Source organism: Micromonospora parva, from assembly GCF_040649675.1.
Classification (GTDB): Bacteria; Actinomycetota; Actinomycetes; order Mycobacteriales; family Micromonosporaceae; genus Micromonospora; species Micromonospora parva.
The window spans coordinates 456,810-914,147 of record NZ_JBEZFX010000001.1 but is presented as its reverse complement, the minus strand read 5'-3'; the positions used below and the strand labels follow the sequence as shown (position 1 = coordinate 914,147).

The following is a 457,338-nucleotide window of genomic DNA, read 5'->3' as shown; positions in this document are numbered from 1 at the left end:
CAAGAAGACGACCGCGGCGAAGAAGACCGCCGCGGCGACCCGGTCGACCGCGGCGAAGAAGACCACCGCGTCGGCGAGCAAGAGCACGGCGGCCAAGAAGGCGCCGGCGAAGAAGGCTCCGGCCAAGAAGGCGGCCAGCAAGCGCTGACCGACCCGCTCCGCAAGGGCGTCCACCAGTGGGTGGGCGCCCTTTCGGCGTGCCAGGGGCCAACTTCGCGCGTACGGGACCGGCTTCGCGCGTACGGGGACCGTTGACCCGGTTGCCTCGCTCGCGCAGAATCGCCGTGCCGGCCCCCTCCGCCGGCCCGTCGACGGGAAGTGGGGCGCCGGTGCGCTACCGCCAGCTCACCACCGGAACGCTCGCGCTGGGCGTGCTCCTCCTCATCGACGTGCTGCGGGTCTGGCTGCCCGGCATCATCACCATCTTCGGTCAGGCGGCGTCCACCCCCGCCGAGCTGATGGGGGCGTTCGCCCTCGGCTGGTTCGTGCTCGCGCTGGGCGCACCCGCGATGGTCCGCCGAGTCGGCGCCCGCCCGGTCACTGTCGTCGCCGCCGTCGCACTCGCCGTCGCCCGGCTCACCCTCACCGCCGCCCCCGGTGGGCGTACCCAGCTCTGGGTGGCCACCGCCGGGTTGCTCGCCGGCCTGGTCTGGCTGGTCGCCGTCGCCGCCGACACCGTTCGACCGGTCCCGGGCCTGGCGTTGGGGTTCGCTGTCAACGCGGCGGTGCACGCGGTGCTCGACACCGTCGACCTGGTCTGGCGGGGCGACTGGGTGGCCTGGCTGCTCAGCGTCGTCGCGGTGACGGTGTTCCTGGTCGGCACGGCGCAACCGGGCCAGCGCGGCGGCGCCGATGCCGCCCGTACCGGCACCGTTGACGGCCCTGACGGTCCCGCTGACGCCCGTGGGGGCCCCGGTGGTGGCCGGGCCTGGCTGGTGGCCGGGCCCGCGCTGCTACTGGCCGCGATGGTGGCGCTCTCCCCGGCGCTGGCCCGGACCGGGATGTCGTACCTGGTCGGGGACGGGGTGGCCCGTTCGCCGTTGTTCGGCCTGGCACCGGTGCCGGTGGCGGTCGCCGGGTTCCTGGGCGCCGCGTTGACCCGCCCGCCACGAGGGTGGGGCCGGGCGTACGGTCCGGCGACGCTGCTCACCGGCGCGGTGCTGTTCGCCCTCGACCGGGGTGACCTGCTCCTGCCGGCCATCCTCCTCGCCGCGGTCGGTCTCGGTGCGTGCCTCGCCCTGACCGACGACAGCACCGACGACACCAGCGACGCCGCGGACGCCAGCGCCTCCCGCCGGGGGTACGCGGTAGCCGCCGGCATGCTCGTCTTCGCGCTCGGGGCGGTCGGCTACTACTCGGCCTACGACCTGGGCTACCCCAACGCGGCGGTGCCAGTGGTGGTGGCCGTGCTGATCGCCGCCGTGGCGTTCACCGCCCGTCCCGTCGCCCACCGGCTTCCCGGCCCGTTCCCGCCGTTACGGGCCACCGCCGCTGTCACCTCGCTGGCACTGCTGGCACCCGTGCTCGCCGACGAGGTACCGGTGGCCAGCAACCGGGACGGCCCACCGCAACGGTTGACGGTGGTGGCGTACAACATCCGGATGGGTTTCGGGCTCGACGGCCGGTTCGACCTGACCGGCCTCGCCGAGGTCGTCGACCGGCAACGGCCCGATGTGGTGCTGCTCAGCGAGGTGGACCGGGCGTGGCTGCTCAACGGCGGGCACGACACCCTGGACCTGCTGGCCGACCGGCTCGGGATGCCGTACGTCTTCGGGCCGGCCGCCGACCCGGTCTGGGGTGACGCGGTGCTCAGCCGTTGGCCGGTGCGCGATCCGCGCAGCCTGCCGCTGGCCGCCGTCGGCGCGCCCACCGGAGCGCAGGCCCTCGCGGTCACGTTGGACCTCGGCGACGGTGTCCGTACCGCGGTGGTCAGCACCCACCTGCAACCGCCGCCGGACACCGGACCGGTGGTCCAGGCCCGCGCGGTCGCCGACTTCGCCATCCGGTACGCGGCCGGTCGGCCCTTGGTGGTGGGAGGCGACCTGAACACCGAACCGGGCGACGAGGCGTTCACGGAGTTCACCAGGGCGGGCCTGGTCGACGCGTTGGCCACCGCCCGACCGATGGCGACCAGCCCGGCGGACGACCCGCGCCAGCAGATCGACCACATCTTCGTCTCGCCCCAGCTGACCCCCGCTGATCCGGTCGCGCCGCGCAGCACGGCCAGCGACCACCTGCCGGTCGCGGTGACGGTGACCCTGCCGCCCCGCTGACCGGGGCCGGGCCCGGGCGAACGCAGGCCCTACAGGCGGTCGGTGGCCAGCAGCCGGTCGCCGGCGAAGGCGAGCAGCCAGCCGCCGCCCTTCGGCGTGGCGAAGTCCTCATCGGTACGGCCGGTCAGCCGCTCCAGGGCACCGGGCAGGACCTTGCCCTGACTGCACACCACCGCCTGCCCACCAGTGCCCGCCAACTCCAGCAGCCGGGCGGCGGTGGCCAGGATCTGCTCGTCGCTCTGCTGGCCGGGTTGCGGCTCGTCCAGGTCGCCGCAGACCTCGATCGGCAGGTCGAGCAACGCGGCGGCCGGGTCGAGGGTCTGCACGCACCGTCGCGGCGACGCCGACACCAGCCGGGCCGGTCGGATCAGGGCGATCAGCTCGGCCAGTGCGGCCGCCTGGGCCCACCCCTCGGCGTCCAGGGGGCGTCCGACGTCCGGGCCGGACCAGGTGGCCCGCTTACCGGCGTGCGCGTGCCGGACCACAGCGATCGTCGCCGTCACCGACGGCAGCGCGGCGAACGCCGCCAACACCTCGGCGTCGTGCGGGTAGCTGACCAACCGGATCGCGTCGTCGACAGCGAGCCAGCGGATGTCGTCCACCTCGGTGTCCGGTTGGAAACCGCCGCTGGCCACCGCGAGCATCGACCAGTAGTCGACCAGCTTGGGCTGCCCCTCGCTGCGGTAGCGCACCGAGGGCAGCCGCACCTGCGGCACACCCCGCACGTCGGACTCCTCGGCCACCTCACGGACCGCCGCGGCCAGCGCGTGCTCGCCGGGTTCGAGTTTGCCCTTCGGCAGTGTCCAGTCGCCGTAGCGGGGGCGGTGCACCACGCAGACGCGTACGCCGTCGTCGGTCGGCCGCCAGGCCACCCCGCCGGCGGCCCGAATGCCGGTCACGGCAGCCAACTGGTCCGCCGTCGCCGGGTGGCCCGGTGCCAGGCAGCCGGCAGGCGATCCCGCGCCCGGCGCACCGAGGCGCGTTCCCGTTCGGCCAGCCGCCCGGCGGTGACCGCCAGCTCGTGGTCGTCCGGCCGCGCGGCGGCGATCTCCAGCCAGGTGTCCGCCGCCACCGCCGCGTCCTGGTGCTCGCCGAGCACGTCCTGGACCCGGGCGAGGGCGCGGGACAACCGGCGCGCGCCCTTGCCGACCGTCGGGGCCACCGCGTTGACCGCGTACCGGGCCTGCTTGCCCTCCTTGCGGACGGCGTGCCAGCGGTCGTCCGGCGACTGCGCGTCCAGCCCGTCGACGCCGTCCGGCCCGGTCAACCGCCGCCACTGGCGCGCCACCAGCGCGGGGAGCGCCTCGGTGGCGGGCGCGGCCGCCCGGCCGGTGAGTCGGGGCGCGCGGGCGGCCAGCACCAGGGAGTCCACCAGGGCCAGGTAACGCGCGGAGCGCAGCATCTCGTCGATGGCGGTGAACGCCCGCCGCTGCCGTTCGGCGAGCACCTCGTCGAGCCGGTCCACAGCACCCGGGTCGAGCGGGCTCAGCGGATCGGCGTCGGCGGTACGACGCAGCCGCGCGCGAAGCACCTCGGCGTCGCGGGCCGCCCCGAGCACCCCGGCCAACCATCGCAGCTCGGCGCGCAGCGGGCGCGACCAGGTCTTGCGCAGCAACGGTTTGAAGGTGCGCAGATCACTGCGCAGGCGTCGACAGGCCACCCGCATCTGGTGCACGGCGGTGTCGTCACCGGCGGCCGAGGCGCGCAGCCGGACCAGCGGGTCGTGCGCCAACAGCCGGCGGACCTCCTTGCGGACCGACTCGGTCACCACCTCACCGGCTCTCGGCTCGGCGGTCAGCCCGGCCGGCGCGACCAGGTCCGGCTCGGCCCGCGCTGCCGCGCCCAGCGCCCGTACGTGCTTCGGTGTGAACGACCCGCCCCGGGCGCCAGCCTGGCGCAGCACCTCACCGACCCGGTCGAGCAGCTCCCGGTCGCCGGCCTTGCGCTCCACCTCCACCTCGCGGAACGTGTCGGTGGTGGTGCCGGCGTCGTCGAGCACCGTCACCCGGTCGTCCACCACCTCGGCGAGCACCGTGCCGGCCCGGTCGCACACCTCGTACGCGTGCCGCACCGTGCGGACCACCGCCACCGGTGCCAGTGGCGCCCCCCGGTGCAGGACGGTGACCAACTCCACCAGCTCCGGTGGCGGCTGCCGCTTCGGCCCGGGCCGGGAGATCTCGTGCCGGACGCCCGGCGTCCCGGTCGGTAGTTTCACCGTCCAGGGCAGCTCGTCGCCCCGCCGGTGGCGCAGCGACGCACCGGCCCGGGCCAGCCGCAGGTCGACGGTGTCGAGGTAGCGGGCGACAAGCGTCACCGGTGGCAGTGCCCGGACCCGACCTCCGGCCGGGGCGGCACCGGCCAGGTCCGGCAGCACGTAGGCGTCGTCCACCTCGTACTTCTGCTCCTCCTCGACCATCAGCTCAGCCTATGCGCTGCGCGGTCAGCTGGCCGTGCCACCGACGCGGCGCAGCAACAGTTCCTGCAGATGCTCCCGGGCGGTGTCGTCACCGCCGGTACGCCGGGTCCAGGTGCCGTCCCCGGCCAGCTCGAACGCGTCCACTTCGGGGCTCATCGCGGCGGTGAGCACCTGGTCCAGTTCGGCGCGGGCGATCGGGTCGCTCACCTGCACCAGCGCCTCCACCCGACGGTCCAGGTTGCGGTGCATGAGGTCGGCCGAGCCCATCCAGAACTCGGCCTCACCGTTGTTGCCGAACCGGAAGACCCGGGAGTGTTCCAGGAACCGGCCGAGGATCGAGCGGACCCGGATGTTCTCCGACAACCCCGGCACCCCGGGGCGCAGCGTGCACATGCCCCGGATGAGCAGGTCGACGTGGACGCCGGCCTGGGAGGCGCGGTACAGCGCGTCGGTCACCCCCTCGTCGACCAGCGAGTTGACCTTGAACTGGACCAGGCCGGGCATGCCCAGGCGGACGTGCGAGATCTCCCGTTCGATCCGCTCGATCAGCCCGCTGCGGATGCCCTGCGGCGCGACCAGCAGCCGCCGGTACGCGGTCTGCCGGCTGTACCCGGTCAGCACGTTGAACAGGTCGGTGAGGTCGGCACCGATCTCCGGGTCGGCGGTGAGCATGCCGAAGTCCTCGTACAGTCGGGCCGTCTTCGGGTGGTAGTTGCCGGTGCCGATGTGGCAGTAGCGGCGGATCTGGTTGCCCTCCTGCCGGACCACCAACGCGGTCTTGCAGTGCGTCTTCAGGCCGACCAGGCCGTACACCACGTGGCAGCCGGCGCGTTCCAGCGTGCGGGCCCAGCCGATGTTGGCCACCTCGTCGAAGCGGGCCTTCACCTCCACCAGCACCACCACCTGCTTGCCGGCGGCGGCCGCGTCGACGAGCGCGTCGACGATCGGGGAGTCGCCGCTGGTGCGGTAGAGGGTCTGCTTGATGGCCAGCACGTTCGGGTCGGCGGCGGCCTGCTCGATGAAGCGCTGCACGCTGGTGGCGAACGAGTGGTACGGGTGGTGCACCAGGATGTCGCCGTCGCGCAGGGTGGAGAAGACGCTGCGCGGCACCTCGCCCTCGGCGAGGCGGGGATGGGTGGCCGGCACGAACGGCGGGTCCTTCAGGTCCGGCCGGTCCGCCTCGCCGTAGACCTGCCACAGCGCGGAGAGGTCCAGCAGGCCGGGCACCCGCAGCACGTCCTGGTCGTCCATGTCCAGCTCGCGGACGAGCAGCTCCAACATGTGGTCGGAGATGGACGCGGCGACCTCCAGCCGGACCGGCGGGCCGAACCGCCGCCGGGCCAGCTCCCGCTCCAGGGCCTGGAGCAGATCCTCGTCGCGGTCCTCGTCGACCTCCACCTCGGCGTTGCGGGTGACCCGGAACAGGTGGCACTCGACCACCTGCATGCCGCTGAACAGCTGCCCCAGGTGCACCGAGATCAGGTCCTCCACGGGCAGCATCCGGACGCCCGGCTGGTCCCGGTCCACCCGGACGAAACGGGGCACGTTGTTCGGCACCTTGACCCGGGCGAACAGCTCCGAACCGCCGTCCGGGTCACGAACCGCCACCGCCAGGTTCAGCGACCGCCCCGAGATGTACGGGAACGGGTGCGCCGGGTCCACCGCGAGCGGGGTCAGCACCGGGAAGATGTGCTCCCGGAAGTAGGTGCGCAGCCGTTCCCGTTCGGGGTCGCCCAACTCGCCCCAGCGCAGTATCCGGATGCTCTCGTCGGCGAGTTTGGGCAGCACGTCGTCGACGAAACAGGCGGCGTGCCGGGCGACCAGGGCGGCGGTCCGCTCGGCGATCAGCTCCAACTGGGTACGCAGTGGCAGCCGGTCCCCGCCGCGTACCGGCAGGCCGGCGGAGAGCCGCCGCTTCAGCCCGGCGATGCGCACCATGTAGAACTCGTCGAGGTTGCTGGCGAAGATGGCCAGGAACTTGGCCCGCTCCAGCAGCGGGGTGCGCTGGTCCTCGGCCAGGGTGAGCACCCGGGCGTTGAAGTCGAGCCAGGACAGCTCCCGGTTGAGGAACCGGTCCTCCGGCAGCGGCGGGGCCGGGGGCTCGTCGTCGTCCGCCAGCCGGGCGGCTGTCGATCCGACCGGTTGGACCGCACCGGCGGCCGGACCGTCCGCCTCGGTCTGCGGCACCGGGTCGATGACCTCGTCCAGGCCGGAGGAGGCGGCGCCGGGGTCGTCGGCGAGGGTGTCGGCGCGGGCGGCGCCGGCGCGTTCGGCGCGGGACGGACGGAAACGCCCATCGGCGCCGCGCGCGGTGGAGCCGTTGCGGAGGTTGGTGGCGGGCGGGCGGGCCGGTTGCTCGCGAGGGGTGCTCACCCGCTCATAATCACCCGATTACGGTAAACGCAAAATGAACTTGGGCCCGCCGGGTCAGATCATCGTCGGCAATGTCACCCGGACAACCTCGCCGTCGGGATCGGTGTCGATGCGAACCCGCTGCCCGAGGCGGAGAAGCCGCAGCCCGGAGGCGTCGAAGGCCCGCGCGGGGAAGCGCATCTCGGTGCCGTCGTCGAGCAGCAGCACACCGCTGCGCGTCGCCGCGTCGTAGCTGGCCACAGTGCCCTGCATGCTGGCACCGTACACCGGGGGTCCGGCCGGTGGCGCGGCCCGGGCAGGGTCAGCCCACGGAGCGGGCGGGGCAGGGTCAGCCCACGGAGCGGGCGGGGCAGGGTCAGCCCGCGGAGCGGGGCGGGGCAGGCTCAGCCGGTGGCGCGGGCCGGGCGGCTGGCGGCCACCAGCGCGGCCGTGCGCGGCCCCAGCCCGAGCCGGTCGGCTTCGGCCAGGTCCGCGGCGGTGTCCACGTCCCGGCGCAGGCTGGGCCAGTCGCCGTCGAGCGGCAACGCCCCGCTCGCCGCGTGCGCGAGCGCCGAACCCACCCCGAAACGAGGGTCCAGCGGTTTCCCCGGCGGAGCGGTGAGCAGCACCGTTCCCTCGCCGGGTGTGTCCGGCAGGAACCGGCGGACCGTGGGTCGGCTGTTCCGCGCCGCGAGCAGCGCGCCGGTCAGTTCGGTCGGGCGCAGCGCCGGCACGTCCGCGGTGATCCCGGCCACCCAGCCGCGGGCCCCGGCCGCCCCGTGCCGCAACGCGGCGTTCAGGCCGGCGTTCGGCTCGTCCGGCAGCACCCGCGCGCCGGCCGCCCGTGCCGCCGCCGCCACCCGGGCGTCGTCGGTCACCACCAGGACCTCGGTGACCGCCGGGCAGGCCAGCACCGCGCGGAGCGTGTCGGCCGCGAGGGCCAGCGCCAACTCCTCGTGCGGTACGCCGGGCAGCGCGCCGCGCAGCCGACTCTTGGCCGCGGCCAGCGGCTTCACCGGCACCACCACTGCCCACCTCGGCTGACTCACGTCCGCAATCCTGCCAGCCGGACGACGGGACCCTCGCTGGCCGTACCGGGGGCGAGCAGGCATGATTTCCGCTGCGGGTGTCGCGGGCGGGATTTCGCGGCGGGGTTGCGGCGCGACGAGGAGGCACAGTGGCACGGCGGAGGCTGGGGTTCTGGCAACGGTTCGCCGTGGGGCTGGTGAAGCCGGTGATGATCGTCTGGACCCGGCGTACCTGGCGTGGTCAGGAGCATCTCCGCCGCGACGGCGGCATGATCATCGTGGCGAACCACATCTCCCACGCCGACCCGCTGGTCTCCGCGCACTTCATCTACGACTCCGGGCGCTGGCCGCAGTACCTGGGCAAGGCCAGCGTGTTCCGGGTGCCGGTGGTCGGCTGGATCCTGCACCGGTGCCGGCAGATCCCGGTCGAGCGGGGCACCGTGGACGCCGTCCGCTCGCTGGACGCCCTGGTCGCCGCGCTCAACGAGGGCGGCGCGGTGGTGATCTACCCTGAGGGCACCACCACACGACAGCCGGAGCTCTGGCCGATGAAGGCCAAGACCGGTGCGGCCCGGCTGGCCCTGGCCACCGGCGCCCCGGTCGTACCGGTGGTGATGTGGGGGCCGGAACGGATCTTCGACCCGAGGACGACCCGCGTCAGCCTGCGCCCCCGGATCCCGGTGACCGTTGCCGCCGGGGAACCGATCGACCTGAGCCGGTGGGCGGACGCCCAGCCGACCCGGGCCACCCTCGAGGAGATGACGGACACCATCATGTTGCGGCTGCGGGACATGCTCGCCGAGATCCGTGGCGGTACCCCGCCGCCACTGTGGGAGCGACCGGCCCGGTCCACCGTCGGCCGTGAGCAGCGGGACGACGCGGCATGAGCGGTCACGTCGCGGTGCTCGGTGCGGGTTCCTGGGGCACCGCCTTCGCCAAGATCCTCGCTGACGCGGGGCGGGACGTGACGGTGTGGGCCCGCCGCGCGCCGGTCGCCGAGAGCATCCGGGCCGAGCGCCGCAATCCGGAGTACCTGCCCGGCCTGCTGCTGCCCGCCCGCGTCACCGCCACCACCGACGCCGCCGAGGCGATCACCGGAGCCGAGGTGGTGGTGCTGGCGGTGCCGTCGCAGACGCTGCGCGGCAACCTCGCCGAATGGGCCGGGCACCTGCACCCGGACTCCACCCTGGTGTCGCTGATGAAGGGCATCGAGCTGGGCACCACCAAGCGGATGAGCGAGGTCATCGTGGAGACCGCCGGGGTCGCCGCGGACCGGGTGGTCGTCGTGTCCGGCCCGAACCTGGCCCCGGAGATCGCCGTCGAGCAGCCCGCCGCGACAGTGGTCGCCGGGACGAACAGCGCCCGTGCCACGCTCGTCCAGTCGTCGATCCGGACGCCGTACCTGCGCCCCTACACCAACGACGACGTGATCGGCTGTGAGCTGGGCGGGGCGGTCAAGAACGTGATCGCCCTGTCGTACGGCATCGCCACCGCGATGGGCTTCGGCGACAACACCCGGGCCATGCTGATGACCCGTGGGCTGGCCGAGACGGCCCGGCTGGGCGTGGCGCTCGGCGCGGACCCGATCACCTTCGCCGGTCTCGCCGGCATGGGCGACCTGGTCGCCTCCTGCTCGTCCCCGCTGGCCCGCAACCGCACCTTCGGTGAGCACCTGGGCCGGGGGGAGACGCTGGAACAGGCCCAGGCCGCCACCCGGCAGACCGCCGAGGGTGTGAAGAGCTGCCTGGCGATCCGCGACCTGGCCCGGGCGCACGGCGTGGAGATGCCGATCACCGAGCACGTCGAGCGGATCTGCCACGAGGGGATGGACCCGCGCCTCGCCGTGGAGACCCTGATGAGCCGCACCGCCAAACCCGAGTCGTACGAGTGAGGAACCCGATGAGCGAGTGGGGAGACGGCACGCGGTGCGTCCGCGCGGGACTGCCCGAGCCGGCACCGGGGGATTCGTTCCTGCCCGGACCGGTCTTCGCCGCGCCGTACCACCTCGACCCGTTCCAGGGTCAGGGCACGTCGCCGAACGGCTACGGCCGCCCCGACAACCCGACCCGGCGGCTGCTGGAGGCGGCGGTGGGCGAGTTGGAGGGTGGTGACTGCCGGGTCTTCGCGACCGGTCAGGCGGCCATCACCGGCCTGCTGCTCACCCTGCTGCGGCCGGGGGACACCGTGGTGCTGCCCAGCGACGGATATTTCCCGGTCCGGGCGTTCGCCACCGATGTGCTGGAGGCCATCGGCGTCCGGGTGCTGTTCGTGCCGACCGTCGGGCCGTACCCGTCGTTCGAGGGCGTCCGGCTGGTGCTGGTGGAGACGCCGGCCAACCCGGGCCTGGACGTGGTCGACGTGGCCGCCCTCGCCGAGCGGGCGCACGCCGCCGGCGCGCTGCTCGCGGTGGACAACACCACGGCCACCCCGCTCGGTCAGCGCCCGCTGGACCTCGGCGCCGACCTGGTGGTCGCCTCCGGTACGAAGGCGCTCACCGGCCACTCCGACCTGCTGCTGGGCTATCTGGCCAGCCGATCCGCCGAGCTGATCGACGCGGTGACGACCTGGCGGACCACCACCGGGGCGGTACCGGGCGCGTTCGACGCCTGGCTGGCCCACCGGTCACTGGCCACTCTCGACCTGCGGCTGGCGCGGCAGAGCGCGAACGCCGCAGCGGTCGCCGACCTGCTCGCCGGCCGCTCGGACGTCACCGGCCTGCGGTGGCCGGGGCGGCCGGACGACCCCGCGTACCCGGTGGCCTCGGCGCAGATGCACCGGATACCGGGGGTGCTCTCGTTCGACCTGGGCGACGCCGACCGGGTGGGCCGATTCATCGAGGCCGCCCGGCTGGTGGCGGCGGCGACCTCCTTCGGTGGCCTGCACACCACGGCGGACCGGCGGGCGCAGTGGGGCGACGACACCGCTCCCGGCTTCGTCCGGCTCTCCTGTGGCGCGGAGGACACCGCGGACCTGGTGGCCGACATCGCCGCCGCGTTGGACGTGGCCGGGCCGGTCTGAGCTAGGGTGTCGACGGCCGCACCGGCGGCCCCGACCGGAGGAGGTGAGTCCGATCCGCGCACAGACAGGACCGGCCCTTCCTCCCGTGTTCCTGCCGCGATAGCGGCCACGGGAGCGCCGGCGAGCGTTTCCCGGAGGATTCCCATGGCACCACCGTTCCCCACCGACCGTCCTGCCCTCGTGCACCGGCTGCGCACCGCCGGCTGCGTGTACGCCGAGGACGAGGCAGACCTGCTGCTGGCCGCGGCGGACACCCCGGCGGCGCTGGCCGACCTGACCGCCCGCCGGGTGGCCGGCGAACCGTTGGAGTATCTGCTCGGCTGGGCGGAGTTCTGCGGCCTGCGGATCGCCGTCGACGAGGGCGTCTTCGTCCCGCGTGCCCGCACCGCCCTGCTGGTCGAGGCGGCGGCCGAGGTGACCGGTCCGGCGCCGGCCGTGGTCGACCTCTGCTGCGGCTCCGGGGCCACCACTGTCGCGCTGGCGCACCGGCTCGCGCCGCGCTGGCTGGCCGCCGCCGACATCGACCCGACGGCCGTGGCCTGTGCCCGCCGCAACGTCGTCGGGCTGAACGCCGAGGTGTACGAGGGCGACCTGTTCGATCCGCTGCCCCGGCGGTGGCGGGGCCGGCTCGACCTGGTGGTCGCCAACGCCCCGTACGTGCCGACGGACGCGGTGGCGCTGATGCCGCCGGAGGCACGACTGCACGAGGCCCCGGTGGCGCTCGACGGTGGCCCGGACGGGCTCTCCGTGCTGCGTCGGGTGGGCAGCGACGCGGCCGACTGGCTGGCCCCCGGCGGCCACCTGGTGGTCGAGGTCGGTACGACCCAGGTGGACGCCCTCTGCGAGTCATTCCAGAAAGCCGGCCTGATCCCCACCGTCCACCAGGACGAGACCCGGGACGCCACCGCCCTAACGGCCCGCCGCCCCTGAGTCCCCACCCCCATACCCCGGCGATCTTGCAGTTTCGGTTGACGTTACGAGCCGAATGGACCTTATGTCGGGACAGTAAGTGCAAGATCGCGGGGAGGGCGGGGCGGGGCGTGGCGGGGGAGAGGGGTTGGCACTAGCCTCGGCTCACACTCATGACGGCGGGAGGCGGTTTCGGTGGGCAGCGCAGGGGTGCCGGTGGTCGTCGGGTTGGACAACGGCGGCACCAGCAACAACGCCACCGTGCTGACGGTGGACGGTCGCTTCCTGGTGGACGGGCTGTTGGAGATCCCCAGCGAGGTGGGGGCCGGGCCGGAGGCGGCGATCGAGGCGTTGGCCCGGGCGCTGGACGGCGCCCTGGCGCAGACCGGCGTGCCGCGTGACCTGGTCCGGGCGGTCGGGCTGGACACTCCGGGCCCGGCCAGCGCCGAGGGTGTCATCTCCTCGCGGGGCTCCACCAACTTCTCCCAACCGGCCTGGCGCGGCTTCGACGTGCGGGGTGCGTTGGAGCGACGGCTCGGCCTGCCGGTGATCTACCACAACGACGGCAACGCGGCAGCGCTCTACGCCCACCACGTCTACTTCGGTGCCGAGGCGATGAGCCGTTCGTCGGTGTCCGCGATCGTCGGCACCGGCCTGGGTGGCGGGGTGGTCGAGAGCGGTCGGGTGATCGCCGGTGCGGCAGGCATGGCGGGGGAGCTGGGCCATGTGCACATCCCGCTGACCGGGCTGCTCGGCCCGGGCCAGCCGGACCCCACCTGCGCCTGCGGCTTCACCGGTGACGTGGAGAGCGTCGCCTCGTTGACCGGCATCGAACGCAACCTGCTGCCGTACTGGCTGACCCGGTACCCCGACCATCCGCTCGTCGCCGAGCCGGTGGCCCGGGCGGCCAAGCTGGTGCGCGGTTACGGCGAACGGGGAGACGCCCTCGCGCGGGACCTGTTCACCCAGCAGGCGATGGCGTTGGGACGGCTGTTCACGGTGGCGGCGAACTTCACCGACCCGCACGCGTACTTCGTCGGCGGTGGCGTGGTCGAGGCGGCGCCGGAGTTCCGGGACTGGTTCCTGGCGACGGTCCGCGAGCACACGGTGCTCCGTGAGGAGCAGGCGGCGGTGGCCACTTTCGCGTTGGTGCCGGACCGGGACATGGCCGGCGCCCGGGGCGTCGCGATCGCCGCGCTGGAGGCGCTGCGCGCCGCTCCGGAGCCCCGCCCGCTGGTTGCCTGAAGCCGGCGCGGGCCCTCGACCCACGCCGGCTCAGGCACGTCTGGTCAGCGCTGGGGTGGCGCCTGGGCGAAGGCGGCCCAGGCCGCCGTGGGGAACAGCAGCGCCGGGCCGGCCGGGTCCTTGGAGTCGCGGACGGCCACCAGCCTCGGTATCGCGGCAACCTCCACGCAGGCGCCCTCGTCGCCGCTGCGGCTGCTCTTGCGCCAGGCCGCCGCGGCCAACGCCGCTGTGATCATCGGTGTCATCGGTCCTACCGTCCCTTCAGGACTGACAGGAGCATCTCGCGGCTGTCCGCCGGGCTGAGCGCCACGCTACGGAGATGCTCCATGATCTTGGTGCAGGTACGCGTCTCACCGGCGCGGTCGAGGATCATCTGACCTGCGACGGTTTCCACCGACGCGATGATCGGGTCCTCCGGGTCGGCGAACTCCAGGATGTGCAGGGAACCCCGGGTGCCCCGGTGGTAGCCGGCGGAGAGCGGGATCACCTGGACGGTGATGTTCGGCAACTCGGCCATCTTGACCAGGTGCCGTAGTTGCCCGTTCATCACCGACTGCTCACCGACCGGGCGCAGCAGCGCGCCCTCGTCGATGATCGCGTCGAGGATGGGCGGCTGGTCGGCGGTGAGCCGCTGTTGCCGGTCGAGCCGGATCTTGACCCGTTGCTCGACCAGGTCGTCGCCGAGGGTGTGCGGCCCGCCGCGCATCACGCCACGGATGTAGTCAGCGGTCTGCAACAGGCCGGGCACCACCGAGGGCTCGAAGTTGGCGATGGCTGTCGCCTCGGCCTCCAGCGCGATGAAGTCGATGGTGCGGGGGTCCAGCAGGTACGAGTACGACACCCACCAGCCCGGCTTGCGGGCGTCCTTGGCCAGCTGCACCGCCGCGGCCACCTCCTCGGCGCTCACCCCGTACGACGTGAGCAGGGCGCGCACGGTGGCCGGGCTGATCAGGGTCTGGGCGTTCTCGTACCGGGAGAGGGTGCTGCGGGTGCTGTTGATCTCATCCGCCGCGGTCTCCAGCGTCAGCCCGGCGGCTTCCCGGTGGTGGCGCAGGGCGATGCCGAGCCGGCGGGCGCGGGCGGTCTTCGGGGCCATGCATCGATGGTCGCACACATTTGCGGGAACGTCTGCATGAGACAACGTCGATGAGAGTTGCATTCACGGCTGTACACGTGTCAATCTGTTATGGCGTCCTCACCGCCGGTTGTCGTGGCGACGGTGGTGGTGAGCGACCGGAGGGGATGGGGCGCGCGGCGATCGGGTTTCTCCCCCGTACCCGATCGTCGCGTGCCGCCCCGCCATCCCGGCCTGCCGGAAGGAGACGACGTGCGAACCCGCCCGGAGCCCCCCGCCGTACCCTCGGTCGGCGCGCGATGACCCGTTTCCTCGTGGTGCTCACCGACGTGCGCCCGGTCGAGGGCGTCAACCGCAACGAGCGGGTCGCGCCGGAGCGGCGCCGGCAGGTCGTCGGGGCCAGCAGCCGGGAGGCCGCCGACCGCATCGCCGGCGCGTTCATGGCGCTGGGCATGGTGCGGGCCGGCCGGCAGCGGGTGAAGGTGATAGCGGTCGGTCGCCGGCACTCCCGGGACTGAGCGCAGACCCAGGTCAGCGGCCTGCGACAGCGCTACCTCCCGGTTACGCACCGTATATCCTCTGATGACCAGTTGCCGTGTCGTGCCGTGGCTCGCCGGGTATCGCCTCGCCCTTCCGCCACGCACAGTAAGGTCAACCGGGTGAGCGCCACCGGCGAGCACGACCAGCCGCAGTCGCGTACGAAGAGGTGACCGGAGTGACCACCCCAGGCAAGACCCGCGTGGCGATCGTCTTCGGCGGCCGCAGCCCGGAGCACGGCATCTCCTGTGTCAGCGCCGGCAGCGTGTTCGGCGCACTCGACCCGGACGAGTTCGAGGTGGTGCCGGTGGGCATCACCCGGGCCGGCCAGTGGGTGCTGACCAACGGCGATCCCGCCCAGCTCGCGATCAACGCCCGTCAGCTCCCCGAGATCACCGCCGACTCCGGCGACGACATCGTGCTGCGCGCCGACCCCACCGGCAACGGCCTGATGGTGCTCGACCCGACCGAGGGCCCCCGGGCGCTCGCCGACGTGGACGTGGTCTTCCCGGTGCTGCACGGCACGTACGGCGAGGACGGCACCATCCAGGGAATGCTGGAGATGGCCGGCATCCCCTACGTCGGGGCGAACGTGTTCGCCTCCGCCGCCGCCATGGACAAGGAGTTCACCAAGAAGCTCTGCGCCGTCGAGGGCATCCCGGTCGGCTCGTACGCCGTGCTGCGCAACGGGATGACCCTCAGCGAGCAGGACAAGGAGCGGCTCGGCCTGCCGGTCTTCGTCAAGCCGTCCCGGGCCGGGTCGTCGTTCGGCGTCAACAAGGTCACCGACTGGGCGCAGCTGGACGCGGCGGTCGCCGCCGCCCGGCAGTTCGACCCGAAGGTCATCATCGAGGCCGCGATCGTCGGCCGCGAGATCGAGTGCGGGGTGCTGGAGGGCGAGGCCGGTGGTGCGCCCGAGGCGTCAGTGCTGGCCGAGGTGCGGGTCGTCGCCGACCACGACTTCTACGACTTCGAGGCGAAGTACCTCGACGACTCCTGCGAGTACGACATTCCGGCCAACCTGCCGGACAAGGTGACCCGTCAGGTGCAGGAGTACGCGGTCCGCGCGTTCACCGCACTGGACTGCGCCGGTCTGGCCCGCGCCGACTTCTTCGTCACTCCCGAGCTGGACGTCTACCTCAACGAGATCAACACGATGCCCGGTTTCACCCCGACGTCGATGTTCCCGCGGATGTGGGCTGCCTCCGGCCTGGAGTACCCGAAGCTGGTCAACCGCCTGATCCGTACCGCCCAGCGGCGCGGCGTCGGCCTGCACTGAGCCGTCCGACCCCGCCCGCGCGGCTCAGCCGGTGCGGGCGGGGTCGGTTCGTGCTCAGCGCTGGCAGCCGGACGGGATGGCCCCGCCGGAGGGCACACTCGCCACGATCGTGCTGGAGATCGCCGGCAACCACTGCAACGGCTGCTCGTACGCGCCCGGGACGCGCACCGTGATCAGCGTCTCCCGGTCGACAGTGGAGAGCACCGCGTCGTCGGCCTGTTCGGCAAGGTGCCAGCAGACCCCGTTGACCGTCCAGACCTCGTCGGTGCTGGGGAAGGTCGGCTCGGTGCCGCCGCAGGCCACGGTGAGCGCGGGGTCGCCGTACGCGGCGTTCTGCTCCGGGCCGGCGGTGACCGGCCGCTGGGCCAGGTCGCGGATGCTCGCCGGGAGCTGGGACAGCAGCGCCCGGCAGACCGTGGCCGGGCGGGCGGCCAGCGCCGGGGCGGCCATCTCCACCGGGGCGGTGGACTGCACCCGGGCGGTGGTCGCCGAGGGGCTCGGCGCGGCGGCCGGAGTGTCCGGGCTGAGCTTGTTGAAGGCCAACACGGCCACCAGCAGCGTGATCGGCAGGGCTATCACCGTGGCCAGCAGGGCAGCGCCCCGCATGGTCCGATCGCGGCCGGCCGGCGCGGCGGCGGCGGGATCGGTCGGCTCACCGTTACCGTCAGCCGGCCCGGACGTGCCGTCGGTCGCGTCGCGCGCACCGTCGTCGTCCACCGCGGAGGAGGATGATGTCAACTCGTCCACTTACAGCCGCACCACCGAACACGTGAGGGTGCGGGTGATGCCGGGCACCATCTGCACCTTGCTGACGATGAGTTTGCCGAGCTCGTCGACGGTGTTCGCCTCGGTGAGGACGACCACGTCGTACGGCCCGGTGACGGCGTCGACGCGAACCACGCCGGAGATGTCCGCGATGAGACCCGCCACGTCACGTGCGCGGCCGACCTCGGTCTGGATGAGGATGTACGCCTGTACCACGACTCGACCTCCGTCCGTCGCCGCCCGGGAGCGGCCCGAAGGGTGAAACTACCTTACGGACCAGGTCTGATCCCTATCGGTGGTCAAGGAGCAGCGGTGAGCGAGCACGGCGGAGCCGGGCAGCACGGGCGCGACGCCCGCGGTGGCGTCGGCGTGTCCGGGATCGGGGAGTTCGGGCTGATCGGGAAGGTCACCGCCCGGCTGTCGTACGGGCCGACGACCCTGCTCGGCCCGGGCGACGACGCGGCGGTGGTGGCCGCGCCGGACGGCCGGGTGGCGGCGTCCACGGACGTGCTGGTCGACGGGCGGCACTTCCGGCGGGACTGGTCCTCGGCCCGCGACGTCGGGCACCGGGCGGCGGCGGCCAACCTGGCCGACATCGCGGCGATGGGTGCCACGCCGACCGCCCTGCTGGTCGCGCTCTGCATGCCGGCGGACCTGGACACCGGCTGGGCGGAGGAGCTGGCCGACGGGCTGTCCGCGGAGGCGGCGACGGTCGGCGCGAGCGTGGTCGGCGGCGACATGTCGGCCAGCCCCACCCTGACCGTCGCGGTCACCGCGCTGGGCGACCTGGCGGGCCACCCACCCGTGCTGCGCTCCGGCGCCCGACCCGGGGACGTGCTCGCCCTGGCCGGGCGCACCGGGTACGCGGCAGCCGGGTTGACAGTGCTGACCCGGGGGTTCCGCACCCCGAGGCTGCTGGTCGAGGCGTACCGGCGGCCACAGGTGCCCTACCAGGCCGGCCCGCAGGCCGCTCGGTCCGGCGCCACCTCCATGATCGACATCTCGGACGGGCTCCTCGCCGACCTCGGGCACATCGCGGCGGCCAGCGGGGTGGCCATCGACGTACGCCGGGACGGGTTCGAGGTGCCCCGGCAGATGGCCGACGCGGCGCAGGCACTCGGCGTCGACCCGTACACCTGGATCCTCGCCGGTGGCGACGACCACGCGCTGGCCGCTACCTTCCCCCCGGCGGTGCCGCTGCCGCCGGGCTGGCGGCCGATCGGCCTGGTCACGGACGGTGCCGGCGTGACCGTCGACGGGGTCGGCTACGACGGCCCGGCCGGCTGGGACCACTTCCGCTGAGACCCGGGCGCCGCCGTACGCTGGACACCGTGAGTGAGATCGAGATCCGGGTGGTGCGGTTCGACGCACCGGTGGCACAGCACCTGATCCAGGCCGCCCTGGCCGACCTCGGTGCCCGCTACGGCGGCACCGGCGACGACACCCCGGTGGACGCGGCCGAGTTCGAGCCGCCCGATGGCGCGTTCCTCGTCGCCTACCTGGCCGGTGAGCCGGTCGGCTGCGGTGGCTGGCGTAGCCACGGCGAGGACACCGCGGAGCTGAAGCGGATGTACACGGTGCCGGCGGCGCGGGGGCGGGGGGTGGCCCGCGCGGTGTTGGCGGCCGTCGAGCGCTCCGCCCGCGAGCACTGCCGCAAGCGGGTGGTCCTGGAGTGCGGCGACAAGCAGCCCGAGGCGATCGCCATGTACGGCTCCGCCGGGTACGAGCGGATCCCGAACTTCGGCTTCTACAAGGACGCGGAGGGCTGCATCTCCTTCGGCCGCACCCTCTGACCCGCGGGCCGGGCCTCGGCGTGCCTGGCCGGGCCGGCGCGGTGCGCGGTGGCTGCCGCGCACACGACTCAGCCGGCGGACCCTCGGGGTCCGCCGGCTGAGCCGAACGAGAAGGTGGGTGCTACCGCGTCAGGCGCGGGTGACCTTGCCGGCCTTGATGCACGAGGTGCAGACCTGCAACTTCTTGGTGTTGCCGCCACCGGCCGGGGTACGCACCGACTGGATGTTCGGGTTCCAGCGGCGGTTGGTCCGCCGGTGCGAGTGGGACACGTTGTGGCCGAAGCCCGGTCCCTTGCCACAGACGTCGCACACGCTAGCCACGGGATACTCCTGGGATTGATACGTTCATGAGGTCGCCGGCAGGTGCTGCCCGGGCAACCTGGTCAGGTTACCCGATGACTCGCCGACCCGGCCAACCGGCCCGGTCCGGCGCTCGCCCGTGCCCCGGCTCACGCCTGGTCGTGGGCCCGTCCGCCCGACGGTGGGCCGGCCCGGCGGCAAGGCTACCGGAGCGGTCCGTCCCCGCCGTGGCCAGTGCCGACCCGGGGCACGGCGGACACGCCGGACGAGTCCGACGGGTGTCGGTGTGCGCCAGTAGGCTTCTGCCCGTGCTGGACACCCTCGACGCCGCCGCGGTCCGCCGCTGGTGTGCGGGCGGGTTGGCCGCACTGAAGCGTCACCAGGGCGAGATCGACCAGCTCAACGTCTATCCGGTGCCCGACGGCGACACCGGCACCAACCTGGTGCTCACCCTCACCTCGGCACAGCAGGCCCTCGCCATGGATCTGGACACCCTGCCCGACAGCGGGCCGACCGCGCACGGGCACGCGCTGCGGCTGATGGCCCAGGGCGCGCTGCTGGGCGCGCGGGGCAACTCCGGGGTGATCCTCTCGCAGATCCTGCGGGGTTTCGCCGACCAGGTCGCCGGGATGCCGGCGGTGCGCGGCCGGGAGTTGGCCGCCGCGTTGCGCTCCGGCACCGCCGCCGCGTACACGGCGGTCTCCCGGCCGGTCGAGGGCACACTGCTCACCGTTGTCGCGGCCGCCGCCGCGGCGGCCGAGGGCGCGGACAGCGACGACCTGCCGGCGGTGGCCGGCGTCGCGGCCCGGGCGGCGGCCGAGGCGCTCGCCCGGACCCCGGAGCAGCTGCCGGCGCTGGCCCGCGCGGGCGTTGTCGACGCCGGTGGCCGAGGGCTCTGCGTGCTGCTCGACGCCCTGGTCGAGGTGCTGACCGGGGAGAGCACGGCCCGGCCCGCGCCGCCGCCGCGCGCCGCCCGCCCGGCGGCCACCGTCGCCCGCGAGACCGGTTCCGACGAGTACGCGTACGAGGTGCAGTTCCTGCTCGATGCCCGAGCCGAGGCGGTCGCCGGGTTGCGCCGGGCCCTGGACGCGTTGGGGGATTCGCTCGTCGTCGTCGGCGACGGGCGTGAGCCGGAGGGCACCTGGAACGTCCACGTGCACGTCAACGACGTGGGCGCGGCGGTCGAGGCCGGGGTCGCTGCCGGCCGTCCGTACCGGATCTCGGTGACCCGTTTCGCCGACCAGCCGGAGCCGCCCGCCGGCCCGGCGGTGACCGGCCGGGCCGCGGTGGTGGTGGCCACCGGTGGCGGCATCGCCGAGCTGTTCGCCGCGGAGGGGGCCACAGTGGTGCCGGGCAACCCGTCCACCGGTGAGTTGCTCGACGCCGTGCGCAGCACCGGCGCGGCCCGGGTGGTGGTGCTGCCCAACGACGCCAACACCGAGGCGGTGGCGAGCGCGGCGGCCCGCGAGGCCCACCGCTTCGGCATCAAGGTGAGCGTGGTGCCGACCCGCTCGCCCGTGCAGGCGTTGGCCGCCCTCGCGGTCCGCGACGGCGACCGCCGCTTCGAGGACGACGTGATCGCGATGGCCGAGGCGGCGGGCGCCTGCCGCTACGCCGAGGTCTGCCACGCCAGCCGGGAGGCGCTGACAGTGGCCGGCCCGTGCCGTCCCGGTGACGTGCTGGCGCTGGTGGAGGGGGAGGTGCACCTGATCGGCACCGACCTCACCGACACCTGCGCGGCGGTGGTCGACCGGATGCTCGGCGGTGGTGGCGAGATGGTCACCCTGCTGGCCGGGGCGGACGCGCCGGCCGGGCTCACCGATGCCGTCCGCGCGCACGTCGCGCGACGCTGGCCGTTCGTCGAGGTGCACGCGTACCCGGGCGGCCAGCCGTTTTATCCGCTCCTGGTAGGGATCGAATGAGCGAACCAGCCACTGTGGACACTCCGCTGAAGAAGCTGGTCGGGGAGAAGACAGCCAAGGCGCTGGCCGCACACCTCGACCTGCACACCGCGGGTGACCTGGTCTACCACTTCCCGCGTCGCTACGACGAGCGTGGTGAGCACACCGACATCCGCTCGCTGGACGTCGGTGAGCAGGTCACCGTGCTGGCTCAGGTGCAGCGCACCGCGGTGCGCCCGATGCGTCAGCGGCGGGGCAACCTGCTGGAGGTGACCGTCGGCGACGGCTCCGGCGGGGTGCTGACGTTGACCTTCTTCGGCAACCAGGCGTGGCGCGAGCGGGAGCTGCGCCCCGGCCGGTGGGGGCTGTTCGCCGGCAAGGTCACCGAGTTCCGGGGCAAACGGCAGCTCAACGGCCCGGAGTACGTCCTGCTCGGCGAGGGTGGCGACGGCGAGGCGGCGGCCAACGACGACATCGAGGAGTTCGCCGGGGCGCTCATCCCCGTCTACCCGGCCGCCGCTGCCGTGCCGACCTGGGTGATCGCGCGCTGCGTGCGCGTCGTGCTGGACACGTTCACCCCGCCGGACGACCCACTGCCGAACGCCGTGCGGGCCGGTCGCAAGCTGGTCGGGTTGGGCGCCGCGTTGAGCGAGATCCACCGGCCGTCCAGCAAGGAGGCGCTGCACCAGGCGCGGCGGCGACTCAAGTGGGACGAGGCCTTCGCCGTCCAGGTGACCCTGGTGCAGCGCAAGCACCGGGCGGCCGACTGGCCGGCCCGGCCCCGCCCGGCACGCCCGGGCGGGCTGCTGGAAGCCTTCGACGCCCGACTCCCGTACGAGCTGACGGCGGGCCAGCGCGAGGTGGGCGTGGAGATCGCGGCGGACCTGGCCGCCGGGCACCCCATGCACCGCCTGTTGCAGGGCGAGGTGGGCTCGGGCAAGACGGTGGTGGCGCTGCGGGCGATGCTCCAGGTGGTCGACGCGGGCGGACAGGCCGCGCTTCTGGCGCCCACCGAGGTGCTGGCCGCCCAGCACCACCGCGGCATGCTCGACCTGCTCGGGCCGCTCGGTCGGGCCGGCGAGTTGGGCGCCGCCGAGCACGCCACCCGGGTCGAGCTGGTCACCGGCTCGCTGGGCGCGGCGGCCCGCCGCCGGGCGCTCGGCGAGGTGGCCAGCGGCGCGACCGGCATCGTGCTCGGCACCCACGCCCTGCTCTACGAGGGGGTCGACTTCGCCGACCTGGGCCTGGTGGTCGTCGACGAGCAGCACCGCTTCGGCGTGGAGCAGCGCGACGCGCTGCGGGCCAAGGCCGACCAGCCGCCGCACGTGCTGGTGATGACGGCGACCCCGATCCCGCGCACCGTGGCGATGACGGTCTACGGCGACCTGGAGGTCTCCACGCTTTCCCAGCTGCCCCGGGGGCGGTCGCCGATCGCCTCGCACGTGGTGCCGGCCGCCGAGAAACCGGCCTATCTGGACCGGGCCTGGCGGCGGCTGCGCGAGGAGGTGACCGCCGGGCACCAGGCGTACGTGGTGTGTCCGCGCATCGGGGACGGCCCTGGCGCCGAGGAGGAACCGCCACCCGAGGACGACAACGGCCGGCGGGCGCCGCTGGCGGTGACCGAGGTGGCCCCGCTGCTGGCCGAGGGTCCACTGCACGGCCTGCGGATCGGGGTGCTGCACGGTCGGCTGCCGGCCGACGAGAAGGACGCGGTGATGCGGTCCTTCGCGGCCGGCGACCTGGACGTGCTGGTGGCGACCACAGTGATCGAGGTCGGCGTGGACGTGCCGAACGCGACGGTGATGATCGTGCTGGACGCCGACCGGTTCGGTGTCTCCCAGTTGCACCAGTTGCGGGGCCGGGTCGGCCGGGGTGCCGCTGCCGGGCTCTGCCTGCTGGTCAGCGAGGCGCCGGAGGGCTCGTCGGCGCGGGAGCGGCTGGACGCGGTGGCGTCCACGAGCGACGGTTTCAAGCTCGCCGAGCTTGATCTGGAGCAGCGCCGCGAGGGCGACGTGTTGGGTGCCACCCAGTCCGGGCACCGCTCGCACCTGCGGTTGCTGTCGCTGCGACGCGACGCCGACCTGATCCGCGAGGCCCGCGCCGAGGCGATCACCCTGATCGAGGACGACCCGGAGCTGACCCGCAATCCGGCGCTGGCCGCCTCGGTGGCCGCACTTGTCGACGAGGACCGCGCGGAGTACCTGGAAAAGGGCTGATCACGCGCCGCCGTGATCCACTCCAGTTTCATGAAGCCGGGGTATCCCGTCGACAGGGATACCCCGGTTTCCATGATGTCGCGTCGATCAGGCAGGCCACTACACGGCTGAGGGCGCGCCGACCGGGTGGTCGACGCGCCCTCAGGTGTCAGAGCGGGTTGTCTCAGGCGGTGAAGCGAACCCGACGACGGCGGGCCACCACGAACAGGGCGGCACCGGCGGCGAGCAGCACCACGGCGCCGGCGATGATGCCGCCGGTCGCGGCACCGGTCAGCGGCAGAGCCGGCTCGTCCTTGTCGCCGCCACCCTGACCCGGGGTGCAGTCGGCCGGCTTCTCCCACGCGATCGGCGCGGTGTCGTCCAGGCCCTCGGCGGCCGGCGTCACGACGAGACCCTCGGTCGCGTCGAAGGAGACGGAACCGGTCTCGCCCGGCTTCACGACGAGCGTCTTCACCTCGCCCTTGTTCGGGGTCAGGGTGAGCGTGACGGTCTCACCGTCGGCGGGGTTCTCGATCGTGAAGGTGAGCTTGTCGCAGGTCGACTCGACCGAGCCGACCGGCTCCGCCGGAGCCGGGGTGGCCGGCGGGGTCGGGGTCGGGCTCTGGGCCGGCGGCTGGCTCGGCGACGGAGAGGCGGTGGTGGGGGTCGGCGTGGGGGTCGCCGGTGCGCTGGGGGTCGGGGTGCTCGCCGGCGGCGTGGTCTCTGCCGCGCAGGTGCCCTTCGGCTCGGCGGCGACGGTCCGCGACTCGGTCACGATCCGGTCGGTACGCACCCATCGCGCCTCGACGGTCAGCTCGACCGTCGGCCGCTTCGTGTCGAAGGTGTGCGCCTGGGTGCCGGTGAGGAAACCTTGGCCCTTCGCCGGCAGGGTGGCGTCCTTCGCCAGGTCGCCGGTGAAGTCACCCGGGACGGTCGACTCGAGCTTGGTGATGGTCGCGTCGATGTTCTCGCTGTTGCCGACCGTCCAGGTCACCTTGACCTGGCCGTCGGAGGTCAGGCAGTAGGTGCCGGAGGGCTCGGGGTGGTGGGCGCTCGCGGGGCTCGCGAGGGTGCCGACGCCGGCGAGGCCGATCAGCGCACCTGCGGCGATGGCCGCGACGCGCCGGAACGGAGACTTGGGAGGGTTCACGCCTGCTCCTGGTGAGGGGGGTACGGATCGCGTGGCGGGAGGCCGGGAGACGTGGTGACCGGGGAGTCACCTGCTCACCGGGGCGTCGCGACGCGGTGGTGTTCCCGCGGCGAAAGCGGGGACAGGGGGAGACTGTACTGATGGGTGGTTAATGAGGGGAGTTCAGATCATTGCCATCCGGCAATGTAGTCGATTCGTGATCTTTGATGAACCGAAGGTGTCCGTCCGATCACTGGGGACCGTCCTCGCGCCGCTGCTGCACTGTGGATTCCGGGCTTGCGTGGCTGCTCAGTCGCGCCGCGTCGTCGCCGGCTGGCCGGCTCCCCGGATCCGCGCCGTGCTGACCGGGCCCGCGTCGCATCGCGTAGCGTCGCGGGCATGAGCAGGAGGAAACGGTGACCCGGATCGTGGCCGGGACGCTCGGTGGCCGGCGGATCGCCGCGCCCCCCGGCGCCGGCACCCGACCCACCTCGGACCGGGTCCGGGAGGCGCTGTTCAGCGCCGTCCAGGCCGACGTCGATCTCGACGGCGCCCGCTTCGCCGACCTGTACGCCGGCTCCGGCGCGGTCGGGCTGGAGGCGCTCTCCCGGGGCGCCCGGCACGTGCTGCTCGTCGAGTCCGACCCGCGGGCGGCCCGGGTGATCCGGGAGAACGTCGCGGCCCTGCGCGCCGGCCCGGCGGCCCGTCTGGTCACCGGCAAGGTGGCGACGGTGCTGGCCGCCGGGCCGGACGGGGAGCCGTACGACGTGGTCTTCGCCGACCCGCCGTACGCGGTGCCGGACGAGGAGATCACCGCGATGTTGGCCGCGCTCGTCGACGGCGGCTGGCTGGCGCCCGACGCGTTGGTGGTGGTCGAGCGGTCCCGCCGCACCAGGGAGTTCGACTGGGTGGAGGGGATCACCGCCGAGCGCAGCCGCCGTTACGGCGAGACCACCCTTTGGTACGGTCGCCGATCATGAGACGTGCGGTGTGTCCCGGTTCGTTCGACCCGGTCACCAACGGACACCTCGACATCATCGGGCGGGCCAGTCGGCTCTTCGATGAGGTCATCGTCGGTGTGCTGGTGAATCAGTCGAAGAGTGGCCTGTTCACCGTCGAGGAGCGCATCGAGATGCTCCGCGAGGTGACCTCGTCGTACGGCAACGTGCGGGTCGAGTCGTTCCGCGGGCTGCTGGTGGACTTCTGCCGGGCCCAGCAGGCGAGCGTGCTGATCAAGGGTCTGCGGGCGGTCAGCGACTTCGACTACGAGTTGCAGATGGCCCAGATGAACATCGGTCTGGCTGGCGTGGAGACGCTCTTCATGCCGACCAATCCGCTCTACTCGTTCCTGTCGTCGAGCCTGGTCAAGGACGTGGCCAAGTGGGGTGGCGACATCTCCGCCCACGTCCCCGACCCGGTCCGCGAAGCGCTCCAGGCCCGTCTGGGCCCCCGCCGCTGAGCCGATCCCGCACCACGCGGCCCTGTCCGACCCCCTCACTTCCCGCGATCTTGCACTTATGGTTCCCGGATCGCTCCTTCTGAGGCGATTTGACGCAACAGGAAGTGCAAGATCGACGCCGATGGTGGGGACGCGGGGGGTGACTATGTCGCGACTCGCCGGGATGGGGTGAGTGGGGCGGCGGTGGGGCGGGCACGACATGATTGGTGGCGCGGGGAACGGCCGTAGCCCGCATCATGGAGGTCGGCCGACGAACGACAGGAGTGAGGTAGCCGGTGGACCCGCTCGATCGCATCGACGAACTGATCGCCATCCTGGAGCAGGCCCGCTCCGTCCCGATGTCGCGCAACAACTGCATGGTCGACCGGGGTGAGATGATCGCTGCCCTCGACGAGATGCGCGCCGATCTCCCCGCCGACCTGCGTCGTGCCGCCGCCCTCCTGGAGGAGCGCGACAAGATCATGGAAGCCGGCAAGCGCGAGGCGGACCGGATCATCAGCGAGGGTGAGGCAGAACACGCCCGCCTGGTCTCGGTGAACGAGATCACCGTGTCCGCCGAGCACGAGGGTGCCCGGATCATCGGTGAGGCCCGCGCCGAGGCGCAGCGCCTGCGGGAGGAGGTCGACGACTACGTCGACACCGCGTTGGCCAACTTCGAGCAGTTCCTCACCCGGGCGCTGGCCTCGATAGAGCGCGGCCGGGACAAGATGCACGCGCTGCGGGAGATCGGCACCTTCGCTGGGGATGAGGCGGAACGCCCGCTACCCTTCTGAGCGGCACCTCACCAGCCGACTTCTCAGGCGGGCGTCGCCCCCGGTTCGACGGTCCGGCGGTCGTCCAGGTAACCTTTTTTGTCGGCCTCTCACCGGCCGGAGTCTAACTATGCCCAAGCACTCGCCATCGACACTCAACCCCAGGTCGCCGCTGGTCCTCGACACGAGGGACCTGCCGCGTCGCCCTGGCGCGTTGCGTGAGGTCCAGCGGGTCGTGCCGGCACCGGCGGACCTCGGTGTGGAGTTGATCGGCGTGCCGGAGGGCGCGGACCTCGACCTCGATCTGAGGTTGCAGTCGGTGTCCGAGGGCGTGCTCGTCTCCGGGACCATCACCGGTCCCGTCCGGGGCGAGTGCGGCCGTTGCCTGCGCGAGATCAACGACTCGATGGCCGTGACGATCCAGGAGCTGTACGCGTACGAGGACAGCACCACGGACGCCACGACCGACGAGGACGAGGTGGGCCGGATGCAGGGCGATCTGATCGACCTGGAGCCGGCGCTGCGGGACGCGTTGGTGCTCACGCTGCCGACCAACCCGCTCTGCCGGGAGGACTGCCCAGGACTGTGCCCCGAATGTGGGGCGCACTGGGACGATCTGCCGGCCGACCACAGTCACCAGCAGATCGACCCGCGTTGGGCGGGCCTGTCGCAACTGACCGTTACAGAGGAGTAAGAACCGTGGCCGTCCCGAAGCGCAAGATGTCGCGCAGCAACACCCGGTCCCGCCGGGCGAACTGGAAGGCGACCGTGGTCGCGACCGTTGCGTGCCCGCAGTGCAAGTCCCCGAAGCTGCCGCACGCCGCCTGCTCCGTCTGCGGCACCTACAACGGCCGCCAGGTTCTCGAGGTCTGACCTGGACGCCGAGTGACGCCCCCGACCCCAGGTCGGGCGGCGCGCGCATCCTGGCATTCGCCCGGTGCTCCGGCTCCCTCCGACGCCGGCCGGCCTAACCCGGCCGGCGTTCCGGTGGAGCCGGGCGCCGCGCGGATCGCCGTTGACCTCCTCGGCGGGGACGACGCTCCCGCCGTCGTGGTTGACGGCGCTCTGCGGGCCATGCGCGCCGACCCTGACCTGCATCTGCTTCTCGTCGGTCCGACCGAGGTCGCCGACGAGCTGATTGCCGCCCTCGATCCGGCGCAACGCGCCCGGATCACCGTGCGGCCCGTCCGCGATGTCGTCGGCATGGCCGACCATCCCAGCGCCGCCCGCGCCGAGAGCACCGTCCGGGCCGCGGTCACCGCCGTCCGGGACGGGACCGCCGACGCCCTGGTCTCCGCCGGCGCCACCGGTGCCACAGTCACCGCGGCCGTGCTCGGCCTCGGCCGGTCACCGGAGATCCGCCAACCTGCGCTGGCCGCCACCCTGCCCGCCGTGGCGGGGCCGGTCGTGTTGCTCGATGTCGGCGGCTCCCTGGAACCCCGCCCGGCCACCCTCGCCCGGCACGCCGTGCTCGGCGCCGCCTACGCGGCGGTGGCCCACTCGATCGCCGCGCCCCGGGTCGGGCTGCTCTCGGTCGGCACCGAGGCCGGCAAGGGCGACCGGGTTCGCCGCGCCACCGACCCGCTGCTCGCCGTCGAACCGCTGCCCGGTGGGGCGCACTACGTCGGTCTGGTCGAGGGGTTCGACGTGGCCCTCGGCGCGCGCGCCGATGTCGTCGTCACCGACGGGTTCACCGGTAACGTGCTGCTGAAGGCCATTGAGGGCGCGTACGCGATGGCCGGCGGCCCACCCGCGCAGGGCGGCGCCCCCCGCGCGGCGGCCCTGTTGGGTGTCGTCGGGACGGTGGTCGTCTGCCACGGGTCCGCCCGCGCCGACGACGTCGCCTCCGGCATAGCTCTCGCCGCCCACCTGTGGCGGCGGCGCGCCACCGATCTGGTCTCCGCGTTGCTCGACGGCAACGCCGCGACGAATCGCACCGATCGCTCCACCGACACCGAGGTACGCACATGAGCAACGACAAGCGGCGGCGGGCGTCCGTCGGTCACCTGGAAGCCGCCTTCGGCGTGAGCCTGGAACCCGAGCTGCTCCAGCGCGCGTTGACCCACCGGTCGTACGCGTACGAGAACGGCGGGCTGCCCACCAACGAGCGGCTGGAGTTCCTCGGCGACTCGGTGCTCGGCGTGGTGATCACCACGGCGCTCTTCCACAACCACCCGGATCTGCCCGAGGGGCAACTCGCCAAGCTGCGGGCCAGCGTGGTCAACATGCGGGCGCTCGCCGACGTGGCCCGCGGTCTGGGCCCGGAAGGGCTCGGCGCGTACCTGCTGCTCGGCAAGGGTGAGGAGACGACCGGTGGCCGGGACAAGGCGAGCATCCTCGCCGACACGCTGGAGGCGCTGCTCGGCGCGATCTACCTGCAGTACGGCCTGGACACCACGGGGATCGTCATCCACCGGCTCTTCGACCCGCTGATGGCCGAGTCGGCCGGTCGCGGCGCCGCCCTGGACTGGAAGACCAGTCTCCAGGAGTTGACGGCGGCGCTCGGGCTGGGCGTGCCGGAGTACCGCATCGAGGGCACCGGCCCGGATCACCTCAAGACGTTCACCGCCTGGGTGGTGGTGGCCGGCAACCGGTACGGCGGCGCGGAGGGGCGCAGCAAGAAGGAGGCCGAGCAGCGGGCCGCCGAGGCCGCCTGGCGCACGCTCGCCGAGCAGAACGACCAGAACGGCGACGACGGCCAGGATGGTCGGGCCGGCGACCGCCAGAACCAGCCGACCGACCGGGACGACGCGGCCGACCGGGGTGAGCCGTTCGGGCCGCTGGAGCGTGCCGAGCGGGCCGCTTCGGCCGAGCAGGCCGACCACCTGGCGCAGGCGCTGCCGGCCGGGGGGGCCGACGGCCACGAGACGGGGCCGGCGCGTGCCTGAGCTGCCCGAGGTGGAGACCGTCCGGCAGGGGGTGGCCCAGTGGGTCGTCGGCCGGCGGATCGCCTCGGTCGAGGTCCGTCATCCGCGTGCGGTCCGCCGGCACGCTCCCGGCGACGTGCACTTCGCCGACGTGCTCGCCGGCCGGACGGTGCTGGACGCCCGCCGTCGCGGTAAGTACCTGTGGCTGCCACTGGACAGCGGTGACGCGATCGTCGGGCACCTCGGCATGTCGGGTCAGCTGCTGCTCCAGCCACCCGGCACAGTGGACGAGACCCACCTGCGGGTCCGGTTCCGGTTCAGCGACGACGGCCCGGAGCTGCGCTTCGTCGACCAGCGCACGTTCGGTGGGCTCTCGGTGAGCGAGGGCGGCGCCGAGTTGCCCGACGAGATCGCACACATCGCCCGCGACCCGATGGACCCGGAGTTCTCCGACGCGGCGTTCGTCGCGGCGCTGCGCCGCCGGCACACCGAGGTGAAGCGGGCCCTGCTCGACCAGACCCTGATCTCCGGGGTGGGCAACATCTACGCCGACGAGGCACTCTGGCGCGCCCGGCTGCACGGCACCCGACCCACCGACGCGCTGACCGCTCCGGCCGCGCAGCGCCTGCTCGGTCACGTCCGCGACGTGCTGGCCGAGGCGATCAAGGAGGGCGGCACCAGCTTCGATGCCCTCTACGTCAACGTCAACGGCGAGAGTGGCTACTTCGACAGGGCGCTCAACGCCTACGGCCGCGAGGGCGAGCCGTGCCGGCGGTGCGGCGCGCCGATCCGCCGGGAAGCGTTCATGAACCGGTCGTCGTACAGCTGCCCGCGCTGTCAGCCACGGCCCCGGGGGTCCCTTCGGGGATGACCCGGAGCCCGCTCGGGGCGCCGCCGGCGGGTCGCGGCGGGTCGCTCCGGGCTGGACCCCGGGGTACGCCCGGATCGCGGGCTGACGCCCGCCGAACGCACCCCCGCTCCCGGTCCGATGGTTCCAGGGTGGGCCGGGGTCGATCCCCGATGTGACCGCCTCGTCGCGCACCTAGCGTCAGCACAGTTGACCGGGGGCTGACGTGACAGGGGGATCCGAGATGGGCAGAAGACCGGTGACGGTGCGGCTGGCGCGGTGGAGCGCCGAGCACCCGTGGCGGGCGATCGCACTGTGGGCCGTGTTCGTGGCGGTGTGCTTCGTCGGCGGCAACGCCGCCGGACTCAACGAGGCCACCAACGGCGACCAGGCGATCGGCGAGGCGGGACGGGCCAGCCTGATCGTGGACGCCGGCGACTTCGCCGACCCGGCCGTGGACAACGTCCTGATCACCTCCACCGGTGGTGCGCTGGACCAGGCGGCGGCGAAGGCGGCGGCCGACGACGCGGCGGCCCGGCTGCGTACCGTCGCCGGGGTTGCCGGGGTGGGCCAGCCGGTCACCGCGCGGGACGGCTCGGCGCTGTTGCTGCCGATCACCATGTCGGGCGACCCGGAGACCGCCTCGGAGCGGGTGCAGCCGCTGCGGGACGCCACCGCAGCCGTGCAGGCGGCGCACCCCGAACTGCGCGTCGAGCAGGTCGGCGGGCCGTCGATCGGTCAGGCCCTCGACGACACCCTGGGCAAGGACTTCAAGCGTGCCGAGCTGCTCAGTCTGCCGGTCACCCTGGCGATCCTGATCATCGCGTTCGGCGCGCTGATCGCGGCGAGCGTGCCGGTGCTGCTGGCGCTCTCCTCGGTGGCCGCCGCGATGGGTCTGTCCACCCTCGCCTCGCACCTGGTGCCGGCCACCGACACCACGGCACCGGTGATCCTGCTGATCGGCATGGCGGTCGGTGTCGACTACTCGCTGTTCTACATCCGTCGGGAGCGGGAGGAACGCGCCAAGGGCCGGTCCGGGCTGGACGCGGTGGAGATCGCCGCGGAGACCTCCGGGCACGCCGTGGTGGTCTCCGGCTTCGCGGTGATCATCTCGATGGCCGGGCTGCTGCTCGCCGGCGACGTGGTCTTCTCGTCCCTCGCCATCGGCTCGATCCTCGTGGTGGCCGTCGCGGTGACCGGTTCGCTGACCGTCCTGCCCGCGCTGCTGGCCCGACTCGGCCGCTGGGTGGACCGGCCCCGGGTGCCGCTGCTCTGGCGACTCACCGCGCCGCGCACCGGCCGGCACGGTGAACCCCGCGCGCCCCGGCTGTGGCCCGCGGTGCTCCGGCCCGCGCTGCGCGCGCCGGTCGCGACGCTTGTCATCTCGGTCGGGCTGCTGCTCGCGCTGGCCGCGCCGGCGCTCGGAATGAAACTGAAGTTCCCCGGCATGGAGGACCTGCCCCGCACGACCCCGGCCATGCAGGCGTACGACCGGCTCACCGCGGCCTTCCCGAGCGCCGGGACCAATCACGTGGTGGCTGTCCGGGCGCCCGCCGACCAGGCCGACCGGGTACACGCCGCCCTCACCGACCTGTCCGCCCGGGCGGCCGGCGATCCGCTGTTCGCCCCGGCCGAGGCGGACGGCCCGAAGATCGAGGTGTCGGCCGACCGACGGGTCACGGTGCTGGACGTGCCGACCCCGTACGCCAGTCGCGACGACCGGTCCGTGCAGTCGCTGGAGAAGCTGCGCGGCGACCTGGTCCCGGCCGAGCTGCGGGGCATCCCCGGCATCGAGTACGCGGTGGGCGGGGGCGTGGCCGACAGCGAGGACTACGCACAGCACGTGCGGGACAAGTTGCCGCTGGTCATGGGCTTCGTGCTGGTGCTGACCTTCCTGGTCATGGCGTTCACCTTCCGGTCGGTGGTCATCGCGGCCAGCTCGATCGCGCTGAACCTGCTCTCCGCCGGTGCCGCGTACGGCCTGCTGGTGCTGGTCTTCCAGGGCGAGTGGGCGCAGGGGCTGCTGGGCTTCACGTCGATGGGCGCGATCGTGTCCTGGCTGCCGCTGTTCCTCTTCGTGGTGCTGTTCGGCCTCTCGATGGACTACCACGTCTTCGTGGTCAGTCGGATCCGCGAGGGCGTCCGTTCCGGCCTGGCCAACCGTGACGCCGTGTCGTACGGGATCACCTCGTCGGCCGGGGTGGTGACCAGCGCGGCGATCGTGATGGTCGGAGTGTTCTCGATCTTCGCCACGCTGAGCACCATCGACATGAAGCAGCTCGGCATCGGTCTGGCGGCGGCGATCCTGCTGGACGCCACCATCATCCGGGGCGTGGTACTGCCGGCATTGATGACCATGCTCGGCGACGCCAACTGGTGGGCCCCGCGCTTCCTGCGACCCACCCCGGCACCCGCACCCACAGACCCCCCAGCCCCAACCCCAGAACTCCTCCCCATCCCCTAACCCCCGCCCCGTCCCCGCGCGCCCCCTCAATCCGCCGATCTTGCACTTTCGGTGGCGACAAAGCCGAATGAACCTGGCATGTCGACCACCGAAAGTGCAAGATCGCGGGGTGCGGGGTGCGGGGTGGGTGCGGGGTGCGGGGTGCGGGCCGGGATCAGGGCAGGGGGCAGGCTTCCCGGGAGGCGTCCAGGGTGCGGTCCTTGCGGATCGACGCGAAGCCGTAGCCGACAGTGGTGACACAGAAGTCGTCGGTGGAGCCGGTGTACTCCACGTGGAAGACCGGCTTGCCGGCGTCGCTGAACGGCAGCAGTTTGGCGCACTGGGCCAGCCGGACGCACTCCTCGTTGACCGCGAAGTCGAAGTCCGGGGCGAGCGCGGCGAGCTGCGGCACGTCGTTGGCCAGCCCGGGGGAGAGGCTCAGCGAGCGGGCCAGCTCGGCCAGCCGGCGGTTGAACAGCAGTTGGTCGTCGAAGTCGAGCGGAAAGCCGGTGCGGGCCGCGTACCCGTCGGCGTCGAAGAGCGCCACCGCGCCGAAGCCCTTGCCCCGGCAGAGTCGGAAACGGTCGGCCAGCACCGGCTTGAGCGCGTCCCAACTCCGGACGTCCAGCCACCGGCTGTCGGGTCGACGCCCGGCCGCGCCCCGGACGATCTCCGGGAACCGGTTGGCGTCCGGGTCGTCGGAGCCGACCGACCCCACGTTCACCTGGCAGATCAACCGGCGGTCCCGAGAGCGCAGCTCGGCGGTCTGCGCGGCGGTGGTGGTCACCGGGTCGAGCAGGAAGACGTCGGCGTCCACCGCCGGATCGAGCGGGCCGCTGAGCTGCCACTGCCACTGCCAGTGCCGGGCCTGTTCCGTCGGCCAGGCGGTGGGCGCGCCGGGTGGGGTCAGCGCGGGACGGCACCCGTACGCCGGCAGCACCAGCACGAGCACGACGCTGGCCGACAGGGCGCGGCGCAGTGGGCGTACGGCGACGCGTCGCCGTGGCCGGATCCGCATCGGCAGCTCCCGGGTCCCGGACGGCCGGTCGCCGCCCGCACCGGTACGCGGCCCCCACGCTCCGGCCCGACGTACCTCACCGGGTCAAACGAGCGCGGGGGCGGGAACGACGCGCGATCAGCGCGGCGCCGCGAAGACCTGCGTCCAGTACGGTCCGTTGCTGCTGGCGATGCCGACGCCGATCTCGGTGAACGCGCAGTTCAGGATGTTTGCCCGGTGGCCGGAGCTGTTCATCCAGGCGTCCATGACCGCGGCCGGGGTCTTCTGGTTCCAGGCCACGTTCTCGCCGTACGTGCGCCAGGTGTAGCCGACCCGGTCCAGCCGGGTGCCGGCGTTGCTGCCGTCGCTGCCGGTGTGCGACATGTTCTGGTGGTCGGCCTGATCCTGGCTGTGCCGCTGGGCGGCAGTCATCAGCTTGTCGTCGATGCTGAGCGCCTTGCAGCCGGCCTTGGCTCGTTCGGCGTTGACCAGGTCCACCACCTCGCGGGCCTGGGCGCTGACCGAGCCGCTGGAGCCGCCGGTGTTGGTGGAGCCGCCGGTGCTGCTCGGCGCGCTGGTGCGCGCGACGCTGCGCCGTGACGCCGCGGTGCTCCGCGGCGATGTCGGCGTGGGCTTGACGACCTTGCTCGGCGTCGGGCTCGGCGACGTCGGGCTGGGTGTGGCGGACGGGGAGGGCGCGGCGAGGGTGTCCAGCACCGGCTCCTCGGTCGGTACGGCCGACGCGGCGTAGGAGTCGTCGACGGCCGTCGGTTGCGCGGCCCCGTCGTCACCGCCGGGAAGCGCGAGCGCGCCGACGCCGAAGCTCACCACGAGGGTGGCGGCCGCGGCGGCGCCCCCGATCATCAGCGGCTTGCGCCAGCGGCGTGGGGAGCGGTGCCGTCCCTCTGCGGTCCGCCCGGTCTCGGCGGCGGCGCGCCAGCCGTTGCTGGTCTCCGGGTCGCTGTCGGGCTGCCAGCCGCCGGGCGCCTCATTCTCGGCGTGCCAGCCGCCGGTGTCCTGCGGCCCCGGGCGGTTGTCGCCCCAGCGGCTGTTCGCACCGTCCGGCTGGTGGGCCGGCCATGGCGCCGTGTGCGCCTCCGCGGGCGTCGCCGGCTCCGGCTGTCGGCCGCTGGTGGGCTGCTCCCGGTGCCACTCGTCGCCCGGCTGACCGGGCTCGTCACCGAACAGATAGGCCGAGCGGGGCTCCGGGCGGTCGTGCAGCCAGGCCGGCTCGTCGGTCGGCCCTCCGGTGCGCCGGGGGGCGCCGTTCGGGTCCATCGGATCGGTCCAGCCGTACACGCCTATGCCTCCAGGGGTCGGTTGCGGGCCGGGGTGACGCTACGGCGCGCCTACGACCTGCGGCAACGTGGCTAAGAAAGAGTTAAGGCGAAGTCGGACGCCAGGGTGCGGACTTCGGCGGATCCGGGCGTACAGTAAAGGCGTCCGGACAGAGAGTGTCCGTGCCTTGCGGCAGCCCCCCGACAAGTGGACAGGTCGACGTGGAGATGATCTACGGCCTGCGAGAACTTGACGAAGGAGGGGTTTGCGGCTCAATATATAGGTGTCGCCAGTCGCGCCCGGTCATGCCCAGATACAGCCTGGAATGACAGCCGCGTACAAATGGGCGCGCGTTGGCCGGCCTTTCCGGCAGCGCATATCAAGGAGTCAGCATGGCGAAGGCCCTCTACGGCCACGTAGGTGCAGCGCCCGACCGGCGTCTGCTCGACGAGGTCACCCGACTGCGTGCCAGGGTCCAGGCACTGGAGTTCGAGATCACGCGTCTGCGTGCCGACAATGATCGGCTCGCGGCGGCTGCGGCGGAGGCGGACGATCTGCTCCGTCTGGCCGAGCCGGCGCTGACCTGATCTTCAGGTCCTCAAAACTGAATCGCACCACCGCAAAAATGCGCGCCGACACCTCTGTGCCGGCGCGCAACACTGTCCGGCACCTTTTCGACACCGACCATTCATGATCTTGCGATGGGTCGGGGAAGCGCACCTCGCAGTTACCGAAAAGCGCGTCGATGGATAAGCGATCATGAAAGGTGCTTGCCTTTCTTTGCGGGCGACAGAACGGCAGCGCCCCCCACGGTCGACGCGACGCGGGGCGGGTCGCGTGCCGGCCCGCTCCCACCGCCGGGTTAGTCTGCGAGTTCACCCAGGTCCCCACAGCCGGCGACGGTACGGCGGCCACCGGACGAGGATCGAGTAGGTGTATCTCAAGAGCCTGACGGTGAAGGGGTTCAAGTCCTTCGCCTCCGCCACGACGTTGAAGCTGGAACCCGGGATCACCTGTGTGGTGGGCCCGAACGGCTCGGGCAAGTCCAACGTCGTCGACGCCATCGCCTGGGTGCTCGGCGAGCAGGGCGCCAAGGCGCTGCGTGGCGGCAAGATGGAGGACGTCATCTTCGCCGGCACCGCCGGTCGGGCGCCGCTGGGCCGCGCCGAGGTCACCCTGACCATCGACAACACCGACGGCGCGCTGCCGATCGAGTACACCGAGGTCTCCATCACCCGCCGGATGTTCCGCTCCGGCGAGAGCGAGTACGAGATCAACGGCAACTCCTGCCGGCTGCTCGACATCCAGGAACTGCTCTCCGACTCCGGCATCGGCCGGGAGATGCACATCATCGTCGGGCAGGGCCGCCTCGACGGCATGCTGCACGCCAAGCCGGAGGACCGCCGCGCGTTCATCGAGGAGGCGGCCGGCGTCCTCAAGCACCGCAAGCGCAAGGAAAAGGCGCTGCGCAAGCTCGACGCGATGCAGACCAACCTCAACCGCCTCACCGACCTCACCGCCGAGCTGCGTCGTCAGCTCAAGCCGCTGGGCCGGCAGGCCGAGGTGGCCCGACGCGCCGCCGCCATCCAGGCCAACCTGCGCGACGCCCGGTTGCGCCTGCTCGCCGACGACCTGGCCACCCTGCGGACCACCCTGGATCGGGAGATCGCCGACGAGACCGCGCTGCGCGAGCGGCGTGAGCAGATCGAGGGCGAGCACGCCGAGGTGCAGGGCCGGCTCGGTGAGCTGGAGGCCGCCCTCGCGGAGGACGCTCCGCTGCTCGCTGCCGCCCAGGACACCTGGTACAAGCTGTCCGCCCTGCAGGAACGCTTCCGCTCGATCGAGCAACTGGCCCGGGAACGGCTGCGGCACCTGAGCGCCACCGGCGACGACGAGCGACCCGGCCGCGACCCGGACCAGCTGGAGGCCGAGGCCGAGCGGGTCCGCGAGCAGGAGGAGGAGCTGCGCGGCGCGCTCACCGACGACCAGATCCGACTGGCCGAGGCGGTCGAGCACCGCCAGGAGCTGGAACGGCAGCTCGCCGCCGCCGAACGGGAGCTGGTCGCCGCCGCCAAGGCCATCGCCGACCGGCGGGAGGGAATGGCGAGGCTCACCGGCCAGGTCAACTCCGCCCGGGCTCGGACCACCAGCGCCGGCGAGGAGATCGAACGCCTCGCCATCGCGCACGCCGACGCGCTGGGCCGCGCCGAGCAGGCGCAGGCCGACCTGGACGCGGTCGCCGCCCAGTCCACCGAGGCCGACCGGGACAACGCGGACCTGGATGCCCGGCACGCCGAGGCGGTCGCCGTGCAGGAGCGGGCACAGGCCAGCGTCCGATCACTGACCGACGCCGAGCGGGCGGCGGAGAAGGACGCCGCCACCTGGAAGGCCAGGGAGGAGGCGCTCGCCCTGGGACTGCGGCGCAAGGACGGTGCGGGGGCCCTGCTCGCCCGCGCCGGGGACGTGCCCGGCCTGCTCGGCAGCCTCGCCGGGCTGCTCACCGTCGCCCCGGGCCACGAGGCCGCGCTGGCCGCCGCGCTCGGCGGCCTCGCCGACGCGGTCGCCGTCAGTGGGGTGGACGAGGCCGTCGAGGCGATGCGGCTGCTGAAGATCTCCGACGCCGGCCGGGCCGGCCTGCTGGTCGGCAGCCCGGCGGGGCCCGGCATGACCGGCTCCGCGGACGCGCTGCGCCCGAAGCTGCCGGACGGTGCCCGGTGGGCGCCCGACCTGGTGGAGTGCGGCGACGAGCTGCGGCCGGCGGTGCACCGGGCCCTACGCGACGTGGCGCTCGTCGATGATCTCGCCGCCGCGGCGGAGCTGGTCGCCACCAACCCCGAACTGCGGGCGGTCACCCCGGACGGTGACGTGGTCGGGGCGTACGCGGCCGCGGGTGGGTCGGCCAAGGCCCCCAGCTACATCGAGGTGCAGGCCGCCGTGGAGGAGGCTCGCGCCAATCGGCTCACCGCCGAACGCGCCGCCTTGGAGCTGCGTGACCAGTTGGTCGAGGCGCGCGCCGAGGTGGCCGCCGCCAAGGAGGCAGTGCAGCACGCCGCCGCCGAGAAGCGCGAGGCGGAGAGCCACCGCAACGCCGCCGCCCGCCGCCTGGCCGAGCTGGGCGCGGCAGCCCGGTCCGCGAAGGCCGAGACGGACCGGCTCGGGGACTCCCGCTCCCGCGCCGAGGCCGCCCGGCAACGGGACCTCACCGCCCTCGCCGAACTGGAGGAGCGGCTGCGGCTGGCCGAGGAGACCCCGGTCGACGCCGAGCCCTCCACCGAGGAACGCGACCAACTGGCGGCCATGGTGCCGCAGGCCCGGCAGAACGAGATGGAGGTCCGGCTCGCCGTCCGTACCGCCGAGGAGCGGGTCTCCTCGATCGCCGGCCGGGCCGACTCCCTCGCCCGGCAGGCCACCGCGGAACGGGCCGCCAGGGAACGCGCGGCGGCCCGGCGGGCCGCCCGCGCCCGGGGCGCGAGCATCGCCGGGTCCGTCGCCGGTGGCGCCCGGGAGGCGCTGACCCGGCTGACCACCTCGATCGCGACGGCCGAGGAGCACCGCGACGCGGTCGCCCTGGAACGGGCCGCGCGCGAGGCGGAGCTTCAGGAGGTACGCGGCGCCGCCAAGCGGCTCGGCGCGGAGCTGGAGCGGCTGACCAGCCAGGTGCACCGCGACGAGGTGGCCCGGGCGGAGCAGCGGCTGCGAATCGAGCAGTTGGAGGCGAAGGCCGCCGAGGACTTCGGGCTGGACGTGGAGACGCTCGTCGCCGAGTACGGCCCCACCCAGCCCGTGCCGCCGACCCAGGTCGACGTCGCGGCGGCCGAACGGGACGGTCTGCCGGTGCCCGAGCCGGTGCGCTACGAGCGGCCGGTGCAGGAGAAGCGGGCCGCGAAGGCGGAACGCGAACTCGCCCTGCTGGGCAAGGTCAACCCGCTCGCGCTGGAGGAGTTCGCCGCGCTGGAGGAGCGTTTCAAGTTCCTCTCCGAGCAGTTGGAGGACCTCAAGGCCACCCGCCGGGACCTGCTCACCGTGGTCAAGGACGTGGACGAGCGGATCCTGGAGGTGTTCGCCAGCGCCTTCGAGGACACCGCCCGCGAGTTCGAGCAGGTGTTCACAGTGCTCTTCCCCGGCGGCGAGGGACGGCTGATCCTCACCGAACCGGACGACCTGCTCACCACCGGCGTCGAGGTGGAGGCCCGCCCGCCGGGCAAGAAGATCAAGCGGTTGTCGCTGCTCTCCGGTGGCGAGCGGTCGCTGACCGCGGTGGCCATGCTGGTGGCGATCTTCCGCGCCCGACCCAGCCCGTTCTACATCATGGACGAGGTGGAGGCGGCCCTGGACGACGTCAACCTGGGCCGGCTGATCACACTGCTGGCACAGTTGCGGGAGAAGAGTCAGCTGATCGTCATCACGCACCAGAAGCGGACGATGGAGATCGCCGACGCGCTCTACGGCGTGACCATGCGCAGCGGGGTCACCCAGGTGATCAGCCAACGGCTCAACCGGGCCGACGAGGACGACCAGCGGCACGGCCGCGGCGAGGAGAACGGGTAGTGGCTCGGGAACGCGCGACGGCGCTCCTGCTGGACTTCGACGGCGTACTGCGTCGGTGGGACCCGGCGGTGGCCGCCGTTGTGGAGCGGGAGTACGGCCTCTCCGAGGGGGTGCTCGGCGAAATCGCCATGCAGTGGGGGCGGCTCCAGCCGGTGCTCACCGGCCAGGTCAATCACGCCGAGTGGATGAGCAGTGTGGCGGACGCCCTGACCGAATCGGTGGGCAGCCCGGAACGGGCCCGCGCTGCGGTGGAGCAGTGGCAGAGCTACCGGGGAGAGGTCGACCAGGAGGTGCTGGCGTTCGTCCGGGAGGTCCGCGCGGCGGGCGTCCGGGTCGGGCTGGGCACCAACGCCACCGACCTGCTCGACGCCGACCTGGCCGCGCTCGGCCTGGTCGGCGAGCTGGACGTGGTGGTCAACTCCTCGGTGGTCGGCGTGCACAAGCCCGCCCCGGAATACTTCCAGGCCGCCTGCGTGGCCCTGGCCACCCCGCCGGCCCGGGTCCTGTTCGTCGACGACGAGGACTGGGCCGTGCGAGGTGCCCGGGCCGCCGGGCTGTCGGCGCACCGCTGGGGCGGCCACGCCGACCTCCGTTACCTGCGCGCCGCCCTGGCGTACTGAGCGAGGCGACAGCGGCGCGTTCGTCGGCATCGCGGTGACCCGGCCCGCCAACGCTCGGGGCGTCGGGCCGGGTCAGCGCAGCCCGGGGACCTGGGTGACGGTGAAGGGCGGCGCCGGGGTGGACGCGTTGAGCTGGCTGTTCACCCAGAGCAGCCGGCCGGCGTCGCGGACGATCGTGGTCGGCGACTGCGCCAGGCCGGCCGGACGGGACTGCCGTACCACCCGAGCGGTTCTCCGGTCGGCGTCCACAATCGCCAGGTTCACCGCGAAATCCCAGCCGCCGGCGCCGTCAGGAAAGTTCACCACCCCGTAGAGCCGGTCGCCCTCCACCAGCAGCCCGTCGGCGCCCAGCTGGCCGTCGATCACCTCGACGGCCCTGGCCGTCCGCCCGACCAGGTCGACCCGCCACAGCCGCTCGGTGCCGGGCTGACCGTTGCCCTGGTCGCCGACGAGCGCGATCCGCCCGCCGTCGGTGACGACGATGCCGTTGAGGAATCCCGGCGCGACCGGGAAGTCAGCGGGGGCGAGCCACCGTACGAGGTTCCCGACCGTCGGGCCGTCCAGCGCCGCCCGCCACAGCGTGCCGGTGGCCGAGTCGGTGACGTAGACCGCGTCGGCGGTCAGCGCCAGGTCGTTGAGGGCGGCGCCCGGCCCCGTCCGGCGGGCCAGCAGCTCACCGTCCGGGGCGTACACGAAGAGCGCGCCGGTGTCCCAGCCGGCGACGAAGATCCGACCCCGCCGGTCGACGTGCAACCCGGCCGCCCGGGTACGCCCGTCCGCCCCCGGCGGCAGGAACTGTCGCAGCTCCCGGTCGCGGACGTGACCACGGTAGACGGCACCGGTGCCGAGACTGGTGACGTAGAGGGTGCCGTCCCGGGTCACCGCGATCCCCTCGGGCAGCACCCCGGACGCCCGGGAGACCACGTACGTGTCGGGGCGCGGGCGTTCGGCGAGCGCCGGGGCGGGTACGGCGACGGTCAGCACGGCCAGGCCGGCGGTGGCCGATGCGAGCAGCTTTTTCATGGCCCGAGGGTCACCGCACCGCCGGGTCGTCTCCAGCCCCTTTCGCACCCGCCCGAAAGGTGGCAGCGTCGATGCCGTGGTGACTCTGCACCTGAGCGCGGCGGACCTCAGCCGTACCGTGTTGCGTGCCGAGCCGTCGGTGTTGTTGGAGCTGGGGGCTGCCGGGCAACGGGTGTTCCAGACCACCGTGCCGGAACACCTGGTCGCGTGGCGGGCCCGTACCCGTGCCGCACTGCGCCCGGTCATGTGGCCCTACCTGGACCTGTGCCGTCGCGAGAGGTGGTTCCCGGACTTCCTCACCCCGCCCCGCTTCGGTGGGGAGCTGGGCCCCGCGTTGGCGGAGGTCGCGGCCACCCCGGCGGCGACCCTCGCCGCGGAGCTACGACCGCGGATCGAGGCCGGCGAGCTGCCACCCCGGGTCGGTCCGCTCGCCGACGGGAAACCAGCCGCGGTACGCCGCCTACTCGATGCGATGGAGGCTTTCCACGCCGTCGCGGTGGGCGCGTACTGGGAGACGATCGTCGCGGCGGTGCACGCCGACCGGACGGTACGCGGTCGAGCCATCGTGGACGCAGGGCTCGACCGCGTGCTCCGTGGCCTCAGCCCTTACCTGCACTTCACGCCGACGGGGGACACGTACGAGCTGTCGTACCGGTGCGCCTTCGGCGGGGACGTCGGTCTGTCGCCGGGCGGCAGGGGCGTCACCCTGGTGCCCTCGTACTTCGTGCCGCAGCCCGCTGTGCTCGACGACCCGGCCGGCCCGCTGGTGCTGACCTACCCGATCCGGCCGGCCCGGCGGGAACTGGCCACCGGCCAGCCCCTCGCCCACCTGCTCGGCCGGAGCCGGGCCGCCGTGCTGCAAGTGGTCGCCGACGGCCTCAGCACCTCACAGGTGGCCCGAGCGGTGGGCATCTCGATCGCCTCCGCCAGCGAGCACACCAGCACCCTGCGCCGGGCCGGACTGATCGCCACCCACCGGGCCGGTTCGTCAGTGGTGCACACGCTGACCCCGCTGGGCGAGCACATGCTGCGGGCCGGGCGGCCGGACTGACGGCTACCCGGTCACTCGCCGGTGACGCCGTCGATGCGTTCGCGGATCAGATCGGCGTGCCCGTTGTGCCGGGCGTACTCCTCGATCATGTGCACGTACACCCAGCGCAGGTTGAACGTGCGCTTCTTCGGGCCGACCTCGGTGAACGTCTCGTCGAGCGAGTGGCCGGCGGCGGCCTCGCGGGCCAGCGCCACCTCGCGGTGGAAGATGGCGAAGTCGGCCTCGGCGTTGGCGGCGCTGACGTCGTGGTCGGCGTCCGGTGTCTCCGGGGTGAAGTACGGGTAGTCGACCTGCGCGCCGGCGAAGTTCTCCCGGAACCACCAGGCCTCGACCTCGGCCAGGTGCCGGACCAGGCCGAGCAGTGTCAGCCCGGACGGCTCCACGCTCGGTGTGCGCAACTGCTCCTCGGTGAGGCCGGCGCACTTGAGCAGCAGGGTCTGCCGGTGGTAGTCGAGCCAGCCGTCGAGCATGGTGCGCTCGTCGCCGACGTACGGTTCGGGGGTCCGGGTGATCTCCGGTGCGATCCAGGTCATGCCGCGCATCCTGCCCGGCCCCTCCGACAGCCGCGACCCGTTATCAGGGCACCACGACGACGGGCCAGCGGCCGGCCCGGACCAGCCGGGTGGCGACCGAGCCGACCAGCCGGTGCCCGGCCTGCTCGGAGGCCCCGACCACCACCATGTCGGCCTGGAACTCGTCGGCCGCGGCGCGCAGCTCGCCGTACGCGTCGCCGCGCCGCACCACCAGGGTCACCGGAATGCTCCACTGCTCGGCCCCGCGCCGGCACTCCCGACGCAGCTCGTCGGCCAGCTCGTCGTGGGTGCGCTGGACCGCGCCGGCATCCATCCCGGGCACCAGCGCGGTCAACCCGCTCGGCGAGCTGACGAAGACCACCACCAGCGCGGCGCCCTGCCGACGGGCGAGCCCCGCGGCGTAGAAGCCGGCCCGCTCGGAGGTGCGAGTGCCGTCGACGCCCACCATGATCACCCGTGGCCCGTCCGTGCCGCGCTCGAAAGGCAGCGGCCGGGCCCGGGGACCGTACTCCTCGCGGTCCGGTGCTCCCACGCCCATGGTTCTACCTCACCTCTGCTCGCCGGTACGGATCACGGGTGCGCCAGCGCCGGCGGCGAGTGTCGATTCCCGCTCGACCTCGCCGGAAACCGGGTTGCCGTTGTGCTGGCGCAGCGGCACCTCCTTGATGAAGGCCACCGCGATCAGCGCGATCAGCGCGAACGGGGCGGCGGTCAGGAAGATGTCGCCGGCGCCGTGGCCGTACGCGCTCTCCACCACCGCCCGCAGCGGGCCGGGCAGGGTGTGCACGTCGGGCAGGGTGCCGCCGCCGCCCGAGCTGGATGCCGGGATGCCGAGCTGGGCCAGCCCGTCGGCGGTGTAGTCCTTGACCTTGTGGGCGAGCACCGCGCCGAGGGCGGACACACCGATCGCGCCGCCGAGGCTGCGGAAGAACGCCACCACCGAGCTGGCCGCGCCGAGTTCGTGCGGGCCGACGGTGTTCTGCACGGCGAGGACCAGGTTCTGCATGGTCATGCCGAGGCCGACGCCGATCACCAGCATGTAGACGCTGAGCAGTGTGAAGTTGGTGTCGGCGCGGAGGGTGCCCATCAGCGCGAAGCCGATGGTGAGCAGCGCCGAGCCGATCACCAGGTACCGCTTCCAACGGCCGGTCCTGGTGATGACCCGCCCGATGACAGTGGAGGAGACCAGCAGGCCGAGAATCATCGGCAGGGTCATCAGACCGGACATGGTCGGGCTCTGACCGCGGCTGATCTGGAAGTACTGGCCCAGGAAGATCGACGCGCCGAACATGCCCACACCGACCGCGATGCTGGCGACGACGGCGAGGGTGATGGTGCGGTTGCGGAACAGCCTCGGCGGGATCATGGGCTCGGCGGCCCGGGTCTCGACCCGGATCGCCAGGGCGCCGAGGATCAGCGCGCCGACGACCATGGCGGCGGTCTGCCAGGAAGCCCAGGCGAACTGGTCGCCGGCGAGCGAGACCCAGATCAGCAGCAGCGACACGGCTGCGGTGATCAGGGTGGCGCCCCACCAGTCGATCTCGGCCTTCCGCTTGACGACCGGCAGGTGCAGGGTCTTCTGGAGCACGATCAGCGCGACGATGGCGAACGGCACGCCGACGTAGAAGCACCAGCGCCAGCCGAGCCAGGAGGTGTCCACGATCACGCCGCCGATCAGCGGTCCGCCGATGGTGCCGACGGCCATCACCGCGCCGAGGTAGCCGCTGTAGCGGCCCCGCTCGCGGGGCGCGATCATCGTGGCCATGATCACCTGGGCCAGCGCGGTGAGGCCACCGGCGCCGATGCCCTGGAGCACCCGGCACGCGATCAGCTCTCCGGTGCCCTGGGCGAGGCCGGCCAGCACCGAGCCCAGCACGTAGATCCCCAGGGCCAGTTGGACGAGGGTCTTCTTGCTGGTCAGATCGGCCAGCTTGCCCCAGATGGGGGTCGTCGCGGTGGTCGCGAGCAGGGCCGAGGTCACCACCCAGGTGTACGCGGACTGGCCGCCGTGCAGTTCGGTGATGATCCGTGGCAGCGCGTTCGAGATGACCGTGGATGAGAGGATCGCGACGAACAGGCCCAGAAGGAGGCCGGAGAGTGCTTCCAGGATCTGCCGGTGGGTCATGGTCACGGCGGTTGCCTGGGGAGGCACTGTCGCCTGGCTCATCGTTTGTTGCCTCCGAGCGGAGTCGGGGTGGAACGGCGGAGGGCGGGGCGCGCGGCCGCCTGAGAGTTGCCTGAAGCAACGGTATGCCTTAGTTGCCTGAAGCAACAACTTGTCCGACCGGCACCCTATTCCCGGTCACCGGGCGCTACTGCCAGGAGTCGTTGAACCGGCCGAGCAGCCGGGCGAAATCCTCGATGTCGCGCTCCGACCAGCCGTCCAGGGCACGCACGAACTCGCCCAGCCGGGCCGCGCGGGCCACGTCGAACCGGCGCTGCCCCTGCTCGGTCAGGCTGATCTGCGCGGCCCGCCGGTCACTCGGATCGGGGTCGCGGTGGACCAGACCGAGCACCTCCAACGCGTTGATCTGCCGGCTCAGCGTCCCCTTGCCCACGCCCAGCCGCGCCGCCAACTCGGTCAACCGGATCGACCCGCTCCGCCGCAACCAGAGCAGCAACCCGTAGGTGTTCGGCTCCAGATTCGGGTGCACCTCCCGGGCGATCTCCCAGGAGACCGCCCGGCCACGGCGCAGCAGAGCGGTCAACTCGTGCTCAACCGCCCGGATCGGCTCCGGCAGGTGCTCATCCACGGCGTAGAGACTACGGCGCGCCCGCGCCGCTGCTCCCGGAGAGTCGACGCCGCATCACCGGGCGTAGGTGCCCGTCACTCGTGGTGCCCTCGATCACCACGTCGGCGTCGCGCCCCCGATGGGTCAGGGTGGCGACCGCGTTACCGAAGTACGGGCCGGCCAGCTTGCGCCAGCGCACCCCCGGCCGGCGTACGCCCGCCGAACGCGCCAACGCCCGGGTCGCCCCGGCCGGACCGGGTGACCAGCCCAGCCGCATCAGCGGACGGATGCCCGCCGGCACCTGGTTGTGGATCGGCGAACAGGTGAGCTGGTGCACCGGAGTCACCACCGCCGGATCGGCGAACCGGGCCCGCGCCACGTACGAGTGGTGCACGTCACCGGAGAGCACGCTGATCGACGCCGGTGGGGCGTACGCCGGACCGGCCCCGACCCGCGCCCCGGACTGTCGAGGCGTGCCGGTGCCGATGCGCGCGAACGTCTCCGCCAGCGCCTCGAAGGAACGCCGGAACGCCGCCCAGTGCTCCAGGTCCAGAGCGCGGCGCAGCTTCTCCGCCCCGCGCGCCACCCACGGTCGGCGCGAGTCCGCCAGTTTCTCGTTCCACGCCTCGATGTGGTGAATGCCCTGCGGCAGCAGCCAGGGCAGCGAGGCACCCACCACCAGGTGGTCGTAGACCCCGTGCGCCTGGTCGAGGAACCAGGCCCACTCGCCGGGCGGCAGCATCGCCCGGTTGTTGGACTCGAGCACCCGGCTGCACCTGTTGTCCAGCATCACCAGCCGGGTCCGGCCCAGATCCAGCGCGTAGCTCCACTGGTACTGCACCGCGCGCCACCGCTCGGTGTCGTGCGCCAGGTCGGACTCCTGGTCGACCCGGTGGCCGAACTCGCGCAGCACGCTGGTGGCGTCCTCGGCGGCGACGACCTTCGCGAAGACCGGATCGGCGACGATCTCGTCGGGGGAGAGGTTGCCAAGGTGCTGGTAGACCCAGTACGAGGCGAGCCCGCTGCCGATCCGCTCCTGCCACCACGGCTGCTCGCGCACCTCGGCACGCCACGCCGCCGAGGTGTTCCAGTCGTCGATGATCTCGTGATCGTCAAAGATCATCACGCTCGGCACGGTGGAGAGCAGCCAGCGGATCTCCGGATCACGCCAGGACTCCAGGTAGAGCTTGGTGTACTCGTCGAAGCTCACCACCTGGTCGGCCGGAGCACCCTTCGGCCGCCGCCGCCGTCGACGCAGCAGCCGACGCACGGTCGGCGAGGTGACGTCGGCGTAGACCTGGTCACCGAGCAGCACCAGCAGGTCGGGCAGCGGGTTCGACTCCGGGTCGGCCATCAACCGCCGGGCGTACGCGTCCAGCGCGTCCGGCGGCAGCTTGCGGGTGGTGGCGTGCTGGGTGGTCTCCCGGCACGAGCCGAAGATCATGTTGACCGGCTGGTCCCGGTCGTCGGCGGCCCGGGTGCGGATCACGCTCGGCGGGAACCCGCTGCTCGGCACCGGCCAGACCATTTCGTCGTCGACCAGGACCTCGTAGGTGGTCTCGCTGTCCGGAGTGAGCCCCTCCACCACCACGAGGGCGTAGTGGTGGTCGTACGCCGAGAAGGTGGGCGCGGTGCCGGTGGCGCCGCCTGCGGTGCGGACCGTGACCACGGCGGGCGCCGCCGTCTCGACCCAGATCGTCGCCCGGGTGTCCACCACGCGCCGCAGCAGTGGGCCGATGAGGAGGTGTGCGGCGGGCATGCGGCCGAGCCTACCGCCGGTCAGCGGCCCCGGCCGGGTGCGGTGGCTGAGACGCCGGGCACCGCTCGGGGCGCGGTGGCTGGGACGCCGGGCACCGCTTGCGGGTGCGGTGGCTGGGACGCCGCCGCCGGCATCTGACAGGATTCCGGCATGGCCGAATATCTCGTCCTCGCTCTGGTCCTGCTCGGTGTGCTGATCGCCGGCACAGTCGGGCTGGTCGTGCCGCGATTGCGGCGGCGGCCCGAGCCCCCGCTGCCGCGCACCGAGGTCGACACCAGGGCTGAGGAGGATCTCGCCGGCCCGCCGGTCGAGGCACCGGAGTCCGATCTGTCCACCGGCGTCCTGGTCGAGCCGCCTCCGGTGCTCGAACCGCAGGTGGAGGTCCCCGAGCCGACCGCCGGGCGGCTGGTCCGGCTCCGCTCGCGGTTGTCCCGCTCACAGAACGTGTTCGGCAAGGGCCTGCTCGGCCTGCTCGCCCGGGACCACCTCGACGAGGACGTCTGGGAGGAGATCGAGGACAGCCTGATCACCGCCGACGTCGGCGTCGACGCCACCCGCGACATCGTCGACCGGCTCCGGGAGCGCACCAGGGTGCTCGGCACCCGCTCGGCCTCCGAGCTGCGGGCCCTGCTCGCCGCCGAGCTGGTCAACGCGCTCGACCCGAGCCTGGACCGCTCGCTGCGGACCGCCCCCAAGGACGGCGTGCCGGCGGTGGTCCTGGTCGTCGGCGTCAACGGCGCCGGCAAGACCACCACCTGCGGCAAGATCGCCCGGGTGCTGGTGGCCGACGGTCGCAGCGTGCTGCTCGGCGCGGCCGACACCTTCCGGGCCGCCGCGGCCGACCAGCTGGAGACCTGGGGCTCACGGGTCGGCGCGGAAACCGTCCGGGGGCCCGAGGCCGCCGACCCGGCGAGCGTCGCCTTCGACGCCGTCAAGCGCGGCATCGACACCGGCGTGGACACCGTGCTCATCGACACCGCCGGCCGCCTGCAGAACAAGGTCGGCCTGATGGACGAGCTGGGCAAGGTCAAGCGGGTGGTGGAGAAGCAGGGCCCGATCGACGAGACACTGCTCATCCTCGACGCCACCACCGGGCAGAACGGGCTGGAGCAGGCCCGGGTCTTCACCGAGGTGGTCAACGTGACAGGTGTGGTGCTGACCAAGCTCGACGGCACCGCCAAGGGTGGCATCGTGATCGCCGTGCAGCGCAAGCTCGGCATCCCCGTGAAGCTGGTCGGCCTCGGCGAAGGCAAGGACGACCTGGCCCCGTTCGACCCGGCGCAGTTCGTCGACGCGTTGCTGGGGACCGAGGCCACCGGCCGGGACGCGTAGTCTCGAGTGACCACTGACGATCGCGCGTACGCGGGTTGGCGTGACCCCGGCCATCCTTCGCAGCGCCTCGGGAGACCGTACGTGACTTCGCAGGAGATCCCGCTGCACGGCGGCAACGTGAGCACCGTTGTCCGCGTGGGTGACACGGTGCGGCGTAACGCCGGGCCGTGGACCCCGTCCGTGCACGCGCTGCTGCGCCACCTGGAGTACGTGGGGTTCACCGGCGCCCCCCGGGCGCTCGGGATGGACGAGCGCAACCGTGAGGTGCTGTCGTACCTGGAGGGGGAGTGCGGAGAATATCCGCTCGCCCCGCACTGGGTGACCGACGAGGCCCTGGTCACCGTCGCCACCATGCTGCGGATGTTCCACGACGCGCAGTACGGGTTCACCCCTCCGCAGGCGGCGGTCTGGCGCTCGTTCGGGCCCCCGCCGCCGGACACCGAGGTGATCTGCCACCACGACGCCGCGCCGCACAACGTGATCTGGCGTCCGGACGGCACCCTCGGGCTGATCGACTTCGACCTCGCCTCACCCGGAGCGCGAATCTATGACGTGGCGTACGCGGCCTGGACCTGGGTGCCGATCTTCGCGGACCGTGACTCGATCACGCTCGGTTGGAAGCATCCGGACCGGCCGCGCCGACTCCGGCTCTTCGCCGACGCGTACGGGCTGATCCCGAGGGACCGGCACCGGCTGATCCGGACCATCCGCAAACGGATCGTGGACCACGTCGAGGGGATCCGCCGGATGGCCGCCGCCGGTGAGCCGGCGTTCGTGCGGATCGTGCACAAGGGCCACCTGCGCCGACCGATGCGCGATCTGCGGCTGCTCGACTACGAGCGGCACGCCCTGGAGAACGCCCTGCGCTGAGGCTGCCCCGTCGATGCTCGGCCGGTCCCGTCAAGCGGACCGGTCGATGCGTCTGGCCGGTCAGTCATCGACGGTCGCCGTCCGGTCGATCCACAATCGTCCATGCTGATGAGTGTGCGGAGTTCGTGACACGTCCGAAACAACCCGTCACGAAACGGAAACCCGCACGGGACCCAAAGTGAAACAGCCGGCCGCGAAGCTTCCGCGCAACCGGCCTACGGGCGACGCTGCCCCGGAAAGCCGCGAAGGAGGACTTCACCTTTTAGGAGGCCAGCGTGCCTGAAGCACCGACGATCGACGGCGCCAATACCACGTGGCTGCTGGTTTCGACCGCGCTCGTGCTGCTCATGACCCCCGGACTGGCGCTGTTCTACGGCGGCCTCAACCGGGCCAAGGGCGTACTCAACATGATGATGATGAGCTTCTCCGCTATCGGGCTCATCTCTATTCTGTGGTGGTTCTACGGTTTCAGCGTCGCCTTCGGGACCGACGTGAACGGCTTCTGGGGCGACCCGGGCGCGTACCTCGGCACCAAGACCTTCCTCGCCGAGACCGACCTGTGGGGTGCCACGGCGGAGAACCCCAGCGGCATCGGGGTCCCGCTCTACGTGTTCATGGCCTTCCAGATGGTCTTCGCGGTGATCACCGTCGCGCTGATCAGCGGTGCCATCGCCGACCGGGCCAAGTTCGCCGGCTGGCTGCTGTTCGCGTTCGGTTGGGCCACCCTGGTCTACTTCCCGGTCGCGCACTGGGTGTGGGGCGGCGGCATCATCGGCGCCGACATCCACGCGCTGGACTTCGCCGGTGGCACCGCTGTGCACATCAACGCCGGTGCGGCGGCCCTGGCCGTGGCCCTGGTCCTCGGTAAGCGGCTCGGTTGGCCGCGGGAGGGCATGAAGCCGCACAACATCCCGTTGGTCGCGCTCGGTGCGGGTCTGCTGTGGTTCGGCTGGTTCGGGTTCAACGCCGGATCGGAGCTGACCGTCGACTCGGTCGCCGGCCTCGCCTTCATCAACACCCAGCTCGCCACGGCGGCGGCGGTGCTCGGCTGGATCGCCGTCGAGTGGGTCAAGACCCGTAAGCCGACGATGGTCGGCGCCTCGTCCGGCGCCGTCGCCGGCCTGGTCGCCATCACCCCGGCCTGTGGCTTCATCGCACCGTGGGCCGCCGTCCTGCTCGGCATCGTCGCCGGCGCGGTCTGCGCGCTCGCCGTCAGCCTCAAGTACAAGCTCGGTTACGACGACTCGCTCGACGTGGTCGGTGTGCACTTCGTCGGTGGTTGGATCGGCTCGCTCTGGCTCGGCCTGTTCGCCACCAACTCGGTCAACGCCGCGATCAGCGACGTGGTCGGCGCCTCCGACGGCCTCTTCTACGGCGGCGGCGCGACCCAGCTCGGGCGGCAGGCCCTCGCCGGCCTGATCGTCACCGCCTGGTCGTTCGGCATCGCCTGGGTGCTCGCCTTCGTCATCGAGAAGACGATCGGCTTCCGGGTCAAGGGCGAGGCGGAGGTCGAGGGCATCGACATCGCCGAGCACGCCGAGAGCAGCTACGACCTGTCCCCGGCCGGCGGCGGCACGGGAAGCGCGTTCGCGATGGCCGGCATCGGCACCCCCGGTGGCGGTACGACGAGTGGGGCCAAGCCGGAGGCGGAGCCCGCCGAGCCGGTCAGCGAAAAGGTCGCCGGTTAACGTTCCTGGGATGGAGGGGTTGGACATGAAGCTGGTGACCGCAGTCATCAAGCCGTACCAGCTGGACGCGGTGAAGGAGGCCCTGCACGCCCTCGGGGTGGCCGGGCTGACCGTCAGCGAGGTTCAGGGGTACGGGCGGCAGAAGGGGCACACCGAGGTCTACCGGGGTGCCGAGTACACGGTCGAGTTCCTGCCCAAGATCCGGGTCGAGGTGCTCACCGACGAGATCGACGTGGACAAGGTCGTGGACGCCATCGTCGGGGCGGCCCGCACCGGCAAGATCGGTGACGGCAAGGTCTGGGTCACCGGTGTCGAAGAGGTCGTCCGGGTACGTACCGGCGAACGCGGCCTCGACGCACTCTGACCTCGGCCACGACTGAGATGACCTCGTTGATCAGGAAGAACGCGTCGGGGCACGCCGCCGATGGCGACGCGAACCTCTTGATCAACGAGGTCGTCGGCGTACCCGGAGGGATCGGGGAGTCGGCTCGGCAGCGGCGGGCTGCCGCGTACGACACCTTCCTGCGCGGGCTGCTGCCGGCGCGCGACGGGGTGGCGCTGCTGGCCGTCGGGGGGCTGGGGCGGCGGCAGTGCGCCCCGTACAGCGACCTCGACCTGGTGCTGGTGCACGCCGGGGTGCCCGGCACGGACGAGTTGGCCGCCTCGGTCTGGTACCCGATCTGGGACGCGGGTCTGCGGCTCGATCATTCCGTCCGCACCGTCGCCGAGGCGCTGTCGGTGGCCCAGGACGACGTCAAGGTCGCGCTCGGGCTGCTCGACGCCCGGCTGGTCGTGGGGGACCAGGCGCTGGCCGACGCGCTGATCAGCACCGCCGCCGATCACTGGCGGCGCACCGCCGTCCGGCACCTGCCCGGCCTGCGCGAGGTCACCACCAGCCGCTGGCAGACCCACGGTGAGCTGGCATTCCTGCTGGAGGGCGACCTCAAGGAGGCCGCCGGTGGTCTGCGCGACGTGGGGCTGCTGCGGGCGATCTCCGCCGCCGGGATCACCGACGCGCTGCGTCCCGCCGTGCGCGCCGCCCACCTGCGCCTGCTGGACACCCGCGACGCCCTGCACCAGCAGGTGGGTCGGCGGGTCGACCGGCTGGTCGCCCAGGAGGGCGACGGGGTGGCCGCCCTGCTCGGGCTGGAAGACCGCGACGCGTTGCTGCGACGGGTCGCCGGTGACGCCCGCACGGTCAGCCACGCCCTCGACGACGCCTTCCGGGCCGCCGACCGGTTGCGCTCCGGCCGCTCCCGGGGCGGGAACGGCCGCCCGGCCCGCCGCCCGGTCGCCCGCGACGTGGTGGAACACGACGGCGAGTTGGTGCTCGCCCGCACGGCGATCGGGGCACGCCCGGACCCGAGCCTCTCGCTGCGGGTGGCCGCCGCGTCGGCCACCACCCGAATCCCCATCGCGCGGGCCACCTGCGAATGGCTGGCGGCGTACTGCCCGCCGCTGCCCGCCCCGTGGCCCGCCGAGGCGCGGGCCGCGCTGATCACCCTGCTCGGCGCCGGTGCCGGGCTGGTGCCGGCCTGGGAGACCTGCGACCGGTACGGGCTTGTCGACGGCTGGCTGCCCGAGTGGACCCGGCTGCGCAGCCTGCCCCAGCACAACCCCGTGCACCGCTTCACCCTCGACCGGCACCTCGTGCAGACCGCGCACGAGGCCAGTCGGCACGCCCGCGAGGTGGAACGCCCCGACCTGCTGCTCCTCGGCGCCCTCCTGCACGACATCGGCAAGGGCCTCCCCGGTGATCACAGCACGGTCGGCGTGCCGGTCGCCCAGGCGGTGGCCACCCGGGTCGGCCTGCCCGCCCCGGAGATCGAACTGATCGGCCGGCTGGTCCGGCTGCACCTGCTGCTGCCCGACGTGGCGACCCGCCGGGACCTGGCCGACCCGGTCACCATCGCCTCGGTGGCCGAGGCGGTTGGTGACACCGGCACCCTCGACCTGTTGCACGCGTTGGTCCGCGCCGACGCGGCGGCGACCGGGCCGGCGGCCTGGTCCGACTGGAAGGGCCGGCTCGTCGCCGAGCTGGTCGCCAGGGTTCGCACCGCGCTGGACACCGGCGTACTCCCCGAACCACCCGCACCGGACCCGGAGCTGCTGGCCGGGCCGCTGCCGGTCATCCACCTGACCGGCGACCGGGTGTCGGTGGCGGCGGCCGACCGGCGTGGTCTGCTCGCCACGGTGGCCGGCTGCCTGGCGCTGCACCGGCTGGAGGTGATCTCCGCAGACGCCTCCGCCGTCGATGGCCGGGCTCTGGTCGAGTGCCGGGTGCAGCCCCGCTACGGCCTTCCGCCGGACCCGGTCCCGCTCCGCGCCGACCTGCGCCGGGCGGTCGCCGGCGACGTGTCGGTCACCCAACGGCTGCGCGGCCGGGCGCTCGCCAGCCGGGGCGGCGGCGCGGCTCCACGAGTGGTCTGGCACCGCGAGGCCGCCACCGGGGCCGTACTCCTGGAACTGCGCGCCGCCGACGCCGCCGGCCTGCTCTACCGGGTCGCTGGTGCCCTCGACGAGGCCGGCGCCCTGGTTCGGGCGGCCCGCATCTCCACCCTCGGCGCCGACGTGGTCGACGCGTTCTACCTGGTCGGCGGTTGGCCGGACGACGCCACCCGGGCCCGCCTGGAGGCCGCAGTCCTCGCCGCCGTGTGACCCACGACGGCACCGTCGGTCGTTGTGCCAGCCCGGTCACTCCCACGAGCGTGATGCCTCACAGTCATCGTGATGCCTGTGAGGCATCACGCTCGTGAGGGTGTCTGCCGGCAGCGCGCTGCGATCGGGAGTTCTGTCCCTGTGGCGGGTACGTCCGGGGGCGTAGCGGCGGTGCCGCTCGTGGACGCACGTCGAGGGGCGTCGGCGCGGGCAGAATGACGGCCATGCGACCAGGCGGGCAGTGGCAGTGGCGGTGGCGCGAGCAGGCGGCAGACGCCGTGCTCGCCCTGGTCCTGCTCGGCTTCGGGCTGCTCGCCACCGGTCTGGCCGGGAACAACCAGCCGGGGTCGAGGCCGGTGGACGCCGCCTGTCGGGCGCTGATCGCCGTCGCCGCGCTCGCCCTGCTGGTCCGGCGGCGCGCTCCGGTCGTCACCCTCGCCGTGGTCACCGTGGCCACCTCGACGTACCTGCTGATCGGCTACCCGTACGGGCCGATTCTGCTGACGTTCCTGATCGCGGTGTACAGCGTGGCGGTGCGGCTGCCGGTGCGCCCGGCGGCGCTCGCCACCGGCGGCGCGTTCGTCCTGTTGTTGGCGCACGTCTTCTTCGGGCGGGGGCCCGCGCCGGGTTGGACGGGAGTGCTGCCCGCGGCGGCCTGGGTGGTCGTACCGTTCGCGGTGGGGGTGGTGGTGCGGGTGAGCCGTGAGGCGACCGCGCGTACCCGTGCCGAAGAGGCCCGCGGCCGTGCCGAACAGGCCCGACGGCAGGCCGACGAGGAGCGGCTGCGCATCGCGCAGGAGGTGCACGACGTGGTGGGGCACGGGCTGGCCGCGATCAACATGCAGGCGGAGATCGCCCTGCACCTGCTGCCGAAGCGGCCGGAGCAGGCGGAGGTGGCCCTCACCGCGATCAGCCGGACCAGCCGCGAGGCGCTGGACGAGCTGCGGGTCACCCTGGGCGCGGTGCGGCGGGGTGCCGAGCGCGAGCCGGTACCCGGCCTGGCCCGTCTGCCCGCGCTGCGCGACCGGCTCGCCGGGGCGGGGCTCGCCGTCGAGGTGCGCGTGGTGGGTGACCCCCGGGAGTTGCCGGCAGCTGTGGACCTGGCCGCGTACCGGGTGGTGCAGGAGGCGTTGACCAACGTGCTGCGGCACGCGGGGGTGTCGAGCGCGCAGGTGACGGTGGACTACCGCGCGGATGAGGTGACCGTCGAGGTCACCGACCGGGGGGTGGGGCCGGGCCGGGCCGGGACCGTGCCGGCCGACGACGGTCACGGTCTGGCCGGGATGCGGGAGCGGGTCGCGGCATTGGGTGGGCGGTTGAGCACCGGGCCGCGCCCCGGTGGCGGGTTCCGGGTGTACGCCGGGCTGCCCGTGGGGCCGGCGACGTGATCCGGGTGCTGATCGCCGACGACCAGGACCTGGTCCGGCTCGGACTGCGTGCGCTGGTGGAGAGCGAGGACGACCTGGCGTTGGCCGGCGAGGCGTCCGACGGGCTGCGGGCGGTCGAGTTGGCCCGCCGGGAACGGCCGGACGTGGTGCTGATGGACATCCGGATGCCCGGCATCGACGGCATCGAGGCGACCCGCCGGATCGTCGCCGACAGCGACCTGACCGGTACGCGGGTGGTGGTGCTCACCACGTTCGAGCTGGACGAGTACGTCTTCGACGCGCTGCGCCACGGTGCCAGCGGGTTCCTCACCAAGGACACCAGGCCGGCCGAGCTGCTGCGGGCGATCCGGCTGGTCGCCGAGGGGGAGGCGCTGCTGTCGCCGTCGGTGACCCGTCGGGTGGTACGGGAGTTCGCCACCCGGCCGTCCCGGGTGCTTCGTCCGCACCCTCGGCTGGACACGCTGACCGATCGGGAGCGTCAGGTCGTCGGCCTGGTCGGTGAGGGCCTGAACAACGAGGAGATCGCGGCACGGTTGGTGGTCAGCCCGGCGACCGCGCGGACCCACGTCAGCCGGGCGATGGGCAAGCTGGGAGCCCGGGACCGGGCCCAGCTCGTCGTCTTCGCGTACCAATCGGGCTTGGTCTCGGGGTGAGGCCGGGCCGCCAGCGGCCTTGCGGCCGGGCGGCTACCCTAGCGGTGGTCGGACTCCGCAGTGCCGGCCGTGTTGTGCCCGCCGGAACACTGACAAACGGGATGTTCGCGTGTTTGACACCTTGAGTGACCGCCTGTCCGGGATCTTCACCAAGCTCCGCGGCAAGGGGCGGCTCACCGACGCCGACATCGACGCCACCGCGCGCGAGATCCGCCTCGCGCTGCTGGAGGCGGACGTCGCGCTGCCGGTGGTCAAGGGCTTCATCGCGGCCGTCAAGGAGCGCGCCCGCAGCGCGGAGGTCTCGCAGGCGCTGAACCCGGCCCAGCAGATCATCAAGATCGTCAACGAAGAGCTGATCAACGTGCTCGGCGGTGAGGGGCGACGGCTCCAGTTCGCCAAGCAGCCGCCCACGGTGATCATGCTGGCCGGCCTCCAGGGTTCCGGTAAGACCACCCTCGCCGGCAAGCTCGCCCGCTGGCTCAAGGGCCAGGGGCACCAGCCGCTGCTCGTCGCCGCCGACCTCCAGCGCCCCAACGCCGTCGGGCAGCTCCAGGTGCTCGGTGGCCGCGCCGGCGTCGAGGTGTACGCCCCGGAGCCCGGCAACGGCACCGGTGACCCGGTGCAGGTGGCCCGCGCGTCGATCGAGCACGCCAAGCGCGCCGCCCGCGACATCGTCATCGTCGACACCGCCGGCCGACTCGGCATCGACGCCGAGATGATGCAGCAGGCCGCCGACATCCGCGACGCCGTCTCGCCGGACGAGGTCATCTTCGTCATCGACGCCATGGTCGGTCAGGACGCCGTCCGCACCGCCGAGGCGTTCCGCGACGGCGTCGGCATCACCGGTGTGGTGCTCTCCAAGCTCGACGGCGACGCCCGTGGTGGTGCCGCGCTGTCGGTCCGCGAGGTCACCGGGCAGCCGATCCTGTTCGCCTCCACCGGTGAGAAGCTGGAGGACTTCGACGTCTTCCACCCCGACCGGATGGCCAGCCGGATCCTCGGCATGGGCGACGTCCTCACTCTGATCGAGCAGGCCGAGCAGGCCTTCGACTCCGATCAGAAGGAGAAGATGACCGCCAAGCTGATGGGCGGTGAGCAGTTCACCCTGGACGACTTCCTCGACCAGCTCATCGCGGTGCGGCGGATGGGCCCGATCGCCAACGTGCTGGCCATGATGCCCGGCATGGGGCAGATGAAGGACCAGCTCTCCGAGCTGGACGACAGCCACTTCGACCGGGTCACCGCGATCATCCGGTCGATGACCCCGGGCGAGCGGACCAACCCGAAGATCATCAACGGCTCCCGGCGGGCGCGCATCGCCAACGGTTCCGGGGTCACCGTGATGGACGTCAACCAGCTGCTCAACCGCTTCGCCGACGCGCAGAAGATGATGAAGCAGATGGGCGGCATGATGGGCCTGCCCGGCGGTGGCCGCCGCAAGGCGACCAAGTCGCCGAAGAACAAGCGCAAGGGCACCAAGGGCGGCGGTCGCCCGCGTACCGGCGCCGGCATGCCAGCCGGCTTCCCGGGTGGCATGCCGCAGCTCCCGCCGGGCATGGACCCGAACGATCTCGCCGCCGGCCAGGGCCTGCCGCCCGGTTTCAAGCTCCCGAAGATCGACTTCAACAAGCTCGGCAAGGGTGGCGACAAGGGCCCGCGCTGACGCGTGTCGGTGACGGCGGGCGACTGATCCGGCGCTTAGGGTGACGCCGCCCCCTGGAAGGAGATGTCATGACCGCGGCCCCGATCCTGCCCGAACGGCACGAGTGGACGGTCGACGACCTCGGTGACCTGCCGAAGGACCTTCCGTACGAACTGATCAACGGAATGTTGATCGTGCCGTCGCCCACTGCCGTGCACCAAGAGTTGTGCGTCGAGTTGCTGCTCACGCTTCGCGTCAACTGCCCGCCGGAATACCTGGTCAGCATCGACCTGTCGATGCGGGTCGACCGGCGCAACGAGCCCCGTCCCGACGTGGTGGTCATCCGCCGCACGCACGCCGGCCGGTCGCCCGTGCCGGTCGAGGACGCCCTGCTCGCGGTGGAGGTCGTATCGCCGACCTCCACCTTCCGCGACATGTACGACAAGGCGAAGGTCTACGCGCACGCCGGCATCCGGTCCTACTGGGTGCTCGACCCGACCCAGGAACGTGTCACGCTCACCGAGTACTCCCTCGGGGCCAACCGGGAGTACGGGCAGGTCACGCACACCGAGGATCTGTTCGTCACGGAGCGGCCGTGGAAGGTCTCCGTGGACCTGCCGGCCCTGACCGCCCGGAAGAACGACCTGCTCGCTCCCGAGGAGGGCTGATCGGGTAGGACTGTGCGCATGGCTCTTCATGTGCGCGGCGTGCTGCTCCCCGACGACGAGGTCCGGGATCTCTGGCTGGTCGGCGACCGGGTGACCTTCACCCCGGTGCCCGGTGCGGAGACCGTCGTCGACGGCGGCTACGTGCTGCCGGGGCTTGTCGACGCGCACTGCCACATCGGCATCGCCCGAGGTGGCGCCCCGATCACCTCACTCGACCAGGCCCGCGCGCTGGCCCACGTCGACCGGAACGCCGGGGTGCTGGCGATCCGGGACGCCGGGTCGCCGTACCCGTACCCCGAACTCGACGACGAGCCGGGCCTGCCGCGACTGGCCCGCGCGGGCCAGCATGTCGCCCCGCCGAAGCGCTACCTGCGCGACATCGGCGTGGAGGTCGACGCGACCGAGGTGGCCGCCACGGTGGCCGCGCAGGCGCGGGCCGGCAACGGCTGGGTGAAGCTGGTCGGCGACTGGATCGACCGGGGCGTCGGTGACCTGGCGCCGGCCTGGGACGCGGACACCCTCACCGCCGCCGTGCGGGCCGCGCACGACGCCGGGGTACGCGCCGCGGTGCACACCTTCTCCGAGTCGGCCGTCGAGATCATGGTGCGGGCCGGCGTCGACTCGGTGGAGCACGGCACCGGGCTCAGCCTCGACCTGATCGACGAGATGGCCCGCCAGGGCACCGCACTGGTCCCCACAATGATCAACATTGCCACCTTCGGTGGCATCGCCGAGCAGGCGCGGGGCAAGTTCCCCGGGTACGCCGAGCACATGCTCGCGCTGCGCGACGGCTTCCCCGACGTGGTGCGCGCCGCGCACGAGGCGGGCGTGCCGATCTACGTGGGCACCGACGCCGGTGGCGGCATCGACCACGGGCTGGCCGCCGAGGAGATGATGCTGCTGCACGAACGGGCCGGAATGGCCCCGCTCGAGGTGCTCGCCGCCGCCTCCTGGGGCGCCCGCGAATGGCTCGGCTTCCCCGGCCTGGTCGAGGGCGGGCTCGCCGACCTGACCGTCTACCCCGAAGACCCCCGTGCCGACCTGCGCGTCGTCCGCGCCCCGTCCCGCACGATCCTCCGCGGCCACGTCATCCGCTGACCCGCCCCGCCCCGCCCCGCGCCGCGCTGTGCGCCCCGCGCCGCGCTGTGCGCCCCGCGCCGGGCGGTGCGGCGCGAGGCGCGTGTCGCGGGGCGGGTGTGGGGGTTAGAGGGTGGGGCGGGCGGCGGCGCTGAAGAGGCGTACGGCGAGGTCGGCGAGGGCCGTCGCGGTCTCCTCGATCGGTTCGCGGGGGAGCACGATGTGGCTGACCACCAGACGGACGACCGTGTCGGCGGCGAAGGCCAGCGCGGCCTGGTCCGCCCCGGGCAGATGGTCGCCGGCCCAGTCGATCAGCGCTCCGGACGCCTCGGTGAGCACCACCTCGGCCCGGGTGGTGAGGTACGGCAGCAGCTCGTCCGACCCGCCCCGGGCGCTGGTCAGGATCGCCTTGACCAGCGGGTTGTCCGCCGCCGTGGAGAGGGTGCGCGCGATGGCGGCGTACGCGCCGGCCCGCACGTCGGAGCCGTGGGCGAGCAGCGCGTCGCGCACATCGCCAACGAACCGGTCCACCTCGGCGCGGGCGAGCGCCTCGGCGAGGCCCGCCTTGCTGCCGAACTCGTTGTAGACCGTCTGCCGGCTCACCCCGGCCGTGGTGGCCACTCCGCCCATCCGGACCGCGTCCCACCCGGCGGCGATGGTCCGGGCGCGGGCGGCGTCCACGATCGTGTCCCGCAGCCGCTGGCGGGGGGAGTCCGTCGAGGTAGTCATGGTGGTCGAATTCTACTGGCGCTCCCGCTGCCCGGCCCAGCGCCGTCACGGCCCGTCAGCACAGCGGGACGGCGTGGCGTGGCGACTCCCGGACGCGGTGTCCGCCCGCGCGGCGCATAGGATGTGCGGTCATGGCACGCGTGCTCACTCCCCGTGCGGAGGATTTCCCCCGCTGGTACCAGGACCTGATCGCCAAGGCGAAGCTGGCCGACAACGGCCCGGTTCGCGGCACCATGGTCATCCGACCGGCCGGCTACGCCATCTGGGAGCGTATGCAGGCTGAGATGGACGCTCGGATCAAGGCGGCGGGTGCGGAGAACGCGTACTTCCCGTTGTTCATCCCCGAGAGCTACCTCAAGCGTGAGGCGCAGCACGTCGAGGGCTTCTCGCCGGAGCTGGCGGTCGTCACGCACGGTGGCGGCAAGCCGCTGGCCGAGCCGGTGGTGGTGCGTCCGACCAGTGAGACGGTCATCGGCGAGTTCATGGCCAAGTGGATCGACTCGTACCGGGACCTGCCGCTGCTGCTCAACCAGTGGGCGAACGTGGTCCGGTGGGAGCTGCGTCCGCGGATCTTCCTGCGGACCAGCGAGTTCCTCTGGCAGGAGGGGCACACCGCGCACGCCACCCGCGAGGACGCCCGGGCGTACGCGCGGCGGATCCTGCACGAGGCGTACGAGGACCTGATGGTCAACGTGATCGGCATCCCGGTGGTGGTCGGCCTGAAGACGGCGCGCGAGCGCTTCGCCGGCGCGACGGCCACGTACACCTGCGAAGGCATGATGGGTGACGGCAAGGCGTTGCAGCTGGGCACCAGCCACGAGCTGGGCCAGAACTTCGCCAAGGCGTTCGACATCAGCTATTCCTCCAAGGAGGGCGGCCGGGAGCACGCCTGGACGACCTCCTGGGGCACGTCCACCCGGATGCTCGGTGGCCTGATCATGGCGCACGGCGACGACAACGGCCTGCGTGTGCCGCCGAAGCTGGCGCCGATCCAGGCGTACGTCATGATCGTCAAGGACGGTGACGGCGTCGGCGAGGCGGCGGCCAAGCTGCGCGACGGCCTGCGCGACGCCGGTGTCCGGGTCGCGCTCGACGACCGGACCGACACCCCGTTCGGCCGCCGGGCCGTCGACGCCGAGCTGCGTGGCTATCCGGTACGCGTCGAGGTCGGCCCCCGTGACCTGGCCGTGGGCAACGCGACAGTGGTGCGCCGGACCGACGGCTCGAAGACCCCGACGCCGGTGGCGGACGTGGTCGCCGCGGTGCTGGCGGCGCTGGAGACCGATCAGCAGGTGCTGCACGATCAGGCGTTGGCCAACCGCGAGGCGCGCACGGTGGACGTGGCCACCCTGGCCGAGGCGATCGAGGCCGCCGCGACCGGCTGGGCGCGGGTGCCGTGGTCGGCGGTCGGCGTGGCCGGCGAGGCGGAGGCGAACGGCCAGGGCGTCACGGTGCGCTGCCTGCTGCGCGCCGACGGTTCGGTTCCCGACTCGGAGGACGAGCCGGATCTGGTCGCCATCCTCGCCCGCGCCTACTGAGGTGCTCGTCGACCGGTTCGAGCCGGGTCGGCTGATCATGCACCGGAACGTGCGGCACGGCCGGATCGGATGGGTCCGGCCGGCCCGCGTGGTCAGCGACGACGATCGCGGGCTGCTGGTGTGGATCGCCCAGGATTCGCCGGTGGCCCACGAGGTGAACCAGGCGGGCGTGACCATGCGCGCGGTGCCGTTCGCCGACTGGGTCACCCCGACGTACCGGTTGGCGCAGGGCCGCTGGAATGGCCCGCCGCTGCTGAAGTTCCTGCCCGCCGGCGCGGCGCACTCCGTCTGGTGGTTCCGGGACGCGCACGGCCGGTTCTCGCACTGGTACGTCAACCTCGAGGAGCCCGGTGTCCGCTGGGACGACGGCCCGGTGGCCGGCGTCGACGTGGTGGACCAGGATCTCGACGTGGTGGTACGCCCGGACCTGAGCTGGGAGTGGAAGGACGAGGACGAGTTCGTCGAGCGTCTCGCCTTTCCGGAGCACTACTGGGTGACCGACGAGAAGGCGGTCCGTGCCGAAGGGGAGCGGGTGATCGCGCTCGCCGAGGCGGGCGAGTTCCCGTTCGACGGCACGTGGACCGACTTCGCACCTCCGCCAGAATGGGGCGTACCGGACAAACTTCCGGCAGGCTGGGACCGTCCGCCAGTGCGCTGAGCGGTGTTCCAGGTCACCGGCGACGTGCTGTCCGGGTCCGATGCGGAAGATCGGCCGGGGATCTGGCAGAATAGGTCGCTGGTATCCGGCGCGCGTCCGGCGCCCTCTAACCCGGGCACGTCGCCAGTCCACCGAGTAGTCTCCGGCCCAACCCCACTGTGCCGGTCGGCGCTCACCCATGCACACCGCCCGTCTTGGGCCGGTGAGATCGCAACAGGAGCGAAACAACTGTGGCCGTAAAGATCCGGCTCCTGCGGATGGGCAAGATCCGCAACCCGCAGTACCGCATCGTCGTCGCCGACTCGCGCACCAAGCGCGACGGCCGGGCGATCGAGTTCGTCGGGGTTTACCAGCCCAAGGAAGACCCCTCGATCATCGAGGTCAAGTCGGAGCGGGTCCAGTACTGGCTGTCCGTCGGCGCTCAGCCGAGCGAGGCGGTGCAGCGGCTGCTGGAGCTGACCGGTGACTGGCAGAAGTACAAGGGCCTGCCGGCCCCGCCGCCGCTCCTGGTCGCCCCCGAGAAGGCCGACCGCAAGGCGGCGTACGAGGCTGAGTCGAAGGCCGCCGCCGGGCTCGCCCCGGAGACCCCGGCCAAGCCGGCCAAGAAGGCCGCCAAGGCTGCTGAGGCTCCGAAGACCGAGGCGCCGGCCGCCGAGGCTCCGAAGACCGAGGCTCCGGCCGAGGCCCCGGCCGCTGCCGACGCCGGTGAGCAGGCCTGACATGCCACTGCGTCCGGCGTTGGAGCACCTGGTCAAGGGCATCGTCGACCACCCGGATGACGTCCGGGTGCGGATGGTCGATTCCCGTCGGGGCAAGCGGCTCGAAGTCCGCGTGCACCCCGAGGACCTCGGCACTGTGATCGGGCGGTCCGGCCGGACCGCCAAGGCGCTGCGCCAGGTGATCGGCTCCATCGGCGGGCGCGGGGTTCGCGTCGACATCGTCGACTCGTACTGATGCAGCTCGTCGTCGGCAGGATCGGCAAGCCGCACGGTGTCCGCGGTGAGGTCACCGTGGAAGTGCGGACCGACGAGCCCGAGGCACGGTTCGCCCCCGGCACAGTGCTGCGCACTGAGCCGGGGGCGACACCCCCGCCGTCCTCCGACGGCCCCGGCGTGCCGTTCCGGATTCCGGCGGAGCTGACCATCGAGGAAGCCCGCTTCCACCAGGGTCGGGTGCTGATCGCGTTCGACGGCATCCTGGACCGCAACACCGCCGAGGCGCTGCGCGGCACGCTGCTCGTGGTGGACAGCGCCGACGTGGCCCCACCGGACGACCCGGAGGAGTTCCACGACCATCAGTTGGTCGGGTTGGCCGTGGTGACCCCGGCCGGCGAACGCCTCGGCGAGGTCGCCCGCATCGACCACGCACCCTCGTCCGACCTGCTGGTGCTGCGGCGCCCCGAGGGGCGTACCGCGTTGATCCCGTTCGTCCGGGCGATCGTCCCGGAGGTCGACCTGGCCGGCGGACGTGTGATCGTCGACCCGCCAGCCGGACTGCTCGACCTTTAGGACCAGCCCGCATGCGCGTCGACGTCGTGTCGATCTTTCCGGAGTACTTCGCCCCGCTGGACCTGTCGCTGATCGGACGGGCGCGGGCCAACGGCGTACTCCAGCTCGCCGTGCACGACCTGCGGACCTGGACCCACGACGTGCACCGCACGGTCGACGACACCCCGTACGGCGGCGGTCCGGGGATGGTGATGCGCCCGGAGCCGTGGGGCGAGGCGCTGGACGCCCTCGCGCCGGTGGACGCCCCGCCGCCCCGGCTGCTGGTGCCGTCGCCGGCCGGCGCCCCGTTCACCCAGGCCATGGCGTACGAGTTGGCCGCCGAGCCGCATCTGCTCTTCGCCTGCGGTCGCTACGAGGGGATCGACCAACGGGTTCTCGCGCACGCCGCCACCCGGATGCCGGTCACCGAGGTGTCGCTCGGTGACTACGTGCTCTTCGGTGGCGAGGTCGCGGTCCTGGTGATGATGGAGGCGGTCACCCGGCTGCTGCCGGGGGTGCTGGGCAACGCGGGTTCGCTCGACGAGGAGTCGCACGCGCACGGGCTGCTGGAGGCGCCGATCTACACCAAGCCGCCGAGTTGGCGTGGGCACGACGTGCCGGAGGTGCTCCGCTCCGGCGACCACGGCAAGATCGCCCGCTGGCGGCGCGAGGAGGGCCTGCTGCGGACGGCTGCCCGCCGTCCCGACCTGCTGGCCGCGCTGCCCGCCGACCGGCTCGACAAACGGGACATCGCGGCCCTGGACCAGGCCGGATTTCAACCTCCGCCGGGGGATGTGGCAAAGTAGGGGGGTTGCCGCATCCGTCCGCGCCCGCGGTCGGCTGCGAGGATCCCCGACCGGGGTCGGTCCGCCGATCACCACCCGGGAATCAGAATCACCCACCCGCGCACCGAGTGACGGTGCGCCGTGAGCCTTACGAGGACGCAGCGATGAACATCCTGGACGCCCTTGACGCCCAGTCGAAGCGGACCGACCTCCCCGACTTCCGGGCCGGTGACACCGTCAAGGTGCACGCCCGCGTCGTCGAGGGCAACCGGTCCCGTGTCCAGATCTTCCAGGGCGTCGTGATCCGCCGCCAGGGTGACGGTCTGCGCGAGACCTTCTCGGTCCGCAAGGTCAGCTTCGGCGTCGGCGTCGAGCGGACCTACCCGCTCAACGGCCCGGGCATCGACCGGATCGAGGTCGTGACCCGCGGTGACGTGCGTCGCGCCAAGCTCTACTACCTGCGCGAGCTGCGCGGCAAGAAGGCCAAGATCAAGGAGAAGCGGGAGAAGCAGCCCAGCTGACTTCCCGCTCGCCACGCCGCCCGAGCTGCGCGTATGCCGTACCGACCAGAGCGCACTACCCTGGTCGTACGGGCGCAGCGAGGCGGCGACCCCGCCCTCGCGGCGGGCAGTTGTCCACTACCGCCCGTGGAGCCTCGACGAGGCTCCCGGGCGGTGGTGTTTCTGCGGACCGGGGAGTGGCGTGGTGCAGACGCTTGACGATGACGGCACCGTCGATCCGTGGCGTCGACGGGCCCGCCGCACCCGCCGACAGATGCCCCTCTGGCAGGAGCTGCCGCTGCTGCTGGTGGTCGCGTTCTGCCTCGCGGTGCTGATCCGTACCTTCCTGCTCCAGGCGTTCTTCATCCCGTCCGGCTCGATGGAGGACACCCTCCTCGTCGGTGACCGGGTGCTGGTCAACAAGGTCGTCTACGACGTTCGGGACCCGCTGCGCGGCGAGGTGGTGGTCTTCCGGGGCACCGACCGCTGGGCGCCGCAGGTCGACGATCAGCCGAAGCCGGGCGTCGCCGGCCGGCTCGCCCGCACCGTCGGCGACCTGGTCGGGGTGAGCCGGCCCGGTGAGAAGGACTTCATCAAGCGGGTGATCGGCCTGCCCGGCGACCGGGTGCAGTGCTGCGACAGTCAGGGGCGGGTGACCGTCAACGGCACCCCGCTCAACGAGACGTACGTCCTGCGGGACTCACCGCTGGACCTGCCGCCCAACCCGGCGGAGTGTCGCTCCCGGCGATTCGACGAGGTCGTCGTGCCACCCGGTCAGCTCTTCGTGATGGGCGATCACCGCGAGGTCTCCCAGGACGCGCGTTGCCAGGGGCCGGTGCCGATCGACAACGTGGTCGGCCGGGCCTTCATGGTGGTCTGGCCCTCGTCGCGGTGGAGTGCGCTGTCGGTGCCGTCGACGTTCGAGGACGTCACCGGGCCCGCCACGGCATCCCCCGGCACGCCCCCGGTGCGACCGACCCCGCAGGGCGGTGTGCTGCTGATGCTGCCGTTGGCAGCCGCGCTGCGTGGTTCCCGCGCGTTCCGGGCGGTGTCGTCCAGCCGGGCAACGTAGGCTCCTTGGCGTGATTGACGAGCAGACCGACAAGCCGCGCAGTTCCTTCTGGAAGGAGCTGCCGATCCTGCTGGGTGTGGCGATCCTGGTCGCGGTGCTGGTCCGCGCCTTTGTGCTGCAGACCTTCTTCATCCCCTCCCCGTCCATGGAGAACACCCTCAAGATCGATGACCGGGTGCTGGTCAACAAGCTGGTCTACGACTTCCGATCACCGCACCGCGGCGAGGTGATCGTGTTCAAGGCTCCGACCTCGTGGAGCGGTAACCCCGACGGTGAGGACTTCATCAAGCGGGTGATCGGCGTCCCCGGCGACCACGTGGTCTGCTGTGACCCGCAGGAACGGTTGATGATCAACGGCAAGTCGCTGGACGAGCCGTACATCTTCTCCATGGACGGGGTTCGCGACAAGCCCGCCGACCAGGAGTTCGACATCACCGTGCCGGAGGGTCGGCTGTGGGTGATGGGCGACCACCGGTCGGCCTCCGGCGACTCACTGGAGCACTGGCAGCAGTCCGGGCAGAACATCACCGAGGCCACGATCCCGGAGAACGACGTCGTCGGGCGGGCGTTCACCGTCTTCTGGCCGGTCAGCCGGGCCACCTGGCTGACAGTGCCCGACGGGTTCGACGGCATTCCCAAGCCGTAGGCCGACGGGGCGTGGGCGATCCGTCGTCGGTCTGGCAGGCTGGTGCGGTGACCGTGAGCGCGAGGAGTGAACGTCCGAGCCCCGCAGTCGCGAACAGCGACGACCGTGTCCACACCCCTCGACGCGCGGCCCGCGTGCTGCTCGTCGACGCGGCCGGCCGGGTCCTGCTGTTCGAGGGCTTCGACCCGGCCCGACCCGGGCACCGCTACTGGTTCACGCCCGGCGGCGGGCTCGACCCGCTGGAGTCCCCGGCGGCGGGCGCGGCCCGGGAGTTGGCCGAGGAGACCGGCCTGCTGCTCGACCCGGCCGCGCTGGGCGAGCCGGTCTGGTCCGACGCGACCGAGTTCTCCTTCGACGGCGTCTGGTACCGCCAGGAGCAGGATTTCTTCCTCTTCCGGGTGGACTCCTGGCGGGTGGACACCACCGGCTTCAACGACATCGAGCGGCGCAGCATCGCCGGCCACCGCTGGTGGCTTCCCGACGAGTTGGCGGCCAGCGGCGACCGGTTCTACCCACCGGAACTGCCCGCCCTGCTGACCCGGCTGGGGCAGCCCGCCACCACAGGCCAGGAAGAGGAGACGTCATGCTGACCCCGCCGCGTACCGTGGTGCGCCGTGAGGCCGGCCTGTACGCCCTGGAGCGGGCGTTGCAGCGGCGTGGCTTCCGGCACGTCGCCGGTGCGGACGAGGCTGGTCGGGGGGCGTGCGCCGGTCCACTGGTCGCCGCCGCGGCGGTGCTGCCCGAGGGACGGCGCGGCGAGATCGAGGGGCTGGCCGACTCGAAGCTGCTCACCCCGGCCAGCCGGGAACGGGTGTACGCGGAGGTCGTGGACCGCGCCCTCGCGTACGCCGTGGTGGTCATCCCGGCCGAGGAGGTCGACGCCCGGGGCCTGCACGTGTGCAACCTGGCCGCGATGCGCCGGGCGCTCGCCTCGCTCACCACCCGCCCGGAGTACGTGCTGACCGACGGCTTCGGCGTGGACGGCCTGGGCGTGCCCGGGCTGGCGGTGTGGAAGGGCGACCGGGTGGCCGCGTGCGTGGCGGCGGCCAGTGTGCTCGCCAAGGTCACCCGGGACCGGCTCATGGTGGAGTTGGACGGGGTGTTCCCGGCGTACGGCTTCGCCGAGCACAAGGGCTACATCACCCCGGAGCACTCGGCGGCGCTGCGGGAGCACGGGCCGTGCCGGGAGCACCGTTTCTCGTACGTCAATGTCGCCGCGGTCTCCGGCCGCGACGGCCGGCCACCGCGCGCCCGGCGGCCCGGCGGCCAGGGTCCGGATGAGCCGATGGAGCGCTCACGGGCGTCAGGGGGTACCGTCGGCGTGGCGTTGGGCGAGCAGCCTCGGCCTCCGGCGCCGGTGGGGGAAGATGTGGCCATGGAAGGCGGAGTGCGATGAGCGCGGAAGATCTCGAGAAGTACGAGACCGAGATGGAGCTGCAGCTCTACCGGGAGTACCGCGACATTGTCCGCCAATTCTCCTATGTGGTGGAGACGGAGCGGCGGTTCTACCTGGCCAACCAGGTCGACCTGCACGTGCGCAACTCCGACGGCGAGGTCTACTTCGAGGTCGAGATGCACGACGCCTGGGTGTGGGACATGTACCGTCCCGCCCGCTTCGTGAAAAATGTCCGGGTGATGACCTTCAAGGACGTCAACGTCGAGGAGCTGGAGAAGCCCGACATCTCGCTGCCCGCCGACTCCGGCTTCGGCGGCTGAGCGCACCCCAGCCGCGGTGCCGCGCCACGGGCCCCCCACCCGTGGCCTGACACCAGCCGGTCACTCGGCCGGCACCACGACCTCGACCCGCTGCGCCATGTTGTTGGCGAAGCCGCCACGGTTCCACTGTTGCTCGACCGGCTGGGTCCGCCCGGACGCGTCGGTCGCCCGCGCGCCGAGCACGTACCGGCCGGGCGTGGCGACCCACTCGTACCGCCAGCGCCGCCACGCGAAATCTCCGGCGTCCGTCGGGTCCAGCTCGGCCGGCGCCCAGCTCTCCCCGCCGTCGGTGGTCACCTCCACTGCCACCACCGGCGCGTGCCCCGACCAGGCCCGACCATCCAGGGTGCACGGGCCGGGGCGCAGCACCCGACGGCGGGACATGAAATCGGGGAAGCCGGGCGGGCGGACCAGCGCACGCGGCTCGATCCGGGTGACCGGCACCCCCGGGTCGTCGGCGTCGCGGCGTACCCGGTAGGCCACCGCGTTCTGGTACCCCTCGAACGGCTCGGTCCGCAGCTCGATCGAGTGGACCCACTTCACGTGCGCCATGCCGTACCAGCCCGGCACGATCAGCCGCAGCGGCGCGCCGTGCTGCGGCAGCAGGGGAGCGCCGTTCATCTCGTACGCCAGCAGCACCTCCTCACGCAGCGCGTCGGCGACCGGAAGCGCCCGCTGGTAGTCCTGCTCGACCCCGCGCTCCACGCCGTGATCGGCGCCGGTGAAGACCACGTCCACCGCCTCCGGGTCGATGCCCGCCTCCCGCAGCAGCGGAGCGAGCGGGGTGCCGGTCCACTCGGCGTTGCCGACCGCCTCGACCAGCCACGGCTGGCTGACCGGCCGGGGGTGCAGCAGGGCCCGGCCGTTGCCGGCGCACTCCAATGTCACCTGCTGGGTGACCCGCTGGCGCTCGCGCAGGTCGGCGAGGGTCACCGTCAACGGCCGGTCCACCGCCCCGCCGATGCTCAGCGTGTGCGTCGCCGGGTCGAGCGCCGGGATGTCGTAGTGGATCAGCAGGTAGTGCAGCCCGGCCGGGGTGACGTCGTAGCGCAGCGCCTCCAACGGGATGCCGTGGTTGCGGGCCGCGAGCTGCAACTCCTCGGCGCTGATCGTCTCGTCCAGCTCGGCGAGCCTCGACGGGCCGCTCACGTCGGCCACCGTCGGCCCGGTGAGCGGCGACGTCCGGTCAGCGTGAGTGGTCATGTGGGCCTCCCCGGTGCAGACGGCGGCACCCGCCGTACGCGGCACAGCCTAGGCCCTTCCTGGCGGTCCGAAAACGGGCACCGGAGGTACGGCGGCGCACCCGCGTCGGGCCGGGGGACAGCGCATAACAGATCATCGAAGCCGTCGGGTGCTCGTCCACAGCGCCGCCGGTTGTCCACAGGCCCGCCGGCCGGGCTGGCGGACGACCCCGCCAGGGTCGGAGGCTGCCGTCATGCGACCGCCAGCCCTCCGTTCGATCCGACGCACCGTGCTGCTCAGCGCCGCGCTCCCGCTCGCGCTGACCGTCCAGCTCTGCGGGCTGGCGGTGCTGGGCGCGGCGGTCCCCGGCCAACCACCGACGCCGACAGTGCCGGTCGCGGCCCTGACGGTGCCGGTCGCCGACCCGGCGCCCACCGGGCGGTTCCGCTGGCCGGTCGACGGGCCGCCACGGCTGGTGCGCCGCTTCGACCCGCCGCCCCGCCCGTGGCTGCCCGGCCATCGTGGCGTCGACCTGGCCGCCCCGGCCGCAGCGGTGATCCGCAGCGCCGGGGCGGGCACGGTGCTCTTCGCCGGCCCGGTGGCCGGCCGACCGGTGGTCACCGTGGGCCACCCGGACGGGCTGCGGACCACCTACGAGCCGGTCCAACCCGCCGTACACCCCGGCCAGCCGGTTGGTGCCGGCGCGCCGCTCGGCGAGCTGCTGCCCGGGCATCCGGGTTGCCCGGTCGAGGCGTGCCTGCACTGGGGTCTGCGCCGGGGCGATGACTATCTCGACCCGCTGGCCCTGCTCGGCCTCGGACCGGTGCGGCTGCTCCCGGTCGGTCCGGTCAGCGCTGGGCGAGCAGTGCCGGCAGCCGTGCGGCCAGCCGGTCGTATTCGTCGGCGGCGTTGTAGACCTGCCCGGTGAGCCGCAGCCACCCCCGGCCGTTCCAGCTCATCACCGCCACCTCGGCGGCGAGCCGCTCACCGATCCGGGTCTGCAACGCCCGCGCGGCGTCGATCGTGGTGCCCGTGCCGGGCGGCAGCGGGATGAGACGCAGAGCCACCTCCGGCCCGCCAGGGCTGGGCAGATCGGCCGGAGCCACCCCCAGGGCGTCTCCCACCACCCGCTGGCCGTACCCGGCGAGCGCGGCGTTGTGCGCGCGCACCAGGTCGACACCCAGACTGCGCATCGTGAACAGGCCCGCCGGGGCGGCCAACCAGGACGTGTAGTCGAGAGTCGCCTGCCACTCGAGCGGGGCCGGGAAGTCCGACTCCTGCTCCCAGGACACCACCAGCGGCTCGATCCGGTCCCGCCACTGCGGTGCCACCGTCAGCAGGGCGGTCCCGCGCGGGGCGTACGCCCACTTGTGCAGGTTGCCCACCCAGAAGTCCGCGCCGATGCTCGCCACCGGGGTGGACAGCATGCCCGGGGCGTGCGCGGCGTCCACCAGGACTGGCACGCCGTGTTCCCGGGCCACCCGGGCGATGGCGGTGACCGGGAAGAGTTTGGCGGTGGCCGAGGTGAGCTGGTCGACGACGAGCAGCCGGGTCCGCCCGGGGCGCAGGCCGGCCCGGATGGTCTGCACGATCTGCTCGTCGGTGGCCGACAGCGGGATCGGCAGGACCCGGCTGACCGCGCCGGTGCGCCGGCACTCGCGCTGGATGGCCAGGCTCACCGCCCCGTACCCGTGGTCGGTGCTCAGCACCTCGTCGCCGGGTTGCAGGCCCACCGACTGGAGCACCACGGCGACGCCGGTGGTGGTGTTGCCGACCAGGGCGCTGCCGTCCGGGTCGGCGCCCAGGAAGCTGGCGAGGTGCCGACGGGTGTGCGCGATCCGGTCGACCAGCCCCTGGGTGAAGAAGCGCAGCGGGTTCGCCTCCATCTCGTCACGCAGCCGCTGCTGGGCGCGCTGCACGCCGATCGGCACCGCGCCGAACGAACCGTGGTTGAGGTGGCTGACCGCCGGGTCCAGGGAGAAGAGCAGGCGGGCGCCCGGGATCGGCTCAGGGGGCTGCGGGACGCTCACTCGATGATCGTAACCGCGGGGCTCGGCGCCCTCCGGCGCTTGCTCAGGCCCGCGGGTGCGCCTGCCGGTACGCGGCACGCAGCCGCTCGACCGAGACATGGGTGTAGATCTGGGTGCTCGCCAGCGACGAGTGACCGAGCAGCTCCTGCACGGCGCGCAGGTCGGCGCCGCCCTCCAGGAGGTGGGTGGCGGCGGAGTGGCGGAGGCCGTGCGGGCTGGTCCGGGGCAGCCCGGCGGTCTCGGCGTACGCACCGACGATCTGACGCGCGGTCGTCGGGTTGAGCCGACCGCCCCGGGCACCCAACAGCAGCGCGTCGCCGGAGTGGGCGGCCACCATCGCCGGGCGGCCCCGGCGCAGCCAGTCGTCCAACGCCCGCTGGGCGGGCACCCCGTACGGCACCGCGCGTTCCTTTCCGCCCTTGCCGAACACCCGGAGCACCCGCCGGCCGTGGTCGACGTCGCCGACGTCCAACCCGCACGCCTCGCTGACCCGTACGCCGGTGGCGTAGAGCAGCTCCAGCAGCACCCGGTCGCGCAGCGACACCGCCTCGGCCTCCTCCGCCGCGCCCTGCGCCGATCCGGCCGCTGCGTCCGCGCGGACCAGGCTCGTGTGCTCCTGGTCTGTGCCCGCTTGGTTCGGGCCGGCTTGGTTCGGGCCGGCTTGGTTCGGGCCGGCCGGGTTCGTGCGCGCTCGGTTTGTCGGCAGCGGGTTGGTGGGCGGGGTCTGCCGCGACGGTGCCTCGACCAGGGCGGCGGCCTGGTCGGGGCGCAGCACGCTGGGCAGCTCCCGGTGCGCGCGTGGGCTGGCCAGCGCGGCGCCCACGTCGGCGGGGAGCAGCCCGGCCCGGTGGGCCCAGCCGCTGAACGCCCGCGCCGACGCGGCCCGCCGGGCCAACGAGGTGCGGGCCGCGCCGGTGGTGCGCTGCCGCGCCAGCCAACTGCGCAGCACCGACAGGTCCAGCTCGGCCAGGTCCACGCAGCCCATCCGGACGGCGTGGTCGAGCAGCGACACCAGATCGGTGACGTACGCGCGGACGGTGTGCGCCGACCGGTTACGGACCCGGGACAGGTGCTCGGCGAAGTCGTCGACAGCGTCGCGCAGCGCCGGCGGCAGCGCCTGGTGCATGGCCCGGGTGCCCCGGTCGGGGCGACTCATCGGGGCCGCGCCAGGGCGCTGGCCGGTCCACCGGGACAGGCACCCTCACCGACAGCTGACACCGCCACAGCCTACGGCCGGTCCGCCCACGTCACCGGACCCGACGGTGCCGGGTGTTCGCCTACCGGTGGCGGTTGTTCTTCTTCATCAGGAAGACGACCACGCCGACAACCAGCACGGCGGTCGTGGCGAGGCAGCAGAGCACGCTGATGTGCCACGGCTTGATTGCACCCATGACCGGGCACCGTACCGGCAATGGCAGCTGGCCGGGGTCCCGAGCGTGAGGGTGTGCGGGCATCCGGCGACCACCGCACCGGACGAGCCGCGTCGCACCCGCTCAGCCTCACGGCGGGCCTGACGTCTCCGATGCCGCCGCCCGCTTGGGCTTCGCGGGCGGGGCGAGGGCGTAGCCGTCCTCACGACGGACCACCATGGACAGCTCCTCCAGCAGCGACAGCTTGCGCAGCGCGGTCCGTACGTCGACACCGGCGCGGGCGGAGAGCCGGTCCACGCCCATCGCGCTCCGGCGGGGCAGCGCCTCCAGTAGCGAACGCGCGTCGTCGTCGAGCGTGTCGGCGGCCCGCTGCGGCCCACGTGCCAACGGGGCCAGGTCCGCGCCGATCCGGCCCACCTCCTCCAACACGTGCGCCACCCCGGCGACCAGCCGGGCCTTGCCGGGGAACTCGCGCAGGAACTCGTGTGCGCCGACGGACATCGCCGAGGTCACCGGCCCCGGCACCACCATGGTCACCCGATTCGCGTGGAGGGCTCGCCGCGCGGTCTGCGTCGCGCCGCTGCGCGCCGAGGCCTCCACCACGACGGTGCCCCGGGTGCCGACGGCGATCACCCGGTTGCGGATCAGGAACCGGGGTCGCAGCGGCTCGGCACCCGGGGGCCACTCGCTGACCAGCAGACCCGTCTCGGCAATCCGGTCGAAGAGCGCGGCGTTGCCCATCGGGTACGGGCGGTCGAGGCCGCAGGCGAGCACCGCGACGGTCAGACCGCCAGCGGTGAGGGCGCCCCGGTGGGCGGCGGCGTCGATGCCGAACGCGCCACCGGACACGACAGTCCAGTCCCGCTCCGCCAACCCGTACCCCAGCTCCGTCGCGACGTGCTGCCCGTAGCCGGTGGCGGCCCGGGCCCCCACCACCGCCACCGAGCGGTCCAGGGCTTCGCCGAGCGGCCAGCTTCCGCGTACCCAGAAGCACAGCGGCGGGGCGGTCTCGGCGTCCACCCGGCGGCTGACGTCCGGCAGCCGCAACGTGGTCAGGCCGGCGACCGGGGTCGGCCACTCCTCGTCGTCCGGGGTGACCAGCCGGGCGCCCAGTCGGTCCGCCCGCTCCAGAGCCTCGGCCGCCACCGCCCGCGCGTCGCCGGCCGCCGAACGTGCGGCGACGGTGGTGTGCAGCCAGCCGTCCGGGCTGCCGCCGTCGAGCAGCAGGTCCAGGGTCGCCACCGGGCCGTGCCGTTCGACCAGCCGGTGCACGGCGCGCGTGCCCGGCTCCGCCAACCAGGTCAGGGCGACCCGGGCCAGCCTGCGCTCATCCTCGGCGTTCACGCCGCCTCCCCCGTCCGTAGTTGCAGGGCTTCCCGGACGTCGTCCTGGTCCGGTCGGTCGCGGCCGTCCAGATCGGCGATGGTCCAGGCCATCCGGATCACCCGGTCGAAGCCGCGCGCCGACAGCGAGCCGGAGTCGAGCCGGCCACGCAGCTCGACGGTGACCCGGGCCGGCAGTCGCCACGGCGGTCTGCGCAGGTACGGGCCGTCCACCTCGGCGTTGAGCCGCCGGCCGAGGTCGGCCCAGCGATCGGCCGCCGCCTGGCGGGCCGCCGCCACCCGGGTGGCGACCGTCGCCGACGGCTCGACGCCACCGTCGGTCGCCATCAGCTCGGCCGCCCGTACCGGCATCAGTCGCACCTGGACATCGATCCGGTCGAGCAGCGGACCGGACAGTTTGCCCAGGTAGCGGCGGCGGACCAGCGGCGAGCACTCGCAGTGCGCGTCACCGGCCGGCTTCGCGCACGGACACGGGTTGGCCGCCAGCACCAACTGGGTGCGCGCCGGATACACGGTGCCGCCCCCGCTGCGGCTCAACTGGATCCGGCCGTGCTCCAGCGGCTGGCGCAGCGCCTCCAGTGCGCCCTTGCTGAATTCGGGAGCCTCATCCAGGAACAGCACCCCGCGATGCGCCAGCGACACCGCGCCGGGCCGGGCCAGCCCCGAGCCGCCACCGACCAGCGACGGTACGGTCGCGGTGTGGTGCGGCGCCTGGAACGGCGGACGCCGCAGCAGGCGACCGCCGGGCGGCAGCAGCCCGGCGACCGAGTGCAACGCGGTGACCTCCAGCGCCGCGTCGTCGTCCAGCTCCGGCAGGATGGACGGCAACCGTTCGGCGAGCATCGTCTTGCCGGCGCCCGGCGGGCCGAGCAGCGCCACGTGGTGCCCGCCGGCAGCGGCGACCTCCAGGGCCCGTCGACCCAGCTGCTGCCCGGCGACCTCGGCGAGATCCGGTCCGTCGGCCGCGGGTGCGGGGATGTCCGCCGGTGGCTCGATCAGTGGGGTCCCGTCGCGAACGAAGGCGACGAGCCGGTGCAGGGTGTCCACCGCGCGCACCCGTACGCCGGGGATGACGGCGGCCTCGGCCGCGTTGCCGATCGGGACGATCACCCGCGTGACGCCGGCCCGGGCCGCGGCGGCGACCATCGGGAGGACGCCGCGTACCGGCCGGACCGTCCCGTCGAGCCCCAGCTCGCCGAGGACCACCACCCCCTCCAGCGGAAGCAGCGGCAGCTCGCCCGAGCCGCCCAGCAGCGCGGCGGCGATGGCCAGATCGAAGGCCGAGCCGAACTTGGGCAGCGTGGCGGGGAGTAGGTTGAGGGTGATCCGCCGGTTGGGCCAGCGCTGGCCGGAGTTGACCACGGCGGCGCGGACCCGGTCACGGGCCTCGTGCAGGGCGGTGTCCGGCAGACCGGAGATCACCACCGCCGGCAGGCCGGCGGCCAGGTCGGCCTCCACCTCGACGAGGTGGCCGGTCACCCCGACCAGCCCCACGCAGAGCACCTTCGCGTAGCTCACGGCGCGTCACCGATCCTCCGGGCGCGCATGTCAGAACGCGCCCTTGAGGTGGTCGACCTGCGCCGGCCCGGCGTCGGGCAGCAGCACGGACAGCACGTCGAAACGCACCTCCTCGGCGGTCGTACCGGTTTCGGTCAGCCACCGCGCGGCGAGCCCACGCAGCCGGCGGGCCTTGGCCGGCACGACCGCCTCGGCCGGGCTGCCGAAGCCGTCACTCCGGCGGGTCTTCACCTCGCAGAAGGCGAGCACCGGCCCGTCCCACGCGATGATGTCGATCTCCCCGGCCGGGCAGCGCCAGTTGTGGGCGATCGGGCGCAACCCCGCCTCGGTCAGGTGCCGAGTCGCGCACCGCTCGCCGTACGCGCCAACCGCCTGGTTCCGCTTCGTCATGGCCGGCACGGTGCCCGCCGGAGGACGATCGCCGCGACCCGGCGGCGGCCCCGCTGTGGACAACGGGTGTGCTGTGGACAGTCAAACGATCATGTTCAGGCTGTGCTAGCAGCGGTGGGCCTCCGACCATGGCCGGCAGCGCGGTCGGCCACACTCCATCGCTCGACGGCCGGGAGGGCTTCCCGTAGCGACCCCAGGGCCGGGCCGTTGGCCGGTAGCTGTTGGGCGGGCTTCGGGCGGAGAGCGGGCAGCGCCCGTTCGGTGCGGCGTGCGTCGAGAGTGACATGTTTAGATGTCTCTATGACTCAACTGACCTCCACGGAGGCGCCCGCCCTCCGGGTCGTGATCGATATAGGCGACGCACCAAAGTTGGGTCACATAGCCGGGCTTTTGATCGCGCTGGAGGGCCTGTGCGATTTCGCGGCGGTAGTGATCGCAGGGCCGCCGCTGGCAGATCACGCGATGGAAGGCCTGCGGGTTGTTCGACCGGCAGGACGGTCAACTGAACTGAGAATTCCATCCCAGCGCCCGGAGCATCCAGTCGACTTCCGCGCTTTGCGGGTCCGGTTTGCTAGTCCCTTGGAAACCGTGCTGACAGCAGTAGCGGGTGACCTGAAGCCAGTCGCCTATGCCGTTGCCGCGATGGGGGTTGTCAAGCAAGGGTTGAATCTCGTCATGGACTGGCAACGCCACCGTGCTGACCTGGAAGCGAGGCGCACAGGGGTGCACCCGGAGAGCGACGAAGCCCACAACTTTGCAGATGCCGCCTTGGCGACGCTGCTCAACGCGCGCCGCGATGGAGAGCGCCTACGCGCCTCGGACGAAGAGGCGGCCCATGTCGCTTTGCGGATTCTGGCGACCCGCCGCATCGTCGCGGCTGAGACGGACTTGCCCCGCCAGCGTTAAGCGGTCCGCCCCGAGCCGCCCGCCTCGGGGCGTGCCGTCACGCCCGGGACCGTCGGGCGGGTGTTCAGCCCACCGCGAGTAGATCTGTCTAAATCCTGCCCGACCGCCACGACGCCGGCGGCCCGTACCGAGACGTCCTGATCTACCTCCACGACGGCGCGACCCGGACGCAGTCGCGGGCTACCTGGCAAGACCGTAAATGCCGTCCGCCTCGCGGGCGCCTAACCCCTGCCTTCAGCGGTGCCCGACCCGTCGGTCTTTCACGGTGTCGCCGACCTGTTTTCACCAGCCGGTCACCATTCGTACCCCGGGGCACGGCTGATCGGCGGCGCGGACGGCTGGGCTGAAATGGCGCGGGCGTGGCCGGTCGCATACGGTGCCTGACGTGGACGGACGACGGAGTTTTCCGGAAGATCAGGAGTCGCGCTGGTACCCCGACGAGCGGGGTCGCGGTTACGGCGAGTCGGAGTGGCGCGGCGCGGGCGAACCGCGGTACCGGGACGGCGAGATTCCCGAGCAGCGTGGCGCGGAGGACACCCGATCCGTCGAGGACACCGGTGTCGGCCGCCGCCGAGAGTCGGACTCGGGGCGTTTCGGCGCGGTGGACGTGAGCCGGTTCGGCGGTACGCCGGAGCCGGACCCGGGTCGCCTGGGCGCCGTGGACCAGGGCCGTTTCGGCACCCCGGAGCGGGACTCCGGCCGCTTCCCGGCGGTCGACGCCCAGTCCGGGCGGTTCGGGGCGGTGGAGAACGACTCCGGACGCTTCGGTGCGGTGGACCCCCTCGGTGACGCCCGGCCCGAGGCCGACGGATACCGGGCGACCCGTTCGCGCAGGGCGGACCGGGACCCCTCGGAGGTCTCGGGTGAGCTGCCCGGTCGTCGGGCCGCCCGGGAACCGGCCGCCGTCGAGACCCCGCTGGCGAACGTCACGTCGGAGACCGCCCGCGACAGCACGTCGCCGGCCAGCGTGCTCGCTGACCAGGCTCGTCCCGCCCCGCTCACTGCGTACCCGATCATCGAGCCGACCCGGGGTGGCGGCGAGCCGCCGCACCCGCTGGAGATGCCGACCGGCCCGATGCCGGGGATCGGCCCCCGACCCGACCCGCCCGCTGCCGAGCCGCCGCTGTACCCGCCGGCCGCCGACGGCGTCTACCGGACCCGCCGACCGGTGCTGGCCGTACTCTTCGCCCTGCTGGTGTTGATCTTCGAGGTCCCCGCGCTGCGGGTGCTGCTCGCGGGCGTGACCGGCGACCCGGTGGACGCCGGGAACGTCGTGGTGGGCATCGCCCTGGTCGCCGGCCTGCCGATCTTCGCGACCGGGCTGTACGGGCTCCGAACCGGAGGTCTGGCGCTCTCCGACAACGGTCGCGGCTGGCTCCGCCCGCCGACGGCCTACCTGACCGTCGGTCTGGTGCTCTTCGTGGCCGCCGCGCTCGCCGCCGGCTGACCCGGCCCTGCCTCGCCACCGGCTGACCGGCCGCGCTCGCCGCCGGCTGGCGGCTCGCGTGCGGCCAGAGACGCACAACAACCTGGAAATAGTGGCCTCTGGCGACGCGGAGGCCACTATTTCCAGGAACCAGCGCGATCTTCCCGCAACTCGGGCGATGGGGCGGGAGCCCGGGGCGGCGCCCCGCGCGCACCCCGGGGCGGCTGAACGGGTGAAGGGCGTACACTGGCCAACTGGCGACCGCCTCGTGCGGTCGACCTCGCGCGCCCTCTTCACGAATCGTCGTGGAGCGACGGCCTCCCTGGTCCCGATCTTGATCGGGCCCACCATGGGTCGGCGACCAGGCGCCAGGACGCCCGGCCACCGGTCGGGCGTGACAACCAGGGACCTTGAGGAGTACCCCAACCATGGCCGTCGTGACCATGCGTCAGCTGCTGGAGAGCGGTGTCCACTTCGGGCACCAGACCCGGCGCTGGAACCCGAAGATGAAGCGCTTCATCATGACCGAGCGCAACGGCATCTACATCATCGACCTGCGCCAGACCCTCGAGTACATCGAGAAGGCGTACGAGTTCGTGCGTGGGACCGTCGCCGAGGGTGGCAGCATCCTGTTCGTCGGCACCAAGAAGCAGGCCCAGGAGGCGATCGCCGAGCAGGCGACCCGGGTCGGCCAGCCGTACGTCAACCACCGCTGGCTCGGTGGCATGCTGACCAACTTCCAGACCGTGTACAAGCGGCTGCAGCGGATGAAGGAGCTGGAGGGTCTGGGTGACCTGAGCGGCACCGCCGCCGGTTACACCAAGAAGGAGACCCTGCAGCTCTCCCGCGAGAAGATCAAGCTGACCCGCACCCTCGGTGGCCTGCGGGACATGCAGAAGCTTCCCGCCGCGGTGTGGATCGTCGACACCAAGAAGGAGCACATCGCCGTCGACGAGGCCCGCAAGCTGGGCATCCCGGTCATCGCGGTGCTGGACACCAACTGCGACCCGGACGAGGTCGACTTCCCGATCCCGGGTAACGACGACGCGATCCGCTCGGCCGAGCTGCTGACCAAGGTCGTCGCCGCCGCCGTCGCGGATGGTCTGATCGCGCGTTCCGGCCGTCGCCGGGGCAACGACGAGAAGCCCGAGGGTGTCGCGAGCGACGAGCCGCTGACCGAGTGGGAGCGCGAGCTGCTCGAGCCGAAGAAGGCCGACGAGTCGGCCGCCCCGGCCGAGCAGCCCGCCGCTGCCGCCGCCGAGCAGCCCGCCACCCCGGAGCAGCCGGCGCAGGCCGCCACCGAGCAGCCGGCGACCGCCACCGCGGAGTGATCGCACCGTCGCTGCCCGGCCGTCCGTTTTCGCGGACGGCGGGCAGCGACGGTACGCCGGGCACGATCCGCCCGGATCCGGGTAACCGGCACCTCTGACCATCCACACGCCGTCTCAACACCGAAGAGAGAGCCATGTCCCAAATCACCGCCGCGGACGTCAAGAAGCTCCGCGACCTCACCGGCGCCGGCATGATGGACAGCAAGAAGGCGCTGACCGAGGCCGAGGGCGACTTCGACAAGGCCGTCGAGATCCTGCGCGTCAAGGGCGCCAAGGACGTCGGCAAGCGGGCCGGCCGTACGGCCGCGAACGGCCTGGTCGCCCACTCCGGCAAGTCGCTGCTCGAGCTCAACTGCGAGACCGACTTCGTCGCCAAGACCGACTCGTTCATCGCGCTGGCCCAGCAGCTGGTCGAGCACGGTGACCGCTCCGGCGTGAACTCCGCCGAGGAGCTGCTCGCCACCGAGCTCGACGGCAAGGTCGTCGCGGACCTGATCCAGGAGCAGTCCGCCAAGATCGGCGAGAAGCTGGTGCTCAACCGGTTCGCCCGGGTCGAGGGCACCATCGCCATCTACCTGCACCGCAAGGCCCAGGACCTGCCGCCGGCCGTCGGCGTGCTGGTGTCGTACACCGGCAAGAGCGACGAGGCCGGCGACGCCGACGCCCGTGGTGTGGCCATGCAGATCGCCGCGATGCGGCCGAAGTACCTCACCCGGGACGAGGTTCCGGCGGAGGTCGTCGAGTCCGAGCGGCGCATCGCCGAGCAGACCGCCCGCGAGGAGAACAAGCCCGAGGCGGCCCTGCCGAAGATCGTCGAGGGTCGGGTGAACTCCTTCTTCAAGGACTTCGTCCTGGTCGAGCAGGCGTCGGTGGCCGACAACAAGAAGTCGGTGAAGCAGCTGCTGGCCGAGGCCGGCATCGAGGTCACCCGCTTCGTGCGGTTCGAGGTCGGCCAGGCCTGAGCCGCCACCGGGCGCCGCGCGCGCCCGTGGGCAGAAGACGTCAACGAGGAGGCCGCCGGTGTACGTGACAGGCACCGCGGCCTCCTCGTCACATAGGGTCGGCAGCGGCAGGTTCGCGGTACGCGCCGCACGGGGCGTGCGCGTGGGGAAGGGCGGGGCGGATGACGCAGGTTGTGAGTGACCGGACGCTGGAGCTGGACGATCCGACGGCACCGCCGCCGGGGCGTGCCCGCCGGGTGGTGCTGAAGCTCTCCGGTGAGGTCTTCGGTGGCGGCGCGATCGGCGTCGACCCGGACGTCGTCCAGGCCATCGCCCGGCAGATCGCCACAGTGGTCCGCCGCGGCGTGCAGGTCTCCGTGGTGGTCGGCGGGGGCAACTTCTTCCGCGGCGCGGAGCTGCAGAAGCGTGGGATGGACCGGGCCCGCGCCGACTACATGGGCATGCTCGGCACCGTGATGAACTGCCTGGCCCTCCAGGACTTCCTGGAGAAGGAGGGCATCGAGACCCGGGTGCAGAGCGCCATCACGATGGCCCAGGTCGCCGAGCCGTACATCCCGCTGCGGGCCATCCGGCACCTGGAGAAGGGCCGCGTGGTCATCTTTGGCGCCGGCGCCGGGATGCCGTACTTCTCCACCGACACGGTGGCCGCCCAGCGGGCGCTGGAGATCCGGGCCGACGTGGTGCTGATGAGCAAGAACGGCGTGGACGGCGTCTACACCGCCGACCCACGGATCGATCCCACCGCCAGCAAGCTCGACTCGATCACCTTCTCCGAGGTGCTGCGCCGCAACCTGCGGGTGGCCGACGCGGCGGCGTTCAGCCTCTGCATGGAGAACGGCCTGCCGATGCTGGTCTTCGGCGCGCAGGGTGACGACACCATCATCCGCGCGGTGGGTGGCGACAAGATCGGCACCCTGATCACCGCCTGAGTCCCGCAGACGGCGACGGCAGCGGTCTGACGACTTTCAGCAGAGCCCACGACGAGCACAGAAGGAGGCGAGGAGACCGGTGATCGACGACACCCTCCTCGAGGCCGAGGAAAAGATGGACCGTGCGGTTGAGCACGCCAAGGAGGAGTTCGGCGCCATCCGTACCGGTCGCGCCAACGCCGCCATGTTCTCCAAGGTCATCATCGACTACTACGGCACGCCCACGCCGCTGACGCAGATGGCGTCCATCGCGGTCCCCGAGCCGCGGATGGCCGTCATCAAGCCGTACGACAACTCGCAGATCAACGCGATGGAGAAGGCGATCCGCGACTCGGACCTCGGGGTGAACCCGAACAACGAGGGCACCCAGCTGCGCATCCTGCTCCCGCAGATGACCGAGGAACGCCGCCGCGACATGATCAAGGTGGCTCGGCACAAGGGCGAGGAGGCCAAGGTGGCGATCCGCAACGTCCGCCGCCGTGGCAAGGAGGAGCTGGACCGGATCGTCAAGGACGGCGAGGCCGGCGAGGACGACGGCCGCCGCGCCGAGAAGGAACTCGACGACCTGACCCAGCGCTACGTGGCCACCATCGACGACCTGGTGAAGCACAAGGAAACCGAGCTGCTCGAGGTGTGACGCATGCTTCGAGGCCCGTTCCCGACCTCGGGAACGGGCCTCGTGTTGTCGGTCAGCAGGGAATCCAGACGGTCCTGGTGCGCTCGGCGAACTGCTCGCCGGTGTCGGCGTCCCGCAGCGAGAAGCGGGCGGTTGCCCGGCCGGGGTGCAGCGCCGGAGTGACGCGGGCGAACGCCATCGAGAGTTCGACGGTGCCGCCGTCACAGACGACCTCGCCAGCGCCGCGTCCCCCGGTGGCCCAGAGGGTCGGCAGGCCGTCCTGCACCAGCGACGCCGACATGAGGACGAAGCCGGCCGGGCAGTTGCGGGCGGTGGCGGTGACCGACGTTGCCGGGTACGTCACGCCCGGCTCGGCGGCGGGCGGCTCGAACGGGAACAGCTCGCTGGCGTGGCGGTCGATGGTGATCCGGGTCTGTGTCGTGCTGGCGGCTGCCGGTGACGCCGCTGCCAGGACCATGGCGGCCACGGTCAGCACCGCGAGACCGAACTTGTACATGTGAGTGCCCTTCCCCCGTGCGGACGCGCCGACGGGTGTCGGCGCCCCACCAGCGGACCACGCCCGCGGTGACGGCTCAGTAGTCGATCGAGCACCGGACGAGTCGGATCGACGGCTGCGGATCGCCTGTGGCCTGTCGTTCCGGGCGGGTGTGCGTCGCTGGGCACGGCCCGGCGGCGAGGGATGGGGTCGGTCGGCGTGCCTCGTCCGCCGTGCCGGTCCGGTGTGTGCAGTAGGCTCGGCAGGATTCCCGGCCACCGGGTGGTGAACACCGGGGATCGACCGACCGTCGGGGCGGTCAATCGGAGGAACATCGCACGTGTAGGGGATGCTTGTGGTCTTGCGTCATGTGGTGGTTCTCGTGCCGCGTCGCGGTGCGTGATGTCCCACCCCGACCCCTACGGCAGTGAGCCTCGCGGCTGGGACCGGCCGGAGCGCCCCGTGGCGCTGCCGTGGCCGGACCAGGAGCTGGAGGCCGGCCAGTGGAGCCGCCGTCCGGCCGCCGGCCCCGAGCTGTACGCCGAGCCGCACGCCCGGCCGTACGCCGACCCGCGCCCCGCTGACCCGTACGACGAGCGTGGCCGCCCGGTCCGTCCGGACGACCGCTTCGACGACCGCGACCGGCATGTTCGGTTCGACGACCGGAACCAGCCCGACCGGTACGACGACCGGGGTCGTGGCGACCGGTACCTCGATCGTCCCCCCGCCGCTGGCGACGGGCCGCCCCGGTACGACGGCCCGGACCGTGGGCGCTTCGACGAGCCGGGCCCTGTCGACGGCCCTCCCGCCGGTGTCGACGACCCGGGGTACCCGACCGAGCTGCTCGAGCCCGTCCGGGCCGAGGTGGTGCCGGACGAGGCGCCGACGACCGGTCGACGGCCGAAGGGGCGACGTCGGGCCAGCCTCGACCGACCGGCCACCCAGCAGGTGGGCACCGGGCGCGCCGGGCGCAACCTTCCCGCGGCGATCGGGGTGGGGCTCGGCCTCGGCGCGCTGATCGTGGTGCCGCTGGTCGTCTACCCGTTGGCGTTCCTGCCGGTGATCGCCGCCGCGGTCGCGGTCGGCATCTGGGAGATGGCCCGGGCGGTCCGGCGCAGCGGCGCGCACCCGCCGCTGGTGCCGCTGATCGCCGGTGGCGTGTTGACGGTGGGGCTGGCCTGGTTCGCCGGCCCGGACGCGCTCAGCCTGGGGCTGCTGGTCACGGTGCTGGGCACCATGATCTGGCGGTTGGGTGACGGGCCGGCGGGCTTCCAGCGGGATCTCACCGCGGCCACCCTGATCGCCGTCTACGTGCCGTTCCTGGCCGGTTTCGCGGCGTTGCTGGCGGCGGCCCCCGATGATGGCCCGCTGCGCATCCTGGCCACCCTGATCGGGGTGGTCCTCTCGGACACCGGTGGGTACGCGGCCGGGGTCTCCTTCGGCAAGCACCCGATGGCCCCGTCGATCAGCCCGAAGAAGTCCTGGGAGGGCTTCGCTGGCTCGGTCAGCGCGGCGGCGGTGGGCAGCGCGTTGCTGCTGTGGCTGATGTTCGAGGTGGCCCCCTGGTGGGGTGCGCTGTTCGGGGTGGCCGTGTCCTGCGCGGCGGTCCTCGGCGACCTGGCCGAGTCGATGATCAAGCGGGATCTGGGCGTGAAGGACATGAGCAACCTGCTGCCCGGCCACGGCGGTCTGATGGACCGACTGGACTCGATCCTGTTCGCGGTGCCGACGGCCTACCTGCTGTTGGCGGTCCTCGTGCCGGTGGTGGGCTGAGGTATGAATCACGGCTACCCGGTCCTCCGGCTCCGGTGGTCGCGCCCCGTTCGACACCTCCGGACCGGCGCCCGCCGCCGACGGCGTGACACACTGGACCAGCCATGACGAGCCTGCCCTTGATCCCCGCCACCTCGGTCGCCCCCGCCGCGCGCCGGGCCTCCATGCCCCCTCAGCACCTCGCTGACCTGGACCTGGCCGGCCGCCAGGCGCTGGTTACCGGGTTGGGGGAGCCGGCCTTCCGCGCCAAGCAGGTCTCCAACCACTACTTCGGGCGGCTGGTCCGCGACCCGCAGGCGATGACCGATCTGCCCGCGGCGACCCGGGAACGGCTGGCCGACCAGTTGCTGCCGCCGTTGCTCACCCCGGTGCGCGAGTTGGCCTGCGACGACGGCGCCACCCGCAAGGCGCTCTGGCGGCTGCACGACGGTGCGCTGGTGGAGAGCGTGCTGATGGGCTACCCGGACCGGGTGACGGTCTGCATCTCCAGCCAGGCGGGGTGTGGCATGGCCTGTCCGTTCTGCGCGACCGGCCAGGCGGGGCTGACCCGCAACCTGTCGACGGCGGAGATCGTCGACCAGGCGGTGTACATGGCCGGGGTGGCCGCCTCCGGCGTGGTGGCCGGCTCCCCACCGAGGCTGTCGCGCGTCGTCTTCATGGGCATGGGCGAGCCGCTGGCCAACTACAACCGGGTGATCGCGGCGATCCGTCGGCTGGTCAGCCCGGCTCCGGAGGGGCTCGGTCTGTCCCAGCGGCACATCACCGTTTCCACGGTCGGCCTGGTTCCTGCCATCCGCCGACTGGCCAGCGAAGACCTCTCAGTGACCCTTGCGTTGTCGTTGCACGCGCCCGATGATGATCTGCGCGACGAACTCGTGCCGGTAAACCAGCGCTGGAAGGTAGCCGAGGTGCTGGACGCAGCGTGGGACTACGCCGCCCGGACGGGCCGCCGCGTGTCGATCGAGTACGCGATGATCAAGGACGTGAACGACCAGCCGTGGCGAGCCGACCTGCTCGGTCGGCTGCTGGCCGGCAAGTTGGCCCATGTGAACCTCATTCCGCTCAATCCGACGCCGGGCAGCCGCTGGGACGCGAGCCCGAAGCCGGTCGAGCGGGAGTTCGTCCGGCGGTTGCGCGAGGCCGGGGTGTCCACCACAGTTCGGGACACCCGGGGCCGCGAGATCGACGGCGCGTGTGGCCAGCTCGCCGCCGCCGAGGACAACGACACCTTCACCGACCGCGCCGGAGAGGCACCGGCGTGACCGGGCGTGGCGAACGAGACCAGGAGACATAGTGGCGAGTCAGGGTCAGCGTTTCCGGCGCAAGGCGCTCCGCCGGGGATACAAGGTCGACGAGGTGGATGCCTTCCTCGACCGGGTCGAGGCGACGCTCGACGGCCGACAGGTCGGCGCCCCGGTGGCCTCCCAGGAGGTTCACGACGTCGTCTTCCGGGTCCGCTTCAACGGCTATGACGAGTGGCAGGTCGACCTGCACCTGGATCGGGTCGAGCGGCAGCTGGCCGAGCTGGAGGAGCGCAACAGCGCCGGGCGCGGTGCCGACCCCCGGATGGGCCCACCGGACCGGATGGGGCCGCCGATGCGGGATGACCGGGGCATGGTTCCGCAGCCGATGCCGCCCCGGCCGATGCCCGCGCAGGCCGGCCCGCCCTACGGTCGCTACGACGAGCCGACCGGTGCCTTCGCCGGTGGGTACGATGCCCCTCGCGGCGGTGGTTACGACGCGCCACGTGGCCCGGCCGGCCCTCCGATGGGCCCCGGTGGCCCGATGGGCCCCGGTCCGATGGGCGGCCACGGCATGCCGCAGCGCGGCCTGCCCGCCGGCCCCAGTGGGTACGGCCCGGACGACCAGCGTGGGCCCGGTGGGTACGGCCCGGACGACCAGCGTGGCGGGTACGGCCCCGACGACCAGCGCGCGCCCGGCGGTTATCCGCCGCCGCCGGAGGAGCCGCGCTTCGACGGCTTCGAGGCCGGGCGGCACGGTCGCGCCGACATGACCGCCGAGATCCGGATGCCGGAGCGGGACCTGCGCGACATGCGTCGTGGTCCGGCCGGTCCGCCTCCGCTGCCGCAGCAGGGCATGGGTGGCCCGCCGATGGCCGGCCCGCCAGCGGTCGCCGGCCCGCCGATGGGTGGCCCGCCCATGGGTGGCCCCCCGATGGCTGGTCCGCCCGGCAGCGACCTGTACCGGGTCGACCAGATCCGCCGTAGTTTCCAGGTGCGCCGGTTCGGCAGCGGGTACGACCCCGACCAGGTGGACCGGTTCTTCGAGACGCTGCTCGGTGGCATGCAGCGGCGCAACCCGATGCCGGTCGACCCGAAGGACCTGGACACCCTCCGGTTCGGCCTGGTGCCGGGTGGCTACTTCGAGGCCGAGGTCGACGCCGCGCTCAAGGACGTGCAGGACATCCTCTTCGGGCGCTGACCCCGACGCGTACGGACGAGGGCCCGTCCCCCGGGTGGGGGCGGGCCCTCGGCGTTCTCGGCCGGCGTCCGGCGGTGGGTCGGGTCAGGAGCGCAGACCGCTGCGCCGCAGCACGATGTCGCCGATCACGATGATCAGCAGCAGCGCGGCCAGGCCGATCAGCCAGATGTCCTCGACCCTGCCCTCGTGGTTGCCGCAGATCATCGCCAGCAGCGCCAGTGCGGACAGCACGGCGCCGATCTGCCCGGCCTTGCGGTGCCCAGGCTTGTGCTGGTCTGGCGACGTTACCGGCTCGCTTCCTGCCACTGTCGGTCCTTCCCTCGCGATCGGATCTTTCGTTAGTCTGGCACGCCTTGCGTCAGGCCCGGCGCAGGGTCCGGCCAGTTGAGGGAACGGCATGACTCGCGGGGAGAGCCGGGAGCTGTCGAAGGCCGCCCACGGGGCGTAAGCGGCGAGGGGCGGGCGGCCTGTTGCGGGCGGGCCGAACGGCACTACCGGCGTCGCGGGGCGGTGGTCAGACTCGCTCCGGTAGCGTTTGGCGTACACCTGATTGTCTGTTTGAGGGGGACTGTGCGGTGCGAGTGACCGGAACCGGGCACGCCAGCATGCGGATCGACACGGCTGCGGGCAGCATCCTGTGCGACCCGTGGGTCAACCCGGCCTACTTCGCCTCGTGGTTCCCTTTCCCGGACAACTCACTGCTGGACTGGGAGAGCCTGGGTCAGGTCGACTACCTGTACGTCTCCCACCTGCACCGGGACCACTTCGACGCGAAGCACCTGCGGAACTTCGTCTCCAAGGACGCCACCGTCCTGCTCCCCGAGTTCCCCACCTCGGAGATGGAGGACGAGTTCCGGGCGCTGGGCTTCACCAAGTTCCTGAAGGCGCCCAACGAGCAGGTGGTGGAGCTGCCCGGCGGCCTGAAGATCATGATTCAGGCGTTGACCAGCCCGACCGATGGGCCGATCGGCGACTCGTCGCTCTGGGTGGAGTACGACGGGGTGCGGCTGCTCAACCAGAACGACGCCCGCCCCACCGACCTGAGCGTCTTCGCCGAGTTGGGGCACGTGCACGCGCACCTGCTCCAGTTCTCCGGCGCGATCTGGTACCCGATGGTCTACGAGCTGCCGCAGGCGGCGAAGACCGCGTTCGGCAAGCAGAAGCGGGACCGGCAGTTCGACCGGACCTGGCGCTACATCGACGACCTGAAGGCGTCGCACGTCTTCCCGATCGCCGGCCCGCCGTGCTTCCTCGACGACGCCCTGTGGCAGTTCAACGACATCCACGGCGACGAGGGCAACATCTTCCCCGACCAGTCCGTCTTCCTGTCGGAGTACGCCAAGGTCGGCGGCACCAACGGGATCGTGCTGCTGCCGGGCAGCATCGCCGAGGTCACCACCGAGGGTGCGAGCACCACCCACCCGGTGCCGGTGCAGGAGTTCTTCGCGAACAAGGTCGCCCACCTGGAGGAGATGCGGGAGCGCAAGCGCCCGATCATCGAGGCGGAGAAGGCGTCCTGGCGGCACCCCGAGGTGGACGTGCTCGGGGAGATGAAGCGTCGGATCGAGCCGCTGCTGGACGAGTCGATCTACCTGGCCAAGGGGGTCGGCGGTCCGGTCCGCTTCGACCTGGTCGGCTACGACGGCGAGAGCGTCGAGTCGATCGTGGTGGACTTCCCGGGCAAGGAGGTCCGACCGTACGCCGAGGAGAAGGTCCGCTACCGGTTCCGGACCGACCGGTCGCTGATCGAGCACCTGCTCTTCATCGACGAGGTGGACTGGGTCAACTCGCTCTTCCTGTCCTGCCGGTTCTCGGCGGCCCGGATCGGCCAGTACAACGAGTTCGTCTACGCGTTCTTCAAGTGCCTCTCCGAGGAGCGGCTGCAGTACGCCGAGGGCTGGTACGACGAGCACGAGCGCACCACCGACGCCGAGGACATCACGTTGGGCGACTGGGTGGTGCAGCGCCGCTGCCCGCACCTGAAGGCGGACCTGACCCGCTTCGGCATCGTCGAGGGTGACCAGCTCACCTGTCAGCTGCACGGCTGGCGCTTCGACCTGCCCAGCGGCCGCTGCCTGACGAGCGTCGGCCACAAGGTGCGCGCCCACCGCGTGGACGCCGAAACCCCCGCCCCCGCCGGCGAAGCAGTGATCTGACCCCCGGCCCTCACCCCACGGCCTGGTTGATCGTGAAGTTGTTGCCTGCCACGGCGGCGTGTCGTGGCGGTAACTTCATGATCAACGGCGCGACGGGCTGGGGGAGCTAGGTCGATAGGTCTTTGAGGATGCGGCGGGCGGCGTTGTGGCCGGCTGCGCCGATGACGCTGCCGGCCGGGTGGCAGCCGGCGCTGCCGGCGTACACGCCGTCGATGCCGGTGGCGTAGGGCATCCGGTCGGTGAACGAGACCGTGTTGTCGACGTGGTGGATGTGCCCGCCGGTGATGCCGAAGTGCTCCTCGATGCCGGGCGGCGGCAACGGCACCGCGTCGGCGATCAGGTCGGCGGTGCCGGGGGCGTACCGCTCGACGATCCCGATCAGCCGGTCGACGTAACCGGGCAGCGCCGCGTCCCAGGTGGTGCCGGCCAGCTCGTACGGGACCGACTGGACGAAGAGCGCCGACGAGTGGTGCCCGGCCGCGTCGGAGAGCGACGGGTCGACTGTGGTGTGCAGGTACCACTCGATGGTGGGCTCCGCCGGCAGCCGCCCGGCCTGGACGTCCGCCCACATCGCGCGCAGCGCGGTCATCGGCGACGCCTCCGCCCCGCCGACCAGTGACGCCGAACCGGGCAGCAGGTGGATTGTCGAACCGAACGGGCTCGGCGTACCGTCCGGCAGGCAGGAGAACCGGGGCAGCCCGGTGAGCGCCAGGTTGAGCTTGAGCGTGGTGCCGGGCCGGCGGACCGCCGCCATCCGTTCGCCGAGCCGCGCCGGGAGCGCGCCGTCGGGCAACAGCTCCATCAGCCGGTACGGGTCACACGCGCCGAGCACCACCCGGGCGGCGACCTCCCGACCGTCGGCCAGCACCACTCCGCTCGCCGCGCCGCCGTCCAGGGTGACCGCGCGTACCGGCGTACCGGTCAGGATCGTCGCGCCGGCGGCGCGCGCGGCCTCGGCGAACGTCCGCGAGACGGTGCCCATCCCACCTTCGGCGATCATCCAGGTACCGCCGGATCCGGGCAGCCGGCACATGTTGTGCACGAGGAAGTTGTGGCCGGTGCCGGGGTCGTCCGGGCCGGCGTTGAGCCCGGACAGGCCGTCGGTGACCGCGTACATGCTGACCAGCAGCTCGGAGCGGAACTCGAACCGGGCCAGGTAGTCGGCGACCGAGCCCCGCACAAGATCGACGAAGACCGCGCGCAGCGCCGGGCGGACGTACCTCTCGGCGGTTTCCTCGACGGTCAGCGGCTCGGCCAGCCAGGCCGGCGCGAGGTCCTCCCGCAGCGCGGCCAGCTCGGCCTGCATGGCGTCGTCGGCGGCCACGTCGGCGGGGGAGAAGAACTCGGCGAGCTGTGCCCGGGTGGCGGCGGTGTCAGTGCCGAAGAGCAGGTACGGCGAGCCGAGGCCGCCCGGGGTGGGGAGGAAGTAGTGCGGGTCGCGGCGCAGCACCGGAATCCGCACGTCGAGCGTGGCGAGCAGCTCCGGGGGCATCAGCCCGAGCAGGTACGAGCCGGTGGAGTGGCGCAGCCCCGGCACCTTCGGGAACGGGTTCTCGGTGCGGGTCGCGCCGCCGATCACGTCGGCGGCCTCCAACACGAGGACGTCCAGGCCGGCACGGGCCAGCAGGACCGCGGAGACCAGACCGTTGTGCCCGGCACCGACGATCACGACGTCGGCCCGAGCCGGAATCTCACTGCTCATGCCACCGCACCCTAGTCCGCACCCCCCACCCCCGTCCTCGCAGCCGGGGCAGCGCGGGGAGCAGCGCGGGTGATCAAGAGGGGTCAGCGGGTGGGTTTGGTGCGCCAGTGGGAGAGGGCCAGGGTGGCGGAGTAGCCGGCCAGGACGATCACGTGGAACAGGTAGAGCCAGAGGAGTACGGCCACCCCCGCGCCGATCTCGTCGAAGCCGCCGAACGGCACCCCCAGATCCAGCGGGAGCGAGGCGAAGAGGACGAAGCCGTGCATGAAGCCGGAGAGGTTCGCCGCCGTGAACGACCCGATCCCGAGGGTGGAGAGCCAGTCCGGTGAGGCCGGCCCGACGACCCGGAACACCCACACCAGCACCGGCGTGAGCACCAGCCAGACCCCCAGGAACGACAGCACCACGCCCAGCACACCGAGCCAACCGCCCTGGCGTACGAGGCGGGTGGTGAGCGGGAGCGCCAGCAGGATCGACAGCAGCAGTGCGGGGGCCGGCGCGAGCAGTGGCAGCAGCAGGAGCCGGCCCCGCCAACCGACCAGGTGCTCGTCGGAGCGGGGCGCGGCCACCGAAACGAACGCCCGGCGCAGACCCTCGCCGTACAGCGAGGCGGGCAGCAGGGAGGCCAGCGCGAGCAGCGGGGTCAGCTCCACCCCGGCGTTGACGAGCGCGTCCACCGCCCGGGGCGCGCCGATCGCGGTGGGCAGGGCCTCCACGGCGTACGAGGTGAGCCGGCGTACCCGGTCGGCCCCGGCCACCAGCGAGGTGAGCCAGATCGCCAGCAGGGCGACCGGCACCACGGCGATCGCCCCGTAGAAGGTGATCGCGGCGGCGTGCAGCGACAGGTCCCGTCCGCGCACCGGACGGAACGCGGCACTGGTGATCCGTTTCGTGCGCTGCCATCCGTTGCCCATCGGGTCCTCCTTCCCCATCGTTGGGGCCGTCACTCCTTAAGATCGCCGGTCATGACTGTTCTCACCACCGAACGCCTGATCCTGCGTGACTGGACCGACGATCCGGCCGATCTGGCCCGGATCTACGACATCTACTCCCGTCCGGAGATCACCCGCTGGTTGGCGGTGTCGCCGGGCCTGCCGATGACCGACCCGGCCCAGGCCGTCGAGCGGCTGCGCATCTGGCAGCACCGGCACGCGGCGGACGGGGGCCGGTACGGCACCTGGGCGATCGAGGTGCGCGAGACCGGCACGGTGGTGGGCACGGTGCTGCTCAAGCCGATGCCGGGACGGGACGAGGCGGTGCTGACCGAGGACATCGAGACGGGCTGGCACCTGCACCCGGACTCGTGGGGTCACGGGTACGCCACCGAGGCCGCTCGTGCGCTCGTCGCGCGGGAGTTCGCCGCCGGAACCCGGGAGATCTACGCGGTGGTGTCGCCGGGCAACGAGCCGTCGATGGCGGTGGCTCGGCGGCTGGGCATGGCGCACGTCGGTCAGCGCACCGACTGGTACGGCGGAGAGCTGTTGGAGACGTTCGTCCTGACGGCACCAGATGACTGATCGTTCCCGTACGACCTGACGCAAGATCCGCGCAACTTCGGGGAAGGTGTGGCCTCCAGTCGTCGGGAGGTCGCACCTTCCCCGAAATCGTGGGCAGGTCAGCAGGGACGACGGCCATCAGGGCAGACAACTCCGTCAATAATCACGGGTGTCGAAGTGTTGACGCTCCCGTAGCACGTCAGTAACCTTTGGGCCAAAGTAGCGCAAGATTTCGACAAAGACATGCACGGTTCTGCGCACAGCCTCGGAAGATTCAACGGGCCTCCTCGGGGGCCCGTTGATGGTCGTACCCATCTGGTGTTCCCAGGACGAGCGGCGCCCCCGCGCCGCCCGTGCCATCCCGTCTCTCTCGGCACCGGCCCACCCGCGTCGGCCGGCGCTGCACCGCCGCACCCCCACCCCCGTGGTCACGCCACCGCGGCAACCGCCCCCGACGACAGGACAGTCATGAGACGAACGAATCTGTTCAGGATGGTGGCGGCCACGGCCGTCGCCGCGCTGATCGCCACGGCCGGGGCGACCGCCGTCGCGACCCCGGCCGCCGCCCGTCCCGCCGACACCGCAGCAGCAGCGACCAGTAGCTTCGCCCCGGCGGCCACCAACCTCGCGCAGGGCCGTCCCACCCAGGAGAGCGGCCACGCCGACGTCTACGACTCGTCGAAGGTCGTCGACGGCAACGCGGGCAGCTACTGGGAGAGCGTCAACAACGCGTTCCCGCAGTGGGTGCAGGTCGATCTCGGCTCGTCGCAGAGCGTCAACCAGGTGGTGCTGAAACTGCCGACCGCCGGTTGGGGGACCCGGACGCAGACGCTGAGCGTGCGAGGCAGCGCCAACGGCTCGTCCTTCACCGACCTGGTGGGGTCGCAGACGTACACCTTCAACCCGGCGAGCGGCAGCACCGTCACGATCAACTTCAGCTCGACGTCCACCCGCTACGTCCGGATCACCGTCACCGCCAACAGCGGCTGGCCCGCCGGGCAGCTCTCCGAGCTGGAGGTGTACGGCAGCGGCGGCACCAGCCCGGACACCACCGCGCCGAGCGTCCCGGGCACGCTGTCGCAGAGCACGTCGGGCAGCACGATCACGCTGAACTGGGGTGCCTCCACCGACTCCGGTGGTAGCGGGCTGGCCGGCTACAACGTCTACCGGGGCGGCAGCCTGATCGCGACGCTGGGCACCGTCCTGACCTATCAGGACACCCAGCCGGCCACGGCGACGGTGTCCTACTACGTCCGGGCCCGCGACGCCGCCGGCAACCTCTCCGGCAACAGCAACACCGTCACCCGGACCGGCAGCAACCCGCCCCCCTGCACCAACGTGGCGCAGGGCAAGAGCATGACGGCGAGCGGCTCCACCTTCAGCTTCACCCCGGACAAGGCGAACGACGGGCAGCTCGGCACCTACTGGGAGGGTGCGGCGAGTTACCCGCAGAACCTGACAGTGGCGTTGGGCGCGAACCACGCCATCTCCGGTGTCACTGTGAAGCTCAACCCCGACCCGGCCTGGGGCACCCGTACCCAGACCATCCAGGTCCTCGGTCGCGACCAGGCGTCGTCGGCGTACACCAGCCTGGTGTCGGCGGCGGCCTACCAGTTCGTCCAGGGCACCAACGTGGTGACCATCCCGGTCACCGCCACCACCGCTGACGTGCAGTTGCGGTTCACCGGCAACACCGGTGCCCCGTCCGGTCAGGTCGCCGAGCTTGAGGTGTGCGGCACCCCGGCGCCCAACCCGGACCTGGTGGTCAGCTCGGTGACCTGGTCGCCGGCGTCGCCCAGCGAGGTCTCGCCGGTCACCCTCTCGGCCGTGGTGCAGAACACCGGGTCGGCGTCCGCCGGCGCGACAACTGTGAACTTCAGCCTGGCCGGCGCGGTCGTCGGCAGCGCCTCGGTGGGTGCGCTCGCCGCGGGCGCCTCGACCACGGTGTCGTTCAACGCCGGCACCCGGCCGATGGGCAGCTACGCCGTCGCGGCGGTGGTCGACCCGGCGAACACGATCGTCGAGCAGAACAACGGCAACAACAGCTTCACCGCCGCGTCGCCGCTGGTCGTGACGCAGGCCCCGGGCCCCGACCTCCAGGTGCTCAGCATCGCCTCGAACCCGCCGAACCCGGCCGTCGGAGCGTCCGTCAGCTTCACCGTGGCGGTGCGCAACCGGGGCACCGCGGCGACCGGCACCACCACCGTCACCCGGCTGGTGGCGGGCGGCACCACGCTCAACGCCACCACCGCCTCGATCGCGGCCGGCGCGACGGCCACCGTGGCCGTCAGCGGTAGTTGGACCGCCACCAGCGGCGGCGCCACCCTCACCGCCACCGCCGACGCCACGAACGTGGTCACCGAGACCAACGAGACGAACAACTCGTTGAGCCAGTCGATAGTGGTCGGGCGCGGGGCCGCCGTCCCGTACGTCTCGTACGAGGCGGAGGCCGGTCGTTACCAGGGCACGCTGCTGGAGGCCGACCCGCTGCGCACCTTCGGGCACACCAACTTCGCCAGCGAGTCCTCGGGCCGCAAGTCGGTACGACTCACCGGCACCGGCCAGTTCGTCGAGTTCACCTCGACCAACCAGGCCAACTCGATAGTGGTGCGCAACTCCATCCCGGACGCCCCCGGTGGTGGCGGTATCGAGGCGACCATCAGCCTCTACGTCAACGACGTCTTCTCCCGGAAGTTGACCCTGTCGTCGAAGCACAGCTGGCTCTACGGCAACACCGACGGACCGGAGGCGCTCACCAACACCCCGCAGGCCGACGCCCGACGGCTCTTCGATGAGTCGAACGCGCTGCTGGCGCAGTCGTACCCGGCCGGCACCCGGTTCAAGTTGCAGCGCGACTCGGGTGACACCGCCGCCTTCTACGTCATCGACATGATTGACCTGGAGCAGGTGGCGCCGGCGGCGAGCCAACCGGCCGGCTGCACCTCGATCACCCAGTACGGTGCGGTCCCGAACGACGGGCTCGACGACACCGCCGCCATCCAGCGGGCGGTGACCGACGACCAGAACGGCGTCATCAGCTGCGTCTGGATCCCTGCCGGGCAGTGGCGGCAGGAGCAGAAGATCCTGACCGACGACCCACTGAACCGGGGTACGCACAACCAGGTCGGCATCAGCAACGTCACCATCCGGGGCGCCGGCATGTGGCACTCGCAGCTCTACACGCTCACCGAGCCGCAGAACGCCGGTGGCATCAACCACCCGCACGAGGGCAACTTCGGCTTCGACATCGACAAGAACACCCAGATCTCCGACATCGCCATCTTCGGCTCCGGCCGGATCCGCGGCGGCGACGGCAACGCCGAGGGCGGTGTCGGTCTGAACGGTCGCTTCGGCACCGGCACCCGGATCAGCAACGTCTGGATCGAGCACGCCAACGTGGGTGTCTGGGTCGGCCGCGACTACGACAACATCCCCGACCTGTGGGGGCCGGCCGACGGGCTGGAGTTCACCGGCATGCGGATCCGCAACACGTACGCCGACGGCATCAACTTCAGCAACGGCACGCGCAACTCGCGGGTGTTCAACTCGTCGTTCCGCACCACCGGCGACGACGCCCTGGCCGTCTGGGCCAACCCGTACGTCAAGGACCGCAACGTCGACATCGCCCACGACAACCACTTCGTCAACAACACCATCCAGTTGCCCTGGCGGGCCAACGGCATCGCCATCTACGGCGGCTACGACAACTCGATCGAGAACAACCTGATCTACGACACCGCCAACTACCCGGGCATCATGCTGGCGACCGACCACGACCCGCTGCCGTTCTCCGGGACGACGTTGATCGCCAACAACGGGCTCTACCGCACCGGCGGCGCCTTCTGGAACGAGGACCAGGAGTTCGGTGCGATCACCCTGTTCCCCGCCACCCGGGACATCGTCGGGGTCACCATCCGCGACACCGACATCATCGATTCGACGTACGACGGCATCCAGTTCAAGAATGGCGGCGGCAACATGCCGAACGTCGCCATCACCAACGTGCGGATCGACAAGTCGAACAACGGTGCCGGCATCCTCGCGATGGGCGGCGCGCGCGGCAACGCCAACCTCACCAACGTGACAATCACCAACTCGGCCGACGGCAACATCGTCATCCAGCCGGGCTCCCAGTTCGTCATCACCCCCTGATCGGCACGCGCTAGGTGACGTCGGGGTGTCCGCAGCGCGCGGGCACCCCGACTTCCGTGCTGTGGGGGTGACGATGCGGACGCCTCACGGCGGCGAGCCAGCCCGTGCAATGATCAAGACCAGCTCGCTGGGGGGAAGGCGGACAGACGGGATGGGTGTCGTCACGACCGGGCTCTGCCTCGCCGTACCCGCTCTGTTCCTGCTCTGGTTCTGGGGCCGACCCCTGCTCACCGGCCGGTGGAAGACTCCAGGCTGGTTCGTCGCGACGGCCGGCCTCTCGATCGTCGCCACCGCTGTCACGTGGTTCGTCGGGGCGTTCGCGGGTTCCTCCATGAGTTCGGCGGAGTCCTGCCGACAGGCCGGCGTCAACTACGACAGTGCCTACCGCGCCGCCCACTGGCGTGAGTCGTCGCGATGGTTCCCGCTGCACGATCGGTGCAACGCCACCCACGACCTGGTGCCCGCCTGGATCAATCCGGCCCTGGTGCTGCTGTCCCTGCTGGCCGTCCTCTGCGTCGGCGCAGCGGTGTGGCTGGCCGTCGCACGACGCCGGACCGAGGCCGATCGGGTGCCGGCCCGCAGATCTTGGACACTTTCCGTTCGGCGATGACGGAAAGTGTCCAAGATCTGCACGCGCCACGTGAGGCCGCGTGCCTCGATGTCGTCATCTCGGATCAACGGACCGGGTGTGCGATGCCGCGCTTCTGGGGCTGCGGTGACTAGGCTGACCTGAGCAGGATGGTCCGCTGAGGGGGTGAGCCCGGATGGCCCAGGCAGCGTTCGCGCCGGAGCCGGCGCCGCAGCACACCGAGCCGTCGTTCGACGTGCTGCGGTGGCACGACGAGCCGTGGACCGCGCAGCTCGCCCTCGACCTGTTGCCGGAGACCAACGGCCCCAAGGTTGAGGTCCTGAGCGGAAGCGTGATCGTGACACCACATGCCGGGTATGACCATCAGGACGCGGAGCTGGGTCTCGCCTATCTCCTCAAGCAGGCGGCCCGTCGGGCGAAGCTGTGGCTCTATCTCGAGACGAACATCGTCTCTGGCGAAGATCTCTTCATCCCGGACATCGTCATTCTCGACGCTCCTGGCGGCGGCCGAACGACGATGGACATCAGGCACGCCGTGCTTCTCGGGGAGATCGTCTCGCCCGGAAACCGGCGCAAGGACATCATCGACCGTCCGCGCGAGTACGCCGCCGCCGGTGTGCCGTTCTTCCTCCGGGTCGACCTGCGCAATCGGGTGCCCACCATCGCGCTGTACGAGCTGACCGAGGGGGAGTACCGGCCGGTGGCCGCCGCCGCGGCCGGGACACCCTTCGTGATGCGCGAGCCGTTCGAGTTCACCATCGACCCGGACGACCTGCTCGGCGAGGAAGCGCCCCCGGAAGAGTCGGCGGACGGCGAGGCCTGAGGCTCCCAGCGGGCGTGCAGCCCGGGTGGGGAAGAATGGCTTCGTGACTTCCCCCCGCGACCTCGTTCTGCTCGGGTCCACCGGCTCGATCGGCACCCAGGCCATCGACATCGTCCGGCGCAACCCGGACCGGTTCCGGGTCGTCGCCGTCGGTGCCGGCGGCGGCAATGTCGAACTGCTCGCCACGCAGGCCCTCGAACTGGGCGTCGAGGCGGTCGGGGTGGCCAAGGCGTCCGCCGCGCAGGACCTGCAACTCGCGTTCTACGCCGAGGCGAGCCGGCGCGGCTGGGCCACCGGCGACTTCAAGCTTCCCAAGATCGTGGCCGGCCCGGACGCGATGACCGAGCTGGCCCAGTGGCCGTGCGACATCGTGCTCAACGGGGTGGTCGGCTCGCTGGGCCTCGCTCCTACGCTGGCCGCGCTGCGCGGTGGTCGTACCCTCGCGCTTGCCAACAAGGAGTCGCTGGTGGCTGGCGGCCCGCTGGTCAAGGCCGCGGTGACGCGGCCGGGGCAGATCGTGCCGGTCGACTCGGAGCACTCGGCGCTGGCCCAGTGCCTGCGCTCCGGGGCGCGCGGTGAGGTGCGGCGGCTGATCGTCACGGCCAGCGGCGGCCCGTTCCGGGGTCGGCGGCGCGACGAGTTGACGCAGGTCACGCCGGAGCAGGCGCTCGCGCACCCGACCTGGAACATGGGGCCGGTCGTCACGATCAACTCCGCGACCATGGTCAACAAGGCGCTGGAGGTGATCGAGGCGCACGAGCTGTTCGACGTGCCCTACGCCGACATCACCGTGATGGTGCACCCGCAGTCGGTGATCCACTCGATGGTCGAGTTCGTCGACGGCTCGACGATCGCCCAGGCCAGCCCACCGGACATGCGGCTGCCGATCGCGCTCGGCATGGGCTGGCCGGACCGGGTTCCCGAGGCCGCCACCGCCGTCGACTGGACGGCCGCGCACACCTGGGAGTTCGCGCCGCTCGACGACGAGGCGTTCCCGGCCGTCGCCCTGGCCAAGGCCGCCGGGGAGGCCGGGCGCTGCCGCCCGGCGATCTACAACGCGGCGAACGAGGAGTGCGTGGCCGCGTTCGTGGCGGGCCGGCTGCCGTTCCTCGGCATCGTCGACACACTCGAACGCGTGTTGGAGGAGGCTCCGGACTTCGACGAACCAGGTACCGTCGAGGACGTGCTCGCGGCCGAGTCGTGGGCGCGCGCGCACGCGCAGGAGATCATCGCGGGTTCGGTGGAAGGAGCTTGATGTCGTACCTGCTCGGGGTGGTCCTCTTCGCCCTGGCCATTCTCATCTCGGTGAGCCTGCACGAGGCCGGTCACCTGCTGACCGCCAAGGCGTTCGGGATGAAGGTCACCAAGTACTTCGTGGGTTTCGGCCCCACCATCTGGTCGTTCCGCCGGGGTGAGACGGAGTACGGACTCAAGGGCATCCCTCTCGGCGGCTTCTGCAAGATCGTCGGGATGACGCCGCAGGACGACGACGTCGAGCCGGGCGACGAGTCGCGGGTGATGTGGCGCTACCCGGTCTGGAAACGGACGATCGTGATGGCCGCCGGGTCGATCACGCACTTCGCGCTCGCCCTGGTCACCATCTGGATCCTCGCCGTCTCCGCCGGCCTGCCCAACCCCGACTTCCCGACCACCGACGCGCAGGCCCGCCAGGAGCCCGCCGTCATCCAGCTCAGCGATTGCGTGGTCCCGGAGAACGCGGTGCGGGCGTGCACCTCCGCCGACGCGGCCAGCCCGGCCGCCCAGGCGCAGTTGAAGAACGGTGACCGGATCACCTCGATCAACGGCACCCCGATCGGCAACTACGGCGACCTGCTCACCACGCTGCGCAGCCTCAAGCCGGGCGAAACCGCGCAGATCGCGTACGTCCGCGACGGGCAGCCCGCCACCACCAGCACGGTGCTCGCGCAGACCCAGCGCCCGCCGCTGGACGATCCCAACGGCACCGCCGCGCCGGTGGCCGCGCTTGGCGTCGGGCTCGTTCCGAGCACGCCCACCCGCGTGACGTACGGCCCGGTCGGCGCCTTCGGCGCCACCGCCGACTTCACCGGTGACCTGGCCGTCGGCACCGCCCAGGCGCTCCAGCGCCTCCCGCAGAAGGTCCCCGCCCTGTGGACCGCCCTCACCGGCGGCGAACGGGACGTCGACACCCCGATCAGCGTGGTCGGCGCCAGCCGGCTCGGCGGCGAGGCGGTGGAGAACAACGCCTGGCTGGTCTTCTTCATGCTCTTCGTGTCGCTGAACTTCTTCATCGGCGTGTTCAACCTGCTGCCGCTGCTCCCGGTGGACGGCGGCCACATCGCCATCGCCTGGTTCGAACGGGCCCGCTCCTGGGTCTACGCGCGGATCGGTCGGGCCGACCCCGGCCGGGTGGACTACCTCAAACTGATGCCCTTCACGTACGTGGTGATCCTGATCGGTGGCGCGTTCACGCTGCTGACCATCGCCGCGGACGTCGTCAACCCGATCACGCTCTTCTCAAGGTGAGTGCCTGAAGTGACAGCTATCAGTCTCGGTATGCCCGCCGTGCCGCCCCCGTCGCTCGCACCCCGTCGGGCCAGCCGCCAGATCATGGTCGGTTCGGTTCCGGTCGGTGGTGGTGCGCCGGTGTCGGTGCAGTCGATGACCACGACCCTCACCTCCGACGTCAACGCGACCCTTCAGCAGATCGCCGAGCTGACCGCGTCCGGCTGCCAGATCGTCCGGGTGGCGGTGCCGTCCCAGGACGACGTGGAGGCGCTGCCCGCGATCGCCAAGAAGTCGCAGATCCCGGTGATCGCCGACATCCACTTCCAGCCCAAGTACGTCTTCGCCGCGATCGACGCCGGCTGCGCGGCGGTCCGGGTCAACCCGGGCAACATCCGCCAGTTCGACGACAAGGTCAAGGAGATCGCCCGGGCCGCCGGGGACGCGGGGGTGCCGATCCGGATCGGCGTCAACGCCGGGTCGCTGGACAAGCGCCTGCTGAGCAAGTACGGCAAGGCCACCGCCGAGGCGCTTGTCGAGTCGGCGCTGTGGGAGTGCTCGCTCTTCGAGGAGCACGGCTTCCGCGACATCAAGATCTCGGTGAAGCACAACGACCCGGTCGTGATGATCCGGGCGTACCGGCAGCTCGCCGAGCAGTGCGACTACCCGCTGCACCTCGGCGTCACCGAGGCCGGGCCGGCGTTCCAGGGCACCATCAAGTCGGCGGTCGCCTTCGGCGCGCTGCTGGCCGAGGGGATCGGCGACACGATCCGGGTGTCGCTCTCCGCCCCGCCGGTGGAAGAGATCAAGGTCGGCAACCAGATCCTGGAGTCCCTCGGTCTGCGCGAGCGCGGCCTGGAGATCGTCTCGTGCCCGTCCTGTGGGCGGGCCCAGGTGGATGTCTACAAGCTCGCCGAGGAGGTCACCGCCGGTCTGGAAGGGCTGCCGGTGCCGCTGCGGGTCGCCGTCATGGGCTGCGTCGTCAACGGTCCGGGTGAGGCTCGGGAAGCCGACCTCGGCGTCGCCTCCGGCAACGGCAAGGGCCAGATCTTCGTGAAGGGGCAGGTCGTCAAGACGGTGCCTGAGGCGCAGATCGTCGAGACGCTGATCGAGGAGGCGCTGCGGATCGCCGACGAGATGGGCGCCGAACTCCCCGAGGAGCTGCGCGGGCTGGTCACCGGCCCGACCGTCACCGTGCACTGATTTTCCATCTGGACGAAGCGGCCGTTCCCCATTCGGGGAACGGCCGCTTCGCGTCAGTGCTGCTGTGGTTTTCGTGGGTTGTGGCGCTCGTGCTCGTGGTGATGTTCGCGTCTCGTGGTGATGTTCGTGTCTCGTGGTGCGTTCGTGTCTGTGGCGCTCGGGCGTCGTGGCGCGGTGCTGGCGTCACTCGGATTCGGCGAGGATTGCGTACAGCTTGCGTCGGGTCTCGTCGAGCACCTGAGCGGCCCGCTCGCGCTGGTCGTCGGTGCCGTGCATCATCACCTGGCGCAGGGCGTTCATCGCCTGTGCGCCGGAGTCGCGGATGTCGTGCCAGCTGCTCACCGTGCCCTGGGCGACGTCCGCCCACGGCGGGGTCTGCGCGGCCTCGGTGGCCTCGGCCTGACCGGCCTCGCTGACGGTGAACCGCTTCCGCCCACCACCGGACTCCTCGGTGCTGGCGACGATCACGCCCTCGTCCTCCAGTAGCTGGAGGGTGGGGTAGATCGAGCCCGGGCTCGGCCGCCACGCACCGCCGGTGCGGGAGTCGATCTCCTGGATCATCTCGTAGCCGTGCATCGGCCGCTCGGTGAGCAGGGCCAGGACGGAGGCGCGGACGTTGGGGCGTCGGCCCCGACCCCGTCCACGGCCCCGGCCGCCCCAGGGGCCGCCGCCGGGTCCGTGCTCGTGGCCATGACCGTGCGGGCCGGGCGGGACCGGCGGGAAGCCGAATCCCCGCATCCGGGCTTCGTGCATCGGGTGGTGCTGTCGGTGGAACCTCATCGGGCTCTTCCCTTCGGAGGACTATCGCTGATGCATCAACGATATATCGGCAATGCATCGTCGGCAACCAGCGGTTCCCAAACCGTACGTACGTCTTGCTAAAGTCTCGGTCATGCGCCTGCTACCCCCGCCGGGTCCGTCCCGGGTCCTCACCCTCGGCACCCTGGTCAAGACCGTCGGGCGGGGCCTCTGGCTCGTCGCCAGCGCGCTCTTCCTCACCCGGTCGGTCGGCCTCTCGGCAACCCAGGTGGGCATCGGGCTGACCATCTCGGCTCTGGTCGGGGTGCTGGCCAGCACACCGAGCGGCTACCTGGCCGACCGCGTCGGCCCACGTGGAGTGCAGGTCGGTGCGCTGTTCGCCGCCGGCACCCTCACCATCGGCCTGATCGCCGTCCGGTCGCTGCCCACGCTCGTACTGGTGGGAGCCGCCACCGCGCTCGCCGACGCGATCGAACGCGGCGCCCGCGGCGCGCTGATCGCCGGAGCGATCCCGGCCGGCGAGCGGGTCCGCACCCGCGCCTACCTGCGAGCCACCACCAACGTCGGGATCTCCGTCGGTGCCGTCCTCGGCGGCTTCGCCATCGCCGCCGACACCCGCACCGCTTACGTCGCGCTGATCCTGGCCTCGGCGGCGACGTCACTGGCCGCGGCGGTGATCTTCCTCCGACTGCCGACCGTCGCCCCGGTCGCCGCCCCGGCGCACGGCCCTCGACTGGTCGCCCTACGCGATCGCCCGTTCCTCGCCTTCACACTGGTCGACGGGCTGATGTCGATGCACTTCAGCCTGCTCACCATCGCCCTGCCGCTGTGGATCGCCGGCCACACCCGGGCCCCCGCCTGGATGATCTCCGCGTTGACGCTTGTCAACACCGTGCTGGTGGTGCTCCTTCAGGTCCGCGCCGCGCGTACCGCCGCCACAGTGCCCGGAGCCGCCCGCGCCGCCCGTCGAGCCGGCGTCGCCATCGCCCTGGCCTGCGTACTCTTCGCCGCCAGCGGTGCGCTGCCCACGGCCGGCGCGGTGAGCCTGCTCGGCCTCGGGGCGGTCGCCCACGTCACCGGTGAGCTGTGGCACTCCGCCGCCGGCTGGGGCATCTCCTTCGGGCTGGCACCGGCGGACGCCCAGGGGCAGTACCAGGGCGCGTACGGCATGGGCTACGAACTGGGCAAGATGCTCGCGCCGGTGGTGGTGACCTCCCTTGCGCTCGGCTGGGGCGTACCCGGCTGGCTTGTGCTCGGTGCCCTGTTCCTCCTGCTCGGAGCCCTGGTGCCCCCGGTCGTCCGATGGGCCGGGCGGACGCCGCCCCGTGAAGCCGGTGCCGGCCTTGTCACTCGACCGGCGGAGCGGGGGGTCAATCTGGCAGGCTGATAGTCGTGCTGACGGTGCCGGTACGCCAACTGGGGGAATCGGAGCGGCGCGCGGTCGAGCGACTGCTCGACCATGACCCGTTCGCGGGCGCGCAGGTCGCCGAGCGGATCGCCGCGCGCGGGCTCTCCTGGTGGCGGGCCGAAGGCAGAATCCTGGGGTACGGAGCCCGCCGCAACCTCGAATCACTCTGCTGGCTCGGCGGCAACCTGACCCCGGTGCTGGCCAGCGATGCCGCGGTGGGCGCCTTCGCCGACCTGCTCGCCGGCGAGGAACGGCTCTGCTCCTCCATCGTCGGCCGGGCCGACGCCGTCCTCGGGCTGTGGGACCGCCTCTCCGACACCTGGGGGCCAGCGCGAGACGTCCGCCCCAATCAGCCGCTGCTGGTCACCGACACGCTGCCACCCGTACCGGCCGACCCGGAGGTACGCCAGGTCCGCTCCGGCGAGGTCGACCGGCTCTTCCCGGCGGCGGTAGCCATGTACACCGAAGAGGTCGGCGTCTCCCCACTCGCCGAGGACGGCGGACGCAGCTACCGCCGGCGGGTCAACGACCTGGTCCGGACCGGTCGCGCGTACGCCCGCATCATCGACGGCAAAGTGGTGTTCAAGGCCGAACTCGCCGTTGTCACCAAGCGGACGGCGCAGATCCAGGGCGTCTGGGTGGCACCGGAGTGGCGGGGCCGGGGGATCGCCACCGCCGCCATGGCAGCCGTGGTGCGCGACGCGCTGCTGCGGGTCGCCCCCACCGTCAGCCTGTACGTCAACGACTTCAACCTCCCGGCCCGCCGCGTCTACGAGCGCTGCGGCTTCCAGCCGATCGGCACCCTGGCCACCGTCCTCTTCTGACCGCTGCGGGTGGGCCGCGGTGGGGTATCCCTGCAGATCTTGGACACTTTCCGTCAGGGCGGAACGGAAAGTGTCCAAGATCTGTAAACGAACGCTGCTTGATGAGGCCATCCGAGCCGCCCGGTGACCCCCTGCATGGCCCACCCCCACCATCACGGCCGGCGTCCCGGTGTCCCGGCGTCTGGCATTGCGGGGTCCGGTGTCTGTCGTTCCGGCGTCTGGCGTCTGGCGTCTGGCGTTCCGGGTCCGGCGTCTGTCGTTCCGGCGTCCGGCGTTCCGGTGGCCGGGCGTCTGGCGTCAGGTGGTCAATGGTTCGGGTGCCGGGCGGTCGATGGCAATGCAAAGGCCGCTGGCCGGCACCCCGGGTTGCGGGTGCCGGCCAGCGGTCGGTGTTCTCACGGTCCTACCGTGCGGTGGCGCGGTGGTGCGGGTCAGCTGTTCCAGTGCTGGGCGACGAGGTCGGTGGCCTGCTGCTCCCACTGGGCGTAGGCGTCCGGGTAGGCCGAGACCTGCACGGTCTGCGCGGCGTCGGTCAGCGGCATGTCCTGCCACCCGTCGACCTGCTTGAGGCCCTTGAGGAACGCGGTCGTGGAGTACTCGGGGTCGGTGATCTGCTCCGGGGTACCCCAACCCGAGCTCGGGCGCTGCTGGAACAGGCCCAGCGAGTCGTGGTCGTTCTTGTCGCCGAGGTGGCCCAGGTTTTCCAGCTTGGACTCCTGCAGGCTCGTCGCGATGGAGATGACCGCGGCGCGCTCGGGCAGGCCGGCCTTCTTCGTGGCGGCGATGATCGCCTTGACGTTGGCGGTCTGCTCGTCGTTGAGGGTGATGTGCGACTGGTCGCCCTGCGGCTTCGCCGCCTGCACCGCCACCGCAGTGGCGGCGGGCTTGGCGTCCACTACCGGGTTGGCGTGGGCCGCGATCGGGCCGGCGAACACACCACCGGCGAACGCGAGACCAGCAACGGACAGCATGCTCTTACGGAAGATCGTGTTCATGGGGGTAGCTCCTTCGGGGGTAGGAACACCCGAACCGCCAAAGGGGGGAACGGCGGCGGGGTGTGAGCACCTCGTCCGGCGCTGCACAAACAAACGGGAAAAGTCTGAGGGGTCGGCGACTTCACGGGCGCGGGGGCTCGTGGCGCCGGGGTCCAGGTGTAACGACCGGGGGGCCGGGGTCATTCCGGGGTGGCCCATCCCGTCGGCACCCACGGGGAGGCGGTGCCTGCGGTCGATCGTGGGGGTCACAACGACCGGGCGGCCGGGGTCATTCCCCGGTGGCCCAACCTGTCGGCACCCCCATCACGGCGGTGCCTGCGGTCGGTCGTGGGGACCATAACGACCGGGTGGCGGGGGGCATTCCACCCTGCCGGACCTCGGATCCCGCGCCCGTGAAGACCGGGCGGCGGGAGGTGCTGCTGCGATCGTCAGGGTGTGTAACGACCCCGGCCCGGCCACGATTCCCGCCTACGGGTGCGCCCGGTCACCACCCACAAACACCCCACGACCCGACACACCACCCACACGACAACGGCCCCACGGCGCCGAAGCGGCCCGCACGCCCGTGATCCACTCGGGTTCACGGAAACCGGGGTATCCGGGACGCCGGGACACCCCGACTTCATGAAACCCGAGTCGATCAAGAACCACGAAACGCCCCGTCGGGTGTGCGGCCGGGCGTACGGGTCGTCCGGGCCGTGCCGTGCGGTAGGGGCGGGCCCGGGACGGATGGTCGATGGCGGACGGGGCCGATGGGTGACGGCGGACGGGGCCTGGGCCGGTCCGCCGCTGCTCCTGGCTGAACCGGCGGAGGCCCTGCTCAGGACCGGAAAATCGGTTGAGTTGACGGGTTGGCGCCGGCAGGCTGAGGTCTCCGCCACCCACGTCCCGGAGGACTTTCCATGCGCCTGCTCCGTGATCTGTGGGGCACCTCGACCCGCCGTATGACGATAGTGGCCGTTCTGATCGTGGTGGGCGCCGCTGGGCAGGCGGGCGCGTCGGCGCTGGCCGGCGCGGTGCTGGTGCATCGTTCTGCTGGCTTCTTCGCCGTGTTGGCCGGGGCTCTGGTCGCTGTGGTCCTCAGCGACCTCGCGGTGAGCCTGTTGATGGCCGGCCTGACCGCCGACTGGTCCGCCGACGTGCGTCGCCGGCTCTGTCGCGTCGCTCTCGGGCAGGACCTGCCCACCCTGGAGACCACCCCGGTGGGTGAGCTGCTGGACCGCATCGACGGGGATGTCTATCAGGTGGCGTCGGCGGTTCGGAACCAGGGCACCCGGCTGGCCCAGGGCCTCTGCGTCGGTCTGTTGTCGATGGTGGTCGCGCTTGTCGTCTGGTGGCCGGCGGGGATTGCGATGCTGCTGCTCACGGTGGTGCTCGCAATCGGACTGCGTCGGCCCACGGCACGGATCGGCCCGGCCCGGATGGCCGAGGAGGAGGCGTGGTCCGACCTGGCCGCCGTGATGGAGGAGGCGGTGCACGGCCAGGATGACGTACGCACCAGTTTGGCGCGGCCGTACGTGCTGCGGTTGTACGCCCGGCGGGCCGCTGCCGTGCTGTCGCGGGGCAGTGTGGTCTGGGTGTTGTCCGCCCGGGTGGCGACGGTGGCCACCGCGACGATCCGGGCTGGCATCGGCGCGGTGGTGCTCGGCGGTGCGTGGGCGTTGGCCACCGACCGGATCGACGCCGCCCGGCTCACCGCCATCTGGCTGCTCGCCCTGGCGTTCGGGGCCACCGCGGAACATGTCAGCCGGATGGTGCCGGAGATCCAGGAGGCCCTCGGCGCGTGGGCGCGGGTGCAGTTGCTCTACAAGGCCCGGCAGGAACCGGTCGGCGGGGCCAGCCCGAGCGAGGGCGACCTGCGCATTCGGGACCTGACATTCGGGTACGGGGAGAGTGACCGGGGGGCCGCGCTACGCGGGCTCAGCCTCACCTTCGCCCGTGGTCGGTCGTACGCGCTGATCGGACGGACCGGTTCGGGCAAGTCGACGTTGGCGAAGGTGCTCACCCGGGCGGTCGACGTGCCGCCGGGCACTGTCTTCCTCGGCGGCACCGACCTGTGTGACCTCGACGTCGAGCAGTTGCGCCGCTGGGTGGCGCTGGTGCCGCAGCGTACCGAGATCCTGGGCGGCACGCTCGCCGAGAACGTCGCGCTCTTCGACCCGGAGCTGCTCGACGCGGCGGCCCGGGCGCTCGACGAGTTGGGCCTGGCCGGTTGGATCGCCGAGTTGCCGGACGGGTTGGCGACCCGGCTGGGGGAGGGCGGGCATGTGCTCTCCGCCGGTCAGGAGCAGTTGGTGGCGTTCGCCCGGATCCTGGTGCGGGAGCCGCACGTGGTGATCCTCGACGAGGCCACCGCGCGCCTGGACCCGGTCACCGAGGCGCGGGTGCAGCGCGCCACCGAACGGCTGCTGCGCGACCGGATCGGCATCGTCATCGCGCACCGGCTCTCCTCGGTACGCCGCTGTGACGAGGTGGTCGTCCTGGCCGACGGCGCGGTGGTCGAGGCCGGTCCGCTGGAGACGTCGACCCGCTTCGCCGAACTGTTGGCGACCAGCCACGCCGCCGCGTACGCCACGGTGACGCCGTCGGGTCGCACCGGCACCGACCTGCTGGTCGGCCCCGACCCGGCCAACGCCTGGCCGAGCGAGCCGGTCGCGCCGGTGCCCGCCCTGGTCGCGCCGGCCGGGCCGACCGAGCCGGTCGCGCCGACCCGGGCCGATCCGCCGCCACTGCCGCCCGTGCCGCCGGCCAGGACGCTGCGGGAGATCTTCCGGCTGTGCACCAACGATCCCCGGTACGGTGCGGCGGCGATCGTGCTGTTCCTCGGCCTCAGCCTGCTCGGGCTGGACGGCCCGGTGCTGCCCTGGCTCTGGGCGGACCTGGTCGACGGGACGGGCAGCCCGTACCTGCCGGCGGTGGGGATCGTCGCCGGGCTGTTGATCACCCTGCCGCTGCCGTTCTACACCCATGTCTGGTTCCCGCAGTGGTGGGTGCGGCAGATGCTGCGCATCGGCCTTCGCCTGGTGCACGGCCAGACCGGGCCGCGTCGGGTCAGCTCACACACCCCGGCCGAGGTGGTGGCGCAGGGTGGGGACACCGAGCGGGTGGTCCAGCTCGCCGACAACGTGCTGGACCAGACCGTCGCGCTGGTGCTCGTGGTCGCCATGACGGCGGTCACCGGCAGTGTCGTACCCGGGCTGTTCTTCCTCGGCACGATGGTCGTCTCCGGGCTGGCCGCGACGTTGTTCGGGCCGAAACTGGAGCGCGCGGCCCGGGCGACGGTGGCGGCGCGGGCCGCGTTCGCCACCGCGCTGGTCTCCGCGCTCTCCGCGGCGCGGACGGTGAAGCTCGCCGGCGCGACCACTGCGGTGCTGCGTCACCTGGCGGGCCTGGACGTGCTGCGCAGCGACCGGCAGCGGCGGGAGATCGCGGTGCAGGTGTGGGCGCGTTCCACCCCGTCGATGGCCAGCGGGCTGCTGCCGATCGGCGCCTGGGCGTTGTACCTGAACGGTTCGCTCTCCGCCGGGGCGGTGCTGGTGGCCGTCTCCACGCTGGGCGCGGCCCGCTGGTTCGCCTGGACCACGGCGTCGTTGATCTCGCAGCTGCCCTCGGCGCGGGTCTGGACCCGGCGAACCGCGGCGATGACCGGGGTGAGCGCGTACTCGGCGGGGGTGCCGGAGGTCGACCTGACCGCCGGGACGGCGCCCGCGCCGACCATGCCGCCCCGCCATCCGCTGCGTCGGCTGGAGTTGCGCGGCTTCGGGGTGGTGCACTCCGACGGTACGGTGGCCGTCCGCGAGGTGGACCTGACCGTGCAGCGGGGCCAGTTGGTGCTGGTCGTCGGGCCGGTGGGGTCGGGCAAGTCGTCGTTGCTGCGCGGGCTGGCCGGGATCGTGCACCACACCGGCGAGCTGGCCTGGAACGGTGACCCGGTCACCGAGCCGGAGCTGTTCCTGCGTCCCAACCAGGTCGGCTACGTCGCCCAGTTGCCCCGGGTGCTGTCCGGCACGGTGGCCGACAACATCGCCCTCGGGCACCAGGTGGACGCGGCCGGGGCGGTCAGCACCGCCCAGCTCGACCATGACCTGGCCGCCGCCGGTGGAGGGCTGGGCCTGCTCATCGGGCACAAGGGCACCCGGCTCTCCGGGGGGCAGTTGCAGCGGCTGGCGCTGGCCCGGGCGCTGGCCCCGCGTACCGAACTGCTGGTCGCCGACGATGTGTCGTCGGCGCTGGACGTCACCACCGAGCTGGCGCTGTGGGAGGCGTTGCGCGGCCATGGCGTGACGGTTGTCGGTTCGACGGCGAAGCGGGCCGCGTTGGTCCGGGCCGACCACGTGGTGGTGCTGCTCGGCGGCACGGTGGCGGCCCAGGGCACCTGGCAGGACCTGGAGGGCGACTGGTCGCACCTGGCCGGTTGACCGACGGTCGGGCGGCCGCCGTGTGGGCGGCCGCCCGACCGGTCGGGGTTCAGGCGGCGCGGGCGTACTGGGCGGGCCCGGAGTAGGCGACGCCGAGCTTCGCGGCGGCCCGACGCGGCCAGTAGGGGTCGCGCAGCAACTCCCGGCCCAGCAGCACCAGGTCGGCCTCGCCGCCGGCGACGATCTGCTCGGCGTGCTCAGGCTCCACGATCAGGCCCACCGCGCCGGTCGGCACGCCGGCGTCGCGGCGGATCTGGGCGGCCAGCGGCACCTGGTAGCCGGGGCCGAGCGGGACGCGCTGGTCCACGCTCACCCCGCCGGAGGACGCGTCGACCAGGTCGACGCCGACGCCGGCCAGCTCACCGGCGAGCACCACGCTGTCGTCGATCGTCCAGCCACCCTCGACCCAGTCGGTGGCGGAGATCCGGGTCAGCACCGGCACGTCCTCGCCGACCGCGGCGCGCACCGCGCGGGCCACCTCCAGGGTCAGTCGCATCCGGGCGGCACGGTCGCCGCCGTAGCCGTCGGTGCGGTGGTTGGTCAACGGCGAGAGGAACTCGTTGAGCAGGTAGCCGTGCGCGGCGTGGATCTCCACGGCGGCGAAGCCGGCGTCCACTGCGCGCTCGGCTCCGGCCGCGAACGCCTCGACCACACCGGCGATGCCGGCCTCGTCCAGGCTGGTCGGCGTCCGGTAGCCGGCGGTGAACGGCTCCGAGCCGGGGGCGACGGGCGTCCAGCCGCCCTCGGCGTCCGGCACGCCGCCGCGCTCCGGCGCCCACGGACGGTAGGTGGAGGCCTTGAAGCCGGCGTGGGCGAGCTGTACGGCCGGCACCGCGCCGTGGGCGGCGACGAACGCGGTCACCGGCCGCCAGGCGTCGACGTGCGCACCTGACCAGAGGCCGGTGTCCTGCGGGCTGATCCGGCCCTCGGGAAGCACGGCGGTCGCCTCGGTCAGGACCAGGCCGGCGCCGCCGACAGCACGACTGCCGAGGTGGATCAGGTGCCAGTCGGTGGGCAGACCGTCGGGGCCGGCGGAGTACTGGCACATGGGTGCCATGGCGATCCGGTTGGGCAGTGTGACAGCGCGCAGGGCCAGGGGAGTGAACAGGGAACTCATGGGGTCATCCTCTCCGACACGACGACGGGCCCCCGGGGAGAGGGGCCCGTCGTCGTCTGGGTGAACCGATCAGGCAGGAACGGGGCTGAGCTCGGGTCGGGTGTCGGCTGCCGGCTCCGGCTCGGTCAGGTCACGCCGGCCGGCGGACTCGTACGCGGTGCGGTCGAGGGTGCCCTCGCGGGCGGCGACCACCGTCGGCACCAGTGCCTGCCCCGCGACGTTGGTGGCGGTGCGGATCATGTCCAGGATCGGGTCGATGGCCAGCAGCAGGCCGGCGCCGGCCAGCGGCAGGCCCAGCGTGCTGAGGGTGAGGGTGAGCATCACGATCGCGCCGGTCAGACCGGCGGTGGCCGCCGAGCCGACCACCGAGACGAAGGCGATCAGCAGGTAGTCGCCGATGCCGAGCTGCACGCCGAACACCTGGGCCACGAAGATCGCGGCGAGGGCCGGGTAGATGGCGGCGCAGCCGTCCATCTTCGTGGTGGCGCCGAAGGGCACCGCGAACGAGGCGTACTCGCGGGGCACACCGAGCCGCTCGACGGAGCGCTGGGTGACCGGCATGGTGCCGACCGAGGAGCGGGACACGAAGGCCAGCTCGATCGCCGGCCAGGCACCGGCGAAGAAGCGCAGCGGGTTGAGCCGGCCGGCAAGGATCAGGACCAGCGGGTAGACCACGAACAGCACGATGGCGCAGCCGACGTAGACGGCGGTGGTGAACTTCGCGAGGGGCGCCAGCAGGTCCCAGCCGTACGAGGCGACGGCGTTGCCGATCAGGCCGAGGGTGCCGATCGGGGCGAGCCGGATGACCCACCAGAGCGCCTTCTGGACGATCTCCAGCAGGGAGCGGTTCAGCGCCACGAACGGTTCGGCGGCCTCGCCGACCAGCAGGGCCGCGGCACCGATGACGACGGCCAGGAAGACGATCTGCAGGACGTTGCCCTCGACGAACGCGCCGACCGGGTTGGTGGGCACGATGCCGGTGAGGAAGTCGGTCCACGAACCGGTCTTCTTCGGCGCCGTGGCGCCACCCAGGTCGAGGGTCACCCCCTTGCCGGGGTTGGTGAGCAGGCCGAGGCCGATGCCGATGCTCACCGCGATCAGCGCGGTGATGCCGAACCACATCAGGGTCTTGAGAGCGAGCCGGGCGGCGTTGGCGACGCCACGCAGGCTGACCACGCTGACCACGATGGCGGTGAAGACCAGCGGCGGCACGGCCAGCTTGAGCAGCTGGATGAAGAGGCTGCCGACGGTGTGCAGGGTGCTGGTCAGCCAGCTCAGGTCGTTGGTGCGGGCCAGGAAGCCCAGCGCCACGCCGAGCACGAGGCCGAGCAGGATCTGCACGGAGAAGGGAATTTTGCGCAGGCTGAAGGGCATGAAGATCTATCCAATTGTCCGGTCCGATCGGGGCAGGCGTAGAAACGGCTAGCCCGGACAGATGCCACTGGCCTGCAGTCGGAGATCGACATACAGGCGGACAGTGAGGCCCCAGACATTGGTCATCGCTCGCCGACGTTACGCCGATTCCCGCTTATTGGAAGGACCGATCGGGGTGAGGCTCCTTACAGAGGGCCAGTGCGGTGGCGGTGCACAGGCCCCACAGCACCGCGAGGGCGAGGATCAGTCGTTCCAGCACCCCCACCAGTGTGCCCCGGCCGATGACGAGCATCGCCAACCCCACAGTGGCGCAGAGCGGCAGGGCCAGCACGGCGGCCCCGCCCGCCAGTCGGCGCACCATGCTGCCGACCGACCCGGAGACGGCAAGCGTGATCATGGCGAAGACCACCGCCGCGGTCGCCGCGATGCTCGCGCCGCCGTGCACCAGGTCCGCCGTCGTCGCCCGCTCGAACGGTGGCAACGGGCAACCGTCGGAGCAGGTCACCGCCCCGGACACGGCGGTGAACACGGCCCCGGTGGCGAGCAGCGCCGGAGCCGCCGCCCACACCCCCGGGGGCAGCGCCGCGCCGATCAGCAGCAACGCGGCGGCGAGGGCCAGGATCCCGATCCGGTACGTAGCGGCGTGGGCGCTGCCGGCGATGCCCGCCTCGCTGACGTACCCCGTGAGCCCTGGACCGGGACCGGCGACCACGGCGAGCGTCACCGCCACCGCGCCGGCCAGGGTGCAGCCGGCCGCGGCGGACCCGGCGGCCCGGCGGGCGATGTCCCCGCCCGTCGTGGGCGCGCTCGGGGCGGCGGACCGACCCGGCTCAGCCACGCCCGTGCGGCGTGCGCCAGCCCGACTCGTCCGGCCCGAGTGGCACGATGCCGCTGGGATTGATCTCCCGGTGCGTGCCGTAGTAGTGCCGCTTGATGTGGTCGAAGTCCACCGTCTCGCCGAAGCCCGGCGTCTGGAACAGGTCCCGGGCGTACGCCCAGAGCACCGGCATCTCGGTCAGCTTGTCGCGGTTGCACTTGAAGTGCCCGTGGTACGCCGCGTCGAAGCGGACCAGCGTCGTGAACAGCCGCACGTCCGCCTCGGTGATCGCGTCGCCCATCAGGTAACGCTGCCCGGCCAGCCGCTCGGAGAGCGCATCCAGCCGGGCGAAGAGTGCCCGGAACGCCTCGTCGTACGCCTCCTGCGAGGTGGCGAACCCGCACCGGTAGACGCCGTTGTTGACGTCGGCGTGGATCTCTGCCATCAGCGCGTCCATCTCGGGGCGCAGGTCGACCGGGTACAGATCCGGTGCGTCGGGCCGGTGCAGCCGCCGCCACTCGGTGGAGAAGTCGAGAGTGAGCTGCGGGTAGTCGTTGGTGACCACCCGGCCGGTCAGGGTGTCCACCAGCGCCGGCACCGTCACCCGGCCGGTGTAGTCGGGGTCGGTGGCCAGGTACGCCTCGGAGAGGAAGCTCACCCCGAGGACCGGGTCGAAGCCGTCCGGGTCGAGGGCGAACGCCCAGCCCCGCTCGTCCCGGATCGGGTCGACGGTGCCCAGCGAGATCGCGTCGTCCAGCCCGAGCAGGCCGCGCACGATCCTCGCCCGGTGTGCCCAGGGGCAGGCGCGGCACCAGATCAGCCGGTAACGGCCGGCCTCCAGTGGCCAACGGTCCTCCTCGTCCGGGCCGCCGCCGGGTGGGGCTGTCGAGTCGGCGGTGACCCGACCGGTGAACCGGTTCGGCTGGCGGACGAACGCGCCACCGCCGCTGGTCTCTGCGCTGAACTGGGCCCGGGCCATGCCGTCAACCTATCCGCTGCCGGCGCGGATATCCTGGCGGCCGGCAGCCCCCGCGACCCGGTGGGCGTGCCCCACCCCGCCGTCTGCACCCCCTAAGGACTCGCGATGACCGTGGCATACCTGGTGGCCGGTGTCCGTACCCCGATCGGCCGGTACGCGGGCGCGCTGGCCGGCGTCCGCCCCGACGACCTGGCCGCGCACGTGATCCGTGAACTGGTCGCCCGCCACCCCTCGGTGGACTGGGCGCGGGTCGACGACGTCGTGCTCGGCTGCGCCAACCAGGCCGGCGAGGACAACCGCAACGTGGCCCGGATGGCGGCGCTGCTGGCCGGCCTGCCCGAGGAGGTGCCGGGCGGCACCGTCAACCGGCTCTGCGGCTCGGGGCTGGACGCGCTCGCCACCGCCGCCCGATCCATCGTCGCCGGGGACGCGGAGTTGGTGATCGCCGGCGGGGTGGAGAGCATGAGCCGGGCGCCGTTCGTCATGCCGAAGGCGACGTCGGCGTACTCCCGCTCGGCGGAGGTGTACGACACCACGCTGGGCTGGCGGTTGGTGAACCCGTTGATGCGTGACGGCTGGGGTGTCGACTCGATGCCGGAGACGGCGGAGAACGTGGCCGCCGAGTACGGCGTCAGCCGGGCCGAGCAGGACGCCTTCGCGTACCGCTCGCAGCAGCGCGCGGCCAAGGCACAGGCCGACGGCCGCTTCGCCGAGGAGATCGTGGCGGTGTCCGTGCCGGCCGGTCGTCGGGAGACCCGGCTGGTCGAGGTCGACGAGCACCCCCGGGAGACCTCGCTTGCGAAGTTGGCCTCGCTGCCGACCCCGTTCCGCGACGGCGGCACGGTGACCGCCGGCAACTCCTCGGGCGTCAACGACGGGGCGGTGGCCCTGCTGGTCGCCAGCGAGGCGGCGGTGCACCGGTACGGCCTCACTCCGCTGGCCCGGATCGGCGGGGCGGCTGCGGCCGGCGTACCGCCCCGGATCATGGGGATCGGCCCGGTGCCGGCCACCCGCAAGCTGCTCGACCGGGTCGGCGTCGAGCTGAGCGCGGTGGACGTGGTGGAGCTGAACGAGGCGTTCGCCGCGCAGTCCGTGGCGGTGCTGCGTGAACTGGGGCTGCCGGTGGACGCCGACCACGTCAACCCGAACGGTGGGGCCATCGCGCTGGGGCACCCGCTCGGTGCCAGCGGGGCACGGCTGGCGCTGACCGCCGCCCTGGAGCTGCGCCGTCGCGGCGGCCGACGGGCGCTGGCCACCATGTGCATCGGCGTTGGTCAAGGCATCTCGCTGTTGCTGGAGTCAGCCGCCTAGAGTGGTCCACACCACACGACCCGCGGGTCGGCCGGCGCTCGCGCGTGCCCGTGGCACGCCCGTCCGCCGGTGCCGTCCCGCGCCGCGGCGATGAACTGGGGAGCACACTGATGCCGGACGGACTGCCGACCGAGATCGATCTGACCAGGCCGAGCGCGGCCCGGGTGTATGACTACTTTCTGGGTGGGGCGCACAACTTCGAGATCGACCGGCAGCTGGCCGAACAGATCGCCAGCATGACCCCGAATCTCGCCGCCACCATGCGGTCCGGTCGGGAGTTCCTCCGCCGGGCCGTCCGGGTGCTGCTCGACGCCGGCATCGACCAGTTTCTCGACATCGGCTCCGGGATCCCCACCGTGGGCAACGTGCACGAGGTGGCGCAGGGAGTGAACCCCAAGGCCCGCGTGGTGTACGTCGACATCGACCCGGTGGCCGTCGCGCACAGCCGGGAGCTGCTCGCCGGCAACGAGCTGACCGGGGTGATCCACGCCGACCTGCGGGAGCCGGAGCGGATCCTCGCCGAGACCCGACAGCTCGGGCTGATCGACTTCAGTCGACCGGTGGGCATCCTGCTGGCCGGGGTGGTGCACTTCATCCCGGACGCCGACCGTCCCGAGGCGATCCTGGCCACCCTGCGGGAGGCCGCCGCGCCGGGCAGCTTCCTGGTCATCTCGCACTCCACCTTCGAGGACCAGCCGCAGGAGATGCTGGACGCCCAGCGGCTCTCCGCCCGTACCGCCACCGAGATCACCCTGCGCTCCCGCGCACAGGTCACCGGTTTCTTCGGCGACTGGACCGTCCTGGAACCGGGTGTCGTGCACATGCCGCTCTGGCGTCCCGACTCACCGTCCGACGTGGACGAGCACCCGGAGCGGTTCGGCGCCTTCGGAGGCGTCGCCCGGTACGACCAGCCCGCCGGCTGACCCCGTGGCCGCCGTCCCGGACCCCGCCGGGGTCGACGCCGGCCGGGACCCCGCCGGGGTCGATGCCGGCTGGGCCGATGCCGTGGGGTACGCCGCCGACTGGGCCCGCGCGGTGCGCCGTCTCGGTTTCGTGCCACTGAGCCTGGCCGAGACCGAGCGGCTGCTGCTGGCGCACACGGTCCGGCTGGCCCAGGCGATACGGGCGGAGCCGTTCAGCGTCGGCCCCGCCGAGGAGGTCGGGCGGGCCCTGGTGGAGGCGCACCTCACCGAGCCGCAGGCGCTGGAGTGGACGCTGCACGCGCTCGGCGCGACCTTCGGGCGGCGGGTTCTCAGCGACGGTGAACGGCCGGCCGACCTCGCCGACCGGATCGCCGCGATGCAGGGCGGCCTGGCCGCCGGGTTCGCCCGCGCGCTGCGCGACCGCACCTTCAGCCAGCAGGAGCGCATCGCCCGGTCGGCGTGGCAGGCGCGTGACGAGGTGGAGCAGGCGCTGCGCGCCAGTGAGGCGCGGTTCCGGGCGGTGTTCACCGGAGCCGCGATCGGGATCGGCATCGCCGGCGTGGACGGCCGGATCATCGACGTCAACCAGGCGTTCGCCGACATGCTCGGCTACTCGATCGAGGAGTTGCGCGAGATCAACGTGGCGGGGCTGTTCCACGCCGACGACGCCGCCGGGATGTGGGAGCTCTACCAGGAACTGATCGAGGGCAAGCACGACGCGGTCCGGGTGGAGAAGCGCTACTACCGCAAGGACGGCAGCGTGGTCTGGACGGATCTGGCCGTCTCACTGATCCGACACGAGGGACGGCCACGATTCACCGTCGCGATGATGGAGGACATCACCGAGCGGTACCAACTCCAGCAGCGCCTGCGTTTCCAGGCGCTGCACGACCCGCTGACCGGGCTGCCCAACCGGACGTTGTTCTTCGAGACGTTGGGACGGGTGCTGGACACCGCGGGTGTCGGGCAGCGGGTCGGGGTGTGCTTCCTCGACCTGGACGGCTTCAAGGCGATCAACGACAGCCTCGGCCACGACCTCGGTGACCGGCTGCTGGTGATGATCGGTCGCAGGCTGGCCGCGTGCGTGGCCGACCACGGTCACCTGGTTGCCCGGATGGGGGGCGACGAGTTCGTGATCCTCGTCGCGGGCGGCGACGACGCCGACGACCCGGTCGCCGTCGCCGAGGCCGCGCTGGCCGCCGTCGCGGCCCCGGTCCACGTCGGTGAGCACCAGTTGGCCGTCTCGGCCAGTGTGGGCATCGTGCAGTGCCCCGCCTCGGAAACCACCGCGTCGGAGCTGATGAAGGCCGCGGACACCACGCTCTACTGGGCCAAGGCGGCGGGCCGGGGCCGGTGGGCGGTCTACGACCCCGAGCGCGGCGCCCGGGACATCGCCCGGTCGGCGCTGGTCGCCGGGTTGCCCGCCGCACTCGACCGGGGCGAGTTCGTGTTGCACTACCAGCCGATCGTGTCGCTGCTGGAGGGCAGCATGCTCGCGGTGGAGGCGCTGGTCCGTTGGGAGCACCCGGAGCTGGGCCTGATCGGGCCGGACCGGTTCATCGGGCTGGCCGAGGAGACCGGCCTGATCGTCCGGCTCGGCGAGTGGGTGCTGCGGCGGGCCTGCGCGGACGCCGAGCGGTGGTGGCGGGAGTTCCCGGACGCCCGGCTGGTGGTCAGCGTCAACCTCGCCGCGCGGCAGGCCGACGAACCCGCCATCGTGGACACTGTGGCCGACGCGTTGCGGACCAGTGGGCTGCCCGCCGAGCTGCTCCAGCTGGAGTTGACCGAGAGCGCCGTGATGGGCAGCGCCGGAGAGCCGCTGCGCAGCCTGCACCGGCTCGCCGCGCTCGGTGTCCGGCTGGCAGTGGACGACTTCGGCACCGGTTACTCCAACCTGGCGTACCTGCGCCGGTTGCCGATCCACTGCCTGAAGCTCGCCGGCCCGTTCGTCGAGGGCATCCGCGCGGACGGGACCGACGAGGCCGCCGACCACCGCGACGAACGGATCGTCGACGCGTTGGTCCGGTTGGCGCACGCCCTGGAGCTGTGGGTCACGGCCGAGGCGGTGGAGACCGGCGTGCAGGCGGAACGGCTGCGGGCGCTGCGCTGCGACACCGGGCAGGGCCGCTTCTTCGGTGCCCCGGCCCCGGCTGACGCGATCACCGCCCGGCTGCGTGGCGACGGAGCACTGCCGTGAGCGGGGGACCGTTGCGGTCTGGTCGGCGGCGACGGAGGGTGGCGGCGTGGACCTGACGGACTCGCAGACGGTGGTGACCGTGGTGGCCGGGCTGGCCATCCTGGCCGGGTTGGCCGGCGTGGTGGTGCCCGGTCTGCCGGCGCTGCCGCTGTGCTGGGGTGGCGTGCTGGTCTGGGCCGTGTTCGGCGGTGCCGGGCTGGGTGGCTGGGCGGTGTTCGCCGCCGCCACACTGGTCGCCGCGACCGGCGCCGTGATCAAGTACGCGTGGCCTGGCCGGAACCTGAAGCGCACCGGTGTGCCGACGTCCACGCTGCTCGCCGGCGGGGTGCTCGGCATCATCGGGTTCTTCGTGGTGCCGTTCGTCGGGTTGGTGCTCGGCTTCGTGGCGGGGGTGTGGGCGGCGGAGCGGCTGCGGCTGGGCAGCAACCAGCTCGCCTGGCCGTCCACCGTGCAGGCCCTCAAGGCCGCCGGCCTGTCGATCCTTGTGGAGTTCCTGGCCGGCCTGCTCATAGCCGCCCTCTGGGTGGCCGGCCTCCTCCTGACCTGACCTGCCCCCCAACCCGGAGGTTGGGGGGCGCGGGGCACTTTTGGGTACGGGCGGCGTGCCCGTGCGTGAGAGAGAGGCGTGCCCCGCGCCACCGGTGTCGGGCGGTCCGAGTGCCCGGGGTGGGGCCCTGATCGGGCCTGGTCACTGGTCCAGGATGCGGGCCGGGGTGGCTGGACGGCAACGCAATTAGCCCACCGGGAGTGAGATTCCCACCGACTACGTATTGACCGCCTTGATCGGCCGGGTCGACACTTTGCCCACTCGCACGCGGAACCACCTCAGGGAGGTGTGCAGTGGCCACGACGCCCGTGCCGACCGCCGAGCAACCGATGGACGACGACGCCCGACGGCTCGCTGAACTCGGCTACAAACAGGAACTACGCCGCAAGTGGAGTGGCTTCTCCAACTTCGCCATCTCCTTCTCGATCATCTCGATCCTGGCCGGTTGCTTCACCACCTTCGGTCAGGCGTGGAACAACGGCGGGCCGGTCGCCATCTCCTGGGGCTGGCCGCTGATCTCGCTGTTCATCCTGATCATCGGCTTCTGCATGGCGGAGCTGGTGTCGGCGTACCCGACAGCGGGCGGGATCTACTGGTGGGCGGCCACCATGGGCCGTCCCGTGCACGGCTGGTTCACCGGCTGGCTGAACCTGATCGGTCTGGTGGCGGTCACCGCCTCGGTCGACTACGGCTGCGCGACGTTTCTCAACCTCACCCTGTCGGCGCTCTTCGACGGCTGGGCCGGGACGCTGCGGCAGGCGTTCATGCTCTTCGTGATCATCCTGGTGCTGCACGGGCTGATCAACATCTTCGGGCACCGGATCATCGACGTACTCCAGAACGTCTCGGTCTGGTGGCACGTGGCCGGCGCGGCCGTCGTGGTGGCCATCCTGGTCTTCGTTCCCGACAACCACCAGAGCTTCCAGTTCGTGTTCACCGAGCGGTTCAACAACTCCGGCTTCGGTGACGGCGACATCGGCGGGCTGACGTTCTGGTTCTACGTGCTGCCGCTGGGTTTCCTGCTCACCCAGTACACGATCACCGGCTTCGACGCCTGCGCGCACGTCTCCGAGGAGACCCGGGGCGCCTCGCAGGCCGCGGCCCGTGGCCTCTGGCAGTCGATCTTCTACTCGGCGGTCGGTGGCTGGATCCTGCTGCTGGCGTTCCTCTTCGCGGCCACCGACGTCGAGGCGGTCAACGCCGCGGGCGGCTTCTCCGGCGCCATCTTCGAGTCCGCGTTGACCCCGGTCTTCTTCAAGATCGTCATCATCATCTCCACCATCGGCCAGTTCTTCTGCGGCATGAGCTGCGTGACCTCGATGAGCCGCATGGCGTACGCGTTCAGTCGGGACCGGGCGGTGCCCGGATGGCGGCTCTGGTCGACCGTCGACCGCAACGGCACCCCGGTCAACGCCATCATCGGCGCCACGCTGGCCGGTCTGGTGCTGACCCTGCCGGCGCTCTACGAGAGCTCCGCCGGCATCCCGATCGCCTTCTACGCGGTGGTCTCCGTCGCGGTGCTCGGGCTCTACCTGTCGTTCCTCATCCCGATCGCGCTGCGGCTGCGGATGGGCGACCGGTTCGTCCCCGGGCCGTGGACGCTGGGCCGCAGGTACAAGCTGCTCGGCTGGATCGCGGTGATCGAGATCGCGATCATCGCCGTGTACTTCGTGCTGCCGATCGTGCCCGCCGGGGTGCCCGGCAACGACGGGTTCACCTGGTCGGCGGTGAACTACGCGCCGTTGGCCGTGGGCGGGGTGCTGCTGGTCGTCGCCGTCTGGTGGTACGCCTCGGCCCGCAAGTGGTTCACCGGCCCGGTCCGCACTGTCGAGCAAGCCACGCCGGCGGCCGACCCGACGCCCGCCGACGGCCCCGCCTGATCAGCGCCCGGCGGGACGGGCGGTGCGGCGTCCCGCCGGGTTTGCCGCCCGTGCCGCCGGGGGCATTGACGGTGATCCGGTTTGCCAGTAGACCTTGGTGATGGAGGCCCGCGAATGAGGAAAGCACCGCTCACGCTGGAACAACTGCGGGTCGCCGTCGCCGAGGGTGAGATCGACACCGTGGTGCTGGCCCTCGTCGACATGCAGGGTCGCCTTCAGGGGAAACGGTTTCACGCGCCGTTCTTCCTCGATCAGGTCGCCGAGCACGGCAGCGAGGGGTGCAACTACCTGCTCGCCGTCGACGTGGACATGAACACCGTCGACGGGTACGCGATGTCGAGCTGGGACCGCGGCTACGGCGACTTCGCGATGGTGCCCGACTTCGCGACCCTGCGCCGGATGCCCTGGCAGCCCGGCTCCGCCCTGCTGCTGGCCGACCTGACCTGGCTGGACGGCTCGGGTGACGTGGTCGCCTCGCCCCGGCAGATCCTGCGCCGGCAACTGGACCGGCTGGCCGAGCACGGGCTGACCGCGTACGCCGGCACCGAGCTGGAGTTCGTGCTGTTCCGCGACTCGTACGAGGACGCCTGGCGACGCGGCTACCGCGACCTGACCCCGGCGAACCAGTACAACGTGGACTATTCCCTGCTCGGCACCGCCCGGGTGGAGCCGCTGCTGCGCCGCATCCGCACCGAGATGGCCGGCGCCGGGCTCACCCCCGAGAGCGCCAAGGGCGAGTGCAACCTCGGCCAGCACGAAATCGCCTTCCGGTACGACGAGGCGGTGGCCTGCGCCGACCACCACGTCATCTACAAGAACGGGGCCAAGGAAATCGCCGCCCAGGAGGGCATGGCGATCACCTTCATGGCCAAGCCGAACGAGCGGGAGGGCAACTCCTGCCACATCCACTTCTCGCTGCGGGACTCGTCGGGTTCGTCGGCGATGCTCGGCGACGGGCCGGCGCACCTGAGCGAGACCGGGCAGCGGGTGCTCGCCGGGCTGTTGGCCACCATGCGGGAGTTCAGCCTGCTCTTCGCCCCGAACATCAACTCCTACAAGCGGTACCAGCCGGGCTCGTTCGCCCCGACGGCGCTGCGCTGGGGCGTCGACAACCGCACCTGCGCGTTGCGGGTGGTCGGGCACGGGCAGGGCATGCGGGTGGAGAACCGGGTGCCCGGCGCCGACGTCAACCCGTACCTGGCGATCGCCGGGCTGGTCGCCGGCGCGTTGCACGGCATCGACGGTGAGTTGGAGTTGGGGCAGGAGTGCGCCGGCAACGCGTACGACGACCCGGAGGCGGAGCGTGTCCCCACCACGTTGCGCGACGCCCTGGCCCTGTGGGAGGGCTCGACGGTGGCCCGCGAGGCGTTCGGCGACGAGGTCGTGGCCCACTACGCCAACCAGGCGAGGGTCGAGCTGGCGGCCTTCGACGCCGCGGTGACGGACTGGGAGCTGACCCGTGGCTTCGAACGCCTCTGACCCCCCGAAACCCGCCGCGATCTTGCACTTTGTGTCGCCGGTCTGCGTACAGATAAGGCTTTTGCCCGGGCAGAAACTGCAAGATCGCGTAGGGGAGGGGTGGGTGGGGCGTGACAGTTGTTGTTGACCCGGCCTCGGGGCAGGGGTTTCGGGAGGTTCCTGGGGCCTCGGTGGACGAGGTGGATGCCGCGATCTCGCGGGCGGCGGCCGCGTTCGAGGCGTGGCGGGAGGTCGGGCCGGGGGACCGGGCGCGGTTGCTGCGGCGGTTCGCCGCCGTTGTGGACGCGCACGTGGACGAGCTGGCCGGGCTGGAGGTGCGCAACTCCGGGCACACCATCGGCAACGCCCGCTGGGAGGCCGGCAACGTCCGTGACGTGCTCGACTACTACGCCGGGGCCCCGGAGCGGCTGACCGGCCGGCAGATCCCCGTGCCCGGTGGGCTGGACGTCACCTTCCACGAGCCACTCGGTGTGGTCGGCGTGATCGTGCCCTGGAACTTCCCCATGCCGATCGCCGCCTGGGGGTTCGCCCCGGCGCTCGCCGCCGGCAACACGGTGGTGCTCAAACCCGCCGAGTTGACCCCGCTCACCGCGCTGCGCCTGGCCGAGCTGGCCCGTGAGGCGGGCCTGCCCGACGACGTCTTCACAGTGATCCCGGGAGCCGGTGACGTGGTGGGGGAACGGTTCGTCAGCCACCCGGCGGTCCGCAAGATCTGCTTCACCGGCTCCACCGAGGTCGGCACCCGGATCATGGTCGGCTGCGCCGCCCAGGTGAAGCGACTCACCCTGGAGTTGGGCGGCAAGAGCGCGAACATCGTGTTCGCCGACGCCGACCTGGAACGCGCCGCCGCCACCGCGCCGGGCGCGGTCTTCGACAACGCCGGCCAGGACTGCTGCGCACGGTCGCGGATCCTGGTCCAACGTCCGGTGTACGACCGGTTCCTGGAACTGCTCGAACCAGCGGTACGCGCGGTACGCGTCGAGGACCCGTCCCGCGACACCGCCGAGATGGGCCCGCTGATCTCCGCCGCCCAGCGGGACCGGGTCGCCGGTTACCTCACCGGTGCGACAGTCGCCTTCACCGGCTCCTGCCCCGACGGCGGCGGTTTCTGGCACGCGCCCACGGTGCTGCTGGCCGACTCGCCAGCCGACCGGCACTGGCGGGAGGAGATCTTCGGCCCGGTGGTCTCGGTGCTGCCGTTCGACGACGAGGCGGACGCGATCCGGCTCGCCAACGACACCGAGTACGGCCTCTCCGGCTCGATCTGGACCCGGGACGTCGGTCGGGCCCTGCGCCTGGCCCGTGCCGTCGACTCGGGCAACCTCAGCGTCAATTCGCACTCCTCGGTGCGCTACTGGACCCCGTTCGGCGGGATGAAGCGGTCCGGGCTCGGCCGTGAGCTGGGCCCGGACGCGCTGCACTCCTTCACCGACGTCAAGAACGTCTTCATCGCGACAGAGGAGTGAGGCCAGTGCAGGGTCGGTTGCAGGACCGGGTGGCAGTGGTCACCGGAGCGGGCAGCGGCATCGGGTTGGCCACCGTGCGACGGTTCGCCGCCGAGGGGGCCCGGGTGGTCTGCGTGGACATCGATACGGACGCCGGCGCGAAGGCCGCGCAGGAGTGCGGCGGCGAGTTCGTGGCCACCGACGTGACCGACGAGTCGGCGGTACGCGACCTGTTCGACGGGGTGGCCGACCGGCACGGCCGGGTGGACATCGCGTTCAACAACGCCGGCATCTCACCGCCGGACGACGACTCCATCCTGGACACCGGCCTGGACGCCTGGGAGCGGGTGCTGCGGGTCAACACCACGAGCGTCTACCTGTGCTGCAAGTACGCCATTCCGCACATGCGGCGGCAGGGCAAGGGCTCGATCATCAACACCGCGTCGTTCGTGGCGTTGATGGGCGCGGCGACGTCGCAGATCGCGTACACCGCCAGCAAGGGCGGGGTGCTGGCGATGACCCGGGAGCTGGGGGTCCAGTTCGCCCGGGAGGGCATCCGGGTGAACGCGCTCTGCCCCGGCCCGGTCGCCACCCCGTTGCTGCTGGAGCTCTTCGCCGCCGACCCGGAACGGGCCGCCCGCCGGCTGGTGCACGTGCCGATGGGCCGCTTCGGGCAACCGGAGGAGATCGCCGCCGCGGTGGCGTTCCTGGCCAGTGACGACGCCTCGTTCATGACCGCCGCGCAGTTCGTGGTCGACGGTGGCATCACCGGCGCCTACGTGACCCCCCTGTGAGGAGCGCGGGTGTGCGAGCCCCGCAGTCGCGAACGGTGCCAACTCGGCGGAGGCCGCTGATCGGGGTCAGCGCGTACGTCGAGCCGGCCGACTGGGCTGTCTGGCGGGGTGTGCGGGCGGTGCTGGTGCCGGAGGCGTACACCCGGGCGGTGACGGCCGCTGGTGGCCGGGCGGTGGTGCTGCCGCCCGACGACGTGGACGCGGACGTGGTGGGTGTCCTGGACGGGTTGTTGCTGGCCGGTGGCGCGGACGTCGGCCCGGGGCGGTACGGCCAGCCGACCGACCCGCGTACCGAGGACCGGCCGGACCGGGACGCCGGCGAGCTGACGGTGTTGGCCGCCGCGCTCGCCGCCGGGCTGCCGGTGCTGGGCGTGTGCCGGGGGATGCAGTTGCTCGCGGTCGCGTACGGTGGCGCCCTGCACCAGCACCTGCCCGACGTGGTGGGTCACGAGGCGCACCGTCCGGCGCCCGGCGTGTACGGGGCGCACCCGGTGCGGTTCGCGCCGGGGAGCCTGGCCGCGTCGGTGCTGGCGGGGGTCGACCAGGTCAACTCGTACCACCACCAGGCAGTGGCCGATCCGGGCCGGCTCACGGTGACCGGGTGGGCGGGGGACGGGGTGGTCGAGGCGGTGGAGGATCCGGCCCGGCCGTTCGTGCTCGGGGTGCAGTGGCATCCGGAGAACGAGCGGGATCCCCGTCCGATCACGGCGTTGGTGCGGGCGGCTGACCAGCGGGTGTGACTGAGATCGCCCCCGCCGGCCGATGGCGCGGATGGGAGGATCGACGGATGGGCAAGGTCTACCCGGAGATCGACGGTCGTCTGCGTGAGTTCATCGCGGCCCAGCCGCTCTTCTTCGTGGCCACCGCGCCGTCCGGTGCCGAGGGGCACGTCAACGTGTCGCCGAAGGGCATGCGGGGCACGTTCGTGATCCTCGGCCCGCACCGGGTGGCCTACCTCGACTATCACGGCAGCGGCGCGGAGACCATCGCCCACCTGCGGGACAACGGCCGGATCACGCTGATGTTCTGTGCCTTCGACGGCCCGCCGAAGATCGTCCGGTTGCACGGTCGGGGCAGCAGCGTCGCGGTGACCGAGGACGGGTTCGCCGATCGGCTCGCCGAGTTTCCGGCACCGCCGGACGTGCACGCCGTCCGGGCTGTCATCAGTGTCGAGGTGGAGCGGGTCAGTGACTCCTGCGGGTACGCGGTGCCACTGATGGACTTCCGGGCCGAACGTGATCTGTTGCTCACCTCACACTCCCGCCGCAGCACCGACGACCTGGTCGTCTACCGGGCCACCAAGAACGCGGCGAGCATCGACGGCCTGCCCGTCTTCTGACCCGTCAGCGCACTGGGATCACCGCCGTTCGACGCCGTGGTCGTCCGTACTGTCCGGTGCCCGACGGTTCAGGCGTAGCTAACCAGCGTCGCGCGCCCGTGATGCGTTACGTTGCCGGTTCGCTTGGGTACAAGTCGGAGCACGGCGGGGTGAAGATCAACGGCTGAGGGGTACGGCCGGAGCGGGAGGCTGCATGAGCTCGGCCCAGGGGGGCGCGGACATCGGGCATTCCGGCGTGTCCGGTCACGAGATCTCCCCGATGCTGGCTGCCGCCTTCTCGGCCGGTGGCGAGATGGGCGACCGGTTGGCCCGCTTCGACTGGTCCTCCGGCCCGCTGGGTGAGCCCGGTCAGTGGCCCCCGGCGCTCACCACCGCGGTCGGGATGATGCTCGCCTCCAGTTCCCCGATCGTGATGTTCTGGGGCGACGAGCAGTTGGCCTTCTACAACGACGCGTACCGGCCGACCATCGGCGCCAAGCATCCGGACGTGATCGGCCAGCCGGCCCGCGCGTACTGGTCGGAGACGTGGGCGGTGCTCGGTCCGCTGCTCGACGGGGTACGGCGCACCGGGCGCTCCTACCGGGGCGAGGACCATCCCTTTCTGCTGGACCGGCACGGCTTCGTCGAGCAGACGTACTTCAACGTCTCGTACGACCCGATCCGGGGTGACGACGGTTCGGTCAGCGGCGTCTACTGCATCGTCAGCGAGACCACCGGGCGGGTGCTCGGTGAGCGCCGGCTGCGGGCGCTCTCCGAGCTGGGTGCCGAGCTGAGCGACATCGGCAGCGCCGTGGAGCTGGGCCGGACCGCCGCCGGGGTGCTCGGCCGGTACCGGGCCGACGTGCCGTTCGCCCTGATCTATCTGGTTGACGAGAGCGACCAGGTCATCCTGGCCGGCAGCACCGGCACCACCCCGCCCGCCGCTGATGTCACCCAGGTGCTGACCCGGTTGATCGCCGATGGTTCGCCCGCCACCGTCGAGGTGGCCGGTCTGCTCGACGCGTCGCCGGTCGACGCCGCCGACCAAGCCCTCGTGCTGCCGCTCACGGCGACCAACCAGACGGTCGGCGCGCTGATCGTCGGTGTGGCCCGCCAGCTGCCGCTCAGCGACGACTACCGCAACTTCTTCGGCCTGGTCGCCGCCCAGATCTCCAAGGCGCTCGGCACCCAGCGGGCGTACGAGGAGGAGCGGGCCCGGGCCGCCGAGCTGGCCGCGTTGGACCGGGCGAAGACCAACTTCTTCGCCAACGTCAGCCATGAGTTCCGCACCCCACTGACCCTGGTGCTCGGCCCGCTGGAGGACATGCTGGCCGACCCGGAGCTGCCCGCTGCCGAGACCGACCGGCTCACCATGATGCACCGCAACGCGCTGCGCCTGCTCAAGCTGGTCAACACCGTGCTGGACTTCTCCCGGCTGGAGTCGGGTCGGCTCGCCGCCCGCTACCAGCCCACCGATCTCGCCGGTTACACCGCCAGGCTGGCCAGCACCTTCCGCTCGGCCACCGACCGGGCCGGGTTGCGACTGGTGGTGGACTGTCCGCCGCTGCCCACTGCGGTCTTCGTCGACCGGGACATGTGGGAGAAGATCGTCCTCAACCTGGTGTCGAACGCTGTCAAGTTCACCTTCGACGGCGAGATCCGGGTGCGGATCCGGGCCGTGCAGGGCGCGGCCCGGCTGGAGGTGACGGACACCGGCATCGGCATCGTGCCGGAGGAGCTGCCGCACGTCTTCGAACGGTTCCACCGGGTGCCGGGGGTGCGGGCACGCACCCACGAGGGCACCGGCATCGGCCTCGCGCTGGTCCGGGAGCTGGTCGAGATGCACGGCGGTGAGGTCGGACTGACCAGTCAGGTCGACGTGGGCAGCACCTTCACGGTGACCGTTCCGTTCGGCTCGGCGCACCTGCCGGCGGAGCGGGTGGTGGCGTTCGACCCGCTGCCCGTCGGTGAGCCCGAGCAGGCCCGACTCTTCGTGGCGGAGACCGCGCTGTGGGCCGGTGTCGCGCCGGCACCCGAGGTCGACCGTCAGCCGGCGACGGCCCTGCCGGCCGGCCGGATCCTGGTCGTCGACGACAACGCCGACCTTCAGGAGCACGTCAGCCGGCTGCTCTCCCCGACCTGGGAGGTGGTCACCGCCAACGACGGGCTCGACGCCCTGCCGATGGCCCGCGAGGGCGGGTTCGACCTGGTGCTCACCGACGTGATGATGCCTCGGCTGGACGGGTTCGGGCTGGTGAGCGCGCTGCGCGCGGACCCGCGTACCCGGTATGTGCCGATCGTGCTGCTCTCCGCCCGAGCCGGCTCCGCGGAGGCCGTCGCCGGCCTCGCCGTCGGCGCCGACGACTACCTCACCAAGCCGTTCTCCGCCCAGGAGCTGATCGCCCGGGTGCGGGCCAACGTGGAACTGGGCCAGCTGCGCGGGCAGATCATCCGCCGGCTCCGGGCGTTGGCCGACGCGGCGGTGGCGGTGAACACCGCCCGATCCACCGCCGACGTGCTCCAGGTCGCCGCCCGGCACGCGTTGAGCCTCGCCGAGGCCGCCCGGGTGGTGGTCACCGCGGCCGAGGCCCGTTTCGAGGCGGACGGCGGCGGCATCACCGCCGCCGACCCGTCCTTCGTGGCCGAGCTGACCGGCACCGCCGGAAGGAAGCTCGGTGAGCTGCAGGTCTGGCGGGCGGACGGCGATGAGGCGCAGGCCGACGACGCGGCGCTGACCCAGCTGGCCCGGCTCGTCGGGGTGCGACTGGAGAACGCCCAGCTCTACGAAGCCGAACACCGGATCGCCACCACCCTGCAGCACAGCCTGCTGCCCCGATCGCTGCCCCAACTGCCCGGCGCGGTCGTGGCCAGCCGCTACCTGCCCGGCAGCGCCGACGTCGAGGTCGGCGGCGACTGGTACGACGCTGTCGCGTTGAACGGCGACGAACTGGTGCTGGTCATCGGGGACGTGGTCGGTAAGGGCGTTCCGGCCGCCGCGGCGATGGGCCAGCTGCGCAACGCGCTGCGGGCGTACGTGCTGGAGGGCTTCGATCCGGGTGAGTCGCTGACCCGGCTCAACCGGCTGGTCGGCTCGACCGAGGGCCGATCCTTCGCGACGGTGGTCTGTCTGATGTTCAACCCCCGCTCTGGTCGGCTGCGGTACGCGAGCGCCGGCCACCCGTCCCCACTGTTGATCACTGGAGGCGACGTGGCGTTCCTGCACGACCGGGCGCTCGGTCCACCGGTCGGCGCCCTCCCCGGTGCCACGTACGAGTCGGTCGAGGCCGAGTTGCCGGCCGGCAGTCGGCTGCTGCTCTACACCGACGGGCTGATCGAGGACCGTCAGATCGGCATCGACGCCTCACTGGCCCAGCTCCGCGTCGACGCGGCCGCCCCGAGTGAGCACGTGGTGGACCTGATCGACGCGGTGGTCGAGCGGGTCACCGGGCGGCCGCGCCGCGACGACGTCGCCGTCCTCGCCCTGGAGGCGGCGGAGCTGAACCGTTTCGCACTGCGGCTGCCGGCGGACCCGACCCGGCTCAGCGTGCTGCGCAAGCGGTTGGAGGACTTCCTGGTCGCGCACTCCGTCGGCGAGACCGACCTGTTCGACCTGACCGTCGCCGTGTCCGAGGCCGCCGCCAACGCCATCGAGCACCCGATCCACCCCGCCGAGGCCATGATCAGTGTGGAGGTGGCCATCGAGGGTCGGACGGTGACGGCCACGGTGCGCGACAGCGGGCAGTGGCGGGAGTCGACCGGCTCCGGCTTCCGGGGCCGCGGCCTTGCCCTGATCAGAGCGCTCGGCGACCTGTCGGTGCAGCGTACCGATGAGGGCACCGAGGTGACGCTGCGCCGGCAGCTGCAGGACTGACCGCGCGCCCGGCGGCGGCCGGGCCCAGTGGGCCGGCGGGAGACTGTGACGCCGACCCTAGGCCGGGTCGAGCCAGCTCTGCTCGCCGAGGCCGGAGATCTCCAGCACGCGACGGACCTGCCGGGACGGACGAACGGTGAGCGCGCCCGGAACCTGCTGGGCGAGCCGGACCAGGGCGTGGATGGCGGCCGAGTCGAAGAAGGTGACAGCGCTCAGGTCGAGAGTGATCTTCCCGGCGGGCTCGCGCAGGGCTGTCTGGAGCATCGTGTCCGCGGTCGCCATGTCGACCTCACCGGCTACCACCACGTAGAGGTGGCCATCGTCGAGTTCGGCGCTGGCGGAGAAGACAGGCGGTGCTTCCCCTTGATCCACGCAGACACCTTGACACAGCCGTCCAGACAGGGCAACAACCCCCACCGGGCGGCCGTGGCGCGGCTCACCGGCGGTCCCGGCGATAGGCTTGCGACATGACCGTCCGCCCGCCGCTGACACCAGGCACGCTCTCCCCGATGCGACCGGTGCCGTCCCAGATCGCCCGACCGGAGTACGTGGGCAAGACGCGCCCGCAACAGTGGCGTGGCTCGCACGTGCAGACGCCGGAGACCATCGAGAAGATGCGGGTCGCCAGCCGGCTCGCCGCCCAGGCCACCCAGCTCGCCGGCGAGCACTGCAAGCCCGGTGTGACCACCGACGAGATCGACAAGGTGGTGCACGAGTTCCTCTGCGACCACGGCGCGTACCCGTCGACGTTGGGCTACAAGGGCTTCCCGAAGTCCTGCTGCACCAGCCTGAACGAGGTCATCTGCCACGGCATTCCGGACTCCACGGTCCTGCAGGACGGCGACATCATCAACGTCGACGTGACCGCGTACATCGGTGGGGTGCACGGTGACACCGACGCCACCTTCTGCGTCGGAGAGGTCAGCGAAGAGGCCCGGCTGCTGGTCGAGCGGACCCACGAGGCGATGATGCGCGGCATCCGCGCGGTCGCCCCGGGCCGCCAGATCAACGTCGTGGGCCGGGTCATCGAGTCGTACGCCAAGCGGTTCGGCTACGGCGTGGTCCGCGACTTCACCGGCCACGGCATCGGCGAGGCATTCCACAGCGGCCTCTATGTGCCGCACTACGACAGCCCGCGTCCCACGGACATCATGGAGCCGGGCATGACGTTCACCATCGAGCCGATGATCACCCTGGGCACCTACCAGTACGACATGTGGGACGACGGGTGGACCGTGGTCACCAAGGACCGGAAGTGGACGGCACAGTTCGAGCACACCATCGTGGTGACCGACGACGGCCACGAGATCCTGACGCTTCCGTGAGCGCGAGGAACGCAGCGCAGCGGAGTCCCGCAGTCGCGAACAGGGCCAGCGCCGTGAGCGCGAGGAACGCAGCGCAGCGGAGTCCCGCAGTCGCGAACAGGGCCAGCGCGGTGAGCGCGAGGAACGCAGCGCAGCGGAGTCCCGCAGTCGCGATCGAAGGGCAGGCGCCGTGACCGACACCCCGGCGGCGCTGCGTGAGGCGCACCACGCGGACGTCTCCGGCGGCTGGTTGCGCCCGGCCGTCTTCGGCGCGATGGACGGCCTGGTCACCAACATCGCCCTGATCGCCGGCGTCGGCGGCGGCGGGGTGTCGCCCCGCAGCATCGTGCTCACCGGCACCGCCGGCCTGGTGGCCGGCGCGATCTCGATGGGGCTCGGCGAGTACACCAGCGTGCGCTCCGCCAACGAGCAGGTCGCCGCCGAGGTGGCGAAGGAGCGCCGGGAGTTGGAACGGCACCCCGAGGCGGAGGCCCGGGAGCTGGCCGACGCGTGGGTGGCCCGGGGTCTGCCCCGGGACCTCGCGACCCAGGTCGCCGAGGCGGTGCGGCGCGACCCGGAGGAGGCGCTGCGGGTGCACGTCCGCGAGGAGTTGGGCGTCGACCCCGACGACCAGCCCAGCCCGTGGGCCGCGGCGATCTCGTCGTTCCTGTTCTTCTCGATCGGCGCGCTGGTTCCGCTGTTGCCGTACCTGCTCGGCGCCACCGAACTCTGGCTGACCCTCGCCGTCGGCGGGCTGGGGTTGTTCGTCGCCGGTGCCGTGGTGGCCCGCTTCACCAACCGTCCGTGGTGGACCAGTGGGCTGCGTCAGCTGCTGCTGGGCGCCGCAGCGGCCGGCGCCACCTATCTGATCGGCGCGCTGATCGGTGTGTCGGGCGGGCTGTGACGCGCGTCAGGTGCTGAGCAGCTCGTCGATGGTGCCGTCGACGGCGCGGCCCCGGGCGGCCAGCTCCTCGGCCTGCCGGGCCAGCACCACACCCACCTCGGTCATGTCCGCGCCGGCCAGACCGGTGCGGCGTACCGCGTCACCCGGATCACGGAAGTAGGTGCGACTCAGCAGGCCGGTCACCGTGGCCGCCGCCAACCGGGCCTCACCGAGCATCAGCAGAGCCTGATCGGTCTCGTACCACTCGGCGAGCCGGGCCGCCCGGGAGTGCGCCGCGCTGCCCCGGTACCACGCCTGCCGGGCCGCGGAGCTGAACTCCGCCGGACGGGCCCGGGCCAGCCGGCCCAGATGTTCGTCGCGCAGCGTCCGCAACCAACCCGTCGGATCGTGCAACGCCTGCGTGGTGACGTACCGGTCGGCGGTCAGCGGCCACAGCGGGGTGAGCACCCGGGCCTGGGCCAGGTAGTCGTCGGCGGCGGCCACGGTCAGGTCGACGAGCACCCCGTCCACCCGCCGGGTCGCCGGTGGCGGGCCGGTCCCAGGTCGGTAGGTGACCACCAGCATGCCCGCCTCGCGGTCCCCACCGCCGTCGTCGTCACCGTGCGCCAGTGGCCCGTGCACCGCGATCGCGAGCACGTCGGCCGGGAACCGCCGCTGGACGGCCTCGGCGACCCGCTCCGCGACCGTCCACCGTCGGTCGTCGAGGCCCCGGTCGACACTGGCCTGTTCACTCACGGGTCCGCCTTTCGCTACCGAACGTCAGCCTAGCCAGCCGACGGCGGACCGTCGGGCGCGCCGCGCCCGGTCGGGGCCAGCCGGAAGATGTGGATCTCCCGGTCGCCGGCCCGCTGCACGTACGTCCGGTACGCGGGCCACTCGGTGACCAGCAGCTGCCACAACCGGTCCCGTTCGGCGCCGGTCGCCCGCTCGGCCCGCACCGCGACCCGCCGGCCCTTCACGTCCACCTCGGCGGCGGGATCGGCGAGCAGGTTCATCGCCCAACCGGGGTGGTGCGTCTGCCCCCAGTTGGAACCGATCACGACGTACGCGTCGCCGTCGGGCACGTAGACGAGCGGATTGCTGCGCGGCTTGCCGGAGCGGCGGCCCGTCGTGGTGATCACCAGGGACGGGATCAGGCCGAGCGCTACCACCCGGCCCCGGGTGAGGCGACCGACCACCCGATCGGCGGGGACCAACAGCCGTGCGGCCGCGCCGAACCAACGATGATGACCGAGCCGACGGGTGACTCTTCCCAGCACTGACACGCCGATCAGTCTGCCGGCTGCCCGGCCCCGACGGCACCCCTGAGCGGTCCCCTTTCGATCGCCGGCGGATCAGTCAGTCCAGCCGCCGCTCGATCGGCAGTCGGGCCCTGGTGAACAGGCCCGCCCCGAGCATCGCCACCACCGGCACCAGCACCAGGATCCCGAGCGCGGGCCACGGCACCAGGAAGGGGTACGGGTCGGACACCGGCCAGTCGGTGGCGTACTGCCGGTTCACCGAGACCAGCACGATAGCGGCGGTGCCGAGGCCGGCCACGATGCCGAGCACCGACCCGAGACCGGCGATGACCCCGGCCTGGCAGATCGCCAGCAGCCGGCGTACCGCCGGGGCCGCGCCGACGGCCGCGAGGGTGGTCAGCTCGGCGCGTCCCTCGGCGGCGGCGAGCGCGGTGGCGATCCCCGCCGCCCCCACGGTGATCAACCCGGCCGCGGCCGCGAGCAGGAGAAGCAACGGTGAGACGTCGCGTGGCGCGCCGCCGTACTCCACCATCAGCGAGAACGTCCCGAAGGGCCGTATGGCGGCGGTGAACCGTGCCTGTTGCTCCTCGTCGGGCGGGGTCGTGGTGCCGATCACCCAGCCGGTCGGAGACCAGGTCAGATCGAGTTGCCGGGCGGCGGCGGCGGAGAGCAGCAGACGGGGCTGGCCGGTCGCCCGGGGCAGCGCGTACCCCGGAAGGTCGCGGACCGTGATCGGACGGTTCGGCTCGGCCCCCACGTCGCCGACCCGGACGGTCACCAGTCCGTCGTGCAGGTAGCGCGGGTCGGTCACCACCACGCCACCGGCGCGCAGGACGGCCGTGGCGGCGGCGGTCGTCGCCGGGTCCACGCCGGTGAGCAGGGGGAGCGCGGTCCCGTCGTCGACTCCGGTTTCCACGTAGCCGCCGAAGTAGTCCGCCTCGCGGATCTGGCAGCGGGGGTCGGCGCGGGCCTGCTGGCGCTGCGCCGCGGAGAGTTGGACGCCGGGCTGCCAGGGGCAGGCCCGGGTCAGCGGAAGCACTGGTGTGACATCGCAGTAGCCGGTGGGCCCTGCCCCGCAGGTCGGTGTCTGCACCTGGGCGACCGCGCCGACGCCGAACTGGGTGCGGGCCGCGTCGGTGATCTGGGCCAGCGTGGGCTGCCCGGCCGATCCGATCGGGTTGACCATCACGTGGCCGGTCGGCAGCGCCGGCCGGTAGGCGCGCGCGTCGCGGGCGACGTCGCTGGCGAGGTATCCGCCGAGGGCGACGCTGCTGGCGACGGCGGCCATCACGGCGCAGATGGCAGGTGCCGCGGCGGCCCGGTTGCGGCTGGCGTCGCGCAGCGCGATCCGTGGTGCCAGCGGCAACACCCGGCCCAGGCGAGCGAGCGCCCCGAGCAGCGTGGGCGTGCAGCAGACCAGGCCCAACTCGCCGAGAATCAGCCCGGTGAGAACCACCGCCGGGGACGTCTGGGTGGCCCCGAACGCCGCCAGCCCCGCCCCGCCGACCACCAGCGTCAGTCCGAGAACCAACCACCGGCCCTGGGATTTCGCCGGGGTGCGTCGCCCGGCGAGCCCGGCGCTGACGTCCTGCCGGGCGGCGGTCCAGGCCGGCGCCAGCGCGGCGAGCACCCCGGCCAGCACCGCGACACCACCGAGCAGGACCAGCGCGCTCGGCCAGCAGCGGTAGCCACCGAAACGGGCGCTGAAGACGTACTGCTCCATCAGCGGGCGACCGGCGAACGCCGCGCCGACGCCGACCAGCAGGCCGGCAGCGGCCCCCAGCACGCCCAACACCACACCGTCGGCCAGGACGACCCGGCGGAGTTGGGCGGCGTCCCCACCCGCCACCGCGACCAGCGCCAGATCCCGCCGGCGGCGACGGACGCCGACGGCGAAGGCCGGCCCGACCAGCAGGACGACCTCCAGCAGCCCGAGGCCGGCGATCAGGACGCCGGTGCTCAGGTCGTTGGGGTCGGTTCCCACGATCGACCCGAACCAGGTCCGGTCCGCTCCGGTCGTCGGGGCGATCCAGTGTCGCGCGGTGACCACCACCCCACGGTCGTTGAGCCGGGACACCAGCGCCGCGTCGACGGTGCCCGGCACGTCCGCCAACCAGACACCGTCCGGCTCCGGACCGGTCGACGGCACGGCCCCCGGATGCAGCGCCACCACCGGCCCGAGGTCGTCGGGGAACTCGACCACTCCCACCACTGTGTACGCCCTGCTCCCGTCGGCGGCGGCCACGGCGCGGCCGAGGCGCAGGTCCAGCCGGCGCAGCGCCACCGGACTGACGGCGACCTCACCGGCCTGCTGCGGCGCCCGGCCGGCCCGGAACCGCACCAGCCCACGGGCTAGCGGATCGGCGAGGTCCAGCACCCGACCGTTCACGACCTCGTCGCGGTGCGGGCCGCGCAGTGTCAGCGGAACGCGCTGACGAACCTCGGTGACCCGGCTGCCCGGCCCGAGCAGCTCGGTCAGCTGGGCCGCGGTCACCTTGGCGGGGAGCTCGCCGTCGCGGGTGTACCAGCCCTCACCCCACTCGTCCTGCCCCACCGGGGCGTTGGCGATCCACTGCAGCTGCGCGTCGGCCACGCCGAGGCGGCGGTCGACGCGTTCCTGTGGGGTCAGCTCGGCCATGTCGTAACTGGCGGCCAGGAAGGCCAGCGCCGCGACCGGCATGGCGATCATCGCGAGCACCAGGACGGTCCGCCGTCGGGACCGGCGTGACTCCCGCCGGGCGATCCGCAGCGCCGCCCGCCAGGAGCCGGTCAGCTCGGCGAACCGCCGTCGGCCGACCGGGGCGGGCGGCGCGACCGGCTGCCGTGACGCGCTGTCGGCCCGACCGGGGGCCCGTGGCAGGCGGCGGATGGTCACCGTTCGCTGCCGGACAGCAACTGCTCGACGCTGCCCAGCGGCGCCGTGGTGTCGACGAGGACGCCGTCGCGGAGGAACACCACCCGGTCGGCCCAGCCGGCGTGCCGCGCCTCGTGGGTGACCAGCACTCCGGCGGCACCCGCGTCGATCCGGCGGCGCAGCAGGTGCAGCACCGCCTCACCGGTCTGCGAGTCCAACGCCCCGGTGGGCTCGTCGGCGAGGACCAGCCGGCGTTCGCCCACCAGCGCGCGGGCGATCGCCACCCGCTGCTGCTGCCCGCCGGAGAGTTGGTCCGGGAAGCGGTCGCCCAACGCGGGCAGGCCCACCTCGGTGAGCGCAGTCATGGCCAGTGCGCGGGCCCGACGCCCGCTGGTTCCGTCGAGTTCCAACGGGAGCGCCACGTTCTCCAGCGCGCTGAGGCTGCCCAGCAGGTTGAGCTGCTGGAAGATGTAGCCGATCCGGCGGCGACGCAGCTGGGCCAGCCCGCGGCGGTCCAGTGCCCCCAGCGGTTGCCCCTCGACCCGGACCTCGCCGCCGGTCGGGCGGTCCAACCCACCGGCGAGAGCCAGCAGGGTCGACTTGCCGGAGCCGGAGGGCCCCATCACGGCGACCAGCTCGCCGGGCCGAACGACAAGGCTGACGCCGCGCAGCGCGTGCACCGCCGCCGGCCCGGTGCCGTGGGTGCGGTGGACGGCGCGTAGCTCCAGCACCGCGTCGTCCGCCCCGCTCACCGTCGTGCCCCGGTCACCGTCGTGCCTCCTCGCCAGCCCATCGAGCAGCGTCCCGCGCGTCGGCGTCACCGGGCGGGGGAGCGGGAGGCGCCGGGCCGCTGGGCTGGTGCCGGACCAGACTGGTCTCGCAGTGGTCCAGCCAGCGCACCTCGGCCTCGGCCTGGAACACCATCGAGTCCAGTACGAGGCGCCAGGGGAGGTCCTCCGGCCGGTTGCTGCCGTACTTCAACCGGGTCAACTCCTGCAGGGCCCGCATCGTCGCGCTGCGCTGGGCCTGCACCACCGAGCGGACGTCGACCCCGGGCGTGGTCAGCGCCAACGCCAGCTTGATCGCCAGCTCGTCGCGGGGTCGGTCGGTGCGGCTGATCGGGGTGGCGAACCACAGCGCCAGGTCCGCGCGGCCGGCGTCGGTGATCTCGTACGGGCGCTGCCCGGCCTCGCTCTCCGGCAGCGGGCGTACCAGACCGTCCCGCTCCAGCCGGGACAGCGTGGTGTAGACCTGCCCGATGTTCAGCGGCCAGGTCGAGCCGGTCGACTCCTCGAACGCGGCGCGCAGCTGGTAGCCGTACATCTGGCCGCGTTCGAGCAGGGCGAGCAACCCGTGACGGATGGACATGGCAACGGAGTATGCATACCTGGTATGCGTACTGCAACCGGAGCGGACCGGTTCAGGTCGGTCGTCCGGGAAACGGGACAGTCAGCGGGGTCAGCCCGGCCGTCTTCCGCCACCGGGTGGCCCGCACGGCGTACTCGACCAGGGCGGCCAGTGCCTGGTCCCGATCGGCGCCGGTGGTGGACGCCAGGGCGGCCCGCCAGTGCGCGGCGGTGCGCTCCTCCACCTCGGCGGCGAGCCGCAGGGCGCTGGCCCGGTCGGTGACGGGGAACGGCAGCGCGTAACCGGCGCGGTCCGGCGGGACGACGCCACCGGCCGTGGTGAGCTGCACCACCAGCGCGTCGCGTCGGCGGCGGTGCGCCGCCTCCGCCTGGCGTGCCGCGTCCCGCGCCGCTCCGCTGAGCCGGACGCCGATCCGTCCGTAGGCGTAGATGGCCGCGTACTCGGCGGACAGTGCGGAGGCGAGCGCCTCCCCGGCGGACGGCTGCCTCACTTCAGTGCCTCCTGGTGGGTGGCCCGGGCGGCGACGATCGACCCGAGCAGTGCGGCCCGTTCCGCGGGCGCCGCCGCGCAGGCCGCGGTGGCGGACTGCTGGGCGGTCTTCTCCAGCGCCCGCAGGGCAGCCCGCGCGCCGTTCGGGTCGGCCGCCGGGGCGGTGCTCGGGGCGGCGGAGGCCGCCGACGGCAGCGTCACGCCGATCACCCGGGCCAGCTCGGTGGCGTGCGCGGTGTGCGTCTCGGCGATCGGGTTGAGCCGGTCGGCCAGCTCGGGATGCGCTGTCGCGCTCGCCCGGTACGCGGCGGCCAGCGCGAGTGACTCGTCCACCATCGGCCGCAGCGGGTCGGGCGGTGGCGTCGGCTCATCGTCACGGTCGAAAAGATCACAGCCGGTCAGCGGCGTCACGGTGCCACCGAGCACCAGCAGCACCCCGGCGCTCAGGAGCTTTCGCCGGGAATGTCCGGATGTTTGGTCGCGCTGTGTCGTTCTGCCGATCCCCACCGGCCAAGTCAACACCATGCGTGCCCGTCCAGGGGGCACCGGCGTCGGTGCGCCGCCCGGTCCGCCGCCGGGCAGGCGCGTTACGCTCTGCGCAACCACCGGCGTGTCCACTCCGGTGGCGTGCCGGCATGGCGGGACTTCCGGTCCCCGTCGACCAGGGAGAGGTGCGGAGATGACGCAGCGTGGCCGTGCCACCAGGCCGACGGGTCGACCCCGCGACACCGCGGGTCCCCGCGGCGGTGACCTCGCCGCGCGGCGGACCCGACTGCGGGCCGTGATCGAACCGGTGGTCAACGACGCCGGCTACGACCTTGAGGACCTGTCGGTCTCCCGGGCCGGCCGCCGACATGTGGTGCGGGTGCTGGTGGACACCGACGGCGGGATCGACCTGGACGCCGTCGCGGACGTCTCCCGCGCGGTCTCGGCCGCGCTGGACGCCGCCGAGGAGACCGGTGGCGACATCGTCTCCGGCGAGTACCAGCTGGAAGTCAGCTCGCCCGGTGTGGACCGGCCGCTCACCCTGCCCCGCCACTGGCGGCGCAACGTGGGCCGACTGGTCAAGGTCACCGTCCGGGGCGCGGCCACGCTGCCCGGCCAGCGTGGCGAACAGCCCGCCGGTGACCGTCAGCTGACCGGCCGGGTGGTCGCTGCCGACGACGAGGGCGTGCACCTGGAGACCGACGGCGGCCGTGCCGCCTGGGCGTACGCCCAGCTGGGCCCCGGCCGCGTGCAGGTCGAGTTCACCCGGCTCGCCGAACTCGGCGAGCCGGACGACGAGATCGACGACGCGGACGATTCCGACGAGATCGACGATTCAGACGACATCGACGACGAAGATGATGTGGAGGACGAGGAGAGGTGAACATCGACCTCGCGGCGCTGCGCGCACTCGAGCGCGAGCGGGAGATCCCGTTCGACACGATTCTCGCGGCGATCGAGACCGCGTTGCTGACCGCCTACCGGCACACCGACGGGGCCGAACCGCACGCCCGGGTGGAGATCGACCGCAAGTCGGGCGCCGCCCTGGTGTACGCGCAGGAGATGGACTCCGACGGCAGCCTGGTACGCGAGTGGGACGACACCCCGCACGACTTCGGCCGGATCGCCGCCATGACCGCCAAGCAGGTGATCCTGCAGCGGTTGCGGGAGGCCACCGACGAGGTGCACTTCGGTGAGTACGTGGGCCGCGAGGGTGACCTGGTGACCGGTGTGGTGCAGGCGCACGAGACGCGTACCGAGAAGGGCATCGTCAGCGTCGACCTCGGCAAGCTGGAGGGCGTGCTGCCGCAGTCCGAGCAGGTGCCCGGTGAGCGGTACGCGCACGGCGAGCGGGTCCGCTGCGTCGTGGTGCACGTCGCCAAGGGCATGCGTGGGCCGCAGATCACCCTGTCCCGGTCGCACCCGGCGCTGGTCAAGAAGCTGTTCGCCCTGGAGGTCCCGGAGATCGCCGACGGCACCGTGGAGATCGGCGCGATCGCCCGTGAGGCGGGCCATCGCACGAAGATCGCCGTCCGCTCCACCACCCCTGGCGTGAACGCCAAGGGCGCCTGTATCGGCCCGATGGGTCAGCGGGTGCGGGCCGTGATGAGTGAGCTGCACGGCGAAAAGATCGACATTATCGACTGGTCGGACGACCCGGCCACCTTCGTCGGCAACGCGCTGTCGCCGGCCAAGGCGTTGCGGGTCGAGGTGGTCGACCTGGCCGGTCGGGCCGCCCGGGTGACAGTTCCCGACTTCCAGCTCTCGCTCGCGATCGGTCGGGAGGGGCAGAATGCCCGACTCGCGGCCCGATTGACCGGTTGGCGGATCGACATCCGCTCCGATGCGGAGCAGTCCCCGCCTGCCGCGCGTGGGGTAACTGATCACGTGCGGGAGCCGGGCGGCGCGATCTCGGGTAGCTAGGGGTAGACTTCCTCCAGTGGTACGACGCGCGCAGCCGGAGCGCACCTGTGTGGGTTGCCGGCAACGTGCGCCGGCCAGCGAATTGCTGCGGATCGTCGCGGTCAGGGACGAGGCTGGTCACAGCCTCCGGCCTGATCCGCTCCGCAGGCTGCCGGGTCGGGGAGCGAACATGCACCCGGATCCGGCCTGCTTCGCGCTGGCGGTGCGGCGCCGCGCCTTCGGGCGTGCGCTGCGCAGCACCGAGGTCCTTGACCACGGTGTGCTGGCAGAGCACGTCGATGCGCCAACCACTACGTCCGGTCAGCCCGACCGGGCGAGGGTCGCTAGCAGGGTAGGACGACCGACATGAGCACACGATGAAGTCCCTGAAATGACCAGGCTTCAAGTGCACGAGTGAGGTCGCTGCGGGTGCTGCCCGCACGACCTCGGAGTGAGGAGTGCAGTGGCAGGCAAGGCCCGCGTACACGAGCTTGCAAAAGAGCTCGGGGTCGAGAGTAAGACCGTTCTCGCCAAGTTGAAGGAAATGGGCGAGTTCGTGAAGTCCGCGTCCAGCACCGTCGAGGCGCCCGTCGCCCGGCGGCTGCGTAACGCATTCGTCGCGTCCGCCGGTGCCCCGGCACCGGCCGCCCCGTCGGCGCCCGCGTCGACGCCGGCTTCAGCCCCGACCCCGACGCCAACCCCGACCCCGGGCGCGCCCCGGGTCTCGGCCAAGCCGATGCCGCCTCGGCGGCCGGCCGCGCCGGCACCCGGTCCGAAGCCCAAGGGTCCGGTGCCCGGTGCGCCGCAGTCGGCGACTCCGGTCGCCAAGCCGGCGAGTGCCCACGACATCGAGGTGGCGGCCGCGGAGGCGCGTGCCGCCGCGCTGAAGGCTGAGCAGGAGGCCGCGGTCAAGGCCGCGCAGGCCGCCCGCCAGCAGCAGCGGGAGAACCCGGTTCGCCGGGAGCCCCCGGCGGACGGTGGCAGCGGTAACCGTCCCGGCCCTCGGCCGGGTCCCGCGGCGATGCCGCCCCGTCCCGGTTCGCCGGCAGCTCGTCCGAGCGCGCCGGCTCCCGGTCCGGGTGCCCGGCCGGGCGGTCGCCCGCCGGCGCGCGGTGCCGGTAACAACCCGTTCGGCATCCAGGGTGGCCAGCAGCAGCGGCCCCCGGCCGCCGGTGCGGGTGGCCCTCGGCCCAACAGCCCGGCGGGCATGCCGCCGCGGCCGAGCCCGAACTCCATGCCGCCGCGGCCCAGCCCGGCGTCCATGCCGAGCCAGCGTCCGGCTGCCGGTCGCCCCGGTCCCGGTGGGGCTGGTCGTCCCGGCGGCGGCGCAGGCCGTCCCGGTGGCGGTGGCGGCGGCTTCCGTGGCGGTCCCGGCGGTGGCGCCGGTGGCGGTGGCGGTTACCGCGGCGGCCCTGGTGGCGGCGCGGGTGCCGGCGGTGGCGGTGGCTACCGTGGCGGTCCCGGTGGCGGCGGCGGTGCTCCCGGTGGCGGTTTCCGTCCGGGTGCTCCGGCTGGCGGCGGCGGTCGTCCGGGTGCCGGTGGTCGTGGCCGTGGCGGCGGTGCCGCGGGTGCCTTCGGGCGTCCGGGTGGCCGGCCGACGCGCGGTCGTAAGTCCAAGAAGCAGCGCAGACAGGAGTTCGACAACCTGTCGGCTCCGACCATGAGCTCGGGTGCTCCCCGGGGTCAGGGTCAGGTCGTCCGGCTCTCCCGTGGCGCCTCGCTGTCGGACTTCGCCGACAAGATCAACGCCAACCCGGGTTCGCTGGTCCAGGAGATGTTCAACCTGGGCGAGATGGTCACCGCGACCCAGTCCTGTTCTGACGACACCCTGCAGCTGCTGGGTGAGCACCTGGGCTTCGACATCCAGATCGTCAGCCCGGAGGACGAGGACCGCGAGCTGCTCGCGCAGTTCAACATCGACCTCGACGCGGAGGTGGCCGAGGAGCGTCTGGTCAGCCGTGCGCCGGTGGTGACCGTCATGGGTCACGTCGACCACGGTAAGACCAAGCTGCTCGACGCCATCCGCAAGGCGAACGTCGTGGCCGGTGAGGCGGGTGGCATCACCCAGCACATCGGTGCCTACCAGGTGCACGTTCCGCACGATGGTGTGGACCGCGCGGTGACCTTCATCGACACCCCGGGTCACGAGGCGTTCACCGCCATGCGTGCCCGTGGTGCCCAGGTGACGGACATCGTGATCCTGGTCGTCGCGGCCGACGACGGCGTGATGCCGCAGACCATCGAGGCGTTGAACCACGCCAAGGCGGCCGACGTGCCGATCGTGGTCGCGGTCAACAAGGTCGACAAGCCGGAGGCCAACCCGGACAAGGTCCGCCAGCAGCTGACCGAGTACGGCCTGGTCGCCGAGGAGTACGGCGGCGAGACCATGTTCGTCAACGTGGCCGCCAAGCCCGGCATCGGCATCGAGGAGCTGCTCGAGGCCGTCCTGCTGACCGCCGACGCGTCGCTGGAGCTGACCGCTCCGATCGACGGGCCGGCGCAGGGTGTGGCCATCGAGGCGCACCTGGACAAGGGCCGCGGTGCGGTGGCGACGGTGCTGGTGCAGAAGGGCACCCTGCGGGCGGGCGACTCGATCGTCGCCGGTGGGGCGCACGGCCGGGTCCGGGCCATGCTCGACGAGAACGGCAACCAGCTCTCCGAGGCTGGGCCGGCGCGTCCGGTCATGGTGCTGGGTCTGACCGCGCCGCCCGGTGCGGGTGACACGTTCCTCGCCGCGGCGGACGACCGCACGGTGCGGCAGATCGCCGAGCAGCGACAGGCACGGCGGCGGGCGGCGGCATTCGCCAACTCCCGTGGTCGGGCCACCCTCGAGACGCTCATGGAGCAGCTCAAGGAGGGCGAGAAGACCTCGCTCAACCTCATCCTCAAGGGCGATGTCTCCGGTTCGGTGGAGGCCCTGGAGGACGCGCTGTTCAACCTCGACATCCCCGAGGAGGTCCAGCTCAAGGTCCTCGACCGGGGCGTCGGCGCGATCACCGAGAGCAACGTCATGCTCGCGAGCGCCTCGTCCGAGCCGGTCACGATCATCGGCTTCAACGTGCGGGCCTCGAACAAGGTCCGTGAGATGGCCGACCGCGAGGGCGTGGAGATCCGGTACTACACCGTCATCTACCAGGCCATCGAGGAGATCGAGGCAGCGCTCAAGGGCCTGCTCAAGCCGGAGTACGAGGAGGCCGAGCTGGGCACCGCGGAGATCCGCGATGTCTTCCGCTCGTCCAAGATCGGCAACATCTCCGGTTGCATCGTCCGGTCGGGCGTCATCCGACGCAACGCGAAGGCTCGACTGCTTCGGGACGGGACGGTCGTGGCGGACAACCTCACGATCACCTCGCTCAAGCGGTTCAAGGACGACGCCACCGAGGTCCGCGAGGGCTTCGAGTGCGGTCTGACCCTGGGTGGTTACAACAACGTCCAGGTCGGCGACGTCATCGAGACCTTCGAGATGCGGGAGAAGGTTCGCGCCTGATCCGGCAGTGACACGCTGATCAAGGGGTTTACGCCGACCGGCGTAAACCCCTTGATCATGCGGGGCGGGTTGGCGGTATCGTCCGGGGCGATGTTCACCGGAACCGCGGTCTTCGACCTGCTGCTGCCAGGCGACTCCAGGTCGCTCAAAGCCAAGAGATCATATGTACGGCCGATCGTGGCGGCGCTGCGCCGTTTCGAGGTGTCGGCCGCCGAGGTGGGCGCGCTGGACCTGCATGGTCGAGCGCAGCTCGCGGTGGCCGTGGTGGCCGCCGAGACGACGCACGTCCGTGAGGTGCTGGACTCCTGTGAGCGCCTGGTGGCCGCGCGCCCCGAGGTCGAGTTGCTGTCGGTCCGTCGCCGGCTCTACGGGGCGGACGACGACTGACCATGGTGCCGGCTGTGCCGGGCGACCGGCGCGGCCGCGAAGGTAGTGTTCGAGATGTTGGCCGGTCGGCCGGCGGCCTCCGGGCCGCCGGGTCGACCGGGAGCAGGACGCCGTGGAGGTGGCGAGATGTCTGATCCGGCCAAGGTACGCCGGCACGCGGAACGGGTGCGTGAGCTGGTCGCGTCGGTGGTGCGGAGCCAGATCAAGGACCCGCGGCTCGGGATGATCACCATCACCGACGCCCGGATTACCGCTGACCTGCGCGACGCGACGGTCTTCTACACCGTGCTCGGTGACTCGGTGGCCCAGGCGGACACCGCCGCGGCGCTGGAGAGCGCCAAGGGGATGCTGCGCAGCACTGTCGGCAAGGCCCTCGGGCTGCGCCACTCGCCGACCCTCACCTTCGTCCTCGACGACGTGCAGGACCAGGTCAAGCACATCGACGACCTGCTCGCCGCCGCCCGTAACGCCGATGCCGAGGTGCAGCGGCTCGCCGCCCAGGCGAAGTACGCGGGCGAAGCCCAGCCGTACCGGGTGGACGACGACACGGACGAGGTCGACGAGACGGAAGAGGCCGACGAGGCCACCGACGTCAAGGATTCCCCGCGGGGTGGGGAAACGCGGTGACCAGCACCGCCGACGCCCCGCTCGCCGGGGCTACCGGGCTCGGCCCCGCCGAGGCGGACTGGGCCGCGGCCGAGGCGTTGCTGCGGGCTCTCCCGCCGACCGGCCGTACGCTGCTGATCTGCCACGTCAACCCGGACGGCGACGCGCTGGGCAGCATGCTCGGCTTCGGTCTGGGCCTGCGGCAGTTCGGCGTACGCGACGTCCAGGCGACCTTCCCCGGGCCGCCGGAGGTGCCGGAGCCGTTCCGTGGGCTGCCCGGTCTGGATCTGCTGGTCCCGGCGGACGCCGCCGACCCGGCGCCCGATCTGGTGATCTGCTTCGACGCGGCGAGCGTGTCGCGCCTCGGCGACCTGGCCGGGCGGTTGTCGACGGCGGGTGCGGCGCTGGTGCTCGACCACCATGCCTCGAACCCCGGTTTCGGCACGGTCAACCTGGTCGATCCGAGTGCGGCGGCCACGTCGGTCGTGGCCGAGCAGCTGCTGGCCCGGCTCGGGGTGGTGGTCGATCCGGCCATCGCCGAGTGTCTCTACACGGCGCTGACCACTGACACCGGCTCGTTCCGCTTCGAGGCGACCACGCCGGCGGTGCATCAGATGGCTGCCCGCTTGCTGGCGACCGGCATCTCGCCCGGTGACATCTCCCGACGGGTCTTCGACACCCGGCCCTTCGGCGCGGTTCGCCTCTTCGGCGAGGTGCTCGGTCGGGCCCGGCTGGAGCCGGCCGCCGCTGCCGGCCGGGGGTTGGTCTGGACCTTCGCCACGCTGGACGACCTGGCCCGGCACGACCAGCGGCCGTACGTGCTGGAGGCGTTGATCGACTCGGTGCGGTGCACCGCCGAGGCGGATGTGAGCTGCGTGGTGAAGCAGACCCGGCCCGCCGAGTGGGCGGTGTCGATGCGCAGCAAGGGCGCGGTGGACGTCAGTCGGGTCGCGGTCGCCCTGGGCGGTGGTGGGCACACGTTCGCGGCCGGGTTCACCGGTCGGGGCAGTGTCGAGCAGGTGGTCGAGTCGATCCGTGCTCAGCTGGAGGCGGCACTGATCGGCTGAGGCCGAACTTCGACCGTCGTCGATCGGATCCGGAAGATCAGGGTCAGCTCGGGGAGTGTCGGTCTTCCCGCCCTCCGTGTGACCGGGAAGAATTGCGGGATGGAGCAGCCGCACGACCTCACCGTGGAGGCCCCCCGCGCCTGGGACCGGCCCGCCGTCTCCGTTCCCGTTCTCGTCTGCCTGTCGCTCGTCGGTGGCCGGTTCGCGTCCTTCTCCACCGAGGCGAATCTGTTCACCCTCGGCACGGGTGGGGTGCTGATCTGGCTCGGTCTGAGCAACCGGGTGCCGCGCCGGCCCGCACCGCGCCAGCTGGGCGCGGGGGCCGTCTGGTGGGCGGTGCCGGTGGTGGTCTTCGGGGTCTTCGAGGGCGTGACCTTCGTGATGGCTGCCGGCGATGACTTTCCCACCTTCTCCCGGCTGGCCGACCCTCTCCTGGAAGATCATCTGACCCGGTCGGCAGCCTGGTTCGCCTGGTTGGCCGCCTTCTGGGGGCTGGTGCGGCGATGATGCGGGCGATCGCGATCGGCGGGTTCCTCACCGCGCTGGTCCTCTTCGCGGTGGTGGAGTGGATGGCCCGCCGGGAGGGGTCCCGCATCCCCACGTTGGGCGAGGTCTGCGCGTACGTGATGCGGTACGAGGTCGGCTCGGTGCCGGTGGGCCGGATCGGTCTGTTCGGGTTCTGGTGGTGGCTGGGCTGGCACTTTCTGGCCCGCTGAGCTGGGTTGTCGGGTGTCCAGATGGCGGGAACCGTAAGCAGTATGTGGACCTGAACGATAACTTGGGAGAGGGCCTGCGCCGCCTGGCGGTGCAGGTCACGGGCGGTGGTGCCACACCCTGTGCCGCCTCCCTCCAGGGTCGACCGACCCGGGCTCACGTTGCCCAGCCGGCTGCTCCGGTAACCCCGGACCGCCGTGGGGCGCTCAGCACGATCGCCCGTGAGGGCCGCCGCGTGCCGGCGGCTCCCGCCCTGGAAGAGGAGCGCCACCATGCCGAACAAGCCCAAGCCCGAGACCACCACCGACGACGCCCGCGAGCAGGCCCGCCGCGCGCTGCAGACATCGATGGACACCCGTCAGTGAGCCGACCGCACCAGTGGTGATCCCCTCTGCCGACACGGCCGGGGAGGATCCGACGCCTCTTGGTGCGCCTTTGGAGCTGAATCGTCTACGACATCGCAGGACCTGCCCTGTCTGCGACGTCACGGCCCGCCTCGCCTGGATGTCACAGCCTGCTTCGTCTGCGACGTCACGGCCTGAGTTGTCTGCGACGTGACCACCCGCTTTGTCTGCGACGTCACGACGTGATTCGTCTGCGACATCAGCTCCAAAGCCTCTGACCCCAGTTACTCGCCCCGGCCGGCCCGACCGCACCCGGCCGGCCCGACCGCACCCGGCCGGCCCGACCGCACCCGGCCGCCCGGCGACCGGGTAAGCCCTGGGCGGGATTGCGATCCTTACTGTCGTCGTGCCAGGATCGGCGGCGATGAGTCAGACCGCCCCCACCGCCCACCGACCCGCCTCGCCGCGCCGGATCGCCGCGCTGGCCCTGCCGGCCCTCGTGGTGCTCGCCGCCGAGCCGCTCTACGTGCTGGTCGACACGGCAGTGGTCGGTCACCTCGGCCGGGTGCCGCTCGCCGCGCTCGCCGTCGGTGGCACGGTCATGACGCTGACCGCCTGGGTCGGCACCGTGGTCGCGTACGGCACCACCGGGCGCGCGGCCCGCCGGTTCGGCGCGGGTGACCGGGCGGCCGCCGTCTCCGAAGGCGTCCAGTCGTCCTGGCTGGCGTTCGGTGTCGGTCTGCTGATCGCGGTCGGCATGCAGTTCGGCGGTGGCGCGCTCGCACGTACCCTCGTCGGTGGTGGTGGCGAGGTGGCCGACGCCGCCGCGCAGTGGCTGCGGATCGCGGCCCTCGGCGCCCCCGGCCTGCTGCTCGCCGCCGCCGGCAACGGCTGGCTGCGCGGCGTGCAGGACACTCGCCGCCCGTTGGTCTTCGTGCTCGGCCCCAACCTGCTCTCCGCGCTGCTCTGCCCGCTGCTGGTCTACCCCGGCGGGCTGGGCCTGGTCGGCTCGGCGGTGGCCAACGTCGTCGCGCAGACGCTCTGCGGGGTGCTCTTCGCGGCCGCCCTGGTCGCTGAGCGGGTGTCGCTGCGACCCCGGCCCCGGGTGATCCGCCAGCAGCTGGTGCTCAGCCGCGACCTGCTGATCCGTGGGCTGGCGTTCCAGGCCAGCTTCCTGTCCGCGACCGCCGTCGCCGCCCGGTTCGGCGCCGCCGCCGTCGGTGCCCACCAGATCGCCCTGCAACTCTGGTTCTTCACCGCGCTGGTGCTCGACGCCCTCGCCATCGCCGCGCAGTCCCTGGTCGGCGCCGCGCTCGGCGCCGGCGACGACGCGGGGGCGCGGGCGCTCGCCCGCCGGATCGGGCTGCTCGGCGGCGTCTGCGGCGTGGGCTTCGCGCTGCTCATCGCCGCCGGCGCCGGCATCGTGCCGTCGTGGTTCAGCTCCGATCCGGGGGTACGCGAGCAGGCCGCCGTCGCCTGGCCGTGGTTCGTCGTCATGCTGCCGCTGGCCGGGGTGGTGTTCGCCCTCGACGGCGTGCTGATCGGCGCGGGCGACGTGCGTTACCTGCGCAACCTCACCATCGTGGCGGCGCTCGGCGGCTTCCTGCCGGCCATCTGGCTGGCGTACGCGCTCGATCTCGGGCTGGGCGGCATCTGGGCCGGGCTCACGGTGTTCGTGGTGATCCGGCTGGTCGCCCTGCTGCTGCGACTGCGCAACGGCGGCTGGGCGGTGACCGGCGCGGTCCGCTGAGCACCCCGCCGGTCGTCCGGGTCACCTGGGGGCCCGCCCACGCACTCTCCGACAGCGGTCATCTGGCAGGCTTGGCCGACGTGAGCACCGATGGTCTGATCGTGGTCGACAAGCCCGGCGGCATGACGTCGCACGACGTGGTGGCGCGGATCCGCCGACTGGCCAAGACCCGACGGGTCGGGCACGGCGGCACCCTCGACCCGATGGCCACCGGGGTGCTGGTGATCGGTGTCGGCCGGGCCACCCGGTTGCTGACGTACGTGATCGGCGCGGGCAAGAGCTACACCGGCACCATCCGGCTCGGCCAGACCACCGTCACCGACGACGCCGAGGGCGACGTGACCGCCACCGTGCCGGCCGGCCACGTCACCGACGACGCGATCCGCTCGGCGCTGGCCGGGCTCAGCGGCGAGGTGGACCAGGTGCCGAGCGCGGTCAGCGCCATCAAGATCGACGGGCAGCGGGCGTACAAGCGGGTCCGCGACGGGGAGAGCGTCGAGCTGCCGGCGCGGCGGGTCAGCATCTCCCGGCTGGCGGTGCTGGCGATCCGCCGCACCGAACCGGACGTGGTGGACGTGGACGTGGACGTGACCTGTTCCTCCGGCACGTACATCCGGGCCATCGCCCGGGACGCGGGCCTGGCGCTCGGCGTCGGTGGACACCTCACGGCGTTGCGGCGCACCGCGGTGGGTGGCTTCACCCTCGCCGAGGCGGCCACCCTCGACGAGTTGGAGCAGCGCGCCCCGGACGTGGTGAACCTGCCCCTGGACGCGGCGGCCGACCGGTTCTTCGCGCGCCGGGAGGCCACGCCCGACGAGGCCCGGGTGCTCGCCCACGGTGGGCCACTGGACCCGGCCGGCCTCACCGGGCCGTACGCCGTGTTCGGGCCGGCCGGCGGCTTGATCGCTATCGTCAGCGAGCGGGACGGCCGGGCTCGGGCGGAGATCGTGCTCGCCCCGGCCTGACCGTGGGCGCAGGTCCGTCGGCCGGCAGCCGGCGGTGTCGACCCGCCGGCGGCGGGACAGCAGAGAGGAACGGCATGCAGCGGTGGCGGGGCTACGACGCGGCGCCCGGCGGGTGGGGACGCTCGGTGGTCACCATCGGCGTCTTCGACGGCGTGCACAAGGGGCACCAGGCGACCATCGGGCACACCGTGGCCCGGGCCCGCGAGCTGGGCGTGCAGTCGGTGGTGGTCACCTTCGACCCGCACCCGGCCGAGGTGGTCCGCCCCGGTTCGCACCCGGCGGTGCTCACCGAGCCGGCCCGCAAGGCCGAGCTGATCGAGGCGCTCGGCGTGGACGTGCTCTGCGTGGTGCCGTTCACCCCGGAGTTCTCCCGGGTGCCGGCCGAACAGTTCGTGCACGACGTCCTGGTCGAGCACCTGCACGCGGCGCTGGTGGTGGTCGGCAGCAACTTCCGCTTCGGGCACCGGGCGGCCGGCGACGTCGCGTTGCTGGAGCAGTTGGGTCGGACGTTCGGCTTCGGCGTGGAGGGCGGCCCGCTGGTCGCCGAGGACGGCACCGTCTTCTCCTCCACGTACATCCGGTCCTGCGTCGACGCTGGCGACGTGGGCGCGGCGGCCGCCGCGCTGGGCCGCCCACACCGCCTGGAGGGGGTCGTGGTCCGCGGCGACCAGCGGGGCCGGGAGCTGGGCTTCCCCACCGCCAACCTGCTCTGCCACCGGTACGCGGCGGTGCCCGCCGACGGGGTGTACGCGGCCCGGCTGATCCGGCGCGGTCAGCGTGAACCGCTGCTCGCGGCGGTCTCGGTGGGCACCAACCCGACCTTCTCCGGCCGGGAGCGGCGGGTGGAGGCGTACGCGCTGGACTTCTCCGGCGACCTGTACGGCGAGCGGCTGGCCCTGGACTTCGTGGCGCACCTGCGTGGTCAGGTCCGGTACGACTCGATCGAGCCGTTGATCGCCCAGATGAACCAGGACGTCGAGCGCACCAGGCGCGCGTTGGCCTGATCGTCGTGGCGTGACGGGCCGCCCCGAGGCCCTTCGCCGGGTGTTACCGGCGAGTGCTGGTAGTCTTGCCGGGACGTCGGGTGACCGGCGTGGGGCCTCGCGTGCCTGCTCGACGCCGCGGGTGCGAGGTACCGGTCCGTTCCCGGTCCATCGGGACGACGGACACCCACTTGATCAACCCATCGAAACAGGGAGAACATGGCGCTCGATCAGGAAGCCAAGGCCAGCATCCGCGCGGAGTACGCGACCGCCGAGGGCGACACCGGTTCGCCGGAGGTTCAGGTCGCGGTCCTCACCAAGCGGATCGCGGAGCTGACCGAGCACCTGAAGGTGCACAAGCACGACCACCACAGCCGCCGTGGGCTGCTGCTGCTGGTCGGCCGGCGCCGTCGGTTGCTCAACTACGTCCAGAAGAAGGACATTGCCCGCTACCGGTCGCTCATCGAGCGGCTCGGTCTGCGCCGGTGACGTGACGGGGGAGTGGCCGGACGGCCGCTCCCCCGTGCCGCGTCCCACCTGAAGAACACGGGCCGCGCGACCACCCGAGAGGGAGCCGGTCAGCGTACCGGTCTCCGGTAGTGGCCCCCGGGAACCCGGCATCATGCCGACCACCCGGGCGCTTCGATCGAAGACCGGCCGGCTGAGCAGCTCCCCGATGTCGTGGGCCCACGACGCGAAGGAGCACGACAGCACATGACCGAGACCAAACTCGGCACCGAATCCCGCACCGCCGTGATCGACAACGGGTCCTTCGGCACCCGTGAGATCACCTTCTCCACCGGTCGGCTGGCTCGCCAGGCCGCCGGTTCCGTCATCGCCCAGCTGGGCGAGACGGTGGTTCTCTCCGCCACGACCGCCGGTAAGCACCCGAAGGAGCAGTTCGACTTCTTCCCGCTGACCGTCGACGTCGAGGAGCGGATGTACGCCGCGGGCCGCATCCCCGGCTCGTTCTTCCGCCGTGAGGGTCGGCCCAGCGAGGACGCCATCCTCACCTGCCGGCTGATCGACCGGCCGCTGCGCCCGTCCTTCGTCAAGGGCCTGCGCAACGAGGTCCAGGTCGTCGAGACCGTCCTCGCGCTCGACCCGCAGCACCCGTACGACGTCGTGGCGATCAACGCCGCCTCGATGTCGACCAAGCTCTCCGGCCTGCCGTTCTCCGGCCCGATCGGGGCGACCCGCGTCGCCCACATCGACGGCCAGTGGGTCGCCTTCCCGACCCTGGAGGAGCTGGCCCGCGCCACCTTCGACATGGTCGTGGCCGGCCGCACGCTCGACGACGGCGACGTCGCGATCATGATGGTCGAGGCCGAGGCCACCCCGAACGCCGTCGCCCTCATCTCGGCCGGTGCCACCGCCCCGACCGAGGAGATCGTCGCCAGCGGCCTGGAGGCCGCCAAGCCGGCGATCCGTGAGCTGTGCCGCGCGCAGAGCGAGCTGGCCGAGGTCGCCGCCAAGCCGGTCACCGAGTTCCCGGTCTTCCTGGACTACCAGGACGACGTGTACGACGCCGTGGCCGAGCTGGCCCGCGCCGACGTGGCCGAGGCGATCACCATCGCCGGCAAGGCCGACCGTGAGGAAGCCCTGGACCGGGTCAAGGCCCGCGTCGCCGAGGAGCTGGGCGCTCGGTTCGAGGGTCGGGAGAAGGAGCTCAGCGCCGCCTTCCGCTCGCTGACCAAGTCCGAGGTGCGCAACCGCGTGCTGCGCGAGCAGGTCCGCATGGACGGGCGTGGCCCGCGCGACATCCGGGCGCTGACCGCCGAGGTCGGGGTGCTGCCCCGGGTGCACGGTTCGGCGCTGTTCGAGCGGGGCGAGACCCAGATCCTGGGTGTCACCACGCTGAACATGCTCCGGATGGAGCAGATGGTGGACACGCTCTCCCCGGAGAACCGCAAGCGCTACATGCACAACTACAACTTCCCGCCGTACTCGACCGGTGAGACCGGCCGGGTCGGCTCGCCGAAGCGTCGGGAGATCGGCCACGGCGCCCTCGCCGAGCGGGCGCTGATCCCGGTGCTGCCGTCGCGCGAGGAGTTCCCGTACGCCATCCGGCAGGTCTCCGAGGCGCTCGGCTCCAACGGCTCCACCTCGATGGGTTCGGTCTGCGCCTCGACGCTGGGCCTGCTCTCCGCCGGTGTCCCGTTGAAGGCGCCGGTCGCCGGCATCGCGATGGGCCTCATCTCCGACGAGGTGGACGGCAAGACCCAGTACGTGACGCTGACCGACATCCTCGGTGCCGAGGACGCGTTCGGTGACATGGACTTCAAGGTCGCCGGCACCCCGGAGTTCGTCACCGCGCTGCAGCTCGACACCAAGCTCAACGGCATCCCGTCGGACGTGCTCGCCGCCGCGCTTCAGCAGGCGAACGAGGCCCGGCAGGTCATCCTCGGGGTCATGAAGGCGGCGATCGAGGCTCCGGCCGAGATGTCCGACTACGCGCCGCGGGTCACCACCGTCAAGATCCCGGTCGACAAGATCGGCATGGTGATCGGCCCGAAGGGGCAGACCATCAACGCGATCCAGGACGAGACCGGCGCCGAGATCTCCATCGAGGACGACGGCACGATCTACGTCGGCGCCACCAACGGCCCGTCGGCCCAGGCGGCCGTCGACCGGATCAACGGCATCGCCAACCCGACGCTGCCGAAGCAGGGCGAGCGGTTCCTCGGCACGGTGGTCAAGACCGCCGCGTTCGGCGCGTTCATCTCGCTCCTGCCGGGCCGCGACGGCCTGCTGCACATCTCCAAGGTGGGCGACGGCAAGCGGGTCGAGCGGGTCGAGGACTTCCTCAACGTCGGTGACCGGGTCGAGGTCGAGATCGCGGACATCGACGCCCGCGGCAAGATCTACCTGGACAAGGTCCGCCCGGAGGGCACCGAGGCTCCGGCCGCCGGTGAGGCCGCCGCTGGCGACCGGCCGGCTGGTCGGGACCGCGGCGACCGGGCTCCGCGTGACCGCGGTGACCGTGAGCGCGGCGGCGACCGTGGCGGGCGTGGCCCGGAGCGCGGCGGCGAGGGCGGTAACGGCGGCGAGGGTGGCGAGGGCGGCGAGCGTCCGCGCCGCCGGACCCGGCACAGCTGATCGTCGTACCTCGCATCACCCACCCCTCGTCGAACCGGGAGCACCACGTGAGTCGGGCCTTCAGCGCGCCGTTTCCACCGGATCGACGGGGGGTGGCTGCGTCTCGGGGCACCGGGGCGGGCCGTTCCGGCGGCACCGCCCGCGCGGTGACCCGGACGCTCAGCGACGACCCGCTGGGCGGCACGGTACGACGTACCGTGCTGCCCAGCGGCCTGCGCGTCCTCACCGAGGCGATTCCGGCGATGCGCAGCGTCTCGTTCGGCATCTGGGTGGCGGTCGGCTCGCGCGACGAGACCGGCCCGCAGGCGGGTGCCGCGCACTTCTTGGAGCACCTGCTCTTCAAGGGCACCCACAAGCGCACCGCACTGGAGATCTCCTCGCAGATCGAAGCGGTGGGCGGTGAGACCAACGCCTTCACCACGAAGGAATACACCTGCTACTACGCGCGGGTGCTGGACGAGGACCTGCCGCTGGCGATCGACGTGATGTGCGACCTGGTCGCCGACTCGTTGTTGGAGCCGGCCGACGTCGAGACCGAGCGCGGCGTGATCCTGGAAGAGATCGCCATGCACGACGACGAGCCGGGCGACGAGGTGCACGACCTCTTCGTCCAGGCCGTCTACGGCGACCACCCGCTGGGCCGGCTCATCTCCGGCACCGCGGAGACCGTCACCCCGATGACCCGCCGGCAGATCCAGAACTTCTACCGGGGGCGTTACACCGCGCCGCAGATCGTCATCGCCGCCGCCGGCAATCTCGACCACGCGGCGGTGGTCAAGCTGGTCCGTCAGGCGGTGCGCGGCACCCCGCTGGACAGCGACCCGGCCAGCCCGGCACCGCACCGCGCGGCGACCCCGGCGGTACGCACCAGGCCGGTGACCACGGTGGTGGAGCCGAAGGAGACCGAGCAGGCGCACGTCATCCTCGGCTGCCCCGGCATCGACCGACTCGACGATCGCCGGTTCGCCCTCGGGGTGCTCAACAACGTGCTCGGTGGCGGCATGTCCAGCCGCCTGTTCCAGGAGATCCGCGAGCAGCGCGGCCTGGCCTACTCGGTCTACTCCTACGCCAGCCAGTACGCCGACAGCGGCCTGTTCGCCGTCTACGCCGGCTGCGCGCCGGGCAAGGTGGACGAGGTGCTGGCCCTGACCCGCGCCGAGTTGGCCCGGGTGGCCGCCGACGGGTTGACCGAGGCCGAGGTGGCCCGGGGCAAGGGGATGAGCAAGGGCTCGTTCGTGCTCGGCCTGGAGGACACCGGTTCCCGGATGAGCCGGCTGGCGAAGGGTGAGCTGCTCTACGGCGACCTGATGCCCGTCGACGAGCTGCTCCGCCGGGTCGACGAGGTCAGCGTGGAGGACGTCAACGTCCTCGCCGCCGAGTTGCTCAGCCGCCCGATGTCGTTGGCAGTGGTGGGCCCGTTCGGCGCTGGCGACTTCGCGGTCTGAGGGCTGTCGCGGCCCGGTCCGGGGCGCGTCCCGGTCGGTGGAGCGGCCCGGATCCGACGACTGGGGCACGTCCCGATTGGGATAGGTTGTGCCCCGTGACTGACGAGCAGGAGAAGATTCGGGTCGGCGTGTTCGGCGCGCGCGGCCGGATGGGCATCGAGGTCTGCAAGGCCGTCGACGCCGCCGACGACCTCACCCTGACGGCGTCGATCGACCAGGGCGACAGTCGTTCGGCCGTCTCCGCCGCCGAGGTGGTCGTCGACTTCACCACGCCGGACGTCGTGATGGACAACCTCCGGTGGTGCGTCGAGCAGGGCATCAGCGCGGTGGTCGGCACGACCGGCTTCACCGAGCAGCGGTTGGAGCAGGTGCGCGGCTGGCTGGCCGACCGGCCCGAGGTGGGTGTGGTCATCGCCCCGAACTTCGGCATCGGCGCGGTGCTGATGATGCAGTTCGCCGCCCGCGCCGCCCGACACTTCGAGTCCGTCGAGATCATCGAGCAGCACCACCCGCGCAAGCTGGACGCCCCGAGCGGCACCGCCACCCACACCGCCCGGCAGATCGCCCGGGCCCGCGCCGAGGCCGGCCTCGGCCCGGTGCCGGACGCCACCAAGGACGAGGTGCCGGGTGCGCGCGGCGCCGACATCGACGGGGTACGCGTCCACGCGGTGCGCGCCACCGGCCTGGTCGCCCACCAGGAGGTGCTGTTCGGCGGCACCGGCGAGACGCTGACCATCCGACACGACTCGTACGACCGGGTGTCGTTCATGCCGGGCGTGCTGCTGGCCGTCCGCGCGGTGCGCAACCGCCCCGGCCTCACCGTCGGCCTGGACGCCCTGCTCGACTGACCGCAGATCTTGGACAGTTTCCGTTCTCCCGTGACGGAAACTGTCCAAGATCTCTCTGTCCGGGCCGGGTAGCATCCGCCGATGATCGATAACGCACACCTGGATCGGCTCGGTCGGCGGGTCACACTCCGGCCGGTCGACGACGACAACTGGCGGGCGGTGGCCGACGTCGCCCCGCGCGACGACCAGCGCCGGTTCGTGGCCGCGCTGGGTGCCCGCTACCTGCTGCTCAGCATGCGCTCCGACGTGTGGAACTCCCTGGCCGTGTACGCCGACGAGACCGTCGTCGGCCACGTCATGTGGGGTGTGGACGACGACGGCTCGCACTGGATCGGCGGGATGCTGATCGACGCGGCGGAGCAGGGCCGGGGCGTCGGCCGGGCCACCGTGCAAACCCTGGCCCCCTGGCTGGCGGCCCAGGACGGAAACCCCCCGGTCCGCCTCTCGTACCACCCGGACAACACCCCAGCAGCGGCCCTCTACACCTCCCTGGGCTTCCACCCCACCGGCGCCATGGACGACGACGAGCTGGTCGCCGAACAAGCCCGCTGACCCCCACCCCCGCGATCTTGCACTTTCTGCGGTGGCACAAGGGGCATTCCACGCATCCCGACAACCGAAACCGCAAGATCGCCGGAGCCGCCCGGTCTGACCCTGTGTCGATCATGGAGTTGTGGTGCCTCGCAGAAGGGGCACACATGGAGCTTTCGCCCATCACAACTCCATGATCGACGGGGTCAGGGCGAGGGCGAGGGCCAGGGCGAGGGCCAGGGCGGGGGCGGGGCGGGGGTTATTGGGGGAGGGGTTGGGTGGTGGGGCGGCGTTGGGTGGGGAGAGGTGGGGTCAGGGGGGTGGGCAGGCCGGTGATGGTGGCTTCGCCGGTGCGGTCGACGGTCACCGTCACCGGGGTGTCGGCCACGCGCAGGCTGTCGACGTGCAGCGCGCCGAGTTCGGGCCCGGCCAGCGGTGTCAGCCGGACCGTGCCGGCCGGTACGTCCGGGTAGAGCCCCGTGGCCGCCTGTAGCAGCAGCACCGCACCCGCCGCGGCCCAGGCCTGCGGTCGGCACGCGGCCGGGTACGGCACCGGACGGTTCACCAGTGCCCGGTCGTCGCCGCCGTACAGCTCCGGCATCCGGTAGTCGAACGCCTCGGCCGCGCTGAGCAGTCCGTCGGCCAGGCCGAGGGCGGCGTCGCGGTGCCCGGCGCGGGCCAACCCACCGAGCACGATCGCGGTGTCGTGGGTCCAGATCGAGCCACAGTGGTACGACAGCGGGCTGAAGCCGGCGTCGTCGCTGGACATGGTGCGCAGTCCGAACCCGGCGGCCATCGTGTCGGTGGTGAGCAGGTGCGCGACCTGCGCCTCCTCGTCGCGGTCGAGCAGGCCGGTGCCGAGCAGGTGGCCGATGTTGCTGGTCAGCGAGTCGACGGGGCGCTTGTCGCGGTCGAGGGCCAGCGCTGGTTGTGGGCCGTGGCGGCCGTCGACCCAGAAGCTCTTCCGGAACCGGTCGACAAGCGCGGCGGCGTGCTCGCGCCAGCGGTCGGCGCCCGGTCGGCCGAAGGCGTCCAGCAGGGCGGCCCCGTTCACGGCGGCCTCGTGCGCGTACCCCTGCACCTCGGCAAGCACGATCGGCGCGGTGGCCAGGGTGCCGTCGTGGAATCGGACGGCGTCTCCGGAGTCCTTCCACCCCTGGTTCGACAACCCGCGACCGGTGGTGTCGACGTACTCGACCAGGCCGTCACCGTCCGGGTCGGCGTGCTCGCCGAGCCAGCGCAGCGCCGCCTCCAGGTGCGGCAGCAGGGGCTCGATCTGCTCGGCGGGCATTCCCCACCGCCACGCGTCGTGCAGCAGGTTGACCCAGAGCATGGTGGCGTCGACGGTGCCGTAGTACGCCGGTGGAAGGTGCAGGCCGTTCTCGGGCAGGGCGAACTCGTGGCGCCGCAGCTCGTGCAGGATCTTGCCGGGGGCCTCGCCGGTCGTCGGGTCGATCCGGGTGCCCTGCCGGCGGGCGAGGACGCGCAGGGTGCCGGCGGCCAGGTCGGTGCCGAGCGGCAGCATCATCCGGGCGGCCCAGAGGCTGTCCCGGCCGAACAGGGTGAGGAACCAGGGCACCCCGGCGCCGAGGAACACGTCCCCCGGGGCGCCGGTCTCGGCCAGCCGGAGGCCCCGCAGGTCGTCGAGGCTGCGGTCGAGCAGCCGGACGAGGCGTCGGTCGTCGGCGCTCACCTCGGGTCGGGACCATTCGGGCTCGCCGGCCGGGCCGACGACGACGGCGCGCGGGTCGTCGACGGCCAACTGCCAGCGCAGCACGGTCTCGCCGCCGGGGGGCAGGTCGACCGGCCAGACCAGCCGGGGAGTGGTGGCCCGCTCGCGGTCGGCGAGCACGTCGGCGCCTGGCGCGGTGACGGTGACGGTGATCCCGGTGCCCGTCCAGGTGAGCGTGCCGGGCTGGCCGGTGCTGGCCGCCAGCGCGTCGGTGGCGCGACCGGACTTGACGACCTCGATGGGGGCGAGGTCGCAGCCGAGGTCGACGGAGACGGTGGCCCGTACGCCAACAGTGGCGGTGGAGCGGATGCGCAGCTCCTCGGTGAGACCGTTGCGGGTGGCCCGGCGGGTCCGGTCGACCCGGACGGTGGGGTCGGGTGTGGGGTCACCGAGCCAGCGGGCCAGGCTCACGAAGTGCGCGCGGTGCGGTCCGACGTCGCCCCGGGTCAGCCCTTCGAGCTCCTGGTCGTCGACAAGCAGCTCGGCGCGGGAGAGCACCCGGGCATCGGCGTGGAAGACGCCCTGGACGCCGGTCGGGCGGATCTGCCCGGTCGCGTCCCCCAGCGCGCTGGTGGGGGCGAAGACCACCCCGACCAACTCGTGCAGGAGGGGTTGCAGCTGGCGTTCGATCACGGTGTGGCTCCAGATCCTCGGGGTGCGGGGCGGACGTCTTGACAACGCGGCCCCTGGCGGTGCAAAGTGCGAAACATTCCAGAAACTTGAACGATCCAATCCTGCCTTATCCAAATTGGATCGTTCAAGATGGCGAGAGGGATTAAGTGGCCGAAAAGGTGACCATCGCGACGGTGGCCCGGCACGCCCGAGTCAGCCGGCAGACGGTGTCCAACGTGCTCAACGCCCCGCACATCGTGCGGCAGGAGACCCGTCAGCGGGTCGAGGACGCGATCAACGCGCTCGGCTACCGGGCCAACCAGGCCGCCCGGCAGATGCGCACCGGCCGGTCCCGCCTGATCGCCGCCCGGATCGAGCCGACCCGCGACGGCATCAACGGCTCCGTGCTCGACCGCTTCCTGCACGGCCTCACCGAGACCGCCGACGCGGCCGGCTACCGGGTGCTGCTCTACACCGCCACCGACGACGAACGGGAGATCGCCACCTACGGCGACCTGCTCGGCACCTACGAGTTGGACGCGTTCGTGCTGGTCGGCACCAAGTACGGCGACCCGCGTACCCAATGGCTCGCCGACCGGGACGTGCCGTTCGTGACCTTCGGCCGCCCGTGGGACGCGCTCGACGCACACCCCTGGGTGGACGTGGACGGCGCCGCCGGCACCGCCCAGGCCACCCGGCGGCTGCTGGACGCCGGCCACCGGCGGATCGCGTTCATCGGCTGGCCGGTCGGCTCCGGCGTCGGCGACGACCGGCGGGCCGGCTGGCGCGACACGCTGCACGCGGCGGGCGTCGACCCGACCGGGCTGCACCGGGAGACCGAGGACGGCATCGCCGAGGGCGAACGTCTGATGCGTGACCTGCTCGTCGCCGTGGCGCCGAGCGCGGTGGTCTGCGCCAGCGACTCGCTCGCCCTCGGCGCCCTCCAGGCGATCCGCGGCGTCGACCCGTCCGTGTCGGTGATCGGCTTCGACGACACACCGGTGGCCGCGGCGGTCGGGCTGACCAGCGTCAGCCAGCCGCTCGGCGAGGCCGCCGCCCGCTGCGTGGACCTGCTCACCGGGGTCCTCGACGGCGACCACGAGACCCCCAACCCCGTGCTGCTCCAGCCCTCATTGGCACTGCGGCACACCGCGTAGCCACACCCCCCACCAGGAGAAACCATGGCACCTCGAACAATCACCCGGGCAGCGGTGGCGGGCCTCGCCGCCGTCGCCCTCCTCGGCTCCGCGGCCTGCGGCAGCGGCTTCGACGACTCCTCCGGCGACACCGCCCAGTCCAGCGGCCCGGCCAGCCTGCAGATCCTCATCGGCTCGTCCGGCGAGGCCGAGACCAAGGCCGTGCAGGACGCCGCCGCGACGTGGGCCAGCAGCTCCGGCAACACCGCGACGGTGACCCCGGCCCAGGACCTCACCCAGCAACTCGGTCAGGCGCTCGCCGGCGGCACCCCACCGGACGTCTTCTACGTGGACGCGGCCCAGTTCGCCAACTACGCCAGCGTCGGCGCCCTCGAGCCGTACGGCGACAAGGTCAGCAACTCCGGTGACTTCTACGAGAGCCTGCGTACCGCCTTCACGTACGACGGCAAGCTCTACTGCGCGCCCAAGGACTTCTCCACGCTGGCCCTGCAGATCAACACGGACCTGTGGACCAAGGCCGGGCTGACCGACGCCGACGTGCCGACGACCTGGGAGCAGCTCACCGCCGCCGCCCAGAAGATCAAGGCCAAGGGGCAGGTCCCGCTGGCCCTCGGCGACACCCGGGACCGGATCGGTGCCTTCATGGTGCAGAACGGCGGCTGGCTGGTCAGCAAGGACGGCAAGCAGCCCACCGCTGACACCCCGGAGAACCTCGCCGCCCTCCAGTACGTCAAGACCATGCTCAGCACCGGGCTGGCCAAGTACCCCAAGCAGCTCGACGCCGGCTGGTCCGGTGAGGCGTTCGGCAAGGGCAAGGCCGTGATGACCATCGAGGGCAACTGGATCAAGGGTGCCCTGCAGAACGACTTCCCCAACGTGAAGTACAAGGTGGTGGCGCTGCCGGCCGGCCCCAAGGGGCAGGGCACGCTCTCCTTCACCCAGTGCTGGGGCATCGCCGCGAAGAGCAAGTACAAGGATCAGGCGATCAAGTTCGTCGAGGCGATGACCAGCAGCGAGCAGCAGATGACCTTCGCGAAGGCGTTCGGTGTCATGCCGTCCCGCCAGTCGGCGCGCGACCAGTACACCGCCGCCTTCCCGGCGGACAAGGTGTTCGTCGACGGCGCCGCGTACGCCCAGGGCCCGGTGAACGCCCCGAAGATGGACAGCGTCCTCAAGGACCTCGACACCGGTCTGCAGGGGCTGGCCAACGGTGACCCCAAGACCGTCCTGCAGAACTTCGACAAGAACGCCAAGGCTGCGCTCGGCGGCAGCTGAGGTGACGGCGGGGGCTCCGGCGACCACCGGGGCCCCCGCCGCACGTCGGCCGGAGAGAGGAAGGGAGGGAAGATGGCAACCGAGACACTGACCGCCACGGCCACCGCGACCGGGTCGAGCCCGCGCCGACGCGGGGGCGGCACCCGACGCGACGAGAACCTCGCCGGCTGGCTCTTCGTCGCCCCGGTGATCGTCATTCTGGGACTGTTCCTGCTGCTGCCCATCCTGATGGCGCTCTGGGTCAGCCTGACCGACTGGAACGGCCAGGGCAGTCCCTTCACCGGCGACGTCCCGTTCGTCGGCGCGCGCAACTACACCCAGTTGTTCACCGAGGACGGGCTGGCCCGGCGCGACTTCATGACCAGCATCCGCAACAACATCTACTACGTGGCGATCGTGGTGCCGGCGCAGACGGTGCTCGCGCTCGGCCTGGCCCTGGTCGTCAACAACCGGATGCTCAAGGGCAAGAGCTTCTTCCGCAGCGCCTTCTACTTCCCCTCGGTGACCAGCTCGGTCGCGATCAGCGTGGTGTTCCTGTTCCTCTTCGCCAACTCCGGCGCGGTGAACGCCCTGCTCGGCTTCGTCGGCATCGACGGGCCCGAGTGGTTCGCCGATTCCCGGGGCGTGCTGCACCTGCTGTTCGGCGTGTTCGGCGTCGACTCGCCACCGGCGGCGCTGGCCGACGGCGGGCCGTTCGGACTGAGCTGGTGGGACTGGCTGGCCGGCCCGAGCGTGGCGATGATCTCGATCATCACGTTGGTCGTCTGGACCACCTCCGGCACCTTCATGCTGATGTTCCTGGCCGGGCTGCAGAACGTGCCGGTCACGCTCGACGAGGCGAGCACCCTCGACGGTGCGTCCCGGTGGCAGCGCTTCCGGTACGTCACCCTGCCGATGATCAGGCCCACCACCTTCCTCGTGCTCACCCTCGGGATGATCGGCTCCTGGCAGGTCTTCGACCAGGTGTACGTGATGAGCCAGGGCGACCCGGCCAAGACCACGCTCACCCCCGCCTACCTGTCGTACCGGACCGCCTTCCGGGACTTCGACTACGGCTCCGGGGCGGCGATCTCGTTCGTCCTGTTCCTGATCATCATCGTGCTCACGCTGATCCAGCGCCGCGCACTGGCCGAGCGGGACACCGACCGGCCGCGCCGCGGCTGGCGGCGTCGCCGCGTACCGGAAAGGTCCTGAGATGGCCGTGCTCACCGACCGCCCGGCGGCGGTGCCCGCGCGGCGTCAGCACCGCGCGGCCCGCACCCTGGCCACCCGCTTTCTGGGGTACGCCACGCTGGTCTTCTTCGGGCTGGTGTTCCTCTACCCGTTCGTCATCCAGATCGGCAACGCGCTCAAGACCGAGCCCGACGCGGCGGCGAACCCGCTGTCACCGTTCCCGGACCCGCTCACCCTTGCCGGCTTCGAACGGATCTTCGCCGGCACCAACTTCCCCCTGTGGCTGGGCAACTCGCTGCTGGTGACGGTGCTGGTCACCCTCGGCCGGGTCTTCTTCGACTCGCTCGCCGGGTACGCGCTGGCCCGGCTGCGGTTCCGCGGCCGCAGCGGGCTGTTCGCCGCCGTCATCGCGGTGATGGCGGTGCCCGGGGTGGTGCTGCTGATCCCGAAGTTCCTGGTGCTCAACCAGCTCGGCATCTACAACAGCTACGCCGGTCTGGTGGTGCCGCTGCTGGCCGACGCGGCCGGCGTGTTCATCATGAAACAGTTCTTCGAGTCGATTCCGGTCAGTGTCGAGGAGGCCGCCCGGATCGACGGGGCGAGCATCTTCCGCACCTTCTGGTCGGTGGTGCTGCCGATGGCGAAGCCGGCCCTGATCACCCTCACCATCCTGTCGTTCCAGGGCTCCTGGAACGAGTTCCCGCACAGCCTGGTGTCCGTGCAGGACCCGGACCTGTTCACCCTGCCACGCGGGTTGGCCGACCTGGTCAGCGGCTCGCTCGGCAAGGGCACCCAGTACCCGCTCAAGCTCGGCGCCGCGCTGCTGGCCACCATCCCGGTGGCGATCATCTTCGTGGTGTTCCAGCGCTACTTCGTCCGCGACGCCAACGACGGCTCGGACAAGGGCTGACCTGGTTCGGTGTGGCGGCCCCGATCCGGGTCCGCCACACCTGTCACTCGACCTTCTCGGCCGGAACGGCAACGTGCAGGCGCACCTGAGGCACCAGCATGTCGTCCACGTCGAGCGCGCGGGCCGCCCCGTCGGGCTCCCACCCGGTGCTGGTGAGGAACTTCCGGGTGGCCTCGTCGCCCTCGAACGCCCAGGCCACCGCCCGGCTCAGGCCGTCCTCCCGCCACAGGTCGACGGCGGCGGCGAGCAGCCGACTGCCGTGCCCCCGCCGGCCCCAACGTGGCTCCACCAGCAGGTCGGTCACCGCCGCCACGTCCGGGCCGAGCGCCTCGGCCGGCTCACCCGGGGCCAGGGCCTCGCCGTCGGCCGGGCCGGAGGCCGCGAACCCCACCAGATACGATTGCTCGGCCTGTTCGACGGCGACCAGCACCCGGTGCTTGCCCGAGGGCGGCTCCAGCACCGCGGCGCTCCACCGCCGGGCGAGGAACGCCTCGTCCAGGTTGTCGAGCACATGCCGAGGCAGGATCCGGCGGTACGCGACCCGCCAGGTCGCGAGTTGGATGCGTGCGATCTCGCCGGCGTCCTCGGGACGCGCCGGGCGGACGTACCCGAGAGCCATGGGACGGAAGCCTACGCAGGGCGGGGGAGACGACGGTGGCGCAGGGTGCCAACAGGACGACCGCGCAGGTCGTCGGGGTGGTGGTGCTCGCCGCGGCGGTCACCGGGTTCCTCGCCGTGGCTGCCGTCCGGCACGGCTTCTTCGACCTGAAGGTCTACTACGGTGCGTTGACCTGGTGGGTGCACGACGGCGGGGAGATCTACGACTACCTCAAGCCGGGCACCCAGTACGGCTTCACCTATCCGCCGTTCGCCGCACTGGCCATGCTGCCGATGGCGTACCTGCCGTGGACGGCGGCGATCGTGGTGAGCGTGCTCGCCAGCGTGGCCACCACCACGGTGCTGATCTGGTGGCTGGTCGACCCGATCGCCCGCCGCGCCGGCTGGACCCGGTGGTTCGCCCTCGCCGTGGCGCTCTGCCTGGCCGCCGCGTTCGAGCCGATGCGGGAGACGGTCAACTTCGGCCAGGTCAACACGCTGCTGCTCTTCCTGGTGGCGGTGGACCTGCTGCGGCTGCTGCCGGCGGGCAGCCGGTGGACCGGAGTGGGCATCGGCCTCGCCACAGCGATCAAACTGACCCCGGGCGTGTTCATCGTCTACCTGCTGGTGACCGGGCGGTGGCGGGCCGCGCTCACCGCCAGCGGCACGGCGGCCGGGGTGTCGCTGCTGGCCGCCGCGTTCTTCCCGGACGCGTCCCGGGAGTTCTGGACCGAGGCGCTGTGGAACACCGGTCGGGTGGGTGAGCTGGCCTTCGTCTCCAACCAGTCGTTGCGCGGGGTGGTCGCCCGGCTCGACCCGGAACACCCGAGCACGCTGCTGTGGCTGCTGCTGGTGCTCGGCACCCTGGCGCTCTGGGCCTGGCGGTCCCGGGCCGCCGTCGCGGCCGGCGACGAGGCGACCGGCCTGGCGCTGACCGGTGCGGTGATGTGCCTGGTCAGCCCGGTCACCTGGGTGCACCACCTGGTCTGGCTGCTGCCCGCGTTGATCCTCCTGGTGGACAACGCGATGGCCGCGCCGGCCGGCCGCCGACGGCGGGTCCTGCTGGTCGCCGCGACCATCGGGTACGCGCTGCTGATCAGCCGCACCGTCTGGTTCTGGGAGAAGGACTTCACCGGGGTGGACGGCTTCCTGGGCAGCAACGCCTACGTGTGGATCAGTCTGGCGCTGCTGGCCTTCCTGCCGATCCGCCGGTGGCTGACCCCGCACGGGTCAGCGGTCGAGGCGTCCGGCGTACCGCAGCTCGACCAGCCCGACCGGCGGGCCCCCGCCGGCCAGCGGCACCTGATAGGTCGACCGCTCACCGTCCGGTGACAGGCCGGCGCGCTCGCAGAACCGACGGGCCCGCCGGTTGTCCGCCAGCACCCACGCCCGGTACCCCGCCCAGCCGCGCTCGGTGAGCCCGCTCCGGGCCGCGTCCAGCAGCGCGGCGGCGGTCCCGTCACCCCAGCGGGCCGGCTCCACGTAGAGCGCCACCACCTCGCCGACCGTCTGGTCCAGGTCGTCCCGGTCCTGGTTGCGGCGGTACGGCCCGAAGGTCGTGAAGCCCACCACCAACCCGTCCACCTCGCCGAGCAGTGTGGTGAACGGGTGCTCCGGATCGGCGGTGCCGACGTCGCGGCGACGCTGCGCCCAGGCCACCACGTTGAGCCGCCCGAGCACCTCGTCCGGCATGAAGCCGGCATAGCCCGCCTGCCAGCCGTGCACGTGCACCCGGGCGACCGCCTCGGCGTCGTCCGGCTCCTCCCGACGGATGGTCAGCATTGCACCGTTCTATGCCTCGTTGGTCGTCACGTCCAGCTTCCCGCACCGGCGTCGTACCGATGAATTAAGGTCGCCGACGATGACCACACCGGAATCACTCTCGCTCGCCCAGGCCCGCCGCGTGGCGCTCGCCGCACAGGGCTTCGCCGACCCGGCGCCGACGGGTGTGCCCACTCGCCGGCACCTGCGTCGGGTGCTGAGCCGGGTCGGGCTGATCCAGATGGACTCGGTCAACGTGCTGCAACGCGCGCACTACCTGCCGCTCTACAGCCGACTCGGGCCGTACCCGATCACACTGCTCGACCAGGCCGCCTACCGGCGCCCGCGGGAGCTGTTCGAGTACTGGGGCCACGAGGCGTCGTTGGTCCCAGTCGAGCTGCACCCGTTGCTGCGCTGGCGGATGGCCCGCGCGCACAGCGAATCCTGGGGCGGCATGCGGCGGATCGCGCAGGAGCAGCCGGAGCTGGTCGCCTGGGTCCGCGACGAGGTGGCCGCCCGGGGGCCGCTGACCGCCGCCGAGATCGAGCACGACGCCCCCCGGGAGACCGGCAACTGGGGGTGGAACTGGTCGGCCGTCAAGCGGGCCCTGGAGTTCCTGTTCTGGGCCGGGGAGGTGGCCGCCGCCGAGCGCAGCACCTCGTTCGCCCGCCGCTACGACCTGCCCGAGCGGGTGCTGCCGGCGGCGGCGCTGGCCGCGCCCACTCCGAGCGACGCCGAGGCGTACCGCACGCTGGTGGCCCTCGCCGCGCGGTCGCTCGGGGTGGCCGCCGAGCCGGAGTTGCGCGACTACTTCCGGTTGCCGTTGGCCGGCGCCCGGCAGGCCGTCGCGGAGCTGGCCGAGGCAGGTGAGCTGGTGCCGGTCACCGTGGCGGGCTGGCGACAGCCGGCGTGGCTGCACACGTCCGCCCGGTTGCCGCGCTGGGTGCGCGGCAACACACTGGTCAGCCCCTTCGATCCGTTGATCTGGGAACGTGCCCGCACCGAGCGGCTGTTCGACTTCAGCTACCGGATCGAGATCTACGTCCCGGCACCACAGCGGGTCTACGGCTACTACGTGCTGCCGTTCCTGCAGGGCGACCGGTTCACCGCCCGGGTCGACCTCAAGGCCGACCGCAAGGCCAAGGTGCTGCTGGTCCCGGCCGCCTGGCTCGAGCCCGGCGCCGACCCGGGGGAGACCGCGGTGGCGCTCGCCGCCGAGCTGTACCGGCTGGCCGGCTGGCTCGGCCTGGACGCGGTGGCACCGCCCGCGGCCGGCGACCTGGCCGGTCCGCTCACCGCCGCGTTGGCCGGCGTGTCCGGTGTACCGTGAGCGCGTGACGAGCGTTCCCGGACCGGTCGACAAGCCGCAGCCCGCCCCCGGGGCGGTGCACCAGGCCGCCCTGGCCGACGGTTCGGAGGGTTGGCCGGCGACCCCGCCGGGCGGTTACCCGGCACCCGAGCCGGACCGGCTCACCCGGTTCGTGCTGCGGCTCTACGAACGCTCCCCGCGCTGGGCGGTGCCGCTGGCCGCGGTCGGCTGCGTCGCCGTCGGTATGAGCTACGCGCTGCTCAGCAATCCGACGCACGCCGACCCGGATGCCGCGCCCACCTGTCTGCTCAAGTTGACCACCGGGTTGGACTGCCCGGGCTGTGGTGGCACCCGCGCCCTCTGGTACGTGCTGCACGGGGACCTTCCGGCCGCCGCCCGACACCACTTCGTGTTCATTTTCGCGCTGCCGTTCCTGGCGTACCTCTTCGTGGCCTGGGCAGGAAGTCAGGCGTTCGGGTGGCGAATGCCCGAGCTGCGGATCAGCTCGAGGGTCATCGGCGGCTTCCTGGCCGCATGGCTGGCCTTTTCGGTGCTCCGCAACCTGCCCTGGGCGCCGTTCACCTCGCTCTACGTCTGACCCCGTCGTCGCCCGACGCGCTGGTGCGCCGAGGTGCGCCATCGCCCGACGCGCTGTCCCGGCGTTCCTCGTCACTCATCCGCACACCCTCCGTCGTCTCCGTCCCGTCCGGCCCGCTGGTGCCCCGATGCTCCAGCGCGTAGATGTAGGGCTGGCATGCGTTGTTCGGCGTCCTTTGGAGCTGATCCGTTTACGACATCACGGGCCTCCTCCGCCGGTCGCCACTTGATCGACTCGGCATTCAGAAAACGGGGCCATCCACCCGACCCGGACACCCCGACTTACAGAAACGCGAGTCGATCACCAGTAGGCAGCCGGCAACCGCGCTCGCGGCGCACAGCGGCCGACGCATTCGCCCCGGGATCGTGCTCGATCCTGGATGTAGTGGTGTCAGGCGCGGGGGCTGCCACTACATCCAGGATGTTGCATGATCTGTGGGTGGAGCGGCTGCCGGGCCGCTCGGGCCGCTCGGGTCGTTCGGGCCGCTCGGGCCGCTCGGGCCGTTCGGGCGCGCTCGTCAGGTTGGGAGCCCGTCCTCGGTAGAGAGACGTGCCTGGTCGAGAGAGCCCGATCCACCGCGCTGATGTCGCAAACGATTCAGCTCCAAAGGACGCCGATGGAACTGCCCGCCCCGACCCCGGGCCCAGCAACGATGACGCCGGACGCCGGACGCCGGACCGGACGCCGGACCGGCCCCCTGGATCCCGGCCCGGGCTTCGGCGGCGGCGCCACCACTGCCTGAGTGATCGACATTGCACGGGGCGCGCCTGAGTTGGGCCGACCGGCACCGCACCACTACAGTCCCAGGAATGCCGGACATGGTGCAGCCCCAGGTCAAGTTGATCGCGTGGACCCAATTCGCGGCCCCGGACGACGTACCGTGGTCGACCGACGCGGAGGGTGGCCAGGCACTCGCGGAGTTCGCCGGTCGGGCCTGCTACCAGTCGTGGAAGAAGCCGAACCCGGCGACCGCCACCAACGCCGGCTACCTGGCGCACATCCTCGAGGTGGGTCACCTCAGCGTGCTGGAGCACGGGTCGGTCACCTTCTACTTCACCGGGGTGTCCCGCTCCTTCACCCACGAGCTGATCCGGCACCGGCACTTCTCGTACTCCCAGCTGTCCCAACGGTACGTCCCGGAGCGGGACGCGGCCATGGTCGAGCCGGCGGTCATCGCCGACGACCCCGAGCTGCACAAGAAGTTCGTGGAGGCGGCCGAGGCGAGCGTTCGGGCGTACACCGAGTTGCTGGAGGGCCTCGAGCAGCGCTTCTCCGACGAGCCGAACCCGACGCTGCGCCGTAAGCAGGCACGGCAGGCGGCCCGGGCGGTGCTGCCCAACGCCACCGAGACCCGGATCGTGGTCTCCGGCAACTACCGGGCCTGGCGGCACTTCATCGCGATGCGGGCCACCGAGCACGCCGATGTGGAGATCCGTGAGCTGGCCGTCGAGTGCCTGCGCCAGCTGCAGGGTGTCGCCCCGAACGTGTTCGCCGACTTCGTGATCTCCACGCTGCCGGACGGCACCGAGGTGGCGGCCAGCCCGCACGAGGCGTCCTGAGCCCTTCCCCGGCAGGGCCCGGCTGGTCGTCCGCTAGGTTGGAGGGTATGACGCACGACCACCTCGACGCCGCGGCCCGACCGGCGTCCCGCCCTTTCGGCCGGCTGCTGACAGCCATGGTGACCCCGTTCACCCCCGACGGTTCCCTCGATCTCGACGGCGCCGCCCGGCTGGCGAGCCACCTGGTCGACGAGCAGGGCAACGACGCGCTGGTGGTCAACGGCACCACCGGTGAGTCGCCGACGACCACCGACGCGGAGAAGGAACACCTGATCCGGGCCGTGGTGGAGGCCGTCGGTGACCGCGCCAAGGTGGTCGCGGGCGTCGGCACCAACGACACCCGGCACACCATCGAGCTGGCCGCCGCCGCCGAGAAGGCGGGTGCGCACGGCCTGCTGGTGGTCACCCCGTACTACAACAAGCCGCCGCAGAGCGGGTTGCTGCGCCACTTCACCGCGGTGGCCGACGCCACCGGCCTGCCGGTGATGCTGTACGACATTCCGCACCGCTCCGGCGTGCCGATCGACACCGAGACGCTGGTCCGGCTCGCCGAACACGGCCGGATCGTCGCGGTCAAGGACGCCAAGGGCGACCTGACCGCGACCAGCTGGGTCACCAGCCGCACCACCCTCGCCTTCTACAGCGGCGAGGACGCGCTCACCCTGCCGGCGCTGGCCGTCGGCAGCGTGGGCGTGGTCGGCACCTCGACGCACTTCACCGGGGCGCTGACCGCACAGATGATCGAGGCGTACGACGCGGGGGACATGCCGACCGCGCTGTCCCTGCACCGGCGGCTGCTGCCGCTGTTCACCGGCATCTTCCGTACCCAGGGCACGATCCTGGTGAAGGCGGGCCTGGCGTCGCTGGGCCTGCCGGCCGGCCCGGTGCGACCCCCGCTCGTGGACGCCACCGACGACGAGATCGCCCAGCTGCGCGCGGACTTCGCGGCAGCGGGCCTGGAGCTGCCCGAATGAACGAACGAAACGATGGACGTCGAGTGACGGCGTCGCAGAACGAGGTGGACGCGTGACCGAGGCGCACATCGGGGCGGAACTACCCCCGCCGTTGCCGGAAGGCGGCCTGCGGATCATTCCGCTCGGCGGGCTCGGCGCCATCGGTCGGAACATGACCGTCTTCGAGTACGACGGCAAGTTGCTGATCGTCGACTGCGGGGTGCTGTTCCCCGACGTCGAGCAGCCGGGTGTGGATCTGATCCTGCCCGACTTCGGCCCGATCCTGGACCGGCTCGCCGACGTCCAGGCGATCGTGCTGACGCACGGCCACGAGGACCACATCGGCGCGGTGCCGTACCTGCTCGCCCACAAGCCCGACATCCCGCTGGTCGGCTCCCAGTTCACCCTCGCCCTGGTCGAGGCGAAGTTGGCCGAGCGGCGGATCCAGCCGTACACGCTGACCGTGCGGGAGGGTGGCCGCGAGCGGCTCGGCCCGTTCGAGTGTGAGTTCTTCGCTGTCAACCACTCGATCCCGGACGCTCTCGCGGTGGCCATCCGCACCCCCGCCGGCCTGGTGCTGCACACCGGCGACTTCAAGATGGACCAGCTCCCCCTGGACGGTCGGATCACCGACCTGGCCGGCTTCGCCCGGCTCGGCGCCGAAGGCGTCGACCTGCTGCTGTCCGACTCCACCAACGCGGAGATCCCCGGCTTCGTCACCCCGGAGCGGGAGATCGGGCCGGTGCTCGACTCGATCTTCGCGAAGGCCAAGGGCCGGATCATCGTGGCCTCGTTCGCCTCGCACGTGCACCGCGTGCAGCAGGTCTTCGACTCCGCCGCCGAGCACGGCCGCAAGGTCGCGCTGATCGGCCGGTCCATGGTCCGCAACATGGGCATCGCCCGGGACCTCGGCCTGCTCAACATCCCGGCCGGCCTGGTCATCGGGATCGAGGAGGCGACCACGCTGCCGCCGGAGCAGATCGTGTTGATGTCCACCGGTTCGCAGGGTGAGCCGATGAGCGCGCTGGGCCGGATGGCCAGCGGCGACCACCGGCACATCACCATCGCCCCCGGCGACACGGTCGTGCTGGCCTCGTCACTGGTGCCCGGCAACGAGACCTCGGTCTACCGGGTGATCAACCGGCTGGCCCGGGCCGGCGCGGTGGTCGTGCACAAGGACGTGGCCAAGGTGCACGTCTCCGGGCACGCCCCCGCCGGGGAGCTGCTCTACCTGCTCAACGTGGTCCGCCCCAGCAACCTGATGCCCGTGCACGGCGAGTGGCGTCACCTGCGCGCCCACGCCCGGCTCGGCATCGAGTCCGGGGTCGCGGCCGACCGGGTGGTGCTCTGCGAGGACGGCGACGTGGTCGACCTGGTCGAGGGCCGCGCCAGCCTGGTCGGGCACGTGAAGAGCCGGTACGTCTACGTGGACGGCCTCGCCGTCGGTGACGTCAGCGAGTCGTTGCTCACCGAGCGGCGAATCCTCGGTGACGGCGGTTTCATCGCCACCACCGTCGTGGTCGACTCGGTCACCGGCAAGGTGGTCGCCGGCCCGACGCTCTCCGCGAAGGGCTTCTCCGAGGACCCGGAGGCGTTCAACCCGGTGGTGCCGCTGGTCACCGAGGCGCTCAACCGGGCCGCGGCCGACGGGATCACCGACCCGCACCAGTTGCAGCAGATCGTCCGGCGGACCGTGGGGCGGTGGGTCAACGACAAGTACCGTCGTCGGCCGATGATCGTGCCCACCGTCGTCGAGGTCTGAGCGACGTCCGCTGACGCCGGTCCACCCGAACGGGGTGGGCCGGCGTTCGCCGTGTTCGGGGCGGTCAGGGCAGCGCGGCGGCCGCCTCGGCGTACGCGACGCCGGTGGCGATGGCGGCGTCCATGAGGACCCGCAGCTGCGCCGGGGCGACCCCGTGCGCCAGGTCGGTGGCCACGTCGCCGGCAAGCACCAACTCGTCGCCGAGGTCGTGCGCGTACGCCTTGGGCAGCAGCCGGTCGTGGTTCCACGCGTTGCAGAAGGCGTACGCCTCGGCGCGGCGGGCCGCCGGCAGCCGACGGTTGGCCATGGCCCGGGCGTGCAGCACCTCACCGCGCTCACCGGCCCGCCGGAACTGGATCACCGCACCGTCCCAGTGGCCGACCACCGTCCCGCCCTCGTCCAGCACGTACCGGTCGCCGCGCCCGTCCAGGACGGCGGTGATCATGGTGAGGGAGAGCGCGGACACCTCGCGTTCACCCAGCTCGGCCTCGACGTCGCGGCGGTCGGTGTCGGGATCGTCGAGCCCGGCACCGTCGTCGTCGGTGGGCAGCGGAACCAGCGCCGCGAGGGGGCGCTCGGCCAACCAGGCGGCCATCCGTCCGGAGTGGTGCCCGGTCCCGTTGCGCGCGTCGAAGCTGCCGGCCAACTCGCTGGCCACCCCGAGCAGCAGCGCCCCGAGCGAAGCCACGTCCAGCTCGGTGGCGGTCCGCTCGCCATACGCCGGGCGGGGCATCGTCCGCCCGCCGAGCCCTGCCTCCACGGCCAGCGCACAGACCAGTGCCCCGGCGGCGGCGAACTCCATGGCGGCCAGATCGTCGGTCGGCCGGTCCAACCGGGGCAGCTGCTCGGCCAGAATGGCCAGGCCGCGTTCCAGGTGCCCGCCCAGCGCGCAGAACCGCAGGTGCGCGGCGAGGTGCCCGAATGCCGCCCGCTCGTGCCGGTGCCGGCGGTAGGCCCGCACGTGTGCCGCCGCCGCCCGCGCCGGCTCGCCGGTACGCAGCGCCGGCAGCAGACCGGCGACCAGGTCCCGCTCGGGCTGGTCGGTACAGGACCGTGGATCGCCGTCGGATGCGTCGAGTTCGGTGAGCGCGGCGCGCCACTCGCCCCAACCGGCCAGCAGCTCGGCACGCCGGGCCGAGGCGCAGCCCGGGCAGCCGCCGGCCGGACCGGGCCGTTTCCCGGACCACCGCTCGTACCAGTGCCGGGCGGTGGGCTCGTCGCCCAGGTGATCGGCGATCCGGCAGTGCAGCTCCGCGACGGTCGGTGTGTCCGGGCCGTCCGCCCCGACGCGGTGGGCCAGGTCGTGCAGCAGGGACCGGGTCTGGTCCAGCCCGACCCTGGGGGTCCCGAGCAGCGCCTCCACCGCGTACCGCTGGTAACGCAGCAGCAGCCCGTTCTCCGCGTCGGTGAGGAGGTCGGGCCGGTGGTCGGCGGCGGCCCGGCAGCGCCGGACCGGCTCGACCAGCCGCCACCGCTCCCCGTGCAGCAGATACGCCTCGATCAGCGCGAACCGGGCGTCCATCCCGGACCGGACGTCGCCGGCCCCGTCGGCGCGTTCGGCGAGCCGTTCCAGGGCCACCTGCCGGGCCGGGCCGTCGGGGAGGTCCCGGGCGTCGGCGAGCGCGGCCTCCAACGCCGGTACGCGGCCCCGGGCGAGGCGGTCACCGGGACCGGTGGGTGGCGTGCCGGTGCGGTTGCCGGTGGACTCGTCCCGGCCGGTCACGACGGCACCGCGCCGGGCAGTCGACGGACCGCCACGGCCAGCTGGCAGCCGGTGGAGATGCCACAGTCGAGCAGTTGGTCGAGCTGGTGGGGGGTCACCCCGCGTTCCAGGTCGGTGATCACCTCGCCGTACACCCGGGCTCGACCGTCGTCGTCGACGTGCACGAACGCCTTCGGCCAGAGCCGGTCGTGGTTCCAGGAGTTGCAGAACGCGTACAGGTCGGGAACCCGTTCGATGCCGAAGGTCGGATCGACCATGGTGCGGATCTGGAGCAGCTCCCCGTCACCGCCGACGCGGAGGAACCAGATCATGTTGTCGTCGAAGAGGCCCACCAGGTCGCCGTCGGGTGTCGGGCCGACGGACCGGCCACGGGCAGCGAGCACCGCGGAGACCAGGTCACCGGTCAGCGGACGCAGTGCGCCAGGGTGGCCGGCCAGCGGATCGTCCGGATCGCCCGCGAGTTCCGGCGACGCCATGGGGCATCCCTTCTGAGGCGGATATCACGACCGGCGGTGGGGTTCGTGTTACGACGCGCGGACACGACCCGGAAAAGCGGGGATCTGCCCGGCCCCACCGTTACCGTGACTCTATGGCGGGCCGTACCTCTCAGGCGAGCCGGCGGCGCGGCGCGTCGCCGCGCGGTGGCACCAACAGTCGTGCCCGTCAACCGGCGAAGAAGACCCGGGCACCGGTCCGACGGCGCACCACGCCGCCCCGACCCGGCCCCGCGGTCTACGTCGGCCGCGCGATCGGTGCACTGTGGATGGGGCTGGCGCACGGGATGGGCTGGGCCGTGCGCGCCGCCGGGCGGCAGGCCGCATCGGCCCGTGACCTCGACCCGGAGCACCGCCGGGACGGCGCCGGGTTGCTCATGTTCGGGCTCGCCCTGCTCTCCGCCGTGGCGCTCTGGCTGTCCGGAGCGGGGCCGGTGGGCGCGCGACTGGCCGACACGATCCGGCTGTTCCTGGGCGCGATCTCGGTGGTCGTACCGGTGCTGTTGATGATCGGGGCGTGGCGGCTGATGCGTCAGCCGGCGGACCCGGAGCACCGCGGCCGCGGGTTGATCGGTTGGGGTTCGCTGCTGGTGTCGACGGCGGCGTTGCTCCAGATCGGCCAGGACCCGGTGGACACCGTGGAACGTGACTTCGCCGGCGGCCTGATCGGCGCGGGCGTCGGTGGGCTGTTGGAGCGGGCGGTGACCGCCTGGGTGGCGGTGCCGCTGCTCGTCCTGTTGCTGCTCTTCGGCCTGCTTGTGGTGACCGCGACGCCGATCAACAAGATTCCCGAGCGGCTGGGTCTGCTCGCCGGCGGGCTGGTGGGCGCACCGGAGACCGACGAGGAGGTCGACGAGCCGGTCGCGAAGCCGGCCCGCAAGCGACCGGCCAAGCGGATGCCCCCACCACTGGACCCGGACGACTTCGAGGACCTGGACGGCGCTGACCTCCAGGAGACCATGGTGCTGCCGCGCAAGGCTCCGGCGAAGGTGCCGGCGAGCCGCAAGCCGCCGGTCGAGCCGCCGGAGCACTCGCCGGCGCCGACCCGGGCCGAGCAGCTCGCGTTGACCGGGCTGGCCGGGGACTACACCCTGCCGCCGGCCAACATGCTCAGCGCCGGGGCCGCCGCGAAGACCCGCAGCAAGGCCAACGACGAGGTGATCGCCGCGCTGACCGGCGTGTTCGACCAGTTCGATGTGGACGCCGCGGTCACCGGCTTCACCCGTGGTCCGACCGTCACCCGTTACGAGGTGGAGTTGGGCCACGGCGTCAAGGTCGAGCGGATCACCCAGCTGTCCCGCAACATCGCGTACGCGGTGAAGTCGCCGGACGTCCGGATCCTCAGCCCGATCCCGGGCAAGAGCGCCGTCGGTGTGGAGATCCCGAACACCGACCCGGAGAACGTCGCCCTCGGTGACGTGCTGCGCTCGCGGGCGGCGACCAGCGATCACCACCCGATGGTGGTGGCGCTCGGTAAGGACATCGAGGGCGGCTACGTGGTGGCCAACCTCGCCAAGATGCCGCACATCCTGATCGCCGGCGCGACCGGCGCGGGCAAGTCGAGCTGCCTCAACACCCTGTTGGTCTCCATCCTCACCCGGGCCACGCCGGACGAGGTGCGGCTGCTGCTGATCGACCCGAAGCGGGTCGAGATGACCGGCTACGAGGGCATCCCGCACCTGGTCACCCCGATCGTGACCAACGCCAAGAAGGCGGCCGACTCGCTGGACTGGGTGGTCCGCGAGATGGACATGCGCTACGACGACCTCGCCGCCAACGGGGTCCGGCACATCGACGACTTCAACCGCAAGGTCCGCAACGGCGAGATCAAGGCCCCGCCGGGCAGCGAGCGGGAGATGCGGCCGTACCCGTACCTGTTGGTGATCGTGGACGAGCTGGCCGATTTGATGATGGTCGCGCCGCGCGACGTGGAGGACTCGGTCGTCCGGATCACCCAGCTGGCCCGGGCCGCCGGCATCCACCTGGTGCTGGCCACCCAGCGCCCCTCGGTGGACGTGGTGACCGGTCTGATCAAGGCGAACGTGCCGTCCCGACTGGCGTTCGCCACCTCCTCCCTGGCGGATTCCCGGGTCATCCTCGACCAGCCGGGCGCGGAGAAGCTGCTCGGTCGTGGTGACGGGCTCTTCCTGCCGATGGGCGCCTCCAAGCCGGTCCGCATCCAGGGCGCCTGGGTCACCGAGCGCGAGATCGCCGACGTGGTGAAGTTCTGCAAGGACCAGCGGGAGCCGGAGTTCCGGCCGGACGTGCTGGCCCCGGCGCAGGAGAGCAAGAAGAAGATCGACGAGGACATCGGCGACGACCTCGACCTGTTGGTGCAGGCGGTGGAGTTGGTGGTCACCTCGCAGTTCGGCTCGACCTCGATGCTCCAGCGCAAGTTGCGGGTCGGTTTCGCCAAGGCGGGCCGCCTGATGGACCTGATGGAGACCCGGGGGGTGGTCGGGCCGTCCGAGGGGTCGAAGGCGCGCGACGTGCTGGTCAAGCCGGACGAGTTGGACGAGGTCCTGGGCGGCCTGCGCGGCGACGTGGACTGACCGACAGCCGACCCCGGACGCACGACGGGCCCGCCGGTAGCCGGCGGGCCCGTGACGGGGAAGAGGTCAGTTGTTGATCAACGCGCCGATGATCACCAGGCTGATGATCGCGGCGACGACGCTCGCCACGGCGGCGTACCAGCCCAGCGGCTTGTCGCCCAGCACGGCGCCGACGACGCCCGCGATGACGCCGAGTACGCCGAAGATGATCGGGTTGAGCAGCAGGGCCAGGACCGCGAAGACGAAACCCACGATGGTGACGATGCGGGCGGCGTTGCTGCGGGGACGGGCGGTGCTCGGCATGTCGGCCATGTCTTCCTCCGGTTGAGAGCCTGTCGTGACAGATCGATCACTACCCACTGGTGGGGCCGGTCACGCCTGCCGTCGGGACACCTCAGTGGAAGATTTTCAACCCGATCACGCCCGCGACCACCAGCAGCAGGCAGAGGATCCGGGGCAGGCTCGCCGACTCGCCGAGCGTCAGCATCCCGACCAGTGCGGTGCCGACCGCGCCGATGCCGACCCAGACGGCGTAGCCGGTGCCGACGGGAATGTCCCGCAGCGCGTACGACAGCCCGGCCATGCTCAGCAGCAGGGTCACCACGAACACCACGGACGGGATCAGCCGGCTGAAACCGGCGCTGCGGTCCAGGGCGATCGCCCAGGCCGTCTCCAGCAGTCCTGAGATCACCAGCACGAGCCAGGCCATCGTTCACCTCACCGGGAGCGCCCGGGGCTGCCGCGCCGGGACGAGTCGAGTCTGCACGTCACGCGGGGCGTCTTGGCCTGACCGGGTACGCCCACCACTCGTCCGGAGTGACCACGAGCATCCGGCCACCGGGTCCGACGCTAGCACCGCCCCCGGCGCCGTGGCGGTGACCACCGCCACGCTCCGTTGACCTCTACCTGACTTCAACATGCACTATCGCCAGCATGACCCTGCTCTACGCCGACCCCGAGGTCGCCGCCACGCTGGACGCCGCCACCACGGTCGACGCCATGCGCGCCGCGCTCCTGGCCGCGTACGAGGGACGCCTGATCGCACCGCCCCGGGCCGCCGCACCGCTCAACGGCGGGCGGATGGTGCTCACCGCCGGGCACCTGGTCGGCGAGTGGTACGGCTTCCGCTCGTACGACACCTTCGGTCACCCGCAGGGCGAGCAGTTGGTGGTGCTGCACGACGCCCGGACCGGGGCGGTCCGGGCGGTGGCTGTCGGCGAGGAGCTGGGCTCCCGTCGTACCGGCGGGTTGGGTGGTGTCGCTGTCGACGCGCTGGCCCGGTCCGACGCCGCCACCCTCGGTGTGATCGGCTCCGGCCGGCAGGCGTGGACCCAGGTATGGGCCGCCGCCGCGGTCCGCCCGCTACGCGAGGTGGTGGTGCACAGCCGGTCCGCCGCTCGCCGGGAGACCTTCGCCAGCCGGGTCCGTGCCGAACTGGGCGTGCCGGCCCGCGCGGTGGCCGACCCGGGCTCGGCCGTCGCCGGGCGGGACCTGGTGGTGCTGGCGACCACCAGCCCGACCCCGGTGCTGCGCGCCGCCGACCTCAGCCCCGGCACCCACGTCAACGCGGTCGGCTTCAAGCAACGCGACCGCAGCGAGTTCGGGACCGACCTGCTGGACACCGCCGATCTGCTGGTCACCGACTCACCGGTCCAGGCGGTCGACTACCAGCCGCCGATGCTCGCCGCCACGCCCCCGTACCTCGGGCGGTTGCGCGACCTGGGCGGCGTCCTGGCCGGCGCGGTCCCCGGCCGGACCAGCGCGGACCAGGTCTCGGTCTTCTGCTGCACCGGCCTGGCCGGCACCGAGGTGTTCCTGCTCGACGCGCTGACCCGGGTGGCCGCCCCGGCCCGCTGACCGGGCCCGGACGGCTGCCGGCCGACATTGTGTCGACCGTCTCCGCAGCCCGCGTGCGTGGGCTCACCGGGCCGGCCCGGTACCCTCGGATGGTGTCTGCCACCTCTCCTTCGCCCGCTGACCACGCCGAGGGCCGTCGTGTCGCCCTGCTGACCCTGGGCTGTGCCCGCAACGAGGTCGACTCGGAGGAGCTGGCCGCCCGCCTGCACGCCGACGGCTGGCAGGTGAGCACCGACGGCGAGGGCGCCGACGTGGTGGTCGTCAACACCTGCGGTTTCGTGGAGAAGGCCAAGCAGGACTCCATCCAGACCCTGCTCGCCGCCGCCGGGACGGGCGCCAAGGTGGTCGCCGCGGGCTGCATGGCCGAGCGGTACGGCAAGGAGCTTGCCGACAGCCTCCCCGAGGCGCAGGCGGTGCTGAGCTTCGACGACTACCCGGACATCGCCGCCCGGCTCAACGCCGTCGTCGCCGGCGAGCAGATCAGCGCGCACACCCCGCGCGACCGGCGGGAGCTGCTGCCGCTGACTCCGGTGCGCCGCCGCGACAGCGGGGTGTCGCTGCCCGGCCACGGCACCGTGACCCGCACTCCCACCGACACCGACGAGCACACGCCGGCGCACCTGCGCCAGGTGCTGCGCCGACGGCTCGACACCGGCCCGGTGGCCTCGCTGAAGTTGGCCAGCGGCTGCGACCGCCGCTGCGCGTTCTGCGCCATCCCGGCCTTCCGGGGGGCGTTCGTCTCGCGTACCCCGGACGAGCTGCTCGCCGAGGCGGAGTGGCTGGCCAAGTCCGGGGTGCGGGAGCTGGTGCTGGTCAGCGAGAACTCCACCTCGTACGGCAAGGACCTGGGTGACCCGCGCGCCCTGGAGAAGCTGCTGCCGCAGCTCGCCGCGGTGACCGGCATCGTCCGGGTGCGGGCGAGCTACCTCCAGCCGGCCGAGACCCGGCCGGGGCTGGTCGAGGCGATCGCCACGACCCCGGGTGTGGCACCGTACTTCGACCTGTCGTTCCAGCACTCCAGCGAGCCGGTGCTGCGCCGGATGCGGCGTTTCGGCTCCACCGACCGGTTCCTGGAGCTGTTGGCCGGTGCCCGTGCGCTGGCCCCGGACGCGGGCGCCCGGAGCAACTTCATCGTCGGTTTCCCCGGCGAGACCCGCGCCGACGTCGACGAGCTGGTCCGGTTCCTGACCGAGGCCCGGCTGGACGCGATCGGCATGTTCGACTACAGCGACGAGGACGGCACCGAGGCCGCCGGCCTGCCCGGCAAGGTCTCCGCCGCCACGATCAAGCGACGGTACGACCGGCTCAGCGCGCTCGCCGACGAGCTCTGCTCGCAGCGGGCCGAGGACCGCCTCGGCTCGACGGTCGAGGTGCTGGTCGACACGATCGAGGACGGCGTGGTGGAGGGCCGGGCGGCGCACCAGGCGCCGGAGGTGGACGGCTCCACCACCCTGGTCGCCCCGGCCGAGGGTGGGGTCGACCTTTCCGCGCTGCGCCCGGGTGACCTGGTGCGCGCAACGGTGACCGGCACCGAAGGGGTGGACCTGCTCGCCGTGCCGGATGAGATGATCTCGGCGGCGCCCGGCGCGGCACGGTGACGGCGGGCCCGAGCGGAGCGGGGGAGCCACGTGGTGCGGTACCGGGAACGCCACGGCGACCCGAGCGGGGTGCGGCGGTGACCGGGGCGACGGAGTCGACGCCCGGCCGGGTGGTGGCCGTGGTCCCCGTCGTCAACGCCGCCAACGCGCTGACCGCCCTGCGGCTGGTGCTGGTGCCGGTCTTCGCCGCCTCGGTGATCATGTCCGGGATGACCCACGCCGGGTGGCGGATGGCGGCCTGCCTGATCTTCGCCGTGGCCTCGGCGACCGACCTCGTGGACGGCTGGATCGCCCGCCGCTTCGGGCTGGTCACCTCGGTCGGCAAGGTGGCCGACCCGATCGCCGACAAGGCGCTCACCGGTGCGGCGCTGGTGCTGCTCTCCTGGTACGACCAGCTGCCCTGGTGGGTGACCGCGCTGATCCTCGTCCGCGAGCTGGGCATCACCGGGTTGCGGTTCTGGGTGATCCGGCACGGTGTGATCGCCGCCAGCCGAGGCGGCAAGGTCAAGACGGCGCTCCAGATCCTGGCCATCGCCTGGTACCTGTGGCCGATGCCGGCCGCGCTCGCCGCCGTCGGGCCGTGGATCATGGCCGCCGCCGTCCTGGTCACGGTGGCCACCGGCTTCGACTACATAGCCCAGGCCCTCCGCCTGCGCCGCCCCCGGTAACCCACCCCACCCCCGTTGACCATGAAGTTGTTGCCATCCGAGGCGGTGTGTCGTGGCAATAACTTCATGATCGACGCGATGGGGTTGGGGTTGGGGATCGGTGGGTGGGGAAGGACTGGGGGATGCGGCGAGGGGTGAGGGCGGGGTGGCGGTGAACAGCGCTGGGGTGAGTGGTGCCGAGGTGGGCAGCGCGGCGGCCGCGGTGGTGCACCGGTTGTCCGAGCGGCACGAGACGCTCGCCACCGTCGAATCCCTCACGGGCGGGTCGCTGGCCGCCTCGATCGTGAACATCGCCGGGGTCAGCGGGGTCTACCAGGGTGGCCTCGTGGTCTACGCCACCGAGTTGAAGGCGACACTGGCTGGCGTCCCCGCCGACCTGCTCGCCGAGCGAGGGCCGGTGGACCCGGAGGTGGCGGCGGCGCTCGCCGAGGGCGGCCGACAGCGGTGCGGTGCGGACTGGGGACTGGCCACCACCGGGGTCGCCGGTCCCGAACCGCAGGACGGCAAGCCGGTGGGCCTGGTCTACGTGGCGGTCGCCGGCCCGAACGGCGGTGAGGTCCGCCAGCTCGACCTGGACGGCGGGCGCGACCACGTCCGGGCGGCGGCGGTGGTCGAGGCGCTGCGGCTGCTCACCGAGCGGCTGGTCGCCGCGGCACGGTGAAAGCCGCCCAGGGGCGGGGTCGGCAGCCCGGCAGGCCCGCCCCGGCGAACCGACGGGCGGGGCGGGATGTCGCCCGGGCCCGCAACGGGTACGGTTGCGGGAAGGCTCCGACGTTCGGGGTCGGCGTGGTCCGCCGCGACCGGCTGCCCAGCGCCGGGCGCGAGGAATCCCTCTGGGGGAGGTGCGATGATCCTGCTACGCCGGGTGATCGGTGACGCACTGCGAGCGCGCCGGCAGGGCCAGCAGCGCACGCTGCGTGAGGTCTCCACCGCCGCCAACGTCAGCCTCGGCTACCTCTCCGAGATCGAACGGGGGCACAAGGAGCCGTCCAGCGAGCTGCTCGCCGCGATCTGTGACGCCCTCGGTGCCCGCCTGTCCGAGCTGCTGCGTGAGGTGAGCGACACCGTGGCGCTCGCCGAGCAGATGCCCGAGGTGCTCGTCTCGATGCCGGACGAGCCGGCCGCCGCCGAGCCCAAGAGCACCAACCGGGGGGTCCGTCGGGTCACCTCCGACGGCAAGGTCGCCGTCTCGGTCCGCCAGGACTCGCCGCTCAAGGCCACCCTGCGCAGCACCCGGGTCCGCCCGACCGAGCGCGACCGGGACGTGGTCTGCGCCGCCTGACGCCGATCCGGCTGACCGTGGGCGAGGTGGCCCCGGCCGCGTAGGGTTGCTCGCAGGAGCCGCCGGTGCTGTCGACCGCCCGGTACGGATGCCTCGTTGGCGTTCTGCTGGGACGATGGAGACCGGCCGGTGACGGTCGGTCGGTTCAGCCGGCCCGGCCGTGGTGGAGCGACGCTACTGAGGGGATACCACGGAGATGGCGAACCCGTTCGTCAAGGGTTGGAACTACCTGATGGCGCTCTTCGGTGCGAAGATCGACGAGCACGCCGATCCCAAGGTGCAGATCCAGCAGGCCATCGAGGATGCCCAGCGGCAGCACCAGGCGCTGGTCCAGCAGGCCGCCGCGGTGATCGGCAACCAGCGGCAGCTGGAGATGAAGCTGTCCCGGCAGATGTCCGAGGTCGAGCGGTTGCAGGGCAACGCCCGGCAGGCCCTGGTGCTGTCCGACCAGGCCCGGGCCAAGGGCGACGAGGCCGAGGCGGTGCGCTTCGAGCAGTCCGCGCAGACGCTGGCCAGCCAGCTCGTCTCCGCCGAGCAGGCCACCGAGGACCTGAAGACCCTGCATGACCAGGCGCTGGGCGCCGCCGCGCAGGCCCGCCGGGCGGTCGAGAACAACTCGATGATCCTCCAGCAGAAGATCGCCGAGCGCACCAAGCTGCTCAGCCAGCTGGAGCAGGCCAAGATGCAGGAGACGGTGGCCCGCTCGCTGGAATCGATGTCGTCGCTGACCGCGCCGGGCACCACCCCGTCGCTGGACGAGGTGCGCGACCGCATCGAGCGGCGGTACGCCAACGCGATGGGCCGCGCCGAACTGGCCGGCAACTCCGTCGAGGGCCGTATGTTGGAGATTCAGAAGGCCACCATCGACTCGGCCGGGTCCGCCCGGCTGGAGCAGATCCGGTCCAGCATGGCGGGGGAGCAGCTCGGCGGCGCGACCCAGCGACCGGCCGTACCGCAGGCCGAGAAGACCGGCCCGGCCAACGACCCGACCGCCGCCGCCCGACTGGACGAACTGCGCGCCAGCATGGCCCGCGAACGGGGCACCGGCGACCCCACCGCCGCCGGCTGAACGACCGGACCGAGGAGGCACTGTGGCAGACGAGCGGACCCGGTACTTCCGCAGGCTGGGTCGGCTTCGCCGGTCGGCCCGACGGTGGAGCGTGCTGGCCGGTGGGCTCGGCGGCGCGGCGGTGGTGCTGACCCCGTACGCCGGGCTTGGTCTGCCCGACGCGGCCTGGGCCGGCGCCGCGGGCAGTGCGGTGGCGCTCGCCGCCTGGCGGTGGATCGACGTGCGCGCCCTGGCCGCCCAGCCGGCACCCCCGGCGCTCGACCCGGCCGAGGCGGCGGCCCGCTCGCGGGCCCGGCTGGTCGCCGCCGTCGAGCGGCTGCCGGTCGGCGCGGGCGTGCTGGCCGAGGTGCGCCGGGTCCGTTCCCGGATCGCACTGCGTGGCACCGGAGCCGGGGAACAGTGGGTCCGCCTGGACCGGGCGGCGCTCACCCTGGCCGGGATGGCCCCCCGGCTCACCGGGCTGGCCGAGCCGGCGGTGCTGGAGGCAGCCGCCGCCGACCGTTCGCTGCGCGACCTGGCCACCCGGGTGGCCAGCGTCGAACGCGCGCTGCGGCTGGCCCCGGCCGACGCCCGGCCGCCGCTGGCCGAGGCGCACGCCGCGCTGACCGCACAACTGGAGGCCGGGGTGGCGGCGTACGAACGGCTGGTGGTCGCCGCCGCCGGCTATCTGGCCGAGGACGCCCGACCGGAGAGCGCCCACCCGGCCGCCGACCGGCTCACCGAGGCGACCGACCTGCTGCACGGGGTCGCCGGGGCCCTCGCCGAGCTGCGCGCCGTCGGCACCCCGCTGCGCGCGCCGACGCGCTGACCGCACACGCCCCCCGGAGCGCGGGCCCGTCACGGTGGGGTCGTCACCAGCACCGGTCCGGTGTACGCCGAGGTGCCAACGACGTTGAACGACCGGATCCGGTAGTGGTAGGTCACCCCCCGGGCCAGCCCCGTGTTGGTGAAGCCGCGGCCGGTCACCGTGAAAGTGGCCAGCTCCTGCTCGAAGGTCGGGTCGAGGGCCCGCTGCACGGTGAACCCGGACCCCGGGCCGCCGGGGGTGCTGGCCGCCCACGCCAGGATCACCGTCGCGGTGTCCGGCCCCGGCGCGGTGGCGGTGGCGCTCACCCCGCTCGGGACGCCCGGCGGGGGTGGTGAGGTCACCGTGGCGACCGTCGACCACGCCGAGGCGGCACCCAGATAGGTGGTCCGCACCCGGTAGTAGTACGTGGTGTCCGGTGCCACTGTCGGGTCCAGGTGGTTGTCACCGACCCCGATCGCCGTGGTGCCCGGGCCACTGGTGAACGTCGGGTTGGTGGCCCGTTGCACGTCGATGCCGGTGGCGAACGACCGGTTCGTCCAGCGCAGCGCCACCCGCAGCGGTGCCGCCGGCGGGAGCGTCGCCACCAGGGCGCTCGGCGCGGCCAGGTGCACCGAGGCGGGCACCCCGTTGGACCAGGACGAGTAGCTGACCGCGTTCTCCGCCCGGATCCGGTAGTGGTACGTCACCCCCGGGGTGACCGTCGCGTCGGTGTACCGGGTGGCGGCGGCCGCGACGGTGATCGTGGTGACCTCGCCGCCGAAGGTCGCGTCGGTGGCCCGTTGCAGCAGGTGGCTGGTGGCGGCCGGTCGCCCGCCGTTGCTGGTCCAGGCCAGCGCGATCGCGGGTAGCGCGGTGGCCGACCCGGGCACCGGGGTGGCGGTCAGGCCCGTCGGCGCCTTCGGCGCCACCCGCAGCACCAGCGGTCGGGTCATCCCGCCGTCGCGGTGGCCGGCGAGCTGGCTGTGCCAGCGGTACTCCCAGCCCAGGTTGACCAGTTGGTTGACCACAGTGGCGGGTCGCCCGTCGGCCGGGCTGACCGGCGTCGAACCGGCCCGCGCGCCGGCCGGGCGACAGGGGTCGAGCAGCCGGAGGCTGTCGCCCAGCTTGAACGGCAGCACCGGCGCGACCGGACGCAGCGCCACCACCACGTCCTCCCGGGGGTTGACCCGGACGATCCCCTTCCAACCCAGCTCCGTGTCGTGCGGAAGGCGCAGCGTGCCGTCCCAGCCGACCCGGTTGATCACCTGCAGGTCGCAGCCGTCGACCTGCACCGGCTCGGTCTGCCGGACGTTGCCGCTGATCCGCCAGAGCTGCGTGCCGTCGGTGGGGGCACCCACCGGTACGGCGGTGTCGGTGGCGAACAGCACCTCGGTGACCGGGTCGGTCGCGCCGAGCGGCAGCGTCGTCGGGTGGAGCGGCCCGGCGTGCGGGTGCCCCACGCCGAGCCGACCCGCAAGCCGGCCGTGGTCCGGCTCGAAGATCTGCTGTGCGGCCTTCACCGCGATCGGCACTGTCACCGGGCCGGTGCCCGCCGTCGGTGTGAACGTCACAGTGGTGGCGTGCACCGGCACCGTCGTCCGCGTCGTCGTCCGGGTGCCGAACGGCGGGTCGTACGCCGGTTGCGGGACGATCGGCGGGCGCTGGCTGGCCGCGTACGCCACGGGCAGCCGGTCGCGCAGCCGGTCCAGGTCGTACGGCGGCGCGGGTGTGCCGGTCACCCGGAACTGGAGCAGGGTGCGGGTGTTCGGGCCGTACCCCGGTTCGGTCGGGGGCGGGCCACCCTCGGCGGTGCGGTCCGGGGCGCCGGTGTGCTGGTCGTAGCGGCTGTCGAAGCCGGGCAGCGGGGCCGGAGCGTCGTTGTACAGGATCAGCGTGCTGCCCGGCGGCACGGCGGAGAAGTCGACGAGCACGTCGGCCCGTTCACCCGGTGCGAGCAGCAGAGTGTGCCCGTCGACGTTCAGCACTGTCGGGTCGAGCCGGTCGTACCGGTAACCGATCGGTCGGTTCGGCAGCACCACCGGGGCCGGCAGGAGACCGGCCTCGTTGCCGATCTGGATGAACTCCGGGCCGGCGGCGCGGGGGTCGGGCACACCGCCGTCGCGTCCGTCGGTCGGCCAGCCCGCCGGGTGGTCCGCCGCGCGGGTGGCCGGCACCATCGGCACCTCGCCGGCGTCGGGGTCGGCGAGCGCGCCGTCGGCCGTCCACATCGCCGCGTCGGAGCGGGCGCGGTAGAGCTGGAGGTTGAGGCTGCGGTCCAGGCAGGCGTTGAGGATCCGGAACCGGTACGCGCGCGGCTGCACCTCCAGGTACGGGTAGGCGACACCGTTGACCAGCGGGGTGTCGCCGTACGCCTCGGGGACGGCCGACGGGTGCGGGACGCCGGGGCTCAGCGGCGGCTCGTCCGGGGCGTCGACCGGGTCGTGGTACGGATTCGGCACCCAGCCGTCGGGGTGGGTGCCGTGGGCTGCGGCGTTGCTCGTCCAGGGGCCGTAGTCCCACCGGCCGGTGCGGTTGCGTCCACCGGATCGGTACGGGTTCTGCCGGGGTTGGTAGACGTGCGGGTGCCAGAGGCTGCCCCGGGCACCCCAGCGTTCCCGGTCCCAGGTCGGGTCCTCGGCGGCGAGTTGGGCGTCGTCCGGGACGAACGTCTTGTCCTCGATCACCAGGGGCACCTGGTCGGCCGGCAGCACCGCGTCGGCGACGAGCTGGTCCTCGGCCGGGTCGGTGAGCAGGTAGAGCGCGAGCTGTCCGCCGTAGACGGTGAGCCGGGCCAGGCCGAGGGTGTTGTCGTGGAACCACAGCAGCCGGCCACTCTGCTCGTTCGGGAAGTAGAGAGTGGTGGCGCCGGCGCCGGGCGCCGGCATGTCCGGCACGTGGGCCAGCCCGGGTCCGGTCGGGTACGGGGTGATCTCCCCGGCCGGGGTGATCCACTGCCCCGGGTTGCCCGCGCTGGTCCAGCCGGTCTGCGCCCCGGCCAGGTGCAGCACGGCCCGGTTCTGCGGGTACGGCGCCGGCCCGTCCAGCGGGCCGAGGCCGGCCCCCTCGATCGTGTCGTCGACCGGCAGGAACAGCTCGCCGGCCCGGCCGGTGGGGAGTTGGTTGATGAACTTCACCCGGACCGGTCGACCCCGACGGGCCAGGATCATCGGCCCGAGGTGCCACTGTCGCTCCGGTGGCACCACAGTGTTGTGGCCGGCCGGGTCGGTGCCCAGGTTGAGCTGCCGGTAGCCGCGCAGCCGGGTGGCCGGCAGGTCCCGGTGCAGCCGTTGCGCGTACTCCTGGAGGCCGATCTCGTAGTAGTCGCAGCCCGGATAGCTGATCGTGTCGGGCACTGCGACCGGCAGTTGGCTGCCGAGGTCGCCGCCGCCCGGCTGGCCGGGAAGGGGCAGCGGGTCGACGAACTTGCGCAGCCCGGTCCCGGCCGTCACCTGCCCGTCGGGGTCGCGGGTCGGGCGAGGGCTGTGCGCGAAGTTCGGCACGGGGCCGAAGTAGCGGGGCACCACTGCCGGGTCCAGGCTCGGTGTCGCGACGACCTCCTCGGCCGTCCGCGCGGCCGGCACCGCCGCCCCCCGACCGGTGGCGGGGGCGTCGGCGTCGCGGGTGGTCCGCGTGAGGAAGGTGGAGCGGAGTCTGCGGAACATCGCCATGACTCTCCCCGGTTCGGGGCGCGAGGTTCGCCACCCCGACGTGGGGAACCTCGGCACTCTGCTGACGGTCGGTGAGCGCTCAACCGCAGCATGCGACGTCGACGGCCGGTTAGGAATTACCCAATCGTCCGTTTCTACGCTGGGTCTCGATCGGTGGGAGCCTGGTCAGCCGGCAGATGGCGGGGCCGGGCGTTCGGGCTGGCAGACCGGGCACCAGTAGGTGACCCGTTCACCCAGTTCCTCCTTGCGGATCGCGGTGCCGCAGCGGCGGCAGGGCTGGGCGCGGCGGCCGTAGACGTAGCTGGTCTGCCCCCGGTGCAGCGAGCCGGTGCTGCTCTGCGTCCACCGGCCCCGGTTGGCGGCGAGCAGCCGTTGCGCGAGAGCCACCAGGCCCGGCAGATCGGGCACCCCACCGACCGGGGTCCACGGTGACACCCCGCGCAGGAACAGCACCTCGCACTTGTAGAGGTTTCCCACGCCGGCCAGGTTGCGCTGGTCCAGCAGCGCCTCGCCGATGCTCTGCTCCGGGTGCTCGGCGAGCCGACGGACCGCCTCGGCCGGGTCCCAGTCCGGCCCGAGCAGGTCGGGGCCGAGGTGGCCGACCAGGTGATCCTCGTCGGCGGTCGGCACCAGTGTCAGCTCGTGCAGGTGGTAGCCGACCGCTACCGCGCCGGGGCTGCGCAGCACCACCCGGATCAGGTGCGCGGGCCGGCCGCTCCAGCGTTCCCCGGGGGCGTACGCCCGCCAGGCGCCGTCCATCCGCAGGTGGGAGTGCAGGCTCCAGTGCTCCTCGGTGGGGGTGTCGAGCCGCAGCAGCAGGTGCTTGCCCCGGCTGGCCGACTCGCGGACGGTCCAGCCGGTGAGATCCGTGGTCGCCAGTTGCGGCACCCGGAAGTCACTGCCGGTGATCCGCGCGCCGGCCAGCGCGCGGTGCAGCACGCGCGCGGTGTTCCAGACGGTGTCGCCTTCGGGCACCCTGCCATTCTCCCTCTTCGAGCAAGATTCGCATGTGTCGCTATTTGTACACAGGTTCCTCATGATCTCCTGACATGCGAAGGTCAGGGGGTTCTGAGGAGAATGCCCATGACGCGACCCCGTTGTCGTATCCCATCCGTCGCCCTCATCGCCACCCTCACCCTCCTGCTCACCGCAGCGCTCCTACCCACCACCGGTAACGTCCCGGCCGCCAGCGCACCGATCGCCCTCGTCGCCGCCGCACCCGGCGACGAACGGTGGAGCGCCGACCTCACGATCGTCGACCGCGACGACGTCAACGTCCGACGCACCGCCGCCGGCCTCCGCCTGCGGGAGGCCCGGCCCACCTGGCGCGGCGCCCGCAGCCCGCACAGCGCCGTCGCCGAGGGGATGCTGCTGACCACACCCCGCACCCTCGCCCGGCCGGCCACCCGGGTCCGCGCCGAGATCGACGCCGCGGTCCCCGCCGGGGCGACGGTGGAGGCGCAGGTCCGCGGCTGGCGGACCGCCGGCTGGACGGAGTGGCGGGCCGCCGGCACCGTCTTCGACCGGCCCGTCACCCGGGTACAGGCCCGGGTGGTGCTCACCGCCCCCGACAAGGGAGCGACGGCGACGGTACGGGGCATGCGGCTCACCGCCGACGCGAACGCCGCCGTGTCCGCCGCCACACCCGGTCGCACCTACCGGGTGTACGCCACCCGCATCGGGCTGGTCGGTGAGGTGACCGCCAACGGCCGCACCGTGCAACCCCGGGACCACTTCGCGGCACTGCCGTCGCGGCGCGGACTCTCCCCGCTCAACACCGGCGACTACACCGTGCGGGTCTGCACCACCAACGGCGCCCGCTGCGAGTACGCCCCGGTCTGGGACGTCGGGCCGTGGAACACCCGCGACGACTACTGGAACCCGTCATCCGTGCGGGAGAACTGGAAGGACCTGCCGCAGGGGCGACCCGAGGCGCAGGCCGCGTACCAGTCCGGCTACAACGGTGGCCGGGACCAGTTCGGGCGGACCGTGCTCAACCCGGCCGGCATCGACCTGGCCGACGGCACGTTCTGGGACGGGCTGCGGCTGACCACCAACGCCTGGGTGGACGTCGCCTACCTGTGGACCGGCGGCGGCCCGCGCGGCGTGGTCGGCGACGGGCCGCTCAACATCCGCACCGGGGCCAGCACGTCGTACGCGATCCGTGGCCTCGCCGCCCGGCTGGCCCACGTGCCGATCCAGTGCTACGTCACCGGTCAGTCGGTCGCCGGCCCCTACCGCACCACCACCCGCTGGAACCGGCTGACCAGTGGCCAGTACGTCAGCCACGCGTACATCTCGAGTGTGTACGGCGGCAGCGTGCCGGTCTGCTGAGCCACGCTCACCCCGTCGGGCGCCGCCTCAGCGTCAGGGGCGCTCGTCGGGGCGAGCCGTGCGCACCATGTCCTGGTAGCGCGGGTGGCTGGCACCGTAGACGGCGTAGTTGAGACGGGCGTGGGTGAGGCTCAGGTCGCCGTTGGGGCCACCCCGGACGGCGTCGGCGTCGGCGTCGGTCTGGCCGTCGTCGGTCCAGAAACAGACGGGACAGGTCCCCCCGCCGGTCCGCGACGCACAGCAGGGACAGCCCGCAGGAACCACATGCTCACCCACCGGAGAAGCATTCCACAGTCGAACATCAGCCCGATACCCGCAGCAGGTCCCCCGCGGACACCGCGAGGAGGTCCACGGCCCGTCCGCCGTTGACAGCGACCGCGACCAGCCCGGCCGAGTCGACGTACGTCACCAGGCCACCGGCCGGGGCGTCGCCGAAGGTGCGCCCGTGCACCGCCGCATGGGCCGGCGCGGTTCCCGACGGACCCACCCGCAGCGTGGCCGGCAGCGGATCGAGCAGCTCGGCCGGTGCGGCCAGTTGGACGTTGCCGAAGTGGTCCACGGTCAGCACCTCGGCGGTGAATCCCTCGGCGTCCCGGGTCACCGTGGGCGTCGGCAGCCGCACCAGCCCGGCCGGGTCGACAGGTGGGCCCGCCTCGGCGAGCGGCGCGCCGAGCGCCAGCCGGGCCGCCACCGGCGCGAAGACGTCCCGCCCGTGGAACGTGCGGGACACCCGGGCGGCCAGCCAGCGCGGCTCGGTCAGCTCGACCGCGTCGGTCACCCCACCGAGCGCGGCGGCGGCGTCCAGCAGCAACCCGTTGTCCGGGCCGACCAGCAGCCCGCCCGGGGCGGCCAGCGCGACACCCCGTCGGGCGGTGCCGACACCCGGATCGACCACCGCCACGTGCACTCCCACCGGCAGGTACGGCACTGTCTGCGCCAGCACCGCGGCACCCCGCCGGACATCCCCCGGCGGCACCAGGTGGGTCACGTCGATCACCCGGGCGGTCGGCGCGACGCGGGCGACGACCCCGTGACAGGCGGCCACGAAGCCGTCGGTGAGGCCGTAGTCGGTGGTCAGCGAGATCCAGGGCACTGCGGACATGCCCGCAGGCTAGTGGAACCGGGTGGGCTGACGGATTCGGGACAGCGCAGTGGCCGACCGGCCCCTCCCGCCGCCGGATGACGTTGGGCAGACTGCCCTGGTGACAATTCGGAGCCTGCCCGCCGTCGGAATCCTGCTGGTAGCCGTGGCCGTCACCGCCGGCTGCGGCGGTGGCGACGCCGATCCGTCGAGTGCGGCCCCCACCCCCTCGTCGTCCTCGGCCCCGGCGGCCACCGGTCTGCCGAGCGCCCCGACGCCCTCGGCGGGGCCGCCCAGCGCCAGCGGCGCCGCGTCACCGGCAGCCCCGCCGGTGGCCCCGCCGTCCGTCGCCCCCCAGGGGCCCACGCAGCGCCGGCCGGCCAGCCCACCGCCGGTGGTGCTGCCCAAACGCCCGACGGGTGCGCCCGGTGCCACCCAGGTCGTCAACGCGTTCAAGGCCGCCGGCCTGAAGGTGCCGCACCCGAAGGACCGCTCGGTCGACTGTGGGCCGGACGGTCTCGGCCTGGGCTGTTCCGAGCTGATCGCCACCGACGCCGTCACGGTGTACGTGTTTCCCGACGAGATCAGCGCCAGCGACATCGCCGAGACGTGGGGCGGCCAGTCGTACCGGCGCGGTGCGGTGGTGCTCAACTACCTTGAGGCGAAGACCCCGGCCGCCGACCGGCCCCGCTACGAGAAGGTGCTCAACGGTCTGGGCTGACGCGGGCGCACAGGCCCGGTCAGCCGCGCAGGCGCAGGCCGCGCGGGGTGGCCCGGAAGCCGGCGGCGGTCAACGCGTCACGCAGCGGCGAGGAGTGCACCGCCTCGCCGTCGGCCCGCTCCACCGACATCGCACCCAACGCCCCGGAGTGGACGGCGTCGGCGAGCGCCTTGCCGGCCGCGGCGAGCGTCTCGGTGTCGTCGGTGAAGGAGAGCAGCGTCCGGCCGCCGCGTTCGACGTAGAGGACCAGGTCACCGCCGACCTGCACCACCAGGGCCCCCGCCTTGCGGCCGGCCCGGTGCCCGGTCGCCGGTGTGGCCCCGTCACCGGAGTCGACGACCCGTTCCGGCCAGGGCAGCGCCGCGCCGTACGGGTTGGCCGGGTCGGTGGCGGCGAGCACGGTGGCCACCGCGCCCCGCCCCCGGGCGCCGTCGGTCGGTTCGGCCAGCGCGCGCAGCCGGTCCACCGCGCCGGGTACGGCGAACTGCGCCGCGCCGAGCCCTTCGACGAAGTAACCCCGGCGGGCCGCGCCGCGCTCCTCCAGCGCCGACAGCACCGGGTAGACCGCCGAGAACCCGCCGACCACCTGCTCGGCCATGACCGCGCCCCGGGTGACCACCCCGTGCCGCTCCAGCAGCAGGTCGGCGAGCGCGGCGGCCCGCCGGGTCGGGTCGAGATCCCGGTCCGGAAGGCGGGACCAGCGGCCGGCGACCGTCGGCGGGCCACCACGGGTCGGCAGCGCCACCCGGCCGGGCCGCCGGTAGCGGGTGCGGGGCGCGGACGGCCGGGAGCGGTGGGCGCCGCCGGCGCCGAGCACCGCGCGCAGCGGGGCGAGGGTGTCGTTGCTGAGGTGCCCCGCCCAGACCAGATCCCAGATCACCGCGGTCAGCGCGGCGTCGTCTGTCGAACCGACCCGGTCGGCCAGCGGGCGGAAGAACAACGCCTGCCCGTCGCCGAGCGCGTCGAGCACCGCGTCGTGCAGCGGGGTGCGGGTCAACGCCTCGTCGGGCGGAGGGAGCAGCAGTGGCGCGGTGTCCGCGTACGCCAGGGTGACCCAGCCGTCGCCTCCGGAGATCGCCCCCGACCCGGCCCACAGCACCTCCCCGCTCGCGCACAACTCGTCGAGGTGGGCGGGGGAGTAGTCCGCGACCCGGGCGGGCAGCACCAACCGCTCCAGGGCGGACGCCGGCACCGCCGCGCCCTGCAACTGCTCCACAGTTGCCGCGAGCGCCTCGACACCTCGGGCGGACGAGCCGACCTGCTGCCAACGGGGCAGGAACGTCGCCAGCGCCCGGGGCGGCACCGGCTCGATCTCCCGGCGCAGCGCGGCGAGCGAGCGGCGGCGCAGCATCCGTAGCACCTCGGCGTCGCACCACTGGGCGCCGGCCGAGTCCGGGGTGAACTCCCCGGAGACCACCCGGCCGGTGGCGCCGAGCCGGCGCAGCGCCTGCTCGACGACGAACACGCCCAACCCGAAGCGGGCCGCGCAGCTGGCGGCGGCGAACGGCCCGTGGGTGCGGGCGTAACGGGCCACCAGATCACCGAGCGGATCGGCCACCGGGGCGAGGTACGCCTCGGCCACCCCCATCGGCAGTGCCACGCCGAGTGCGTCGCGCAGGCGGGCGGCGTCCTCGACGCCCACCCAGCGCTGTTCGCCGGCGATCCGGACCCGCAGCACCCGGCGGGTGGCCTCCAGCTCGCTGAGCCACGTCTCGGGCACGCCCCGCTCGGTCAGCTCGGCGTCGCTCAGGTCACCGAGCACCCGCAGCAGCTCGACCACGTCCTCGGCGTCGCGGGGGCGGCGCTGCTCGGTCAGCCACCGCAGTTGCCGTTCGGTCTCGGTGAGCACCGCCGGGTCGAGCAGTTCGCGCAGGTCGACCCGGCCGAGCAGCTCGCCGAGGAGGGTGGAGTCGAGGGCGAGCGCGGCGGCGCGGCGCTCGGCCAGCGGGGCGTCGCCCTCGTAGAGGAACGCACCGACGTAGCCGAAGAGCAGCGACCGCGCGAACGGGGACGGCGCGCTGGTCTCCACCTCGACCAGCCGCACCTTGCGGGTGGCCAGGTCGCGCATCAGCCCGGCCAGCGCCGGCTGGTCGAAGACGTCCTGGAGGCACTCCCGGGCGGCCTCCAGGGTGACCGGGAAGTCCGCGTACTCGCGGGCCACGTCGAGGAGCTGGGCGGAGCGTTGCCGTTGCTGCCAGAGCGGTTGGCGGCGGCGCGGGTCGCGGCGCGGCAGCAGCAGTGACCGGGCGGCGCACTCCCGGAAACGGGCGGCGAAGAGGGCGGAGGTGCCGACCGACTCCTCCACCAGCTGGGTGATCTCGTCGGGTTCGAAGACCACCACGTCGGCGCCGGGCGGTTCGTCGGCGGTGTCCGGAAGTCGCACCACGATGCCGTCGTCGGAGGGCATCACCTGGGCGTCCACGCCGTACCGCTCGGCCAGCCGGCGGCCCACCGCGAGCGCCCAGGGCCCGTTGACCCGGGCGCCGAGCACGCTGTGCACGGCCAGCCGCCAGTCGCCCAGCTCGTCGCGGAACCGTTCCACGACGACAGTGCGGTCGTCGGGCAGCGAACGGGTGGCCTCCCGCTGATCGCGCAGGTAGGCCATCAGGTTGCCGGCGGCCCAGTCGTCCAGCCCGCCGTCGCGCAGCGCGGCCAGTGCGGCTTCGTCGGTCTGTCGCAGCAGGGTGCGCACCCGGGCGCCGATGGCCCGGCCCAGCTCCACCGGCCGACCCAGCTGGTCGCCCTTCCAGAACGGCATGCGCGCGGCCTGCCCCGGGGCGGGCGAGACGAGCACCCGGTCAGGGGTGATCTCCTCGATGCGCCAGGAGGAGGAGCCGAGCAGGAAGACATCGCCCACCCGGGACTCGTAGACCATCTCCTCGTCCAGCTCACCGACCCGGGCGGCCCGCTCGGCACCGGCCAGGAAGACCCCGAACAGGCCCCGGTCGGGGATGGTGCCGCCGCTGGTCACCGCGAGTCGCTGCGCGCCGGGGCGGCCGGTGAGCAGGTCGGTGGCCCGGTCCCAGACCAGTCGGGGGCGCAGCTCGGCGAAGGCGGTGGACGGGTAGCGACCGGAGAGCATGTCCAGCACGGCGTGCAGCGCCGAGTCGGGCAGCTCGGCGAAGGGTGCGGCCCGGCGGACCAGCACGGCCAGGTCGCCGAGCGCCCACGGCTCCAGCGCCACCATCGCGACGATCTGCTGGGCCAGCACGTCCAGCGGGTTGCGCGGGTAGTGCAGCTCCTCGATCGCGCCGTCGGTCATCCGCTCGGCGACCACCGCGCAGGAGAGCAGGTCGCCACGGTGCTTGGGGAAGACCACTCCACGGGAGACGGCGCCCACCTGGTGCCCGGCCCGGCCGACCCGTTGCAGCCCGGCGGCCACGCTCGGCGGCGCCTCGATCTGCACCACCAGGTCGACAGCGCCCATGTCGATGCCCAGCTCCAGGCTGGAGGTGGCCACCACCGCCGGCAGCTGGCCGGACTTGAGCGCCTCCTCGATGTGCTTGCGTTCCTCCCGGGAGACGCTGCCGTGGTGGGCGCGGGCGATCACCGGTGCCGCGCCGGTGGCCGCCCCGGACTGGGCCATCACCTCGGCCGGTGGCCGGTTGCGCACCGGGCCGGCAGGGCCACCCCACCGCTGCGCGCCGGTCGTCGGGTCGTCGTCGGCCGACAACCCTTCCGGTACGCCGGCCGCGCCCTCGGTCGCCGCTTCGGCGGCCAGCTCGTTGAGCCGGGCGCAGAGGCGCTCGGCGCTGCGGCGGGAGTTGGTGAAGACGATGGTCGAGCGGTGCTGCCCGATGAGGGTGAAGACCCGCTCCTCCACGGCCGGCCAGATCGACGCCCGACGTGGCCCGGGGCCGCCGAGGTCGTCCTCCGGTGGCTGCTCCTGCTCGTCCAGGCGGGTCATGTCCTCCACCGGGACCTGCACGCTGACCTCGATGGTCTTCGGAGTGGCCGGCTGCACCACGTCGACCGGGCGGGCACCGCCGAGGAACTGCGCGCAGGCGTCGATCGGGCGGACGGTGGCCGAGAGGCCGATGCGCTGCGCCGGGGCGGGCAGCAGCTCGTCGAGGCGTTCGAGGGAGAGGGCGAGGTGGGCGCCGCGTTTGCTGCCGGCCACCGCGTGCACCTCGTCGACGATCACCGTCTGGATGCCGCGCAGTGAGTCGCGGGCCGCCGACGTCAGTAGCAGGAACAGCGACTCGGGCGTGGTGATGAGGATGTCGGGCGGGGTGCGGGCGAAGGCCCGTCGCTCGTCGGCGGGCGTGTCGCCGGTGCGCATGCCGACGGTGATGTCGGGCGGTGCCACGCCCAGCCGGGTGGCCGCCTGCCGGATGCCGGCCAGCGGGGCGCGCAGGTTGCGCTCCACGTCGACGGCGAGGGCCTTGAGTGGGCTGACGTAGAGCACCCGGCACCGCTGGCGGGGCTCGGTCGGTGCCGGCTCGCGGGCCAGCCGGTCCAGTGACCAGAGGAAGGCAGCGAGCGTCTTGCCGGAGCCGGTGGGCGCCACCACCAGCGCGTTGCGACCGGCGGCGACCGACCGCCACGCACCGATCTGCGCGGCGGTCGGCGCGGCGAAAGCGTTGTCGAACCAGGCGCGGGTCGCCGGGCCGAACCCGGCGAGCACCGCGCCGGCGTCTGCGTCTGCCCCGGTCACCGGTCCATCGTGCCCCTCCGGTCTGACATCCACGAACGGCTCACGACGGAATGGGCGAGCAAAAGGCAAAAAGCGTGGAACGTGCGCTTAATGCGTTAAGTCTCACTTAACTGCTTGCTTCTGAGGAGCAACATAAAGTAACTTCACTCGCAACGCGAACCGGGGTGAGGGGATGTGATGGCCGGCGAGCAGCGCACCGTCGAACCGGGCACCGACGTGCTGATTCGCAAGGTCGACAGTCATCTCGCCGCCCTCCGCGCCGGCCTGCACGGCCCGGAGCTCGAGCTCGCCGAACGTCTCGCCCGCTGCCTGCGCGAGCTGGTCCTCTGCACCGCCCAGGCCAGCGCCGCCGATCGGGGTCAGGTCCGCGTTGCCGTGCACTACTTCGTGCTGCGCCGCGAGAGTCGCGGCCGTCTGCTCGCGGTGCGCTCGCTGACCGCCGCGGAACGTGTCGTCGACCGGGTCGCCCGCCAACTCGGCCGCCCCGACCTGCTGGCCGAGCTACGCCGCGACCGCCCCGCCCCCGACGACGCCCAACCCCTCAACAACGCCCTCCTCCACTAACCCCACCCCCACCCCCTTTTCCCGCGTTGATCAAGAGGTTTGCGTCAAAAAGGCGGGCGCGGCTGACGCAAACCTCTTGATCAACGGAAGAGGGCTGGGCTGGGCGCCTGGGGTGGGGGTCGGTGGGGTGGGGTGGGTGGGTTTGGGGGTTAATTCCGGCAAAACCGGCCCGGCGGGCTGCGAACTGGCGTCTGATCGCTGCTAGGCGCCACCGCTGCCACTGGCGTCGGCCATGTCGATCGGGAGCGCAGGTGCTGGTACTGCTCATCCTCCATTTCGTGGCGGCCCTCGCCGCGCCCCTGCTCGTTCGCTGGTGGGGTCCGCGCGCGTGCTACCCGCTGGCGCTCGCGCCGGCCGCCGCGTTCTGCTGGGCGGTGGCCCGCACCCCGGCCGTGAGCGGCGGCGGGGCGGTGGTCGAGACGTACCCGTGGATCCGGCAGTTGGGCCTCGACATCGCGTTCCGGCTCACCACGCTGTCCTGGCTGATGACGCTGCTGATCGGCGGCGTCGGCGCGCTGGTGCTGGTCTACAGCGCCCGCTACTTCAGCGCCGGCTCGATCGGTCTGGCGCAGTTCGCCGCGGTCCTGGTCGCCTTCGCGGGCGCGATGCTCGTCCTGGTCTTCGCCGACGACCTGCTGCTGCTTTACGTCGGCTGGGAGCTGACCACTGTCTTTTCGTACCTGCTGATCGGGCACAGCACCGAACGGCGGTCCAGCCGTTGGGCGGCGGCGCAGGCGTTGACGGTCACCACGCTGGGCGGGCTCGCCATGCTGGTCGGTTTCATCATGCTGGGCGAGCACGCCGGCAGCTACCGCTGGTCGGAGATCATCGCCCAGCCGCTGCCCGGCGGCGGGTATCTGGTGGGTGCCGTGCTGCTGATCCTGGCCGGGGCGCTGTCCAAGTCGGCGGTGCTGCCGTTCAGCTCGTGGCTGCCGGTCGCGATGGCGGCACCCACGCCGGTCAGCGCGTACCTGCACGCCGCCGCCATGGTCAAGGCCGGCGTCTACCTGGTCGGGCTGCTCGCGCCGGTGCTCGCCACGGTCGGCCCGTGGCGGCCGGTGGTGCAGGTCGCCGGGGTGGCGACCATGCTGCTCGGCGGTTGGGCGGCGCTGCGCCAGACCGACCTCAAGCTGCTGCTGGCGTACGGGACGGTCAGCCAGCTCGGCCTTCTGGTCGCGGTGACCGGCTCGGGCACGCCGGACGCCGCGCTGGCCGGCACCGCGATGCTGCTGGCGCACGCCCTGTTCAAGGCGGCGCTCTTCCTGGTCGTCGGCATCATCGACCACAGTGCCGGCACCCGTGACCTGCGCGAGTTGTCCGGGCTGCGGCACTGGTCCCGGCCGCTGTTCGTGGTGGCCGTGCTGGCCGCGGCGTCGATGGCCGGGGTGCCGCCGCTGGTCGGCTTCGTGGCGAAGGAGGCGGTGTTCGCCGCGTTCACCGACCAACCGGTGCTCCTCACCGGCCTGGTCGCCGGGACGGTGCTCACCGTCGCGTACAGCGCCCGTTTTCTCTGGGGCGCGTTCGCCGACCGGCCGGGCGTGACGCCGGTCCCGCCGGGGTCGATCGCCGCGTCGCTGCTGGTACCGCCAGCGGTGCTGGCCGGGATCGGTCTGCTCGCCGGCCCGGCCGCGAGCGTCCTGGAGGACGTGCTGCGGCCGTACGCCGATCTGCTCGGCGGGGTCGACGCGCACCTGGCGCTCTGGGCCGGACCGACCCCGGCGCTCGGCCTGTCCGTGTTGGCGCTCGTCGGCGGTGGCCTGCTCTTCGCCGTGCGCGGGCCGCTCGCCCCGGTGCTGGCGCGGCTGCGCGCACCGGTGGGGGGCAACCAGGGGTACGAGTGGGTGGTGGGCCGCTTCGACCGGCTGGCCATCGATGTCACAGGCGCGACCCAGCGCGGCTCCCTGCCGCAGTACCTGGGCGTCATCCTGGTCACCCTGGTGCTGGTGCCCGGCGCGGCGATGCTCTCCGCCAGTCCCTGGCGGGCGCGGATTCCGCTCTGGGACAGCCTGCTGCAACCGGTGGTCGTGCTGGTGATCGCGGTGGCGGCGGTGTTGGCGGTCGGCGCCCGTCGCCGGCTGACCGCGATGTTGCTGGTGGGCATGACCGGCTACGGCACGGCGATGCTGTTCGTGCTGCACGGAGCACCCGACCTGGCGCTCACCCAGTTTCTGGTGGAGACCTCGACGATAGCGGTCTTCGTGCTGGTGCTGCGTCGCCTGCCGGAGCGGTTCTCGGCCCGCCCGATACGGCGTACCCGCCTGATCCGCCGGGTGATCGGGGTGGCGGTGGGCGTGGTCGCCGCCGGGCTGGCCCTCGTCGCCGTCGGCGCCCGCCAGGCACCGACCATCTCCGCGGCCTTCCCGGATCTGGCGGTCGCCCAGGGGTACGGCCGCAACGTGGTCAACGTGACCCTGGTCGACATCCGGGCCTGGGACACGATGGGTGAGCTGGCGGTGCTGGTGGTGGCCGCGACCGGGGTGGCCAGCCTGATCTTCGAGCGCTCCCGCACCGGGCCTCGGCCGCGCCGGCCCGAGGCGGACCAGCGGGCGGGTGTGCGGGGCCGGCCGGTGTGGCTGCGCGGTGGTCCCACCCTCTACGAGGAGCGCCGCTCGATCGTGTTGGAGGTGGTCATCCGGCTGATCTTCCACACCGTGGTGCTGTTCTCCCTGTTCCTGCTCTTCTCCGGGCACAACGCTCCGGGCGGCGGGTTCGCCGGAGGGCTGGTGGCGGGTCTCGCCCTGGTGGTCCGCTATCTGGCCGGCGGTCGGTACGAGCTGACCGAGGCGGTGCCGATCGGTGCCGGCCCGATTCTCGGCGCCGGGTTGGCCACGGCGGTGGGCAGCGGCCTGGTGGCGCTGCTGGCCGGCGGGTCGGTGCTGGAGAGCGCGAAGGTCGACCAGCGGCTGCCACTGATCGGCGACACCCACCTGGTGACGTCGCTCTTCTTCGACATCGGTGTGTACCTGGTCGTGATCGGGTTGGTGCTGGACATCCTGCGCAGCCTCGGCGCCGAGGTGGACCGGCACATCGAGGCCACCGGAACGGCCGCCGGCGGTCTGGCCGTCGACAAGGGCGACCGGACATGAGCGCGCGGAGCGAGGTGGCGCCGTGAGCGCGAGGAGTGAGCCGGTGTTGCGAGCCCCGCAGTCGCGAACAGAGGCCACGCCGTGACGGAGAGCGGGGCGGGGCCGACGCTGGTGCTGGTGCTGGCCGTCGCGGTGCTGGTCGGGTGCGGGGTGATCCTGCTGTTGGAGCGCAGCCTGACCCGGGTCCTGCTGGGGATCATCATGCTTGGCAACGGGGTGAACGTGTTGATCCTGTTGGGTGGGCGCCCGGGTGGGGCGCCGATCGTCGGCAGCGGGCCGGTGGAGCGGATGAGTGACCCGTTGCCGCAGGCCATGGTGTTGACCGCCATCGTGATCACCTTCGGGTTCACCGCGTTTCTGCTCGCTGTGGCGTACCGCAGCTGGTATCTCTCCGGCGACGACGAGGTCCCCGACGACCTGGAGGACCGGCAGATCATCAGGCGGGCCGGGCGGAACGAGGCGAGCGCTGCCGACCTCGGTGGGGAGGGTCCGAACGGTGACCCGGAGCAGGTCGATCCCGAACCGGCCCGCCGACGGCTGCGACGTGGGGATGACGGGCAGTGAGCGCGCTGCTGCCGCTGCCGGTGGTGGTGCCGCTGCTCGGTGCGGCGCTGAGCCTGCTGCTGGCCGGGAAGCCCCGACTTCAGCGCACGATCAGCGTGCTGTGTCTGAGCGGCACGCTCCTGGTGGCGGTGCTGTTGCTGGTGCAGGCGTACCGGTACGGGCCGGTGGTGGTGGCGGTGGGGGCGTGGCCGCCGCCGGTCGGCATCGTCCTGGTGGCCGATCAACTCGCCGCGCTGATGCTTGTGGTGTCCTCGGCGGTGACCCTGTGCGTGTTGTTGTACTCGGTCGGCCAGGGTCGCAGCGAGACGAGCGAGAGCTCGCCGGTGTCGATCTTCCACCCGACGTACCTGGTGCTCACCGCGGGCGTCACCAACGCGTTCCTGGCCGGTGACCTGTTCAACCTCTTCGTCGGGTTCGAGATCCTGCTGGCCGCCAGCTTCGTGCTGATCACCCTGGGCGGCACCGAGGCTCGGATCCGGACCGGGTCGACGTACGTGGTGGTCAGCATCCTCTCCTCGATGATCTTCCTGACGTCGGTGGGTCTGGTGTACGCGGCCACCGGCACGCTCAACCTCGCCCAGCTCGCCGAGCGCCTGGACGACCTGCCCGGCGGTGTGCGGCTGGCCCTGGAGCTGATGCTGTTGCTGGCGTTCGCGATCAAGGCGGCGGTCTTCCCGCTGTCGGCCTGGTTGCCGGACAGTTACCCCACCGCGCCGGCCCCGGTCACGGCCGTCTTCGCCGGTCTGCTCACCAAGGTGGGCGTCTACGCGATCATCCGCACCGAGACGTTGCTGTTTCCCGGTGGACGCGCCGACAAGCTGCTCATGGTCGTCGCCGGGTTGACCATGGTGGTCGGCATCCTCGGTGCGGTGGCCCAGTCGGATCTGAAGCGACTCTTCTCGTTCACCCTGGTCAGCCACATCGGCTACATGATCTTCGGGGTGGCGTTGAGCACCGCCGCCGGGCTCTCCGGCGCGATCTTCTACGTGGTGCACCACATCACCATCCAGACCACGCTGTTCCTCGTCGCCGGGCTGGTGGAGGAGCGTGCCGGCAGCACCGACCTGCGCCGCATCGGCGGGCTGGCCCGGGCGGCGCCGCTGCTCGGTGTGCTCTTCTTCGTCCCGGCCATGAACCTCGCCGGAGTGCCACCGTTCTCCGGCTTCCTCGGCAAGCTCGGCCTGCTCCAGGCCGGGGTGGCCGCCGGCGGGCCGCTGCCCGGGGTGCTGGTCGCGGCCGGCACGCTGACCAGCCTGCTCACCCTGTACGTGGCGTCCCGGGTGTGGAACATCGCCTTCTGGCGGGCGCCCCGCACGGCCACCAGTGAGCCAGTGGCCCAGTTGCCGAGGCTGATGGTGGGCGCCACGGTGGCCCTGGTCGCGCTGGGGCTGGCGTTGACCGTGCTGGCCGGTCCGCTCTTCGACGTCACCGCTGACGCCGCCGGGGACCTGCTCCTGCGTACCCCGTACGTCAGTGCCGTGTTGCCGGGCGGCGTGCCGTGACCGGCCCAACCGAGCCGGCTCCCGACGCGCCCAGGCCTCGCGTGGTGGGGCGCGGTCGGGTCGGGCGCTGGCGCGACCAGGCGGTGGCGCTCGGCTGGCTCGTGCTGGTCTGGAGCCTGCTCTGGGGCAACCTCACCTGGGCCAACCTGGTCGGTGGCCTGCTGGTGGGCGGGGCCGTGCTGGTGTTCTTCCCGCTGCCGGCGGTCAGCTTCGGTGGCCGGTTGCGACCATGGGCGCTGCTGGTGTTCGTGGCCCGGTTCGTTGTCGAACTGGTCAGCGCGAGCCTGCACATCGCCCGGATCGCGATGCAGCCCGGCTACCGGCCACGAGGGGCGATCGTCGCGGTCCGGTTGCGGGTGCCCACCGACCTGAACCTGGCCCTCACCGCCGAGGTGGTCTCGCTGGTGCCGGGCACGCTGATCCTCGAGGTGGACCGGAACTCCGGAACGCTCTACCTGCACGTCCTGGACACCCACGGCCCGGCGGACCTGGACGTGGCCCGGGACCGCACGCTCGTCGTGGAGCGGCGAATCGTCCGCGCGGTCGGCTCCAGCGCCGAACTGCACCACCTCGACGTCACCTCATCCGAGAAGGGAACCCGCCCGTGACCACGTTCCTGGCCGCCGTCCTCACCCCACTGCTGTCGGTCACCGCGTTCCTCGCGCTGGTCCGCCTCTACCGCGGCCCGTCGCTGGTGGACCGGGTGATCGCCGCGGACATGCTGCTCGCCACGATGGTCGCCGCGGTCGGCGCCGAGGCGGCGGTGAACCGGCACGCCACCACCCTGCCCGTGCTGGTGGTGCTCTCCCTGCTCGGCTTCGTGGGATCGGTGTCGCTGGTCCGCTTCGCCGTCCGGGAGCAGCAGTGATCGCCACTGTCGCGGACTGGCTCGGCGCCGCCTGTCTGGTGGCCGGCGCGCTGCTCAGCCTGGCCGCCGGGATCGGTGTGCTGCGCTTTCCGGACGCGCTGTCCCGGATGCACGCGGCCACCAAACCACAGGTGCTCGGGGTGCTCCTGTTGCTGCTAGGCATCGCGTTGCGGCTGCGGTCCCCGGCGGATCTGGGCATGATCCTGCTGGTGGCGGTTTTCCAGTTGTCGACCGCGCCGGTCGCGGCGCAGATGATCGCGCGGGCCGCGTACCGGGCGGGGCGGCTCGACCGGGGCCTGCTCGACGCCGATGAGCTGGCCGAACGCGGAGCGGACGGTGGGTCGGCGGGGCCGGCGTGACGGCCGGCGGCGTCCGCTCAACCGGACGATCCGCTCCTTCGGCCCACCCCCAGCGGAGTCACAGCCAGCGCCGATAAAATGCAGGGATGATCGACTCTTCTGCCCAGGAGGGCAGCAGTAGCCAGCCGGGTCGTGCCCGGCATATCCCCGTACCGACGACCCCGGGAGCCCTGAGCGACCCGTGTTGATCGTCGTTGGTCTCCTACTGATCATCATTCTCACTGCCGCCACCGGCTACTTCGTGGCGCAGGAGTTCGGCTACGTCGCCGTGGACCGGGGCAAGCTGCGCCAGCTCGCCGATGACGGCGATCAGTCCGCCGCCCGGGCCCTGACCGTCACCAGCCGGCTCTCCTTCATGCTCTCCGGCGCCCAACTCGGCATCACCGTCACCGCGCTGCTGGTCGGCTACGTCGCCGAACCGTACCTGGGTGGTGGTCTCGCCGACCTGCTCGGCGTGGCGGGCGTCAGCGAGGCGGTCAGCCTGCCGCTCTCGGTGGCGTTGGCCCTGGTCATCGCCACCATCGTGCAGATGGTCCTCGGCGAGCTGGCCCCGAAGAACCTGGCCATCGCGCGGGCCGAGCAACTGGCCCGGGCGCTGAGCCGCTCCACCCTGATCTACCTGGCCGTCGCCGGGCCGCTGATCCACCTCTTCGACCGGGCATCGGTACGCCTGCTGCGCCGGATCGGCATCGAGCCGATCGAGGAGCTGCCCAGCGGCGCCACCCCGGCGGACCTGGAACAGATCATCGCCGAGTCCCGCGAGGAGGGCAGCCTCGACGCCGAGATGTCCACGCTGCTCGACCGAGGTCTGGACTTCCGCGAACTGACCGCCGGCGAGGCCATGGTGCCCCGCGTGGACGTGCACACCGTCCGGGCGCACGAACCGGTGAGCCGGGTGGTCGAGCTGCTGGACACCGGTCACTCCCGGTTCCCGGTACGCGGTGCGGAGGGCGTCGACGACCTGCTCGGCATCGTCGGCATCGCCGATGTGCTCGGTGTACCCCCGGGGGAGCGGGCCACCACCCCGGTGAGCGCGGTGGCCGGGCCGCCGCTGCTCGTACCGGAGACGTTGCCCCTGCCCACGGTGCTCGACCGCCTACGGTCCGGGCACCGGCAGATGGCCTGCGTGGTCGACGAGTACGGCGGTTTCGCCGGTGTCATCACGCTGGAGGACATCGCCGAGGAACTGGTCGGCCCGATCCGCGACGAGGACGACCCACCGGAGCGGGCACCGGCCCGCCAGGACGACGGGTCCTGGGTGGTGCCGGCCCGTTGGCGGATCGACGAGGTCGCCGACAGCACCGGCATCGCCCTGCCCGAGGCCCCGGAGTACGACACCCTGTCCGGGTTGGTGATGCGGGAGCTGGGCCGGGTGCCGGAGGTCGGTGACCGGCTGGAGATCAGCCTGCAACCCGAGGGGGCGGACGGTGAGGAGAACGAGGCGGAGCCCCGGGCACTGGTCGAGGTGCTGGCGGTGGACCGGCACGTGGCCGACTCGGTGCGGTTGCAGCTCACCAAACCCGAGGTGACCGCATGAGCGCGAGGAGTGAGCTTGCGAGCCCCGCAGTCGCGAATGAAGGACAGCGCCGATGAGCCCCGGAATCGCCCTGTTCAGCTCGGTGATCCTGCTGGCGCTGAACGGGTTCTTCGTGGCCGCCGAGTTCGCCCTGGTGGCCAGCAAGCGCTACCGCCTGGAACAGGCGGCGGCGAACGGTGGGCGGGCGGCCCGAGCCGCGCTCGACGGGGTCCGCGAGCTGTCCCTGATGCTGGCCGGGGCGCAGCTGGGCATCACCCTGTGCACCCTGGGGCTGGGCGCGCTGGCTGAGCCGGCGATCGAGCACCTGATCAGCCCGCTGCTGCACGCGGTGGGGCTGCCCGACGCGGCAAGTCACGTGGTCGCCCTGGTCTTCGCCCTCGGGTTGGTGACCTTCCTGCACCTGGTGGTGGGGGAGATGGCCCCGAAGTCGTGGGCGATCACCGACGCCGAGCGGTCGGCGACGCTGCTCGCGTTGCCGTTCCGCGCCTTCGCCCGGGTCTCCCGGCCGGTGCTCTCCGCGCTGAACGCCCTGGCCAACGCGATCCTGCGGCTGTTCGGCGTCAACCAGCAGGACCAACTCGCCCAGGTGCACGGCCCGGACGAGCTGCGGATCCTGCTGGAGCAGTCCCGTGAGCACGGGCTGCTCGGCGCCGAGCAGCACCAACTGCTGACCAGCATGCTGGAGTTGCAGGGCACCTCGGTGGCGCAGGTGATGGAACCGTTCGCCACCATGGTCACCGTCCGCCGGGACGACCCGGCCGGGCGGATCGAACAGGTCAGCCGGGACAGCGGCCGATCCCGGCTCGCGGTGCTCGACGAGGCGGGCGACGTGTGCGGCCTCGTGCACGTCCGGGAGGCGGTACGGGTGGTCACCACCGGCCGGGCCGCCACCGCCGGGGAGCTGATGACGCCGGCGTTCACCCTGCCCGCGACGTCCACGGTCACCGAGGCCGTGGCGGCGATGCGGGCCCGGCAGTCGCAGCTCGCGCTGGTGCGCAACGGCGGCGGACCGGCCCGGCCGATCGGCTTCGTCGCCCTGGAGGACCTCCTGGAGGAGGTCATCGGGGAGTTCGACGACGAGACCGACACGGTGCCGCGCGGGCGCCGGATGCGGTGAAACCGGATGGGTGGTCACGTTCCGTCGAAGTCGGGTGACCGCGTGTCGGATCCGCGAAAGTCGGGGTGACCGCGCACCGGGTCCGCGACAGTTGAGGTGACCTCGCGAGGGGCGAGGTCACCTCAGCCTGGCGTGGAGGGTGCGGTGCGCTTGACGGGAGTGTCACCGGAGTCCGGTGGGACCGGGCTCTCCGTGCAGACCACTCTCCCCAATCCGAGCACCCGGCCGGGCCTGCGCCTGCCCGGCCGGGTGACTCTCGCCGCCGGTCCGGACGACGTGCTCGTCCGCCACATCCGGCTCGGCCTGGTCACCACCGTCGAACCGGACGACCCGGCGGCGCCGCGGCGGCTCATGCAGTTCCACCAGGTGCCCATCGCCGGCCGGTTCGTCGTACCGGCCGGGCGGCGGCGGGCTGTCGACTTCGCGTTCCCGCTGCCCTGGGAGACGCCGGTGACCATCTTCGGCGGGGTGCCGCTGCTGAGCCTGCGGATGGGCCTGCGGACCGAGGTGTCGCTCGACCCCGACCGCGACCAGGGGGCCATGGTGCCGGTCTTCGTGCACCCGATCCCCACCCAGCAGCACGTGCTGGCGGCGTTGGACACGCTCGGCTTCATGATCCGCCAGGCCGGGTTGCAGCAGGGCGGGTTGCCGGGGGTGGAGCACACCCTGCCGTTGCACCAGCGCTGGGGCTACTGGGTGGGGCCGCTCTACGCCGGCCCGATCACCGAACTGGAGCTGATCTTCGTGACCAACTCTGCCGGGCTTGAGGTGATCCTCTGGATGGATCGCCGGCTGGCCCTGGCCGGAATCACCCACCAGAGCATCAGCCGGTTCCGGATCTGGCACGAGGGCGCCGACCGGCGGGACTGGGTCGCCACCGTGGACGGCTGGCTCCGCCAGGCGATCAACAGGCACGCCGCCGCTGCCGCGCACGCGGACTGGTCCGCCCAGATCGCGGGGTCAGCCCACGTCAGCCGCCATCCCGACGAGCCGGTCCGACCCGGCTACGGCCTCGGCGGCACCGCCGGCGGCGCCGGAGTGGGCGGCGGCGGCTCCGGCGGCGACGGCACCTGACCGTCAGCCCTCCCGCGATCTTGCAGTTTCTGCGGCGACAAATATCCCTGAAGCGGCATGTCGACGACCGAAAGCGCAAGATCCCGGGCGGGAGGGTGGGAGGGCGGGTCAGCCGGCGGTGGCGGTGGCCAGCTTGAGGCTGAAGGCCAGGAAGAGAGCGGCCACGGCGGTGGTGCCGCCGGCCGCCAGGCGGCGACGTTGGCGGAACTGGGCGGCCAGGAAGGTGCCCGCGAAGATCAACGCGGTCAGGTAGAGCGCGCTGGTCGCCGTGGCGATCAGGCCGAGGAGCAGGAACGACAGCGCCGGCCAGGCGTAGCCGGGGTCGACGAACTGGATGAAGAACGAGATGAAGAACAGGATCGCCTTCGGGTTCAGCAGGCTGATCACCAGCGCCTTGCGGAACGGGCTGCGCATCGCCGCCGGCTCCGCGGCGTCGATGAGCCGCGGCGTGCTCGGGTCGTTGCGGTCGCGCCAGCGCCGCGCGGCGCCGAGCAGCATGGTCACCCCGACATAACCGAGGTACGCGGCACCGGCGTACTTGATCACCATGAACAGCGGTGGGTACGCCTTGAGCAGCGACGCCACCCCGGCGGCGGAGAGGAACATCAGCACCCCGTCGCCGACGAACACGCCACCGGCGGCCCGGTAGCCGACCGCGACGCCGCGCTTGGCGGCGGTGGAGAGCACGAAGAGTGAGTTCGGACCGGGCAGCAGGATGATGGCCACGGTGCCCAGCACGTACGTCCAGATGTCGGTGATCCCCAGCACGCCCGCCATCATCACGCCACCGGTGCCGTCCGCAGAAGTCTTTCTCGCAGCCTGACCTGTGCGTTCGGCCACTCGTCGACGGTCATCGCGTACTGCACGGTGTCCCGCCAGGAGCCGTCCGGTCGTTGGCGGTGCATCCGCAGCACCCCTTCCCGGGTCGCGCCGAGCCGTTCGATGGCCGCCTGGGAGCGAACGTTGCGGATGTCGGTGTGCCACGCGACCCGTACCGCGCCCAGGTCGTCGAAGGCGCGGCCGAGCAGGAGCAGCTTCGCCTCGGTGTTGATGCCGGTACGCCACCACTGCCGGCCGAGGAAGGTGTGCCCGATCGCCACCGCTCGCCGCTGCGGGTCGATGTCGTAGTAGGAGGTGCTGCCCACCACCGCCCCGGTCGCCGCGCACCGCTGCACCCAGGCCACCCGCTCGCCCCCGTGCTGGGCGGCCAGGGCGGCGCCGATCACCTCCGCGGTCTCGGCGGGGGCGGTGGGTGGCGCGACGGTGAGGTGCCGCCACACCTCGTCGTCGGCGGTGGCGGCGTGCAGGTCGTCGGTGTGCGCCAACTCCAGCGGTTCCAGCAGGACGTGTTCGCCGCGCAGCGGGACCGGCTCGTGCCACGGTGTGCGGGCCGTCCGCAGGTACGCCGGCAGCGGCGCGGTGACCCCGGCGTCCGGCTCCGGTGCCCCGGCGGTCAGTCGCAGCGGCAGCACGCCGGCCCAGTGCGGCAGGTGCAGGTCGTCCTCGTCCTCGCGGACCCCGCCGGTGCGGGCCCGGACGGACACCTCCCGCAGCGGCAGCGCCAGGACGGCGGTCTCGGCCAGCTCGCGACGGCTGGGCGGACGGGTGGCCGCGCTGCGTCCCGCGCCGACCTTCTCCACCAGCGCGGTGAGCATGGCGAGCTTCTCCCGCTCGTCGGTGACGAGTCGGGCGGTGCCGTGCGCGACGACCGAGCGGTAGTTGGCGCTGTGGTGGAACTGGGAGCGGGCGTAGACCAGCCCGTCGAGCAGCGTCACCGCGACGCAGACGGGCAGCCCGTCGTCGCCGCGGGCGGCGAGCAGTGGCCGACTGCCGGTGGAGCCGTGCAGGTAGAGCGTGTCGCCGATGCGGACGTGCAGGGTGGGCAGCACCCGGGGTTGGCCGTCGACGGTGAAGCTGAGCGCGCAGTCGTAGGCCTCGTCGAGCACGGCGTGGGCGGCGGCAGTGTCGTAGCTCATCTTGTCGCGGGAACGGTGGGGTGTGGTCCGGGCGGTGGGTGGATACATGCGCGCGCCCCTTTGTTCTAGTACAATCTCCTGTTTGTGTCAGCACACTATCAGCCCACCGGTACGACAGCCGTCGAGATTTCGGCCAGCATCGAGTCGGGCATCCGTGCCGGTGCCCTGCCACCGGGGGCGGCCCTGCCGCCGGTGCGGGCGCTCGCCGCGCAGTTGGGGGTCAGCCCCGCCACCGTCGCCCGCGCCTACCAGGAGCTACGCCAGCGCGGGCTGCTCGCCACCGCCGGTCGGCACGGCACCCGGGTACGCCCCCGCCCGCCGGTGGCCGCCCGTCGCTCCGCGCTGCGCCCCCCACCGTTGCCCGGCGCCCGGGACCTGTCCCGGGGTGAACCCGACCTGCGACTGCTTCCCCCGCTGGGCCCGCACCTGGCGGCGCTCGCCACCGACGGCGGCCCGCCGGTCGGCTACTCCGATGCCGGGGTGCTGCCCGAACTGGCCGAGGCGGCCCGGGCCAGGCTGCGCGCCGACGGCGTACCGGCCGGGGAGTTGACTCTCACCGGCGGGGCGTTGGACGGCATCGAGCGGCTGCTCGGCGCGCACCTGCGCCCCGGCGACGCGGTGGCGGTCGAGGACCCGGGGTGGGCCAACCTGCTCGACCTGGTCGCCGCGCTCGGGTTGCGCCCGATCGGCGTACCGCTGGATGACGAGGGGCCGCTGGTCGCCGGGGTGGCCGCGGCGCTCGCCGCCGGAGCGCGGGCGCTGATCGTCACCAGCCGGGCGCAGAATCCCACCGGCGCCGCCGTGTCGGCGGCCCGCGCCGAGGCGCTGCGGGCACTGCTCGCCGGCCGGTCGGACCTGCTGCTGATCGAGGACGACCACGCTGCCGAACTGGCCCGCGTACCCCTGCATCCGCTCGCCGGTGCGACAGCGAGTTGGGCCTTCCTCCGTTCGGTGAGCAAGCCCTTCGGCCCGGACCTGCGGATGGCGGTGCTTGTCGGTGACGAGACGACGGTGGCCAGGGTGAGCGGCCGTACCCGGGTCGGCGCCGGCTGGATCTCCACAGTGCTGCAACGTCTGGTGCTCGCCCTGTGGCGGGACCCGGCGGTCACCGAGTTGGTGCGGCGGGCGGCGCAGAGCTACGAGCAGCGGCGCGAAGGGCTGCTCGCGGCGCTGGCCGCGCACGGCCTGACCGCGCACGGCCGCAGCGGCATCAACGTCTGGCTGCCGGTCGCGGACGAGACCAGCGCGGTGACCGCGCTCCGCGACGCCGGGTGGGCGGTGGCTCCGGGCGCTCTCTACCGGATCGCCGCCCCGCCCGCCCTGCGCATCACCGTCAGCCCCCTGGACCCCACCGACCTGGCCCCCCTGGCCGCAGCCCTGGCCCAAGCCGTCAACCCACCCCACCCCCCAGGTTTCCCCACCTGACCCCCACCCCTTCCGCGATCTTGCAGGTTCTGCTGGCGAAATGCCCGATGTCTTGGCTTTGGTCGGGACAGAAAGTGCGAGATCGCGAGGATTCGGGGCGGCGGGGACGGGTATGCGGGCGCCCGGAGGTGTGGGGATATGGCTTCTGGTGGGGCTCGTAAGGGGATCTGGATCGCCATCGCGGTGGCGATCATCATCATCATCATTGTGCTGATCGCGATCGCGTCCGGTGGCGACGGGGGCGGTAACGGGTACTGACCTGACGCGGCCGGGGTGCGCTGCGGCGTGTCCGGCGGCGGGCACCGAACGGGTATATAACAGTCGGCATGGCCGAGCAGACCGGGAACGCTCCGGGCGCCCAGCGGTTCATCCCGCCCGACGCCGACACCATCGACGACCTGCGCACCGCCGCCGGCGGCTGTCGGGGCTGCGAGCTGTACCGGGACGCCTCGCAGACGGTCTTCGGCCGGGGTGGCGAGAGCGCCCGCGTGGTGCTGGTCGGCGAGCAGCCCGGCGACATGGAGGACCTGAAAGGGCTGCCCTTCGTCGGCCCGGCCGGACGCCTGTTGCGCCGCGCGGTCGACGACGCCGGGCTGGACCCGGGCCAGCTCTACCTGACCAACGCCGTGAAGCACTTCCGTTTTGAACTGCGCGGCAAGCGGCGGATCCACCAGACCCCGGACCAGGTGCACATCACCGCCTGCCGACCGTGGTTGGTCGCCGAGTTCGCCCGGCTGCGTCCGGAGTTCGTGGTGGTGCTCGGCGCGACCGCCGCCAAGGCGCTGCTCGGCCCGTCCTTCCGGGTCACCCGGCAGCGGGGCGAGCTGCTGCCCTGGCCGGAGTCGGCGCAGCATCCAGCGGACTTCGCGCAGGTGCCGGTGGACAACGCCGGAAAGCGGGCCGACGCGCCGCCCACCCGACTGCTGGCCACCATCCATCCGTCCGCCGTGCTGCGGGCCGACGACCAGGACAAGGCCTACGAGGGTCTGGTCGCCGACCTCACCGTCGTGTCCCGCGCCAGCGCCGGACGGCGGGTCAACCGCTCGTCGTGACGTTGCTGAAGACGCCCCCGCGACGGCCAGGCGAGTGGCGGCCATCCCCTGTCATCGAGTGAGGCTGATACCTACCGGAAACGGCGTCGCGCGATCCACGTAACAGCGTCTCTGCAGACTCATGCGAGTCGATCTTGTAGGGGAGGCCGTTATGAGCGATCAGACGCAGTCGATGGTCAGCCGGCGTGGGTTCCTGCGCTCGGTCGGGATCAGCGGTGGGGCCGGAGCGATGCTCGCCACGATGGGTGCCATGGGGCTGGCCCCCAGCGCGGCGGCGTCGGTCACCCCGGCGTTCCGGCCTCCGGAGCGGTCCGACTTCACCCTCACCGGGCGGTCCGGCGCCAGCGTGGTCGTGCTGGGCGGCGGCATCGCCGGGCTGACCACCGCGTACGAGTTGGGCAAGGCCGGTTACCACTGCACCATCCTGGAGGCGCGGCACCGCGTCGGTGGTCGGAACCTGACCATCCGGGGCGGCGACGTCGAGACCGACCTGGACGGACGCACGCAGCGGGCCGGCTTCTCCGACGGCGTCTACTTCAACGCCGGCCCGGGGCGGATCGCACAGTGGATGGTCACCATGGACTACTGCCGGGAACTGGGCGTACCCGTCGAGGTCTTCACCAACCAGAACGCCGACGCCTGGATCTACAACGAGTCCGCCGGGATGACCGCGCCGGTCCGGTACCGCACCGCCAAGGCCGACGTGTACGGCTACGTCTCGGAGTTGCTGGCGAAGGCCACCGACCAGGGCGCGTTGGACGCCCGACTCAGCTCGGAGGACCGCGAGCGGCTGTTGTCGTTCCTGCAGAGCTTCGGCGCGATCGGCGGACGGGGCAGCGACTGGGCGTACACGGGGACGAGCCGTCGGGGCTTCTCCGCGTACCCGGGTGCGGGCAACGACGTGGGGACCCCGCTCGGCACGCCGCCGGCGCTCTCCGACGTGTTCGCCAGCAACATCGGCCGGTACTTCTCCTTCGAGTTCGGCTACGACCAGGCGATGCTGATGTTCCAACCGGTCGGCGGGATGGACCAGATCCCCCGAGCCCTGGCCCGGGCGGTGGGCGCGCACCGGATCCGACTCGACGCCGAGGTGACAGCGGTGACCGACCGGGGCAGCCGGGTCGAGGTGACCTACCGACAGCATGGCCGGCAGTCGCAGATCACCGCCGACTACTGCGTGGCCGCGCTGCCGCCGCACCTGATGGCCCGGGTGCCGCACAATCTCGGCACGGCGGTGACCGCGGCCCTGGCCGACTTCCCGGTCACCGCCTCCGGCAAGATCGGCCTGGAGTACCGCAGCCGCTGGTGGGAGACCGATCAGCGGATCTACGGCGGCATCACCGAGACCGACCTGGACCTGTCGCACATCTGGTACCCGTCGTACGGCTTCCACGGCAAGCGCGGCCTGGTCGTCGGCTACTACAACACCGGGGCGAACGCCAGGGCGTACAGCGGGCTGACCCCGGAGCAGCGCGCCGAGCGCGCGGTCAGCCAGGGTGTGAAGATCCACGGCGACAAGTACCGCAGTGAGCTGGTCACCTCGTACTCCCACGCCTGGGACCGGACCCGCTACATCGAGGGCGCCTGGACCTCACCCCGGTACGGCACGGCCGGCTACAACCTGCTGCTCCAGCCGGCCGGACGGGTCTACTTCGCCGGGGACTGGCTCAGCCACGAGGTGGCCTGGCAGCACGGCGCGTTCGTGGCGGCGCGTTCGGCGGTCTCCGCGCTGCACCAGCGGGTGATGGCGGGCTGACCCGACCGTGCGCTGTCCACGGTCGACAGTGTGTCCCGGGTCGTGTGCGCGGGTAACGGATGTCGATGGACGTTGACAACGAGGAGCGTCGCGCCACCACGGCCGCCGGGCGTCGCGGGAGAGGGAGGCGGCTCTTCGCGCGGGCGACCGGCTTGCAGCTCATGGCCGTGTACTGGGTGCCGATGACGGTGCTCATCGGGCTGCCGATGCGCTGGCTCTTCGACCGACAGGAAGCACTTGACGAAGCCGTGCTGGGCGCCGCCCTGAACGCCGTCTGGATCGGCCCCTCGATCTATCTGGCGCAGCGCGTGGTGGGCGAGGCTCGGCAGGATCCCGAGGGGTACCCGCTGCGCCAGGCAGTGCGCACCGGCACCGTGCCCGAGGACGACGCGGTGCGGGCCGACCTGCCCGGCTATCTCGCCGGACAGCGGCGGGCCACCTGGGCGGCGCTGCTGTCCGTCCTGGTCACCGCCCTGGGGCTGATCCTGCTCGCTCTGCTCGCCGCCGACAACGAGGGCTTCGCGGTGATCTTCGGCGTGGTCGCCGCCGTCAGTGCGGCCGTCGCCGCGTTCACCCTGACCCGGATCCGTCGGCTGGCATCCCTGCTGCCCGGTCCACCGGAGACACCACGATCGCAGGGGTGAAGGGGGCGTACCGGGAGGGCCGGGCGGGGCGACCGGTTCGGCTGGTGGCAAAACCCACTGCCGCTGGTCGGTGCGGGTGCGCGAGGATGAGTTCACCCCTTCCGACAGGAGCGCCGATGGCGACCGACCTGACCGCACCGCGTACCGGCGTCCGACCCGACGTCGCGTCGATCCAGCGGCGTACCCTGCGGCTGCTCTTCACCACCCAGATCATCGGCGGGATCGGCGTGACCATCGGCATCGCCGTGGGCGCGCTGCTCGCGGCCCGGATCGCCGGGACCGCGGTGGCCGGTGTCGCGCAGAGCGCCGGGGTGGTCGGTGCCGCGCTGCTCGCCGTCCCGGTCACCCGGATCATGGCGCGGCACGGTCGCCGGCCGGGTCTGGCGCTGGCGTACGCGGTCGGCGCCGTCGGCGGCGTGCTGGTGGTGCTGGCCGCTGCCACCCGTTGGGTGCCGCTGCTCTTCCTCGGCATGCTGCTCTTCGGCGGGGGCACCGCCGCGAACCTGCAGGCCCGGTACACGGCCGTGGACCTCGCCGAGCCGGCCCGCCGGGGGCGGCAGCTCTCCCTGATCGTCTGGGCCACCACCATCGGTGCGGTGGCCGCGCCGAACTTCGCCGCGCTGGCCGACCGGGTCACCACCGGCTGGGGGCTGCCCCCACTGGCCGGCCCGTTCGCGTTCAGCGCGGCCGCCTTCGTGCTGGCTGCCGTCGTACTCCTCGGGTTGCTCCGGCCCGACCCGCTGCTCACCGCGCGGCGGCTCGCGGCCGCCGACGCACCTGCCGCCGACCGTCCGTCGGCCGCCGACGCGACGGCGACCGCGGTGGCGGCCGAGGCGCCGGCGGCGGGTGGTGCCGGGCGGCCGGCCGCCGCGCCGGTCGGGGTGCGCGCGCCACGCGCCGCCGGGATGCGGGCGGCCTGGTCGGTGGTACGCGGACAGCCCGCCGCCCGACTCGGCATCGCCGCCGTCGCGGTGGGTCACCTGGTGATGGTGGCGGTGATGGCGATGACGCCGGTCCGGCTCGGTGAGTCGCACGCCGACGCCGACGTGTTGCGGCTGGTCGGCATCGTGCTGAGCCTGCACATCGCCGGCATGTACGCGTTCTCCCCGGTGGTCGGTTGGCTCACCGACCGGCTCGGTCGACGGGCGGTGATCCTCGGTGGGGTCGGGCTGCTGCTGGCCGCCTGCGCGGTCGCCGGCACCGCCGGGCACCACACGCCTCGGCTCTCGGTCGGTCTGGTCCTGCTCGGGCTGGGCTGGTCGGGGACGATGGTGGCCGGCTCGACCCTGCTGTCCGAGTCGGTGGCGGCCGAGGTGCGGCCGAGCGTCCAGGGGCTCTCCGACCTGATCATGGGACTGGCCGGGGCCGGCGCGGCCGTGGTCAGCGGGTTTGTCATGCAGTTCGCCGGATATCCCGTGCTCACCCTGCTCGCGGCGGTCGCGGTGGCGCCCCTGGTGGCGCTAGCGTTGCGCCCGGTGCCGATCGGGGCACCGGACGAGGAGGGCTGATAACTGTGCGGCTGACCGACTTCTGGACGCGGCTGGACGAGGCGTTCGGGCCCGGCTACGCGGCCAGCATCGCCCGCGATCAGGTGCTGTCCCAGCTCGGCGGACGGACCATCGAGCAGGCCCTGGCGGCGGGGGAGCAGACGCACGTGGTGTGGCGGGCGGTCTGCGCCGCCTACCCCGACCGGGTGCCCGCTCGACTACGCTGAGCAGCCTTTTCGCCGGTTCCGCGTGTCGCTTGTCGAGTCGTACACCTGTTCGGCTATTGTCCACAGCGGGGTGCTCGTCCACAGCTCGCGGCCCGTCGGCTGGTTTTCTGTCGGACCTAGCGCCTAGCGTGTCCGCGTGACGCGAAGCTCAGCAAAGACGCCGGCGAAGGCAGGGGTGGCAACCATGGCAGCAGGGCCTGACCGGGAGAAGGCACTCGACCTTGCTCTCGCTCAGATTGACAAGCAATTCGGCAAGGGCTCGGTGATGCGGCTGGGGGAGCGGCCGGTCATCCAGACCGCCGTGATCCCGACCGGCTCCATCGCGCTCGACGTGGCGCTCGGCGTGGGTGGTCTGCCGCGTGGCCGGGTGGTCGAGGTCTACGGTCCCGAGTCCAGCGGTAAGACCACCGTGGCACTGCACGCGGTGGCCAACGCCCAGCGCAACGGCGGGATCGCCGCCTTCATCGACGCCGAGCACGCGCTCGACCCGGAGTACGCGAAGGCCCTCGGCGTCGACACCGACGCGATGCTGGTCTCCCAGCCGGACACCGGCGAGCAGGCGCTGGAGATCGCGGACATGCTGATCCGCTCCGGCGCTCTGGACATCATCGTGATCGACTCGGTGGCGGCCCTGGTGCCCCGTGCCGAGATCGAGGGCGAGATGGGCGACAGCCACGTGGGCCTCCAGGCCCGGCTGATGAGCCAGGCGCTCCGGAAGATCACCGGTGTGCTCAGCAACACCGGCACCACGGCGATCTTCATCAACCAGCTGCGGGAAAAGATCGGCGTGATGTTCGGCAGCCCGGAGACCACCACCGGTGGTCGGGCGCTGAAGTTCTACGCCTCGGTCCGACTCGACGTGCGACGCATCGAGAGCCTCAAGGACGGCACCGACGTGGTCGGTAACCGCACCCGGGTCAAGGTCGTGAAGAACAAGGTCGCCGCGCCGTTCAAGCAGGCCGAGTTCGACATCATGTACGGCAAGGGCATCTCGCGGGAGGGCTCGCTGATCGACGTCGGCGTGGAGCAGGCGATCATCCGCAAGTCCGGAGCGTGGTACACGTACGACGGCGACCAGCTCGGCCAGGGCAAGGAGAAGGCTCGGGAGTTCCTGAAGGAAAACCCGGACGTGGCCGCCGAGATCGAGAAGAAGATCCTGGAGAAGCTCGGCGTCGGGGTCGGCGCGGGTGACGCCGCCGGTGGCCCGGAGCTGCCGCCGGTCGACTTCTGACCGGTCGCTGACCCGTGGCAGGACGACGCGCTCGTACGGGGCGGGGCTGGGATGCCAGTCCGCCTCGTACGGGCGACGCCACCGACCCGCCCCGCCCTCGGCGAGGCCGCCGGGGTGGTTCCGGGGAGGCCGACGCCGTCGAGTCTCCGGCTCCTCCCCGGGACGAGTCCGAGGTGGCCCGTGAGATCTGCCTGCGCCAGCTGGCCGTCCGGCCCCGTACCCGGGCCGAGCTGGCCGGGGCGCTGGCCAAGCGGGGCATCTCCGAGGAGGTCTCGGCAGAGGTCCTCGACCGGTACGACGAGGTCGGCATCATCGATGACGCCGCGTTCGCGAGGGCGTGGGTGTCCAGCCGGCACGCCGGGCGGGGCCTCGCTCGCCGGGCGCTCGCCAACGAGCTGCGCCGCAAGGGTGTGGACGGCGAGGTGGCCACCGAGGCGCTGGGCGAGCTGGACGAGGAGACCGAGGCGGACACCGCCCGCAGTCTCGTGGAGCGCAAGCTGCGCACCGCCCGGGGCGAGCCGGACGCGGTTTTCCGCCGGCTGGTGGGCATGCTGGCCCGCAAGGGCTACCCGCCTGGTGTGGCCATCCGGGCGGTGAAGGACGCGCTCGCCGCGCAGAGCGCCGAGGCGGCCGAGTTCGCCGAGCAGATCGACGCCGACGCGCTAGCCGACGCCGAGGGCGAGTTGGAGCGCGACAACCGGCTGGCCGAGTGAGCGGCCCGCTCAGCGGTCCGCTGCGACTCCCGATGGGGGTGCGGGCCTGATGTTGAAGGCATGTCTGAACGGCGGGCGTGACCGACGGGCCCATCCGGCGGTGCCGCTGACGGCGGCGGAGCTGGCCACCGATGCGACCCGCTGCGCGGCGCTCGGCGTCGCGGCCGTGCACGTCCATCCCCGGGACGAGGCTGGTGCCGAGTCGCTGCGGCCGGCGGTGATCGCCGACGCGCTGACCGCGATCCGTGCCGCCCGGCCGGGGCTGCCGGTCGGGGTGAGCACCGGGGCCTGGATCTCGCCGGATCCGGCTGCGCGGGTGGCCGCCGTCCGGGCCTGGCAGGTGCTGCCCGACTTCGCCTCGGTGAACGCGCACGAGCCCGGCGCCGAGGCGGTCGCGGCCGCCCTGCACGAGCGCGGTGTGCTCGTCGAGGCAGGGCTGTGGACGCTTGACGCGGTCGCGGCGTACCGCAGGTGGCGGGTGCCGGCCGGGCGGTTGCTGGTCGAGTGCATGGCTGAGGACGTGGCGGTCGCGTTGGCCGACGCCGCCCGGATCCTCGCCGCGCTGCCGGCGGACGCGCCGTCGGTGCTGCTGCACGCCGAGGGGCCGGCGACCTGGCCGGTCCTCGCCGAGGCGGTACGCCGGGGCCTGGCCACCCGGATCGGCCTTGAGGACACGGTGTGCCTACCGGACGGCTCACCGGCCGCGGACAACGCGGCCTTGGTCACGGCAGCGGTGGCGGTGGGAGCCAGCTGACGTGTGATGAGACGGATGGGTCACACCTGGCAGGGTCGTCGGCCTTGTCTGAGAGCCGGCTGGACGGCGCTGAGCAGGCCCGACGTGTCCGGCGGGCGGTGCACCTCGCGGAGTTTGTCCTCTCCTGTCCGGCGCGATGTCAGCGCGTGGTGACGGTACGACTTCTCTCCGTTCGGGGGGTTTGATCATGAGTCCTTGACCAGAGCACCCCCGGCGACCTAGCCTCGCCATACAGGCTCACATTGCCCGACCAGCGCAGGCTAAGCGCACAACATAGATCGCGTAACAGAACAGCATCACTTTGGCCGACTCCGCGGCCTTTGGCAGCAGTTCCGGACAGGCCGGTCCGGATCGCTGCGACAACTGCACCCGGTCGCCGACGCTGCCTGCGGGCACCGCCGGCGGAGAAAGCTATCCACGGCCAGCCGCTCCGGTCGGGCGTCCACAGCCGCAGGAGTGTGCCCTCGGCACGGTCGCTGCGGTCTCGACGTTAGGGGAGGCGGCCATGGCGGGGCGGCGGCACAGGTTCATCGGTAGACCCGACGGGGTCCCGGCATGAACGCCTTCGACGTCGTGCTCCTCGCGGCCGTCCTCGTCCTCGCGGTGGTGGTGATCGGGGCCGTGCTGGTCGGCATCCGGACACTGCGCCGGATGGGCGCCGCGCCGGCTCCGGAGGACCCCGCCTTCATCGCCGAGAAGGACCGGCAGGAGCAGTCCCTCGCTGCCCTGCGGACCGCGGCGGACCAGGCGAACAGCACGATCGACGTGGCGAAGTCAGCGGCCGCTGCGGCCCGCACCGAGGCGGCGGCGGCGAAGGCCGAGGCGAAAGCGGCCCGCGCCGAGGCGCGTCGGGTCCTCGACGACGCCCGGGCCGAGGCGGACACCGTTCTGGAGCGCGCCCACAAGCAGGCCGAGGCGGACGCCGAGCAGTTGCGTACGGCAGCCCGGCGCAGCGGAGAGCGGGAGGTGGCGGTGCTCGCCGCCACGACCCGGGAGCAGGCCGCCGAGGTGGAACGTCGGGCCGCCCGGATGGACGAGCGGGAGCGGATGCACACCGAAGAGGTGGAGCGGTTCGCCGAGCGGGAGCGGCAGCTCACCGCCGCGAAGGCCGCCCTCGCCGCCCGGGAGGCCGCGCTCGCCCAGCGGGAGGCCGAGCTGGCCGAGTCGGAGGAGTTGCGCCGCCGGGAGTTGGAACGCGTCGCCGGGCTCACCGCCGAATCCGCGCGGCTGGAGCTGATCGACGCCATCGAGACCCAGGCCAAGCGGGAGGCGGCGTTGCTCGTGCGGGACATCGAGTCCGACGCGCGCAACACGGCCGAGCAGCGGGCCCGACACATCGTGGTGGACGCGATCCAGCGGGTCGCCAGCGAGCAGACCGCGGAGAGCGTGGTCAGCGTCCTGCACCTGCCCGGTGACGAGATGAAGGGGCGGATCATCGGCCGGGAGGGGCGCAACATCCGCGCCTTCGAGTCGGTGACCGGTGTCAACCTGATCATCGACGACACCCCCGAGGCGGTGCTGCTCTCCTGCTTCGACCCGGTCCGTCGGGAGGTGGGCCGGGTGACCCTGGAGAAGCTGGTGCTGGACGGGCGCATCCACCCGCACCGGATCGAGGAGGTCTACGACCTGGCCCGGCAGGAGGTGGAGCAGCTCTGCCTGCGCGCCGCCGAGGACGCCCTGGTCGAGGTCGGCATCACCGAGATCCACCCGGAGCTGGTCTCCCTGCTCGGTCGGCTGCGCTACCGCACCTCGTACGGGCAGAACGTGCTCAAGCACCTGGTCGAGACCGCCCACATCGCCGGCATCATGGCCGCCGAACTGCGGTTGGATGTGCCCATCATCAAGCGGTCGGCGTTCCTGCACGACATCGGCAAGGCGCTCACCCACGAGGTGGAGGGCAGCCACGCCATCATCGGCGCTGACCTAGCCCGCAAGTACGGCGAGCACGAGGACGTGGTGCACGCCATCGAGGCGCACCACAACGAGGTGCCGCCGCAGACCATCGAGGCAGTGCTCACCCAGGCCTCCGACGCCTGCTCCGGTGGTCGGCCGGGCGCGCGCCGGGAGAGCCTGGAGGCGTACGTCAAGCGGCTGGAGCGGATCGAGGAGATCGCCGCCGGCAAGCTCGGCGTGGACAAGGTCTTCGCCATGCAGGCCGGCCGGGAGATCCGGGTGATGGTCAAGCCGGACGACGTGGACGACATCGGGGCGGCCGTGCTGGCCCGGGACGTGGCCAAGCAGATCGAGGAGGAGCTGACCTACCCGGGTCAGATCCGGGTCACGGTGGTCCGCGAGTCCCGGGTCACCGAGATCGCCCGCTGAGTCAGACCGGCGGCCCCCTCACCGCGCGGACGCTGGAGATGACCGAAGGCCGCCCCGAGCAGTTCGGGGCGGCCTTCGGGTCTTCTGGTCGGTGTGACGTGGCTCAGACGCCCCCGCCGCCTCCGCCCGCGCCCTCGGCCTGGGACATCAGGGCCGCGGGCGGCGGGTTCTGCGCCGGGGTGTTCGCGGTCTTGCGACCCTGGGCGAGCCGCCGCTGGACGTACTGGGCGAGCTTCGACAGCGAGTAGTTCACCACGATGAAGAGCACGGCGATCACGACGTAGACCTGGATGGGGTTGCCCAGTGCGCCGATGATCTGCTTGCCGATGTTCAGGGTCTCCTCGTAGCTGATGATGAAGCCGAGTGAGGTGTCCTTGAGCACCACCACGAGCTGACTGATCAGCGCCGGCAGCATGATCCGGAAGGCCTGCGGCAGCAGGATCATCCGGGTGCTCTGCGCCGGGGACAGCCCGATGGCGGAGGCGGCTTCCGCCTGGCCGCCCGGCAGACCTTCCATGCCCGAGCGGAGGATCTCGCCGATCACCACGGAGTTGTAGATGGTGAGGCCGATGACCAGGTACCAGAGGTTGTCGAAGTAGATGCCGAACTCGGGAAAGCCGCGGGCCACGAAGAAGATGGTGAGCACGACAGGCAGGCCGCGGAACACCTCGACACAGACCCGGGTGACCACCGAGAGCAGCACGCTCAGCCCGCGCAGCAGGTACGCCAGCGGCGCGGCGAGACCGGTGAACTTGCGACCGGTCAGGCTCTTGAGCTGGATCCGCAGCACCGCCAGCAGGGTGCCGACGACCAGCGAGGCCACGATGGCCATCGCCGCCGCGATCAGGGTGTTCTTGAAGCCGAGGCCGATCCGCTCCCAGACCAGGGAGAAGTTCTCGTTGGAGGGGTCGACCAGCGGACCCCACAGCTCCATCGACAACTGGCCCTTTTCGTCCAGGGGCCGGTAGACCAGAAAGTACGCACCGACGAGCAGGGCCAGTCCGGCGACGATGCTGCTGATCAGCGTGATCCGCCGCTGCCGGGGCCCGGGAACGTCGTAGAGGACGCTGGTCTGCTGACTCATCGGGCCACCGCCTGTCGCTTCTCGATCCGGTCCAGCAGGGTGCCGAGCGGCACGGTCATGATCAGATAGCCGATCGAGATGCCGAGGGCGACCGGCACGAAGGCGTAGCCTTCGGCCGAGGTGAGCTGGTCGGCGGTCTGTGACAGGTCACCGACCACCCCGAAGAAGCCGACCAGCGCCGAGTTCTTGATCATCGCGATGATCACCGAGCCGAGCGGCACGATGGATGCTTTCCACGACTGCGGCAGCACCACGTAGCGCAGGTTCTGCCCGAAGGTCAGGCCCAGCGAGCGGGCCGCCTCCGCCTGGCCGGAGGGCACCGCGTTGACCCCGGACCGAAGCGCCTCGCAGACGAACGCGGCGGTGTACAGCACGAGGGCGATCAGGGCGAATCGGAAGTACGGCAGATCGGTGCCGAGCCGGGTGAACAGCGAGTCGATCACCGGGATGCGGAGGAAGTCCGCGTTGGAACCGAGCGCCGGCAGGCCGAACGCGGCGAAGAACATCACCACGGTCAGCGGCATGTTGCGGAAGACGTTCACGTAGCTGGTGCCGAGCGCGCGCAGCGGCGGCACCGGCGAGATGCGGAGCACCGCCACGACGGCGCCCAGGATGAGGGCGCCGATCGCGGCGAGGAAGCAGATCTGGAGGGTGAGCCAGAAACCACCCGCAAAGACGTCGAACTTGTCGATGAGCACGTTCACGGGTCGGTGTTCCTCCCCACCCTCCAGGTCGAAGGATCAGTAGCGGTTGATGGTGGGCGCCGAGCCCAGTTCCGCGCCGAACTTACCGGCGGTGTCGTCCCAGGCCTTCTTCCAGCTGCCGTCGGCGACAGCCTTGTCCAGGGTGTCGTTGATGAAGCTGCGGAAGTCCGCGTCCTCCTTCTTCACGCCGATGCCGTACGGCTCCTTGGTGAAGTTGCTGCCGGCCAGCTTGAAGGAGGCCTCGTCCTTGGCGATGTAGCCGAGCAGGATCACGTTGTCGGTGGTCACGGCGTCGACCTGGCCGCTCTTGAGGGCGTCGCGGCACTTGTCGTAGGTGTCGAAGGGCACCAGCTGGGTGGCGACGTCCTTGACGTACTTCTTGATCTCCTCGAACGGCGTCGAGCCGGTGACCGAGCAGACCTTCTTGGTGCCGTCCTTGAACGAGTCCGGACCGGTGATCGTGGTGTCGTCCTTCTTCACCATGATGTTCTGGCCAGCCTCGTAGTACGGCCCGGCGAAGGCGATGCGCTCCTTGCGCTTGTCGTTGATCGTGTAGGTCGCGGCGACCAGGTCGACGGTGCCGTTGACGATCACGTCCTCGCGGACCTTCGAGGGGGCCTCGACCCACTCGATCTTGTCCTCGGGGATGCCGAGCTCCTTGACGATGATCTTGGCGATCTCGACGTCGAAGCCCTCCGGCTTGCCGGAGAGGCCCTTCAGGCCGAAGCCGGGCTGGTCGAACTTGGTGCCGACCTTGATCTTCTGGGCCTTGTTCAGCTTCTCCATGGTGGTGCCGGCGGTGAACGACTTGCTGCCAGCGCCGGTGCCCTCCCCGCCGTCATCGCCACCACAGGCGGTGAGGCCGAGCGCCAGAGCGGCGACCGCGGCGACTGCCGCAACGCGCGTGATACGCATACTTTTCTCCTTCTTCAACGGAGCCCGCCGGCGTGCGGCACGCTCCACAACGGACGCCTAGTGCGTGAGGATCTTGGAGAGGAAGTCTCGGGCCCGCTCGCTGCGCGGGTTGGCGAAGAATTCCGCTGGTGGGGCGTCCTCGACCAGCTGCCCGTCAGCCATGAAGATGACGCGGTTCGCCGCGTGCCGGGCGAAGCCCATCTCGTGGGTGACCACGACCATCGTCATGCCGTCGCTGGCCAGCGAGGTCATCACGTCGAGCACCTCGCCGACCATCTCCGGGTCCAGCGCCGAGGTCGGCTCGTCGAAGAGCATCGCCTTGGGCTGCATGGCCAGGGCCCGGGCGATCGCCACCCGCTGCTGCTGCCCGCCGGAGAGCTGAGCCGGGAACTTGTCCGCCTGGTTGGCGATGCCGACCCGGTCGAGCAGGGCCAGGCCCCGCTCGCGCGCGGCGGCCGGCTTCTCCTTGCGGACCTTGATCGGGCCGAGGGTGACGTTCTCCAGGATGGTCTTGTGGGCGAAGAGGTTGAAGGACTGGAACACCATGCCCACCTCGCTGCGCAGCTTCGCGAGGGGCTTGCCCTCGGCCGGCAGCGGCTGACCGTCGAAGGTGATGGTGCCCGAGTTGATCGGTTCCAGTCGGTTGATCGTGCGGCACAGCGTCGACTTGCCGGAGCCGGACGGGCCGATCACCACGACCACCTCGCCGCGACCCACCGACAGCGAGACGTCGTCCAGCACGTGCAGCGGCCCGAACCACTTGTTGACCGCGTCCAGCACGATGAGCGGTTCGCCCGTCGTCACGTCGTTCACCGTCCCTGTCGTCTCCCGGAGCGGGGTCGGTTGACCCCCGGTGCGGCCACTGTAGGCGGCGTGATGTGGCAGAACGCAACCCAGCGGGTCACGGAGCGGTAACACCGGTCACGATCGTTCTCGGGCGTCCGATTTTGGTCACCGGCTGGGTGGTGCCGGTGGCGATCGTGGCGCCTTGTCGAGATCATGGGGGGATGACCGAACCCGTACGGTTGACCATGTACGCCCGCGGCGGTGGCTGCGCCTGCAAGATTCCCCCGGGTGAGCTGGAGATCATGGTGGCCGGTCTCGGTCCGGCGACCGGCACCGCCGAGTTGCTGGTCGGGTTGGACCACGGCGACGACGCGGCGGTGGTGCGCCTGGATGAGCGGACCGGCCTCGTCAGCACCGCCGACTTCTTCACCCCGGTGGTCGACGACGCGTACGACTGGGGTCGGATCGCCGCGGCCAACGCGCTCTCCGACGTGTACGCGATGGGCGGCACCCCGCTGGTCGCGCTCAACCTGCTCTGCTGGCCGCGTGACGTGCTCCCGTTGGAGTTGGCCCGTGAGGTGCTGCGCGGCGGCCAGGACGTGGCGCGGGAGGCCGGCTGTCACCTGGCCGGCGGGCACAGCGTGGACGACGACGGCCCGAAGTACGGTCTCGCGGTCACCGGCACGGTCCGGCCGGAGGAGCTGATCACCCTCGACGCCGGGCGGGCCGGGGTGCCGTTGTCGCTGACCAAGCCGCTCGGGGTGGGTGTGCTGAACACCCGGCACAAGGCGACCGGGGAGAGCTTCCCGGAGGCGGTGGCCACGATGGCCGCGCTCAACCGGGACGCGGCCCGCGCGGCGGTCGCCGCCGGTATCCGCTGCGGCACCGACGTGACCGGGTTCGGGCTGCTCGGGCACGCCTCGAAGCTGGCCCGGGCCAGCCGGCTCACGGTGGCCATCGACACCGCCCGGGTGCCCTATCTGGCCGGTGCGCGCGAGGCGCTGCGCGACGGGTTCGTCAGCGGCGGCAGCCGGCGGAACCTGGACTGGGTGACCCCGTGGACCGACTTCGGTGCGGCGGACGAGGCGGAGCGGCTGCTGCTGGCCGACGCGCAGACCTCGGGTGGCCTGCTGGTCGCCGGTGAGGTGCCCGGCGCTCCCGTGGTGGGTGAGCTGCTGCCCCGGGGGGAGCACCTGGTCGTGCTGCGCTGACCGGGGTGCTGTTGCCCGGCGGGGGACACGCGGCGGCGGTGGTACGGATGGCGCACCATACCCGATAAACTGTCACCTTCCCGCTACTCCGAGCAATGCCGCTCAGGGAAATTTTGCCCGGAATGGTCACAGACCGGTAACTTGCCCCCGGCTGGGGTCAAATGCCCCCCACCATCGTGAGTAAGGCCCGATCCGGAGGCCGGTGGGGACGAACGCAGCGAGGAGGCGGAATGACCGAGCTGTGGAACTGGAGAATCGACGGGGCTCAGCCCGTGGAGGTCTACCCGGCGCTGGCCGAGGCGCTTGGCCGGGTGGTGATGCCGTTGGCGGTGGCCGACCCGGCGCGGTTGCCGACGTACGCGGTGGTGTGTGACGTCTGGCAGGCGCCGGGCGAGTTCGCGACGGTGGTGGACTGCTACGGGGTGCCCGAGCAGCTCTCCGAGCACGCGGGCATCGCCGCGCTGGCCCGACTGCTGGGCCGCAACTGCCTGTTGCGCGACGACACGCTCGACGCGGGCCGGCACCTGCTCGTCGCCCCGGACGGCACGGTCCGTCCGGTGCACTTCGACGTGCGGGACACCGACGACGGTGAGGTGCTCAGCAAGATGCGGCTCTGCTCGCTGGGTGACCCGGGATGCCGGGGCTGGTCGCAGTGTCACCGTTCGCGCTGGGCGCCGGACACCGTCGCCCCGGCACTCGCCGCGGCCTGACCCTGCCCAGGGTCAGGCCCGGCCGGGTGCCGTGCCGGTGGGCGGCGATCAGTTGGCGGCGGGGGCCGACCGGTCGGTGACGCCCGCTCCGGCGCCCCGCACCACGAGTTGGTCGAGCAGGGTGCGCGTCGCCCCGGCCACGGCGGCCACCGCGGCGTCGAACGCGGCGGCGTTGTGCGCGGCGGGCGCCCGGAAGCCAGAGATCTTCCGGACGTACTGCAACGCCGCCGCCTCGACGTCCGCGTCGGTCACCTGCGGGGTGAACGGTTCACGCAGCGTCTTGATGCTCCGGCACATGTGAGCTCCTCCTTCGTCCACCGTGGTCTGCCACTCGCCGTGCCGACGGTGGTACCGACGGTGACACTGGGTCGATATTTGTCTATCCTGGTCACGGACCAGAGCCGTTCGAGCCACAGCCGCCGCTCGCGCTCCCAGCGCCCCGGGCCCCCGGAGACTCATTGTGGACCATGCCCCCGCCCGCCCCACCCGTCCCGACCTAGACGATCTCACCCGTAGCCTGCACACCCCGCTGGAACGGATCACTGTCGAGCACGCCGATCTGGTTGAGGCGGTGCGCAGGCGCGTCGTCACGACCGGCTCCGTGCCGTCCGGTGTCGTCGCCGTCGCCGCCTTCAACTCGTCCATCTGAGTGATGGTCTGCCGGTGCGGTCCACCCGGAGTGGGCGGATCATGCCGGCGGATCAGCCAGTTCGTGCTGAAGGTGCACAGCCGGTGTGACCTCAGCTGCGACCACTGCTACATCTACCAGCACGCCGACCAGACCTGGCGTGGCCGCCCGGCGCGAATGCCGCCGGCCACGGTCCGGCGAGCCGCGCGGCGCATCGCCGAGCACGCCCGCGAGCACGGGGTGCCGGTCGTGCACGTGGTGCTCCACGGGGGTGAGCCGCTGCTGTTGGGCGCCGCCGGGTTGCGGGAGGTGCTGGCCGAGCTGCGCGCGGCCATCACCCCCTGGGCCCGGCTGGACCTGCGCCTGCAGACCAACGGGGTGCTGCTCGACGAGGAGCTGTGCCGGCTCTTCGTCGAGTACGACGTGCGGGTCGGGGTGTCCTTCGACGGTGACCGTGCCGCCAACGACCGGCACCGGGTCTTCGCCCACGGTGGCAGCAGCCACGACCAGGTCCGGCGGGCACTGGCCCTGCTCCGGCGGCCGGAACACCGCGCCAGCTACGCCGGCATCCTCTGCACCGTCGACGTCCGCAACGATCCCGACCGGGTGTACGAGGCGCTGCTGGCCGAGCGCCCGCCCCGTGTCGACCTGCTGCTGCCACACGCCACCTGGGACCACCCCCCGCTTCGCCCCGGGCCCGACCCCACCCCGTACGCGCGGTGGCTGGGGCGGATCCACCGACGGTGGGTGGACGACGGGCGGCCGGTGTCGATCCGCATGTTCGAGGCGCTGCGCCCGGGCGGCGGAGGCACCGAGGCGTTCGGTCTCGCGCCGGCCGACGTGCTGGTCATCGAGACGGACGGCGCCTGGGAGCAGGTCGACTCGCTGAAGACCGCGTACCACGGCGCGGCCGGCACCGGGCTCGACGTGTTCGACCACCCGGTGGACGAGGTCGTGCGGCACCCCGGGGTCGCGGTCCGGCAGGACGGCGTGGACGGGCTTAGCGCGACCTGCCGTGCCTGCCCGGTGGTCGACAGGTGCGGCGGCGGCCTGTACGCCCACCGCTGGCGCACCGGCTCCGGCTTCGACAACCCCTCGGTGTACTGCCCCGACCTGCTCGGCCTGATCGACGCGGTGGACGCCTACCCGCCGCCCACCCCGCCCGCGTCGGGCGAATGGTCCGCCACCGCGCCCGTCGACGAGTTGCTCGACGACCTGGCCACCGGGCACGGGTCGACGTCGACGCTCGCGCTGCTCGCCGCCACCCAGCTCTCCATCACCCGGGCGCTGTTGGCGGCCTGCCGGGACCGGTTCGGCAGCACTGCCGCCTGGGACCTGCTCGTCCACCTCGACCAGGCGGCCCCGGACGCCGTCCAGGCGGTCCTGGCACACCCCTTCGTCCGGCCCGCGCTCGTGCACCGCCTCGACCCGGCGGCCCTGCCGGGCCTCGGCGCGGCACTCGACCCACTGCCGGCCCTCGCCGTCGCCGCGGCCCTGCGGGCCGGCGTGCCGGCCACGGTGCGCGTCCCGCTGCGGGCCGGCGCGATCACGGTGCCCACGCTCGGTGACCTGGTGCTACCCGGCCCGGGGAAGAGCGCCGAGGTGACCGTCGGGCCCGGCGAGTTCCGGGCCCGGATCGGGTCGGTCGAGCGGACGGTGTCCCTCGATCCGCTGGCGCCGCCGTCGACCGGTTGGCTGCCGACCCGCGACGTGCCGGTGCCCGGCGGCCGGTTACTCATCGAGGACGGCGACCCGTACCGCGACTGCTACGGCCAGCCGGTGGAACCCCGCCTCGAGGCTCCGGCCGCGCGGGCGTTGGGCCGTACCCTGACCGACGCCTGGCGGGTCGTGCAGCGGGACGTGCCGGCGCACGCGGCGGCGCTCGACGGCGGCCTGCGTGCCGTCGTTCCGTTGGCCCCCGACCCGGCGCGACCACTGCGCAGCGCGACAGCCCGGCACGCGTTCGGCGCGGTCGCCGTCACCCCGCATCCCGACCCGGAGACGATGGCGGTGCTGCTCGTGCACGAGTGGCAGCACGCGAAGCTGGGCGCGGTGCTCGACCTGTACGACCTGGTCGAACCTGGCCAGGGCACCCGGATCCGGGTGCCCTGGCGCCATGACCCGCGACCACCTGAGGGCGTCCTGCAGGGCGTGTACGCCCACCTCGCCGTCACCCAGGTCTGGCGGTCCCGGGCGGACACCGACGATCCGGACGCGTCGGCGCAGGCGGCCCACTTCCGGGCGTGGACCCGGGACGGCGTCGAGGCGCTGCTGGCCAGCCGGTCGCTCACGGCGGCGGGCGAGCGGTTCGTCGGCCAGCTGCGCCACGCGCTGGAGGAGACCCGTGTCGGGTCCGGATGAGCAGCCACCGCCCCGCCTGGGCCGCTCCCGCCTCGCCGACGACCTGCGGGCGCTGGGCGTACGCCCGGGGGTGTGCCTGCTGGTGCACTGTGGCCTGCGGCGGGTGGGCCCGCTGGAGCACGGCCCCGCGACCCTCGCCGGCGCGCTGCGCGACGTCCTCGGCCCGGCCGGGACCCTGCTGGTGCCCACCCAGACCGACGGCAACTCGACCACCTCCCGCGCCCACCTGGCGGCCACCGCCGGCATGGACCGGGCACAGCGCGAGCGGTACGAGGCGGCGCTGCCGGGCTGGGACCGGCGCAGCACCCCCTCGCAACGGATGGGTGTGCTCGCCGAGTACGTCCGGTGCACCCCCGGGGCGGTGCGCAGCGACCATCCGCAGACCTCGTTCGCCGCGCTCGGCCCCCGGGCCCGGCAGCTCACCGACGGTCATGACCTCACCTGCCACCTGGGGGAACGCTCACCGGTTGGCGGCCTCTACGCGGCGGACGGGCAGATCCTGCTGCTCGGCCTCGGCTACGAGGCGTGCAGTGCCCTGCACCTGGCCGAGTACCGGCTGCCGGTGCCGCCGCCCGAGCGCGACTACCACTGTTTCCGGCTCGTCGACGGGCGGCGGGTCCGCCTCGACTTCCGGGCGCTCGACCTGGACGACCGGGACTTCCCGAAGGTGGGTGCCGCGCTCGACGAGACGCCGTTGGTGCGCCACGGTCGGGTGGGGCGGGCCGACGCCCGTCTGCTGCCGGCGCGGGCCGCTGTCGACTTCGCGACTGCCTGGTTCGCCGCGAACCGGTTGGCGGCGCGGCGTTGACGCGGGGACTACGCTGATGTTCCGGCCGCGTGGGGAGGGCGGAGGGGCAGCGGTGAGCACAGTGGACGCACCCTCCGGAGCGCGCGCCCCGCTCTTCTTCATCAGCTATTCGCGGGCGCCGGTCGGCCGGGCCACCGGCAAACCCGCCGAATACGTCTCCCGCTTCTTCGAGGACCTCTCCGTCCATGTCAGCGAGCTGGTCGGCCCGGTGACCGGAGTGGACGCCGGCTTCCTGGACACCTCCATCGCCGGTGGCGAACGCTGGAGCCCGGAGCTGCTCCAGGCCGCCGGCACCTGCCAGGTCTTCGTTCCGCTGGTGTCCAGCGCGCTGCTCGGCAGCGAGTGGTGCGGCCGGGAGTGGGACGCGTTCTCCCGCCGGCGGATCACCCCGCGACACAGCTCCGCGTCGGTGCACGAGACGGCGATCGTGCCGGTCACCTGGTCGCCGACCAACGGCACGGCACTGCCTCGGGTGCTCCGCGACATCCAGCGCTTCTCCCCGACCGCGATGCCGGATCCCGACATCGCGGTGCACTACCAGCGGGACGGGGTCTATGGCTTGCTGACCATGCAGTGGGAGAACGCGTACCGGGCGGTGGTCTGGCGGCTCGCGCAGCGGATCGTCGCCATCCACCGGTCCTACCTGGTCGAACCCTGGGTGCCGGCGAGCGTGGACGAGCTGTGCAACCGGTTCGCCGAGGAGCCGTCGTGAGCCCGCCGACGGACCGGCGTCGGTCGGGGGCGCGCGGGACGTACTTCTTCCTGAGCTACGCCCACTCGGCGCCCCCGCCGGGCGCCCGGGCCGACGCCGACGTCTGGGTCGGCCAGTTCTTCGCCGATCTGACCGACGAGGTGCGGCGTCAGGCGCGACCGGTCGCCGGGATGCGGATCGGCTTCTTCGACCAGCACATCCCGTTGGGCGCCGACTGGAAGGCCGCGCTCGCCGACGCGCTCGGTGACGCCGAGGTCTTCGTCCCGCTCTACTCACCCGGCTACTTCAGCCGTCCCTGGGCACTGGGGGAGCAGGAGTCCTTCCGGGCCCGGCTGGCCGCCGCCGGCCCGGCCCGGCTCACCGCCGGGCACCTCACCCCGGTGCTGTGGATCCCGTTCCCCCCGTGGGAGGCCCACCCGGAGCTGGACGGCGCCCTCGACCTGGGCCGCGACGTCCCGGAGTACGCCGCCGACGGCCTGCGCGCGTTCTGCATGCTGGCCTCCTACCGGACCCAGTACGAGCTGCTGCTGAGCCGGCTGGCGAGCCGGATCGTGCACACCGCCGAGCGGCGACCGATGGGCCCGTCCCGAGCGCCCGGCCTGGACGAGGTGGTCCGCCCGGCGCCGACCGACCCGGACTTCGTCGTCGCCGTCCTGGCCCCGACCCGGGACCGGCTGCCGACCGATCGCGACCCCGCCGGCTACGCCGCCAGCGGCCGGCTCTGGCGGCCGTACGGGCGCAGCCAGCAGCTGCCCGCCGCCGAGTACGCGGCCAGCACCGCCGAGCGGCTCGGGCTGTCGGCCCGGACGGAGGACTTCGCGCAGGCCTCGGCGCTGCTCGACCGGCGGCCCGCGGTGCTGCTCGTCGACCCGTGGATCGCGGCGGCCCCGGACGCGGCCAAGGTCCTCGCCCGGATGGTGCGCGGCCTGCGCGAGTGGGTCGTTCCGCTGGTGGTCACCGACGACGACGACACGCAGGACGCCACCCACTGGGCCACCGAGGTGACCCAGCTCCTGCAGGACGCCGGTCTGCCCCAGGTGAAGCGCGCGTGCAGCATGCCGGAGTTCGTCGACCTGATGCCGGCGTTGGTCACCGAGGCGCGCCGGCAGTTCCTCAAGCACGGCCCGGTCGTCCCCTTCGAACCACCGCCGGAGCCGGTGCCGCGTCTGCGTGACGGCCTGCCCGCGGCCGGTTCGATCGTGTCGACCGACTCCGCGTCCCCGCCTGATGATCCGGCCCCACCGCGTCCCCACGGAGAAGACCGATGAACAACGATCGCGAAGGCCAGGTCGTCACCTTCTACTCGTTCAAGGGTGGAACGGGCCGGACGATGGCGCTGGCCAACGTCGCCTGGATCCTGGCGGCCAGCGGCCGGCGGGTGCTCGTCGCCGACTGGGACCTCGAGTCGCCGGGTCTGCACCGCTTCTTCCACCCGTTCCTCGACGCCGAGGCGATCCAGGGCACCAGCGGCGTGATCGACATGATCCGCGACTACGAGTGGGAGACCACCCGGGTCAACGACCGGCCGGACCGCTGGATGGAGCAGTACGCCCGGGTGGGGCGGCACGCCTTCTCGCTGCGGTGGACCTTCCCCGACGGTGGTGGCCTCGACTTCCTCTCCGCCGGCCGGCAGAACAGCGACTACGCCGTGTCAGTGAGCGGCCTGGACTGGGACAACTTCTACAACCGGCTGGGCGGGGCGCAGTTCTTCGAGGCGCTGCGGGCGGACATGAAACGCCAGTACGACTTCACCCTGATCGACAGTCGGACGGGGTTGAGCGACGTCGCCGACATCTGCACCCTGCACCTGCCGGACACCCTTGTCGACTGCTTCACCCTCAGCGACCAGGGCATCGACGGCGCGGCCCGGGTGGCGCACTCGGTCCGGGACCGGTACCGGCGGCGCGACATCCGGGTGCTGCCGGTGCCGATGCGGGTCGACCAGGCGGAGAAGGAGCGGGCCGAGGCGGGTCGCCTGTTGGCCATGCGCCGCTTCGCCGGCCTGCCGGCGGGCATGACCGAGGCGGAACGGCGGCGCTACTGGGCCGCGGTGGAGGTCCCGTACCGACCGTTCTACGCGTACGAGGAGACCCTCGCCACGTTCGGCGATCCGCCGGGCTCACCGACGTCGCTGCTGGCCGCGTTCGAGACGTTGACGGGGATCCTCACCGACGGGGCGGTGACCGCGCTGCCGGTGATGGACGAGTCGGTGCGGGAGCGGGGCAAGGCCCGGTTCCGCCGCCGCACCGAGGCGATCGACGACCAGATCGTGCTCCGGTACGCGCCGGAGGACGCCATTTGGGCCGAGTGGCTGGAGCGGGTGCTCAGCTCGGCGGGGCTGCGGGTGGTGGAGCCCACCGCCGCCGTCGGGTCCGCCGGTACGCCGGCCCCGCGCACGCTGACGGTGGTCTCGCCGGCCTACGTGGCGACGCCGTCGGGCGGTCTGCCCGACCGCGACACGAGCACCGGCTCCACGGCCCTGGCCGTCTACGTCGCCGACCTGCGCCCGCTGGCGGAGTTCCCGTCGCAGAGCTCCACCAACCTGGTCAACGTGAGCGCCGCGACCGCCGTGGAGCGGGTGTTGCGGCTGGTCGGCCGGCCGGTGCCGTCGTCGGCGGACGGGCCGGCCGGTGGGGCGACCCGTTTCCCCGGCACCGAGCCGTTGATCTTCAACGCGCCCAACCGGAACGCCCGGTTCACCGGCCGGGAGGACGACCTGGCGCGGCTGCGCGCGCAGTTGCAGAGCGGGGGCAGCGCGGTGGTGCTGCCGGTCGCCCTGCAGGGCATGGGCGGCGTCGGAAAGACGCAGGTGGCCCTGGAGTACGTGCACCGGTTCAAGGCCGCGTACGACGTGGTGTGGTGGATCGTGGCGGACCCGCCGCAGTTCGTCGACAGCGCTCTCGCCGACCTCGCCGGTCGCCTCGGCATCCTCGTCGGCCCCACCCTGCCCGACACGGTCCGGTCGGTGCTGCAGGTGCTCGGCCGTGGTGAGCCGTACGAGCGGTGGCTCGTCGTGCTGGACAACGCCGAGGAGCTCGACCAGATCGAGCCCTTCCTGCCGCAGGGCCCCGGGCACGTCCTGCTGACCTCCCGCAACCGCGCCTGGGGTGACCGGGCGAACCCGATCCAGGTGGACGTCTTCGACCGCACCGAGAGCGTGGCGCACCTCGCCCAGCGGGTGCCCACGATCAGCGCCGAGGAGGCCGACCGGGTGGCCGAGGCGCTCGGTGACCTGCCGATCGCGGTGGCCGCGGCGGGCGCCTGGCTGGCCGACACCGGCACGTCGGTCGGTGACTACCTGCGGCAGATCGAGCGGCACGGCCCCAGCGCCCTCTCCGTGGAGGCAACCTGGGACCTGTCACTGAACCGGCTGCTCGAACAGGCGCCCGCCGCGTACCGGCTGTTGCAGCTCTGTTCGGTGCTGGCCCCGGAGATCGCCCTCGAACTCATCTACAGCGACGAGATGGCGGCGGCCCTGGTCCCGTTCGACCCGTCGGTGTCGGAGCGGCTCGTGCGCGGCGCCCTGGTCCAGCAGATCAACCGTCTGGCGCTGCTCAAACTCGACGTCCAGGGCGGTCGCGTCCAGGTGCACCGGCTGTTGCAGGCGGTGGTCCGCGACCGGATGACCGAGGACGAGATCACCGCCGCCCGACACCAGGTGCACCTGGTGCTGGCCGCGTCCCGGCCCCGGGGCGACGTGGACGACCCGACCACCTGGGCCCGGTTGCGCATGCTCTGGCCGCACCTGGAGGTCTCCGAGGCGTTGACCTGCCCCGACGAGTCGGTGTGCCAACTGCTGATCGACCGGGTCCGTTACCTGTGGCAGCGCGGCGGCCTGAACCAGGCCGACGGGTTCAGCCAGGAGGTGGACGACACCTGGAGCGCCCGGCTCGGCGACACGCGTGACGAGGTCGAGGCGTCGGCGCTGCACCGACAGTTGCTGCACCTGCGGTTCAACCGGGCGAACATCCTGCGCAGCCTGGGCCGGTTCAACGAGGCCCGGGACCTGGACGAGGCGGTGCTGGCCGAGCAGCGTCGGCTGTTGGGCCCACTGCACCCGCACAGCCTGATGACGGCCGGCAGCCTCGGTGGTGACCTGCGGGCGCTCGGCCGCTACGCCGAGGCCCTGGAGCGGGACCGGTCCACCTACGCCTCGTGGTTGCAGGTGTTCGGCGAGGACCACCCCCGGACGTTGAGCGCGGCCAACAACCTCGCCGTCTCGTACCGGCTGGTCGGTGACTACCGGTCGGCCCGCCGGTGGGACGACGAGGTGCACCAGCGGCGGCGGCTGGTGCTCGGCCCCACCCATCCGTACACCCTCGTCTCCGCCCTGCGGTTGGGCAGTGACCTGCGGGAAGCCGGCGAGTACGAGAGGTCGGCCACGCTGCTGCGCACGGTGTACGACACGTACTGCGAGGTGCTCGGCCCGGATGACGGCCAGAGTCTAGCCGCCCAGGTCAACCTGGCGGTGTCGATGCGCAGCTCCGGTCGGGGCAGCGAGGCGGCACCGATGTTCGAGACGGCCTACCGCGAACTCGACGAACGCTTCGGTCCGGACAACCCGGACACGGTGGCGTGCCGGTCGAGTCGCGCGGCGAACCTGTTGGCGGTGGGTGACGCGGCTCGGGCGCTGGCCGAGATGAACGCCGTGCGCGTGGCGTTCGAGGAGCAGCTCCGGCTCGGCCCGGAGCACCCGCACGTGCTGGCGACGGTGAGCAACATCTCCGCGGCGGAGCGTGCGCTGGGCCGCAGGTCGGACGCGCTCGCCTCGGCGGCCCGGGCGGTCGGCGAGTTGCGCAAGGTGCTCGGCCCGGACCACCCGCACACCCTCGCGGCGGAGGTCAACCAGGCGGTGTGCCTGGCCGAGGAGGGTGACTGGGAGTCGGCGCGGGACCGGTTGCGGGAGGCCGCCGGCCGGCTGGCCACGGTGATCGGTGCGGACCACCCGGACACGCTGCGCTGCCTCGGCGATCTCGCCCTGGTGGCGCGGCGGGCCGGGGACGGCCCGGCCACCGAGGACGTCGGCGTGGTGGCGGACCGGCTGGCCGAGGTGATCGGTGTGGAGCATCCCACCGTGCGGACCCTGCGCGAACGGCGGTTCGTGGTCCGGGTGATCGACCCGCACACCATCTGATCGGGTCGTTCGGCGGGCGGGTCCGATGTCCGGGCCCGCCCGGCCGGGCGTTCAGAGGTGCGGGCTGGTCGCGAGGTCCGGCGTGGCCAGCCAGGCCAGGGTCTGCGGGAGGATTTCCACGGCCCCGAAGTGCGCGGCGCCGGGCTGCACCTGCACCTCGGCGCGTGGGATCCGTGAGGCGAGCCAGTGGGAGTGCTCCACCGGGGAGAAGCGGTCCTGCTCGCCGTGCCAGAGACGGACCTCCGCACGGATGGCGCCCAGGTCGAACCCCCAGCCGCGCCGGATCGCCAGGACGTCGTCGATCCATCCCTCGGGGCCGTGGCGCAGCGCCTCGGAGTACATGTCGGTCAGCAGTCGGCGGATCGCCACGTCGTCGACGACCCGGATGTCCTCGTCGGGCAGTTGGGGGCGGAGGAAGTCCAGTAGCGTCATCGGGTCCCGGCGGGCCTCTTCCGCGCGAACCTTCAGGTTGAGCGTCAGTTCGGCCAGGTCCTCGTCGGCCTGCCCGTAGTCCTCGATGTTCGATTCCGCCATGCCCGCGTACCAGTCGAGGTCGGGTGCGCCGGCCGGGGCGAGCCCCACCAGCACGGCGGCCCTGGTGACCCGGTCCGGCAGCAGCGCGGCGCAGGCCAGGGCGTGTGGTCCGCCACCGGATCGGCCCACCACGGCGAACCGGTCGATGCCGAGGTCGTCGGCGATCGCCGCCACGTCGGCGGCGGCGTCGGCCACCCGTCGACCCTCGTGCCGGTCGGAGTCGCCGTACCCGGGGCGGTCGTAGCAGACGAGGTGCACGCCGAGGCGGTAGACGACGATGCCGCGGGGTCGGGGGCCGCTGCGGCTGCCGGGGGTGCCGTGCAGCAGGAAGACCGCCGGCCCGTCCGGTGCGCCCGAGGTCTCCACCGCGAGGTGCCGGCCGTCCGGGGTCGTGACGGTGCGCTGTGTCGCCTCTTGTCGCGTCACGGTTGGCCTCCCGCGGGTCGTCATGTGCTCCCCCGTGAACGGAGCCGCGCATCGTCGGCGCCGAGTGCAAAGCCCCCGAAATCGCCCAGAACACATCCTTGTTGTGCAGCGTACTGCCCGTCGTGGATGCCCGCTATGGGCCGGCGGGTCAATGCCGGTGGGTTGGGGCACCCGAAGGGGCCGCTACCCTGGTAGCCCGAGGGGAAGGGGCACCAAGAGGGTGGCTAGGACCTACAACGTCGTGACGTACGGCTGCCAGATGAACGTGCACGATTCCGAACGGATCTCCGGCCTGCTGGAACAGGCCGGCTACGTGCGCGCCGTGCCGACCGACGACACCCCGGACATCGTCGTCTTCAACACCTGCGCCGTCCGGGAGAACGCGGACAACCGGCTCTACGGCAACCTCGGTCGGCTGCGCCCGGTGAAGGACAAGCACCCCGGGATGCAGATCGCTGTCGGCGGCTGCCTGGCCCAGAAGGACCGCGGCGACATCGTCCGCAAGGCGCCCTGGGTGGACGTGGTCTTCGGCACCCACAACATCGGCGCGCTGCCGGTGCTGCTGGAGCGGGCCAGGCACAACGCCGCCGCCGAGGTGGAGATCCTCGAGTCCCTCGACGTCTTCCCGTCCACGCTGCCCACCCGCCGCGAGTCCACCTACGCCGGCTGGGTGTCGATCTCGGTGGGCTGCAACAACACCTGCACGTTCTGCATCGTGCCCGCGCTGCGCGGCAAGGAGAAGGACCGGCGCCCCGGCGACATCCTCTCCGAGGTGCGCGCCCTGGTCGACGAGGGCGTGCTGGAGGTGACCCTGCTCGGGCAGAACGTCAACTCCTACGGTGTCGAGTTCGGCGACCGGTACGCGTTCGGCAAACTGCTGCGGGCCTGCGGCGACATCGACGGCCTGGAGCGGGTCCGGTTCACGAGCCCGCACCCGAAGGACTTCACCGACGACGTGATCGCCGCGATGGCCGAGACGCCGAACGTCTGCCACTCGCTGCACATGCCGTTGCAGTCCGGCTCCGACGACGTGCTCAAGGCGATGCGTCGGTCCTACCGCTCCGAGCGCTACCTGGGGATCATCGAGAAGGTCCGGGCGGCGATGCCGGACGCGGCGATCACCACCGACATCATCGTCGGCTTCCCCGGTGAGACCGAGGCCGACTTCCAGCGCACCCTGGACGTGGTCCGCGAGGCACGGTTCTCCTCGGCCTTCACCTTCCAGTACTCGAAGCGGCCCGGCACCCCCGCCGCGACAATGGACGACCAGCTGCCCAAGCAGGTCGTGCAGGAGCGCTACGAGCGGCTGGTCGCCTGCGTCGAGGAGATCACCTGGGCGGAGAACAAGCGCCTCGTCGGGGAGACCGTCGAGGTGCTGGTGGCCGTCGGCGAGGGCCGCAAGGACGAGCGGACCGGCCGGATGTCCGGTCGGGCCCGCGACGGTCGGCTCGTGCACTTCGCCACCGGGACGCCCGGCGGGGAGTCCCTCGCCGGTCAGATCCGGCCGGGCGACATCGTGCACACCACGATCACGTACGCCGCGCCGCATCACCTGAACGCCGACGGCGCGCCGGTGGCGCACCGGCGTACCCGGGCCGGCGACGCGGCCGAGGCGGGTCGCTCCCCGCGTACCCCCGGGGTGCTGCTCGGTCTGCCGACGATCGGCGCACCGCCGGTCGCGCCTGCCCCCGCCGCCGGCTGCGCCACCCACTGACCGCACGGAAGGGCCCCTCGCCGAGGGGCCCTTCCGCGGTCAGACGGTGATCTTGCCGGCGCCGGCGCCCGCCGTCACGATGGACTTGACGTTGCTCGCGGTGTCCAGCTGGTACGAGTACGGGATGCTGGCCACGCTGCCGCCGGCCTGGCCGGTGGGCGAGTTGACGAAGTGGTTGTTGCGGGCGACCAGGCTGCCGGGCCCCGAGTCGCCCTCACCGAGGTGGTACGGGTCGTCGACGTTCTCGAAGTAGTTGCCCTCGACGAGCACGCCGGCATTCTCGGTGGAGGCCACGCCGTAGCCGCCGTTGGCCCGGTAGTAGTTGTTGTACACGTGCACCGGGTTGCCGAAGCGTACCCGGGGGTTGCGCTGGTTGCTGCCGTCGAACCAGTTGTGGTGGTAGCTGACCCGCAGGTGACCGACGTCCTGGCCGGCGTTGTCGTCGCTGTGGCCGAGCAGCATGGTCTTGTCGTGGCTGAAGACCCGGTTCCACGAGACGGTGACGAAGTCCGAGCCGCGCTTGATGTCGACGGCGCCGTCGTAGCCGTTGCTGAAGCTGTTGTGGTCGATCCAGATGTTGGTGGCCGACTCCTGCACGTTGATCGCGTCGTCGTTCCAGTTGCGGAAGGTCAGGTTGCGGATGATCACGTTGCGGTCACCGCTGATGTTGAACCCGCAGCCGACGATCGTCGCCCCGTAGTTGCCGAGGATGGTCTTGTTGGACCGGACCCGCAGCATGCCGGAGCAGGTGATGGTCCCGGTCACCCGGATCACCGCGGCGCCGGTGGCGTTCAGCGCGCTGGTCAGGCCCGACGCGTTGCTGACGGTGGTGGTGCCGGCGTTGCCGCCGCCGGTGGTGCCGCCGTTCTGGGTGGCCCAGCCGACCAGTGCCGACGGCTGCTGGCCGGGCGGGGGAGTGCTCGATGGTGGCGGGGTGCTCGGCGGTGGGGTGCTGGGCGGCGGCGTGGTCGGTGTGGTGCTGCCGGTGCAGGCGACGTTGTTCACTGTGAAGCTGCTCGGCGCGGGGTTGCTGGAGTTGTTCCAGCTGGCGTTGAAGCCGAACGTGGCGCTGCCGTTGGTCGCCAGGTTGCCGTTGTAGTCGACGTTGGTCGCGGAGACCTGGCTGCCGCTCTGCGTGGCGGTGGCGCCCCACGCCTGGCTGACCTGCTGACCGGCCCCGTACGACCAGCGCAGCGTCCACCCGGAGATCGGGTCGCCGAGGTTGGTGACAGTGACGTTTCCGGTGAATCCGCCCGGCCACTGGCTGGCGACCGAGTACGCCACCTGGCAGCCGGCGGCCGCCTGGGCGGACACGGAGGTCAGCAGCCCGGCGGTGACGAGGGCGGCGGTCGCTGCGGCCGTGGTGGCGATCAGCGTTGTTCGACGGCGTGCTGTGCGCATGCTGCTTCCTTTCGGTGAGGCGGACGGAGGTGTCGCGACGCCCATGCCCGTGGGCGGCGAGTCTCGGCCGGGACCAGTGGTCCTCGGGCCCGCCAGTGCAGGTTCGTGAAGGAAAGCGGCTCCCGCGCTCGCGCCCACCGACGAAGAGGCAAGCGCTTTCCCGATAAAAGCATAGGCGAACCTCGATGTAAATGGCCGGGACGGCCGATGCGGTGTGCACCGGCCGTCCCGGGTGGTTCAGCAGCTGGTGCCGTTGAGTTTCACGGTGCCCGGCGCGCTGGCCGTGCCGTTGGCGGTGAAGCCCACGGTGACCGACCCGCCCGCCGGCAGCGACGGGGCGTGACTCGGAGCGGCGGCGGTGACCGTCGTGCCGGACTGCGTGACTGTGGCGTTCCAGCCACTGCCCAGCGTCACCCCGGACGGCCAACTCCAGGTGACCGACCACGGGTTCACCGCGCCCGAGCCGGTGTTCTTCACCGTCAACTCACCCTGGAAGCCGCCCTGCCAGGCGTTCACCTGCCGGTACGTGGCCGTGCAGGCGCCGGTCGGCGGGTCCGTCGGCCCACCCGTCGGGCCACCGGTAGGCCCACCCGTCGGCCCGCCCGTGCCACCCGACGGCGCGATCAGGTACGGCTGCAGAATCGCCTGCTTGGCGGTGTTGATATTGGTCCAGTCGTCCAACGCGATGCCGCCGGTGTCACCCGAGTTGGGGTTCCACGACCAGTAGGTGAAGGACATCCCGGTCACCCCGGTCCCGGTGTACGCCATCAACTTCTCCAGCCACACCTTGTCCTTCGGGTCGACAAGGGTGCTGCCGAACTCGCCCATCATGATCGGCGCGATGTTCTGCTTGTAGAGGTAACCGAAGTACTTGTCCCAGATGGCCGGCATGTTCGCCGGGTAGTCCGGGGCGTCGAACCAGGTCTGCCGGTACACCGAGGTCGCGTACTCGTGCGGCGAGTAGACCAGCCGGTTCGCCACGTTCAGCCGTACCGGGAACTGCCCCGCCTTCGACAGGTTGCCGCCCCACCAGCCGCAGTCCTCGTCATTGCTCGGGTCGTTGTCCCAGACGTTGGAGAGGCCACCGCTGGGGCAGCTCACCCCCTCGACGAAGATCAACCAGTTGGGCTGGACGCCGAGGATGGCGTTTCCGGCCCGCTCGGCGGCGAGCCGCCAGTCCCGGGTGGTGTCACCGCAGCCCCAGCACGCGCCGGTGGCCGCCGGGTTGGTGCCCTCCGCGTGCGGCTCGTTGTGCAGGTCGGCGCCGATCACCGTCGGGTTGCCCGCGTACCGCTGGGCGAGCATCTTCCAGTCGTTGATCCAGGTCGCCTCGGAGACCGTCGAGGTGTACCAGAGCGGCGACTGCCCGGCCGCCGTCGGCCGGTGCCGGTCCAGGATGATCCGCATGCCCTTGCTGCCGGCGTAGTCGATCACCTTGTCCAGGATCTGCAACGGCGACAGCCCGATCAGGTCCGGGTTGACGAAGTCGTTGATCCCACTGGCCGTCGCGCCCGCCTTCAGCGCGTCGTTCGAGTACGGCACCCGCAGCGTGTTGTAACCCAGCCGGGCCATCGTGTCGAGCTGCCCCTTCCACGGGTTGTTCGACCACAACCCGTGGAAGGTCTTGTTGTCGGTCTCCATGCCGAACCAGTTGATGCCGGTCAACCGGACCGTGGCACCGGTGCTGTCCACGATCTGGTTGCCGCTGGTGTGCAGATAACCGGTACCGGTGCCAGCGGCAACGGCCGGACTGGTGCTGGCGGCGGCGATGAACACGCCGGCCGCGACGGTGACGAGCGCGGTGAGCGCGCCGCCGAGAGCTTTGGGACGGAACATTCGAGCTCCACTTCGGAGGTCCGGCGCCGTCCAGTGACGACGCCGGCGGGCGGCCGTGCGCACGTCACGGTCCCTCAGGGGTACGCGGACAGTGCGCGACGGCCCATGTCACGCGGACGTGTCACTCGCGCAGGCTCACCGGCGACCCTCGACGGCGGTTGCTCCGCCTTCGTCGCCCTCGTGCCGGTGGCCCTACCTGACTCCGTCGCTCATTCTGATCAGCCCAGGTCAATGCGTCAACCTGCGCCCCCCGCCCACCCCGCCCTGCCCCGCCCCGCCCCGCCCCCGCCGTCCCGGCGCCGCCCACCCGTCTCCGCGGTCCCGCCTTTCAACAAGATCCGCGCAACATCAGGGATGTTGCTGTCTGTCGGTCGCCGGAGGCAGCAACATCCCTGAACTTGCGCGGATCTTGGCCCCCGGCGGCGCGGTGGGGTGTGGGTTGGACACGCGAGAGCCCCCGGTCCCGAGAGGGACCGGGGGCTCCGGACTCGTCAGCTCAGCCGGCCTGCTCGGCGAGTTGCAGGAACTGCCGCTTGGAGGCGAGGGCCTGCTCAGCCTCCTTGATCCGGCGTGCGTCCCCGGCGCTCTGCGCCCGGGCCAGCCGGTCCTCGGCCTCCGCCACCTGCGCCCGCATCTGGGCGAGCAGCGGGTTGTCCTCCTTGGTGGTGCGACGCCACGCCGAGTCCATCACGTCACGGACCTTGTCGTCGATGGCGCGTAGACGCCGCTCCAGCCCGGCGGCCGCCTCGCGGGGCACCCGACCGGCCTCGTGCCACTGGGCCTGGATCTCCCGCAGCTTGGCCTGGGCGCCCTTCGGGTCGGCGTCGATGTCCAACGCCTCGGCCTCGGCGAGCAGGGCCTGCTTGCGCTCCAGGTTGCCGCGCTGCTCGTTGTCGCGGGCGGAGAAGACCTCGCTGCGCCGGCTGAAGAAGGCGTCCTGGGCACCCCGGAACCGTTCCCAGAGCTTCTGCTCGGCCTCCTTGGAGGCGCGCGGGGCGGCCTTCCACTGGGTCATCAGGTCCTTGAGCTGGTTTGCCGTGGCGGCCCAGTCGGTGGAGTCCTGAAGCTTCTCCGCTTCGGCGACCAGCTCCTCCTTGACGGTCTGCGCCTGCTTGCGCTGCGAGTCCAGGGAGGCGAAGTGGGCGCCACGGCGGCGGGTGAAGCCGTCCCGGGCGGCGGCGAACCGCTTCCACAGCTCACCGTCGGCCTTCTTGTCGACCCCACGGATGGTCTTCCACTCGTCGAGGATCTCCTTGAGCCGGTCCCCGGCGGTCTTCCACCCGGTGGACTCGGCGGCCAGCTTCTCGGCCTCCTCGACCAGGGCGGTCTTGCGGGCCAGGGCCTCGACGCGCGCGGCGTCCCGGGCGGCGCGCGCCTCGCCGGCCTTCTCCTCGGCGAACGTCGCCAGCTTGTCCAGGCGTGCGGCGAGCGCGTCGATGTCGCCGACCACGTTGGCCTCGGGCAGCGTGGCGCGGATCCGCCGGATCGTGCTCAACGAGTGCCCGGCATCAGCCGCACCCGACTTGAGCCGTGCCTCGGTCAGGTCCACCTCGGTGACCAGATCGGCGAAGCGGCGCGCGAAGTGTGCCAGACCTTCCTCCGGCGCACCCGCCTGCCAGGATCCGACCACCCGCTCGCCCTCGGTGGTCTTGACGTACACGGTGCCGTCCGCGTCCACCCGTCCGAAGGCAGTCCAGTCGCTCATGTGCCCATCCTCGTTCTCCCGGCGTCGAGGGAACGAACCCCCGTCGCCGCCACGGCGCAGCCAAGTTACTTCCGGCATTGTCACAGGTCTCACCCGGTCCGCGTCGAGCGCCTATCGCCGACCGTGACCATACGGTGTCCTAGGGGCCGAATGACCGGATCGGCGCGGAGACGCACCGGGGATTCCCGCTACGGTGACAGGGTGCCACTGGTCGCCGCCGCCGTCTGCCCGCATCCGCCCCTGCTCGTGCCCGAGGTGGCCGGGTCAGCGGCCCCCGAGCTGGACGATCTGCGGGCGGCCTGTGACACCGCCGTACGCCGGCTGTTGGCCACCGACCCGGACATCGTGGTGCTGCTGGGCACCGGCCCGGTGACCGGCCCGATCCGCACCCCGGCGACCGGGTCCCTCCAGCCCTGGGGCGTCGACCTGGACGTGCCGCTGGTGCCCGGCCAGCCCGACCGGGGCGCGGTGCTGCCGTTGAGCCTGACCATCGGCGCGTGGCTGCTGAGTCGCCACAACCCTCGGGTCCCGGTGACCGCCGTGCAGGTGGCCACCGACGCCGGCCCGGCCGAGCTGGCCGCGCTCGCCGAGCAGGTCGACGCCGCGGGTGACCGGGTGGCGGCGCTGGTGCTGGGGGACGGGTCGGCCTGCCGGGGAGAGAAGGCACCCGGGTACGACGACGCGCGTGCCCTCCCGTACGACCAGGGGGTTGCCACGGCGCTGGCCGCCGCGGACCTGGACGCCCTGCTCGACCTCGACCCGGTGGTGTCGGCGGAGCTGAAGGCCGCCGGTCGCGCCCCCTGGCAGGTGCTGGCCGGCGCGGCCCGCGCGGCCGGCTCGCCGTGGCGCGGCGAGTTGCTGCACGACTCCGTCCCCTACGGTGTGGCCTACTTCGTGGCGTCCTGGGAGCGGGCGTGACCAGCGGCACGGTCGTCGCGGTGGTCGGCCCGACGGCGGCCGGCAAGTCGGCGCTGAGCATCGCGTTGGCGCACGCCCTGGACGGGGAGGTGGTCAACGCCGACTCGATGCAGCTCTACCGGGGCATGGACATCGGCACCGCCAAGCTGACAGTCGCCGAGCGGGACGGTGTACCGCATCACCTGCTGGACATCTGGGAGGTCACCGAGCCGGCGAGCGTGGCGGAGTACCAGCGGCTGGCGCGCGCGGCGGTGGACGACATCCTGTCCCGGGGGCGGGTGCCGCTGCTCGTCGGTGGCTCCGGGTTGTACGTGCGGGCGGTGCTGGAGCGCTTCGAGTTCCCGGGCACCGACGCGGCGTTGCGGGAGCGGCTGGAACGGGAGTTGGCAGAGGTCGGCCCGGCCCCGCTGTACGCGCGGCTGCGCGCCGCCGACCCGGCCGCCGCCGAGAGCATCCTGCCGGGTAACGGGCGTCGGATCGTGCGGGCCCTGGAGGTGATCGAGTTGACCGGCGCGCCGTTCGCCGCGTCGCTGCCGCAGCCCACGCCGTACTACCCGTCGGTGCAGCTCGGCGTCGACCTGGACACCGGGCTGCTGGACGAGCGGATCGCGCTGCGGGTGGACCGGATGTGGGCCGACGGCCTGGTGCCCGAGACCCGTGAGCTGGTCGGGCACGGGCTGCCCGAGGGGCGCACGGCGAGTCGGGCGCTCGGCTACCAGCAGGTGCTGCGCATGCTGGCCGGCGAGTTGACCGAGGCGCAGGCGCACGACGAGACGGTCCGGGCCACCCGGCGCTTCGTCCGCCGGCAGCGGTCCTGGTTCCGGCGCGACCCGCGCATCCACTGGCTGGACTCGACGACCCCGGACCTGATCGGGGCCGCCCTGCGCCTGGTGCCGGCCGAGACGCGATAATGGTGCGGTGGAGTTCACCAAGGGCCACGGCACCGGCAACGACTTCGTCCTCCTTCCCGACCCGGACGGTCAGCTCGACCTGACCCCGGAGCTGGTCGCGGCGCTCTGCGACCGGCGTCGGGGCATCGGCGCGGACGGCGTACTACGGGTGGTCCGCGCGGCCAAGCATCCGGACGGCGCGGGGTTGGCCGGCGAAGCCGAGTGGTTCATGGACTACTGGAACGCCGACGGCTCGTTCGCCGAGATGTGCGGCAACGGCGCCCGGGTCTTCGTGCGCTACCTGCTCGACACCGGGCTGGCCACGCCCGCCGGCGCGGCGCTGCCGGTGGCCACCCGGGCCGGCGTCGTGCGCGCGCTCGTCGAGGGCGACGCCGTCTCCGTCGAGATGCGCCGACCCCGGGTGTACGACGAGTCGGCCGCCACCCTCGGCGGGCTGACCCTGACCGGCGCGATGGTGGACGTCGGCAACCCGCACCTGGTCTGCGTCCTGCCGGCCGGCGTGGAGCTGTCGACGCTGGACCTCACCAGGGCCCCCGGGTACGACCCGGCGGTCTTCCCGAGCGGGGTGAACGTGGAGTTCATCGTGGCGGGCGACCCGGTCGACGGCACCGACGGGCACACGGTGATGCGGGTGTACGAGCGCGGCAGCGCCGAGACGCTGTCCTGCGGCACGGGTGCCTGCGCGGTGGGCGCGGTGGCCCTGCGCGACCTCGGCCGGGATACCGGAGTGGTAGCTGTCGACGTGCCCGGCGGCCGCCTCACGGTGACCGTCACCGAGAACTCGTGCTGGCTCTCCGGCCCGGCCGTGCTGGTAGCCACCGGCGACATCAACCCCACCGCCCTGCACCCCTAACGCCAACACGCCTCACCTGACGCCGGTCCTGCCCCACCGTTGTTGATCAAGAGGTTTGCGTCGGATTTCGCGTCGTTCCTGACGCAAATCTCTTGATCACCAGCGTGGGTGGGGGTGGGTGCGGGGTTAGGGGGTGGCGCTGGCGTTGGCGGCGATCTCGGGGAGGTCGGCGGGGCCGGGGTCGGCGGCGGGGAGCGGGCTGGGGTTGTGCGCGGCGGCGCGGACGGCGGCGGCGACCGCCGGGGCGACCCGGGAGTCGAAGACGCTCGGCACGATCACCGTCGGGTTGATCTTGTCCTCGCCGACGACGTCCGCGATGGCCTGGGCCGCCGCGATGGCCATCTCCTCGGTGAACTCCTCGGCGTGCGCGTCCAGCATGCCGCGGAACACCCCGGGGAACGCGAGCACGTTGTTGATCTGGTTCGGCTGGTCCGAGCGGCCGGTGGCGACCACTGCGGCGTGCTTGCGCGCCTCCCGGGGGTCGACCTCCGGGTCCGGGTTCGCGAGGGCGAAGACGATCGAGTCCTTCGCCATCTGGGCGATGTCGTCGCCGGTGAGCAGGTTCGGCGCGCTGACCCCGATGAACACGTCGGCACCCCGGATCGCGCCGGGCAGGTCGCCGGAGTAGTTCTCCTTGTTGGTGTTCTCCGCCAGCCACTGCCAGGCCGAGTTGAGCCCGGTCAGCCCACGGTGCAGGGCGCCCTCCCGGTCGTACGCGATGATGTCGCCGACGCCCTGGCGCAGCAGCAGCTTCATGATCGCGGTGCCGGCCGCGCCGGCCCCGGAGACGACCACCCGGACGTCCTGGAGCTGCTTGCCCACCACCCGCAGCGCGTTGGTGAGCGCGGCCAGCACGCAGATCGCGGTGCCGTGCTGGTCGTCGTGGAAGACCGGGATGTCCAGCGCCTCGCGCAGCCGGGCCTCGATCTCGAAGCAGCGCGGCGCGGCGATGTCCTCCAGGTTGATACCGCCGTACGCCGGCGCGATCGCCTTGACGATCTGCACGATCTCGTCGGTGTCCTGGGTGTCCAGCACCACCGGCCAGGCGTCCACCCCGCCGAAGCGCTTGAACAGCGCCGCCTTGCCCTCCATCACCGGCAGCGACGCGGCCGGGCCGAGGTTGCCCAGGCCGAGCACCGCCGAGCCGTCGCTGACCACCGCGACGGTGTTGCGCTTGATGGTCAGTCGCCGGGCGTCGGCCGGGTTCTCGGCGATCGCCATGCAGACCCGGGCCACCCCCGGCGTGTACGCGCGGGACAACTCGTCGCGGTTGCGCAGCGCGACCTTCGAGGTCACCTCGATCTTGCCGCCCAGGTGCAGCAGGAACGTCCGGTCCGACACCTTGCGCACGTCCACGCCGTCCAGCGCGGTCAGCGCGTCGACCACCTGGTCGGCGTGACCGGCGTCGGCGGTGTCGCAGGTCAGGTCGACGATCACGTTGGTCGGGTCCGAGTCCACCACGTCCAGCGCCGTGACGATCGCCCCGGCCTCGCCGACGGAGGTGGTGAGCCGGCCGATCGAGGACGCGTCCGCGGTCACGGCGATCCGGATGGTGATCGAAAATCCGGCGCTGGGCAGTCGGGTGATGGCCACGGGATCCCTCCGTAACGGCTGTGCGGCCGATCGGCCGCCGCCCGCATTTCTACCGGGTTGTCGGTGCCGACCAGCATTCGCCCCCACTTTTGGCGACCTTCACCATGGGCATATAGCAGGTGCGTTCGGCGTTGTGTCATGTCAGGATTACGTTCTACTTATCAAAACGGACAGGAGAACCGCTTGCGAGACCAGGAGAGCTTTGTCCCCGTCGAGGACGAGCTCGACGACGTCACCACCGGCGAGATGGAGCTGTCGGAGCGGCAGTCACTCCGACGCGTCCCGGGCCTGTCAACCGAGCTCACCGACGTCACCGAGGTGGAATACCGCCAGCTGCGGTTGGAGCGGGTCGTCCTGGTGGGCGTCTGGACCGAAGGCACAGTCACCGACGCGGAGAATTCCCTGACCGAGCTGGCCGCGCTGGCCGAGACCGCCGGTTCGCAGGTGCTCGAAGGGCTCATCCAGCGGCGGACCCGACCCGACCCGGCCACGTACATCGGCCGCGGCAAGGTCGACGACCTGGGCGCTGTGGTGCTCTCCACCGGCGCCGACACCGTCATCTGTGACGGTGAGTTGTCCCCGTCGCAGCTGCGCAACCTGGAGCAGCGCACCAAGGTCAAGGTTGTCGACCGGACGGCGCTGATTCTGGACATCTTCGCCCAGCACGCCAAGAGCAAGGAAGGTAAGGCGCAGGTCGAGCTGGCCCAGCTCGAATACCTGCTGCCCCGACTTCGCGGTTGGGGTGAGACGCTCTCCCGCCAGACCGGTGGTTCCGGCCGGGGCGGCGGCGCCGGCGGCGGTGTGGGTGTTCGTGGTCCCGGTGAGACCAAGCTGGAGACCGACCGGCGGCGCATCCGTCACCGCATCTCCCGGCTGCGTCGCGAGATCAAGAGCATGAAGACGGTACGCGTGACCAAGCGCGCCCGGCGTTCCCGCAACGCCGTTCCCGCGGTCGCCATCGCCGGCTACACCAACGCCGGCAAGTCCAGCCTGCTCAACCGCCTGACCGGCGCGGGCGTCCTGGTGGAGAATGCGCTGTTCGCCACGCTGGACCCGACGACCCGAAAGGCCACCGCCTCGGACGGTCGGCTCTACACCCTCTCCGACACTGTCGGCTTCGTCCGGCACCTGCCGCACCAGATCGTCGAGGCGTTCCGCTCGACGCTGGAGGAGGTCGCCGAGGCGGATCTGGTGGTGCACGTCGTCGACGGCACCCACCCGGATCCGGAGGAGCAGGTCCGGGCGGTGCACGAGGTGCTCGCCGAGGTGGGCGCGGACCGGCTGCCCGAGCTGTTGGTGGTCAACAAGACCGACGCCGCCGACGAGGACACGCTGCTGCGGCTCAAGCGGCTGTGGCCGGACGCGATCTTCGTGTCCGCGTACTCCGGTCGGGGCATGGACGAGCTGCGCGCGGCGATCGAGGAGCGGCTGCCGAGCCCGGCCGTGGAGGTCCGGGCCGTGCTCCCGTACGACCGGGGTGACCTGGTGGCTCGGGCGCACCGCACGGGTGAGGTGCTCAGCACTGCGCACCTGCCGGAGGGCACCCTGCTGCATGTGCGTGTCGGCGCGGAGTTGGCGGCGGAGCTGGCGGCGTTCGACGTGGAACGGCAGGAGCAGGTGGCCGGCAGCCGGTCCTGACCGGCCACGGCGTCATCCACTGGAAACGCGCGGCATGCGACACTGGCCGAATGCGCCGCGTTGTTTCCTCGGTCACGGTTGCCCTCGGCCTGCTCGGGGCAACCGTGGCGCTTGCCGGAGTCGCCGCGGCGGCTCCCGCCCCCGGGGCGTCCGGGCCGCCCGCCGCCAATCCTGGCCAGAAGCGATGCACGATCACCGACGAGCGCCTTCGGGAGCTGTCCGGGCTGGTCGCCACCAAGACCGGCTTCATCGTCATCAACGACGGCACCGAGGTCGCGGCACGCAAGCGGATCTTCTTCCTCGACAGCAAGTGCAAGATCGCGAAGGAGCCGGTCCGCTACTCGGGGCAGGGTCCGTCGGACACCGAGGATCTCGCCCTGTCCAAGGACGGCAAGACCCTCTGGATCGCCGACACCGGTGACAATCCCGACTCGAAGGAGCGCCGCAGCCGCATCGCGCTCTGGTCGATGCCGGTCGCGGGTTCCAGGCTGCCGACGCTGCACCGGCTCTCCTACCCCGAGTCGAAGCCGCACGACGCCGAGGCGCTGCTCATCGGCGACGACGGAAAGCCGCTGATCATCACCAAGGTGACCAGCGGCAAGGCCGAGATCTACACGCCGTCGGCGGCCCTGAAGAGCGGGGACACCGACCCGGTGCCGCTGCAGAAGGCCGGCGAGTTCACGCTGCCGAAGACCCAGACGGAAAACCCCCTCAACACGTTCGGCCGGATCGCCATCACCGGCGCGTCCCGGACCGTTGACGGTTCTCGGGTGGTCCTGCGCACCTACGCGGACGCCTTCGAATTCGACGTGACCGATGGTGACATCGTTGCCGCGCTCACCACCGGCAAGCCGCGGGTGACGCCGCTGGCCGACCCGTTCGGTGAGGCCATCAGCTACACCTCGGACGGGAAGTCGTTCCTCACCGTCTCCGATGCGGCCCGGTTCACCGAGGACGAGCCGCTCGACATCCTCAGCTACACCCCGTCCACCTCCACCGCGGTGCCACTGGCCCCGGAGGAAGGTGGCAAGCCGGCCGCCTCGAAGTCCTGGACGGACGGGCTGAGCCTCGACGACATCACGTACATGGTCGGCGCGGTCGGGCTGATCGGCCTGCTGTTGGTCGCTGCCGGCATCTTCGGCATCGTTCGCGCGCGGCGTCGTCCGCCGACCGCCGACCCGTCCGACACCTCGGATCCCGATGACGACCCGTTCGGCCCGCGTGGCGGCCGTGCTGACGACGACCGCAGGGGCGGTGTCTACGGTGGCGGCGCGCCGGCCGGCGGCGCGGTCTACGGCGGGGGCGCGGGTCGCGGCGGCCCGGCCTCGGCCGGTGGCGCCGTGTACGGCGGTGGCCCTCGGCCGGCCCCGGCCGATGGTGGCTACGGTGCGCCAGCACCGGGTGGCGCCGGCGTGTACGGCGGCGGACGTCCCCCGGCCGGTGGCGGCGGTCGGCCCCCTGTCAGTGGTGGCGCTCGCCCACCGGTTGGTGGCGGTCGGCCTCCGGCTGGCGGTGGTCGCCCGCACGGTGGCGGTGGTCGCCCACAGGGCGCGGGCGGTGGTCGTCCCGGCGGTGGCGTGTACGGCGGCGGCGACGGCGGTCAACCCGGTCGCGCGGAGCCGCCCCGACGCGGTGGGCAGGAGCCCGACTACCGGGGTCAGCGGCCCGCTCGCCGACGCGACGACGACGCGCCCAACGACCCGTACCGGCAGTATCCCGGTGGCGGTCGCGGTCACCGGGGCGACCGCTACTGATCAGCGTTGAGGCGCTCACCCGCCCGTGACGAGCGGTGCGGGTGAGCGCCGTCGGCACCCACCCGCCGATCGGTCAGATCCGGCGGAGCACCGCCACGACCCGGCCCATGATGGTGGCGTCATCGCCGGGGATGGGGTCGAAGGCAGGGTTCTGGGGCATCAGCCAGACGTGCCCGTCGCGCCGCCGGTAGGTCTTGACGGTCGCCTCGCCGTCGAGCATCGCGGCCACGATCTCGCCGGAGTCGGCGGTCGGCTGCTGCCGGACGACCACCCAGTCGCCGTCGCAGATCGCCGCGTCGAGCATCGAGTCGCCCTTGACCTGGAGCATGAAGACCTCGCCCTCACCCACCAGCTCGCGGGGGAGCGGGAAGATGTCCTCGACGGCCTGCTCGGCGAGGATCGGCCCACCGGCGGCGATCCGACCGAGCATCGGCACGTACGCCGGGGTGGGTCGTTGTGCCCTCGACAGCTCGTCGTCGATCGCCTCGCTGGGGGCGCGGACGTCCACCGCGCGTGGCCGGTTGGGGTCGCGCCGCAGGAAGCCCTTCTTTTCCAGCTCCTTGAGCTGGTAGGCGACGCTGGACGGCGAGACCAGGCCGACGGCCTCGCCGATCTCCCGGACGCTCGGGGGGTAGCCGTGGCGCTCCACCCAGGTGCGGATGAACTCCAGGATGCGGCGCTGGCGGGCGGTCAGGTCGACCGTCGCCGGGTCGGGGAAGGCGCTGACCACCGGGGTGACCTGGCGCACGGCGGGCTGACCCGTCCGGCTGCGCGCGGCGCTGCGGCGTCGGGTGGCCGGCGGGCCCGCCTCGGTGATCTGCTGCGGGCTCTTCGGCCGGCTGGCCCGGTCCTCGGTCACGTCCGTCCTCCCTGGTCGGCGCTGGGTGCCTCGTCGGCTCGTGGTGCGTGCGGTGGTGCCACGTTGTTCATGACCGTATAGGTGAGATCAGTCATTTTCAAACATCTGTACGACCTCTCACCGGCGTGTCGGGGTGAAAAAGCGCTCCGCTCGTACGGATGTTCTGATAAATGGTACGTCAGGTAGAACTGGTGTTCGATCGTCGGCTGTTTTCCGGCCCGGTTCTGGCTCCCTGGCCGATAACCCGGGCGGGGTCGTGGCGTTGGGTCTTCGGGCGCGTTGCTGGGCGTGGATGGCCGGATGGTCCGTGACGCGCCGGACACGCCGGCCAACTTGACCCGGCTTCCTTGGCGACATACGGTCGACCCCTAGATGTAGTAGTGACACGGGCGTAAGTTGCCTACAGGTTGGGTTCGACTACCGACCGCACTCCCGTAACGTCGATCACGGCGGGCGTCATCCGAGGATGGCACCGTCGCGGTGAGGCGTGCCCGGAAGTGTCCGGAGTGCTCGCAGTTGATCATTTTTTTAGGAGGTGGGCGATGCGGTGTCCGTACTGCCGACACGCTGACTCCCGGGTGGTCGACTCGCGGGAGGCCGACGACGGCCAGCTCATCCGACGGCGGCGGTCCTGCCCGGAGTGCGGCAAGCGGTTCACCACCGTCGAGGAGGCGGTCCTCGCGGTCGTCAAGCGCAGCGGGGTGACCGAGCCGTTCAGTCGTACGAAGATCATCGGCGGGGTGCGTAAGGCGTGCCAGGGCCGGCCGGTGGACGACGACTCCCTCGCGCTGCTCGCGCAGCGGGTGGAGGAGACGGTCCGGGCCAAGGGAGCCGCCGAGATCCCCAGTCACGAGGTGGGCCTGGCGATCCTGGGTCCGCTGCGCGACCTGGACGAGATCGCCTACCTGCGGTTCGCCAGCGTCTACCGCTCGTTCGACTCGCTCGCCGACTTCGAGCGCGAGATCGAGACGTTGCGGGCCGCGGCGCGAGCCCGGGAGCAGGGCCGGGCCGATGCGGTTGAGGCCGCCGGCCGTACCAACTGAGTCTTCACGGTTTTTCGAGAGATTGGGACGCGCGGTGGGGCACCGCGCAGACGAGGGGGGCGACGGCGTGACAACTAGCCGTTCACGAAGCAAGGCAGGCGCGGGGCTGAAGATCGACCGGGTGTGGACGACGGAGGGGGTCCACCCGTACGACGAGGTCTCCTGGGAGCGCCGTGACGTCGTGATGACGAACTGGCGGGACGGCTCGATCAACTTCGAGCAGCGGGGGGTCGAGTTCCCGGAGTCGTGGAGCGTCAACGCGGCGAACATCGTCACCACCAAGTACTTCCGGGGCGCGGTGGGGACCCCGGAGCGGGAGTGGTCGCTGCGGCAGCTGATCGACCGGGTGGTCAACACCTACCGCACCGCCGGTGAGGAGTACGGCTACTTCGCCAGCCCGGCCGACGCCGAGGTCTTCGCGCACGAGCTGACCTGGATGCTGCTGCACCAGGTGTTCAGCTTCAACTCGCCGGTCTGGTTCAACGTCGGCACGCCGTCGCCGCAGCAGGTCAGCGCCTGCTTCATCCTGGCCGTCGACGACTCGATGGACTCGATCCTCGACTGGTACAAGGAGGAGGGGCTGATCTTCAAGGGCGGCTCCGGCTCCGGGGTCAACCTGTCGCGCATCCGTTCGTCCCGTGAGCTGCTCTCCTCCGGCGGCAACGCTTCCGGCCCGGTCAGCTTCATGCGCGGCGCGGACGCCTCGGCCGGCACCATCAAGTCCGGCGGCGCGACCCGCCGGGCGGCCAAGATGGTCATCCTCGACGTCGACCACCCGGACATCCAGGAGTTCGTGGTCACCAAGGCGCGCGAGGAGGACAAGATCCGCGCGCTGCGCGACGCCGGGTTCGACATGGACCTCGGCGGCTCCGACATCGTCAGCGTGCAGTACCAGAACGCCAACAACTCGGTCCGCGTCTCCGACGAGTTCATGACGGCGGTGGAGAACGACGGCGGGTTCGACCTGCGGGGTCGGCTCGACGGCTCGACCATCGAGACGATCGAGGCGAAGAAGCTCTTCCGTTCCATCGCCCAGGCCGCTTGGGAGTGCGCCGACCCGGGCCTGCAGTACGACGACACGATCAACGACTGGCACACCTGCCCGGAGACCGGCCGGATCACCGCGTCGAACCCGTGCTCGGAGTACCTGCACCTGGACAACTCCTCGTGCAACCTCGCCTCGCTCAACCTGATGAAGTTCCTCCGCGCCGACGGTGGCTTCGAGGTGGAGAAGTTCGTCAAGTCCGTCGAGTTCGTCATCACCGCGATGGACATCTCGATCTGCTTCGCGGACTTCCCGACCGACAAGATCGGTGAGACGTCCCGCGCCTACCGGCAGCTCGGCATCGGCTACGCCAACCTCGGCGCCCTGCTGATGGCCACCGGCCTGCCGTACGACTCGGACCAGGGCCGCTCGGTCGCCGCGGCGATCACCTCGCTGATGACCGGCACCGCCTACCGCCGCTCGGCCGAGCTGGCCGGCGTCGTCGGCCCGTACGACGGCTACGCCCGCAACGCCGAGCCGCACAAGCGGGTCATGCGCAAGCACGCGGCGGCCAACGACGAGATCAAGCCGACCAGCCCGGTGGCCACCGCGATCGTCCGCGAGGCGACCAAGCAGTGGACCCAGGGCAACAAGATCGGTGACAAGTTCGGTTGGCGCAACGCGCAGGCGAGCGTCCTGGCCCCGACCGGCACCATCGGCTTCATGATGGACTGCGACACGACCGGCGTGGAGCCGGACCTGGCGCTGGTCAAGTTCAAGAAGCTCGTCGGCGGCGGCTCGATGCAGATCGTCAACCAGACGGTGCCGCGCGCCCTGCGCAGCCTCGGCTACCCCGAGGAGCAGGTCGAGGCGATCGTCGAGCACATCGCCGACCACGGCCACGTGGTGGACGCCCCCGGCCTCAAGCCGGAGCACTACGCGGTCTTCGACTGCGCCATGGGCGAGCGGACGATCGCCCCGATGGGTCACGTGCGGATGATGGCGGCCATCCAGCCGTTCGTCTCCGGCGCGATCTCCAAGACGGTCAACATGCCGGAGGCGGCCACCGTCGAGGACGTCGAGAAGATCTACTTCGAGGGCTGGAAGCTCGGCCTGAAGGCGCTGGCGATCTACCGCGACAACTGCAAGGTCGGCCAGCCGCTCTCGGTGGCCAAGAACAACAAGGCCACCGAGCCGGCCGCCGTCGACACCGCAGCCGCCGCGCCGGCCGCGGTCGAGAAGGTCATCGAGTACCGGCCGGTGCGTAAGCGCCTGCCGAAGAAGCGCCCGTCCGAGACGGTCAGCTTCTCCGTCGGTGGCGCCGAGGGTTACCTGACCGCGTCGTCCTACCCGGACGACGGCCTCGGTGAGGTCTTCCTCAAGATGTCCAAGCAGGGCTCCACCCTGGCCGGCGTGATGGACGCCTTCTCGGTGGCCATCAGCATCGGCCTGCAGTACGGCGTGCCGCTGGAGACGTTCGTCAGCAAGTTCACCAACATGCGCTTCGAGCCGGCCGGCATGACCGACGACCCGGACGTGCGGATGGCCGCCTCGGTGATGGACTACATCTTCCGTCGCCTGGCGTTGGACTTCCTGCCCTACGAGCGCCGCGCCGAGCTGGGCATCTTCACCGCCAGCGAGCGGGCCGCCCAGCTGCGGGCCGAAGCCGACGCGGAGGCCGCCGGGGTCACCGGCGCCGAGCTCACCGCGATGGCGTCATCCGCGCCGGTCGAGGCTCCGGCCAAGACTGAGGCTGTCGCCCAGCCGGCCCAGGAGATGGCCGACGTGGCCGTCGCCAAGCCGGCTCCGACAGTGGGTTCCAGCACCGAACTGCTGGAGGCCGTGATCGGCAAGGCCGCCGACGCGCCGCTCTGCTTCACCTGCGGTACGAAGATGCGCCCGGCCGGTAGCTGCTACGTCTGCGAGGGCTGCGGCTCCACCAGCGGCTGCAGCTGACGTAGGCAATAAGCGCTGCCCCGGCTCCCCTTCTGGGAGGCCGGGGCAGCGCCGTTTCCAGGCTCTTCCATCCCCGGGCGCGTGCAGAGGTAAGCGCCCAGCCAGCGGCTATGAGCGTGCATTCTCACCGAGTCTCGAGTGTCGGTGCTCGGGCGTAGGTTCAGCGTCCTTGGTGAGGAGCGCGGTTCCGTCCGTGCTGGTCGATGGCACGAGCTCGTATCCCTCGCTGTGGTAAAGGTTGATGTTCCGCTGGCTATTGGAACCTGTGAACAGGACGATGCGGCGGATGCCCGGGTCGGCGGCGGCTTCGGCGGTGCGCAGGAGCCACCGGCCGAGCCCGTGACCGCGTAGGTCCGGTACGACGGCGAGGCGTCCCACGTGCCAGTCGGTGCCCGCGCGGCGGGTACGCACCATGCCCAGGAGTCGACCGTCCAGCCAGACGCCCGTGGTGTGCTGGTCCGCCAGCCACTCGCGGACCTGCTCCAGCGACTCGTGCAGGGCAGGTATGGCCAAGGTGTCGTTGACGACGGCTTCCTCTACCCAGCAGCACCGCTGCAGCACGGTGACCTCGGGCGCGTCGTCGGGGGTCAGCCGCCGCGCATACGAGCCCGGCACGGGGCCAGCGACCGTCCCGGCGCCTGCCCGTTCGCGCATCGGCCGGAGGGCGTGGGAGACCCGGACCAGTTCGTTCAGGAGGCCTAGGCTCGCCGCATCGCGCGCGGCGTCGGGGCGCAGCCGTCCGTCGTCCAACGCGTCACCGATGCGGATCGCGACCGTGGCGCCCAACGGGACCAGTCGCAGCGTAGTCACGACCTGCTTGGCGTGCTGGACCGACCGCGTGCCGGCCGACGTGTTGCCGTAGCTGACGAAGCCGATCGGCTTCCACGCCCACTCGCGGCCGAGGTAGTCCAGCGCGTTCTTCAGGGTCGCCGGCATCCCGTAGTTGTATTCCGGTGTCACCACGATGAAACCGTCCGCCGCGTCCACGATCGAACTCCACCGACGGGTGTGTTCCTGCCGGTAGATGCCCGACGACGGATGTTCCTCCTCGTCGAGGAACGGCAGATTCAGGTCGACGAGGGCCACTGGCACCAACTCGACGCCAAGCTCGGCGGCGCAGGGCGTGATCGCGTCGATCAACCACTGCCCGATCACCGGGCCGAGGGCCCCTGGGCGCGTGCTGCATACCAGGACGAGGAGGCGGAGCGGTTTCGTTGACATGGAAACGAAATATAGGGGTAGGTTGTTTACATGTCAACGAGACCTGAGGTAGCGCAGGTGCACTGGTTGAACCCGGACGAGGAGCGGGCGTGGCGCGCGTTTCTGCGGGTGATGGTGACCGTCCAGGCCGGCACCTCGGGTGACCTGGCGGCGATCGGACTCTCGGAGCCCGACTACGAGGTGCTGAGCACCCTGTCGGAAAGACCCGACCACACCAGCACCCTGCACGCGCAGGCCGACAAGATGGGCTGGTCCCGCAGCCGGCTGTCCCGGCACGCCAGCCGGATGGAGGAGCGCGGCCTACTCCGGCGCACTCCCGACCCGGCCGACGGTCGAGGTTGCCTCCTCGTGCTTACCGAAGAGGGCCTGGGCGCCCTCACCACGGCCGCACCCGCCCACGTCGAGTCGGTACGACGCCATTTCATCGACCGGCTCACGCCAGAGGACCTCACCGCCATCGAACAGATCGCCCGGCGCCTGGAGGCCCCCCAACCGGACAGCGGCCGGTAGGCGCACCCCGCGGGCATCGCCATCCGCTGGGCAGCCGGAACGGGCCTCCACTGCTAGGGGTCGGCCGAGGGCACGGCATGCCTGCTGCTCTGGTATTGCGGCCGGGAGCTACCGGATGCTGCGCACGAACCCCGTCCAGGCGCCTCTCGTGAAGCGAAGGGTCGACCCGTTGGGGTCCTTGCTGTCGCGCACCGCGATGCTCGTATGCAGTTCGGCGACCTCGACACAAGCGCCGCCGTTGTTGTCGCTGTGGCTCGACTTGCGCCAGACCAGGCGATCCGAAGTCTCCATGCCCGATCGGATCAGCTCCTGATTTGCGGGATTAGCGGTCTTCGTCGCCCTCAGTTGGGCGTGGTGGGCGATTGTGCTTGGCCCACTCGTCCACCTCGTCCGCGTCCCAGATGGTCGTCCCGATGAGGCGGGCCACCGGCTCGGGGAAGCCGGGTCGGCGGGTGATCTGGAGTACCCGCTGGCGCGACACGTTGAACAGGGCGGCCAACTCGCCAGGCCCGTACAAGCGCGGTCGCTTCACGACCTGAACGTAGGCGCGACTTTCAGTTGACTATTGTCACTTGCAGATTGACAAGACACGGCTGAGTGGTGTGTGGTGAAGTGGTCACGCCAGGCGACGGCGCGACAACTCGCGCGGAGGTCGGGTGCCCAAACACGTGCCGTACGACGACTACCTGCTGGCGGTGGCGCTGACGTTGGCTCGGCGCCATCGGCCGGTCTGGTCGTGGCAGCGGTGGCGGCGGATCTGCCGATGTGGCGCCGACCTGCCGTGCCGAGCCCGGCACCGCATCCCGATCCGCCGAGGCCACTGGCCAGGGGAGGAGCAGGAGTGACCGAGGATCAGGTCGGACGAATCTTGTCCGTGCACCTGCCCGGCGTTGACGGGCTCTGCGCCGGCTGTCGCTGGTGGTGGGCGCGGCTGTCCCCGTACCCCTGTTATCAGGCGGAATGGGCGGTCCGCTGGCACGCCCGGTCGGCCATCCGGCGCTTCCTGGATGGTCGGCCGTGACCACCCACGGCCCGGTCCTTCCGGTGTGGACCTGCGGCGGCTGCGCTGCACATTGGCCCTGCCGGACCCGGCGCACCGAGCTGGTTGCAGAGTTCGAGGGCACACCTGTGTCGTTGGCCCTCTATATGGGGTTCTACCTGGTCTGGGCGGCCGAGGATCTGACCTGGGTGCCCGCCGGGCTGCTGCACCGGCGTTTCCTGGGCTGGGTCCGGTGAGTCTGATCCGACGGGGCGATGAGCGGTTCCACTACAGCGACAACTCGCACAAATGGATCCCGCCGGATCCGGACTACGACCAGGGCGTCTGGGACGAGATGGTCCGGCAGCACCAGCTTCAGCACCTGGAGGAGATCTCCAACCGCAGAAAGCCCGTTGGATCACCTGATGCCGAGTAGCTGTGGACGACCGGGCTGCTCAGCATCAGGCGATCTCGGCGACCGGGTTACTGGCTCGCGCGTTCGGCGGCGCGTACCGCGTTGCGGAACAGCATCGCGACGGTGGTCGGGCCGACCCCGCCGACCCGGGGCGTGATGGCGCCGGCGACCTCGGCGCACGCTTCGTCCACATCGGGCAGGAGCCGCCGACCGTCGTAGCGGACGCCGGCGCCGATGACGACCGCGCCGGGCTTGACGTGCTCAGGCCGCACGATGCCGGGTACGCCGGCGGCGGCGACGAGGATGTCGGCGCGGCGGGTGTAGCGGTCCCAGTCGGGCACGCCGGTGTGCACGACGGTGACGGCGGCGTTGGCGGTCGGGCGCTTCTGGGCGAGCAGCATGGCCAGGGGGCGGCCCAGGGTGGCGCCCCGGCCGAGGATGACGACCTCGCGACCGGCGACGGGGATCTCGTGGTACGCCAGGAGGGCTTCGATGCCGGCGGGGGTGCACGGCAGCGGGCCGGGCAGCCCGACGGCGAGGCGTCCCATGTTGAGCGGGTGCATGCCGTCGACGTCCTTGTCCGGGTCGATGGTCTGCAGCGCGGCGTCGTAGTCCAGGTGCCCCGGAACGGGGTACTGCACGAGCAGTCCGTGCACGGCCGGGTCGTTGTTGAACCGGGCGATGGCCTGGTGCAGCTCCGCCTGGGTGGCGGTGGCCGGCAGGTGCGCGTGCGGGGAGTCGAACCCGAGCGCGGCGGCCTGACGCTGCTTGATGGCGATGTAACCGGCGCTGGCGTCGTCGTCGCCGACGAGGATGGTGGCGAGGCTCGGTGTGATGCCGCGCTCGCGCAGACGGGTGGCGGCAGCCGCGGTTTCGGCCAGGACGGCTGCGGCGACTGGTGCGCCCGGCAGGAGTCGGGCCGTGCCCGACGGGTTGCGGTTGTCGACGGATGGGCTGGTCGTGGTCACGATGGTCCCTCGACGCAGGCGCCCAGGCGGTCGACGCCCGCGAGAGGCTCCCCGATGGTTTCACCATCCCCGTGCCGCCAGTCGCCGGTGCTTCGATAATGCCGCATCACCAGGGCGGTTGCCCAACTGGACCGGCAGCGCCGCGTTCCGCGCCGGGCGGGAAGCGGCATTACGGCGTAACACCCGCGCTCCGCCGTACGAAGAAGGGGTGTGAAGGCGCGAGAGAGGACGGCCCGTGAGTGAGCCCGACCGAGCCGATGACGACATTTCCGGCATCGGCACCGATCCGGTGGCCTTCGAGGTCTTCTACCGGCGGCACCTGGAGGCGGTGGGCCGGTTCGTGGCGCGGCGGGTCGACGATCCACACCTCGCCGCCGACCTCACCGCCGACGTGTTCCTGGCGGTGATCGAGTCGGCGGCCGGCTACCGGCCGGACCGGGGTAGCCAGATCGGCTGGCTGTACGGGGTGGCCCGCAACGTCATCGGCGACGAGCGGCGTCGGGCGGCCCAACGGCTGCGGGTCGCCGGTCGTCTGGCCGGACGGCGGGACCTGGGCCCCGATGACATCGCCCGGATCGAGGAGCGGATCGACGCCGAGGAGGCCGCCCGCCGCACGTATCGGGCGCTGGGCGACCTCCCCGAGGGCACCCGGACGCTTGTCGAACTCGTCGCCGTGGACGGCCTCACCGTCGCGGAGGCGGCGACAGTGCTCGGGATGTCGCCGGTCGCCGCCCGGGTCCGCCTGCATCGCGCCCGTCGGCTCGTCCGCGCCGTGCTCGCCCGCCCTGCCACCACCCTCGCCTGAGGAGACGGAGATGACGATGAACGAGACCGAACGGTCGCCGCAGGGTTTCGAGGAGCAACTTCTCAGGGATCTGACCGCACACGTGGCCCATCGGGGCGAGGCGGCGTCGGAGGCCCGTCCCACCGGTCGCCGTACCCGGTTTCTCAGCGGTTGGCGCCTCGCCGGAGCGTTCGGGCTGGCGGTGACGTTGACCGCCGGTGCGCTGGTGGTCCAGACGATCAAACTGGGTGATCAGCCGCCGCCGACGGCCAGCGCGTCGGAGATCTTCCACCTGGCGGCCGACGCCGCCCGGCAACAACCGGAGCTCACCGCCCGTCCCGACCAGTACGTCTTCACGGAGATCCTGGCGACGACCCGGGAGTTGCCGGACAGCGGCCCGTACCTGACGATCCGGAACCAACTGTGGCAGTCGGCCGGCGGAGTCGCGTACACCCAGGGGCGGTACCGACCCGAGGCCGATCCGAACGGGTGGAGCGGGCTGAGGGAGCTCCGTATGAACGATGCCGGCGATCCCGAGAAGAAGCTTGACGCGTTCCAGCCGCCCGCGTACCACGGCGGCCTGCCCACCGACCCGGACGCGCTGCTGCGATACCTCCGGAAGCACCCGGTCGACCTGCACCTTCCCGAAGGCGCCGACGAGGAGGCCGTGTACGGGGACGAGAGCATGGCGTACACCACAGCGCGGTCGATGCTTCGCGGCTACGTGCCACCCCGAGCGCTGGCGGCGCTGTACGAGGTGCTGGCACGGGAGCCCGGGGCGGTCGTCATCTCCGGCGACGTGGTGGACGCCGCCGGCCGGCACGGGGTGGCGATTCGGATGCCCGGTGTGATCGGTGGCAACGTGGACCTCATCTTCGATAGGGACTCCCACGTCTACCTCGGCACCCGCAACTCGGTGATACGCAACGGCAAGGAGTCACTGGAGTCGGCCGCCGCCGTCCTGCGGGTCGCCATCGTCGACCGGCCGGGCCAGGTGCCGTGAGCAGCGCCGGTCAGGGCTGGGCGAACAGCGGCCCGTAGTTCGAGCGGAACATCTGCTCGCCGAGGCGGCGCATCACCAGGTCGCGTAGCGCGGGCGGGAGCCCGGTGGCCTTGTCGCGGCGGTGCGTCTGGCTGAGCACCCAGTTCGTCCGTGGGCGGCGCCGCGCCTCGAAAGCGCGCAGCGCGTCGGCGACGGAATCGGCGGCGGCCAACGACGAGGCGAGCACGACAGCGTCCTCCAGCGCCATCGCCGCACCCTGGGCCATGTTCGGCGAGGTGGCGTGGGCGGCGTCGCCGACCAGCAGCACCGGCCCCCGGGCCCAGGAGTCGAGCACCACCTCCTGGTTCGGCCCGGCGTGCAGGGTGCTGTCGTCGTAGTCCAGGGCCTTGAGCATGGTGGCCACCGGCTCGCTGTACGTCGCAGCCAGGTCGTCGCGCCAGCCCTGCCGCTCGGCCACCGGGCCGTCGTTGTAGTAGCAGTACGTCTGCTCGGCGCCGATCGGGATCGTCAGGAACTGCCTCCCGCGCCCCAACTGCACCGACCAGACCGGGTCGTCGTCGATCCGCGGAGCGACCCACCGGTACGCGTACTGCCCGAGGTCGCGGGCGGCCTGGCCGTCGAAGGCGAGCCGGCGGACGGTCGAGTGCACCCCGTCCGCGCCGATCACCAGGTCGTACCGGTCGGTGCTGGTGTCGTCGAACTCGACGGCGACCTGGCCGCCCTCCTGCAACAGCGCGACCGGCTGGCGGCCCCAGCGGATCGGGGCGTCGCCGACGCCGTCGAGCAGCGCCCGGTGCAGCTGCGCGCGGGGCAATGACACGCACGGCCCGACGCCCCGCCAGAGCGCTGCCACGTCGATGTCGAAGAGGCGACGCCCGCGCTGGTTGGCGCTGCGCTGCCGGGTGATCTCCACGGCGACGTCGGCGACCGGCTCGCGCAGACCGAGGACGTCGAGCATCCGCGTCGCGTTGCCGGTGAGGTAGATCCCGGTGCCGGAGCCGGTCGGCCCGGACGCCCGCTCGACCACGTCGATCGTCGCGCCCCACTCGCGCAGCGCGGCCACCGTCGCCAGTCCGGCGACACCTCCGCCGACGATCAGTACCCGGACACCCGCACCCCGCACGACCCGTTCCTCCCGTTGCCCCTGCCCGCTGAGCTGCTGATCAACGGTCCGGCCGCCGCAGAACTCTACGGTGCCGGCGGGCCGGTGCGGGCCAGGGGGCGGGCTCAGGACGTGACGGCCGGGAAGCTTTCCACCAGCGCGGTCACGGTGTGCTGGATGCGTGCGTGCGCCACCTCGTCGGTCGCGTCGATGAGGGCGACGTGGTGCAGCACGCCCACCACGGCCAGCGCCAGCGCCTCGGTGTCGACGCCCGCTGGTAGCCGTCCGCGCTGTCGTTCGGCGTTCAGGTAGTCGACGACGGCGCGTTCGAGGCTCTGCGGCACGGTGCTGCCGGTGCCCAGTACCGCCTCGACCTGTGCGGCCAACGCCGGCCGGCAGGCCATCAGCCGGGTGACGCCGCGCAGGACGATCAGCGGGGTCGCGAGGATCGCCGCGCTGAGGTTCGCGGCGATCGTGCCGGTGCCGGCGCGGGCGGGAAGGCCGGCCGCGGTGCCGGCGATCTGGAAGCTGCGGTCGACGGCGTAACCCACCAGGAAGTCGTCGAAGTTCGCGAAGTGGGCGAAGAGCAGCCCGGTGGCGACGCCGGCCTCGCCGGTGACGGCTCGGCTGGTGAGCTGGCCGGGACCTGCGGCGGCGATCAGGCGCTCGGCGGCGGCGAAGAGGTGCTGCCGGGGCTCAGCGATGGGAACTCCGCGTGGCATTCCCTGAGTCTAGGCGGGTTGTGCGGGGATGAGCATCTGCTCATAATGTTTGAGCAGATGCTCATTCTGGTCTTGGGGAGTGCTGATGAAACGAGCGGTGATCGTCGGGGCCGGCATAGCTGGTCTCGCGACGGCCCTACGTCTGGCGCAGGACGGGTGGCATCCGCTCGTCGTCGAACGATCTCCGACCCGGCGCAGCAGTGGCTACCTGGTCAACCTGCTCGGCGCCGGCTACGACGCGGCCGAGCGGCTCGGGCTGGTTCCGGCGCTGTCCACCCACGCGTTGGGCCCGTTCACCACAGTGCTGGTCCGGGCGGACGGTCGCCCGAAGCTCACGGTGCCCGCCGCGGTCGCCGAGGCGGCGCTGGGTCCCCGAACCATGACGGTGTTCCGCGGCGACCTCGAAACCGCATTGTACGAGGCGGTACGCGACCAGGTGGAGATCCGCTTCGGCACCACCGTGTCCACAATCGACGCCACCGCCGACCGGGTGCGGATCAGCCTCAGCGACGGCACCACGTACGACGCCGACCTGCTCGTCGGTGCCGACGGCGTGCACTCCACGACCCGGGCGACGATCCTCGGCCCGGACCATCGGGTCGACCTGCCGTACGTCGTGGCGGCCTTCCCGCTGGCGCACCCGGTGCCGGAGGTGCCCGAGTCGTCGGCGACGACCTTCATCGGCCCCGGGCGCACCGCGGCGATCGTCAACCTCGGGCCCGCCCGCTCGTCGGCCTTCTTCACCTACCGGTGCGCCGACCCCGCTCGGGAGTTGGCACGCGGACCGGTGGACGCGATCCGCGCGACGTTCGGAGACCTGGCCGGGGGAGTGCCCGAGGCGATCGGTCACCTCCAGACCGACCCGGCCGGGGCGTACTTCGACCGGGTCAGCCAGGTGGACAGCCCACGGTGGAGCACCGGCCGCGCCGTCGTGCTCGGCGACGCGGCCTGGTGCGTCACCCTCTTCGCCGGGCACGGCGCGGGACTGGCGCTCGCCGGCGCCGACCAACTCGGTGCCGCCCTGCGCCGGCACGGCGACGACATCCCGTCCGCCCTGGCCGGCTGGGAGACCGGCCTGCGCCCCGAGGTGACCAGGCGGCAGGCGCTCGCCCGCCGGGGCATGTACCAGTACGCGCCACCGAGCCGGCTGCACGTCTGGATGAACGACCTCACGATCCGAGCGGTCACCCTCCCCGGCATCCGCGGACTCGTCCGACGCGGCGTCGAACGGCAGAACCGCTGACCAGCGCCGCGAACCGGGTACTGGCCGTCATCCCGGGTGCGGTCGCCGTAGCAGCGGACGGTCCGGCCATCGGGCAGGTGCCATCATCGGGCCATGACGATCAGCGAGCAGTACGTCGACTTCGCCGTCCGGGAGGCGCGCGGGGTGTCGCCCACGTACGAGCGCCTGTCGCAGGCAGTCGCCCACGACGAGGACCTGCTGGCCCTGCTCGACGGGCTACCGCCGGCCAAACGGCAGCCGAACCTGCTGTTCGGCGTCGTCCGCTGGCTCGGCGGCCCGGTCGACGACCCGGTCACCTTCCACGACTACGTGCTGACGCACTGGCCGGCCATCGAGGCGCAGATGCTCACCCGGGCCACCCAGACGAACGAGGCGGGCCGGTGCGCGGTCCTGCTGCCGCTGCTCGCCGCGTTGCCACAGCCAGTGGCCCTGCTGGAGGTCGGCGCGTCGGCCGGGCTCTGCCTCTACCCCGACCGGTACGGGTACCGCTACGGCGATCACCAGGTCGGCTCCGGTGAGCCGATCCTCGACTGCGCTGCCGACGGGTTGGTGCCGCCGGCACGCCTACCCCAGGTGGTGTGGCGGGCCGGCCTGGACCTCAACCCGCTCGACGTGACCGACCCTGACGACGTGTCCTGGTTGGACGCCCTGATCTGGCCGGAACACGCCCACCGGCGGGTCCGGCTGCGCGCCGCGGCGGCGATCGCCGCGGCCGACCCGCCGCTGCTGGTCCGCGGCGACCTGGTGGACGACCTGCCGGCGCTGGCCGCGCGGGCACCGGCCGACGCGACGCTCGTGGTCTTCCATACGTCAGTGCTCTACCAGGTGCCGCCCCCGCGCCGGGAGGCGTTCGTCCGGTTGGTCCGCGAACTGCCGGGGCACTGGGTGGCGGCCGAGGGGCCGGAGGTGCTCCGGTACGACGCGTTGCCCGCGCCGCCGAACGACGCGCTGCACAACGTTCTCGCGCTCGACGGGAAGCCGCTGGCCTGGGCCAGAGGCCACGGCCAGGCGATGACCTGGTTCGGCTGACGGGCGGGTCAACGAGCCGGCTCGGGCATCCGGGCGCGCAGGGCCCGGATGAACCAGTCCACCGCCGGCGCTGTCGCGGTGCCGGTCGACCAGCCGTTGAGCACCGCCAACAGGTCGAGGTAGCGGTCCCGGCGGGGGTCGTTGGCCGGAACGAGCCGGTCGAGCAACAGCTGGCGCAGGTCGGCGTCGTCCGGGTGACAGCGCAGGCGCGCATACCGGCCGGTGACGGCGGCGACCACCGGGTCGGCGTCCGGGCTGGTCGGGTCGAGACCGGCCGTCAAGGCGGCGGCCACCGCGTCCCGGACCACCGCGACGGCGTCCGGGCGGGGCAGTCCCGGGACGTCATGATCGGCGGCGTGCTGCCGTACCAGCAGCCGCATCCGCTCCCGGAACCCGGGGTCCCGGCACAGCTCGACCAGCTCCAGCCACGCCTCGATCTGCGCGCTGGTGGGGTCGTCGGGCAGCTCCGGTGTCATCGAGACGATCACCCCCGGGGACGCGGGCCAATCGCCGAGGTCGGCGAAGACGCCGCCCAGGAAGTCCGCCACCAGCTGCCCGCGCTCGTGCCTGGTGAGCTGGGCCAGCCGATGCAGCTCGTCCACCTCGGCCGCGCTGGACCCGCGCCGCGCCGCCACGGTGAGCACCCCCTGGCGCAGCCGCAGCACCCGGATCTGCACCGCCAACGCCTCGGCGTGCGCGGCGGCCACCTCGGGCAGCGGCACCTCCTTGTTCACCACCCGCCGGATGGTGGCCAGGTCCACGCCCAGCTCCCGCAACGTGCGGACCAGCTCCAGTCGGGCCACGGCCGCCGGGCCGAACCGTCGGTAGCCGGCCGGGCTCCGGTCCGTCGGCGGCACGATCCCGCTGTCGGCGTAGTACCTGATGGTCTTGACGCTCAGGCCCGTCCGTCGCGCCAGCTCGCCGATCGTGTGCCGTGTCTCCCCGCTCATGCCCTCACCCTCGCGTCTCCCCCCGCTGGAGACTCAAGCACCGTCCGAGCCGGCGAGGAACGCCGCGACCGTCGCGGTGAACGCCTCGGCGTCGTCGAGCCACGGATAGTGCCCGGCGTCCGGCTGGACGACCAGCGTGGCGCGGGGAATCAGTTCGGCGAACCGGGCCACTAGGCCCGGCGGCGCGGCCAGGTCGACGGCACCGGCGAGCAGCAGCACCGGGCCCGCGTGCGCGGCGAGTGCCCGACGGGTGACCGGTGGGTCGAACGCGCCGTCCGAGCTGAAGATCGCCGCCAGCTCCTCGTTGTGCTGGCCGGCCTCAGCGGCCTGGTGGGCCTGCGCCGCAGCGTCCCACCGGCCGTAGAGGAAGGGTGCGATCTCCTGCTTGGCGTCGGGCCCGGCCCGACCGGAGAGGACGGCCTCCATCGCCGCGGCCGCCACCGGAAACCACTGCTCGCCGGACCGGGCCTCGGTGACCTCCCGGCGCTGCGCGGCGGTCACCTTCAGCCCGACCGCGCGGACGCTCGGGGCGACCAGCGCCAGCCGGCCCACCCGATCGGGGTGCCCGGTCAGGTATCGCAGGGCCAGGTTGGCGCCGGCGGAGTGCCCGAGCAGATCCAGCCGGTCGAGGCCCAGGTGTCCGCGCAGCGCCTCCACATCGTCGACCATCCGGTCGCAGCGGCAGGTCGAGGCGTCCGCCGGGACCGCCGAGCGGCCGGTGCCTCGCGGATCGAGGACGAGCAGCGACCGGTGCGCGCCCAGACCGCCGAGGTCACCGAGGTACGCGGAGTCACGCATCGGCCCGCCCGGCAGGCAGACCAGCGGGTCGCCCACCCCGACCGTCCGGTACGCGAGGGTGGTCCCGTCGGTCGCGGCGAAGGTGGTGATCATCGGTCAGCGGGCCCGCTCGTGACGGAGGAGGACCACGCCGTTGCCGAAGACCCGGCTCTCCACCAGTCGCAGCGCGGCCGGAGTCTCGGCGTCGGGGAAGAGCCGGCGGCCCCGACCCACCAGCACCGGGTTGACGTAGATCCGGTACTCGTCGATCAGGTCGTGCCGGGCGAACGTCGCGGCCAGGTCGGCCCCGCCGAGGGCCAGGTCGCCGCCCGGCTCGGCCTTGAGCTTGCGGACCTGCTCGACGTCGACCTCGCGCACCACCGTCGCGTTCCAGTCGGCGTGGTCGAGCGTGCGCGAGTAGACGATCTTCGGCATGTCCCGCCAGATCCGGGCGAACTCGCGTTCCGGGCCGCTGGCGCTCGCGTCCTGATCGGCGGTCGGCCAGTAGGCGGCCATCAACTCGTGGCTGACCCGGCCACTGAGGAACCCGCCCATCGGGGCGATCACATCGTTGAAGTGCTGGTGCAGCTCCTCATCGACCTGGTGCCAGCCGATGTCACCCCCCGGGCCCTCGAAGAACCCGTCCAACGACAGGCTCATCTGCACAACGATCTTCCGCATCGCGTCCCCTCCGTATGCGTCGACGGGCGTCGAACCGATCGTCCCCGGACCGTACGACGAAACCACAGCGCACCGCGACGACACCGGGCATGTCGCGCATCCAGCTCGGAGGCCGGGCGGTAGCCGTCCCTAGACTGCTGCGGTGACCGGAGAGCGACGACCACTGGCCGACCGGCCGCTCACCGAGCCGCACCCGTCCCGGCTGCCGCCGGAGCACCCCGACCGGGCCCGGGTCCTCGCCGCGCACGCCGCCGCGCTGGCCGCCGGGGAGGCCGGTTACCTCGACCCGGCGAGCGGGTTGTTCGTGCTGAGCGCCGACTTCCTGGCCCGCCGTGGCACGTGCTGCGGGCGCGGCTGCCGGCACTGCCCGTACGTGGACGACACGCCGTCCGGGTAGTCGTCCGCGGGGGCTTCCGCGCGACACCGACACCCCGTACGGTGTCCGACGGACAACCGGCGGGCGCCTTCCGCCGTCGGTCGGCGAGAGGGTGGGATGTGCGCGGGCGGATCGTGGTCGCCGGGTTGGCCGGGCTGCTGGTGAGTGGCTGCGCCGACGAGGCGCAACCGGTGACGGCACCGCCGCCGGTGCCGACCGCTGTGGACGTGGCGGCGGCCTCCTCGGGCGGCGCCTGCCGACTGCTCGACTTCACGGTGATCGAGCAGGTGGTGAAGACGCGCTTCGACGTGGCGGCGTCCAGCGAACAGGGCGACACCCACACCTGTGTGGTCCGGGCCGCCGGTGCGACCCTGCCGGAGCTGACCCTCAGCGTGACCGAGACCACGATCGACAAGACCAGCTTCGGCGCGGACGTGGTGCCGGACAAGGCGGCGAAGATCACCGGGCTGGGTCAGCAGGCGTACAAGCGGACCACCGCCGCGGCCAGCGGGCGGGGACCCGTCGCCGAGGTGGGCTGGCTGGCCGGCGACGGACGGCTCGCCACGGTGAGCTGGACCGCGGCCCGTGGCAGTGAGCGCTCGGCGGTGGAGAAGCTCACCGGCGACCTTGTCGCACTGGCCAAGAAGGTGGACACCCGGGCGCTGTGACGCCCGGGCCCACGCCCGATCAGCTGGCGGCGACGAAGACCCGGGAGGCGACCTCGCGGGGCAGCCGCACCCGGTCACCGGAGCGGTCGATCGACACCCCGTCACGCTCCTGGGCCACCGTGACCGTGGCGCCCGGGTCGACACCGGCGGCGTGCAGTTGGCGCAGCACGTCGGCGTCCTTCTGCACGCTCTCGCAGATCCGGCGCACCACGACCGGACCGGAGAGGCCCGGGAAGGCCAGGTTGCGCTCGCCCTCGGCGGCCTCGGTGGTCTCCGCCGCCGGCGAACCCAGCTCCTGAAGCCCCGGGATCGGGTTGCCGTACGGGGAACGGGTCGGCCGGTTGAGCAGGTCGTACACCCGCTTCTCCACCGCGTCGCTCATCACGTGCTCCCAGCGGCAGGCCTCCTCGTGGGCCTCCTCGTAGGGCATCCCGATGACGTTGACCAGCAGCAGCTCGGCGAGGCGGTGCTTGCGCATCACCGACACCGCGCTGCCGCGCCCCTGGGGGGTGAGCGTCAGGTGCCGATCTCCCTCGACGGTGAGCAGGCCGTCACGCTCCATCCGGGCGACGGTCTGGCTCACGGTGGGGCCACTCTGCTGCAGCCTTTCGGCGATCCTGGCACGCAGCGGTGGCACCCCCTCCTCTTCCAGTTCAAGGATGGTGCGCAGGTACATTTCGGTCGTGTCGACCAGGTCGTGAGACTTCATAAGGTCAGCGGCCCTCCGGTGCACGATGCTACCTCGGTGGCGGGCCGGCGACCGCCGCCGAACCGCGTGCCGTCTCCGCGAATGGTGTTGGATGGTCGCCATGTCCGGTACCCAGCAGCCGTTGGTCGAGGTCGACACCCTCGTCGCCGAGCTCGACCAGGCCGATCCGCCCACCCTGCTCGACGTGCGCTGGCGGCTCGTCGGCCCGCCCGGCCGCGACGACTACCTCGCCGGTCACCTGCCCGGGGCGGTCTTCGTCGACCTGGACACCGCGCTCTGCGGGCCCCCCGGCGCCGGCGGTCGGCACCCGCTGCCCGACCCGGCCGCGTTGCAGGCGGCGCTGCGGGCCGCCGGCGTCCGCGCCGGTCACCCCGTGGTGGTGTACGACGGCGGCGACGGCCTGGCGGCCGCGCGGGCCTGGTGGACGCTGCGCTGGGCGGGGCACCGTTCGGTGCGCCTGCTGCACGGCGGCTACCCGGCCTGGGTCGTCGCCGGCCGGCCCGTCTCCACCGACGCGCCCGCCGCACGCCCCGGTGACGTCGTGGTGCGCCCCGGTGAGCTCCCGGTGCTGGACGCCGGGCAGGCCGCCGCGCTGGCCGCCGCTGACGACGCCGTGCTGCTCGACGTACGGGCGGCGCCGCGTTACCGGGGCGAGGTCGAACCGATCGACCCGGTGGCCGGGCACGTGCCGGGGGCGGCGAACCTGCCCGCCGGGGTGTACGTCGGGCCGGACGGCCGCTTCCCGGCCGCCGAGGTGTTGAGCGAGCGGTTCGCCGAAGCCGGGGTGACCGAGGGGCGGGCCGTCGGGGCGTACTGCGGCTCGGGGGTGACCGCCGCGCAGGCGGTGCTCGCGTTGCACCTGGCCGGTCGCACGGACGCCGCGCTCTACGTTGGATCGTGGAGCAACTGGGTGGCCGACCCGGCCCGGCCGGTCGCCTCCGGGTCGACACCAGGCCACTGACCAGCGCGTGCGGTGGGCCGGCGCCCGTCCTCGTGCGACGATGGGCTCATGTCCGACGACACGGTGGTGGTGTGGGACGAGTCGCTGCTCGCCTACGACATGGGTGACCATCCGCTCGACCCGGTCCGGGTGGAACTGACCTTCGCGCTCGCCCGCGAGCTGGGCATCCTGAATCGGCCAGGGGTGCGGGTGGTCAAGCCGGAGCCCGCCGACGACGCACTGCTCACCCGGGTGCACGAGCCGGCCTACCTCGCCGCGGTACGCAACGCGCCGCGTGACCCGCTCTTCGCCGGTTACGGGCTGGGCACCTCCGACAACCCGGTCTTCGAGGGGATGCACGAGTCCAGCGCGCTCATCGCCGGCGCGACGGTGGCCGCCGCCGAGGCGGTCTGGCGCGGCGACGCCCGCCGGGCGGTGAACGTGGCCGGCGGGCTGCACCACGCGATGCGCGCCCGCGCCGCCGGCTTCTGCGTCTACAACGACCCGGCGGTGGCCATCGCCCGGCTGCTCGACCTGGGCGCCGAGCGGGTCGCGTACGTGGACGTCGACGTGCACCACGGCGACGGCGTGCAGCAGATCTTCTGGAACGACCCGCGGGTGCTCACGGTCAGCGTGCACGAGACCCCGTTGGCCCTTTTCCCGGGCACGGGTTTCCCGGACGAGACGGGTGGGCCGGGCGCGCAGGGCACCGCTGTCAACATGCCGTTGCCGCCGGGTGTCGACGACAGCGGCTGGCAGCGCGCGTTCCACGCGATCGTGCCGTCGGTGCTGCGCGCGTTCCGCCCGCAGGTGCTGGTCAGTCAGTGCGGCGCCGACGGGCACCGACTGGATCCGCTCGCCGACCTGAACCTGACTGTCGACGGGCAGCGGGCCACCTACCTGGCGATGCGGGCGCTGGCCGACGAGTTGTGTGACGGCCGGTGGGTGGCCACCGGCGGCGGCGGGTACGCCCTCGTCGAGGTGGTGCCCCGGGCCTGGACCCACCTGTTGGCGGTGGCCACCGGTGATCCGATCGACCCGGCCACCCTCACCCCACCCGCGTGGCGGGACCTGGTCGCCTCCCGGCAGCTGGGTCGGGAGGTGCCGCTGCGGATGACCGACGACGCCGACCCGTCGTACGAGCCGTGGCAGCCGACCGGCGAGCCGAACGCGGTGGACCGGGCGATCGCGGCCACCCGCAAGACGGTCTTCCCGTTGCTCGGGCTCGACCCGCACGATCCGCGGGACTGAGCCGGGCCGGGGGAGGGCTGTTCCGGTGACGACCGTGGGCCATCCGGTCGACGTGCTGCTCAGCGACGGCAGCACCGTCCAGTTGCGACCGATCGAGCCAGCTGACGCGCCCGGCATCGTGGCGATGCACAGCCGGTTCTCCGAGCGCACCCGCTACCTGCGGTACTTTTCGCCGTACCCGCGCATCCCGGAGCGGGATCTGATCCGTTTCGTCACCGTCGACCACCACGACCGGGAGGCGTTCGTGGTGCTGGCCGCCGACCAGATCGTCGCTGTGGGCCGGTACGAGCGCCTCGGCCCGCAGGCTCCCGAGGCGGAGGTGGCCTTCGTGGTGGAGGACGCCTACCAGGGTCGCGGCATCGGCTCGGTGCTGATGGAGCACCTGGCTGACGCGGCCCGCCGCAACGGCATCATGAGCTTCGTCGCGGAGGTGCTGCCGGCCAACGGGACGATGCTGCGGGTCTTCGCCGACTTCGGCTACCAGGTCCAGCGCGAGTACGCCGACGGCGTGGTCCACCTGAGCTTCCCCATCGCGCCCACCGAGGCCAGCCTGGAGGTGCAGCGCGGCCGGGAACACCGCACCGAGGCCCGCTCGATCGCCCGACTGCTCGCCCCGCGCGGCATCGTCGTCTACGGGGCCAGCGCCACCGGTCAGGGCGTCGGCGCGGCGGTGCTCGGGCACCTGCGCGACGGCGGGTTCACCGGTGCGGTGGTGCCGGTGCATCCGAGCGCGTCGACAGTGGCGGGCCTTCCCGCGTACCCCTCAGCGGTGGACGCGGGCGTCCCGGTGGACCTGGCGGTGGTGGCGGTCCCGCCGGAGGCGGCGACAGCGGTGGTCGCCGACGCCGCCGCCGCAGGGGTGCACGGCCTGGTGGTCATCTCGGCCGGCTTCGCCGAGGCCGGCCCGGAGGGCGCGGCCACGCAGCGCGCGCTGGTCCGCGCGGCGCACGCCGCCGGCATGCGGGTCGTCGGCCCGAACTGTCTCGGCGTGGCCAACACCGACCCGACGGTACGCCTCAACGCCACTCTCGCCCCGGCGTTGCCGCCGGCCGGTCGGGTCGGCATCTTCAGTCAGTCCGGTGCGTTCGGGGTGGCGTTGCTCGCCGAGGCGGACCGGCGCGGCCTCGGGCTGTCCAGCTTCGTCTCGGCCGGCAACCGGGCCGACGTCTCCGGCAACGACCTCCTGCAGTACTGGCAGGACGACACCGGCACCGACGTGATCATGCTCTACCTGGAGACCTTCGGAAACCCCCGCAAGTTCGCCCGGCTGGCCCGACGGATCGGCCGCGCCAAACCGGTCGTCGCGCTCGCCTCGCCGGCCCGCCCGCCCGGGGTCGGCGACGCCGCCGGGCCGGACGAGGTGGCGGTGGCAGCGCTCTTCGCCCAGTCCGGGGTGATCCGGGTGGACACCGTGCCGGAGCTGCTCGACGTGGGTGTGCTGCTCGCCAACCAGCCGTTGCCGGCCGGCGGCCGGGTCGGTGTGGTCGGCAACTCCTCCGCCCTCACCGGGCTGGCCGCGACCGCCTGTGTCGGGCAGGGCCTCACCGTCGCCGACGGCTACCCCCGCGACGTGGGGCCGAGCGCGGGTGCCGCCGAGTTCGCCGCCGCGCTCGCCGAGACGGCCGCCGACGACCGGGTGGACGCCCTGGTGGTGGTCTTCGCCCCGCCGCTTCCCGGCCAGCTCACCGCTGTGGACGCCGACGTGACAGCCGCACTGCCGGACGCCCTCGCGCTGGGCAAGCCGACAGTGGCGACGTTCCTGGTCGGGCGGCTGCCGCCGGGGGTGCCGGCGTACGGCGGCGTGGAGGAGGCGGTCCGCGCGCTCGCCCGCGCGCACCGGTACGCCGAGTGGCTTCGTCGCCCGCCCGGGGTGACGCCGGAGCTGCCCGACCTCGACCGCGCCGCCGCGCAGGCCGCTCTGCGGGCCGACGCCGCCGACGCGGGTGCGCTGCTGGCCGCGTACGGCATCGACGTGGTGGCCTCGGTGTCCGTCGACTCGGTCGACGCGGCGGTCGACGCGGCGGCGCGGCTGGGCTTCCCGGTGGCGCTCAAGGCGGCCGCCCCCGGGCTGCGGCACCGGCTGGACCTCGGCGCGGTCCGGCTCGACCTGCCCGACGAGCCGACCCTCCGTCGCGCGTACGCCGACCTGGCGGCGACCTTCGGCGCGGACGCGCTGGTCCAGCCGATGGTCGCGCCCGGGGTGGCCTGCGTGGTGGAGGTGGTGGAAGATCCGGCGTTCGGGCCGGTGGTCGGGTTCGGCCTCGGTGGGGTCGCCACCGAACTGCTCGGCGATCGGGCCTGGCGGGCGGTGCCGCTGACCGACCGGGACGCGGCCGAGCTGGTCGACGAACCCCGGGCCGCGCCGCTGCTGCGCGGGCACCGGGGGGCCGCGCCGGTCGACCGGGCCGCCCTGGTCGACCTGCTGCTCCGGGTGGGTCAGCTCGCCGACGAGCAGCCCCGGGTGCGGTCGCTGACCCTCAACCCGGTGCTCGCCCGCCCGGACGGCCTCTCGGTCCTGCACGCCCAGCTGGGGGTGGGCGGCGTGGTCGCCCGCCCGGACACCGGCCCCCGCCGCCTGTGAGCGTGCCCGGTCAGGCGCGGCTGGAGATCTGCTGGACGCCCCAGGTGTTGCCGTCCGGGTCGGCGAAGAAGACGAAGCCGACATTGTCCAGTGGGTCCGGGACCGGCCGGGGGTTCTGACCGACCACCTGGATGTCGCTGACCTCCACACCTCGCCCGAGCAGTTCCTCGTGGGCCCGCCGCAGGTCGGGCACCACCAGTTGCAGGCCCTTGAGTGAGCCGGGCGGCATCTCCGGGACGACACCCTTACCGATCACAATCGAGCAGCCGGAGCCGGGCGGGGTCAGCTGGACGATGCGTGCCTCGTCGCTGATCACCGTGTCGTGGTCCACCGTGAAGCCGAGCTGGTCGGCGTAGAACTTCTTCGCCCGGTCCACATCGGAGACCGGCACGATCACCACTTCAAGCGTCCAGTTCATCGTTGCTCTCCTCGCCTCGTCGGTCGCGGATCGGTGGCCCAGTCAAACACCCCGACAGCACGAAAGGCCCCGGCGAACCGCCGGGGCCTTTCGTGGGAACCGGGTGCGTCAGCAGGCGTACGCCTCCAGGCGCTGAGCCCGCTCCGGGGCGCGCAGCTTCAGCAGCGTGACCTTCTCGATCTGGCGGATCCGCTCCCGGGACAGGCCGAACTCGCGGCCCACCTCGTCCAGGGTGCGCTGCCGGCCGTCGTCCAGGCCGAACCGGAGGCGGATGACCGCCTGCTCCCGCTGGGACAGGGTGGAGAGCACGATGCTGACCTCGTTGCGCAGCTCACCCTGGGCGGCGGCGTCGCCCGGCTCGGTGCGCGGGTCCACCGAGGCCACGAAGTCGCCGAGGGCGCTCTCACCGTCGTCGCCGACGGCCTGGTCCAGGCTGACCGGCTCCCGGTCGTAGGAGATCAGCTCGATGACCTGGATCTCGGGGATCTCCAGCGCCCGGGCGACCTCGGCGACCGTTGGTTCGCGGCCCAGCGTCACCGCCAGTTCGCGGCGGGCCCGGACCATCCGGTTGACCTGCTCGACCATGTGCACCGGGATGCGGATGGTGCGGGCCTGGTCGGCCATTGCTCGGGTGATGGCCTGTCGGATCCACCAGGTGGCGTACGTGGAGAACTTGTAGCCCTTGGCGTAGTCGAACTTCTCGACCGCCCGGATCAGGCCGAGGTTGCCCTCCTGGATCAGGTCGAGAAACGCCATGCCCCGGCCGGTGTAGCGCTTGGCGATGCTGACCACCAGCCGCAGGTTCGCCTCCAACAGGTGGTCCTTGGCCGCCCGACCCTCCGCGACGATCAGCTCCAGGTCGGCTCGCAGCTCCGCGGAGACGGGGATGCAGGTGGCGAGCTTCTCGTCGGCGAACAGGCCGGCCTCGATGCGCCGGGCCAGGTCGACCTCCTGCGCGGCGGTCAGCAGCTTGGTCCGGCCGATCCCGTTGAGGTAGGCCCGGACCAGGTCGGTGGAGATGCCGCGCTCGTCGGTGGCGTCCAGGTCGGCAAGGGTCTCGGGGGCCCCGTCAGTGTCGATCGTGGTGGTCGGGCGCGTCCGGTGTTCCGTCATCTGCAGGACCATCTCTGTCTCCCCGTTTCCACATCTGTGCCGTGTGCCCGGCCCAGTGGTGCCGGTGTGACAACAGCTTGGCGGGCGGGGCGTAAAACGGGAGTGAGGCGATCGGGCACCCGACAGGAATTGGGTCGGATCGCTGGTGCGGTGTGTCGTCCCGCTGTGTGGTTGCCCGGCCCGGCTACGTTGCGGACGGCCGGCCACCTTAGGTCGGCCGGGAACGACAGAGGAGGACGGTGTGGTCTTCAAGCGGCTCATGAAGGCGATGGGCGTCGGCGGTCCGTCGGTGGAGACGGTGCTGGCCAACCCGAACTGCCGCCCCGGCGGCCAGCTGGAGGGCCGCATCCAGGTGCTCGGCGGTGACCATCAGGTCGACATCGACCACGTCACCCTCGGCCTGGTCACCCGGGTCGAGGTCGAGAGCGGCGACAACGACTACGACACCAGTCAGGAGTTCCACCGCCAGCAGGTCACCGGCGCGTTCCGGCTGGAGCCGGGGCAGCGCTACGACATCCCGTTCCGGTTCGACGTGCCGTGGGAGACACCGGTCACCGAGCTGTACGGACAGCACCTGCACGGGATGACGATGGGCCTGCGGACGGAGCTGGAGGTCGCCCGCGCGGTCGACAAGGGTGACCTGGACGCCGTGGTGGTGCACCCGCTGCCGGCACAGGAGCGACTGCTGGACGCGCTGCTGCGACTGGGCTTCCGGTTCGCCCGCGCCGATGTGGAGCGTGGTCACATCTACGGCGTACGCCAGACGTTGCCGTTCTACCAGGAGATCGAGTTCAATCCGGCGCCGCAGTACGCCCGCTCGATCAACCAGTTGGAGGTCACCTTCATCGCCGACGCGCAGCAGATGCAGGTGGTGCTGGAGGTCGACAAGCGCGGCGGTGTCTTCACCGAGGGCCGGGACGCGTTCGGCCGGTTCACTGTCGACCACGACACCGCCGACCGCACCGACTGGACCGCCGAGCTCGACAACTGGCTCCGCCAGTCCCTGACCCGCCGAGGCCTCTTCTCCTAACCCCAACCCACCCCCTCCCGGCCGCTTCTCCGCGGTGATCAAGAGGTTTGCGTCAGATTTTGCCCGTGGTTTGACGCAAACCTCTTGATCACCGGGCTCGGCGGGCTGAGGGTGGGGTGCGGGTCAGAGGTCCAGGAGGAGGGTTTGGGGGCCTATGTTGGTGCTCTCGACCAGCATGTGGGTGCGGAAGCGGCCGGTCTCCACCTTGGCGCCGCGTTGCCGTAACGCCTCCACGACCGCCGTGACCAGCGGTTCGGCCACCTCAGCGGGGGCGGCGGCGGTCCAGCTCGGGCGGCGGCCCTTGCGGACGTCGCCGTAGAGGGTGAACTGGCTGACCACCAGGATCGGCGCGCCGGTGTCGGCGGCGGACCGTTCACCGTCCAGGATGCGCACCTCGTGCACCTTGCGGGCCATCGTCTGGGCGGTCTGCTCGGTGTCGGTGTGGGTCACCCCGAGCAGCACCAGCAGACCGTTCTCGATCGCGCCGACCACCTCGCCGTCCACCGTCACGCTGGCCTGCCCGACGGTCTGCACCACCGCGCGCATCAGGCGCTCACCGGCTCAATGAAGCCCCGCTCCACCAGGTGCGCCACGATCGGGCCGGCGGCCTCGGCCATCTCGTCGGGCTCCACGTCGTGTGCGGCGGCGAGCAGGGCGAGCTGGTCACGCAGCGGCAGTCGGCCGTCCGCGCCACCCACCAGCGCCAGCACCAGCGGGTCGATCTCCTCGGTCCAGCGCAGGCCGTGCGGCATCGCCAGGACCTGCCGGTCCACCCCCCAACCCTCGTCGCCCATGGTGGCCTCCTGTCGCAGCTGGAGGCCCTCGGCGGCCCGGTAGCGCTCGGCGAGCAACGCCTCGGTGTCGCGTACCCGGAGAAAGTCCTGGCGGTCGAACCAGGCGGCGACCTGGTCGCCCAGCGGTGGCTGCACCCGCTGGCGCAGGTCCTCCACCCGGACCACCGGGTCGGCGTGTCCGCCCCGGCGCACTGACACGATGCCGAAGCCGATTCCCTCCACCTTGTGCGCGTCGAACCAGTCCAGCCAGGCGGCCATCCGCTGCGGGTCGGCGGTCTCGCCGACGTCGGTGAGCCACAGGTCGACGTACGCCATCGGGTCGGCCACTTCGCGCTGGATCACCCAGGCGTCCAGGCCGGTCCCGGCGAACCAGCCGGCCACCCGCTCGTCCCACGCCTCGCCGGCGACGTGCACCCAGTTCGCCAGGTACTGCATGGTGCCGCCCTCGGTGAGCAGGCCCGGGGCGGCGGCGGCCAGTTCGGCGCCGATCGCGTCACCGACCCGCCCGGAGTCGCGGTAGACGTGCGTGGTGGTGCCCGGGCCGACCACGAACGGTGGGTTGCTCACCACCAGGTCGAACCGTCGGCCGGCCACCGGGGCGACCAGGTCGCCGCGGAGCAGCTCCCAGTCCTGACCGTTGAGGGCGGCGGTGGTCGCGGCGAAGCGCAGCGCCCGCTCCGAGAGGTCGGTGGCGGTCACCGACCTGGCGTGGGTGGCCAGGTGCAGGGCCTGGACGCCGGAGCCGGTGCCCAGGTCCAGTGCGGTGTCGACCGGCCGGCGCACGGTCGCGCCGATCAGGGTGTGGGTGGCCCCGCCGATGCCGAGGACGTGCTCGGCGTGCAGCGGGCGACCCGGGCGGGCGCTGGCCGGGACGTCGGCGAGCACCCACCAGTCCTCCCCGTACGGCTCCAGGTCGACGCCGGCGCGCAGGCCGGCGCCGTACCGCTCGACCAGCCCGCCGGCGAGGGCCTCGGCCACGCTCAGCGGTGCGAGCGCGGTGGCCACCGCCGCCTCCGGCTCGGTCTGGTCGCAGATGAACACCCGGATCAGGGTGTCCAGCGGGTCGCCGTCCTCGGTGGCGCGCAGCGCGGCCCGGTAGTCGTTGCGGGAGACCGCGGCGGTCGCCTGCGCGCCGAGCCGCTCGGCGATGCCGTGGCTGGTGAAACCGGTCCGGGTCAGCGCGGTCCGCAGCGCGTCGACGCCGGCGGGGGAGAGCAGCATGTCGTGTTCGTCCACCCCGACATCCTGCCTCCCGTTGCGTCCCGGGTCAGCGTCACCCGCCGGTAGCTGTCGGAGCGTCGGTGTCCACCCGGATCGGTGCGCCGGGCAGGATGGACCGCATGACGCTCGTACTGCCCATCGACCCGGAGGCCAACCGGCTGCTGGAGCGCAGCCCGCTGGCCCTGCTGGTCGGCATGGTCCTTGATCAACAAGTCTCGATGGAGAAGGCGTTCTCCTCGCCGTACGTGCTGGCGCAGCGGCTCGGTCACGACCTGGACGCGGCGGAGCTGGCCGGGTACGACCCGGAGGCGCTGGTCGCGCTCTTCGCCCAGCCGCCCGCGCTGCACCGGTTCCCGAAGGCCATGGCGGCTCGGGTGCAGGAGGTCTGCCAGGTGCTGGTGGAGCGCTACGACGGTGACGCGGCGCTGCTCTGGGCGGAGGTCACGGACGGGCCGGAGCTGCTGCGCCGGGTCGCCGCGCTGCCCGGCTTCGGCAAGCAGAAGGCGCAGATCTTCGTGGCCCTGCTCGGCAAGCGGTTCGGGGTGACCCCGCAGGACTGGCGGAAGGCGGCCGGGGACTACGGCGACCCGGGCGCGTACCGGTCGGTGGCCGACGTCACCGACGCCGACTCGCTGCGCCGGGTGCGGGAGTTCAAGCAGCAGATGAAGGCGGCGGCCAAGGCTGCGGGGGGATGACCCTCAGGCTGCGGTGGGGTGCGCCAGCGAGGCCAGCGCGCGCCGGACGTCGGCCAGCGAGACGGTCGCCGAGTCGTCCAGGTCGGCCAGGCCGGCCTCGATCCACTGGCGCATCAGCGTGGTGACCCCGATGCCCCGGGCGTCGGCGGCGGCGCGGACCCGCTCGTAGGTGTCCAGCGGCAGCCGCACCGAGCGGCTCACCATCGGCACGTCGGTGTCGGGGGTGGGCAGGTCCACCGCCGGGCTCTCGTCGATCAGGTCGGCGATCCGGTCGTCGCCGCCGTGGAACTGCTTGGTCGCGTCGTTACGGTGCATCGTCACGGCCCCCCTCATCGGCGGTCTCTCCGTACGGCCTCGTCGTAGCGCTTGGACTCGACGTCGCTCAGCTCGCGGGCGGAGAGGATGTCCCAGTCGTTGTCGGTGCCATCGGCTTCGGCGAGCAGCACGGCCAGTCGGCGGCCCCGGCGGGCGGCGGCGTAGACCACCATCACGTCGTCACCCAGATGGCGGATGACCCGTCGGGCGCTGTGCAGCGCCTCCCAGACTTCCCCGGGTGTGACGTCGTAGACCCTCAGGTTGGCCAACGCCTCGTCGGTGAAGCTGAACCTGCTGCCCACGCCGGGAGCGTACCACGCACGTAACACGCGACGGGATGACTCGAAGTTCGCTGATCACGGGCCTGCGGTGACAGGATGAGGCGTAACCCCCTCGAGGAGGTCCATGGTGAAGCGTCAGGCGTACCAGCCGATTCTGATCACCGACGCCTCGCGCAGCCAGGACGATCAGCTCAACAGTCGCCAGCGCCGCTATGTCCTCATGATGGGCATCCGGGTGCTGTGCATCATCGTCGGCGCGATCCTGGTCGGTGCGAACGCCCCACTGCTCTGGCTCTGGCTGCCGCTGTGCGGCCTCGGCATGGTGCTCATCCCCTGGCTGGCCGTGCTGCTGGCCAACGACCGGCCGCCGAAGGAAGAGCACCGGTTGGCCAACCGGTTCCACCCCCGCCAGCAGGACGACACCCCGCCGATGAGCCTCACCGCCGAGGAGCGCCCGCACAAGGTCATCGACGTCGAACCCTGACCCGCGAGCGGGCCAGGGTTCGCCCGGTCCGGGCCGTACCACGCCGGTGGCCGCGCGCCGGCCGTTAGGCCTGTGGCCGGGCGCCGGCTGTGGAGACGGCCAGCGCGCCCAGATCGGTGGCACGGCTCAACGCCGCCGCCGGGGTGGCGCCCGCGAGCCACGCGGTGAGCAGACCGGCCGCGAAGGCGTCGCCCGCGCCCGTGACGTCCACCACCGCCACCCGACGGGCCGGCGCCACACAGACCGGCGTGGTGCGGTCGACCCAGACCGCGCCGGCCGCGCCGCCCTTCACCACCACCCGCCGAGCCGTCGCCGACAGCACCCGCCCCTGCGCCGCCGGTTCCAGCCCGCCGGCCAGCACGGTGGCCTCGTCCGCGTTGACCAGGAGCAGGTCGATGTCGCGTACCCAACTCAGGAACGCCGCCGCACCGACCCGCCGTAACGGCGCCGCGGAGGCCGCGTCGACGCTGATGGTGAGCCCGCGCTCGCGGGCGGCGGCCAACGCCCGCAGTCCGGCACCGCGCGACTCGGCGTCCAGCAGGGTGTACGCGGACAGGTGCAGATGCCCCGCGTCGGGCGCCGCCGCGAGGGCCCGCTCGACGTGCGCGGCGCTCAACCGCAGGTTCGCGCCCCGCTGGCTGACCATGGTGCGCTCGTCGTCGGCGGCCAACACGATGACCGTGCCGGTCGGAACCCCTTCGACCCGCTCGATCGCGCAGTCGACGCCCGCCCGGTCGAGCTCGGCCACCCGGTCCCGCCCGGCGTCGTCGTCGCCGACAGCGCCGACGAGCGTGACGTCCACCCGCTGCGCGGCGACCCAGGCGGCGGTGTTGGCCGCCTGCCCGCCACCGCCGAGACTGATCTCGGCCCCGGTGTCCGAACCGGCCGCGAGCGGCCCGGACAGCACGGCGACCACATCGGTGATCACGTCCCCGACGACGAGCACCCGGGCCGGTCGGGTCATGCCGGGACGGCGGTGCTGCGGGCCGCCGAGGCGACCGCGATCCGCGCGGCCAGGTCGGCGTTGCGCAGGATGATCCGCACGTTCACCGCCAGGCTCGCGCCCTCGGTCGACGAGTGGAAGTGCGCGAGCAGGTACGGCGTGACGGCCTTGCCGGTGATCCCGTCGCGCCCCAGCAGGGCCAGACCCTCGGTGAGCGTCCGGTCGTGCAGCTCCGGGTCGAGTTGCTCATCGACCGGCAGCGGGTTGGCGATGAGCAGCCCGCCGGTGTGCACGGCGTGCCCGTCGCGGGCGGCGAGCACGGCGGCGACCTGCTCCGGCGAGTCCACCGACCAGTCCAGGTCGAAGCCGGCGTCGGTGAGGTAGAAGCCGGGGAACCGGCGGGTGCGGTAACCGACCACCGCTACCCCGAGGGTCTCCAGGCGCTCCAGCGTCGCGCCCACGTCGAGGATCGACTTGACCCCGGCGCAGACCACGGCGATCGGGGTCTGCGCCAGGGTGACCAGGTCCGCCGACTCGTCGAAGGTGTGCGCGGCCTCCCGGTGCACCCCACCCAGCCCGCCGGTGGCGAACACGCCGATGCCGGCGGCGGCGGCCACCGCGCTGGTCGCGGCCACCGTTGTCGCGCCGTCAGCACCGGTCGCGGCGGCCACCGCGAGGTCGCGGACGGAGAGCTTGGTCACGCCGTCGACAGTGGCCAGCCGGGTCAGCTGCGCGTCGTCCAGGCCGACCACCAGCTCGCCGGCGATCATCCCGATCGTGGCCGGAACGGCCCCGGCGTCCCGAACGGTCTGCTCGATCTCCCGGGCCACCCGCAGATTCTCCGGCCGGGGCAGGCCGTGCGAGACGATGGTGCTCTCCAGGGCGACGACGGGCCGGCCGTCGCGCAGGGCTTCGGCGACGGGGGTGCCGTAGCTGATGCGAAAGTCAGTCACACGGGCACCGTACGGGGTGGTGCCTCGGCCGGCCTCAAGTGGACCCGGCCGTGATGACCTGCCAAACTTGACGGTCGGAGGTGCAGACGTGAGCACAGAGGTTCTCGAGCGTCCAGAGCTGAAGGACGCCGACACCGGTCCCGAGATGTTCCACTACGTCCGCAAGGAGAAGATCGCCGAGAGCGCCGTCATGGGCACTTTCGTCGTCGCTCTGTGCGGCGAGACCTTCCCGGTCACCAAGGCGGCCAAGCCCGGTTCCCCGGTCTGCCCGAAGTGCAAGGAGATCTACGACTCGTACCGCGAGTGAACCTCGGCCGGCGCTCCGGCCGGCGACGTAGCCTGCGGCGGTGACCACCTCCACCGCCCTGCTCGTCGCCGACCTGACCGGGGTGGCGGTGTTCGCCGCCTCCGGGGCCTCGGCGGCGGTGGCCAAGCGACTGGACCTGTTCGGCATCGCGTTCGTCGGCTTCGTGGCCGCCCTCGGCGGTGGAATCCTGCGGGACCTGGTCATCGACGAGGTGCCACCGCTGGCCTTCGCCGACTGGCGGTACGCGGCCACCGCCGCGATCACCGCGCTCGCCGTCTTCTGGCTGCACCCCCAGCTGACCCGACTGCGGACGACAGTGCTGGTGCTGGACGCGGCCGGTCTGGCGCTGTTCACCGTCACCGGCACGCTCAAGGCGCTCGACGCCCGGGTGCCGGCGGTCGGAGCCTGCCTGATCGGCATGCTCGCCGCTATCGGCGGCGGGCTCGGCCGGGACCTGCTCACCGCCGAGATCCCGGTCGTGCTGCGCCGCGAGATCTACGCGCTGGCCGCGCTGGCCGGCGCGATCCTGGTGGTGCTGCTGTACGCCACCGGGCAGACCGGACCCGCACCGCTCACCGCCGCCGCCGTCCTGGTCTTCGGGCTGCGCCTGATCGCGCTGCGTCGACGCTGGTCCGCGCCGGTGGCCCGGCTGCGCCCGCCGCGCGCCGACGGGGCGGATCCGCGCACCGACCGGGAGTGGTGAGGCGGTCGAGAGATGTGACCAGCGTGGCGTCGCCTGGGCCGCACCGCCCGCGCTGGTTATGCTGAGTCGGCCTTCGCGGCAGCTTCTGCGCGGAGGCGTTTTCATGGGCGGCGGATACTCGTGGCCCTCGCCCGGGGTCCGCCGTCGTGCGGTCGGAGAGGAGCTTCGCGTGGCAGCCCGGACGCCGGTGCTTGAGACGTTCCCGGCACTTCGCGCCTGGCAGCGCAAGGCCCTGGTGGAGTACCTGCGGCGGCGCAGCGAGGATTTCACGGCGGTCGCCACGCCGGGCGCCGGCAAGACCACCTTCGCCCTGCGGATCGCTGCGGAACTGCTCGGCGACGGCACCGTCGAGGCGGTCACCGTGGTCGCGCCCACCGAGCACCTGAAGAACCAGTGGTCCGAAGCCGCGGCGCGGGTGGGCATCCAGCTCGACGCCGCCTTCCGCAACGCCGACCTGCACTCCGCCGCCGACTTCCACGGCGCGGTGGTCACCTACGCCCAGGTGGGCATGGCGCCGCAGGTGCACCGGCGGCGCACCATGACCCGGCGCACCCTGGTCATCCTCGACGAGATCCACCACGCCGGCGACTCCCGGTCCTGGGGCGACGGGGTGAAGGCCGCCTTCGAACCCGCCGTACGCCGGTTGATGCTCACCGGGACGCCGTTCCGCTCCGACGACAACCCGATCCCGTTCGTCAGCTACGAGCGGGGCGGGGACGGGCTCCTGCGTTCCCGCGCCGACTCGGTGTATGGCTACTCCGACGCCCTGCGCGACGGCGTGGTCCGGCCGGTGCTCTTCCTGGCGTACTCCGGGGAGACCCGCTGGCGTACCAACGCGGGGGAGGAGCTGGCGGCGCGCCTGGGTGAGCCGATGACCCAGGACCTGGTGGCGCAGGCGTGGCGTACCGCCCTGGACCCGGCCGGTGACTGGATGCCGCAGGTGCTGCGGGCCGCCGACGCCCGACTCACCGTGCTGCGCAACGCCGGCATGGCCGACGCCGGTGGTCTGATCATCGCCACCGACCAGCAGACCGCCCGCTCGTACGCCAAGCTGATCGAGCAGGTGACCGGCGAGAAGGCCGCCGTGGTGCTCTCCGACGACCAGGGCGCGTCCGCCCGGATCGCGACGTTCGCGGCGTCCGAGCAGCGCTGGCTGGTCGCGGTGCGGATGGTGTCCGAAGGGGTCGACATCCCGCGACTGGCGGTCGGGGTCTACGCCACGAGCGCCAGTACGCCGCTCTACTTCGCCCAGGCGATCGGCCGGTTCGTGCGGGCCCGCCGGCCGGGGGAGACCGCGTCGGTCTTCCTGCCCAGCGTGCCGCACCTGCTCGGGTTGGCCAGCGAGATGGAGACCGAGCGCGACCACGTCCTCGGCAAACCCAAGGAAGCCGACGGTTTCGACGACGACCTGCTGGAACGTGCGCAGCGCGACGACCAGGCCAGCGGGGAGTTGGAGAAGCGGTTCGCGGCGCTCTCGGCCACCGCCGAGCTGGACCAGGTGATCTTCGACGGCGCGTCGTTCGGTACCGCTGCCCAGGCCGGCACCCCCGAGGAGGAGGAGTACCTCGGCCTGCCCGGCCTGCTCACCGCCGACCAGGTGTCGCTGCTGCTGACCAAGCGGCAGGCCGCACAGCTCGCCGCCCAACGCCGTCGTACGGCCGACAGGGCCGCTGAGCCGGCCGCTGCGCCCACCGCGGCGCCCCCGGCACCCATGAGCGCCGCCCAGCGTCGGGTGGCGCTCCGGCGTCAACTGAACGCCCTCGTGGCCGCCCGACACCACCGCACCGGCCAGCCGCACGGCAAGATCCATGCCGAACTGCGCCGGCTCTGCGGCGGCCCGCCGAGCGCCCAGGCCACCATCGAGCAGCTCGAGGAACGCATCGCCACCGTGCAGACCCTCTAGCACGCCGGCCGCCGGGCAGGCGCCGGGCTGGGCTGGGCTGGCTGGGGCCGGGCTGGCTGGCGCCGGGCCGGGCTGGCTGCTTGATCAACTCGGTTTCCTGAAAAACGCGGTGTCCGCGCGAGGTGGACAGCGCGACTTCCGTGAAACCGAGTGGATCACCGTGCCCTGCCGCCGCTGAGGATCGCCTGCCCGGATGCCCGACGCACGTTTGGACCGAAAAGCCGGCCGGAGGCACCCTCTGGGTGCCTCCGGCCGGCTATGTCGGTTTGCGGATTTAGTTCGCCATCAGATCGGCGCCACGCCAGCTGAAATCGGGCTCCGTAGCGAACCGCTCGGTGATCTTCACGAGATCCTCCGCGTACTTGTTCGCGTGGTGCCCGCAGAACACCAGCTCGCTCCCACCCGCCAGAGTGATCCGGAGCTTCCCGGCAGCATTGCAGCGGTCGCACCGTTCATCGGCGGCTGGGGGCGCCACCGTCTCGGGCGGCGGCGTGAGGGTCGGGGTCATCGCCTTCCTCCTCTGGTCGTCACCGATGAACAATCTCTTCGGTCGTTGCTCACCTATCGTGCAACACCCTTACTAGGCACTGCCTTCCCTGTGTGCCCGCGGGGGACCGAGGTCACACCTGGAAGGGACAGTGTGCCGTGCACCCAGGGTGCCACGTCAACGATCACATTCGTGCATCCGGACGATCACCATCTGGTGTTGCACACCAGGTGGTCAAAACGACACGTTGGGTTGACGAAACCCGCTCAGTCCAGGTAATCCCTGAGGACCTGCGACCGGGACGGGTGACGCAGCTTCGACATCGTCTTGGACTCGATCTGCCGGATCCGCTCCCGGGTCACCCCGTAGACCTGGCCGATCTCGTCGAGCGTCCGAGGCTGGCCGTCGGTCAGGCCGAAGCGCAGGCGTACCACACCCGCCTCACGCTCGGAGAGCGTCTGCAGCACCTGCTGGAGCTGGTCCTGCAGGAGCGAGAAGGAAACCGCGTCGACCGCAACCACGGCCTCGGAATCCTCGATGAAGTCGCCGAGCTGGCTGTCGCCCTCGTCGCCGATGGTCTGGTCCAGTGAAATGGGCTCCCGAGCGTACTGCTGGATCTCCAGCACCTTCTCGGGTGTGATGTCCATCTCCTTGGCCAGCTCCTCCGGAGTGGGCTCGCGGCCCAGATCCTGGAGCAGCTCACGCTGTATGCGGCCGAGCTTGTTGATGACCTCGACCATGTGCACCGGGATGCGGATGGTACGGGCCTGATCGGCCATTGCTCGGGTGATGGCCTGTCGGATCCACCAGGTGGCGTACGTGGAGAACTTGTAGCCCTTGGTGTAGTCGAACTTCTCGACCGCCCGGATCAGGCCGAGGTTGCCCTCCTGGATCAGGTCGAGGAAGGCCATGCCACGGCCGGTGTAGCGCTTGGCCAGCGACACCACCAGTCGGAGGTTCGCCTCCAGGAGGTGGTTCTTGGCCCGCTCGCCGTCCCGGGAGATCCAGCCCAGGTCACGGACCATCTCCCGGACGAGCTTCTCCTCGCCCTCGTCGGCGGCCCGCAGCCGCTCGGCGGCGTAGAGCCCGGCCTCGATCCGCTTGGCCAGTTCCACCTCCTGCTCGGCGTTGAGCAGCGGAACCTTGCCGATCTGCTTCAGGTACGCCCGCACGGAGTCGGCGGAGGCGGTCAGCTCGGCGTCACGTCGCGCCTGCTTGAGGGCCTCGGACTCCTCGTCGTCCCACTCGAAGTCGTTGTCGGTCGCCGAGGCGGCGGCGTCGGTCTCGGCGGCCTGGGCCAGCTCGGCCGGCTCCTCGACCACCACATCCTCGATCGCGGCGGCCAGCTCCTCCGGGTCGATCTCGCCCTCGGCGCCCTCGCCCTTGGCCTTGCCGGCGGCCTTGGTCGGCTTGGCTCCGGCAGCCGCTGCCACCGTCGCCTTGGTGGCTCGGGTCGACCGGGTCGCCTTCGCCGGCGTCGCCGCGGCGGCCTCGGCGGCGGTGCCGGTCGCCTTGCGGGCGGCCACCTTGCGCGGGCCCGGCGTCGACGGGGCGTCGTCGGCGGCGGGCGCCTGCTTCGGGGCCGGCGCGGCTGCCTTCTTGGTGGTCTTGGCGGTGGTGGCCCGGGACGCCGGCGTGGTCGAGCGGGCCGCGGCGACGCGGCGACGGGTGCTCGCCGAGCCGTCCACCACGACGGTCACTCCCGCCTCGGAGAGCGCCCGCAGGATCTTCTTGGCCTGGGCCGGAGTCACCTCGGCGGACTCGACGGTGCGCGCGAGCTGGGCCGACGTGAGCTGGCCACCGGCGCTCTGCGCGTGGGCGATCAGGGTGTCGGTGAGCGAGCGAACGTCGGCGCCGGGCTGGCGGGGTTCTGTCACGAATGACCTTCCGGAGGCGAAGAGCGGGCACGGCGTGTTCGTCCAGCGCAGCGAGGGTTACCGTGCCGGGCGATGTGGTTGAGGGACCCCCGTGTCACGGTCCGGCCGGTGATCGGCGGTCCGTGCCGCGTGGGCAGGGGTGAATTGTAACGCCGTCTGCGGCGATCATCCTGCTCCGCACCGCGTACCGCCGGTGGGGACCGTCAGCGCGGCGGAGATGTTGGCTTCGCGGTAATGATAGCCGCGTGGCCGGCGAAGGGCGCCCGTCGTCGAGCCCGGCGGTGCGCAGATCGTGTCCGAACCGCCGCCTGAGCAGCGGGTACGCGGTTGGTGCGGTGGTGGCGAGGGTGCCGGCGGGGATCACCGGGACCACCGGCGGCCTGGCCGGTGGTGGCCCCACCAGGTCGCGGTTGGGCAACGGTTGCGAGCTGAGCATGGACAGGGCGGTAAGCACTTAAGCGACATTACCAACCTAAAGGGGCATATTTGCTGAGGTTGGCCCGGTCAGTCCGCGCCTGTGGGCCAGGTGGCCCCGCAGGGGGATGCCCTGCGCAAACATCCCGGTCTGGTGCCGTCGCACCGCGTGGGGAACGATGATCTTCGGAAGCCGGGTCGCCAGTTCCACCCACCTGCACCCGGCGTGCGGAAAGAGGCGAATCATGACCAACTCGGCTACGCCGCCGTCGGAGCTGCTGGCCATCGCGCTGGAGGTCGCCCGGGACGCGGCGGACACCGCGTACCGGATGCGCGCCGAGGGGGTCGTCGTGGCCGCCACCAAGAGCACCGTCACCGACGTGGTCACCGCCGCCGACCGGGCGGTGGAGCGGCAGATCCTCGACGCGCTGGCCGCGCTCCGCCCGGACGACTCGGTGCTCGGCGAGGAGTACGGCGAGGGGACCTCCGACGCGGGGCGCAGCGGGGTGCGCTGGATCGTCGACCCGATCGACGGCACCGTGAACTACCTGTACGGGCTGCCGCACTCGGCGGTCTCGCTGGCTGCCGAGGTGGACGGGGTGGTGGTCGCCGGCGTCGTGCGCAACGTGAGCACCGGCGAGGAGTGGACCGCCACGGCCGGCGGCGGTGCCTGGCGCGACGGCGTCCGGCTGCACTGCTCCGTCGAGGTCGACCTGGGGCAGGCGCTGGTCGGCACCGGCTTCGGCTACGACGCCGCCCGCCGGGCGCACCAGGCGCGGGTGGTGGCCGGGCTGATCGCACACGTGCGGGACATCCGTCGGCTCGGCGCCGCCGCGCTGGACCTCTGCCTGGTCGCCGAGGGGCGCCTCGACGCGTACTTCGAGAAGGGTCTTGCGGCCTGGGACCTGGCGGCGGGCGGGCTGGTGGCCGCCGAGGCGGGGGTTCGGGTCGCCGGCCTGGCCGGTCGACCGCCCGGGCCGGACCTGGTGGTCGCGGCCCCGCCCGCGCTCTTCGCGCCGCTGCACGATCGGCTGGCCGCCCTGGACGCGTCCGGCGGTCCCTGACGCCGGGGCGGTTACGCCGTCACTTGGCGGGTGGGGACGGGCAGGAGCCCTTGGGCGCCACCGGCGGGCCCGAGTCGCCGAGGGACTGGTTGACCTCGGTCGTGGTGGCGAGCTGCTGGAAGCGGTTGCCCAGCACCACGTCCACGGTGTCGTCGGTGCGCTTCGGGTCGTAGCCCGGCACGGCGTTGTTGAGGAAGTACGCCTGGAGCAGGTGCGCGGAACCGACGCCCTTCGGGCCGAACCGCAGCACCGCGACGCTGTCGACCTTCTTTTCGTTCCCGGTCTTCTTGACCTGGAACTGTCGGTTGCTGAACTCGTCGGCGACGGTGTGGGCGAGGCCGGGCTGGTCTGTGGCGTTGAATACGTTGATCTTGACGTCCTTGCGCTCGCGCAGGGTCAGATCCGCCAGTGGCCAACCCTCGGGGCAACCCGCCGCGGTGCCCGCGTTGCCCTGGCTGTCGCGGACCACGGCGACGACGACGAAGACCAGGGCGATGACCGCCAACAGGCCGACGACGACGAGTGCTCGCACGCGCGCAAAACTCATCAGGGCACTCCCCGGACCTCAGGTGGGTGGTGACGGCCAGGAACGATCGCTCAGGCCGCCGGCCGTCGAATACGCCGCTGAGGTTAACGGTTGTCCGGCCGTCGCGTGGAAACAGCCCGACATGCCGGCGCGGCGACCGCGAACCGGGTACTACTACCCCTATCTTCGTGTCGCCTGAATCACATTGGGAACAACTTCGCGTGCGGGGGCGTACATCTCAGCCGCAAGGGCGGTATACATGCCTCGCCCAAGGGGGGGTAAGGTTCCGCGCTCGCAGGGGAGTCGCCCCAGCGAGCTCGACCCGTTCGGTCCTCGGGTCGGGTGCCCGACACAAGTGGTGGCCGGCCAGCGGAACCGAAACAGCGTCGTCCGGCGTTACAACCGGAAGCGACAACATCGATATGGGAGAGTGAAACCGATGGCCACCGACTACGACGCCCCGCGTCGCGACGAGGTCGACCTCGGCGAGGACAGCCTGGAAGAGCTCAAGGCACGGCGCGTCGACTCACAGTCGGGCGCGGTGGATGTCGACGAGGCCGAGGTGGCCGAGAGCTTCGAGCTGCCCGGTGCCGATCTGGCCGACGAGGAGCTCACGGTCAAGGTGCTTCCGATGCAGCAGGACGAGTTCAGGTGCGCCCGCTGCTTCCTGGTCCACCACCGTAGCCAGCTGGCGGTCGAGCGCAACGGCGAGCTGATCTGCCGCGAGTGCGTCTGACAACCACGACACGGCGGCGGCCTCCGGAACGGGGCCGCCGCTGCCGGTGTAGGCATGCGTCAGCGGTGGGTACCTGCTTGACTCGTAGCGGGTAGCCACAGCACCGGGAGGTCCGATGAGCGATCGAGGCGGCACCACCGATGGCGGCACGGACGGCCTCGGCGCCACCGGTGGTGCGAGTGACGTCAGGGCCCCTGGTGGCGCGGGTGATCCTGGCGCCGACGGCGATGCGAGCGGCCTCGGTACTGACGGCGGCGCGAGCGACCTTGGTGCCACCGTCGCGGCGTTGACAGCTGACGACATCGAGCCGGCCCGTCGCCGCCAACTGCTGACCCGGATGGTCGGGCAGGCCCGCGCACGAGGCGTCTCCGACCTGTTCAAGCCCCGCGCCGCCGTGCGGTGGATGGTCGACACCGTCGCCGAGATCGCCCCGCACGTGCCGGTACGGGACCTGGACGCCCTGCGCCGGCACTTCCCCGGCCTGGACGACGCCGCCCTGGCCGACAGGCTCATCCGCAACGCGTCGAGGACCACCGCAGCGATCGGCGCGGCCGGCGGGGGTGTCGCCGCCGTCGAGTGGACTGTCGCCCCGACCCTGCTCTCCGCGCCGGTGCTGCTCGCCGCCGAGACCGTGGCTGTGGTGGCGGTGGAGCTGAAACTGGTGGGCGAGCTGCACGAGATCCACGGGGTGGCGCTGCCGACCGGCGGCAGCCAACGGGCGGTCGCCCTGGTGCATTCCTGGGCCACCCAGCGGGGCGTCAACCCGATGGTGCCCGGCGTGGGTGTGGGAGCGATCCTCGGCACCGCCGCCCGCAAGGAACTCCGCGACATGCTGCTGCGGCGGTTCGGTCGCAACCTCACCACGCTCGGGCCGTTCCTGACCGGCGCTGCGGTGGCCAGCTTCCTCAACCGCCGGGCCACTCAGCAGATGGCCGAACAACTCCAGGTCGACCTGCGTCGGCGGGGCATCGCCCGGCCCGCGCCACCGACGGCCCTCCCGGGCCCGCCAACCGGCACCTGAGCCCGCCTTCGCCGTCCGGGGCGGGACCCTGAGCCCGCCTTCGCCGTCCGGTCTGAGCGGGGCCTTCCGGCCGTCGGGTCAGGCCGGTTTCCGGCGTCGGGTCAGGCCGGCTCGCCCGCCGTCGGGTGGGACTGCGTCAGGGCGTCCCGCGCGGCCAGCACCGCCTCGGCCAGCTCGACCGGGTGGCGGGTGCTGACCACCCAGAACGGGGTCGGGTCCGCCGGATCGTTGAGGATCACCTGCACGGCGCCACCGATCCATGGTCGCTGTACCACGAAGGCGAGCGGGTCCGCGCCGACGCCGAGCACCTCACGTCGGCCGGCCACGTCCAGCGGCACCACGTCGGCCACGAAACGTACCGGCAGGCGGGCGTCGTCCACCCGCAGCTCGCCATCGGCCACCCCGACCCGGATCCGGCCCAGCCACCACAGCCCGGCCGCGGTGAGCGGCACCAGCACGACGAACGGCAGCCAGGCGCGGACGCCGGAGGCGCCCATCCAGATCTCGACGGCCAGCAACGCGGCGGCCACCAGCCCGGCCAGCCACAGCCACCAGGGCAGATCCAGCCGCTCGGCGTACGCCGCACGGGCGGCGACGGGCGGCTGATCGGCGGACGGGGAGGACGACATGCTCACTCCTGCGAGGGTACGGCGCACGGCGGCGCGACGAACCGGCAGGATGGCAGGGTCACCCCGCGAACCGGACGGAAGAGGGGACCCGTGACCGACGTCGTACCCGTGCCCGTGCAGCTGCTCGACAGCGAGCTGCCGCTGCCCACGTACGCCCATCCCGGCGACGCCGGGGCCGACCTGGTGGCGGCCGCGGACGTGGAGCTGCCGCCCGGTGGTCGTGCCCTGGTGCCCACCGGGGTGGCCATCGCGTTGCCCGAGGGGTACGTGGGCCTGGTCCATCCGCGCTCCGGTCTGGCGGCCAGGCTCGGCGTGACGGTGCTCAACGCGCCCGGTACGGTCGACGCCGGCTACCGGGGTGAGATCCTGGTCAACCTGATCAATCATGATCGGGATGTGCCGGCGAAGATCTCCCGCGGCGACCGGATCGCGCAGCTCGTGGTCCAGCAGGTCGCACGGGCGCGGTTCGAGCCGGTGGTCGAGCTGCCCGCGTCCCGGCGTGGGACCGGTGGGCACGGGTCCACCGGTGGGCACGCCGGGCTGGTGCCGTCGCCGACGGGTCAGGACCGGGTCGAGCGGCGGCCGAGCGAGCCGGGCCGCGGGCAGACGGAAGAGGTGGCAGGGTGAGTGTGAACAGCGGAGGGCAGGCGCAGTGATCTTCTCCCGAAAGCGGGCCGACGCCGAGCGGCAGACCCGTGACGAGCGGGTTACCCAGGTCCCGGACCAGGGCGATGCGGCGCCGACGCTGGAGCGCGGCCCGTACGACATCTCCGAGAGCTACGACGACGTGCAGCGCCTCGACCTCGGCAGCCTGCACATCCCGGCGATCGCCGACGTCGAGGTGCGGGTGCAGGCCGACCCGCAGGGTGTGATCCAGCAGGTGGTGCTGGTGCACGGCGACAACGCGCTCCAGCTGGGCGTCTTCGCCGCCCCCCGGTCCGAGGGGATCTGGGACGAGGTGCGCGAGGAGATCCGGCAGTCGCTGCTCCGCGACGGCGCGAGCGCGCAGGAGGTCGCCGGCGAGTACGGCCCGGAGCTGCACGCCCAGGTGCGTACCCCGGACGGCACCACGAACCTGCGGTTCGTCGGAATCGACGGGCCGCGCTGGATGGTCCGTGGCGTGTTCCAGGGCCCGGTGGCCACCGACCCGGCCCTGGGCGGGCCGCTCGTCGAGTGCCTGGACGGCCTGGTGGTCGACCGTGGGCAGGAGGCGAAGCCGGTCCGCGAGCCGCTGCCGCTGCGGTTGCCCCGGGAGGTCGCCGACCAGGCCGCGGCCGAGGCGGACGACGCCGCCGCCGCACCGCGTCAGGTCTGACCCGCGCGCACCGGCCCGCCGGAACCAGCCCCGTCGGCGTACGCTGGCGGGACGGTTCCGGCGCCGCCGGGGCCGGCCGGGAACGGCGAGCGTGGAGAGGGTGACGCGGAGGTCATGACGGCCGACGAGAGCCGGGTGTCGCTGCGGCGCATCCTGCAGAGGTTCACCGCCAGCGAGGCCGAGATCGAGGCGCAGGAGCTGCGTCGGGAGAGCGCCGAGTGTGGCGGGATCCCCGCCCAGCAGTGCTCCCGGGGGCAGATGGTCTCGGTCGCCGGTCGGTTGCGCACCGTGGTCTACACCCCGCGCACCAACCTGCCCACCCTTGAGGCCGACCTGTACGACGGCAGTGACGTGGTCACTCTCGTCTGGCTGGGTCGGCGGCACATCGCCGGGATCGAGCCGGGCCGGCACCTGACCGCCCGTGGCCGGGTGGCGGTGCGCGACGACCGCAAGGTCATCTACAACCCCTACTACGAGCTGGACTCGCCCAAGTGACGACACTGCGGACGAAAGGCCGGCGATGACGACGGGACAGGACCGGGCGGCACAGCCCGAGACGGGCCCTCAGGACGAGGAGCGGCTGCCGACGATCGCCGAGCAGATGGCCGACCAGCTCGGCGGCTGGCGCGGGTTGGTCGAGTCGAGCATCCCGGTCGTCGTCTTCGTCCTCGCCAACATCATCGGCGAGCTGCGGCCGGCGGTGATCGCCTCGGTCTCCGTCGCGGTGCTGATCGCCGGGGTGCGGTTGGCTCAACGCCGGCCCGTCCGGCACGCCGTCAACGGGCTCTTCGGTGTCGGTGTCGGCGCGGCCATCGCGTGGCGCACCGGCAACGAACGTGACTTCTACCTCCCCGGCATCCTCTACGGCATCGGGTACGGCGTGGCCCTGCTGATCTCGGCCGCGATCCGGCAGCCGCTGGTGGGCTGGATCTGGTCGGTGCTGGTCGCCAAGGGCCGTTCGGAGTGGCGCAGCGACCCGAAGCTGGTCCGCACCTTCACCCAGCTGACAGTGCTCTGGGGTGTGGTCTGGCTGGCCAAGGTGGGCGTGCAGGCCGGGCTCTACCTGGCCCACCAGGACACCGCGCTGGGTGTGGCCCGGCTGGCGCTGGGCTACCCGCCGTACGCGCTGCTGCTGCTGATCACGGTCTGGACGGTTCGCCGGGTCACCCGGGAGTCGTCGCCGGCCCCGCTGCCCAGCGCCTGAGCGAGGCCGGGCCACCCGGCCGCTCACTGCGGCCCTGCGGTCAGCGGGAGCCGCGGGTCCGTTCGACGCTGTCCGCCCCGAGGATCACCGCGCGAACGTCGTCCTCCACCTCGGCGGTGCAGACGAAGATCAGCTCGTCGCCGGCCTCGATCGGGTCGTCCGGGCTCGGCACCAGGACCCGCTTGCCGCGCAGGATCGCCACCAGCGCGGAGTCACGGGGCAGCGGCACCGCGTGGATCGGTTGACCCACGTACGGGGCGGTCGGCGGCAGGGTGATCTCGACCAGGTTCGCTTCACCCTGCCGGAAGGTCATCAGCCGGACCAGGTCGCCGACGGTGACCGCCTCCTCGACCAGTGCGGCCATCACCCGCGGCTTGCTCACCGCGACGTCCACGCCCCACTGCTCGGTGAACAGCCACTCGTTCTCGGCCCGGTTGACCCGGGCGACCACCCGGGGCACCGCGAACTCGGTCTTGGCCAACAGCGACAGCACCAGGTTGGTCTTGTCGTCGCCGGTCGCCGCGACCACGACGTCGCACCCGGCGACGTCGGCCTCCTCCAGGCTGGTCAGCTCGCACGCGTCGGCCAGCACCCACTCGGCGTCCGGCACCCGGTCCGGGCGCAGCATCTTGGGCTGGCGCTCGATCAGCATCACCTGGTGGCCGTTGTCGATCAACTCCTGGGCGATCGAGCGGCCCACGTTGCCCGCGCCAGCGATGGCGACTCGCATGGTCAGTGCCCTCCTTCCGGCGCCGTCGCCGCCACCGACGTGACCGTCGCCACGATGTCGTCGCTGACCAGCATGAACACCTGGTCACCCTCTTGCAGGACGGTGGAGCCGGTGGGCAGCGTGCCGATGCCGAAGCGGATCAGGTAGGCCACCCGCGCTCCGGCCGCCTCCTCCAGGGTCCGCACCGGTCGACCGATCCAGTCCTTGTGCACCGGCACCTCGACGATCGACACGGTGCTCGTGGGGTCGCGGAAGATCTCCACGTTGCCCTCCGGCACCAGGTGTCGCAGCATCCGGTCCGCCGTCCACCGCACCGTCGCCACGGTGGGGATGCCCAGCCGCTCGTAGACCTGTGCCCGGCGCTGGTCGTAGATGCGGGCGGCGACCCGGGACACGCCGAACGTCTCGCGGGCCAGCCGGGCCGAGATGATGTTGGAGTTGTCGCCGCTCGACACCGCCGCGAAGGCGTCAGCGCGTTCGATACCGGCCTGCCGGAGCACCTCGCCGTCGAAACCGGCACCGGTCACCGTGATCCCGGCGAAGTCGGGGCCGAGCCGGCGGAAGGCGTCGGCGTCCTGGTCGATCACCGACACCGAGTGCCCTCGGGACTCCAGGCTGTGGGCGAGGGTCGACCCGACCCGACCACACCCCATGATCACGACGTGCACGCTGTCCCTCCCAAGGTGCGCACCACTCCCGCTGCCGGTGGCCTTCCGAGTGCGAGCCTGCCACGTCCCGGTCGCGAGCGGGGACCGACCGTACCCCGCCGTGCTGAGCGGCCGTGATCGCCCACCCCCGCGCCCCCGCCGTGGTGGTCGTACCCTTGGCGTTCGTGGCCAGTCCCACCTCGCTGCTGAAGCGGCTTCTGCTCGGTCGACCGTTCCGGTCCGACCGGCTGCAGCACACCCTCCTGCCGAAGCGCATCGCGCTTCCCGTCTTCGCCTCCGACGCGCTGTCCAGCGTCGCGTACGCGCCCGACGAGATCCTGTTGACCCTGTCCATCGCCGGTGCCTCCGCGTACGTCTTCTCGCCGTGGATCGCCCTGGCCGTGGTCGTGGTCATGCTCACCGTGGTGGCCAGCTACCGGCAGAACGTGCACGCCTACCCGTCCGGTGGTGGTGACTACGAGGTGGCCACCGTCAACCTGGGTCCGAAGTTCGGCGTCGGGGTGGCCAGCGCGTTGCTCGTCGACTACGTGCTCACGGTGGCGGTGTCGGTCTCCTCCGGGGTGGCCAACCTGGGCTCGGTCGTGCCGTTCGTGGCCACCCACAAGGTCCTGATCGCGGTGAGCGCGGTGGTCCTGCTGAGCGCGGTCAACCTGCGCGGTCTGCGCGAGTCGGGCACCGCGTTCGCCATCCCCACCTACGGCTTCGTCATCGTGATGGGCGGGATGCTGCTCACCGGGCTGTTCCGGGTCTTCGTGCTGGGTGACGAGCTCCGCGCGCCGAGCGCCGACCTGGTCATCCAGGCCGAGCACAGTGTGACCGGTTTCGCGCTCATCTTCCTGCTGCTGCGGACGTTCAGCTCGGGCGCCGCCGCGCTCACCGGCGTGGAGGCGATCTCCAACGGGGTGCCCGCGTTCAAGGCGCCGAAGAGCCGCAACGCCGCCACCACCCTGCTGCTGCTCGGCAGCATCTCGGTGAGCATGCTGGTCGGCATCATCTGGCTGGCCCGTCTGACCCACCTGCAGTTCGTCGAGGATCCGGGCCTGCAGATCGTCGCCGGCCCCGAGGGGTACGTGCAGAAGACGGTCACCACCCAGCTCGGCGAGACGGTCTTCGGGTCCGGGTCGATCCTGCTCTACGTGGTGGCCGGGATGACCGCCCTCATCCTGTTCCTGGCCGCCAACACCGCGTTCAACGGGTTCCCGGTGCTCGGCTCGATCCTCGCCCAGGACCGCTACCTGCCCCGGCAGTTCCACACCCGGGGTGACCGGCTGGCGTTCTCCAACGGCATCGTCTTCCTGGCCCTCTTCGCGATCGTGCTGATCGTCGGCTTCCAGGCCGAGGTGACCCGACTCATCCAGCTCTACATCGTCGGGGTGTTCGTCTCGTTCACCGTCTCCCAGGCCGGCATGATCCGGCACTGGAACCGGCACCTGCGTACCGAGCGGGACCCGGAGGCGCGCCGCCGGATGCACCGGTCGCGGGCCATCAACACGTTCGGCGCGGGCCTGACCGGCGCGGTGTTGGTGATCGTCCTGATCACCAAGTTCCTGCTCGGCGCGTGGATCGCGATCGCCGCGATGGCGGTGATCTACGTGTTGATGCTGGCCATCCGCCGGCACTACGACCGGATCGCCGTGGAGCTGACGCCGCCGGATGAGGGCCGGGCCGTGCTGCCCGCCCGCAACCACGCGATCGTGCTGGTCAGCAAGCTGCACCAGCCGACGCTGCGGGCCATCGCCTACGCCCGCGCCACCCGACCGGACACGCTGACCGCGGTGACCGTCAACGTCGACGAGTCGGACACCCGGGACCTGCAGGCCGACTGGGAGCGCCGGGAGATGGCGATCCCGCTCACCGTTGTCGACTCGCCGTACCGGGAGATCACCCGGCCGATCCTGGACTTCGTCGCCTCCACCCGCCGCAAGTCGCCCCGCGACGTGGTCACCGTGTTCATTCCGGAGTACGTGGTCGGCCGGTGGTGGGAGAACCTGCTGCACAACCAGAGCGCGCTGCGCCTCAAGGGCCGGCTGCTCTTCGAACCGGGGGTGATGGTGGTCAGCGTGCCGTGGCAGCTCGCGTCGACGGCGAGCAAGAACCTGGACCGGCTGGACGCCACGCTGTCCCGGACCCCGGCGCGCGGGCCGCGCAGCGCCGTCCCGCCGCCGGTCGCCGTGCCGCCGGTGGTCGCCGCGCCGTCCGGCGAGGGTGAGCAGCGCGGAGGTAGTGCGACGAGGGGGAACACCAGTGACTGAGCCGGGCAGTCGGACCGCGACACCTCGGACGCCGTCGGCGTCGGGTTCCTCGGCCCTGGAGCGGGGCCTGGCCGAGGCGGACCGGGTCGAGCTGACCGTCGACGCGGTCGCCCCGGGCGGGCACTGTGTGGCCCGGGTGGACGGGCAGGTGGTCTTCGTCCGGCACGCGCTGCCGGGTGAGCGGGTCATCGCCGAGGTCACCGAGGTGCACAAGGGGTTCGTCCGGGCCGACGCGGTGACAGTGCTGGACCCCTCACCGGACCGGGTCGAGCCACCCTGCCCGTACGCGAAGCCGGGCGCCTGCGGTGGCTGCGACCTTCAACACGTCGCCCCGGCCGCACAGCTGGCCTGGAAGACGGCCGTGGTGCGCGAACAGCTGGTCCGCCTCGGCGGGCTGACCGACGTCGAACTGGACCGGCTCGGCGTCCGGGTCGAGGCGCTGCCCGGCGGGCTGCTGGGTTGGCGCTCCCGGGTCCGTTACGCGGTCGACGGCGCGGACCGGGCCGGACTGCTCAAGCACCGCTCGCACGAGGTGGTGCCGATCGACAGGTGCCGGATCGCCCACCCGGCCATCCAGGAGCTGCCGGTGCTCACCCCCACCGGCGCGCGCTGGCCGGCCGCCGAGGCGGTGGAGACCGTCGCCAGCACCGGAGGGGACGTGACAGTCACCGAGCTGCGCGACGGGGTGCCCACCCCGGTCAGTGGCCCGACCGAGGTCCGCGAGGTCGCCGCCGGACGGGACTGGACGCTGCCCGCGTCCGCGTTCTGGCAGGTGCACCCGGCTGCGGCGGACACCCTCGCCACCGCGGTGCTGGAGATGCTGGACCCGCAGCCGGGCGAGACCGCCTGGGACCTCTACGGCGGTGCGGGGCTGTTCGCCGCCGGGCTGGCCGCACGGGTCGGCGCGACCGGGCGGGTGACGCTTGTCGAAGCGGCGGCGCAGGGTGTCACCGCCGCCCGGGAGAACCTCGCCGACCTGCCCACCGTCGAGGTGGTCGCGGCCCGGGTGGAGACCGCGCTGGCCCGCCGACGGATAACCGGCCCGGTCGACGTGGTGGTGCTCGACCCGCCGCGCTCCGGGGCCGGCGCCCCGGTCGTCCGCGCGTTGGCCGCCGCCGGCCCCCGGGCTGTCGCGTACGTGGCCTGCGACCCGGCGGCGTTCGCCCGGGACGTGCGCACCTTCGCCGACCTCGGGTGGCGGCTGGCGGCGCTGCGGGGCTTCGACCTCTTCCCGATGACCCAGCACGTCGAGCAGGTCGGGCTGCTGCTCCCGCCGGCCTGAGCGGGAGTGTCGCCGGCCACCCGAGGATCGCCGGCCGGCGCCTGACCGGTTGCTCAGCCGCCAACTCCCCGCCCGGCCGGGGTGGCCGGGGCTCGGGCCGAGCTGCGGAGTACCGGGCGGCCGATAGACTCTCCGGTCATGAGTGTTGAAGAGGACACGGCCAACCACGGCCGGCTGCTGGGGACGGTTCGCGGTCCGCAGGACGTCAAGCGGATGTCCGGCGAGGAGCTGGACGTCCTCGCCGCCGAGATCCGGGACTTCCTGATCACCAAGGTGTCCCGTACCGGCGGGCACGTCGGGCCCAACCTCGGTGTGGTCGAGCTGACGCTCGCCATGCATCGCGTCTTCGACTCCCCCCGGGACCGGCTCCTGTTCGACACCGGCCACCAGGCGTACGTACACAAGATCATTACCGGGCGTCAGGCCGGCTTCGACAAGCTCCGCCAGCGCGGTGGCCTCTCCGGCTACCCCAGCCAGGCCGAGAGCGAGCACGACCTCATCGAGAACTCGCACGCCTCCACCGCGCTCTCCTACGCCGACGGCCTGGCCAAGGCGTACGCCCTGCGGGGCGAGGCGCGCAGCGTGGTGGCGGTGGTCGGCGACGGCGCCCTGACCGGCGGCATGTGCTGGGAGGCGCTGAACAACATCGCCACCGCCGGCAACTCGCTGGTCATCGTGGTCAACGACAACGGCCGGTCGTACTCGCCGACCATCGGCGGCCTGGCCGACCACCTCTCCTCACTGCGCCTCAACCCCGGCTACGAGAAGGTCCTCGACACCGTCAAGGACGCCCTCGGCTCCACCCCGCTGGTCGGCAAGCCCATGTACGAGGTGCTGCACGCCGTCAAGAAGGGCATCAAGGACGCGGTCGCCCCGCAGGCCATGTTCGAGGACCTCGGCATCAAGTACGTGGGCCCGGTGGACGGGCACGACGTGGCGGCGGTCGAGGCGGCGCTGCGCGCGGCCAAGAACTTCGGCGGCCCGGTGATCGTGCACGCCGTCACCCGCAAGGGGTACGGCTACCGCCCGGCCGAGGAGGACGAGGCGGACTGCCTGCACGGCCCCGGCGGCGCCTTCGACGTGGAGACCGGCGCGCTGCTGGCCGCCCCGGCCGTGAAGTGGACGCACGTCTTCGCCGACGAGCTGCTCGCCGTCGCCGACGAGCGTCCGGACGTGGTGGGCATCACCGCCGCGATGGCCGAGCCGACCGGCATCGCCAAGCTGGCCCGCAAGTACCCCGAGCGGGTGTACGACGTGGGCATCGCCGAGCAGCACGCCGCCACCTCGGCGGCCGGGTTGGCGCTCGGCGGGCTGCACCCGGTGGTCGCTGTCTACGCCACCTTCCTCAACCGCGCCTTCGACCAGGTCCTGCTGGACGTGGCGATGCACAAGCTGCCGGTGACCTTCGTGCTGGACCGGGCGGGCATCACCGGCCCGGACGGCCCCAGCCACTACGGCATCTGGGACATGTCGGTCTTCGGTGTGGTGCCGGGGCTGCGGATCGCCGCACCCCGCGACGCCGCCACCCTGCGCGAGGAGCTGCGCGAGGCGCTGGCCGTCGACGACGGCCCGACAGTGGTGCGGTTCCCGACCGGCACCGTCGCCGCGGACCTGCCGGCGCTGCGCCGGGTCGGCCCGGTCGACGTGCTGGCCGAGTCCGCCCGTACCGACGTGCTGCTCGTCGCCGTCGGCTCCTTCGGCCAACTGGGCATGGAGGTGGCCGCCCGGGTCGCCGAGCAGGGCTACGGGGTCACCGTCGTCGACCCGCGCTGGGTGCGTCCGGTCCCGGCGGAGCTGGTCGACCTGGCCGCCCGCCACCGGCTCGTGGTCAGCGTCGAGGACGGTGTCCGGGTCGGCGGTGTGGGTGACGCGCTCGCCCAGGCGATGCGGGACGCCGACGTCCGGGTGCCGCTCAAGGACCTGGGTGTGCCGGCCGGGTGGCACCCGCACGGCACCCGCGCGCAGATCCTCGCCGACCTGGGCCTGACCGCCCAGGACGTGGCCCGCGACGTCACCGGCTGGATCTCCAGCCTGGACGCGACCCCGGACCGCCTCACCGCCAGCGACGCGGCCGCACAGAACTGACCCGCACGCGACGACGGGCGCCCCGCACGGGGCGCCCGCCGTCGCGTCTACCCACCCTCGTCCTGCTCGCCGATCTTGCACTTTCGGTTGACGTAATGCCCCTTGAGCCCCGATTTGTCGCCGCAGAAAGTGCAAGATCGCGGGGCGGGAGAGGGGGCGAGGGGGTGGGGGAGGCGGGGTGGGGGGGTGGGGTGGGGTTAGCGGGGGGAGATTGAGCGGTAGTGGGTTTTGTCGTTGTTGGCGAGGCTGTAGGTCTGGGAGCGCGACGGGGTCGGGATGACCGCCAGGCCGGGGCGGTCGACCAGCAGGGGAGTGCCCGGCGGGACGGACAGCGAGCTGTCCCGGGTGGGCCGCCAGCTCAACACCACCAGCGGCTGGCCGGGCACCGGCAGTTGGTAGGCCTGCAACGGGGTGGCCCGGTCGGCGGGTGAGACGACCGCTGCGCTCCCGTCGGCCGGTCGGTAGATCACCGCCGTCATCGCGCCGGCGTCAGTGTCCCAGCTGAGCTGCTGCAACTCGGCCGCCTCGCCGCCGCCGAGTGCGATTTCGCCGAGCGAGCGCACGGTGAGCTTCGCCATCGGCCAGGAGGTCGGCACCGAGCGTGGGGCGTCCCGGTCGCCGACCCGGCGCGGGATGCTGCCAAACGGGCCCCGGTCGCCGGCCAGCGCGCAGGTGTCCAGACCGGTGAGCGCCCGCCGGCCGGTGCCGGACTCGTCGCGGACCAGCGGGTAACGGGGATCGACGGTGCCGGTGCCCAGGTCGAGCAGTCGGTCGGCGGCCCGCCCACGGGGCAGCGACTCCGTGGTGCGCAGGGTCGCGGTCACGCCGACGGCAGTGCAGGACGGCACGTCGACCGGTGCGCTGAGGCCGTCCGCGATGGTCAACGCCCGGTCCTGCGGCCCGAGGAGGGTCTGCACCCGCGCCGACACCAGGTAGCGCCGGCCGCCGGTCGTCTGCACGGGCAGCACGTCGGAGTAGACGAGGTAACCGGGGTCGGTGTACTCGGTGGCCCGGGTGACCTCGTACCGGTCGCCTTCGCCAGTCAGTTGCAGCAGCCAGGAGGCGCTTTCGCCGGGCACATCGGCGGCCACCAGCGCCACCGGGGCGCCGTCGACGCGACCCGAGAAGAGGATGCCGGACGAGGGCAGGTGCGCGCGGTCGTCGGCCGGCGAGCGCCAGTCCCGCACGGCGGCGGTGACCGCCGCGGTCGCCGCGGCGTCGCCGGAGAGGTCGCCGCGGGGCGGCCACACCGTCAGCGCGCCGTCCAGGCTGTCGTACCCGACCCGCAGGTCCTGCGGCTTCCGCTCGGCCACCGGACCACAGGCCGTGCTTGCCAGCAGCGCGCTCAGCAGGACGGGAAGCGTCCTGCCGTACCGACGGCCTGGAGTCACCTGGCCCGCCCCCGATCGCCTCGCCGTCGCTGTCGGAAAGCGCCATAGTACGAGATGTCCGGTGCGGTTCCTCAGGTGGCCGTCACCCGATCCGCCACAATGGACACCACCGGGGCTTTAGGGCGTTTTGGTTGCTCCGGTAGACTCCGCCGACTGTGACGCCTGCCGAGTCCCGCGCCCTGCCCGCGCCGCACACGGAGGCGGCAGCCGACTCCGCCGACCTGGTGAGTTACCGCACACCTGTCGGCCGCTTGACCGGCCCGCCCGCACTGACCGCCCCCACCACGGACCCGGCGCAGACCCCGGCATCGCCCGAAACACCGGCAAAGCCCGACGCGCCGGCAGCGCTCGAAGCGCCGGCACAGTCCGAGGCGCCGGCAGAGCCTGGAACACCGGCAGCGCCCGAAGTTCCGGCCGAGCCCGAAGCGCCGGCCGGTGGCGCGGTGTCGACCCGGGTGCGGTGGACCCGGCGGCGGCAGCACCTGGCGGTGGGCGGGCTGTTTCTGCTGGCCGCGCTCTGGGTGACCAGCCGGATCTGGCTGGACCCGTCCGGCCGGGTGGCCTCGCTCTACACCGGTGACCCGGCTCAGGTGCAGTTCTTCCTCGCCCACTCGGTACGCGTGGTGCTGCACGGCGAGTACCCGTTCTACACCGAGCAGTTCAACTACCCCGACGGCGTCAACCTGATGGCCAACACGGCGGTACTGGCGCTGGGCATCCCGATGGTCCCGGTGACGCTGCTCTTCGGACCGGCGGTCTCTTTCGTGGTGCTGGTCACGCTCGGCCTCGCCGGCACCGCCATGGCCTGGTACCTCATGCTCTCCCGCCACCTGGTGCGCACCCCGCTGGCGGCGGCGGTCGGCGGCTGGTTCTGCGGGTTCTCGCCGGCGATGCTCTCGCACGCCAGCTGGCACCCGAACATCATCAGTCAGTTCCTGCTGCCGTTCATCGTGTGGCGGGTGCTGGTGCTCACCCGCTCCGGTAGGCCGGTTCGGGACGGGGCGCTGCTCGCCGTGCTGGTCACCGTCCAGGCGTTCATCAACGAGGAGATCCTGCTCTTCACGGCTCTGGCCTGCGGTGTCTTCCTGCTGGCGGTGCTCGCCCAGGAGCCGGCCCGGTGGCGGGCGGCGTGGCGGCCGCTGGGCGCCGGCGTGCTGACCTGCGCGCTGCTGGCCGGGGCGCTGCTGGCGTACCCGCTCTACGTGCAGTTCGCCGGGCCGATGGCCTACCACGGGCTCAGCGACGCGGTGCAGGACTACGGCAACGACATCGCCGCCTTCTTCGCCCCCGGTTCTCCTACCCTCGGCGGCAACCAGCGAGCCAACGCCAACCTGGCGCCGAACTACTCCGAGGAGAACGCCTTCTTCGGCTGGAGCCTGTCGATGCTCGCCATCGGCATCGTGGTCTGGCTGCGCCGGGAGCTGATCGTCAGGGCGCTCGCGGTGACCGGCCTGTTCTTCGCCGTGCTCTCCCTCGGCGAGCGGGTCTCCTGGTGGGACCGGGAGCTGATCACCGGGCCGTGGGAGTGGTTGGTCCATCTGCCGCTGCTCGACGCGGTGGTGCCGACCCGGTTCGGTCTGATCACCAGCGTGGTGATCGGTCTGCTGCTCGCTCTCGCCGTCGAGCGGGCCTGGGCGCTGCGCCCGGCCGACCGCCGTACCGTCCGCGTGCTCACCGCCGCGGGCCTGGCCTTCGCGCTGCTGCCGATCGCACCGATGCCGCTGCGGATGGTCTCCCGGCCCCCGGTGCCGGACTTCATCACCGCCGATCGTTGGCGGGCGTACGTCGGGCCGGATCAGACGCTGGTGCCGATCCCGGTGCCCAGCATGGGCAACACGCACGGCATGCGCTGGGCGGCGGCCACCAACCTCGACTTCAAGATCCCCGGCGGTTACTTCCTCGCGCCCCGCAACGGCAACACCGGTGACCCGGGCCGGTTCGGCGGTCGCCCCAGCGGGGTGGGCCAGATGCTGGAGGAGGTGGCGACCACCGGGCGTACGCCCAAACTCGACGACCGGCAGCGTCGGCGCTTCACCGACGAGTTGCGGCACTGGCGGGCGGCGATCCTGGTGCTGCCGGTGCGGCAGCAGAACGCCGAGCCGCTGCGGCGGACGGTCGAGGAGCTGGTCGGCCCGGGCCGCCAGGAGCTGGATGTCTGGGTCTGGGACGTCCGGGCGCTCAGCGACCGTTCGGTCTGATGACCGCCGGGACGACGTCCCCGAACCCCCTGTCGCCGGCGACGGTCGGCACGTCCCGTCCGGCCTGGCTTCGGGACGCGCTGGTGGTGGCCGGCTATCTGGGCCTCGCGGTGGTGGTGACCAGCGGGCAGTGGGGTCACCCGTGGCGGTTGTTCCACCAGGCGGGTGACCAGATCCTCTTCGAGTGGATGTTGACCCACGCGGCCCATGCGGTGGTCGCGGGGGAGAACCCGCTGTTCAGTACGGGGTTGAACGCGCCCGACGGGGTGAACCTGATGGCGAACACCTCGGTGCTCGGCCTGGGCGTCCCGCTCACCCCGGTCACACTGCTCCTCGGCTCGCAGGTGGCGTTCTGCGTGGCGGTCGTCTGCTGCCTCGCGGGGACGGCCGTCGCCTGGTACGTGCTGCTGCGCCGTCGGCTGGTCGGCACCCGGGCCGCGGCTGCGGTGGGTGGGCTGATCTGCGGCTTCGCCCCGGGCATGGTCGCTCAGGCGGGCGCCCACCTGCACATCGCCGCGCAGTTCCTGGTGCCGGCGATCCTCGCCCTGGTGTTCCGGCCCGCCTCGGGAGTCGCACGGGACGACCTGTGGCGGCCCGGCGTCGGCCTCGGGTTGCTGCTCGTCTGGCAGGTCTTCATCGGCGAGGAGGTGCTGGTCTTCCTGGTGCTCGCGGCCGGGGTCTTCGCGCTGGCGTACGCGCTCGCCGACCGGGTTGCCGCGCGGCGGCACGCGCCGGCCCTCTTCGGTCGGCTCGCGGTGGCGGCCGGCGTGGCGGCGGTTCCGCTGGCGTACCCGTTGTGGTTCCAGTTCCACGGTCCGCAGCACTACACCGGGATGGCGTTCGCCACGCAGGGCTTCCAGCTGGACGTCGCCTCGTTCACCGCGTCGGCCCGGCAGACCGTGCTGGGCGACGACTGGCTGCCGGGGCTGCTCTCGCCGAACCCGACCGAGGAGAACTCGTTCTTCGGCCCGGGTCTGCTGGTGCTCGCCGTGGTGATCGTGATCTGGTTGTGGCGACGGGCACTGGTCCGGGCGTTGGCCGGCTGCGCCGTGGTCTTCGCCCTGCTCTCGCTCGGGACGACGGTGCGATTGAACGGCAACGCCACCGGCCTTCCGGGGCCGTACCGACTGGTCGCGGAGCTGCCTTTGCTCGACCTCGCGGTGCCGGCCCGGTTCGCGCTGGTCTGCGTACCGGTGCTGGGTGTGCTGGTGGCGCTCTCGGTGGACCGGGTCCGCGCCGCGCACCCGGCGACCGCGCCGGGGTTGCCGGTACGGCTGCTGTGGGCCGGGGCGGTGGCCGCCGCGCTGCTGCCCCTGGCGCCGACGCCGATCCGGGTGGTGCCGGTCGCGCCGGTGCCGGCGTTCGTCGCCGACGGCGACTGGCGTGCGCTGGTGCCGCCCGGCCGGACGGTGGTCGCGGTGCCACCGGTCACCGGTGCCGGGCGCAGCCCGGTGATGCTCTGGTCGGCCCGTACCGGTCTGGCGTTCCCCGCGCCTGGTGGCTACTTCATCGGCCCCAGTGGCCCGGACGACCCGACGGCCCGCTGGGGCGCGCCGGACCGGCCCACCTCGGTGCTGCTGCGCCGGGTGGCCGAGACCGGCGCGGTGCCACCGCTCAGCGACGCCGACCGTCGACAGGCCATCGAGGACCTGCGGCACTGGCGGGCGGCAGTGGTCGTCCTCGGTCAGCTGGAGCACGGCGACCCGGTCCGCCGGACTGTCGACGACCTGCTCGGCCCGGGTCGGCCGGTCGACGGCGGGTGGGTGTGGGACGTGCGGGAGCGCGTTTAACCCACCAGCGGGCGGACGTCCCAGACCCAGACGTCGTCGACCCGCTGCGGCGGCCCGATCAGACCGGTGACCAGCTCGCGGAGCACTGTCTCGCGCGGGTGTGCCCCGAGCACCACCACCGACGCCCGCCAGAACCGCAGGTCCTCGATGGCCTGGCGGCGGTTCTCGTCGGTCAGCGCCGGAACCGCGCCCTTGTCCATGGTGGAGTAGATGAGCGAGCTGGTCGGTCGGTTCGGCGCGCCGAAGACCCCCTCGCCCAGCTCGTTCGGGCCGATGAAGTAGCCGCCCGGGACAGGGAACTCCTGCCCGGTCAGCGCGCTCCAGCGCAGCGTCGGCAGGCCGTGCACGTTGCTGGGGATCGGCACCGGTACCAGGGTCCGGCCCGCCGGCACGTACGGCCGCCAGCCGCCCGCGCTGATGAAGTGCGGCGGCGGGTCGATCTGCTGGGCGGGCAGCGGCCGGGGGAAGAGCGGCAGCACGGCGAGGGCGACCGCCGCGTACCCCACCGGGCGCAGCCACCGACGGCGCGCGGCGACCGGCGCGGCCGGCTCGTCGGCGGACGCCGCCGGGGCCGCGTCGCCCGCGCGCTGGGCCGGCACCCTCGGCCGGTCGGCCACCGGGCGTCCCTGCCGGTACGCGGCGTCCCAGGTCAACGCGAGCAGGACGCCCACCGCGGCGGCGACCACCAGCGTCAACCGGGTCGGCATCATCATCTCGACCAGCGGCAGGTCGTCCGACACGTACGACCACGGGCCGCGAATGTCGGTCTCCACACCGTTGAAACGCACCCACGGCCCGATCGCGGCCACGCTGAACACCACGATGAGCACCGCGACGATCCGCGCGGCCAGCGACCGGCGCACCAGCAGCACCAGAGCCACCAGCGAGAGCAGCACCAGCGGCCAACCGAACCAGGTGTTCTGCTCGGTCAGGCCGATGGTCTTCTCCACCTCCGGGTTACCGGCCCAGGTGTCCCGGGCGAAGGTGACGAAGGCGACCAGGTCCTCGCCCCAGTTGTGGAACACGCCGCCCTGCAGGCCCCGGTAGGACTGCGGGCCGTTGAACTGGAACCAGATCGGATACGCGGTGAGCACCAGGGCCAGCCCACCGGCGACACCGAGCCCGGCCAGGAACGTGCCGGCGGCGGCCCGGGTGGCCCGCGGCCGCTGCACGGCGTACGCGAGCACGATGACCAGGCAGGCCAGCGCGGTGAGCAGCAACATCTCCTCGTTGATGAAGATCTGGTACGCCACCAGCGCCCCGAGCACCAGCCCGTTGCGCCGCCACCGGCCCGGCTCGGCCAGGGTTAGCACCCGCACCACGATCAGCGGGAGCAGGAAATTGGACACGAAGTTCGGTTGGCCGTTGGCGTGGTGGATGATGCCCGGCGCGAAGCCGAGGAACGCGCCGCCGACGAACGCCGCCGCCCGGGAGCGCACCAGGTGGCGGGAGAGCATCCAGTACCCGGTGCCGGCGGTGGCCGCCAGCGCCGCACCCAGATAGAGCGCGTACATCACCTGGGGGCCGAGCAGCATGGTCAGCGGGGCCAGCGGCAGTGTCACCCCGAGCAGCGAGGTGTTGGCCATCATGTTCACCCCGTCCGGGGCGTTCTGCCGGGCCGTGAAGAGCGGGTTCTCCAGGTGGCGCACCGAGTACGCGCCGTGCGCGAACAACCACTCGAACCAGCTGTGATCGGTGGGCAGGTGCGAGGAGACCCGGCCGTTGACGTCACCCCAGTAGTTGAGGCAGACGAAGACGCCCAGCAGCACATAGGCTCCGAGGGCCAACAGGTCGGTTCGGGCCGGACGGCGCCGAGGCCGCCGTGTCGGCTCCACCTCGGCCGGGTCGGCGTCGGTCAGGGGATTCAGCGAAGGGTCTACCACCGGCACAGCCACGACGCGCCATCGTACAGGCGGGGTTCCGTCGCTTTTGCCGGGCCGGTGCGCTGACGGTCGGTTTGCCGGACGGTGACCCGTCGGCCAGCCTTACCTGGTGACGGAAGGACGGTCGTTGTCGATCATCGAGCTGGGCGAGATTCGGGACGAGCCCCCGTCGGCACCGTCGGTCCGCCGCCCGCGCGCCGCCGCTCGCCCGCTGCACGGCGCGGCGGTGCTGCTGCTCAGCCTGGTGGTGCTGGCCGCCGCCGCCCCGTGGGCGCAGCGCACGGTGAGTGTGGTGCCGGCGTCCCGGACGGCCACGGCGTACCTGGCCGCGGAGAGCGTCTTCGTGGTCGATCCGCCGATACCCGACGGTGACCGGTACCTGAGCGCGTACGCCCAGCCGGCACCGGCCGGCGCCGCCGTGCGACGGCGGTGGCAGGCGCCGCTGGCCCGCACCGGTGACTACCTTGACGTCCGCATCGAGCGGGGGTTGGTGTTGGCCACGGCGGTCAGCGCCCCGAACCGGGTGTTCCAGACCACCGCCTTCGACGCCGTGACCGGCCGGCAACGCTGGCAGCATCCGGGGTCGCTGCAACCGACAGCGGACGGTGGGCTGCTGCTGACCGACGGTCGGGAGGACGGGTCGGGCGCGGTGAGCGGGGTCGCGCCCGACACCGGCCGGGTGCTCTGGTCGGTGCCGATTCCGCCGGCCGCCAACCCCACCTACCACCACGACCCGGCGGGCCAGGTCGACCGCTTCGTGCTCCTGCAACCGACCGGCGAGGTGCAGGTGCACGACGCCGGCAGCGGCCACCTGCTGCTCAGCATCGACACGCTGCCCGGTGACCGGTCGGCGTACCAGCGGGTGCAGGTCGTCAACGAGCTGCTGCTGCTCGTCCCGCCCGGCAGCACCCGGCTGGTGAGCTTCGCGCTGGCCGACCTGGCGCCACTGTGGACGGCCGAGGTGACGCTGGTGTCGCACGTGCTCGACTGCGGCGGTCTGCTCTGCGCGGTCCCGCAGACCGGCGGCCTCCAGGTGCTCGATCCGGCCACCGGCGCGGTGCGCTGGTCGGAACCGGGCCAGGACGTGCTGGCCGACGTCCGGTCCGGCCGGCTGCTGATGGCAGTGCCCGGCCGGGGGTACGCGGTGCGGGACGCGGCGACCGGGCAGGTACGGACCGAGCTGGGCGGGTGGAGCCTGATGCCCGTGCTCGACGCCGACGACCCGCTGGTCGGTGTACGGCGGGGCGACGACGGTCGGATGGTCGTCGCCGAACTCGACCTGGTGGCCGGCCGAGCGCGGATCGTCGACGTGCTGCCCGGCATCGCCGGCAGCTGCCAGGCGTCCCTGCCGGTGCTGCTCTGCCAGCGCCTGGACGGCACAACCGCCCTGTGGAGGTTGACGCGGTGAGCGACTCGGTGATCGACCTCGGCGAGCTGCGGCACGGCCCGGACCCGGACCCGCTGCCCCGCCCGCCCCGCGCCCACGGTCGCACGTTGCGCTGCGCGCTGGTCGTGCTGCTCGCCCTGGTCACGCTCGCCGCCGGCGCGGTGACGCCGTCGCGCCCGGCCCCGGTGACGCTGCCGGCCAGGCCCGGATCCGACGTCATGATCGATGGAGACCTTCTGCTGGTGATGGAGCCGACGAGCCCGAGGCGGCAGGGGCGGCTGGCCGCGTACCGGCTGCCCGACGGCGAGCCGGTCTGGCAGGTGCCGCTGTCGGCGGAGGCCCGGTACTGGGGTATGACGTCGCTGAACGGGATGCTGCTGACCACCGGGTACGAGATCGGCCCGGAGGGTCGGGAGACCCGCACCATCGCCCTGGACCGGGCGACCGGGGCGTACCGCTGGCAGCAGCCGGGTACCGTCACCAAGCTGACCGACGGCAACCTGCTGCTGCGCAGCGGCGGCGAGACCGAACCGTCCAGTGTGCGCGCGATCGATCCGTGCTGCGGCACGGTGCGCTGGCAGCTGTCGGGCGTCACCGCCGACGTGACAGTGCGGGGCGACGAGCGCGGAGTGGACCGGGTGGTGCTCAACCAGTTGGACGGGCCGGTCGAGGTACGCGACGCGATCACCGGGGCGGTGCTGGCCCGTGCCGACCTGCGCCCGCCCGACCGTGGTCCGATCGGACTGGACCTGATAAACGACCTGCTGCTGGCCGTCGACAGGGGCTCGGGCGCGGTCACCGCGTACGGACTGGACCGGCTCGACCGACGCTGGACCCGCACCCGGGTCAACGTCGACTTCACGCTGGACTGTGGCCCCGTCCTGTGCCTGCGCACCGGCAACAACGAGCTGCAGGCGCTCGACCCGGCGACCGGCGAGGTGCGCTGGCGCAGCAGCCGGTGGGGGTGGGCCTGGCCGACCGACGGCCGGCTGATGGCCAACATCAGCGGCATCGGGCCGCTGGAGCAGTACATCGTGCTCGACGCGCTGACCGGCCGGCAGCTGGCCGACCTGGGCCGGTGGGAGCTGTACCAACTCGGTGTCGGCCGGCTGGTCGGCATCCGCCGGCATCCCGACGGTGGGGTGCTCGTCGGCGAGTTGGACGTCGGCGCCGCGAAGACGCGGGTCGTGGACGTGCTGCCCCGTGCCACCGGGGACTGTCAGGCGGTCACCGGTTACCTGGTGTGCAGTGTCGCCGCGCCCGGCTCGTACCAGCTCTGGAAACTGACCGACTGATCACCAGTTGGCCTGGGCCGGCGACGGGGGCAGGGGCACCGACGCGGGTCGCACCACGTACGCCACCCCGCCGCTGCCGCGTTGCCAGACCGCCTCGAACCCCTGCCGAGGCACCGTACGGCGGACCGCGTCGTCGTCCGGGGCGTACGGGTCGTTGAGCACCGGATCACCGTCGGCGGTGAAGCCGACCAGCACCATCAGGTGCCCTCCGGTGTCGTACCCGAGCCCCGGCACCTCGCCGGCCCGGAACGCGGCGGAGACGATCAGGGGGATGCCGGCGGCGATGAACGCCTCCGCCTCGACCAGCGACCGCAGCCGGGTGACGAACGCGTCCACCCCGTGCAGGCCGGCGTACGCGGTATTGAACGGCCAGTTCCCGGCCCCGGCGTACGCGTGGTCGTAGCAGTGTCGGGCGGCGTGCACCACCACCGGTCGGGGACCGGACGGCCGCACCCAGGCGTAGTGGTCCGGTGTCGGCTCCGCGCCCCAGTAGGCGAGCACCATCGAGGTGCAGGTGGGGCTGCACCAGGAGTCGCCGCCGCCACCCCACTGCGGGTACTGGCCGGCGTGCAGCCGCTGCGAGTAGCGGGGCACGTCCAGCACGATCCCACGCGCGGCGGTCGAGGCGGGTTCCCGCTCGTGCCGCTGGTCGGTCGAGGTCGGCCCGGTGGCGACCGCGCCGACGCTGCGCAGCACCGGGCCGGTCGGGCTGCCGGCGGGCCGGCACAAGGTCACCCGCGCCTGCCAACCGGTGACCGTCGCCCCGGTGACGATCAGGGTGTCGGTGTCGACCCGGGCGACGCTGTCACGCTGGCCGGGCACCGACGTGCGCCGTACCGTGTGGTCGCCGGCGGCCCAGCGGGCCAGCCGGTACCAGTCGGTGCTGGGCGCGTCGTCGTGCCAACCGCGCAGGTCGACCTCGATCCAACAGCCGTCCGGGGTGTCCGCCGTCCAGGACGGCACCACCTCGGCGACGGCGAAGCCGACCGGCACCGGCGGCGACGTCCAGGTGCCCCGCTGGTCACCGCCGTCGAGGGTGAGGCCCCGATCACCGGCGCGCAGGCCGTCGCCGCTGCCGGTGGCCGTGTCGGCCGGCAGGTGGAAACCCCGGTAGGCGATGTCCCGCCGGATGGTCGGTGCCGCAGTGGTCATGCCAGGTCCGTCCGTCGCTCGGTGCCGCCGGCCAGCATCGCGTACGCGGCGGAGGCCCGCAACGCCGACCGGTGCCCGCGGCGGGGGACGATTGTTGCCGGGCGGCACTAGGTTGTCGGTGGTCAGCAGCGAGGAGGCCGGGATGCGGGTACTGGTGGTCGAGGACGAGCGCAACCTCGCCGACGCGATCGCGCGCGGGTTGCGCAAGCGGGGGATGGCCGTCGACGTGGCGTACGACGGCGACGCCGGCCATGAGGCCGCTTTCGTCACCCGGTACGACGTGGTGGTGCTCGACCGCGACCTGCCCGGCGTGCACGGCGATCAGATCTGCGCGGACCTGGCGGCCTCCGGTGCGCTGACCCGGGTGTTGATGCTCACCGCGAGCGGCACGGTGGCCGACCGGGTGGAGGGGTTGCAGCTCGGCGCGGACGACTACCTGCCCAAGCCGTTCGCCTTCGACGAGTTGGTCGCCCGGGTGCAGGCGCTGGGCCGGCGGGCGACCCCGGCGGCGCCGCCGGTGCTCGAACTGGCCGACCTGGTGCTCGACCCGGCCCGCCGGGTGGCCACCCGCGCCGGAGTGCCGGTGGACCTCACCAACAAGGAGTTCGGGGTGCTCAGTGAGCTGCTCAAGGCCCGCGGCGCGGTGGTCTCCAGTGAGGAGTTGCTGGAACGGGTCTGGGACGCCAACACCGACCCGTTCACCACCATCGTCCGGGTCACCGTGATGACCCTGCGCAAGAAGCTCGGCGACCCGCCGCTGATCGAGACGGTGGTCGGCGCCGGCTACCGCACCGCCGAGGTGAATCTGTGAGCGCGAGGAGTGAGCCGGGTGTGCGAGCCCCGCAGTCGCGAACCGAGGTGGCACGGTGAGTCGCCGGTTGCGGCCCACCCTGCGGTTGCGGTTGACAGTGCTCAACGGGGTGCTGCTGATCGGCGCCGGAGCGATCCTGGTGCTGTTGGCGTGGCTGCTGGTCCGCGACGCGCTGCGCCCCACCGACGAGTTGGTGCCCGGCACGACAGTGCTGCTCTCCGACGGCCGGGAGTTGGACGCCGGCGAGTGGCAGCGGCAGTTGGTCGACGCCGCCTCGGGGGAGCTGCTGGCCAAGGGCCTGGTGGCGCTGTTGGCGATCAGCGTGGTCGGGGTGGCCGGGGCGTACGCGGTGGCGGGTCGGGCGCTGCGCCCCCTGCACCAGGTCACCGCGACCGCCCAGCGGCTCGGTGAGGCGACCCTGGACCAGCGGATCGGCTACTCGGGCGCCGACGACGAGGTGGCCGAGCTGGCGAAGACGTTCGACGACATGCTGGACCGGATCGCGTCCGCGTTCGAGGCGCAGAAACGTTTCGTGGCGAACGCCTCGCACGAGCTGCGTACCCCGCTCGCCGTGATGCGCACCGAAATCGACGTGACGCTCAGTGACGACGAGGCGGACGCCGCCGAGTACCGGCGGATGGCGACTGTGGTCCGGGACGCCTCCGAGCGGGCCAACAGCCTGGTGGACGCGCTGCTGGTGCTGGCGCGCAGCGAGGCACAGGCCGGTCGGCGGCTGGGTCGGCGGACCGAGTGCGACCTCGCCGCCGGCACCGCCAACGCCCTGTCGGCGATGCGCCGCGAGGTGGAACGGATCGGCCTGCGGGTGCAGACGTCGCTGAAGCCGGCACCGGTCGTCGGCGACCCCGGCCTGCTGGACCGGTTGGCCGGCAACCTCATCGAGAACGCGGTCCGCTACAACCACCTGCACGGCCGGCTGTGGGTGCGCACCGGCACCGACGGCGAACGGTCCTGGCTGGTGGTGGGCAACACCGGCTTCGAGGTGGACCAGGCCGACGTTCCGGGGCTGTTCGAGCCGTTCCGGCGCGGTGGCCGGGAACGCACCGGCGCTCGCGGGTCCGGTCTGGGGCTGTCCATCGTCCGGGCGGTCTGCGACGCGCACGGCGGCACCGTACGGGTGGTCGCGCAGCCCGGCGGTGGTCTGGAGGTGACGGTGACGTTGCCGTCGGCGGACACCCCGGCGGTGCCCGCCGCCGGCTGAACGGGGTTGCGCGCGACGCTCACCCGCTGGCAAGATCACCGAGTCAGCTCAGAGAGTGAAGGGGGGTGCGTCGATGTCCACCAGTCAAGGCTCCGCACCCCTGGTCTTCGCAGGCTGACCCCGGGCGGCGGAGCGTCCTCATCCGACCATGGAGGACCACCCGTGTATCCACGGATCCGCAACATCAGTTTCGATTGTCACGACACGTACGCCCTGGCCGGCTTCTGGTCGGCGGTGCTCGGTTACGCCCGGCACGACGAGGACGCCCCCGGTGATCCGGAGGCGGCAGTGGTGCCGCCGGGCGGCACCACCCCCCACCTGTTCTTCCAGGAGGTGCCGGAGGAGAAGGTGACCAAGAACCGGGTCCACATCTGCCTGGAACCGGTCGACCGGACCCGGGACGAGGAAGTCGAGCGGGTGCTCGGCCTCGGGGCCACGATGGTCGCCGACCGACGGCTTGCCGACGGAACGGGCTGGGCGGTGCTCGCCGACCCGGAGGGGAACGAGTTCTGCGTGCTCCGCAGCTCCGGCGAACGTGTCGCCACCACCACCGTGGAGGACCACCAGTGAGCTCGACGATCCACAACATCAGCATCGACTGTTCCGACACGTACGCGCTGGCCGGCTTCTGGGCGCAGGTGTTCGACTGCCCCCGGCAGCCCGACGACTTCCCCGGTGACCCGGAGGCGATGCTCCTGCCGCCGGGCGGCCCGGAGGTGCTGTTCATCGCCGTGCCCGAGGGCAAGACGGTGAAGAACCGGCTGCACCTTGACCTGCAACCCGCCGACCGGACCCGCGCCGAGGAGGTCGAGCGACTGCTCGGCATCGGCGCGACGCTCGTCGCCGACCGGGTCAGCCCGACCGGCGGTGGCTGGGTGGTGCTCGCCGACCCGGAGGGCAACGAGTTCTGTGTGCTCGGCAACGCGGCCGAGCGGGCGGCGGCGGCAGCGGCGCGGGCCGCGGCGGCAGCGCTGGCCGCGTCGGAGGTCGCCGAACCGGCCTGACAGTCGACGTACGGCGTGGGCCCCGGTCACCACAGGGGTGGCCGGGGCCCACTGTCTCGTACGGCTCAGGACTGTTGCTCGACCTGGCCCCGGATCGCGGTGAACTCGGCCTTGGCCTGGTCGGCGGACTTGACGTACATCACCACCATGCCCAGGCTGCCCCGGTCGGCCCAGACGCAGATGCCCAACGGCACGCTCTCGGTGTTCCCGTCGCCGCAGCGCGCCTCACCGCCGAGCGGGCCAGGCTCGGCTCTCTAGTGTCCTGAGTCGTTAATTCGGCCGCGGTATGTGGCTACCGACAGCCTGCTATCTTCCGCTGAATTAACGACTCACGACACTAGCCAACTTTGGGGAGCGGCGGCGCCGGTAGTTACGGCCTGAGCGCTTGCCCGCTTAGGGGAGAAGCGAATGGTCGACACCCGATTGATCAGGCCGGGTTATGCCCCTGGGGTAACGAGTTCAGAGTTGCCTGCAATGGAAGACCGGCGTTGGCAGAATCGACCACAGCTCGACCAGGGGGCCGGGATTGCTGTGTAGGCCGTCGGGCATGCACTATGAGGGATCCCACCACCTCGTGCGCGACACTAAACTGCTATGCCGGCGAAGAATAACGTTAGCGCTAGCGTAAGATCCAAACACTTGCAACCCTCGCGGTCAGGGAAAATGCATCACGAACCGAGCGGACAGTATTGTTGCGGCGAGCCCTGTCAGGTCGAATGCTACCGCAGCCGTGGGTCATCCCGCTGCCCCGTCCCTGATGGCGCTGTGACGTGCTCCGATGTGTCAGGTAACCACCATCGCCTATCGCACGCTTGACCGCCCCGAGGGACCGTGATAAAAATTCATCACCGTTAACACGTTGCAGGCAATTGACGTCCTTCGAATACTTTTGGTTGGCGTTGATTGCTCTTGAGGAATCGGGGACTGGTATGAAGAGGACTGTTGTCCGGACCGCAATCACTTCCGTGGCCTTGACTGCCGCACTGGTGGCCGTCGCCTCGCCTGCTCAGGCGGCCTGGGTCTTTGTGTCGAGCTACCCTCACACGCCTGTCGGGCTGGTCACCTGTTCCACTCAGGCCGCAATGTCAGGGGTCAACAACGACACCAACTACCGGTGCACCGATGTTGGATATGCCTACCACGTGCAGCGGGAGATCTAAACCTCAGCAGGTCGCACGCGACCCGCGCGACGAATCGCGGTGGTCGGACTGTCCTTCGTGGACGTCCGACCACCGCGACGGTGTTTCTGCGATCGGTCAGGCCGGCAGGCTCGCCGCGCCGCGCGGCAGGAACCGCTGCCCGGTGACCCGCTCGGAGGTGCCGGTCCGGTCCAGGTACGGCGTGACGCCGCCCAGGTGGAACGGCCAACCGGCGCCCAGGATCATGCACAGGTCGATGTCCTGCGCCTCGGCGACCACACCCTCGTCCAGCATCAGCCGGATCTCCTGCGCGAGCGCGTCGAGCGCGTTCTGCCGTACCTGCTCTGCGGTCAGCGGCTGGTCACCGACCACGAGCAGCTTGGCGACGTCCTCGTTGACCTGGTCGTCGACGACGATCGGCTGACCCGAGTCGGCGATCCGCTTGAGGTTCTCGCTGACCCCGAACCGGTCAGGGTACGCGGCGTGCAGGGTGCCGCCCACGTGGTACGCGACGGCCGGCCCGACCAGCTGGAGCAGGGCGAGCGGGCGCATCGGCAGGCCCAGCGGGTCGAGTGCGCTGTTCGCCACGTCCAGCGGGGTGCCGGCGTCCACGGCGGCGAAGACGGTGCCCAGGAAGCGGGTGAGCAGCCGGTTGACCACGAACGCCGGGGCGTCCTTGACCAGCACGCTGGACTTCTTCAGCTGCTTGCCGACCGCGAACGCGGTGGCGAGGGTGGCGTCGTCGGTGCGCTCACCCCGGACGATCTCCAGCAGCGGCAGCACCGCCACCGGGTTGAAGAAGTGGAAGCCGACCACCCGTTCCGGGTGCTCCAGCTCGGCGGCCATCTCGGTGATCGACAGCGAGCTGGTGTTGGTGGCGAGCACCGCCTCCGGAGAGACGATCTTCTCCAGCTCGGCCCAGACCTGCTTCTTGACGCCCAGGTCCTCGAAGACCGCCTCGATGACGAAGTCGGCGTCCGCGAAGGCGCTCTTGTCGACAGTGCCGCTGACCAGGCCGTACAGCTTGGCGGCGGTGTTCTTGTCCATCCGGCCCTTGGTGACGGCCTTCTCGATCTGGGTGTGCACGTAGCCGACGCCCTTGTCCACCCGGGACTGGTCGAGGTCGGTCATCACCACCGGCACCTGGAGGCGGCGGGCGAACAGCAGCGCCAGCTGGCTGGCCATCAGGCCGGCGCCGACGATGCCGACCTTGGTGATCGTGCGGGCCAGGCCCTTGTCCGGTGCGCCGGCCGGCCGCTTGGCCCGCCGCTGCACCAGGTCGAAGGCGTACAGGCCGCTGCGCAGCTCCTCGGAGAAGACCAGGTCCGCGAGGGCCTCGTCCTCGGCGGCGGTGCCGGCGGCGAAGTCGCCGTCCTTCGCCGTCTCCAGCAGGTCCAGCGCCTTGTACGCGGCCGGAACCGCGCCGTGCAGCCGCTGGTTCAGCGTCTCCCGGGCGAAGTAGAGCACGCCCGCCCACATGTCCTTGTCGACCTCGGGCCGGGTCACCGTGACCTGGCCGCGCACCACACCGGCGGCCCATTCGAGGGACCGCTCCAGGAAGTCGGCCGGCTCCAACAGGATGTCCGCGATGCCCAGCTCGGCGGCCTGCTTCGGCTTGAGCATCTTGTTCTGCATCAGCGGGTTCTGGATGATCACCTGGGTGGCGGCGGGGATGCCGATCAGGTTCGGCAGCAGCTGGGTGCCGCCCCAGCCGGGCACCAGACCGAGGGAGACCTCGGGCAGGGCCAGGGCCGCCGCACCACCGGAGAGCGTCCGGTAATGGCAGTGCAGGGCCAGCTCCAGGCCGCCGCCCATCGCCGCGCCGTTGACGAACGCGAACGTGGGAACGGTGCTGTCCTTGAGCCGGGCGAAGACCCGGTGGCCGAGCCGGCCGATCTCCAGCGCCTGCGCGCGGTCGGCGAGCTGCGGCAGGCCGACGATGTCCGCGCCCACGCAGAAGATGTACGGCTTGCCGGTGACCGCGATGAACGCCGGGTCGGCGGCGAGCGCGGCGGTGATCGCCTCGTCCAGGCTGGCCAGCCCACCCGGCCCGAAGGTGTTCGGCTTGGTGTGGTCGAAGCCGTTGTCGAGCGTGATCAGGGCGGCCGGCCGGTCCAGCCCCGGTACGTTCACCTGGCGCAGCAGCGCCCGGGTGACGACCTCGTTCGGTGCGGCGAGCGTGCTCACTTGTTGCCCTCCGTCCAGTGCGGGTTCTCCCAGATGACAGTGCCGCCCATGCCGATGCCGATGCACATCGCGGTGAGGCCGTAGCGGACCTCGGGGTGCTCGGCGAACTGGCGGGCCAGCTGCGTCATCAGCCGCACGCCGGAGGAGGCGAGGGGGTGGCCGATGGCGATCGCGCCGCCCCACTGGTTGACCCGCGCGTCGTCGTCGGCGATGCCGAAGTGGTCGAGGAAGGCGAGCACCTGCACGGCGAACGCCTCGTTCAGCTCGAACAGGCCGATGTCGTCGATGCTGAGCCCGGCCAGGCGCAGCGCCTTCTCCGTCGACGGGATCGGGCCGACACCCATCACCTCGGGCTCGACGCCGACGAACCCGAACGACACCAGCCGCATGGCGACCGGCAGCCCCAGCTCGCGGGCGGTGGCCTCGTCGGCCAGCAGACTCGCGGTGGCGCCGTCGTTGAGGCCGGCCGCGTTGCCCGCGGTGACCTTGCCGTGCGGGCGGAACGGGGTCTTCAGGGTGCCCAGCTTCTCCAGCGAGGTGTCCCGGGGCGCCTCGTCAACGGTGGCCAGACCCCAGCCGCCCTCGGCGTCGCGGATCGACATCGGCACCAGGTCGTCCTGGAGCTTGCCGTTGGCGTACGCCTTGGCGGTCTTCTGCTGCGAGGCGAGCGCGAACGCGTCGGTGCGTGCCTTGGTGATGTGCGGGACCAGGTCGTGCAGGTTCTCCGCGGTGGCACCCATGACGAGCGCGGACGGGTCGACGAGCTTCTCCGCGACGATGCGCGGGTTGGGGTCGACGCCCTCACCCATCGGGTGGCGGCCCATGTGCTCCACGCCACCGGCGATGGCGATGTCGTACGCGCCCATGGCGATGCCGCTGGCCACGGTGGTGACGGCGGTCATCGCGCCGGCGCACATCCGGTCGATGGCGAAGCCGGGGACGGTCTTGGGCAGCCCGGCCAGCAGGGCGGCGGTGCGGCCGATGGTGAGGCCCTGGTCGCCGATCTGGGTGGTGGCCGCGATGGCGACCTCCTCGACCCGCTCCGGGGGCAGCTGCGGGTTGCGACGCAGCAGTTCCCGGATGCAGCGGATCACCAGGTCGTCGGCGCGGGTGTTGGCGTACATGCCACCCGCCTTGCCGAACGGGGTACGGACGCCGTCGACGAAGACGACGTCGCGAACTTCACGGGGCACTTGAGCCTCCTAATCGACCATGATCCGGCCGTCGCGCCGGGAGGGCGCGCCGGACCGAACAAGGGTCGCCGACACGGGCACGTTTCCCTCGAATGCTACTCGCCAGTAACCAACCCGTCGCCACCCCCACCTGTGGCCCACCCCACATCCCTAACCCCTGACCCCCCACCCCACCCCACCCCCGCCCGTCCAGCCTCCGGCGATCATGAGGTTGACGGGGCTGTGGATCTCCCAAAGGCCCGTCAACCTCATGATCACCCGGGCTCGGGGGGGTGGGGGTGGGGGTGGGGGTGGGGTTAGGGGGTGGGGGTCAGGGCTTCGGTCAGGTCGGGGGTGAGGAGGTTGATCTGCCATTCTCGGGCGTTGAGGCCGCGCAGGGTCTCCGCCACCGACTCCGGGGTGATCTCCTCCGGTGGGGTCCAGGCCAACCGGCGGATCGAGTCCGGAGTGATCAGGTTCTCCGGCGGCAGGTTGTGCTCACCGGCGATGCGGATCACGACCTCCCGGCAACGGGCCAGCCGACCCGCCGCCACCGGGTCCCGTTCGGCCCACCGGTGCGGCGGAGGCGGGCCCTCCACCGCCGGCGAGACCGGCAGGGAATCCTCCGGCAGCTGCCGGGCGTCGTCGAGCGCGGCCAGCCAGGTGCGGGCCAGCCGACGGACCGACCGACCACCGAAGCCGGGCAGGGTCAGCAGGGCCTTCTCGTCCTTCGGGTCCAGCTCCGCCGCGGCGATGATCGCCGAGTCGGGCAACACCCGCCCGGGAGCGGCGTCCCGCCGGGCCGCGATCTGGTCCCGGGCGTACCACATCGAGCGGACCCGGGCCTGGGCCCGCGCCCCCCGCAGCCGGTGGATGCCCGAGGTGCGCCGCCACGGCTCCGCGCGCACCCGGGGCGGGCGGGCCCCGGTGCGGACCAGCGCGGCGAACTCCTCCGCGGCCCAGGCCGACTTGCCCTGCCGGGTCAACTCCGCGTCGAGCGCGTCCCGCAGGTCGGTGAGCAGCTCCACGTCGAGGGCGGCGTACGTCAGCCACGACTCGGGCAGCGGTCGGCTCGACCAGTCGGCCGCCGAGTGGTGCTTCTCCAGGGTGAACCCGAGCAGCTGCTCGGTGAGCGCGGCCAGCCCGACGCGTTCGAAACCGGCCAGCCGGGCCGCCAGTTCGGTGTCGAACAGTCGGCGCGGGCGCAGCCCCACCTCGGCCAGGCAGGGAAGATCCTGGCTGGCCGCGTGCAGAACCCACTCGGCCTCACCGATCACCGCGTCCAGCGCGCTGAGGTCGGGCAGCGGCAGCGGGTCGATCAGCGCCGTGCCCGAACCGGCCCGGCGCAGCTGCACCAGGTACGCGCGTTGGCTGTAGCGGTAGCCGGAAGCGCGTTCGGCGTCCAGGGCGACCGGGCCGGTGCCCGCCGCGAAGCGGGCCACGACCTCGGCGAGCTGGGCCGGGGCGGCCACCGGATCGGGGGTGCCGTCACGCGGGGCGGTCAGCGGAACTGGCCCACCGTCGGCCGGGTCAGCCCCCTCGCCCGCCGGCTGCGGCTGGGCCGACGGCGGGTGCTGGGGCGCGTTTCCCGGAAGTTCCTCGGTGGGCCGACGGCGCAGGGGTGGTTCGTCGGTCACCTGACAACCCTAGTGCGCGCGGAGATCCGGTGGGTGCAGCCGGTCCGGCGTGTGTCGGCCAGGTGTCCGCAAAGTTGCCAGCCGCATGCCGACCATCAGGCCGCGCCGGCCGGACGCCGGTCGGAGAGGGCGGTGACACCGGGCGGGGGGAGGCCGGCGGTGGAGGCGAGCAGCGCGCACCAGCCGAGCAGATGCGGGGTCAGGTCGTCGTCGACCGGCGTCCAGGACGCGCGGATCTCGATGTCACCGATGGTCGGTGGCCCGGCAAGATCGCCGAACCGGGTCGACATGGTCTGCGTCACCGTCCCGCCGATCGCGCGGTGGCCGGCGTCCTGGGCGTCCAACGCGTCGGTCAGCCACGTCCAGCCGACCCCGGGCAGCAGCGGGTCGGCGGCCAGGTCGACCTCCAACTCGGCGGTCACGTAGGTGACCAGCCGCAGGGTGCCCTGCCACGCCTCGTGCCCGGCCGGGTTGTGCAGCAGGATCAGCCGACCGGTCGCCACCTCGTCGTCGTCGCGCAGCACCGTCGCGGAGAGCGCGAACGCGTACGGGGCCAGCCGCTGGGGAGCGCCGACCTCCTCCAGGGTGATCTCCGGCCGGGGGGCGGCCGACCGCAGCCCGGCGACCGCGCGGGCGAACGTCTCCGGGAGCGCGATCGGGGGGGCCATGGTGGCAGCCTATGCCGACGTCCGCCCGCCGCTTCGACGGCGCGCCGACGCTCACCGAGGGGCCCCCACGCCGGTTCGGGGGTAAGGAACGGTGCCCTTCCTCTCACCCCCACCCGGTTGGGGCTGGTGGGCGTGGCACGATTGCGGCGATGAGCACGGACACCACGGGCACTGTCGCCCGAGACGGAGACCCACGCCCCGGCGGACCAGCCGACTCGCCCTTCATCCGGGCCTGTCGTCGCCGCCCCGGCCCGCACACGCCCGTCTGGTTCATGCGCCAGGCCGGCCGCTCCCTGCCGGAGTACCGGGAGATCCGGGCGAGCGTGCCGATGCTGGAGTCCTGCCGTCGTCCGGAGCTGGTCACCGAGATCACCCTCCAGCCGGTGCGCCGGCACGGGGTGGACGCGGCCATCCTGTTCAGCGACATCGTGGTGCCCGTCGCCGCGGCCGGGATCGACCTGGACATCGTGCCGGGCACCGGCCCGGTCGTCGCCGAGCCGATCCGCACCGCCGCCGACGTGGAGCGGATCCGCCCGATCACCCGCGACGACGTCCCGTACGTGGACGAGGCCGTCCGGCAGTTGGTGGTCGAGCTGGGCGACACCCCGCTGATCGGGTTCGCCGGCGCGCCGTTCACGCTGGCCAGCTACCTGGTCGAGGGCGGGCCGTCGCGCACCCACGCGAAGACCAAGGCCCTGATGTACGGCGACCCCGAGCTGTGGCACGCGCTCTGCGCCCGGCTGGCCGAGGTGACGCTGGCGTTCCTGCGGGTGCAGATCGAGGCCGGGGTGTCCGCCGTGCAGCTGTTCGACTCGTGGGCCGGCGCGCTCTCCGAGGCCGACTACCGCCGTTTCGTGTTGCCGCACTCGACAGCCGTGCTGAGCGGGTTGGCGTCCGCCGGGGTGCCGCGGATCCACTTCGGGGTGGGCACCGCCGAGCTGCTCGGCGCGATGGGCGAGGCCGGCGCGGACGTGGTCGGCGTCGACTGGCGGACGCCGCTGGACGTGGCCACCGGCCGGATCGGCCCGGACAAGGCGGTGCAGGGCAACCTGGACCCGTGCGTGCTGCTCGCGCCGTGGCCGGTCGTGGAGGCCGAGGTGCGCCGCATCCTGGAGCAGGGCCGGGCGGCCCCCGGGCACGTGTTCAACCTCGGCCACGGGGTGCTGCCGGAGACCGATCCGGAGGTGCTGACCCGGGTGGTCGCGCTGGTGCACGAACTGTCCAGCCGCCGAGCCGACCAGGGCTGAGAAACGTGACGCGGCAGCCCTGGCGGGTGGCGGTGGTCGGCGGCGGGATCGCCGGGCTGGCCGCCGCGGTCCGCTTGCGCGACCGCGCACCGGCCGGCACCGAGATCACCGTGTACGAGCAGTCCGGCGCGCTGGGCGGCAAGCTGCGTACCGGGGAACTGGCCGGTCAGCCGGTGGAGTTCGGCGCGGAGTCGTTCCTGATGCGCGACCCGACGGGCGCCGAGAGCGCGGCGGTGGCGTTGGCCCGCCGGCTCGGGCTGGCCGAGAGGATCGTGCACCCCACGGTGGGGCAGGCCGCGCTGGTCGTCGACGGAGGGCTGCGCCCCATCCCGGGCGGCACCCTGGTGGGCGTACCCGGGGATCTGGATCGGGTGGCCACCGTCGCCCGCCCGGCCGCGGACGCCGACACCGACGGTGGCCGGCCGCTGGTCGGGCCGGACGAGGACGTCTCGGTCGGTGCGCTGGTCCGGTCCCGCTTCGGGGACGAGGTGGTCGATCGGCTGGTCGACCCGATGCTGGGCGGCGTGTACGCGGGCCGCGCCGACGATCTGTCCCTGGTCACCACGATGCCGGCGCTGGCCCGGACGGCCCGGGTGGAGCACACCCTGGTCGGCGCGGTCCGGGCCGCACAGGCCGCCGCGCCGCGGGTGCCCGGCGCCCCGGTCTTCGGCACCCTGGTCGGCGGGCTGAGCACCCTGGTCGAGGCCGCGGTGACGGCCAGCGGCGCGACGGTACGGCGCGACGCCGCCGTGCGTGAGCTGACAGCGACCGGCACCGGTTGGCGGCTCACCGTCGGCCCGACCCGGGACCCGGAGCTGGTGGACGTGGACGCCGTGGTGCTGGCGGTGCCGGCGCGACCGGCCGCCCGGCTGCTCGCCGGGGCGGCGCCGGCGGTGGCGGCGGGCGTCGGCGCGTTGGACTACGCGAGCGTCGCGCTGGTCACCATGGCGTTGCCGCAGCCGCGCCTGCCCGAGCTGTCCGGCTTCCTGGTGCCGAGCACCGAGGGGTTGCTGATCAAGGCGGCGACGTTCTTCACCACCAAGTGGGGGCACCTGCGCCGGCCGGACGGGTTGGCGGTGGTGCGCGCCTCGGTGGGCCGGTACGGCGAGGAGTCGCAGCTTCAGCGCCCCGACGAGGACCTGGCGGCCACCGTGCACCGAGAGCTGTCGGCGGTGCTCGGCACCGCACTGCCCGCCCTGGTCGACGGGCATGTGCAACGGTGGGGCGGGGCCCTGCCGCAGTACGCGCCGGGGCACGCCGACCGGCTCGCGGCCGCGCGGACGGCGTTGCGGGCCGCGCACCCCACAGTCGTCCTCGCCGGCGCCGGCTACGACGGCGTCGGTATCCCGGTCTGCGTCCGCTCCGGCGAGACGGCGGCCGAGGAGATCATCACAGCACTGGGAGGATCGGCGAGATGACCGAGCAGACCAACGCGGCCCGGTTGCGGGAGCTGAACGACAGCATCCGCTACACCATGTGGTCCGTGTTCCGGGCCAGCGCACCGCTGCCGTCGCTGCGGGACAACGTCACCGGCGAGGTCGAGTCCCTCTTCGAGGAGCTGGCCGGCAAGGACGTGGTGGTCCGGGGCGTGTACGACGTCTCCGGGCTGCGCGCCGACGCGGACGTGATGATCTGGTGGCACTCCGCGTCCAGTGACGCGTTGCAGGACGCGTACCTGCGGTTGCGTCGCACCACGCTGGGGCGGGCGCTGACGCCGGTGTGGTCGCAGATGGCCCTGCACCGGCCGGCGGAGTTCAACAAGAGCCACATCCCGGCGTTCCTGGCCGGCGAGGAGGCCCGCCACTACATCTGCGTGTACCCGTTCGTCCGCTCGTACGAGTGGTACCTGCTGCCCGACGCCGAGCGGCGCGAGATGCTGGCCGAGCACGGGAAGATGGCCCGCGGCTACCCGGACGTGCGGGCCAACACTGTCGCCTCGTTCGCGCTCGGTGACTACGAGTGGATGCTCGCCTTCGAGGCCGACGAACTGCACCGGATCGTCGACCTGATGCGGGACCTGCGCGCCTCCGGCGCCCGCCGGCACGTCCGCGAAGAGGTCCCGTTCTACACCGGCCGCCGCCGCTCGGTGGCCGAGATCGTCAACTGCCTGGTCTGACGCCCGCCGGCCGGCGCCGCACCCCCGCCCGGGTGCGGCGCCGGACGGGGGTCAACTGGTCGTCGTACAGGAGACCAGCGGAACCGGGTTGCTGCCGTTCCACGAGCCGAGGAATCCGAACGTGGTGCTCGCTCCGGCGGCGAGGGTGCCGTTGTGCGCGGCGTTGCGCGCGGTGACCTGCGTGCCGCTGCTGCTGACCGTCGCGTTCCACGACGACGTGACCTGCTGGCCGTTGGCGTAGTTCCAGGTGACCGACCAGCCCCGGGTGGGTGAACCACCGGCGGTCACCTTCACGTCGGCCTGGAAGCCACCGGACCACTGACCGGTGACCTGGTATGTCGCCGTGCAGGCACCGGCCGGCGGCGGGGTGCTCGGCGGCGGGGTCGTCGGCGGCGGGGTGGTGGGCGGCGGGGTCGTCGGCGGGGGAGTGGTCGGCGGCGGGGTGGTCGAGCCGCCGCCGAAGTCGACGTCGCTGCACAGGTAGTACGACTGGTCGAAGTGGCTGGCCTGCCAGACGGTGTAGACGATGTGCCGCCCGGTGCGTCCGGGCGCGCTGACCGGGATCTGGATCGAGACGCCACCGGTGTCCGGGTCCCACTGCGAGGCCGGGGTGTTGCCGATCTGGCCCGCCAACTCCAGGTTGCCCCAGCCCAGCGGTTGGGTGGCGGAGTTGAAGCCCTGCTTGGTCACGTACACCCGGATGTAGTCGGCTCCGTGACTGGCCTGGTCGAAGAAGCGCAGCCGGAAGTTGTTCGACACCGCCGTGGTCTTCCAGGCGCCGACGGTGTCCAGCGCGTTGTAGCGGGGGCTCTGGGTGCGTCCGCCGCTGCACAGCTGGCCGTCGGGGACGGCGGCCTGGTGGTTGCCCCCCACGCCCTCGCGGAACAGGCCGTTCCAGTTCCACATGGCGGCCGGGTCGGCCTGCCAGGCCTGCCAGCACATCGGGTCCTCGGTGGCCATCCGAGGGTTCTGGAAGTCGCCGCCCCACCGCTGCCAGCAGCTGTAGTTGCGCGAGGCCGGGTCGACGACCGAACCGTGCGCCGAGGCGGGCCTGGTCAGCACGGTGGTCAGTGCGGTCGTCAACAGGAGCGTGGTGGTCGCCACGATGGCGAACAGCCAGAGCACGCGTCGTGATCGGGTGAGAGTGGACATGGAGCCCCCGGGGGGATGAGGTCGGACGTCGACACCCGGATCGCCGGGAGTTGCCCACTCCCAGGCCTCATCGCTGGCTCCCGCGACGGCGCTACCCGGCACGATGCCAGTTTGATCGTCACACGTCAATGGGTTCGCGTCGCATCGGCGTGTGCGGGATGCCGTCCTCGACGTACTCGGGGCCGCTGACCGCGAAGCCGTGCCGGGCGTAGAACCCGACCAGGTGCGACTGGGCCTCCAGCACGCACCGCCGGTTGCCCACCACCTCCAGCGCCGCGCTCATCAGCCGGCCGGCGTGTCCGCCGCCGCGCGCCGCCGGGGCCACCACCACCCGACCGATCCGGGCGGTGCCGTCCGGGTCGGCCAGAATCCGCAGGTACGCCAGCGGCGCGCCGCCGTCGGTGAGCCAGAGGTGGCGGGTGCCCGGCTCGACGTCGCGCCCGTCGAGCTCCGGGTACGGGCAGTTCTGCTCCACCACGAACACGTCGATGCGCAGCTTGAGCAGGTCGTGGAAGGTGCGGGTGTTCAGGTCGGCGAAGGAGGCCGTCCGGACCTCGGTGGTCTGCTGGGGCATCCACCGATCGTAGGTCGGGCGGTTTCACCTGCTGTCCGCCCGGTCGGGCGCGAGGTAGGTGGCGGCCACGGCGGTGAGCAGCAGGACGCCGCCGACGATCACCGGCAGGGGAAGCGGTTCGCGCAGCAGCGCCACCGCGAGCGCCGCGGCGGTGAGCGGTTCGAGCAGGGTCAGCACGGCCGCGACGCTGCCCGGGATGGTGCGCAGCCCGGCGTAGAACAACGCGTACGCGACCGCCGTGGTGACCACGCCGAGGTGCAGCAGCAGCGCCACGGTGTCCAGGCGTACCGGCAGGCCCACCCCGGCGACCAAGGCGAACGGCGCCAGGGTCAGCGCGCCGACCACCGTGGAGATGGTGGTCAGGGTCATCGGCGCGGTGCGCTGCGACACCTGGCGGCTGATCAGGGTGGTCACCGCGTACCCGAGGCCGGAGCCGGCCGCCGCGAGCAGGCCGAGCAGCGGGGCGGGCGCCGCCGCGCCGGGCTGCCCGGTGGCGCCGGTGATCAGGACGAGGCCGGCCACCGCCGCGACCAGCGTGCCGAGGCGCAGCGGGCCGGGGAGCCGGCGGGCCTGCACCGACTCCCAGGCGGCGGCGAGCACCGGGGCCAGGCCCAGGCTGACGATGGTGGCCACGCTGACGCCGGCCCAGGCCACGGCGGCGAAGTAGAGCGCCTGGTAGAGGCCGAGGCCGACGCCGGTGAGCAGCAGCGGTACGGGTGCGGCGCGCAGCGTGGACACGATCGTGCGGAGCCGGCCGGCGGTGCAGGCCAGCAGCACGAGCGCGGCGATGGCGAGGCGGTGGAAGCCGATGCTCACCGGGCTGAGCCCGGTGCCCTCGCGCAGGAGTTGCACCGCCACGCCGGTGGTGCCCCACAGCACGCCGGTGACGGTGATCTGGATCAGGCCGCTGCGGGCGGCGTGGCGGGCGGCCGAGGCGGCCGGCAACGGGGTACGGGTGATGGACACGGGAGCGCTCCGAAGGGTGAGCCGTTGACGGGGACGACGTCGACGGAGCGCGTACGACAGGATGGCCGAGCGGGGTCAGGTCACCCGGTCGGCGAGAGGCGCGGCGCTCCGCTCAGGAGCGCGGCGGGGGCAGGACGCCCAGAAACGGTCGCATGGCGACGACCGTACCCCAGTCTGGTGACCCGGCTGACCCGCGGCCGGTTTGGCGCGGTCAGGCCGGGCGGGCGCCGACGGCGTCGCGGACCTCCGCGCCCACCGCGCCCTCGACGGCGCGGGCGCAGTGCGCGCAGCAGAAGAAGCGGCCGTTGACCTCGACACCGTGCCCGACGATCTTGACCTGGCAGTGCTCGCAGATGGGTGCCATCCGGTGGATCGCGCATTCGAACGAGTCGAAGGTGTGCACGTCGCCGCTGACGGTGTGCACCTCGAACGCCATCCAGTAGTCGTTGCCGCAGACCTCGCAGGTTGCCACCGAAAAACCTCCGTTACGTGGACAAGTGCCTACAGAATCCCCCAGGGCTGTCGGGGCGCGCGGCGGAACGTCGACGCCTGACCCGGGTGGCGGCGTGTCGGCGTCGGCGTGTTGCCCGTTGTGCCTGGTGAACCGCCGCGACCCCCGGAGGATCACCGTGATCAAGCGCAACAGGCTCTTCGGCAACCAGACCCGGGTCACCTTCTGCCTGCCCCGTGACGTCCCGCCCGGCCCGGTGAGCGTCGTCGGCTCCTTCAACGGCTGGGAGCCGGGTCGACACGAGTTGGTGGCCCGCCGCGACGGCACCAGGACGGTGACGGTGAAACTGCCGCCGGGGGAGCACCGGTTCCGGTACCTCGGCACCGGCGGCGTCTGGTTGGACGACGAGTCCGCCGATCAGGTCGACGACCGGGGCAGCCTGCTGCGGCTCTGAGAAGAAAACCGTCACCATCGATGTATTTATCGATGAGAGTCTTTACTGTTAACAATGTTTAAATTACGTTGAGGGGCACCTCACCGCACCTGGAGAAGGAGCTGCCCCGATGCGTCGAAGAATCACTGTTCCGCTGGTGGCGGCGGGCGCCGTCGCCGCCACCCTGACCGTCGCCGCCCCCGCGCAGGCGCACGGTTACGTCTCCGCCCCACCGAGCCGGCAGGCGCTCTGCGCGCAGGGCCGGGTGCCCGACTGCGGGCAGATCAAGTACGAGCCGCAGAGCGTCGAAGGGCCCAAGGGTCTGCGCAGCTGCAACGCCGGAATCGCCCAGTTCGCCGTCCTCAACGACGACAGTCGGGGCTGGCCGGCCACCTCGGTGGGCAGCTCGCTGACCTTCACCTGGGTGAACACCGCCCGGCACGCCACCAGCAACTGGGAGTACTGGATCGGCAACACCCGCGTCGGCGTGGTCAACGGCAACGGTCAGCAGCCCGGCGCCACCGTCTCGCACAACGTCAACCTCGGCGGCTTCACCGGCCGGCAGAAGATCCTCGCGGTGTGGAACATCTCCGACACGGCGAACGCCTTCTACTCCTGCATCGACGTGCAGATCGGCGGCGGCGGGACGAACCCCACCCCCACTCCCACACCCACCCCCACGGCGACCCCACGGCCCACCCCGACCCCCACGCCGACCACTCCACCCGCGCAGGGCGGCACCTGGGCGGCCGGTCGGGCGTACCAGGTCGGCGACCAGGTCACCTACGGCGGAGCGACGTACCGCTGCCGGCAGGCGCACACCGCGATCGCGGGCTGGGAGCCGCCGAACGTACCGGCGCTCTGGCTCCAGGTCTGACCGCACGGGTGCGGCCGGTCGGTCGCACCCGTGTCGCCACCCTCGCGTGAACGGAGCATCGGCATGCCCCGCCGTACCCCACTGGCGTCCCTCGTCGCCGCTCTGCTGCTCAGCGGAGCGTGCGCCGGATCACCCACGTCGAGTCCGTCGGCAGTGCCGCAGCCGGCCCCCGCGTCCCCGGCCAGCTCAGCGCCGGCCGGGTCCGCGGGCGTCGGATCGTCGACCGACGGGGCCGCGATGAGCGGGATCGACGTGGTGTTCCTCAGCACCATGGTCGGGCACAGCGAACGCACCCTGCAGATCGTCCGGCTGGCCCGGGAGCGGCTGCGCGACGATGCGCTGCGCACCCTGGCCGCCGCCATCGAGGCGACCGAGGCCGACGAGCTGACCACGATGCGCGGCTGGCTGGCCACGGCCGGGCCGGGCGCCAGCGCGGCGGCACACCACCACGACGGGCACGGCGATGACGCCGCGCTCGACCGGCTGCGGACCGCGCCGGACGCGGACGTCGACCGGGTGTTGCGCGAGGTGCTCGCCGACCACCAGCGATCGGCCGCCGACCTGGCCCGATCCCACGTCGACGTCGGCCGCGACGACCGGGTCCGCGACCTGGCCCGGCGCGTCGAACAGTCCCGGACCGCCGAGATCGAGCTGCTCAGGGGTAGGCAGTGAGTGGCTCCGTGGTCAGCGGGGTTCCAGCTTGATGGAGACCGAGTTGACGCAGTGCCGGGTGTCCTTCGGGGTGAAACCCTCGCCGTGGAAGACGTGCCCGAGGTGGCTGTCGCAGCGGGCGCAGCGGATCTCCGTGCGGGCCATGCCGAGGCTGCGGTCCTCGATCTCCTTGACCCGGCCCGGGATGGCGTCGTCGAAGCTCGGCCAGCCACAGTGCGAGTCGAACTTGGTGTCGCTGGAGAACAGCTCCAGCCCACAGGCGCGGCAGTGGTAGACCCCCTGGGTCTTCGTGTCCACGTACTCGCCCGTCCACGGGCGTTCGGTGCCGGCCTCCCGCAGGACGTGGAACTCCTCGGGGGTCAGCCGGACCCGCCACTCTTCGTCGGTACGGGGCAGCTCGTTGTCGTCAAGACTCACCCGTCAACGGTACGTCGAACGTCGGGGGCGTGGCATAAGGTCGCGGGATGGGTGGCACCAAGGCCACGGCCGCCGAGATCGAGGTGGCCGGGCACACCGTCCGACTGAGCAGTCCGGATCGGGTGATCTTCCCGCAGCGGGGGTTCACCAAGGCGGACGTCTTCCACTACTACCTCGCGGTCGGCGACGGGATCATGCGCGCCCTGCGGGACCGGCCGACCACCCTGCAACGCTTCCCCGAGGGCGTCGAGGGCGAGGCGTTCTTCCAGAAGCGGGTGCCCACCCGAGGGGTTCCGCCGTGGGTGACGACCGCCCAGATCACCTTCCCGAGCGGCCGGAGCGCGGCGGAGCTGTGCCCGGTCGACCTCGCGCACGTGGCCTGGGCGGCGCAGATGGGCACCATCGTCTTCCACCCGTGGCCGGTGCGGGCCGCCGACGTCGACCGTCCCGACGAGCTGCGCATCGACCTGGATCCGCAGCCCGGCACCGACTTCGCCGACGCGGCCCGGGCCGCCGGGGAGGTCCGTGCGCTCCTCGACGAGCTGGGCGCGACCGGTTGGCCGAAGACCTCCGGTGGCCGGGGCGTGCACGTCTACCTGCGCATCCAACCCCGCTGGACGTTCACCGAGGTGCGCCGGGCCACCATCGCGCTGGCCCGGGAGGTGGAGCGCCGCAACCCCGACCTGGTCACCACCGCCTGGTGGAAGGAGGAGCGCGGCACCCGGGTGTTCGTCGACTTCAACCAGATGGCGCGGGACCGGACGATCGCCTGCGCGTACTCGCTGCGGGCCAACGCGCGGGCCACCGTCTCGACCCCGGTCACCTGGGACGAGCTGCCCGACGTCGACCCGGACGACTTCGACCTGCGCACCGTCCCGGCGCGGCTCGCCGAGCGCGGTGACCCGCACGCCGGCATCGACGACACACCGTGGGACATCACCCCGCTGCTGGAGTGGGCCGAGCGCGACGCCGCCGCCGGCCAGGGCGACCTGCCGTACCCGCCGGACCACCCGAAGATGCCCGGCGAACCCAAGCGGGTGCAGCCCAGCCGCGCCAAGCGCACCCCCGACGGTCCCTGACGGGTTTCCCGGGTGGGGCCAGCGGGCCTTCCGCGCGCCGCCCCGCCTTGCGCCGCGCCCCCCGCCCCGCCTTGCGCCGCGCCCTCCGCGCCGCCTTGCGCCGCGTCGCGCCAAGGTTCGAGCAGCTTTCCCGATGTTGCTGCCTCCGGTGGGTGGGAGACAGCAACATCGCTGATGTTGTGCGGATCTTGGCGACAGGCATTCCGTGCGGCGCCTGCGCCGGTGGTTCCGCACGTCTGTGACGGCTGAAATTTTTGTCGTACACCTGTTCTAGAGTTTGTATGTGATCGATGAGTTGGTGCGGGCCGAGGCGGCGGTGGTGAGCTGTGCCGACGCTGCCGCCTGGGCCCTCTCCGAGCGCGATCTCATCGCGGCGCTCGACGCCACGCACCGGTTGCAGCAGCGGCTGGCGGCGGTGCAGTTGGCGGTCGTCCGGGAGTTGGACGGGCGCGGCGTCGCGCTGGCGCAGGGCGCGTCCTCCACAGCGGTGTGGTTGCGCGAGCGGCTACGTCTCGATGTCTCGGCCGCGCGTCGGCTGGTCGGCCTCGCGGCTTCGATCGACGTTGCGCCACCCGCGGTGCGTGACGCCCTGGCGAGCGGGGCGGTCAGCGTGGAGCAGGCCCGGGTCGTCGCCGAGACGGCCGCCACGGTGACGGCGTCGGCGGGCTCCGAGGTGGCCGACAAGGCCGTCGGTGTGCTGGTCGAGTGGGCCAGGCAGTTCGACCCCACCCTGCTCCGCAAACTCGGCACCCGCATCCTCGACCACGTCGCTCCCGACCTCGCCGACGCTGCCGCCGCAGCGGCCCTGGCCGCCGAGGCCGCCCGGGCCACCCGCGACCGACACGTCACCATCTCCGAGCAGGCCGGCGGGCGGCTACGGCTCAGCGGCACCCTCGACGCGGAGGCCGCAGCACTGTTGCGTGCCGTCATCGACCCACTCAGCGCGCCCGCCGGCCCCGACGACACCCGCTGTGCCGGGCAGCGCCGCCACGACGCCCTCGCGGACGTGTGTCGGCTGGCGCTGCGCACCGGCGAGTTGCCCGAGAACGGCGGCGACCCCGCCCAACTCGTCGTCACCATCGACTACGACGGGCTGGCACGGCAGGTGGGTGGCGGGACCCTCGACGTCGGCCTGCGGCTCACCCCCGACGCGGTGCGCCAACTCGCATGCGACGCGGCCATCCTGCCCGCCGTGCTCGGCGGCGCCGGGCAGGTGCTCGACGTGGGCCGACAGCGTCGCCTTGTCACCGGCCCCCTGCGCCGGGCCCTGGTGCTTCGCGATGGCGGCTGCGCCTTCCCCGGCTGCGACCGGCCACCCCGCTGGTGCGCCGCCCACCACATCCGGCACTGGGCCGACGGGGGCCCGACCAGCCTCGACAACGCGGTGCTGCTCTGCGGCCACCACCACCGGCACATCCACCAGGCCGACTGGTTGGTCCGGCTGGGCGGCAACGGACACCCCGAGTTCGTGCCGCCGGCCTGGCTCGATCCAGACCAGATTCCGCGCCGCAACCACTACCACCAACGAACATAGGCCGACCGACTGCCACCGCCGAACGGAGGCCGACCGGCTGCCATCGCCGAACGGAGGCCGACCGACTGCCACCATCGAACGGAGCCCGACCCGGTGCCGCCAGTCGGCACGGCGGTCGGGAGGTGGGGCGTCTTCGGTCGGCTGCCACTCGGCGACGGCCTGCCGTCGGGCCAGGTAGCTCTCGTCGTACCAATGTGGATCTTGTCGACTAGCCTGTGTCGCATGGCCATGCGACCGGATGAGTTCTACGACCACGCGGTTGCCGCCGCGGACGACGAGCGCCGCCTTCCCCTGGCGCGCATGACCGGGTGGGAGATCAGTCCGTTCGAGCCGGACGGACTTCGCGTGGCGCCGCTGCGGCCGCCGGTGCTCCCCGAGCCACCGCGCCACGGCGAGGATCCGTCAGACTGCGACGCCTGCCGCAAGCGGGACGAAGGGATCTGGTTCAACGAGCGGTGGCGGCTGACCCGGATCGAGGGTGTGGGTGTCCCGCTGGTGCTCATGCTGTTGCCGCGCGAGCACTACGACATGGCGGACCTGCCCGACGAGTTGGCCGCCGAGCTGGGGTTGTTGAGCACCCGCATCGTCCGCCACGTGCAGGCGCTGCCGCACATCTCACGCGCCCACGTCTACCGCTTCGGCGACGGCGGCGCCCACCTGCACATCTGGTTCTTCGCTCGGCCCGAGGGGCAGGCCCAGTTGTTCGGGTCGTGGCTGGTCGCCTGGGACGACCTGCTGCCGGAGTACCCGGCGCAGGTGGCCGAGGCCGACGCCGACGCGGTGGCGGACGCGTTGGTCGAGTCCCACGGCGGGCACCGACTGTCAGACCCGGGGGTTAGCCTGCCGGCATGACGAGCGCTGAGCTGGACGAGCTGATCGTCGCTGACGCCGACGCGCTGCGCGCCTGGTTGTCGGCGAACCACGCCTCGTCGCCCGGTGTCTGGCTCGCGCTGACCAAAAAGGGCGGCACGGTCACGACGGTGACCTGGCAGCAGGCGGTCGACGAGGGCCTGTGCTTCGGCTGGATCGACGGGCAGGCCCGTAAGCGGGACGAGGGGTCCTCGTGGATCCGGTTCACCCCGCGCCGGTCCCGCAGCTCGTGGTCGCAACGCAACGTGGCGAACGTTGCCCGGCTGGAGGAACAGGGACGGATGCTGCCACCGGGTCGGGCCGCGGTGGATGCGGCGAAGGCGGACGGTCGATGGGCGGCGGCGTACGCCCCGCCGTCGGAGGCGGAGGTGCCGGCCGACCTCCTCGCCGCGATCGCCGCCGAACCCGCTGCGCAGGCCATGTTCGACGTGCTCACCAAGGCCAACCGGTTCGCCCTCATTCACCGCCTCAACGCGGTCAAGCGGGCGGAGACCCGCGAGCGGAAGATCGTCGACTTCGTCGCCATGTTGGCCCGGCACGAGGCGTTCTACCCGCAGAAGGCCAGGCCGTCCTCGGCGGCCGATGCGCCCGGCGCAACAGGCGGCAACTGACGAACCGATTGACTTTCGATAGGTAGCGAGCGAAACTCGATGCATGGTTACTGAGCATCGAGCGGTTGCCGCTCTCAGAGTCTTTCTCGTGGTGCTGTTCGGGGTGCTGGTCGTGTTCCAGACCCTCTCGCTGCCCGGCCAGTTCGCGTACATGGCTGAGCAGTCGCCGCAGGACGCCCACCTGCGCTGGCCGGCGACCGCCGTGACGGTGTTCTGGGTGCTCTGCGTCCAGGTGGTCATCGTCGCGACGTGGCAGTTGCTCAGCCTGGTCAAGAGCGACCGCATCTTCACCGAGGCGTCGCTCAAGTGGGTGGACGCCATCGTGTGGGCCATCGCCGCCGCCTGGGTGGTGCTGGTGGGCGTCTTTCTCTGGGTCGGCTTCAACGCGGACGACCCGGGACTACCCCTCCTGCTCTTCCTCCTGACGGTGGGCGTCACCGTGCTGGGGCTCCTCATGGTGGTGATGCGTGCGCTGCTGCGGCAGGCCACCACGCTGCGCAGCGACATGGAAGCGGTGATCTGATGCCCATCGTCGTCCGCATCGACGTCGAGTTGGCCAAACGCAAGATGAGCGTCGGTGAGTTCGCCGAGCGCGTCGGGCTCACGCCGGCCAACGTGGCGGTGCTCAAGAACGGCCGCGCCAAGGCCGTCCGGTTCAGCACCCTGGAAGCGATGTGCCGGGTGCTCGACTGCCAGCCCGGAGACCTGCTCGAGTGGGTGGAGGAGGAAACCCCATGAGGTACGCCCTGATCGTTGCCGCGGTCCTCGGGGTGGCGCTCGGCGTCGCCGCCGTCGTGCTCGGCGGGGCCGACGACTCCCCGGGCCTGCAGGGCATCGGCGTCCTGCTGGTGATCGGCGCGGTGGTGTTCGGCATCCGCAACGTTCGACGCGGCAGCTAGGCATTACAGCTAGCCGCCCGGCTTCGGCCGACCCTCCCGTAATAACGATCAAGTAACGGGCGCGAACCTTTCCCGGTAGGTGGCCTGTCTTGATGGTCGTCGGCCCGCCAGGGCCAGGGGAGGCGTCGGATGAAGCTGGTGTGGAGGCGGGCCCGGGAGGCGCGCGGGTTGCTGATGGCGGCGGTGATCGCTGCCCTCGTCGCCGTCGCGTTGGTCACGGGACTGTCCGACTACAACCGTCGGGCCGTCGACGCCGGGCAGCGGGCTCTCGTCGCCGCCTCGCCCGCCGAGGAGCGCGGCCTACTGGTCAGTGGCTCGGGCGGGCGGGACGCGGCGGAGTTCGCAACCCGGGACAAGGCGGTCCGCGCCGAGTTCGCCACCGGGCTCGGCGGCGTCCCGGTCGCTGTCACCGCCGCCCGGTACGGCACCGGCCGGGAGCTGACCGGCGACCTCGGGCAGATTCCGCGTACCGCCGACGAACCGGTCTTCGCGAGCCTGGCCACGCTCGACGACCTCGCCAGCCACGCCGAGCTGACCAGCGGTGCCTGGCCCCGCCCCGGAGCCAACCCCATCCAGGTGAGCCTGCCCGAGCGGGTCGCCGGCACCCTCGGCCTGACCGTTGGCGAACGCGTCCCGGTGCGGGACCGGGCCACCGAACGACGGGGAGAGTTGGTGCTCGCCGGCACCTGGCGGCCCCGCGACCCGACCGACGCGTACTGGCTGCTGGCCCCCGGCGTGGGAGCGGGCAGCGCCGGTTCCGGCACCTCGTACGGCCCGTTCACGCTCGACCCGGCGGACTTCGCGGCCACCTTCCCGGGCTCCGTGTCGGCGTCCTGGCTCGCCCAACCGGACCTCGGCGGCGTCGACACCGCCGACCTGCCCGCCGTTCGGAAAGCCCTCACCGAGGCGTTGTCGGCAGTGCCCGAGGCTGCCCAACTGGGCAGCTCCGGGCAGGCGGTGACGAAGATGGCGCAGCTGCTGGACCGGATCTCCCGCGCCGACCTGGTGGGTCGCTCGTCGCTGGCCACCCCGCTGCTGCTCATCCTGGTGCTCGGCGGGTACGCGCTGGTGCTCGTCGCCGCGCTGCTGCACGAGGACCGTCGCCCACAGACCGCGCTGCTACGCGCCCGTGGCGCCGCCCGTCGGCAGCTGGCCGGCCTGGCCGCCCGGGAGGCGACCCTGGTGGTCGCCCCGGCGGCCGTGCTCGGTCCGCTGATCGCCGGTGAGGCGCTGCGGTACATCCGGCCCGGCGGGTCGAGTGACCTCTCCACCGCCGGCGGCAACACCACACTGATCTGGGCGGCGGCAGCGGCCACCGCGGCCGGTTGCCTCGTCGCCATGGTCCTGCCGACGCTGCGCGGCGCCGGGACGTACGTCGCGGACATGGCGGCCCGATCCCGCCCGAACCGGGCCGCGAGCGTCCAACGCGCCAGCGTCGACCTGGTGCTGGTGGCGCTGGCCGTGCTCGCCTGGGTGCAGCTACGCCGCTACGCCTCGCCGCTGGCCGGCTCGGGCGGTCGGCTCGGCCTCGACCCGCTGCTGGTCGCCGCCCCCACACTCGGCGTGCTGGCCGGTGCCGTGCTGGCGCTGCGGGTGCTCCCACCGCTCACCCGGTTCGCGGAGCGGTTCGTCGACCGTCGTCCGTGGACCGCCACCATGTTCGGCATGTGGCAGGCCGGTCGGCGTCCGCACGCCGGCCCGGTCCTGCTGCTCGCCCTCGCCGTCGGCGGCAGCACCCTGGCCTGGTCCCTGATCAGCACCGGCGAGCGGTCCCAGGTCGAGCAGGCCGGCTACACGGTCGGCGCCGACATCCGCGTCACCGAACGGGCCGGGGGAGCCCCGCCGACCCGGACCGGTCAGCTCGCCGCGCTGCCGAGCGTGGACCGGGTGCTGCCGGTGTGGCGGGACGAGATCCGGGTCGGCCGGCAGAACCTGCCGGCGACGGTGATCGGCGTCGACCCGACCAGCGCCCCGGGCGTCGTCCTCCTCGCCGACCGCCTCGCCGACGGGTCGGCCTCCGAGCAGTACCAGCGCATGATCGATGAGCGTGCGGCACCAGCGGGTATCGAACTGCCCGCCGGGGCGCGCGCCGTCACCGGCACCGTCCGTACCCCGGTGAGCAACGCCGCCCGGCAGGTCCGGGTCGCGGTGACGCTGCTGGTCACCAGCCCCGACGGGCTCGCGGTACGGTTGCCGGCGACCAACGCCGACGGCGACGGTCGGGCTACCCGGTTCACCGTGCAGCTGCCCGACCTGGGTGGGGCGCGGCTGCGGTTGGCCGGATTCGAGGCCGACGGCGGGCTGGCGGCCGGCAACGCCTACCGACTCGAGATGGACGATCTGAGCGTGGTCATGGCCGACGGCGCAACCCAGCCCGCCGACCTTGGCGGCGACTGGGTGCTGGCCGCCCCCGGCGAGGCATCCACGCCGGTGCGGACCAACGGCGCCGGGTTCGCCGCCGTCCACGACGTGGAGGTGATTCCCGGCGGGCAGTTCGCGTACCAGCCGCCGACACGGTTCTCCGTCGTGCCGGGCGGGGACAACAAGCCCGTACCGGTGCTGATGACCCCGCAGGTACGCGAGGCGCTGAGCATGAACGTCGGCGACACCGTCGACCTCACCCTCTCCGGGGCGACGTTGCCGGTGCGACTGGTCGGTGAGCTCAGCGCCGTGCCGACCACCACCGCGGCCGGCGTGCTGCTGGACCTGCCCGCGGCGGTCGACGCGCTGATCCGTAGCGACGGGATGGTGCGACCCGTACCGGAATGGTGGATCCGCACCGCCGACGCGAACGCCGCAGCCCAGGCGGCCAGCGAACTCCCGGGCGTCACAGTGCTCAACCGGGAGGCGGCCATCGAGGCGGCCGCCGACGACCCGTACTGGCGCGGCTCCCGTACCGGAATGCTCGCCGCCGCGCTCGGCGCGGTGCTGCTCGCCATCGTCGGCCTGATGGTGGACGTGTGGGCGACCGCCCGGCGACGGCTCGGCGAGTTCGCGGTCCTGCACACCCTCGGCGCCACGCCCCGGCTGATGGCCCGGGCGCTGCTGGCCGAACAGACGTTCCTCGCCGGCATCGGCGTGGGCGTCGGGTTGCTACTCGGCACCGCCGTCGGCGCGACGATGGCCCCACTGGTCATCCTCACCCCGGCCGCCGGCCGGCCGGTCCCCCCGGCGGCGTTCGCGCTGCCCTGGGTGCCGATCGGCCTGACCGCGGTCGGTCTGCTGCTGGCGGCGCTCGCCTTCAGCGCGTTCATCGCCACCGGCATCCGTCAGCGGGTGGCGGCGGCGCAGCTGCGAATCGGGGGAGAACGATGAGCGTCGGGGCAGCCGTCCGGCGGGTCCGGGCGTACGGGGGGCAGTTCCTGCTGTTGGCGGTGCTGACCCTGGTGGTCACGCTGCTGATCAGTGGGGTGCCCCGGCTGGTCAACCGGCTCGCCGAGCAGGGGTTGCGAGCGCAACTCACCAGCGAGCCGGCGGAACGCCGGGACCTCACGTACACCAGCACCATGGCGCCCGCCCCGTCGCAGCGGACCGCGATGGGCAACGCCGTGGAGCGGTTCAACACCCTGGCCGCGGAGATGCCAGAGCAGGTGCGCTCGGCGGTGACCGAGCGGTGGTACAGCGTCGAGACCCAGGCGGCCCGGGTGGTCGGACCGGATCTGGCGGCCCGCAACCTGCTGCTCGACATGGGCCTGCGGGCCATGCCCGACATCCAGGGCGCGGGCACCCTGGTCGAGGGCGCATGGCCGAGCGAGACGTACGTTCCCGACCGGCCGATCGAGGTGGCGCTCGACGTCGACGTGGCCCGCAAGCTCAACCTGCGCGCCGGGAGCCAACTGCGCATCGGCAACACCGATGACAAGGGCAACCTCGTCGACGGTTCCCCGCTGCTGGTGTCCGGGCTGTTCAGCCCCGTCGACCGTTCGAACGGCATCTGGGACGCGCTGCCCCAAATGTTGCAGATCATCGAACCGGTGGGGGACGGCCAGCCGTTCATCATCACCGGCGTCGTCGCGCAGTCGGCCCTCAACAAGCGGGCTGTGGAGGGTTGGCCGATCCAGTCGATCTGGCGGTACCGCCTGGGCGTCGACCGGATCGACGCCCGCGAGCTGGACCAGCTGATCGACGGCCTGCAGGTGATGCAACGCAACCAGCCTGCGGACCTCGCCCTGACCCAGGGCGTCGACGTTCCGTTGCGCGCGTTCGCCGCCCAGATCGACGCGGTCCGCACCCTTCTCGCGGTGATCGCAGCCGGCGTACTGGCCACCCTGGCCGGGCTCATCGTGCTCGCAGCAGGTCTCGCCACCAGACGGCGTCGGTCCGAGTTCGTGCTGCTGCGTGCCCGCGGCGGCGGGGCCACCGCCGGCGCCCGGCGCAGCCTCGCCGAGTCGGTGCTGGTGGTGCCGGTGGCCGCCGTGCTGGGCTGGTGGCTGGGCACCCTGGTCCCCGGCGCCCCCGACCCGACAGTGCCGTACCTCATCGCGGTGACCGTGCTGGTCACGCTGGCGCTGCCGTTGGCGACGCTGGCCGTACCGGCTGGCGCAGCGGCGCGCCGGGACCTGATCCGGGTGCGCCCGTCGGCCCGTCGACTCACCGTGGAGGTCTCCCTGCTGCTCCTGGCCGGGCTCGCCGCGGTGCTGCTGCGCCGACGGGGGCTGACTCTCGGCGAGGTGGACCCGCTGCTCGTGTCGGTGCCCGTGCTCCTCGCGGTCGCCGCCGCGGTAGTGGCGCTGCGGGCGTACCCCTGGCCGTTGTTGCTGGTCAGTCGGCTGGCCGCGCGGACCCGGGGCAGCGTGGCGTTCCTCGGCACGGCCCGCGCCGGCCGCGCGGCGGTCGCCGCCCCGCTGGTCGTGGTGGTGCTGGCGATCGGCACCGCCGCGTTCTGCGCGGTCGTCGCCGCCGGCGTCGACGCGAGCCGGGAACGCGCCGCCGCGCAGCTCGTGCCCGCCGACGCGGTGATCCGGGGGGAGCGCTTCGCACCCGACACCGTCGACGAGTTGGGTCGCCTGCCGGGGGTCCGGGCCGTCACCCGGGTGCTGTACGAGGACGATGAGCGGCTGGCCGCCGACGAGGTCGGCACGGACGCCGCCATCGGGCAGACGGACGTACTGCTGGTCGACGGCTCGGGGTTGGACCTGGTGGCCCGCCAGTCCCAGGTGGACCTGTCGATTCCGGCCGCGCTGCGCACCGCCCTGCCCGGCCCGGGTCCGCTGCCGGCGATCGTCTCACCGGCGATCGCCGCCGACCTGGCGAAGGCCGGGCTGGCCGACTCCGCCTTCGTCGTGGTGCAGGGCGAGCGGTACGAGTTCCGGGTGGCCGGCACCGAGGCCGGTTTCCCGATGCTGGCGGCGAACGCCAGCCGGTTCGTGATCCTGCCCTGGCAGGCCCTGCCGACGCGGACCACCACACCCGTGCCGACCAGCCTGCTGATCGCCGGGGACGCACTGGACGCGGAAGCGCTGCGCGTCGTCGGCGACCAGGGCCAGGAGCGCTACCAGCGCGACGGCGCCGTCACCGGTCGGGAACGGCTGATCGGGGTCACCGTCGACACCCGGGCGGACGTCCGCCGGGATCTCGGCGAGGGCGGGGCGAACGGGGTGCTGGCCTTCGGGTTCCTGGGCGGTGCCGTCGGCGGCACCCTGCTCGGACTGTTGGCCATCGCGTTCACAGTGCTGGCCGGCGCGCGGTCCCGGGGCCAGGTGCTGTCCCGGCTGCGCACCCTCGGCCTGTCCCGCCGTCAGTGGCGAGGGCTGCTGCTGGTCGAGTTGACCCCGCTGGTCGCGGTGTCGGTGCTGACCGGTGCGCTCGTCGGCGCGGTCCTGCCCCTGCTGCTCAACCCGGTGCTCGGCCTGTCCGCGTTCACCAGTGGTGTGCCCGTCCGGGTGGCGTTCGAGCCCAGTCTGGTCGCCGCGGTGCTCGCGCTCGGGGCGGTCGCCCTCGGCTTCGCGGTCGCCGTCGAGGCCTTGAACAACCGCCGGTTGCGCCTCGGAGAGGTGCTTCGGCTCGGAGAGGAGAGCTGAGATGACCGCTACCGCCCAGACGCCACTGGTGCCTGACCTGGCCGCGCTGCAACAGCGGGCAGCGCTTCGCGCCGCCGAGCGGGCCGGCGGGCAGGACCGTCTCCGCGGGCACATCGTCTGCGACGGCCTGGTGCGCATCTTCAAGACCGAGGGGGTGGAGGTCGTCGCCCTACAGGGGCTCGACCTGGTCATCGACCGGGGTGAGCTGGTGGCGATCGTCGGTGCCTCCGGTTCGGGCAAGTCGACCCTGCTCAACATCCTCTCCGGCCTGGACACGCCGACCGCCGGTATCGCCCGGGTGGCCGACTACGACCTGCTCTCGCTGTCGGCCAAGCGGCGGCTGAGCTACCGGCGGCAGCTGGTCGGGTTCGTCTGGCAGCAGACCGGCCGCAACCTGCTGCCGTACCTCAACGCGCTGGAGAACGTCGAGCTGCCGATGCAGTTGGCCGGCAGGCGCAGCCGCAGGGCTCGCCGGGAGCGGGCCCGGGAACTGCTCGACCTGGTTGGCGTGGGCTACTGCGCCGACCGGCGGCCGGGGCAGCTCAGCGGCGGCGAGCAGCAGCGGGTCGCGGTGGCGGTGGCGGTGGCCAACGACCCCGAGGTGCTCTTCGCCGACGAGCCGACCGGTGAGCTGGACGAGGCGACCGGCGCGGAGGTCTTCGCGGCGCTGCGCACCATCAACGCGGAACTGGGCGTGACGATCGTGGTCGTCACCCACGACCACGCCGTGGCCACCCAGGTCCGCCGGACCGTCGCGATCCGCGACGGCCGAACCGCCTCCGAGGTACGCCGGACCGCCCGGATCGACGCGGACGGCAACACGGAGTTGGTCAGCGAGGAGTACGCGGTGCTGGACCGCAACGGTCGGATGCAGCTGCCGGCGGCGTTCGTCGACGCGCTCGCGCTGAAGGAGCGGGTCCGGCTCGACCTGGAGCCCGACCATGTGCAGGTACGGCCCGGCGACCGGGCCTCGGAGGATCGGGGGGCGCGGGCATGAGCCAGCGGAACATGGTGGTGACCGGCGCGACCGGCTTCGGCGGCGGGCTGACGACGAACTCCGACGAGGTGGTCCGCGTCAGTGGGGTCAGCCGCACCTTCGGCCGGGGTGAGCACGCCGTGCACGCCGTGCGGGACGTGTCCTTCACTGCCGGGCGAGGCGAGTTGGTGGCCATCCGAGGCCGCTCCGGGGCCGGTAAGACCACGCTGCTGAACCTCATCGGCGGGCTCGACCGACCGGACAGCGGTCAGGTGGTGGTGGCCGGGCACGAGGTGACCTCCGCTGGGGAGGCGGAGCTGCTGCGGCTGCGCCGGGGCACCGTCGGGTTCGTGTTCCAGACCTTCGGGCTGGTGCCGATCCTCTCCGCCGCCGAGAACGTGGGCGTGCCGTTGCGGCTGGCGCAGGTGCCGGCTGCGGAGCGGGAAGAGCGCGTCGCGGTGCTGCTGGAACTGGTCGGCCTGGGCGGGCACGCCGCGCAGCGCCCGTACGAGCTCTCTGGCGGGCAGCAGCAGCGGGTCGCGGTGGCCCGGGCCTTGGCCAACGAGCCGGACCTGCTCATCGCCGACGAACCCACCGGTCAGCTCGACTCGGAGACCGGGCGGTCCATCATGGACCTGCTGCGCGCGGTGGTGCACGCCCGCGGCATGACCGCACTGGTGGCCACGCACGATCCGGCCCTGATCGACCTCGCCGACCGGGTGCTCGTCCTGCGCGACGGTCGTCTGGTCGACGGCTGAGCGCTGTCGCCGGCTGGCGCTGTCGGGCGCTGGCCGCTGTCGGGCGCTGGCCGCTGTCGGGCGCTGGCCGTTGTCGGGCGCTGGCCGTTGTCGGGCGCTGGCCGCTGTCGGGGGCTGGCTGCTGTCGGCTTGTCGGGCGGCCGGCGTGACAGGTAGGGCATGGTGTTCGCGCCCACTGTGGAGCTGATGTCGTAGCTGAATCGCGGCGGTGAATCGTCTACGACATCAGCTCCAAAGGGCCCGGGGGAGAAGTGCTGGCCCCCGTCCGGCATCGACGGCGCCCGGCCCGGTCAGGGCTGGTTGCCCTCGGGCTGGTTGCCCCCAGGCTGGATGCCCTCGGGCTGGTTGCCTCCGGGCTGGTTGGTCGGTTGGTGGCGCTCGGGAAGCGCGCCGGCGAGCGGGATCAGGAGGCAGCCCACCAGGGCCAGCACGATGCCGGGGCCCGGCGCGGTCGAGAGCAGCTCGTGGCCGACGAAGGGATCCTCGGCCTCGAAGTACCAGTACACGCCGGTGAGGCTGCCGCAGGCGAGCGCGTTGGCGATGAGCAGTCCGCGGCTGGCCTGCCGCCACACCCGACGAGCGGGACCCTCCGTGGTGGTCAGCGAGAGCACCGCGCTCCCGGCGGCGATCACCGCGAAGGGCAACGCCCAACCGACCAGCCGTGCGCCCGGGACGACCTCGGTCCGGTCGGGGTACACGCTGCGCCACCCGGGCAGCCAGAACGCCGCCACCAGCAGCACCACCCCGACCGCCAGGAGCAGCAGACCTCGCCGACGCCGTGGTGGGCGCTGCTGCGGGCTCCCGGGGCTCCTCGGCTGGCTCATGGCGGCGAACGTAGCCCGTGTGCGGTCAGAGGGCGAGCTTCATGCCCTCGTGGCTGGCCACGAAGCCGAGGCCCAGGTAGAAGCGGTGCGCGTCGGCGCGGGTCTTGTCGGTGGTGAGCTGCACCAGCGCGCAGCCGCGCTGCCGGGCCTGGTCGATCGCCCAGGTCATCAGGTCCCGGCCCAACCCCTGGCCACGTCGGTCGGAGCGGACCCGGACCGACTCGATCAGTGACCGCTCGCTGCCGTGCCGACCCAGACCCGGGATGTAGGTGATCTGCAGGCAGCCGACCAGGTCGCCGCCCTGCTCGGCCACGATCAGCTGGTTGCGCGGGTCGGCGTCGATGGCCGCGAACGCCCGCTCGTACGCCTCGTCGACCTCGGTGAAGTCGCGGGCCTTGCCCAGCACGTCGTCGGCGAGCAGGGCGATGACGGCGGGCAGGTCACCCCGGACCGCCTCCCGGTAGATCAGATCGGTCATGCCGGGAGCCTGTCACACCGCTCAGCGGGGCGGGCAGCGCAGGCCCTCCCGGGGGACCGTCAGGTCGAGCAGGTAGGCGTCGACCGCATCGGTGATGCAGGACGTCTGCGGGTAGGCGGTGTGCCCCTCGCCCTCCCAGGTCAGCACCCGGCCGACGCCCAGCATCGACGCGAGGCGGGGGGTCTGCTCGTACGGTGTCGCCGGGTCGCCGGTGGTGCCGACCACCACGATCGGCGGCGCGCCGTTCGCCTTGCCGGTCGGGTACGGGTCACGCCCGCCCGGCCACTCGACGCAGCTCAACATGCCGACCGCCAACGCCGGCCCGAACAGCGGATACTTCGCGCGCCACTGCGACTGCAACTGTCGGATCTGCTCCCGGCTCGGCTTCTCCGTCTCGTCGGCACAGTTGATGGCCAGGTTGGCGTCGAACAGGTTCGAGTAGTGCCCGTCGTCCTCCCGGCCGGCGTACGCGTCGGCGAGCCGGAACACGTCCTTCGGGTCGCCCTCGGCCAGCTTGTCGATCGCCTGTGCCAGCTCCTGCCAACCCGACTCGGTGTAGAGCGAGGAGATGACGGCGTAGAACACCCAGCCGGCGGTGGCCTCCCGCCCGTCCGCGCCGCGTACCGGGGAGACCTTGGCCTTGTCGATGGCCGAGGTGACGGCCGCGCGGGCGTCCGGAGCGATCGGGCAGCGGCCCGCGTTCGCCGCGCACCAGGTGGTGAAGTTGGTGAAGGCCCGTTCGAAGCCGCGGGCCTGGCTTTCCGAGCCCTCGACCAACCGTTGCTGCGGGTCGACCGCGCCGTCGAGCACCAGCGCCCGCACCCGCTGCGGGTACAGCTGGGCGTACGTGGCGCCGAGCAGGGTGCCGTACGAGTAGCCCAGGTAGGTGAGCTTGTCGTCGCCCACGGCGGCGCGTACCGCATCCATGTCCCGGGCGGCCTGCTCGGTGCCGTACAGCGGCAACTGGTCGCCGTACCGGTCGCCGCAGCCGCGCCCGATCCGCTGGCTCAGGCCGACGAAGCCGTCGAATGCCGCCTGGCTCGCCGGGTCCGGGTCGTAACCGAAGCTGGCGTCCAGGTCGGCGTCGGAGATGCACTTCACCGGGCTGGACCGGGACACCCCGCGCGGATCGAAGCCGACGATGTCGAAGCGCTCGGTGATCGACGTGGGCAGCCCGCCGAACTGGGGGCCGAAGGACAGGTAGACGGCGGTGTCGACGCCGGACCCGCCCGGACCGCCCGGGTTGACCACCAGCGAGCCCACCCGGTCGCGCTGCTTGGTGGACCGGGCGCGCAGCAGGGCGATCTCGAAGGTCTCCCCGGCGCCCGGGCCGGTGCTCGCCCCGCCGCCGGTGCCCCAGTCACGGGGCACGGCGATGCGGGTGCACTCGTAGCGCATGTTCGGCGCGCTCCGCCCGACCAACTCATCGGGCACCTCCGGGCACGGCCGCCAGGTGGGTGCGCTGCCGGTCGGGGCAGCCGCGCCCTCCACCTCGGTGCGCGGCGCGAACGCCGGCAGCGTGCAACCGGCGGTGAGCAGCGCGGCGACGCCGAAGGCGACGAGAGTGCGACGGACCCGGCGGCTGGTCGCCATCCGAGGCTGGTCGGCGGTGCGGGTCACGTGGTCCTCCGGGATCGGGTCGACGGCCAGGCTACGCCGGGCCGGTGGCGGCGCGGTCCACGGTGGCCGTCGGATCGCCGCGCAGCACCTGGTCGACGTCGAAGCGGATCGGCCGGTCGAGCTGGTCGTAGCGGCAGGACCGGGGGTCGCGGTCCGGGCGCCACCGGACGAACTGGGCGGTGTGCCGGAAGCGTTCGCCCTCCATCGCGTCGTAGCCCACCTCGACCACCAGCTCCGGGCGCACCGGCTCCCACTCCAGGTTCTTCGTGCCGGTCCACCGGCTCACCCCACCCGGGATGCGTTGGCCGCGCTCGTGGTCGCCGTGCACCCACGGGTGCTCGCCGCCGGTGTCCCGGTAGGGCGCCAGCTCGTCGAGCAACTCGGTGCGGCGGGCCATGCTGAACGACGCGCTCACCCCCACGTGGTGCAGGACCCCGGCGTCGTCGTACAGGCCGAGCAGCAGCGAACCGACCACCGGGCCGGACTTGTGCCAGCGGAAGCCGGCCACCACCGCGTCAGCGGTGCGGGCGTGCTTGACCTTGAACATCAAGCGCTTGCCCGGCTCGTACGGCAGGTCGGCCGGCTTGACGATCAGACCGTCCAACCCGGCGCCCTCGAAGACGTCGAACCAGCGCCGGGCGGTGTCCGGATCGGTGGTGACCTGGGTGACGTGCACCGGCGGACGCACCCCGGCCAGCGCCTGGACCAGCCGCTCCCGGCGGCGCGGGTACGGCTGGTCGAGCAGCGCCTCGTCACCGATGGCCAGCAGGTCGAAGGCGACGAAGTCGGCCGGGGTGGTCTCGGCCAGCATCTTCACCCGGGACGCGGCGGGGTGGACGCGCTGGGCCAGCAGCTCGAAATCCAGCCGGGGCTGGCCGCTCGGCCCGTCGCGCCGAATCACGATCAACTCACCGTCGACCGCGCACCGCTGCGGCAACTGCCGGCGGGCCTGCTCGACCACCTCGGGGAAGTAGCGGGTCATCGACTTGCCGCCCCGGCTGGCCAACTCGACCTCGTCGCCGTCGCGGAACACGATGCAGCGGAACCCGTCCCACTTGGGCTCGTAGGTCACCCCGGGGGTGGTGGGCAGCTTGGGAACACTCTTGGCCAGCATCGGCTCGACCGGAGGGTTGATCGGCAGGTCCACGCCGACCAGTCAATCAGACGGTGCCGACAGTCGTGAGGCAGATCACCGTGGGTGCCGGGGCGGCGTGTCCGCCTACGCGTCGCTCGTCCCGACCGGGCGAATCGAATAACCCCAGGTCAGAGCTACTTTCGCGAGGTGTCCGAGTGGGTCTGTGACTGCTGCGGGCGGTGGCGGGTGAGCGTCGAGCTGATCCGGGGCCGCTACCGCTTCCGGCTGACCCGCCGTTACCCGGAGCGGTTCGGCGGTGGCCGCAACGTGCTGGGCGAGGTCGGTTCGGTGCCGGAGCTGGAGGAGCTGCTGCGTCGGCGTACCCCACTCACCCTGGCCGACCTGCACGAGGCCGCCTGACCGCGGGCCGGCCGCCGGCCTCCACTGAGGAGGCTCGGACTGTCACAATGCTCGCGGCGGCCTCGTCCGTACCCGGGGCGGTGCCGAGCGGCGCCGCCGGGGAGGAAACGTGATGCGGTTCGAGGCCGATACCGAGATCGCCGCGGACGCCAAGCAGGTCTGGGCGGTGCTCGTCGACGTGGGGAGCTGGCCCGAGTGGACCGACTCGGTGACCCAGGTCGAGCGGGGGGAACCGGGGCCGCTCGCCGTCGGCGCGACCGCCCGACTGACGCAGCCGAAGCTGCGGCCGGCCCTCTGGCGGGTCACCGAGTTGACCGAGCGGCGGGAGTTCGTGTGGGTTTCCGGCGCGCCGGGTGTGCGGACCACGGGGGAGCACCGGCTGCTGTCGCTGCCCGACGGGCGTACCCGCGTCGAGCTGGCCATCGACCAGTCCGGTCCGCTGGCCGGCCTGATCGGCCGGCTGTACGGCGGGCTGCTCCGCCGTTACCTGCGGATGGAGGCCGACGGGCTCCGGCGTCGCTGCGAGCGGGGCTGACAGTCGGGCTCTCCCGCCGCCGCATCGGTGGGTGCAGGCTGGGCCGTACCGTGTCGGCTCTGCGCCGGCCGGTGAGCGCGTCCGCCCCCAACGGGTCAGTAGCCGGCGAACGAGCGGATCGGGGCCCGAGGGCCGTACTTCGGCGCCCGGATGCCGGCGGCCTCCAGTAGCAGACACACCCGGCCCCGGTGACCTCGGAACGGCTCCAGCAGGGCCAACATCCGGGCGTCGTCGCCCCGCGGTTCGCCGGCCAGCGCCCAGGCCACCGTGTTCGGGATGTGGTAGTCGCCGACGCTGACCGCGTCCGGGTCCCCGTAGGCGATCCGGACCACCTCGGCGGCCGTCCACGGCCCGATGCCGGGGATCGCGGTGAGCCGACGGGTGGCGTCGGTGGCGTCGGTGCTGCGCTCCAGGCGGTCGGCGAGCGCCGCGGCGCGACGAAGCGTGTCGGCCCGACGCTGTTCCACCCCGAACGGGTGGAACACCCAGTACGGGGTGGCGGCCACCGCGGCGGCCTCGGGCGGTAGGAGCAGCGGCTGCAGCGGCCCGGGAGCCGGTTCCCGGAAGTGCCGCACCATCGCCGCGTACGCCCGGTAGGCCTCCTTGCCGGTGACCTTCTGTTCGAAGACCGCGCGCAGCAGCCGGGGGAAGACCTGCCCGGTGGCGGGCATCCGGAGCCCTCGGTGCTCCCGGGCCAGCCGGGCGACCAGCGGGTGCGCCGAGGCCAGCTCGGTGAAGCCGGTCAGGTCGTCACGCAGCCCCGCGATCGCGTCGGCGCGGGCGAGGACGTGCTCGGCCCCCGGCCCGTACCCCTCGGCGAGCAGCTCCCCGCCGGCCGGTCGCAGCGCGAGCGTGGCCGGACCGTCCGGGGTACGGGTCGCCCACCAGAAGGTGCCGGCCGCCACCCGGGCGCACGGGTCGTACGGGCTGAAGGTGAGCGCGCGGACCGAAGCGGCCAGCCGGTAGCCGACCGGTGGGTGCAGCACCCTCGTCGCGGCGGGTCCGGTCTCGGTCACCCCGCTACTCTGCCAGGTCACGGCAGCGGCCGGCGATCGGCCGTACCGGTCGCACGCGGAGTTGAGCAGCTTCGCGAGGGTACGTTCGGTCGACCGACCCGGTGTCATTGAACCACCCGAATGGCCAGGATTATCTTCTCGAATACCCCCATACCGCCCTTATGCCATTTTTGCCTGTAGGCCAGGTATCGATCATGTGGTTATTTGATGGCCTGCAGGTAACATGCACTGCCCCGGGCCACCTGCGGCGGCCAACGTCGTCCCTCACGGGAGAACACGGTCCGGCCCGGAGATCGGTGTCCGCCGCCAGCCGCCGCCAGGCGACGCGCGGTTGACGCCAGATCGCCACGCGGTGCCAACGGGGGATCTGTGGAAAGGCATGCAGTGATGGCCGCACGGGTGTGTGTCGAATCATCGCGAGTGGGACGTCGCCCCGCCAACCGTACGCAGGGCTGAACGGTGCCCGCTGACGAGGCGGCCGTAGCGAACGGACGGCCCAGCGCATGATCGCCCTGAAGATCTACCGACTCCTGCCGTCACCGGCCCGGCGGCGACTGCTGGGCATGCTGCCCGCGCACCGGCGGATGGGCCTGGTGCAGACGCTCTCCCGCCCGCGCGGCGGCGACACGGTGCATCCCCTCGGCGCCCGGGTGGCAGTGACCGACGGTGGCGTTCGCACCCGGGCCGAGGTCGTCGCCACGGCGACCCCGTTGCAGCAGTGGCACCGAAACCTCACGGCCGTCACCACCGCGCTGCACGCGGCCGGCATCGAATACCACTGCATCCGTAACGACGACCACCTGCGCAGCACCGTCGCGGTCCTGGACGACCACCGGCCGGCGGTACAACGCCTGATCCGCTCCGCCCCCGCACTGGCCGGCGCGGACGTCCGGGTGGTGCAGGTCCAGCCCCGTCGGGACCAACCGGACGCCACCCCGACCGAGGTGATCCAGGTCTGCTTCCCGGTGACCGACACCCGCGCCGGTGTGGTCCTCGGCGCGCAGTTCGCCTGCGAGATCGAGTTCTGGAGCCGGCACGGGGACATGGTCCGCGCGCCGCGGCGCAACGGGGTCGTCGACGAGGCACCCGCCCGGGCTCAGCCGGTCCGGGTGGCGGCGGCGCTGATGAGCCACTTCGTGCCCGAGGCCGACGACCACACCTACGGCACCCGCCGGGACCTGGCCGTTCGAGCGCCGGACCGGATCGGCTTCCCGATCGACGCCGTCTACACCTGGGTGGACGGCTCCGACCCGCAGTGGCTGAAGCGGAAGTCGCTGGCGCTCGGCGCCCCCGAAGGCCCGCTGCACGCGGTCGCCGCGAACTCCTCGCGCTATCACAACCGCGACGAGCTGCGGTATTCGCTGCGGTCGCTGCACAGCTTCGCGCCCTGGCTGCGGCGGATCTTCCTGATCACCGACAGTCAACTGCCGAGCTGGCTCGACCCGAGCCACCCGATGATCACGGTCATCTCGCACGCCGAACTCTTCGCCGACCTCGGCGGCCGGTCGTCGTACAACTCGCACGCCATCGAGTCCCGGCTGCACCGCATCGACGGCCTGTCCGAACACTTCCTCTACCTCAACGACGACGTGTTCCTCGGTCGCCCGCTGCTGCCCAACCACTTCTTCCACGCCAACGGGATCGCGAAGTTCTTCCCCTCACCGGCCCAGTTCGGCCTGGGCGAGGCGAAGCCGGAGGACCCGCCGGTGAAGGCCGCCGGGAAGAACAACCGCCGGCACATCCAGCGGCAGTTCGGCGTGACCATCACGCAGAAGATGAAGCACACCCCGTTCGCGCTGCGCCGCAGCATCATGCAGCAGATCGAGGGCACGCTGCCGGACGAGGTGATGGCCACCGCCCGGCACCGGTTCCGGCACCACGGCGACCTGTCCATCCCGTCGTCGCTGCACCAGTACTGGGCGTTTTTGACCGCGCAGGCCGTCCCCGGCGACATCGAGTACGAGTACGCCGACCTGGGCCACCCCTCGACCCCCGCCCGACTGGCCGAGCTGCTGGCCCGCCGCAACCGCGACGTGTTCTGCCTCAACGACACCGACTCCGACCCTCGGACGTTCGCCGAGCAGGAGCGGATGCTGGCCGACTTCCTGCCGCGCTACCTGCCCTTCCCCGCCCCGTTCGAGCTGCCGGACGACGTGGTGGCGGAGCGGCGGAGCGTGGGCGCCGGGGAGCTGTACCGGCGCTCGTACCGCTCGGTGCAGGACGCCCGTCGGGGCGCCCCGATCGACGCTCCCACCATGCCCAACAACATGCTCAACACGGTCACCGACTTCAAGGCGGTTCCAGACCGGAGGAACCGGCCCTACCGAGGACCCGACCCCGTTGGGGAACGCCGTGACGTCTGATCGCCAGCTCAGCGGCAGCCCACGGTCCATGGCGATCGTGGCCCATCAGGACGACGACCTCTATTTCATGAACCCGCTGCTCGTCAACCAGCTGCGCCACAGCCAGCTGCACGTGACCGTCTGCCTGACCGCCGGTGAGGCGGACGGACGTAACGCTCCGGCCGGGTCCGAGGCACATGCCGCGCTGCCGGTGAACTTCGAGGGCTTCGCCGCCGCCCGATTCAACGGGCTCCGGCGCGCGTACGGGGAGATGGTTCTCGGCGATCGGGACGCCAAGTGGCGCCGGGATGCGGTCACCGTGGGTCCGGGCATCGAGGCGGATCTCTCGACACTTGTCGACGCGCCACAGATCCGGCTGGTGTCTCTCAACCTCTGGTGCACGCCGCCCCCCAGCTCGCCAAGCGAGGCTGGCCCACTGCAGCGCCTGTGGACCGGCGAAGCAACCGTCACACCGACCATGGTGCCGCTCGGTTCGCCGGTCTCCGGGAGCTTCGTCTACTCCCGGGAGAGCCTGATCGGAGCGCTGCTGCACCTCCTGCGCGAGGTCGAGCCGACGTTGCTGTGGACGATGGACCCGGACCCGGACCGTCAACTGCACGACAGGGCGAACCCGCAGCACGCAGACACCGGTGACTACTCCGACCACATTGCCCACACCGTCACTGGACTGTTCGCACACGAGGCGGCCCAACGGTGGTTCGCCGAAGGGGGTGGCAAAGCCACGTCCGTCGAGGCGTTCCGCGGCTACTACGTCCGGCGGTGGCCGTCCAACCTCAGTCCCGAGGCGCGGGCAGTCAAACAGCGGTACAAGGACATCTACGGCTGGGCGGACGGTCTGCCCGCCGACGGTCCAGTGGGCCGCGGTGACCGCAAGGTCGGGGGCGACGCGATCGGGGGTGGGAACGCGTCAGGCACCACCTTGCGCTATCCCGGCTCGCAGGCATGGTCCGCGCCGGGCCCGAACGGCAGGTTGTCAGCCTTCGCGGTACGCGGCGGCCAGGTGGTCCACTGGCAGCAGACCGACACCGGTGCGTTCTCCCCAGGACGGGAGCTCGCCGGCGCCGGGTTCCTGCCGCACGTCGTCGGGCTGGCCGCCGCGGACGGTGGCTGGCGGCTGTTCACGGTGCGGCAGAAGATCACGGCTGAGCCCGATCGACACGTTCGTGACATCTGCACGACCGTGCTGCCGGCGGCCCCGGGTGACACGGACGTCCGCTGGGAGTCGCTCGGCAACCCCGCCGGGCTCGACGATCCGTCGAAGCGTCGGCACCTCGGCATGCCGCACGCCGTCCCGCTGCCCGGCGGTGGCGTGCTGCTGCTCGTCCGCAACGCCGACAAGGGACTGAGTTGTCGGTTGCACGACGGGACGTCCTGGACGCGGTGGCAGGATCTCGGCGGCCGGGACGTCCAGGACGGCCTGACCGCGGTCGCGCTCGACGGCCACATCGTGGAGGTCTTCGCCGCGGCGCGTACCGGGACCGCACGTTGGCTGGTCTCCGTACCGGAACTCACGGCCGAGTACGCCGTGCTGGAGACGGAGGCACCGGCGGGTCCCCCCGCCGTGACGCGGCTGCCTGACGGCGAGCGGCTGCTGCTGTTCCGACGACGGGACTCGGCGTCGTTGTTGTCGTACCGCACCCGGGGGGCCGGTCGGGAGTGGGACCTGTCGACGGCGGCCGACCTCGGCGGACACGGCGGTCCCGGCCCGCTGAGCGTCCGGTACGTTTCCCGGGCGGGCGCGGTCCTGCTCGCGGTCCGCGACGACGCTTCCGGTTCCAGCGTCGCCTGGTTGGACCCGGACGGGTCGACGCCCTGCCGATGGTTTCGTGAGGCGACGCCGATCACCGGTGGGCACGCGGTGCAGGTTGACGGCAGCGGCCGCCCCGTCGTCCTGGCCGTGTCGACAGCGGGTGGCCTACGCGTCTCGCGACCGCAACGATTCGGATCGTCAGTGACATCGATGAAGGAAGTGCCGTGAACAACACGCCGGTGGCACCGCAGCGCGCGGTCGTACCATCCCGGGCCGTCAACGTGGCCGGGTCCGTGCCGGCGGGCGGCGCTGGGCATGGCCCGGGCGAGCTGCGTGAGGTCCTGGTCGACGGTGGACGTCGTACCGCGCACGTGCATGCCGACCTGACTCCGATCCTGGGGCGTCAGCTGAACGTCGACGCGGTGAGCGGCGCGCTGGAGGCGCACGGGGTGGACTACTTCCTCGTGCGCGGCATGGACGACCGGACGCCGGTCATCGGCGTGAGTGAGGTCGACCGGTTGGCCGCACTTGGCGCACTGGAGAAGCTCGGCGGGGCGGAGACCTGCTATGTGAGCCAGGTACTGCCCCGGCCGCCGATCGTCGGCGGGCTCACCGACGCGTCGGAGGCGCCGGCCTGGACCGAGCTGTACGCCGCGCAGGCGATCAAGCTGACCTGGTTCCGCGCGGACCCGAGCCTGAAGCTGATCCTGGGCCCGGCGTACGGCTGCGACATCGAGTTCTGGAAGCCCGACCGGAAGGCCGGACTGCTCCGCTCGCCCCGGCCCAACCGGATGATGCGGGCGGTGGCACTGGACGGCACGCCGGTACAGGTGGGCGAGCACCGGCTGAGCCGCCTCGCGTCCCCGGTGAAGTGGCACCCGCCCCGCCGTAGCCGCCCCGAGTTCGACCACCTGCTCCCGGACGACATCGACTTCCCGATCGACGTTGTCTACACCTGGGTCGACGGCGCGGATCCAGAGTGGCAGCAGCGCCGCGCGGGCGTCCGTGGCGAGTCGTTGCACGCTGAGGCGGCGAGTGAGTCCCGGTACATCAACCGGGACGAGCTGAAGTTCTCGTTGCGGTCTCTGCATCTGAACGCGCCGTGGGTTCGCAACATCTACATCGTGACCGACCACCAACGGCCCGCCTGGCTCGACCTGAGCGCTGGCAACATCTTCCTGGTCAACCACGAGGAGATCTTTGCGGCCCCGGACGCGCTGCCGACCTTCAACTCTTGCGCTATCGAAAGTCAGTTGCATCGCATCGACGGCCTCGCCGAGCATTTCCTGTACCTCAACGACGACATGTTCTTCGGTCGCCCGCTGGCGCCGCAGACGTTCTTTCTGGCCAACGGCAACACCAAGTTCTTCCTGTCCCAGAACCGAATTCCGCTCGGCGAGATCAGCGAGTTGGACTCCCCGGTGGACGCGATGATCAAGAACAACCGGGCACTGATCGAGAAGCGGTTCGGCCGTACCCTCACCCAGGGCAGCCAGCACGTGCCCTATCCGCTGCGGCGCAGCATCCTCGCGGAGATCGAGCGGGAGTTCCCGGTCGAGCACGAGGCCACCATGCGCAGTCGATTCCGCAGTGCCAACGACCTGACCATCACGTACTCACTGCACCACTACTACGCGTTCCTGACCGGCCGCGCGCTGCCCGGTCGCGTCAACTACGGCTACGTCCAGCTTGCGGTACCCGACCTGGAGGCACGGCTGCGCCGGGCGGAGGCACGGCGGGACTGGGACACCTTCTGCATCAACGACGCCTACTCGACCTTCGCCCAGTTGCAGCACCAGATGACCATCCTCGAACCGTTCATGGAGGCGTACTTCCCGGTCCCCAGCCCCTACGAACTGAGGACCATCGGGTGAAGTTCGCCTTCCTGATCCACAACATGTACGGCGTGGGCGGCACCAACCGAGCCGTACTCAACCTGGCGACCGCCCTGGTGGGCCAGGGTCACGACGTCGAGATCGCCTCCGTGTTCCGCCGTACCGACCAGCCGATGTTCGACATCGATGACCGGATCGCGCTGGTGGCTCTCGTCGACACCCGGCCGCGACGTCCCGACCGGGCCGATCCCCAGCTTCGGGAGCCGTCCCTGCTGGTGCCGAAGAGCGAGGAGTTCCACACCCAGTACAGCCGGCTCACCGACGAACGGATGATCGGCTATCTGCGCTCGACCTCGGCTGACGTGGTCGTGGGAACCCGGCCGGGCATCAACCTGGTGGTGGCGCGGCACGGCCCCGACCACGCGGTCCTTGTGGCGCAGGAGCACATGACACAGGACCTGATCGATGACGCGTTGAAGGAGGAGATCCGGCTCTCGTACGACCGGATCGATCTGGCCTTCACGGTGACCGAGGCTGACGCCGCCGCGTTCCGTTCCGGCAATCCGGTACCCCACACTCGCGTCGAGGCGCTGCCGAACAGCGTTCCCCAGCCCACGGTCCCGCCCACCGACGGGTCCAACCGGATCGTGGTCACCGCCGGGCGGCTCGACCCGATCAAGCGGTACGACCGGCTCATCGCCGCCTTCGCGAGGATCGCCGGCGACCACCCGGACTGGAAGTTGCGGATCTACGGCGACGGCCCGCAACGCCCCGCGCTGACCGCACAGATCCGTGAGTTGGGCCTGTCCGACCAGGTCCAACTGATGGGCCGGCGCGAGGACATGTCCACGGAGTGGGTCAAGGGCTCCATCGCCGCAGTCTCCTCAGAACGCGAGTCGTTCGGCATGACGATCGTGGAGGCGATGCGGCTCGGCCTTCCCGTTGTCAGTACCGACTGCCCGGTAGGCCCCCGGGAGATCATCCAGCACGGCGTCGACGGCCTGCTGGTCCCGATGGACGACATCAACGCCTACGCCTCCGCGCTGCGGACGCTGATGAGCGACGACGACCTCCGGGCCAGGCTGGCCAAGCTGGCGCTGGTGAACGCGGCGCGGTTCGATCCGGACACGCTGGCGGAGTCCTTCGCCCAGCAGTGCGCCGCCGTGCTGGCTGAGCGAGGCCCGGCAACCGGGCGGCCGTCGCGGGTCACCCGGCCGGCCAAGGGACCGAGAACCGGCCGTTCGGTGTTGGCTCGTGGCGGTGAGGTGGTCCGGGAACCTGGTCTGGCGCGGCTGTTGGGCGACCCGCTGCTGCGCGGGATCGCCGGCAGCGACCTGGCTCGCCGGGCGAGCATGGGTGCTCTGGTCCGCCTCTCCCGCATCCGGCAGGCTCGGGCCACCTCCGCACGGTTGCAGAAGGCGATCCGTCGGCGGGCTGCCGCGCCGGGCGCTGGGCCGAAGGTGAACTGCCAGGTGTTGCCGGACCACGGTCTCAGCCTGCATGTCAACGCGTCCGGGCTCGCGGCGGGTGCGCACCTGCTCCTGCGCGACCGCGACAGCGGGCAGAAGGTGCGGATGCCACTGGAACCACAGGACGACGGGATCTACCAGTCGGTGGTGCTGCCCGCCGACGCGCTGCCGGAGGGCCGCTGGAACGCGTACGTGCAGCCGGTAACGGGGGCACGCCAGCGACTGACGCCCGACCGGATCGACACGCGGGTACTCGCCGGCGGATACCAACCGGTGGATGGTCCGAGCGGTGCAAACCCGATCCGTGCGCACCTGCCGTACCGCACGGCGGACGGCTTTCTGGCCGTACGCAGTTGGGTGCGGGAGGAGCACGCGGAGGTGCGGCGGATCGCGCTCAGCGGCGAGCGGGTGTCGATCGAGGCCGTCTGGTGCGGTTCGGGCACCCCGGACCGGGCCGTGCTGCACCGACGCGGCCACCGCGAGGGCATGGTCTCCGTGCCGGTTCTGCGGACCCGTAGCGGTCATCTGCGCATCGACGTGGCCGTGGACGAACTGGCCGCACACCGACTGGGCCGTTACGAGGACTGGGATCTCTGGCTACGGCGAGCCGACACGGATCGGGAGGTCCGCTTGGGTCTGCTCGTCGACGACGTGGTCGACAAGAAGCTCGTCTACAACTATCCGGAGATATACCTGGTGGACGACCCAGGACTGGAACTCGTCGAGGAGGACCCGGCGCCACTGCTGCGGGTCCGGCCGTACTACACCCGCGACAGCGAACTGTCGATCGTCGTCGTTGACCGTCCGTGAACCCGGACGCAGGGAAGGGACAAGCGTGACCGGACCGACGCCCACCCCGGGCGAGCCACCCCGGGCACTGGCCGAACCCACCGGGTTCGTGGAGGTGTACCGGCGGGTGCTCAGCCCGCAGACCCGGCGCGCCATCGCGACGAAGGTGAGTCCCCGGGCCCGGCACCAGCTGAAGCAGTGGGTCGCCCGGGCCGCCCGCGACGGCCACCTCTCCGAGCGCCGGGGCGAGCGACTGGCCCGCCGCCAGCCGGAGTTGCTGGCTGGCGCGGACCGGGTGGTCGTCACCGCCGACCGAGGGCCCCGGGTGGCCCGGATCGGGGCGTCGGTCACCCCTCTGATGGCACGGCTGGACAATCTCACCGCGGTGACGGCGGCGCTCGACGAGGCCGGCGTACCCCATTTCCGGGTGCGGGGGGAGTCCCACCGCTCGTCGGTGGTGGCTGTCGAGGCCACCCACCGCGCGCAGGCGTGCGCCGCGCTCGCCGCCGCGTGCGGCCGGGTCCCCGGCTACGTCTCGGTGCCAGAGGGCACCGGGCAACCGGCCGCCGGGTTCGAGACGAAGACCTGGGACCGGCTGGCGGACGCCCCGGTGGTACGGCTGACCTGGTACTGGACGGACCCCCAGCGTCGGCTGGTGCTGGGGCAGGCGTACGGGTGCGACGTCGAGTTCTGGACCCGGGAGGGTGACACGCTTGTCGCGCCGCGGTCCAACGCCGTGGCCGAACAGGTGACGGTAGCGGCGCCGCTGGTGCTCGTACCGGAGTCGCGGTTCACCGGGTTGGCGTCCCCCTCCGCGCCGGCCACCGCCTGGACCCGTCCGGAGTTCGCCGCACCGCGCCCCGACGACGTGCCGTTCCCGGTCGACGTGGTCTACACCTGGGTCGACGGCACCGACCCCGCCTGGCTACGGCGACGGGCCGAGGTGGCCGGGGTGCCGTACCACGCGGAGGCGGCGAGCGCGGCCCGCTTCCTCAGCCGCGACGAGCTGCGCTACTCGCTGCGGTCGCTGCACCTCTTCGCGCCCTGGGTACGCCACGTCTACGTGGTGACCGACGACCAGGTGCCGGTCTGGCTGGACCCGTCCGCCAGCGGGCTGCGGGTGGTCAGCCACCGGGAGATCTTCACCGACCCGACGGTGCTGCCGACGTACAACTCGCACGCCATCGAGAGTCAACTGCACCACATCGACGGGCTCTCCGAGCACTTCCTGTACTTCAACGACGACGTCTTCCTCGGCACCGAGGTGCTGCCCCAGGACTTCTTCCTGGCCAACGGCATCTCCCGGTTCTTCCCCTCGCCGGCGCTGGTGCCGCCGGGGCCACCCACCGCCGGGGACATCCCGTCCTCGGCGGCCGGGAAGAACAACCGCGCGTTGATCGCGGAGCGGTTCGGCACCGTACTGACCCAGAAGATGAAGCACATGCCGCACGCGCTGCGGCGCAGCGTGCTCCAGGAGATCGAGCAGACGTTCCCGCAGCAGTACCGGCGGACCGCGGCGAGTCAGTTCCGCAGCATGGACGACCTGTCGATCGCCTCGTCGCTGCATCACTACTACGCCTTCCACACCGGACGCGCGGCACCGGGGGACCTGCGGTACACCATCGCCGAGCTGTCCCACCCGGACACACCCGCCCGGTTGGCGCACCTGCTCGCCCGCCGGGACCGGCAGGTGTTCTGCCTCAACGACGCGTTCTCCGTCGAGGAGGACCTCGACGCGCAGATGGCGTTGCTCATCCCGTTCCTGGAGACGTACTTCCCGGTGCCGAGCCCGTGGGAACGGGCCTGACCCACCCCCGGACACGACGGTGGCCGGTCGCGCCCTCCCCGGCGACGACCGACCACCGTGCCCTCGCGGGCGGTCAGGCTCAGTACGAGTAGCCCGAACCGCCGGCGTCGTTGGAACCGCTGTCCGACGGCGGCGCGACCGCCTTCGGGGTGCCCTTGGGCAGGCAGCTCAGGTTCTTCTTGCCGTCCGGCTGGACCACGAACCAGGTGCCACCGACAGCCTGGCCCTTCCACTGGCCGGGCTTCTTGTCACCGATGTAGCGGTAGACCGGCCAGCCGCCGACGGTGAGCTGACGGGTGCCGTCCTGCCGGGTCACGCTGCCGACCTTGTCGTCGGAGACGCCGGTGAGCTCCGGGTTGCCGTCGGTCAGTGCCGGGGGCCACACCTCGGCGCACTTGTCGACACAGTTCGACGACGGCGGGTCGGCGGTGTCCTTGTCGAAGCGGTACAGGATCCAGCCGTCCTGGTCGGTGACCACCTTGCCCATCCGGGCGACGCTCTTGCCGACCAACTTCTCGGTCAGGTCGACGTCCGCGGGCGGCGCGTCGGCGGCCGGCGCCTCCGCGGACGCCGACACCTCGGGTTCAACCGTCGCGGTGGGCTCGGCCGCGGCGACGGCGACCGGCTCCGCCGCGCTCGAGTTCGCGGGGTCGTAACCCGCGGGAGCGCAGGCCGTTAGTGCGACCATCGCGCTCGCGACGATGACGGTCCGCTTCATCTGTGCCACGTGCCCTCCTCATTCTTGACAGTTCACCCATAGGTACGGGGGGCGGGCTGTCAAGGTTGAAGCAGCAACAGTGGTCAATTTCACGTAAAACGATTGAACCGTTTCCGGCTGCGCTGCGTACGCCCCCGCAGGGGATGCCTCCCGCAACGACAGATCGGCGCCGGTCATTGTGGAAATGACCGGCGCCGATGCGGCAGGCGCGCCTACAAGGATACGGTGACCAGCGGACTCGCCACACCGTTGGCATTCACCGACTGCACCTGGAGCTGCTTGATATCCGCCGGCAGAGCCGACGTCGAGGCACTCAGCTCAAGACCCTGCGGCCGGGTGTTGGTGCCGTAGCCACCATCCGGCACCGACCAGCTCGAGATGACCTCGGTGCTGCCGTTCTTGCGCACCACCACCAGACGGCAGACGCGCGGGCCGGGTAGTTTCCGCAAGCTGAAATTGATCCGGGTGCCGTAGTCCTTGGTCACCAGGAACATGGTGGTCTGCACACCGGTGGTCGGGTCGGTCGCCTCGACCTGGTCACCCTCCACCTCGGTGCCACCCACACCCGGGCCGCTCGGCGCAGCCGTCGGCACGCTCGTCGGCGGATCGTTGGGCGCGCTCGGCGTCGACTCGGCGAGCACCCCCGGCGGCTGCTCGTTGCCCGTCACACTGACGAAGCCGTACCCGGTCAGACCGCCGAAGACCACCACCGCGGCGGCCGTCGCGAGCATCTGACGAAACCGGGTACGCCGCCGATCCGCCCGGACCGCGCCGAGCGTCCGGTCCAGCAGGGCCGGATCCGTCGCCGTCTGCTCCAGCGCCATCATCGTCTCGCCGTCGATGTCGGAGAGCAGCCCGACCACCGGCACCATCGTCTCCAACTCGGCCGCGCACGCCCAGCAGGTGGCGAGATGCTCCTCGAACCGCTCAGTGTCCTGCTCGTCGAGCACACCGAGCGCGTACGCCGCGACGTCCATGTGGTCCGGCCGGCTCATTCTGTCACCCCCCGCTCCTGCAGAGCCGTGCGCAGCGCGCGCAGCGCGTAGTAGACCCTCGACTTGGCGGTGCCCAGCGGCAGGCCCAACTCCTCGGCCGCCTCCGGCACCGTCCGCCCCCGGAAGTACGTCGAGATCAGAATCTCCCGGTGCGACTGACTGAGCGTACGCAGCGCGTCCGCCACCGTCATGGTGCGCAGCACCCGGTCCGTGCTGTCCGCCTCGGCGAAGGCGGTGAGGTCCCGGTCGTACGTCTCCGGCGGCCGGGCCTCCTGGCTGCGGTGCTCGTCGATGGCGATGCGGCGGGCCACAGTGACCAACCACGGCCGCAACGAACCCTGCCCCTGCGTGCCCAGGCGGTGCGCGTTGCGCCAGGCCCGCAGCAGCGTCTCCTGGACGATGTCCTCCGCGCGCTGCCGGTCCCCCCCGGTCAGGCGCATGACGAACATCAGCAACGGGCCGGCGTGCTCGGCGTAGAGCTGACGGATCAACTGGTCGGAGTGGCTGGCCTCGGTTGACGTCGCCTGATGGCGCCCGGGCGCCGGTCGCGGCGTCACCGGACCATTCTGGCGAGACGTCGCTCTCGCGTCGACCCCCCGGGCAGACGAGGTCGACCGTGACGAGGGTCGCGCCGACAACCAGTCAGCGCGGACCGCGTCGCCATGCCAACCGGCCGCCACCGCGTGCATGCAGACCTCCGGGATCTCCGTGACCAACGCCGGCCCACGAGGCGGGCCGCCCGGTGGTACGCAGCACCGGTCCCAACGGATCAACAAACGGCGAAAAAACTTCCGCGCCGCCCGTCGGGTGGACGATCAGCGGCGTACCGAGAACAACCCCGGCGGTGGCGGATCCGAACCCGTCGCGTCGGCGTCCCGCACGACCTGCGCGCCACCGACGAAACGGTCCAGCTCGTCGCCGGCCACCACCCGGCCCGGAAACCAGTCACCGGCGGCCCGTCTGGTCAACTCCGGCACCGGCGGCTGGGACCGCCCGGCGACCAGCACCAGATTGCCGTACCGGCGCCCGCGCAGCACCGCCGCGTCGCCGACCAGACAGGCCTGCGGCAGCACCGACCGGACCGTGGCGACCTGCCCCCGGGCGTGCCGCAACGGCGGGCCGTCGGCCAGGTTCGCCAGGTACCAACCGGCCGGGCGGAGCACCCGGGCCACCTCGGCCGCGTACTCCAGCGACGTGAGGTGCGCCGGGGTACGCGCCCCGGCGAACACGTCGGCGACCACCACGTCGTAGCTGGCCTCCCGGGTCGATGCCAACACCGCCCGGGCGTCCTGCACCCGAACCTTCAACCGGGGGTCCGACGGCCAGGGCAACGCCCGACGGACCAACTCCACCAGCGCGCCATCCACCTCGGACACCCGCTGGGTCGACCCCGCCCGGGTGGCGGAGACGTACCGGGGCAGGGTCAGGGCGCCGCCACCCAGATGCAGCACCCGCAGCGGCGCGCCGGCCGGCGCGACCAGATCCACTGCGGCAGCCAGCCGACGCACGTACTCGAACTCCAGGTGAGTGGGGTCGGCCAGGTCGACGTGCGACTGCGGCGCGCCATCCAGCAGCAACGTCCACGAGCCGGCCCGGTCCGGATCCGGCACCAGCTCCGCCAGCCCGGTGTCCACCTGCTCGACCACCCGCTCAGCCGCCCGTTTACGCCCCATCGGAACCAGTATCCGCGTTCAACGGGCGGCGCGGGCCGCTGCGGTCAACGCGCGGTGCAGCAGCCGGGAATCACCCAGCAGGGCCCGCAGTCGGCGCTCCAGACCGGCGATCGGGATCAGGTTCTGCGGGGCCCGCGGGTCCTTGTACGGGGTGGACGCGAAGCGCGGCAGGGTCACCAACGACAGATCGGCCAGCTCGATCGCCGCCTCGACCGGCAGGTCGGCGGAGCACTCCACCCGGACGATGCCCGCCCACGGCGCGCCGATCGCCACCGGCAGCCGCAAATACCACGACCAACCGCCCCAGGCGGTGCCGAGCCGGAACACCGGGGACCGCTCACCCGACGCCATCCCGGTCACCACGGCGGTCAGCCGAGCATCCAGATACTGACTGTGCTGCGTCTTGATGTAGCCCAGAGTGCGCGGCAACTGCCGACGACTGCGCAACGGGCCGTCCACCACCAACAGGTCACCGTCGACCCGGGCCGCGTCGGACACCGCCACCTCCAACGCGGTCAGCGGACCCTGCACGGCGGCCGGAAGCTTCGCCAACTCACCGGTGCCACCCACCCGGTGCACCGGGTAACGGATCGCGCCCGCCACCACATCCCGCGCCGACGGGCTCGCGGTGAACAGACCCCTACCAACCTGGGTGCCCGCCAACTGCGCCGCACCCCGGCCCAGGTCACAGCGGACCACCCCGGCCGCGTACGAGGCCGCCAACCCGGGAAACGACCCGCCGTCGGTCTCGGCCGTCCAGATGCTCGCGTCGATCCGACGCACCCCGTCGACCAGCAACACCACGTCGGGTGCGCGCACCCCGGGGCGTACCCCGATCGCCCGCCAGTCCACGGCGGGCAGCTCCACGTCCGCGTCGACCTGGGCGCTGCTCGGCGCGGCCGGCCCGGCCGCCGACGCCTCGAACGACGCCCCGTACGCCGGATCCCACGAGTCGACGAAGAACGCTGCGTCGCCCCGCACGTTCACTGGGCTCGCCTGTCGTTCGCGACTGCGGGGCTCCGCTGCGCGGCACTCCTCGCGCTCACCGGCCGGTCCGTTCCACCCGGGCGGAGCGGGCGTCCTTGCGCACCTCGAAGCGGACCGGGATCCGCTCGGCCAACGCCGGCACGTGGGTGACCACGCCGACCATCCGATCGCCCCGGGCCGCCAGGTTCTCCAGGGTCGCCGCCACCGTGTCCAGCGTGGCGGCGTCGAGGGTGCCGAAACCCTCGTCCAGGACGATCGACTCCAGGCTCGCCGCCGTGGTGGACATCCCGGCCAACTGTTCGGAGAGCGCCAACGCCAACGCCAGCGACGCCTGGAACGTCTCACCGCCGGAGAGGGTGCGCACCCCCCGACGCAGCCCGGCGTCGTGGTGGTCGACGACGACGAACTCACCCTTGTCGTGCACCAGCTCGTACTGCCCGTTGGACAACTCCCGCAGAATCCCCGACGCACCGTCGACCAGCAGGTCCAACGCCTCGGCCAGCAACCACCGCTCGAAGTTGTTGGCCCGCAGGTGCCCGGCGAGCGCGCGCGCCACCTGCGCCTCCCGCTCGTGCCCCGCCCGCTGCTCGCGCAACGCACCGGCCTGCTCGCGACGCTCGTGCAGCCGCCGCCGGTCGGCGTCGGCCCGCTCCACCGCCACCGTCGCCGCGTGCACCGGATCGTCCCCCACCGGCACGTCGGCGTCGGCGAAGATGGCCGCGATGGCCCGTTGCACCCCGTCTGCCACCGACTCGGCCGCCGCCACGGCAGCGGCCCGACCGTCCCGGTCGGCGCGGCGGCGGTCCGCCTCGCTGGTCGCCCAACCGGTCAGCGTCGACCAGGCGGCGGCCACATCGTCCCGGTCGGTCGCCGGGGGACCGAACCGGGCCAACCCGTCCCGGGCGGTGTCGAAGGCCCGCCACGCCGCCCGCAGCCGCTCCTCGGCGGCATCCACAGCGGCCCGGGCCTGGCGAGCGGTCTCGCGGCCGGCCCGGACCGCCGTCGCCGCCTCGTCCAGTGCGCGCCGCAACCGGGCGTGCTCGGCCAACTCCCGGCGCAGCACGGCCGGCTCGGCAGCCCCGGAAAGCTGCCCGTCCAGCTCGGCCAGCCGGGCCTCCAGCTGCTCCTGCCGGGCCCGCGCCTGCACCAGCAGCCGCTCCAGCTCACGCGCCGCCGCGTCCCGCTGCCGCACCGTCTCCTGCGCGGCCTTGGTCGCGGCCCGCGCGGCCTTGCCGGCCGCCGTCGCGGCGGCCACCGCCGAATCGGCCGGCACCGCCGGCACCTCGGCCACCGGCTGCTCGCACACCGGGCACGTTGCCCCCGCATGCAGGTGCACCCGCAGGCTGACCGCCAGGTCGGTGGCCTTCGCCTCCTCGTGCGCCCGGAAGGCCGCCTCCAGGTCCGCGTCGGCCCGCTCGGCGACCGCGCGGGCGTCGACCAGCGCCGCCACCGCCGTGGTGTGCTCGTCGTGCGCCGTGCGCACCGCCTCGCGGACCGTGTCGGCCTCGCCGGCCAGCCGGTCCCGATCGTCGTACGCCCGCAGTTGCAGTCGCAGCGCGCTCTCGTCACCGGCGGCGGCCAGCTCGCCGCGCAGCTTCTCCTCCCGCTCCTCGGCCAGCGACACCCCGGTCGCCGCCGCCTCCGCCTCGGCCCGCGCCGCGGTGACCGCGCGAGCGACCTCGGTCACCCCACCCGGCGCCCGCACCCCCGTCAGCACTGTCAGCTCATCGTCCAGGGCGGTCAGCGCCGCCGCGGCCTCCCGCGCGGTGACCCGCGCCGCCGCCAACTCCGGCACCGCGTCGGCCACCGCGGCCGCCAGCTCGGTCATCCGGTCGACCCGGGCGTCGGCCTCGGCCAACGCCTCGTCGTCCACGCCGGTCAACCCGGCGAGCACCTGGTCGACCGCCTCCAACCGGGCCTCCGCCTGCGCGGCGCGCGCCGTCGCCTTCTTCTGCACGTCCTCGTAGACGCCGAGGCCCAGCAGGTTGACCAGGATCTGCTGCCGCGTCGCCGGCTTGGCGTGCAGGAAGTCGGCGAACTGCCCCTGTGGCAGCACCACACAGCTGGTGAACTGCTCGTACGGCAGCCCGACCGCCTCCAGCACCGCCTGCTCCATCTCGGCGGGAGTGCCGGCCACCACCTCGCCGAGGTCGTCCGGGCTCAGACCGGTGTCCAGTTTGGTCACGTCGAAGCCGGCCGGCATCAGCTGCAACCCGGCGTTGGCGGTCTTCACGTTGCCCCGGCCGTCCCGGCGGACCACCCGGGTCGCCACGTACCGGGCACCGCCGGACTCGAAGACCAACCGCACCCGCGCCTCGGTCGCCGACGGGGCGAGCGCGTTGGCCAACCCCCGGGCGCCGCCCCACCGGGGCACCATGCCGTACAGGGCGAAGCAGATCGCGTCCAACACAGTGGACTTACCGGAACCGGTCGGGCCGATCAGCGCGAAGAAGTCGGCGTCGGTGAAGTCGACAGTGGTCTCGTCCCGGAAGACCGTGAACCCGGCCATGTCCAAGCGCATCGGACGCATCAGTGCTCGACCTCCTCGAAAAGCTCGTCGAAGAGCTCCCGGACACCCTCGTCGGCGTGGCCCCGGCTGTCCAGGTAGTCGGCGAACAACTCCCGGGGCGAACGCCCCGAGCGCTGGGCGATGCGCGTGCCACTGCCCGGCGCGGCCACCAGCTCCGGGTCGATCCGGATCTCCAGGGCCCGGGGGAGCAGCTCCTGGACCTCCTCGCGCAGGCCGGCACGCGGTTGCTCCCGCACGTACACCCGCAGCCACGCGTCCGGCGCCTCGATCTCGGCGAGCTGGGCCAGGGTGCCGCGCACCGTCCGCAGCGCGCTCGCCGCCGTCACCGGCACCTCCCGCACCCGGGCTGCGGTGCTGGCCGTCACCTCGACAATCGTCACCGAGGGGACGTTCTCCTGCTCCCCGAAGTCGACAGCGAGCGGGCTGCCGCTGTATCGCACCGGGCAGGGGCCGGCGACCCGCTGCGCCCGGTGCAGGTGACCCAGCGCCACGTAGTGCGCGGTGGCCGGGAAGACGGTGGCCGGCACCGCGTAACCCAGCACCGTGTGCGCGTCGCGCTCGCCGCCGCCGGTGGCCGCGCCGGTCACCGTCAGGTGCGCGGTGACCAGGTGCACCCGGTCCGGCTCGGTGAATCCCTCGGTCAGTCGCCCCAGCACCCGGCCCAGGTGGTCGGCGTACGTCTGGTTGGTCTCCGCGGCGGTCAGCTCGTACATCTCCAACGCGCGCACCGCGTACCGCTGGGACAGGAACGGCAACGCGGCCAGCCGCCACCGCTCGCCACCGGCGGTGGTGCCGTCGATGATGTGCTCGTCCGGATTTTCGCGTACCCCGCCGCGCAGCGTGATGCCGGCGGCGTCGGCCCACGGGCGCAGCGCGTCCAGTGCGGGGCCGTTGTCGTGGTTACCGCCGATCGCCACCACGTCCGCGCCGGTCCGCCGCAGCGCCGTCAACGCCCGGGTGACCAGGCGGGTCGCCTCCGAACTGGGCGCGGCGGTGTCGTAGAGGTCACCGGCGACGATCACCAGATCCGGCCGCTCGGCATTGGCGATCTCGATCACCCCGGCCAGCACCGCCTTGTGCTCGTCGGCCCGGGACTGCCCCTTGAGCACCTTGCCCACATGCCAGTCGGAGGTGTGCAGGATCTTCATGGCTTGCCGGCCCCCTAGAACGGGATGTCGTCGTCGGTGGTGCCGCCGCCGGAGCCCACCACGGCGAACGGGTCGGCGGACTGGGTGATCGAGCGCAGCGTCTCCGATGGTGCCCGGCCCGCCTCGGAGACCCGGGTGGCCCAGGCCGGGAACGGAAACTCCAGGCAGAGCGGAACCGGAATGTCCGGCTGGTTGACGAACATGGTGCCCGGCTTGGCCAGCAACGCCCGCTGGCGCTGCGCGGGCGGCAGGAAGCCGTATTCCGGGCGGGACGCCTCGGCCGGGTCGAGCCGGCCGACCACCCGGATCGCCGAGTTGGTGACGATCCGCCGCTCCACCTCGCTCGCCGTCTGCTGCGCGCCGATCAGGATCACCCCGAGCGAGCGGCCCCGCTCGGCGATGTCGAGCAGCACCTCCTTGATGGGGGAGGAGCCCTCCCGGGGGGCGTACTTGTTGAGCTCGTCGAGGACCACGAACAGCAGCGGCTTGGCCGTGCCGGACTTCTCCTTGCGCTCGAACTCGCTCTTCAGCGTCACACCGACCACGAACCGCTGCGCCCGGTCCGGCAGGTTGTGCAGGTCGACCACGGTGACCTGCGCCGACTCGCTGGTGTTGATCGAGTGCGGGCGGCGGGCCGCGAGGTCACCACGGATCAGCCGGGCCAGGTCCTTCTTACTGCCGATCAACCGCCGGGCGAACGCGTTGACGGTGCCCAGCCCCACCGCGCTGCCCGCCCAGTCGGAGCGGGTCTCGTCGTCGTTGAGCTGGTCGACGATGTGGTCGACCAGGTCGCCGTACGAGCCGAGCCGAACCCCGTCGATGCTCACCCCGCCGTCGGCGGGCTGGGCGTAGCGGGCCAGGTGGGCGGCCACCGAGTGAACCACCATCGTGTACTGCTGGCGCTCGTCGTCGGCGTCGGCGAACACGTACGGCAGCAGGCGGTCGGTGCAGAACTCGCTCAGCGTCCAGTAGAAGCTGTCGACGCCGGTGAGCCGGCTGCTCACATCCGGCGTGCCGGCCGCGTCACCGACCCGTGGTGGGGCGTAGACCCGCACGTCGGGGAAGGCGCCCGCGCTCAACCCGAGCTTCGCGTACGCCGCGCGGGTGGGCTCGTCGAGGCGGGTGTTGGGGTGGTCCAGGAAGAGAAGGTCCTCACCCTTGACGTTGAAGATCAGCGCCTTGGCGTTGACCGCGTCGCCGCCCAGCACCCCGGAGCGGAACACCGAGTAGAGCAGGAAGGTGGCGAAGCTGGTCTTGGTGGCCACCCCGGAGATGCCGGAGATGGAGACGTGCGCGCCCCGGCTGCCGTCGAGGAAGTCGGCGTTGAGGTAGACCGGCACCCCGTCGCGACCCATGCCCATCGGGATGCGCCGCTCCATCCGGTCGAAGTGCAGCGCGCGCGCCCGCGCGTCGCCCTCGGCCCGGTGCACAACGGCCCCCGGCGTGGGCGGCACGTAGAGCTCCGGGTCGACCCGGGTGGTGGTGATTTCGGCCGCCTCCTGCACCATCGCCGGCAGTGTGCCGTCGGCGATGGCGAACACGTCGGAGTCGAACTGGGCGCCCTCGTGCCGAGCGCGGACCTGGGTGACCACCCCGGCGATCGTCACCGGCTCGCGGTCGGGCAGGTCGCGTCGGGTGACCACCACGTCGTCGAGCTGCAGGTAGCTGCCGGGCGCCACGGCCGTCCAGAACTGCAACGGGGTGGCGTCGGCGGTGCCCAGCACCCGCCCGACCGCCTCGCCCGGGCTGTCGAGGTCGGCGTCGGTCATCGGGCGACCCCTGTCGCTCGGGCATCACGGTCGGCGCGCATGACGTGCATAGTGCCCGAGGAGTACGACAGGTCGCCACGCGACGCGGCGGACGACACCATGCCCCGTCACACTCATGACGCTGGGTGTTCGACCGAGCGCACCAGGTGGGCGCGAGCGTGTCGGGTGCCGCGCGAGTCCTGGCCGCCGGTGTAGGGAGCTACTGGCGGGCGTGGCGGAGCATCAGGACGCCGTCCTCGGTGGCGAGCACGTGCCGCAACGGTAGGTGCCGGGGCGCGGTGACGTCGCCGGCGGTGATCCGGCCGGGGCCGGGCCCGGCGAGCAGCGGCGAGACGGTGAGGCACAGTTCGTCGACCAGGTCGGCGGCGGTGAGCGCGCCGAACAGGTGTGGGCCGCCCTCGCAGAGCAGTTGGGTGAGCCCGCGTCCGTGCAGCTCGGCGAGGCCGGCGGCCAGGTCGACGCGCCCGGTGCCGCAGCGCAGCACGTCGGCGACGTCGGTCAGCCCGGGCGGCGGGTCGGCGTCGGCGTGGGTGAGCACCACCGGGCGGGTCGGTGCGTCGGCGAACGCGGCCTGCGCCGGGTCCAGGTCCAGCGATCCGGAGACGACCACCAGCGTCGGGTACGCGGCCAGACCGTTGGCCTGACGCCAGGCGCGGCGGCGTTCGTCGAGGCGGACCGCCCGGTATCCCTCGTGGCGCAGCGTGCCGGCGGCCACCACCAGGGCGTCGCAGGCCATCCGCAGCAGGCCGAACACCCGCTTGTCCGGCTCGCCGGAGAGCCCGGCGGAGTAGCCGTCCACGCTGACCGCACCGTCCAGGCTGGTCACGAAGTTCACTCGCAGCCGGGGCTGGTCGGCGCGGCCGTAGAGGGCGGTCAGCTCGGTGTCGTCGAGTGGCTGCGTCGACGGCTCGGGCCAGAGCCGTCGGATCGGAATTCTGACGGTCATTCGCCGGCCGGACCGGTGACCGGAGGGGTCGGTTCGGCGGTACGGTGCTGGCAGTCGCACCAGTTCCGGCCCGGGCACTCATCGTGTCGCCGGGCCCGGCACGCTCGGCAGATCATGCTGGCAGCCTAAGCCGCGGGAGGACAGGACAGCATGCCGCGTCAGATCTTCCAGCTGAAGATGTCCCTCGCCGGGACCCGGCCGCCGGTGTGGCGCCGGGTGCTCGTGCCGGCCGGTTACACGCTGGACCGGCTGCACCGGGTGGCGCAGCACGCGATGGGTTGGCGGGACTGCCACCTGCACTCGTTCGAGATCGACGCGATGCAGTACGGCGAGCCCGACCCGGACGGTGAGTTGGCGCTGCACGACGAGTTGGACGTGCGGCTCGACGCGGTGCTCGGCAAGGGCAGCCGGTTCTCCTACACGTACGACTTCGGCGACTGGTGGGAGCACGACCTGGTCGTGGAGGACGCGTTGACCGCCGACCCGGACGAGCGGTACCCGGTCTGCCTGGCCGGCGAGCGGGCCTGCCCGCCGGAGGGCATCGGCGGGCCGGTGGGCTATCAGGCGCTCCTGGAGGCGCTGGACGCCCAGGCCGACCCGGGTGACCTGGTCAGTTCCCGGCACGCGATGCTGCGCGACTGGGCGGGTGCCGCCTTCGACCCGTCGGGCTTCGACCCGGACCGGGCAACCACGCTGCTGCGCCGCTTCTGCTGAACCGTCCGGTTGCGGGAGGTGTCGCTGGGGCTCCTGTTGCCCGAGTGATCAGCGGTAACGATCTGGGAACGCTCCCATCGCCCTATTGACACTCCCGTTACCCGCCGGCAATCTCATGGGAGCGCTCCCGGAGGTGGCGTGGCTCACTCACGAATCCCCGGCCTGGCGCGACGGGCACCCCCCACCACACCCATCCAGCCTCACCACCGGAAAGAGGGGTCAGCGCATGAGTGTCACCACGCGGCGTACCCGCCTGGCAGCCGCCGCCCTGGCCGCGATCACCGCAATCAGCGGTCTCGCGGCCTGTGGCAAGGACGACGAGAAGCCGGCGGCCGGCGAGAAGCCGGCCAAGCTGGTCGTCGACACGTTCGGCGAGATGGGCTACGACGAGCTTGTCAAGCAGTACGAGAAGGACACCGGCATCAAGGTCGAGCTGCGCAAGACCGCGCAGCTCGGTGAGTACCGGCCGAAGCTGGTCCGCTACCTGGCCACCGGCAAGGGCGCGGCGGACGTCACCGCGCTGGAAGAGGGCATCCTCAACGAGTTCAAGCCCAACGCGCGCAACTGGGAGGACCTCGCGCCGCTGGTGGGGGACCACTCGAAGGAGTACCTGCCCTGGAAGTGGGAGCTCGGCAAGGCGCCGGACGGTCGGCTGATCGGCCTGCCGACCGACGTCGGCAGCCTCGCCGTCTGCTACCGCAAGGACCTGTTCCAGGCGGCCGGCCTGCCCACCGAGCGCGACCAGGTGTCGGCGCTCTGGCCGGACTGGAAGGGTTTCCACGACGCCGGTCTGAAGTACAAGCAGGGCAGCGGCGGCAAGGCGTTCATCGACTCGATCACCGCCGTCTCCAACGGTGTGCTCTTCCAGGGCAACGGTGATCTGTTCTACGACAAGGAAGACAACATCATCGCGGACACCAGCCCCGCGGTGAAGAACGCCTGGGACACCGCCACGTCGATGGCCGACATCTCCGCCAAGGCGTCCACCTGGTCGCCGGAGTGGTCGGGTGGCTTCAAGCAGGGCACCTTCGCGGCGACCTTCTGCCCGTCCTGGATGCTCGGCATCGTCTCGGACAACTCCGGTCCGGCCAACAAGGGCAAGTGGGACGTCGCGTCCGTGCCGGGCGGCGGCGGTAACTGGGGCGGCTCGTGGCTCGCGGTTCCGGCGCAGAGCAAGTACCCGAAGGAGGCGGCGAAGCTCGCCGAGTACCTCACCAACGCCAAGAGCCAGGTGGAGGCCTTCAAGCTCAAGGGCCCGCTGCCCACCAACCTGGAGGCGCTGAAGGACCAGGCGTTCCTCGGTTACACCAACGAGTACTTTAGCAACGCGCCGACCGGCAAGATCTTCGGTGAGAGCGTCGCCAAGATCCAGCCGATCCACCTGGGCCCGAAGCACCAGGCGGTCAAGGAGAACGCGCTCGAGCCGGCTCTGCGGGCGTTCGAGAACGGGCAGGCCGACAAGGCGAAGGCCTGGGAGCAGTTCACGAAGGACGCAAAGACTCAGGGTGCCTTCTGAGTGATTCCCTGCCGGTGGCGTTCGGGGCTTCCCGGACGCCACCGGCCGGTCCCCTCCGCGTAGCGCCCTGCGCGAGGGCCCCCGGGCCTCGCCGGAAAAGGAAATTCGCATGAGCCTGTCGGCCACGACGGCACGGCCGTCGCCAGCAGCACCGCCTTCTCCCGACGTCTCTCGGCGACGTCGCCGGGGGAGATTACTCAACCGCCTCGATGTCAAGTACTCGCCGTACCTCTACATCGCCCCGTTCTTCCTGATCTTCGGCATCTTCGGGCTGTACCCGATGCTGCGCACCGCCTGGATGTCACTGCACGACTGGGACATGATCGGCGAGCACACGTTCATCGGCTTCGACAACTACACCCGGCTGGTGTCCGACGAGTACTTCTGGAACGCGCTGGTCAACACGTTCGGCATCTTCGCCCTGTCGACCATCCCGCAGTTGTTGCTCGCCCTCTTCCTGGCGAACCTGCTCAACCGGACCTTCCTGCGTGCCAAGACCTTCTTCCGGATGGCCATCTTCATGCCGAACGTGGTGTCGGTGGCAGCGGTCGCGATCGTCTTCGGGATGCTGTTCCAGCGGGAGTTCGGCCTGTTCAACTGGCTGCTCAGCTTCGTCGGTGTCGATCCGGTCGACTGGGACGGGCACCGGTGGAGTTCCTGGACGGCCATCTCCTCCATGGTCAACTGGCGGTGGACCGGGTACAACACCCTGATCCTGCTCGCCGGCATGCAGGCGATCCCGAAGGACCTCTACGAGGCCGCGGAGATCGACGGCGCCAGTCCGTGGCGACAGTTCTGGCAGATCACCCTGCCCATGCTCAAGCCCACCTTCATCTTCGTGGTCATCCTGTCCACGATCGGCGGGATGCAGCTCTTCACCGAGCCGCTGCTCTTCGGCAACGGCAACATCATCGGCGGCAACCAGCGGGAGTTCCAGACGCTGGCCATGTACATGTACGAGATGGGCATCGTGAACCTGAACAGCGCCGGCTACGGAGCCGCGGTGGCCTGGGCGATCTTCATGATCATCATCGTGGTGTCGCTGTTCAACTTCCTACTCGTCCGCCGCTCGGCGAAGTGAGGAGAGATCGATGATCTCGGCTTCCCAGCGCCTGTGGCGCACCAGCCCGCTGACCTACGTGGCGCTCGTCCTGGCGGCGCTGCTGTCGATCTACCCGTTCTACTACATGCTGGTGATCGGCACCCGCAGCCTGGACAACATCAACGACGTGCCACCCCCGCTGACTCCCGGCGGCGCGTTCGGTGACAACTTCGGGCGGGTGCTCGACAACGACGCCGCCAACTTCCTCACCGGCATGATGAACTCGATCATCGTTTCCTCGGTGGTCACCGTCTCGGTGGTGCTCACCGGTTCGCTGGCCGGGTTCGCCTTCGCCAAGCTGAAGTTCCGCGGCAGCAACATCCTCCTGCTGGCGATCATCGTCACCATGATGATCCCGACCCAGATGGGGCTCATCCCGCTCTGGGGCATGATGCAGGACCTCGGGTGGTACGACACCCTCTACGCGGTCACCGTGCCGTTCCTGGTCACCGCCTTCGGCGTGTTCATGATGCGGCAGTACGCCAGCCAGGCGATCTCCGACGAGCTGATCGAGGCCGGCCGGGTCGACGGGGCGAGCACGTTCCGGATCTACTGGAGCATCGTGCTGCCCGCGCTGCGGCCCGCCGCCGGCGTCCTCGGTCTGCTGACCTTCATGGAGACCTGGAACTCGTTCCTCTGGCCGTACGCCATCCTCACCCCGGAGAACCCGACCCTGCAGGTCTCGCTCTCCTTCCTCTCGTACGCCTACTACACCGACTACTCCCAGGTGTTCGCCGCCACGGCGATCGGCACCATCCCCCTGGTGATCGTTTTCCTCGTGTTCGGCCGCCAGATCATTGGCGGGATCATGGAAGGTGCCGTCAAGTCGTGAGCAACCCCGCCAGCCCACCCGCCGTCGACGTCCTCGACGAGCGCCCGGGGCTGACCTTTCCACCCGGATTCCTCTGGGGGGCCGCGACGGCGGCGTACCAGATCGAGGGGGCGGCGGCCGAGGACGGCCGCGCCCCGTCGATCTGGGACACCTTCAGCCACACCGAGGGCCGGGTCGTCGCCGGGCACACCGGTGACGTGGCGTGCGACCACTACCACCGCCTCGGTGAGGACGTCGCGCTGATGGCCGAGCTGGGCCTGAAGTCGTACCGTTTCTCGGTCTCCTGGTCGCGGGTGCAGCCCGCCGGCAGCGGCGCGGTCAACCCCCAGGGGTTGGACTTCTACCGCCGGCTGGTCGACGAGCTGCTGGCCAACGGCATCGAGCCGTGGCTCACCCTCTACCACTGGGATCTGCCGCAGCCGCTGGAGGACGCCGGCGGCTGGCCGGCCCGGGACACCGCGGCCCGCTTCGCCGACTACACGACGGTGATGGCCGACGCGCTCGGCGACCGGGTGCGCTACTGGACCACGCTGAACGAGCCGTGGTGCTCGGCGTTCCTCGGCTACGGCTCCGGGGTGCACGCCCCCGGCCGCACCAACGGAGCGGACGCCGTGCGCGCCGGTCACCACCTGATGCTCGGGCACGGCCTGGCCGTGCAGGCGCTGCGGGCCGCCCGGCCGACCGCCGAGGTGGGCGTGACCGTCAACCTCTACCCGGTCGACCCGGCCAGCGACACCCCCGCCGACCGCGACGCCGCCCGGCGGATCGACGGGTTGGCCAACCGGTTCTTCCTGGACCCGCTGCTGCGCGGGTCGTACCCGGAGGACCTGGTTGCCGACCTCAGCACGGTGACCGACTTCGACCACGTGCGCGACGGCGACCTGGCGACCATCTCCACGCCGTTGGACCTGGTCGGGGTCAACTACTACAGCCGGCACGTCGTCGCCGCGCCGGTCGAGGGCGTCCCGGCCGACCCGGCCCCCTCGTGCTGGCCGGGCAGCGAGGACGTCCGGTTCGTCAGCCGCGGCGTCCCGGTCACCGACATGGGCTGGGAGATCGACGCCCCGGGCCTGACCGAGACGCTGCGTCGGGTGCACGGCTACACCGAGCTGCCGTTGTACGTCACCGAGAACGGTTCCGCGTTCGTCGACTCGGTGGTCGACGGGCAGGTCGACGACGTCGATCGGTTGGCCTACTTCGACGCCCACCTGCGCGCCGCCCACGAGGCGATCGACGCCGGGGTGCCGCTGCGGGGATACTTTGCCTGGTCGTTGATGGATAATTTCGAATGGGCCTGGGGTTACACCAAGCGGTTTGGCATGATCCACGTCGACTACGACAGCCAGGTCCGCACCCCCAAGTCCAGCGCCAAGTGGTACGCCTCGGTGATCCGGCGCAACGGTCTGGCCGCACAATAGGCTCGGGCCAGCCATCAGGACGGCCCCGGCGTCCACCTCCCGCAGGTGGCGCCGGGTCCGCCCGCCGTCGGAGGAGCAGACGATGACAACGCAGCGCACCCGGTCGCTCGGGCGCCCGACCCTCGACGCGGTCGCGGCGCGTGCCGGCGTCGGTCGGGGCACGGTCTCCCGCGTGGTCAACGGCTCGCCCCAGGTCAGCCCGGAGGCCCGGGCCGCGGTCCAACAGGCCATCGCCGAGCTGGGGTACGTGCCGAACCGGGCCGCCCGCGCGCTCGTCACCCAGCGGACCGACTCGGTCGCGCTGGTGGTCTCCGAATCCGGCGAGCGGGTCTTCACCGAGCCGTTCTTCGCCTCGATCGTGCGGGGGATCAGCTCCGGGCTGCTGGAGACGCCGATGCAGCTCTGGCTGGCCATGGCCCAGTCGCCGGTGGAGCGGGAGCGGGTCGAGCACCACCTCACCAACCAACACGTCGACGGCGTCCTGCTGCTGTCGTTGCACGACTCCGACCCGCTGCCGACGCTGCTGGAGGAGCGCGGCCTGCCCGCCGTGCTCGGCGGTCGGCCCGCCCGGATGCTCCAACCCGGCGCCCAACCGGCCTGGTTCGTCGACGTGGACAACGTTGGCGGGGCCCGGCAGGCGGTGGAGTACCTGACGGGGCAGGGGCGGCGACGCGTCGCCACCATCGCCGGTCCGCAGGACATGGGCGCCGGTCTGGCCCGGTTGGCCGGCTACACCGAGGCGGTCAAGGCCACCGGGGCCAGCGTCAACCCCGACCTGATCGCGTACGGCGACTTCAGCGAGGGCAGCGGCGCGGCCGGCATGCGTCGGCTGCTGGACGTCTGCCCGGACCTGGACGCGGTGTTCGTCGCCTCCGACCTGATGGCGTTCGGCGCGCTGCGGACCCTGCGCGAGGCCGGCCGGCGGGTGCCACGGGACGTCGCGGTGATCGGCTTCGACGACGCGACGATCGCCCGTCAGGCGGAGCCGCCGCTGACCACCGTTTTCCAGCCGGTGGAGGAGATGGGCCGGCAGATGGCCCGCCTGCTGGTGGCCCGGATCCGTGGCGAGGAGCTACCCGCCTCCCACATCCTCCTGGACACCCAACTGGTCCACCGAGCCTCCGCCTAACCCCACGCTCCCAGGACCCCGCACAGCGCGCACCCCGCGCCCCGCGCGCGCCCCGCGCCCCGCACAGCGCGCGCCCCGCACAGCGCCCCCCGCGTCGATCATGAGGTTGGCCTGGACATTCCCGGCATCTCGACTCGCCAACCTCATGATCAAGAAGGCCGACAGGGCAAGATCGTGCTCGATCCTGGATCCGAGTGGCCTCCCGGCGACCGCACACCACTACATCCAGGATCGAGCGCGATCTTCAGGTGTCGGGGTGTGCGGGCGGGTTGCGCGGGGCGTGCGGGCGGGACGTGCGGGCGGGTTGGGCGGGGCGTGCGGGCGGGGCGTGCGGCGTGCGGGGCCGCGGTGGGCGTGCGCGGGACGGGTGAGTGGGGCAGGGTTGGTGCCGGCGGTCAGGCGGAGGTGGGGGCCCAGCGGCGGAGTTCGCGCTTGGCCAGGGAGTTGCGGTGGACCTCGTCGGGGCCGTCGGCGAGGCGCAGGGTGCGGGTCTGCGCCCAGAGGGCGGCCAGTGGGGTGTCCTGGCTGACGCCGGCGCCGCCGTACCCCTGGATGGCCTTGTCGATCACCCACTCCGCCATCGCCGGAGTGCCGATCTTGATGGCCTGGATCTCGGTGTGCGCGCCCTTGTTGCCGACGGTGTCCATCAGCCACGCCGTCTTGAGCACCAGCAGCCGGGCCTGCTCGATGCGGACCCGGGACTCGGCGATCCACTCCCGCACGACGCCCTGCTCCGCCAGGGGCCGGCCGAACGCGATCCGGTCGTTGGCCCGGCGGCAGAGCAGCTCCAGTGCCCGTTCGGCCATCCCGATCAGTCGCATGCAGTGGTGGATGCGGCCCGGGCCGAGGCGGGCCTGCGCGATGGCGAAGCCGGTGCCCTCGGCGCCGATCAGGTTCTCCGCCGGCACCCGGACGTCGGTGAAGTCGATCTCGGCGTGCCCGCCGTGGGAGCCGTCGGTGTAGCCGAAGACGGTCATCCCCCGGCGCACCGTCACACCGGGGGTGTCCCGGGGGACCAGCACCATGCTCTGCTGGCGGTGCCGGTCCGCGGTGGGGTCGGTCTTGCCCATCACGATGAAGATCTCGCAGCGCGGGTCCATCGCGCCCGACGACCACCACTTCCGTCCGTTGATCACGTACTCGTCGCCGTCGCGGGTGATCCGGGTGGCGATGTTGGTGGCGTCGGAGGAGGCGACGTCCGGCTCGGTCATGCAGAACGCCGAGCGGATCTCACCCTCCAGCAGCGGCATCAGCCAGCGTTGCCGCTGCGTCTCCGAGCCGAACTCGGCCAGCAGCTCCATGTTGCCGGTGTCCGGTGCCGCGCAGTTGACCGCCTCGGGCGCGAGGTGCGGGCTGCGCCCGGTCAGCTCGGCCAGGGGAGCGTACTGGAGGTTGGTCAGGCCGGCGCCGTAGCGCGGGTCGGGCAGGAAGAGGTTCCACAGGCCGCGCTTGCGGGCCTCCGCCTTCAGCTCGGCCAACACCGGGGTACGCGACCACGGGTCCCCGGCGGCCACCTGCTCGGCGTGCACGGGCTCGGCCGGGTAGACGTGTTCGGTCAGGAACCGGGTCAGCTCGTCGCGCAGCTCCTCGGTCCGGCTGTCGTATGAGAAGTCCATCACCGCTCCCTGGCGGCGGTCAGCCCGTGTGCGACCAGCGGTGCCACCATCTCGCCGATCCGGTCGAAGCCCTCGCCGAGCGTCTGCCCGAGCGTGTGGCGGTAGTGGATGCCCTCGCAGATGACAGCGAGTTTGAAACAGCCCAGCGCCACGTGCCAGTGCAGTGGTCCGACGTCGACGTCGCTGCGCCCGGCGTACCGGTCGATCAGCTCGCCGCCGGTGGGGAAGCCGGCGCGCGGGCCGAGCCCGTCCGCGACGGGGTTGCCCTCGGCGGTGTCGCTGCCGCCGAGCACGTCCCAGTACGTCAGCAGCAGCCCCAGGTCGGCGAGGGGGTCGCCGAGGGTGGCCATCTCCCAGTCGAGCACCGCGTGCACGGCGACGGGGTCGGCCGAGGCGAGGAGGTTGTCGAGGCGGTAGTCGCCGTGCACGATCCGGCCGGCGTTCGCACCCTCCGGGGCGGTCGCCGCGAGCAGGTCACGCAGCTCGTCGATGCCGGCCAGCGGGCGGCTGCGGGAGCGGTCGAGCTGACCGGCCCACCGGCGCACCTGCCGGGCCAGGTAGCCCTCGGGGCGGCCGAAGTCAGCCAACCCGACGGCGGACGGTTCGACGCTGTGCAGCGCGGCGAGGGTGTCCATCATCGCCATGGCGAGGTCGTGGCGTCGTTCGTCGCCCAGCGGGTCGGTCTGCGCGCGGGTGCGGAACACCTCGCCGGGCATCCGTTCCATCAGGTAGAACGGTGCGCCGATGACGTCCGGGTCGGTGCAGAGCAGCAGCGCGCCCGGCACCGGCACCTCGGTCGGCGCGAGCGCCGAGATGACCCGGAACTCGCGCCCCATGTCGTGCGCGGTGGCCAGCACGTGCCCCAGCGGGGGGCGGCGCAGCACTACCTCGCGGTCGCCGAGGCGCAGCAGGTAGGTGAGGTTGGACTTGCCGCCGGCGATCAGCTGGGCGCGCAACGGCCCGACGAGCAGCTCGGGTCGGTGCTTGGCCAGGTGGTCGGCGAGACGGTCCAGGGGCAGACCCGCGGGTGAGGTGGGGACGGCCTCCGGCCGCGACGCATCGACGGCCGGATCACTCATCCGACCAGTTGATGGCAGCCCGTTCACGTTGTCAAGGTCAGATTCACCGCACGTCTCGTCGGGAGGGCTTCGGCCACGCGGGCCAGCGCCGCCGCCGGGGCGTCTCAAGGGGAACAATCCACGCCTTTCATGGGAATTGCCCCGATATGGTCTTGATGGTGGGCCGCGGAGGCGGTCCCCGGAGCGACGGGGGTCAATCGTGGTGAAGGCGAGCGGGGGCACGACGACGGTGGGTGAGCTGTTGCTCAGCCGGCTCTACGACCTCGGGGTGCGCCATGTCTTCGGGTTGCCAGGCGACTACAACATGGATTTCCTCGACCAGATCGAGGCGTTCGACGGGATCGAGTGGGTCGGCAGCTGCAACGAGCTCAACGCCGGCTTCAGCGCCGACGGGTATGCCCGCCTCGCCGGCGTCGGAGCGATCCTCACGACGTTCGGTCCCGGTGAGCTGTCGGCGGTCAACGCGCTGGCCGGGGCCATGGCGGAGTCGGTACCCATCGTCTCGATCGTCGGCGGTCCGACCGAGGAGATCATGCGACAGCACACCTCCATGCACCACTCGCTCGCCGACGGCGATTTCGACCACTGGGTACGGGTGGCGCGAGAGGTGACTGTCGCCCAGACCTCGCTGACCCCGCAGAACGCCCTGGGGGAGGTCGACCGGGTGCTCACCGAGTGCTGGTCGCAGCAGCGTCCGGTCTACGTCCGGATGCCCGGCGACGTGGCCCACGCCGAAATCGCCCGGCCGGGGCGACGGTTCACCCGCCCCGAGCCGGTCGTGGCGGCCGGGCAGCTCGACGCCTTCGCCACGGCCGCCCGGCGGCTGCTCGACGGTGTCGAGCGGCCCGCCATGCTCGTCGGGAACCTGCCGATCCGCTTCCACCTCGGCGCCGCCGTCACGGCTATGGCCGCCGAACGGAACTGGCCGGTCGCCGCACAGTCGCTGGGACGTGGACTGCTCGACGAGTCCGACCCCCACTACGTGGGCGTCTACAACGGCGGTGACAGCGTCGACGAGGTCCGCGCGGTCGTGGAGGGCGCGGACGCGCTCGTCTGTCTGGGCACCACGTTCTTCGACTGGGACGGCCTGTTCACCGCCGACATCACGGTGGACCGGGTCATCAGCCTGCACCGGGACGCCGCAGTCGTCGCGGGCACCCGCTTCGCCCCGGTGGCCCTGCCGGCGGCGCTGCGCTGCCTGCACGAGATCGCCCCGAACCGTACGGCGCAGTGGTCACGCGCGCCGCTGCTGGCGGCCGATCCGCCCGCACTCGACCCGTCGAACAACGAACCGATCCGGCAGGCCCGGCTCTGGCCGGCGATCCAGAGCATGCTGCGTGAGGGGGACATCTTCGTTCCGGAGACCGGCACCCCGTCCTTCGGCGCGGCGACGATGCGACTGCCCGCCGACGTCACGGTCGTGTGGCCGCCCATCTGGGGCTCGATCGGCTACGCCACCCCGGCCGCCTTCGGTGCCGGGGTGGCGGCACCGGATCGACGGACGGTGCTCGTGACCGGCGACGGATCTCTCCAACTGACAGTGCAGGAGATCAGCCGGATGCTCGCCACGAACCAACGTCCGGTCATCATCGTGGTCAACAACGGCGGTTACACGGTCGAACGGGCCGTCGACGGGCGGCACCAGCCGTACAACGACATCGACAACTGGCGGTACACCGAACTGCCCGCCGTGTTCGCACGAGAGCAGGGCTTCACCGCCCACGTGGCCCGTACCGAGGGTGAACTCGCGACCATCCTGGCCGGCATCGACGGACGGCCGGCCCAGTTGACACTCGTCGAGGTGGAGACCGACCCACTGGACCTGCCCACCGGAATGCCGCAGTGGGGTCGGGAGACGTCCGCCGCCGACTACCACGCGCAGCTCGCCTCCACGCCGGTCCTGCCCCTGGGTGGGCTGCCGTAGCGCCCCGGCCGGGCCCTTCGCCGGCCGTCAACCCGCAAATTTCCGCTCGGGACATGCCCCTGCAACAGGGACGAAATGGTCAACGACCAGGCTGTGACCAGCCTGCCGGCCGCCGCCGGCCGCCGAGCGGAGGGACAGACATGTTGCTGCGAGTTCGGGTCACCCTGCCGGACCGTCCGGGCACCCTCGGCCAGGTCGCCCGCACGCTCGGCGTCTCCGGCGCGGACATCGTCCAGGTGGTGGTCCTGGAGCGGCTCGGCGGGCGCGCGGTGGACGACTTCACTGTGGTCTGGCCTGGCGCCGCCCGGGTGGAGGGACTGTTGGCAGGGCTGGCGGCGATCCCCGGCGTCCGCGTGGACGGGGTGTGGCGGGCGATCGGCGCGCCCACCACCACCGGCCAGGACGCCGAGCTGCTGGCCCAGGTGGCGGCCAACCCGGCCGACGGGCTGGCCACCCTTGTCGACGCGGTGCCCGGTCTGCTGGCGGCCGACTGGGCGGTGGCGGCGGTGGTCCCGCTGGACTGGGCCTCGCGGTCCGGGGGTGGCCCCGGGGCGACCGTGGGGCACGCCAGTTGGCGGGCACCCGTACCGCTGCGGTTGCCCGAGGTGACGCCGCTGCGCGGCCGGTCCCTGACCACGGCGGACGGCACCCACCACGCGGTCGCGCCGTTCGGACGGGCCGGCCTGGTCCTGGTGGTGGCCCGGGAGCACAGCGACACGCTCAGCGCCGCCGCGTTCCACACCACCGAGGTGGATCGGCTCTCCCAGCTCGTCCGGGCCTGCGCGGTGATCCTCGGGGACCGGCTGGACCTGGTCGGCGTACCGCCGGTCACCGTCAATCCCTGAGCCGCCACCCACCGGGGTTGGGTGGTCGGCGAGGCCCGACCCTGTTGATCTAGCCTCTCCGGAATGGACCTGGCTTTCGATGGATATCGCTGGGAGGCAGCCGGCGGTGGCGCGATCCCGGCGGGCGCGGTACCGCACGGGTACGCGGCGGACGGTGAGCCCCTGTGGGTGTGCCGCGTCCGGATGCGTGGCGGCGTGCACCCGGGCGAGGTCCGCCCGGCCTTCGGCGCCGCCAAGACCACCTGGGCCGGCGCGGAGGTCCGCGTCGACGAGTACGAGGTGCTGATGGACCACGGCGTCTGGGGCATCGCGTCCGGTGGGGCGGTGCCCGCGGACGCGCTGCCGGCGGGCCACGAGGCTGACGGCGAACCGCTCTACGTCGCCCGCGCGGCGGTCGGGCCGGGCGCCCTGCACATCGGCAAGGTGCGGTCGGCCTTCGGCGCCGCCAACATCGGATACGGCAACGCCGAGCGGACCGCCCGGTCCTACGAGGTGCTGCTGCGGCCGCCGGCTGCCGCGCCGGCGAGCGGGCGGCGGCCCGGGATCCAGATGGACCCCACCTACGCCGACTTCGGCACCGAGCCGCCCCGCGTCGGGAACGTCACGATCACCGGCGTCGACCGTTCCTCGGCCGCCGGCGACCACCTGGCCATCGGGGCCGGCGGGTCGGTCGAGCTGGAGTTCGACGTGCCCGACCCGGCCGTCGTCGGCGAGGCCTGTGTCGCCGTCCGGGCGCTCGCGTCGATGCTCTCCCGGGCGCCCGGGTACGCCCCGCTCACCGTCCGCCTCAACGGCAGGCCACTGGCCAACCGGCTGCGGATCCCCAACGGCGGCGGGCTCCCGCAACGGCTGGTCTTCGCGGTGCCGGCCGAGGAGTTGACGGCCGGCCGGAACACGCTGCGCATCGAGAGCGGTGTCGACGCCCGCAGCATGCTGTGGCTGTACCGGGTGACGATCGACCCGATGCACGCACACGACCAGGCGGGACTGGCCCTCGAACGGCGGGCGATCGCCGAGCCGGTGCTGCGGTACGCCAGCGACGCCGGCGACATCACCATCTTCATCGACCGCGGCGAGCAGGCCGTTCTCGAGCAGGTGGCCTGGGCCGACGAGTCCGGCGCCGAGTACGCGATCACGTTCGAGAAGCAGCAGGCCGCCTTCTACGGCTGGCGGCGGCAGCCGGGCGGAGAGCCGACGGAGTTCCGTGGCCGGCTGACCCAGCGCGACACCGTCGCCAAGGAGGCTCGGCGCTTCTCCACCCAGGAGGGCTGGGCCGGTGGGTGGCACCGCTCGGGTGACCTGCTCCTCTCGGTGGCCGCGGCCGGCCGCCCGGTCACCAGGCTGGCCTGGCGGGACCTGCGCGGTAACAACGGCACTGTCGCCTTCGGCGACGGTGGGTTCCTGGGTACCTACCAGCGGGTCGGGGAGGGCCCCATCGGCTACCGCGGCCGCACCGCGTAGCGGAACACCCGGGCGGGGACATCGGCCTGAGCGCTACCCGTCACCGCCGGGCAATCGGGAGGCAACAGCGGGAGACGAGGGTGGTACCCGGTGAAGGGAGCCAACCATGACGTTGTGGCGGATCCGAGCGACGGTGGACGACCGGCCGGGTTACCTGTCGGTGCTCACGGCCAGCCTCGCGCTGCGCGGGGTCAACATCCTCACCGTGCAGGTGCAGCCCACCGAGCAGGGCGCGGTGGACGACTTCCTGGTCGACGCACCGGACACGCTCGACGAGGCCGAACTGGTCGCGGCCGTCGAGCGTGGTCGTGGGCGGGACTGCTGGGTGGCGCGCAGCGAGGCGCGTGGCCTGGTCGACCAGCCCACCCGGATGCTCGGTCTCGCCAACAGGCTGGTGCGGGACCCGGATTCGACAGGTGAGGCCCTGCGGACGCTGCTCGGCGCCGACTCGGTGAGCTGGCGACCGGCGTCGACCGGCGTCGAGCGGGGCATCGCCGGTACCAGCATGTCGTTGGCCGATCCGGCGGGCGGCGCGTTCACGCTGGGCCGGGCGGCGCCCGCGTTCACCCCGGCGGAGTACGCGCGGGCGCAGGCCCTTGTCGAGCTGGCCGCCACGGTGGCGCGGCGGGCCGCCGAACAGGTCACCCTGGTGCTGCCCGACGGCGCCGAGGTGTCCGTCCGGCCGGCGTGCGCGGACGACCTGTCGGGCGTTCTGGAGTTGCACGAGGGTTGTTCCCCGCGAAGCCGGCAGCGGCGTTATCTGGGCGGAGCGTCGCTGCCCCAGCCGGCCCGGCTGCGCCGGGTGCTGGAGCCGGAGCGGGGGTTGACCCTGCTGGCCATGACGGTGGCCGTCGACGGCGCGGCGGAGTCGGTGGTCGCCATGGCGAACCTGCTCGGCGAGGGCGACGAGGCCGAGGTGGCGCTGCTGGTGCGCGACGACTGGCAGCGGCGGGGCCTCGGCACGGCGTTGCTGCGCCGGCTGGTGCGGCACGCCGACGCGGCCGGCTACGCGGCGCTCGTGCTGCACGTGCAGGCCGAGAACGCACCGATGCTGCGTACCCTGCGCCGGCTGGACCGGCCCGCCGCCACCGAACGCGACGGCACAGTGCTCAGCTGCACGGTGCCGCTCGCCGCCCCGGCCGCGGTGACCGTACTGGGCGGCTAGCGGGGGCCCTCGGGCGGTTCGCGCCGACCCGACACGCAGAACCGGTTGCCCTCCGGGTCGGCGAGCACCACGTACGGGGGCTCGGTCGGGAGTGGATCGGTCGGGTAGTGCCGCCAGTCGACACGCTGGGCGCCGAGGGTCAGCAACCTGTCGACCTCCTCGTCGAGGGTGCGCTCACCGGCGTCCAGGTCGAGGTGGACGCGGGGGAACTCCTCGGCCGGGCTCTCGCTGAGGTCCATCGCGATGGCAGCGCCGGGCATTCCGGGCGGCGGCTCCAGCACGATCCACTCGTCGCCGGGATGGCGGGGCGGGCGTCGACGGTAGCCGAGGGCGGCGGCCCAGAATGCCCCCGCCCGGTCCGCGTCGGACACTCCCAGCGAGAGCTGCGCGATCATGGCCATCACTGGACGGTACGCCAACGGCACGTCGCGGCGAGAGCCCCCTGCCTGTCGACGGAGGCCCTCGCCGCGCACCTCGGTCAGGTGGCGGGGTAGCTGCTGTAGTCGGGGAAGTTGCCGTAGAGCCGGCTGTCGCCGCCGACGGTGACGGCCTGCACCAGCAGGTCGCCGCCGACGAACGCGCCCTTCCAGGAGGCGCCCCGGCCGCCGAACGGTTCGTCCCGGTCGCCGCGTGAGCGTGGCTTGTTGATGCCCACCTTGAACGCCTGGAGGTCCACGGCGAGCTTGCCGGCCTCGTCGGTGTCGTCACAGGCCAGCGAGGCGACGAGCGCGCCGTTGGAGGCGTTCATGGCGGCCAGCAGCTCGTCGGTGGTGTCCACCACGACGATGGTGTCGACCGGCCCGAACGGTTCGGCGTGCATCAGCCGGGACCGGCCGGGCGGGGCGAGCAGCACCGACGGCGCCACGTACGCGGACGTGTCCTGCCCGGGGAGGAACGGCGCGCCGGTGAGCTTGCCCCGGTGCAGGGGAATCGCGCCGCCCCGCATCGCCTCGTCGACCTTGCGGTGCAGCTCCTCGGCCTTGGCGGCGCTGATCAGCGGACCGAAGTCCAGTTCGGGCAGCGGGTCACCGGCGGCCCAGTCGTCGCCGACGGCGAGCGGGTGACCGAAGCGGACCGAGCGGACGACCGGCAGGTACATGTCGAGGAACTCGTCGACCAGGTCGCGTTGCACCACGAACCGGGGGTACGCGGTGCAGCGCTGCTTGCCGTACTCGAAGCCCTTCTTCAGGTGGGTGGCGAGCAGGTCCCACTGGGAGAAGTTCCAGATGCCCCAGGCGTTGAGGCCCTCCTGCTCGATGAAGTGCCGCTTGTCGCTGTCGAGCAGCGCGGCGGCCACCTTGCCGCCGTTGGACCGGCCGCCGACGAACGCCACCGCACCGATCTCGGGTGCCCGGACCAGCACCTCGGACAGCTCGGCGCCGCTGCCGGAGACGAGGGTGGCGGGCAGCCCGGCGCGGCGCATCAGCGCGTGCGCGACGGTCAGGCAGACCGCGCCGCCCTGGGACGGGGTCTTGGCGATGACCGCGTTGCCGGCCAGGAGCTGCACCAGCTCGGCGTGCACCAGGACGCTCATCGGGTAGTTCCACGAGGCGATGTTGCTGACCGGGCCGGGTAGCGGCTCGCGGCCGTCGGCGAGCATCCGGTCGATCTCGCCCGCGTACCAGCGGACGCCGTCGAGCGCCCGGTCCACGTCGGCGCAGGCCAACCGCCACGGCTTGCCGATCTCCCAGACCAGCAGCAGGGCGAGCAGGTCGCGGTGGGCGGTGAGCGAGTCGAGGGCGTCGGCGACCCGGGCCTTGCGGTCGGCCAGCGGGGTCTGCGCCCAGGCCCGGTGCGCGGTGGCCGCGTGTGCGACGGCGGCGCGGGCGGTGTCGGCGTCGAGGCGGGGCAGGTTGACCAGGACGGTGTTGTCCACCGGGGTACGAACCGCGGCGGGCTGGCCGACTGCCCGCCATTCGCCTTCGACCAGGTTGTGCAGTGTGGTGACGCCGTCGACCTGGGGACCGAACGCCTCCGGGGTGGCGGCCACCGCGCGGGCCAGGATGTCGGTCCAGGCGGTGCCGTCGGCGAGTCGTAGTGCCATCGCGTTCTCCTCAGGGTTGACCGGGGAGCGGCGGCGTCGACGGCACCGCTGATGGTCGGTACTGTCCCGCGCGCGGTAGTCGGTCAGCAACCGTACGTTTGTCTGGCTGGGCGCCGGCCGGCCGAAGTCGTCCGGTGTTCGACTCGCGACGAAGGGCCGTGAACAGCGGGTACGGCGGACACTTCATCGAAATGCATGAATGTTGTGACGTTGTTGGCTTGGTTACCCGTCAGTACGAAAGGCGGGCCGGGGGACCTCCGATGTGGAGGAGCGAGGCATGCGAAACGCCCACGACCGGCCCCGGAGCGATGTCCGGAACCGGTCGTGGGTGTTCGTCGGTCAGCTGGTGAAGGTGATCCGGTCGCGTCGGCGACGCATCATCAGCAGGGCGCCGCCACCGATCAGGGCGACACCGCCGAGGGCGATGCTGGTGACGGCCACGCCGGTGAGCGGGAGGCTGCCCCCGTTGTCGCCGCCGCCAGCGCCTCCCGGGGTCGAGGCTGATCCGCCGGGCGCCACCGACTCCGACGGCGAGAGCGAGCCCGTCGGCGTCGACGTGACCGGAGTGGTCGGCGTCGGGGTGGTCGGCGTCGGCGAGTCGGTGGTCGGCGCCGGCGTCGGCGTCGGCGTCGGCGTCTCCGTGATCGGCGTGGTCGGGGTCGGCGACGCGGTGGTGCCGGCGCCGGCGCACGTGTGGCTGAGGTTGAACTTGTCGCCCTCGCCGCTGACCTGGGCGCTGCCGCCGGTCAACGTCCATCCCGCCGGGGTGAAGAGGTAGGCGTGCTTCACCTGCTTGTCGCCGCCGCCGTTGGCGGACAGGAAGTCGGTGTACGGATCCGTGGGGTTCGGCACCGTCACCGTCACCGAGACGCCCGAGGTGTCCTTGAAGGTCAAGGTCAGGCTCTGGAAGTCACCGGCGCGCCTGGTGGGCAGCACGAAGTGCCAGCCGTCCTGGTTGGTGGGTCGCGTGCCGAACTTGGGGTCCTGGCACTCCTGCTGGAACGTCCCCGCCGTGGCGCCCGCGTGGGCGGGGTTGAGGGGGACGATGCTCGATGCCCAGGCCGGGGAGGCGATGGCGAGAACGGCCGTGACGGTGGCCGTGCGGACGGCCGCGCGCGTCAGGCGCCGACGCAGTGGCATGAGGAATCCTTCGGGATTGGTCGAGGGGGCCGCCCATGATCCCATGCGGGGGGCCTGCCGACGGCATCGGCCAACCGGTCTGAGCTGGGACGACGTCTTGGACGGGAAGTGCCTTCCAGGTCGACCTTCCGGGCTGGCGTGCGCGTGTCGCCGTAACGCTCGCGAGGGCTGCGGCGCTGGCGCGCAACGCGGGCTTCCCATTCGACGACGTGCACATTACATTGTCGACTATCCATGGGAGCGCTTCCACGGCCCATGGTCACACCGCCACCCCCGCTGTCGCCGGTGGCCGTGCCGCCCGTACGCCGTCCCGCGTCGGTGCGACCGCCGGCGGCGCCTCCGACAGGAGCCCGCCATGCGCCACCTGACCCGGCCGTTCAGCGGCCAGCCCGGCCGGTCACCGGCCGCCGACCAGCCCTGGCCACGGCGACTGCTGGCCATCGGCGTCGCGCTGCTCACCGGCGCGTCCCTCGCGGTGACCGCGCCGCCGTCCGCGCCCGCCTCGGCCGCGCCAGCGGCGACCTACAACTACGCCGAGGCGTTGCAGAAGTCGCTGCTCTTCTACGAGGCGCAGCAGTCCGGCCGGCTGCCCGACTGGAACCGGGTCTCCTGGCGCGGCGACAGCGCGCTCACCGACGGTGCCAGCGCGGGTGTCGACCTCACCGGCGGCTGGTACGACGCCGGCGACCACGTGAAGTTCGGCTTCCCGATGGCGTTCAGCGCCACCATGCTCGCCTGGGGCGCCGTCGAGTACCGCAGCGGCTACACCGCCTCCGGGCAACTGCCGCACCTGCTCAACAACCTGCGCTTCGTCAACGACTACTTCATCAAGGCGCACCCGTCCGCCAACGTCCTCTACGGACAGGTCGGCAAGGGCGACGACGACCACAAGTGGTGGGGCCCGGCCGAGGTGATGCCGATGGCGCGGCCCGCGTACAAGATCGATGCGAGCTGTGGCGGCGCGGACCTGGCGGGGGAGACGGCGGCGGCGATGGCCGCCTCCTCGATGGTGTTCCGGCCCACCGACGCCGCCTACGCGGACAAGCTGCTCGGGCACGCCCGGCAGCTCTACACCTTCGCCGACACGGTGCGCAAGGCCTACCACGAGTGCATCACCGACGCCACGAGCTTCTACCGGTCCTGGAGCGGCTGGCAGGACGAGCTGGTCTGGGCCGCGATCTGGCTGCACCGGGCCACCGGCGAGGCCAGCTACCTGACCAAGGCCGAGAGCGAGTACGACAAGCTCGGCACCGAGAACCAGACCACCACCCGCTCCTACAAGTGGACCATCGCCTGGGACAACAAGCAGTTCGGGGCGTACGTGCTGCTGGCCAACCTGACCGGCAAGCAGAAGTACGTCGACGACGCCAACCGGTGGCTGGACTACTGGACCGTCGGGGTGAACGGGCAGCGGGTGCCGTACTCGCCGGGCGGGATGGCGGTGCTCGACTCCTGGGGCGCGCTGCGCTACGCCGCGAACACCTCGTTCGCCGCGCTGGTCTACAGCGACAAGACCACCGACACCACCCGTAAGGCGCGCTACCACGACTTCGCCGTCCGGCAGATCAACTACGCGCTCGGCGACAACCCGCGCAACTCCAGCTACGTCATCGGGTTCGGCGCCAACTCACCGAAGAACCCGCACCACCGCACCGCGCACGGCTCCTGGTGGGACAGCCAGACCGTGCCCGTCGAGACCCGGCACACCCTCTACGGCGCGCTGGTCGGCGGCCCGTCCTCGGCCAACGACGCGTACAGCGACAGCCGGTCGGACTACGTGATGAACGAGGTGGCCACCGACTACAACGCCGGCTTCACCTCCGCGCTGGTCCGGCTGACCTCCGAGTACGGCGGCACCCCGCTGGCGAACTTCCCGGTCGCCGAGACGCCGGACATCGACGAGCTGACGGTGGAGACCACTGTGGCGCAGGCCGAACCGCGGGCCACCGGGCTCAAGGTGATGGTCTACAACAAGTCCGCGTTCCCGGCCCGCGCGCTGACCGACGGGAAGTTCCGGTACTACTTCCGGCCCGACGGCACCGGCCCGGTGCAGGTGACCGCCGGTTACACCCAGGGCTGCCCGTCCCCGACCACCGCCAAGCAGTTCAGCGGGGACATCTGGTACGTCGAGGTGGACTGCACCGGGTACACCATCGCCCCGGCAGGTCAGTCGCAGCACCGGATGGAGGTCCAGTTCAAGGTGGGCGTGCCGGAGGGCGGCACCTGGGACCCGACCAACGACCCGTCGTACCAGGCCACCGCCGGGCCGAACCGGAAGGTGCCGCTCTACTCCGGCACCACCCGCGTCTGGGGCGAGGAGCCCGGCCCGGTCGTCCCGGACACCACCGCGCCGACCGTCCCCGGCACACCCGCCGCGTCCGCCGTCACGTCGAGCGGACTCACGCTGACCTGGGCGGCGTCCACCGACACGGGCGGCAGCGGCCTGGCCGGCTACGAGATCACCCAGTCGCAGACCGGCAGCGACGCGCTGGTGCTGCGGACCGCCACCACCAACACGCTCGCGGTGACCGGGCTGCTGCCGGAGCGGACGTACCAGTTCACCGTGCGGGCCCTCGACGGCGCCGGCAACCGGTCGGCGTCGTCGGCTGCCGTCAGCGTCACCACGCCGGCCGGACCGGCACCGGACACCACCGCACCGACCGCGCCCGGCACCCCCGTCGCCTCGGCGGTCACCGCGACCGGACTCACACTGAGCTGGGCGGCGTCCACCGACAACGTGGGCGTCACCGGGTACCGGGTCTACCGCGAGGCCGGCACCACCGACGCGCTCGTCGGCTCACCCACCGGCACCACTGTCGCGGTGACCGGGTTGACCGCCTCGACCGCCTACCAGTTCTACGTGGTGGCAGTGGACGCGGCGGGCAACACCTCCGCGGCGTCCGCGCCGGTAGCGGTGACCACCGCGGCCCCGCCGGTCGGTGGCACCTGCTCGGTGGGGTACGCCACCACCGACTGGAGCACCGGCTTCACCGCCAACGTGTCGATCACCAACACCGGCACCACCGCGATCAACGGCTGGACCCTGCGGTTCAGCTTCGCCGGCGGGCAGACCGTCAGCCAGGGCTGGTCGGCGACGGTCAGCCAGACCGGCACGGCGGTCACCGCCACGAACCTGTCCTACAACGGCACGATCGCGCCGGGCGCGTCGGTGAGCTTCGGCTTCAACGGCAACCACAACGGCAGCAACCCGAAGCCGACCGCCTTCACCGTCAACAACACCACCTGCACCATCGCCTGACCCGCATCGCGAGATCGTGGGTGGTTGCCGTTCTCGCCGCGGAACGGCAACCGCCCACGATCCCCTTTTGTCGCCGAAAACCGACCGCTGGCGGGACCAGCCGGTTGCCCGCCCGCACCGACCCGGTGATCTCGTCCGAGGGGTCGGGGATAACGCGCCGCGATTCAGGGCATCTTGGCGTGGTGGCGCAGTTGTTGACCGTCGGGCACGGCGCAGCCGACCGGGTGCGGCTGGGGGAGTTGCTGACCGGGGCCGGGGTGGCCCTGGTGGTGGACGTGCGGCGGTACCCCGCCAGCCGCACCAATCCGGACGTACGGCGGGAGGAGCTTGAGCGGTGGCTGCCCGAGTACGGGATCGACTACCGCTGGGAGCCGCGCCTCGGTGGACGCCGACACATCCCCGCCGGGGAGCCCGAGCCGGACAGTTGGTGGAAGGTCGCGGCGTTCCGGGCGTACGCCGCGCACACCCGCACGCCGGAGTTCGACGCGGCGCTGACCGGGGTGCTGGCGGACGCGGCCCAGCGGAGCACCGCGGTGATGTGCAGCGAGAGCCTGTGGTGGCGCTGCCACCGCCGGCTGATCGCCGACGTCGCGGTTCTCGGTCACGGGACGCCGGTGGCGCATCTGCTGCCGGACGGGCGGCTCAGCCCTCACGAGCCCGCCGAGGGCGCCCGCAGACTCCCCGACGGGCAGCTGTGCTGGGACGGTTGAGACTTCCACTCACTCCACGAGATCGTCGGCGAGCAGGTCCATCAACAGGCCGTCGTGCCAGCGGCCGTCCGCGCCGCGCTCGTAACGGCGCAGCACCCCCACCGGCCGAAAACCGACCTTCGCGTACGCCCGGATGGCGGCGCTGTTCGCCGCCGCCGGATCGATGGTGAAGCGGTGGTGGCCGTACTCGTCGATCAGGTGCCGGGCCAGGGTGCGGATGGCGTCACCGCCGAGGCCGGCACCGCGTACCGCCGGGTCGAGGAAGACGTCCAGGCTGGCGTGCCGGTAGTCCGGGTCCGACTCGGCGTACCACTGGATCGCGCCGATCACCCGGCCGTCGTGCTCGATCGCATACACGTGCAGGTCGTCGTCGGCGAGGTCGGCGCGCACCGAATCGGCCAGGTCGTCGCCGCCCCGCCACCACCGGCGTACCTCCGGGTCGGCCCGGATCGCCGTGAGGGCCGGCACGTCCGCGGCCGTCGCCGGTCGTAGGGTCACCGCCCGCCCGCGCAGCACCGGCTCAGCCCCGGATCTCGCCGTGCTCGACACAGACCGCCGACCAGCCCACCGGCAGCACCTGCACCTTCATCCGACGTCGGCAGTGCTGGCAGAACCGGGGCGGCTCCAACTGGCGGGCCGACGCGCAGCCCGGGTGGGCGGTGGCCGTCGCCGCCTCACCGCACCGGTCGCACCACAGCTCGGTGGTCGTCATGGTCGTCACAGCGTGGCGGAGAGAGCCTTGACCGGCATCTTCAGCTCGTTGAGCAGCTCCAGGTCGGCAGTGGCCGGTCGACCCAGCGTGGTCAGGTAGTTGCCGACGATCACCGCGTTGATGCCGCCGAGCAGACCGTCGCGGGTGCCGAGGTCGCCGAGGGTGATCTCACGACCACCGGCGTACCGCAGGATGGTGCGCGGCATGGCCAACCGGAACGCGGCGATGGCCCGCAGCGCGTCCTTGCCCTCGACCACCGGGCGGTCACCCAGCGGGGTGCCGGGGCGCGGGTTGAGGAAGTTGAGCGGCACCTCGTGCGGGTCCAACTCGGCGAGCTGCGCGGCGAACTCAGCCCGCTGCTCGACGGTCTCGCCGAGGCCGAGGATGCCGCCGCAGCACACCTCCATGCCGGAGTCGCGAACCATCCGCAGCGTCTCCCAGCGCTCCTCCCACGAGTGGGTGGTGACCACGTTGGGGAAGTACGACCGGCAGGTCTCCAGGTTGTGGTTGTACCGGTGCACGCCCATGTCGACCAGGTCGTCGACCTGCTCCTTGGTGAGCATGCCCAGCGACGCGGCGACCTGGATGTCGACCGCCGCCTTGATGGCGGCGACACCCTCGCGCATCTGCTTCATGAGCCGGGCGTCCGGACCGCGGACAGCGGCGACGATGCAGAACTCGGTAGCCCCGGTCGCGGCGGTCTGCTTCGCCGCCTCGACCAGCGACGGAATGTCCAGCCAGACCGAGCGCACCGGTGAGGTGAACAGGCCCGACTGCGAGCAGAAGTGGCAGTCTTCCGGGCAGCCGCCGGTCTTGAGCGAAACGATTCCCTCGACCTCGACCTCCGGGCCGCACCAGCGCATCCGCACCTCGTGGGCGAGCTGGAGGGCGGCGGGTAGGTGCTCGTCGGGCAGGTTCAACACGGCGAGGACGCCGGCCTGATCGAGGCCGACACCGTCACCCAGGACCTGGGTCCGGGCCTGGTCGAGGATCTCTGGCATGGCTCGTACCCTACTAGGCCTGTGCCAAAGCCCTCGGTCGCTGCCGGGGCCCGTCGCAGGCCTCGGCTCTCCGATCAGCCGGAATGACCTGGCAGCCCGGTCGGCACCGCACACCGAGTGGAATCGCCGGGCCGGTGGCGGCGGGTGGTAATTTCGCCCGGCGGGTGTCGGGCTGACCGGCAGGCGAGCGGGGGAGGGTGACGGTGGCGGACTGGCTCGCGGCGCTCGACCGCCGCGCCGAGCTGCGGGCGAAGGCCGGGCTCACCCGGCGGCTGCGCCCGCGTCCGGCCGACGACCAGATGACCGATCTGGCCGGCAACGACTATCTCGGCCTGGCCACCCACCCGGAGGTCACCGCCGCGGCCACGGCGGCACTCTCGGCGTACGGGCTGGGGGCGACCGGGTCGCGCCTGGTGCGGGGCTCCACCGACGCGCACCGGGCGCTGGAGGAGGACCTGGCCCGCTGGCTGGGCACCGACAGCGCCCTGGTCTTCTCCTCCGGCTACCTGGCCAACCTCGGTGCGCTGCGGGCGCTCGTCCAACCTCGGACGCTGCTCGTCTCCGACGCGCACAACCACGCGTCGCTGATCGACGGTTGCCGGCTCTCCGGCGCCGAGACGGTGGTCACCCCGCACGCTGACGTGGACGCGGTCGCCGCCGCGCTCGCGTCCGCTCCCGGTCGTCCGGCGGTGGTGGTGACCGAGTCGATCTTCTCGGTCGACGGGGACCTCGCCCCACTGGCTCGGCTGCACTCCGTGGCCCGCCGGCACGGCGCGTTGCTGCTGGTCGACGACGCGCACGCGCTCGGCCTCACTGGGCCGGCCGGAGCGGGCGCGGTCGCGGCCAGCGGGCTGGCCGGCGAGCCGGACGTGGTGGTCACCGCCACCCTGTCCAAGGCGCTCGGTGGCGCGGGTGGTGTCGTCGCCGGCCCGGCCGAGTTCGTCCGGCACCTGATCGAGACCGGGCGCACGTTCATCTTCGACACGGCACTGCCGCCGGCGGTCGCCGCCGGTGTGCACGCCGCGTTGCGGCTCGCCCAGGCCGGTGACGACCTGCGCGCCGAGTTGTCCGACCGGGTGGCGCTGGCGGTCGGTCGCCTGCGGGCGGCCGGGCTGACCGTCTCCGCCCCGGACGCGGCGGTGATCTCGGTGACCGCCCCCGGGCCGGAGGCGGCGACCGACTGGGCCGCTGACTGCCGAGACCGGGGCGTCGCGGTGGGTTGTTTCCGGCCGCCGTCCACTCCGGACAGCCGTTCCCGCCTACGCCTCACGGTCAGCGCGGGGGTGCCGCGCGCGGCGTTCGAGCGGGCGCTGGACGTCATTGTGGACAGTGCACCGTGAGCGCGAGGAGTGAGCCGGGTTTGCGAGCCCCGCAGTCGCGAACAGGGGTGGTCCGGTGAGCGCGAGGAGTGAGCCGGGTTTGCGAGCCCCGCAGTCGCGAACAGGGGTGTCGTGGTGAGCGCGAGGAGTGAGCCGGGTTTGCGAGCCCCGCAGTCGCGAGCTGAGGTGTCGCCGTGAGCGGGTGGGCGGGGCCGGTTCTGGTGACCGGGACGGACACCGAGGTCGGCAAGACGGTGGTGACCGCGGCGATCGCGGCCGCCGCGCAGGCGGCCGGGTTGCGGGTGGCGGTGATCAAACCGGGTCAGACCGGTACGGCCGGTGGTGAGCCCGGTGACGTGGACTCGGTCAACCGGTTGGCTGCGCCGTTGACCGGTCGGACGTTGGCGAGTTATCCGGATCCGCTGGCACCGTTGGCTGCCGCGCGGGTTGCCGACCTGCCGCCGCTGGAGTTGTACACGGCGGTGGACGCGGTGCGTGCGGAGGCGGACAAGCACGACCTGGTGTTGGTCGAGGGCGCGGGTGGGTTGCTGGTGCCGATGGGGCTGCGGCCGTCGGGTGAGCCGTGGACGATGGCGGACCTGGCGGTGTCGCTCGGCGCGCCGGCGGTGGTGGTCGCCCGCGCCGGGTTGGGCACGCTCAACCACACCGCGTTGACGCTGGAGGCGCTGGACCGTCGGGCGGTGCCGGCCGGCGTGGTGATCGGTGCCTGGCCGACCAGGCCGGAGCTGGTGCACTGGACGAATCTCACCGACATGGTGCCGAACCTGCTCGGCGCGCTGCCCGACGGCGCGGGGGCGATGGATCCGGGTGTGTTCCGGCGGTCCGCGCCGGGTTGGCTCACCCCGGCCCTGCACGGCGTGCTCGACGACTGGCGGGTCTGGGCCGAGGAGAGCAGCTGAACACCTGATCGTCGGTGTCCGGGCGGGCCGGGGCTCCGCCCCGGTTGCCGGCCGTGGTCGGCCCGCAACCGGGGATGCCGGACGTCAGAGCGCAGAGGGCTCCGGACGTCGGAGCGCGGCGGCAGTGGTCACGCGGCGGACAGGAACCGGTTGACCTCGCCGGCGAACTCGTGCGGGTACTGGAAGAGGAACCCGTGGTTGGCGTCCGGGTAGATGATCAGCTCGGCGTTCGGCAGGTGCCCGGCGAGCAGGTACGAGTTGGCGGTGGGCACCAGGATGTCGTGGTTGCCGTTCGCCACCAGGGTGGGCTGCTGGATCGCGGTCAGCCGGTCGAGCAGGGCGGCGCTGGGGATGCCCCAGTCGGCGATGGCCTCGGCCTGCGCGTCCCGTACGGCGAGTGTCGTGGGGGCGTCGCGGTCCTCCTGGCGGGTGAAGATGCGCCCGACGTACTCCATGCCCTTGGCCCGGCTCTCCTCGGTCGGGGCGAAGAAGAGGTAGAGCAGGTCCTCGGCGTCCTGTGCCTCCCGGTAGGCGTGTCCGCGGGTCTCTTCGGACCAGGCGTGGAAGCCACGTCCACCCTGCGGCCCGGTGCCGGCGAGGATGAGCCGACGTACCAGGTAGGGGCGCTGCAGGACGACGCTCTGTGCGACGAATCCGCCCAGTGAGAAGCCGAACAGGTCGACGGTGGTCAACGCGAGCGCGTCGATGAACGCGATGGCGTCCCGGGCGAACTCCCGTACGGTCGTGGGCACCTGCCCGGTCGATCCGCCGACCCCGCTGGCGTCGAAGAGGATGACCTCGCGCTCGGCGGCGATGTCGTCCACCAGTGCCGGGTCCCAGATGTCGATGTTGCCCCGGAAGCACTGCAGGAAGACCACCGGCGTGCCGCCTGCCCTGCCGAATCGCCGGTATGTGTAGGTCGTCCCGCTGTCGGCCTGCACGGTCTGGTTGGGCGCGGTGAGCATTGACATGGTCCTTCTCCCGTTCGGATCTGATCCAGCTGAGGTCGGTGGTCGCCGGGTTCGGCGCTTTCCGGGGCGCTCGCCACCCGGCGGACCCCGACCGGCTCTTTAGATGACGGACATAATCTATCACCGCCGGTAAGATTGGCTACGTAATCTAAATCTCAGCTGTGCGGGCGATGCGGCAGGTGACCAGCGCAGGCGGCCATCGAGGGGTGGCACGCAGGGGGTGTGCGAAGCGGCGGGGGCGCGCGGCAACCGAGCCTCGGGGCGGTGGTCGCCGGCCGGGCTCTGGATCGAGCGGGGTTGAGCTACCGCGTGAGGGCGTCGCGGACGACGTCGAGGATCTCGTCCGACAGTGGTGTCCCACTCGTCGCCCGGGCCAGGGTGAGTGCCCCGACCATCGACGTCAGATCGACGATCGCCCGGCGGCGGGCCTCCTCGCCCTCCGCGTCCTGGTGCTCGGCAACCTGGCCGAGAATGGACTCCAGCCCGGCCACGTACGCCTTCCGCAGCGGGCCTTCGGCCGGCCCTCGGGCGGCGTCCGAGGCCAGCGCCGTGATGGAGCACCCGTCGCCCGGCGAGTCGCGGTGGGTGGCGGCGAGGTACTGGGCGAGGAGTTCGGCGCGGGCCTCCGTCCGGTCCGGGAACTCGCCGAGGAGCTTGTCCAGCAAGCTCTGGATCTCGTGGTGCGCGGTCCCGGTGGCGATGCCCACCAGCTCTTCCTTGGAGCTGAAGTGCTTGTAGAAGCCGCCGTGGGTGAGCCCTGCCGCCGCCATGAGGTCCTGCACGCTCACCCCGGCCGCGCCGCGCTCCCGCAGCAGCCGGGACGTCGCGGCCACCACCTCTTCGCGATGCTTCGCCGCGTCGGCACGTGACGATCTACCCATCGAGCGTCTCCTTCCGTGCTGTCGTCGGGCGAACCCGCACCGTTTAGATTAGCTCGCTCATCCAAAGGTGGGTCGACGACTGGCAGGTCGCGGCCGGGGAGAGCTGCCGAACACCTGACTTTCGTCGGTGTCCGGGCCTGGTGCGCGTGGGTAGCCTGGCCGCCGTGCGGATCCTCCACTCCGCGCCGCCGGGTTGGCCGCACCGGCGGCGTCGCCTGCTGCTGGACGTGCTGCTCTGGGCGGTGGTGGCCGCCCCGGTCGGCTACGCCGGGATCAGCCCGCCCTATTCGCGGTACGCGTTGCCGCTGCTGGTCGGCAACCTGCTGGTGCTCACCGCGGCGGTGGTGGCGAGTCGACGTCAGCCGTTGGTCTCCCTGGTGCTGGTGGTGCTCGGGTCGTTGGTCGACGGCAACTTCCTGTTCGCCATTCCGGTCTTCAGCTATCTCGCGGGGCGGCGCAGCGCCACCGCCGGTCCGTCGATCATGGTCTTCGTACTGATCACGGCCGGTGGCACGGTGCTCAACCTGGGACTGCTCGGTGCCGGCGCGGCCACCTGGTTCCTGCTCGCCTCGGTGCTGCTCTTCGCCGCCGTGTTCCCCTGGCTGGTGGGCCGGTACCGCCGCCAGCAGCAGGAGCTCGCGGAGGCGGGTCGCCGGCACGTCGACGCGCTGACCCGCGAGCAGCGCGGTGCCGCCGAGCGGATCCGGCTGCGGGAACGGGCTCGGATCGCCGGGGAGATGCACGACTCGCTCGGTCACGACCTCAGCCTGATCGCGTTGCGCGCCGCCGCCCTGGAGGTCGCCGCCGACCTGGACGACAAGCACCGGACCGCGGCGAGCGAGTTGCGGGCCAGCGTCTCCGCGGCCACCGAGCGACTGCACGAGATCATCGGCGTGCTCCGCGAGGAGGGTGGCGCGTCGCTGCGTCCGAGTGGGGAGACCGTCGCCGACCTGGTCGAGGGTGCCCGGGAGGCCGGCATGGCGGTACGGCTGGACGCCGCCCCGGCGGTGGCGCAGCTGCCGGCGATGACCGGTCACGCGGCGCACCGGATCGTCCGTGAGGCGCTGACCAACGCGGCCCGGTACGCGCCCGGCGCGCCGGTCGACGTACGCCTCACCCGCGACGGTGACCGGGTCGAGGTGACAGTGGTCAACGACGCCCCGGCGGCCGGCCCGCTGCCCGCCCCGCCGTCGCAGGGCAGTGGGCTGCTCGCCCTCGCCGAGCGGGTCCGTCTCGCCGGCGGAACGCTTGCGGCCGGCCACCGGGCCGAGGGTGGTTTCGCGGTACGGGCGGTGCTGCCGGCCACCGCGCCGACGCCGGAGGCGATCGGGTCGGCCGTGGAGGTCGGGCCGACGGCGTCCTCCGACGAGCGACAGGGTCCGGCGGAGGGGCCGGTGGACGCCGAGCGGCGGCTGCACGACGCCCGGCGGCGGGTCCGGCGCAGTCTGCTGGTGGCCCTCGTCGCACCGGTCGGGTTCGCCCTGGTGCTCTCGCTCGTCTACTACCCGGTGGCGACCGCCGGCACGGTGCTGGACCGGGCCACCTTCGACCAGCTGCGCGTCGGCGCGCCCCGGTCGGAGCTGGTCGGGCTGCCCCGGCGGCAGTTGGAACGCCCCGCCGCCGCCGACCGGGCCGGCTGCGAGTACTACACCGACGGCAACTTCCCCCTCGCGGAGCCCACCTGGCGACTCTGCTTCACCGATGACCGGCTGGTCAGCAAGGAGTGGATCGCGTAGTGGACACCGACACGACGGGGGCGCCGCCGATCCGGGTCGTGCTGGCCGACGACGAGGCGATGATCCGGGCCGGTGTCCGGGCCATTCTCGCGAGTGACCCGGGCATCGAGGTGGTCGCCGAGGCCGGTGACGGGCACGCGGCGGTGGAGCTGGTCCGGGCCCACCGACCCCGGGTCGCGCTGTTGGACATCCGGATGCCGCGACTGGACGGGTTGGCCGCCGCCGCCGAGATCCGCCGGGTCGTGCCGGACACGTCGACGATCATGCTGACCACGTTCGGCGAGGACGACCACGTGGCACGGGCGCTCGGGCACGGTGCCAGCGGGTTCCTGCTCAAGGCCGGCGACCCGCGTGAGCTGATCGCCGGTGTGCACGCCGTCGCCGACGGCGGGGCGTACCTGTCGCCGGCCGTGGCCCGCCGGGTGATCGAGCTGGGGGCCGGTCGGTTGGCCCGCCGGCCGGCGGCCCGGGACCGTACGGCCGGGCTGACCGAGCGGGAACGGGAGGTGCTGGCCCTGGTCGGGGCGGGCCTGTCCAACGCCGAGATCGCCCGCCGGCTGCACCTCGTGGAGGGCACCGTGAAGAGCTACCTGACCAGCATCTTCACCCGACTGGATGTGCGCAACCGGGTGCAGGCGGCGATCCTCGCGTACGAGGCGGGGTTGGTCGACGGCTGAGCGGGGGCCGGTCGGCCCCCGCTCAGCGCGCGGGTCTCAGGCGTCGCGACGGCGCAGCGCGGCCCGGCCCAGCAGCAGCGCGGCGCCGGCCCACCCGGCGAGCACGAGCAGCCCCACCACTGGCGGGTACGGCTCGGTGTCGCCGGCCAGGAAGTGCCCGCCGGCCACCCCGGGGAACCCGTCGGCGATCCGGTTGAGCACGTCGATGTCCGGCTGCTGCAGCGACAGCGGCACGATCATCAGGGTGGCGAGGAGCACGGTGAGGGTGAGCACCGCACTGCGCAGTGCCGCGCCGAGGCCCAGGGCGAGGACGCCGACGAGCGCCAGGTAGGCCGCCACCGCCACGATGTCGCCGATCGTGTCGGCGGCCGGGGCGCTGCCCCACTCGCCGAGCACCGGCCGGGCGACCAGCGCGCCGACGCCGCCGAGCAGCAGCCCGAGCGCGAAGGTGACGGCGCCGGCGACAGCGGCCTTGGCCAGCAGTACCCGACCGCGGGACGGGGTGCACTGCAACGTCGTCCGGATGGTGCCACTGGTGAACTCCGCGGTGATCGCGAGCAGACCCAGCGCCAGCACCACGTACTGGGTCAGCTCGACCGAGTCGATCAGCACGCTGCCGACGGTGACGATCCCCCGGTCGTCGGTCGGGTCGTCGTTGGTGTTGTCGTTCGCGGCGTAGATGGCCAGTTGCCCGGCGCTGGCCGCCATCACCAGCAGCCCGGCCAGCGCGGTCCACCAGGTGCTTCGGACGGAGGAGAGCTTGGTCCACTCGGACGCCACGACGCCGTGTCGGCTGAGGGTGCTCATCGCGCCGCACCTCCGGCGTACTCGACGCTGTCGGCGGTCAGCTCCATGAACGCCTGCTCCAGCGACGCGGCCTGCGCGCTCAGCTCGTGCAGGCGTACGCCCAGCTCGTGGGCCAGGTCCCCGACCTGGTCCGCGGTGACGCCGGTGACGGTCAGCTCGTTGCGGTCGGCCGCCTCGACATCCGCCCCGGCGGCGCTGAGGCGCGCGGCGAGGGCGGCCAGCCCGTCCGGGTGCGGGCTGCGCACCCGGACCGCAACGGTGCCGCGGGCGATCACGTCGCCGATCGGCGCGTCGGCGAGCAGCCGTCCCCGGCCGATCACCACGAGTTGGTCGGCGGTGAGCTGCATCTCGCTCATCAGGTGGCTGGAGACGAAGACGGTGCGCCCCTCGTCGGCGAGTGACCGCATCAGGTGCCGCACCCAGCGCACCCCGTCCGGGTCGAGGCCGTTCACCGGCTCGTCGAACATCAGCACCGGCGGGTCGCCGAGCAGCGCGCCGGCGATGCCGAGCCGTTGCCCCATGCCGAGGGAGAGCGTCCGACCCGGCTTGCCGGCGGCCCGTCCGTCCAGCCCGACGGTGTCCAACACCTCGTCGACCCGGCGGATCGGGATGCCGTTGCTGTGCGCCATGGCCCGCAGGTGCGCCCGGCCGGACCGGGCCGGGTGGATGGCCCGGGCGTCGAGCAGCGCGCCCACCTCGTGCAGCGGCCGGCGCAACTCCCGGTACGCGCGCCCGCCGACCAGGGCCTGCCCGGCGGTGGGACGGTCCAGCCCGAGGACCATCCGCATGGTGGTGGACTTGCCGGCGCCGTTGGGGCCGAGGAAGCCGGTGACCCGGCCGGGCGCGATGTCGACGGTCAGCGCGTCGACAGCGACCGTCGACCCGAACCGTTTCGTCAACCCACGTAATGTGATCATGCGCTGACGCTAGGCGAGCGGGCTGCCGCCGCACCGCGCCCGAACGGCACCACCCACCCCCGACTTTCGTCAGGTCGTCGGCGGGCTGATCACCGTACGTACTGCTCCAGCAGCGCCGGGGTGAGCCCGGCCCGGTGGATCGCCTTCAACGCCGCGAGCAGGTCGTCCATCAGCGCCGGCCGGAAGTGCATCAGCAGCACGTCGCCGGGTTGGACCACCTTCTCCGGGGTCTGGTAGCGCACCTTTCCCTCGTGGACGGTCTCGGTCCAGTGGAAGACGGCCTTCGCGCCGCAGTCGTGCGCGGCCTTCAGCGTGGTGCTGTCATGCTCGCCGAACGGTGGCCGGAACAGGGTGGGCCGCTTGCCGAACAGCCCCTCCAGCCGGTCGGCGGCACCGCAGATCTCCTGCCGCTGGTAGTCGTACGACCGGCCGGCCAGCGAGTTGTGCGCGATGGTGTGGTTCTCCACCACCCCGCCCACCGCCTCGATCTGCCGGAAGTAGTCGGTGTGCTCGGCCGCCGCCGGTGAGTTGAGGAACATGGTGACCGGGATGCGCGCCTCCCAGATGAAGTCGATCACCTCGGGCGGGCGGGCCAACCCACCGTCGTCGATGGTGATGAAGGCGACCTTCTGGTCGGTCGGCAGACGGTGCCAGAACGGGGCCGAACCGGTCGCCGGCAGCGGCACCGGCTGCGGCAGCGGCGCCTCGGGAAAGGTCGGCACCTGGGACACGTACCAGGCCAGGCTCTTGAACGCGGGTGTCGCCGTCACCGACGGCGACACCGACGGGGTCGCGGCGGACGCGGACGCTGTCGCCTCGGCGGCGGTGACCTGCCGGGCGTGGGCCGGGTGGCCGGGGCCGACCGCGCAGCCGGTCAACGCCAGCAGGGCCAGAAGCGTTACGACAGCAGGGATCCGACGGGTGGGGGTGGCTGACACGCCCGGAAACATACCGAGCTGGTGTCAGGATCCGGTCAGCCCGGTGACAGTGCCGCGGCGGCGGACCACGAACGCGTCCGGCATCCGGAAGGTGAGATTGTCCGGGCACCAGGGCGGACGCAGCACCGTCACCCCGTCCAGCAGCGGCGCCGCCTCGGCCACCACCACCGCCGCCTCCATCCGCGCCAGCACGTCCCCGACGCAGCGGTGCGCGCCCGCCCCGAACGCCAGGTGCCGGCGTGACCCCCGCTGGCCCGGACGGAATTCGTCGGGCGACTCCACCACCGCCGGGTCCCGACCGGCGCGGCCCAGCCACAACACCAGGCTGCTGCCCGCCGGCACCACCGTCGCGCCCAGCGTGCTCTCCGTAGCGGCCACCCGTCGCCAGGTGACGATCGGTGGTTCCAGCCGCAGGCCCTCCTCCACCACGTCGGCCACCGCCACCGCACCGGTGCGCAGCCCGGCCCGTACCGCGGGCTCGCCGGCCAGCCGGTGCAGCAGCAGGGTGAGGAACTGCGAGGTGGTCTCCTGCCCGGCGACCAACAGGAAGAACAGCGCGCCGACCACCACGTCCGGCGGGTGCCCGGCCGCGCGCAGCTCGGCGGCCAAACCGCCACCGACGGCCGCGAAGTCCCGCAGTACGTGGTGGAACCGGCCCACCTCTTCGGCGAGCGCCACCTGCCGGTCGGCGTCCAGCGGTGCCCAGAACAACTCCAGCGCGGCGCGGGCGAACTCCTTGACCGCCGCCACCGGCGCGTCCGGCAACTCGACCAGCCGGGCCAGCACCAGCAGCGGCAGGTCGGCGGCGAGGTCCGCGTACAGGTCGACCGGCGCGCCGGCGTCGAGCGCGGCGCCGATCCGGGCGACCCGGTCCCGGACCAGCGTGGTCAGCCACTGCCGCTGCGCGGCGACCCGGGTGGGATGCAACGCCGCCGCGACGATCGCCCGGATCTGCGGGTGGCTGACGCCCGAGTTGTTCGCCAGGGTCGGCGGCAGCCGGAACCGGTGCCCGGCGAGCACCCGCAGCGCGGTCACCGGCATCGGCGTCACCGCGTCCAGGGCGTTGTCCGGCCGGTAGGTGACCGGGTCGGCGAGGACCTGGCGGACCAGCGCGTGCCGGGTCACGACCAGGTGGGTGCCGCCGACGTGGTCCGGCACCCGGGCCACGTCCGGCCATGCGGGGTCGGCCACCTGCGCCCAGCTGCGGAACAGCACCCGGACACGCTAGCCGGAGGCCCCCGGCAGCCCGGTCCGCAGCCGCCAGACGGTGGTGCGCTTCACCCGCACGCTCTCCAACGCCTCCGGCACCGGCACGTCGTACGCGGCCAGCTCGTCGAACCGGTCCCGGGGCAGGAACGCCCGGCCGGGGTCACCGACCAGCGCCGGCGCGCCGGCCCGCGCGGCGCGCAGCAGGAACCGCAGCACCCGACGGGCCATCGCCTCGCTGTAGAAGACGTCACCGGCGAGCACCACCTCGGCGTCCCCGGCGTCGCCGTCGAGGATGTCGCCGAACTCGGCGTCGACGCGTACCCCGTTGGCCTCGGCGTTGAGGGCGACCGCCGCCACCGCCAGCTCGTCCACCTCCACCGCGCGCACCGACGCGGCGCCCGCGCGGGCGGCGGCGATGGCCACCAGGCCGGAGCCGGAGGCGAGGTCGAGCACCCGGCGGCCGGCGACCAGCTCCGGATGGTCGGTCAGGTAGCGGGCGAGGGCCTGCCCGCCGGCCCACGCGAACGCCCAGAACGGCGGCGGCCGGTCACTGGAGAACTCGCCCTCGGTCAGCTCCCACAGCCCGATCGGCTCATCCGCCTGGTGCAACAGCACCTCGGGCACGAAGGGGACCGGGGCCAGCCGCGCGTGCAGCCGGACGAAGGTGCTGGAGAGCTCGGACACCGCGTGATTCTCCCAGCGGCCCGACTGCCGGCGTGTCGCGGGGGAGTGGTGAGCGGTTCACCACTGTCGGTGAAAACCCACCCCGTCCTTGCCGTCCGGTGCGAACACACCCGTCTGGTCCGGCCGTCGTCCCGCTTCTAGCGTTGCCAGGTGGAGGCGACCGAACGGAGGACGGCGGTGGTGACGGTGTGGCGGTACGCGCTGCGGGCAGGGGTGGTGCTGGCCTGTCTGAGCGGGGTGGAGCTGGCGGCGGCCGCCCCGGCACAGGCGGCCTTCACCACCGAGATGAGCGGCCTGCCGGGCCGGTTCACCGCCGGTGAGCAGGTGCGGACGATCTCCGCGGTGGTCTCCCAGACGGACCGGCGCGGCGGGTGCGCCAAGGTGCGCTGGTCGATGGTGCTCACCGTGCAGGGCCTCCGACTCGACCAGGTGAAGATGGACCGGGTGGAGGAGACCGGCGACTTTCCGCTGGAGATCCGTACCGAGGGTGACGTGGCCCGGTTGACCGACCGGCAGCTCGACCCGGGCACGCTCTGCCCGGGGCGCACGGTCACCGCCCGCTACCGGGTGGCCTTCGACGAGGACGTCACCCAGGGGCGGGTCACCCTCGCCGCCGAGGCGTACGACGCCAACCTGCGCCTGCTGGCCCGGCAGACCGCCACCCGTTCGGTGGTGGGGGTGGGTGGCGTCCCGACCAGCAAGCCGAAGCCGACGAAGAGCCCGCCGGAGCCCACCGAATCCGCGAGCGCGCCGACCGACGACGAGAGCGCGGCAACGGAGGAGCCGGCCGCCGACTACCCGGCCGACGCCGTACCACCGTCGGCCGACCGCCCGGTGTCGCAGTCCAGCGCGTTCGGCGTGGTGCAGGTCGCGTTCCTGCTCGGCGGGCTGCTGCTCTTCCTCGGGGTGGGGCTGCTGCTGCGGTTGCGGCAGCTGACCCGGGCCGCCGCCGGGGAGACCGGCGACGCCGATGACCCCCCGGTGGACCGGCGCTGGGAGCGCCCGGCCGTCGCCGACCCCTGGCGCCGCGCACACCGCTGATCGCGGCCGGCGTGGGGAGCCGTCCGGCGGTGTCTGGCCCTTGGCGCCGGGCGCACCGCTGATCGCGGCCGGCGTGGGGAGCCGTCCGGCGGTGTCTGGCCCTTGGCGCCGGGCGCACCGCTGATCGGAGGCAGTGGGGCCGGCGGAGTACCGCCGGCCCCACTGGGTCACTTCCAGAACGTCTGGAACGTCACTTCGAGAACGCCTGGAACTCGGCGATCCTGACCTGGCTCCGGGCCGGGCTGGCGGTCGCGCAGTCCGTCGTCGTGGCCGGGTCGTCGTCCTGCTCACCCGCGTAGTGCGGGCCACCGGTGCACTGGCTCGCCAGCACCTCGAGTCGCAGGTGGGTGGCGAGGGTGGTGGGTACCGCGAACGTCCGGAGGTTGATGTCCCGGCTGTACGCCCGGTACGCCCCACCGGGGAACGCGTCCGCCGCACTGGTGTAGATGCGCTGCCAGCGCGCCGGATCCGCGCAGTCGGTGGTCGTCGCGTTGCAGGCGGACACCGCGAACGAACGCAGCGCGGTGAGCGCGTTCTGCGCGCCGGTGTCGGCGTCGCCGGTGATCGCCGGGCGCAGCATCGCGCTGACGTTCACCCGCTTGACCGTCTGCGGGGTGCCGCCGGGCAGCGCCACGGTGAGCTGCCGGCCGGCGACCCCGTCCAGGGACGCCCAGTTCGTCGCCTCGGTGTCGTCGACGACCCGGTCCAGGTTGACCCCGTCACCGCTGATGGTGGCGCCGGACGCGGCGGAGGCGAGGTTGCGGCTCATCCGCAGGTCGACGTACCCGTCCTGGCCGGCCTTGGCGACCACGCTGAGCCGCTGGTGCCCGAAGCCGGGGGCCACGGCGAGCAGGTCGTAGGTGCCGGCCACCATCTCCACGGTGTCCGGGATCGGCGTCGCCGGGTCGGTGTCGGCCACCGGCACGGCCCGCGCCTCGTACGCCCCCACGTACACCCGGATCGGCGCGTCGGCGCTGTCTCCCCGTGGGCGCAGGGTGAGCGTCGCGTTGCCGCCGCGCGGCGAGGCGAAACTCGGCGTCGGGTCGGTGTCGCCGGCACCGTTGGTGGCGGCGTCGCGGCCCATCCCGGAGCGGGCGAACTCGGCCCAGATCAGGTCCTGGTTCGCGCCGCCGAAGCGGAGCAGGTCGGCGGTGAGCATGTTGTCCCGCATGTCGAGCATGCTGACCTGGCTGGCGGCCTGCAACAGGAACGAGTCGAAGACCAGCTGCGACCAGCGTCGGTTGCCCGGGCACTGATCCGCCGCGACCTTCCCCAGTGCGCAGTGGAGCTGCCGTTGCGGGGTGCCGAGGCCGTACCGTTTGACCAGGGCGGAGCGGACCCGGAAGTTGGTGGCGCCCCAGATCTCCCCGTCGGCGTGCACGGCCGGGCCGGCGGTGTTGTAACCGATGTCGGAGTAGTTGAGCGGGCTGCGGCTCAGGTCGTAGTTGCGGATGCCGCTGACCAGGTTGCCGGTGACGTAGCCACCGGTGATGAAGGGCGTCTCGCCGGGTGCGCGCAGCCCGTGCTGGAAGAGGTACTCGGCGGCGAGCAGGTCGCCCCACGACTCACCCATCGACCCGCCCTGGTGGCCGCTGATCCCGCTGTCCGGGCCGGCGATCATCCGGTTGGTGATCGCGTGGGTGTACTCGTGGCCGATCACCGTCATGTCGTAGTCGCCGTCCACGCACGGCGGGTACGGCCCGCCGGCCTGCGGCTGCCAGAGGTACATGTTGGTGGTCGGCGGCAGCCCGTCGCGCGGGGTGCCCTGGTTGGCGTTGTTCCGGTTGCCGCTCAACGCGCCCTGCTGGGCACGGCCCTGCTCGGCGTCACCGCCCAGCCCGGACGGGGTGAGGTTGACCGCCTGGAGGTTCCACGCCGACTCGGTGAAGCCCAGCTGGTACGACCAGTCGTGCATCCGGTTGTGCATGGCGAAGAGGTTGGCGATCGACGCGTCCGCGTCGTTGCGCTGGGCGGAGGTGAACACCTCCGGGTTGCACTTCGCCTGGTGCCACTGGTCGGTGAAGGGGTACTCGTAGCGGCGTTCCGGGCTGGTGGGGGCCGGCACGACCGGGGTGTTGGCGCCCCAGGACAGCACCGTGTTGGCCGAGTTGCCGCGCGAGGTGAAGGTCGGCGTGCCGGTGGCCGCGTCGACGTCCCACGGTTGGCCGGTTGCCGGGTCGCGCCAGGCGGCCTGGCAGCCGGGGGTCGGGTCGCCGCACCAGCGCACCCGGGGATCCTGCCCGGGGCCCAGGTCACGGGGCGGAGTGGCCGGGAAGACCGCCCAGCTCGGGTTGTCGGAGTCGTAGTCGACCAGGTCCTCGCGAACCAGCACCTGCCCGGTGCTGCCGTCCACGTAGCTGGTGAACGCGGCCGGATGCTCGGTGTCCGCCCCGATCATGGTCACCTCGTAGGCGGTCCGGGGCCCGTCCAGCGGGGTGGGCACCGCCACCTGGCGGATGGTGTGGCTGGCCACCGCGTCGGCGGTCAGCTTGGCGTCGGCGAGCGCGGCGGCGTACGCCTGCTCGGGTGTGCGGGTTGCCGGGGCCGGCGTGCCGGTGTCGCGGGCCAGCGAGGAGCTGACCGAGAGCACCGCGCCGTCGGCGACCGCGAGGGTGACCAGGCCGTCCGGCCCTGCGGGCAGGTCGCCGAAGCGTTGCCGGAGGGTGACGACGGTGCCGCTGCCGATCGGTCGGACCAGCACCCGTTCCATGCTGGCCACCGTGGCGGCGTCCACGCCGAACAGGTCCTGGTTGGCGGCCAGGTAGGCGCGGGCGGCGGCCTCCGGGTCGGCGGGCAGCCCGCTGGCCAGCGGGGTGCGGCCGGGGCCGAGCGCCTGTGGGGTGCCGAGCCGGTTCCACCGGACGTCGGGGTCGACGACGCGGGCCAGGCCGCGTTGGCGGGCGTCAGGTGCCGCCGTACCGGCGCGGTTGTCGGCGTCGGCGGGGGTGTGCCCCTCGGCGAACGGCCCGGACCGGCGCTCGGCGGATGTCGCGCCGCCGGTGGGGGCCGCGGTGCTCACGCCGGTGGGGAGCAGCGCGGCGACCGTCGCCGTCGTCGCCAGGATGGCGATGAGCCGGCGTCGACGCCGGCTCATCGGGGGTGACCACTCCGGTTGTGGCACGGGACCTCCTCGTGGGAGCGGGATGGCCGGCGAGCCGCCGACCACAGATGCGCGGTGACGCATGCGCATCTGTGGATATCAGTCTCCCGAGGTCACGGCAAGGTCCGCAGCCGCTGTCACACGAACAGATCGAGATTCGCTCAGGCGCTCGGCGCCCAGTCGGGGTCGCGGCCGAACGCGGCCAGCAGGTGGTCCTGCTCGTCGGCGTCGTCGGGCACCCGTACGCCGGTGTGCACCAGGTTGTTGCGCTGGTAGGCGTCGATCTGGCCGGCGAACCACCGGGCGGCGGCGTGCACCACGTCCGGGTCGAGCTGCGGCTGCGCGCCGATCGCCACCGCCACGTCCCAGCCGTGCACGAGGTGCTCGGCGAGGAGTTGCTGGAGGTATTCGGCGGCCGGTGTGTCGCCGCTGGAGAGGTGCACGGTGCGGTCGATCGTGCCGGGGTGGGTGGCGGCGATCTCGGCCTGCGCGGCGGCCTCCCGCGCGGTGGCGATCGGGTCGGCGCCGAGTAGGTCACCGTCGAGGCGGTCGCCGACCTCCTCGATGGTCCGCCCGGCGAGCAGTGGAACGCTCCACCGGTCCTCGGTCACCACGTGATTGACCAGCGTGCGGACGTCCCAGTCCGAACACGGTGTCGGGTCGGACCACTGGCCGGGCTGGATCTGGTCCACCCGGTCGATGAATTCGGCCAGGCTCCGGCGGTACGCCTCCAAGAGGTCCATGCCGCCGATTGTTCCGGTCGACGGGGCGGACTGAGTCCGTTTTGCCCGGCTCGGTGCGGGGACCGGTGCTCAGTCGAGGTCGGCCGGGTCCAGGCCGAGCTCTCGGGCGGTGACCAGCCGGACCCACTCGCCGAACTGGCGGCGGGAGATCACCCGGTCGTGCACGGCGAGTTGGACGGCGAGGCCGTCCATCACCGCGCTGATCCGCCACGCGGCCCCGTCGGCGTCGGCGCACTGGAAGGTGCCGTCGGCCACCCCGGCGGTGATCACCGCGGCCAGGTCCTGTCGCCAGCGCAGGTCGAGGCGGCGGGAGACCTTCTCCAACTCCGGGGTACGCAGGGATTCCGACCAGCCGTCGATCCACATGGACCAGGAGGTCGCCCTCCCGGCCGGGGTGTAGAGCTTGAGGATCCGGCGGAGCTTGGTCAGTGGCGGGGCGGAGGAGCGGGTCACCGCGTCCAGCCGGGCCAGGTCCTGTTCGACCGCGTACGCGAAGGCCTGCGCGAGCAGCCGCTCCTTGGTGGCGAAGTGGTAGAAAACCAACGCCTGACTCACGCCCGCGGCATTCGCCACGTCCGCTGTCCGGGTGTTGGCCAGACCGCGCTCCACGATCACGTCGCAGGCGGTGCGCAGCAGGGCATCCAGGCGGATCTCGGCCGCACGTCTCGTCACGACCGTTACCGTAGCCCATCCGACTGAACACGAACAGTTACCACCGCGCGCCGATCCACACCGTGGCAGTCGGAAGCCGGACACTTCTTTTGGGTGTCGTCGGTCGTTCCACGGAGAGTGTTCACCGAGGTCCGCTGCCCAGTGCCGGGGCGTCGAGACGTCGATGGTCAGGTATGCGACGCGATGGTGACGATCATTGCCGAGGAATGTCGGAGTGTGACGGTCGGTGCTGGATTCAGACACCAGGCCAGCCACCTAGGAAGCTGGTCGGGGGTGACTCCGCTCCAGCCCCGACCACCCGGGACGCGCCGAGGCGACCCCGAGTTGGCAGTCAAACACCTACTCGGCTAAAGTTCTCATCCGTCACCCGGGAACGTCCGGGGGCGTGCGGACGTAGCGCAGCTGGTAGCGCATCACCTTGCCAAGGTGAGGGTCGCGGGTTCGAATCCCGTCGTCCGCTCGGAGCTGCCGCCACGTATGACGGGGGCAACCTCGGTGGGGTGGCCGAGAGGCGAGGCAACGGCCTGCAAAGCCGTGTACGCGGGTTCAAATCCCGTCCCCACCTCGGCAACAAGCACGGGCGATTGGCGCAGTGGGAGCGCGCTTCCTTGACACGGAAGAGGTCACTGGTTCAAACCCAGTATCGCCCACCAGAGGAGAACGGCTCGTCACCGGAAGACCCGGTGACGAGCCGTTTCGCTTGTGATGCTCCTGACATGGGAGTGACGCGGAGCCCTGGCCCTTCAAAAAGTAGGTGGGCACCGCTGGGCGCATGTTGTTGTCCGGCCCTCTTTCACGGTCGGAAGTGCTCCCGCTTGCTGGGTGTGCGGCAGGCAGTTTGCTAATGCGTTAAAAAGCTCTCATATTAGGCGCTTAGGCCCATGCCTCTCGAGGCGACTGAGATGGGACCCGGTGGCCAATGGAAGAGGCCAGCACTAACTGTGAATAATTGACAACCTTCGGTATTGACGGCGATAACGGCGCTACTTAAAATGATCAAGCCGTAGCGGTCTGACACACGGGGGCTTCAATGTTCGGTCGCGGTCGCTGGTTCCTGCGTGCCCGTCGTACGGCTCCTCGGGCCGCTGGATGTGCGCTGGTCGCGTTTGTGGTGGCGGCCACGTCGGTTGCGCTGCCGGTGTCCCCGGCGTCGGCGCGACCCGCCCCACCAGCTCGTGCGTCCTGTGTGGATGTTTCCACTGATGCGTCAGCGGCCAGGAAGATGGTCGATACCTGTGGTCGTCGAGTGGAGATTCTCGCTGAGCGTACGGAGTACTCGCAGACGTTCCTGAACGTTGACGGGTCGCGGACGTTGGAGGAGGGAATCGAGCCGGTTCGGGTGCGGAAGGGTTCGTCGTGGGTGCCCGTGGACACGGCGTTGAAGGTGACCGCGGAGGGTGTGGTGCCGCGGGCGACGGTGTTGCCGGTGGTGTTCTCGCCGGGTGGTGACGGGGTGCTGGCTCGGGTTCGCGATGGTGAGCGTGAGTTGGGTATGTCCTGGCCGGGGAAATTGCCGGCGCCGGTGGTGGAGGGCGATTCGGCGGTGTATCGAAACGTGCTGCCGGACGTGGACCTGCGGGTGACGGCCTTGGTGTCGGGTTTCTCCGAGGTGTTGGTGGTGCGTACGCCGGCGGCGGCGGCGCATCCGAAGTTGGCGGCGGTGCGCTTCGGTCTGTCGACGAAGGGTGTGACGGTCACCGCGGCTGAGGGTGGCGGGCTCGCCGCCCGGGATGGCAGTGGTAAGAAGGTCTTCGAGGCGCCGGCTCCGTTGATGTGGGATTCCACGCCGCTGCCGGAGGCGGCCACGTCACCGGGACCGGATCAGACGCCGACGAAGAAGTCGGACGCGGCACGGGTCGGCCCTGATGGGGCAGGCAAGCCGTCCTCAGCGCCAGACACCGCGGCGAAGACCCCCTCGTCACCGGCCGGAACCGCGCCGCAGGGGGCGCGGCAGGCGGTGATGCCGGTGAAGGTGACCGGCGGTGAGTTGACGGTGGTGCCGGACCGGAAGCTGCTCACCGATCCGGGCACCAAGTATCCAATCTTCATCGACCCGTCCTGGACGGGCGGCATCGCCGGCGGCGAGTGGACGTCGGTGTGGAGCAAGCATCCGACCAGTTCGTTCTGGAAGAACTCGACCGCCCTGACCAACGGCGGGACGAACGGTTCCGCGGGCGCGGGCCGGACCGAGGACTGCTCCGGCTGCGCCGACCACATCATCCGATCGATTTTCCAGATGGACACCAGCGCGGTGCGCGGGAAGTACATTCTCGACGCGAAGTTCCGGATCGAGCAGCGGCACTCCTGGACGTGTAGCCCGGCATCCAACGCCAAGTTGTGGATGACGGGGCCGATCTCGTCGGGTACGACGTGGGACAAGCAGCCGGTCTGGGACGGTAACTACACCGCGCAGACCGCAGCGAACCGGAAGAACGGCGCGGTCCACGGCTGCGCCGGGCCGGGCACTGTCGAGTTCAACGCCACCGCGATGGTGGCACATGCGGCGGGTGCCAACTCGTCGCGTTTGACCATGGGGTTGCGTGCGGTGAGCGAGGGGACGTTGAACCAGTGGAAGCGGTTCAACCACTCGTCGCCGAAGCTGGCGATCACGTACAACACGAAGCCGGGCGCGCCCTCCGATCGGTTGTCGGACGGTAAGACGTGTGGCACCGGTGCGAATCGGCCGTATGTGTTGACACAGACGCCGATCCTGGCAGTCAGGCATTCGGATCCGGATTCGTCGCAGCAGTCGTTGACGACCTGGTTCCACTGGTGGCCGTTGGGCGGGGCGCGTAATGACACGGACAAGGTGTCGCAGGCGTCGGGTAACCCGTCGTCGGTGTCGAAGGCGATTCCGGCAGGAAAGCTGACCGATGGTGGGACGTACGTGTGGCAGTCGCGTACGTATGACGGGTCGCATTATGGGGACTGGTCGGGGACGTGTGAGTTCACTGTCGACGCGACGCCGCCGCCGACACCGGGGCCGGTGACGTCGTCCCAGTATCCGGCGGATGGTGCGCCCCGGGGTGGGGTCTCGTTCGCCGGGACGTTCAACATCGCGCCGCCGTCGACGCGTGCCTATGAGGTGAAGGAGTATGCGTACACACTCGATTCGGGTGTGTTGACCGCAGCCGCAACGGTGCCGGCGCGAACCACGGACTACGGGGCGTCGGTGACGCTTTTCCCGCGTCACGATGGTGTGAACGTGTTGTGGGTGTGGGCGAAGGATCACGCTGGTCGATTCTCGGCGACGCCGGCCACGTACACGTTCTCGGTGCGCGCGGGCAGTGGCCCTGCGGCGCAGTGGGAGTTCGACGAGGCGACTGGTACGGCCACCGACGTGACCGGGCACGGTAACACCGTGTCGCTGTCCGGGTCCGGGGCGGACCGCGTGACCGGGCGGGCCGGTGTCGGCAAGGCGCTGGTGCTGGATGGCGCCCAGGGCAATGCCTCGACCGGGGGGCCGGTGCAGTATCCGCACCCGGATACCGGGGTGATCACCCCGGTTCGTACGGACAGCAGCTTCACGGTGACCGCCCGGGTGCGACTGCCTGCTATTCCGAACTGGCACAAGGCGGCGGTCGCTGCTGATGGCGCACGGACCGCGCCGTTCTGGTTGGGGTACATCATGGGGGCCAACCGGTGGGGCTTCCAGATGAACGAGGCCGATGCGGACCAGTCGGGCGGGCAGAACATCACATCCACCGCTGCTCCGGTCATCGGTAAATGGACCCACCTGGCCGGTGTGTACGACGGAGGTACGAAGACCTTCCGTCTCTACGTCGATGGTGTGCTGCAGCCGGGCACGGGGACGGTCACCGCAGGTTTCAATGCCACGGGCCCCTTACGCATCGGGGCGATGATGTATGCGGGGATGTTGGGGCACAACTGGCCCGGTGACATCGATGACGTGCGGATGTACAACTTCGTCGAGACGGCGGCGAGGATCGCGGAGCTGGCGGTGCCGTTGCAACCGGTGCTGACGTTCCCGAACGGCACGAATGCCACCGCTGGAGCGCAGATGTCAGTGACGTTCAGCGCCGGTGGTGACACCAACGTGACGAAATTCCGGTGGAGTGCCGACAACACGTCGCTGGCCAACGAGGTGATCGCGTCGGCGCCCGGCGGAACGGCGACCGTGTCGGTGCCGGTAGGCGCGATCACTGGTGAACGCCCGTTGTACGTGGTCGCGGTCGATGACGGCAACCGGGTCAGTGGCAGGACGCAGGGAAGCTTCGTCGTGAAGCCCGCCACGATCCTGTCCGGCGTGGCGATCGATGTCATGACGTTCATGCCGGTCGTCGGAGCCACGGTCAGGCTGGAACCCGGTGGCCTCCAGGTGGTCACCGGCAGCGACGGCGGATACTCGTTCTCCGGCTTCGCCCCCGGCACATACACGGTGTCGGGTGTCAAGGGTGGCCGGTGCGGGTTGTCGGGCAGCCAGCAGTTGCTGGTCGATGGACAGGGTGTGTGGCTGGACCTGTACCTGTTCCCGTACTCAGATGATTCGGGGTACACCTGCGCGGAGCAGGCGAACAGTTTCACAGCGGCGAATGACACAGTGGTCGGGTTGTCGGGGGACAACGCGGTGACCGCGGTCGGGTTGCCGTTTGCTTTCCCGTTCTACGGTCAGGCGTACCGGTCGGCGTGGCTGGATACGAACGGGCTGTTGTCCTTCACGGACCCCGGTGGTTCGCATCCGTACACAGGTGGGTCGTTGCCGGCGCCTGCCGAGCCGAACGCGGTGGTGGCACCGTTCTGGGACGACCTGGTGGTGGACGCCTCGGCGAGTGTGCGGACCGCGACCACGGGTACCGGAGCTAACGAACGGTTCGTGGTCGAATGGCGCAACGTGCACCGGAAAGCGTCGACCGCGCAGCGGGTGTCGTTCGAGGTGATCCTGGCGCCGGACGGCACGGTGACCACCAACTACGACAGTCTTGACGGCGCGGTCGAGCAGGGAGCGCAGGCGGCGGTCGGGATCGAGGCCCCGGCCGGTGCGGACGGGCTGCGCTACTCCACAGCCGAGGCGGTCCTGGCCAGCGGCCGGGCGATCGTGTTCGGCCGCCCGGAGACCGCCAGTCCGCTGGCGTTGCACGACCTGTCCGGCACGCTGGTCAACGCGGCCGGCGCCGCGGTGGTCGGGGCGAGGGTGACCCTGGACCCGTCCGGTATGTCGACCGTCACCGGCGCGGGTGGGGCGTGGGCGTTCGACGACCTGGTCGCTGACAGCTACGCCGTCTCCACGGTGCCGGACACCAGATGCGGGAGCAGGGCCCGGGTCCAGGTGGAGTTGAACGCCAACCTCGTCCGCAATCTGCAACTCGGCCCGGACTACGGCGGCCTCGGCTACGCCTGCACGGTCGGCGCCTCCGGCTACGTCGCGGCGTCAACGGTCATCCCACTGACCGGCGACGACGAGTCCACCTCCGTCACCCTGCCGTTCCCGATGCGATACCACGGCGGGACCTACTCCACGGCTGCCGTGTACACCAACGGACTGCTGAGCTTCCAACCACAGGACGATCCGTTCGGCTGGTACGGGTTCCTGCCAGACGGCGACGCGCCGAACGCCGTGGTGGCCCCGTTCTGGGAGGACCTGGTAGCCGACGAGTCCTCCAGTATCCGTAGCCAACTCACTGGTGTCGCGCCGAACAGGTCGTTCGCCGTGGAGTGGCGCAACATGGCCTTCTACGACGGATCTGACCGGACGACGTTCGAGTTGGTGCTCCACGAGGACGGGCGGATCGTCTTCCACTACGGCGAGATGACATCGCCGAGACAACGTGGCGATGCGGCCGTGATCGGCCTTGAGAACGGTTCCGGCACCGTCGCGGCGGTCTTCTCCGCCCATGAACCGTCGCTGACGTCCCACTCGTCGATCACGTACACGCCTGCGGCGTCGGGGACGATCACCGGCACGTTGACCACAGCGGTGACCTCCACGCCTGTCGCCGGGGCGACCGTGACCATGAGCACGACCGGAACGACCGTCACCACCGGCGCGGACGGCGGCTACCAGTTCACCAACGTGCCGGTCGGCGAGTACGTCCTGATCTCCTCGACCAGCGACAACCGCTGCGTCGGCCAGTCCGCCAGGCAGGTGGTCAACCATGCCGGTGGCACCTCGGATGTTGACCTCTCGGTGATGGTCGACGGGGACGAGTTCGGCTACACCTGCGAGACCGGACCACGGACCTTCATCCCCGGCACCCAGATCGAGGTAGCTCCCGAGGAGGATGAGGACCACTGGCAGGTGAACGCGCCGTTCCCCGTCAAGATCTACGGTGAGTCGTACAACTCGGTGTGGCTCACCTGGAGCGGTGCCGTCGTCTTCCGGCACCCCGGCGACCTCCGTCAAAGCCAACCGATACCGACCCCGGGGCCCAATGATGAGCCGGAACCCGTGGTAGCGGTCCTGTGGGACGACTGGGTGGTCGACGAGTCGGCCGCCATCGCCACCGCCGCACGGGGCACGGCTCCGAACCGGCAGTGGGTGGTGGAGTGGCGCAATGTGCACCACTCCAGCGACCCGACGGTGCGCGCGTCCTTCGAAGTGATCTTCGACGAAGACGGCACCATGACCTTCGCCTACGCCGATATCGATCCAGCCAACATCGTCGAGCGGGGAGGCAGCGCCACCGTCGGGATCCAGAACGGTGCCGGCACCATCGGCTTCCAGTACCTGCACCACGACACCCTGCTCACATCCGGTCAGGGTGTGGTGTTCCGGCCCAGCCCTCCGGGCACCGGTGTCGTCTCCGGCATCGTCAGCTGCCAGGGCGCCGCGGTACCGGGCGCGACCGTCACCACGGCGGGCCTGGCCGCGACGACGGCACCCAACGGCACATACCAGATCGAGGACGTGCCAGCTGGCACGCACGCGATCACCGCCACGCTGCACGCGGGTGCCTGCAAGGGCTCCTCCGTCGAGTCTGTCGACGTCGGCTCGAACACCCAAAGAACTGTGGACTTCCCGACCACGACGACCCCGGCCGGTGCCGGATACACCATCGCCGAGCAGCCGATGGTGCTCACCCCGGTCACCGGACCGGCGCTACCGCTGACGGGCGACGACGTCTATATCCCGATCACCCTGCCATTCCCGACCACCCTGTACGGACAGGGGTACGCCAATGGCTGGCTGGACATCAACGGCTATCTGAGCTTCGTCGATCCGGGCGAGTCCCACTCGTACCCCGACCGTCTTGCGGAGCCGGACGGCTACTACGGGCCCGACGCGGCCATCTATCCGTTCTGGCACGACTGGATAGTGGACGACGACGCTGCCGTGCGTGCGGAGATCCGCGGCACCGGGTCAAACCGCCAGTACGTCATCGAATGGCACAACGTCCTGTCCCACGTCGACGATCTGACCCGGGTCTCCTTCCAACTGATAATCCACGAGACCGGCGGATACTCGTTCGTCTATGCCGATCTCGACGGCACGTTCCAGGAAAGGGGCGGCGGCGCTGTCATCGGCATCGAGAACGCCGAAGGCACCCGCGCACTCCAGTACGTCTACCGCCAACCGGTGCTCCGACCTGGCATCGGTTTGCGGATCAACCCGCCCACGTCCTGATTCGTCCACCCGCCCCCAACCCGGGCCAACGCTCGGATTCGTACGGCCCGTGTCCGCACCTGGATCACGGACCTGCTGAGCCGAACGACTCCCGGGGCCACCGACGCTCGCACTGAAATACACACGGCCCGCTCGTGAGCCGAATCGGTCGCGGACCCTCGACCCACCTCGGTTGAGGGTCCCAGGACCGACCTACGAGGGACGATCACGAAAGACCTCGGCGAGCACCTGATGGACCTGGCCAGAGGAGAACGGCTCGTCACCGGAAGACCCGGTGACGAGCCGTTTCGCTTGTGGTGCCACGTCATCAGTCGACGCTGAGCCGGTAGCCGACGCCTCGTACGGTGTGCACGCGCAGGACGTCGTCGGCGGCGCGCAGTTTGCGACGTAGCCGCTTCACCGCCGAGTGCAGGGTCGACGTGTCGCCGAGGAACGCGCAGCCCCAGACCGATTCGAAGAGCCGCTCGTACGTCCAGACGCCGACCGGGGCGGTGGCGAGCTGGGTGAGCAGGTTGCGTTCGAGTCGGGTCAGGGCCAGCGGTTCTCCGCGCCACGTCACCCGGTGCTCAAGCGGGTCGATGGTGAGGTCGCCGAGGCTGATCTGACCGGCCGCGCCGACAGGTGCGCCGGCTGCGACGAGGGCGGGCGTGGGCGCGGCGGTGGAGGTGGCGACCCGGGCCGGGCCGCTGATCACCGGTCCGCCGATCATCGCCTGCAACTCCGCGAGGTCGGCGCAGATCACCAGGGTGCCCAGGCCGTTGAGGCGCCGGACCATCCGTTCGCGCACCGACACGTCAGCGGTCACGCAGAACACGAGGGACACATCGTCGATCACTGTCGTACCTCCCCAGGCGACAGTAAAAGACAACGCTGTCTGAACCGCGTAGTCAATGGTTTGCGCCGGCCGGCGCCCGCTCGTCGTCAGAAGGTCAGCAGGCGGAACTCGCCCACCGGCCGGAAACCGAGGCTGCGGTAGACCGACTCACCGATCGCCGACGAGGTGAGGGCGGCGGTGCGGACGCCCCGCTCGGCGGCCAGATCCAGGGCGGCCCTGGTCATGGCCGCACCGATGCCCCGGCGGCGCTGCTCCGGCTGGGTGCCGACGAAGTAGAGCGTGACCAGGCCGTGGCTGATCCAGGCGACGGCCGTCGCGACGACCCGACCGTCATCGAGGTGGCCGGCCAGCCGGAGCAGCGTGCCGTCGCCGGTGAACGCCTTCTCCCGTTCGATCGTCGCCGCCACACCGTCCGCCGGAATTCCGGACACCCGGGCATAGGCCGGGACGAACGCGGCGAGGTCGGCGGTCTCGGCGATGTGCACGCCGGCGGGCGTCGGCACATCGGCCGCCTCCCCGATCTCCACCGTCATGATCGGCATACGGGCGACCTCCACCGCGCCGAGGGAGATCAGGGCGTCCGCGCTGCCGGCGTCGCTGTCCGGGCCGACCCACCAGATCCGGGGTACGCCGTGCAGGCGTTGCCGGGCCTCGGTGAGCGCGTCGTGCGGGGTGCGCCCGGCTACCCGCAGCACGCCGTTGAGCGGCGCGTGCGGCACGTCACTGCGGTAGGTCGGGAGGTCCGGGCCTCCGGTGACGCCGATGTTCCACCCGAGCAGGTACGCCCGGTGCGCGGCCAGCACCGTGTCGAGAGGCTCCATGATCTGGATCGTAACGCGGTGGCCGGCACCTGCCCCGAGCAGGGGAAACGGCCGGCCCGGCGGCTGTGACCGGCGGTACTTTGTCGATCGTTCCAGATAGTGGGTAGGGTTCGGTCATGGCACGCACCCGGGAGTTCGACCTCGACGCCGCGGTCAACGCTGCCATGGACGTGTTCCGGAGAAAGGGTTACGAGGGCACCTCCATGCGTGACCTCTCCGAGGCGACCGGCCTGGGCAGCGGCTCGATCTACGCCGCGTTCGGCAGCAAGGACGGCCTCTACCTGGCGGTGCTCGACCTGTACCGGCAGCGCTACGCCGCCCCGATGGTCGATCTGCTGCGCTCCGGCAACGACGCGCGAGCGGTCATCCGCGAGGTCTTCATCGGCGCGGTGGACGACATCACCGGCGACGGCCGGCACCTCTCCTGCCTCATCGTCGGCGCCTCGATGGAACGCGCGCACCAGGACGTGCGGGTCGCCGAGCGGCTCCGCTCGACCACCCAGTCCCTGGAGTTGGCGCTCTACGACCTGCTCGCCGAGGCCCAGTTGCGAGGTCAGATCACCACCGACCGCAGCGCCACCGACCTGGCCGGCTTCCTGGTGACCAGCCTCCAGGGTCTGCGCGTGATGGGCGCCATCACCCCGGACCGGGCGGCGCTGACGCGGTACGCCGAGGTCGCGCTCACCTGCCTGGACTGACCGCTCACCAGCGGGCCGCCCGGTAACCCGGACCTCGGCGAGGTCGGTGCGGGCACTGAGCAACGACCGGCCCCTTCGGTGGGTCACCACCAGGCCTGCCGCTCTTCGTCAACGCCCGGATCGACACGTTCCTCAGCGGCGCCGGGGGCGTCGACGAGACGCTGACCCGAGCGTATGCCTACCTCGCGGCCGGCGCGGACGGCATCTTCGTGCCGGGGGTGGTCGACCCGGCGACCATCCGAGAGCTGGTGCGACCGGTGCCGGCGCCGCTGAACGTGCTGGCCGGGCCCGGTGCGCCGACAGTGCCGGAGTTGGCCCGGCTGGGGGTGGCCCGGGTGAGCCTCGGCTCCTCGGTCGCGGAGGCCGCGTACACGGTCGCCCGCCGCGCGGCGGATGAGGCGCTCGGCGCGGGCACGTACGGCGCGCTGGCGGACGCCCTCGACTACGGCACCCTCAACGCGCTGATGCGCTGAGCGGTGTGGCTGCGCCGCGCGCTGTCCGGCGTATCCAAGGTCGTCGTGCGCCGAGCCGGCCGTCCCTCAGCGGGGCGACCGGCTCGGCGTCACGGTGATCCGGGCGGCGCCGTCAGCGGCGCCGGGGGGCCGGGTCACAGCGGCGGCGCGATGTCCCGCCGTTCCTCGACCTGGCGGTACTCCACCGGCTGTTCGGTGGTGGTGACCACCTGACGGCGGCGACCCCAGATCAGCGTGGTCATGATCAGGCCGAGCAGCCCGGCGCCCATCAGGATCCAGCCGACCACGTCGAGGTTGATGCCGCCGACGCTCGCGTCCAGTGCGAAGGTGAGGATCGCGCCGAGCGCGATCAGGAAGATGCTGGTGCCGATACCCACGACAGCCTCCTTAAGGGGGTGTGGTGCGCTGTCGAGCCCTTCAGTACCCCGGTGGCGACCAGCGCAACCGCCGACGGGCCAGGGTGCTGTGCCAAGCGATCTTGGCATCGGGTAGAGTTCACCTGTCGCCGACGCGAGTCGGGGACGTGCGGACGTAGCGCAGCTGGTAGCGCATCACCTTGCCAAGGTGAGGGTCGCGGGTTCGAATCCCGTCGTCCGCTCGCGATCCGCCCCCCACGGGGGGCCACCACGGGCGATTGGCGCAGTGGGAGCGCGCTTCCTTGACACGGAAGAGGTCACTGGTTCAAACCCAGTATCGCCCACCATCTCCACCGGCACATCGACTGGCCCGTTACCGGACATCCGGTGACGGGCCTCGGCGTTCCGGCCCGCACCACCGGGGGCGTCTGTTCACTCGCCGGCGCGGAGCACCTCACTGAGCCGGTCGCGTCGCCGCAGCGCCGACTCGACCGGGACGACAGTGGCGGCCACCGCCAGCAGCACCACGCCCACCAGGCCGAGCAGCCACCACGGCAGGACCGTCGCCGGGTCGCCGGGCTGGCCGGTGAGCAGCCGCAGGTCGAGCGGGCCGAGCGTCAGGCGGGCCAGCAGTGCCCCGAGTAGTGGGCCGTACCCGGCGGTGACCACGACCGGCGGCAGCAGCTCTCCGGCGGCGACCCAGCGGGCGTCGCGGGGCCGCAGGCCGAGGGTGCGCAGCCGGACCAGTGTGTGCCAGCGCTCCGACGTACCGGCGGCGGCAGCCAGCAGGAGGCCGAGCAGCCCCAGCGCCACCAGCACCGCGGCGGCCGTCCACGCCAGCCGCAGCAGCCCCGCGGTCAGCGGAGCCACCCGCTGCGCGCGCAGGACGTCCGCGCGCAGCACGACGTCGGCGGCGACGCCGCTGTTCGTCACGGCCCGCGCCGCGCCGGGACCGGTCACCCAGACGGTGTTCGCCACGGCGGGCAGGCCGGCGGCGGCGAGGGCCGTGGCGTCCACGACGACGACGTCGCCGGCGCCGCCGACGGCGGGCGCGGTACCGACCGCGGCGAGACGGATCGCCGGGGCGTCGTCGCGGGGTAGCTGCAGCCGGGCGGCGGTCCGCAGTTCGCTGTCGTTCGACAGGACCAACGCCGGTACGTCCCCGGGGGTGGGAGCCGGTGCGGTGAGCCGGGCCAGCGCCGGCGCGTCGGGCAACGGGGTGGTGGCCAGCAGGCGCTGGAACGCGGCGGCGTCCACGACGACCAGGCGGGGCGTGAACAGCGTCGATTCGGCGAAGACGCGCGCCGAGTCGGTCACCTGCGCGACGACGACCTGCTGCACCCCGGGTGCGGCGGCGACGCGTTCGGCCAGTGCGGGCGTCGCCGCCTGCGCGTCGGTGCCGAGGTCGAGGCGGGCGTCGGCGCCGACGGTGCTCCACGCGCCGTCGGCCAGACCCCGGGTGACGGTGCTGCCGAGGATGAGCGCGAACGACGCGAGCGCCGTGGCGCTGACGAGAACCAGCAGCGGCAACGCGCGCCCGGCCGTGGTGGCCGCCCGGGCGGCACTGAACACGGCCAGCGGGCGACGCGAGCGCAGCGCCTGGCGGAGCGCGAACCGCGCCCCGAGGGGCAGCAGCCGGAGCAGGACCAGCGCGCCGACGAGCCCGCCCAGAGCGAGGGCGCTGATCGGCAGGACCAGGTCGCCGGTCAGCTCACCGGTGTCGCCGTCGGCGGCGTCGGGCAGGAGCCCACGCTGGTGCAGTGTGACGAACCCGGCGACCGCGGCGATCAGGACAGCCGCCTCCACTGCGGCGCGGCGCAGCTGACCGGTGACCCGGATCCAGCGCCGAGCGGCCGGGTTGGCGGGCTGGCGTCGGTCGCGGCTGGCGCGGGCGGCGGCGAGGGTGCCGAACGCCGGCCCGGCGACCGCGCCGGCCAGGACCACGGGAACGGCCCAGGTCCAGGAGACGCCCGGAGTGACCGCGCGGGCGAGCGCGAGCCCGACGGCGGCGGCCGACACCGACACCACTGTGGACTCGATGGTCAGCTCCGCGGCCAGGTCGGGTAACGCCGCCCCGCGCTGCCGGGCGGCGCCCAGCGCCGGGGTGCGGCGGTGGACCAGTAGCGCGGCGGCGAGCAGCAGGACCAGTACCGTGACGGTCAGGATCCCGGTGAGCAGGACGGCGGCCTGCGCGGAAGCGGCGTTGCCGCGCGTACGGGCGTCGCGCAGTGTGGTGTCGAGCTGCGATTCCCAGCGCAGGGACCCGTCGCGGGCGCCTGATGAGCCGGAGGCCGCCTTGAGCGCGACCACCTGGTTGGCGAGCGCCGCTGTGGTGTCCCAGGTGAGCGCGCCAGGTTCGGGGGCGAAGTGGACAGTGCGCCGCAGTTGGTCCTGGTCGACGGCGAGCCGGGCGTCCGGTAGCGACTCGCGTGACAGCAGGCCGGCGAACCGGGTGATCCCCACACCGTCAGCGCCGGGCAGGGGGCCCAGGAGCGCCGGGGCGAGTCGCCAGGTGCTGTCGGTGCTGTCCGCGGGTCGGTAGATCCCGCTGATCCGCACGTCCCTGTCGCGTCCCTGGCCGTCCTTGACCGGGAGCCGATCGCCGGGGCCGAGGTTGAGTGCGGCGGCGGCCGTCTCGGCGAGGCCGACCTGCACCGGCCAGGGCGGCCCGTCGTAGGGGGCTTCGACGGGCTCGTCGGGGAAGGGCGAACCGGGCGCACTACCGGCGATCCAGGTCACCGCCGGGCCGTCGCGGTCGCCGGCCAGGTAGGTGAACTGGAAGGTACGCGGCACGCTGCCCTCGGTGATGCTGAGGATCGGGCCGCTGACGACGGCGACGGGCGGGAGCAGCGCGGCGTCCAGGTCGGCCCCGAGCGCGTATGTCGCCCGGGCGCGGAAGTCCTCGACGTCGTCGGCGAGACCGGCGGTCCGGATCCGCCCGCCGTTGGGGCCGTCGTCGCGTTCCCAGTCGGCGTGTACGAGGACGTTCGCGTCGTTGCCGGCGCGGCGGACCGCGTCCTGGACGGCGTCGTCGGCGGCGGCGCGCAGCAGCGCCGGCACGGCCCCGGCGAGCAGTGCGACGGCCGCGATGACGGCGGCGGTGAGCAGCAGCGGACCAGCGTCGGCACGGGCCCGGCCACGGATGCTCGGCCAGTGCGGCGCCGGCCACCGGCGGGTCAGCCACCGGTTCACGGTGCCACCCGCAGGTGCGCGGCGTCGGCCCGGCGGACCTGGACGGTGACCACGACGGCGACCGCCAGCAGGCAGCCGGCCAGCAGTACGGCGAGCAGTGCGGCCTCGGCTGGCCACGGCCAGTGTGGCTGGGCGGCCGGGATGGGCGCGGCGCCGGTGTCGGAGCGTACGAGCAGGGGAGCGACGACCCCGGTGGCGAGCGCGCCGACGGCCGCGCCCGCCGCGAGCAGGGGCAGCAGCACGCCGGCGTGCTGGCCGAGCAGCACCGCCCGGATGCCGCGCCGGGACATTCCCAGGCCGCGCAGCCGCGCCACCTCGACGGCGCGGACCTGCAGGTCGCAGGTGACGTGCAGGACGACGCCGGCGAGCAGCAGCAGGGCCGCGGCCGGGACGATGAGCCGGAGCGCGCCCGGCACCCCGGCGCGCAGCGGACCGCCGATGAGGCGGGCGGTCTCCGACTCACGGGTCGCGACGGTGCCCAGGTGCAGGGCGGTGGCCCGCTCGACGGCACCGGGGCCGGCGGGGTGACCGACCCACCAGGCGTCGACCGGGAACGTCAGGTCGCCGGTGACGGCGCGGGCGCGCGACAGCATGTCCAGGTCGGCCAGGACGGCGACGGCGCCCGGGGCGGACGGCACCGTCGGCACGACCTCGGTGACGATGACCGGGACGGGCGTGATGCCGACGGTGACGCTGAGCGTGCTGCCCGGGTGCGCACCCACCTCGCTGGCGAAGCGGGCGGAGACGGCGACGGGCACCGGGCCGGGGTCCGGGAAGGCGGTGGCGACGAGGGTCCGGGCGGCGTCCGGGGCGCCGTCGAGCTCGACGGTCGCGGCCATCCGCAGCGCGGTTCCGGCCGGTGTGGCGGACAGCGTGATGCTCGGGTCGGTCACCTTGTTCGGCACCGGCGGCGCGGACGTCGCGGTCCAGTCCGATCCGTCAGCGGGTGTCTCGGTCGACCCGGCGGACGGCACGGTGAGCGTGACGGCCACGGCGACGGTGCCGCCGGCCGGGTCGGCGACGACCGGCAGGGCGACCGCGACGAGGCGCAGCCCGGCAGCGGTCGCGCAGCTGGGCAGCCGCAACTCCCGGCCGTCGAGCGGGAGGGCGGGACCGGTGCAGGACGTGCGGAGGCCGGTGGCGTCCTGCAGCAGCAGCCGGGGCGTCACGGCGAGCGGGGTGTCGCCGGCAGCGGTTCCGCTCAGGACGAGCGGGGCGTTGGCCGCGACGGCGAGGCCGGTGACGCGGGTGGGTGGGGCCAGCGTGGCACCCAGCTCCGCCCAGCCGCGGTCGCCGTCCAGCCGCCCGCGCAGCAGCGCGTCGGCGCGGGTGGTGTCCACGGCGACCAGACGTGCCGGATCGCCGGCGGTGCCGAGCCACTGACCGACGGCGGTGCCACGGTGCAGGACCGGGCTCACCGCCCCGGCGGTGGCCGCGCTGACGACCGCGCCGTCTCCGGGCACCGGTGCCGTGCTGAGGGTCAGTGCCAGGTCGGTGCCGACGGACAGCGCCCCCTGGTCGCGCTGCGACTGGTGCCACGTGCTGTCGAAGGCGACGCCGAACGTTCCGGCCGCGCAGGCCAGCCCGACGAGCAGCCCGGCGGCGACCGCCTGCGGCCGGCGGGCGGCCTCGGAGAGCGCCAGCGGAAGCGCCAGCCCGCGGGCGCGGTACGCCAGCCGGTCGGCGCCGCGCAGGGCGGGTAGCACCACCCGGAGCGCCAGTGCGGCGCCGGCGGTGAGCAACAGCGCCGGCGCGAGCACCCGGACCGCGTCGGCGCGGGGGCTGGCGGCGGTGGGCTGCGCGTACAGCTGCCACCAGCCGGCGGCGGCGAACACCGCGAGCACCAGGTCGGCGCCGGAGCGGGCCAGCAGTTCCCGGCGGGTACGCCGGTCGCCGGCCGCCGGGGCGGGCCGGACCGCCAGGACGGTGAGTACGGCGGCGAGCGCCAGCGCGCCGCCGACGACCGCGAGGACCTGGGCGCCGGTGACGCCCGGCCCGACGGTCAGGCCGGCGCGGTCCAGCGGCGGCAGGTGGGTCAGGCCGGCGTGCACCACCGACGAGGCCGGTGTCGCGAGCGCGGCGGCGACGGCGGCGACGAGCCCGGCCTCGAGTGTCGCGGTGGCGGCGAGTTGGCGGCGGCTGGTGCCCAGGGCGGACCGTAGGGCGGTCTCGTCGGCGCGCAGGTCCGCGGTCAGCCGGCCGGCGAGGACGAGTGCCGTCGCGGCCAGGACACCGCCGAGGACGGCGATGGCGAGCACGACGGCGGCGGTGACGTGCTGCTGGTCGTCGGCTGCCCGCACTGTCGACGACAGGTCGGAGGAGACCCGGGCGAGCTGGACGCGGTCACCGAGGGTGCCGGCCAGCCGGCGGTCGGCGCTGCGGATGGCCCCGGCCACGGTCTCCAGGTCGCGGCGGTTGGGGTTGGACAGGTCCGGGTGGGCGGTGACCTCCATCCGATCCACTGTGGCGCCGGTGTTGACCAGGTCGGCGAGGTCGACGAGGAACGGGCCGTAGGCGTTGACCGGCTGCATGAAGCGACCGTCGCGGTAGCCGATGGCCGAGCCGGCCGCGGCCAACGGGTCGCGGTCCCAGCCGCGCCCCGGCAGCGGGCGAACCACGCCGACGACTGTCACATCGACGGCCGGGACGGGGGCGTGGGCCAGTTCGGCGCCGAGGCGCACCTGGCGACCGGGGGTGAGGCCGAGCAGTTGGGCGGTGGACTCCAGCAGCACCGCGTCGCCCGGGTGCCGCGGCCAGCGTCCGGTGATCAGCTCGGCTCGGGCCGGCAGGTCGTCCAGCCCCGACAGGTACGCCTGGGCCGGCACTGTGGTGCCCGGGGCGAGCGCGGGCGGCAGCGCCCGTAGCACCGTCGACGCCCGCGCGGTCGTCGTCGCGGGGAACGGTGCGAGCGCGGAGGTCACCACGGCGCGGGTGTCGGCGGCGACGGAGCGCGCGTCCGGGCCCTCGACGGTGCCGGTGTAGACGGTCACGTCGACGGCGGCGGGGGCGGCGTCGGCCATGGCGATCTCCAGTGCCCGCTCGGCGGTGCGGGTGACCAGCAGGGTGCAGGTGCCCAGCAGTGTCGCGCCGATGGTGACGACCCCGAGGAGGGCCGCCAGCAACGGCCACTGCGCGCGGGCGCGCCGGCTGACCAGCCTCAGCATCGACGCGTCACCTGGCGTCCGGCACGGGCTCGTACGGCTGGCCGGCCGCCTGTTCGTCGAGGTGCCCGTCGTGGATGCGGATCACCCGGTCGGCCAGGGCCATCATCACCGCGTCGTGCGTGGACACCAGGACGGTGACGCCTTCGGATTCCACGATCCCGCGCAGCAGGGCCATCACCGACAGGCCCGTCTCGGCGTCCAGTTGCCCGGTGGGCTCGTCGGCGAGCAGCAGCCGGGGCGAGGCGGCCAGCGCGCGGGCGATCGCCACCCGCTGCTGTTGGCCGCCGGACAGCTCGGCCGGCCGCTGCCGGGCGTGGTCGGCCAGGCCGACCAGCTCCAGCAGCAACCCGACCCGCCGCTCGCGCTCGGCCGGGGCGACGCGGGCCAGCCGCAGCGGGGCGGCGACGTTCTCCGCCGCCGACAGCACCGGGATCAACCCAAAGCTCTGGAAGACGTACGACACCGTCTCGCGCCGCAGCCGGGACAGGCCGTCCTCGTCGAGCGCGGCGACGTCGGTGCCGTTGACGTGCACGGTGCCGGCGTCCGGGCGGTCCAGGCCCCCGATGACGTTGAGCAGTGTGGTCTTGCCCGACCCGGACCGGCCGACGAGCGCCACCATGGCACCGGCCGCCACGTCGAACGACACGCCGCGCAGGGCGTGCACGACGGTCGGCCCGGTGCGGAAGCTCCGGTGTACGTCGCGCACGCGCAGCAGCGGCTCGGCACTCATGCGCGGGTCTCCGAATCGGGGCGGATCGTGATGTGGTCGGGTTCCAGGGCCAGCCGGACCCGTCGGGTCAGCGCCAGCGCCTGGCGGAAGTCGCGGGGCACCTGGACCCGCCCGGCCCGGTCCATCACCGCGTACTCCTCGGCGATCATGTGGGTGTCGCCCGCCGCGTCGGTGGTGGTGCGGCGCAGCACCTCGCTGCTGGTGCGCCCGTCCCGGATCGCGACCGTTCGTTCGACCTGGCCGCTGACCGCCGGGTCGTGGGTCACCACGACGACGGTGACGCCGTAGCGCCGGTTGACGTCGCGCAGCACGCCGAAGACCTCCGCGGACGTGGCCGCGTCCAGCTCGCCGGTCGGCTCGTCGGCGAGCAGGACGCGCGGCTGGTTGGCCAGCGCCACCGCGATCGCGACCCGCATCTGCTGCCCTCCGGAGAGTTGGCCCGGGCGGCGATCGGCGCAGTCGGCGACACCGAGGCTGTCCAGCAGTTCGGCCGCGCGCTCCCGACGTTCCTCCTTCGCGGTGCGGGCCGCCGTCATCGGTAGGTCCACCATCTCGCGTGCGGTCAGGTAGGGGATCAGGTTGCTCGCCGTCTGCTGCCGTACGAACCCGACGGTGCGCCGCCGGTAGTCCACCCGGTCCGCGCGGGACATCGCCAGCAGGTTCCACCGGTCGACCCGGACCCGCCCGGCGGTGGGCGCGTCGATGCCGGCGAGGATGGAGAGCAGCGTCGACTTGCCCGACCCGGAGGCACCGACCACGGCGACCAGCTCACCGCTCTCCACGGCCAGGTCCAGACCCTGCAGTGCCTGCACCTCGATCGAACCGGTCTGGTAGATCCGCACCAGGTTCTCGCAGACGATGAGCGCGTTCCCGCCGAACTCGGGGGCCCGCGCGGACGGCTGCGGCAGGGACAGCGGCGTGCCTGACATTCCCCCTCCATCCGGGTTGTGCCGACGTCGAACCGGCCTCGGGTAGCGGTCAGGCCCACCGGTCCGGCACGTGATGTCACCTGGGCGGCACGCGTGGTCACCAATTGCGTCAAGGGCCTCGATTGCCCGTGCTGACGCAGATTGAAGCAGTTTCGCAATCGGCGGCTCCGTTGACCATGCCCCTGCGTGGCTTTCCTGCATCCTGGACCAGCTCTGCGACCACTGCCGCACCCCGCCACCCGCCGACGCCGGTCCCCGCTGTGGCGCGTCGTGAACCTGCCGGACGCCCGCACCGACTGAACAGGCGAAGGAGGACCGATGAGCGATGAGTTGCTGGTGGTCCGCTGCCAGTTGGGCGAACGGGAGGCGTTCGCCCAACTGGTGCAGGGCTGGCATCCGGCGGTCGAACGGTACGTCGGGCGGATGCTCGGTGGGTCCGACGACGATGTGGTGCAGGAGATCTGGTTGGCGGTCCTCAGGGGGCTGCCGAGGCTGCGGCAGCCGGACCGGTTCACGCCGTGGCTCTTCACCATCGCCCGCCGGGCGGTGATGAACCGGCTGCGGGACGCGTACGCCCGCCCGGAACCCGAACCGATCGACGACCTGCCGGGCGACGACGAGGCCGAGGGGGTCGTCAACCGGGAGACCCTCGCCGGCGCGCTGGCGGAGCTACCCGCCCGGGAACGGGAGGTGCTTCTGCTGTTCTACCTGGAGGATCTGCCGCTGGACGCCTGCGCGCAGATCTGCGCCGTCCCCGTCGGCACCGTCAAGTCGCGGCTCAACCGGGCCCGCACGTTGTTACGCCGTGAGCTGGTGCGGAAGGGGTACGAAGCATGACTCCGGAAGAGGTACTGGCGCGACTGGACGCGCCGTTGTCGTTGCGCAGGCGGGTCGGATACCTGGCCGTGGGCTTCACCGGTCTCACCGGGAGCGGCCTGATCGGTCTGCTCTGGGCGACCGAGCCCGAGCTACCGACACGCACCAGCGTGGCCTTCGCCGCGCTGGTGGCGATCGGCCTGTGTTGGGCGGCGTTCGGCGGCTGGGCCGTGACCCGACGGACCCCCCTGTTCGCCCGGGACCGGGTGGTCGCCGGTTGGCTCGGCGTCGGCGCCTGGCTGGCCTTCAGCGTCGGTGCGCTGGTCATCAGCGTGGTGCGGCACGAGTTCGATCCGGTGCTGCTGGGGATGGTGCTGGTGCTCGGCGTCCTGGCGGGCGCGCACCTGCGGGCGGCCCGCCGGGCGAGGGCGGCGCTGCTCCGCCGCCGCACCGCGCTGGCCGCGCCCGGCGAGGGCGGGTGAGTGACCGCGCCCCGCTGGTTCTGCCACGGGCAGATCCGCTGCTGGTGAACAGGGGTGTGCCGCGCCGCCCCGGGTCGGCACTGTGGAGCGCATGAGATTGCTGGTGCTGGGCGGTACGGGCTTTGTGGGCGGGGCGACTGTCACCGAGGCGGTGCGCCGCGGCTGGTCGGTGACGGTGTTCAACCGGGGGTTGCACGGCGTGGTGCCGCCCGGCGTACACCGGTTGCGGGGTGACCGCACCGCGCCCGACGGCCTGGCGGCCCTGGCCGGCGGCGAGTGGGACGTGGCGGTGGACACCTGGGACGGTGCCCCGCGGGCTGCCGGCGCCGCCGCCCGCGCCCTGCTCGCCTCGGTCGGCCACTACGTGTACGTGTCCAGCGGGTCCGTCTACACCGACCACGCCGCCACCGGGTTGCATGAGGACTCCCCTGTGGTGGACGCCGACCCGGACGCCGTCGACGGCGACTACCCGCAGCTCAAGGCCGGCGCCGAGGGTGCCGTGCGGGGGGTGTTCGGCACGCGTGCGCTGATCGCCCGGGCCGGTCTGATCCTGGGCCCGGGGGAGGACATCGGCCGGCTGCCCTGGTGGCTGCGGCGCATCGAGCGTGGCGGGGACGTGCTCGCCCCCGGGCCGGCCGACCTGCCGGTGCAGTACGTCGACGTCCGCGACCTGGCGGGGTGGATGCTGGACGCGGGGGCCCGAGGGGTGGGCGGCACTGTCAACGCGGTCGGCCGGCCGACGCAGACCACGATGGGCGAGCTGCTCGACGCGTGCGTGGCCGCCACCGGTGCCGCCGCCCGGCTGCGCTGGACCGAACCGACGACCATCCTCGCCGCCGGCGTGCAGCCGTGGAGCGACCTGCCGATCTGGATGCCGCGCGGCCACCCGTACCGGGGGTTGCTGGAGCAGGACGTGACCCGCGCGCTGGCCGCCGGGCTGACCTGCCGGCCGGTGACCGAGACCGTCGAGGACACCTGGCGTTGGCTGCGTGAGGTCGGCGCGGTTCCGCCGCGCGCCGGGCGACCGCAGCGCGGCCCGGTCGGGCTGGACCCGGCCCGGGAGGCCGCCGTCCTCGCCGGCTGAGCGTGCCCCGGCGGGTCAGGCGGGCACCACCGGCAGCTCCAGCACCTCGTCGACCTCACGTCGGGGGGTCGGTCGGCCCGGTTGGCCGTACCCGATCCGCAGCACCATCTGGGGGGTGCCGAAGCGGCCCAGCGACAGCCGCAGTTGCTCCCGCGCCGACGGCACCTCGATCGGCTGGGAGAGCATCGACACGCTGAGCCCGGCGTCCGTGGCGGTGAGCAGCAGCCGTTGCAGGGCCTGCCCGGCGATCACCTGGTCCACCGCGGTGTTGCCCGCCGAGCCCAGCACCCCCACCAGAGGTTCCGGTTCGAAGTCCCGGCCGGGGGCACGGTCGCGCCCACCGTAGCCGCGGGCCGGCAGGACATCCTGCGGCTCGCCCTGCGGGCCACCGGCCGAGCTGGGTACGCCGTCCGGGGCGAACTCGCGACGCAGCCACCGTTCACGCTCGGCCCGGTACGCGGGGTCGCGTTCCAGCACCCGGTGCGCGCCGCGCGCGATCTCGCCGAACGCGGAGACCGCGCTCACCCCGATCAGTAGCTCCAACCAGCACTGTTCGGCGCGGGCCGCCTCGCCGAGGCGCCACCGGGCGTCGGCGGGCACCGGGTCCGGCCAGAACGGCAGTCGGTTGCTGAACCGGCGGGGGATGGCCGCGTACAGGCTCTGCTCGGCGGGGGTGGGCCGGCGCGGGACGTCCGGCACCAGCCGGGCCAGCAGGTCCGGTTGGGCCGGGTCGGGGCGCAGCCGCACCCGGGCCGGGGTGCCGGCGACGGCCAGGGCGATCCGCAGGTTGAACAGCGCCGCGCCGCAGGCGACCCGGACGCCCCACCCGCTCGGGTCGGTCGCCGGCAGCCGGCGGCCCGGGTCGGCCAGCACCTCGATGCCGCCGTCGCGCAGCCGTAGCCGCCACGGTTGGGTGTTGTGCAACGACGGTGCCCGGACCGCGTCCACGGCGGCGGTCCGCAGCTGGGTCGCGGTGTAGCCGATCTCCATGGCGGTGCTCCTCTCCCGGTGCGGCCGGCGGCGGGTGGTGCCGGGTGGCCGTACCTTCACGGTCCACTCTTCGGCGGTCGCCGAGCAGGGCCGGACGTCCCGACCGGTCGGGACCGAGCGCCCGCTCGCGGCCCACTGGTCGGGACCTTCGGCCCGTGCGCCGGGCCCCGGGCAGCGGGTAGAAACGACTGATGATCCGTGTGTTCCTCCTCGACGACCATGAGGTCGTCCGTCGTGGCCTGGCCGACCTGCTGCAGAGCAGCGGTGACATCGAGGTGGTCGGCGAGTCCGGCTCGGCGCAGGAGGCGGCCCGTCGCATCCCGGCGTTGCGACCCGACGTGGCGATCCTCGACGCGCGACTGCCCGACGGCAACGGCATCGACGTGTGCCGGGACGTCCGGGCCGTCGACTCGTCCATCAAGGGCCTGATCCTCACCTCGTACGAGGACGACGAGGCGCTGTTCGCGGCGATCATGGCTGGTGCCGCCGGGTATGTGCTCAAACAGATCCGGGGCACCGACCTGGTCGACGCGGTCCGCCGGGTCGCCGCCGGGCAGTCGCTGCTCGACCCGGCGATCACCACCCGGGTGTTGGAACGCATCCGCAACGGCGTTGAGCAGCCGCGCGAGCTGAAGTCGCTCACCGAGCAGGAGCGGCGGATCCTGGAGTACGTGGCGGAGGGGCTGACCAACCGGGAGATCGCCGGTCGGATGTTCCTCGCGGAGAAGACCGTGAAGAACTACGTCTCCAGCGTGCTGGCCAAGTTGGGTCTGGAGCGCCGCACCCAGGCCGCCGTTCTGGCCACCCGCCTCCTCGGCAAGACACCCTGACCGGGGTCGCGGAGGTCAGTCGCGCAGCGGCACGGTCCAGCGCAGCTCGGTGCCGTGCGGTTCGACGCCGAGGATCGTGAAGGTGCCGGCGAGACGGCTGGCACGTTCGCGCAGGTTGACCAGACCACCCCGGGCGGCGGCCGGGTCACAGCCCACCCCGTTGTCGCTGACCGTCACAGTGACGTGACCGGCGTCGACGCGTACGGCCACGTCGACGCGGGTGCACTGGGCGTGGCGGACGACGTTGGACAGCGCCTCGCGCAGCACCGCGGTCAGGTCCGGACGGATGGCGTCGGGCACGGCGCTGTCCACTGGCCCGGCCAGCTCCAGATGCGGCTTGAAACCCAGGGACTCGGCGGCCGCCTCGATCGCCGTCCGGATCTCGGTGCGCAGCTCCGAGGTCATCGGCGTACGCAGCTCGAAGATGGTCCGGCGGATGTCCCGGATGGTGGCGTCGAGATCGTCGACGGCGGCGTTGATCCGCTTGGCCACCTCCGGGCGGCCCATCGGTGCGGCGCTCTGCAGTTGCAGGCCGGTGGCGAAGAGCCGTTGGATCACGACGTCGTGCAGGTCACGGGCGATGCGCTCCCGGTCCTCCAGGACCACCAGCAGTTCCCGCTCCTCCTGGCCCCGGGCCCGTTCCATGGCCAGCGCCGCCTGCCCCGCGAAGCTGCCCAGCAGCGCCACGTCCTCCTCGCTGGCACCCCCGCCGCGCTCCGGCCGGTGCGCCACGATCAGCACGCCGTGCAGGGTTTCGGCGGTGGCGAGCGGTGAGATCATCGCCGGGCCGGTGTGCAGCAGCGCCGGCCACGGCGCGGCGTGCGCCAGATCGTCGACCTGGTCGTGCCGGCCCTCGGCGACGGCCGCGCCGAAACTGGTGTCGGCGGCGGGCAGCACCGCGCCGACCAGCGGATGGGCCTGCGCGTCGGCGCCGTCGACAACCTCCACCGAGAAGTGCTCGGTGTCGCTGTCGTAGAGCAGCACCAACGCCAGCTCGGCCTCGGCGACCTCGCGGGCCCGGCGGGCGACCAGCGCCAACGCGTCGGTACGGCGTACCTCGCCGAGCAGCACCGTGGTGATCTCGGCGGTGGCGGCGAGCCAGCGTTGCCGCCGGTGCGCCACGGCGTACAGGCGGGCGTTCTCGATGGCCACGCCGGCGGCGGCGGCGAGCGCGACGACGATCTCCTCGTCGTCCTCGGTGAACTGCGCGCCGCCCTGCTTCTCCGCCAGGTAGAGGTTGCCGAAGACCTGGTCGCGGATGAGGACCGGCACCCCCAGGAAGCTGTGCATGGGCGGGTGGTTGGCCGGGAAGCCGTAGGAGCGGGGGTGCTGGGTGATGTCGGGCATCCGCAGCGGGCGGGGGTCGTCGATGAGCAGACCGAGCACGCCCCGCCCGTGCGGCAGGTCACCGATCCGCTCATGCTGCTCGGGGGTGATGCCGTGGACGATGAAGTCGTGCAGCAGCCGGTCCGGGCCGACCACGCCGAGCGCGCCGTACCGGGCGCCGACCAGCTCGCAGGCCGCCTGCACGATGCGTTGCAGGGTGGTACGCAGATCCAGGTTGGTGCCGATGCCGACCACCGCGTCCAGCAGGGCCCGCAGCCGCTCCCGGCTGGTGACCACCTCACCGACGCGGACCAGCATCTCCTGCAGCAGCTCGTCGAGACGGACCCGGGACAGCGGGCTCAGCCCGAGCGACGGTGTCGTGGATGGTTCCTGCCGGGGCGACGGGGCGCTGCTGGTCATCGGGGGATGGTAGCGCTGGCGTCGCCCGTCGTCAGGGGCCGTCAGCGCACGGCCGAGGTGTCGACCACCTGGGCGGTGGTCAACCGTGGCGTGTGCGGCGGGCCGGACTGGGTCGGATCGGCGATGCCCAACCGCAGCACCAGGTACGGGAAGCCGATGCCGGAGAGCAGCTGACGCAGGGTCTGCCGGGTGCCCGGCACCTCCACCACCGCGCTGAGCGGCACCACCGACACGCCGAGCCGGGTGGCGGTCAACCAACCGGCGGAGAGCGCCTCGCCGGCCCGCAGCCAGCTGTCCCGTTCGTCCTCGTCGCCGTGCAGCATCGCGTACACCGCCATCTGGTCGTGCCCGGGACCCACCGGCAGGCTGCCGGGCCGACCGAAGTCACGCCCCGGGACGGTGGTCTGCGCGGGCTGCTCGGGCAGCACCTCCGCCGGCAGACCGGTGCCCGAGCCGGCCCGGCTGGTCCAGTACGCCAGCTCGGTACGCATCTCCGTGTCCTCGGCCTCGACAGTGTCGGCGTGCCCGGCGGTGGCGGCCAGCTCCAACACCTGGTCGCGGTCGAGGATCTGCAACCGGCAGCCTTCGGCACTGACCGCCCGGGTGATCTCCTGGATCGCCGTGGGCGGCACCGGCTCGTCGCTGAGCGGCCGGCGATCGGTGTGCCGCACCTGCATGCACTGCACCATGCGCATGGCGTCCGGGTCGGCCGTGGTGCGGCTGAGGTCGGTCAGCCGGGCCAGCAGCTCGCTGTCGGCCGGGTCGGGCAGCCGTTCCACCACGGCGCGCCACCCCTCGGCGGCCAGCGCCAGTCGGGCGTGGTGCAGGGCGGTGCCGCAGCTGATGGCGAGCAGTCGCCCGTCGGGGTCGCTGGCGGCGAGCTGCCGGTCGGCGACGGAACGCAGCTCCAACGCGTCGGGCAGCACCCGCCAGCGCCACGGCTGGGTGTTGTGCACCGAGGGGGCGTGGCCGGCGGTGGCGGCGGCCTCCGCCAGCGCGGTGGTCAGCTGGCTTTCCTGACTCATGGTCACGACCTTTCCGTCTCTGCTCATCGTGCCGCACGGCGCGCCGCCGCGCCGGGGTTGCCGCCTCATCCTGCGACACCCGGTGGTGTCTCCGCAGGGCCACAGGTCCCGTCCCCGCCGGGTCGTTACGCCCGCGGTGCTCAGCGTTCGCGGACCACCGCGACGGGGCAGTGGGCGTGTTGGATGAGCTGCTGGCTGACCGAGCCGAGCAGCATGCCGGCCAGCCCGCCCCGGCCCCGGCTGCCGACCACCACCAGCAGTGCGTCCCGACTCGCCTCGATCAGCATCGCCGCCGGGCTGGTCGACACCAGGTCGACGGTCATCGGCAGCTCGGGGTAGGTCCGTCGCCACGGCTCCAGCGCCTCGTCCACGGCGGCCCGCTCGTCGGGCACCCCGGCCGCTCCGCCGGGGCCCGGCGTCCAGGCGTGCAGGACGCGCAACGGCACCTGCCGCTGCACCGCCCGCTCGGCCGCGAAGCCGAGCGCCACCAGCGAAGGTTCCGAGCCGTCCACGCCGACCGCCACCGGGCGGCTCGACGTGTCGGTGGCGGCGCTGCCGACCCCGTCGCGGACCACCACGACCGGGCAGTGGGCGTGCGCGGCGACGGACACCGCCGTCGACCCGACCAGCAGGCCACCGAATCCGCCGTGGCCCCGGCTGCCGAGCACCAGCAGCCCGGCCTCAGCCGAGCGTTCCTGGAGCACCAGGGTGGGCGGCCCGTCGTACACCTCACCGGTGATCTTCAGCCCGGGGTTGGTCGCGGCGGCGTCCGCCGCGGCCTTGCGGACCAGCTCGTCGACCTGCCGGCGGGCGGTGTCGTCGGGCCACACGCCGGGCGCCACCCCCGGGCCGACCCAACTGGCCACCGTCAGCCATTCGAAGACGTACGCCAGTCGCACCGGCTGGCCGCTGTGCCGCGCCTCCTGCACGGCCCAGTTCAGGGCCAGCGAGGCGTCGGTGGAGCCGTCGTAGCCAACCAGGATCTCCGCGTCGCGCACGTCGTCCTCCTTCAGGGGGTGGTCGGGTCGGTTTCGCGGATCCAGCGCCACTCGGCGACCTCGGGGTCGTCCTCGCCGTACCGGCGGGTGTAGTCGCGGGCCGCCTGCCGGGCGTCGACCATCCGTTGACGCAGGTGCGCGGCGCTGGCGGCCAGCCCGGGCACCCGGTCGATGACGTCGATGACCAGGTGGAAGCGGTCCAGGTCGTTGAGCATCACCATGTCGAACGGGGTGGTGGTGGTGCCCTCCTCCTTGTAACCGCGCACGTGCAGGTTCTCGTGGTTGGTCCGCCGGTAGGTGAGGCGGTGGATCAGCCACGGGTAGCCGTGGTACGCGAAGATGATGGGCCGGTCCTCGGTGAAGATGGTGTCGAACTCTCTGTCGGTCAGACCGTGCGGATGCTCGGTGTCCGGCTGGAGCCGCATCAGGTCGACCACGTTGACCAGGCGCACCTTCAACTCCGGGAGGTGCTGGCGCAGCAGCTCGACGGCGGCCAGCGTCTCCAGGGTGGGCACGTCTCCGCAGCAGGCGAGCACCACGTCCGGTTCGGTGCCGCCGTCGTTGCTGGCCCACTCCCAGATGCCCAGGCCACGCCGCGTGTGCTGGATCGCCTCCGTCATCGTCAGCCAGTTCGGCGCGGCCTGCTTACCGGCCACCACCACGTTGATGTAGTGCCGGCTGCGCAGGCAGTGGTCCATCGTGGCGAGCAGCGTGTTCGCGTCCGGCGGGAGGTAGACCCGTACCACCTCGGCCTTCTTGTTGACGACGTGGTCGATGAAGCCCGGATCCTGGTGGGAGAAGCCGTTGTGGTCCTGCCGCCAGACGTGGCTGGACAGCAGGTAGTTCAGCGAGGCGATCGGCTGACGCCAGGGGATGGCCCGGGTCACCTTCAGCCACTTGGCGTGCTGGTTGAGCATCGAGTCGACGATGTGGATGAACGCCTCGTAGCTGGTGAACACGCCGTGCCGGCCGGTCAGCAGGTAACCCTCCAGCCAGCCCTGGCACAGGTGCTCGGAGAGCACCTCCATGACCCGCCCGTCGGGGGAGAGGTGCTCGTCGCCGGGCACCGTCGCGGCCACCCACGCCCGGTCGGTCACCTCGAAGGCGGCACCCAGCCGATTGGAGGCGACCTCGTCCGGGCCGAACAGTCGGAACGTCTCCGGGTTGGCGCTGATCACGTCGCGGATCCACGGACCGAGCACACCGGTCGCGCCGGCCATCGGCGTGCCCGGCTCGGGGACCTCCACGCCGTAGTCGCGGAAGTCCGGCAGGGTCAGGTCCCGCAGCACCACGCCGCCGTTGGTGACCGGGTTGGCGCTCATCCGCCGGTCACCGCGCGGCGGCAGCGTCCGCAGCTCGTCCACCGGCGCGCCGGTGGCGTCGAACAGCTCCTCCGGTCGGTAGCTGCGCAGCCACTGCTCCAGCTCGGCCAGGTGCGCCGGGTTGTCGCGTACGCCCGACAGCGGCACCTGGTGGGCACGGTAGGTGCCCTCCACCTGGATGCCGTCGACCTCGGCGGGACCGGTCCAGCCCTTCGGCGTCCGCAGGATGATCATCGGCCAGCGGGGGCGTTCGACGACGCCGCCGGAGCGGGCCCGCCGCTGGATCTCGGCGATCTCGTCCAGTGCCCGGTCCATCGTCGCGGCGAGCGTGCCATGCACCTGCGCCGGGTCGTCGCCGGCCACCACGTACGGCTGGTAGCCCGAGCCGCGCATCAGGTCGAGCAGGTCGGCCTCGGGGATCCGGGACAGTACGGTCGGGTTGGCGATCTTGTAGCCGTTGAGGTGCAGGATGGGCAGCACCGCCCCGTCGCGCGCCGGGTTGAGGAACACGTTGGAGAGCCAACTGCCGGCCAGTGGCCCGGTCTCCGCCTCACCGTCGCCAACGACGCAGGCCACCACGAGGTCCGGGTGGTCGAACGCGGCGCCGTAGGCGTGGCTCAGCGCGTACCCCAGCTCACCGCCCTCGTGGATCGAGCCCGGCACGTCCGCCGCCACATGGCTGGGGATGCCGCCGGGGAAGGAGAACTGGCGGAACAGCTTGGACATCCCGGCCTCGTCGCGCGCCACGTCGTGGTAGCGCTCCGACCAGGTGCCCTCCAGCCAGGTGTTGGCCACGATGGCCGGGCCGCCGTGGCCGGGGCCGGTGACCAGCATGGCGTTCAGGTCGCGGGCAACGATCACCCGGTTGAGGTGGGCGTAGATCAGGTTGAGGCCGGGGCTGGTGCCCCAGTGGCCGAGCAGTCGCGGCTTGATGTCGTCGACTGTCAACGGCTCCCGCAGCAGCGGGTTGTCCAGCAGGTAGATCTGCCCGACGGTGAGGTAGTTCGCGGCGCGCCAGTAGGCGTCCAGCCGACGCAGTTCGTCTTCGGTCAGAGGGCTGTGCAGGTCAACAGCGGAGTCCATGCTGCGTAAGCCTCTCGCGAAATCGGGGACGTCGCATCCGGTGTCCCGGGTTTTCCCGGCCACGTCCAGCTTCGTCGCCGCCGAGAGGATGGGGCAGGGCCGTTGGTCCCCGCTGGTGCGGACGTGTGTCCCGCCTGGCGCGGTGGAGGCGGTCCGCGAACGGCCCCACCTCCCCGCGCCGCCACCTCTTCCCTGACCGAGGGTAGTCGCGTCGGTGCGTCGACGGGGTCGGATCGGCGCTGCGTGAAGGCCGTCGGGGACGTGGTCCGCTCTGGCCGGACCCGTCGGTGGGCCCACCTCGGCTTGCGCTGCGTGGGGTGGCTGGGCCGGGGAGACCAATGACTGTGATCGATTCGAGACTTGTAGATCTATGAATTTTACACAAAGATCATCGATGTAAAGAACTGACGACCGACAACTGACGACGGACCATCGACGGCGTACGTCGAGGCGAGCGTCGGATCCCCTACTTGTCCCAGGTCAGGCAGCGGGTGGGCCTGGAAGTCCGGCGCCATGATCTGTCGGAGTCGACTTCCTGATTCCATCCTCGGTGCCATGATCGGACAGAGAGAAGTCCTCCATGTCTCATTCCCATAGTCGATCATGGCTGCACAAAAATAGGCGGCACGGCACCCGTCTCATGGCGTTCTTCCTTGCGTTGGTGCTGGTTGTGGCCGGCTCCACCAACGTTGGCGTGACCAAGGCCGCCGCCGTGCCCGAGGCGAACGCAGCGGCGCTGACGCCCGGAGCGCTGCCGTCGGCCTGCCTTGATGCTGACCCGAGGGCGAATGCCCCGGCGATCGTGTGGGCGGAGCCGAAATTCGTGATGGGCAACATGTTCCTGGGTCTCGCGTCGGTGATTTCCTACATAATCACCTCGGAGAACGAGAAGGCGGACAAGGTCAAGGAGGCCGTTCGGCGGGTGGCGTACTGCTTCCCCGGCTACAACGTTGTGATCGCCCAGCCCCACAACGGCAGCACGCAACACATGACGGAGGCGTACTTCGTCACCACGATCGAATTGAGTGACACGAAGTATCGGGTGTACGTCTTCAAATCCGGCACCTTCTATCAGGCCGGTGACCTCGGCTACAAGAACTGGGGCTACGAGGGATACTGGACCAAGAGCGACGATGGACGGACCGTGACCTTCACGACGCCGCCGCTTCCCGAGCGGCGCTCGGGATGGTCTTCTGGTCCGCAGTGTGAGGTGACGACCCGCGACCGGGTGGATCGCAACATGTACTACAGTCTTTACAACGGGTTGAGCAACGACGCACAGGTCGGACACGTACGGGCACTGCTCAACGATGTGCGTACCTGCTTCCCGGACTACAACGTCATGGTGATGCACGACGAGCAATCCCACGAATGGTTGTCCCCGCCGACGTCGCAGGTGTTCGCGAGTGCGTTCAGCATGCAGGACTACGACGCGAAAGACTCGACCGAGGTTGGACGGCCATCCGGGGTAGCGAGTCGAGGCCGCTACGACGTTCACGTGTTCAAGACAGGCACGTTCCACAACATGGGCGACGGCGGCTGGAACAACTGGGCGTTCTACGGAAACTTCACCCGCAGCTCGGACGGCATGACGGTGGCGTTCACCGATCCGGCGACGGCCGACCTCACCTTCGACCCCATGGCCGGATTCGCCGATTCCAACTTCGATTCCGATACTCCGCAGCACACGTCGACCGCGAACGGACCGTACCCGGGATGCGGCTACACCGGGTCGGTGCCCGGCGACCGCGAGGAGCTCGTCCGGTCGCTGACCACCGAGTACCAGAAGTGCTTCCCTGACACGAACATCCTCGTCGTCAAGTCGGTCGACCAGTTCTCCTTTGGTTATCTCTCGAACTTGAAACACCTCGCGAACGTGAATGGCATGACCGTCTTCGCGCTCGACGTCGGCGTGGTGAGGAACAACGGCGACGGCGGCTGGATCAACTGGGGATTCAACGGCAACTACGAACGCGACGGTGACTCCACCGTCTACTTCACCCACCTCGACGGTCCTGATCCGACGGGCAGCGTCAGGGTGATGGTGGTGGGTGATTCGATGAGTCAGGGTGACGAGGGCGACTGGACCTGGCGTTACCGACTGTCGGAGTGGTTCAGGGAACAGGGCGTGGACGCCGAGTTCGTTGGCCCCTATAAGGGCACCGTGCCGGCCCGGGCACCCGGACGTAAACCGCCAACTCTGCAAGGGCAATTACCCGAGCCTGAGACTGAATCGACGCGTTTCGGCGGCGAGTACGACAAGCGGGCGGAAACCTTCGACGACGACGAACACTTCGCGATGTGGGGCCAGCAGGCAGCGGTTGCCAAGAGCCTGATCCAGTACCAGGTGCAGCAGCAGAAGCCTGACCTGATCCTGCTCGGCCTGGGCTTCAACGATCTGGGCTGGTCGGTCACCAACCCCAAGGACACCGTGGACAGCATGAAAGTGTTGGTCGACAGAGCCCGCGACGCCAATCCCAACATCAAGCTCGCGATAGCCAACGTCCCGCAACGCACCCTGCTGGGCGGCAACGAACAACTACCCGACAAAACCAATGACTACAACTCCCGGCTGGCCCAGGCGATCCCGACCTGGAACACCAACCAGTCACCAGTGAAGCTAGTCAAGTGGCGCGAAAACTACGACTGCGAACCCACCAGCTGCCCCGCCGGCTACGACGGACTGCACCCCAACGCCACCGGCGAATACCAAATCGCCCGAGCATTCACCGAAACCCTGCACAACGACTTCGGATACGGCACCAAACCCCTCGACATCCCCACCACCATCCCGAAACGACCCACGCCCGTACCCGACGGAATCACCGCCGGCGAAGGCCCTCAAGGCGTCACCGTCAACTGGCCCAAGGTTTTCGGCGCCCACGGATACACCGTCCGCTCCCGACTGGTCGGCACCACCACCTGGAACGAATCCCGCGTACAAGCCAACCGCCACGAAACCCTCTCCCCCAAAGACCTGACCTGGGAATACCAGGTCCGCACCGACAACGGCGACACCGACGACCAAAAATCCGACTGGTCACTCCCCCCCACAAGGGCGACAGCCAACCCGACGGCACCCCCCGGACCCACCGGAATCATCACCCAACCCACCGCCACCGGCTTCACCATCACCTGGGGCGTACCCACCAACCCCGACGCCATCGAACGCTACGAAGTCATCTACTGGGACCAGGACACCCCCAACGCCATCCTCTCCAGCACCGGCATCAAAGGCTTCTCCGCCCGCATCGACGGCCTCAAGCCCAACCACCGCTACATCATCGCCGTAGCCAGCTGGAACACCACCGGCTCCGGCCTCCCCAACAACGCACGCCCCATCAGAGTCGGCACCACAACCCCCACCGCACCCACCGGCCTACAGATCAACCCCCTCGACGCCAACACCGTCCAACTCACCTGGACCAAGAACGACACAGCCGCCGGCTACCGCGTCTGGACCCGCGACCTCACCAACGGCAGCCCCCTGACCCCAAGCGAACAAACATTCACCGAACCCACCCACGGCATCGCCTACCTAACCTCAGGCTTCTGGAACTACGAATACTGCGTCACCTCCATCAACGGCACCCTCGAATCAGCCCGAACCACCTGCGTGACCCCCACACGACCAGCCGGCAGTTGACCGTCACACCTTGACCACAACCAAAAGCTGGGCCCCGGAACCGTCACCACGGCTCCGGGGCCCAGCCGGTTGAACGTCCCAGCCTCGGCCCTTCGTTGAGGGCTGTCCGGTGGGTGGGCCGGGAACGCGAAAGTGCCTTCTGATCTGGAACGATGGGACTTGTCGAGGGTCCTGATCGTCTGTCACGGAAGGCACTTCAGAGTGCAGAGTACCGGTACGCGTCCGAGGGTTGCAGTCTCTGGTGGCGGGCGCGGTTTGGTCGGTCATGCCGGCCCCGCCTGCTGGCCGACATCGCTGAAGTCACCGGGTTGAGCAGCGGTTTCGCTGACGCGCTGGCCGGGTTGCGGCAACGCCGGCCGGTGCATGAACCGGGTCGGGTCGTGGTGGATGTGGCGGTGATGCTCGCCGACGGCGGCGAAGCTCTGGGTGACGAGTTGGAACTCGGAGGGCGGAGGCGTGGCAGCCCCCGGCCGTCCCGTCGTCATCGACGGTGCGCCACAGCCGTGGGACGACGAAGGCTTCGCCCCAGGTCAGCCACCGTTGAGGCGCGGAGCCCTCGCGGCCGGCGACGCCCCGGGTCAGGGTTGCTTGCGCCGCGCCAGGCGAGTGGTGGGCCCGGTCAGCGGCTTCTTCGCCAGGCCGCGGACGACGACCACCGGGGCGGGGGAGTGGTAGAGCAGGGACTGGGCGACCGCGCCCAGCATGGCCCGGCCCGGTTCGTCGCCGCGGGCGGCGACCAGTGCCACCTGCGCGTGGCGGGAGGTGTCGATCAGCACCTCGGCGGGGTCGCCGCGTACCACGCGACACTCGGTCGGCACGGTGTTGTCGCGGCCGGTGTGCCGGGCCAGTGCCTCGGTGAGCTGCTCGGCGACAGCGTCGGTGTCCTCGTCGTACTCCACCACCCGCAGGGCCAGCAGTCGGGCGTCGCGGCGGGCCGCGCACTCCACGGCCCACTGCAGGGCGAGGTGCGAGCTGGGCGAGCCGTCCACCCCCACCAGCACCGGGCCCTGCGGTGGCGGCTCACGCCGGACCACCAACAGGGGGCAGCCGGCCCGGGCGGCCAACTGCACGGCGGTCGTCTCGGCCGGAACGCACTGACCGCTGCCCGCCATGCCGCTGTCGCCGACGGCCAGCAGGAAGGCAGCCTCCGAGCGGCGGATGAGGGTGGGCAGCATGGCACTCTCGACGATCTCCCCGCGTACGGTCAGCCCCGGCTCGGTCTGGTGGGCGAGCTGGGCGGCGCGGGCGATCAGCTTTTCGGCCTGGTCGCGGGGTGCGGCGACGGTGTCCGCGTCGAACGCCGCGCGCCAGTCGAAGGTGTTCAGCAGGTGCAGTGGCCGGCCGTGGTCGGAGGCCTCCTGCGCGGCCTGTTCGACGACCGGAAGGTCGAGTTCCGACCCGAGGCCGACCAGCACCGCTGCGTCGGCGGGTGCGGCCATCCGATATCACCTCCCGGGCGTCGCGCCCGGCACGACCAAGCTGTCCCCTGACCGAGGGTAGTCGGACGATCGCCCTGGCGGATCGGCTTCGGCCACCTCTCGTCAACCAGAGTTGACACGGCGAGTGCTGTCAACGTATGTTGACAGCATGAGTCAGGCGACAGAACTCGCGGCGGCAGCCGGCAGCACCGACCCCCGGGTCGGGCTGCGTGCCGTCCGCGCGCTACGCCGGCTGCTCGAGCGGCTCGAGGTGGTCCAGGTGGACAACGCCCGACGACAGGGCTGGTCCTGGCAGGAGATCGCCGACACGCTCGAGGTCAGCCGACAGGCAGTGCACAAGAAGCACGCCGGGCGACCGGCGGTCAACTCATCCTGGGAGGCGTGATGTTCGAACGGTTCACCGACCGGGCGCGCGACGTGGTGCGGCGGGCTCTGGAGGAGGCACGGGCCGAGGGTCAACGGCCGGTCGGCACCGAGCACCTGCTGCTCGCCCTGCTTGCCGACGACGCGGGCCTGGCCAGCAGGGTGCTCGCCGACGCCGGGGTGCGCGCCGACGACCTGCGCGAACGCATCCGCCGGCACACAGTGAGCGGCGGCGCCGGTCTGGGCGACGCGGACGCGGCGGCCCTGCGGGAGATCGGCATCGACCTGGCCGCGATCGTGGCCCGCATCGAGCAGTCGTTCGGCCCGGACGCACTACGGGAGGCGGTGCCGGCGCCGCGCCGCCGCTGGGGGCGAAAGCGCTACCTCGGCGGCCCGTTCTCGCCCCGCTCGAAGAAGGCGCTGGAGCTGTCCCTGCGGGAGGCCCTGCGCCTGCGCCACCGCCACATCGGCACCGAGCACATCCTGCTCGGGGTGCTGCGGGAGGGCGGCGGGCTGGGCGCGTTGGTGCTCACCGAGTCCGGGATCGACCTCGACGATCTGCGCCGGCGGGTGGAGGTCGCGCTGCGGGCGGCGGCCTGACGGGTGGAACCGTCTTGAAACCTGTCTGTGGCACTTCCGACGCCAGACGTTCGCCGGGTCGCTGAAGCCGTCCGGGTGCTGCACACTGACGCCGTGGATGCTGGACAGGACAGGCGGCCCGCGGGCGGCGACGGCGGGCTGCGCTCCGCCGTGGTGGTCAACCCGGTGAAGGTCGACGATCTCGACGAGCTGCGACGCACCGTCGACGACGCCCTGGCCGCGGCCGGTTGGCCCGCGCCGCAGTGGTACGAGACGACAGTCGACGACCCGGGTCGCGGTCAGACCGAGCAGGCCGTCAAGGCCGGCGTCGACCTCGTCTTCGCCTGCGGCGGTGACGGCACCGTGATGTCCTGTGTCAGCGCGCTCGTCGGCACCGACGTGGCCCTCGCCGTGCTGCCGCAGGGCACCGGCAACCTGCTCGCCGCCAACCTGGGGCTCTCCACCGACCTGGCCGCCGGGTTGGAGGTCGCTGTCGAACGCGGCCGACGGCTGCTCGACGTCGGCGCGGTCGAGGATCAGTACTTCACAGTGATGGCCGGCATGGGCTTCGACGCCCAGATGCTCGACGCCACCTCCGAGACCACCAAGGCCCGCATCGGCTGGCCGGCGTACGTGATGGGTGCCGCCCGTCACCTGCGGGACCGGCCGATGCGGGTGCAGATCCGCATCGACGACCGCCCGCCGCTGCGCCGCCGGGCCCGCTCGGTCCTGATCGCCAACGTCGGCCGCCTGCAGGGCGGGGTTCGCCTGCTCACCGAGGCCGAGCCGGACGACGGCTGGCTCGACGTCGCCGTGCTCACCCCGCGCAGCCTGCGGCACTGGCTCGCGCTCGGTTGGGCGGTGGTCCGTCGCAGCGGCCGGGTGCCACAGATGGAGGTGTTCCGGGGCCGGCGTGTGGTGGTCACCAGCAACCGGGCACAGCCCCGGGAGCTGGACGGCGACCTCATCACACCGGGCCGGCAACTGCACGCCGAGGTTCGCCCGCAGGCGCTCTGGCTCTGCGTCCCCCAGCCCGAGGACGCCCCCGACCTGGCCGTCGACGCGCAGGGCGCCGGAGAGCGGGGCGAGCAGCTGATCGAGGAAGCGCGTCGTGAGTAGCACCCGCATCGTGCCGGAGACCCGGCTGATGGCCGACGAGGAGCTGTCCGCCGACGACGCCTGGCACACGCTGCGTCGCGAGGGCGGCTGGCACCTGCTGCGGGACGCCTTCATCCGCTTCCGTTACGGCGACGGGTTCAGCCACTCCCGGGCCTTCGCGCTGCAGCTGTGCCTCGCCGTGGTGCCCTTCCTGATCGCCCTCACCGGCCTGATCAGCGAGCTGGGTGTCCAGGAGGGCGGCCAGGTTGTCGCCGACACCGTCCTGGCGGTCACCCCCGGCCAGAGCGCGCAGATGGTCGGCGAGCTGCTCGGCGAGGGCGAAAGGGTGGAGGACGCCGGGGAGCTGGCACTCACCCTCGGTCTGCTCACCGGCCTGTTCGCGCTGACCACCACGATGGCCCAGATCGAGCGGGGCGCCAACCGCATCTACGGGGTCGAACGGGACCGCCCGGCGCTGCGGAAATATGTCCGCGCCGCCGTGCTGGCCGTCACCGCCGGTCTGCCCGCGCTCGCCGGCTTCCTGATCCTGGTCGGCGGCGGCGCGATTGGCGACTCGGTACGGGAGCACTACGAGTGGGGTGAGGTCGCCAACGGCATCTGGAACGTGGTCCGCTTCCCGCTGAGCCTCGCGTTGACCGTCCTCGCCGTTGCCGTGCTGTTCCGGCAGGCGCCACGCCGCAACCAGCCCGGCCTCTCCTGGCTGTTCTTCGGCGCCGGGATCGCCACGGCCCTGTGGTGGCTGGCCAGCCTGCTGCTCGCCGCGTACGTGCGGTTCAGTGACGATTTCGGGCAGACCTACGGTGCGTTGACCGGCATGATGGCGCTGCTGCTCTGGGCGAACCTGACCGGGATGGCCCTCTTCGGTGGGCTGGCCTTCGCCGCCCAACTGGAGGCGCTGCGCATCGGTGTGCGGGAGCCCGCCCAACCGGACCTGTGGGAGCCCGACCCGGACCGCGCCGAGCTGTACGACACCGGGGACATGTCGGCCCTCTAGCGGCACCGGCGTGTACAACGGACGCGGATCGGGTAAAGCGCCTCGCCAGAGCCGACAAGGGAGGTGCGGGGTGACCGCGGTCAAAGAGGTGGCGCGCCGTCCGATCGGTCATTTCGCCGAACGGAGCATTGCCGGCCTGGTGGCCGTCACCGGTGCGGGCGTGGCCTTCGGGCTGCTGTTGTTGCTCGTCCGGGTGCGGTGGAGCCCACTGCAGGACGCCGACCACGCGCTCGCCGAGTGGTTCAACGGGCTCGTCGCCCCGCACCACGCGCTGGTCACCGTGCTCCAGGCGGTGACCGACCTGGGCGGCCGGCCGATCCTCATCTGGCTGGTCACCATCGCCGTGGTCGGGCTGCTGATCCGGCGGCAACCCCGGCTCGCCGTCTACCTGATCATCACGGGGGTCGGTGGCCTGATCCTCGACCCGTCGCTGAAGACGCTCGTCGGCCGGCTCCGTCCGGTGGTGGACGTGCCGATCGCCAGCGCGCCCGGCAACAGCTTCCCGAGCGGGCACGCGCTCGGCTCGTTCGTCGCGTACGGAGCGCTGCTGCTGGTGTTCCTGCCCGCGATGGCGCCCCGCTGGCGCAAGCCGGCCATCGTCGGCGTCGGTGTGCTGGTGGTGCTGGTCGGCCTGACCCGGATCGCGCTGGGCGTGCACTTCGTCTCCGACGTGCTGGGCGCCTGGCTGCTCGGGGCCGCCTGGCTGGGCGTCACCGCGTACGCCTTCCGGCTGTGGCGGCGCGAGCGCGGCCGGCCGGTGCCGCCGTTGACCGAGGGCCTGGAGCCGGAGGCGGGGCACGACATCGCCCCCGCTCCCGCCGAGGAACACGTGTTGGCCCATCCCCGCTCCGCGGTGGCCGAGCTGCTGGTCGGCTGGGTGATCGTGTTCGGGGCGCTGTACGCCTTCGGCACGTACGTCAGCTACCACGCCAAGGGCACCTTCTTCGACACCCTGGACACCGAGGTGCCGCAGTGGTTCGCCGAGCGGCACACCGAGGTGCTGACCGACGTCAGCTGGTGGTGGAGCAAGTTCGGTGACACCCACGCCATCCTGCTGATCTCGTTGGTGTTCTGCCCGCTGGTGCTGGCGGTGTGGCGGCGCTGGCGTCCGGTGCTCTTCGTGGCGCTGGCGATGGTGGGTGAGCTGACCCTCTTCCTGGCGTCGGCGCACGTCGTCGACCGGCCGCGTCCGCCGGTGGAGAACCTGGACGGGCAGATGCCCACCTCGTCGTTCCCGTCCGGGCACATCGCGGCCACGATCTGCGTCTGGCTGGCGATCACCCTCATCGTCTTCCCGCGTACCGACCGGTGGTGGCGGTGGCTCTTCGTGGCGCTGGCCGTGATCATGCCGGTCGGGGTGGCCACCTCCCGGATGTACCGGGGGATGCACCACCCGACCGACTTCATGGGCGCGATCCTGCTCTCCGCGCTCTGGATCGGGTTGCTCTACCTGGTGGTCCGCCCCAACGAGGACCTGAAGGAAGGCAACCAGCCGGCCATCGAGTCGGAGGACGTGGACACTCTCGACGACGAGCTGGCGCGGGCCGGCCGAGCCGACTAGGTGTCGCCGTCGTGCTGCGGGTGATGACCTGGAACATCCGCACCGGCGGTCGGGATCGCGGCGGCCCCGACCGGCTGGATCAGGTGGTCCAGGTCATCAACGAGCAGGCACCGGACGTGCTGGCCCTGCAGGAGCTGCGCGGCTTCGACCGGGACGGGTTGCTGGCCACCGTGGCGGGCCGGGTGGGGATGACGCCCCACCTGGCCCGGTCCTGCTTCGGGCAGCCGGTGGCGGTGCTGGTCCGGCCGCCGTACCGGGTCGTCGACGCCGGGTCGGTGCGCCGCCCGTTCCACCACGCCGCCGCCCGCGTCGTGGTGGCCACGTCCGCCGGCCCGTTCACCGTGCTCGGCACCCACCTCTACCCGTACTCGGGGGGTCGACGGCGGATGGAGGTCGACTGGTTGGTCGCGGCGATGCGCCGCAACGAGGGGCCGCTGGCGCTGGTCACCGGTGACCTCAACGCGCTCGACCCGACAGTCGACCACACCGCCCGGTTGGCCGGCATGCCCACGCTCTACCGGCGGCGGCACCTGCGTCGCTCCGGCGGTGCGGTGGACACCCGCGCGATCGCCCGGCTGCTCGCCGCCGGCCTCGTCGACCTCTGGCCGGCGGGCAACGTCGACGCACCGGAGGCCGACGGCCTCACCGTGCCCACCCGGCTGGGCGGGGCCGAGTTCGCCGGGATGCGGCTGGACTACCTGCTCGGCAGCACCGCTGTGGCGCAACGGCTGCACGACTGTCGGGTGGTCCGCGACGATGCGACGGCCACCGCCTCCGACCACTATCCGCTGCTCGCCACAGTGGAGCTGTCCGCCGGCTGACCGGCCGTCCGCCGCCTCGCGCGGCCCGCCCCCACGGTGTGGCGCGGGCCGATTACCGTGCCACCGTGACCGACCGCCACCCCCTTGGCCCGCCGCTGCCCGGTCCGTCGGTCGAGCACCGGGCCGCGCCGACGATGGCGCATCCGGCCGGCGACCCGCTGGTCTCGGCAACGGAGCAGCCGGCCGCCGTCGCGCTTCCGCTCGTCGCGGCCGTCGCGCGCGGTGTGGCGCTGGTCGTGGTGCTGCCCGTACGCCTGCTCTGGGAGCTGATCGCGGCTGCCGGCCGGCTGCTGCACCGGCTGTTCTGGCCCCCGCTGGCCTGGTGTGCCCGGCACCTGGTGTGGCTGCCGCTGGTCTGGGTGGGCCGTGGTCTGGCGTGGGTGGCCCGCACTGTGGTGTGGCTGCCGCTGGCCTGGTGTGCCCGGCACCTGGTGTGGTTGCCGCTGGTGTGGGTAGGGCGTGCGCTGGCGTGGGTGGCCCGCACTCTGGTGTGGTTGCCGCTGGTCTGGCTGGCGTCCGCACTCGCGTGGGTGGCCCGCACGGTGATCTGGATGCCGTTGGTCTGGTTGGCCCGTCGAGGGTTGCGTCCGCCACTGGTCGCGCTGGGGCGTGGTCTGGCGTGGCTCGCCGAGCGCCTGGTCCTGCGGCCGCTGAGCTGGTTGGGCGCGGCGCTCACCCCCGTCGGACGGCTGCTGCGGCGTGCCGTCGGCGCGCTCGACAGGGCGCTGAGTGCCGCGTTCGTCGGGCTCCTGCGCGGGCTCTGGTGGCTCGTCGCGGGGTCAGGTCGGCTGGTCGTCGCCGCGGTGCTCGGCGCGTGGCGGACGGCCGGCTGGCTGCTGCGACAGCTCTACCGTCTGGTGTTGCGCCCACTCGGGACAGGGCTGCGCTGGCTGTGGCGGCACACGGTGCGCCCGCTGCTGCGCAGCCTCCGGTGGGTCTGGTCGGTGACGGTCGTGCCGGTGGCGCGGGGCCTCAGGGCGGTGTGGCGGGCCACCGTCGTGCCGGTGGCCCGCTGGGTCCGCCATTCGGTGCTCGACCCGGCCCGGCTGGGCGCCCGGGAGGTGCTCACCGCCCTGGGCCTGCGCCGTTGAGGGGTGCGGCCTCAGAGCACCAGGTTCAGCAGGACGGTCAGCACCACCGATGCGACGATCGAGAAGAGGATCATCAGGAGGCAGCCGAGGCCACCGCCGAGCGGGCGGATCTCCGTGTTGCCGAAACGCATGATGGTCACCTGTCAGTGGATGTGGGTCGTGGGGCGAGCAGGTGGCGGATCGCGTCCGCGACCGCCGTCGGCGCGGTCGTGACCACGTTGTGCGCGGCACCGGGTACGACCACCACTGTCGCCGCCGGCACCAGTCGGGTGGCCTCGTCCCGCCACAGGTGCGGCACGACCGGGTCGCGATCGCCGGTGACGACGACAGTGGGCACGCCGACCCGGACGAGGTCGGCCTCGATGGCGTTACGCACCGAGTGCGACAGCGTCGCAAGGACCCGCCAGGGCCGGGCGTTCCAGACGTCCCGCACCAGGATCGGGGCCTGCAGCGGCGCCTCGTGCGGGATGTCCACCAGCCAACGACCGAACTGGGCCCGTCGGGACCGGGCCGCCGGGTCACTCGTCGGACCGGCCAGCACCAGCGCGCGTACCGCGTCGGGGTGGGTAGCGGCGAGCGCGGCGGCGACCTCCGCGCCGAACGAGTGCCCCAGCAGGCAGACCGGCGGCAACTGGTACGCGGCCAGCCAGGCGGCGAGATGCTCGGCGTGCCGGCGGACGTCGTACGCGCCCCGGGGGTGCGCGGAGAGCCCGAAGCCGGGCAGGTCCGGCACGTACACCTGATGGGTGCTGGAGAGCGCGACGGCCAGCGGGGTGAGATACCGGTGCGAGACCGCCAGGCCGTGCACGAGCACCACGGGCGGTGCCCCGTTCACCGGGTCGGCGCTGCGGCGGGTGTGGGTGCGCAGCCCGTCGACGAGCCGCCACTCGCTGGTCAGTCCGCCGGCCGGCCGGGGCGCTGCCATGGCGAGCCGCAAGTCGGCCGGCCCGAACCGGCCGACGGAGGTGCGGCGGGGCGACCCGGTCGGCCGGTCGACGACGTCTCGGTTCACAGCTCGCGCAACCGGGGCAGCAGTTGCTCCTGCGCCCAGTCCAGGAACATCGGCTGGGTCTCCCCGCCGACCTGGATGATCGCCACGTGGGTGAAGCCGGCGTCGACGAACTTGGCGAACGCCTCGACGTGCGCGTCCACGTCCGGACCGCAGGAGATGCCCTCGGCGACGTCCTCCTCGCGCACGAACTGGGTGGCGGCGGCGAAGGAGTCCGGGTTGGGCAGGTCGGCGTTGACCTTCCAACCCATCCCGAACCAGCGGAACTGGTCGTGCACGATCTTGCGGCACTCGGCCTCGTCGGGGCCGTAGCAGATGGCCACCTGGCCGTAGCGGGGCTGGCCGGCGCCCCCGGCGTCGTCGTACATCTCGATGATGTGGCGGTCGGGTTCGGTGGAGATGATGCCGTTGCCGTACTCGGCGGCAAGCGTCGCGGACTGTCGACCGGACGCGGCGACGGCCATCGGCACCGGCCGTTCCGGGCGGTCCCAGACGTAGGCGTCGGGCACGTCGAAGTGGTTGCCGGAGAAGGTCAGCGTCTCCCCGTTGAGCAACGGACGGATGATCTGCAACGCCTCCTCGAACATCTCGTGCCGCTGCTGGACGTGCGGCCAGCCGCCCACCACGTGCTCGTTCAGGTTCTCCCCGGCACCCAGGCCGAGGGTGAACCGGCCGTCCGAGAGCGCCCCGACCGTGCTGGCCTTCTGCGCGACCACGGCCGGGTGGTAGCGACGGATCGGGCAGGTCACGAACGACATCAGCTGCGCGCGGGAGGTGGCGTGGGCGACCGCGCCGAGCACCGACCAGGCGTACGGGGAGTGGCCCTGGGAGTCCAGCCAGGGGTAGTAGTGGTCGGAGACCACCAGTTGGTCGAAACCGGCCGCTTCCGCCCGCACCGCGTGGTCCACCAGCTGCTTGGGCCCGGCCTGCTCGCTCATCAGGGTGTAGCCGACGCTGACCATCCTGGTATCCCCTCTCACCGACGGATCGTTCCCGGGATACCCCGGTGCGCGCCGGTCAACCCTCTCGTCCGGTTCGACTGACCCGGTCCTTGACGGATCGCAGTCACCTGCCTACCGTCGCTCTTAACCGGTTAAGAGCCGGGTGTGGCGCACATCCTGTGGTGGGGATGACCGCCCCGTGACGGCCTGCGTCCGCGTGGGCCGTTGCGGCTGTCCGGGCATCGGATCCGCCAACTGAACCGGTTGCGATGACCATCCCATCGCCCTACGCTGATGCCTGCGCCGGGAGCCGGGCGCGGCTGCCGGGCTGCAGCCGCCTTCCCTGTCACGTCCCACCCCTGTCGGGCACCGGGGGTTCCTCCCTGAGGAAGGCCATGAAGACTCGACTCTCCGCCGCCGGCGCGACACTGCTCGCGTTGCTCGTCACCGTGCTGGCGTTCGGCCAGCCGGCGCACGCCGCAGCCGGTTTCTCCGTCGCTGGCGGCAAGTTGTACGACGCCAACGGCACCGAATTCATCATGCGCGGCGTCAACCACGCGCACACCTGGTACCCGCAGCAGACCAGCTCGTTCGCCGACGTCAAGGCGCTCGGCGCGAACACCGTACGGGTGGTGCTCTCCAGCGGCGACCGCTGGACCCGCAACACCAACGCCGACGTCGCCAACGTCATCTCACTCTGCAAGGCCAACAGGCTGATCTGCGTGCTGGAGGTGCACGACACCACCGGGTACGGCGAGCAGAGCGGCGCGATCACCCTGGCCCGCGCCGTCGACTACTGGCTCAGCCTCGCCGATGTCCTCTCCGGTCAGGAAAAGTACGTCATCGTCAACATCGGCAACGAGCCGTACGGCAACCAGAACTACGCCTCCTGGGCCACCGACAACGCCAATGCGATCAAGCGGCTGCGGGCCGGCGGACTGAACCACACGATCATGGTGGACGCGCCGAACTGGGGCCAGGACTGGTCGTTCACCATGCGCGACAACGCCGCGTCGGTCTTCGCCGCCGACCCGGCCCGTAACACGGTCTTCTCGATCCACATGTACGGCGTGTTCGACACCGCCGCGGAGATCAGCGATTACCTGGGCCGGTTCCGCAGCGCGGGACTGCCCATCGTGGTCGGTGAGTTCGGCTTCAACCACTCCGACGGGAACCCGGACGAGGACACCATCCTCGCGTACAGCCAGGCCAACGGGATCGGCTGGTTGGGCTGGTCGTGGAGCGGTAACGGCGGCGGTGTGGAGTATCTCGACCTGGCCACCAACTTCAACCCGGCGAGCCTGACCGACTGGGGTCAGCGCCTCTTCAACGGTGCCAACGGCATCCGGCAGACCGCCCGGGAGGCCAGCGTCTTCGGCGGCACCCCTCCGCCGACCACCCCGCCCCCGACGACGCCGCCGCCCACGACGCCGCCGCCGGCCGGTGGGTGCACGGCGACGTACACGGTGACCAACCAGTGGCAGGGCGGCTTCCAGGCTGAGGTACGGGTGACCGCCGGCGCGAGGGCGATCACCGGCTGGACCGCCGGGTGGACCTTCGCGAACGGCCAGAGCGTCACCCAGTCCTGGAACGTGGCCCTCACCAGCAGCGGCACCACCGTGACCGCCCGCAATGCCGAGTACAACGGGCGGCTGACCGCCGGGGCCAGTGCCAGCTTCGGCTTCCTCGGTAGTTGGACCGGCACCAACAGCGCGCCGACGCTGAGCTGCACGGCGAGCTGATCGTCGGACCGGTGGTCGGGTCCGCGTCGGTCCCGACCACCGGAACCGGTCCGGTCAGTGCTCCCCGGCCAGGTTCACGATGACCACTCCGGCGATGATCAGCGCGATGCCGGTGAGCTTGGCGAGCCCCACCGACTCACCCAGGAACACCGCCCCGATCGCCACGATGGCCGCGGTGCCCAGACCCGACCAGAGGGCGTACGCCACGCCCACCGGGATTTCCTTGACGGCCTGGGCGAGCAGGACGAAGGCCACCGCGTAACCGCCGAGGCAGGCCACCGTCGGCCACACGCGGGTGAACCCGGCGGTGCTCTTGATCAGGCTGGTCGCCAGCACCTCGGCGAGGATCGCGATCCCCAGCAGCACGTACGCCATGCGTCCCTTGGTCCTCCGTGGTCGACGAACCCATCGCTGCCCAGGCTAGTGCCGGCGACGTCCACGTCCGGCCGCCCCGTCGGCGTGACGCCCGCCCGTCCTGTCGGCGTGAAGTCCGGCCGCGCTTCGGTGTGAAGTCCGGCCGCGCTTCGGCGCGACAACCGGCCGCCCCGTCGGGGCGACGTCCGCGCGGCCCCCACATCTGCCACAGCACCCCTTTGGAGCTGATGCCGCAAACGAATCGGATGCGCTGGGCGCCCGACGCCGTCCCGGTGGATGAATCGTTTACGGCATCAGCTCCAAAGGCTGCCGCACCCCGCACCCGCTCCGCACCCGCTCCGCACCCGCTCCGCACCCGCTCCGCACCCGCTCCGCACCCGCTCCGCACCCGCTCCGCACCCGCTCCGCACCCGCTCCGCACCC

Annotated in this window: 399 protein-coding genes, 5 tRNA genes, 7 pseudogenes and 2 riboswitches (1 of these 413 cut by a window edge); of the genes and pseudogenes, 255 read left to right on the top strand and 156 right to left on the bottom strand. The window is 72.2% G+C overall.

Features of this window, described 5'->3' with window-relative positions:
* Together AB0C03_RS04040 and AB0C03_RS04035 are read left to right on the top strand one after the other, a co-directional pair.
* Positions 1-148, top strand: the 3' end of a protein-coding gene (locus tag AB0C03_RS04040) for an HU family DNA-binding protein (RefSeq protein ID WP_030335333.1). 521 nt of this gene lie to the left of the window's left edge; only the last 148 of its 669 coding nucleotides appear in the window; its start codon lies beyond the left edge, outside the window; the stop codon is at positions 146-148.
* A gap of 136 nt (positions 149-284) precedes the next feature.
* Positions 285-2,273 (top strand): endonuclease/exonuclease/phosphatase family protein, encoded by a 1,989-nt coding sequence (locus tag AB0C03_RS04035; RefSeq protein WP_357634061.1) that lies wholly within the window; start codon positions 285-287, stop codon positions 2,271-2,273.
* 29 nt (positions 2,274-2,302) lie between these two features.
* On the opposite strand, the gene AB0C03_RS04030 is transcribed toward AB0C03_RS04035, so the two are convergent.
* From AB0C03_RS04030 to cofC, 5 genes are all read right to left on the bottom strand, one after another.
* Positions 2,303-3,181 (bottom strand): NUDIX hydrolase, encoded by an 879-nt coding sequence (locus AB0C03_RS04030; RefSeq protein ID WP_210865752.1) that lies wholly within the window; start codon positions 3,179-3,181, stop codon positions 2,303-2,305.
* Positions 3,169-4,689, bottom strand: a complete 1,521-nt coding sequence (locus AB0C03_RS04025; RefSeq protein WP_357634057.1) for a CYTH and CHAD domain-containing protein — start codon at positions 4,687-4,689, stop codon at positions 3,169-3,171. The genes AB0C03_RS04030 and AB0C03_RS04025 overlap by 13 nt, the downstream gene beginning before the upstream one ends.
* A 24-nt stretch (positions 4,690-4,713) precedes the next feature.
* Positions 4,714-7,062 (bottom strand): RNA degradosome polyphosphate kinase, encoded by a 2,349-nt coding sequence (locus tag AB0C03_RS04020; protein WP_210865754.1) that lies wholly within the window; start codon positions 7,060-7,062, stop codon positions 4,714-4,716.
* A 54-nt stretch (positions 7,063-7,116) separates the two neighbouring features.
* Complete coding sequence (locus tag AB0C03_RS04015; protein WP_030335323.1) at positions 7,117-7,314, bottom strand: cold-shock protein; 198 nt, start codon at positions 7,312-7,314, stop codon at positions 7,117-7,119.
* Between the two features lie 131 nt (positions 7,315-7,445).
* Positions 7,446-8,090, bottom strand: a complete 645-nt coding sequence (gene cofC / locus AB0C03_RS04010) for a 2-phospho-L-lactate guanylyltransferase (RefSeq protein ID WP_210865755.1) — start codon at positions 8,088-8,090, stop codon at positions 7,446-7,448.
* A 128-nt stretch (positions 8,091-8,218) separates the two neighbouring features.
* On the opposite strand from cofC, the gene AB0C03_RS04005 reads away from it, so the two are divergent.
* The 5 genes from AB0C03_RS04005 to AB0C03_RS03985 all read left to right on the top strand — a co-directional run bounded on the left by AB0C03_RS04005 (position 8,219) and on the right by AB0C03_RS03985 (position 13,241).
* On the top strand, positions 8,219-8,956 hold the full coding sequence (locus AB0C03_RS04005) for a lysophospholipid acyltransferase family protein (RefSeq protein ID WP_210865756.1): 738 nt from the start codon (positions 8,219-8,221) through the stop codon (positions 8,954-8,956).
* On the top strand, positions 8,953-9,960 hold the full coding sequence (locus tag AB0C03_RS04000) for an NAD(P)H-dependent glycerol-3-phosphate dehydrogenase (protein ID WP_210860954.1): 1,008 nt from the start codon (positions 8,953-8,955) through the stop codon (positions 9,958-9,960). The genes AB0C03_RS04005 and AB0C03_RS04000 overlap by 4 nt, the downstream gene beginning before the upstream one ends.
* A gap of 8 nt (positions 9,961-9,968) precedes the next feature.
* The gene (locus tag AB0C03_RS03995) at positions 9,969-11,087 is read left to right on the top strand and encodes a cystathionine gamma-lyase (protein WP_210865757.1); all 1,119 of its coding nucleotides are present in this window, start codon (positions 9,969-9,971) and stop codon (positions 11,085-11,087) included.
* Between the two features lie 144 nt (positions 11,088-11,231).
* Positions 11,232-12,017, top strand: coding sequence for a putative protein N(5)-glutamine methyltransferase (locus AB0C03_RS03990; protein WP_210865758.1), 786 nt, complete (start codon positions 11,232-11,234; stop codon positions 12,015-12,017).
* 174 nt (positions 12,018-12,191) lie between these two features.
* A complete protein-coding gene (locus tag AB0C03_RS03985; RefSeq protein WP_210865759.1) occupies positions 12,192-13,241 on the top strand; it encodes an ROK family protein in 1,050 nt (349 codons plus the stop codon).
* A gap of 44 nt (positions 13,242-13,285) precedes the next feature.
* Here the strand turns inward: AB0C03_RS03985 and AB0C03_RS03980 are convergent, their stop codons facing one another.
* Positions 13,286-13,486, bottom strand: a complete 201-nt coding sequence (locus AB0C03_RS03980; protein ID WP_030335312.1) for a DUF397 domain-containing protein — start codon at positions 13,484-13,486, stop codon at positions 13,286-13,288.
* Positions 13,487-13,491: 5 nt separating this feature from the next.
* Positions 13,492-14,337: a helix-turn-helix domain-containing protein gene (locus AB0C03_RS03975; RefSeq protein WP_030335311.1), complete on the bottom strand. Its 846-nt coding sequence runs from the start codon at positions 14,335-14,337 to the stop codon at positions 13,492-13,494.
* 278 nt (positions 14,338-14,615) lie between these two features.
* Here AB0C03_RS03975 and AB0C03_RS03970 point away from each other — a divergent pair, with 278 nt between their 5' ends.
* Together AB0C03_RS03970 and AB0C03_RS03965 are read left to right on the top strand one after the other, a co-directional pair.
* Positions 14,616-14,834, top strand: a complete 219-nt coding sequence (locus tag AB0C03_RS03970) for a hypothetical protein (RefSeq protein WP_030335309.1) — start codon at positions 14,616-14,618, stop codon at positions 14,832-14,834.
* A 197-nt stretch (positions 14,835-15,031) separates the two neighbouring features.
* Positions 15,032-16,132: a D-alanine--D-alanine ligase family protein gene (locus tag AB0C03_RS03965; protein WP_030335307.1), complete on the top strand. Its 1,101-nt coding sequence runs from the start codon at positions 15,032-15,034 to the stop codon at positions 16,130-16,132.
* 54 nt (positions 16,133-16,186) lie between these two features.
* Here AB0C03_RS03965 and AB0C03_RS03960 read toward each other — a convergent pair whose 3' ends face one another.
* Both AB0C03_RS03960 and AB0C03_RS03955 read right to left on the bottom strand, forming a co-directional pair.
* Positions 16,187-16,849, bottom strand: coding sequence for a DUF3515 family protein (locus tag AB0C03_RS03960; protein ID WP_307857823.1), 663 nt, complete (start codon positions 16,847-16,849; stop codon positions 16,187-16,189).
* Positions 16,850-16,879: 30 nt separating this feature from the next.
* Complete coding sequence (locus AB0C03_RS03955) at positions 16,880-17,113, bottom strand: Lrp/AsnC ligand binding domain-containing protein (protein WP_030335303.1); 234 nt, start codon at positions 17,111-17,113, stop codon at positions 16,880-16,882.
* 96 nt (positions 17,114-17,209) lie between these two features.
* Between AB0C03_RS03955 and AB0C03_RS03950 the strand changes: the two genes are divergently transcribed.
* Positions 17,210-18,199: a thiamine-phosphate kinase gene (locus AB0C03_RS03950; protein ID WP_210865760.1), complete on the top strand. Its 990-nt coding sequence runs from the start codon at positions 17,210-17,212 to the stop codon at positions 18,197-18,199.
* A gap of 29 nt (positions 18,200-18,228) precedes the next feature.
* Positions 18,229-18,690, top strand: a complete 462-nt coding sequence (locus AB0C03_RS03945; RefSeq protein ID WP_210862029.1) for a GNAT family N-acetyltransferase — start codon at positions 18,229-18,231, stop codon at positions 18,688-18,690.
* Between the two features lie 129 nt (positions 18,691-18,819).
* On the opposite strand, the gene rpmB is transcribed toward AB0C03_RS03945, so the two are convergent.
* Positions 18,820-19,011: a 50S ribosomal protein L28 gene (gene rpmB, locus AB0C03_RS03940; protein WP_007456456.1), complete on the bottom strand. Its 192-nt coding sequence runs from the start codon at positions 19,009-19,011 to the stop codon at positions 18,820-18,822.
* A 287-nt stretch (positions 19,012-19,298) separates the two neighbouring features.
* On the opposite strand from rpmB, the gene AB0C03_RS03935 reads away from it, so the two are divergent.
* Together AB0C03_RS03935 and recG are read left to right on the top strand one after the other, a co-directional pair.
* Positions 19,299-20,912 (top strand): DAK2 domain-containing protein, encoded by a 1,614-nt coding sequence (locus AB0C03_RS03935; protein ID WP_030335297.1) that lies wholly within the window; start codon positions 19,299-19,301, stop codon positions 20,910-20,912.
* Entirely contained in the window at positions 20,909-23,107 is a 2,199-nt protein-coding gene (gene recG, locus AB0C03_RS03930; protein ID WP_357634045.1) for an ATP-dependent DNA helicase RecG, read from the top strand. The genes AB0C03_RS03935 and recG overlap by 4 nt, the downstream gene beginning before the upstream one ends.
* Before the next feature lie 163 nt (positions 23,108-23,270).
* On the opposite strand, the gene AB0C03_RS03925 is transcribed toward recG, so the two are convergent.
* Positions 23,271-24,236, bottom strand: a complete 966-nt coding sequence (locus AB0C03_RS03925; protein ID WP_030335292.1) for an LPXTG cell wall anchor domain-containing protein — start codon at positions 24,234-24,236, stop codon at positions 23,271-23,273.
* Between the two features lie 395 nt (positions 24,237-24,631).
* Here AB0C03_RS03925 and rsmD point away from each other — a divergent pair, with 395 nt between their 5' ends.
* The 9 genes from rsmD to AB0C03_RS03880 all read left to right on the top strand — a co-directional run bounded on the left by rsmD (position 24,632) and on the right by AB0C03_RS03880 (position 32,604).
* The gene (rsmD, locus tag AB0C03_RS03920; protein WP_030335291.1) at positions 24,632-25,195 is read left to right on the top strand and encodes a 16S rRNA (guanine(966)-N(2))-methyltransferase RsmD; all 564 of its coding nucleotides are present in this window, start codon (positions 24,632-24,634) and stop codon (positions 25,193-25,195) included.
* Entirely contained in the window at positions 25,192-25,674 is a 483-nt protein-coding gene (gene coaD / locus AB0C03_RS03915) for a pantetheine-phosphate adenylyltransferase (protein WP_030335289.1), read from the top strand. The genes rsmD and coaD overlap by 4 nt, the downstream gene beginning before the upstream one ends.
* A 275-nt stretch (positions 25,675-25,949) precedes the next feature.
* A complete protein-coding gene (locus AB0C03_RS03910) occupies positions 25,950-26,447 on the top strand; it encodes an SPFH domain-containing protein (protein ID WP_030335287.1) in 498 nt (165 codons plus the stop codon).
* Positions 26,448-26,556: 109 nt separating this feature from the next.
* A complete protein-coding gene (locus tag AB0C03_RS03905) occupies positions 26,557-27,120 on the top strand; it encodes a YceD family protein (protein WP_030335285.1) in 564 nt (187 codons plus the stop codon).
* A gap of 5 nt (positions 27,121-27,125) precedes the next feature.
* Complete coding sequence (gene rpmF, locus AB0C03_RS03900) at positions 27,126-27,299, top strand: 50S ribosomal protein L32 (RefSeq protein WP_030335284.1); 174 nt, start codon at positions 27,126-27,128, stop codon at positions 27,297-27,299.
* A gap of 114 nt (positions 27,300-27,413) precedes the next feature.
* Positions 27,414-28,397: a phosphate acyltransferase PlsX gene (locus AB0C03_RS03895; RefSeq protein ID WP_210865763.1), complete on the top strand. Its 984-nt coding sequence runs from the start codon at positions 27,414-27,416 to the stop codon at positions 28,395-28,397.
* Entirely contained in the window at positions 28,394-29,314 is a 921-nt protein-coding gene (gene rnc, locus AB0C03_RS03890; protein ID WP_030335280.1) for a ribonuclease III, read from the top strand. The genes AB0C03_RS03895 and rnc overlap by 4 nt, the downstream gene beginning before the upstream one ends.
* The gene (mutM, locus tag AB0C03_RS03885) at positions 29,307-30,164 is read left to right on the top strand and encodes a bifunctional DNA-formamidopyrimidine glycosylase/DNA-(apurinic or apyrimidinic site) lyase (RefSeq protein WP_030335278.1); all 858 of its coding nucleotides are present in this window, start codon (positions 29,307-29,309) and stop codon (positions 30,162-30,164) included. Before rnc ends, mutM begins: the two co-directional genes overlap by 8 nt.
* Before the next feature lie 220 nt (positions 30,165-30,384).
* Complete coding sequence (locus AB0C03_RS03880) at positions 30,385-32,604, top strand: MMPL family transporter (RefSeq protein WP_357634040.1); 2,220 nt, start codon at positions 30,385-30,387, stop codon at positions 32,602-32,604.
* Positions 32,605-32,758: 154 nt separating this feature from the next.
* Here AB0C03_RS03880 and AB0C03_RS03875 read toward each other — a convergent pair whose 3' ends face one another.
* Both AB0C03_RS03875 and AB0C03_RS03870 read right to left on the bottom strand, forming a co-directional pair.
* Positions 32,759-33,601, bottom strand: coding sequence for an endo alpha-1,4 polygalactosaminidase (locus AB0C03_RS03875; RefSeq protein ID WP_357634037.1), 843 nt, complete (start codon positions 33,599-33,601; stop codon positions 32,759-32,761).
* A gap of 117 nt (positions 33,602-33,718) precedes the next feature.
* Complete coding sequence (locus AB0C03_RS03870; protein WP_030335272.1) at positions 33,719-34,879, bottom strand: CAP domain-containing protein; 1,161 nt, start codon at positions 34,877-34,879, stop codon at positions 33,719-33,721.
* 371 nt (positions 34,880-35,250) lie between these two features.
* Here AB0C03_RS03870 and AB0C03_RS03865 point away from each other — a divergent pair, with 371 nt between their 5' ends.
* The 3 genes from AB0C03_RS03865 (at position 35,251) to AB0C03_RS03855 (ending at position 40,026) form a co-directional block, all read left to right on the top strand.
* Entirely contained in the window at positions 35,251-35,445 is a 195-nt protein-coding gene (locus AB0C03_RS03865) for a hypothetical protein (RefSeq protein WP_007456482.1), read from the top strand.
* Positions 35,446-35,791: 346 nt separating this feature from the next.
* Positions 35,792-39,406, top strand: coding sequence for a chromosome segregation protein SMC (smc, locus tag AB0C03_RS03860; RefSeq protein ID WP_210865766.1), 3,615 nt, complete (start codon positions 35,792-35,794; stop codon positions 39,404-39,406).
* Positions 39,406-40,026 (top strand): HAD family hydrolase, encoded by a 621-nt coding sequence (locus AB0C03_RS03855; RefSeq protein WP_210865767.1) that lies wholly within the window; start codon positions 39,406-39,408, stop codon positions 40,024-40,026. The genes smc and AB0C03_RS03855 overlap by 1 nt, the downstream gene beginning before the upstream one ends.
* A 72-nt stretch (positions 40,027-40,098) precedes the next feature.
* On the opposite strand, the gene AB0C03_RS03850 is transcribed toward AB0C03_RS03855, so the two are convergent.
* On the bottom strand, positions 40,099-41,049 hold the full coding sequence (locus tag AB0C03_RS03850) for an SMP-30/gluconolactonase/LRE family protein (RefSeq protein WP_357634031.1): 951 nt from the start codon (positions 41,047-41,049) through the stop codon (positions 40,099-40,101).
* A 76-nt stretch (positions 41,050-41,125) separates the two neighbouring features.
* Here AB0C03_RS03850 and AB0C03_RS03845 point away from each other — a divergent pair, with 76 nt between their 5' ends.
* Positions 41,126-42,100, top strand: a complete 975-nt coding sequence (locus AB0C03_RS03845; protein ID WP_210858525.1) for an ArsR/SmtB family transcription factor — start codon at positions 41,126-41,128, stop codon at positions 42,098-42,100.
* 11 nt (positions 42,101-42,111) lie between these two features.
* Here the strand turns inward: AB0C03_RS03845 and AB0C03_RS03840 are convergent, their stop codons facing one another.
* From AB0C03_RS03840 to AB0C03_RS03820, 5 genes are all read right to left on the bottom strand, one after another.
* Positions 42,112-42,633 carry a DinB family protein gene (locus tag AB0C03_RS03840; RefSeq protein ID WP_030335262.1) on the bottom strand — a complete coding sequence of 174 codons (522 nt, stop codon included), beginning with the start codon at positions 42,631-42,633 and terminating at the stop codon, positions 42,112-42,114.
* A gap of 43 nt (positions 42,634-42,676) precedes the next feature.
* Positions 42,677-43,171 carry a universal stress protein gene (locus tag AB0C03_RS03835; RefSeq protein WP_030335260.1) on the bottom strand — a complete coding sequence of 165 codons (495 nt, stop codon included), beginning with the start codon at positions 43,169-43,171 and terminating at the stop codon, positions 42,677-42,679.
* A 9-nt stretch (positions 43,172-43,180) separates the two neighbouring features.
* Positions 43,181-44,758 carry an MDR family MFS transporter gene (locus AB0C03_RS03830; protein ID WP_483414222.1) on the bottom strand — a complete coding sequence of 526 codons (1,578 nt, stop codon included), beginning with the start codon at positions 44,756-44,758 and terminating at the stop codon, positions 43,181-43,183.
* A 187-nt stretch (positions 44,759-44,945) separates the two neighbouring features.
* Entirely contained in the window at positions 44,946-45,386 is a 441-nt protein-coding gene (locus AB0C03_RS03825; protein WP_245233712.1) for a MarR family winged helix-turn-helix transcriptional regulator, read from the bottom strand.
* 10 nt (positions 45,387-45,396) lie between these two features.
* On the bottom strand, positions 45,397-47,124 hold the full coding sequence (locus tag AB0C03_RS03820; RefSeq protein ID WP_210858522.1) for an alkaline phosphatase D family protein: 1,728 nt from the start codon (positions 47,122-47,124) through the stop codon (positions 45,397-45,399).
* A gap of 150 nt (positions 47,125-47,274) precedes the next feature.
* On the opposite strand from AB0C03_RS03820, the gene ftsY reads away from it, so the two are divergent.
* From ftsY to AB0C03_RS03770, 10 genes are all read left to right on the top strand, one after another.
* A complete protein-coding gene (ftsY, locus tag AB0C03_RS03815; protein WP_030335252.1) occupies positions 47,275-48,456 on the top strand; it encodes a signal recognition particle-docking protein FtsY in 1,182 nt (393 codons plus the stop codon).
* Positions 48,457-48,462: 6 nt separating this feature from the next.
* Entirely contained in the window at positions 48,463-49,326 is an 864-nt protein-coding gene (locus AB0C03_RS03810) for a phosphotransferase (RefSeq protein WP_181539524.1), read from the top strand.
* Positions 49,327-49,601: 275 nt separating this feature from the next.
* Positions 49,602-51,014: an ammonium transporter gene (locus tag AB0C03_RS03805; protein WP_030335249.1), complete on the top strand. Its 1,413-nt coding sequence runs from the start codon at positions 49,602-49,604 to the stop codon at positions 51,012-51,014.
* Between the two features lie 25 nt (positions 51,015-51,039).
* On the top strand, positions 51,040-51,378 hold the full coding sequence (locus tag AB0C03_RS03800; RefSeq protein WP_172862163.1) for a P-II family nitrogen regulator: 339 nt from the start codon (positions 51,040-51,042) through the stop codon (positions 51,376-51,378).
* A gap of 17 nt (positions 51,379-51,395) precedes the next feature.
* The gene (locus AB0C03_RS03795; RefSeq protein ID WP_030335245.1) at positions 51,396-53,672 is read left to right on the top strand and encodes a [protein-PII] uridylyltransferase; all 2,277 of its coding nucleotides are present in this window, start codon (positions 51,396-51,398) and stop codon (positions 53,670-53,672) included.
* Positions 53,673-53,896: 224 nt separating this feature from the next.
* Positions 53,897-55,060 (top strand): sensor histidine kinase, encoded by a 1,164-nt coding sequence (locus AB0C03_RS03790; RefSeq protein WP_247680680.1) that lies wholly within the window; start codon positions 53,897-53,899, stop codon positions 55,058-55,060.
* Entirely contained in the window at positions 55,057-55,713 is a 657-nt protein-coding gene (locus AB0C03_RS03785; RefSeq protein WP_030335241.1) for a response regulator transcription factor, read from the top strand. Before AB0C03_RS03790 ends, AB0C03_RS03785 begins: the two co-directional genes overlap by 4 nt.
* Positions 55,714-55,822: 109 nt before the next feature.
* Positions 55,823-57,376: a signal recognition particle protein gene (gene ffh, locus AB0C03_RS03780; RefSeq protein WP_030335239.1), complete on the top strand. Its 1,554-nt coding sequence runs from the start codon at positions 55,823-55,825 to the stop codon at positions 57,374-57,376.
* A 68-nt stretch (positions 57,377-57,444) separates the two neighbouring features.
* Positions 57,445-58,023, top strand: a complete 579-nt coding sequence (locus AB0C03_RS03775; protein ID WP_210865771.1) for a Uma2 family endonuclease — start codon at positions 57,445-57,447, stop codon at positions 58,021-58,023.
* 18 nt (positions 58,024-58,041) lie between these two features.
* Positions 58,042-59,121, top strand: a complete 1,080-nt coding sequence (locus AB0C03_RS03770) for an amidohydrolase family protein (RefSeq protein WP_357634018.1) — start codon at positions 58,042-58,044, stop codon at positions 59,119-59,121.
* 105 nt (positions 59,122-59,226) lie between these two features.
* On the opposite strand, the gene AB0C03_RS03765 is transcribed toward AB0C03_RS03770, so the two are convergent.
* A complete protein-coding gene (locus tag AB0C03_RS03765; RefSeq protein WP_030335234.1) occupies positions 59,227-59,829 on the bottom strand; it encodes a TetR/AcrR family transcriptional regulator in 603 nt (200 codons plus the stop codon).
* Positions 59,830-59,960: 131 nt separating this feature from the next.
* Between AB0C03_RS03765 and proS the strand changes: the two genes are divergently transcribed.
* The 12 genes from proS (at position 59,961) to AB0C03_RS03705 (ending at position 68,231) form a co-directional block, all read left to right on the top strand.
* Positions 59,961-61,367, top strand: coding sequence for a proline--tRNA ligase (gene proS, locus AB0C03_RS03760; RefSeq protein WP_030335232.1), 1,407 nt, complete (start codon positions 59,961-59,963; stop codon positions 61,365-61,367).
* A gap of 37 nt (positions 61,368-61,404) precedes the next feature.
* Entirely contained in the window at positions 61,405-62,025 is a 621-nt protein-coding gene (locus AB0C03_RS03755; protein WP_030335231.1) for a ribonuclease FAU-1 family protein, read from the top strand.
* Positions 62,026-62,255: 230 nt separating this feature from the next.
* The gene (gene rpsP, locus AB0C03_RS03750; protein WP_210859599.1) at positions 62,256-62,744 is read left to right on the top strand and encodes a 30S ribosomal protein S16; all 489 of its coding nucleotides are present in this window, start codon (positions 62,256-62,258) and stop codon (positions 62,742-62,744) included.
* Positions 62,719-62,979, top strand: a complete 261-nt coding sequence (locus AB0C03_RS03745; protein ID WP_172862164.1) for an RNA-binding protein — start codon at positions 62,719-62,721, stop codon at positions 62,977-62,979. Before rpsP ends, AB0C03_RS03745 begins: the two co-directional genes overlap by 26 nt.
* Positions 62,979-63,533 carry a ribosome maturation factor RimM gene (rimM, locus tag AB0C03_RS03740; protein ID WP_030335226.1) on the top strand — a complete coding sequence of 185 codons (555 nt, stop codon included), beginning with the start codon at positions 62,979-62,981 and terminating at the stop codon, positions 63,531-63,533. The genes AB0C03_RS03745 and rimM overlap by 1 nt, the downstream gene beginning before the upstream one ends.
* An 11-nt stretch (positions 63,534-63,544) precedes the next feature.
* Positions 63,545-64,318, top strand: a complete 774-nt coding sequence (gene trmD, locus AB0C03_RS03735) for a tRNA (guanosine(37)-N1)-methyltransferase TrmD (RefSeq protein ID WP_030335224.1) — start codon at positions 63,545-63,547, stop codon at positions 64,316-64,318.
* A gap of 143 nt (positions 64,319-64,461) precedes the next feature.
* A complete protein-coding gene (rplS, locus tag AB0C03_RS03730; protein ID WP_030335223.1) occupies positions 64,462-64,818 on the top strand; it encodes a 50S ribosomal protein L19 in 357 nt (118 codons plus the stop codon).
* A 181-nt stretch (positions 64,819-64,999) separates the two neighbouring features.
* A complete protein-coding gene (gene lepB, locus AB0C03_RS03725; RefSeq protein WP_030335222.1) occupies positions 65,000-65,869 on the top strand; it encodes a signal peptidase I in 870 nt (289 codons plus the stop codon).
* A gap of 10 nt (positions 65,870-65,879) precedes the next feature.
* The gene (gene lepB, locus AB0C03_RS03720) at positions 65,880-66,515 is read left to right on the top strand and encodes a signal peptidase I (RefSeq protein ID WP_030335221.1); all 636 of its coding nucleotides are present in this window, start codon (positions 65,880-65,882) and stop codon (positions 66,513-66,515) included.
* Positions 66,516-66,568: 53 nt separating this feature from the next.
* The gene (locus AB0C03_RS03715; RefSeq protein WP_167337328.1) at positions 66,569-67,105 is read left to right on the top strand and encodes an NUDIX hydrolase; all 537 of its coding nucleotides are present in this window, start codon (positions 66,569-66,571) and stop codon (positions 67,103-67,105) included.
* Positions 67,099-67,911 carry a ribonuclease HII gene (locus AB0C03_RS03710; protein ID WP_030335217.1) on the top strand — a complete coding sequence of 271 codons (813 nt, stop codon included), beginning with the start codon at positions 67,099-67,101 and terminating at the stop codon, positions 67,909-67,911. The genes AB0C03_RS03715 and AB0C03_RS03710 overlap by 7 nt, the downstream gene beginning before the upstream one ends.
* A complete protein-coding gene (locus AB0C03_RS03705; RefSeq protein WP_007075222.1) occupies positions 67,908-68,231 on the top strand; it encodes a DUF2469 domain-containing protein in 324 nt (107 codons plus the stop codon). Before AB0C03_RS03710 ends, AB0C03_RS03705 begins: the two co-directional genes overlap by 4 nt.
* Before the next feature lie 60 nt (positions 68,232-68,291).
* Here the strand turns inward: AB0C03_RS03705 and AB0C03_RS03700 are convergent, their stop codons facing one another.
* Positions 68,292-69,434 (bottom strand): sulfite oxidase, encoded by a 1,143-nt coding sequence (locus AB0C03_RS03700; protein ID WP_357634010.1) that lies wholly within the window; start codon positions 69,432-69,434, stop codon positions 68,292-68,294.
* A gap of 232 nt (positions 69,435-69,666) precedes the next feature.
* Between AB0C03_RS03700 and AB0C03_RS03695 the strand changes: the two genes are divergently transcribed.
* Positions 69,667-70,341: a murein hydrolase activator EnvC family protein gene (locus tag AB0C03_RS03695; RefSeq protein ID WP_030335210.1), complete on the top strand. Its 675-nt coding sequence runs from the start codon at positions 69,667-69,669 to the stop codon at positions 70,339-70,341.
* Here AB0C03_RS03695 and AB0C03_RS03690 read toward each other — a convergent pair.
* The 6 genes and pseudogenes from AB0C03_RS03690 to AB0C03_RS03670 form a co-directional block, all read right to left on the bottom strand.
* Positions 70,262-71,443: an aminotransferase class V-fold PLP-dependent enzyme gene (locus tag AB0C03_RS03690; RefSeq protein ID WP_030335208.1), complete on the bottom strand. Its 1,182-nt coding sequence runs from the start codon at positions 71,441-71,443 to the stop codon at positions 70,262-70,264. The two genes, AB0C03_RS03695 and AB0C03_RS03690, sit on opposite strands and share 80 nt — an antisense overlap.
* Positions 71,444-71,486: 43 nt before the next feature.
* Positions 71,487-71,987: pseudogene (locus AB0C03_RS32285) on the bottom strand (tyrosine-type recombinase/integrase); the annotation flags it as partial.
* 195 nt (positions 71,988-72,182) lie between these two features.
* A pseudogene (locus AB0C03_RS32280) lies at positions 72,183-72,599 on the bottom strand (site-specific integrase); the annotation flags it as partial.
* A gap of 343 nt (positions 72,600-72,942) precedes the next feature.
* Positions 72,943-74,244 (bottom strand): DNA-processing protein DprA, encoded by a 1,302-nt coding sequence (locus tag AB0C03_RS03680; protein WP_387219698.1) that lies wholly within the window; start codon positions 74,242-74,244, stop codon positions 72,943-72,945.
* Positions 74,154-75,674: a YifB family Mg chelatase-like AAA ATPase gene (locus AB0C03_RS03675; RefSeq protein ID WP_357633999.1), complete on the bottom strand. Its 1,521-nt coding sequence runs from the start codon at positions 75,672-75,674 to the stop codon at positions 74,154-74,156. Before AB0C03_RS03675 ends, AB0C03_RS03680 begins: the two co-directional genes overlap by 91 nt.
* 30 nt (positions 75,675-75,704) lie before the next feature.
* Entirely contained in the window at positions 75,705-76,064 is a 360-nt protein-coding gene (locus AB0C03_RS03670; RefSeq protein WP_357633996.1) for a YraN family protein, read from the bottom strand.
* 300 nt (positions 76,065-76,364) lie between these two features.
* Between AB0C03_RS03670 and AB0C03_RS03665 the strand changes: the two genes are divergently transcribed.
* From AB0C03_RS03665 to frr, 6 genes and pseudogenes are all read left to right on the top strand, one after another.
* Complete coding sequence (locus AB0C03_RS03665; RefSeq protein WP_357633993.1) at positions 76,365-76,970, top strand: hypothetical protein; 606 nt, start codon at positions 76,365-76,367, stop codon at positions 76,968-76,970.
* Positions 76,971-77,318: 348 nt separating this feature from the next.
* A pseudogene (locus AB0C03_RS03660) lies at positions 77,319-78,417 on the top strand (hypothetical protein).
* A 407-nt stretch (positions 78,418-78,824) separates the two neighbouring features.
* Positions 78,825-79,727: a 30S ribosomal protein S2 gene (rpsB, locus tag AB0C03_RS03655; RefSeq protein ID WP_030335200.1), complete on the top strand. Its 903-nt coding sequence runs from the start codon at positions 78,825-78,827 to the stop codon at positions 79,725-79,727.
* 134 nt (positions 79,728-79,861) lie between these two features.
* The gene (tsf, locus tag AB0C03_RS03650; RefSeq protein WP_030335198.1) at positions 79,862-80,689 is read left to right on the top strand and encodes a translation elongation factor Ts; all 828 of its coding nucleotides are present in this window, start codon (positions 79,862-79,864) and stop codon (positions 80,687-80,689) included.
* A 161-nt stretch (positions 80,690-80,850) separates the two neighbouring features.
* Positions 80,851-81,618, top strand: coding sequence for a UMP kinase (gene pyrH, locus AB0C03_RS03645; protein ID WP_030335195.1), 768 nt, complete (start codon positions 80,851-80,853; stop codon positions 81,616-81,618).
* A gap of 79 nt (positions 81,619-81,697) precedes the next feature.
* A complete protein-coding gene (gene frr, locus AB0C03_RS03640; RefSeq protein ID WP_030335193.1) occupies positions 81,698-82,255 on the top strand; it encodes a ribosome recycling factor in 558 nt (185 codons plus the stop codon).
* Between the two features lie 52 nt (positions 82,256-82,307).
* On the opposite strand, the gene AB0C03_RS03635 is transcribed toward frr, so the two are convergent.
* On the bottom strand, positions 82,308-82,751 hold the full coding sequence (locus tag AB0C03_RS03635) for a hypothetical protein (RefSeq protein WP_030335190.1): 444 nt from the start codon (positions 82,749-82,751) through the stop codon (positions 82,308-82,310).
* Positions 82,752-83,132: 381 nt separating this feature from the next.
* Between AB0C03_RS03635 and AB0C03_RS03630 the strand changes: the two genes are divergently transcribed.
* From AB0C03_RS03630 to AB0C03_RS03620, 3 genes are all read left to right on the top strand, one after another.
* Positions 83,133-84,503: a phosphatidate cytidylyltransferase gene (locus AB0C03_RS03630; RefSeq protein WP_357633989.1), complete on the top strand. Its 1,371-nt coding sequence runs from the start codon at positions 83,133-83,135 to the stop codon at positions 84,501-84,503.
* Positions 84,504-84,607: 104 nt separating this feature from the next.
* Complete coding sequence (rlmN, locus tag AB0C03_RS03625; RefSeq protein WP_030335187.1) at positions 84,608-85,765, top strand: dual-specificity RNA methyltransferase RlmN; 1,158 nt, start codon at positions 84,608-84,610, stop codon at positions 85,763-85,765.
* Positions 85,766-85,796: 31 nt separating this feature from the next.
* Positions 85,797-86,945, top strand: coding sequence for a DivIVA domain-containing protein (locus AB0C03_RS03620; protein ID WP_357633985.1), 1,149 nt, complete (start codon positions 85,797-85,799; stop codon positions 86,943-86,945).
* Between the two features lie 84 nt (positions 86,946-87,029).
* Here AB0C03_RS03620 and AB0C03_RS03615 read toward each other — a convergent pair whose 3' ends face one another.
* Positions 87,030-87,251 (bottom strand): DUF2631 domain-containing protein, encoded by a 222-nt coding sequence (locus AB0C03_RS03615; protein WP_036412111.1) that lies wholly within the window; start codon positions 87,249-87,251, stop codon positions 87,030-87,032.
* 269 nt (positions 87,252-87,520) lie between these two features.
* Here AB0C03_RS03615 and AB0C03_RS03610 point away from each other — a divergent pair, with 269 nt between their 5' ends.
* Positions 87,521-89,101, top strand: a complete 1,581-nt coding sequence (locus AB0C03_RS03610) for a Rieske 2Fe-2S domain-containing protein (RefSeq protein ID WP_357633981.1) — start codon at positions 87,521-87,523, stop codon at positions 89,099-89,101.
* Between the two features lie 106 nt (positions 89,102-89,207).
* Here the strand turns inward: AB0C03_RS03610 and AB0C03_RS03605 are convergent, their stop codons facing one another.
* Together AB0C03_RS03605 and AB0C03_RS03600 are read right to left on the bottom strand one after the other, a co-directional pair.
* Positions 89,208-90,803 (bottom strand): phytoene desaturase family protein, encoded by a 1,596-nt coding sequence (locus AB0C03_RS03605; RefSeq protein WP_357633977.1) that lies wholly within the window; start codon positions 90,801-90,803, stop codon positions 89,208-89,210.
* An 83-nt stretch (positions 90,804-90,886) separates the two neighbouring features.
* Positions 90,887-91,717, bottom strand: a complete 831-nt coding sequence (locus AB0C03_RS03600; protein WP_030335179.1) for a YhjD/YihY/BrkB family envelope integrity protein — start codon at positions 91,715-91,717, stop codon at positions 90,887-90,889.
* A 51-nt stretch (positions 91,718-91,768) separates the two neighbouring features.
* On the opposite strand from AB0C03_RS03600, the gene AB0C03_RS03595 reads away from it, so the two are divergent.
* The 7 genes from AB0C03_RS03595 to ispG all read left to right on the top strand — a co-directional run bounded on the left by AB0C03_RS03595 (position 91,769) and on the right by ispG (position 101,550).
* Positions 91,769-92,320 (top strand): GNAT family N-acetyltransferase, encoded by a 552-nt coding sequence (locus tag AB0C03_RS03595; RefSeq protein ID WP_030335177.1) that lies wholly within the window; start codon positions 91,769-91,771, stop codon positions 92,318-92,320.
* 447 nt (positions 92,321-92,767) lie between these two features.
* Positions 92,768-96,451, top strand: a complete 3,684-nt coding sequence (locus AB0C03_RS03590) for a CARDB domain-containing protein (RefSeq protein WP_357633972.1) — start codon at positions 92,768-92,770, stop codon at positions 96,449-96,451.
* A 151-nt stretch (positions 96,452-96,602) separates the two neighbouring features.
* Entirely contained in the window at positions 96,603-97,061 is a 459-nt protein-coding gene (locus tag AB0C03_RS03585) for a hypothetical protein (protein ID WP_051708723.1), read from the top strand.
* Positions 97,062-97,215: 154 nt separating this feature from the next.
* Entirely contained in the window at positions 97,216-97,863 is a 648-nt protein-coding gene (locus tag AB0C03_RS03580) for a Uma2 family endonuclease (RefSeq protein ID WP_051708722.1), read from the top strand.
* 43 nt (positions 97,864-97,906) lie between these two features.
* The gene (dxr, locus tag AB0C03_RS03575) at positions 97,907-99,118 is read left to right on the top strand and encodes a 1-deoxy-D-xylulose-5-phosphate reductoisomerase (protein ID WP_030335169.1); all 1,212 of its coding nucleotides are present in this window, start codon (positions 97,907-97,909) and stop codon (positions 99,116-99,118) included.
* The gene (locus AB0C03_RS03570; RefSeq protein ID WP_030335167.1) at positions 99,118-100,368 is read left to right on the top strand and encodes a M50 family metallopeptidase; all 1,251 of its coding nucleotides are present in this window, start codon (positions 99,118-99,120) and stop codon (positions 100,366-100,368) included. Before dxr ends, AB0C03_RS03570 begins: the two co-directional genes overlap by 1 nt.
* A gap of 9 nt (positions 100,369-100,377) precedes the next feature.
* On the top strand, positions 100,378-101,550 hold the full coding sequence (gene ispG, locus AB0C03_RS03565) for a flavodoxin-dependent (E)-4-hydroxy-3-methylbut-2-enyl-diphosphate synthase (RefSeq protein ID WP_030335165.1): 1,173 nt from the start codon (positions 100,378-100,380) through the stop codon (positions 101,548-101,550).
* 183 nt (positions 101,551-101,733) lie between these two features.
* On the opposite strand, the gene AB0C03_RS03560 is transcribed toward ispG, so the two are convergent.
* Positions 101,734-102,330, bottom strand: a complete 597-nt coding sequence (locus AB0C03_RS03560) for a PadR family transcriptional regulator (protein WP_030335162.1) — start codon at positions 102,328-102,330, stop codon at positions 101,734-101,736.
* 112 nt (positions 102,331-102,442) lie between these two features.
* Here AB0C03_RS03560 and AB0C03_RS03555 point away from each other — a divergent pair, with 112 nt between their 5' ends.
* Both AB0C03_RS03555 and AB0C03_RS03550 read left to right on the top strand, forming a co-directional pair.
* Positions 102,443-103,696 carry an MFS transporter gene (locus AB0C03_RS03555; RefSeq protein WP_030335161.1) on the top strand — a complete coding sequence of 418 codons (1,254 nt, stop codon included), beginning with the start codon at positions 102,443-102,445 and terminating at the stop codon, positions 103,694-103,696.
* Positions 103,697-103,701: 5 nt separating this feature from the next.
* Complete coding sequence (locus AB0C03_RS03550; protein WP_030335160.1) at positions 103,702-104,541, top strand: GNAT family N-acetyltransferase; 840 nt, start codon at positions 103,702-103,704, stop codon at positions 104,539-104,541.
* A 431-nt stretch (positions 104,542-104,972) separates the two neighbouring features.
* Here AB0C03_RS03550 and AB0C03_RS03545 read toward each other — a convergent pair whose 3' ends face one another.
* Positions 104,973-105,536: a hypothetical protein gene (locus tag AB0C03_RS03545; RefSeq protein ID WP_357633964.1), complete on the bottom strand. Its 564-nt coding sequence runs from the start codon at positions 105,534-105,536 to the stop codon at positions 104,973-104,975.
* Between the two features lie 902 nt (positions 105,537-106,438).
* Here AB0C03_RS03545 and AB0C03_RS03540 point away from each other — a divergent pair.
* On the top strand, positions 106,439-109,954 hold the full coding sequence (locus tag AB0C03_RS03540) for an ATP-binding cassette domain-containing protein (RefSeq protein ID WP_357633960.1): 3,516 nt from the start codon (positions 106,439-106,441) through the stop codon (positions 109,952-109,954).
* Positions 109,955-110,003: 49 nt separating this feature from the next.
* Here the strand turns inward: AB0C03_RS03540 and AB0C03_RS03535 are convergent, their stop codons facing one another.
* The 4 genes from AB0C03_RS03535 to AB0C03_RS03520 form a co-directional block, all read right to left on the bottom strand.
* Positions 110,004-111,071: an NADH:flavin oxidoreductase/NADH oxidase gene (locus AB0C03_RS03535; RefSeq protein ID WP_030337635.1), complete on the bottom strand. Its 1,068-nt coding sequence runs from the start codon at positions 111,069-111,071 to the stop codon at positions 110,004-110,006.
* A 69-nt stretch (positions 111,072-111,140) separates the two neighbouring features.
* The gene (locus AB0C03_RS03530) at positions 111,141-112,433 is read right to left on the bottom strand and encodes a dicarboxylate/amino acid:cation symporter (RefSeq protein WP_030337634.1); all 1,293 of its coding nucleotides are present in this window, start codon (positions 112,431-112,433) and stop codon (positions 111,141-111,143) included.
* A gap of 166 nt (positions 112,434-112,599) precedes the next feature.
* The gene (locus tag AB0C03_RS03525; RefSeq protein ID WP_051708861.1) at positions 112,600-113,283 is read right to left on the bottom strand and encodes a DUF998 domain-containing protein; all 684 of its coding nucleotides are present in this window, start codon (positions 113,281-113,283) and stop codon (positions 112,600-112,602) included.
* Positions 113,276-114,241: a glutathione S-transferase family protein gene (locus tag AB0C03_RS03520; protein WP_030337632.1), complete on the bottom strand. Its 966-nt coding sequence runs from the start codon at positions 114,239-114,241 to the stop codon at positions 113,276-113,278. The genes AB0C03_RS03525 and AB0C03_RS03520 overlap by 8 nt, the downstream gene beginning before the upstream one ends.
* 105 nt (positions 114,242-114,346) lie before the next feature.
* On the opposite strand from AB0C03_RS03520, the gene pcaF reads away from it, so the two are divergent.
* From pcaF to AB0C03_RS03465, 11 genes are all read left to right on the top strand, one after another.
* A complete protein-coding gene (pcaF, locus tag AB0C03_RS03515) occupies positions 114,347-115,552 on the top strand; it encodes a 3-oxoadipyl-CoA thiolase (RefSeq protein WP_357633954.1) in 1,206 nt (401 codons plus the stop codon).
* A gap of 110 nt (positions 115,553-115,662) precedes the next feature.
* Positions 115,663-116,475 carry an SAM-dependent methyltransferase gene (locus tag AB0C03_RS03510; protein WP_030337630.1) on the top strand — a complete coding sequence of 271 codons (813 nt, stop codon included), beginning with the start codon at positions 115,663-115,665 and terminating at the stop codon, positions 116,473-116,475.
* An 82-nt stretch (positions 116,476-116,557) separates the two neighbouring features.
* A complete protein-coding gene (locus tag AB0C03_RS03505) occupies positions 116,558-118,672 on the top strand; it encodes a putative bifunctional diguanylate cyclase/phosphodiesterase (RefSeq protein WP_357634487.1) in 2,115 nt (704 codons plus the stop codon).
* A gap of 46 nt (positions 118,673-118,718) precedes the next feature.
* Positions 118,719-119,219 carry a DUF456 domain-containing protein gene (locus tag AB0C03_RS03500; RefSeq protein WP_030337628.1) on the top strand — a complete coding sequence of 167 codons (501 nt, stop codon included), beginning with the start codon at positions 118,719-118,721 and terminating at the stop codon, positions 119,217-119,219.
* 293 nt (positions 119,220-119,512) lie between these two features.
* Positions 119,513-121,099 (top strand): amino acid permease, encoded by a 1,587-nt coding sequence (locus tag AB0C03_RS03495; RefSeq protein WP_357633950.1) that lies wholly within the window; start codon positions 119,513-119,515, stop codon positions 121,097-121,099.
* Positions 121,100-121,213: 114 nt separating this feature from the next.
* Positions 121,214-122,578 carry a glutamine synthetase family protein gene (locus AB0C03_RS03490; protein WP_357633946.1) on the top strand — a complete coding sequence of 455 codons (1,365 nt, stop codon included), beginning with the start codon at positions 121,214-121,216 and terminating at the stop codon, positions 122,576-122,578.
* Between the two features lie 110 nt (positions 122,579-122,688).
* On the top strand, positions 122,689-124,044 hold the full coding sequence (locus AB0C03_RS03485; RefSeq protein ID WP_357633943.1) for an aldehyde dehydrogenase family protein: 1,356 nt from the start codon (positions 122,689-122,691) through the stop codon (positions 124,042-124,044).
* 5 nt (positions 124,045-124,049) lie between these two features.
* Positions 124,050-124,817 carry a 3-oxoacyl-ACP reductase gene (locus AB0C03_RS03480; RefSeq protein ID WP_030337623.1) on the top strand — a complete coding sequence of 256 codons (768 nt, stop codon included), beginning with the start codon at positions 124,050-124,052 and terminating at the stop codon, positions 124,815-124,817.
* A 35-nt stretch (positions 124,818-124,852) separates the two neighbouring features.
* Positions 124,853-125,557, top strand: a complete 705-nt coding sequence (locus AB0C03_RS03475; protein WP_357633940.1) for a gamma-glutamyl-gamma-aminobutyrate hydrolase family protein — start codon at positions 124,853-124,855, stop codon at positions 125,555-125,557.
* A gap of 47 nt (positions 125,558-125,604) precedes the next feature.
* Positions 125,605-126,156 (top strand): pyridoxamine 5'-phosphate oxidase family protein, encoded by a 552-nt coding sequence (locus AB0C03_RS03470; RefSeq protein WP_030337621.1) that lies wholly within the window; start codon positions 125,605-125,607, stop codon positions 126,154-126,156.
* A 193-nt stretch (positions 126,157-126,349) separates the two neighbouring features.
* On the top strand, positions 126,350-130,006 hold the full coding sequence (locus AB0C03_RS03465; RefSeq protein ID WP_357633936.1) for a SpoIIE family protein phosphatase: 3,657 nt from the start codon (positions 126,350-126,352) through the stop codon (positions 130,004-130,006).
* A 57-nt stretch (positions 130,007-130,063) separates the two neighbouring features.
* Here AB0C03_RS03465 and AB0C03_RS03460 read toward each other — a convergent pair whose 3' ends face one another.
* Positions 130,064-130,378, bottom strand: a complete 315-nt coding sequence (locus AB0C03_RS03460) for an STAS domain-containing protein (RefSeq protein ID WP_030337619.1) — start codon at positions 130,376-130,378, stop codon at positions 130,064-130,066.
* 95 nt (positions 130,379-130,473) lie between these two features.
* On the opposite strand from AB0C03_RS03460, the gene map reads away from it, so the two are divergent.
* Both map and AB0C03_RS03450 read left to right on the top strand, forming a co-directional pair.
* Positions 130,474-131,331, top strand: coding sequence for a type I methionyl aminopeptidase (map, locus tag AB0C03_RS03455; RefSeq protein WP_030337618.1), 858 nt, complete (start codon positions 130,474-130,476; stop codon positions 131,329-131,331).
* Positions 131,332-131,500: 169 nt separating this feature from the next.
* Positions 131,501-132,214: a VIT1/CCC1 transporter family protein gene (locus AB0C03_RS03450; RefSeq protein WP_030337617.1), complete on the top strand. Its 714-nt coding sequence runs from the start codon at positions 131,501-131,503 to the stop codon at positions 132,212-132,214.
* Between the two features lie 6 nt (positions 132,215-132,220).
* Here AB0C03_RS03450 and AB0C03_RS03445 read toward each other — a convergent pair whose 3' ends face one another.
* From AB0C03_RS03445 to AB0C03_RS03415, 7 genes are all read right to left on the bottom strand, one after another.
* Positions 132,221-132,949 carry a hypothetical protein gene (locus tag AB0C03_RS03445; protein WP_030337616.1) on the bottom strand — a complete coding sequence of 243 codons (729 nt, stop codon included), beginning with the start codon at positions 132,947-132,949 and terminating at the stop codon, positions 132,221-132,223.
* Between the two features lie 29 nt (positions 132,950-132,978).
* Positions 132,979-133,479: a nitroreductase/quinone reductase family protein gene (locus AB0C03_RS03440; protein WP_036412576.1), complete on the bottom strand. Its 501-nt coding sequence runs from the start codon at positions 133,477-133,479 to the stop codon at positions 132,979-132,981.
* A 73-nt stretch (positions 133,480-133,552) separates the two neighbouring features.
* Positions 133,553-136,330, bottom strand: a complete 2,778-nt coding sequence (locus AB0C03_RS03435) for an FtsX-like permease family protein (RefSeq protein ID WP_357633929.1) — start codon at positions 136,328-136,330, stop codon at positions 133,553-133,555.
* Positions 136,327-137,061: an ABC transporter ATP-binding protein gene (locus AB0C03_RS03430; protein ID WP_030337612.1), complete on the bottom strand. Its 735-nt coding sequence runs from the start codon at positions 137,059-137,061 to the stop codon at positions 136,327-136,329. The genes AB0C03_RS03435 and AB0C03_RS03430 overlap by 4 nt, the downstream gene beginning before the upstream one ends.
* 13 nt (positions 137,062-137,074) lie before the next feature.
* Positions 137,075-137,677 (bottom strand): PadR family transcriptional regulator, encoded by a 603-nt coding sequence (locus AB0C03_RS03425; RefSeq protein ID WP_030337611.1) that lies wholly within the window; start codon positions 137,675-137,677, stop codon positions 137,075-137,077.
* Between the two features lie 52 nt (positions 137,678-137,729).
* Positions 137,730-138,167 carry a ferritin-like domain-containing protein gene (locus tag AB0C03_RS03420; RefSeq protein WP_030337610.1) on the bottom strand — a complete coding sequence of 146 codons (438 nt, stop codon included), beginning with the start codon at positions 138,165-138,167 and terminating at the stop codon, positions 137,730-137,732.
* Complete coding sequence (locus tag AB0C03_RS03415) at positions 138,164-138,691, bottom strand: hypothetical protein (protein ID WP_247680684.1); 528 nt, start codon at positions 138,689-138,691, stop codon at positions 138,164-138,166. Before AB0C03_RS03415 ends, AB0C03_RS03420 begins: the two co-directional genes overlap by 4 nt.
* 154 nt (positions 138,692-138,845) lie before the next feature.
* On the opposite strand from AB0C03_RS03415, the gene rimP reads away from it, so the two are divergent.
* The 17 genes from rimP to AB0C03_RS03330 all read left to right on the top strand — a co-directional run bounded on the left by rimP (position 138,846) and on the right by AB0C03_RS03330 (position 156,801).
* Entirely contained in the window at positions 138,846-139,535 is a 690-nt protein-coding gene (gene rimP / locus AB0C03_RS03410) for a ribosome maturation factor RimP (RefSeq protein ID WP_210865791.1), read from the top strand.
* Positions 139,532-140,575, top strand: coding sequence for a transcription termination factor NusA (gene nusA / locus AB0C03_RS03405; RefSeq protein WP_030337606.1), 1,044 nt, complete (start codon positions 139,532-139,534; stop codon positions 140,573-140,575). The genes rimP and nusA overlap by 4 nt, the downstream gene beginning before the upstream one ends.
* Positions 140,576-140,591: 16 nt before the next feature.
* A complete protein-coding gene (locus tag AB0C03_RS03400; protein WP_081884157.1) occupies positions 140,592-140,924 on the top strand; it encodes a YlxR family protein in 333 nt (110 codons plus the stop codon).
* 93 nt (positions 140,925-141,017) lie between these two features.
* Positions 141,018-144,041: a translation initiation factor IF-2 gene (gene infB, locus AB0C03_RS03395; RefSeq protein WP_030337605.1), complete on the top strand. Its 3,024-nt coding sequence runs from the start codon at positions 141,018-141,020 to the stop codon at positions 144,039-144,041.
* A 90-nt stretch (positions 144,042-144,131) separates the two neighbouring features.
* A complete protein-coding gene (locus AB0C03_RS03390) occupies positions 144,132-144,428 on the top strand; it encodes a DUF503 domain-containing protein (protein WP_030337604.1) in 297 nt (98 codons plus the stop codon).
* A 126-nt stretch (positions 144,429-144,554) separates the two neighbouring features.
* Complete coding sequence (rbfA, locus tag AB0C03_RS03385) at positions 144,555-145,055, top strand: 30S ribosome-binding factor RbfA (RefSeq protein WP_210865792.1); 501 nt, start codon at positions 144,555-144,557, stop codon at positions 145,053-145,055.
* Positions 145,052-146,101 (top strand): DHH family phosphoesterase, encoded by a 1,050-nt coding sequence (locus AB0C03_RS03380; protein ID WP_357633921.1) that lies wholly within the window; start codon positions 145,052-145,054, stop codon positions 146,099-146,101. Before rbfA ends, AB0C03_RS03380 begins: the two co-directional genes overlap by 4 nt.
* Positions 146,102-146,200: 99 nt before the next feature.
* A complete protein-coding gene (locus AB0C03_RS03375; protein WP_030337600.1) occupies positions 146,201-146,608 on the top strand; it encodes a hypothetical protein in 408 nt (135 codons plus the stop codon).
* Entirely contained in the window at positions 146,608-146,817 is a 210-nt protein-coding gene (locus AB0C03_RS03370) for a DUF6186 family protein (RefSeq protein WP_030337599.1), read from the top strand. Before AB0C03_RS03375 ends, AB0C03_RS03370 begins: the two co-directional genes overlap by 1 nt.
* Positions 146,818-147,583: 766 nt before the next feature.
* Positions 147,584-148,909: an MATE family efflux transporter gene (locus AB0C03_RS03365; protein WP_030337597.1), complete on the top strand. Its 1,326-nt coding sequence runs from the start codon at positions 147,584-147,586 to the stop codon at positions 148,907-148,909.
* Positions 148,910-148,989: 80 nt separating this feature from the next.
* The gene (gene truB / locus AB0C03_RS03360) at positions 148,990-149,874 is read left to right on the top strand and encodes a tRNA pseudouridine(55) synthase TruB (protein ID WP_357633917.1); all 885 of its coding nucleotides are present in this window, start codon (positions 148,990-148,992) and stop codon (positions 149,872-149,874) included.
* Positions 149,875-149,948: 74 nt separating this feature from the next.
* Complete coding sequence (locus AB0C03_RS03355) at positions 149,949-150,878, top strand: bifunctional riboflavin kinase/FAD synthetase (protein ID WP_030337595.1); 930 nt, start codon at positions 149,949-149,951, stop codon at positions 150,876-150,878.
* A gap of 198 nt (positions 150,879-151,076) precedes the next feature.
* Positions 151,077-151,346: a 30S ribosomal protein S15 gene (gene rpsO / locus AB0C03_RS03350; protein ID WP_030337594.1), complete on the top strand. Its 270-nt coding sequence runs from the start codon at positions 151,077-151,079 to the stop codon at positions 151,344-151,346.
* Positions 151,347-151,571: 225 nt separating this feature from the next.
* Positions 151,572-153,956 (top strand): polyribonucleotide nucleotidyltransferase, encoded by a 2,385-nt coding sequence (locus AB0C03_RS03345; RefSeq protein WP_030337593.1) that lies wholly within the window; start codon positions 151,572-151,574, stop codon positions 153,954-153,956.
* 47 nt (positions 153,957-154,003) lie between these two features.
* On the top strand, positions 154,004-155,401 hold the full coding sequence (locus AB0C03_RS03340) for a M16 family metallopeptidase (RefSeq protein WP_030337592.1): 1,398 nt from the start codon (positions 154,004-154,006) through the stop codon (positions 155,399-155,401).
* 95 nt (positions 155,402-155,496) lie between these two features.
* A complete protein-coding gene (gene dapB, locus AB0C03_RS03335; RefSeq protein ID WP_357633912.1) occupies positions 155,497-156,249 on the top strand; it encodes a 4-hydroxy-tetrahydrodipicolinate reductase in 753 nt (250 codons plus the stop codon).
* 81 nt (positions 156,250-156,330) lie between these two features.
* Positions 156,331-156,801, top strand: a complete 471-nt coding sequence (locus tag AB0C03_RS03330) for a GNAT family N-acetyltransferase (protein WP_357633909.1) — start codon at positions 156,331-156,333, stop codon at positions 156,799-156,801.
* A 238-nt stretch (positions 156,802-157,039) separates the two neighbouring features.
* Here AB0C03_RS03330 and AB0C03_RS03325 read toward each other — a convergent pair whose 3' ends face one another.
* A complete protein-coding gene (locus tag AB0C03_RS03325; RefSeq protein ID WP_357633906.1) occupies positions 157,040-159,145 on the bottom strand; it encodes an amylo-alpha-1,6-glucosidase in 2,106 nt (701 codons plus the stop codon).
* A gap of 146 nt (positions 159,146-159,291) precedes the next feature.
* Here AB0C03_RS03325 and AB0C03_RS03320 point away from each other — a divergent pair, with 146 nt between their 5' ends.
* The 4 genes from AB0C03_RS03320 (at position 159,292) to AB0C03_RS03305 (ending at position 163,639) form a co-directional block, all read left to right on the top strand.
* Positions 159,292-160,281: a LacI family DNA-binding transcriptional regulator gene (locus AB0C03_RS03320; protein WP_210861581.1), complete on the top strand. Its 990-nt coding sequence runs from the start codon at positions 159,292-159,294 to the stop codon at positions 160,279-160,281.
* A 24-nt stretch (positions 160,282-160,305) separates the two neighbouring features.
* Positions 160,306-161,556: a sugar ABC transporter substrate-binding protein gene (locus AB0C03_RS03315; RefSeq protein ID WP_357633903.1), complete on the top strand. Its 1,251-nt coding sequence runs from the start codon at positions 160,306-160,308 to the stop codon at positions 161,554-161,556.
* Between the two features lie 72 nt (positions 161,557-161,628).
* On the top strand, positions 161,629-162,750 hold the full coding sequence (locus tag AB0C03_RS03310) for a carbohydrate ABC transporter permease (RefSeq protein ID WP_030336863.1): 1,122 nt from the start codon (positions 161,629-161,631) through the stop codon (positions 162,748-162,750).
* Between the two features lies 1 nt (position 162,751).
* The gene (locus tag AB0C03_RS03305) at positions 162,752-163,639 is read left to right on the top strand and encodes a carbohydrate ABC transporter permease (RefSeq protein ID WP_030336860.1); all 888 of its coding nucleotides are present in this window, start codon (positions 162,752-162,754) and stop codon (positions 163,637-163,639) included.
* Between the two features lie 43 nt (positions 163,640-163,682).
* Here AB0C03_RS03305 and AB0C03_RS03300 read toward each other — a convergent pair whose 3' ends face one another.
* Positions 163,683-164,258 carry a GNAT family N-acetyltransferase gene (locus AB0C03_RS03300; protein ID WP_030336858.1) on the bottom strand — a complete coding sequence of 192 codons (576 nt, stop codon included), beginning with the start codon at positions 164,256-164,258 and terminating at the stop codon, positions 163,683-163,685.
* Positions 164,259-164,293: 35 nt separating this feature from the next.
* Between AB0C03_RS03300 and AB0C03_RS03295 the strand changes: the two genes are divergently transcribed.
* Positions 164,294-165,568, top strand: coding sequence for a glycosyltransferase 87 family protein (locus tag AB0C03_RS03295; protein WP_357633897.1), 1,275 nt, complete (start codon positions 164,294-164,296; stop codon positions 165,566-165,568).
* Here the strand turns inward: AB0C03_RS03295 and AB0C03_RS03290 are convergent.
* The gene (locus AB0C03_RS03290) at positions 165,467-166,018 is read right to left on the bottom strand and encodes a GNAT family N-acetyltransferase (RefSeq protein WP_030336855.1); all 552 of its coding nucleotides are present in this window, start codon (positions 166,016-166,018) and stop codon (positions 165,467-165,469) included. The two genes, AB0C03_RS03295 and AB0C03_RS03290, sit on opposite strands and share 102 nt — an antisense overlap.
* 79 nt (positions 166,019-166,097) lie before the next feature.
* On the opposite strand from AB0C03_RS03290, the gene AB0C03_RS03285 reads away from it, so the two are divergent.
* The 5 genes from AB0C03_RS03285 to AB0C03_RS03265 all read left to right on the top strand — a co-directional run bounded on the left by AB0C03_RS03285 (position 166,098) and on the right by AB0C03_RS03265 (position 172,178).
* Entirely contained in the window at positions 166,098-167,327 is a 1,230-nt protein-coding gene (locus AB0C03_RS03285) for a winged helix-turn-helix domain-containing protein (protein ID WP_357633894.1), read from the top strand.
* 55 nt (positions 167,328-167,382) lie between these two features.
* Positions 167,383-167,904 (top strand): DUF2752 domain-containing protein, encoded by a 522-nt coding sequence (locus AB0C03_RS03280; RefSeq protein WP_357634484.1) that lies wholly within the window; start codon positions 167,383-167,385, stop codon positions 167,902-167,904.
* 818 nt (positions 167,905-168,722) lie between these two features.
* Positions 168,723-169,463 (top strand): FAD-dependent thymidylate synthase, encoded by a 741-nt coding sequence (gene thyX / locus AB0C03_RS03275; protein ID WP_124816891.1) that lies wholly within the window; start codon positions 168,723-168,725, stop codon positions 169,461-169,463.
* 47 nt (positions 169,464-169,510) lie between these two features.
* A complete protein-coding gene (dapA, locus tag AB0C03_RS03270; RefSeq protein WP_030336845.1) occupies positions 169,511-170,437 on the top strand; it encodes a 4-hydroxy-tetrahydrodipicolinate synthase in 927 nt (308 codons plus the stop codon).
* Positions 170,438-170,489: 52 nt separating this feature from the next.
* Positions 170,490-172,178 (top strand): ribonuclease J, encoded by a 1,689-nt coding sequence (locus AB0C03_RS03265; protein WP_030336843.1) that lies wholly within the window; start codon positions 170,490-170,492, stop codon positions 172,176-172,178.
* 64 nt (positions 172,179-172,242) lie between these two features.
* On the opposite strand, the gene AB0C03_RS03260 is transcribed toward AB0C03_RS03265, so the two are convergent.
* Together AB0C03_RS03260 and AB0C03_RS03255 are read right to left on the bottom strand one after the other, a co-directional pair.
* Positions 172,243-173,901: a type III secretion system chaperone family protein gene (locus tag AB0C03_RS03260; RefSeq protein WP_400447294.1), complete on the bottom strand. Its 1,659-nt coding sequence runs from the start codon at positions 173,899-173,901 to the stop codon at positions 172,243-172,245.
* Positions 173,898-174,377: a YbjN domain-containing protein gene (locus AB0C03_RS03255; RefSeq protein WP_210861040.1), complete on the bottom strand. Its 480-nt coding sequence runs from the start codon at positions 174,375-174,377 to the stop codon at positions 173,898-173,900. The genes AB0C03_RS03260 and AB0C03_RS03255 overlap by 4 nt, the downstream gene beginning before the upstream one ends.
* A gap of 113 nt (positions 174,378-174,490) precedes the next feature.
* Between AB0C03_RS03255 and AB0C03_RS03250 the strand changes: the two genes are divergently transcribed.
* Positions 174,491-176,947: an FtsK/SpoIIIE family DNA translocase gene (locus AB0C03_RS03250; protein ID WP_036412384.1), complete on the top strand. Its 2,457-nt coding sequence runs from the start codon at positions 174,491-174,493 to the stop codon at positions 176,945-176,947.
* Between the two features lie 66 nt (positions 176,948-177,013).
* Here the strand turns inward: AB0C03_RS03250 and AB0C03_RS03245 are convergent, their stop codons facing one another.
* Positions 177,014-177,259: a hypothetical protein gene (locus AB0C03_RS03245; RefSeq protein WP_030336834.1), complete on the bottom strand. Its 246-nt coding sequence runs from the start codon at positions 177,257-177,259 to the stop codon at positions 177,014-177,016.
* An 82-nt stretch (positions 177,260-177,341) separates the two neighbouring features.
* On the bottom strand, positions 177,342-177,656 hold the full coding sequence (gene sugE, locus AB0C03_RS03240; RefSeq protein ID WP_030336832.1) for a quaternary ammonium compound efflux SMR transporter SugE: 315 nt from the start codon (positions 177,654-177,656) through the stop codon (positions 177,342-177,344).
* Positions 177,657-177,717: 61 nt separating this feature from the next.
* Positions 177,718-177,788: riboswitch (guanidine-III (ykkC-III) riboswitch) on the bottom strand.
* A 92-nt stretch (positions 177,789-177,880) separates the two neighbouring features.
* Between sugE and AB0C03_RS03235 the strand changes: the two genes are divergently transcribed.
* The 7 genes from AB0C03_RS03235 (at position 177,881) to pspM (ending at position 184,229) form a co-directional block, all read left to right on the top strand.
* The gene (locus AB0C03_RS03235; RefSeq protein ID WP_030336829.1) at positions 177,881-178,804 is read left to right on the top strand and encodes an ornithine cyclodeaminase family protein; all 924 of its coding nucleotides are present in this window, start codon (positions 177,881-177,883) and stop codon (positions 178,802-178,804) included.
* Between the two features lie 89 nt (positions 178,805-178,893).
* Positions 178,894-180,402, top strand: coding sequence for a 30S ribosomal protein S12 methylthiotransferase RimO (rimO, locus tag AB0C03_RS03230; protein WP_030336828.1), 1,509 nt, complete (start codon positions 178,894-178,896; stop codon positions 180,400-180,402).
* A 77-nt stretch (positions 180,403-180,479) separates the two neighbouring features.
* On the top strand, positions 180,480-181,070 hold the full coding sequence (pgsA, locus tag AB0C03_RS03225) for a CDP-diacylglycerol--glycerol-3-phosphate 3-phosphatidyltransferase (RefSeq protein WP_030336827.1): 591 nt from the start codon (positions 180,480-180,482) through the stop codon (positions 181,068-181,070).
* A gap of 151 nt (positions 181,071-181,221) precedes the next feature.
* The gene (locus tag AB0C03_RS03220) at positions 181,222-181,731 is read left to right on the top strand and encodes a CinA family protein (protein WP_357633886.1); all 510 of its coding nucleotides are present in this window, start codon (positions 181,222-181,224) and stop codon (positions 181,729-181,731) included.
* 186 nt (positions 181,732-181,917) lie between these two features.
* The gene (locus AB0C03_RS03215) at positions 181,918-182,352 is read left to right on the top strand and encodes a helix-turn-helix domain-containing protein (protein ID WP_030336824.1); all 435 of its coding nucleotides are present in this window, start codon (positions 181,918-181,920) and stop codon (positions 182,350-182,352) included.
* Positions 182,353-182,548: 196 nt separating this feature from the next.
* A complete protein-coding gene (locus AB0C03_RS03210; RefSeq protein ID WP_030336822.1) occupies positions 182,549-183,421 on the top strand; it encodes a PspA/IM30 family protein in 873 nt (290 codons plus the stop codon).
* Between the two features lie 22 nt (positions 183,422-183,443).
* The gene (pspM, locus tag AB0C03_RS03205; protein ID WP_030336820.1) at positions 183,444-184,229 is read left to right on the top strand and encodes a phage shock envelope stress response protein PspM; all 786 of its coding nucleotides are present in this window, start codon (positions 183,444-183,446) and stop codon (positions 184,227-184,229) included.
* 29 nt (positions 184,230-184,258) lie between these two features.
* Here the strand turns inward: pspM and AB0C03_RS03200 are convergent, their stop codons facing one another.
* Complete coding sequence (locus tag AB0C03_RS03200; protein WP_210865801.1) at positions 184,259-187,876, bottom strand: hypothetical protein; 3,618 nt, start codon at positions 187,874-187,876, stop codon at positions 184,259-184,261.
* A 165-nt stretch (positions 187,877-188,041) separates the two neighbouring features.
* Positions 188,042-188,851 carry an Fpg/Nei family DNA glycosylase gene (locus AB0C03_RS03195; protein ID WP_210865802.1) on the bottom strand — a complete coding sequence of 270 codons (810 nt, stop codon included), beginning with the start codon at positions 188,849-188,851 and terminating at the stop codon, positions 188,042-188,044.
* A 108-nt stretch (positions 188,852-188,959) separates the two neighbouring features.
* Between AB0C03_RS03195 and AB0C03_RS03190 the strand changes: the two genes are divergently transcribed.
* Entirely contained in the window at positions 188,960-190,210 is a 1,251-nt protein-coding gene (locus tag AB0C03_RS03190) for a DUF8814 domain-containing protein (protein WP_030336815.1), read from the top strand.
* Positions 190,211-190,243: 33 nt separating this feature from the next.
* Here AB0C03_RS03190 and AB0C03_RS03185 read toward each other — a convergent pair whose 3' ends face one another.
* Positions 190,244-190,486 carry a CPCC family cysteine-rich protein gene (locus AB0C03_RS03185; protein WP_030336813.1) on the bottom strand — a complete coding sequence of 81 codons (243 nt, stop codon included), beginning with the start codon at positions 190,484-190,486 and terminating at the stop codon, positions 190,244-190,246.
* Positions 190,487-190,511: 25 nt separating this feature from the next.
* A complete protein-coding gene (locus AB0C03_RS03180; protein ID WP_210861142.1) occupies positions 190,512-191,312 on the bottom strand; it encodes an SAM hydrolase/SAM-dependent halogenase family protein in 801 nt (266 codons plus the stop codon).
* Between the two features lie 100 nt (positions 191,313-191,412).
* Here AB0C03_RS03180 and AB0C03_RS03175 point away from each other — a divergent pair, with 100 nt between their 5' ends.
* Entirely contained in the window at positions 191,413-192,012 is a 600-nt protein-coding gene (locus AB0C03_RS03175; RefSeq protein ID WP_030336809.1) for a hypothetical protein, read from the top strand.
* A 19-nt stretch (positions 192,013-192,031) separates the two neighbouring features.
* On the opposite strand, the gene AB0C03_RS03170 is transcribed toward AB0C03_RS03175, so the two are convergent.
* A complete protein-coding gene (locus AB0C03_RS03170) occupies positions 192,032-196,669 on the bottom strand; it encodes an ATP-dependent helicase (protein ID WP_357633879.1) in 4,638 nt (1,545 codons plus the stop codon).
* A 177-nt stretch (positions 196,670-196,846) separates the two neighbouring features.
* Between AB0C03_RS03170 and AB0C03_RS03165 the strand changes: the two genes are divergently transcribed.
* The 10 genes from AB0C03_RS03165 (at position 196,847) to AB0C03_RS03120 (ending at position 207,340) form a co-directional block, all read left to right on the top strand.
* Positions 196,847-197,233 carry a hypothetical protein gene (locus AB0C03_RS03165; RefSeq protein WP_030336806.1) on the top strand — a complete coding sequence of 129 codons (387 nt, stop codon included), beginning with the start codon at positions 196,847-196,849 and terminating at the stop codon, positions 197,231-197,233.
* Positions 197,234-197,484: 251 nt separating this feature from the next.
* Entirely contained in the window at positions 197,485-200,319 is a 2,835-nt protein-coding gene (locus AB0C03_RS03160; RefSeq protein WP_030336804.1) for a Na+/H+ antiporter subunit A, read from the top strand.
* An 81-nt stretch (positions 200,320-200,400) separates the two neighbouring features.
* Positions 200,401-200,883, top strand: a complete 483-nt coding sequence (locus AB0C03_RS03155) for a Na(+)/H(+) antiporter subunit C (protein WP_030336802.1) — start codon at positions 200,401-200,403, stop codon at positions 200,881-200,883.
* Positions 200,880-202,385: a Na+/H+ antiporter subunit D gene (locus AB0C03_RS03150; RefSeq protein WP_357633874.1), complete on the top strand. Its 1,506-nt coding sequence runs from the start codon at positions 200,880-200,882 to the stop codon at positions 202,383-202,385. The genes AB0C03_RS03155 and AB0C03_RS03150 overlap by 4 nt, the downstream gene beginning before the upstream one ends.
* 44 nt (positions 202,386-202,429) lie before the next feature.
* Positions 202,430-202,993, top strand: coding sequence for a Na+/H+ antiporter subunit E (locus tag AB0C03_RS03145; protein WP_357633871.1), 564 nt, complete (start codon positions 202,430-202,432; stop codon positions 202,991-202,993).
* Entirely contained in the window at positions 202,990-203,253 is a 264-nt protein-coding gene (locus AB0C03_RS03140) for an MrpF/PhaF family protein (RefSeq protein ID WP_030336796.1), read from the top strand. The genes AB0C03_RS03145 and AB0C03_RS03140 overlap by 4 nt, the downstream gene beginning before the upstream one ends.
* Positions 203,253-203,612, top strand: coding sequence for a monovalent cation/H(+) antiporter subunit G (gene mnhG / locus AB0C03_RS03135; RefSeq protein WP_030336795.1), 360 nt, complete (start codon positions 203,253-203,255; stop codon positions 203,610-203,612). Before AB0C03_RS03140 ends, mnhG begins: the two co-directional genes overlap by 1 nt.
* Positions 203,613-203,793: 181 nt before the next feature.
* Positions 203,794-205,149, top strand: coding sequence for a hemolysin family protein (locus AB0C03_RS03130; RefSeq protein ID WP_030336793.1), 1,356 nt, complete (start codon positions 203,794-203,796; stop codon positions 205,147-205,149).
* Positions 205,150-205,201: 52 nt separating this feature from the next.
* Positions 205,202-206,266: a hemolysin family protein gene (locus tag AB0C03_RS03125; protein WP_030336791.1), complete on the top strand. Its 1,065-nt coding sequence runs from the start codon at positions 205,202-205,204 to the stop codon at positions 206,264-206,266.
* A gap of 144 nt (positions 206,267-206,410) precedes the next feature.
* Complete coding sequence (locus AB0C03_RS03120) at positions 206,411-207,340, top strand: sporulation protein (protein ID WP_210859024.1); 930 nt, start codon at positions 206,411-206,413, stop codon at positions 207,338-207,340.
* Positions 207,341-207,448: 108 nt separating this feature from the next.
* Here the strand turns inward: AB0C03_RS03120 and leuE are convergent, their stop codons facing one another.
* Both leuE and AB0C03_RS03110 read right to left on the bottom strand, forming a co-directional pair.
* The gene (gene leuE, locus AB0C03_RS03115; protein WP_030336788.1) at positions 207,449-208,120 is read right to left on the bottom strand and encodes a leucine efflux protein LeuE; all 672 of its coding nucleotides are present in this window, start codon (positions 208,118-208,120) and stop codon (positions 207,449-207,451) included.
* A complete protein-coding gene (locus AB0C03_RS03110; protein WP_357633866.1) occupies positions 208,120-209,364 on the bottom strand; it encodes a bifunctional pyridoxamine 5'-phosphate oxidase family protein/GNAT family N-acetyltransferase in 1,245 nt (414 codons plus the stop codon). Before AB0C03_RS03110 ends, leuE begins: the two co-directional genes overlap by 1 nt.
* Before the next feature lie 36 nt (positions 209,365-209,400).
* On the opposite strand from AB0C03_RS03110, the gene AB0C03_RS03105 reads away from it, so the two are divergent.
* From AB0C03_RS03105 to rny, 10 genes are all read left to right on the top strand, one after another.
* Positions 209,401-210,741 carry an aminotransferase class I/II-fold pyridoxal phosphate-dependent enzyme gene (locus tag AB0C03_RS03105; protein ID WP_357633863.1) on the top strand — a complete coding sequence of 447 codons (1,341 nt, stop codon included), beginning with the start codon at positions 209,401-209,403 and terminating at the stop codon, positions 210,739-210,741.
* 326 nt (positions 210,742-211,067) lie between these two features.
* Complete coding sequence (locus AB0C03_RS03100; RefSeq protein ID WP_357633861.1) at positions 211,068-211,793, top strand: UdgX family uracil-DNA binding protein; 726 nt, start codon at positions 211,068-211,070, stop codon at positions 211,791-211,793.
* A 151-nt stretch (positions 211,794-211,944) separates the two neighbouring features.
* Positions 211,945-213,549, top strand: coding sequence for a flavin monoamine oxidase family protein (locus AB0C03_RS03095; protein WP_030336782.1), 1,605 nt, complete (start codon positions 211,945-211,947; stop codon positions 213,547-213,549).
* Between the two features lie 65 nt (positions 213,550-213,614).
* On the top strand, positions 213,615-214,193 hold the full coding sequence (locus tag AB0C03_RS03090; RefSeq protein WP_357633856.1) for a hypothetical protein: 579 nt from the start codon (positions 213,615-213,617) through the stop codon (positions 214,191-214,193).
* A gap of 116 nt (positions 214,194-214,309) precedes the next feature.
* On the top strand, positions 214,310-215,701 hold the full coding sequence (locus AB0C03_RS03085) for an MFS transporter (RefSeq protein ID WP_357633854.1): 1,392 nt from the start codon (positions 214,310-214,312) through the stop codon (positions 215,699-215,701).
* A gap of 5 nt (positions 215,702-215,706) precedes the next feature.
* Positions 215,707-215,907: a DUF3046 domain-containing protein gene (locus AB0C03_RS03080; RefSeq protein WP_030336777.1), complete on the top strand. Its 201-nt coding sequence runs from the start codon at positions 215,707-215,709 to the stop codon at positions 215,905-215,907.
* 184 nt (positions 215,908-216,091) lie between these two features.
* Complete coding sequence (recA, locus tag AB0C03_RS03075) at positions 216,092-217,138, top strand: recombinase RecA (RefSeq protein ID WP_030336775.1); 1,047 nt, start codon at positions 216,092-216,094, stop codon at positions 217,136-217,138.
* 14 nt (positions 217,139-217,152) lie between these two features.
* On the top strand, positions 217,153-217,851 hold the full coding sequence (locus AB0C03_RS03070) for a regulatory protein RecX (RefSeq protein WP_030336774.1): 699 nt from the start codon (positions 217,153-217,155) through the stop codon (positions 217,849-217,851).
* A gap of 49 nt (positions 217,852-217,900) precedes the next feature.
* Positions 217,901-218,605 (top strand): 3-keto-5-aminohexanoate cleavage protein, encoded by a 705-nt coding sequence (locus AB0C03_RS03065; RefSeq protein WP_357633849.1) that lies wholly within the window; start codon positions 217,901-217,903, stop codon positions 218,603-218,605.
* Between the two features lie 555 nt (positions 218,606-219,160).
* Positions 219,161-220,927, top strand: a complete 1,767-nt coding sequence (gene rny / locus AB0C03_RS03060) for a ribonuclease Y (protein ID WP_030336772.1) — start codon at positions 219,161-219,163, stop codon at positions 220,925-220,927.
* A 103-nt stretch (positions 220,928-221,030) separates the two neighbouring features.
* Here rny and AB0C03_RS03055 read toward each other — a convergent pair whose 3' ends face one another.
* Genes AB0C03_RS03055 through AB0C03_RS03040 form a run of 4 tightly spaced genes read right to left on the bottom strand, consistent with a single transcriptional unit; the run spans position 221,031 to position 224,443 of the window.
* Positions 221,031-222,011, bottom strand: a complete 981-nt coding sequence (locus AB0C03_RS03055) for an amino acid ABC transporter permease (RefSeq protein WP_030336771.1) — start codon at positions 222,009-222,011, stop codon at positions 221,031-221,033.
* Positions 222,008-222,715 carry an amino acid ABC transporter permease gene (locus AB0C03_RS03050; protein ID WP_030336770.1) on the bottom strand — a complete coding sequence of 236 codons (708 nt, stop codon included), beginning with the start codon at positions 222,713-222,715 and terminating at the stop codon, positions 222,008-222,010. Before AB0C03_RS03050 ends, AB0C03_RS03055 begins: the two co-directional genes overlap by 4 nt.
* 36 nt (positions 222,716-222,751) lie before the next feature.
* Entirely contained in the window at positions 222,752-223,630 is an 879-nt protein-coding gene (locus AB0C03_RS03045) for a glutamate ABC transporter substrate-binding protein (RefSeq protein WP_030336769.1), read from the bottom strand.
* Between the two features lie 57 nt (positions 223,631-223,687).
* Positions 223,688-224,443 carry an amino acid ABC transporter ATP-binding protein gene (locus tag AB0C03_RS03040; protein ID WP_030336767.1) on the bottom strand — a complete coding sequence of 252 codons (756 nt, stop codon included), beginning with the start codon at positions 224,441-224,443 and terminating at the stop codon, positions 223,688-223,690.
* A 194-nt stretch (positions 224,444-224,637) separates the two neighbouring features.
* On the opposite strand from AB0C03_RS03040, the gene selD reads away from it, so the two are divergent.
* Positions 224,638-225,627 (top strand): selenide, water dikinase SelD, encoded by a 990-nt coding sequence (selD, locus tag AB0C03_RS03035; RefSeq protein WP_357633844.1) that lies wholly within the window; start codon positions 224,638-224,640, stop codon positions 225,625-225,627.
* Positions 225,628-225,857: 230 nt separating this feature from the next.
* Positions 225,858-226,337, top strand: coding sequence for a hypothetical protein (locus tag AB0C03_RS03030; RefSeq protein WP_030336763.1), 480 nt, complete (start codon positions 225,858-225,860; stop codon positions 226,335-226,337).
* A 48-nt stretch (positions 226,338-226,385) separates the two neighbouring features.
* On the opposite strand, the gene AB0C03_RS03025 is transcribed toward AB0C03_RS03030, so the two are convergent.
* Positions 226,386-226,634 (bottom strand): DUF2277 family protein, encoded by a 249-nt coding sequence (locus AB0C03_RS03025; RefSeq protein WP_030336761.1) that lies wholly within the window; start codon positions 226,632-226,634, stop codon positions 226,386-226,388.
* A 163-nt stretch (positions 226,635-226,797) separates the two neighbouring features.
* Between AB0C03_RS03025 and AB0C03_RS03020 the strand changes: the two genes are divergently transcribed.
* The 6 genes from AB0C03_RS03020 to fxsT all read left to right on the top strand — a co-directional run bounded on the left by AB0C03_RS03020 (position 226,798) and on the right by fxsT (position 235,980).
* A complete protein-coding gene (locus tag AB0C03_RS03020) occupies positions 226,798-226,986 on the top strand; it encodes a hypothetical protein (RefSeq protein WP_030336759.1) in 189 nt (62 codons plus the stop codon).
* A 63-nt stretch (positions 226,987-227,049) separates the two neighbouring features.
* Positions 227,050-229,326, top strand: coding sequence for an FxsB family cyclophane-forming radical SAM/SPASM peptide maturase (locus AB0C03_RS03015; protein WP_357633839.1), 2,277 nt, complete (start codon positions 227,050-227,052; stop codon positions 229,324-229,326).
* Positions 229,310-230,134, top strand: a complete 825-nt coding sequence (locus AB0C03_RS03010) for an AAC(3) family N-acetyltransferase (protein ID WP_245233744.1) — start codon at positions 229,310-229,312, stop codon at positions 230,132-230,134. Before AB0C03_RS03015 ends, AB0C03_RS03010 begins: the two co-directional genes overlap by 17 nt.
* A gap of 52 nt (positions 230,135-230,186) precedes the next feature.
* A complete protein-coding gene (locus AB0C03_RS03005) occupies positions 230,187-230,846 on the top strand; it encodes a TIR-like protein FxsC (RefSeq protein ID WP_030336755.1) in 660 nt (219 codons plus the stop codon).
* Positions 230,843-232,114, top strand: coding sequence for a TIR-like protein FxsC (locus AB0C03_RS03000; protein ID WP_051708808.1), 1,272 nt, complete (start codon positions 230,843-230,845; stop codon positions 232,112-232,114). The genes AB0C03_RS03005 and AB0C03_RS03000 overlap by 4 nt, the downstream gene beginning before the upstream one ends.
* Entirely contained in the window at positions 232,111-235,980 is a 3,870-nt protein-coding gene (gene fxsT / locus AB0C03_RS02995; protein WP_030336751.1) for an FxSxx-COOH system tetratricopeptide repeat protein, read from the top strand. Before AB0C03_RS03000 ends, fxsT begins: the two co-directional genes overlap by 4 nt.
* 51 nt (positions 235,981-236,031) lie before the next feature.
* Here the strand turns inward: fxsT and AB0C03_RS02990 are convergent, their stop codons facing one another.
* On the bottom strand, positions 236,032-236,940 hold the full coding sequence (locus AB0C03_RS02990; RefSeq protein WP_357633832.1) for an alpha/beta fold hydrolase: 909 nt from the start codon (positions 236,938-236,940) through the stop codon (positions 236,032-236,034).
* A gap of 220 nt (positions 236,941-237,160) precedes the next feature.
* Here AB0C03_RS02990 and miaB point away from each other — a divergent pair, with 220 nt between their 5' ends.
* Entirely contained in the window at positions 237,161-238,654 is a 1,494-nt protein-coding gene (miaB, locus tag AB0C03_RS02985; protein ID WP_030336748.1) for a tRNA (N6-isopentenyl adenosine(37)-C2)-methylthiotransferase MiaB, read from the top strand.
* A gap of 39 nt (positions 238,655-238,693) precedes the next feature.
* Here the strand turns inward: miaB and AB0C03_RS02980 are convergent, their stop codons facing one another.
* The 3 genes from AB0C03_RS02980 to AB0C03_RS02970 all read right to left on the bottom strand — a co-directional run bounded on the left by AB0C03_RS02980 (position 238,694) and on the right by AB0C03_RS02970 (position 243,596).
* Positions 238,694-240,055, bottom strand: a complete 1,362-nt coding sequence (locus AB0C03_RS02980; protein ID WP_030336745.1) for a pectate lyase family protein — start codon at positions 240,053-240,055, stop codon at positions 238,694-238,696.
* Positions 240,056-240,292: 237 nt separating this feature from the next.
* Complete coding sequence (locus AB0C03_RS02975; RefSeq protein ID WP_210866670.1) at positions 240,293-241,891, bottom strand: cellulase family glycosylhydrolase; 1,599 nt, start codon at positions 241,889-241,891, stop codon at positions 240,293-240,295.
* 496 nt (positions 241,892-242,387) lie between these two features.
* Entirely contained in the window at positions 242,388-243,596 is a 1,209-nt protein-coding gene (locus AB0C03_RS02970; RefSeq protein WP_030337360.1) for a DUF349 domain-containing protein, read from the bottom strand.
* Between the two features lie 150 nt (positions 243,597-243,746).
* Between AB0C03_RS02970 and AB0C03_RS02965 the strand changes: the two genes are divergently transcribed.
* Genes AB0C03_RS02965 through dapF form a run of 3 tightly spaced genes read left to right on the top strand, consistent with a single transcriptional unit; the run spans position 243,747 to position 246,278 of the window.
* The gene (locus tag AB0C03_RS02965; RefSeq protein ID WP_357633825.1) at positions 243,747-244,514 is read left to right on the top strand and encodes a class III extradiol dioxygenase subunit B-like domain-containing protein; all 768 of its coding nucleotides are present in this window, start codon (positions 243,747-243,749) and stop codon (positions 244,512-244,514) included.
* Positions 244,397-245,425: a tRNA (adenosine(37)-N6)-dimethylallyltransferase MiaA gene (miaA, locus tag AB0C03_RS02960; protein ID WP_387219707.1), complete on the top strand. Its 1,029-nt coding sequence runs from the start codon at positions 244,397-244,399 to the stop codon at positions 245,423-245,425. The genes AB0C03_RS02965 and miaA overlap by 118 nt, the downstream gene beginning before the upstream one ends.
* A 7-nt stretch (positions 245,426-245,432) precedes the next feature.
* A complete protein-coding gene (gene dapF, locus AB0C03_RS02955) occupies positions 245,433-246,278 on the top strand; it encodes a diaminopimelate epimerase (protein ID WP_030337366.1) in 846 nt (281 codons plus the stop codon).
* A gap of 126 nt (positions 246,279-246,404) precedes the next feature.
* Here the strand turns inward: dapF and AB0C03_RS02950 are convergent, their stop codons facing one another.
* Positions 246,405-247,871 (bottom strand): NAD-dependent malic enzyme, encoded by a 1,467-nt coding sequence (locus tag AB0C03_RS02950; RefSeq protein ID WP_030337368.1) that lies wholly within the window; start codon positions 247,869-247,871, stop codon positions 246,405-246,407.
* A 183-nt stretch (positions 247,872-248,054) separates the two neighbouring features.
* Between AB0C03_RS02950 and hflX the strand changes: the two genes are divergently transcribed.
* Together hflX and AB0C03_RS02940 are read left to right on the top strand one after the other, a co-directional pair.
* The gene (gene hflX / locus AB0C03_RS02945; protein WP_030337369.1) at positions 248,055-249,509 is read left to right on the top strand and encodes a GTPase HflX; all 1,455 of its coding nucleotides are present in this window, start codon (positions 248,055-248,057) and stop codon (positions 249,507-249,509) included.
* Positions 249,510-249,559: 50 nt separating this feature from the next.
* On the top strand, positions 249,560-251,263 hold the full coding sequence (locus AB0C03_RS02940; protein ID WP_357633819.1) for a hypothetical protein: 1,704 nt from the start codon (positions 249,560-249,562) through the stop codon (positions 251,261-251,263).
* Positions 251,264-251,336: 73 nt separating this feature from the next.
* Here the strand turns inward: AB0C03_RS02940 and lexA are convergent, their stop codons facing one another.
* Positions 251,337-252,122 carry a transcriptional repressor LexA gene (gene lexA / locus AB0C03_RS02935; protein WP_030337371.1) on the bottom strand — a complete coding sequence of 262 codons (786 nt, stop codon included), beginning with the start codon at positions 252,120-252,122 and terminating at the stop codon, positions 251,337-251,339.
* 542 nt (positions 252,123-252,664) lie between these two features.
* On the opposite strand from lexA, the gene nrdR reads away from it, so the two are divergent.
* Together nrdR and AB0C03_RS02925 are read left to right on the top strand one after the other, a co-directional pair.
* Positions 252,665-253,165: a transcriptional regulator NrdR gene (gene nrdR, locus AB0C03_RS02930; protein WP_030337372.1), complete on the top strand. Its 501-nt coding sequence runs from the start codon at positions 252,665-252,667 to the stop codon at positions 253,163-253,165.
* A 67-nt stretch (positions 253,166-253,232) separates the two neighbouring features.
* Positions 253,233-256,106: a vitamin B12-dependent ribonucleotide reductase gene (locus AB0C03_RS02925; RefSeq protein WP_400447338.1), complete on the top strand. Its 2,874-nt coding sequence runs from the start codon at positions 253,233-253,235 to the stop codon at positions 256,104-256,106.
* Between the two features lie 108 nt (positions 256,107-256,214).
* Here the strand turns inward: AB0C03_RS02925 and AB0C03_RS02920 are convergent, their stop codons facing one another.
* Entirely contained in the window at positions 256,215-257,258 is a 1,044-nt protein-coding gene (locus tag AB0C03_RS02920; RefSeq protein WP_435823358.1) for a GNAT family N-acetyltransferase, read from the bottom strand.
* A gap of 99 nt (positions 257,259-257,357) precedes the next feature.
* Here AB0C03_RS02920 and AB0C03_RS02915 point away from each other — a divergent pair, with 99 nt between their 5' ends.
* Positions 257,358-257,837 (top strand): MarR family winged helix-turn-helix transcriptional regulator, encoded by a 480-nt coding sequence (locus AB0C03_RS02915; protein ID WP_030337378.1) that lies wholly within the window; start codon positions 257,358-257,360, stop codon positions 257,835-257,837.
* A gap of 108 nt (positions 257,838-257,945) precedes the next feature.
* Here the strand turns inward: AB0C03_RS02915 and AB0C03_RS02910 are convergent, their stop codons facing one another.
* Entirely contained in the window at positions 257,946-258,128 is a 183-nt protein-coding gene (locus AB0C03_RS02910) for a DUF397 domain-containing protein (RefSeq protein ID WP_210858238.1), read from the bottom strand.
* Positions 258,129-258,159: 31 nt separating this feature from the next.
* Entirely contained in the window at positions 258,160-258,369 is a 210-nt protein-coding gene (locus AB0C03_RS02905; protein WP_030337386.1) for a helix-turn-helix transcriptional regulator, read from the bottom strand.
* Positions 258,370-258,493: 124 nt separating this feature from the next.
* Between AB0C03_RS02905 and AB0C03_RS02900 the strand changes: the two genes are divergently transcribed.
* Both AB0C03_RS02900 and AB0C03_RS02895 read left to right on the top strand, forming a co-directional pair.
* Positions 258,494-258,682, top strand: a complete 189-nt coding sequence (locus tag AB0C03_RS02900) for a hypothetical protein (RefSeq protein WP_030337387.1) — start codon at positions 258,494-258,496, stop codon at positions 258,680-258,682.
* Between the two features lie 387 nt (positions 258,683-259,069).
* Positions 259,070-259,252, top strand: coding sequence for a hypothetical protein (locus AB0C03_RS02895; protein ID WP_357633809.1), 183 nt, complete (start codon positions 259,070-259,072; stop codon positions 259,250-259,252).
* A 47-nt stretch (positions 259,253-259,299) separates the two neighbouring features.
* Here AB0C03_RS02895 and AB0C03_RS02890 read toward each other — a convergent pair whose 3' ends face one another.
* Entirely contained in the window at positions 259,300-260,199 is a 900-nt protein-coding gene (locus tag AB0C03_RS02890; RefSeq protein WP_051708847.1) for a bifunctional 5,10-methylenetetrahydrofolate dehydrogenase/5,10-methenyltetrahydrofolate cyclohydrolase, read from the bottom strand.
* A gap of 13 nt (positions 260,200-260,212) precedes the next feature.
* Positions 260,213-260,294: riboswitch (ZMP/ZTP riboswitch) on the bottom strand.
* 140 nt (positions 260,295-260,434) lie between these two features.
* Here AB0C03_RS02890 and AB0C03_RS02885 point away from each other — a divergent pair.
* The gene (locus tag AB0C03_RS02885; RefSeq protein WP_051708848.1) at positions 260,435-261,004 is read left to right on the top strand and encodes an RNA polymerase sigma factor; all 570 of its coding nucleotides are present in this window, start codon (positions 260,435-260,437) and stop codon (positions 261,002-261,004) included.
* 10 nt (positions 261,005-261,014) lie between these two features.
* The gene (locus AB0C03_RS02880; RefSeq protein WP_210866662.1) at positions 261,015-261,986 is read left to right on the top strand and encodes a CU044_5270 family protein; all 972 of its coding nucleotides are present in this window, start codon (positions 261,015-261,017) and stop codon (positions 261,984-261,986) included.
* A gap of 10 nt (positions 261,987-261,996) precedes the next feature.
* Here the strand turns inward: AB0C03_RS02880 and AB0C03_RS02875 are convergent, their stop codons facing one another.
* Together AB0C03_RS02875 and AB0C03_RS02870 are read right to left on the bottom strand one after the other, a co-directional pair.
* A complete protein-coding gene (locus AB0C03_RS02875) occupies positions 261,997-263,109 on the bottom strand; it encodes an FAD-dependent monooxygenase (RefSeq protein WP_357633805.1) in 1,113 nt (370 codons plus the stop codon).
* Positions 263,110-263,213: 104 nt separating this feature from the next.
* Positions 263,214-263,810, bottom strand: coding sequence for a TetR family transcriptional regulator (locus tag AB0C03_RS02870; protein WP_210862994.1), 597 nt, complete (start codon positions 263,808-263,810; stop codon positions 263,214-263,216).
* An 85-nt stretch (positions 263,811-263,895) separates the two neighbouring features.
* Here AB0C03_RS02870 and AB0C03_RS02865 point away from each other — a divergent pair, with 85 nt between their 5' ends.
* Both AB0C03_RS02865 and AB0C03_RS02860 read left to right on the top strand, forming a co-directional pair.
* A complete protein-coding gene (locus tag AB0C03_RS02865) occupies positions 263,896-265,053 on the top strand; it encodes an FAD-dependent oxidoreductase (protein WP_357633802.1) in 1,158 nt (385 codons plus the stop codon).
* A gap of 93 nt (positions 265,054-265,146) precedes the next feature.
* The gene (locus tag AB0C03_RS02860; protein WP_030337396.1) at positions 265,147-266,082 is read left to right on the top strand and encodes a DUF2332 domain-containing protein; all 936 of its coding nucleotides are present in this window, start codon (positions 265,147-265,149) and stop codon (positions 266,080-266,082) included.
* 8 nt (positions 266,083-266,090) lie between these two features.
* On the opposite strand, the gene AB0C03_RS02855 is transcribed toward AB0C03_RS02860, so the two are convergent.
* The 3 genes from AB0C03_RS02855 to AB0C03_RS02845 are packed head-to-tail and all read right to left on the bottom strand — an operon-like array spanning position 266,091 to position 268,490.
* Positions 266,091-267,032 (bottom strand): MerR family transcriptional regulator, encoded by a 942-nt coding sequence (locus tag AB0C03_RS02855; protein ID WP_210861064.1) that lies wholly within the window; start codon positions 267,030-267,032, stop codon positions 266,091-266,093.
* A gap of 33 nt (positions 267,033-267,065) precedes the next feature.
* On the bottom strand, positions 267,066-267,923 hold the full coding sequence (locus tag AB0C03_RS02850; protein WP_357633797.1) for an alpha/beta fold hydrolase: 858 nt from the start codon (positions 267,921-267,923) through the stop codon (positions 267,066-267,068).
* A gap of 3 nt (positions 267,924-267,926) precedes the next feature.
* Entirely contained in the window at positions 267,927-268,490 is a 564-nt protein-coding gene (locus AB0C03_RS02845; RefSeq protein ID WP_357633795.1) for a dihydrofolate reductase family protein, read from the bottom strand.
* Between the two features lie 142 nt (positions 268,491-268,632).
* Between AB0C03_RS02845 and AB0C03_RS02840 the strand changes: the two genes are divergently transcribed.
* Entirely contained in the window at positions 268,633-268,887 is a 255-nt protein-coding gene (locus AB0C03_RS02840) for a DUF5522 domain-containing protein (RefSeq protein WP_030337400.1), read from the top strand.
* A 98-nt stretch (positions 268,888-268,985) separates the two neighbouring features.
* Positions 268,986-269,534, top strand: a complete 549-nt coding sequence (locus tag AB0C03_RS02835) for a hypothetical protein (RefSeq protein WP_030337402.1) — start codon at positions 268,986-268,988, stop codon at positions 269,532-269,534.
* A 19-nt stretch (positions 269,535-269,553) separates the two neighbouring features.
* Here AB0C03_RS02835 and AB0C03_RS02830 read toward each other — a convergent pair whose 3' ends face one another.
* Positions 269,554-270,243 (bottom strand): iron-dependent transcriptional repressor DtxR, encoded by a 690-nt coding sequence (locus tag AB0C03_RS02830; RefSeq protein ID WP_030337404.1) that lies wholly within the window; start codon positions 270,241-270,243, stop codon positions 269,554-269,556.
* Positions 270,244-270,343: 100 nt separating this feature from the next.
* Between AB0C03_RS02830 and AB0C03_RS02825 the strand changes: the two genes are divergently transcribed.
* From AB0C03_RS02825 to AB0C03_RS02815, 3 genes and pseudogenes are all read left to right on the top strand, one after another.
* A complete protein-coding gene (locus AB0C03_RS02825) occupies positions 270,344-271,204 on the top strand; it encodes a sulfurtransferase (RefSeq protein ID WP_030337406.1) in 861 nt (286 codons plus the stop codon).
* A gap of 48 nt (positions 271,205-271,252) precedes the next feature.
* Positions 271,253-272,434: an acetoin utilization protein AcuC gene (locus AB0C03_RS02820; RefSeq protein WP_030337408.1), complete on the top strand. Its 1,182-nt coding sequence runs from the start codon at positions 271,253-271,255 to the stop codon at positions 272,432-272,434.
* Positions 272,431-275,015: pseudogene (locus AB0C03_RS02815) on the top strand (bifunctional acetate--CoA ligase family protein/GNAT family N-acetyltransferase). The gene AB0C03_RS02820 and the pseudogene AB0C03_RS02815 overlap by 4 nt, the downstream one beginning before the upstream one ends.
* Before the next feature lie 10 nt (positions 275,016-275,025).
* Here AB0C03_RS02815 and AB0C03_RS02810 read toward each other — a convergent pair.
* Complete coding sequence (locus tag AB0C03_RS02810) at positions 275,026-275,433, bottom strand: VOC family protein (RefSeq protein ID WP_210860333.1); 408 nt, start codon at positions 275,431-275,433, stop codon at positions 275,026-275,028.
* Between the two features lie 108 nt (positions 275,434-275,541).
* Positions 275,542-276,558, bottom strand: coding sequence for an RNA polymerase sigma factor SigB (gene sigB, locus AB0C03_RS02805; protein WP_030337412.1), 1,017 nt, complete (start codon positions 276,556-276,558; stop codon positions 275,542-275,544).
* 229 nt (positions 276,559-276,787) lie between these two features.
* On the opposite strand from sigB, the gene AB0C03_RS02800 reads away from it, so the two are divergent.
* Positions 276,788-277,576 (top strand): sporulation protein, encoded by a 789-nt coding sequence (locus AB0C03_RS02800; protein WP_357633785.1) that lies wholly within the window; start codon positions 276,788-276,790, stop codon positions 277,574-277,576.
* Positions 277,577-277,699: 123 nt separating this feature from the next.
* On the opposite strand, the gene dtd is transcribed toward AB0C03_RS02800, so the two are convergent.
* Both dtd and AB0C03_RS02790 read right to left on the bottom strand, forming a co-directional pair.
* Positions 277,700-278,122: a D-aminoacyl-tRNA deacylase gene (gene dtd / locus AB0C03_RS02795; protein ID WP_030337416.1), complete on the bottom strand. Its 423-nt coding sequence runs from the start codon at positions 278,120-278,122 to the stop codon at positions 277,700-277,702.
* On the bottom strand, positions 278,122-279,606 hold the full coding sequence (locus AB0C03_RS02790) for a DUF7782 domain-containing protein (protein ID WP_030337418.1): 1,485 nt from the start codon (positions 279,604-279,606) through the stop codon (positions 278,122-278,124). The genes dtd and AB0C03_RS02790 overlap by 1 nt, the downstream gene beginning before the upstream one ends.
* A 95-nt stretch (positions 279,607-279,701) precedes the next feature.
* On the opposite strand from AB0C03_RS02790, the gene AB0C03_RS02785 reads away from it, so the two are divergent.
* Entirely contained in the window at positions 279,702-280,286 is a 585-nt protein-coding gene (locus tag AB0C03_RS02785; protein WP_357634477.1) for an HhH-GPD-type base excision DNA repair protein, read from the top strand.
* 3 nt (positions 280,287-280,289) lie between these two features.
* Here AB0C03_RS02785 and AB0C03_RS02780 read toward each other — a convergent pair whose 3' ends face one another.
* Positions 280,290-280,601 (bottom strand): hypothetical protein, encoded by a 312-nt coding sequence (locus tag AB0C03_RS02780; protein ID WP_030337420.1) that lies wholly within the window; start codon positions 280,599-280,601, stop codon positions 280,290-280,292.
* 14 nt (positions 280,602-280,615) lie between these two features.
* The gene (locus tag AB0C03_RS02775) at positions 280,616-280,903 is read right to left on the bottom strand and encodes a hypothetical protein (protein WP_124771959.1); all 288 of its coding nucleotides are present in this window, start codon (positions 280,901-280,903) and stop codon (positions 280,616-280,618) included.
* A 103-nt stretch (positions 280,904-281,006) separates the two neighbouring features.
* Between AB0C03_RS02775 and AB0C03_RS02770 the strand changes: the two genes are divergently transcribed.
* Positions 281,007-281,366, top strand: coding sequence for a DUF3099 domain-containing protein (locus tag AB0C03_RS02770; RefSeq protein WP_030337423.1), 360 nt, complete (start codon positions 281,007-281,009; stop codon positions 281,364-281,366).
* Between the two features lie 64 nt (positions 281,367-281,430).
* Here the strand turns inward: AB0C03_RS02770 and AB0C03_RS02765 are convergent, their stop codons facing one another.
* Positions 281,431-282,330 carry a carbohydrate kinase family protein gene (locus AB0C03_RS02765; RefSeq protein ID WP_030337425.1) on the bottom strand — a complete coding sequence of 300 codons (900 nt, stop codon included), beginning with the start codon at positions 282,328-282,330 and terminating at the stop codon, positions 281,431-281,433.
* Positions 282,327-283,262: a pseudouridine-5'-phosphate glycosidase gene (locus AB0C03_RS02760; RefSeq protein ID WP_357633779.1), complete on the bottom strand. Its 936-nt coding sequence runs from the start codon at positions 283,260-283,262 to the stop codon at positions 282,327-282,329. The genes AB0C03_RS02765 and AB0C03_RS02760 overlap by 4 nt, the downstream gene beginning before the upstream one ends.
* 88 nt (positions 283,263-283,350) lie before the next feature.
* Here AB0C03_RS02760 and AB0C03_RS02755 point away from each other — a divergent pair, with 88 nt between their 5' ends.
* The 3 genes from AB0C03_RS02755 to AB0C03_RS02745 all read left to right on the top strand — a co-directional run bounded on the left by AB0C03_RS02755 (position 283,351) and on the right by AB0C03_RS02745 (position 286,175).
* Positions 283,351-283,569, top strand: coding sequence for a DUF3039 domain-containing protein (locus AB0C03_RS02755; RefSeq protein WP_007456912.1), 219 nt, complete (start codon positions 283,351-283,353; stop codon positions 283,567-283,569).
* 40 nt (positions 283,570-283,609) lie between these two features.
* Positions 283,610-284,272: a trimeric intracellular cation channel family protein gene (locus AB0C03_RS02750; protein WP_030337428.1), complete on the top strand. Its 663-nt coding sequence runs from the start codon at positions 283,610-283,612 to the stop codon at positions 284,270-284,272.
* A 169-nt stretch (positions 284,273-284,441) separates the two neighbouring features.
* Positions 284,442-286,175: a DEAD/DEAH box helicase gene (locus tag AB0C03_RS02745; protein ID WP_279519397.1), complete on the top strand. Its 1,734-nt coding sequence runs from the start codon at positions 284,442-284,444 to the stop codon at positions 286,173-286,175.
* A 274-nt stretch (positions 286,176-286,449) separates the two neighbouring features.
* On the opposite strand, the gene AB0C03_RS02740 is transcribed toward AB0C03_RS02745, so the two are convergent.
* Together AB0C03_RS02740 and AB0C03_RS02735 are read right to left on the bottom strand one after the other, a co-directional pair.
* Positions 286,450-286,683: a DUF7455 domain-containing protein gene (locus tag AB0C03_RS02740; RefSeq protein ID WP_030337431.1), complete on the bottom strand. Its 234-nt coding sequence runs from the start codon at positions 286,681-286,683 to the stop codon at positions 286,450-286,452.
* A gap of 245 nt (positions 286,684-286,928) precedes the next feature.
* The gene (locus tag AB0C03_RS02735) at positions 286,929-288,539 is read right to left on the bottom strand and encodes an RNA polymerase sigma factor (protein WP_030337433.1); all 1,611 of its coding nucleotides are present in this window, start codon (positions 288,537-288,539) and stop codon (positions 286,929-286,931) included.
* 659 nt (positions 288,540-289,198) lie between these two features.
* Between AB0C03_RS02735 and AB0C03_RS02730 the strand changes: the two genes are divergently transcribed.
* Positions 289,199-290,017, top strand: coding sequence for an inositol monophosphatase family protein (locus tag AB0C03_RS02730; protein ID WP_030337435.1), 819 nt, complete (start codon positions 289,199-289,201; stop codon positions 290,015-290,017).
* 19 nt (positions 290,018-290,036) lie between these two features.
* Here AB0C03_RS02730 and AB0C03_RS02725 read toward each other — a convergent pair whose 3' ends face one another.
* Complete coding sequence (locus AB0C03_RS02725; RefSeq protein WP_030337437.1) at positions 290,037-290,549, bottom strand: LytR C-terminal domain-containing protein; 513 nt, start codon at positions 290,547-290,549, stop codon at positions 290,037-290,039.
* 433 nt (positions 290,550-290,982) lie between these two features.
* On the opposite strand from AB0C03_RS02725, the gene AB0C03_RS02720 reads away from it, so the two are divergent.
* Both AB0C03_RS02720 and AB0C03_RS02715 read left to right on the top strand, forming a co-directional pair.
* Positions 290,983-291,279, top strand: coding sequence for a DUF4193 domain-containing protein (locus tag AB0C03_RS02720; RefSeq protein ID WP_007075406.1), 297 nt, complete (start codon positions 290,983-290,985; stop codon positions 291,277-291,279).
* A gap of 115 nt (positions 291,280-291,394) precedes the next feature.
* Complete coding sequence (locus tag AB0C03_RS02715; RefSeq protein WP_081884135.1) at positions 291,395-292,300, top strand: hypothetical protein; 906 nt, start codon at positions 291,395-291,397, stop codon at positions 292,298-292,300.
* Between the two features lie 101 nt (positions 292,301-292,401).
* Here the strand turns inward: AB0C03_RS02715 and AB0C03_RS02710 are convergent, their stop codons facing one another.
* Positions 292,402-292,935 (bottom strand): DUF3093 domain-containing protein, encoded by a 534-nt coding sequence (locus AB0C03_RS02710; protein WP_400447366.1) that lies wholly within the window; start codon positions 292,933-292,935, stop codon positions 292,402-292,404.
* Positions 292,936-293,019: 84 nt separating this feature from the next.
* Between AB0C03_RS02710 and dut the strand changes: the two genes are divergently transcribed.
* The 4 genes from dut to AB0C03_RS02690 all read left to right on the top strand — a co-directional run bounded on the left by dut (position 293,020) and on the right by AB0C03_RS02690 (position 295,448).
* Positions 293,020-293,556: a dUTP diphosphatase gene (gene dut / locus AB0C03_RS02705; RefSeq protein ID WP_036412536.1), complete on the top strand. Its 537-nt coding sequence runs from the start codon at positions 293,020-293,022 to the stop codon at positions 293,554-293,556.
* Between the two features lie 25 nt (positions 293,557-293,581).
* Positions 293,582-294,244, top strand: coding sequence for a DUF3710 domain-containing protein (locus AB0C03_RS02700; protein ID WP_030337444.1), 663 nt, complete (start codon positions 293,582-293,584; stop codon positions 294,242-294,244).
* Positions 294,245-294,358: 114 nt separating this feature from the next.
* Complete coding sequence (locus AB0C03_RS02695; RefSeq protein WP_030337446.1) at positions 294,359-294,739, top strand: OB-fold nucleic acid binding domain-containing protein; 381 nt, start codon at positions 294,359-294,361, stop codon at positions 294,737-294,739.
* Positions 294,740-294,764: 25 nt separating this feature from the next.
* Entirely contained in the window at positions 294,765-295,448 is a 684-nt protein-coding gene (locus tag AB0C03_RS02690; RefSeq protein WP_030337448.1) for a DUF3159 domain-containing protein, read from the top strand.
* Between the two features lie 40 nt (positions 295,449-295,488).
* On the opposite strand, the gene AB0C03_RS02685 is transcribed toward AB0C03_RS02690, so the two are convergent.
* Entirely contained in the window at positions 295,489-296,178 is a 690-nt protein-coding gene (locus tag AB0C03_RS02685) for a potassium channel family protein (RefSeq protein WP_030337449.1), read from the bottom strand.
* A gap of 2 nt (positions 296,179-296,180) precedes the next feature.
* Positions 296,181-296,846: a potassium channel family protein gene (locus tag AB0C03_RS02680; RefSeq protein ID WP_030337451.1), complete on the bottom strand. Its 666-nt coding sequence runs from the start codon at positions 296,844-296,846 to the stop codon at positions 296,181-296,183.
* Positions 296,847-297,010: 164 nt separating this feature from the next.
* Between AB0C03_RS02680 and AB0C03_RS02675 the strand changes: the two genes are divergently transcribed.
* The 3 genes from AB0C03_RS02675 (at position 297,011) to dxs (ending at position 302,465) form a co-directional block, all read left to right on the top strand.
* Complete coding sequence (locus tag AB0C03_RS02675; RefSeq protein WP_051708850.1) at positions 297,011-299,098, top strand: APC family permease; 2,088 nt, start codon at positions 297,011-297,013, stop codon at positions 299,096-299,098.
* Between the two features lie 55 nt (positions 299,099-299,153).
* Positions 299,154-300,380 (top strand): class I SAM-dependent RNA methyltransferase, encoded by a 1,227-nt coding sequence (locus AB0C03_RS02670; protein WP_030337454.1) that lies wholly within the window; start codon positions 299,154-299,156, stop codon positions 300,378-300,380.
* 138 nt (positions 300,381-300,518) lie between these two features.
* Positions 300,519-302,465, top strand: a complete 1,947-nt coding sequence (gene dxs / locus AB0C03_RS02665) for a 1-deoxy-D-xylulose-5-phosphate synthase (protein WP_030337456.1) — start codon at positions 300,519-300,521, stop codon at positions 302,463-302,465.
* Between the two features lie 197 nt (positions 302,466-302,662).
* On the opposite strand, the gene AB0C03_RS02660 is transcribed toward dxs, so the two are convergent.
* Complete coding sequence (locus tag AB0C03_RS02660; protein WP_030338134.1) at positions 302,663-303,856, bottom strand: hypothetical protein; 1,194 nt, start codon at positions 303,854-303,856, stop codon at positions 302,663-302,665.
* Positions 303,857-304,125: 269 nt separating this feature from the next.
* Here AB0C03_RS02660 and AB0C03_RS02655 point away from each other — a divergent pair, with 269 nt between their 5' ends.
* A complete protein-coding gene (locus AB0C03_RS02655) occupies positions 304,126-306,054 on the top strand; it encodes a DUF6311 domain-containing protein (RefSeq protein ID WP_081884248.1) in 1,929 nt (642 codons plus the stop codon).
* Positions 306,054-307,844, top strand: coding sequence for a DUF6311 domain-containing protein (locus AB0C03_RS02650; RefSeq protein ID WP_030338130.1), 1,791 nt, complete (start codon positions 306,054-306,056; stop codon positions 307,842-307,844). Before AB0C03_RS02655 ends, AB0C03_RS02650 begins: the two co-directional genes overlap by 1 nt.
* Here the strand turns inward: AB0C03_RS02650 and AB0C03_RS02645 are convergent.
* Positions 307,841-309,733 (bottom strand): DUF6311 domain-containing protein, encoded by a 1,893-nt coding sequence (locus tag AB0C03_RS02645; RefSeq protein ID WP_209444628.1) that lies wholly within the window; start codon positions 309,731-309,733, stop codon positions 307,841-307,843. The two genes, AB0C03_RS02650 and AB0C03_RS02645, sit on opposite strands and share 4 nt — an antisense overlap.
* Positions 309,734-309,836: 103 nt before the next feature.
* Here AB0C03_RS02645 and AB0C03_RS02640 point away from each other — a divergent pair, with 103 nt between their 5' ends.
* Both AB0C03_RS02640 and AB0C03_RS02635 read left to right on the top strand, forming a co-directional pair.
* Positions 309,837-311,135 (top strand): outer membrane protein assembly factor BamB family protein, encoded by a 1,299-nt coding sequence (locus AB0C03_RS02640; RefSeq protein ID WP_357633768.1) that lies wholly within the window; start codon positions 309,837-309,839, stop codon positions 311,133-311,135.
* The gene (locus tag AB0C03_RS02635; RefSeq protein WP_357633765.1) at positions 311,132-312,409 is read left to right on the top strand and encodes an outer membrane protein assembly factor BamB family protein; all 1,278 of its coding nucleotides are present in this window, start codon (positions 311,132-311,134) and stop codon (positions 312,407-312,409) included. Before AB0C03_RS02640 ends, AB0C03_RS02635 begins: the two co-directional genes overlap by 4 nt.
* On the opposite strand, the gene AB0C03_RS02630 is transcribed toward AB0C03_RS02635, so the two are convergent.
* Positions 312,410-313,561, bottom strand: a complete 1,152-nt coding sequence (locus tag AB0C03_RS02630) for a C39 family peptidase (RefSeq protein ID WP_357633762.1) — start codon at positions 313,559-313,561, stop codon at positions 312,410-312,412. It abuts the gene before it with no gap.
* Positions 313,562-313,703: 142 nt separating this feature from the next.
* On the opposite strand from AB0C03_RS02630, the gene AB0C03_RS02625 reads away from it, so the two are divergent.
* The 4 genes from AB0C03_RS02625 to AB0C03_RS02610 all read left to right on the top strand — a co-directional run bounded on the left by AB0C03_RS02625 (position 313,704) and on the right by AB0C03_RS02610 (position 316,595).
* The gene (locus AB0C03_RS02625; RefSeq protein WP_030338119.1) at positions 313,704-314,372 is read left to right on the top strand and encodes a response regulator transcription factor; all 669 of its coding nucleotides are present in this window, start codon (positions 313,704-313,706) and stop codon (positions 314,370-314,372) included.
* A gap of 55 nt (positions 314,373-314,427) precedes the next feature.
* Positions 314,428-315,591: a sensor histidine kinase gene (locus AB0C03_RS02620; protein WP_051708918.1), complete on the top strand. Its 1,164-nt coding sequence runs from the start codon at positions 314,428-314,430 to the stop codon at positions 315,589-315,591.
* A gap of 162 nt (positions 315,592-315,753) precedes the next feature.
* Complete coding sequence (locus AB0C03_RS02615) at positions 315,754-316,161, top strand: VOC family protein (RefSeq protein ID WP_030338115.1); 408 nt, start codon at positions 315,754-315,756, stop codon at positions 316,159-316,161.
* Positions 316,158-316,595 carry a VOC family protein gene (locus AB0C03_RS02610; RefSeq protein WP_051708917.1) on the top strand — a complete coding sequence of 146 codons (438 nt, stop codon included), beginning with the start codon at positions 316,158-316,160 and terminating at the stop codon, positions 316,593-316,595. The genes AB0C03_RS02615 and AB0C03_RS02610 overlap by 4 nt, the downstream gene beginning before the upstream one ends.
* A 65-nt stretch (positions 316,596-316,660) precedes the next feature.
* On the opposite strand, the gene AB0C03_RS02605 is transcribed toward AB0C03_RS02610, so the two are convergent.
* The 5 genes from AB0C03_RS02605 to AB0C03_RS02585 form a co-directional block, all read right to left on the bottom strand.
* The gene (locus AB0C03_RS02605; protein WP_280940617.1) at positions 316,661-316,789 is read right to left on the bottom strand and encodes a hypothetical protein; all 129 of its coding nucleotides are present in this window, start codon (positions 316,787-316,789) and stop codon (positions 316,661-316,663) included.
* Positions 316,790-317,851: 1,062 nt separating this feature from the next.
* Positions 317,852-319,921 (bottom strand): 3-hydroxyacyl-CoA dehydrogenase NAD-binding domain-containing protein, encoded by a 2,070-nt coding sequence (locus AB0C03_RS02600; protein ID WP_357633756.1) that lies wholly within the window; start codon positions 319,919-319,921, stop codon positions 317,852-317,854.
* The gene (locus tag AB0C03_RS02595; RefSeq protein WP_357633754.1) at positions 319,918-321,114 is read right to left on the bottom strand and encodes a thiolase family protein; all 1,197 of its coding nucleotides are present in this window, start codon (positions 321,112-321,114) and stop codon (positions 319,918-319,920) included. Before AB0C03_RS02595 ends, AB0C03_RS02600 begins: the two co-directional genes overlap by 4 nt.
* Before the next feature lie 296 nt (positions 321,115-321,410).
* A complete protein-coding gene (locus AB0C03_RS02590; RefSeq protein ID WP_357633751.1) occupies positions 321,411-322,730 on the bottom strand; it encodes a ribonuclease D in 1,320 nt (439 codons plus the stop codon).
* Positions 322,731-322,825: 95 nt separating this feature from the next.
* Positions 322,826-323,398, bottom strand: coding sequence for a DUF3000 domain-containing protein (locus AB0C03_RS02585; protein ID WP_030336243.1), 573 nt, complete (start codon positions 323,396-323,398; stop codon positions 322,826-322,828).
* Between the two features lie 149 nt (positions 323,399-323,547).
* Here AB0C03_RS02585 and hemE point away from each other — a divergent pair, with 149 nt between their 5' ends.
* From hemE to hemQ, 3 genes are read left to right on the top strand one after another with little or no spacing between them, the layout of a single operon-like run.
* Entirely contained in the window at positions 323,548-324,645 is a 1,098-nt protein-coding gene (hemE, locus tag AB0C03_RS02580) for a uroporphyrinogen decarboxylase (protein WP_210862286.1), read from the top strand.
* Positions 324,646-324,650: 5 nt separating this feature from the next.
* The gene (gene hemG / locus AB0C03_RS02575; RefSeq protein WP_357633746.1) at positions 324,651-326,063 is read left to right on the top strand and encodes a protoporphyrinogen oxidase; all 1,413 of its coding nucleotides are present in this window, start codon (positions 324,651-324,653) and stop codon (positions 326,061-326,063) included.
* The gene (hemQ, locus tag AB0C03_RS02570; RefSeq protein ID WP_357633743.1) at positions 326,060-326,761 is read left to right on the top strand and encodes a hydrogen peroxide-dependent heme synthase; all 702 of its coding nucleotides are present in this window, start codon (positions 326,060-326,062) and stop codon (positions 326,759-326,761) included. The genes hemG and hemQ overlap by 4 nt, the downstream gene beginning before the upstream one ends.
* Positions 326,762-326,812: 51 nt before the next feature.
* Here the strand turns inward: hemQ and AB0C03_RS02565 are convergent, their stop codons facing one another.
* From AB0C03_RS02565 to AB0C03_RS02550, 4 genes are all read right to left on the bottom strand, one after another.
* Positions 326,813-327,913, bottom strand: coding sequence for a lytic polysaccharide monooxygenase auxiliary activity family 9 protein (locus tag AB0C03_RS02565; RefSeq protein WP_357633741.1), 1,101 nt, complete (start codon positions 327,911-327,913; stop codon positions 326,813-326,815).
* A gap of 118 nt (positions 327,914-328,031) precedes the next feature.
* A complete protein-coding gene (locus tag AB0C03_RS02560; RefSeq protein ID WP_030336235.1) occupies positions 328,032-328,487 on the bottom strand; it encodes a GNAT family N-acetyltransferase in 456 nt (151 codons plus the stop codon).
* 24 nt (positions 328,488-328,511) lie between these two features.
* Positions 328,512-329,453, bottom strand: a complete 942-nt coding sequence (locus AB0C03_RS02555; protein ID WP_357633739.1) for a DMT family transporter — start codon at positions 329,451-329,453, stop codon at positions 328,512-328,514.
* Between the two features lie 211 nt (positions 329,454-329,664).
* Positions 329,665-329,925 carry a metallothionein gene (locus tag AB0C03_RS02550; RefSeq protein WP_030336232.1) on the bottom strand — a complete coding sequence of 87 codons (261 nt, stop codon included), beginning with the start codon at positions 329,923-329,925 and terminating at the stop codon, positions 329,665-329,667.
* Between the two features lie 157 nt (positions 329,926-330,082).
* Between AB0C03_RS02550 and AB0C03_RS02545 the strand changes: the two genes are divergently transcribed.
* From AB0C03_RS02545 to AB0C03_RS02535, 3 genes are all read left to right on the top strand, one after another.
* Entirely contained in the window at positions 330,083-330,358 is a 276-nt protein-coding gene (locus tag AB0C03_RS02545) for an isoamylase early set domain-containing protein (RefSeq protein ID WP_030336230.1), read from the top strand.
* Positions 330,359-330,467: 109 nt separating this feature from the next.
* On the top strand, positions 330,468-331,214 hold the full coding sequence (locus AB0C03_RS02540; RefSeq protein ID WP_030336228.1) for a lytic polysaccharide monooxygenase: 747 nt from the start codon (positions 330,468-330,470) through the stop codon (positions 331,212-331,214).
* Positions 331,215-331,277: 63 nt separating this feature from the next.
* On the top strand, positions 331,278-331,886 hold the full coding sequence (locus AB0C03_RS02535) for a DUF305 domain-containing protein (protein WP_210866461.1): 609 nt from the start codon (positions 331,278-331,280) through the stop codon (positions 331,884-331,886).
* A gap of 12 nt (positions 331,887-331,898) precedes the next feature.
* On the opposite strand, the gene msrB is transcribed toward AB0C03_RS02535, so the two are convergent.
* Complete coding sequence (gene msrB, locus AB0C03_RS02530) at positions 331,899-332,303, bottom strand: peptide-methionine (R)-S-oxide reductase MsrB (protein ID WP_030336225.1); 405 nt, start codon at positions 332,301-332,303, stop codon at positions 331,899-331,901.
* Between the two features lie 47 nt (positions 332,304-332,350).
* On the opposite strand from msrB, the gene ligD reads away from it, so the two are divergent.
* The 11 genes from ligD to AB0C03_RS02475 all read left to right on the top strand — a co-directional run bounded on the left by ligD (position 332,351) and on the right by AB0C03_RS02475 (position 345,050).
* Positions 332,351-333,382 (top strand): non-homologous end-joining DNA ligase, encoded by a 1,032-nt coding sequence (ligD, locus tag AB0C03_RS02525; protein ID WP_210866460.1) that lies wholly within the window; start codon positions 332,351-332,353, stop codon positions 333,380-333,382.
* A gap of 283 nt (positions 333,383-333,665) precedes the next feature.
* Positions 333,666-334,916, top strand: a complete 1,251-nt coding sequence (locus AB0C03_RS02520; protein WP_357633732.1) for an HNH endonuclease signature motif containing protein — start codon at positions 333,666-333,668, stop codon at positions 334,914-334,916.
* Between the two features lie 222 nt (positions 334,917-335,138).
* On the top strand, positions 335,139-335,768 hold the full coding sequence (locus tag AB0C03_RS02515) for an HIT family protein (protein WP_036412278.1): 630 nt from the start codon (positions 335,139-335,141) through the stop codon (positions 335,766-335,768).
* Complete coding sequence (locus tag AB0C03_RS02510; protein ID WP_030336220.1) at positions 335,765-336,397, top strand: YdeI/OmpD-associated family protein; 633 nt, start codon at positions 335,765-335,767, stop codon at positions 336,395-336,397. Before AB0C03_RS02515 ends, AB0C03_RS02510 begins: the two co-directional genes overlap by 4 nt.
* 88 nt (positions 336,398-336,485) lie before the next feature.
* Positions 336,486-336,920 carry a DUF2975 domain-containing protein gene (locus AB0C03_RS02505; RefSeq protein ID WP_245233731.1) on the top strand — a complete coding sequence of 145 codons (435 nt, stop codon included), beginning with the start codon at positions 336,486-336,488 and terminating at the stop codon, positions 336,918-336,920.
* Positions 336,920-337,135, top strand: coding sequence for a helix-turn-helix domain-containing protein (locus tag AB0C03_RS02500; RefSeq protein ID WP_030336216.1), 216 nt, complete (start codon positions 336,920-336,922; stop codon positions 337,133-337,135). Before AB0C03_RS02505 ends, AB0C03_RS02500 begins: the two co-directional genes overlap by 1 nt.
* On the top strand, positions 337,132-337,296 hold the full coding sequence (locus tag AB0C03_RS02495) for a hypothetical protein (protein WP_357633727.1): 165 nt from the start codon (positions 337,132-337,134) through the stop codon (positions 337,294-337,296). The genes AB0C03_RS02500 and AB0C03_RS02495 overlap by 4 nt, the downstream gene beginning before the upstream one ends.
* Before the next feature lie 129 nt (positions 337,297-337,425).
* The gene (locus tag AB0C03_RS02490; RefSeq protein WP_357633723.1) at positions 337,426-340,611 is read left to right on the top strand and encodes an FtsX-like permease family protein; all 3,186 of its coding nucleotides are present in this window, start codon (positions 337,426-337,428) and stop codon (positions 340,609-340,611) included.
* A complete protein-coding gene (locus AB0C03_RS02485; protein WP_357633720.1) occupies positions 340,608-343,316 on the top strand; it encodes an FtsX-like permease family protein in 2,709 nt (902 codons plus the stop codon). Before AB0C03_RS02490 ends, AB0C03_RS02485 begins: the two co-directional genes overlap by 4 nt.
* A gap of 1 nt (position 343,317) precedes the next feature.
* The gene (locus AB0C03_RS02480; RefSeq protein ID WP_030336210.1) at positions 343,318-344,313 is read left to right on the top strand and encodes an ABC transporter ATP-binding protein; all 996 of its coding nucleotides are present in this window, start codon (positions 343,318-343,320) and stop codon (positions 344,311-344,313) included.
* Between the two features lie 11 nt (positions 344,314-344,324).
* Positions 344,325-345,050 carry an ABC transporter ATP-binding protein gene (locus AB0C03_RS02475; RefSeq protein ID WP_051708782.1) on the top strand — a complete coding sequence of 242 codons (726 nt, stop codon included), beginning with the start codon at positions 344,325-344,327 and terminating at the stop codon, positions 345,048-345,050.
* A 290-nt stretch (positions 345,051-345,340) separates the two neighbouring features.
* On the opposite strand, the gene AB0C03_RS02470 is transcribed toward AB0C03_RS02475, so the two are convergent.
* Genes AB0C03_RS02470 through AB0C03_RS02455 form a run of 4 tightly spaced genes read right to left on the bottom strand, consistent with a single transcriptional unit; the run spans position 345,341 to position 349,119 of the window.
* A complete protein-coding gene (locus tag AB0C03_RS02470; RefSeq protein WP_357633716.1) occupies positions 345,341-345,874 on the bottom strand; it encodes a hypothetical protein in 534 nt (177 codons plus the stop codon).
* A gap of 25 nt (positions 345,875-345,899) precedes the next feature.
* Positions 345,900-346,352: a GNAT family N-acetyltransferase gene (locus AB0C03_RS02465; protein WP_357633714.1), complete on the bottom strand. Its 453-nt coding sequence runs from the start codon at positions 346,350-346,352 to the stop codon at positions 345,900-345,902.
* 21 nt (positions 346,353-346,373) lie between these two features.
* Entirely contained in the window at positions 346,374-347,945 is a 1,572-nt protein-coding gene (locus AB0C03_RS02460) for an alpha/beta hydrolase (protein ID WP_051708781.1), read from the bottom strand.
* 58 nt (positions 347,946-348,003) lie between these two features.
* Positions 348,004-349,119 (bottom strand): ATP-dependent DNA ligase, encoded by a 1,116-nt coding sequence (locus AB0C03_RS02455; protein WP_210866452.1) that lies wholly within the window; start codon positions 349,117-349,119, stop codon positions 348,004-348,006.
* 135 nt (positions 349,120-349,254) lie between these two features.
* Here AB0C03_RS02455 and AB0C03_RS02450 point away from each other — a divergent pair, with 135 nt between their 5' ends.
* Both AB0C03_RS02450 and AB0C03_RS02445 read left to right on the top strand, forming a co-directional pair.
* On the top strand, positions 349,255-349,467 hold the full coding sequence (locus AB0C03_RS02450) for a hypothetical protein (protein WP_030336201.1): 213 nt from the start codon (positions 349,255-349,257) through the stop codon (positions 349,465-349,467).
* Positions 349,468-349,579: 112 nt separating this feature from the next.
* The gene (locus tag AB0C03_RS02445) at positions 349,580-350,002 is read left to right on the top strand and encodes an SRPBCC family protein (protein WP_357634469.1); all 423 of its coding nucleotides are present in this window, start codon (positions 349,580-349,582) and stop codon (positions 350,000-350,002) included.
* A 95-nt stretch (positions 350,003-350,097) separates the two neighbouring features.
* On the opposite strand, the gene AB0C03_RS02440 is transcribed toward AB0C03_RS02445, so the two are convergent.
* Positions 350,098-351,018: a DNA-3-methyladenine glycosylase family protein gene (locus tag AB0C03_RS02440; protein WP_030336199.1), complete on the bottom strand. Its 921-nt coding sequence runs from the start codon at positions 351,016-351,018 to the stop codon at positions 350,098-350,100.
* 503 nt (positions 351,019-351,521) lie between these two features.
* Between AB0C03_RS02440 and AB0C03_RS02435 the strand changes: the two genes are divergently transcribed.
* Genes AB0C03_RS02435 through AB0C03_RS02415 form a run of 5 tightly spaced genes read left to right on the top strand, consistent with a single transcriptional unit; the run spans position 351,522 to position 361,031 of the window.
* A complete protein-coding gene (locus AB0C03_RS02435) occupies positions 351,522-353,381 on the top strand; it encodes a stealth family protein (RefSeq protein WP_156057864.1) in 1,860 nt (619 codons plus the stop codon).
* Positions 353,371-355,359 (top strand): PIG-L family deacetylase, encoded by a 1,989-nt coding sequence (locus AB0C03_RS02430; protein ID WP_156057861.1) that lies wholly within the window; start codon positions 353,371-353,373, stop codon positions 355,357-355,359. Before AB0C03_RS02435 ends, AB0C03_RS02430 begins: the two co-directional genes overlap by 11 nt.
* Positions 355,356-357,005, top strand: coding sequence for a stealth family protein (locus AB0C03_RS02425; RefSeq protein ID WP_210858789.1), 1,650 nt, complete (start codon positions 355,356-355,358; stop codon positions 357,003-357,005). The genes AB0C03_RS02430 and AB0C03_RS02425 overlap by 4 nt, the downstream gene beginning before the upstream one ends.
* On the top strand, positions 357,002-359,245 hold the full coding sequence (locus AB0C03_RS02420) for a glycosyltransferase family 4 protein (RefSeq protein ID WP_357633706.1): 2,244 nt from the start codon (positions 357,002-357,004) through the stop codon (positions 359,243-359,245). The genes AB0C03_RS02425 and AB0C03_RS02420 overlap by 4 nt, the downstream gene beginning before the upstream one ends.
* Positions 359,246-359,270: 25 nt before the next feature.
* Positions 359,271-361,031: a stealth family protein gene (locus AB0C03_RS02415; RefSeq protein ID WP_357633703.1), complete on the top strand. Its 1,761-nt coding sequence runs from the start codon at positions 359,271-359,273 to the stop codon at positions 361,029-361,031.
* 79 nt (positions 361,032-361,110) lie between these two features.
* On the opposite strand, the gene AB0C03_RS02410 is transcribed toward AB0C03_RS02415, so the two are convergent.
* From AB0C03_RS02410 to AB0C03_RS02370, 9 genes are all read right to left on the bottom strand, one after another.
* Positions 361,111-361,758 (bottom strand): hypothetical protein, encoded by a 648-nt coding sequence (locus AB0C03_RS02410; protein ID WP_030336186.1) that lies wholly within the window; start codon positions 361,756-361,758, stop codon positions 361,111-361,113.
* Positions 361,759-361,961: 203 nt separating this feature from the next.
* Positions 361,962-362,744, bottom strand: coding sequence for an anti-sigma factor family protein (locus tag AB0C03_RS02405; protein ID WP_030336184.1), 783 nt, complete (start codon positions 362,742-362,744; stop codon positions 361,962-361,964).
* Positions 362,741-363,433 carry a sigma-70 family RNA polymerase sigma factor gene (locus tag AB0C03_RS02400; RefSeq protein ID WP_030336181.1) on the bottom strand — a complete coding sequence of 231 codons (693 nt, stop codon included), beginning with the start codon at positions 363,431-363,433 and terminating at the stop codon, positions 362,741-362,743. The genes AB0C03_RS02405 and AB0C03_RS02400 overlap by 4 nt, the downstream gene beginning before the upstream one ends.
* A gap of 126 nt (positions 363,434-363,559) precedes the next feature.
* The gene (locus tag AB0C03_RS02395; RefSeq protein WP_210861962.1) at positions 363,560-364,417 is read right to left on the bottom strand and encodes a spermidine synthase; all 858 of its coding nucleotides are present in this window, start codon (positions 364,415-364,417) and stop codon (positions 363,560-363,562) included.
* An 18-nt stretch (positions 364,418-364,435) separates the two neighbouring features.
* Positions 364,436-365,404 (bottom strand): hypothetical protein, encoded by a 969-nt coding sequence (locus AB0C03_RS02390; protein ID WP_435823353.1) that lies wholly within the window; start codon positions 365,402-365,404, stop codon positions 364,436-364,438.
* A gap of 55 nt (positions 365,405-365,459) precedes the next feature.
* A complete protein-coding gene (locus tag AB0C03_RS02385; RefSeq protein ID WP_030336176.1) occupies positions 365,460-367,934 on the bottom strand; it encodes an AAA family ATPase in 2,475 nt (824 codons plus the stop codon).
* Positions 367,934-369,082: an exonuclease SbcCD subunit D gene (locus AB0C03_RS02380; RefSeq protein WP_030336173.1), complete on the bottom strand. Its 1,149-nt coding sequence runs from the start codon at positions 369,080-369,082 to the stop codon at positions 367,934-367,936. The genes AB0C03_RS02385 and AB0C03_RS02380 overlap by 1 nt, the downstream gene beginning before the upstream one ends.
* A 14-nt stretch (positions 369,083-369,096) precedes the next feature.
* The gene (locus AB0C03_RS02375; RefSeq protein ID WP_030336172.1) at positions 369,097-370,851 is read right to left on the bottom strand and encodes an ATP-binding protein; all 1,755 of its coding nucleotides are present in this window, start codon (positions 370,849-370,851) and stop codon (positions 369,097-369,099) included.
* Positions 370,852-371,050: 199 nt separating this feature from the next.
* Positions 371,051-371,797 (bottom strand): pyrimidine reductase family protein, encoded by a 747-nt coding sequence (locus AB0C03_RS02370; RefSeq protein WP_030336171.1) that lies wholly within the window; start codon positions 371,795-371,797, stop codon positions 371,051-371,053.
* A 150-nt stretch (positions 371,798-371,947) separates the two neighbouring features.
* Between AB0C03_RS02370 and AB0C03_RS02365 the strand changes: the two genes are divergently transcribed.
* The 6 genes from AB0C03_RS02365 to AB0C03_RS02340 all read left to right on the top strand — a co-directional run bounded on the left by AB0C03_RS02365 (position 371,948) and on the right by AB0C03_RS02340 (position 378,508).
* Positions 371,948-372,511, top strand: a complete 564-nt coding sequence (locus AB0C03_RS02365) for a plasmid pRiA4b ORF-3 family protein (protein ID WP_030336170.1) — start codon at positions 371,948-371,950, stop codon at positions 372,509-372,511.
* Positions 372,512-372,737: 226 nt separating this feature from the next.
* Positions 372,738-374,027, top strand: coding sequence for an ABC transporter substrate-binding protein (locus tag AB0C03_RS02360; protein WP_030336168.1), 1,290 nt, complete (start codon positions 372,738-372,740; stop codon positions 374,025-374,027).
* A 109-nt stretch (positions 374,028-374,136) separates the two neighbouring features.
* Positions 374,137-375,108 (top strand): carbohydrate ABC transporter permease, encoded by a 972-nt coding sequence (locus AB0C03_RS02355; RefSeq protein WP_210858043.1) that lies wholly within the window; start codon positions 374,137-374,139, stop codon positions 375,106-375,108.
* Positions 375,109-375,118: 10 nt separating this feature from the next.
* Positions 375,119-375,961, top strand: coding sequence for a carbohydrate ABC transporter permease (locus AB0C03_RS02350; protein WP_030336164.1), 843 nt, complete (start codon positions 375,119-375,121; stop codon positions 375,959-375,961).
* Positions 375,958-377,379 carry a GH1 family beta-glucosidase gene (locus tag AB0C03_RS02345; protein WP_030336162.1) on the top strand — a complete coding sequence of 474 codons (1,422 nt, stop codon included), beginning with the start codon at positions 375,958-375,960 and terminating at the stop codon, positions 377,377-377,379. The genes AB0C03_RS02350 and AB0C03_RS02345 overlap by 4 nt, the downstream gene beginning before the upstream one ends.
* Positions 377,380-377,461: 82 nt before the next feature.
* Positions 377,462-378,508, top strand: coding sequence for a LacI family DNA-binding transcriptional regulator (locus AB0C03_RS02340; protein WP_030336160.1), 1,047 nt, complete (start codon positions 377,462-377,464; stop codon positions 378,506-378,508).
* Between the two features lie 395 nt (positions 378,509-378,903).
* Here the strand turns inward: AB0C03_RS02340 and AB0C03_RS02335 are convergent, their stop codons facing one another.
* Both AB0C03_RS02335 and AB0C03_RS02330 read right to left on the bottom strand, forming a co-directional pair.
* Positions 378,904-380,124, bottom strand: a complete 1,221-nt coding sequence (locus AB0C03_RS02335; RefSeq protein WP_030336158.1) for an acyl-CoA dehydrogenase family protein — start codon at positions 380,122-380,124, stop codon at positions 378,904-378,906.
* Positions 380,124-381,203 (bottom strand): phosphotransferase family protein, encoded by a 1,080-nt coding sequence (locus tag AB0C03_RS02330; protein WP_210858046.1) that lies wholly within the window; start codon positions 381,201-381,203, stop codon positions 380,124-380,126. The genes AB0C03_RS02335 and AB0C03_RS02330 overlap by 1 nt, the downstream gene beginning before the upstream one ends.
* 199 nt (positions 381,204-381,402) lie before the next feature.
* On the opposite strand from AB0C03_RS02330, the gene AB0C03_RS02325 reads away from it, so the two are divergent.
* The 4 genes from AB0C03_RS02325 to AB0C03_RS02310 all read left to right on the top strand — a co-directional run bounded on the left by AB0C03_RS02325 (position 381,403) and on the right by AB0C03_RS02310 (position 386,598).
* Positions 381,403-383,127 carry an alpha-keto acid decarboxylase family protein gene (locus tag AB0C03_RS02325; RefSeq protein ID WP_081884003.1) on the top strand — a complete coding sequence of 575 codons (1,725 nt, stop codon included), beginning with the start codon at positions 381,403-381,405 and terminating at the stop codon, positions 383,125-383,127.
* 140 nt (positions 383,128-383,267) lie between these two features.
* Positions 383,268-383,972 carry an ACT domain-containing protein gene (locus AB0C03_RS02320; RefSeq protein ID WP_030336152.1) on the top strand — a complete coding sequence of 235 codons (705 nt, stop codon included), beginning with the start codon at positions 383,268-383,270 and terminating at the stop codon, positions 383,970-383,972.
* A gap of 63 nt (positions 383,973-384,035) precedes the next feature.
* The gene (locus tag AB0C03_RS02315; RefSeq protein ID WP_357633686.1) at positions 384,036-385,433 is read left to right on the top strand and encodes a DM9 repeat-containing protein; all 1,398 of its coding nucleotides are present in this window, start codon (positions 384,036-384,038) and stop codon (positions 385,431-385,433) included.
* A 106-nt stretch (positions 385,434-385,539) separates the two neighbouring features.
* A complete protein-coding gene (locus tag AB0C03_RS02310; protein ID WP_357633684.1) occupies positions 385,540-386,598 on the top strand; it encodes a GNAT family N-acetyltransferase in 1,059 nt (352 codons plus the stop codon).
* Here the strand turns inward: AB0C03_RS02310 and AB0C03_RS02305 are convergent.
* The 3 genes from AB0C03_RS02305 to AB0C03_RS02295 form a co-directional block, all read right to left on the bottom strand.
* Positions 386,595-386,999, bottom strand: coding sequence for a VOC family protein (locus AB0C03_RS02305; protein ID WP_030336146.1), 405 nt, complete (start codon positions 386,997-386,999; stop codon positions 386,595-386,597). The two genes, AB0C03_RS02310 and AB0C03_RS02305, sit on opposite strands and share 4 nt — an antisense overlap.
* A 77-nt stretch (positions 387,000-387,076) precedes the next feature.
* Positions 387,077-388,642, bottom strand: a complete 1,566-nt coding sequence (locus AB0C03_RS02300) for an aldehyde dehydrogenase family protein (RefSeq protein ID WP_030336144.1) — start codon at positions 388,640-388,642, stop codon at positions 387,077-387,079.
* A gap of 339 nt (positions 388,643-388,981) precedes the next feature.
* Positions 388,982-389,782 carry an LPXTG cell wall anchor domain-containing protein gene (locus AB0C03_RS02295; protein WP_357633679.1) on the bottom strand — a complete coding sequence of 267 codons (801 nt, stop codon included), beginning with the start codon at positions 389,780-389,782 and terminating at the stop codon, positions 388,982-388,984.
* A 355-nt stretch (positions 389,783-390,137) separates the two neighbouring features.
* Between AB0C03_RS02295 and AB0C03_RS02290 the strand changes: the two genes are divergently transcribed.
* Together AB0C03_RS02290 and AB0C03_RS02285 are read left to right on the top strand one after the other, a co-directional pair.
* Positions 390,138-393,041, top strand: a complete 2,904-nt coding sequence (locus AB0C03_RS02290) for a glycoside hydrolase family 9 protein (RefSeq protein ID WP_030336140.1) — start codon at positions 390,138-390,140, stop codon at positions 393,039-393,041.
* A gap of 182 nt (positions 393,042-393,223) precedes the next feature.
* Positions 393,224-393,751 carry a DUF488 domain-containing protein gene (locus AB0C03_RS02285; protein ID WP_357633674.1) on the top strand — a complete coding sequence of 176 codons (528 nt, stop codon included), beginning with the start codon at positions 393,224-393,226 and terminating at the stop codon, positions 393,749-393,751.
* Between the two features lie 9 nt (positions 393,752-393,760).
* On the opposite strand, the gene AB0C03_RS02280 is transcribed toward AB0C03_RS02285, so the two are convergent.
* The 3 genes from AB0C03_RS02280 to bioB are packed head-to-tail and all read right to left on the bottom strand — an operon-like array spanning position 393,761 to position 395,464.
* Complete coding sequence (locus AB0C03_RS02280) at positions 393,761-394,267, bottom strand: GNAT family N-acetyltransferase (RefSeq protein ID WP_030336137.1); 507 nt, start codon at positions 394,265-394,267, stop codon at positions 393,761-393,763.
* 4 nt (positions 394,268-394,271) lie between these two features.
* Positions 394,272-394,463 (bottom strand): biotin synthase auxiliary protein BsaP, encoded by a 192-nt coding sequence (gene bsaP, locus AB0C03_RS02275; RefSeq protein ID WP_030336135.1) that lies wholly within the window; start codon positions 394,461-394,463, stop codon positions 394,272-394,274.
* 5 nt (positions 394,464-394,468) lie between these two features.
* A complete protein-coding gene (gene bioB / locus AB0C03_RS02270; RefSeq protein ID WP_030336132.1) occupies positions 394,469-395,464 on the bottom strand; it encodes a biotin synthase BioB in 996 nt (331 codons plus the stop codon).
* A gap of 203 nt (positions 395,465-395,667) precedes the next feature.
* Between bioB and AB0C03_RS02265 the strand changes: the two genes are divergently transcribed.
* Together AB0C03_RS02265 and bioD are read left to right on the top strand one after the other, a co-directional pair.
* The gene (locus tag AB0C03_RS02265; RefSeq protein ID WP_210866436.1) at positions 395,668-396,804 is read left to right on the top strand and encodes an 8-amino-7-oxononanoate synthase; all 1,137 of its coding nucleotides are present in this window, start codon (positions 395,668-395,670) and stop codon (positions 396,802-396,804) included.
* Between the two features lie 173 nt (positions 396,805-396,977).
* Positions 396,978-397,703 (top strand): dethiobiotin synthase, encoded by a 726-nt coding sequence (gene bioD / locus AB0C03_RS02260; protein ID WP_030336129.1) that lies wholly within the window; start codon positions 396,978-396,980, stop codon positions 397,701-397,703.
* A 128-nt stretch (positions 397,704-397,831) separates the two neighbouring features.
* On the opposite strand, the gene AB0C03_RS02255 is transcribed toward bioD, so the two are convergent.
* Positions 397,832-398,674 carry an alpha/beta fold hydrolase gene (locus tag AB0C03_RS02255; protein WP_357633669.1) on the bottom strand — a complete coding sequence of 281 codons (843 nt, stop codon included), beginning with the start codon at positions 398,672-398,674 and terminating at the stop codon, positions 397,832-397,834.
* 302 nt (positions 398,675-398,976) lie between these two features.
* Positions 398,977-399,555, bottom strand: coding sequence for a TetR/AcrR family transcriptional regulator (locus AB0C03_RS02250; protein WP_357633666.1), 579 nt, complete (start codon positions 399,553-399,555; stop codon positions 398,977-398,979).
* A 164-nt stretch (positions 399,556-399,719) separates the two neighbouring features.
* On the opposite strand from AB0C03_RS02250, the gene AB0C03_RS02245 reads away from it, so the two are divergent.
* A complete protein-coding gene (locus AB0C03_RS02245; RefSeq protein ID WP_280940614.1) occupies positions 399,720-401,291 on the top strand; it encodes a sensor histidine kinase in 1,572 nt (523 codons plus the stop codon).
* A gap of 59 nt (positions 401,292-401,350) precedes the next feature.
* Positions 401,351-401,968, top strand: a complete 618-nt coding sequence (locus AB0C03_RS02240) for a response regulator (protein ID WP_030336123.1) — start codon at positions 401,351-401,353, stop codon at positions 401,966-401,968.
* A 36-nt stretch (positions 401,969-402,004) separates the two neighbouring features.
* Here AB0C03_RS02240 and AB0C03_RS02235 read toward each other — a convergent pair whose 3' ends face one another.
* From AB0C03_RS02235 to AB0C03_RS02215, 5 genes are all read right to left on the bottom strand, one after another.
* A complete protein-coding gene (locus AB0C03_RS02235) occupies positions 402,005-402,775 on the bottom strand; it encodes an ABC transporter permease subunit (protein ID WP_030336121.1) in 771 nt (256 codons plus the stop codon).
* Positions 402,772-403,692: an ABC transporter ATP-binding protein gene (locus tag AB0C03_RS02230; protein WP_030336119.1), complete on the bottom strand. Its 921-nt coding sequence runs from the start codon at positions 403,690-403,692 to the stop codon at positions 402,772-402,774. The genes AB0C03_RS02235 and AB0C03_RS02230 overlap by 4 nt, the downstream gene beginning before the upstream one ends.
* 89 nt (positions 403,693-403,781) lie before the next feature.
* The gene (locus AB0C03_RS02225) at positions 403,782-404,630 is read right to left on the bottom strand and encodes a polysaccharide deacetylase family protein (protein ID WP_245233730.1); all 849 of its coding nucleotides are present in this window, start codon (positions 404,628-404,630) and stop codon (positions 403,782-403,784) included.
* 24 nt (positions 404,631-404,654) lie between these two features.
* Positions 404,655-405,845, bottom strand: coding sequence for a cytochrome P450 (locus AB0C03_RS02220; protein ID WP_210866432.1), 1,191 nt, complete (start codon positions 405,843-405,845; stop codon positions 404,655-404,657).
* A 9-nt stretch (positions 405,846-405,854) separates the two neighbouring features.
* A complete protein-coding gene (locus AB0C03_RS02215; RefSeq protein WP_030336114.1) occupies positions 405,855-406,523 on the bottom strand; it encodes a class I SAM-dependent methyltransferase in 669 nt (222 codons plus the stop codon).
* 150 nt (positions 406,524-406,673) lie between these two features.
* Between AB0C03_RS02215 and AB0C03_RS02210 the strand changes: the two genes are divergently transcribed.
* Positions 406,674-407,564 carry a hypothetical protein gene (locus AB0C03_RS02210; protein ID WP_307857889.1) on the top strand — a complete coding sequence of 297 codons (891 nt, stop codon included), beginning with the start codon at positions 406,674-406,676 and terminating at the stop codon, positions 407,562-407,564.
* 190 nt (positions 407,565-407,754) lie between these two features.
* On the opposite strand, the gene AB0C03_RS02205 is transcribed toward AB0C03_RS02210, so the two are convergent.
* The 3 genes from AB0C03_RS02205 to AB0C03_RS02195 all read right to left on the bottom strand — a co-directional run bounded on the left by AB0C03_RS02205 (position 407,755) and on the right by AB0C03_RS02195 (position 412,079).
* Positions 407,755-410,685 carry a M36 family metallopeptidase gene (locus AB0C03_RS02205; RefSeq protein ID WP_357633658.1) on the bottom strand — a complete coding sequence of 977 codons (2,931 nt, stop codon included), beginning with the start codon at positions 410,683-410,685 and terminating at the stop codon, positions 407,755-407,757.
* A 140-nt stretch (positions 410,686-410,825) separates the two neighbouring features.
* Positions 410,826-411,407 carry a TIGR03086 family metal-binding protein gene (locus AB0C03_RS02200; protein WP_357633655.1) on the bottom strand — a complete coding sequence of 194 codons (582 nt, stop codon included), beginning with the start codon at positions 411,405-411,407 and terminating at the stop codon, positions 410,826-410,828.
* A gap of 69 nt (positions 411,408-411,476) precedes the next feature.
* Positions 411,477-412,079 carry a TetR/AcrR family transcriptional regulator gene (locus AB0C03_RS02195; RefSeq protein ID WP_030336107.1) on the bottom strand — a complete coding sequence of 201 codons (603 nt, stop codon included), beginning with the start codon at positions 412,077-412,079 and terminating at the stop codon, positions 411,477-411,479.
* Positions 412,080-412,466: 387 nt separating this feature from the next.
* Here AB0C03_RS02195 and AB0C03_RS02190 point away from each other — a divergent pair.
* From AB0C03_RS02190 to AB0C03_RS02175, 4 genes are all read left to right on the top strand, one after another.
* Positions 412,467-412,539: transfer RNA gene (locus tag AB0C03_RS02190), tRNA-Gly, on the top strand.
* Positions 412,540-412,573: 34 nt separating this feature from the next.
* A tRNA-Cys gene (locus AB0C03_RS02185) sits at positions 412,574-412,644 on the top strand.
* 13 nt (positions 412,645-412,657) lie between these two features.
* A tRNA-Val gene (locus AB0C03_RS02180) sits at positions 412,658-412,732 on the top strand.
* Positions 412,733-413,325: 593 nt separating this feature from the next.
* Positions 413,326-419,661, top strand: a complete 6,336-nt coding sequence (locus AB0C03_RS02175) for a carboxypeptidase regulatory-like domain-containing protein (protein WP_357633651.1) — start codon at positions 413,326-413,328, stop codon at positions 419,659-419,661.
* 307 nt (positions 419,662-419,968) lie between these two features.
* Here AB0C03_RS02175 and AB0C03_RS02170 read toward each other — a convergent pair whose 3' ends face one another.
* Entirely contained in the window at positions 419,969-420,436 is a 468-nt protein-coding gene (locus tag AB0C03_RS02170; RefSeq protein WP_210866465.1) for a winged helix-turn-helix domain-containing protein, read from the bottom strand.
* Between the two features lie 146 nt (positions 420,437-420,582).
* Positions 420,583-421,317 carry a GNAT family N-acetyltransferase gene (locus tag AB0C03_RS02165; protein ID WP_051708774.1) on the bottom strand — a complete coding sequence of 245 codons (735 nt, stop codon included), beginning with the start codon at positions 421,315-421,317 and terminating at the stop codon, positions 420,583-420,585.
* Between the two features lie 116 nt (positions 421,318-421,433).
* Here AB0C03_RS02165 and AB0C03_RS02160 point away from each other — a divergent pair, with 116 nt between their 5' ends.
* Positions 421,434-422,015, top strand: a complete 582-nt coding sequence (locus AB0C03_RS02160; protein WP_210863095.1) for a TetR/AcrR family transcriptional regulator — start codon at positions 421,434-421,436, stop codon at positions 422,013-422,015.
* 95 nt (positions 422,016-422,110) lie between these two features.
* A complete protein-coding gene (locus AB0C03_RS02155; RefSeq protein ID WP_081883999.1) occupies positions 422,111-422,488 on the top strand; it encodes an isocitrate lyase/phosphoenolpyruvate mutase family protein in 378 nt (125 codons plus the stop codon).
* Positions 422,489-422,622: 134 nt separating this feature from the next.
* Here the strand turns inward: AB0C03_RS02155 and AB0C03_RS02150 are convergent, their stop codons facing one another.
* Entirely contained in the window at positions 422,623-422,865 is a 243-nt protein-coding gene (locus tag AB0C03_RS02150) for a DUF6458 family protein (RefSeq protein WP_030336096.1), read from the bottom strand.
* 148 nt (positions 422,866-423,013) lie between these two features.
* Between AB0C03_RS02150 and AB0C03_RS02145 the strand changes: the two genes are divergently transcribed.
* Both AB0C03_RS02145 and AB0C03_RS02140 read left to right on the top strand, forming a co-directional pair.
* Positions 423,014-423,086: transfer RNA gene (locus AB0C03_RS02145), tRNA-Gly, on the top strand.
* A 30-nt stretch (positions 423,087-423,116) separates the two neighbouring features.
* Positions 423,117-423,191 (top strand) — tRNA-Val (locus AB0C03_RS02140).
* An 85-nt stretch (positions 423,192-423,276) separates the two neighbouring features.
* Here the strand turns inward: AB0C03_RS02140 and AB0C03_RS02135 are convergent.
* Genes AB0C03_RS02135 through AB0C03_RS02120 form a run of 4 tightly spaced genes read right to left on the bottom strand, consistent with a single transcriptional unit; the run spans position 423,277 to position 430,859 of the window.
* Entirely contained in the window at positions 423,277-426,036 is a 2,760-nt protein-coding gene (locus AB0C03_RS02135) for an FtsX-like permease family protein (RefSeq protein WP_357633647.1), read from the bottom strand.
* Positions 426,033-429,200, bottom strand: coding sequence for an FtsX-like permease family protein (locus AB0C03_RS02130; protein WP_357633644.1), 3,168 nt, complete (start codon positions 429,198-429,200; stop codon positions 426,033-426,035). Before AB0C03_RS02130 ends, AB0C03_RS02135 begins: the two co-directional genes overlap by 4 nt.
* 7 nt (positions 429,201-429,207) lie before the next feature.
* Positions 429,208-429,930 carry an ABC transporter ATP-binding protein gene (locus AB0C03_RS02125; RefSeq protein WP_030336090.1) on the bottom strand — a complete coding sequence of 241 codons (723 nt, stop codon included), beginning with the start codon at positions 429,928-429,930 and terminating at the stop codon, positions 429,208-429,210.
* Positions 429,927-430,859, bottom strand: coding sequence for an ABC transporter ATP-binding protein (locus AB0C03_RS02120; protein ID WP_030336088.1), 933 nt, complete (start codon positions 430,857-430,859; stop codon positions 429,927-429,929). The genes AB0C03_RS02125 and AB0C03_RS02120 overlap by 4 nt, the downstream gene beginning before the upstream one ends.
* Before the next feature lie 318 nt (positions 430,860-431,177).
* Between AB0C03_RS02120 and AB0C03_RS02115 the strand changes: the two genes are divergently transcribed.
* The 3 genes from AB0C03_RS02115 (at position 431,178) to AB0C03_RS02105 (ending at position 433,241) form a co-directional block, all read left to right on the top strand.
* Positions 431,178-431,696: an RNA polymerase sigma factor gene (locus AB0C03_RS02115; RefSeq protein WP_030336086.1), complete on the top strand. Its 519-nt coding sequence runs from the start codon at positions 431,178-431,180 to the stop codon at positions 431,694-431,696.
* The gene (locus tag AB0C03_RS02110; protein ID WP_030336084.1) at positions 431,693-432,157 is read left to right on the top strand and encodes a hypothetical protein; all 465 of its coding nucleotides are present in this window, start codon (positions 431,693-431,695) and stop codon (positions 432,155-432,157) included. Before AB0C03_RS02115 ends, AB0C03_RS02110 begins: the two co-directional genes overlap by 4 nt.
* Before the next feature lie 91 nt (positions 432,158-432,248).
* Entirely contained in the window at positions 432,249-433,241 is a 993-nt protein-coding gene (locus AB0C03_RS02105) for an NAD-dependent epimerase/dehydratase family protein (protein ID WP_030336082.1), read from the top strand.
* A gap of 15 nt (positions 433,242-433,256) precedes the next feature.
* Here the strand turns inward: AB0C03_RS02105 and AB0C03_RS02100 are convergent, their stop codons facing one another.
* Positions 433,257-434,231 carry an Acg family FMN-binding oxidoreductase gene (locus tag AB0C03_RS02100; protein WP_030336081.1) on the bottom strand — a complete coding sequence of 325 codons (975 nt, stop codon included), beginning with the start codon at positions 434,229-434,231 and terminating at the stop codon, positions 433,257-433,259.
* A gap of 191 nt (positions 434,232-434,422) precedes the next feature.
* On the opposite strand from AB0C03_RS02100, the gene AB0C03_RS02095 reads away from it, so the two are divergent.
* Entirely contained in the window at positions 434,423-435,061 is a 639-nt protein-coding gene (locus tag AB0C03_RS02095) for a response regulator (protein WP_030336079.1), read from the top strand.
* A gap of 15 nt (positions 435,062-435,076) precedes the next feature.
* On the opposite strand, the gene AB0C03_RS02090 is transcribed toward AB0C03_RS02095, so the two are convergent.
* The 4 genes from AB0C03_RS02090 to AB0C03_RS02075 all read right to left on the bottom strand — a co-directional run bounded on the left by AB0C03_RS02090 (position 435,077) and on the right by AB0C03_RS02075 (position 441,235).
* Complete coding sequence (locus AB0C03_RS02090) at positions 435,077-436,807, bottom strand: sensor histidine kinase (RefSeq protein WP_030336077.1); 1,731 nt, start codon at positions 436,805-436,807, stop codon at positions 435,077-435,079.
* 41 nt (positions 436,808-436,848) lie between these two features.
* On the bottom strand, positions 436,849-437,832 hold the full coding sequence (locus tag AB0C03_RS02085; RefSeq protein ID WP_030336074.1) for an Acg family FMN-binding oxidoreductase: 984 nt from the start codon (positions 437,830-437,832) through the stop codon (positions 436,849-436,851).
* Between the two features lie 140 nt (positions 437,833-437,972).
* Positions 437,973-438,830 carry a universal stress protein gene (locus tag AB0C03_RS02080; RefSeq protein WP_357633634.1) on the bottom strand — a complete coding sequence of 286 codons (858 nt, stop codon included), beginning with the start codon at positions 438,828-438,830 and terminating at the stop codon, positions 437,973-437,975.
* 11 nt (positions 438,831-438,841) lie between these two features.
* Positions 438,842-441,235 (bottom strand): phosphoketolase family protein, encoded by a 2,394-nt coding sequence (locus AB0C03_RS02075; RefSeq protein ID WP_030336070.1) that lies wholly within the window; start codon positions 441,233-441,235, stop codon positions 438,842-438,844.
* Positions 441,236-441,875: 640 nt separating this feature from the next.
* On the opposite strand from AB0C03_RS02075, the gene AB0C03_RS02070 reads away from it, so the two are divergent.
* Positions 441,876-444,881: an SGNH/GDSL hydrolase family protein gene (locus AB0C03_RS02070; protein WP_156057858.1), complete on the top strand. Its 3,006-nt coding sequence runs from the start codon at positions 441,876-441,878 to the stop codon at positions 444,879-444,881.
* A 181-nt stretch (positions 444,882-445,062) separates the two neighbouring features.
* Positions 445,063-445,312, top strand: a pseudogene (locus tag AB0C03_RS02065) (IS1380 family transposase); the annotation flags it as partial.
* A gap of 147 nt (positions 445,313-445,459) precedes the next feature.
* Here the strand turns inward: AB0C03_RS02065 and AB0C03_RS02060 are convergent.
* A complete protein-coding gene (locus AB0C03_RS02060) occupies positions 445,460-446,320 on the bottom strand; it encodes a universal stress protein (protein ID WP_030336064.1) in 861 nt (286 codons plus the stop codon).
* Between the two features lie 148 nt (positions 446,321-446,468).
* Between AB0C03_RS02060 and AB0C03_RS02055 the strand changes: the two genes are divergently transcribed.
* The 8 genes and pseudogenes from AB0C03_RS02055 (at position 446,469) to AB0C03_RS02025 (ending at position 452,848) form a co-directional block, all read left to right on the top strand.
* A complete protein-coding gene (locus AB0C03_RS02055) occupies positions 446,469-446,705 on the top strand; it encodes an HTH domain-containing protein (protein WP_030336062.1) in 237 nt (78 codons plus the stop codon).
* Positions 446,705-446,890, top strand: a pseudogene (locus tag AB0C03_RS32275) (Clp protease N-terminal domain-containing protein); the annotation flags it as partial. The gene AB0C03_RS02055 and the pseudogene AB0C03_RS32275, both read left to right, overlap by 1 nt.
* 186 nt (positions 446,891-447,076) lie before the next feature.
* A pseudogene (locus AB0C03_RS32270) lies at positions 447,077-447,283 on the top strand (Clp protease N-terminal domain-containing protein); the annotation flags it as partial.
* A 93-nt stretch (positions 447,284-447,376) separates the two neighbouring features.
* Positions 447,377-448,381 carry a diacylglycerol/lipid kinase family protein gene (locus tag AB0C03_RS02045; protein ID WP_357633627.1) on the top strand — a complete coding sequence of 335 codons (1,005 nt, stop codon included), beginning with the start codon at positions 447,377-447,379 and terminating at the stop codon, positions 448,379-448,381.
* Positions 448,374-449,375 carry a YihY/virulence factor BrkB family protein gene (locus tag AB0C03_RS02040; protein ID WP_030336058.1) on the top strand — a complete coding sequence of 334 codons (1,002 nt, stop codon included), beginning with the start codon at positions 448,374-448,376 and terminating at the stop codon, positions 449,373-449,375. Before AB0C03_RS02045 ends, AB0C03_RS02040 begins: the two co-directional genes overlap by 8 nt.
* Positions 449,376-449,445: 70 nt before the next feature.
* On the top strand, positions 449,446-450,936 hold the full coding sequence (locus AB0C03_RS02035) for a phosphatase PAP2 family protein (protein WP_357633622.1): 1,491 nt from the start codon (positions 449,446-449,448) through the stop codon (positions 450,934-450,936).
* 11 nt (positions 450,937-450,947) lie between these two features.
* A complete protein-coding gene (locus AB0C03_RS02030) occupies positions 450,948-451,757 on the top strand; it encodes an endonuclease/exonuclease/phosphatase family protein (protein ID WP_030336054.1) in 810 nt (269 codons plus the stop codon).
* A gap of 65 nt (positions 451,758-451,822) precedes the next feature.
* On the top strand, positions 451,823-452,848 hold the full coding sequence (locus AB0C03_RS02025) for a hypothetical protein (RefSeq protein WP_156057855.1): 1,026 nt from the start codon (positions 451,823-451,825) through the stop codon (positions 452,846-452,848).
* An 11-nt stretch (positions 452,849-452,859) separates the two neighbouring features.
* Here AB0C03_RS02025 and AB0C03_RS02020 read toward each other — a convergent pair whose 3' ends face one another.
* Genes AB0C03_RS02020 through AB0C03_RS02010 form a run of 3 tightly spaced genes read right to left on the bottom strand, consistent with a single transcriptional unit; the run spans position 452,860 to position 454,819 of the window.
* Positions 452,860-452,988 carry a hypothetical protein gene (locus AB0C03_RS02020; RefSeq protein WP_256443305.1) on the bottom strand — a complete coding sequence of 43 codons (129 nt, stop codon included), beginning with the start codon at positions 452,986-452,988 and terminating at the stop codon, positions 452,860-452,862.
* A complete protein-coding gene (locus AB0C03_RS02015; protein ID WP_030336049.1) occupies positions 452,985-453,860 on the bottom strand; it encodes an alpha/beta fold hydrolase in 876 nt (291 codons plus the stop codon). The genes AB0C03_RS02020 and AB0C03_RS02015 overlap by 4 nt, the downstream gene beginning before the upstream one ends.
* Positions 453,857-454,819: a TIGR03557 family F420-dependent LLM class oxidoreductase gene (locus AB0C03_RS02010; RefSeq protein WP_030336047.1), complete on the bottom strand. Its 963-nt coding sequence runs from the start codon at positions 454,817-454,819 to the stop codon at positions 453,857-453,859. Before AB0C03_RS02010 ends, AB0C03_RS02015 begins: the two co-directional genes overlap by 4 nt.
* A 374-nt stretch (positions 454,820-455,193) precedes the next feature.
* Between AB0C03_RS02010 and AB0C03_RS02005 the strand changes: the two genes are divergently transcribed.
* Positions 455,194-456,540 carry a cellulase family glycosylhydrolase gene (locus AB0C03_RS02005; protein WP_210866985.1) on the top strand — a complete coding sequence of 449 codons (1,347 nt, stop codon included), beginning with the start codon at positions 455,194-455,196 and terminating at the stop codon, positions 456,538-456,540.
* A gap of 54 nt (positions 456,541-456,594) precedes the next feature.
* Here AB0C03_RS02005 and AB0C03_RS02000 read toward each other — a convergent pair whose 3' ends face one another.
* Complete coding sequence (locus AB0C03_RS02000) at positions 456,595-456,915, bottom strand: DMT family transporter (protein WP_030333555.1); 321 nt, start codon at positions 456,913-456,915, stop codon at positions 456,595-456,597.
* Positions 456,916-457,338: the final 423 nt, after the last annotated feature.

What these genes read in the sequence shown, in the direction of transcription:
- AB0C03_RS02715 (WP_081884135.1), top strand. Translation starts at nt 291,395, where the DNA reads ATGAGCGATCGAGGCGGCACCACCGATGGCGGCACGGACGGCCTCGGC.
- AB0C03_RS03880 (WP_357634040.1), top strand. Translation starts at nt 30,385, where the DNA reads ATGGGCAGAAGACCGGTGACGGTGCGGCTGGCGCGGTGGAGCGCCGAG.
- AB0C03_RS03025 (WP_030336761.1), bottom strand. Translation starts at nt 226,634, where the DNA reads ATGTGCCGGAGCATCAAGACGCTGCGTGAACCGTTCACCCCGCAGGTG.
- rlmN (WP_030335187.1), top strand. Translation starts at nt 84,608, where the DNA reads ATGACGAGCCTGCCCTTGATCCCCGCCACCTCGGTCGCCCCCGCCGCG.
- AB0C03_RS02085 (WP_030336074.1), bottom strand. Translation starts at nt 437,832, where the DNA reads ATGAGTCAGGAAAGCCAGCTGACCACCGCGCTGGCGGAGGCCGCCGCC.
- AB0C03_RS02360 (WP_030336168.1), top strand. Translation starts at nt 372,738, where the DNA reads ATGAGTGTCACCACGCGGCGTACCCGCCTGGCAGCCGCCGCCCTGGCC.
- AB0C03_RS02075 (WP_030336070.1), bottom strand. Translation starts at nt 441,235, where the DNA reads ATGGACTCCGCTGTTGACCTGCACAGCCCTCTGACCGAAGACGAACTG.
- AB0C03_RS03330 (WP_357633909.1), top strand. Translation starts at nt 156,331, where the DNA reads ATGATCGATAACGCACACCTGGATCGGCTCGGTCGGCGGGTCACACTC.
- AB0C03_RS02010 (WP_030336047.1), bottom strand. Translation starts at nt 454,819, where the DNA reads ATGGTCAGCGTCGGCTACACCCTGATGAGCGAGCAGGCCGGGCCCAAG.
- rimO (WP_030336828.1), top strand. Translation starts at nt 178,894, where the DNA reads ATGGTGTCTGCCACCTCTCCTTCGCCCGCTGACCACGCCGAGGGCCGT.
- AB0C03_RS03200 (WP_210865801.1), bottom strand. Translation starts at nt 187,876, where the DNA reads ATGGCGATGTTCCGCAGACTCCGCTCCACCTTCCTCACGCGGACCACC.
- AB0C03_RS03875 (WP_357634037.1), bottom strand. Translation starts at nt 33,601, where the DNA reads ATGCGGATCCGGCCACGGCGACGCGTCGCCGTACGCCCACTGCGCCGC.
- AB0C03_RS02980 (WP_030336745.1), bottom strand. Translation starts at nt 240,055, where the DNA reads ATGCGCACAGCACGCCGTCGAACAACGCTGATCGCCACCACGGCCGCA.
- AB0C03_RS03510 (WP_030337630.1), top strand. Translation starts at nt 115,663, where the DNA reads ATGCCGGACGGACTGCCGACCGAGATCGATCTGACCAGGCCGAGCGCG.
- AB0C03_RS02720 (WP_007075406.1), top strand. Translation starts at nt 290,983, where the DNA reads ATGGCCACCGACTACGACGCCCCGCGTCGCGACGAGGTCGACCTCGGC.
- AB0C03_RS02365 (WP_030336170.1), top strand. Translation starts at nt 371,948, where the DNA reads ATGCCGCGTCAGATCTTCCAGCTGAAGATGTCCCTCGCCGGGACCCGG.
- AB0C03_RS02630 (WP_357633762.1), bottom strand. Translation starts at nt 313,561, where the DNA reads ATGACCACTGCGGCACCGACCATCCGGCGGGACATCGCCTACCGGGGT.
- AB0C03_RS02480 (WP_030336210.1), top strand. Translation starts at nt 343,318, where the DNA reads ATGACCGCTACCGCCCAGACGCCACTGGTGCCTGACCTGGCCGCGCTG.
- AB0C03_RS02540 (WP_030336228.1), top strand. Translation starts at nt 330,468, where the DNA reads ATGCGTCGAAGAATCACTGTTCCGCTGGTGGCGGCGGGCGCCGTCGCC.
- AB0C03_RS03770 (WP_357634018.1), top strand. Translation starts at nt 58,042, where the DNA reads ATGGCTCTTCATGTGCGCGGCGTGCTGCTCCCCGACGACGAGGTCCGG.
- recA (WP_030336775.1), top strand. Translation starts at nt 216,092, where the DNA reads ATGGCAGCAGGGCCTGACCGGGAGAAGGCACTCGACCTTGCTCTCGCT.
- AB0C03_RS03055 (WP_030336771.1), bottom strand. Translation starts at nt 222,011, where the DNA reads ATGAGTCAGCAGACCAGCGTCCTCTACGACGTTCCCGGGCCCCGGCAG.
- rplS (WP_030335223.1), top strand. Translation starts at nt 64,462, where the DNA reads ATGAACATCCTGGACGCCCTTGACGCCCAGTCGAAGCGGACCGACCTC.
- hemQ (WP_357633743.1), top strand. Translation starts at nt 326,060, where the DNA reads ATGACCGAGCAGACCAACGCGGCCCGGTTGCGGGAGCTGAACGACAGC.
- AB0C03_RS03555 (WP_030335161.1), top strand. Translation starts at nt 102,443, where the DNA reads ATGCGCCTGCTACCCCCGCCGGGTCCGTCCCGGGTCCTCACCCTCGGC.
- AB0C03_RS03365 (WP_030337597.1), top strand. Translation starts at nt 147,584, where the DNA reads ATGAGTCAGACCGCCCCCACCGCCCACCGACCCGCCTCGCCGCGCCGG.
- AB0C03_RS02445 (WP_357634469.1), top strand. Translation starts at nt 349,580, where the DNA reads ATGCGGTTCGAGGCCGATACCGAGATCGCCGCGGACGCCAAGCAGGTC.
- AB0C03_RS02690 (WP_030337448.1), top strand. Translation starts at nt 294,765, where the DNA reads ATGACGACGGGACAGGACCGGGCGGCACAGCCCGAGACGGGCCCTCAG.
- AB0C03_RS03840 (WP_030335262.1), bottom strand. Translation starts at nt 42,633, where the DNA reads ATGACCTGGATCGCACCGGAGATCACCCGGACCCCCGAACCGTACGTC.
- AB0C03_RS02830 (WP_030337404.1), bottom strand. Translation starts at nt 270,243, where the DNA reads ATGAAGTCTCACGACCTGGTCGACACGACCGAAATGTACCTGCGCACC.
- AB0C03_RS02120 (WP_030336088.1), bottom strand. Translation starts at nt 430,859, where the DNA reads ATGTCAGGCACGCCGCTGTCCCTGCCGCAGCCGTCCGCGCGGGCCCCC.
- recG (WP_357634045.1), top strand. Translation starts at nt 20,909, where the DNA reads ATGAGCGAACCAGCCACTGTGGACACTCCGCTGAAGAAGCTGGTCGGG.
- AB0C03_RS02565 (WP_357633741.1), bottom strand. Translation starts at nt 327,913, where the DNA reads ATGTCCACTCTCACCCGATCACGACGCGTGCTCTGGCTGTTCGCCATC.
- AB0C03_RS03710 (WP_030335217.1), top strand. Translation starts at nt 67,099, where the DNA reads ATGCTGACCCCGCCGCGTACCGTGGTGCGCCGTGAGGCCGGCCTGTAC.
- AB0C03_RS02320 (WP_030336152.1), top strand. Translation starts at nt 383,268, where the DNA reads ATGTTGCTGCGAGTTCGGGTCACCCTGCCGGACCGTCCGGGCACCCTC.
- fxsT (WP_030336751.1), top strand. Translation starts at nt 232,111, where the DNA reads ATGAACAACGATCGCGAAGGCCAGGTCGTCACCTTCTACTCGTTCAAG.
- AB0C03_RS03180 (WP_210861142.1), bottom strand. Translation starts at nt 191,312, where the DNA reads ATGTCCGCAGTGCCCTGGATCTCGCTGACCACCGACTACGGCCTCACC.
- AB0C03_RS02290 (WP_030336140.1), top strand. Translation starts at nt 390,138, where the DNA reads ATGCGCCACCTGACCCGGCCGTTCAGCGGCCAGCCCGGCCGGTCACCG.
- AB0C03_RS03990 (WP_210865758.1), top strand. Translation starts at nt 11,232, where the DNA reads ATGGCACCACCGTTCCCCACCGACCGTCCTGCCCTCGTGCACCGGCTG.
- rimP (WP_210865791.1), top strand. Translation starts at nt 138,846, where the DNA reads ATGACGCAGCGTGGCCGTGCCACCAGGCCGACGGGTCGACCCCGCGAC.
- AB0C03_RS03995 (WP_210865757.1), top strand. Translation starts at nt 9,969, where the DNA reads ATGAGCGAGTGGGGAGACGGCACGCGGTGCGTCCGCGCGGGACTGCCC.
- thyX (WP_124816891.1), top strand. Translation starts at nt 168,723, where the DNA reads ATGGTGCAGCCCCAGGTCAAGTTGATCGCGTGGACCCAATTCGCGGCC.
- AB0C03_RS02305 (WP_030336146.1), bottom strand. Translation starts at nt 386,999, where the DNA reads ATGGCCATGATCGCGCAGCTCTCGCTGGGAGTGTCCGACGCGGACCGG.
- AB0C03_RS02095 (WP_030336079.1), top strand. Translation starts at nt 434,423, where the DNA reads ATGATCCGTGTGTTCCTCCTCGACGACCATGAGGTCGTCCGTCGTGGC.
- AB0C03_RS02855 (WP_210861064.1), bottom strand. Translation starts at nt 267,032, where the DNA reads ATGAGCGGGGAGACACGGCACACGATCGGCGAGCTGGCGCGACGGACG.
- AB0C03_RS03100 (WP_357633861.1), top strand. Translation starts at nt 211,068, where the DNA reads ATGGCCGAGCAGACCGGGAACGCTCCGGGCGCCCAGCGGTTCATCCCG.
- AB0C03_RS03125 (WP_030336791.1), top strand. Translation starts at nt 205,202, where the DNA reads ATGAGCCCCGGAATCGCCCTGTTCAGCTCGGTGATCCTGCTGGCGCTG.
- AB0C03_RS04025 (WP_357634057.1), bottom strand. Translation starts at nt 4,689, where the DNA reads ATGGTCGAGGAGGAGCAGAAGTACGAGGTGGACGACGCCTACGTGCTG.
- AB0C03_RS02295 (WP_357633679.1), bottom strand. Translation starts at nt 389,782, where the DNA reads ATGCCACTGCGTCGGCGCCTGACGCGCGCGGCCGTCCGCACGGCCACC.
- AB0C03_RS03605 (WP_357633977.1), bottom strand. Translation starts at nt 90,803, where the DNA reads ATGAGCAGTGAGATTCCGGCTCGGGCCGACGTCGTGATCGTCGGTGCC.
- AB0C03_RS02090 (WP_030336077.1), bottom strand. Translation starts at nt 436,807, where the DNA reads ATGACCAGCAGCGCCCCGTCGCCCCGGCAGGAACCATCCACGACACCG.
- trmD (WP_030335224.1), top strand. Translation starts at nt 63,545, where the DNA reads ATGCGCGTCGACGTCGTGTCGATCTTTCCGGAGTACTTCGCCCCGCTG.
- leuE (WP_030336788.1), bottom strand. Translation starts at nt 208,120, where the DNA reads ATGATGGCGGGCGTGCTGGGGATCACCGACATCTGGACGTACGTGCTG.
- AB0C03_RS03790 (WP_247680680.1), top strand. Translation starts at nt 53,897, where the DNA reads ATGCGACCAGGCGGGCAGTGGCAGTGGCGGTGGCGCGAGCAGGCGGCA.
- AB0C03_RS03700 (WP_357634010.1), bottom strand. Translation starts at nt 69,434, where the DNA reads ATGACCACTCACGCTGACCGGACGTCGCCGCTCACCGGGCCGACGGTG.
- AB0C03_RS03560 (WP_030335162.1), bottom strand. Translation starts at nt 102,330, where the DNA reads ATGAGGTTCCACCGACAGCACCACCCGATGCACGAAGCCCGGATGCGG.
- sigB (WP_030337412.1), bottom strand. Translation starts at nt 276,558, where the DNA reads ATGGTCCTGCAGATGACGGAACACCGGACGCGCCCGACCACCACGATC.
- AB0C03_RS02970 (WP_030337360.1), bottom strand. Translation starts at nt 243,596, where the DNA reads ATGAGCGACTGGACTGCCTTCGGACGGGTGGACGCGGACGGCACCGTG.
- AB0C03_RS02490 (WP_357633723.1), top strand. Translation starts at nt 337,426, where the DNA reads ATGAAGCTGGTGTGGAGGCGGGCCCGGGAGGCGCGCGGGTTGCTGATG.
- AB0C03_RS03490 (WP_357633946.1), top strand. Translation starts at nt 121,214, where the DNA reads ATGAGGAAAGCACCGCTCACGCTGGAACAACTGCGGGTCGCCGTCGCC.
- AB0C03_RS02000 (WP_030333555.1), bottom strand. Translation starts at nt 456,915, where the DNA reads ATGGCGTACGTGCTGCTGGGGATCGCGATCCTCGCCGAGGTGCTGGCG.
- AB0C03_RS02770 (WP_030337423.1), top strand. Translation starts at nt 281,007, where the DNA reads ATGGTGAAGCGTCAGGCGTACCAGCCGATTCTGATCACCGACGCCTCG.
- AB0C03_RS02485 (WP_357633720.1), top strand. Translation starts at nt 340,608, where the DNA reads ATGAGCGTCGGGGCAGCCGTCCGGCGGGTCCGGGCGTACGGGGGGCAG.
- AB0C03_RS03345 (WP_030337593.1), top strand. Translation starts at nt 151,572, where the DNA reads ATGACCGAGACCAAACTCGGCACCGAATCCCGCACCGCCGTGATCGAC.
- AB0C03_RS02330 (WP_210858046.1), bottom strand. Translation starts at nt 381,203, where the DNA reads ATGAGTGATCCGGCCGTCGATGCGTCGCGGCCGGAGGCCGTCCCCACC.
- tsf (WP_030335198.1), top strand. Translation starts at nt 79,862, where the DNA reads ATGTCCCAAATCACCGCCGCGGACGTCAAGAAGCTCCGCGACCTCACC.
- AB0C03_RS02230 (WP_030336119.1), bottom strand. Translation starts at nt 403,692, where the DNA reads ATGATCACATTACGTGGGTTGACGAAACGGTTCGGGTCGACGGTCGCT.
- selD (WP_357633844.1), top strand. Translation starts at nt 224,638, where the DNA reads ATGACCGAACCCGTACGGTTGACCATGTACGCCCGCGGCGGTGGCTGC.
- nrdR (WP_030337372.1), top strand. Translation starts at nt 252,665, where the DNA reads ATGCGGTGTCCGTACTGCCGACACGCTGACTCCCGGGTGGTCGACTCG.
- AB0C03_RS03370 (WP_030337599.1), top strand. Translation starts at nt 146,608, where the DNA reads ATGCGGGCGATCGCGATCGGCGGGTTCCTCACCGCGCTGGTCCTCTTC.
- AB0C03_RS02115 (WP_030336086.1), top strand. Translation starts at nt 431,178, where the DNA reads ATGAGCGATGAGTTGCTGGTGGTCCGCTGCCAGTTGGGCGAACGGGAG.
- AB0C03_RS03095 (WP_030336782.1), top strand. Translation starts at nt 211,945, where the DNA reads ATGAGCGATCAGACGCAGTCGATGGTCAGCCGGCGTGGGTTCCTGCGC.
- AB0C03_RS02005 (WP_210866985.1), top strand. Translation starts at nt 455,194, where the DNA reads ATGAAGACTCGACTCTCCGCCGCCGGCGCGACACTGCTCGCGTTGCTC.
- AB0C03_RS02300 (WP_030336144.1), bottom strand. Translation starts at nt 388,642, where the DNA reads ATGGCACTACGACTCGCCGACGGCACCGCCTGGACCGACATCCTGGCC.
- proS (WP_030335232.1), top strand. Translation starts at nt 59,961, where the DNA reads ATGGCACGCGTGCTCACTCCCCGTGCGGAGGATTTCCCCCGCTGGTAC.
- AB0C03_RS02820 (WP_030337408.1), top strand. Translation starts at nt 271,253, where the DNA reads ATGTCCGACGACACGGTGGTGGTGTGGGACGAGTCGCTGCTCGCCTAC.
- AB0C03_RS03535 (WP_030337635.1), bottom strand. Translation starts at nt 111,071, where the DNA reads ATGAGTTCCCTGTTCACTCCCCTGGCCCTGCGCGCTGTCACACTGCCC.
- AB0C03_RS02685 (WP_030337449.1), bottom strand. Translation starts at nt 296,178, where the DNA reads ATGCGAGTCGCCATCGCTGGCGCGGGCAACGTGGGCCGCTCGATCGCC.
- AB0C03_RS03765 (WP_030335234.1), bottom strand. Translation starts at nt 59,829, where the DNA reads ATGACTACCTCGACGGACTCCCCCCGCCAGCGGCTGCGGGACACGATC.
- AB0C03_RS02825 (WP_030337406.1), top strand. Translation starts at nt 270,344, where the DNA reads ATGTCCGGTACCCAGCAGCCGTTGGTCGAGGTCGACACCCTCGTCGCC.
- AB0C03_RS02460 (WP_051708781.1), bottom strand. Translation starts at nt 347,945, where the DNA reads ATGGCGACCAGCCGCCGGGTCCGTCGCACTCTCGTCGCCTTCGGCGTC.
- AB0C03_RS03545 (WP_357633964.1), bottom strand. Translation starts at nt 105,536, where the DNA reads ATGAACACGATCTTCCGTAAGAGCATGCTGTCCGTTGCTGGTCTCGCG.
- AB0C03_RS03235 (WP_030336829.1), top strand. Translation starts at nt 177,881, where the DNA reads ATGACCCTGCTCTACGCCGACCCCGAGGTCGCCGCCACGCTGGACGCC.
- AB0C03_RS02380 (WP_030336173.1), bottom strand. Translation starts at nt 369,082, where the DNA reads ATGAAGATCCTGCACACCTCCGACTGGCATGTGGGCAAGGTGCTCAAG.
- AB0C03_RS03970 (WP_030335309.1), top strand. Translation starts at nt 14,616, where the DNA reads ATGACCCGTTTCCTCGTGGTGCTCACCGACGTGCGCCCGGTCGAGGGC.
- AB0C03_RS02740 (WP_030337431.1), bottom strand. Translation starts at nt 286,683, where the DNA reads ATGACCCCGACCCTCACGCCGCCGCCCGAGACGGTGGCGCCCCCAGCC.
- AB0C03_RS02055 (WP_030336062.1), top strand. Translation starts at nt 446,469, where the DNA reads ATGAGTCAGGCGACAGAACTCGCGGCGGCAGCCGGCAGCACCGACCCC.
- AB0C03_RS03775 (WP_210865771.1), top strand. Translation starts at nt 57,445, where the DNA reads ATGACCGCGGCCCCGATCCTGCCCGAACGGCACGAGTGGACGGTCGAC.
- AB0C03_RS03580 (WP_051708722.1), top strand. Translation starts at nt 97,216, where the DNA reads ATGGCCCAGGCAGCGTTCGCGCCGGAGCCGGCGCCGCAGCACACCGAG.
- AB0C03_RS03980 (WP_030335312.1), bottom strand. Translation starts at nt 13,486, where the DNA reads ATGACACCGATGATCACAGCGGCGTTGGCCGCGGCGGCCTGGCGCAAG.
- AB0C03_RS03800 (WP_172862163.1), top strand. Translation starts at nt 51,040, where the DNA reads ATGAAGCTGGTGACCGCAGTCATCAAGCCGTACCAGCTGGACGCGGTG.
- AB0C03_RS04000 (WP_210860954.1), top strand. Translation starts at nt 8,953, where the DNA reads ATGAGCGGTCACGTCGCGGTGCTCGGTGCGGGTTCCTGGGGCACCGCC.
- AB0C03_RS03315 (WP_357633903.1), top strand. Translation starts at nt 160,306, where the DNA reads ATGGCACCTCGAACAATCACCCGGGCAGCGGTGGCGGGCCTCGCCGCC.
- AB0C03_RS02810 (WP_210860333.1), bottom strand. Translation starts at nt 275,433, where the DNA reads ATGAACTGGACGCTTGAAGTGGTGATCGTGCCGGTCTCCGATGTGGAC.
- AB0C03_RS03425 (WP_030337611.1), bottom strand. Translation starts at nt 137,677, where the DNA reads ATGTCCATCCGTCACGGGTTGCTCGCCCTGCTCGAACGCGGCCAGATG.
- AB0C03_RS02940 (WP_357633819.1), top strand. Translation starts at nt 249,560, where the DNA reads ATGCGCCGCGTTGTTTCCTCGGTCACGGTTGCCCTCGGCCTGCTCGGG.
- AB0C03_RS02405 (WP_030336184.1), bottom strand. Translation starts at nt 362,744, where the DNA reads ATGAGCCGGCCGGACCACATGGACGTCGCGGCGTACGCGCTCGGTGTG.
- AB0C03_RS02235 (WP_030336121.1), bottom strand. Translation starts at nt 402,775, where the DNA reads ATGAGCACCCTCAGCCGACACGGCGTCGTGGCGTCCGAGTGGACCAAG.
- AB0C03_RS03705 (WP_007075222.1), top strand. Translation starts at nt 67,908, where the DNA reads ATGAGCGCGGAAGATCTCGAGAAGTACGAGACCGAGATGGAGCTGCAG.
- AB0C03_RS03390 (WP_030337604.1), top strand. Translation starts at nt 144,132, where the DNA reads ATGTTCACCGGAACCGCGGTCTTCGACCTGCTGCTGCCAGGCGACTCC.
- AB0C03_RS03520 (WP_030337632.1), bottom strand. Translation starts at nt 114,241, where the DNA reads ATGGCCCGGGCCCAGTTCAGCGCAGAGACCAGCGGCGGTGGCGCGTTC.
- AB0C03_RS03540 (WP_357633960.1), top strand. Translation starts at nt 106,439, where the DNA reads ATGCGCCTGCTCCGTGATCTGTGGGGCACCTCGACCCGCCGTATGACG.
- AB0C03_RS02385 (WP_030336176.1), bottom strand. Translation starts at nt 367,934, where the DNA reads ATGCGTCCGATGCGCTTGGACATGGCCGGGTTCACGGTCTTCCGGGAC.
- AB0C03_RS03255 (WP_210861040.1), bottom strand. Translation starts at nt 174,377, where the DNA reads ATGGCGTCGCCGGAACTCGCGGGCGATCCGGACGATCCGCTGGCCGGC.
- AB0C03_RS02470 (WP_357633716.1), bottom strand. Translation starts at nt 345,874, where the DNA reads ATGAGCCAGCCGAGGAGCCCCGGGAGCCCGCAGCAGCGCCCACCACGG.
- AB0C03_RS03865 (WP_007456482.1), top strand. Translation starts at nt 35,251, where the DNA reads ATGGCGAAGGCCCTCTACGGCCACGTAGGTGCAGCGCCCGACCGGCGT.
- pcaF (WP_357633954.1), top strand. Translation starts at nt 114,347, where the DNA reads ATGACCGTGGCATACCTGGTGGCCGGTGTCCGTACCCCGATCGGCCGG.
- AB0C03_RS03045 (WP_030336769.1), bottom strand. Translation starts at nt 223,630, where the DNA reads ATGCGTATCACGCGCGTTGCGGCAGTCGCCGCGGTCGCCGCTCTGGCG.
- AB0C03_RS02515 (WP_036412278.1), top strand. Translation starts at nt 335,139, where the DNA reads ATGGCCATGCGACCGGATGAGTTCTACGACCACGCGGTTGCCGCCGCG.
- AB0C03_RS02495 (WP_357633727.1), top strand. Translation starts at nt 337,132, where the DNA reads ATGAGGTACGCCCTGATCGTTGCCGCGGTCCTCGGGGTGGCGCTCGGC.
- rpsB (WP_030335200.1), top strand. Translation starts at nt 78,825, where the DNA reads ATGGCCGTCGTGACCATGCGTCAGCTGCTGGAGAGCGGTGTCCACTTC.
- AB0C03_RS02915 (WP_030337378.1), top strand. Translation starts at nt 257,358, where the DNA reads ATGTCAACGAGACCTGAGGTAGCGCAGGTGCACTGGTTGAACCCGGAC.
- AB0C03_RS03630 (WP_357633989.1), top strand. Translation starts at nt 83,133, where the DNA reads ATGTCCCACCCCGACCCCTACGGCAGTGAGCCTCGCGGCTGGGACCGG.
- AB0C03_RS03905 (WP_030335285.1), top strand. Translation starts at nt 26,557, where the DNA reads ATGCCCAAGCACTCGCCATCGACACTCAACCCCAGGTCGCCGCTGGTC.
- AB0C03_RS02535 (WP_210866461.1), top strand. Translation starts at nt 331,278, where the DNA reads ATGCCCCGCCGTACCCCACTGGCGTCCCTCGTCGCCGCTCTGCTGCTC.
- AB0C03_RS03470 (WP_030337621.1), top strand. Translation starts at nt 125,605, where the DNA reads ATGGGCAAGGTCTACCCGGAGATCGACGGTCGTCTGCGTGAGTTCATC.
- AB0C03_RS02625 (WP_030338119.1), top strand. Translation starts at nt 313,704, where the DNA reads ATGCGGGTACTGGTGGTCGAGGACGAGCGCAACCTCGCCGACGCGATC.
- AB0C03_RS02165 (WP_051708774.1), bottom strand. Translation starts at nt 421,317, where the DNA reads ATGGAGCCTCTCGACACGGTGCTGGCCGCGCACCGGGCGTACCTGCTC.
- AB0C03_RS02110 (WP_030336084.1), top strand. Translation starts at nt 431,693, where the DNA reads ATGACTCCGGAAGAGGTACTGGCGCGACTGGACGCGCCGTTGTCGTTG.
- AB0C03_RS02585 (WP_030336243.1), bottom strand. Translation starts at nt 323,398, where the DNA reads ATGGCCCCCCCGATCGCGCTCCCGGAGACGTTCGCCCGCGCGGTCGCC.
- AB0C03_RS02695 (WP_030337446.1), top strand. Translation starts at nt 294,359, where the DNA reads ATGACGGCCGACGAGAGCCGGGTGTCGCTGCGGCGCATCCTGCAGAGG.
- AB0C03_RS02500 (WP_030336216.1), top strand. Translation starts at nt 336,920, where the DNA reads ATGCCCATCGTCGTCCGCATCGACGTCGAGTTGGCCAAACGCAAGATG.
- AB0C03_RS02880 (WP_210866662.1), top strand. Translation starts at nt 261,015, where the DNA reads ATGACGATGAACGAGACCGAACGGTCGCCGCAGGGTTTCGAGGAGCAA.
- sugE (WP_030336832.1), bottom strand. Translation starts at nt 177,656, where the DNA reads ATGGCCTGGCTCGTGCTGGTGATCTCAGGACTGCTGGAGACGGCCTGG.
- AB0C03_RS03285 (WP_357633894.1), top strand. Translation starts at nt 166,098, where the DNA reads ATGACCACACCGGAATCACTCTCGCTCGCCCAGGCCCGCCGCGTGGCG.
- AB0C03_RS03245 (WP_030336834.1), bottom strand. Translation starts at nt 177,259, where the DNA reads ATGGCCGACATGCCGAGCACCGCCCGTCCCCGCAGCAACGCCGCCCGC.
- AB0C03_RS02255 (WP_357633669.1), bottom strand. Translation starts at nt 398,674, where the DNA reads ATGTCAATGCTCACCGCGCCCAACCAGACCGTGCAGGCCGACAGCGGG.
- rbfA (WP_210865792.1), top strand. Translation starts at nt 144,555, where the DNA reads ATGTCTGATCCGGCCAAGGTACGCCGGCACGCGGAACGGGTGCGTGAG.
- AB0C03_RS02315 (WP_357633686.1), top strand. Translation starts at nt 384,036, where the DNA reads ATGGACCTGGCTTTCGATGGATATCGCTGGGAGGCAGCCGGCGGTGGC.
- AB0C03_RS03670 (WP_357633996.1), bottom strand. Translation starts at nt 76,064, where the DNA reads ATGACGAAGCGGAACCAGGCGGTTGGCGCGTACGGCGAGCGGTGCGCG.
- AB0C03_RS02310 (WP_357633684.1), top strand. Translation starts at nt 385,540, where the DNA reads ATGACGTTGTGGCGGATCCGAGCGACGGTGGACGACCGGCCGGGTTAC.
- AB0C03_RS02355 (WP_210858043.1), top strand. Translation starts at nt 374,137, where the DNA reads ATGAGCCTGTCGGCCACGACGGCACGGCCGTCGCCAGCAGCACCGCCT.
- AB0C03_RS02845 (WP_357633795.1), bottom strand. Translation starts at nt 268,490, where the DNA reads ATGCGGAAGATCGTTGTGCAGATGAGCCTGTCGTTGGACGGGTTCTTC.
- AB0C03_RS02250 (WP_357633666.1), bottom strand. Translation starts at nt 399,555, where the DNA reads ATGGGTAGATCGTCACGTGCCGACGCGGCGAAGCATCGCGAAGAGGTG.
- rimM (WP_030335226.1), top strand. Translation starts at nt 62,979, where the DNA reads ATGCAGCTCGTCGTCGGCAGGATCGGCAAGCCGCACGGTGTCCGCGGT.
- AB0C03_RS03355 (WP_030337595.1), top strand. Translation starts at nt 149,949, where the DNA reads ATGCAGCGGTGGCGGGGCTACGACGCGGCGCCCGGCGGGTGGGGACGC.
- dxs (WP_030337456.1), top strand. Translation starts at nt 300,519, where the DNA reads ATGAGTGTTGAAGAGGACACGGCCAACCACGGCCGGCTGCTGGGGACG.
- AB0C03_RS02335 (WP_030336158.1), bottom strand. Translation starts at nt 380,124, where the DNA reads ATGGACTTCTCATACGACAGCCGGACCGAGGAGCTGCGCGACGAGCTG.
- AB0C03_RS03375 (WP_030337600.1), top strand. Translation starts at nt 146,201, where the DNA reads ATGGAGCAGCCGCACGACCTCACCGTGGAGGCCCCCCGCGCCTGGGAC.
- AB0C03_RS03300 (WP_030336858.1), bottom strand. Translation starts at nt 164,258, where the DNA reads ATGGCTCTCGGGTACGTCCGCCCGGCGCGTCCCGAGGACGCCGGCGAG.
- AB0C03_RS03755 (WP_030335231.1), top strand. Translation starts at nt 61,405, where the DNA reads ATGCACCGGAACGTGCGGCACGGCCGGATCGGATGGGTCCGGCCGGCC.
- AB0C03_RS02395 (WP_210861962.1), bottom strand. Translation starts at nt 364,417, where the DNA reads ATGGGGCGTAAACGGGCGGCTGAGCGGGTGGTCGAGCAGGTGGACACC.
- AB0C03_RS02650 (WP_030338130.1), top strand. Translation starts at nt 306,054, where the DNA reads ATGACCGCCGGGACGACGTCCCCGAACCCCCTGTCGCCGGCGACGGTC.
- AB0C03_RS02865 (WP_357633802.1), top strand. Translation starts at nt 263,896, where the DNA reads ATGAAACGAGCGGTGATCGTCGGGGCCGGCATAGCTGGTCTCGCGACG.
- AB0C03_RS03585 (WP_051708723.1), top strand. Translation starts at nt 96,603, where the DNA reads ATGGGTGTCGTCACGACCGGGCTCTGCCTCGCCGTACCCGCTCTGTTC.
- AB0C03_RS02375 (WP_030336172.1), bottom strand. Translation starts at nt 370,851, where the DNA reads ATGACCGACGCCGACCTCGACAGCCCGGGCGAGGCGGTCGGGCGGGTG.
- map (WP_030337618.1), top strand. Translation starts at nt 130,474, where the DNA reads ATGACCGTCCGCCCGCCGCTGACACCAGGCACGCTCTCCCCGATGCGA.
- coaD (WP_030335289.1), top strand. Translation starts at nt 25,192, where the DNA reads ATGAGACGTGCGGTGTGTCCCGGTTCGTTCGACCCGGTCACCAACGGA.
- AB0C03_RS02870 (WP_210862994.1), bottom strand. Translation starts at nt 263,810, where the DNA reads ATGCCACGCGGAGTTCCCATCGCTGAGCCCCGGCAGCACCTCTTCGCC.
- AB0C03_RS02965 (WP_357633825.1), top strand. Translation starts at nt 243,747, where the DNA reads ATGACCGGATCGGCGCGGAGACGCACCGGGGATTCCCGCTACGGTGAC.
- AB0C03_RS03065 (WP_357633849.1), top strand. Translation starts at nt 217,901, where the DNA reads ATGTTGAAGGCATGTCTGAACGGCGGGCGTGACCGACGGGCCCATCCG.
- AB0C03_RS03210 (WP_030336822.1), top strand. Translation starts at nt 182,549, where the DNA reads ATGGCGAACCCGTTCGTCAAGGGTTGGAACTACCTGATGGCGCTCTTC.
- AB0C03_RS03830 (WP_483414222.1), bottom strand. Translation starts at nt 44,758, where the DNA reads ATGACCCACCGGCAGATCCTGGAAGCACTCTCCGGCCTCCTTCTGGGC.
- AB0C03_RS03795 (WP_030335245.1), top strand. Translation starts at nt 51,396, where the DNA reads ATGACCTCGTTGATCAGGAAGAACGCGTCGGGGCACGCCGCCGATGGC.
- AB0C03_RS03190 (WP_030336815.1), top strand. Translation starts at nt 188,960, where the DNA reads ATGACGCGACCCCGTTGTCGTATCCCATCCGTCGCCCTCATCGCCACC.
- rnc (WP_030335280.1), top strand. Translation starts at nt 28,394, where the DNA reads ATGAGCAACGACAAGCGGCGGCGGGCGTCCGTCGGTCACCTGGAAGCC.
- ftsY (WP_030335252.1), top strand. Translation starts at nt 47,275, where the DNA reads ATGGCCGAATATCTCGTCCTCGCTCTGGTCCTGCTCGGTGTGCTGATC.
- AB0C03_RS02160 (WP_210863095.1), top strand. Translation starts at nt 421,434, where the DNA reads ATGGCACGCACCCGGGAGTTCGACCTCGACGCCGCGGTCAACGCTGCC.
- dapA (WP_030336845.1), top strand. Translation starts at nt 169,511, where the DNA reads ATGACGCACGACCACCTCGACGCCGCGGCCCGACCGGCGTCCCGCCCT.
- AB0C03_RS03415 (WP_247680684.1), bottom strand. Translation starts at nt 138,691, where the DNA reads ATGGTGTTGACTTGGCCGGTGGGGATCGGCAGAACGACACAGCGCGAC.
- AB0C03_RS02765 (WP_030337425.1), bottom strand. Translation starts at nt 282,330, where the DNA reads ATGACCCGACCGGCCCGGGTGCTCGTCGTCGGGGACGTGATCACCGAT.
- rpsO (WP_030337594.1), top strand. Translation starts at nt 151,077, where the DNA reads ATGGCGCTCGATCAGGAAGCCAAGGCCAGCATCCGCGCGGAGTACGCG.
- AB0C03_RS02105 (WP_030336082.1), top strand. Translation starts at nt 432,249, where the DNA reads ATGAGATTGCTGGTGCTGGGCGGTACGGGCTTTGTGGGCGGGGCGACT.
- AB0C03_RS02785 (WP_357634477.1), top strand. Translation starts at nt 279,702, where the DNA reads ATGGACCGCATGACGCTCGTACTGCCCATCGACCCGGAGGCCAACCGG.
- AB0C03_RS03310 (WP_030336863.1), top strand. Translation starts at nt 161,629, where the DNA reads ATGGCAACCGAGACACTGACCGCCACGGCCACCGCGACCGGGTCGAGC.
- AB0C03_RS03250 (WP_036412384.1), top strand. Translation starts at nt 174,491, where the DNA reads ATGGCGGGCCGTACCTCTCAGGCGAGCCGGCGGCGCGGCGCGTCGCCG.
- AB0C03_RS02435 (WP_156057864.1), top strand. Translation starts at nt 351,522, where the DNA reads ATGATCGCCCTGAAGATCTACCGACTCCTGCCGTCACCGGCCCGGCGG.
- AB0C03_RS02475 (WP_051708782.1), top strand. Translation starts at nt 344,325, where the DNA reads ATGGTGGTGACCGGCGCGACCGGCTTCGGCGGCGGGCTGACGACGAAC.
- AB0C03_RS02350 (WP_030336164.1), top strand. Translation starts at nt 375,119, where the DNA reads ATGATCTCGGCTTCCCAGCGCCTGTGGCGCACCAGCCCGCTGACCTAC.
- AB0C03_RS03600 (WP_030335179.1), bottom strand. Translation starts at nt 91,717, where the DNA reads ATGGGCAACGGATGGCAGCGCACGAAACGGATCACCAGTGCCGCGTTC.
- AB0C03_RS03665 (WP_357633993.1), top strand. Translation starts at nt 76,365, where the DNA reads ATGACTCAACTGACCTCCACGGAGGCGCCCGCCCTCCGGGTCGTGATC.
- AB0C03_RS02910 (WP_210858238.1), bottom strand. Translation starts at nt 258,128, where the DNA reads ATGGAGACTTCGGATCGCCTGGTCTGGCGCAAGTCGAGCCACAGCGAC.
- AB0C03_RS02100 (WP_030336081.1), bottom strand. Translation starts at nt 434,231, where the DNA reads ATGGAGATCGGCTACACCGCGACCCAGCTGCGGACCGCCGCCGTGGAC.
- ligD (WP_210866460.1), top strand. Translation starts at nt 332,351, where the DNA reads ATGGGTGGCACCAAGGCCACGGCCGCCGAGATCGAGGTGGCCGGGCAC.
- AB0C03_RS04015 (WP_030335323.1), bottom strand. Translation starts at nt 7,314, where the DNA reads ATGCAGGGCACTGTGGCCAGCTACGACGCGGCGACGCGCAGCGGTGTG.
- AB0C03_RS03595 (WP_030335177.1), top strand. Translation starts at nt 91,769, where the DNA reads ATGACTGTTCTCACCACCGAACGCCTGATCCTGCGTGACTGGACCGAC.
- AB0C03_RS02465 (WP_357633714.1), bottom strand. Translation starts at nt 346,352, where the DNA reads ATGACCGATCTGATCTACCGGGAGGCGGTCCGGGGTGACCTGCCCGCC.
- AB0C03_RS02070 (WP_156057858.1), top strand. Translation starts at nt 441,876, where the DNA reads ATGGCGTTCTTCCTTGCGTTGGTGCTGGTTGTGGCCGGCTCCACCAAC.
- AB0C03_RS03975 (WP_030335311.1), bottom strand. Translation starts at nt 14,337, where the DNA reads ATGGCCCCGAAGACCGCCCGCGCCCGCCGGCTCGGCATCGCCCTGCGC.
- AB0C03_RS02240 (WP_030336123.1), top strand. Translation starts at nt 401,351, where the DNA reads ATGATCCGGGCCGGTGTCCGGGCCATTCTCGCGAGTGACCCGGGCATC.
- AB0C03_RS03290 (WP_030336855.1), bottom strand. Translation starts at nt 166,018, where the DNA reads ATGCTGACCATCCGTCGGGAGGAGCCGGACGACGCCGAGGCGGTCGCC.
- AB0C03_RS02060 (WP_030336064.1), bottom strand. Translation starts at nt 446,320, where the DNA reads ATGGCCGCACCCGCCGACGCAGCGGTGCTGGTCGGCCTCGGGTCGGAA.
- AB0C03_RS03085 (WP_357633854.1), top strand. Translation starts at nt 214,310, where the DNA reads ATGGCGACCGACCTGACCGCACCGCGTACCGGCGTCCGACCCGACGTC.
- AB0C03_RS02370 (WP_030336171.1), bottom strand. Translation starts at nt 371,797, where the DNA reads ATGACCGTCAGAATTCCGATCCGACGGCTCTGGCCCGAGCCGTCGACG.
- AB0C03_RS03850 (WP_357634031.1), bottom strand. Translation starts at nt 41,049, where the DNA reads ATGAAAAAGCTGCTCGCATCGGCCACCGCCGGCCTGGCCGTGCTGACC.
- AB0C03_RS02860 (WP_030337396.1), top strand. Translation starts at nt 265,147, where the DNA reads ATGACGATCAGCGAGCAGTACGTCGACTTCGCCGTCCGGGAGGCGCGC.
- AB0C03_RS03590 (WP_357633972.1), top strand. Translation starts at nt 92,768, where the DNA reads ATGAGACGAACGAATCTGTTCAGGATGGTGGCGGCCACGGCCGTCGCC.
- AB0C03_RS02130 (WP_357633644.1), bottom strand. Translation starts at nt 429,200, where the DNA reads ATGCTGAGGCTGGTCAGCCGGCGCGCCCGCGCGCAGTGGCCGTTGCTG.
- bioB (WP_030336132.1), bottom strand. Translation starts at nt 395,464, where the DNA reads ATGCCAGAGATCCTCGACCAGGCCCGGACCCAGGTCCTGGGTGACGGT.
- bsaP (WP_030336135.1), bottom strand. Translation starts at nt 394,463, where the DNA reads ATGACGACCACCGAGCTGTGGTGCGACCGGTGCGGTGAGGCGGCGACG.
- AB0C03_RS03090 (WP_357633856.1), top strand. Translation starts at nt 213,615, where the DNA reads ATGGACGTTGACAACGAGGAGCGTCGCGCCACCACGGCCGCCGGGCGT.
- AB0C03_RS03215 (WP_030336824.1), top strand. Translation starts at nt 181,918, where the DNA reads ATGATCCTGCTACGCCGGGTGATCGGTGACGCACTGCGAGCGCGCCGG.
- AB0C03_RS03695 (WP_030335210.1), top strand. Translation starts at nt 69,667, where the DNA reads ATGCGACCGCCAGCCCTCCGTTCGATCCGACGCACCGTGCTGCTCAGC.
- AB0C03_RS03820 (WP_210858522.1), bottom strand. Translation starts at nt 47,124, where the DNA reads ATGCCCGCCGCACACCTCCTCATCGGCCCACTGCTGCGGCGCGTGGTG.
- AB0C03_RS03030 (WP_030336763.1), top strand. Translation starts at nt 225,858, where the DNA reads ATGACCGAGCTGTGGAACTGGAGAATCGACGGGGCTCAGCCCGTGGAG.
- AB0C03_RS02200 (WP_357633655.1), bottom strand. Translation starts at nt 411,407, where the DNA reads ATGGACCTCTTGGAGGCGTACCGCCGGAGCCTGGCCGAATTCATCGAC.
- dtd (WP_030337416.1), bottom strand. Translation starts at nt 278,122, where the DNA reads ATGCGCGCGGTGGTGCAGACCGTCGGGCAGGCCAGCGTGACGGTGGAC.
- AB0C03_RS03570 (WP_030335167.1), top strand. Translation starts at nt 99,118, where the DNA reads ATGTCGTACCTGCTCGGGGTGGTCCTCTTCGCCCTGGCCATTCTCATC.
- rny (WP_030336772.1), top strand. Translation starts at nt 219,161, where the DNA reads ATGAACGCCTTCGACGTCGTGCTCCTCGCGGCCGTCCTCGTCCTCGCG.
- AB0C03_RS02400 (WP_030336181.1), bottom strand. Translation starts at nt 363,433, where the DNA reads ATGCACGCGGTGGCGGCCGGTTGGCATGGCGACGCGGTCCGCGCTGAC.
- AB0C03_RS02170 (WP_210866465.1), bottom strand. Translation starts at nt 420,436, where the DNA reads ATGGTCCGGCGCCTCAACGGCCTGGGCACCCTGGTGATCTGCGCCGAC.
- AB0C03_RS02125 (WP_030336090.1), bottom strand. Translation starts at nt 429,930, where the DNA reads ATGAGTGCCGAGCCGCTGCTGCGCGTGCGCGACGTACACCGGAGCTTC.
- AB0C03_RS02780 (WP_030337420.1), bottom strand. Translation starts at nt 280,601, where the DNA reads ATGCACCGTAACGACGCGACCAAGCAGTTCCACGGCGGCGACGACCGG.
- AB0C03_RS03110 (WP_357633866.1), bottom strand. Translation starts at nt 209,364, where the DNA reads ATGTATCCACCCACCGCCCGGACCACACCCCACCGTTCCCGCGACAAG.
- AB0C03_RS02340 (WP_030336160.1), top strand. Translation starts at nt 377,462, where the DNA reads ATGACAACGCAGCGCACCCGGTCGCTCGGGCGCCCGACCCTCGACGCG.
- AB0C03_RS02510 (WP_030336220.1), top strand. Translation starts at nt 335,765, where the DNA reads ATGACGAGCGCTGAGCTGGACGAGCTGATCGTCGCTGACGCCGACGCG.
- AB0C03_RS02850 (WP_357633797.1), bottom strand. Translation starts at nt 267,923, where the DNA reads ATGATCACCACCTTCGCCGCGACCGACGGGACCACCCTCGCGTACCGG.
- pyrH (WP_030335195.1), top strand. Translation starts at nt 80,851, where the DNA reads ATGACGCAGGTTGTGAGTGACCGGACGCTGGAGCTGGACGATCCGACG.
- AB0C03_RS02975 (WP_210866670.1), bottom strand. Translation starts at nt 241,891, where the DNA reads ATGTTCCGTCCCAAAGCTCTCGGCGGCGCGCTCACCGCGCTCGTCACC.
- AB0C03_RS03165 (WP_030336806.1), top strand. Translation starts at nt 196,847, where the DNA reads ATGGCCGGCGAGCAGCGCACCGTCGAACCGGGCACCGACGTGCTGATT.
- hemE (WP_210862286.1), top strand. Translation starts at nt 323,548, where the DNA reads ATGAGCACGGACACCACGGGCACTGTCGCCCGAGACGGAGACCCACGC.
- AB0C03_RS03835 (WP_030335260.1), bottom strand. Translation starts at nt 43,171, where the DNA reads ATGGGCGTGGGAGCACCGGACCGCGAGGAGTACGGTCCCCGGGCCCGG.
- AB0C03_RS02560 (WP_030336235.1), bottom strand. Translation starts at nt 328,487, where the DNA reads ATGCCCCAGCAGACCACCGAGGTCCGGACGGCCTCCTTCGCCGACCTG.
- AB0C03_RS03635 (WP_030335190.1), bottom strand. Translation starts at nt 82,751, where the DNA reads ATGTACAAGTTCGGTCTCGCGGTGCTGACCGTGGCCGCCATGGTCCTG.
- AB0C03_RS02730 (WP_030337435.1), top strand. Translation starts at nt 289,199, where the DNA reads ATGACCAACTCGGCTACGCCGCCGTCGGAGCTGCTGGCCATCGCGCTG.
- AB0C03_RS03465 (WP_357633936.1), top strand. Translation starts at nt 126,350, where the DNA reads ATGAGCTCGGCCCAGGGGGGCGCGGACATCGGGCATTCCGGCGTGTCC.
- AB0C03_RS03305 (WP_030336860.1), top strand. Translation starts at nt 162,752, where the DNA reads ATGGCCGTGCTCACCGACCGCCCGGCGGCGGTGCCCGCGCGGCGTCAG.